General features: G+C 37.5%; 464 protein-coding genes, 9 tRNA genes, 1 other RNA gene, 3 pseudogenes and 1 riboswitch (2 of these 478 cut by a window edge). Of the genes and pseudogenes, 259 read left to right on the top strand and 218 right to left on the bottom strand.

The genetic code is table 11. The features are described 5' to 3' along the window. On the bottom strand, positions 1 to 457 hold the 5' portion of the coding sequence (locus O5635_RS07795) for a creatininase family protein (protein ID WP_036901435.1). The gene continues 341 nt to the left of window position 1, outside the view; the window shows 457 of its 798 coding nt (coding positions 1-457); its start codon is at positions 455 to 457; the stop codon falls past the left edge of the window. A gap of 161 nt (positions 458 to 618) precedes the next feature. On the opposite strand from O5635_RS07795, the gene O5635_RS07790 reads away from it, so the two are divergent. Beyond that, entirely contained in the window at positions 619 to 1,188 is a 570-nt protein-coding gene (locus O5635_RS07790) for a DNA-3-methyladenine glycosylase (protein WP_036901438.1), read from the top strand. Beyond that, positions 1,185 to 2,195, top strand: coding sequence for an aspartate carbamoyltransferase catalytic subunit (locus tag O5635_RS07785; RefSeq protein ID WP_036901441.1), 1,011 nt, complete (start codon positions 1,185 to 1,187; stop codon positions 2,193 to 2,195). The genes O5635_RS07790 and O5635_RS07785 overlap by 4 nt, the downstream gene beginning before the upstream one ends. 26 nt (positions 2,196 to 2,221) lie before the next feature. Here the strand turns inward: O5635_RS07785 and O5635_RS07780 are convergent, their stop codons facing one another. Then, complete coding sequence (locus tag O5635_RS07780; RefSeq protein WP_036901443.1) at positions 2,222 to 2,563, bottom strand: DUF565 domain-containing protein; 342 nt, start codon at positions 2,561 to 2,563, stop codon at positions 2,222 to 2,224. A 42-nt stretch (positions 2,564 to 2,605) separates the two neighbouring features. Then, positions 2,606 to 2,815: a hypothetical protein gene (locus O5635_RS07775; protein WP_036901449.1), complete on the bottom strand. Its 210-nt coding sequence runs from the start codon at positions 2,813 to 2,815 to the stop codon at positions 2,606 to 2,608. Between the two features lie 250 nt (positions 2,816 to 3,065). Between O5635_RS07775 and O5635_RS07770 the strand changes: the two genes are divergently transcribed. The 5 genes from O5635_RS07770 (at position 3,066) to ftsH (ending at position 8,802) form a co-directional block, all read left to right on the top strand. Next, on the top strand, positions 3,066 to 3,305 hold the full coding sequence (locus O5635_RS07770) for a DUF2555 domain-containing protein (protein ID WP_036901451.1): 240 nt from the start codon (positions 3,066 to 3,068) through the stop codon (positions 3,303 to 3,305). Then, positions 3,295 to 4,572 (top strand): bifunctional phosphopantothenoylcysteine decarboxylase/phosphopantothenate--cysteine ligase CoaBC, encoded by a 1,278-nt coding sequence (coaBC, locus tag O5635_RS07765; RefSeq protein ID WP_152557285.1) that lies wholly within the window; start codon positions 3,295 to 3,297, stop codon positions 4,570 to 4,572. Before O5635_RS07770 ends, coaBC begins: the two co-directional genes overlap by 11 nt. A gap of 230 nt (positions 4,573 to 4,802) precedes the next feature. Further along, positions 4,803 to 5,594, top strand: a complete 792-nt coding sequence (locus O5635_RS07760; protein WP_036901453.1) for a photosystem II manganese-stabilizing polypeptide — start codon at positions 4,803 to 4,805, stop codon at positions 5,592 to 5,594. A 140-nt stretch (positions 5,595 to 5,734) separates the two neighbouring features. Then, positions 5,735 to 6,907: a sulfate adenylyltransferase gene (sat, locus tag O5635_RS07755; protein WP_036901456.1), complete on the top strand. Its 1,173-nt coding sequence runs from the start codon at positions 5,735 to 5,737 to the stop codon at positions 6,905 to 6,907. Between the two features lie 47 nt (positions 6,908 to 6,954). Then, positions 6,955 to 8,802: an ATP-dependent zinc metalloprotease FtsH gene (ftsH, locus tag O5635_RS07750; protein WP_036901462.1), complete on the top strand. Its 1,848-nt coding sequence runs from the start codon at positions 6,955 to 6,957 to the stop codon at positions 8,800 to 8,802. Between the two features lie 41 nt (positions 8,803 to 8,843). Here the strand turns inward: ftsH and aroC are convergent, their stop codons facing one another. Beyond that, positions 8,844 to 9,932 (bottom strand): chorismate synthase, encoded by a 1,089-nt coding sequence (aroC, locus tag O5635_RS07745; RefSeq protein ID WP_036901463.1) that lies wholly within the window; start codon positions 9,930 to 9,932, stop codon positions 8,844 to 8,846. A 160-nt stretch (positions 9,933 to 10,092) separates the two neighbouring features. Next, positions 10,093 to 11,175: a photosystem II q(b) protein gene (gene psbA / locus O5635_RS07740; protein ID WP_036901464.1), complete on the bottom strand. Its 1,083-nt coding sequence runs from the start codon at positions 11,173 to 11,175 to the stop codon at positions 10,093 to 10,095. A 290-nt stretch (positions 11,176 to 11,465) separates the two neighbouring features. Here psbA and O5635_RS07735 point away from each other — a divergent pair, with 290 nt between their 5' ends. Next, the gene (locus O5635_RS07735; protein WP_052042779.1) at positions 11,466 to 11,798 is read left to right on the top strand and encodes a hypothetical protein; all 333 of its coding nucleotides are present in this window, start codon (positions 11,466 to 11,468) and stop codon (positions 11,796 to 11,798) included. An 8-nt stretch (positions 11,799 to 11,806) separates the two neighbouring features. On the opposite strand, the gene O5635_RS07730 is transcribed toward O5635_RS07735, so the two are convergent. Continuing rightward, positions 11,807 to 12,730, bottom strand: a complete 924-nt coding sequence (locus O5635_RS07730) for an aspartoacylase (RefSeq protein ID WP_036901469.1) — start codon at positions 12,728 to 12,730, stop codon at positions 11,807 to 11,809. A gap of 54 nt (positions 12,731 to 12,784) precedes the next feature. Between O5635_RS07730 and O5635_RS07725 the strand changes: the two genes are divergently transcribed. The 3 genes from O5635_RS07725 to O5635_RS07715 all read left to right on the top strand — a co-directional run bounded on the left by O5635_RS07725 (position 12,785) and on the right by O5635_RS07715 (position 14,791). Further along, entirely contained in the window at positions 12,785 to 13,777 is a 993-nt protein-coding gene (locus O5635_RS07725; protein WP_036901472.1) for a glutathione S-transferase C-terminal domain-containing protein, read from the top strand. Then, on the top strand, positions 13,774 to 14,454 hold the full coding sequence (locus tag O5635_RS07720) for a DUF2301 domain-containing membrane protein (protein WP_052042781.1): 681 nt from the start codon (positions 13,774 to 13,776) through the stop codon (positions 14,452 to 14,454). Before O5635_RS07725 ends, O5635_RS07720 begins: the two co-directional genes overlap by 4 nt. 118 nt (positions 14,455 to 14,572) lie before the next feature. Beyond that, positions 14,573 to 14,791: a Calvin cycle protein CP12 gene (locus O5635_RS07715; protein ID WP_036901473.1), complete on the top strand. Its 219-nt coding sequence runs from the start codon at positions 14,573 to 14,575 to the stop codon at positions 14,789 to 14,791. A gap of 78 nt (positions 14,792 to 14,869) precedes the next feature. Here O5635_RS07715 and O5635_RS07710 read toward each other — a convergent pair whose 3' ends face one another. The 6 genes from O5635_RS07710 to O5635_RS07685 form a co-directional block, all read right to left on the bottom strand. Beyond that, positions 14,870 to 15,052, bottom strand: coding sequence for a hypothetical protein (locus O5635_RS07710; RefSeq protein WP_036901477.1), 183 nt, complete (start codon positions 15,050 to 15,052; stop codon positions 14,870 to 14,872). 78 nt (positions 15,053 to 15,130) lie between these two features. Further along, on the bottom strand, positions 15,131 to 16,120 hold the full coding sequence (gene cgtA, locus O5635_RS07705) for an Obg family GTPase CgtA (RefSeq protein WP_036901479.1): 990 nt from the start codon (positions 16,118 to 16,120) through the stop codon (positions 15,131 to 15,133). Positions 16,121 to 16,215: 95 nt separating this feature from the next. Further along, positions 16,216 to 18,639 (bottom strand): endonuclease MutS2, encoded by a 2,424-nt coding sequence (locus O5635_RS07700; RefSeq protein ID WP_036901482.1) that lies wholly within the window; start codon positions 18,637 to 18,639, stop codon positions 16,216 to 16,218. A 17-nt stretch (positions 18,640 to 18,656) separates the two neighbouring features. After that, a complete protein-coding gene (locus O5635_RS07695) occupies positions 18,657 to 19,043 on the bottom strand; it encodes a VOC family protein (RefSeq protein ID WP_036901485.1) in 387 nt (128 codons plus the stop codon). Between the two features lie 82 nt (positions 19,044 to 19,125). Further along, positions 19,126 to 20,124, bottom strand: coding sequence for a porphobilinogen synthase (hemB, locus tag O5635_RS07690; protein ID WP_036901487.1), 999 nt, complete (start codon positions 20,122 to 20,124; stop codon positions 19,126 to 19,128). Positions 20,125 to 20,165: 41 nt separating this feature from the next. Beyond that, positions 20,166 to 21,101 (bottom strand): DnaJ C-terminal domain-containing protein, encoded by a 936-nt coding sequence (locus O5635_RS07685; RefSeq protein ID WP_036901488.1) that lies wholly within the window; start codon positions 21,099 to 21,101, stop codon positions 20,166 to 20,168. Positions 21,102 to 21,248: 147 nt separating this feature from the next. Between O5635_RS07685 and O5635_RS07680 the strand changes: the two genes are divergently transcribed. The 3 genes from O5635_RS07680 to O5635_RS07670 all read left to right on the top strand — a co-directional run bounded on the left by O5635_RS07680 (position 21,249) and on the right by O5635_RS07670 (position 24,252). Then, the gene (locus tag O5635_RS07680) at positions 21,249 to 22,904 is read left to right on the top strand and encodes a SulP family inorganic anion transporter (RefSeq protein WP_036902035.1); all 1,656 of its coding nucleotides are present in this window, start codon (positions 21,249 to 21,251) and stop codon (positions 22,902 to 22,904) included. Positions 22,905 to 22,970: 66 nt separating this feature from the next. Next, complete coding sequence (locus O5635_RS07675) at positions 22,971 to 23,966, top strand: sodium-dependent bicarbonate transport family permease (protein ID WP_036901492.1); 996 nt, start codon at positions 22,971 to 22,973, stop codon at positions 23,964 to 23,966. A gap of 4 nt (positions 23,967 to 23,970) precedes the next feature. Continuing rightward, complete coding sequence (locus tag O5635_RS07670) at positions 23,971 to 24,252, top strand: P-II family nitrogen regulator (RefSeq protein ID WP_036901495.1); 282 nt, start codon at positions 23,971 to 23,973, stop codon at positions 24,250 to 24,252. A gap of 1 nt (position 24,253) precedes the next feature. Here the strand turns inward: O5635_RS07670 and O5635_RS07665 are convergent, their stop codons facing one another. Next, positions 24,254 to 25,210, bottom strand: coding sequence for an NAD(P)/FAD-dependent oxidoreductase (locus tag O5635_RS07665; RefSeq protein WP_036901497.1), 957 nt, complete (start codon positions 25,208 to 25,210; stop codon positions 24,254 to 24,256). Between the two features lie 240 nt (positions 25,211 to 25,450). Between O5635_RS07665 and O5635_RS07660 the strand changes: the two genes are divergently transcribed. From O5635_RS07660 to O5635_RS07650, 3 genes are read left to right on the top strand one after another with little or no spacing between them, the layout of a single operon-like run. Then, positions 25,451 to 25,963 (top strand): hypothetical protein, encoded by a 513-nt coding sequence (locus O5635_RS07660; protein WP_036901498.1) that lies wholly within the window; start codon positions 25,451 to 25,453, stop codon positions 25,961 to 25,963. Positions 25,964 to 26,002: 39 nt separating this feature from the next. After that, a complete protein-coding gene (locus O5635_RS07655; protein WP_036901501.1) occupies positions 26,003 to 26,323 on the top strand; it encodes a hypothetical protein in 321 nt (106 codons plus the stop codon). Further along, a complete protein-coding gene (locus O5635_RS07650) occupies positions 26,320 to 28,008 on the top strand; it encodes an ABC1 kinase family protein (protein ID WP_152557286.1) in 1,689 nt (562 codons plus the stop codon). Before O5635_RS07655 ends, O5635_RS07650 begins: the two co-directional genes overlap by 4 nt. A gap of 22 nt (positions 28,009 to 28,030) precedes the next feature. Here the strand turns inward: O5635_RS07650 and eno are convergent, their stop codons facing one another. Further along, positions 28,031 to 29,329: a phosphopyruvate hydratase gene (gene eno / locus O5635_RS07645; RefSeq protein WP_036901503.1), complete on the bottom strand. Its 1,299-nt coding sequence runs from the start codon at positions 29,327 to 29,329 to the stop codon at positions 28,031 to 28,033. A 144-nt stretch (positions 29,330 to 29,473) separates the two neighbouring features. On the opposite strand from eno, the gene gloA reads away from it, so the two are divergent. From gloA to O5635_RS07590, 11 genes and pseudogenes are all read left to right on the top strand, one after another. Then, on the top strand, positions 29,474 to 29,866 hold the full coding sequence (gloA, locus tag O5635_RS07640; protein ID WP_036901505.1) for a lactoylglutathione lyase: 393 nt from the start codon (positions 29,474 to 29,476) through the stop codon (positions 29,864 to 29,866). Between the two features lie 45 nt (positions 29,867 to 29,911). Continuing rightward, on the top strand, positions 29,912 to 32,653 hold the full coding sequence (locus O5635_RS07635; RefSeq protein ID WP_036901507.1) for an ATP-dependent Clp protease ATP-binding subunit: 2,742 nt from the start codon (positions 29,912 to 29,914) through the stop codon (positions 32,651 to 32,653). Between the two features lie 86 nt (positions 32,654 to 32,739). Next, the gene (gene secE / locus O5635_RS07630) at positions 32,740 to 32,982 is read left to right on the top strand and encodes a preprotein translocase subunit SecE (RefSeq protein WP_036901509.1); all 243 of its coding nucleotides are present in this window, start codon (positions 32,740 to 32,742) and stop codon (positions 32,980 to 32,982) included. 92 nt (positions 32,983 to 33,074) lie between these two features. Further along, a complete protein-coding gene (nusG, locus tag O5635_RS07625) occupies positions 33,075 to 33,692 on the top strand; it encodes a transcription termination/antitermination protein NusG (RefSeq protein WP_081934286.1) in 618 nt (205 codons plus the stop codon). 99 nt (positions 33,693 to 33,791) lie between these two features. Continuing rightward, positions 33,792 to 34,217, top strand: coding sequence for a 50S ribosomal protein L11 (gene rplK / locus O5635_RS07620; RefSeq protein WP_036901511.1), 426 nt, complete (start codon positions 33,792 to 33,794; stop codon positions 34,215 to 34,217). A gap of 75 nt (positions 34,218 to 34,292) precedes the next feature. Continuing rightward, positions 34,293 to 34,997 carry a 50S ribosomal protein L1 gene (gene rplA, locus O5635_RS07615; RefSeq protein WP_036901512.1) on the top strand — a complete coding sequence of 235 codons (705 nt, stop codon included), beginning with the start codon at positions 34,293 to 34,295 and terminating at the stop codon, positions 34,995 to 34,997. Between the two features lie 226 nt (positions 34,998 to 35,223). After that, positions 35,224 to 35,751 (top strand): 50S ribosomal protein L10, encoded by a 528-nt coding sequence (rplJ, locus tag O5635_RS07610; RefSeq protein ID WP_036901514.1) that lies wholly within the window; start codon positions 35,224 to 35,226, stop codon positions 35,749 to 35,751. A gap of 50 nt (positions 35,752 to 35,801) precedes the next feature. Further along, positions 35,802 to 36,203, top strand: a complete 402-nt coding sequence (gene rplL / locus O5635_RS07605; RefSeq protein WP_036901516.1) for a 50S ribosomal protein L7/L12 — start codon at positions 35,802 to 35,804, stop codon at positions 36,201 to 36,203. A gap of 70 nt (positions 36,204 to 36,273) precedes the next feature. Beyond that, positions 36,274 to 36,729, top strand: a pseudogene (rnhA, locus tag O5635_RS07600) (ribonuclease HI); the annotation flags it as partial. Between the two features lie 30 nt (positions 36,730 to 36,759). Continuing rightward, on the top strand, positions 36,760 to 37,938 hold the full coding sequence (locus O5635_RS07595; RefSeq protein ID WP_036901523.1) for a quinone-dependent dihydroorotate dehydrogenase: 1,179 nt from the start codon (positions 36,760 to 36,762) through the stop codon (positions 37,936 to 37,938). Beyond that, positions 37,929 to 39,029, top strand: coding sequence for a pyridoxal phosphate-dependent aminotransferase (locus O5635_RS07590; RefSeq protein ID WP_269607413.1), 1,101 nt, complete (start codon positions 37,929 to 37,931; stop codon positions 39,027 to 39,029). Before O5635_RS07595 ends, O5635_RS07590 begins: the two co-directional genes overlap by 10 nt. Here O5635_RS07590 and murG read toward each other — a convergent pair. Continuing rightward, positions 39,022 to 40,089, bottom strand: a complete 1,068-nt coding sequence (gene murG / locus O5635_RS07585; RefSeq protein WP_036901526.1) for an undecaprenyldiphospho-muramoylpentapeptide beta-N-acetylglucosaminyltransferase — start codon at positions 40,087 to 40,089, stop codon at positions 39,022 to 39,024. The genes O5635_RS07590 and murG overlap by 8 nt on opposite strands. A 64-nt stretch (positions 40,090 to 40,153) precedes the next feature. Here murG and O5635_RS07580 point away from each other — a divergent pair, with 64 nt between their 5' ends. Next, positions 40,154 to 40,897 (top strand): hypothetical protein, encoded by a 744-nt coding sequence (locus O5635_RS07580; RefSeq protein ID WP_036901528.1) that lies wholly within the window; start codon positions 40,154 to 40,156, stop codon positions 40,895 to 40,897. Positions 40,898 to 40,957: 60 nt separating this feature from the next. Here O5635_RS07580 and O5635_RS07575 read toward each other — a convergent pair whose 3' ends face one another. Further along, complete coding sequence (locus O5635_RS07575) at positions 40,958 to 42,166, bottom strand: phosphoglycerate kinase (protein WP_036901530.1); 1,209 nt, start codon at positions 42,164 to 42,166, stop codon at positions 40,958 to 40,960. A gap of 478 nt (positions 42,167 to 42,644) precedes the next feature. On the opposite strand from O5635_RS07575, the gene ylqF reads away from it, so the two are divergent. Beyond that, positions 42,645 to 43,505, top strand: coding sequence for a ribosome biogenesis GTPase YlqF (ylqF, locus tag O5635_RS07570; protein ID WP_420063642.1), 861 nt, complete (start codon positions 42,645 to 42,647; stop codon positions 43,503 to 43,505). Continuing rightward, entirely contained in the window at positions 43,505 to 44,464 is a 960-nt protein-coding gene (locus tag O5635_RS07565) for an RluA family pseudouridine synthase (RefSeq protein WP_036901533.1), read from the top strand. The genes ylqF and O5635_RS07565 overlap by 1 nt, the downstream gene beginning before the upstream one ends. Before the next feature lie 10 nt (positions 44,465 to 44,474). Here O5635_RS07565 and O5635_RS07560 read toward each other — a convergent pair whose 3' ends face one another. Further along, entirely contained in the window at positions 44,475 to 46,076 is a 1,602-nt protein-coding gene (locus O5635_RS07560) for an ABC transporter ATP-binding protein (protein WP_269607409.1), read from the bottom strand. 56 nt (positions 46,077 to 46,132) lie between these two features. Between O5635_RS07560 and O5635_RS07555 the strand changes: the two genes are divergently transcribed. Beyond that, the gene (locus tag O5635_RS07555; protein ID WP_036901539.1) at positions 46,133 to 48,463 is read left to right on the top strand and encodes a RelA/SpoT family protein; all 2,331 of its coding nucleotides are present in this window, start codon (positions 46,133 to 46,135) and stop codon (positions 48,461 to 48,463) included. Positions 48,464 to 48,472: 9 nt separating this feature from the next. On the opposite strand, the gene O5635_RS07550 is transcribed toward O5635_RS07555, so the two are convergent. Next, positions 48,473 to 48,940, bottom strand: a complete 468-nt coding sequence (locus O5635_RS07550) for a DUF2062 domain-containing protein (RefSeq protein WP_036901544.1) — start codon at positions 48,938 to 48,940, stop codon at positions 48,473 to 48,475. Positions 48,941 to 49,008: 68 nt separating this feature from the next. Here O5635_RS07550 and mnmE point away from each other — a divergent pair, with 68 nt between their 5' ends. From mnmE to O5635_RS07530, 4 genes are read left to right on the top strand one after another with little or no spacing between them, the layout of a single operon-like run. Continuing rightward, the gene (gene mnmE, locus O5635_RS07545) at positions 49,009 to 50,376 is read left to right on the top strand and encodes a tRNA uridine-5-carboxymethylaminomethyl(34) synthesis GTPase MnmE (protein ID WP_036901547.1); all 1,368 of its coding nucleotides are present in this window, start codon (positions 49,009 to 49,011) and stop codon (positions 50,374 to 50,376) included. Position 50,377: 1 nt separating this feature from the next. Then, positions 50,378 to 51,256: a carboxylating nicotinate-nucleotide diphosphorylase gene (gene nadC / locus O5635_RS07540; protein ID WP_036902045.1), complete on the top strand. Its 879-nt coding sequence runs from the start codon at positions 50,378 to 50,380 to the stop codon at positions 51,254 to 51,256. Then, positions 51,256 to 53,067, top strand: a complete 1,812-nt coding sequence (gene argS / locus O5635_RS07535) for an arginine--tRNA ligase (RefSeq protein ID WP_036901550.1) — start codon at positions 51,256 to 51,258, stop codon at positions 53,065 to 53,067. Before nadC ends, argS begins: the two co-directional genes overlap by 1 nt. Beyond that, positions 53,067 to 54,182: a pyridoxal phosphate-dependent aminotransferase gene (locus tag O5635_RS07530; protein WP_036901553.1), complete on the top strand. Its 1,116-nt coding sequence runs from the start codon at positions 53,067 to 53,069 to the stop codon at positions 54,180 to 54,182. The genes argS and O5635_RS07530 overlap by 1 nt, the downstream gene beginning before the upstream one ends. Here the strand turns inward: O5635_RS07530 and O5635_RS07525 are convergent. The 6 genes from O5635_RS07525 to prfB form a co-directional block, all read right to left on the bottom strand. Further along, on the bottom strand, positions 54,179 to 54,919 hold the full coding sequence (locus O5635_RS07525; RefSeq protein WP_036901554.1) for an MBL fold metallo-hydrolase: 741 nt from the start codon (positions 54,917 to 54,919) through the stop codon (positions 54,179 to 54,181). The genes O5635_RS07530 and O5635_RS07525 overlap by 4 nt on opposite strands. Further along, positions 54,909 to 55,520 carry an anthranilate synthase component II gene (locus O5635_RS07520; RefSeq protein WP_036901557.1) on the bottom strand — a complete coding sequence of 204 codons (612 nt, stop codon included), beginning with the start codon at positions 55,518 to 55,520 and terminating at the stop codon, positions 54,909 to 54,911. Before O5635_RS07520 ends, O5635_RS07525 begins: the two co-directional genes overlap by 11 nt. A gap of 10 nt (positions 55,521 to 55,530) precedes the next feature. Next, positions 55,531 to 55,992, bottom strand: a complete 462-nt coding sequence (locus O5635_RS07515; protein ID WP_036901559.1) for a diacylglycerol kinase family protein — start codon at positions 55,990 to 55,992, stop codon at positions 55,531 to 55,533. Continuing rightward, positions 55,989 to 56,558 (bottom strand): rRNA maturation RNase YbeY, encoded by a 570-nt coding sequence (gene ybeY, locus O5635_RS07510; RefSeq protein ID WP_036901561.1) that lies wholly within the window; start codon positions 56,556 to 56,558, stop codon positions 55,989 to 55,991. The genes O5635_RS07515 and ybeY overlap by 4 nt, the downstream gene beginning before the upstream one ends. An 8-nt stretch (positions 56,559 to 56,566) precedes the next feature. Continuing rightward, entirely contained in the window at positions 56,567 to 56,746 is a 180-nt protein-coding gene (locus O5635_RS07505; protein WP_036901564.1) for a DUF3285 domain-containing protein, read from the bottom strand. A gap of 3 nt (positions 56,747 to 56,749) precedes the next feature. Beyond that, positions 56,750 to 57,878, bottom strand: a protein-coding gene (gene prfB / locus O5635_RS07500) for a peptide chain release factor 2 (RefSeq protein WP_152557298.1) whose coding sequence is annotated in 2 segments (ribosomal slippage) — positions 56,750 to 57,802 and positions 57,804 to 57,878 — 1,128 coding nt in all. Because the reading frame shifts where the segments join, the coding sequence is not laid out codon by codon here. Positions 57,879 to 57,957: 79 nt separating this feature from the next. Here prfB and grxC point away from each other — a divergent pair. Further along, positions 57,958 to 58,215 (top strand): glutaredoxin 3, encoded by a 258-nt coding sequence (gene grxC / locus O5635_RS07495; RefSeq protein WP_036901569.1) that lies wholly within the window; start codon positions 57,958 to 57,960, stop codon positions 58,213 to 58,215. Beyond that, entirely contained in the window at positions 58,212 to 59,138 is a 927-nt protein-coding gene (gene gshB, locus O5635_RS07490) for a glutathione synthase (protein ID WP_036901571.1), read from the top strand. The genes grxC and gshB overlap by 4 nt, the downstream gene beginning before the upstream one ends. Here gshB and O5635_RS07485 read toward each other — a convergent pair. Next, positions 59,118 to 60,521, bottom strand: a complete 1,404-nt coding sequence (locus O5635_RS07485) for an isochorismate synthase (RefSeq protein WP_036901574.1) — start codon at positions 60,519 to 60,521, stop codon at positions 59,118 to 59,120. The two genes, gshB and O5635_RS07485, sit on opposite strands and share 21 nt — an antisense overlap. Positions 60,522 to 60,600: 79 nt before the next feature. Between O5635_RS07485 and menA the strand changes: the two genes are divergently transcribed. The 3 genes from menA to O5635_RS07470 are packed head-to-tail and all read left to right on the top strand — an operon-like array spanning position 60,601 to position 63,793. Continuing rightward, positions 60,601 to 61,572 carry a 2-carboxy-1,4-naphthoquinone phytyltransferase gene (gene menA / locus O5635_RS07480; RefSeq protein ID WP_036902048.1) on the top strand — a complete coding sequence of 324 codons (972 nt, stop codon included), beginning with the start codon at positions 60,601 to 60,603 and terminating at the stop codon, positions 61,570 to 61,572. A 50-nt stretch (positions 61,573 to 61,622) separates the two neighbouring features. Further along, complete coding sequence (locus tag O5635_RS07475; protein WP_269607400.1) at positions 61,623 to 62,549, top strand: o-succinylbenzoate synthase; 927 nt, start codon at positions 61,623 to 61,625, stop codon at positions 62,547 to 62,549. Then, on the top strand, positions 62,546 to 63,793 hold the full coding sequence (locus tag O5635_RS07470; RefSeq protein WP_036901578.1) for an AMP-binding protein: 1,248 nt from the start codon (positions 62,546 to 62,548) through the stop codon (positions 63,791 to 63,793). The genes O5635_RS07475 and O5635_RS07470 overlap by 4 nt, the downstream gene beginning before the upstream one ends. A gap of 42 nt (positions 63,794 to 63,835) precedes the next feature. On the opposite strand, the gene O5635_RS07465 is transcribed toward O5635_RS07470, so the two are convergent. Next, a complete protein-coding gene (locus O5635_RS07465; protein WP_036901579.1) occupies positions 63,836 to 64,276 on the bottom strand; it encodes an acyl-CoA thioesterase in 441 nt (146 codons plus the stop codon). A 12-nt stretch (positions 64,277 to 64,288) separates the two neighbouring features. Continuing rightward, complete coding sequence (locus O5635_RS07460; protein ID WP_036901581.1) at positions 64,289 to 65,473, bottom strand: NAD(P)H-quinone oxidoreductase subunit H; 1,185 nt, start codon at positions 65,471 to 65,473, stop codon at positions 64,289 to 64,291. A 44-nt stretch (positions 65,474 to 65,517) separates the two neighbouring features. On the opposite strand from O5635_RS07460, the gene rsmH reads away from it, so the two are divergent. Next, on the top strand, positions 65,518 to 66,423 hold the full coding sequence (gene rsmH / locus O5635_RS07455; protein ID WP_269607397.1) for a 16S rRNA (cytosine(1402)-N(4))-methyltransferase RsmH: 906 nt from the start codon (positions 65,518 to 65,520) through the stop codon (positions 66,421 to 66,423). Positions 66,424 to 66,427: 4 nt separating this feature from the next. On the opposite strand, the gene O5635_RS07450 is transcribed toward rsmH, so the two are convergent. Then, a complete protein-coding gene (locus O5635_RS07450; RefSeq protein ID WP_036901583.1) occupies positions 66,428 to 67,576 on the bottom strand; it encodes a cysteine desulfurase family protein in 1,149 nt (382 codons plus the stop codon). An 85-nt stretch (positions 67,577 to 67,661) separates the two neighbouring features. Between O5635_RS07450 and O5635_RS07445 the strand changes: the two genes are divergently transcribed. Then, complete coding sequence (locus O5635_RS07445) at positions 67,662 to 68,390, top strand: response regulator transcription factor (RefSeq protein ID WP_036902050.1); 729 nt, start codon at positions 67,662 to 67,664, stop codon at positions 68,388 to 68,390. A gap of 56 nt (positions 68,391 to 68,446) precedes the next feature. Here O5635_RS07445 and bchM read toward each other — a convergent pair whose 3' ends face one another. Both bchM and O5635_RS07435 read right to left on the bottom strand, forming a co-directional pair. Continuing rightward, complete coding sequence (gene bchM, locus O5635_RS07440) at positions 68,447 to 69,160, bottom strand: magnesium protoporphyrin IX methyltransferase (RefSeq protein ID WP_036901585.1); 714 nt, start codon at positions 69,158 to 69,160, stop codon at positions 68,447 to 68,449. Between the two features lie 27 nt (positions 69,161 to 69,187). After that, positions 69,188 to 70,345: an N-acetylglucosamine-6-phosphate deacetylase gene (locus O5635_RS07435; RefSeq protein WP_036901588.1), complete on the bottom strand. Its 1,158-nt coding sequence runs from the start codon at positions 70,343 to 70,345 to the stop codon at positions 69,188 to 69,190. 64 nt (positions 70,346 to 70,409) lie between these two features. Here O5635_RS07435 and purE point away from each other — a divergent pair, with 64 nt between their 5' ends. After that, positions 70,410 to 70,967 carry a 5-(carboxyamino)imidazole ribonucleotide mutase gene (purE, locus tag O5635_RS07430; RefSeq protein WP_241462939.1) on the top strand — a complete coding sequence of 186 codons (558 nt, stop codon included), beginning with the start codon at positions 70,410 to 70,412 and terminating at the stop codon, positions 70,965 to 70,967. 21 nt (positions 70,968 to 70,988) lie between these two features. Here purE and cysC read toward each other — a convergent pair whose 3' ends face one another. Further along, positions 70,989 to 71,615: an adenylyl-sulfate kinase gene (gene cysC / locus O5635_RS07425; RefSeq protein WP_036902055.1), complete on the bottom strand. Its 627-nt coding sequence runs from the start codon at positions 71,613 to 71,615 to the stop codon at positions 70,989 to 70,991. Between the two features lie 53 nt (positions 71,616 to 71,668). After that, positions 71,669 to 71,992, bottom strand: a complete 324-nt coding sequence (locus O5635_RS07420; protein ID WP_036901591.1) for a translation initiation factor — start codon at positions 71,990 to 71,992, stop codon at positions 71,669 to 71,671. Positions 71,993 to 72,034: 42 nt separating this feature from the next. Here O5635_RS07420 and trpB point away from each other — a divergent pair, with 42 nt between their 5' ends. Continuing rightward, complete coding sequence (gene trpB / locus O5635_RS07415) at positions 72,035 to 73,285, top strand: tryptophan synthase subunit beta (protein ID WP_036901592.1); 1,251 nt, start codon at positions 72,035 to 72,037, stop codon at positions 73,283 to 73,285. 24 nt (positions 73,286 to 73,309) lie between these two features. On the opposite strand, the gene O5635_RS07410 is transcribed toward trpB, so the two are convergent. After that, a complete protein-coding gene (locus O5635_RS07410; protein ID WP_036901594.1) occupies positions 73,310 to 73,663 on the bottom strand; it encodes a rhodanese-like domain-containing protein in 354 nt (117 codons plus the stop codon). A gap of 70 nt (positions 73,664 to 73,733) precedes the next feature. On the opposite strand from O5635_RS07410, the gene O5635_RS07405 reads away from it, so the two are divergent. From O5635_RS07405 to O5635_RS07370, 8 genes are all read left to right on the top strand, one after another. Further along, entirely contained in the window at positions 73,734 to 75,338 is a 1,605-nt protein-coding gene (locus O5635_RS07405; RefSeq protein ID WP_036901595.1) for a DUF3352 domain-containing protein, read from the top strand. 202 nt (positions 75,339 to 75,540) lie between these two features. After that, positions 75,541 to 76,704 carry a citrate synthase gene (locus tag O5635_RS07400; RefSeq protein ID WP_036901597.1) on the top strand — a complete coding sequence of 388 codons (1,164 nt, stop codon included), beginning with the start codon at positions 75,541 to 75,543 and terminating at the stop codon, positions 76,702 to 76,704. 61 nt (positions 76,705 to 76,765) lie between these two features. Then, complete coding sequence (gene nuoH, locus O5635_RS07395; RefSeq protein WP_193742013.1) at positions 76,766 to 77,884, top strand: NADH-quinone oxidoreductase subunit NuoH; 1,119 nt, start codon at positions 76,766 to 76,768, stop codon at positions 77,882 to 77,884. A gap of 122 nt (positions 77,885 to 78,006) precedes the next feature. Then, complete coding sequence (ndhI, locus tag O5635_RS07390) at positions 78,007 to 78,654, top strand: NAD(P)H-quinone oxidoreductase subunit I (RefSeq protein WP_036901601.1); 648 nt, start codon at positions 78,007 to 78,009, stop codon at positions 78,652 to 78,654. Further along, a complete protein-coding gene (locus O5635_RS07385) occupies positions 78,654 to 79,256 on the top strand; it encodes an NADH-quinone oxidoreductase subunit J (protein ID WP_036901602.1) in 603 nt (200 codons plus the stop codon). Before ndhI ends, O5635_RS07385 begins: the two co-directional genes overlap by 1 nt. A gap of 2 nt (positions 79,257 to 79,258) precedes the next feature. Beyond that, positions 79,259 to 79,582 carry an NADH-quinone oxidoreductase subunit NuoK gene (gene nuoK / locus O5635_RS07380; protein WP_036901605.1) on the top strand — a complete coding sequence of 108 codons (324 nt, stop codon included), beginning with the start codon at positions 79,259 to 79,261 and terminating at the stop codon, positions 79,580 to 79,582. A gap of 13 nt (positions 79,583 to 79,595) precedes the next feature. Then, positions 79,596 to 80,492, top strand: coding sequence for an NAD(+) kinase (locus tag O5635_RS07375; protein ID WP_036901608.1), 897 nt, complete (start codon positions 79,596 to 79,598; stop codon positions 80,490 to 80,492). 22 nt (positions 80,493 to 80,514) lie between these two features. Beyond that, positions 80,515 to 81,003, top strand: coding sequence for a CYTH domain-containing protein (locus O5635_RS07370; RefSeq protein ID WP_036901611.1), 489 nt, complete (start codon positions 80,515 to 80,517; stop codon positions 81,001 to 81,003). Between the two features lie 241 nt (positions 81,004 to 81,244). Here O5635_RS07370 and O5635_RS07365 read toward each other — a convergent pair whose 3' ends face one another. Continuing rightward, positions 81,245 to 81,535, bottom strand: a complete 291-nt coding sequence (locus tag O5635_RS07365) for a helix-turn-helix domain-containing protein (protein ID WP_036901614.1) — start codon at positions 81,533 to 81,535, stop codon at positions 81,245 to 81,247. A gap of 82 nt (positions 81,536 to 81,617) precedes the next feature. On the opposite strand from O5635_RS07365, the gene O5635_RS07360 reads away from it, so the two are divergent. Next, on the top strand, positions 81,618 to 82,520 hold the full coding sequence (locus O5635_RS07360; RefSeq protein WP_036902057.1) for a methylenetetrahydrofolate reductase: 903 nt from the start codon (positions 81,618 to 81,620) through the stop codon (positions 82,518 to 82,520). On the opposite strand, the gene O5635_RS07355 is transcribed toward O5635_RS07360, so the two are convergent. From O5635_RS07355 to O5635_RS07330, 6 genes are all read right to left on the bottom strand, one after another. Then, positions 82,498 to 83,679 carry a nucleotidyltransferase family protein gene (locus O5635_RS07355; protein WP_036901618.1) on the bottom strand — a complete coding sequence of 394 codons (1,182 nt, stop codon included), beginning with the start codon at positions 83,677 to 83,679 and terminating at the stop codon, positions 82,498 to 82,500. The two genes, O5635_RS07360 and O5635_RS07355, sit on opposite strands and share 23 nt — an antisense overlap. 55 nt (positions 83,680 to 83,734) lie before the next feature. Further along, positions 83,735 to 84,622 carry a segregation/condensation protein A gene (locus O5635_RS07350; protein ID WP_036901620.1) on the bottom strand — a complete coding sequence of 296 codons (888 nt, stop codon included), beginning with the start codon at positions 84,620 to 84,622 and terminating at the stop codon, positions 83,735 to 83,737. A 63-nt stretch (positions 84,623 to 84,685) separates the two neighbouring features. Beyond that, a complete protein-coding gene (locus O5635_RS07345) occupies positions 84,686 to 85,030 on the bottom strand; it encodes a lipopolysaccharide assembly protein LapA domain-containing protein (RefSeq protein WP_036901623.1) in 345 nt (114 codons plus the stop codon). A gap of 112 nt (positions 85,031 to 85,142) precedes the next feature. Beyond that, positions 85,143 to 86,783: an NAD(P)H-quinone oxidoreductase subunit 4 gene (locus O5635_RS07340; protein WP_081934273.1), complete on the bottom strand. Its 1,641-nt coding sequence runs from the start codon at positions 86,781 to 86,783 to the stop codon at positions 85,143 to 85,145. Positions 86,784 to 86,891: 108 nt separating this feature from the next. Next, a complete protein-coding gene (locus O5635_RS07335) occupies positions 86,892 to 88,895 on the bottom strand; it encodes an NAD(P)H-quinone oxidoreductase subunit 5 (RefSeq protein WP_036901626.1) in 2,004 nt (667 codons plus the stop codon). A 34-nt stretch (positions 88,896 to 88,929) separates the two neighbouring features. Further along, positions 88,930 to 89,667 carry an NnrU family protein gene (locus O5635_RS07330; protein ID WP_036901628.1) on the bottom strand — a complete coding sequence of 246 codons (738 nt, stop codon included), beginning with the start codon at positions 89,665 to 89,667 and terminating at the stop codon, positions 88,930 to 88,932. 97 nt (positions 89,668 to 89,764) lie between these two features. On the opposite strand from O5635_RS07330, the gene O5635_RS07325 reads away from it, so the two are divergent. Next, positions 89,765 to 90,721, top strand: a complete 957-nt coding sequence (locus tag O5635_RS07325) for a LysR family transcriptional regulator (protein ID WP_036901629.1) — start codon at positions 89,765 to 89,767, stop codon at positions 90,719 to 90,721. On the opposite strand, the gene O5635_RS07320 is transcribed toward O5635_RS07325, so the two are convergent. Then, a complete protein-coding gene (locus O5635_RS07320; RefSeq protein ID WP_241462950.1) occupies positions 90,718 to 91,203 on the bottom strand; it encodes a DUF3172 domain-containing protein in 486 nt (161 codons plus the stop codon). The two genes, O5635_RS07325 and O5635_RS07320, sit on opposite strands and share 4 nt — an antisense overlap. A gap of 155 nt (positions 91,204 to 91,358) precedes the next feature. Then, positions 91,359 to 91,706, bottom strand: a complete 348-nt coding sequence (locus O5635_RS07315) for an NAD(P)H-quinone oxidoreductase subunit M (protein ID WP_036901633.1) — start codon at positions 91,704 to 91,706, stop codon at positions 91,359 to 91,361. Between the two features lie 105 nt (positions 91,707 to 91,811). Between O5635_RS07315 and pds the strand changes: the two genes are divergently transcribed. Together pds and O5635_RS07305 are read left to right on the top strand one after the other, a co-directional pair. Beyond that, positions 91,812 to 93,230 carry a 15-cis-phytoene desaturase gene (pds, locus tag O5635_RS07310; protein WP_036901635.1) on the top strand — a complete coding sequence of 473 codons (1,419 nt, stop codon included), beginning with the start codon at positions 91,812 to 91,814 and terminating at the stop codon, positions 93,228 to 93,230. Positions 93,231 to 93,259: 29 nt separating this feature from the next. Then, positions 93,260 to 94,171 (top strand): phytoene synthase, encoded by a 912-nt coding sequence (locus tag O5635_RS07305; RefSeq protein ID WP_152557288.1) that lies wholly within the window; start codon positions 93,260 to 93,262, stop codon positions 94,169 to 94,171. A gap of 32 nt (positions 94,172 to 94,203) precedes the next feature. On the opposite strand, the gene O5635_RS07300 is transcribed toward O5635_RS07305, so the two are convergent. Next, positions 94,204 to 94,635, bottom strand: coding sequence for an RNA recognition motif domain-containing protein (locus tag O5635_RS07300; protein ID WP_036901640.1), 432 nt, complete (start codon positions 94,633 to 94,635; stop codon positions 94,204 to 94,206). Positions 94,636 to 94,696: 61 nt separating this feature from the next. Next, positions 94,697 to 95,914 (bottom strand): CCA tRNA nucleotidyltransferase, encoded by a 1,218-nt coding sequence (locus O5635_RS07295; RefSeq protein ID WP_241462940.1) that lies wholly within the window; start codon positions 95,912 to 95,914, stop codon positions 94,697 to 94,699. A gap of 22 nt (positions 95,915 to 95,936) precedes the next feature. On the opposite strand from O5635_RS07295, the gene O5635_RS07290 reads away from it, so the two are divergent. From O5635_RS07290 to O5635_RS07280, 3 genes are read left to right on the top strand one after another with little or no spacing between them, the layout of a single operon-like run. Then, positions 95,937 to 96,185 carry a Ycf34 family protein gene (locus tag O5635_RS07290; protein WP_036901645.1) on the top strand — a complete coding sequence of 83 codons (249 nt, stop codon included), beginning with the start codon at positions 95,937 to 95,939 and terminating at the stop codon, positions 96,183 to 96,185. Between the two features lie 7 nt (positions 96,186 to 96,192). After that, the gene (gene tsaB, locus O5635_RS07285) at positions 96,193 to 96,849 is read left to right on the top strand and encodes a tRNA (adenosine(37)-N6)-threonylcarbamoyltransferase complex dimerization subunit type 1 TsaB (RefSeq protein WP_036901649.1); all 657 of its coding nucleotides are present in this window, start codon (positions 96,193 to 96,195) and stop codon (positions 96,847 to 96,849) included. 41 nt (positions 96,850 to 96,890) lie between these two features. Further along, on the top strand, positions 96,891 to 97,427 hold the full coding sequence (locus O5635_RS07280; protein ID WP_241462941.1) for a YdcF family protein: 537 nt from the start codon (positions 96,891 to 96,893) through the stop codon (positions 97,425 to 97,427). A gap of 22 nt (positions 97,428 to 97,449) precedes the next feature. Here the strand turns inward: O5635_RS07280 and O5635_RS07275 are convergent, their stop codons facing one another. The 5 genes from O5635_RS07275 to rpaB (O5635_RS07255) are packed head-to-tail and all read right to left on the bottom strand — an operon-like array spanning position 97,450 to position 102,092. After that, positions 97,450 to 98,106 carry a lysophospholipid acyltransferase family protein gene (locus O5635_RS07275; protein WP_052042790.1) on the bottom strand — a complete coding sequence of 219 codons (657 nt, stop codon included), beginning with the start codon at positions 98,104 to 98,106 and terminating at the stop codon, positions 97,450 to 97,452. Next, complete coding sequence (fabD, locus tag O5635_RS07270; RefSeq protein ID WP_036901652.1) at positions 98,100 to 98,996, bottom strand: ACP S-malonyltransferase; 897 nt, start codon at positions 98,994 to 98,996, stop codon at positions 98,100 to 98,102. Before fabD ends, O5635_RS07275 begins: the two co-directional genes overlap by 7 nt. Before the next feature lie 30 nt (positions 98,997 to 99,026). After that, a complete protein-coding gene (locus tag O5635_RS07265) occupies positions 99,027 to 100,043 on the bottom strand; it encodes a beta-ketoacyl-ACP synthase III (protein ID WP_036901653.1) in 1,017 nt (338 codons plus the stop codon). Then, positions 100,040 to 101,338: a phosphate acyltransferase PlsX gene (gene plsX / locus O5635_RS07260; protein WP_052042793.1), complete on the bottom strand. Its 1,299-nt coding sequence runs from the start codon at positions 101,336 to 101,338 to the stop codon at positions 100,040 to 100,042. The genes O5635_RS07265 and plsX overlap by 4 nt, the downstream gene beginning before the upstream one ends. Positions 101,339 to 101,345: 7 nt before the next feature. Further along, positions 101,346 to 102,092, bottom strand: a complete 747-nt coding sequence (rpaB, locus tag O5635_RS07255) for a response regulator transcription factor RpaB (RefSeq protein ID WP_036901656.1) — start codon at positions 102,090 to 102,092, stop codon at positions 101,346 to 101,348. A gap of 107 nt (positions 102,093 to 102,199) precedes the next feature. Here rpaB (O5635_RS07255) and radA point away from each other — a divergent pair, with 107 nt between their 5' ends. Further along, positions 102,200 to 103,573: a DNA repair protein RadA gene (gene radA, locus O5635_RS07250; RefSeq protein WP_036901659.1), complete on the top strand. Its 1,374-nt coding sequence runs from the start codon at positions 102,200 to 102,202 to the stop codon at positions 103,571 to 103,573. Positions 103,574 to 103,583: 10 nt separating this feature from the next. Here radA and O5635_RS07245 read toward each other — a convergent pair whose 3' ends face one another. Continuing rightward, on the bottom strand, positions 103,584 to 104,105 hold the full coding sequence (locus O5635_RS07245) for a photosystem I assembly protein Ycf3 (protein ID WP_036901661.1): 522 nt from the start codon (positions 104,103 to 104,105) through the stop codon (positions 103,584 to 103,586). A gap of 152 nt (positions 104,106 to 104,257) precedes the next feature. Here O5635_RS07245 and O5635_RS07240 point away from each other — a divergent pair, with 152 nt between their 5' ends. From O5635_RS07240 to O5635_RS07230, 3 genes are read left to right on the top strand one after another with little or no spacing between them, the layout of a single operon-like run. Continuing rightward, positions 104,258 to 106,585 (top strand): heavy metal translocating P-type ATPase, encoded by a 2,328-nt coding sequence (locus tag O5635_RS07240; RefSeq protein ID WP_420063650.1) that lies wholly within the window; start codon positions 104,258 to 104,260, stop codon positions 106,583 to 106,585. Continuing rightward, positions 106,582 to 107,226: a dTMP kinase gene (gene tmk / locus O5635_RS07235; RefSeq protein ID WP_036901664.1), complete on the top strand. Its 645-nt coding sequence runs from the start codon at positions 106,582 to 106,584 to the stop codon at positions 107,224 to 107,226. Before O5635_RS07240 ends, tmk begins: the two co-directional genes overlap by 4 nt. Continuing rightward, the gene (locus tag O5635_RS07230) at positions 107,208 to 108,212 is read left to right on the top strand and encodes a hypothetical protein (RefSeq protein WP_052042797.1); all 1,005 of its coding nucleotides are present in this window, start codon (positions 107,208 to 107,210) and stop codon (positions 108,210 to 108,212) included. The genes tmk and O5635_RS07230 overlap by 19 nt, the downstream gene beginning before the upstream one ends. Before the next feature lie 9 nt (positions 108,213 to 108,221). On the opposite strand, the gene O5635_RS07225 is transcribed toward O5635_RS07230, so the two are convergent. Continuing rightward, entirely contained in the window at positions 108,222 to 109,013 is a 792-nt protein-coding gene (locus O5635_RS07225; RefSeq protein ID WP_036901666.1) for a response regulator transcription factor, read from the bottom strand. A gap of 23 nt (positions 109,014 to 109,036) precedes the next feature. Between O5635_RS07225 and O5635_RS07220 the strand changes: the two genes are divergently transcribed. Next, positions 109,037 to 109,354 carry a hypothetical protein gene (locus tag O5635_RS07220; protein WP_036901669.1) on the top strand — a complete coding sequence of 106 codons (318 nt, stop codon included), beginning with the start codon at positions 109,037 to 109,039 and terminating at the stop codon, positions 109,352 to 109,354. A gap of 175 nt (positions 109,355 to 109,529) precedes the next feature. On the opposite strand, the gene O5635_RS07215 is transcribed toward O5635_RS07220, so the two are convergent. From O5635_RS07215 to O5635_RS07205, 3 genes are all read right to left on the bottom strand, one after another. Then, positions 109,530 to 109,601 (bottom strand) — tRNA-Asn (locus tag O5635_RS07215). Positions 109,602 to 109,644: 43 nt separating this feature from the next. Continuing rightward, entirely contained in the window at positions 109,645 to 110,340 is a 696-nt protein-coding gene (locus tag O5635_RS07210; RefSeq protein WP_052042873.1) for an ABC transporter ATP-binding protein, read from the bottom strand. A 4-nt stretch (positions 110,341 to 110,344) separates the two neighbouring features. Further along, positions 110,345 to 110,608 (bottom strand): hypothetical protein, encoded by a 264-nt coding sequence (locus tag O5635_RS07205; protein ID WP_036901672.1) that lies wholly within the window; start codon positions 110,606 to 110,608, stop codon positions 110,345 to 110,347. A 108-nt stretch (positions 110,609 to 110,716) separates the two neighbouring features. Between O5635_RS07205 and cysK the strand changes: the two genes are divergently transcribed. Then, the gene (gene cysK / locus O5635_RS07200; protein WP_036901674.1) at positions 110,717 to 111,685 is read left to right on the top strand and encodes a cysteine synthase A; all 969 of its coding nucleotides are present in this window, start codon (positions 110,717 to 110,719) and stop codon (positions 111,683 to 111,685) included. Between the two features lie 20 nt (positions 111,686 to 111,705). After that, complete coding sequence (locus tag O5635_RS07195; RefSeq protein WP_036901676.1) at positions 111,706 to 112,368, top strand: J domain-containing protein; 663 nt, start codon at positions 111,706 to 111,708, stop codon at positions 112,366 to 112,368. Positions 112,369 to 112,381: 13 nt separating this feature from the next. Here the strand turns inward: O5635_RS07195 and O5635_RS07190 are convergent, their stop codons facing one another. Continuing rightward, positions 112,382 to 112,633: an NAD(P)H-quinone oxidoreductase subunit O gene (locus O5635_RS07190; RefSeq protein ID WP_036901677.1), complete on the bottom strand. Its 252-nt coding sequence runs from the start codon at positions 112,631 to 112,633 to the stop codon at positions 112,382 to 112,384. An 82-nt stretch (positions 112,634 to 112,715) separates the two neighbouring features. On the opposite strand from O5635_RS07190, the gene O5635_RS07185 reads away from it, so the two are divergent. Beyond that, entirely contained in the window at positions 112,716 to 113,654 is a 939-nt protein-coding gene (locus O5635_RS07185) for a TIGR01777 family oxidoreductase (RefSeq protein ID WP_036901680.1), read from the top strand. On the opposite strand, the gene O5635_RS07180 is transcribed toward O5635_RS07185, so the two are convergent. From O5635_RS07180 to O5635_RS07170, 3 genes are read right to left on the bottom strand one after another with little or no spacing between them, the layout of a single operon-like run. Beyond that, positions 113,651 to 114,856, bottom strand: coding sequence for a lipid-A-disaccharide synthase-related protein (locus tag O5635_RS07180; RefSeq protein ID WP_036901682.1), 1,206 nt, complete (start codon positions 114,854 to 114,856; stop codon positions 113,651 to 113,653). The two genes, O5635_RS07185 and O5635_RS07180, sit on opposite strands and share 4 nt — an antisense overlap. After that, positions 114,857 to 115,276, bottom strand: coding sequence for a tetratricopeptide repeat protein (locus O5635_RS07175; RefSeq protein ID WP_036901684.1), 420 nt, complete (start codon positions 115,274 to 115,276; stop codon positions 114,857 to 114,859). 47 nt (positions 115,277 to 115,323) lie between these two features. Continuing rightward, the gene (locus O5635_RS07170) at positions 115,324 to 115,716 is read right to left on the bottom strand and encodes a HesB/IscA family protein (protein ID WP_036901687.1); all 393 of its coding nucleotides are present in this window, start codon (positions 115,714 to 115,716) and stop codon (positions 115,324 to 115,326) included. A gap of 109 nt (positions 115,717 to 115,825) precedes the next feature. Between O5635_RS07170 and zds the strand changes: the two genes are divergently transcribed. Together zds and O5635_RS07160 are read left to right on the top strand one after the other, a co-directional pair. Continuing rightward, on the top strand, positions 115,826 to 117,286 hold the full coding sequence (gene zds / locus O5635_RS07165; protein WP_036901689.1) for a 9,9'-di-cis-zeta-carotene desaturase: 1,461 nt from the start codon (positions 115,826 to 115,828) through the stop codon (positions 117,284 to 117,286). Position 117,287: 1 nt separating this feature from the next. Beyond that, positions 117,288 to 117,746: an SRPBCC family protein gene (locus tag O5635_RS07160; RefSeq protein WP_036901691.1), complete on the top strand. Its 459-nt coding sequence runs from the start codon at positions 117,288 to 117,290 to the stop codon at positions 117,744 to 117,746. Positions 117,747 to 117,762: 16 nt separating this feature from the next. Here O5635_RS07160 and O5635_RS07155 read toward each other — a convergent pair whose 3' ends face one another. Genes O5635_RS07155 through O5635_RS07140 form a run of 4 tightly spaced genes read right to left on the bottom strand, consistent with a single transcriptional unit; the run spans position 117,763 to position 120,832 of the window. After that, the gene (locus O5635_RS07155; RefSeq protein WP_036901692.1) at positions 117,763 to 118,563 is read right to left on the bottom strand and encodes a uroporphyrinogen-III synthase; all 801 of its coding nucleotides are present in this window, start codon (positions 118,561 to 118,563) and stop codon (positions 117,763 to 117,765) included. 15 nt (positions 118,564 to 118,578) lie between these two features. Further along, on the bottom strand, positions 118,579 to 120,228 hold the full coding sequence (locus tag O5635_RS07150) for a glycoside hydrolase family 3 N-terminal domain-containing protein (protein ID WP_036901694.1): 1,650 nt from the start codon (positions 120,226 to 120,228) through the stop codon (positions 118,579 to 118,581). A 2-nt stretch (positions 120,229 to 120,230) separates the two neighbouring features. Further along, positions 120,231 to 120,623 carry a 30S ribosome-binding factor RbfA gene (gene rbfA / locus O5635_RS07145; RefSeq protein WP_036901696.1) on the bottom strand — a complete coding sequence of 131 codons (393 nt, stop codon included), beginning with the start codon at positions 120,621 to 120,623 and terminating at the stop codon, positions 120,231 to 120,233. A gap of 2 nt (positions 120,624 to 120,625) precedes the next feature. Further along, the gene (locus O5635_RS07140) at positions 120,626 to 120,832 is read right to left on the bottom strand and encodes a DUF751 family protein (protein ID WP_036901698.1); all 207 of its coding nucleotides are present in this window, start codon (positions 120,830 to 120,832) and stop codon (positions 120,626 to 120,628) included. A 58-nt stretch (positions 120,833 to 120,890) separates the two neighbouring features. Between O5635_RS07140 and O5635_RS07135 the strand changes: the two genes are divergently transcribed. Together O5635_RS07135 and O5635_RS07130 are read left to right on the top strand one after the other, a co-directional pair. Further along, positions 120,891 to 121,616, top strand: a complete 726-nt coding sequence (locus O5635_RS07135; protein ID WP_269607363.1) for a glutathione S-transferase family protein — start codon at positions 120,891 to 120,893, stop codon at positions 121,614 to 121,616. Positions 121,617 to 121,790: 174 nt separating this feature from the next. After that, the gene (locus O5635_RS07130; RefSeq protein ID WP_036901703.1) at positions 121,791 to 122,054 is read left to right on the top strand and encodes a chlororespiratory reduction protein 7; all 264 of its coding nucleotides are present in this window, start codon (positions 121,791 to 121,793) and stop codon (positions 122,052 to 122,054) included. Here O5635_RS07130 and O5635_RS07125 read toward each other — a convergent pair. Further along, positions 122,041 to 122,601, bottom strand: a complete 561-nt coding sequence (locus O5635_RS07125; protein WP_036901706.1) for a shikimate kinase — start codon at positions 122,599 to 122,601, stop codon at positions 122,041 to 122,043. The two genes, O5635_RS07130 and O5635_RS07125, sit on opposite strands and share 14 nt — an antisense overlap. A 51-nt stretch (positions 122,602 to 122,652) precedes the next feature. Here O5635_RS07125 and O5635_RS07120 point away from each other — a divergent pair, with 51 nt between their 5' ends. From O5635_RS07120 to petL, 5 genes are all read left to right on the top strand, one after another. After that, the gene (locus tag O5635_RS07120) at positions 122,653 to 123,546 is read left to right on the top strand and encodes a 6-carboxytetrahydropterin synthase (protein ID WP_036901708.1); all 894 of its coding nucleotides are present in this window, start codon (positions 122,653 to 122,655) and stop codon (positions 123,544 to 123,546) included. Between the two features lie 4 nt (positions 123,547 to 123,550). After that, positions 123,551 to 124,228: a RibD family protein gene (locus tag O5635_RS07115; protein WP_052042800.1), complete on the top strand. Its 678-nt coding sequence runs from the start codon at positions 123,551 to 123,553 to the stop codon at positions 124,226 to 124,228. Positions 124,229 to 124,315: 87 nt separating this feature from the next. Beyond that, complete coding sequence (locus O5635_RS07110) at positions 124,316 to 125,488, top strand: GNAT family N-acetyltransferase (protein ID WP_036901711.1); 1,173 nt, start codon at positions 124,316 to 124,318, stop codon at positions 125,486 to 125,488. 413 nt (positions 125,489 to 125,901) lie between these two features. Then, on the top strand, positions 125,902 to 126,303 hold the full coding sequence (locus tag O5635_RS07105) for a DUF4346 domain-containing protein (protein WP_036901714.1): 402 nt from the start codon (positions 125,902 to 125,904) through the stop codon (positions 126,301 to 126,303). An 84-nt stretch (positions 126,304 to 126,387) separates the two neighbouring features. Further along, on the top strand, positions 126,388 to 126,480 hold the full coding sequence (gene petL / locus O5635_RS09415) for a cytochrome b6-f complex subunit PetL (protein WP_036901716.1): 93 nt from the start codon (positions 126,388 to 126,390) through the stop codon (positions 126,478 to 126,480). Here petL and rimO read toward each other — a convergent pair. Next, on the bottom strand, positions 126,477 to 127,862 hold the full coding sequence (rimO, locus tag O5635_RS07100) for a 30S ribosomal protein S12 methylthiotransferase RimO (RefSeq protein WP_081934276.1): 1,386 nt from the start codon (positions 127,860 to 127,862) through the stop codon (positions 126,477 to 126,479). The genes petL and rimO overlap by 4 nt on opposite strands. Positions 127,863 to 127,951: 89 nt before the next feature. On the opposite strand from rimO, the gene O5635_RS07095 reads away from it, so the two are divergent. Continuing rightward, a complete protein-coding gene (locus O5635_RS07095; RefSeq protein ID WP_036901717.1) occupies positions 127,952 to 128,896 on the top strand; it encodes a vitamin K epoxide reductase family protein in 945 nt (314 codons plus the stop codon). A gap of 2 nt (positions 128,897 to 128,898) precedes the next feature. On the opposite strand, the gene nadB is transcribed toward O5635_RS07095, so the two are convergent. Together nadB and O5635_RS07085 are read right to left on the bottom strand one after the other, a co-directional pair. Further along, a complete protein-coding gene (gene nadB / locus O5635_RS07090; protein WP_036901718.1) occupies positions 128,899 to 130,569 on the bottom strand; it encodes an L-aspartate oxidase in 1,671 nt (556 codons plus the stop codon). 14 nt (positions 130,570 to 130,583) lie between these two features. Then, on the bottom strand, positions 130,584 to 131,270 hold the full coding sequence (locus O5635_RS07085; RefSeq protein WP_269607356.1) for a DUF3120 domain-containing protein: 687 nt from the start codon (positions 131,268 to 131,270) through the stop codon (positions 130,584 to 130,586). A 241-nt stretch (positions 131,271 to 131,511) separates the two neighbouring features. Here O5635_RS07085 and O5635_RS07080 point away from each other — a divergent pair, with 241 nt between their 5' ends. From O5635_RS07080 to O5635_RS07060, 5 genes are all read left to right on the top strand, one after another. Continuing rightward, the gene (locus O5635_RS07080; protein WP_081934277.1) at positions 131,512 to 132,918 is read left to right on the top strand and encodes a TIGR03279 family radical SAM protein; all 1,407 of its coding nucleotides are present in this window, start codon (positions 131,512 to 131,514) and stop codon (positions 132,916 to 132,918) included. Between the two features lie 13 nt (positions 132,919 to 132,931). After that, positions 132,932 to 134,452: a TolC family protein gene (locus tag O5635_RS07075; RefSeq protein WP_036901720.1), complete on the top strand. Its 1,521-nt coding sequence runs from the start codon at positions 132,932 to 132,934 to the stop codon at positions 134,450 to 134,452. 12 nt (positions 134,453 to 134,464) lie between these two features. After that, a complete protein-coding gene (locus tag O5635_RS07070; RefSeq protein ID WP_052042877.1) occupies positions 134,465 to 135,313 on the top strand; it encodes an inositol monophosphatase family protein in 849 nt (282 codons plus the stop codon). An 82-nt stretch (positions 135,314 to 135,395) separates the two neighbouring features. Continuing rightward, a complete protein-coding gene (locus O5635_RS07065; RefSeq protein WP_036901722.1) occupies positions 135,396 to 136,337 on the top strand; it encodes a YihY/virulence factor BrkB family protein in 942 nt (313 codons plus the stop codon). Between the two features lie 3 nt (positions 136,338 to 136,340). Then, the gene (locus tag O5635_RS07060) at positions 136,341 to 136,676 is read left to right on the top strand and encodes a hypothetical protein (protein ID WP_036901724.1); all 336 of its coding nucleotides are present in this window, start codon (positions 136,341 to 136,343) and stop codon (positions 136,674 to 136,676) included. On the opposite strand, the gene xseB is transcribed toward O5635_RS07060, so the two are convergent. The 5 genes from xseB to O5635_RS07035 form a co-directional block, all read right to left on the bottom strand. After that, the gene (xseB, locus tag O5635_RS07055) at positions 136,673 to 136,972 is read right to left on the bottom strand and encodes an exodeoxyribonuclease VII small subunit (RefSeq protein WP_081934278.1); all 300 of its coding nucleotides are present in this window, start codon (positions 136,970 to 136,972) and stop codon (positions 136,673 to 136,675) included. The two genes, O5635_RS07060 and xseB, sit on opposite strands and share 4 nt — an antisense overlap. Then, complete coding sequence (gene xseA / locus O5635_RS07050) at positions 136,972 to 138,126, bottom strand: exodeoxyribonuclease VII large subunit (protein WP_036901725.1); 1,155 nt, start codon at positions 138,124 to 138,126, stop codon at positions 136,972 to 136,974. Before xseA ends, xseB begins: the two co-directional genes overlap by 1 nt. Before the next feature lie 34 nt (positions 138,127 to 138,160). Then, the gene (locus O5635_RS07045; protein ID WP_036901728.1) at positions 138,161 to 138,307 is read right to left on the bottom strand and encodes a chlorophyll a/b-binding protein; all 147 of its coding nucleotides are present in this window, start codon (positions 138,305 to 138,307) and stop codon (positions 138,161 to 138,163) included. A gap of 83 nt (positions 138,308 to 138,390) precedes the next feature. Continuing rightward, positions 138,391 to 138,774 carry a hypothetical protein gene (locus O5635_RS07040; RefSeq protein WP_036901732.1) on the bottom strand — a complete coding sequence of 128 codons (384 nt, stop codon included), beginning with the start codon at positions 138,772 to 138,774 and terminating at the stop codon, positions 138,391 to 138,393. 68 nt (positions 138,775 to 138,842) lie between these two features. Continuing rightward, a complete protein-coding gene (locus O5635_RS07035) occupies positions 138,843 to 139,073 on the bottom strand; it encodes a DUF2973 domain-containing protein (RefSeq protein WP_332299662.1) in 231 nt (76 codons plus the stop codon). Between the two features lie 250 nt (positions 139,074 to 139,323). Here O5635_RS07035 and O5635_RS07030 point away from each other — a divergent pair, with 250 nt between their 5' ends. Continuing rightward, positions 139,324 to 140,460 carry a trypsin-like peptidase domain-containing protein gene (locus tag O5635_RS07030; RefSeq protein WP_036901735.1) on the top strand — a complete coding sequence of 379 codons (1,137 nt, stop codon included), beginning with the start codon at positions 139,324 to 139,326 and terminating at the stop codon, positions 140,458 to 140,460. Between the two features lie 11 nt (positions 140,461 to 140,471). Here the strand turns inward: O5635_RS07030 and O5635_RS07025 are convergent, their stop codons facing one another. Then, a complete protein-coding gene (locus O5635_RS07025) occupies positions 140,472 to 142,193 on the bottom strand; it encodes an ATP-binding cassette domain-containing protein (RefSeq protein ID WP_036901737.1) in 1,722 nt (573 codons plus the stop codon). Positions 142,194 to 142,207: 14 nt separating this feature from the next. On the opposite strand from O5635_RS07025, the gene O5635_RS07020 reads away from it, so the two are divergent. Beyond that, entirely contained in the window at positions 142,208 to 142,444 is a 237-nt protein-coding gene (locus O5635_RS07020; RefSeq protein WP_036901738.1) for a hypothetical protein, read from the top strand. 3 nt (positions 142,445 to 142,447) lie between these two features. Here O5635_RS07020 and O5635_RS07015 read toward each other — a convergent pair whose 3' ends face one another. Next, the gene (locus O5635_RS07015) at positions 142,448 to 142,678 is read right to left on the bottom strand and encodes a hypothetical protein (RefSeq protein WP_036902093.1); all 231 of its coding nucleotides are present in this window, start codon (positions 142,676 to 142,678) and stop codon (positions 142,448 to 142,450) included. 33 nt (positions 142,679 to 142,711) lie between these two features. Then, positions 142,712 to 143,077 carry a hypothetical protein gene (locus O5635_RS07010; RefSeq protein ID WP_036901741.1) on the bottom strand — a complete coding sequence of 122 codons (366 nt, stop codon included), beginning with the start codon at positions 143,075 to 143,077 and terminating at the stop codon, positions 142,712 to 142,714. A 174-nt stretch (positions 143,078 to 143,251) separates the two neighbouring features. On the opposite strand from O5635_RS07010, the gene O5635_RS07005 reads away from it, so the two are divergent. Further along, positions 143,252 to 143,557: a ribbon-helix-helix domain-containing protein gene (locus O5635_RS07005; RefSeq protein ID WP_036901743.1), complete on the top strand. Its 306-nt coding sequence runs from the start codon at positions 143,252 to 143,254 to the stop codon at positions 143,555 to 143,557. Positions 143,558 to 143,565: 8 nt separating this feature from the next. Here O5635_RS07005 and O5635_RS07000 read toward each other — a convergent pair whose 3' ends face one another. The 5 genes from O5635_RS07000 to O5635_RS06980 all read right to left on the bottom strand — a co-directional run bounded on the left by O5635_RS07000 (position 143,566) and on the right by O5635_RS06980 (position 149,952). Further along, positions 143,566 to 144,705, bottom strand: coding sequence for an anhydro-N-acetylmuramic acid kinase (locus O5635_RS07000; protein WP_036901746.1), 1,140 nt, complete (start codon positions 144,703 to 144,705; stop codon positions 143,566 to 143,568). Between the two features lie 2 nt (positions 144,706 to 144,707). Beyond that, entirely contained in the window at positions 144,708 to 145,412 is a 705-nt protein-coding gene (locus tag O5635_RS06995; RefSeq protein ID WP_036901748.1) for a potassium channel family protein, read from the bottom strand. Between the two features lie 24 nt (positions 145,413 to 145,436). Further along, positions 145,437 to 146,840 carry a TrkH family potassium uptake protein gene (locus tag O5635_RS06990; protein ID WP_052042805.1) on the bottom strand — a complete coding sequence of 468 codons (1,404 nt, stop codon included), beginning with the start codon at positions 146,838 to 146,840 and terminating at the stop codon, positions 145,437 to 145,439. Between the two features lie 7 nt (positions 146,841 to 146,847). Beyond that, positions 146,848 to 148,671: an SLC13 family permease gene (locus tag O5635_RS06985; RefSeq protein ID WP_036901751.1), complete on the bottom strand. Its 1,824-nt coding sequence runs from the start codon at positions 148,669 to 148,671 to the stop codon at positions 146,848 to 146,850. 93 nt (positions 148,672 to 148,764) lie between these two features. Beyond that, positions 148,765 to 149,952: an NAD(P)/FAD-dependent oxidoreductase gene (locus O5635_RS06980; protein WP_036901753.1), complete on the bottom strand. Its 1,188-nt coding sequence runs from the start codon at positions 149,950 to 149,952 to the stop codon at positions 148,765 to 148,767. A 72-nt stretch (positions 149,953 to 150,024) separates the two neighbouring features. Between O5635_RS06980 and O5635_RS06975 the strand changes: the two genes are divergently transcribed. Together O5635_RS06975 and O5635_RS06970 are read left to right on the top strand one after the other, a co-directional pair. Next, positions 150,025 to 150,774 (top strand): phosphoadenylyl-sulfate reductase, encoded by a 750-nt coding sequence (locus O5635_RS06975; RefSeq protein ID WP_036901755.1) that lies wholly within the window; start codon positions 150,025 to 150,027, stop codon positions 150,772 to 150,774. After that, a complete protein-coding gene (locus O5635_RS06970; protein WP_036901757.1) occupies positions 150,771 to 151,457 on the top strand; it encodes a type III pantothenate kinase in 687 nt (228 codons plus the stop codon). The genes O5635_RS06975 and O5635_RS06970 overlap by 4 nt, the downstream gene beginning before the upstream one ends. A 4-nt stretch (positions 151,458 to 151,461) precedes the next feature. Here O5635_RS06970 and bcp read toward each other — a convergent pair whose 3' ends face one another. Further along, positions 151,462 to 151,932 carry a thioredoxin-dependent thiol peroxidase gene (gene bcp, locus O5635_RS06965; protein ID WP_036901758.1) on the bottom strand — a complete coding sequence of 157 codons (471 nt, stop codon included), beginning with the start codon at positions 151,930 to 151,932 and terminating at the stop codon, positions 151,462 to 151,464. Between bcp and O5635_RS06960 the strand changes: the two genes are divergently transcribed. Then, positions 151,932 to 152,582, top strand: coding sequence for a 4'-phosphopantetheinyl transferase family protein (locus O5635_RS06960; RefSeq protein WP_036902099.1), 651 nt, complete (start codon positions 151,932 to 151,934; stop codon positions 152,580 to 152,582). The genes bcp and O5635_RS06960 overlap by 1 nt on opposite strands. A gap of 60 nt (positions 152,583 to 152,642) precedes the next feature. Here the strand turns inward: O5635_RS06960 and O5635_RS06955 are convergent. After that, positions 152,643 to 153,962: pseudogene (locus O5635_RS06955) on the bottom strand (AAA family ATPase); the annotation flags it as partial. A gap of 86 nt (positions 153,963 to 154,048) precedes the next feature. Beyond that, positions 154,049 to 155,710, bottom strand: a complete 1,662-nt coding sequence (locus tag O5635_RS06950) for an alpha-D-glucose phosphate-specific phosphoglucomutase (RefSeq protein ID WP_052042810.1) — start codon at positions 155,708 to 155,710, stop codon at positions 154,049 to 154,051. Positions 155,711 to 155,787: 77 nt separating this feature from the next. On the opposite strand from O5635_RS06950, the gene O5635_RS06945 reads away from it, so the two are divergent. Further along, entirely contained in the window at positions 155,788 to 155,937 is a 150-nt protein-coding gene (locus O5635_RS06945; RefSeq protein ID WP_193742011.1) for a hypothetical protein, read from the top strand. Between the two features lie 16 nt (positions 155,938 to 155,953). Here O5635_RS06945 and O5635_RS06940 read toward each other — a convergent pair whose 3' ends face one another. Next, the gene (locus tag O5635_RS06940; RefSeq protein ID WP_036901761.1) at positions 155,954 to 157,042 is read right to left on the bottom strand and encodes a DUF4912 domain-containing protein; all 1,089 of its coding nucleotides are present in this window, start codon (positions 157,040 to 157,042) and stop codon (positions 155,954 to 155,956) included. A 309-nt stretch (positions 157,043 to 157,351) separates the two neighbouring features. Next, a complete protein-coding gene (locus O5635_RS06935) occupies positions 157,352 to 157,714 on the bottom strand; it encodes a hypothetical protein (RefSeq protein WP_152557289.1) in 363 nt (120 codons plus the stop codon). A gap of 95 nt (positions 157,715 to 157,809) precedes the next feature. Here O5635_RS06935 and sufB point away from each other — a divergent pair, with 95 nt between their 5' ends. The 4 genes from sufB to O5635_RS06915 are packed head-to-tail and all read left to right on the top strand — an operon-like array spanning position 157,810 to position 162,549. Then, entirely contained in the window at positions 157,810 to 159,258 is a 1,449-nt protein-coding gene (sufB, locus tag O5635_RS06930) for a Fe-S cluster assembly protein SufB (RefSeq protein WP_036901764.1), read from the top strand. Positions 159,259 to 159,299: 41 nt separating this feature from the next. Continuing rightward, a complete protein-coding gene (gene sufC / locus O5635_RS06925) occupies positions 159,300 to 160,082 on the top strand; it encodes a Fe-S cluster assembly ATPase SufC (protein WP_036901766.1) in 783 nt (260 codons plus the stop codon). After that, positions 160,079 to 161,299, top strand: a complete 1,221-nt coding sequence (gene sufD, locus O5635_RS06920; RefSeq protein WP_036901768.1) for a Fe-S cluster assembly protein SufD — start codon at positions 160,079 to 160,081, stop codon at positions 161,297 to 161,299. Before sufC ends, sufD begins: the two co-directional genes overlap by 4 nt. 8 nt (positions 161,300 to 161,307) lie before the next feature. Next, positions 161,308 to 162,549: a SufS family cysteine desulfurase gene (locus O5635_RS06915; RefSeq protein WP_036901770.1), complete on the top strand. Its 1,242-nt coding sequence runs from the start codon at positions 161,308 to 161,310 to the stop codon at positions 162,547 to 162,549. On the opposite strand, the gene O5635_RS06910 is transcribed toward O5635_RS06915, so the two are convergent. Next, entirely contained in the window at positions 162,546 to 164,492 is a 1,947-nt protein-coding gene (locus tag O5635_RS06910) for an alpha/beta hydrolase family protein (RefSeq protein ID WP_036901772.1), read from the bottom strand. The two genes, O5635_RS06915 and O5635_RS06910, sit on opposite strands and share 4 nt — an antisense overlap. A 48-nt stretch (positions 164,493 to 164,540) precedes the next feature. Here O5635_RS06910 and def point away from each other — a divergent pair, with 48 nt between their 5' ends. From def to O5635_RS06885, 5 genes are all read left to right on the top strand, one after another. After that, positions 164,541 to 165,146 carry a peptide deformylase gene (gene def / locus O5635_RS06905; protein WP_036901774.1) on the top strand — a complete coding sequence of 202 codons (606 nt, stop codon included), beginning with the start codon at positions 164,541 to 164,543 and terminating at the stop codon, positions 165,144 to 165,146. Between the two features lie 82 nt (positions 165,147 to 165,228). After that, a complete protein-coding gene (rpsU, locus tag O5635_RS06900; protein WP_036901776.1) occupies positions 165,229 to 165,399 on the top strand; it encodes a 30S ribosomal protein S21 in 171 nt (56 codons plus the stop codon). Positions 165,400 to 165,661: 262 nt separating this feature from the next. Further along, positions 165,662 to 166,003, top strand: coding sequence for a histidine triad nucleotide-binding protein (locus O5635_RS06895; protein ID WP_036901778.1), 342 nt, complete (start codon positions 165,662 to 165,664; stop codon positions 166,001 to 166,003). Between the two features lie 240 nt (positions 166,004 to 166,243). Further along, complete coding sequence (locus O5635_RS06890) at positions 166,244 to 168,229, top strand: ABC transporter ATP-binding protein/permease (protein WP_052042813.1); 1,986 nt, start codon at positions 166,244 to 166,246, stop codon at positions 168,227 to 168,229. A 9-nt stretch (positions 168,230 to 168,238) separates the two neighbouring features. After that, positions 168,239 to 168,484 carry a chlorophyll a/b-binding protein gene (locus O5635_RS06885; RefSeq protein ID WP_052042816.1) on the top strand — a complete coding sequence of 82 codons (246 nt, stop codon included), beginning with the start codon at positions 168,239 to 168,241 and terminating at the stop codon, positions 168,482 to 168,484. 35 nt (positions 168,485 to 168,519) lie between these two features. On the opposite strand, the gene O5635_RS06880 is transcribed toward O5635_RS06885, so the two are convergent. Together O5635_RS06880 and psbX are read right to left on the bottom strand one after the other, a co-directional pair. Then, positions 168,520 to 169,491: a Ycf66 family protein gene (locus O5635_RS06880; protein ID WP_036901779.1), complete on the bottom strand. Its 972-nt coding sequence runs from the start codon at positions 169,489 to 169,491 to the stop codon at positions 168,520 to 168,522. 88 nt (positions 169,492 to 169,579) lie between these two features. Beyond that, entirely contained in the window at positions 169,580 to 169,756 is a 177-nt protein-coding gene (gene psbX / locus O5635_RS06875; protein ID WP_036901780.1) for a photosystem II reaction center X protein, read from the bottom strand. 85 nt (positions 169,757 to 169,841) lie between these two features. Here psbX and O5635_RS06870 point away from each other — a divergent pair, with 85 nt between their 5' ends. Continuing rightward, complete coding sequence (locus O5635_RS06870; protein WP_036901782.1) at positions 169,842 to 170,162, top strand: YggT family protein; 321 nt, start codon at positions 169,842 to 169,844, stop codon at positions 170,160 to 170,162. Positions 170,163 to 170,189: 27 nt separating this feature from the next. On the opposite strand, the gene accC is transcribed toward O5635_RS06870, so the two are convergent. Further along, a complete protein-coding gene (accC, locus tag O5635_RS06865) occupies positions 170,190 to 171,539 on the bottom strand; it encodes an acetyl-CoA carboxylase biotin carboxylase subunit (protein ID WP_036901784.1) in 1,350 nt (449 codons plus the stop codon). Between the two features lie 118 nt (positions 171,540 to 171,657). Here accC and O5635_RS06860 point away from each other — a divergent pair. Together O5635_RS06860 and O5635_RS06855 are read left to right on the top strand one after the other, a co-directional pair. After that, positions 171,658 to 171,739: transfer RNA gene (locus O5635_RS06860), tRNA-Leu, on the top strand. A gap of 15 nt (positions 171,740 to 171,754) precedes the next feature. After that, entirely contained in the window at positions 171,755 to 173,068 is a 1,314-nt protein-coding gene (locus tag O5635_RS06855; RefSeq protein ID WP_081934279.1) for a glycosyl transferase, read from the top strand. A gap of 17 nt (positions 173,069 to 173,085) precedes the next feature. Here the strand turns inward: O5635_RS06855 and O5635_RS06850 are convergent, their stop codons facing one another. The 5 genes from O5635_RS06850 to O5635_RS06830 form a co-directional block, all read right to left on the bottom strand. Beyond that, positions 173,086 to 174,165, bottom strand: coding sequence for a PRC-barrel domain-containing protein (locus tag O5635_RS06850; protein WP_036901786.1), 1,080 nt, complete (start codon positions 174,163 to 174,165; stop codon positions 173,086 to 173,088). A gap of 67 nt (positions 174,166 to 174,232) precedes the next feature. Beyond that, a complete protein-coding gene (smc, locus tag O5635_RS06845; RefSeq protein WP_036902112.1) occupies positions 174,233 to 177,832 on the bottom strand; it encodes a chromosome segregation protein SMC in 3,600 nt (1,199 codons plus the stop codon). A gap of 83 nt (positions 177,833 to 177,915) precedes the next feature. Further along, positions 177,916 to 178,287 (bottom strand): hypothetical protein, encoded by a 372-nt coding sequence (locus O5635_RS06840; RefSeq protein ID WP_052042821.1) that lies wholly within the window; start codon positions 178,285 to 178,287, stop codon positions 177,916 to 177,918. Positions 178,288 to 178,307: 20 nt separating this feature from the next. After that, a complete protein-coding gene (locus tag O5635_RS06835) occupies positions 178,308 to 178,520 on the bottom strand; it encodes a hypothetical protein (RefSeq protein ID WP_241462943.1) in 213 nt (70 codons plus the stop codon). 167 nt (positions 178,521 to 178,687) lie between these two features. Next, complete coding sequence (locus tag O5635_RS06830; RefSeq protein ID WP_152557290.1) at positions 178,688 to 178,819, bottom strand: hypothetical protein; 132 nt, start codon at positions 178,817 to 178,819, stop codon at positions 178,688 to 178,690. Between the two features lie 212 nt (positions 178,820 to 179,031). Between O5635_RS06830 and O5635_RS06825 the strand changes: the two genes are divergently transcribed. Together O5635_RS06825 and O5635_RS06820 are read left to right on the top strand one after the other, a co-directional pair. After that, complete coding sequence (locus O5635_RS06825; protein ID WP_036901789.1) at positions 179,032 to 179,490, top strand: DUF883 family protein; 459 nt, start codon at positions 179,032 to 179,034, stop codon at positions 179,488 to 179,490. Then, complete coding sequence (locus O5635_RS06820; RefSeq protein ID WP_036901791.1) at positions 179,490 to 179,882, top strand: phage holin family protein; 393 nt, start codon at positions 179,490 to 179,492, stop codon at positions 179,880 to 179,882. The genes O5635_RS06825 and O5635_RS06820 overlap by 1 nt, the downstream gene beginning before the upstream one ends. 4 nt (positions 179,883 to 179,886) lie before the next feature. Here the strand turns inward: O5635_RS06820 and O5635_RS06815 are convergent, their stop codons facing one another. Then, positions 179,887 to 181,011 (bottom strand): THUMP domain-containing class I SAM-dependent RNA methyltransferase, encoded by a 1,125-nt coding sequence (locus O5635_RS06815; protein ID WP_036901794.1) that lies wholly within the window; start codon positions 181,009 to 181,011, stop codon positions 179,887 to 179,889. A gap of 633 nt (positions 181,012 to 181,644) precedes the next feature. Here O5635_RS06815 and O5635_RS06805 point away from each other — a divergent pair. Together O5635_RS06805 and O5635_RS06800 are read left to right on the top strand one after the other, a co-directional pair. After that, positions 181,645 to 183,477, top strand: coding sequence for an ABC transporter ATP-binding protein (locus tag O5635_RS06805; protein WP_036901795.1), 1,833 nt, complete (start codon positions 181,645 to 181,647; stop codon positions 183,475 to 183,477). A 104-nt stretch (positions 183,478 to 183,581) separates the two neighbouring features. Then, a complete protein-coding gene (locus O5635_RS06800) occupies positions 183,582 to 184,217 on the top strand; it encodes a hypothetical protein (RefSeq protein WP_036901797.1) in 636 nt (211 codons plus the stop codon). Positions 184,218 to 184,318: 101 nt separating this feature from the next. On the opposite strand, the gene rpmG is transcribed toward O5635_RS06800, so the two are convergent. After that, positions 184,319 to 184,516, bottom strand: coding sequence for a 50S ribosomal protein L33 (gene rpmG, locus O5635_RS06795; RefSeq protein ID WP_036901798.1), 198 nt, complete (start codon positions 184,514 to 184,516; stop codon positions 184,319 to 184,321). A gap of 453 nt (positions 184,517 to 184,969) precedes the next feature. Beyond that, positions 184,970 to 186,211: a bifunctional glutamate N-acetyltransferase/amino-acid acetyltransferase ArgJ gene (gene argJ, locus O5635_RS06790; protein WP_036901799.1), complete on the bottom strand. Its 1,242-nt coding sequence runs from the start codon at positions 186,209 to 186,211 to the stop codon at positions 184,970 to 184,972. A gap of 70 nt (positions 186,212 to 186,281) precedes the next feature. Between argJ and coaE the strand changes: the two genes are divergently transcribed. Continuing rightward, positions 186,282 to 186,887, top strand: coding sequence for a dephospho-CoA kinase (coaE, locus tag O5635_RS06785; protein WP_036901801.1), 606 nt, complete (start codon positions 186,282 to 186,284; stop codon positions 186,885 to 186,887). Between the two features lie 5 nt (positions 186,888 to 186,892). Here coaE and gatB read toward each other — a convergent pair whose 3' ends face one another. Further along, entirely contained in the window at positions 186,893 to 188,368 is a 1,476-nt protein-coding gene (gatB, locus tag O5635_RS06780) for an Asp-tRNA(Asn)/Glu-tRNA(Gln) amidotransferase subunit GatB (RefSeq protein ID WP_036901802.1), read from the bottom strand. 105 nt (positions 188,369 to 188,473) lie between these two features. Here gatB and O5635_RS06775 point away from each other — a divergent pair, with 105 nt between their 5' ends. Next, positions 188,474 to 189,589 carry an NAD(P)/FAD-dependent oxidoreductase gene (locus O5635_RS06775; protein WP_036901806.1) on the top strand — a complete coding sequence of 372 codons (1,116 nt, stop codon included), beginning with the start codon at positions 188,474 to 188,476 and terminating at the stop codon, positions 189,587 to 189,589. Here the strand turns inward: O5635_RS06775 and ndk are convergent. After that, positions 189,586 to 190,044, bottom strand: a complete 459-nt coding sequence (gene ndk, locus O5635_RS06770) for a nucleoside-diphosphate kinase (RefSeq protein WP_036901808.1) — start codon at positions 190,042 to 190,044, stop codon at positions 189,586 to 189,588. The two genes, O5635_RS06775 and ndk, sit on opposite strands and share 4 nt — an antisense overlap. Positions 190,045 to 190,172: 128 nt before the next feature. On the opposite strand from ndk, the gene speA reads away from it, so the two are divergent. Next, on the top strand, positions 190,173 to 192,119 hold the full coding sequence (gene speA, locus O5635_RS06765; RefSeq protein WP_036901810.1) for a biosynthetic arginine decarboxylase: 1,947 nt from the start codon (positions 190,173 to 190,175) through the stop codon (positions 192,117 to 192,119). A gap of 2 nt (positions 192,120 to 192,121) precedes the next feature. On the opposite strand, the gene alaS is transcribed toward speA, so the two are convergent. Beyond that, positions 192,122 to 194,794 carry an alanine--tRNA ligase gene (alaS, locus tag O5635_RS06760; protein ID WP_036902120.1) on the bottom strand — a complete coding sequence of 891 codons (2,673 nt, stop codon included), beginning with the start codon at positions 194,792 to 194,794 and terminating at the stop codon, positions 192,122 to 192,124. A 195-nt stretch (positions 194,795 to 194,989) separates the two neighbouring features. Between alaS and O5635_RS06755 the strand changes: the two genes are divergently transcribed. From O5635_RS06755 to O5635_RS06730, 6 genes are all read left to right on the top strand, one after another. Continuing rightward, positions 194,990 to 198,196, top strand: coding sequence for a DEAD/DEAH box helicase (locus O5635_RS06755; RefSeq protein ID WP_036901811.1), 3,207 nt, complete (start codon positions 194,990 to 194,992; stop codon positions 198,194 to 198,196). Then, positions 198,193 to 199,086 (top strand): SWIM zinc finger family protein, encoded by an 894-nt coding sequence (locus O5635_RS06750; protein WP_036901814.1) that lies wholly within the window; start codon positions 198,193 to 198,195, stop codon positions 199,084 to 199,086. Before O5635_RS06755 ends, O5635_RS06750 begins: the two co-directional genes overlap by 4 nt. Positions 199,087 to 199,212: 126 nt before the next feature. Then, on the top strand, positions 199,213 to 200,985 hold the full coding sequence (locus O5635_RS06745) for a diflavin flavoprotein (protein ID WP_052042824.1): 1,773 nt from the start codon (positions 199,213 to 199,215) through the stop codon (positions 200,983 to 200,985). Continuing rightward, positions 200,985 to 202,817 (top strand): diflavin flavoprotein, encoded by a 1,833-nt coding sequence (locus O5635_RS06740; protein WP_036901817.1) that lies wholly within the window; start codon positions 200,985 to 200,987, stop codon positions 202,815 to 202,817. The genes O5635_RS06745 and O5635_RS06740 overlap by 1 nt, the downstream gene beginning before the upstream one ends. Positions 202,818 to 202,863: 46 nt before the next feature. Continuing rightward, the gene (locus tag O5635_RS06735) at positions 202,864 to 203,388 is read left to right on the top strand and encodes an NAD(P)H-dependent oxidoreductase (protein ID WP_036901819.1); all 525 of its coding nucleotides are present in this window, start codon (positions 202,864 to 202,866) and stop codon (positions 203,386 to 203,388) included. Between the two features lie 224 nt (positions 203,389 to 203,612). Beyond that, positions 203,613 to 203,819 carry a hypothetical protein gene (locus O5635_RS06730; protein WP_036901821.1) on the top strand — a complete coding sequence of 69 codons (207 nt, stop codon included), beginning with the start codon at positions 203,613 to 203,615 and terminating at the stop codon, positions 203,817 to 203,819. Positions 203,820 to 203,839: 20 nt separating this feature from the next. Here O5635_RS06730 and mrdA read toward each other — a convergent pair whose 3' ends face one another. Genes mrdA through O5635_RS06715 form a run of 3 tightly spaced genes read right to left on the bottom strand, consistent with a single transcriptional unit; the run spans position 203,840 to position 206,660 of the window. Continuing rightward, a complete protein-coding gene (mrdA, locus tag O5635_RS06725) occupies positions 203,840 to 205,642 on the bottom strand; it encodes a penicillin-binding protein 2 (protein ID WP_269607320.1) in 1,803 nt (600 codons plus the stop codon). A 29-nt stretch (positions 205,643 to 205,671) separates the two neighbouring features. Beyond that, positions 205,672 to 206,028, bottom strand: coding sequence for a hypothetical protein (locus tag O5635_RS06720; protein WP_036901825.1), 357 nt, complete (start codon positions 206,026 to 206,028; stop codon positions 205,672 to 205,674). Positions 206,029 to 206,048: 20 nt separating this feature from the next. Then, the gene (locus O5635_RS06715; RefSeq protein WP_036901827.1) at positions 206,049 to 206,660 is read right to left on the bottom strand and encodes a hypothetical protein; all 612 of its coding nucleotides are present in this window, start codon (positions 206,658 to 206,660) and stop codon (positions 206,049 to 206,051) included. Positions 206,661 to 207,014: 354 nt separating this feature from the next. On the opposite strand from O5635_RS06715, the gene O5635_RS06710 reads away from it, so the two are divergent. Beyond that, complete coding sequence (locus O5635_RS06710) at positions 207,015 to 208,703, top strand: tetratricopeptide repeat-containing sulfotransferase family protein (RefSeq protein ID WP_036901829.1); 1,689 nt, start codon at positions 207,015 to 207,017, stop codon at positions 208,701 to 208,703. A 320-nt stretch (positions 208,704 to 209,023) separates the two neighbouring features. On the opposite strand, the gene guaA is transcribed toward O5635_RS06710, so the two are convergent. Both guaA and cbiD read right to left on the bottom strand, forming a co-directional pair. Next, positions 209,024 to 210,613: a glutamine-hydrolyzing GMP synthase gene (guaA, locus tag O5635_RS06705; protein WP_036901831.1), complete on the bottom strand. Its 1,590-nt coding sequence runs from the start codon at positions 210,611 to 210,613 to the stop codon at positions 209,024 to 209,026. A gap of 50 nt (positions 210,614 to 210,663) precedes the next feature. After that, complete coding sequence (gene cbiD / locus O5635_RS06700; protein ID WP_081934280.1) at positions 210,664 to 211,965, bottom strand: cobalt-precorrin-5B (C(1))-methyltransferase CbiD; 1,302 nt, start codon at positions 211,963 to 211,965, stop codon at positions 210,664 to 210,666. On the opposite strand from cbiD, the gene O5635_RS06695 reads away from it, so the two are divergent. Further along, the gene (locus O5635_RS06695) at positions 211,883 to 213,028 is read left to right on the top strand and encodes a pyridoxal-phosphate-dependent aminotransferase family protein (protein ID WP_036901833.1); all 1,146 of its coding nucleotides are present in this window, start codon (positions 211,883 to 211,885) and stop codon (positions 213,026 to 213,028) included. The two genes, cbiD and O5635_RS06695, sit on opposite strands and share 83 nt — an antisense overlap. A 17-nt stretch (positions 213,029 to 213,045) precedes the next feature. Here the strand turns inward: O5635_RS06695 and O5635_RS06690 are convergent, their stop codons facing one another. After that, positions 213,046 to 213,333, bottom strand: a complete 288-nt coding sequence (locus tag O5635_RS06690; RefSeq protein ID WP_036901836.1) for a hypothetical protein — start codon at positions 213,331 to 213,333, stop codon at positions 213,046 to 213,048. 476 nt (positions 213,334 to 213,809) lie between these two features. Here O5635_RS06690 and O5635_RS06685 point away from each other — a divergent pair, with 476 nt between their 5' ends. Continuing rightward, entirely contained in the window at positions 213,810 to 214,226 is a 417-nt protein-coding gene (locus tag O5635_RS06685) for a DUF6554 family protein (RefSeq protein ID WP_036901837.1), read from the top strand. 186 nt (positions 214,227 to 214,412) lie between these two features. Next, positions 214,413 to 214,823: an HNH endonuclease gene (locus tag O5635_RS06680; protein WP_036901844.1), complete on the top strand. Its 411-nt coding sequence runs from the start codon at positions 214,413 to 214,415 to the stop codon at positions 214,821 to 214,823. 3 nt (positions 214,824 to 214,826) lie between these two features. Here O5635_RS06680 and O5635_RS06675 read toward each other — a convergent pair whose 3' ends face one another. Beyond that, positions 214,827 to 215,054, bottom strand: a complete 228-nt coding sequence (locus O5635_RS06675; RefSeq protein WP_036901846.1) for a hypothetical protein — start codon at positions 215,052 to 215,054, stop codon at positions 214,827 to 214,829. 32 nt (positions 215,055 to 215,086) lie between these two features. Between O5635_RS06675 and O5635_RS06670 the strand changes: the two genes are divergently transcribed. Both O5635_RS06670 and pdxA read left to right on the top strand, forming a co-directional pair. Beyond that, entirely contained in the window at positions 215,087 to 216,001 is a 915-nt protein-coding gene (locus tag O5635_RS06670; protein ID WP_036901848.1) for an SDR family oxidoreductase, read from the top strand. Positions 216,002 to 216,127: 126 nt separating this feature from the next. Then, positions 216,128 to 217,132: a 4-hydroxythreonine-4-phosphate dehydrogenase PdxA gene (gene pdxA / locus O5635_RS06665; protein WP_036901849.1), complete on the top strand. Its 1,005-nt coding sequence runs from the start codon at positions 216,128 to 216,130 to the stop codon at positions 217,130 to 217,132. 11 nt (positions 217,133 to 217,143) lie between these two features. Here pdxA and accB read toward each other — a convergent pair whose 3' ends face one another. Both accB and efp read right to left on the bottom strand, forming a co-directional pair. Then, on the bottom strand, positions 217,144 to 217,647 hold the full coding sequence (gene accB / locus O5635_RS06660) for an acetyl-CoA carboxylase biotin carboxyl carrier protein (RefSeq protein ID WP_036901851.1): 504 nt from the start codon (positions 217,645 to 217,647) through the stop codon (positions 217,144 to 217,146). Further along, on the bottom strand, positions 217,644 to 218,207 hold the full coding sequence (gene efp, locus O5635_RS06655; RefSeq protein WP_036901853.1) for an elongation factor P: 564 nt from the start codon (positions 218,205 to 218,207) through the stop codon (positions 217,644 to 217,646). The genes accB and efp overlap by 4 nt, the downstream gene beginning before the upstream one ends. A gap of 63 nt (positions 218,208 to 218,270) precedes the next feature. On the opposite strand from efp, the gene O5635_RS06650 reads away from it, so the two are divergent. Both O5635_RS06650 and thiL read left to right on the top strand, forming a co-directional pair. Beyond that, positions 218,271 to 219,347, top strand: a complete 1,077-nt coding sequence (locus tag O5635_RS06650; protein WP_081934281.1) for a peptidylprolyl isomerase — start codon at positions 218,271 to 218,273, stop codon at positions 219,345 to 219,347. Then, the gene (thiL, locus tag O5635_RS06645) at positions 219,340 to 220,344 is read left to right on the top strand and encodes a thiamine-phosphate kinase (protein ID WP_036901857.1); all 1,005 of its coding nucleotides are present in this window, start codon (positions 219,340 to 219,342) and stop codon (positions 220,342 to 220,344) included. Before O5635_RS06650 ends, thiL begins: the two co-directional genes overlap by 8 nt. Positions 220,345 to 220,372: 28 nt before the next feature. On the opposite strand, the gene gap is transcribed toward thiL, so the two are convergent. Further along, on the bottom strand, positions 220,373 to 221,395 hold the full coding sequence (gene gap / locus O5635_RS06640) for a type I glyceraldehyde-3-phosphate dehydrogenase (RefSeq protein ID WP_036901860.1): 1,023 nt from the start codon (positions 221,393 to 221,395) through the stop codon (positions 220,373 to 220,375). A gap of 179 nt (positions 221,396 to 221,574) precedes the next feature. Here gap and murC point away from each other — a divergent pair, with 179 nt between their 5' ends. From murC to O5635_RS06625, 3 genes are read left to right on the top strand one after another with little or no spacing between them, the layout of a single operon-like run. Then, complete coding sequence (murC, locus tag O5635_RS06635; protein ID WP_072013259.1) at positions 221,575 to 223,038, top strand: UDP-N-acetylmuramate--L-alanine ligase; 1,464 nt, start codon at positions 221,575 to 221,577, stop codon at positions 223,036 to 223,038. Then, positions 223,028 to 223,924: a UDP-N-acetylmuramate dehydrogenase gene (murB, locus tag O5635_RS06630; RefSeq protein ID WP_241462944.1), complete on the top strand. Its 897-nt coding sequence runs from the start codon at positions 223,028 to 223,030 to the stop codon at positions 223,922 to 223,924. Before murC ends, murB begins: the two co-directional genes overlap by 11 nt. A gap of 36 nt (positions 223,925 to 223,960) precedes the next feature. After that, positions 223,961 to 224,308 (top strand): YbaB/EbfC family nucleoid-associated protein, encoded by a 348-nt coding sequence (locus O5635_RS06625; protein WP_036901866.1) that lies wholly within the window; start codon positions 223,961 to 223,963, stop codon positions 224,306 to 224,308. Here O5635_RS06625 and rsgA read toward each other — a convergent pair. From rsgA to msrB, 5 genes are all read right to left on the bottom strand, one after another. Then, the gene (gene rsgA, locus O5635_RS06620; RefSeq protein WP_036901867.1) at positions 224,292 to 225,212 is read right to left on the bottom strand and encodes a ribosome small subunit-dependent GTPase A; all 921 of its coding nucleotides are present in this window, start codon (positions 225,210 to 225,212) and stop codon (positions 224,292 to 224,294) included. The genes O5635_RS06625 and rsgA overlap by 17 nt on opposite strands. Then, positions 225,196 to 225,450: a sulfurtransferase TusA family protein gene (locus O5635_RS06615; protein ID WP_036901869.1), complete on the bottom strand. Its 255-nt coding sequence runs from the start codon at positions 225,448 to 225,450 to the stop codon at positions 225,196 to 225,198. Before O5635_RS06615 ends, rsgA begins: the two co-directional genes overlap by 17 nt. Then, entirely contained in the window at positions 225,443 to 226,576 is a 1,134-nt protein-coding gene (gene dnaJ, locus O5635_RS06610; RefSeq protein ID WP_269607306.1) for a molecular chaperone DnaJ, read from the bottom strand. The genes O5635_RS06615 and dnaJ overlap by 8 nt, the downstream gene beginning before the upstream one ends. 39 nt (positions 226,577 to 226,615) lie before the next feature. Then, on the bottom strand, positions 226,616 to 227,359 hold the full coding sequence (gene grpE / locus O5635_RS06605) for a nucleotide exchange factor GrpE (RefSeq protein WP_036901875.1): 744 nt from the start codon (positions 227,357 to 227,359) through the stop codon (positions 226,616 to 226,618). 96 nt (positions 227,360 to 227,455) lie between these two features. Beyond that, the gene (gene msrB / locus O5635_RS06600) at positions 227,456 to 227,962 is read right to left on the bottom strand and encodes a peptide-methionine (R)-S-oxide reductase MsrB (protein ID WP_036901876.1); all 507 of its coding nucleotides are present in this window, start codon (positions 227,960 to 227,962) and stop codon (positions 227,456 to 227,458) included. 72 nt (positions 227,963 to 228,034) lie between these two features. Here msrB and dusA point away from each other — a divergent pair, with 72 nt between their 5' ends. Continuing rightward, positions 228,035 to 229,036, top strand: a complete 1,002-nt coding sequence (gene dusA / locus O5635_RS06595) for a tRNA dihydrouridine(20/20a) synthase DusA (RefSeq protein ID WP_036901878.1) — start codon at positions 228,035 to 228,037, stop codon at positions 229,034 to 229,036. Between the two features lies 1 nt (position 229,037). Here dusA and O5635_RS06590 read toward each other — a convergent pair whose 3' ends face one another. From O5635_RS06590 to O5635_RS06565, 6 genes are all read right to left on the bottom strand, one after another. After that, positions 229,038 to 229,772, bottom strand: coding sequence for an RNA recognition motif domain-containing protein (locus O5635_RS06590; RefSeq protein ID WP_269608152.1), 735 nt, complete (start codon positions 229,770 to 229,772; stop codon positions 229,038 to 229,040). Between the two features lie 121 nt (positions 229,773 to 229,893). Beyond that, positions 229,894 to 231,282, bottom strand: a complete 1,389-nt coding sequence (gene argH, locus O5635_RS06585; protein WP_036901016.1) for an argininosuccinate lyase — start codon at positions 231,280 to 231,282, stop codon at positions 229,894 to 229,896. A 49-nt stretch (positions 231,283 to 231,331) separates the two neighbouring features. Continuing rightward, entirely contained in the window at positions 231,332 to 232,741 is a 1,410-nt protein-coding gene (locus tag O5635_RS06580) for a PP2C family protein-serine/threonine phosphatase (protein WP_036901014.1), read from the bottom strand. Positions 232,742 to 232,798: 57 nt separating this feature from the next. Then, positions 232,799 to 234,127 carry a signal recognition particle-docking protein FtsY gene (gene ftsY / locus O5635_RS06575; RefSeq protein WP_036901011.1) on the bottom strand — a complete coding sequence of 443 codons (1,329 nt, stop codon included), beginning with the start codon at positions 234,125 to 234,127 and terminating at the stop codon, positions 232,799 to 232,801. Beyond that, positions 234,127 to 234,765 (bottom strand): transcription antitermination factor NusB, encoded by a 639-nt coding sequence (gene nusB, locus O5635_RS06570; protein WP_036901009.1) that lies wholly within the window; start codon positions 234,763 to 234,765, stop codon positions 234,127 to 234,129. Before nusB ends, ftsY begins: the two co-directional genes overlap by 1 nt. Before the next feature lie 24 nt (positions 234,766 to 234,789). Then, positions 234,790 to 235,539: a DUF502 domain-containing protein gene (locus O5635_RS06565; protein ID WP_036901007.1), complete on the bottom strand. Its 750-nt coding sequence runs from the start codon at positions 235,537 to 235,539 to the stop codon at positions 234,790 to 234,792. 126 nt (positions 235,540 to 235,665) lie between these two features. On the opposite strand from O5635_RS06565, the gene queG reads away from it, so the two are divergent. From queG to O5635_RS06550, 3 genes are all read left to right on the top strand, one after another. After that, positions 235,666 to 236,619, top strand: coding sequence for a tRNA epoxyqueuosine(34) reductase QueG (queG, locus tag O5635_RS06560; protein WP_036901004.1), 954 nt, complete (start codon positions 235,666 to 235,668; stop codon positions 236,617 to 236,619). A gap of 25 nt (positions 236,620 to 236,644) precedes the next feature. Further along, entirely contained in the window at positions 236,645 to 237,538 is an 894-nt protein-coding gene (locus O5635_RS06555; protein ID WP_036901002.1) for a tetratricopeptide repeat protein, read from the top strand. A 77-nt stretch (positions 237,539 to 237,615) separates the two neighbouring features. Continuing rightward, on the top strand, positions 237,616 to 240,111 hold the full coding sequence (locus O5635_RS06550; protein WP_036901001.1) for a DNA gyrase/topoisomerase IV subunit A: 2,496 nt from the start codon (positions 237,616 to 237,618) through the stop codon (positions 240,109 to 240,111). On the opposite strand, the gene purF is transcribed toward O5635_RS06550, so the two are convergent. The 7 genes from purF to O5635_RS06515 form a co-directional block, all read right to left on the bottom strand. Then, positions 240,112 to 241,566 (bottom strand): amidophosphoribosyltransferase, encoded by a 1,455-nt coding sequence (gene purF, locus O5635_RS06545; protein WP_036900999.1) that lies wholly within the window; start codon positions 241,564 to 241,566, stop codon positions 240,112 to 240,114. A gap of 40 nt (positions 241,567 to 241,606) precedes the next feature. Next, complete coding sequence (gene purL, locus O5635_RS06540; RefSeq protein WP_036900997.1) at positions 241,607 to 244,033, bottom strand: phosphoribosylformylglycinamidine synthase subunit PurL; 2,427 nt, start codon at positions 244,031 to 244,033, stop codon at positions 241,607 to 241,609. A 2-nt stretch (positions 244,034 to 244,035) separates the two neighbouring features. After that, positions 244,036 to 244,779 carry a hypothetical protein gene (locus O5635_RS06535; protein ID WP_036900994.1) on the bottom strand — a complete coding sequence of 248 codons (744 nt, stop codon included), beginning with the start codon at positions 244,777 to 244,779 and terminating at the stop codon, positions 244,036 to 244,038. Position 244,780: 1 nt separating this feature from the next. Continuing rightward, complete coding sequence (dnaN, locus tag O5635_RS06530; RefSeq protein WP_036900992.1) at positions 244,781 to 245,938, bottom strand: DNA polymerase III subunit beta; 1,158 nt, start codon at positions 245,936 to 245,938, stop codon at positions 244,781 to 244,783. Between the two features lie 367 nt (positions 245,939 to 246,305). Next, positions 246,306 to 247,412 carry a threonine synthase gene (gene thrC, locus O5635_RS06525; RefSeq protein ID WP_052042669.1) on the bottom strand — a complete coding sequence of 369 codons (1,107 nt, stop codon included), beginning with the start codon at positions 247,410 to 247,412 and terminating at the stop codon, positions 246,306 to 246,308. Between the two features lie 39 nt (positions 247,413 to 247,451). Next, entirely contained in the window at positions 247,452 to 248,012 is a 561-nt protein-coding gene (locus tag O5635_RS06520) for an alpha/beta hydrolase (protein WP_036900989.1), read from the bottom strand. Continuing rightward, positions 248,013 to 249,863 (bottom strand): ABC1 kinase family protein, encoded by a 1,851-nt coding sequence (locus tag O5635_RS06515; RefSeq protein WP_036900986.1) that lies wholly within the window; start codon positions 249,861 to 249,863, stop codon positions 248,013 to 248,015. A 58-nt stretch (positions 249,864 to 249,921) separates the two neighbouring features. Between O5635_RS06515 and O5635_RS06510 the strand changes: the two genes are divergently transcribed. The 3 genes from O5635_RS06510 to O5635_RS06500 all read left to right on the top strand — a co-directional run bounded on the left by O5635_RS06510 (position 249,922) and on the right by O5635_RS06500 (position 256,167). After that, entirely contained in the window at positions 249,922 to 251,628 is a 1,707-nt protein-coding gene (locus O5635_RS06510) for a DNA repair protein RecN (RefSeq protein WP_052042667.1), read from the top strand. 44 nt (positions 251,629 to 251,672) lie between these two features. Beyond that, the gene (gene uvrA / locus O5635_RS06505; protein ID WP_036900984.1) at positions 251,673 to 254,600 is read left to right on the top strand and encodes an excinuclease ABC subunit UvrA; all 2,928 of its coding nucleotides are present in this window, start codon (positions 251,673 to 251,675) and stop codon (positions 254,598 to 254,600) included. A 178-nt stretch (positions 254,601 to 254,778) separates the two neighbouring features. Further along, positions 254,779 to 256,167, top strand: coding sequence for a glycosyltransferase (locus O5635_RS06500; RefSeq protein ID WP_036900980.1), 1,389 nt, complete (start codon positions 254,779 to 254,781; stop codon positions 256,165 to 256,167). Here the strand turns inward: O5635_RS06500 and O5635_RS06495 are convergent. From O5635_RS06495 to O5635_RS06485, 3 genes are read right to left on the bottom strand one after another with little or no spacing between them, the layout of a single operon-like run. Further along, on the bottom strand, positions 256,140 to 256,382 hold the full coding sequence (locus O5635_RS06495) for a hypothetical protein (protein WP_036900978.1): 243 nt from the start codon (positions 256,380 to 256,382) through the stop codon (positions 256,140 to 256,142). The genes O5635_RS06500 and O5635_RS06495 overlap by 28 nt on opposite strands. Positions 256,383 to 256,388: 6 nt before the next feature. Beyond that, positions 256,389 to 257,492 carry a phospho-N-acetylmuramoyl-pentapeptide-transferase gene (gene mraY, locus O5635_RS06490; RefSeq protein WP_420063641.1) on the bottom strand — a complete coding sequence of 368 codons (1,104 nt, stop codon included), beginning with the start codon at positions 257,490 to 257,492 and terminating at the stop codon, positions 256,389 to 256,391. Between the two features lie 14 nt (positions 257,493 to 257,506). After that, positions 257,507 to 257,761 carry a DUF3134 domain-containing protein gene (locus tag O5635_RS06485; RefSeq protein ID WP_152557261.1) on the bottom strand — a complete coding sequence of 85 codons (255 nt, stop codon included), beginning with the start codon at positions 257,759 to 257,761 and terminating at the stop codon, positions 257,507 to 257,509. A 270-nt stretch (positions 257,762 to 258,031) separates the two neighbouring features. On the opposite strand from O5635_RS06485, the gene O5635_RS06480 reads away from it, so the two are divergent. After that, positions 258,032 to 259,246, top strand: a complete 1,215-nt coding sequence (locus tag O5635_RS06480; RefSeq protein ID WP_036900973.1) for an argininosuccinate synthase — start codon at positions 258,032 to 258,034, stop codon at positions 259,244 to 259,246. 198 nt (positions 259,247 to 259,444) lie between these two features. Here O5635_RS06480 and rpsF read toward each other — a convergent pair. The 3 genes and pseudogenes from rpsF to O5635_RS06465 form a co-directional block, all read right to left on the bottom strand. Then, a pseudogene (rpsF, locus tag O5635_RS06475) lies at positions 259,445 to 259,873 on the bottom strand (30S ribosomal protein S6); the annotation flags it as partial. Between the two features lie 76 nt (positions 259,874 to 259,949). Further along, a complete protein-coding gene (locus O5635_RS06470; protein ID WP_036900968.1) occupies positions 259,950 to 260,411 on the bottom strand; it encodes a Tic20 family protein in 462 nt (153 codons plus the stop codon). A 6-nt stretch (positions 260,412 to 260,417) separates the two neighbouring features. Beyond that, on the bottom strand, positions 260,418 to 261,335 hold the full coding sequence (locus tag O5635_RS06465) for a shikimate dehydrogenase (protein WP_036900966.1): 918 nt from the start codon (positions 261,333 to 261,335) through the stop codon (positions 260,418 to 260,420). 105 nt (positions 261,336 to 261,440) lie between these two features. Here O5635_RS06465 and dnaK point away from each other — a divergent pair, with 105 nt between their 5' ends. Continuing rightward, a complete protein-coding gene (dnaK, locus tag O5635_RS06460; protein WP_036900965.1) occupies positions 261,441 to 263,342 on the top strand; it encodes a molecular chaperone DnaK in 1,902 nt (633 codons plus the stop codon). 26 nt (positions 263,343 to 263,368) lie between these two features. Here the strand turns inward: dnaK and O5635_RS06455 are convergent, their stop codons facing one another. Beyond that, a complete protein-coding gene (locus tag O5635_RS06455; RefSeq protein WP_269608150.1) occupies positions 263,369 to 264,430 on the bottom strand; it encodes an FAD-dependent oxidoreductase in 1,062 nt (353 codons plus the stop codon). A gap of 138 nt (positions 264,431 to 264,568) precedes the next feature. On the opposite strand from O5635_RS06455, the gene purU reads away from it, so the two are divergent. Both purU and O5635_RS06445 read left to right on the top strand, forming a co-directional pair. Then, positions 264,569 to 265,420, top strand: coding sequence for a formyltetrahydrofolate deformylase (gene purU / locus O5635_RS06450; RefSeq protein ID WP_036900962.1), 852 nt, complete (start codon positions 264,569 to 264,571; stop codon positions 265,418 to 265,420). After that, the gene (locus tag O5635_RS06445) at positions 265,417 to 266,757 is read left to right on the top strand and encodes an O-antigen ligase family protein (RefSeq protein ID WP_036900960.1); all 1,341 of its coding nucleotides are present in this window, start codon (positions 265,417 to 265,419) and stop codon (positions 266,755 to 266,757) included. Before purU ends, O5635_RS06445 begins: the two co-directional genes overlap by 4 nt. Here O5635_RS06445 and O5635_RS06440 read toward each other — a convergent pair. The 3 genes from O5635_RS06440 to acnB all read right to left on the bottom strand — a co-directional run bounded on the left by O5635_RS06440 (position 266,708) and on the right by acnB (position 272,409). Further along, complete coding sequence (locus O5635_RS06440) at positions 266,708 to 268,225, bottom strand: B12-binding domain-containing radical SAM protein (RefSeq protein ID WP_241462920.1); 1,518 nt, start codon at positions 268,223 to 268,225, stop codon at positions 266,708 to 266,710. The genes O5635_RS06445 and O5635_RS06440 overlap by 50 nt on opposite strands. Positions 268,226 to 268,418: 193 nt before the next feature. Continuing rightward, complete coding sequence (locus O5635_RS06435; protein WP_036900956.1) at positions 268,419 to 269,798, bottom strand: ClC family H(+)/Cl(-) exchange transporter; 1,380 nt, start codon at positions 269,796 to 269,798, stop codon at positions 268,419 to 268,421. Between the two features lie 7 nt (positions 269,799 to 269,805). After that, positions 269,806 to 272,409 (bottom strand): bifunctional aconitate hydratase 2/2-methylisocitrate dehydratase, encoded by a 2,604-nt coding sequence (gene acnB / locus O5635_RS06430; protein ID WP_036901105.1) that lies wholly within the window; start codon positions 272,407 to 272,409, stop codon positions 269,806 to 269,808. A gap of 149 nt (positions 272,410 to 272,558) precedes the next feature. On the opposite strand from acnB, the gene O5635_RS06425 reads away from it, so the two are divergent. Beyond that, positions 272,559 to 273,632 (top strand): 3-deoxy-7-phosphoheptulonate synthase, encoded by a 1,074-nt coding sequence (locus O5635_RS06425; protein ID WP_036900953.1) that lies wholly within the window; start codon positions 272,559 to 272,561, stop codon positions 273,630 to 273,632. A 6-nt stretch (positions 273,633 to 273,638) separates the two neighbouring features. Here the strand turns inward: O5635_RS06425 and O5635_RS06420 are convergent, their stop codons facing one another. The 5 genes from O5635_RS06420 to O5635_RS06400 form a co-directional block, all read right to left on the bottom strand. Further along, positions 273,639 to 274,286, bottom strand: a complete 648-nt coding sequence (locus O5635_RS06420) for a diacylglycerol/polyprenol kinase family protein (protein ID WP_036900951.1) — start codon at positions 274,284 to 274,286, stop codon at positions 273,639 to 273,641. A 9-nt stretch (positions 274,287 to 274,295) separates the two neighbouring features. Next, a complete protein-coding gene (locus O5635_RS06415) occupies positions 274,296 to 275,315 on the bottom strand; it encodes an RpoD/SigA family RNA polymerase sigma factor (protein ID WP_036900949.1) in 1,020 nt (339 codons plus the stop codon). Positions 275,316 to 275,481: 166 nt separating this feature from the next. After that, on the bottom strand, positions 275,482 to 277,602 hold the full coding sequence (ppk1, locus tag O5635_RS06410; protein ID WP_036900947.1) for a polyphosphate kinase 1: 2,121 nt from the start codon (positions 277,600 to 277,602) through the stop codon (positions 275,482 to 275,484). Positions 277,603 to 277,683: 81 nt separating this feature from the next. Then, positions 277,684 to 278,931 (bottom strand): MFS transporter, encoded by a 1,248-nt coding sequence (locus O5635_RS06405; RefSeq protein WP_081934258.1) that lies wholly within the window; start codon positions 278,929 to 278,931, stop codon positions 277,684 to 277,686. After that, positions 278,910 to 279,968, bottom strand: coding sequence for an anthranilate phosphoribosyltransferase family protein (locus O5635_RS06400; protein WP_036900945.1), 1,059 nt, complete (start codon positions 279,966 to 279,968; stop codon positions 278,910 to 278,912). Before O5635_RS06400 ends, O5635_RS06405 begins: the two co-directional genes overlap by 22 nt. Between O5635_RS06400 and cobA the strand changes: the two genes are divergently transcribed. Then, positions 279,967 to 280,752, top strand: coding sequence for a uroporphyrinogen-III C-methyltransferase (gene cobA, locus O5635_RS06395; protein ID WP_036900943.1), 786 nt, complete (start codon positions 279,967 to 279,969; stop codon positions 280,750 to 280,752). The genes O5635_RS06400 and cobA overlap by 2 nt on opposite strands. Here the strand turns inward: cobA and O5635_RS06390 are convergent. The 11 genes from O5635_RS06390 to O5635_RS06340 form a co-directional block, all read right to left on the bottom strand. Further along, complete coding sequence (locus tag O5635_RS06390) at positions 280,749 to 281,588, bottom strand: aminotransferase class IV (RefSeq protein WP_036900940.1); 840 nt, start codon at positions 281,586 to 281,588, stop codon at positions 280,749 to 280,751. The two genes, cobA and O5635_RS06390, sit on opposite strands and share 4 nt — an antisense overlap. After that, positions 281,589 to 282,920, bottom strand: a complete 1,332-nt coding sequence (locus tag O5635_RS06385) for an anthranilate synthase component I family protein (protein WP_036900938.1) — start codon at positions 282,918 to 282,920, stop codon at positions 281,589 to 281,591. Further along, positions 282,917 to 283,597: a 7-cyano-7-deazaguanine synthase QueC gene (gene queC, locus O5635_RS06380; protein WP_036900935.1), complete on the bottom strand. Its 681-nt coding sequence runs from the start codon at positions 283,595 to 283,597 to the stop codon at positions 282,917 to 282,919. Before queC ends, O5635_RS06385 begins: the two co-directional genes overlap by 4 nt. Before the next feature lie 64 nt (positions 283,598 to 283,661). Beyond that, complete coding sequence (locus O5635_RS06375) at positions 283,662 to 284,333, bottom strand: 7-carboxy-7-deazaguanine synthase QueE (RefSeq protein WP_036900932.1); 672 nt, start codon at positions 284,331 to 284,333, stop codon at positions 283,662 to 283,664. After that, positions 284,333 to 285,988, bottom strand: a complete 1,656-nt coding sequence (locus tag O5635_RS06370) for a CTP synthase (protein ID WP_036900930.1) — start codon at positions 285,986 to 285,988, stop codon at positions 284,333 to 284,335. Before O5635_RS06370 ends, O5635_RS06375 begins: the two co-directional genes overlap by 1 nt. 102 nt (positions 285,989 to 286,090) lie before the next feature. Then, positions 286,091 to 287,911, bottom strand: a complete 1,821-nt coding sequence (aspS, locus tag O5635_RS06365) for an aspartate--tRNA ligase (RefSeq protein ID WP_036900928.1) — start codon at positions 287,909 to 287,911, stop codon at positions 286,091 to 286,093. A gap of 73 nt (positions 287,912 to 287,984) precedes the next feature. Next, complete coding sequence (gene gcvT / locus O5635_RS06360; protein WP_036900925.1) at positions 287,985 to 289,115, bottom strand: glycine cleavage system aminomethyltransferase GcvT; 1,131 nt, start codon at positions 289,113 to 289,115, stop codon at positions 287,985 to 287,987. A gap of 381 nt (positions 289,116 to 289,496) precedes the next feature. Continuing rightward, positions 289,497 to 290,381: an agmatinase gene (speB, locus tag O5635_RS06355; protein ID WP_036900923.1), complete on the bottom strand. Its 885-nt coding sequence runs from the start codon at positions 290,379 to 290,381 to the stop codon at positions 289,497 to 289,499. Continuing rightward, a complete protein-coding gene (gene speE / locus O5635_RS06350; protein ID WP_036901102.1) occupies positions 290,378 to 291,220 on the bottom strand; it encodes a polyamine aminopropyltransferase in 843 nt (280 codons plus the stop codon). Before speE ends, speB begins: the two co-directional genes overlap by 4 nt. Before the next feature lie 37 nt (positions 291,221 to 291,257). Next, on the bottom strand, positions 291,258 to 292,052 hold the full coding sequence (gene mazG / locus O5635_RS06345; protein WP_036900921.1) for a nucleoside triphosphate pyrophosphohydrolase: 795 nt from the start codon (positions 292,050 to 292,052) through the stop codon (positions 291,258 to 291,260). Positions 292,053 to 292,107: 55 nt separating this feature from the next. Beyond that, positions 292,108 to 292,578 (bottom strand): metal-binding protein, encoded by a 471-nt coding sequence (locus O5635_RS06340; RefSeq protein WP_036900919.1) that lies wholly within the window; start codon positions 292,576 to 292,578, stop codon positions 292,108 to 292,110. 56 nt (positions 292,579 to 292,634) lie between these two features. Between O5635_RS06340 and O5635_RS06335 the strand changes: the two genes are divergently transcribed. Both O5635_RS06335 and O5635_RS06330 read left to right on the top strand, forming a co-directional pair. Next, positions 292,635 to 292,706, top strand: a tRNA-Val gene (locus O5635_RS06335). 13 nt (positions 292,707 to 292,719) lie between these two features. Next, positions 292,720 to 293,058, top strand: a complete 339-nt coding sequence (locus O5635_RS06330; protein ID WP_036901101.1) for an AIR synthase — start codon at positions 292,720 to 292,722, stop codon at positions 293,056 to 293,058. Between the two features lie 62 nt (positions 293,059 to 293,120). On the opposite strand, the gene O5635_RS06325 is transcribed toward O5635_RS06330, so the two are convergent. Beyond that, positions 293,121 to 293,378, bottom strand: coding sequence for a hypothetical protein (locus O5635_RS06325; protein WP_036901100.1), 258 nt, complete (start codon positions 293,376 to 293,378; stop codon positions 293,121 to 293,123). Between the two features lie 57 nt (positions 293,379 to 293,435). On the opposite strand from O5635_RS06325, the gene O5635_RS06320 reads away from it, so the two are divergent. From O5635_RS06320 to O5635_RS06310, 3 genes are read left to right on the top strand one after another with little or no spacing between them, the layout of a single operon-like run. After that, positions 293,436 to 293,894 (top strand): hypothetical protein, encoded by a 459-nt coding sequence (locus O5635_RS06320; RefSeq protein ID WP_036900918.1) that lies wholly within the window; start codon positions 293,436 to 293,438, stop codon positions 293,892 to 293,894. 58 nt (positions 293,895 to 293,952) lie between these two features. Continuing rightward, positions 293,953 to 296,754, top strand: coding sequence for a valine--tRNA ligase (locus O5635_RS06315; protein WP_036900917.1), 2,802 nt, complete (start codon positions 293,953 to 293,955; stop codon positions 296,752 to 296,754). A 12-nt stretch (positions 296,755 to 296,766) separates the two neighbouring features. Continuing rightward, complete coding sequence (locus O5635_RS06310) at positions 296,767 to 297,384, top strand: TVP38/TMEM64 family protein (RefSeq protein ID WP_036900916.1); 618 nt, start codon at positions 296,767 to 296,769, stop codon at positions 297,382 to 297,384. Between the two features lie 5 nt (positions 297,385 to 297,389). On the opposite strand, the gene O5635_RS06305 is transcribed toward O5635_RS06310, so the two are convergent. The 3 genes from O5635_RS06305 to O5635_RS06295 are packed head-to-tail and all read right to left on the bottom strand — an operon-like array spanning position 297,390 to position 300,075. After that, positions 297,390 to 297,542, bottom strand: coding sequence for a hypothetical protein (locus O5635_RS06305; RefSeq protein WP_269607274.1), 153 nt, complete (start codon positions 297,540 to 297,542; stop codon positions 297,390 to 297,392). Positions 297,543 to 297,554: 12 nt separating this feature from the next. Then, positions 297,555 to 299,633: an NAD-dependent DNA ligase LigA gene (gene ligA / locus O5635_RS06300; protein WP_036900915.1), complete on the bottom strand. Its 2,079-nt coding sequence runs from the start codon at positions 299,631 to 299,633 to the stop codon at positions 297,555 to 297,557. A gap of 19 nt (positions 299,634 to 299,652) precedes the next feature. Further along, positions 299,653 to 300,075: a membrane protein gene (locus O5635_RS06295; RefSeq protein ID WP_036900914.1), complete on the bottom strand. Its 423-nt coding sequence runs from the start codon at positions 300,073 to 300,075 to the stop codon at positions 299,653 to 299,655. A gap of 119 nt (positions 300,076 to 300,194) precedes the next feature. On the opposite strand from O5635_RS06295, the gene O5635_RS06290 reads away from it, so the two are divergent. Both O5635_RS06290 and O5635_RS06285 read left to right on the top strand, forming a co-directional pair. After that, positions 300,195 to 300,746, top strand: coding sequence for a SprT family zinc-dependent metalloprotease (locus O5635_RS06290; protein WP_036900913.1), 552 nt, complete (start codon positions 300,195 to 300,197; stop codon positions 300,744 to 300,746). A gap of 55 nt (positions 300,747 to 300,801) precedes the next feature. Continuing rightward, positions 300,802 to 301,326, top strand: coding sequence for a hypothetical protein (locus O5635_RS06285; RefSeq protein ID WP_036900912.1), 525 nt, complete (start codon positions 300,802 to 300,804; stop codon positions 301,324 to 301,326). Here the strand turns inward: O5635_RS06285 and O5635_RS06280 are convergent. The 5 genes from O5635_RS06280 to O5635_RS06260 all read right to left on the bottom strand — a co-directional run bounded on the left by O5635_RS06280 (position 301,319) and on the right by O5635_RS06260 (position 306,832). Further along, a complete protein-coding gene (locus O5635_RS06280) occupies positions 301,319 to 301,876 on the bottom strand; it encodes a chorismate lyase (RefSeq protein WP_036900911.1) in 558 nt (185 codons plus the stop codon). The genes O5635_RS06285 and O5635_RS06280 overlap by 8 nt on opposite strands. A gap of 29 nt (positions 301,877 to 301,905) precedes the next feature. After that, the gene (gene mnmG / locus O5635_RS06275) at positions 301,906 to 303,876 is read right to left on the bottom strand and encodes a tRNA uridine-5-carboxymethylaminomethyl(34) synthesis enzyme MnmG (RefSeq protein WP_036900910.1); all 1,971 of its coding nucleotides are present in this window, start codon (positions 303,874 to 303,876) and stop codon (positions 301,906 to 301,908) included. Positions 303,877 to 303,907: 31 nt separating this feature from the next. After that, complete coding sequence (gene dnaB / locus O5635_RS06270) at positions 303,908 to 305,323, bottom strand: replicative DNA helicase (RefSeq protein ID WP_036900909.1); 1,416 nt, start codon at positions 305,321 to 305,323, stop codon at positions 303,908 to 303,910. A 66-nt stretch (positions 305,324 to 305,389) separates the two neighbouring features. Further along, on the bottom strand, positions 305,390 to 305,848 hold the full coding sequence (gene rplI / locus O5635_RS06265; RefSeq protein WP_036900908.1) for a 50S ribosomal protein L9: 459 nt from the start codon (positions 305,846 to 305,848) through the stop codon (positions 305,390 to 305,392). 45 nt (positions 305,849 to 305,893) lie between these two features. Next, entirely contained in the window at positions 305,894 to 306,832 is a 939-nt protein-coding gene (locus tag O5635_RS06260) for an acyl-CoA desaturase (protein WP_036900906.1), read from the bottom strand. An 82-nt stretch (positions 306,833 to 306,914) separates the two neighbouring features. Here O5635_RS06260 and O5635_RS06255 point away from each other — a divergent pair, with 82 nt between their 5' ends. From O5635_RS06255 to O5635_RS06235, 5 genes are all read left to right on the top strand, one after another. After that, on the top strand, positions 306,915 to 307,631 hold the full coding sequence (locus O5635_RS06255) for a hypothetical protein (RefSeq protein WP_036900904.1): 717 nt from the start codon (positions 306,915 to 306,917) through the stop codon (positions 307,629 to 307,631). 66 nt (positions 307,632 to 307,697) lie between these two features. Next, positions 307,698 to 308,951 carry an aminotransferase class I/II-fold pyridoxal phosphate-dependent enzyme gene (locus O5635_RS06250; protein ID WP_036901099.1) on the top strand — a complete coding sequence of 418 codons (1,254 nt, stop codon included), beginning with the start codon at positions 307,698 to 307,700 and terminating at the stop codon, positions 308,949 to 308,951. Between the two features lie 20 nt (positions 308,952 to 308,971). Continuing rightward, positions 308,972 to 309,361 (top strand): glycine cleavage system protein GcvH, encoded by a 390-nt coding sequence (gene gcvH, locus O5635_RS06245; RefSeq protein ID WP_036900903.1) that lies wholly within the window; start codon positions 308,972 to 308,974, stop codon positions 309,359 to 309,361. 52 nt (positions 309,362 to 309,413) lie between these two features. Next, positions 309,414 to 312,308 carry an aminomethyl-transferring glycine dehydrogenase gene (gene gcvP / locus O5635_RS06240; protein ID WP_036901098.1) on the top strand — a complete coding sequence of 965 codons (2,895 nt, stop codon included), beginning with the start codon at positions 309,414 to 309,416 and terminating at the stop codon, positions 312,306 to 312,308. Between the two features lie 137 nt (positions 312,309 to 312,445). Next, positions 312,446 to 312,706 (top strand): hypothetical protein, encoded by a 261-nt coding sequence (locus O5635_RS06235; protein ID WP_036900901.1) that lies wholly within the window; start codon positions 312,446 to 312,448, stop codon positions 312,704 to 312,706. Here the strand turns inward: O5635_RS06235 and O5635_RS06230 are convergent. The 7 genes from O5635_RS06230 to rpmI form a co-directional block, all read right to left on the bottom strand. Continuing rightward, positions 312,703 to 313,851, bottom strand: a complete 1,149-nt coding sequence (locus tag O5635_RS06230; protein ID WP_036900899.1) for a glycosyltransferase family 4 protein — start codon at positions 313,849 to 313,851, stop codon at positions 312,703 to 312,705. The genes O5635_RS06235 and O5635_RS06230 overlap by 4 nt on opposite strands. Positions 313,852 to 313,895: 44 nt before the next feature. After that, the gene (locus tag O5635_RS06225) at positions 313,896 to 315,083 is read right to left on the bottom strand and encodes an NAD-dependent epimerase/dehydratase family protein (protein WP_036900897.1); all 1,188 of its coding nucleotides are present in this window, start codon (positions 315,081 to 315,083) and stop codon (positions 313,896 to 313,898) included. 60 nt (positions 315,084 to 315,143) lie between these two features. After that, a complete protein-coding gene (locus tag O5635_RS06220; RefSeq protein WP_036900896.1) occupies positions 315,144 to 315,311 on the bottom strand; it encodes a hypothetical protein in 168 nt (55 codons plus the stop codon). Between the two features lie 76 nt (positions 315,312 to 315,387). Next, positions 315,388 to 316,191 (bottom strand): thiazole synthase, encoded by an 804-nt coding sequence (locus tag O5635_RS06215; protein WP_036900894.1) that lies wholly within the window; start codon positions 316,189 to 316,191, stop codon positions 315,388 to 315,390. Between the two features lie 22 nt (positions 316,192 to 316,213). Further along, positions 316,214 to 316,771 (bottom strand): tetratricopeptide repeat protein, encoded by a 558-nt coding sequence (locus tag O5635_RS06210; protein WP_036900892.1) that lies wholly within the window; start codon positions 316,769 to 316,771, stop codon positions 316,214 to 316,216. A 120-nt stretch (positions 316,772 to 316,891) separates the two neighbouring features. Beyond that, positions 316,892 to 317,239, bottom strand: a complete 348-nt coding sequence (rplT, locus tag O5635_RS06205) for a 50S ribosomal protein L20 (RefSeq protein WP_036900890.1) — start codon at positions 317,237 to 317,239, stop codon at positions 316,892 to 316,894. Between the two features lie 44 nt (positions 317,240 to 317,283). Beyond that, complete coding sequence (rpmI, locus tag O5635_RS06200) at positions 317,284 to 317,481, bottom strand: 50S ribosomal protein L35 (protein ID WP_036901097.1); 198 nt, start codon at positions 317,479 to 317,481, stop codon at positions 317,284 to 317,286. A gap of 118 nt (positions 317,482 to 317,599) precedes the next feature. Between rpmI and O5635_RS06195 the strand changes: the two genes are divergently transcribed. Next, positions 317,600 to 319,102: a SpoIID/LytB domain-containing protein gene (locus tag O5635_RS06195; protein ID WP_072013246.1), complete on the top strand. Its 1,503-nt coding sequence runs from the start codon at positions 317,600 to 317,602 to the stop codon at positions 319,100 to 319,102. 45 nt (positions 319,103 to 319,147) lie between these two features. Then, positions 319,148 to 320,461, top strand: coding sequence for a glycosyltransferase (locus O5635_RS06190; RefSeq protein WP_036900888.1), 1,314 nt, complete (start codon positions 319,148 to 319,150; stop codon positions 320,459 to 320,461). 6 nt (positions 320,462 to 320,467) lie between these two features. Here O5635_RS06190 and O5635_RS06185 read toward each other — a convergent pair whose 3' ends face one another. The 4 genes from O5635_RS06185 to tig form a co-directional block, all read right to left on the bottom strand. Beyond that, positions 320,468 to 322,210, bottom strand: coding sequence for a DNA polymerase III subunit gamma/tau (locus O5635_RS06185; protein ID WP_036900887.1), 1,743 nt, complete (start codon positions 322,208 to 322,210; stop codon positions 320,468 to 320,470). Positions 322,211 to 322,228: 18 nt separating this feature from the next. Beyond that, positions 322,229 to 323,590, bottom strand: a complete 1,362-nt coding sequence (clpX, locus tag O5635_RS06180) for an ATP-dependent protease ATP-binding subunit ClpX (protein ID WP_036900886.1) — start codon at positions 323,588 to 323,590, stop codon at positions 322,229 to 322,231. 113 nt (positions 323,591 to 323,703) lie between these two features. Further along, positions 323,704 to 324,336, bottom strand: coding sequence for an ATP-dependent Clp endopeptidase proteolytic subunit ClpP (clpP, locus tag O5635_RS06175; protein ID WP_036900883.1), 633 nt, complete (start codon positions 324,334 to 324,336; stop codon positions 323,704 to 323,706). A 60-nt stretch (positions 324,337 to 324,396) separates the two neighbouring features. After that, positions 324,397 to 325,809: a trigger factor gene (gene tig / locus O5635_RS06170; protein WP_036900881.1), complete on the bottom strand. Its 1,413-nt coding sequence runs from the start codon at positions 325,807 to 325,809 to the stop codon at positions 324,397 to 324,399. A 161-nt stretch (positions 325,810 to 325,970) separates the two neighbouring features. Here tig and O5635_RS06165 point away from each other — a divergent pair, with 161 nt between their 5' ends. The 3 genes from O5635_RS06165 (at position 325,971) to O5635_RS06155 (ending at position 329,978) form a co-directional block, all read left to right on the top strand. Next, the gene (locus tag O5635_RS06165; RefSeq protein WP_036900879.1) at positions 325,971 to 326,999 is read left to right on the top strand and encodes an aspartate-semialdehyde dehydrogenase; all 1,029 of its coding nucleotides are present in this window, start codon (positions 325,971 to 325,973) and stop codon (positions 326,997 to 326,999) included. Beyond that, positions 326,999 to 327,907, top strand: coding sequence for a 4-hydroxy-tetrahydrodipicolinate synthase (gene dapA, locus O5635_RS06160; RefSeq protein ID WP_036900876.1), 909 nt, complete (start codon positions 326,999 to 327,001; stop codon positions 327,905 to 327,907). Before O5635_RS06165 ends, dapA begins: the two co-directional genes overlap by 1 nt. Positions 327,908 to 327,989: 82 nt before the next feature. Beyond that, entirely contained in the window at positions 327,990 to 329,978 is a 1,989-nt protein-coding gene (locus O5635_RS06155; RefSeq protein ID WP_036900873.1) for a ribonuclease J, read from the top strand. Positions 329,979 to 329,987: 9 nt separating this feature from the next. Here the strand turns inward: O5635_RS06155 and tilS are convergent, their stop codons facing one another. Next, positions 329,988 to 331,004, bottom strand: coding sequence for a tRNA lysidine(34) synthetase TilS (gene tilS, locus O5635_RS06150; protein ID WP_036900870.1), 1,017 nt, complete (start codon positions 331,002 to 331,004; stop codon positions 329,988 to 329,990). An 82-nt stretch (positions 331,005 to 331,086) separates the two neighbouring features. Between tilS and O5635_RS06145 the strand changes: the two genes are divergently transcribed. After that, positions 331,087 to 331,866, top strand: a complete 780-nt coding sequence (locus tag O5635_RS06145; protein ID WP_036901095.1) for a DUF561 domain-containing protein — start codon at positions 331,087 to 331,089, stop codon at positions 331,864 to 331,866. 91 nt (positions 331,867 to 331,957) lie between these two features. Further along, entirely contained in the window at positions 331,958 to 333,997 is a 2,040-nt protein-coding gene (uvrB, locus tag O5635_RS06140; RefSeq protein ID WP_036900867.1) for an excinuclease ABC subunit UvrB, read from the top strand. A gap of 9 nt (positions 333,998 to 334,006) precedes the next feature. On the opposite strand, the gene O5635_RS06135 is transcribed toward uvrB, so the two are convergent. Both O5635_RS06135 and holA read right to left on the bottom strand, forming a co-directional pair. Continuing rightward, positions 334,007 to 335,770 (bottom strand): aspartate kinase, encoded by a 1,764-nt coding sequence (locus O5635_RS06135; protein ID WP_036900864.1) that lies wholly within the window; start codon positions 335,768 to 335,770, stop codon positions 334,007 to 334,009. Positions 335,771 to 335,818: 48 nt separating this feature from the next. Continuing rightward, entirely contained in the window at positions 335,819 to 336,829 is a 1,011-nt protein-coding gene (holA, locus tag O5635_RS06130) for a DNA polymerase III subunit delta (protein ID WP_036900862.1), read from the bottom strand. Positions 336,830 to 336,866: 37 nt separating this feature from the next. On the opposite strand from holA, the gene O5635_RS06125 reads away from it, so the two are divergent. Next, complete coding sequence (locus tag O5635_RS06125; RefSeq protein ID WP_036900859.1) at positions 336,867 to 337,523, top strand: precorrin-8X methylmutase; 657 nt, start codon at positions 336,867 to 336,869, stop codon at positions 337,521 to 337,523. A 28-nt stretch (positions 337,524 to 337,551) separates the two neighbouring features. Here the strand turns inward: O5635_RS06125 and mutS are convergent, their stop codons facing one another. After that, entirely contained in the window at positions 337,552 to 340,281 is a 2,730-nt protein-coding gene (gene mutS, locus O5635_RS06120; protein ID WP_036900857.1) for a DNA mismatch repair protein MutS, read from the bottom strand. Between the two features lie 157 nt (positions 340,282 to 340,438). Between mutS and psbZ the strand changes: the two genes are divergently transcribed. The 3 genes from psbZ to O5635_RS06105 all read left to right on the top strand — a co-directional run bounded on the left by psbZ (position 340,439) and on the right by O5635_RS06105 (position 341,322). Further along, on the top strand, positions 340,439 to 340,636 hold the full coding sequence (gene psbZ / locus O5635_RS06115; RefSeq protein WP_036900854.1) for a photosystem II reaction center protein PsbZ: 198 nt from the start codon (positions 340,439 to 340,441) through the stop codon (positions 340,634 to 340,636). Positions 340,637 to 340,691: 55 nt separating this feature from the next. Then, the gene (ribH, locus tag O5635_RS06110) at positions 340,692 to 341,168 is read left to right on the top strand and encodes a 6,7-dimethyl-8-ribityllumazine synthase (RefSeq protein WP_036900851.1); all 477 of its coding nucleotides are present in this window, start codon (positions 340,692 to 340,694) and stop codon (positions 341,166 to 341,168) included. Positions 341,169 to 341,250: 82 nt separating this feature from the next. Then, positions 341,251 to 341,322 (top strand) — tRNA-Gly (locus tag O5635_RS06105). Positions 341,323 to 341,333: 11 nt separating this feature from the next. Here O5635_RS06105 and O5635_RS06100 read toward each other — a convergent pair. Further along, positions 341,334 to 341,804: a GNAT family N-acetyltransferase gene (locus O5635_RS06100; RefSeq protein ID WP_036900847.1), complete on the bottom strand. Its 471-nt coding sequence runs from the start codon at positions 341,802 to 341,804 to the stop codon at positions 341,334 to 341,336. A gap of 147 nt (positions 341,805 to 341,951) precedes the next feature. On the opposite strand from O5635_RS06100, the gene secA reads away from it, so the two are divergent. Continuing rightward, positions 341,952 to 344,798 (top strand): preprotein translocase subunit SecA, encoded by a 2,847-nt coding sequence (secA, locus tag O5635_RS06095; protein WP_036900846.1) that lies wholly within the window; start codon positions 341,952 to 341,954, stop codon positions 344,796 to 344,798. 10 nt (positions 344,799 to 344,808) lie between these two features. Here the strand turns inward: secA and cysE are convergent, their stop codons facing one another. The 4 genes from cysE to miaA form a co-directional block, all read right to left on the bottom strand. Beyond that, entirely contained in the window at positions 344,809 to 345,540 is a 732-nt protein-coding gene (gene cysE, locus O5635_RS06090; RefSeq protein WP_036900844.1) for a serine O-acetyltransferase, read from the bottom strand. A 27-nt stretch (positions 345,541 to 345,567) separates the two neighbouring features. Then, entirely contained in the window at positions 345,568 to 346,554 is a 987-nt protein-coding gene (locus O5635_RS06085; RefSeq protein WP_036900843.1) for a GntR family transcriptional regulator, read from the bottom strand. 166 nt (positions 346,555 to 346,720) lie between these two features. After that, positions 346,721 to 347,329, bottom strand: coding sequence for a translation initiation factor IF-3 (gene infC / locus O5635_RS06080; protein ID WP_036900841.1), 609 nt, complete (start codon positions 347,327 to 347,329; stop codon positions 346,721 to 346,723). Positions 347,330 to 347,391: 62 nt separating this feature from the next. Then, positions 347,392 to 348,291, bottom strand: a complete 900-nt coding sequence (gene miaA, locus O5635_RS06075) for a tRNA (adenosine(37)-N6)-dimethylallyltransferase MiaA (protein WP_036900838.1) — start codon at positions 348,289 to 348,291, stop codon at positions 347,392 to 347,394. A gap of 134 nt (positions 348,292 to 348,425) precedes the next feature. Between miaA and gyrB the strand changes: the two genes are divergently transcribed. From gyrB to O5635_RS06045, 6 genes are all read left to right on the top strand, one after another. Beyond that, entirely contained in the window at positions 348,426 to 350,402 is a 1,977-nt protein-coding gene (gene gyrB / locus O5635_RS06070; RefSeq protein WP_036900835.1) for a DNA topoisomerase (ATP-hydrolyzing) subunit B, read from the top strand. A gap of 20 nt (positions 350,403 to 350,422) precedes the next feature. Further along, entirely contained in the window at positions 350,423 to 350,740 is a 318-nt protein-coding gene (locus tag O5635_RS06065; protein ID WP_052042648.1) for an SH3 domain-containing protein, read from the top strand. Then, positions 350,733 to 351,128, top strand: a complete 396-nt coding sequence (locus O5635_RS06060) for a fluoride efflux transporter FluC (RefSeq protein WP_036900831.1) — start codon at positions 350,733 to 350,735, stop codon at positions 351,126 to 351,128. The genes O5635_RS06065 and O5635_RS06060 overlap by 8 nt, the downstream gene beginning before the upstream one ends. Further along, the gene (locus O5635_RS06055) at positions 351,121 to 351,483 is read left to right on the top strand and encodes a fluoride efflux transporter FluC (protein WP_036900830.1); all 363 of its coding nucleotides are present in this window, start codon (positions 351,121 to 351,123) and stop codon (positions 351,481 to 351,483) included. Before O5635_RS06060 ends, O5635_RS06055 begins: the two co-directional genes overlap by 8 nt. Before the next feature lie 36 nt (positions 351,484 to 351,519). Continuing rightward, on the top strand, positions 351,520 to 352,932 hold the full coding sequence (mgtE, locus tag O5635_RS06050) for a magnesium transporter (RefSeq protein WP_036900828.1): 1,413 nt from the start codon (positions 351,520 to 351,522) through the stop codon (positions 352,930 to 352,932). Between the two features lie 102 nt (positions 352,933 to 353,034). Beyond that, a complete protein-coding gene (locus tag O5635_RS06045) occupies positions 353,035 to 354,036 on the top strand; it encodes an RpoD/SigA family RNA polymerase sigma factor (protein ID WP_036900825.1) in 1,002 nt (333 codons plus the stop codon). Here the strand turns inward: O5635_RS06045 and O5635_RS06040 are convergent. Then, complete coding sequence (locus tag O5635_RS06040) at positions 354,021 to 354,932, bottom strand: alpha/beta fold hydrolase (protein WP_036900822.1); 912 nt, start codon at positions 354,930 to 354,932, stop codon at positions 354,021 to 354,023. The two genes, O5635_RS06045 and O5635_RS06040, sit on opposite strands and share 16 nt — an antisense overlap. On the opposite strand from O5635_RS06040, the gene mutT reads away from it, so the two are divergent. Beyond that, complete coding sequence (gene mutT, locus O5635_RS06035; protein WP_081934256.1) at positions 354,912 to 356,093, top strand: 8-oxo-dGTP diphosphatase MutT; 1,182 nt, start codon at positions 354,912 to 354,914, stop codon at positions 356,091 to 356,093. The genes O5635_RS06040 and mutT overlap by 21 nt on opposite strands. A gap of 34 nt (positions 356,094 to 356,127) precedes the next feature. After that, positions 356,128 to 357,123, top strand: a complete 996-nt coding sequence (locus O5635_RS06030) for a carbohydrate kinase family protein (protein WP_036900820.1) — start codon at positions 356,128 to 356,130, stop codon at positions 357,121 to 357,123. On the opposite strand, the gene tsaE is transcribed toward O5635_RS06030, so the two are convergent. After that, on the bottom strand, positions 357,117 to 357,605 hold the full coding sequence (tsaE, locus tag O5635_RS06025; protein WP_036900817.1) for a tRNA (adenosine(37)-N6)-threonylcarbamoyltransferase complex ATPase subunit type 1 TsaE: 489 nt from the start codon (positions 357,603 to 357,605) through the stop codon (positions 357,117 to 357,119). The two genes, O5635_RS06030 and tsaE, sit on opposite strands and share 7 nt — an antisense overlap. Before the next feature lie 21 nt (positions 357,606 to 357,626). Here tsaE and ahcY point away from each other — a divergent pair, with 21 nt between their 5' ends. Continuing rightward, the gene (gene ahcY / locus O5635_RS06020) at positions 357,627 to 359,057 is read left to right on the top strand and encodes an adenosylhomocysteinase (protein WP_036900815.1); all 1,431 of its coding nucleotides are present in this window, start codon (positions 357,627 to 357,629) and stop codon (positions 359,055 to 359,057) included. 15 nt (positions 359,058 to 359,072) lie between these two features. Further along, positions 359,073 to 359,735: a DedA family protein gene (locus O5635_RS06015; protein ID WP_036900814.1), complete on the top strand. Its 663-nt coding sequence runs from the start codon at positions 359,073 to 359,075 to the stop codon at positions 359,733 to 359,735. 6 nt (positions 359,736 to 359,741) lie between these two features. On the opposite strand, the gene O5635_RS06010 is transcribed toward O5635_RS06015, so the two are convergent. After that, the gene (locus O5635_RS06010) at positions 359,742 to 360,128 is read right to left on the bottom strand and encodes a single-stranded DNA-binding protein (protein ID WP_036900811.1); all 387 of its coding nucleotides are present in this window, start codon (positions 360,126 to 360,128) and stop codon (positions 359,742 to 359,744) included. Between the two features lie 108 nt (positions 360,129 to 360,236). Here O5635_RS06010 and O5635_RS06005 point away from each other — a divergent pair, with 108 nt between their 5' ends. From O5635_RS06005 to O5635_RS05980, 6 genes are all read left to right on the top strand, one after another. Then, entirely contained in the window at positions 360,237 to 361,319 is a 1,083-nt protein-coding gene (locus tag O5635_RS06005) for a rod shape-determining protein (RefSeq protein ID WP_193741991.1), read from the top strand. A gap of 4 nt (positions 361,320 to 361,323) precedes the next feature. Continuing rightward, complete coding sequence (mreC, locus tag O5635_RS06000; RefSeq protein ID WP_036900809.1) at positions 361,324 to 362,067, top strand: rod shape-determining protein MreC; 744 nt, start codon at positions 361,324 to 361,326, stop codon at positions 362,065 to 362,067. Continuing rightward, entirely contained in the window at positions 362,067 to 362,576 is a 510-nt protein-coding gene (locus O5635_RS05995) for a hypothetical protein (protein WP_036900806.1), read from the top strand. The genes mreC and O5635_RS05995 overlap by 1 nt, the downstream gene beginning before the upstream one ends. Before the next feature lie 245 nt (positions 362,577 to 362,821). After that, the gene (rpaB, locus tag O5635_RS05990) at positions 362,822 to 363,628 is read left to right on the top strand and encodes a response regulator transcription factor RpaB (protein WP_152557259.1); all 807 of its coding nucleotides are present in this window, start codon (positions 362,822 to 362,824) and stop codon (positions 363,626 to 363,628) included. A gap of 64 nt (positions 363,629 to 363,692) precedes the next feature. Beyond that, positions 363,693 to 365,207, top strand: coding sequence for a lysine--tRNA ligase (gene lysS / locus O5635_RS05985; protein ID WP_036900804.1), 1,515 nt, complete (start codon positions 363,693 to 363,695; stop codon positions 365,205 to 365,207). A gap of 55 nt (positions 365,208 to 365,262) precedes the next feature. Continuing rightward, the gene (locus tag O5635_RS05980) at positions 365,263 to 365,523 is read left to right on the top strand and encodes a hypothetical protein (protein WP_036900802.1); all 261 of its coding nucleotides are present in this window, start codon (positions 365,263 to 365,265) and stop codon (positions 365,521 to 365,523) included. Positions 365,524 to 365,662: 139 nt separating this feature from the next. On the opposite strand, the gene O5635_RS05975 is transcribed toward O5635_RS05980, so the two are convergent. Beyond that, a complete protein-coding gene (locus O5635_RS05975) occupies positions 365,663 to 365,911 on the bottom strand; it encodes a hercynine metabolism small protein (RefSeq protein ID WP_036900801.1) in 249 nt (82 codons plus the stop codon). Between the two features lie 31 nt (positions 365,912 to 365,942). After that, positions 365,943 to 366,443 (bottom strand): SsrA-binding protein SmpB, encoded by a 501-nt coding sequence (smpB, locus tag O5635_RS05970; RefSeq protein WP_036900798.1) that lies wholly within the window; start codon positions 366,441 to 366,443, stop codon positions 365,943 to 365,945. A 50-nt stretch (positions 366,444 to 366,493) separates the two neighbouring features. Here smpB and ruvB point away from each other — a divergent pair, with 50 nt between their 5' ends. The 5 genes from ruvB to thiC all read left to right on the top strand — a co-directional run bounded on the left by ruvB (position 366,494) and on the right by thiC (position 371,335). After that, positions 366,494 to 367,555: a Holliday junction branch migration DNA helicase RuvB gene (ruvB, locus tag O5635_RS05965; RefSeq protein ID WP_036901086.1), complete on the top strand. Its 1,062-nt coding sequence runs from the start codon at positions 366,494 to 366,496 to the stop codon at positions 367,553 to 367,555. Then, positions 367,552 to 368,349: a tetratricopeptide repeat protein gene (locus tag O5635_RS05960; RefSeq protein WP_036900796.1), complete on the top strand. Its 798-nt coding sequence runs from the start codon at positions 367,552 to 367,554 to the stop codon at positions 368,347 to 368,349. Before ruvB ends, O5635_RS05960 begins: the two co-directional genes overlap by 4 nt. Beyond that, positions 368,349 to 369,524 (top strand): amidohydrolase, encoded by a 1,176-nt coding sequence (locus O5635_RS05955; protein ID WP_036900793.1) that lies wholly within the window; start codon positions 368,349 to 368,351, stop codon positions 369,522 to 369,524. The genes O5635_RS05960 and O5635_RS05955 overlap by 1 nt, the downstream gene beginning before the upstream one ends. After that, positions 369,521 to 369,751, top strand: a complete 231-nt coding sequence (locus O5635_RS05950) for a DUF3188 domain-containing protein (protein WP_036900790.1) — start codon at positions 369,521 to 369,523, stop codon at positions 369,749 to 369,751. The genes O5635_RS05955 and O5635_RS05950 overlap by 4 nt, the downstream gene beginning before the upstream one ends. Before the next feature lie 40 nt (positions 369,752 to 369,791). Beyond that, positions 369,792 to 369,896: riboswitch (TPP riboswitch) on the top strand. A 41-nt stretch (positions 369,897 to 369,937) separates the two neighbouring features. Continuing rightward, positions 369,938 to 371,335, top strand: coding sequence for a phosphomethylpyrimidine synthase ThiC (gene thiC, locus O5635_RS05945; RefSeq protein ID WP_036900787.1), 1,398 nt, complete (start codon positions 369,938 to 369,940; stop codon positions 371,333 to 371,335). A gap of 33 nt (positions 371,336 to 371,368) precedes the next feature. Here the strand turns inward: thiC and tkt are convergent, their stop codons facing one another. From tkt to acpP, 3 genes are read right to left on the bottom strand one after another with little or no spacing between them, the layout of a single operon-like run. Further along, positions 371,369 to 373,378, bottom strand: coding sequence for a transketolase (tkt, locus tag O5635_RS05940; RefSeq protein ID WP_269607236.1), 2,010 nt, complete (start codon positions 373,376 to 373,378; stop codon positions 371,369 to 371,371). Between the two features lie 50 nt (positions 373,379 to 373,428). After that, positions 373,429 to 374,676 (bottom strand): beta-ketoacyl-ACP synthase II, encoded by a 1,248-nt coding sequence (gene fabF, locus O5635_RS05935; RefSeq protein WP_036900781.1) that lies wholly within the window; start codon positions 374,674 to 374,676, stop codon positions 373,429 to 373,431. A 7-nt stretch (positions 374,677 to 374,683) separates the two neighbouring features. Next, a complete protein-coding gene (gene acpP / locus O5635_RS05930) occupies positions 374,684 to 374,926 on the bottom strand; it encodes an acyl carrier protein (protein ID WP_036900779.1) in 243 nt (80 codons plus the stop codon). Between the two features lie 135 nt (positions 374,927 to 375,061). Here acpP and psaC point away from each other — a divergent pair, with 135 nt between their 5' ends. Both psaC and glmS read left to right on the top strand, forming a co-directional pair. Continuing rightward, on the top strand, positions 375,062 to 375,307 hold the full coding sequence (psaC, locus tag O5635_RS05925) for a photosystem I iron-sulfur center protein PsaC (protein ID WP_006850103.1): 246 nt from the start codon (positions 375,062 to 375,064) through the stop codon (positions 375,305 to 375,307). Between the two features lie 75 nt (positions 375,308 to 375,382). Beyond that, complete coding sequence (glmS, locus tag O5635_RS05920; protein WP_036900776.1) at positions 375,383 to 377,287, top strand: glutamine--fructose-6-phosphate transaminase (isomerizing); 1,905 nt, start codon at positions 375,383 to 375,385, stop codon at positions 377,285 to 377,287. Positions 377,288 to 377,293: 6 nt separating this feature from the next. Here the strand turns inward: glmS and O5635_RS05915 are convergent, their stop codons facing one another. Both O5635_RS05915 and rimM read right to left on the bottom strand, forming a co-directional pair. Further along, entirely contained in the window at positions 377,294 to 378,742 is a 1,449-nt protein-coding gene (locus tag O5635_RS05915) for a mannose-1-phosphate guanylyltransferase/mannose-6-phosphate isomerase (protein ID WP_036900773.1), read from the bottom strand. Positions 378,743 to 378,800: 58 nt separating this feature from the next. After that, positions 378,801 to 379,331, bottom strand: a complete 531-nt coding sequence (rimM, locus tag O5635_RS05910; protein ID WP_036900770.1) for a ribosome maturation factor RimM — start codon at positions 379,329 to 379,331, stop codon at positions 378,801 to 378,803. A gap of 67 nt (positions 379,332 to 379,398) precedes the next feature. On the opposite strand from rimM, the gene O5635_RS05905 reads away from it, so the two are divergent. Then, positions 379,399 to 379,569, top strand: coding sequence for an NAD(P)H dehydrogenase subunit NdhS (locus tag O5635_RS05905; RefSeq protein ID WP_193741990.1), 171 nt, complete (start codon positions 379,399 to 379,401; stop codon positions 379,567 to 379,569). Here the strand turns inward: O5635_RS05905 and rnc are convergent. Both rnc and rnpB read right to left on the bottom strand, forming a co-directional pair. Further along, positions 379,561 to 380,313 (bottom strand): ribonuclease III, encoded by a 753-nt coding sequence (gene rnc, locus O5635_RS05900; RefSeq protein WP_036900766.1) that lies wholly within the window; start codon positions 380,311 to 380,313, stop codon positions 379,561 to 379,563. The two genes, O5635_RS05905 and rnc, sit on opposite strands and share 9 nt — an antisense overlap. Positions 380,314 to 380,373: 60 nt before the next feature. Further along, positions 380,374 to 380,768, bottom strand: an RNA gene (gene rnpB, locus O5635_RS05895) — RNase P RNA component class A. 38 nt (positions 380,769 to 380,806) lie between these two features. Here rnpB and O5635_RS05890 point away from each other — a divergent pair. From O5635_RS05890 to O5635_RS05880, 3 genes are all read left to right on the top strand, one after another. Beyond that, positions 380,807 to 380,880, top strand: a tRNA-Arg gene (locus O5635_RS05890). Positions 380,881 to 380,976: 96 nt separating this feature from the next. Beyond that, positions 380,977 to 381,273: a hypothetical protein gene (locus O5635_RS05885; RefSeq protein WP_036900763.1), complete on the top strand. Its 297-nt coding sequence runs from the start codon at positions 380,977 to 380,979 to the stop codon at positions 381,271 to 381,273. Positions 381,274 to 381,343: 70 nt separating this feature from the next. Beyond that, positions 381,344 to 381,811, top strand: coding sequence for a hypothetical protein (locus O5635_RS05880; protein WP_036900760.1), 468 nt, complete (start codon positions 381,344 to 381,346; stop codon positions 381,809 to 381,811). 20 nt (positions 381,812 to 381,831) lie between these two features. On the opposite strand, the gene O5635_RS05875 is transcribed toward O5635_RS05880, so the two are convergent. Then, positions 381,832 to 384,354, bottom strand: coding sequence for a glycogen/starch/alpha-glucan phosphorylase (locus tag O5635_RS05875; protein ID WP_036900757.1), 2,523 nt, complete (start codon positions 384,352 to 384,354; stop codon positions 381,832 to 381,834). A 168-nt stretch (positions 384,355 to 384,522) separates the two neighbouring features. On the opposite strand from O5635_RS05875, the gene O5635_RS05870 reads away from it, so the two are divergent. From O5635_RS05870 to O5635_RS05850, 5 genes are all read left to right on the top strand, one after another. Further along, on the top strand, positions 384,523 to 385,890 hold the full coding sequence (locus O5635_RS05870; RefSeq protein ID WP_036900754.1) for a cation:proton antiporter: 1,368 nt from the start codon (positions 384,523 to 384,525) through the stop codon (positions 385,888 to 385,890). Between the two features lie 127 nt (positions 385,891 to 386,017). Beyond that, complete coding sequence (locus O5635_RS05865; RefSeq protein WP_036900753.1) at positions 386,018 to 386,965, top strand: alpha/beta fold hydrolase; 948 nt, start codon at positions 386,018 to 386,020, stop codon at positions 386,963 to 386,965. Positions 386,966 to 386,997: 32 nt separating this feature from the next. Then, the gene (locus O5635_RS05860; protein WP_332299660.1) at positions 386,998 to 387,840 is read left to right on the top strand and encodes a galactose mutarotase; all 843 of its coding nucleotides are present in this window, start codon (positions 386,998 to 387,000) and stop codon (positions 387,838 to 387,840) included. A 12-nt stretch (positions 387,841 to 387,852) separates the two neighbouring features. Next, the gene (locus O5635_RS05855) at positions 387,853 to 389,025 is read left to right on the top strand and encodes an alpha-hydroxy acid oxidase (RefSeq protein WP_036900747.1); all 1,173 of its coding nucleotides are present in this window, start codon (positions 387,853 to 387,855) and stop codon (positions 389,023 to 389,025) included. A 24-nt stretch (positions 389,026 to 389,049) separates the two neighbouring features. Beyond that, positions 389,050 to 390,423 carry a four-carbon acid sugar kinase family protein gene (locus O5635_RS05850; RefSeq protein WP_036900745.1) on the top strand — a complete coding sequence of 458 codons (1,374 nt, stop codon included), beginning with the start codon at positions 389,050 to 389,052 and terminating at the stop codon, positions 390,421 to 390,423. A gap of 11 nt (positions 390,424 to 390,434) precedes the next feature. On the opposite strand, the gene O5635_RS05845 is transcribed toward O5635_RS05850, so the two are convergent. After that, entirely contained in the window at positions 390,435 to 391,859 is a 1,425-nt protein-coding gene (locus O5635_RS05845) for an NADP-dependent isocitrate dehydrogenase (protein WP_036900743.1), read from the bottom strand. A gap of 162 nt (positions 391,860 to 392,021) precedes the next feature. On the opposite strand from O5635_RS05845, the gene O5635_RS05840 reads away from it, so the two are divergent. The 5 genes from O5635_RS05840 to O5635_RS05820 all read left to right on the top strand — a co-directional run bounded on the left by O5635_RS05840 (position 392,022) and on the right by O5635_RS05820 (position 395,390). Next, positions 392,022 to 392,438 (top strand): hypothetical protein, encoded by a 417-nt coding sequence (locus O5635_RS05840; protein ID WP_036900740.1) that lies wholly within the window; start codon positions 392,022 to 392,024, stop codon positions 392,436 to 392,438. Between the two features lie 104 nt (positions 392,439 to 392,542). Next, entirely contained in the window at positions 392,543 to 393,247 is a 705-nt protein-coding gene (locus tag O5635_RS05835) for a heme oxygenase (biliverdin-producing) (RefSeq protein ID WP_269607208.1), read from the top strand. Between the two features lie 61 nt (positions 393,248 to 393,308). After that, positions 393,309 to 394,031: a 15,16-dihydrobiliverdin:ferredoxin oxidoreductase gene (locus O5635_RS05830; protein WP_036900734.1), complete on the top strand. Its 723-nt coding sequence runs from the start codon at positions 393,309 to 393,311 to the stop codon at positions 394,029 to 394,031. A gap of 12 nt (positions 394,032 to 394,043) precedes the next feature. After that, positions 394,044 to 394,817, top strand: coding sequence for a phycoerythrobilin:ferredoxin oxidoreductase (locus O5635_RS05825; RefSeq protein WP_036900732.1), 774 nt, complete (start codon positions 394,044 to 394,046; stop codon positions 394,815 to 394,817). A 99-nt stretch (positions 394,818 to 394,916) separates the two neighbouring features. After that, entirely contained in the window at positions 394,917 to 395,390 is a 474-nt protein-coding gene (locus O5635_RS05820) for a low molecular weight protein-tyrosine-phosphatase (protein WP_036900729.1), read from the top strand. On the opposite strand, the gene O5635_RS05815 is transcribed toward O5635_RS05820, so the two are convergent. Continuing rightward, positions 395,380 to 396,930, bottom strand: coding sequence for a bifunctional pantoate--beta-alanine ligase/(d)CMP kinase (locus O5635_RS05815; protein ID WP_036900726.1), 1,551 nt, complete (start codon positions 396,928 to 396,930; stop codon positions 395,380 to 395,382). The two genes, O5635_RS05820 and O5635_RS05815, sit on opposite strands and share 11 nt — an antisense overlap. A gap of 137 nt (positions 396,931 to 397,067) precedes the next feature. Between O5635_RS05815 and purM the strand changes: the two genes are divergently transcribed. The 3 genes from purM to O5635_RS05800 all read left to right on the top strand — a co-directional run bounded on the left by purM (position 397,068) and on the right by O5635_RS05800 (position 399,088). Then, a complete protein-coding gene (gene purM / locus O5635_RS05810) occupies positions 397,068 to 398,099 on the top strand; it encodes a phosphoribosylformylglycinamidine cyclo-ligase (protein WP_036900723.1) in 1,032 nt (343 codons plus the stop codon). 166 nt (positions 398,100 to 398,265) lie between these two features. Further along, positions 398,266 to 398,889, top strand: a complete 624-nt coding sequence (locus O5635_RS05805; RefSeq protein ID WP_036900720.1) for a hypothetical protein — start codon at positions 398,266 to 398,268, stop codon at positions 398,887 to 398,889. Positions 398,890 to 398,905: 16 nt separating this feature from the next. Further along, positions 398,906 to 399,088, top strand: a complete 183-nt coding sequence (locus tag O5635_RS05800) for a hypothetical protein (protein ID WP_036900717.1) — start codon at positions 398,906 to 398,908, stop codon at positions 399,086 to 399,088. Between the two features lie 110 nt (positions 399,089 to 399,198). Here O5635_RS05800 and O5635_RS05795 read toward each other — a convergent pair whose 3' ends face one another. Further along, positions 399,199 to 399,330 (bottom strand): hypothetical protein, encoded by a 132-nt coding sequence (locus O5635_RS05795; protein ID WP_269607202.1) that lies wholly within the window; start codon positions 399,328 to 399,330, stop codon positions 399,199 to 399,201. Between the two features lie 894 nt (positions 399,331 to 400,224). Between O5635_RS05795 and O5635_RS05790 the strand changes: the two genes are divergently transcribed. Further along, positions 400,225 to 400,818, top strand: coding sequence for an acyltransferase (locus O5635_RS05790; RefSeq protein ID WP_052042645.1), 594 nt, complete (start codon positions 400,225 to 400,227; stop codon positions 400,816 to 400,818). Positions 400,819 to 401,173: 355 nt separating this feature from the next. Here the strand turns inward: O5635_RS05790 and O5635_RS05785 are convergent. Beyond that, positions 401,174 to 401,244, bottom strand: a tRNA-Cys gene (locus O5635_RS05785). On the opposite strand from O5635_RS05785, the gene O5635_RS05780 reads away from it, so the two are divergent. Both O5635_RS05780 and O5635_RS05775 read left to right on the top strand, forming a co-directional pair. Then, positions 401,209 to 402,519, top strand: a complete 1,311-nt coding sequence (locus tag O5635_RS05780) for a lipid-A-disaccharide synthase-related protein (protein WP_081934254.1) — start codon at positions 401,209 to 401,211, stop codon at positions 402,517 to 402,519. The genes O5635_RS05785 and O5635_RS05780 overlap by 36 nt on opposite strands. A gap of 13 nt (positions 402,520 to 402,532) precedes the next feature. Continuing rightward, positions 402,533 to 402,802 (top strand): hypothetical protein, encoded by a 270-nt coding sequence (locus O5635_RS05775; RefSeq protein ID WP_036900715.1) that lies wholly within the window; start codon positions 402,533 to 402,535, stop codon positions 402,800 to 402,802. Between the two features lie 2 nt (positions 402,803 to 402,804). On the opposite strand, the gene O5635_RS05770 is transcribed toward O5635_RS05775, so the two are convergent. Next, entirely contained in the window at positions 402,805 to 403,449 is a 645-nt protein-coding gene (locus tag O5635_RS05770) for a ribonuclease D (RefSeq protein WP_036900713.1), read from the bottom strand. A gap of 242 nt (positions 403,450 to 403,691) precedes the next feature. Here O5635_RS05770 and O5635_RS05765 point away from each other — a divergent pair, with 242 nt between their 5' ends. After that, entirely contained in the window at positions 403,692 to 404,249 is a 558-nt protein-coding gene (locus tag O5635_RS05765) for a cofactor assembly of complex C subunit B (protein ID WP_036901079.1), read from the top strand. 6 nt (positions 404,250 to 404,255) lie between these two features. Continuing rightward, positions 404,256 to 405,101: an N-acetylmuramoyl-L-alanine amidase gene (locus O5635_RS05760; protein ID WP_193741989.1), complete on the top strand. Its 846-nt coding sequence runs from the start codon at positions 404,256 to 404,258 to the stop codon at positions 405,099 to 405,101. Here O5635_RS05760 and hemF read toward each other — a convergent pair. Continuing rightward, positions 405,028 to 406,059: an oxygen-dependent coproporphyrinogen oxidase gene (hemF, locus tag O5635_RS05755; RefSeq protein WP_036900711.1), complete on the bottom strand. Its 1,032-nt coding sequence runs from the start codon at positions 406,057 to 406,059 to the stop codon at positions 405,028 to 405,030. The two genes, O5635_RS05760 and hemF, sit on opposite strands and share 74 nt — an antisense overlap. Before the next feature lie 86 nt (positions 406,060 to 406,145). Here hemF and O5635_RS05750 point away from each other — a divergent pair, with 86 nt between their 5' ends. From O5635_RS05750 to O5635_RS05715, 8 genes are all read left to right on the top strand, one after another. Beyond that, positions 406,146 to 407,231, top strand: a complete 1,086-nt coding sequence (locus O5635_RS05750) for an Mrp/NBP35 family ATP-binding protein (RefSeq protein WP_036900709.1) — start codon at positions 406,146 to 406,148, stop codon at positions 407,229 to 407,231. After that, positions 407,224 to 408,504 (top strand): rod shape-determining protein RodA, encoded by a 1,281-nt coding sequence (gene rodA / locus O5635_RS05745; RefSeq protein WP_081934253.1) that lies wholly within the window; start codon positions 407,224 to 407,226, stop codon positions 408,502 to 408,504. The genes O5635_RS05750 and rodA overlap by 8 nt, the downstream gene beginning before the upstream one ends. Then, positions 408,501 to 409,877, top strand: a complete 1,377-nt coding sequence (locus O5635_RS05740; protein WP_152557257.1) for a sensor histidine kinase — start codon at positions 408,501 to 408,503, stop codon at positions 409,875 to 409,877. Before rodA ends, O5635_RS05740 begins: the two co-directional genes overlap by 4 nt. Before the next feature lie 110 nt (positions 409,878 to 409,987). Then, a complete protein-coding gene (locus O5635_RS05735) occupies positions 409,988 to 410,413 on the top strand; it encodes a photosystem I reaction center subunit II PsaD (protein WP_036900706.1) in 426 nt (141 codons plus the stop codon). A gap of 69 nt (positions 410,414 to 410,482) precedes the next feature. Continuing rightward, positions 410,483 to 412,000 (top strand): anthranilate synthase component I family protein, encoded by a 1,518-nt coding sequence (locus tag O5635_RS05730; RefSeq protein WP_036900704.1) that lies wholly within the window; start codon positions 410,483 to 410,485, stop codon positions 411,998 to 412,000. Next, the gene (gene gshA / locus O5635_RS05725; protein WP_036900702.1) at positions 412,000 to 413,139 is read left to right on the top strand and encodes a glutamate--cysteine ligase; all 1,140 of its coding nucleotides are present in this window, start codon (positions 412,000 to 412,002) and stop codon (positions 413,137 to 413,139) included. Before O5635_RS05730 ends, gshA begins: the two co-directional genes overlap by 1 nt. A gap of 2 nt (positions 413,140 to 413,141) precedes the next feature. After that, complete coding sequence (gene ppc, locus O5635_RS05720) at positions 413,142 to 416,162, top strand: phosphoenolpyruvate carboxylase (RefSeq protein ID WP_036900699.1); 3,021 nt, start codon at positions 413,142 to 413,144, stop codon at positions 416,160 to 416,162. A 3-nt stretch (positions 416,163 to 416,165) separates the two neighbouring features. Further along, the gene (locus O5635_RS05715) at positions 416,166 to 416,618 is read left to right on the top strand and encodes a hypothetical protein (protein ID WP_036900697.1); all 453 of its coding nucleotides are present in this window, start codon (positions 416,166 to 416,168) and stop codon (positions 416,616 to 416,618) included. A gap of 15 nt (positions 416,619 to 416,633) precedes the next feature. On the opposite strand, the gene O5635_RS05710 is transcribed toward O5635_RS05715, so the two are convergent. Next, positions 416,634 to 416,707 (bottom strand) — tRNA-Arg (locus O5635_RS05710). Positions 416,708 to 416,788: 81 nt separating this feature from the next. Between O5635_RS05710 and recF the strand changes: the two genes are divergently transcribed. Continuing rightward, entirely contained in the window at positions 416,789 to 417,892 is a 1,104-nt protein-coding gene (gene recF, locus O5635_RS05705) for a DNA replication/repair protein RecF (RefSeq protein ID WP_072013245.1), read from the top strand. Between the two features lie 47 nt (positions 417,893 to 417,939). Continuing rightward, positions 417,940 to 418,395 carry an adenosylmethionine decarboxylase gene (gene speD, locus O5635_RS05700; protein WP_036900694.1) on the top strand — a complete coding sequence of 152 codons (456 nt, stop codon included), beginning with the start codon at positions 417,940 to 417,942 and terminating at the stop codon, positions 418,393 to 418,395. A 34-nt stretch (positions 418,396 to 418,429) separates the two neighbouring features. Here speD and larE read toward each other — a convergent pair whose 3' ends face one another. Beyond that, positions 418,430 to 419,287 carry an ATP-dependent sacrificial sulfur transferase LarE gene (gene larE / locus O5635_RS05695; protein WP_036900690.1) on the bottom strand — a complete coding sequence of 286 codons (858 nt, stop codon included), beginning with the start codon at positions 419,285 to 419,287 and terminating at the stop codon, positions 418,430 to 418,432. Between the two features lie 73 nt (positions 419,288 to 419,360). On the opposite strand from larE, the gene O5635_RS05690 reads away from it, so the two are divergent. Further along, positions 419,361 to 420,572, top strand: a complete 1,212-nt coding sequence (locus tag O5635_RS05690) for a cob(I)yrinic acid a,c-diamide adenosyltransferase (RefSeq protein WP_081934252.1) — start codon at positions 419,361 to 419,363, stop codon at positions 420,570 to 420,572. Between the two features lie 15 nt (positions 420,573 to 420,587). Here the strand turns inward: O5635_RS05690 and moeB are convergent, their stop codons facing one another. Continuing rightward, positions 420,588 to 421,733 carry a molybdopterin-synthase adenylyltransferase MoeB gene (moeB, locus tag O5635_RS05685; protein ID WP_052042640.1) on the bottom strand — a complete coding sequence of 382 codons (1,146 nt, stop codon included), beginning with the start codon at positions 421,731 to 421,733 and terminating at the stop codon, positions 420,588 to 420,590. Positions 421,734 to 421,756: 23 nt separating this feature from the next. Then, positions 421,757 to 422,308: a Mov34/MPN/PAD-1 family protein gene (locus O5635_RS05680; RefSeq protein ID WP_052042633.1), complete on the bottom strand. Its 552-nt coding sequence runs from the start codon at positions 422,306 to 422,308 to the stop codon at positions 421,757 to 421,759. Between the two features lie 80 nt (positions 422,309 to 422,388). Between O5635_RS05680 and O5635_RS05675 the strand changes: the two genes are divergently transcribed. Then, positions 422,389 to 422,754, top strand: coding sequence for a CAAD domain-containing protein (locus tag O5635_RS05675; protein ID WP_036900688.1), 366 nt, complete (start codon positions 422,389 to 422,391; stop codon positions 422,752 to 422,754). Between the two features lie 12 nt (positions 422,755 to 422,766). On the opposite strand, the gene O5635_RS05670 is transcribed toward O5635_RS05675, so the two are convergent. Beyond that, entirely contained in the window at positions 422,767 to 423,669 is a 903-nt protein-coding gene (locus tag O5635_RS05670) for a fructosamine kinase family protein (protein ID WP_036900687.1), read from the bottom strand. 32 nt (positions 423,670 to 423,701) lie between these two features. On the opposite strand from O5635_RS05670, the gene crtD reads away from it, so the two are divergent. Then, complete coding sequence (gene crtD, locus O5635_RS05665; protein WP_036900685.1) at positions 423,702 to 425,213, top strand: C-3',4' desaturase CrtD; 1,512 nt, start codon at positions 423,702 to 423,704, stop codon at positions 425,211 to 425,213. A gap of 8 nt (positions 425,214 to 425,221) precedes the next feature. Here the strand turns inward: crtD and O5635_RS05660 are convergent, their stop codons facing one another. Then, on the bottom strand, positions 425,222 to 426,091 hold the full coding sequence (locus O5635_RS05660; RefSeq protein ID WP_036900684.1) for a prephenate/arogenate dehydrogenase: 870 nt from the start codon (positions 426,089 to 426,091) through the stop codon (positions 425,222 to 425,224). A gap of 83 nt (positions 426,092 to 426,174) precedes the next feature. Here O5635_RS05660 and O5635_RS05655 point away from each other — a divergent pair, with 83 nt between their 5' ends. Further along, positions 426,175 to 427,626, top strand: a complete 1,452-nt coding sequence (locus O5635_RS05655) for a helicase (RefSeq protein WP_036900683.1) — start codon at positions 426,175 to 426,177, stop codon at positions 427,624 to 427,626. Positions 427,627 to 427,660: 34 nt separating this feature from the next. After that, positions 427,661 to 427,897, top strand: a complete 237-nt coding sequence (locus tag O5635_RS05650; protein WP_036900681.1) for a DUF2839 domain-containing protein — start codon at positions 427,661 to 427,663, stop codon at positions 427,895 to 427,897. Positions 427,898 to 427,947: 50 nt separating this feature from the next. Here O5635_RS05650 and recA read toward each other — a convergent pair whose 3' ends face one another. The 4 genes from recA to ndhN form a co-directional block, all read right to left on the bottom strand. Then, a complete protein-coding gene (recA, locus tag O5635_RS05645; protein ID WP_036900678.1) occupies positions 427,948 to 429,087 on the bottom strand; it encodes a recombinase RecA in 1,140 nt (379 codons plus the stop codon). A gap of 112 nt (positions 429,088 to 429,199) precedes the next feature. Next, the gene (locus tag O5635_RS05640) at positions 429,200 to 429,973 is read right to left on the bottom strand and encodes an HAD family hydrolase (RefSeq protein WP_269607183.1); all 774 of its coding nucleotides are present in this window, start codon (positions 429,971 to 429,973) and stop codon (positions 429,200 to 429,202) included. A 16-nt stretch (positions 429,974 to 429,989) separates the two neighbouring features. Further along, positions 429,990 to 430,061: transfer RNA gene (locus O5635_RS05635), tRNA-Gln, on the bottom strand. A 94-nt stretch (positions 430,062 to 430,155) separates the two neighbouring features. After that, positions 430,156 to 430,617, bottom strand: coding sequence for an NAD(P)H-quinone oxidoreductase subunit N (ndhN, locus tag O5635_RS05630; RefSeq protein WP_036900672.1), 462 nt, complete (start codon positions 430,615 to 430,617; stop codon positions 430,156 to 430,158). Positions 430,618 to 431,000: 383 nt separating this feature from the next. Between ndhN and rplC the strand changes: the two genes are divergently transcribed. The 30 genes from rplC to prfA all read left to right on the top strand — a co-directional run bounded on the left by rplC (position 431,001) and on the right by prfA (position 447,542). Further along, entirely contained in the window at positions 431,001 to 431,660 is a 660-nt protein-coding gene (gene rplC, locus O5635_RS05625) for a 50S ribosomal protein L3 (RefSeq protein ID WP_036900670.1), read from the top strand. Next, complete coding sequence (rplD, locus tag O5635_RS05620; protein ID WP_036900667.1) at positions 431,660 to 432,295, top strand: 50S ribosomal protein L4; 636 nt, start codon at positions 431,660 to 431,662, stop codon at positions 432,293 to 432,295. The genes rplC and rplD overlap by 1 nt, the downstream gene beginning before the upstream one ends. Further along, entirely contained in the window at positions 432,288 to 432,590 is a 303-nt protein-coding gene (locus O5635_RS05615; RefSeq protein WP_036900664.1) for a 50S ribosomal protein L23, read from the top strand. Before rplD ends, O5635_RS05615 begins: the two co-directional genes overlap by 8 nt. 13 nt (positions 432,591 to 432,603) lie before the next feature. Then, positions 432,604 to 433,467, top strand: a complete 864-nt coding sequence (gene rplB, locus O5635_RS05610) for a 50S ribosomal protein L2 (protein ID WP_036900661.1) — start codon at positions 432,604 to 432,606, stop codon at positions 433,465 to 433,467. A 41-nt stretch (positions 433,468 to 433,508) separates the two neighbouring features. Then, positions 433,509 to 433,784: a 30S ribosomal protein S19 gene (gene rpsS, locus O5635_RS05605; protein WP_036900658.1), complete on the top strand. Its 276-nt coding sequence runs from the start codon at positions 433,509 to 433,511 to the stop codon at positions 433,782 to 433,784. A 3-nt stretch (positions 433,785 to 433,787) separates the two neighbouring features. Next, positions 433,788 to 434,174 (top strand): 50S ribosomal protein L22, encoded by a 387-nt coding sequence (gene rplV, locus O5635_RS05600; RefSeq protein WP_036900656.1) that lies wholly within the window; start codon positions 433,788 to 433,790, stop codon positions 434,172 to 434,174. Further along, positions 434,174 to 434,905, top strand: coding sequence for a 30S ribosomal protein S3 (gene rpsC / locus O5635_RS05595; RefSeq protein WP_036900654.1), 732 nt, complete (start codon positions 434,174 to 434,176; stop codon positions 434,903 to 434,905). Before rplV ends, rpsC begins: the two co-directional genes overlap by 1 nt. Before the next feature lie 13 nt (positions 434,906 to 434,918). Then, a complete protein-coding gene (gene rplP, locus O5635_RS05590) occupies positions 434,919 to 435,401 on the top strand; it encodes a 50S ribosomal protein L16 (RefSeq protein ID WP_036900652.1) in 483 nt (160 codons plus the stop codon). A 2-nt stretch (positions 435,402 to 435,403) separates the two neighbouring features. After that, positions 435,404 to 435,616 (top strand): 50S ribosomal protein L29, encoded by a 213-nt coding sequence (gene rpmC, locus O5635_RS05585; RefSeq protein ID WP_036901063.1) that lies wholly within the window; start codon positions 435,404 to 435,406, stop codon positions 435,614 to 435,616. 13 nt (positions 435,617 to 435,629) lie between these two features. Next, positions 435,630 to 435,896, top strand: a complete 267-nt coding sequence (gene rpsQ, locus O5635_RS05580; protein ID WP_036900649.1) for a 30S ribosomal protein S17 — start codon at positions 435,630 to 435,632, stop codon at positions 435,894 to 435,896. Further along, a complete protein-coding gene (gene rplN, locus O5635_RS05575; RefSeq protein ID WP_012196219.1) occupies positions 435,893 to 436,258 on the top strand; it encodes a 50S ribosomal protein L14 in 366 nt (121 codons plus the stop codon). Before rpsQ ends, rplN begins: the two co-directional genes overlap by 4 nt. A 48-nt stretch (positions 436,259 to 436,306) precedes the next feature. Beyond that, positions 436,307 to 436,618 (top strand): 50S ribosomal protein L24, encoded by a 312-nt coding sequence (gene rplX / locus O5635_RS05570; RefSeq protein ID WP_152557266.1) that lies wholly within the window; start codon positions 436,307 to 436,309, stop codon positions 436,616 to 436,618. A gap of 103 nt (positions 436,619 to 436,721) precedes the next feature. Further along, the gene (rplE, locus tag O5635_RS05565) at positions 436,722 to 437,261 is read left to right on the top strand and encodes a 50S ribosomal protein L5 (protein WP_036900639.1); all 540 of its coding nucleotides are present in this window, start codon (positions 436,722 to 436,724) and stop codon (positions 437,259 to 437,261) included. A gap of 16 nt (positions 437,262 to 437,277) precedes the next feature. Then, positions 437,278 to 437,679 (top strand): 30S ribosomal protein S8, encoded by a 402-nt coding sequence (gene rpsH, locus O5635_RS05560; protein WP_036900638.1) that lies wholly within the window; start codon positions 437,278 to 437,280, stop codon positions 437,677 to 437,679. A gap of 12 nt (positions 437,680 to 437,691) precedes the next feature. Continuing rightward, the gene (gene rplF, locus O5635_RS05555; protein ID WP_036900636.1) at positions 437,692 to 438,231 is read left to right on the top strand and encodes a 50S ribosomal protein L6; all 540 of its coding nucleotides are present in this window, start codon (positions 437,692 to 437,694) and stop codon (positions 438,229 to 438,231) included. Positions 438,232 to 438,264: 33 nt separating this feature from the next. After that, entirely contained in the window at positions 438,265 to 438,633 is a 369-nt protein-coding gene (rplR, locus tag O5635_RS05550; RefSeq protein ID WP_036900633.1) for a 50S ribosomal protein L18, read from the top strand. A gap of 14 nt (positions 438,634 to 438,647) precedes the next feature. Then, positions 438,648 to 439,271, top strand: coding sequence for a 30S ribosomal protein S5 (gene rpsE / locus O5635_RS05545; protein ID WP_036900631.1), 624 nt, complete (start codon positions 438,648 to 438,650; stop codon positions 439,269 to 439,271). Positions 439,272 to 439,276: 5 nt separating this feature from the next. After that, positions 439,277 to 439,744 carry a 50S ribosomal protein L15 gene (gene rplO / locus O5635_RS05540; RefSeq protein ID WP_036900629.1) on the top strand — a complete coding sequence of 156 codons (468 nt, stop codon included), beginning with the start codon at positions 439,277 to 439,279 and terminating at the stop codon, positions 439,742 to 439,744. A 40-nt stretch (positions 439,745 to 439,784) separates the two neighbouring features. Then, a complete protein-coding gene (secY, locus tag O5635_RS05535; RefSeq protein WP_036900628.1) occupies positions 439,785 to 441,104 on the top strand; it encodes a preprotein translocase subunit SecY in 1,320 nt (439 codons plus the stop codon). Positions 441,105 to 441,122: 18 nt separating this feature from the next. Continuing rightward, entirely contained in the window at positions 441,123 to 441,674 is a 552-nt protein-coding gene (locus tag O5635_RS05530) for an adenylate kinase (protein WP_036900626.1), read from the top strand. 46 nt (positions 441,675 to 441,720) lie between these two features. Next, positions 441,721 to 441,837: a 50S ribosomal protein L36 gene (gene rpmJ, locus O5635_RS05525; RefSeq protein ID WP_072013244.1), complete on the top strand. Its 117-nt coding sequence runs from the start codon at positions 441,721 to 441,723 to the stop codon at positions 441,835 to 441,837. A gap of 81 nt (positions 441,838 to 441,918) precedes the next feature. Then, complete coding sequence (gene rpsM / locus O5635_RS05520) at positions 441,919 to 442,284, top strand: 30S ribosomal protein S13 (RefSeq protein ID WP_036900623.1); 366 nt, start codon at positions 441,919 to 441,921, stop codon at positions 442,282 to 442,284. A 66-nt stretch (positions 442,285 to 442,350) separates the two neighbouring features. After that, positions 442,351 to 442,743 (top strand): 30S ribosomal protein S11, encoded by a 393-nt coding sequence (gene rpsK, locus O5635_RS05515; RefSeq protein ID WP_036900621.1) that lies wholly within the window; start codon positions 442,351 to 442,353, stop codon positions 442,741 to 442,743. Positions 442,744 to 442,791: 48 nt separating this feature from the next. After that, a complete protein-coding gene (locus O5635_RS05510; protein ID WP_036900620.1) occupies positions 442,792 to 443,730 on the top strand; it encodes a DNA-directed RNA polymerase subunit alpha in 939 nt (312 codons plus the stop codon). A gap of 31 nt (positions 443,731 to 443,761) precedes the next feature. Next, positions 443,762 to 444,112 (top strand): 50S ribosomal protein L17, encoded by a 351-nt coding sequence (gene rplQ, locus O5635_RS05505; RefSeq protein ID WP_036901061.1) that lies wholly within the window; start codon positions 443,762 to 443,764, stop codon positions 444,110 to 444,112. 32 nt (positions 444,113 to 444,144) lie between these two features. After that, positions 444,145 to 445,023 (top strand): tRNA pseudouridine(38-40) synthase TruA, encoded by an 879-nt coding sequence (truA, locus tag O5635_RS05500; RefSeq protein WP_036900617.1) that lies wholly within the window; start codon positions 444,145 to 444,147, stop codon positions 445,021 to 445,023. 183 nt (positions 445,024 to 445,206) lie between these two features. After that, positions 445,207 to 445,659, top strand: a complete 453-nt coding sequence (gene rplM, locus O5635_RS05495; protein ID WP_036900615.1) for a 50S ribosomal protein L13 — start codon at positions 445,207 to 445,209, stop codon at positions 445,657 to 445,659. Then, positions 445,656 to 446,069: a 30S ribosomal protein S9 gene (rpsI, locus tag O5635_RS05490; RefSeq protein ID WP_036900613.1), complete on the top strand. Its 414-nt coding sequence runs from the start codon at positions 445,656 to 445,658 to the stop codon at positions 446,067 to 446,069. Before rplM ends, rpsI begins: the two co-directional genes overlap by 4 nt. Before the next feature lie 56 nt (positions 446,070 to 446,125). Continuing rightward, positions 446,126 to 446,410 carry a 50S ribosomal protein L31 gene (gene rpmE / locus O5635_RS05485; RefSeq protein ID WP_036900611.1) on the top strand — a complete coding sequence of 95 codons (285 nt, stop codon included), beginning with the start codon at positions 446,126 to 446,128 and terminating at the stop codon, positions 446,408 to 446,410. Positions 446,411 to 446,444: 34 nt separating this feature from the next. Beyond that, complete coding sequence (gene prfA, locus O5635_RS05480) at positions 446,445 to 447,542, top strand: peptide chain release factor 1 (protein WP_036900609.1); 1,098 nt, start codon at positions 446,445 to 446,447, stop codon at positions 447,540 to 447,542. A gap of 8 nt (positions 447,543 to 447,550) precedes the next feature. Here prfA and O5635_RS05475 read toward each other — a convergent pair whose 3' ends face one another. Further along, entirely contained in the window at positions 447,551 to 448,057 is a 507-nt protein-coding gene (locus O5635_RS05475) for an HNH endonuclease (RefSeq protein ID WP_036900608.1), read from the bottom strand. Between the two features lie 71 nt (positions 448,058 to 448,128). Here O5635_RS05475 and alr point away from each other — a divergent pair, with 71 nt between their 5' ends. Together alr and O5635_RS05465 are read left to right on the top strand one after the other, a co-directional pair. Beyond that, positions 448,129 to 449,274 (top strand): alanine racemase, encoded by a 1,146-nt coding sequence (gene alr, locus O5635_RS05470; RefSeq protein ID WP_052042630.1) that lies wholly within the window; start codon positions 448,129 to 448,131, stop codon positions 449,272 to 449,274. A 66-nt stretch (positions 449,275 to 449,340) separates the two neighbouring features. Continuing rightward, positions 449,341 to 449,429, top strand: a tRNA-Ser gene (locus O5635_RS05465). A 279-nt stretch (positions 449,430 to 449,708) separates the two neighbouring features. On the opposite strand, the gene O5635_RS05460 is transcribed toward O5635_RS05465, so the two are convergent. Together O5635_RS05460 and O5635_RS05455 are read right to left on the bottom strand one after the other, a co-directional pair. Next, positions 449,709 to 450,308, bottom strand: a complete 600-nt coding sequence (locus O5635_RS05460; protein ID WP_036900606.1) for a photosystem I reaction center protein subunit XI — start codon at positions 450,306 to 450,308, stop codon at positions 449,709 to 449,711. A gap of 46 nt (positions 450,309 to 450,354) precedes the next feature. Then, positions 450,355 to 450,471: a photosystem I reaction center subunit VIII gene (locus O5635_RS05455; RefSeq protein WP_012196197.1), complete on the bottom strand. Its 117-nt coding sequence runs from the start codon at positions 450,469 to 450,471 to the stop codon at positions 450,355 to 450,357. Positions 450,472 to 450,584: 113 nt separating this feature from the next. On the opposite strand from O5635_RS05455, the gene O5635_RS05450 reads away from it, so the two are divergent. After that, positions 450,585 to 451,055, top strand: a complete 471-nt coding sequence (locus O5635_RS05450; RefSeq protein WP_036900605.1) for a HEAT repeat domain-containing protein — start codon at positions 450,585 to 450,587, stop codon at positions 451,053 to 451,055. Here O5635_RS05450 and O5635_RS05445 read toward each other — a convergent pair. Together O5635_RS05445 and O5635_RS05440 are read right to left on the bottom strand one after the other, a co-directional pair. Next, a complete protein-coding gene (locus O5635_RS05445) occupies positions 451,010 to 451,975 on the bottom strand; it encodes a glycosyltransferase (RefSeq protein ID WP_036900604.1) in 966 nt (321 codons plus the stop codon). The two genes, O5635_RS05450 and O5635_RS05445, sit on opposite strands and share 46 nt — an antisense overlap. Positions 451,976 to 452,018: 43 nt before the next feature. Further along, on the bottom strand, positions 452,019 to 452,732 hold the full coding sequence (locus O5635_RS05440) for a C40 family peptidase (RefSeq protein ID WP_241462917.1): 714 nt from the start codon (positions 452,730 to 452,732) through the stop codon (positions 452,019 to 452,021). 53 nt (positions 452,733 to 452,785) lie between these two features. On the opposite strand from O5635_RS05440, the gene O5635_RS05435 reads away from it, so the two are divergent. Then, the gene (locus O5635_RS05435) at positions 452,786 to 453,685 is read left to right on the top strand and encodes a serine hydrolase (protein WP_036901059.1); all 900 of its coding nucleotides are present in this window, start codon (positions 452,786 to 452,788) and stop codon (positions 453,683 to 453,685) included. Positions 453,686 to 453,755: 70 nt separating this feature from the next. On the opposite strand, the gene psaB is transcribed toward O5635_RS05435, so the two are convergent. Next, a complete protein-coding gene (psaB, locus tag O5635_RS05430) occupies positions 453,756 to 455,984 on the bottom strand; it encodes a photosystem I core protein PsaB (RefSeq protein ID WP_036900602.1) in 2,229 nt (742 codons plus the stop codon). A gap of 22 nt (positions 455,985 to 456,006) precedes the next feature. Beyond that, positions 456,007 to 458,328, bottom strand: coding sequence for a photosystem I core protein PsaA (gene psaA / locus O5635_RS05425; RefSeq protein ID WP_036900601.1), 2,322 nt, complete (start codon positions 458,326 to 458,328; stop codon positions 456,007 to 456,009). A 422-nt stretch (positions 458,329 to 458,750) separates the two neighbouring features. Here psaA and cobJ point away from each other — a divergent pair, with 422 nt between their 5' ends. Both cobJ and lipA read left to right on the top strand, forming a co-directional pair. Continuing rightward, complete coding sequence (gene cobJ / locus O5635_RS05420; RefSeq protein WP_036900600.1) at positions 458,751 to 460,508, top strand: precorrin-3B C(17)-methyltransferase; 1,758 nt, start codon at positions 458,751 to 458,753, stop codon at positions 460,506 to 460,508. Between the two features lie 180 nt (positions 460,509 to 460,688). Beyond that, positions 460,689 to 461,373: the 5' portion of a lipoyl synthase gene (gene lipA / locus O5635_RS05415; protein WP_036901057.1), read on the top strand. The gene runs 185 nt beyond the window's last position; only the first 685 of its 870 coding nucleotides appear in the window; its start codon is at positions 460,689 to 460,691; its stop codon lies off the right edge, out of view.

Genomic DNA, 461,373 nt, shown 5'->3' with positions numbered 1-461,373 from the left:
CGGGCAAATTTAAATCTTCGATACTTTTATAAACCTTTGCAAAAGCAGATTTAACTGTTGCGATATTGCCTCCATGTCCATTGATAAGAAACACCCTCTCGAATCCATGTCTTGCGAGTGATAGCAAAAGATCATGCACTACATTTGCCAAAGTCGCAGGCTGCAAGCTCATTGTTCCAGAAAAGCCTAAATGATGCTCAGCCATGCCATAAGATTGCGTTGGGGCGACCAAAACACCTGTTTCCTTGCCAACCTTCAAAGCCACAGCTTCTGCTGTCATAGCATCTGTCCCTATTGCTCCTGTAGGACCATGCTGTTCAGTTGAGCCAATCGGTAAAATAATGCCTTTGCATTTAGTTAAATACTCATCCACTTCTGGCCAAGAAGAAAGGGCCAAACGCGATGAGTTATAAATGTCTTCGGAAACATCTGAAGCTGATGTGTATTGATTAGTCATTAGTAGGAAATCAATATTAATTAATAGAGTTTTTATTGACTAAGCTCAATCATAATTGCCTTACTGAATTTATATAGTTAAGAAGAGGTAATCCATAACTTAATTATTTTCCAATAACTAGTTCACCTGTCCCAATTAATTTCTTCAGCAGGCCTGCTGAATTGGTCGCTCCAGATTTAATAGGGTGTTTACTGGTAAAGCAGGAGACCAATGGCAAGCATTTGTGGGGAGTAATAGTAGAAACAGAGGCATACTCAGAAGAAGAGCCTGCATGCCATGGCTATCATAAAAGAACTGACAAGAATGAAACCCTTTTTGGTCCTCCAGGCCATTTATATATATATCTCACGTATGGTATGTATTACTGTGTGAACATAGTCACAGATAGATCTAATTGGGCTAACGGAGTTCTTCTCAGGTCTGTAGCCTTGCCAGATGAAGATGAAAGAATTGCTTCAGGTCCAGGATTGTTAGCTAAAAGGTTTGGGTTAAACAAAGATTTTGACAACACTCCAATATCATCAGGGAATAGATTATGGATTGCTGAACGCCCAAGAAGCATGCAAATTTCAAAGATTATCAATACAACAAGGATAGGAATTTCGAAAGCTAAAGAGTTACATTGGCGTTGGTATCTCCAAAACAGTAGAAGTATAAGTAAACGAGCCAAAGGAGACAGATGTCCTCCCTCTTCAAAAGCATGGCAACCTATAATTGAAGAAGGGCCATGAGCAGTTGGAACCACAAACATATTATTGACCTTGCAAGTTTCTCTTTAGAGGACTATCAAAGCGTTATTGAACTAACTAATAGGTTTAAAGCAATACCTAATTCTGGTGCAAGAAAGTTGCCCGCTCTTCAGGGTAAATGTGTTGCAATTTTATTTTTTGAACCAAGTACTAGAACCCGAAGCAGTTTTGAACTTGCCGCAAAACGTCTATCTGCTGATGTACAAAATTTTTCCAGTTCTAGTAGCTCATTAACCAAAGGAGAAACTCCACTTGATACCGCTCTTACATATGTTGCCATGGGAGCGGACACCTTAATTATTAGACATAGTTGCGCCGGTGTCCCTCAACAAATTGCTAGTTCACTAGAAAAAATAGGCAAGTCAACTTCAATCTTAAATGGAGGTGATGGTTTACATAGTCATCCAAGTCAAGCATTGCTTGATTTATTTACGCTCACTAATTATTTTCAACCAAATCAACCTGAAATAAAAATAATGAAAGGGAAAAAAATTGCAATAGTCGGAGATATTCTACATTCAAGAGTGGCAAGATCTAATCTTTGGAGTCTGACCGGCTGTGGTGCAGATGTAATCCTATGTGGGCCTAGAAGTATTCTCCCAGATGATTTTAAAAGCTTTGTAAAGTCACCTCCTCCTGGACAAAAGTTAGACCCTATTAAAGAAAGAGGGGAAATTGTAATTTCAAGATCACTAAAAGAGACTTTACAAGAATCAGATGCGGTTATAACTCTTAGGCTTCAAAAAGAAAGAATGAACGAAAATTTACTCACCGATATTAATTCCTACCATAGAGAGTTTGGCCTATCACATAAAACTCTTGAGTGGTCTGATAAGAATATTCCTGTTCTTCACCCTGGTCCTGTAAACAGAGATGTTGAAATGAGCAGTGAGCTGTTAGATGACAATTCTATTTGCCTAATTGAAAATCAAGTTGCAAATGGAATCCCAACCAGAATGGCACTTCTATATCTTCTTATGAGCTCATAAGAAATATTCATTGAACCCAAAAGATATTAAAGTAACTTAAATCCTTCCATAAACAACCCATATAACAAGCCAATACGAGAACTATCTATAATCTGAAGAATAATTGAAGCTTGTTTGTTCTTTAACCAGATCATTCTCAATCTTACTAATAACTCTAAGAAAACCACAGTAAAAAAAGCACCAACCGGATCCATCATTGCCAAAACACCATTAATCATGCCCAACGAGCTTCCCAGAGCAAAAGATCCTAAAAAAATAACTGAGATAAGTGAATACCTCCTCCATGGATTTTTTGCCCATAGCTCTAAAGTTATGAATGCATTAGAAAAATTTTTATTTAAACCTGTTCTCTGAAATGTCTTAGACATAAAGCTAATAAATAAGAAAAAAATTCGATAGTCAAATTTTTTTCAAAAACTATCACTTGACTCAGACTTTGACTTTGACTTTGTTTTACCATCTAAAAGCTCAAGCAATGCTTCCATTTGGGCCATAACACCTCTAATCTCGCCTGGCTCAGGCAAAAGGCCATCATCCAAAACACCTTGATGCATCTCTCGAAGCTCTTGTCGGATGTATCTAAGATGACTGACTACCTGCTCCCTCTTAGATTGAGACATTGAAAATATTTTTGATAATAACTTTTTACCTCATCAGTTCAGTTCTGACATTTGCAAACAGGGATTGAACATAATATCCATTTAATAATTAACAATTGTTTTTAAAAATTTTTTCAAGGTAAATAAGATGAGAAAACGGATTTTAGTAATTTTAATCGATCAGATCTATAATCTTTATCAAGTGAGCTTTTCGATCTTTTAATAAATTTAATTCTGAAAAACGCACTTGCTAGTACTCTCTGCAGCAATCATGAACCATCGTAATGCTGTCTTCGAAAAATCAACCCCAAAAATAACTCCAGAAAAATTAAACCAATTTGACGAAGATTCAATTGCAATATTAGCCAAGCGTTTAGATCAAGATGATTACCCAAGCCCTTTCGATGGTTTAAGTGACTGGCATCTCCTAAGAGCTCTAGCTATTCATCGTCCTGAACTAACTCTTCCATATTTACATCTCATTGATCAGGAACCATTTGATGAAGATTAAGGACTCAATAACACTCAAAGATAAAAAAATCCTTTTAGCTGTAACTGGCAGCATTGCTGCTGTAAAAACTCCATTGCTTGTAAGTAATCTAATCAAAAAAGGAGCAAAGGTTCGTTGCGTCGTAACACCTAGTGCCTCGAAATTAGTCAGCCCTTTATCCCTTGCAACTTTAAGCAGAAATAATTGCTATCAAGATAAAAACCAATGGGACGGTAGTGAACCTAAACCTCTACATATTGCCCTTTCCGAATGGGCAGACATTGTTGTAGTTGCTCCTTTAAGTGCATCCTCACTCTCCAGATGGGTGAATGGCCTTGGAGATGGATTGATTGCAAGCCTGTTGTTGGCATGTGAAAAGCCTGTAATAGCTGCCGCAGCAATGAATACTGGAATGTGGTGCAATGAAGGGGTTAAACATAATTGGGACAAACTTAATAAATACAAAAATGTAATTACCCTCTCTCCTTCCAATGGACTACTTGCCTGTGATCGAATAGGGGAGGGGCGAATGGCAAATCCAGAGATCATTCAATTAGCTATCGAAAGTGCATTCCTGCGTATTAAATCCGACAAATTAATAAATAGGGACTGGGAAGGCTTGAAATTACTTATTTCTGCTGGTCCAACAATTGAAGACCTTGACCCCGCAAGATATCTATCCAACCGAAGCACTGGGCTTACGGGAATTTTATTGGGGCAAGTAGCAAGATTCAGAGGCGCAAGTGTTGATATTGTCCATGGGCCTTTGCAAGTACCAGAGAATTTTTCAGAAGGGTTAAATACATATCCAATTCGAAGTGGTAAGGATATGCAAAAAATGCTTAGTAAGCTTCAAGCGAATTCAAATGCAATTGCAATGACAGCAGCGATTTCAGATCTAAGGTTGAAAAATTGCAGCAATCAAAAAAAATTGAACAAGGAAAGTCTTATTGAAAATCTTTGCGGAAATTTTGAACTAGTACCTGATCTACTAGCGGAACTAGGAAAGAATCGTCCTAATGGTCAGATAATTCTTGGCTTTAGTGCCTTAACAGGAACAGATAATGAAATCAAACAACTTGCCATTCTTAAAAAATCTAGAAAAGGATGCGACTTGGTATTTGCAAATCCAATCGATAGGCCAGACCAAGGTTTTGAATCAAACTTGAACGAAGGATGGTTAGTTGGCGCTCAAGACAGCCTTATCACTATTCCGATTGATTCAAAATTATCCATCGCTCATCTTTTACTAGATGAGGTCTTAAAATTAATAAAAAAACAATTATAAAAAAAATTAATCAAATTTTTTTTATTGGCTTCCAAATAAGAAATTATCGAAAAAGCTTGCTATCAAAGGGTTCATAGAATTTTCAGCGACTTTTTATATTCTCCAATAAGCTACGGGTTGTTGAGAGCTGCAAAACGCTTTACATATCGCGCAATTCCCCCTGTAAGCTCCCAACTGAGTAATTGAGCGGTTTTTTATACCGCTGTATTTGGCCCTTAGGCTTCCCACCCATGAGATTTCGTCCTTTGCTAGCCCTGGTGCTTGCTTTTTGTCTCACTTTTATATCTGCCCCAAGTAGTGCTTCCGCCTCCGGAGAAAGGGGTAATTCTAAATTTGCCGATATTGTAAATACCGGCAAAGCTAATGATTGCCCAAGCCTCCCAGCGGAATCAGGGGGATCCCTAAGTATTGATGGGGGTCTAACAGACATTTGCATGCACCCAACACAAGTGTATGTAAAGGTTGCAAAAACCAAGCGTTCAAAAGCTGATTTTGCACCCGCAAAAATAATTAGCCCTAGAAACAACACAACAGTTGAGCAAGTCTATGGCGACGTTTCAGGTAGCACCTTTAAAGAAAAAGGTGGTATTGATTTCCAACTTATAACAGTACTAGCTCCTAACGGAGAAGAGTATCCTTTCGTCTTCTCAGCAAAGGATATGTCTGTTGAGTTCAAGAGCAAGTCCATTCAATCTGGGACTGAAGCAAATGGAACAACATTCACTCCAAGCTATAGAACAGGTGATTTCCTAGACCCTAAAAGTCGCGCAAAAGACACAGGTGTTGAATATGCCCAAGGTCTAGTTGCATTAGGAGGTGATGATGAAGAGCTTGCAAAGGAAAATATCAAAAGAGACATTTCTGGGCAAGGAGTTATCACTCTTTCTATAGACACTGTCGATTCTGATACTGAAGAATTTGCTGGTACATTTGTTGCCATACAACCTTCTGATAATGATCTTGGATCCAAAGAGCCAGTTGATGTGAAAATCATTGGAGAACTCTATGGCCGCAAAGCCTAGTTAACCTTTTGTACTAAAAGTGCATAGATTTAAAGGGAGCCTTTTACAGGCTCCTTTTTTATTGAAAAAAAAATTACTGAGAAAATAATAGTTTTTTTGCTTCTCTATCTGGGAGAATTTGCAAGATCAATGTCCTGCTAATGATCTCTAATCAATCAATCCATTCAACTCAATCAGAGGTTATAGAACCCTATGGTGGGACTCTTGTAGATTTAATTGTCGCAGAAAGCACTCAAAAAACTATCAAAAGCCAAGCCACTCAAACGATAGAGTGTTCTGACAGGAATGCATGCGATATTGAATTACTAGCAGTTGGTGGATTCTCTCCCCTAACTGGATTTATGCTTCAAGCTGATTATGAATCAGTGGTTAAAAATCATAGAACAACTGGGGGGGTGCTGTTTGGCCTACCAATCGTGATGGACACTGATAGAGAAGACTTACAAGTCAACGACCAAGTGCTACTAACATATAAAGGACAAGATTTAGCCGTTTTGCATATTCAAGAGAAATGGGAACCTGACAAAGCCCTAGAAGCAAAAGGATGTTATGGGACCACATCTTTAGAGCACCCTGCAGTGAGGATGATTGCATCTAATCGCAAACGGTTTTATATGGGAGGTCCTATAAAAGCTTTAGAACTTCCAAAACGGGTTTTCCCATGTCAAACCCCTGCAGAAGTTAGAAAGCAACTGCCCAAAAACGAAAATGTTGTGGCATTTCAATGTAGAAATCCAATCCATAGAGCACACTATGAACTATTCACTAGAGCCCTTGAAGCAAAGAATGTAAGCAAAAATGCCGTTGTTTTAGTACATCCAACATGTGGTCCTACACAAGAAGATGATATTGATGGAGAAGTGAGGTTCCAAAGCTATGAAAGGTTAGCCGCAGAGGTAAACAATCCAAGAATTCGATGGGCTTACCTACCCTATTCAATGCATATGGCTGGGCCTAGGGAAGCTCTTCAACACATGATTATTAGAAGAAATTATGGTTGTACGCATTTCATAATTGGACGCGATATGGCTGGATGCAAATCAAGCATTACTGGAGAAGACTTTTATGGTCCATATGAAGCCCAGGATTTTGCTAAAAAGCTTGCTCCTGAGCTCAAGATGGATACAGTGCCTTCATTGAACCTTGTTTTCACAGAAGAAAAGGGATATGTCACAGCCGAGCATGCAAAAGAAATGAACCTACATATAAAGAAGCTCAGCGGAACTGAATTCAGGAAAATGCTCCGAAATGGAGAAGAGATACCAGAATGGTTTGCATTCAAAAGCGTTGTGGAAGTACTACGCAAAGCCTAATATTGCCAAATTCCTATTAACATCTCTTCATTGCAAGTAAAAGTCCCTTGAACAAACGTTGGAGAAACATTGCTCTCTACTTCCTAATGGTAGTGGTAGTAATTTTTGTTGGTACTGCTTTATTGGATAAACCAGATCCTTCCCGTGATTCAAAAACATTGAGATATAGCGATTTCATTGAAGCAGTAGAAGAAAATCAAATCAGCAGAGTAACGATCTCTCCTGACAATGGAACAGCACAAATTATTGAAAATGATGGTAGTAGAGCTGAAGTAACTCTTGCTCCAGACAATGATCTTTTGCAACTACTCACTGAACACAATGTTGATATTGGTGTGCAACCAACTCGTCAAGCAAGTCCTTTCCAGCAAGCCGCAGGTAGTCTTATTTTTCCAATAATTTTATTAGGAGGACTATTTTTTCTATTTAGACGCGCACAAGGAGGAGCTGGTGGTAATCCTGCAATGAGTTTTGGGAAGAGTAAAGCTCGCTTGCAAATGGAACCTTCTACTCAAGTCACATTTAAAGATGTTGCAGGTATAGAAGGAGCAAAATTAGAACTTTCTGAAGTTGTTGACTTTTTAAAGAGTCCTGATCGTTTTACTGCAGTTGGAGCAAAAATTCCAAAAGGAGTTCTTTTAGTTGGTCCTCCAGGTACAGGGAAAACTCTTTTAGCTAAAGCAGTTGCAGGTGAAGCAGCAGTGCCCTTTTTCTCTATCTCAGGATCAGAATTTGTAGAGATGTTTGTGGGTGTTGGCGCAAGTAGAGTCAGGGATTTATTTGAACAGGCAAAAAAGAATGCTCCATGCATAGTCTTTATTGATGAAATTGATGCAGTTGGACGACAAAGAGGTGCTGGCCTAGGTGGTGGGAATGACGAAAGAGAGCAAACCCTAAATCAACTACTTACGGAAATGGATGGGTTTGAAGGAAATACAGGAATAATTATCGTTGCAGCTACTAATAGACCAGATGTTCTTGATGCAGCACTCATGAGGCCTGGAAGGTTTGACAGGCAAGTCGTTGTAGACCGGCCAGACTACTTAGGTAGGCTACAAATATTAAAAGTACATGCAAGAGCAAAAACTCTTTCAAAATCAGTAGATCTTGATCAAGTAGCAAGAAGAACTCCCGGTTTTACTGGTGCAGATCTTGCAAACCTTCTAAACGAAGCTGCAATCCTTGCAGCAAGAAGAGAACTAACTGAAGTTAGCAATGATGAAGTTGGAGATGCTATAGAACGTGTAATGGCTGGTCCAGAGAAAAAAGATCGCGTAATGAGTGAAAGACGTAAAAGATTAGTTGCATATCACGAAGCAGGTCACGCTTTAGTCGGAGCATTAATGCCAGATTATGATCCTGTGCAAAAAATTTCTATTATTCCAAGAGGTCAAGCAGGAGGCTTGACATTCTTTACCCCTAGCGAAGAGCGAATGGAATCAGGACTCTATTCTCGCTCTTATTTGCAAAATCAAATGGCTGTAGCACTAGGTGGGAGAGTTGCAGAAGAAATAGTTTATGGAGAAGATGAAGTCACCACAGGAGCTTCTAACGACCTTACTCAAGTCGCACAAGTTGCCAGGCAAATGGTGACTCGTTTTGGCATGAGTGAAAAACTTGGTCCAGTTGCTTTAGGTAGATCTCAAGGAGGGATGTTTCTAGGACGAGATATTGCTTCTGAGAGGGATTTCTCGGAAGATACAGCTGCAACAATTGACGAAGAGGTATCTCAGTTAGTTGATTTTGCTTACAAGAGAGCTACAAAAGTTCTTATTGATAATAGAAAAGTACTTGATGAGCTAGCGGAGATGCTTGTTGAGAAAGAAACAGTTGATTCAGAACAATTGCAAAATTTGTTGATTAAGAGTGAAGTCAAAATTGCAGAATATATATAAGCAGAAATTTTCCGTGGTTTTCACCGGAGAAGAAATGCTTACTACCAAAGACTGCACTGCCCTTTTTGCTTTAAAAGATGATCAGCTAAAACTAAAGCAACCATAGATTCAACCATTGGGACAGCTCTTGGCAAAACACATGGATCATGACGACCTTTTGCTGTGAGCACTGTTTTATTTCCCTCAATATCTACTGTGTCTTGGTTTTTACGAATAGTGGCTGTTGGCTTAAAACCTACTCGCATTACAATCGGCTCTCCATTACTAATTCCGCCTTGAATACCACCAGAATTATTTGTTGCAGTTCTAAGTCTCCCTTTCTCAGAAGGAAGAAACATATCATTGTGCTCGCTGCCTTTAAGCAACGTACCACCAAAGCCTGAACCTACTTCGAAGCCTTTAGAGGCAGGTAAAGACAATAATGCCTTTCCTAAATCTGCTTCTAACTTATCAAAAACTGGCATTCCCAATCCAACTGGGGCATTGCGAACTACACACTCAATAACTCCACCGCAAGAATCACCGTCTAAACTAATTTCTTGAATACGATCAACCATTAATTCAGCTACAGCTTGATCAGGACATCTAACAATATTGGCTTCTATATCTTTGAATTCAACCATGGTGGGATCTATCTCCGCCTCAATAGTGTGAATACGCTTAACCCAAGCCAATATTTCGGTATTGTTAGCTTTTTTGAGAACTTGCTTTGCAATTGCACCGGCCGCCACACGTCCTATTGTCTCTCTTGCTGAAGCTCTCCCACCTCCACTGGCTGCCTGTACACCATACTTAAGAAAATAAGTACCATCAGCATGAGAAGGTCGCAAAACACTTTTCATATCACTGTAATCATTAGGACGAAAATCCTTATTCCTAACAATCATTGATATAGGGCTGCCTAAGGTTGTGTTATCAATCAATCCACTTAAAATTTCAACCTGATCTGCTTCTTTCCTTGGAGTAGTAATTTTACTTTGACCAGGTTTTCTTCTATCAAGTTCAGATTGTATATGGTCAATATCTAATTCCAGTCTTGGAGGGCAACCTTCTAAAATCACCCCAATTCCCCTTCCATGTGACTCCCCAAAGGTACTTATCCGAAAAAGATCCCCGAAACTGCTTCCCATAAATCTCTGACTTTCTCAAAATCTTAAAGAGATATCTGCAAAAAGGAAGCAATTCAATTACGCCCTTAGATAAATTAATAAAATAGATAAAAAAAGCCCCCTCTAAGAGGGGGCTTGAAAACTCAAACTTAAGTTATTTATCTAATTAGAATAACTAGAATTAACCAATAGCTGGAGCAACTAAAGCCACAGAAGTGGACTCAGCAGCAGCAAGGTCAAGAGGGAAGTTGTGAGCATTACGCTCATGCATAACTTCCATACCTAAGTTTGCACGGTTAAGAACATCACCCCAAGTTGGGACAACCTTGCCGTTTGCATCAACTACAGATTGGTTGAAGTTAAAGCCATTGAGGTTGAAAGCCATGGTGCAAATGCCCATAGAAGTCAACCAAACACAAACAACTGGGAAAATTGCCAAGAAGAAGTGAAGGCTGCGACTATTATTGAAACTTGCGTATTGGAAGATCAAACGACCGAAGTAGCCATGGGCTGCGACGATATTGTAGGTTTCTTCCTCTTGACCAAACTTATAACCATAGTTCTGAGACTCTGTCTCGGTGGTCTCACGAATAAGTGAAGATGTCACCAAAGAACCATGCATTGCAGAGAAAAGGCTTCCTCCAAACATTCCAGCAACGCCAGCCATATGGAATGGGTGCATTAGAATGTTGTGCTCAGCCTGGAACACAAACATAAAGTTGAATGTTCCTGAAATCCCTAAGGGCATTCCATCAGAGAATGAACCCTGACCGAAAGGATAAACAAGGAAAACAGCGAAAGCTGCAGATACAGGTGCTGAATAAGCAACACATATCCAAGGACGCATACCTAAACGATATGAGAGCTCCCACTGACGTCCCATATAAGCTGAGATGCCAATAAGGAAGTGGAAAACTACAAGCTGATAAGGGCCACCGTTGTAAAGCCATTCATCAACAGTTGCAGCTTCCCAAATAGGGTAGAAGTGAAGGCCAATTGCATTACTTGATGGAACAACAGCACCAGAAATGATGTTGTTTCCATACATAAATGAACCAGCAACAGGTTCACGGATGCCATCGATGTCTACTGGAGGAGCAGCAATGAAAGCAACAATGAAACAAGCGGTTGCAGCCAACAGGCAAGGGATCATCAATACACCAAACCAACCGACATAAATACGGTTGTTAGTTGAAGTAACCCACTCACAGAACTGTGGCCAACCTTTAAGCAGCGAAGAACGCTGCTGCTGAAGGGTTGTCATGAGGACGTGAATTAAGTCCCAAAACTGGGACGGTAATTAAGAACGAGATATTTCTCGCCGAATGGAGTATAGATGAAAATGTCGAGAATCGCGCCCTAAAGACAAAGAACTTTATTAAGAAAGTCGAAAATATTAGTAGTTCGGCAATCCTCTGGAACGACAGAACAAATAGAAAACCTTTTTAAAACACTCAATTTGAGATAAAAAATTGACCCAATATCTAAATTATAAAAAAAGCTTAGCTTTGGTAAAAAAGTTAAGGTAAGCTTGACTTAAGCGGAATAAAGCTATTGATTAAATCAAAAAAATTAATATATCTAATTATAATTGCTTCACTATTAGTAAATTCAGGCTGTAAGAAATCTACTAAAATTATACAAAAAAAGAATTCATTATCTGATATAGTCAAGTTAGAAGATAGGGTTTCCAAACTGGAATCAATAATAAAAGTTGAAAATAATTATAAAGGATTAAAAAAGGAATTTGGCAAAAAAGTTTTATACATAAAATCTATAACTTTAAGACTTGGATCTGAAGATGACCGTTTAAGAATTTACTGGCATGACGGAATGAAAACTGATTTGCCTTGCACTAAAGAACAATCAACCTGGGCATGTGGGTAGTCAAATTTTTAATCAAATAACAATTTATAAAAATCATTCTTCCATTCTTCTTTGACATCCCATATTTCTTTAATTGTAAAACTCATAGCAATTCCTTTCTCAGCATATGCAGCTTCGTTTATAAACACTGGAATTATAGAATCGGGTAAATCTGGGTCATCGAAATGAACTGTGTTTCCATTCAAACTTTGAAATAAAGGTGTACCTTTTTTAACAAGACACCAATCCTTGCAGTCCAACCTAGAGTGTATATATGCACATTGCTTTCCATTTGAATCTCTAGGGAAGTCAATACTTTTCAAATGTCTATGAATAATTAAATTCTTAGGGAAGCGTGCATTCCTAGATTTAACTTTTGCAATTTCTTCAATACATACCTGCAACGAAATTAATGTCTGATGAATAATTTTATGGTTAAGTGTTCCTTGTGGGACAGGACCTATTTCTACAACAAGGCCGCAAGGCCAGTATTCGACGAGAAAGCCTGCTTGGGATTCATCTCCTTCATGTAAATATATTGGTATTCCTATGCGACTTTGAATTAAAGATGCAAGTGCTAGATCAACTGACCTTCTTCCATATACAACGAGGCTGCATCCCATACATGATGTCGTGCTATGAAAATCAATGACTATTTGAGATGAAAGCCTCCCTTCACTTCCGTATATATCAACCAGTTCTTTCGCTCGTTTGATCTCGTAATTATCCTTATGAGAAATACTAAAATTTTGTTTAGTGAAACTCCTATTCAAATCTTGATCTATATATCTTTTACAAGTTTCTCTTGCTAAAGGGTTGCCAATAACTTTAGATAAATTTAATCCATAAGGTTTAATTAACTCTGGATATGATTTCCATTGATCAAAAAGCCAAGGAGCATTTATTTCATTCCCATGAGTCCCAGCAACTAATAAAACATTAATACCAGGCATTAAATTCAAGAAAAAGCTTACTTTTATCTGAAAATAGCCAAAAAGCTAGCTGTCATGTCAATTCCACCAACAATTGTTGCCTTTACTCGAGATACATGGAAATGGGAATGGATTCAGCTCATGAAAGGCCTTGCACCCGCTGACAAAGAAGGCAATTACAAAAGAGTGCCTAGTCAAAAAAACAATGCGCATATTCAACATCCAGAAACACTAGTAAATCGATCAAAAAATGAACTTCCTTTTCTAATTATTGGTAGAAGCTGCCCGTGGGCACATCGAACCTGGCTTGTTTATATCTTAAGAGGTCTTCAAAATAATATTGATTTGAAATTAGCAACACCTGATCCCCAAGGAGGAAGGTGGTTAATTGAACCAAACTTTATGGGATGCAAGACTCTCTTAGAGCTATACAAACTCTGCAGAACGCCCCCAAGTCATCGAGCAACTGTTCCTACAATTATTGATCCAAAACCTAAAGGGAAAAACAATCCAGAACTTTTAGGTAATGAAAGTGCTCAACTAATTAAAATGCTCAATGATTGGCCAGTAAAGTCAAATGCTATTAATCTCTTCCCAAAGGGAATTCAAGATGAAATAAAGCAATGCTCCGAACTGATGCAATCATCTATTAATGATGGGGTTTATCGATGTGGTTTTGCTCGTACTCAAAAAGCTTATGAAGATGCCAGCTCTGAATTATTTCATTCTCTAAGTTTGATAGAAAAGAAATTATCCAAACAAGGGCCTTGGATTTGTGGTGATACTTTAACCCTAGCCGACATTATGCTTTTCCCAACTTTAATCCGATGGGAATCAGTATATGCCCCCTTATTTAAATGTAGTGCAAAACCTTTATGGGCATTCCCGAAAATTTGGGAATGGCGTAAAACATTTTTTAGTATTCCTGGAGTTAAAAATACTTGCGACGCTAACGTATGGCGAAGAGACTATTTTGGAGCACTTTTTCCATTAAATCCAAGCAACATTATTCCAAATGGTCCAAATATAGAGAATATAGTGAATAGTCTGGCACCATATACACGATGAATAAGCCAAACCTAAATATCATAGGTAGTCTTGAGACAGTTAACGAACCTGTATTGCAAGGTATATATGGTAGTTACACGATTACATTAAAAGATCAAATCGAGGTCCAAAGATATCGAATATCAGTTCTAGTTTTAGGCTTATCCTTTTGCCTAGGTCTTTTGCACTGGTTCACCATAGGACCCGAGAGTGCTTGGCTATGGCTTATACCGATGAGTATTTCATTAGGCCTAGCACTGAAATGGATTCATATATATATAGTCTTTCTGCATCAAAGTCTAAAAATTTTATGGGGGATAGGTTGTATGGGTTTCTTATTACTACTTTTTTATTCAAGTCCTCAAAACTTGCTTGAGGGTATTGCCTCCACGCCAAAGCTAGAACTCATCATTGGTCCATTCTTTGCAGCTTTAACAGGTTTAGGCTTCAAAGAATTTTTTTGTTTTCGCAGGCCAGAGGCAATAGGTTTAACTTTATTTCTCCCGCTAAGCCTGCTAGGACATTTATTTGGATTCTTCAGTCTATTATCGATTGCAAGCTTACTTGGACTTAGCGCAGTCCTTTTATTAATTATGGGTTGGCGCAAATTTGGTCTTGAATCCTCTCTGGATGTAGGGGATAAAAGTGTTTTTGAATATCTGCAAAATCAAAAAGAAAAGAACGTTTCTAGTATCTAGAAATACATTTCTAAAAGAAAGATGTTGTAAAGCAAACCAAGTGCGGTTTACACATGTGACACAAGTGCTGAAACTAATTAAGCTATGTTCGTCGAATGAAAGACCCAGCTAAGAATTCATGAACTCCATCGACGAACACATTCAAAAGGATCAAAATGAGATCCTTTCAGCCAAAGCCGAAGGGAACACTCCCAAAGTAAGGCACTTAGAGGATGAACTTCACTCTCTTGAGGAATATAAGGAACATCATCCTGAAGACAAGCATGACCCGAATGCCTTGGAATTATTTTGCGATGCCAACCCCGACGAACCTGAATGTCTTGTCTATGACGATTAAATAAAGCTTCAAAAGAAAAAACTCTTAAAAAGCGGGCGAGCAGCCCGCTTTTTAAGTTCTACAGAAAAGCGTTCTCTTTCAATAGTCCATGTTGAAGTCTGAAGGGCTTCCTGTTAAAGAACAAACAACTGCTTCTTCATTCTTCATTTCACGGACCTCCTCTATAGGCCGCCCCATTTTTCTAAGCACTTCAATATCTTGAGTAGTCTGACATCTAGCAATTACATTGCCTTGTCCATCGAAGCAAGTGAAAAAATTCATAACTTAAATAACCTCATACCATTTATGACCAATCTTTAGGATATAGACAAGTATCAATTTGATCACAAACACATAAAATTAAATATCTAACTTAGACCAGACTACTTTTAACAACTCCTCTAACCCTTCACACATTGCTGCAGAAATAAAAAATAAATCTTGATTAGAAGAAGTGACTATTTCTTTATATAGACGCTGCTTTTTGTCTGTAGTCAAAAGTTCTTTCTTGTTAAAGACAAGAAGTCTTGGTCTGTCCATTAATCCATGACCATATTCAAGAAGCTCTTTTTCAATAATCGCTATATCTTCCAAAGGGTTTGCCGAAGAAGCATCGACGAGATGAACAAGGAGCTTTGTCCTCTCTATATGTCTCAAAAATTCATGGCCAAGTCCTACACCTGCCGCCGCACCTGCAATCAGACCAGGAATATCAGCAAAAACCGTTCCATCTCCACTTGGCTTACGAACAACTCCAAGGTTTGGAATCAAAGTAGTAAAAGGGTAATCAGCTATTTTTGGTCTGGCTGAGGAAATAACAGACATCAATGTGCTTTTCCCTGCATTTGGCAAGCCAATAATCCCAACTTCTGCTAACAGCTTTAATTCCAAATGTAATAACCACTCTTCTCCTTCTTTACCTTCAGTACACTTTTCGGGGGCTCGATTACTATTGCTCAAAAAATGCGCATTACCTAAGCCACCTCGACCTCCAAATGCAACTATAAGGACTTCTCCGTGTGTAGTTAGATCACCCAGAACTATTCCTGTTACTTGGTCTTTAACTTGAGTTCCACAAGGAACTTTAAGAACCAGGTCTTTCCCAGATGCACCTGTACATTTATTAGGGCCGCCTCTTCGTCCATCCTGAGCATTTATAAACTTCTGAAACTTGAAATCTAACAGCGTCTGCAAATTGCTATCAGCTTGAAGCAAAACTTCGCCACCTTTCCCTCCATCCCCACCAGAAGGGCCACCTGCAGGAACATATTTTTCTCTTCGAAAAGCAACAATCCCATCACCTCCTCGTCCTGCTTTGACCGAAATACATGCTTGATCGATGAACTGCATATCACTCCTGCTGTATCAATGGTCTTTAAAGACTTGGGACAATTATACGTAGCACTGGCCAAGCCATATCTCTCATAAAGCTCCTTTAAAGATGATTATCGCAAAGAAACAACACTACAAGCAGCTCCACCATGAGCAGGATCAGCATCTTCTACATCCTTAACATAAGGAAGTAGCGATAGCCACTCTCGTAAGCCTTTTTTCAATTTACCAGTTCCAATACCATGAATCACCCATATCTTTCCTGTAGAATTGCGAATCACATCTTCTACTACACTTTCAGCCTCATGCACCCTTAACCCTCTAACATCAACTGTATTCCGCTTAGTTTTAATTAGTGAACTATTCATGATAGACGTATCAACATTAACTTCTACCGAAGTCTTAGGTTGGGTCGGCTTGCGTCCGTCAAGAGTTTCAACCGCAATTAAGTCGACAGTACTTCTAAAAATGCCACATAGAACCGTTAAATGCATGCCATCTTCTGAAATAGCTATCACTTCACCAGCTTTCGCAAGAGCAATCAACCTTACTCTATCGCCAATTTTAGGTATCCATTCTTGCAATTTAGATGTTTTCGTTGGAAGTCTTTCGTGAGATTCCAGCTCAATTTGCTTTAAGCGTTGCCCAGTTTTCCTTGCTATATCTCCACTTGCTCCTTCTTCGCGTAAGCGACGGATTAAATCACGCACTTCCTTTTGGCCCTGACGAATAGATATCTCCAACAGTTTCCTCCCATCCTCTTTCCATTTCCTCGAATGTTCACGTTGTTGCTCCCATTTAGACAATATCTCTTCATATAAAAGCTCTGTCCTAGCCAAAAGAGCTGCTGCATCTTCTGCTGCTTTCTGTTGACTCTTTCTCTGATCTTCCAAACCACTAATTACATGATTGACATCACTAGATCCTTTAGGGGCAATTAAGTTCTTTGCTAATGCAGTAATTTCAGGATCAAGTCCTAGGCGAATGGCAATTGCAAGGGCATTACTCCTACCCGGAATTCCCCATTGCAAATTATAAGTAGGTCTTATAGTTGAACTATCAAAAGCAACTGATGCATTCTCAAACCTTGAATCATTATATTTCAGTGCCTTTAATTCACCTAAGTGGGTGGTTGCAATTGTGATCCTGGCTCGATCAGCCAAGGTTCGCAATAAAGCAATGGCTAAGGCACTTCCTTCAGTTGGATCTGTTCCTGCCCCAATCTCATCTAATAAAACAACTGTTGGGCCTGAAGAAGAATCAATTGCATCAAGGATGCGAGCTATTCGAACAATGTGTCCGCTAAATGTCGAAAGATTTTGTTGAAGAGATTGTTCGTCTCCAATATCAGCTAACACTTGATCGCACCATGGCAAACAAGGGTTGCCAATACATGGAAGCAACATGCCTGACCTCGCCATTAGGACTAATAAGCCAAAGCTTTTTAAAGCAATTGTTTTACCACCTGTATTTGGTCCTGTGATAGTTACCACTCTTAAGCTCGAGCAAACTTCAAAGCTGACAGGGACAACATTACTTTTAGAGTTCTTTTTTTGTTGCCATACCAACAAAGGGTGTCGAAATTCTTTAATAAAAAATGGAGACTGCTTATCATTCTCAACTGAAGGAAGAACACCATCTAACCAAGCACCATACCTAGCTCGAGCGAGAGCAAATTCAAGATCTAAAAGAATTCTACAAAGGTTAAATATTGAGTGGTAATTTTCCTTAATTAATTTACTCCAAATTGCAAGGAGACGTTTTTCTTCAGAGAGAATTTTATTTTGGACTTCCAAAATTTTATTGCCTAATTGAATCACTATTTGTGGCTCTAAGAAAATAGTATTTCCAGAAGCAGAACTATCATGAACAACACCAGGTATCTGATCTGCAGTCCCAGTTTTCAAAGAAATCACAGGTCGGCCATATCTTTCAGAAATAATTGTGTCTTGAATAATTGCATTATTTTTCCTTATAAGTGCTTGCAGACGCTCCCTTCGTTCATTCCGTAGATCATTCAAGCTAGAGCGAAGCTTATATAAGTTTTCACTAGCACGATCTGCAATACGACCTCCTTCTTCTATTCCAAACACAAGTATTTTTTCAAGTTCAGGAAGTGTAGTGAGATTAGCTACTAGAGAACTCGTGACTGGACGAACTGCTACATCTTCGATCATTCGTCTAATACGTCGCCCCGCTCTGAGGGTCTCGGCTATCTTTAAGAGTTCTTCACCAGTAGCTACACCTCCTTTGAAGCAATGAGAAATAATTTCATCTAAATCATGCACACCTAGAAAACTTAACCCACCTTCCAAAGTTTCATCCAAAAGAAGTATTTCTAATGTTTCAGATAACCTCCTTTGAGTTGTATCAATATCTGTTGGGATGACAAAGCTATTGCACTTCCTTTTCCCCTGAGAGGTATGCGCAAATGTCGAAAGATGACTACACAGTATATGCCAATCTAATAAATCCAATGTTTCTTGAAACGCTTGATGAGAGGCATCTGGTCCTAAATTGTTAGGCAATTGACTCATTCAAATTGGTTTTTTCTTTACTGGTTAGATGGGATACCACTTGGTGGCAAATAGAGCATTTCCAACCAATTTCCCTCTGAATCTTTCAAGTAAAAAGAGGAGGTTCCATCTCGATGGTCATGCAAAGAGCCAACAAAAACTCCTGCACGCTGCAATTCTCCATGCAAAGATTTAACTTCTTCTTTATCAGTAAAGTGAAATGCAAAATGTGGGCCTGCAGCTTTATAGCCTGGACCAAGCAAGGCTAATCCATCCTTCCCTAAACCTGCTTCTAAATAACACCAGTCAGGATCATCCCAGACTAAGTTCATCCCAAGATTTATATAAAAAGCTTTTGCACGTTCCACATCTTTAACTCTTAGAGCTATGTGGCCTAATCTTCGAACATTTGTAGTGATCTTCATCAAATCTTTTGTGTAAATGATTTTTAAGAGCCTGAAAACTTCACTAAGAGTTTGATAGCTCTTTGTCTACTTATAAGAACCATTAGTCCTTCAACCATCTAGCAGCATCACATGCATGATACGTGAGTATTAAATCAGCTCCAGCTCTTTTGAAACTCAATAACGTTTCTAGAACTACAGCTTTTTCGTCTATCCAGGATCTTTCTGCTGCTGCCTTAACCATGGAATACTCTCCGCTTACGTTGTAAGCAGCAATGGGCAGTTCAGATTCCTGACGCAATCGATAAATGATATCTAAATAAGCCAAGCCAGGTTTTACCATTAAGATGTCTGATCCTTCTTGCTCATCAAGTTGAGCTTCCGTTATTGCTTCTCTTGCATTGGCTGGATCCATTTGGTAAGTACTCTTATCGTTTGGAATAGGCTTTGAATTCATAGGTTTAGGAGCAGAATCAAGAGCTTCTCGAAAAGGTCCGTAATAAGCTGAAGAATATTTCGCTGTATAACTGATAATTCCAACCTGATCAAAACCTTCATCATCTAAAGCTTCTCGAATTGCACCTACCCGTCCATCCATCATGTCACTGGGGCCAATTAAATCAGCACCTGCTTCAGCTTGAACAATTGCTTGCTTGCAAAGGCTATCAACAGTTTCATCATTTAAAATAACTCCATCAGAACTAACGATTCCATCATGTCCATCACTGGAATATGGGTCTAAGGCCACATCAGTCATTATTGACATTTCAGGTAATTCTTTCTTTAAACGCCTAATAGCTTTTGGGATTAGTCCATTCGCGTTAAAACACTCTGAACCATCTTCCGTTTTAAGGTCTTCGGAAACTTTTGGGAAAAGCACTATACATCTAATCCCAAGGTCCCATGCTCTTTCCACTTCGCCAACCAGTGCATCTAAACTCCATCTATTCGCTCCAGGCATGGCACCTATTGCTTCCACATCGTTGCCTTCATGAACAAATAATGGATATATAAAATCAGTAGATTGGAGAATATTTTCTCTTACCAAACTTCTTAAAGCAGATGTTCTGCGAAGGCGCCGAGGGCGATACGTTAAATCCATACGCAAAATATAAACTTAATAGTGATCGTATATCGAAGTCGCTATAAACGTGCCAATCTCATCCAATCCTTTCGTGGATTAGTAACTCTTAGCTTCTGAAGTTGATGTAGGAACTCAAGCTCCTTAGCTGTCCATTTTGCAGGCAATTTCAACTTAATGACTAGGGTTAGGTCACCCCGAGAAGTATTGGTAGTAGGCCATCCTTTACCTTTTAATCTCAAACTTTGCCCTGGCAAAATGTTTGAAGGGATAGTTAATTCAGTTTCACCATCCGGGGTCATTACATTAATTGTTCCACCCAGTAAACATTCATCCAAAGCAAGAGGCAATTCGGCGAAAAGCTGATGATTACCTTGAAACTTCCAAACTGGATGTTCTTCAACTTCAATATTTATATAGAGATCACCCCGTCTCCCCATGCCTGGTTGAAAATTCCCTTTACCTTTCACTCTTAGTTTTGCACCATTCGCTATTCCCTTCGGAATCTTTATCTGTATTACCTCCTGGTCTACTGAAAACTTTCGTTGTGAACCTTGGAAAGCTTCTAAGAAAGAAATCTTTAGTAAAACTTCTGCATCTAAGTTTATAGGTTTTCTTGGTATAGGTTGTGGAAACTTATCATCACTAGGAACCCCACTAGCAAAACCAAATCTGCCTAAGAGGTCATTGATAAACTCATCGAAATTTCCATATTTTCCAAAATCGATATCAAGCCCAGATCTTGCATTATTGCTAAAAGTAGATTGGTTCCAATATTTACCAAACTGCTCATATCGCTTCCTCTTAAGAGGATCTGAAAGCACTTCATAGGCTTCATTGATTTCTTTAAATTTTGCCTCAGCTTGCGAATCACCTTGATTTAAATCTGGGTGATACTTTCTAGCAAGTTTGCGAAAAGCACTCTTAACCTCATTGCTACTAGCATTTTGATCGATGCCAAGAATATGAAAATAATCTCGATAACCTCCAACTTTCATAAAAGTATTTGACCTAAAAGCACTAATTGCATTAGGTTTCCCAGCTGAGTTCCTAACTTGGCGTAAATCCTAATGTAGGGAAGCCCGAACGAAAAGTACCTGAAAGATTTAGGCTGTATGGAACAAGATCCCCCACGGAGTCTTCAATTGAAATTAATTAACGGTTTTCACCTAAATAATATTAGAGGTGACATCCTTGGTGGCATCACAGCTGCTGTAGTTGCATTGCCATTAGCACTAGCCTTTGGCAACGCTGCTCTTGGGCCTGGTGGGGCAATATATGGGCTGTATGGTGCTGTTGTAGTAGGTTTTTTAGCTGCATTATTTGGGGGTACGCCAGCGCAAGTAAGTGGTCCTACAGGGCCAATGAGCGTAACAGTGGCTGGAGTAGTGGCAAGCCTTGCAGCAGTGGGCGTTCCAAGAGACCTATCTGCAGAACAAATTTTGCCCCTTGTAATGGCAGCAGTAGTTATTGGAGGTTTCTTTCAAATATTATTTGGAATTTTTAAACTTGGTAAATATATAACTCTTGTCCCTTACTCAGTTGTTTCAGGCTTTATGTCTGGAATAGGTGTAATTATTATTGCATTACAAATTGGACCTCTTCTGGGAATAAGCACTAGAGGAGGAGTAATTGAATCACTTGCAACTGTAATCAATAATTTTGAGCCGAATGGAGCTGCAATAGGAGTTGCAGTAATGACTCTGGGCATTGTTTTTCTTACTCCAAGAAAAATAAGTCAATGGATCCCTTCTCCTCTTTTGGCTTTATTAATAGTTACACCTATTTCAATTTTCTTTTTTGGCAATACAGCGATAGATCGAATTGGTGATATACCAAAAGGTATTCCTTCTTTAAGTGTCCCAAGCTTTAACCAATATTTACCAATTATTTTTAAAGCAGGTCTAGTACTTGCAGTACTTGGTGCGATTGACTCTCTTCTTACGTCTCTTGTAGCAGATAACATTTCACAAACACGTCACAATTCTGATAGAGAGCTGATTGGGCAAGGTATTGGGAATGCTATAGCTGGTCTTTTCTCAGGTTTACCCGGTGCAGGTGCAACCATGAGAACAGTAATTAATGTTAAGTCTGGAGGAACGACCCCCTTATCAGGGATGGTTCATTCAATAGTGCTTTTAATTGTTTTAATTGGTGCGGGGCCTCTGGCAGAACAAATCCCCACAGCGCTTCTCGCGGGAATTCTCATAAAAGTTGGTCTAGATATTATCGACTGGGGCTTCTTACGCAGAGCTCACCTTCTCTCTCTTAAAACTGCCACGGTAATGTATGGCGTTCTTCTGATGACAGTCTTTTGGGATTTGATTTGGGCAGTCTTAGTTGGTGTTTTCGTTGCCAATATGCTCACGATTGACTCAATCACTCAAACGCAATTGGAAGGCATGGATGCTGATAACCCTCTTAATTCTCAAGAAGAAGATCTACCATCCTTACCTGAAGAAGAGCAAGATTTATTATCTCGCTGTTCTGGTGAAGTAATGTTATTTAGGCTTAAAGGACCTTTAAGTTTTGGAGCTGCTAAAGGAATAAGCGAAAGAATGATGCTTGTAAGAAACTATAAAGTTCTAATTCTTGATATCACTGATGTACCTAGACTTGGGGTAACTGCTACTTTAGCTATTGAAGATATGATTCAAGAAGCAAAAGTAAATTCTAGGAAAGCTTATGTAGCAGGAGCTACTGGAAAAGTGAAAGAAAGGCTATCTAAGTTTGGCATAGATCAGATAGTTACCAGCAGGAAAGAAGCACTTCAAGCTGCATTAAATGAAATTAAAAAATAAACAGTACTATCTAAAAATAAAATCGCTCAGAAGTATACCCTTTAAATAAAATCAAGCAAAAAGCCTATGGAGACAAATTTAGTTCTGCAAAATGTATTAGCACCTCCAGTATTATTTTTCTTTCTGGGGATCATTGCGGTCGTTGTACGTTCAGACCTGGAAATACCTGCTCCCCTTCCAAAACTATTTTCTTTATATTTATTATTAGCTATTGGTTTCAAAGGTGGCTTAGAGCTTGAAAAAAGTGGCTTTGGAGGACAAGTTTTACCAACTGTTCTGACTGCAATAATTATGTCTTTAACAATACCTTTGGTTTGTTTTGTAATCTTAAGATTAAAATTTGATGTCTTTAATTCTGCAGCTATTGCATCTGCTTACGGTTCAATAAGTGCAGTTACCTTTATAACAGCAGAAAGTTTCTTAGAAAGCCAAGGGATTCCCTTTGATGGTTTTATGGTTGCAGCTCTTGCCTTAATGGAGTCCCCAGCGATAATTGTAGGTCTATTGCTTGTCAAATTATATGCACCTAAAAAAAGGCCTAATGCAAGAGAAATGAAGTGGACTGCAATTTTGCATGAATCAATGCTAAATGGATCCGTTTATTTACTTTTAGGAAGTCTTTTTATTGGCTTTTTAACTGCAGCACATAACCCTATCGGTGTTGAAAAAATGCAGCCATTCACAGGTAAATTATTTTATGGAGCGGAATGTTTCTTTTTATTAGATATGGGTATTGTTGCTGCTCAAAGACTTCCTAGCCTAAAAAAAGCAGGTCCATTTTTAATTTTTTTCGCAGTAATTATACCTTTACTCAATGCATTCATAGGTATATGGGTGGCCAAAGCCTTATATCTTGGTCCTGGCAATGCACTTTTATTTGCTGTTCTTTGTGCAAGTGCCTCTTACTTAGCTGTTCCAGCAGCCATGCGAATGACTGTCCCAGAAGCCAAGGCAAGTTATTACATTTCAACGACATTAGGATTAACTTTCCCTTTCAACATAGTTATAGGAATACCTTTATATATGGGATTAGTTAACAAAATTATTCCATCCATAGGATAAATAAATGAAACGTTTGGATTTGATCTTTAGTGAAAGAGAACTAGATGCAATTTTAAAGGCACTAGAAGAAGCGGAAGTGCCTGGTTATACAGTTATGAAGCATGCAACAGGAAAAGGTCCTCAAACTGTTGTTTCAGAAGACATGGAGTTTACTGGCTTAGGAGCCAATGCTCATGTCATAGTTTTTTGCGAAATAGAAATAATCAACAACATAAAAGAAAATATTCAATCAATACTGAACTATTACGGTGGAGTTGCTTATATTTCCGAAGCTATAGAAATGTAGTTTATGAATGAACCCAATCAACTCTGATTGATTTACGACTATTTAAAAATCTATCAATAGCCATTGCCGCAATACATCCATCTGACGCTGCTACTACTGCTTGCTTGAAAGGAGTATTACGAATATCGCCTATAGCCCAAACACCTTCAGAGGTAGTAGACATGAAATCATCAACAACAACTCCTCCATCTTCTTTTAAAGCTATTTGACCACCCAAGAAATCAGTGATTGGCTTGGAACCACTCATATAGACAAATACACCTTCAAGAGCTAATGACTGATGTGACTCCTGAGTGCGATTTTTCACGAGAATGCCTGTCACTCCTGCATCACCCCCTTCTATTTGCATCAACCTTGTCCTACTCCAATGTTTAACATTAGGTTCTTGAATTAAATTTTGAGCATCTAAATCATCCTCTTTAGGGTCATTAGAGGTGATCCAATGAACAGTGGAAGCAAATTTAGTAAGGACATTCGCTTCTTCTATGGCTTCTTTATTCACGCCAACTACTGCAACTTCTCGCCCTTTGTAAAAAGCACCATCGCAGGTAGCACAGTAACTCACTCCTCTGCCTAAGAAATCAGCCTCTCCCTTAAAAGAAGCTGGTCTTCCCATTGCACCACTAGCTAACACAAGAGCCTTTGCCTTGAAAGTACCTTCAGGAGTGAAAACAGTTTTGAGATCTCCAGTTACATCTATACCAAAAACCTGGGCTCTACGATAATCAGTCCCATACTGAATTGCTTGGTCACGCATTAAAGTCAATAAATCATCTCCACTGATATCTGTTGGCACTCCAGGGTAGTTGGCTATTTGATGAGTAATAGCCAAAGCACCAACAGAGGGGTTTTTATCAAGAATTATTGTCTTTAAATCAGCCCTGGAAGAATATAAAGCGCAGCTACATCCAGCAGGCCCTCCGCCAACTATGACAACATCAGCTTCAATAGTTTCCAAAACGCTTGTTTCTCCTTGAATTGTTTATCTTCCTATATAAGAGGAAATATTGACCTGCGATTAAAAGGAATCGTCAGGTCTACCTTTTAAGAGCATGAACTCTATTTAGTTAATTATGGATGGCATTGTGAAAAGAATGCACCCGATTAATAGAATTAGTAAAGACTCTGAGAATAAATTTTATGGGCAAAAGCAAGTAACAGCAATGCATTTATGTAAAATCCAAAGAATTGCAGAATTATGAATATAAACAAAAACTTTAAAAAAATTGCTCAATTCTGGATAATCCCGTTTGGAACAGGAGCTTTTATTGCCATTGGGTATATAACGTCCAAAAAGATATTTGTCCCTTTTTTAGAAGGGAGTCAAACCCAATCGCGCACTTCTGTTTCGAGCAATGAAATAAATCAGCATGGGGCAATAGACAAAAATTTAAATCGAATGCCACAGAGAACAACTAAACAGTCAGAAACCACTTTAAAAATTGAAGGCCTTCGACAGCCCCTACAGCCTGCACAGGCCTCTAAAACACTTGGCAAGTCTAAGCCCACTCAACTGAACAATGGGAGTAAAAAAGAGGGATTTTTCAAAGCTCTATCTAGTGAAAATATAAATGATTTAGAATTGATAGAAAATCCCCAACAAGACAAACCAAACCCCTTAATAGAAAACAAGTTTAAAATTGTTGATGAAGTATTAGAAAGAAAAAATCAACCTTTCAAAAAACTTTTTGAGTCCCTTCCAGACCCATAATCATCAAAACTCTAATTCGTTAACTTTATGAATTAAGCTATGAGTTCATCTGAAAACCTTATTAAAGCAACCCTTAATCGACTAACTGTTCGCATAGGGAAGGAAATTCTTAACCAAGCATCTGAAATAGCTCTAAAAGCTAAAGATGCTCCAGACCGTCTTAAAGAAGAATGGAATCTCTTAAAGAATGAAATCATCAACGAAGCAACTCGTCTTGATCAAGAAGGTAATGAAGAAGATAAGGGAACAACAAATTCATCAATATTCAACGAAGATTGTAAAAAAGATCCAGATATGAAAATTGAACAGTTGAGAAGAAAAATTTCACAGCTAACAAGAAATTTTGAGGGCATAGATTGAAAACCATCAAGCAATTAAAAAAAGCTATTCGCAGAAATATTCGTGCAATAAATATATGGCAATCAGTCTTACTGCTGATTATCTTTCTTTGGTGGGATAATCAAGAATGGTCTTACTTAGGAGGTTTTAGTAAACTAAAACAAAATTCTAGGCAGGCAAAAAGAGCACGCTGGTTAACAAAAGAACTACTCAAACTTGGCTCCGCATTTATAAAACTAGGACAATTACTATCGGCACGTCCAGATGTATTACCAAAAGGTTGGATAATTGAATTGGCTTCTCTTCAAGATAATGTTCCACCATTTAATTTTCAAATAGCCCAAGAAATTCTTGAATATGAATTAGGTCCAAGATGCAAAGAAATCATTGACATAGAAGAAATACCTTTAGGAGCTGCATCACTAGCTCAAGTACATAAGGGACATCTGAAAAGTGGAAGAGAAGTTGTCTTTAAAATTCAACGTCCTGGATTAGAAACATTTTTCAGACTAGACCTTGAAGTAATGCAGTCAGTTGCATCATTACTTCAAAAAAAGAAATCTTGGAGTCAAGGAAGAGATTGGGTTGGCATGGCAAAAGAATGCCAAAAAGTATTACTCCGAGAACTAGATTTTCGAAAAGAAGCTGAGTTTGCTGCACGGTTTAGACAACAATTTCTCGACGATCCAAAAATTCAAATACCTGGTGTCATATGGGAGCTAACTACACAAAAAATTATATGTTTAGACTATCTCCCTGGGATTAAAGTTAATGATCAAAAAACATTAGCTAAAAAAGGAATCAACCCATCAAATATCGCTGAAATTGGAGCCTCTAGTTATTTAAAGCAACTAATTGAATTCGGTTTTTTTCATGCAGATCCACACCCTGGGAATCTTGCAATCAGTCCAGAGGGATGCCTTATCTATTACGACTTTGGAATGATGGGGATGGTCTCTGAGCGACTTAGAAGCAAGCTTGGTTCTATGGTGAGAGCTGCGGCTATAAAAGATTCATCAGGATTGGTTTTAGAATTACAAGAAGCAGGCCTAATTGCTAAAGGGATTGATATTGGCCCTGTCAGACGACTAGTGAGGGTAATGCTAGACGAAATGCTTACTCCTCCATTTTCCCCAAATGTAATAGATAAACTTTCAGGAGATCTTTACGAATTGGTTTACGGCAAACCTTTTAGATTGCCAGTAGAATTAATTTTTGTTATTAGAGCACTTTCAACATTTGAGGGTGTTGGCAGGACTCTTGATCCTAGCTTTAATTTAATTTCAATAGCAAAGCCATACCTCTTGTCAATTATGAGCTCACAAAATTCCAATCCTAATGATCTAATTAATGAGATTGGTCGCCAAGTAGGAGAACTAGGCAGTAAAGCAGTCGCTCTGCCAAAACGATTAGATGAAAGTCTTGAACGATTAGAACAAGGTGATCTTCAATTACAAATAAGGCTAGGTGAATCTGATAGACAACTACGCAGAATGATAAGTGCTCAACAATCAATGTCTCAATCAATCTTGATAGGTTGTCTTGGTATTGCTGCAGCACTTTTAGGATCTAGCAAACAGCCTGTTTTCTCTCTCTTGCCACTACTATTTGCGCTACCAGTTTCAATGGGTTGGATCAAGTTACAGCTAAAAATGAGACGAGACGAACGAGTAGAAAGACTGAAAACAGAAAGAAAAGTACAATAATTAAACCAACAAGAATTACCCTTTACAAACTTCTACCTCTAGGACCTAAACCGACCGTGCCAGCATAAACAGCCTGAGCACCTAGCTCATCTTCAATACGAAGCAATTGATTATATTTAGCGACTCTCTCGCTCCTACTTAATGATCCTGTTTTAATTTGTCCTGCCTTCACAGCAACTGAAAGGTCTGCAATAGTTGTATCTTCAGTTTCACCACTTCTATGACTAATGACACTTGTATATCCTGAGCGAGTAGCAAGTTCTATTGCTTGCAAGGTTTCAGTGAGAGAACCAATTTGATTGACTTTAATCAATATCGAATTAGCAATCTTTTCATCTATACCTCTTTTTAAACGAGAAGTATTAGTTACAAATAAATCATCCCCAACAAGTTGGACTTTATTGCCCAATTCATTTGTTAATAATTCCCAACCCAACCAATCATCTTCAGCCAGCCCATCTTCGATTGAAACAATTGGGTAAGAACCTACAAGTGCGATTAACTCCTTAACCATTGCATCACTAGCAAAGGTTTTACCACCATAAGAATATTTTCCTTCTTGATAAAATTCTGTACTGGCAACATCCAAGGCTAAAGAAACTTCTTTTCCAGGAGAAAATCCCGCTTTCTCAATTGCTGTAACTAATAAATCTCCAGCCGCATGATTGCTTTTTAAATCAGGAGCAAAACCCCCTTCATCACCAACAGCCGTAGATAAACCATTATCAGAAAGAAGTGTCTTCAGGGTATGAAAGACTTCTGCTCCCATCTGAAGAGCTTCTCTAAAGCTACTTGCACCGTGAGGAACAAGCATAAACTCTTGGAAATCGAGATTATTAGCGGCATGTGCCCCACCATTAATGACATTCATTAATGGGACTGGCAAAAGAGAAGCCATTGGTCCCCCTAAATACCTATAAAGGGGAATTCCCAAAGCATTTGCTGCTGACCTTGCAGTTGCCATACTTGCCGCCAGTATGGCATTTGCTCCAAGATTAGATTTATTTTCTGTTCCATCCAATTCAATCATCAAACCATCTACAGCAGCTTGATCTATCGCAGACAAGCCGCAAATTGCTGGTGCTATGCGCTCTTCAATATTCTCAACCACTTTTAAAACACCTTTGCCCATATACCGTCTTCCTCCATCTCTTAATTCATGGGCTTCATACGCACCAGTACTAGCTCCACTAGGCACAATTGCTCTTCCTATAGCTCCTCCCTCTAATATGACCTCTGCCTCAACAGTAGGGTTACCTCTAGAGTCAAGAACCTCTCTAGCCAAAACAGTATCTATAACTAGATCAAGAGAATCAATCACGTTGCCTAAGAGTAGTTGTTTTAAATCTTTGGAGGTGCTGGTCAATTTCTTTCTGCTTTTAGTAGTTTTGGTACTTGAAAAGCCTGTAAGAAACTATTTTACCTAGCAGAATAAAGATAAGTTATTAAAAACATATCACCTGACATGAGGATGCTCCACACGATGCTTCGAGTAGGCAATCTAGAAAAATCACTAAGTTTTTATACAGAGGTTTTAGGGATGAAGCTTCTTCGGCAAAAAGACTACCCCTCAGGCAGATTCACCCTGGCTTTTGTAGGGTACGGAGTAGAGGAGGAAAATACTGTGATAGAGCTTACTCACAACTGGGATATTCCTAATTACGAAATTGGCAATGGTTATGGTCACATAGCGTTAGGCGTAGAAAATATCTTTGAGACTTGCGAATCACTCAGGAAAAGTGGTGGAAATATTGTCAGAGAACCTGGACCGATGAAACATGGAAACACATTAATTGCTTTTATTGAAGATCCTGATGGCTACAAAATTGAATTAATTGAAAAGAGTTCCAAAAATTGAATACCTGACTAAAGGTTTTTTATACAAGCTATAATCCAAGTCACAATGAAAAAAAGTCTTACCCATAACCCTGAACTATTTAGCCAGAATTCATGGGGCTTATTACTAGAAAGCGAAAAAGAAGCCAGTCGCTGGAGGCATGAATACCTCGATGTTGAACATGTTCTTTTCGTACTGTTTACCGACCAACAATTCAAAAATAATATTCAAGCTTTATCAATTAACCATAATGAATTTTTAGATAATCTTGAGGAATTTCTTTCTCGCAATGCATCATCAAGTAATAATCAACTTTTTATTGGTGAGGATTTAGAAGAATTACTAGACCAAGCTGAGATTTTCAGAAGTCGCTGGGGTTCAAAACTAATCGAAATCTCTCATCTAATTATGGCTATAGGTCGAGATAAGCGGATTGGAGCTGAATTATTTGAAGAAGCTGGTCTACCTAGTGAAATCATAGAAAGTGAGTTAAGGCGATTACCTATACAAGGTAATATTCCAAATGTTAAGTATGAAAATAAATCAAACACCTCGCAATCAGTCAGTCAAGTCACAAATTCAAGTCAAAGGAAAGCTAGGGAGTTCGTTAATGAAAATTCTATAGAAAAAATAAGCTCTTTAAGCAAAGAAGAAGCAAACGAACCACTCAATCCATTAACAGAATTTGGTAAAGATTTAACTCTTGCAGCCTTAAATAAAGAACTTGACCCAGTTATAGGTAGAGATGAAGAAATCCAATTAGTCATTAAAGTATTATCTCGTAGAGGTAAGAATAACCCTGTCTTAATTGGTGCACCTGGTGTTGGGAAAACAGCTGTTGCTGAGCTTCTATCACAAAAAATAGTTAGCAATGAAGTACCTGATTCCATAAGAGGATTGAAGTTAATATCACTAGATTTAGGTGCGCTAATTGCAGGTACGAAATTTCGAGGTCAATTTGAAGAAAGGCTAAGGTCAGTTCTTGAGAGAGCTAGCAAACCTGAAGAAGGAGTTATTTTATTTATTGATGAATTACATACAATTTTAAGCACAGATAGATCAAGTGCAGATGCAGGTAGTCTTCTTAAACCTGCTCTTGCGAGTGGGAAACTAAGATGTATTGGTGCAACAACACCTGAAAATTTTCGTAGAACAATTGATAAAGATCAAGCACTAAATAGGAGGTTCCAACAAGTTCTAATTAAAGAACCAAGTATTGATCTTAGTGTAGAGATATTGAGAGGTATTAAGGGAAAATATGAAATACATCATGGTGTCAGCATTACTGATGAATCATTAATTACAGCAAATAGATTAGCAAATAGATATATAAGTGATCGCTGCCTTCCAGATAAAGCTATCGATTTAATTGATGAAGCAGCGGCACAAATAAAATTAGAAGTGAATTCAAAGCCGAAAATTTTAAAAGAAGAGGAACTTAAATTAGAAAATTTAAGTTCAAAACTAATAAATGCTGAAGAGCAAGGATTAGAAGAAAAGGTTCAACAAATACAAAATGAAATAGAAATATCTGAAAGAATATGTATCGAATTATCAAATCAATGGAAAGAAGAAAAAAGTAAATTTGACGAGCTTAAAAATTTAATTAATCAAGATAACTCGTTAAATCATGAAATAGAAGAGGCAGAGAATGAAGGGGATCTTGAAACAGTAGCTAGGCTCAAATATGATGATAAGCATTACTTACAAGAAGAAATAGCAAACTTAGAAGCAGAGCTGGAAATATTGAATAATGATAAAAAATCAATCTTGCGAAATAGAGTAGAGCCTAATGATATTGCAGATGTTGTAGCTCGCTGGACAGGGATACCTGTAAATAAAGTATTAGCAGGTGAGAAGCAAAAACTTTTAACTTTAGAAATAGAGTTAGCAAGTAAAGTTATTGGACAATCAGAAGCTGTTAAAGCAGTTAGTGAAGCCATAAAACGAGCCAGAGCAGGAATGAAAGATAGTTTTAGGCCTATTGGATCCTTTCTTTTCCTAGGCCCCACAGGTGTAGGCAAAACGGAACTGGCAAAAGCCCTAGCATCATCATTGTTTGACGAAGAAGAAGCATTAATAAGGCTTGATATGAGTGAATTCATGGAAAGGAATGCAGTTGCAAGACTTCTAGGTGCTCCTCCTGGATATGTTGGCTATGAAGAAGGTGGCCAACTTACAGAGGCTGTGAGGCGTAAACCATATTCAGTTTTACTTTTAGATGAAATAGAGAAAGGACACCCAGATGTATTCAATATTCTGCTTCAAGTCCTAGATGATGGACGATTAACTGATTCTCAGGGAAGAACCGTCGACTTTCGTCACACTGTAATCGTAATGACAAGCAACCTTGCTAGTAGAAAAATTCTAGAAAATACACTTCACAGAACTGATCCTTCTGATAATGAAAACAACCCGATAAAAGATCTCAGCGAAGACATTGATCAAGCACTAAGAAAACAATTTCGTCCAGAATTTCTGAACCGAATAGATGAAATAATTTGCTTTAGCCCCCTCTCCCTAGATGGTCTAAAACAAATTGTAAAACTTCAACTTAATGAATTAACGAAATTACTCTCTGAACAAGATTTAGAACTTCGTATAGATAATTCAACAATCGAAACACTTGCAAGTGAAGGTTATGAGCCAGAGTATGGCGCTAGGCCTTTAAGAAGAATTCTTCGCAGAAGAGTTGAAAATCCTCTTGCTACAAAATTATTAGAAGACAAATTTGTTGGATTAAATGCAGTAAGGATAAAAACCGCAACAGACAAATCTGAACCCCTAATATTTGTTGGAGAGGACTAAAATAGTCATTATCGATTAATCTAAACTAGTAAAGGGACTTTGCAATTCAGAGCTATTTCACAAGATTCAGCCTGAGACTTCTAACAGTGACAAGCACAACTTCTAACGAAACCCCAAATTCGGTTTCTCAACCATCGAATGAAGATCCTTCTCCCAAAAAAGGTTTTCTGGCCACAACTATTGACGAACTTAAATTAGTAGTTTGGCCGAGTCGCCAACAACTATTTAGCGAGTCAATAGCTGTAATATTAATGGTAACCCTATCTGCCGCAGCAATTGCAGCAGTAAGTCGTTTCTTTGGTTGGGGTGCCTCTCACATATTTCGTTGAAACATGAATTTCAACACCCTTATTACCCTTTATCGATTTATTTAAACAACGTGTCAGAGTTTGATTCCAACCCTCCAGAAAGATCTCAAATAATGGATTTACCCTCTCAAAACAAATTGGAAGACAGTGCTTCTATTGCGAAAACAACAATAGCCAGATGGTATGCCGTTCAAGTCGCTTCCAGTTGCGAGAAAAAAGTCAAAGCAACTCTTGAACAAAGAGCTGTAACTCTAGGTGTAAGCAATAGAATCCTTGAAATAGAAATTCCTCAAACTCCAGCGGTTAAATTAAAAAAAGATGGATCTAGGCAATCCACGGAAGAAAAAGTTTTTCCCGGTTATGTACTGGTCAGGATGATTCTTGATGAGGACACAATGATGGCAGTTCGAAGCACACCTAACGTTATTAATTTTGTTGGAGCTGAAGATCGTCGACCTACTGGCAGAGGAAGAGGGCATATAAAGCCAAGGCCATTAAGTCGCGAAGAAGTAAACAGAATCTTTAAACGAGCCTCTGAGAAGAAAGCGGTAGTGAAACTTGATTTATCAGAAGGCGACCAAATCCTAGTTACTGGAGGACCTTTTAAGGATTTCCAAGGAGAAGTTATTGAAGTATCTGGGGAAAGGAACAAATTAAAAGCACTCCTTTCTATCTTCGGGAGAGAAACTCCTGTTGAGCTTGAATTCTCACAAATAAGCAAACAGAACTAAAAACTTAATTGCTTAGTAGTAATTTATTAGGCCTTTAAGGAAGTAAGTTTGCAAAAGCCTTAAACACTTTCCTTTAACTAAGAATCCAATTTATTGACGATGGCAAAGAAAATTGTAGCTGTGATCAAGTTGGCCCTCCAGGCTGGCAAAGCAAACCCTGCACCTCCAGTAGGTCCTGCATTAGGACAACATGGTGTAAACATCATGGCCTTTTGCAAAGAGTACAACGCTAGGACTCAAGACAAAGCAGGGTTTGTAATCCCCGTAGAGATCTCTGTTTTTGAAGATCGAAGTTTTACTTTCATAACAAAAACCCCACCCGCAGCTGTCCTAATTACCAAGGCAGCAGGTATAGATAAGGGCTCTGGCGAGTCAGCAAAAGGTCAAGCAGGTACTATTAAACGTAGTCAACTTGAAGAAATCGCTAAAACTAAATTGCCAGACCTCAATTGCAATAGCATCGAGTCAGCAATGAAAGTCATAGAAGGAACAGCCAGAAATATGGGTGTTTCAATTACTGACTAATAGATCTCTTTCAATTTGACCAAGAAAACCTTATAGGGGGAGACAATCTTTGTCGGCTGAACCCCAAAAAGCCTTATGAAAAAACTTTCAAAAAGAATGACTAGTTTGTCCTCAAAAGTTGAGGACAAAGTCTACGAACCAATTGAAGGAATCAAACTGGTTAAAGAAACTGCAACAGCAAAATTTGATGAAACAATAGAAGCACATATTCGCTTGGGGATTGATCCCAAGTACACAGACCAGCAGATAAGAACCACTGTTGCACTTCCACAAGGAACAGGACAAACTATCAAGATTGCTGTGATCGCAAGAGGAGAAAAAGTTGCCGAAGCACAAACTGCTGGGGCGGATATATCAGGCGAAGAAGATTTAGTAGAAGCTATTAATAAAGGAGAAATGAACTTCGATCTTCTTATTGCTACACCTGACATGATGCCTAAGGTTGCAAAACTTGGAAGAGTACTTGGACCAAGAGGGCTAATGCCTAATCCTAAAGCGGGGACAGTTACAACTGACATTGCAGGAGCAATTAAAGAGTTTAAAGCTGGAAAACTTGAATTCAGAGCTGATCGAGCTGGAATTATCCATGTACGTTTTGGTAAGGCCAGTTTTTCAGAAGAAGCTTTGCTTGAGAACCTCAAAACTCTTCAAGAAACTATCGATAGAAATAAGCCAAGTGGAGCAAAAGGCCGTTTTTGGAAAAGTCTTTATATAACTTCCACCATGGGACCTTCTGTAGAAATAGACATCACGGCTTTACAAGATATTTCACAAGACTAATTACAATTTGATATTATTCTAATAACTTGACTTAACAGTCAAAGGGCATGCGCCCGGCCAAAGACAGCAGGTAAGAGAACTGTGCAATATTTGCACAACTCCTTTAAACCCTGCCGAGGTAAACGCAACGATTTTTCTAATTGGATTGATCAATAGCGGCCTCGTCTCTATATCGAGATAAATTCGCCCGCATGTCAGCTTTTCCCCCTGATTCGATCCAATTACCATGGGCCGCACCCTGGAGAGCAAAAAACAAATAGTCGAGGAGATCAAAGGTCTTCTAGATCAATCTGAAATGGCTCTTGTCCTTGATTACCAAGGTTTATCCATCAAAGAAATGTCTGATCTGCGAGCTCGTTTAGAGGCAAGCAGTGGTGTATGCAAGGTAACTAAAAACACCTTGATGCGAAAGGCAATAGATGGTAATGATTCTTGGGCAAGCCTTGAGTCATTACTAACTGGCACCAATGCATTCGTTCTGGTTAAGGGCGATGTAGGTGGTGCCGTGAAAGCTGTTCAAGCTTTTCAGAAAGATACCAAAAAGTCCGAAACAAAGGGAGGACTTTTTGAAGGGAAACTCTTATCTCAAGAAGAACTTAAAGCAATTGCCAACCTCCCTTCCAAGGAAGCATTAATTGCGCAAATTGCTGGAGCAATAAATTCTATAGCTACGCAAGTAGCTGTTGGAATCAATGAAGTTCCTTCTGGACTTGCAAGATCTCTCAAACAACATTCTGAAAATGGTGATAATTAATTTCACCTATCTTCTATAACTTTCTCTAAATAATTCTTCAATCCAAAACCATGTCTTCAAAAACCGACGAAATTCTCGAATCTCTCAAAGGACTTTCATTGCTAGAAGCTTCTGAACTTGTAAAGCAAATTGAAGAGGCCTTTGGTGTTTCTGCTGCTGCATCAGCAGGAGTAGTAATGGCCGCTCCTGGAGCAGCAGCTGGAGGTGCTGCTGGAGGCAGTGATGCTGCTGAAGAGAAAACCGAATTTGATGTTGTCCTTGAAAGCTTTGATGCAGCAGCAAAGATCAAGGTATTAAAAGAAGTTAGAAACGCTACAGGGTTAGGGCTTGGAGACGCAAAAGCAATGGTTGAGGCAGCTCCAAAAACAATCAAAGAAGGTGCTTCCAAAGAAGATGCTGAAGCATTGAAAAAAGCAATTGAAGCTGTCGGAGGGAAAGTTACCCTTAAATAAATTAACTACTTTTTATAATTTATCTTTTGTCTATTTACTAGCCGGTCAAATGACCGGCTCTTTTTTGACTATGACAAATAATCACGGCGAGGTTATTGCTGCGGCTACAGATGGTGCATGTAGTGGAAATCCTGGCCCAGGAGGTTGGGGAGGTTTAATACGGTTTGCAGATGGAACCGTAAAAGAGTATGGCGGTCATGTGCCTGATACAACAAACAATCGAATGGAACTAACCGCAGCTTTAGAGATAATGAGAAAACTGAAAACCCTGCCTCTTCAGGCAGGAATAACAATAAGAACAGATAGTAAATATCTAATTGATGGACTTAATAAATGGATTTTAGGCTGGAAGAAAAAAGGATGGAAAACTGCTGCAGGAAAGCCAGTATTGAATCAAGACCTCTGGAAAAGTTTAGATAAAGAACGTCTATCTAATGTAAATCTGGAATATGTTAAAGGTCATAGCGGTGACCCTGACAACGAAAGAGTCGACACAATAGCAGTAAGCTTTTCTAAAAATATTGCTATACCACTCAAATGAAAGGGTATCAAAAAGATGGGGAATTCACTAACAGCAAAATTTCTTTCAATACCCTCTCTATATAAACAATTACTTGCACCAGTCCTCTCACAAGATGAAGGTCTGGATGCTGAGAAATTAACAACTATTGTCCTTAATACATTAGGTCAAGTATCACTATATCGAAAATGGCCAGGCATCTCAGAAGTATTGGCTCAATTAAGTAAAGAGCTTGAAAGGAAAGACTCAAGGCTAAAACAAAAATTATTTGGATGTGATTTCAATAATCCATTAGGCCTTGCAGCGGGTTTTGACAAGAATGGTATAGCTGCAGGTTTATGGAGTTATTTTGGTTTCGGCTTTGCTGAGCTTGGTACAGTTACATGGCATCCTCAAAAAGGCAATCCCCAACCTAGGCTTTTTCGTCTAGCTAAAGAGCAAGCAGCTCTAAATCGAATGGGTTTTAACAATAATGGTGCGGCTAATCTTTGCAAAACACTAAAAAAGCAAAGGATCCAAATACCTGGATACCGACCAACAATACTTGGTATTAATTTCGGGAAGTCAAAAATAACCGCACTTGAACAAGCACCAGATGACTATGCGGCCTCCTTAGAACTGTTAGCTCCTTTTGCAGACTATGCAGTAATCAATGTCAGCTCTCCTAATACACCCGGTCTTAGAACATTACAAGATCCAAAAAAATTAAGGAAACTAATAGAACGACTGCGTCGAATTCGCAGCTGTCCACCATTACTGGTAAAAATTGCTCCTGACCTAGACAACAATGCAATTAAAGAGATCGCAAAACTTGCCTACGAGGAAGGACTGGCAGGTTTGATCGCGGTAAATACCAGTCTAGACCGGCTAGGGCTGGAGGATAGAGTGATTTCACAGACTGGTTTAAGACTTTCCAAAGAAGCGGGTGGTCTCAGTGGCCATCCACTGCAAAATAGAGCCTTGGAAGTCATCAAGATTTTAAGGCAATCAGCAGGAGAACAACTACCTCTTATAGGTGTAGGAGGAATTGATTCGCCGCAAAGTGCTTGGGAGCGAATTTCAGCGGGTGCATCTCTTCTACAAGTTTATACAGGTTGGATTTTCAAAGGGCCTATTCTCGTGCCTCAAATTCTCGATGGACTATCTTCTCAATTGGATCGACATAACTTCAATAATATCTCTGAAGTAGTGGGAAGCAATACACCATGGCTATAGATAATAACTGCGATTCGCTTGGATTTGAACATGGAGGCAATATTGCTGAAGAAGCTCAAAGATTAGGGCTAGAAGCCTACGAGCTTCTAGATGCAAGCGCATCCTTGGCTCCTTTCTCACCTCAAAAAGCAATAAATCAATGCATCTTAAAAGCGATAGAAAACATGGGGCTTAAAAATTACCCTGATCGTAATTTATACAATTTAAAAGAAGCTATTGCCTCTTGGCACAAAGTTAAAACATCTATGGTGCTACCTGGCAATGGAGCAGCAGAGTTAATGACATGGGCAGGCCGTGATGCAGTCAACACTGGTCTCAGCATCTTACCCAACCCAGGATTTGCAGACTATCAAAGAGCCATAAATTGTTGGGGAGGAACTTACAAGCAAAGTTCTCTTCCATTACGTTGGAATTCAAGCTTTCCACAATCTTTTCCAATCAAAGAAATCTCTGAAGTCATTTGGATTACCAACCCACATAATCCAACTGGACAATTGTGGGATCGTAATTCTTTAGAGAAATTAACCAAAACTTACAAGCTTGTTATATGTGACGAAGCCTTCTTACCTCTTGTTCCTGAGGGTGAAAAGCAATCATTAATTCCACTCACAACAAAATATGAGAACCTAATTGTAATCAGAAGTCTTACCAAACTATTTTCAATAGCTGGTTTGAGAATTGGCTATGTTATTAGTGCACCTGAACGGTTGAAAAAGTGGGAAAATCTTCGAGATCCATGGCCAATGAACTCTCTAGCTATTGCAGTAGGAGAAAGGCTGATGAAAGATACAAGCTTATATAAAAGACATATTCAACAAATACATCAATGGATCATAGGAGAAGGTTCATGGCTCCACTCCCATTTAAACACCCTGACTGGGATTAAAGCTCATCCATCATCCACCAACTTCTTTTTAATTGAAAGCAATACTTCCCTTCTACCATTACGAGAACATCTTGCCCAAAAGAAAATACTGCTTAGAGACTGCAGATCATTTGAAGGTTTAGGTGAAAACTGGTTGCGGATTAGCCTTCAAAACGAATCTAATAACCAACGTATTTTTAATGCAATAAAATCATTTACTAACTGATTTGTTCCAAGATCTCAACAATTCTTAGATGAGAATCTCTAACTGCCATCTTTGACATACCTTCCTTCATTAAATCAAGCAAGTTTAAGGAATCTATTTTCTGTGAGATAAAACTAGTTAACAAATGATCTAATACATTTGCTAAAGCTTTCTTACCCGGTTCATGCTCATGGACAATTAGTGCTCCTCCAAATTCCGCTGCATACATTGCATTAAATTCTTGATGACTATCTGTTGCATAAGGATAAGGAACCAAAACAACAGGTGTGTTGCAAACAGCAAATTCACTTAACGCACCAGCGCCAGCTCTACTAATAATAAGATCTGCATGTTGTAACAAACCAGGTATTTCATTCGTAAATGGCTTCTCAACCAATTTGGCATTTACTTTGTTGGATTGATTTTTATTACCGGTAATATGAACAACTCGACAACCCTTGGCAAGCAAGTCAGGCAAAACATCTCTAATCATTCGATTCAAACCAACCGCACCTTGACTTCCTCCTAGAACAACTATTAAAGGACCACCTCCAACTGGTACCCAGGAAGGAACTGAATTAAAAGCTAGAAAGGCCTCGCGCACAGGAGTCCCAGTTACAACTAAGTTGCACTTTGGCAGGTATTTAGCAGCTGGTGGCCAACCAAGTGCAACTTGATCACAAAATCTTCCAAAAAGCCTAGTTGCTTTGCCAGGAAAGGCGTTTGATTCATGAAGGACTACTCGTATGCCAGATAACTTTGCAGCCAAAACAGCTGGTACAGCTATATAACCACCGGTAGTAAAAATAACTTTTATCCTTTTTTTTCTAATCACTCGTATCACTGATAATGTTGCTGCAATTAATTTCAGCGCTTGAACAAACTTCATCAATCCATTCTTTTGCAACCCCCCTACTGGAACAGTTATCAGCTCAAACTTTTTAGGGACAAGCTTTACCTCTAAACGATCAGGCACCCCCAACCAAGTAATTTCCCAAGTTTTCGGCAAAGCTTCTGCAACAGCAACCGCAGGAAAAAGATGGCCGCCTGTTCCACTTGCCGCAATCAATAAGCGAGACATAGCAATACAATAATCCCTAGTAATACCTAGGCTTACAATCAGAGGTACTCAAGAGGAATTTAAGGTGCAGCATGTAATCAAGTTTTGTCTAAGTTCAGGAATCTTTTTACTTTTTGCATTCAACAGTCCAAGCTATTCTAGAGAAATAAATATCAAGCAACTCAGCCAGGACATACAAAACTCTCTAAATACTAGAAGATTCGCAGAGCTTGATAAACTTTTTAGTAATGCAATTTCAAAAAACTTGTATAAAGAGTGTGTAGAGTTTCTTGAAAAGTTTCCCAATGCAAAATGGAGAATAGAAAAAGGAAATCAGCTAAAAGATAAAAGGCATTCTATTGATCTATATATCAATGCTGAAAAGCAGTTAGGTGCTAAAACATTTTCCTTAGAAGCAATGCAAAAAATTGCAATTACCTTAAGTGATAAAAAAATTATTCAGAAAGAAGTAATCAATGAATACTCAATTTTAAAGAGTACTGACCATCCTATAGATATTGACTTAAGCATTCCAGATTATGTATTAACAGGAACAACTTATAATGTCGATATTATTCTTGAGAAACCCTTAGAAGATGCAATTATTGCAGGTGGCTTAATCACGATTAATGAGGAAGATTATCAAGGGAAATTAATTCCGAACATACCTATTGTTCCATTGGCCTCTGGCGGTTTATATAAAACTGTACAAGCACCTTTGTCGCCAGGCACACAAAAATGGGCTGCCTTAATAGCCCATCCAAAAGGATTGATCTCTATTACTAAGACTGTACGAATTGTCTCTGATGTAAGTGAAATCAATCCATAACATAAACAATATATCTCTCGAAGACATAATCAAAGAAACCTAACCAGTAAACAGAGTTGATTAAACAATTTCATCAAGTGCAGAAACACCTGGTAAAACTTTCCCTTCAAGCAGCTCAAGACTGGCACCACCACCAGTAGAGATGTGAGACATTTTCGCAGCAAGACCTGCTTTCTCAACAGCAGCAACTGAATCGCCACCTCCAATAATCGTGCAGCAACCTCTTTCTCCTAATTCAGCCAAAGTACTTGCAATAGAGTTAGTGCCATTAGCAAATTTATCAAATTCAAAAACCCCCATAGGTCCATTCCAAATTACTGTTTTACAAGAATTCAAAGCGTCTTGGAAAACTTTTACTGAATCAGGTCCTATATCAAGTCCCATCCATCCTTCAGGAATAGAATTTATTGAAGCTATTTGACTGTCGGCATCTGCAGCAAAATTATCTGCAAGTATTACATCTGTAGGCAAAAGCAACTCAACACCTTTCGATCTGGCTTTTTCTTCAAGTGCTTTAGCAAGATCAAGTTTGTCATCTTCAACTAAACTTTTCCCTACAGAAAGGCCACGAGCTTTATAAAAAGTAAATATCATTCCTCCACCAATAAGAACCTTGTCACATTTATCTATTAAAGATTCCAAGACACCAATCTTACTGCTTACTTTAGAACCTCCAACAATTGCAGCCAAAGGTCTCTTGGGAGAATCGATAGCACCCTGGAGATACTGAAGCTCCTTTTCCATTAAATAGCCAGCAACATTAGGGCTAAGAAATTTAGTTACTCCTTCAGTTGACGCATGAGCACGGTGAGCCGCGCCGAAAGCATCATTGACATAAACCTGAGCTAATTTTGATAACTGTTTAGCAAACTCCAAATCATTTTTCTCTTCTCCAGGCATAAAACGAACATTTTCCAAAAGGACTACCCCACCGTCCTTAAGATCGTTAACTTTTGACTCTGCATCAGGGCCAATACAGCTATCAGTTTTTACAACAGTTATGCCCAATAATTCACTAAGCCTATCTGCTACAGGAGTAAGGCGCATTTCATCATTAGGCTTACCTTTAGGGCGTCCAAAGTGAGCAGAAAGGATCACGCGCGCGCCTTTCGACATCAAGTCCTTAATTGTTGGGAGAGCAGCACGAATCCTTGTATCATCTGTTATGGAACCTTCAGTATTGACTGGAACATTAAAGTCAACTCTAACCAATACTCTCTTACCACTTATATCTTCTGCATTAAGACTAGAAAGAGAACGCTTTGCCATTGGGACTCAAAAATTGCAAACTTGATGACATTACTCTGACAAATGCATTCGTGGTTTTTTTTTGGCCAGAGGAAACATCTGACCATTGCCGCACGAAGTGCCAAAAAATAATAAAACCACTAGTGCGGCTTACTCACAAAAATTTTTACAAATAAATTACCTAATAAAAGAAAGCCCAAATTCCAAAAAACATTTTCAGCAATGAAATAAAGCCAACCCCCACTTAAAAAGAGTGCCAGAGGCAATGATCACAATCAACCTAGATTTTTAGTTCAAAGGAAAAGATTCGAAATTGAATCTTACAAAATTTGTTGGGATTATCGAGTGTTTCAAAAAAGTTTTGTTCATATATCTGCAAAAATTTGCTTACAACCTCAGCTGTCTTAAATTGCCTAAACTATAGAAATTAAAACACAATAAAAACTTCAAAGTTCTATTTCAACAATTCACCCCCCTCCACTATTCAGAATTGAATGTCGTGACCCCTCTTATTCAATGGTATCCAGGCCACATTGCAAAAGCCGAAAGACAGCTAGCAAAAAACATAGACCAAGTTGATCTAGTAATCGAAGTTAGAGATGCACGAATACCACTTTCGACTTCCCATCCTCATCTAAAAAAATGGATTGTCAACAAGAAACACCTCTTAGTTATTAATAGAAAAGACATGATTACAGAGAAAAATCTAGAGGAATGGGATTTATGGTTTAAAAGCAATGGGGAAACCCCAAGGTGGTGCAATGCACAAAATGGCACTGGGATAGGGGTAATCAAAGAAGCAGCAATACAAATGGGTGAAGAGTTGAACCAGCGTCGCGAACTCAGAGGCATGCGTCATCGGCCCGTTAGGGCTCTAACACTAGGGTTTCCTAATGTTGGGAAATCAGCGTTAATTAATAGATTGGTGAACAAGAAAGTAGTCGCTAGTTCTAGACGTGCAGGGGTTACGAAATCGCTGCAATGGGTAAGGCTTGGGCAAAGACTTGATTTATTAGATGCTCCAGGAGTCTTGCCGCCACGATTAGATAATCAACAAGCTGCTCTTCGACTTGCGATATGTGATGATATTGGGCAAGCTGCTTATGATGTGGAATCTGTAGCAATAGCTTTCTTAAAATTGCTACATCATCTGGATAATCATAATCACGAACGAATAAACAATTCTCTTGAAAAACGTTATGGTATTCCTTTCAAAAGAAGCAAAGGAGATACCCATCAATGGTTAGAGAATGCAGCCAATATCCATACTTCATCTGACCTAAGAAGAATGTCTCATAAGTTATTAGATGACTTTAGAAAATTATTGCTTGGGAAAATCGCACTTGAATTACCTACATAATGGAAGAGAATAATGCACAATCCTTTGGAGAAGGCGAAGGAGAATTAATAATCCTACATTATCCCAAACCATTGCCAATGCGACTTGACCGTTGGCTAGTCAGTCAAAGATCAGAACAAAGTCGAGCAAGTATTCAAAAATTTATCAATGCTGGGTTCGTAAAAGTTAATGGGAAAGAAGGTAAAGCAAAGACACCTTTGCGAACCGGAGATGAGATTCAACTATGGTTACCGCCTCCAGAGCCCTTGCCATATTTAAAGCCTGAAAAAATGCATTTAGATGTAATATATGAGGATAAAGAGCTAATAGTTATTAATAAAGAGGCAGGAGTAGCTGTTCATCCAGCTCCTGGGAATAAGGATGGCACTCTTGTCAACGGCTTACTACACCACTGCAATGATCTCCCAGGCATTAGCGGCAAACTTCGTCCAGGGATCGTACACAGGCTCGACAAAGATACAACAGGCTGCATTGTTATTGCTAAAACACAAGAATCATTAGTGAATCTCCAGCTACAAATTCAAAAAAGAATTGCATCTAGAAAATACTTAGCAATAGTGCATGGAATACCACAAGGAGATAGTGGAACAATTTTAGGGGCAATTGGACGACACCCAATGAATAGAAAAAAATATGCAGTTGTCTCTGATGAATCAGGTAGATATGCATGTACCCATTGGGAACTTAAAGAAAGGCTAGGCAATTATTCTCTTATAGCTTTCCAGTTAGATACAGGGCGAACACATCAAATTCGAGTTCATTGTGCTCATATCGGTCATCCAATCATTGGAGATTCTACTTACAGTCGTTGTCGTAAATTGCCTATTGCACTATCTGGACAAGCTCTACATGCATATCAACTTGGTCTAAAGCATCCACAGACTAATAAAGAGATGCTTTTTGAGGCGCCATTGCCTATTTCTTTTAAAAGATTGCTTAAAGTTTTACAAAAAAATTAATCAATACTTTTTATCTCAGAGTTGGTGAGTCCTTAATCAACTGTTTAGTAAGGGCATGTTGAGGTCTTTGAAATAACTTTTCGGAAGGGCCTTCTTCAACGACTATGCCCTGATCTAACAAAAGGGTTCTATGGCAAAAACCACGGGCCAAGGATAAATCATGGGTAATAAAAAGTATAGAAAGCCCTAAAGTTTCCTGTAATGAGCTTAATAAAGCTAAAATCTCTGCTTGAATTTCAACGTCCAACATGCTTACACTTTCATCACATATAAGAACCTGTGGGTTTAAAGCAAGTGCACGAGCTATAGCTACTCTTTGTTGCTGTCCACCTGATAATTGATTAGGAAACCTTGCATGAAAGTCTTCTACAGGAGTAAGTCCAACATGACCCAAAAGAATTCTTGCTTTTTCCTTTGCCTGGTGACGGTTAAACATGTTATGAATCAGCAATGGGTCAGCGATAGCATCTAGAACTGTCATTTTTGGATTCATAGATGCACAAGGGTCTTGGAAAACCATTTGCAAAGACTGTCGCGCCTTTCTTAAGGATTGACTATTTAAGGTAGTCAAATCTTGTCCACATAGCTTAATGCAGCCCCCTCGAATGGGTGTCAAACCTAAAAGGGCACTACATAAAGTGCTTTTACCGCACCCTGATAATCCCACAACTCCAAGGGTTTCGCCTGCATAAAGGGAAAAGGAAACCTCATTAACGGCCTTAATCCAATTTGGTTGCCAAGGCAGTCCTCCATTCGCATGCCAACAGCGAACTTGATCAACATCTAGAACACAATGTTGATTAGTTCTTGTAACACAATTATTTTGCTCTCGTTCTCTCGCCGCAAACACCAATCTTTTCCCTATTAACGATATTGGATTAGCCACAACGTCCGTGCTCAATCCTTCTTCAACAATTTTTCCATGTTGAATGATGCTCATTCTTCCACACCATCTTGCTGCAAGAGCGAGATCATGCGTAATCAACAAGAGGGCAGTCCCAAGCTCATCGCAGAGATTGCTCAATTCAGTCATGATTTGATTTGCCACTGAAACATCAAGACTGGAAGTGGGTTCATCAGCAACTATTAACGGTGGATTCAATGAAATTGCTAATGCAATTGCCAAACGTTGGCGCATTCCGCCGCTAAATTCATGGGGAAAAGAATTAAAACGAGCTACATCAATGCCAACTTTTACCAACAATTCTTCACTACGGTGCCGATGCCATAAAGATGTTTTGTCTGGTTTGTGAGCTTTTAAGGTATCAATTAAATGGTCACCTATCGTCATCAACGGATTGAGGCGATTCATTGGATCTTGAAAAACGAAACCAACCTTCTCGCCCCTAAAATTTTGCATCTCTTTATCTGACAAAGTCAATAAATCTTTCCCACATAGAACTAAATCCCCTTTACAAAGGCTTCCATTCGGAAGAATCTGCAAGAGTGATTTTGCAACACTGCTTTTCCCAGAGCCTGAGCTGCCAATTAGTGCAACACGTTCTCCTACAGCAATATTTAAATTAAACCCATCAAGAATCCATTGATTACTAGCGGGATAACACATCCTCAAGTTTTTAATATTTAAAACATCCCCAGGGAAACTAGTCATAAGGTGTAGCGAGGGGTGTTAATCCTTAATAAACTAATGGAATCTTGCTAAGTGAGATGGTAAATGCCACCTCAATGCCTAATTCAGCCCAGGCCAATTCGGCCTGCGATTTGGCAATGGGGAATGAGCCTCTACTTCGATCTCACCCAATCAGTAGCACAGAGGACTATGGGATTCAATTACCCGACTGGTTAAAAGCATGTATTGAAAAAGTTCCCCCAGGTCTAGGAGAGAGCTGCCCAACCGATTCGGAAGCTTTATTGGCAAATTCTTTCGATTTAGCTTTTAGGCTGCATAAGGGGCAATTTAGAGCTAGTGGCGACCCTTATATAATTCACCCGATTGCAGTAGCAGACTTATTAAAAGAAATTGGAGCTAGTCCGACTGTTATAGCTGCAGGTTTTCTTCACGATGCTGTAGAAGATACTGATCTCTCATTAGAGCAATTAAAAGAATTCTTTGGAGAAGAAGTCGCTGGCCTAGTCGAAGGTGTAACCAAATTAGGAGGAATACATTTTACAAATAGAACAGAAGCGCAGGCGGAAAACCTACGCAAAATGTTTCTTGCAATGGCAAGTGATATACGCGTTGTACTCGTAAAGCTGGCTGACAGATTACATAATATGAGAACTTTAGATTCTCTTCAGTCAGACAAACAACAACGTATTGCTCTTGAAACTAGAGAAATATATGCTCCATTAGCCAATCGACTTGGGATAGGTCGTTTTAAATGGGAATTGGAAGATCTGGCTTTTAAATTGCTTGAACCTGAAGCATATAGAGGGATCCAACAAGAAATTGTAACTAAAAGAAGTGAAAGAGAAAAGCGTCTAGGATTTACCGTCGAGTTACTAAAAGAGCGGCTTTCTTCTATAGGGCTTAATGAATTTGAGATTAGTGGTAGGCCAAAACATCTCTTTGGAATATGGAGCAAGATGCAACTTCAGCAAAAAGAATTTCACGAAATATATGACATAGCAGCTCTACGTATAATTGTTCCAAATCTTGAAACCTGTTATAGAGCTTTAGCAGTTGTACATGATACCTTCAGACCCATCCCTGGCCGATTCAAAGATTATATTGGGCTCCCAAAACCCAATGGATACCAATCACTTCATACAGTAGTGATTGGGAAGCATCGTCCAATTGAAATACAGATTAGGACGCCTGAAATGCATCAAATGGCGGAATACGGCATAGCTGCGCACTGGAAATACAAAGAAGGTGGTTCACCTGCCTTGGGCTCTACAGAAAGATTCAATTGGCTGCGGCAACTAATTGAATGGCAACAAGAAAGTGGTAATAATGATCATAATGACTATCTAGCATCAATTAAGGAGGATTTATTTGATGAAGAAGTTTTCGTTTTCACTCCTAAAGGTGATGTTGTAGGTCTAAGAAAAGGTTCGACTGCAATTGATTTCGCATATCGCATACACTCTGAAGTTGGAAACCACTGTCATGGAACACGTATCAATGATCGACTATGTCCCTTATCAACTGCACTAAAAAATGGTGACTTTGTCGAAGTTCTGACAAATAAAACAGCGCACCCAAGCCTTGATTGGCTTAATTTTGTAGCCACTCCTACTGCTAGAAATCGTATCAGACAATGGTATAAAAAAAGTCATCGCAATGAGACTATTGAGCGTGGCAAAAACCTTCTTGAACGTGACTTGGGTCGACAAGGGCTAGATACTCTTCTTAAGAGTGATGCTATGAATAAAGTTGCTGAAAGATGCAATTTAAAATCAACAGAAGATCTACTGGCTTCCCTTGGTTTTGGTGCAATTACTTTGCATCAAGTACTTAATCGCTTAAGAGAAGAGATAAAATTGCAAAATTTAGCACCTGAAGTACCAATATCAAACTCAGATATAGCAAAGCAACTTGCGAATCAACAAGAGACGGTTTATCTCAAGAAGTCTACTTCAGGAAATGCTGCAATTCTGGGAGTAGAAGGTCTAGATTATAAAATAGGTGGATGTTGTAACCCTCTGCCAGGAGAAGAAATCCTCGGAGCCGTGGCTTTAGGTAATCATGGAATTACTATTCATCGACAAAATTGTGTTAATATTAATTCTATACCTAACGAACGAAGACTACCTGTTAAATGGAATAAGGCTCATTTCATTCAAGAGCAAAGGTTTTCCACTCAATTACGCATTGAAGTGATAGATCGTGTAGGCGTGCTCAAAGATATTCTAATGAGACTTTCCGATAGTGGAATTAATGTCAGCGATGCGCGGGTACAAACTGCCTATGGCAAACCTGCTTGCATTGATCTAAGGATTGAATTAAAAGATTCAGATCAATTAAAAACCACCATGAACAAAATCCGTTCCATGGCAGATGTTATAGATATTGCGCGTACAGGAATGAATTAAACTGCTCTTTCAAAAAAGTGGCTTACGTTTTTTTAAAAAGAATTTCAGTACTGCATAGAAAGTTAATCCTGAAATAATGCCAGTTATTAAACCAACTATTGATGATCCAAGTAAGATTCTACTACTAAAAATTAATCCTTGATCCCACAATTCTTTTCTTGTTAAGTGATGGAAGGCCTTTAAATGATTACCTTCCCCAACAAAGACTTCACCAACTCTATAATTGAGCCAATAAAGGGGAAAATAAGTAAACGGATTACTAATCCAAGTTCCTGCTATTGCAAGCAAATGATTTGCTCTAAAAATAGTTGCCAAAAAAATACCAATCAGTGTTTGAAGTCCAAAGAATGGAAAGCACCCACTAAATACACCAACTGCCAAGCCACGTGCCCGCTTAGCAGGCGTCCCTTCTTGCTTCCAAAACCAAACAATAAGATCTCGGAATTTCTGCAGAATATTCAAAAAAATACTGCTCATGATATGACCAAGGTGATGCTAAACAAGAACAAGGATTTAATCGTAAAAACGTACGTAATTTTTAGGCAATGATCATGTGTTTACCAACTGAAGATACTATCGCAGCAATTGCATCTGCTGTATCTCCAGGAGAAGGAGGAATTGCTGTTATTCGAATCTCTGGAAAATTCTCCCAGAAAATTTGCAAACAAATAGTTTATATACCAGGCAACCAAGTCTGGAGCAGCCATCGCGTTGTCTATGGTCATGTAATCGATCAAGTAACTAAGAAGCAAATTGATGAGGTTCTAATATTGATTATGGAGTCCCCTAGAAGCTTTACTAGAGAAGATGTTGTAGAGATTCATTGTCATGGCGGATTGATTTCAGTTCACAGAATTATGGAACAAATCCTTTCTCAGCCAAATGTCAGAAGAGCTTTCCCTGGAGAGTTTAGTCAAAGGGCTGTGTTAAATGGTCGTCTCGATTTAACACAAGCTGAAGCAATTGATGATCTCATCAGTGCTAAGAGTCAAAAAGCGGCTGATCTTGCCCTTGCAGGGCTCAATGGTCATTTAAATAAAGAAATCAATTTGTACAGAGAAAAGCTATTAGATCAATTAAGTGAAATCGAAGCACGCATTGATTTCGAAGAAGACCTGCCTCCTCTGAACAAAGAAGAAGTAATAGCTAACATTGTCCAAATAAAAGATGCATTACAAAAACTAATAAGAGATGCTAGGCAAGGTTGTTATTTCCGCAATGGTTTAAAAGTTACCTTAATTGGATTACCGAATGTTGGAAAAAGTTCTATCTTAAATCTGCTGAGTAAGCAAGAAAAAGCAATCGTAACCTCTATTCCTGGCACAACACGAGATCTCTTAGAGAGTGAGATTATTTTAGATGGTATTCCTATTACACTCGTAGATACAGCAGGCATACGCAATACAAACGACGAAATAGAGATAGTCGGTATTGAAAGAAGTCAAAAAGCTTTACTCACCTCTGATATAGTTATATTGGTTTTTGACTTAAGCGTTGGCTGGAGCAAAGAATCAGAAGAATTGTCTAATCAAATTCCTGAACATATCCCAAAACTTATCGTAGGCAATAAAGCCGATATCTCGGTTACATCTGAGATAATCAATCCAGATATAATTTTTAGTGCTTTAACTGGCAAAGGAAAAAATGATTTAATTCAATCTTTATTATCACTTTGCGGAGTCAACAAAACTCATGATATTGAAATTGCATTAAATGAAAGGCAATTAGATCTAGTCACATCCACAGCTAACTGCCTCAATAAGACTCTAGAAGTTGCAAATCAAGACTTGCCATGGGATTTTTGGACTATTGACTTACGTGAGGCAATCCAAAGGTTAGGAGAACTAACAGGACATGAACTATCAGAGGCGTTACTAGATAAAATCTTCTCAAGATTTTGTATTGGTAAATAAAGTGCATTTGGAAACACCTGCTATTCATCATCTAATAGATCATTGGCTAAAGGAAGATCTTGGGAGGGGTGATCTAACACTGGTGGCCATTAATGAAAAGATTGTTACCGCCAAATGGATAGCAAAGCAAAGTGGTGTTTTTTGTAGTGGGCCTTTAGTCAGAAAAATATTTGAGCGGCTCAATACGGAAGTAGAAGTTCAATTACTCATATCAGAAGGCGAACAATTTCAAAATGGTCAAAAAATTTTAGATATTACTGGGCCAGCATCTGTACTATTAGCTGGTGAGCGAACAGCATTAAACATTGCTATGCATCTTTCAGGAATTGCAACAGCAACAGCAAAACTCGCCAGCGAACTCAAAGGGACCGGCGTGCGACTTGCTGACACTAGAAAAACCACTCCTGGACTGCGTGTCTTAGAGAAATATGCCATAAGATGCGGTGGCGGTGTAAATCACCGCATGGGGCTAGATGATGCAGCAATGCTCAAAGAAAATCACATTGCATGGAGCAATGGTATAGGCAATTCAATTAAAGCTCTCAGAAGTCAAATCCCATGGACAGCAAAAATTATCGTTGAAGTTGAGACTGCCCAGCAAGCTGAAGAATCAATTATAGAGGGTGCTGATGGAATATTGATAGATGAAATGTCGCCTGAAGATTTAAATCATCTAGTGCCGCGCTTGAGAAAATTATCTAAAGACCTAACTAACGTAAGACCTTCACAGATAATTATTGAAGCTTCAGGAATCAACCCATCTAAAATAAAAGATTATGCTCTAACAGGTATTGACCTAATATCTTGCAGTGCACCTATTACAAAAAGCACTTGGATTGATTTCAGTATGCGTTTCGATGATCAAACATTAAATCAATAATGAATAGTATTTACAGAACTCTAGAAAGCCAAATTACAACTGCAGTTACGCTTGCCTTTCCTGTATTAACAACTGATGCTCAGAGGAAAGGGGAGTACTTCAACCCTCAATTAGTTCCAGCATCAAAACCAGAGTTTGGTGACTTTCAAATCAATGGTGCTTTACCACTAGCAAAAATAATAAAACAATCACCAAGAGAAATTGCGGAAGCAATTATAAAACAATTAGAAAAAGACGATGATTTCAAAAAAATATGTATCGCCCCCAAAATCGCTGGTCCAGGCTTTATAAATTTAACCCTTACCAATAACTGTCTTGAGTCTGAAATTAGATCACGACTCAAAGATAGTCGTCTTGGTATCCCACTGGTAAATGCACAAGATGGTGCAGAAAAGCCAAAGCCTGTAGTAGTTGATTTCTCAAGTCCCAACATTGCTAAGGAGATGCATGTTGGTCATTTAAGATCAACAATTATAGGTGACTGTATTGCTCGTATTTTGGAATTCAGAGGGTACTCTGTCCTTCGTCTTAACCATGTTGGTGATTGGGGTACTCAATTCGGAATGTTAATTACATATCTAAAACTGGTAGCACCCGAAGCATTAGAAAAAGCTAATACTATTGATCTTGGAGACTTGGTAGTATTTTATAAAAAAGCAAAAGAACGTTTTGATGAAGACAAAGACTTTCAATTATCATCTCGAGAAGAAGTAGTTAAATTACAAAGCGGAGATCAAAAGAGTTTGCTTGCTTGGCAACTACTATGTAGTCAATCACGTAATGAATTTCAAAAAATCTATGATAGGCTTGATGTTTCTCTTACTGAACGAGGAGAATCTTTTTATAATTCCTATCTAAAAGATGTTGTTGAGGATCTAAGAAAAGAAAATTTGTTAGTGACTGATAATGGTGCAGAATGCGTTTTTCTGGAGGGAATAACTGGGAAAGGAGGTAAACCTTTACCAATAATTGTGCGAAAAAGCGATGGGGGGTTCAACTATGCCACAACTGATCTTGCTGCAATTAGATATAGACTAAAAGAGTTGCCAAAAGGAGATGGAGCAGGTCGAATAATTTATGTGACTGATGCAGGCCAATCAAATCATTTTTCCGGTGTTTTTCAAGTTGCACGTCGTGCTAATTGGCTCCCTAAACATTGTCGTGTTGAACATGTTCCTTTTGGTTTAGTGCAAGGTGAAGATGGTAAGAAATTAAAAACACGTTCTGGTACAACTGTACGTCTAAAAGACCTTTTAGATGAAGCAGTTAAACGAGCTAAAGGTGATTTAGAAAGACGTCTTAGAGAAGAAGGTCGTCATGAAAGTGAGGAATTCATTGAAAAAGTTTCAAGAACCATTGGCATAGCTGCTGTGAAATATGCAGATCTAAGTCAAAATAGAATCACTAATTACCAATTTAATTTTGACAGAATGCTTGCTTTGCAAGGGAATACCGCACCTTATTTGTTATATGCTTGCGTACGTATAAGAGGAATTAATCGCAAAGGAGGAAGTTTTAATAACTTAGAAGGAAAGCTTGTGTTCCATGAGCCCCAAGAATGGAGTTTAATACGAGAGCTATTAAAGTTTGACGAGGTAATTCTAGATTTCGAAAAAGACTTACTCCCTAATCGTCTATGTAACTATCTTTTTGAATTAAGTCAGGTTTTTAATAGATTTTATGATCAAATTCCTGTATTAAAAGCTAAAGAGCCATCAAGGTCTTCTCGTTTAATGCTATGTAGGCTTACAGCTGATACTCTCAAGCTAGGTTTAAGCCTTTTAGGAATACCAAGTTTAGAAAGAATGTAATGAAATTATTTGAATCCACTTTTTTTAAATTACCTAAGCCTCGTCCCGAGATAGTCAATATGGAGCCTTACTCTGCGCCACTAGAGGGTCGTAGAGGTATGCTCAGACTTGATTTCAATGAAAATACAATTGGTCCAAGTCCGAAAGTAATAGAAGCAATTCACAAATTGACTTCTGAAGAAATAGCCGTTTACCCCGAATACAATGGTCTACAAAAAGCTGTAGTTAATAACATAAACTCTTCAGAGTTTTGCAAACCAATCATCCCTCAACAAATTGGATTATTTAATGGTGTTGATGCAGCAATTCACGCCATATTTCATGCTTATGGGGATACAAGGAGTCAATGTATAACAACAACACCTACTTTTGGTTACTACAAGCCTTGTGCATCTATGCAAGGTATGAAAATTCTTGAATTTCCATACGAAGGTCTAGAGTTTCAATTTCCTTTTAATGCAATTTACCAATCACTAGTTGAATTAAAACCTAAAATAATGATGATATGCAATCCCAATAACCCTACAGGGACCATACTACCTGCGAAACAAATACTTGACCTTGCAAAGGCTTCTCCTCAAACATTAATAGTTATTGATGAACTTTATGCAGCTTTCTTAGGAGACAGTGTTTTACCACTAGTTAATTTTGAGACATCTCCAAACATTGTTGTACTGCGATCATTATCTAAAACTTCCGGTTTGGCAGGCTTGCGAATAGGTTTCGCTATTGGCAAGCAAGAAATTATAGATTATATCCTCCGTGTAACAGGTCCTTATGATATCAATAGCTTTGCTGTGGCAGCAGCCTTTGCGGCATTAAATGACCAAAAGTATATTGACAACTATGTCAAAGAAGTATTAAAAGCACGAGTGTGGATAAAAGACCAATTAACGTCTCATAATTATAGGCATCATATTAAGAGTGGTAATTACTTTTTGATCTGGCCAAAATCAAATGCAGCCAAAGTAGTATCATCTCTAAGAGATGAAAAAATATTGGTAAGAAGTATGCAGGGGAAGCAGCTCCTGGATGGATCCTTAAGAGTAAGTATTGGCACAACAGATCAAATGAAACAATTCTGGGAGACCTTTTTAAATAGTGATAGTCGTTAAGGCATTAAATGAACTGTTAGTGAATCAGGTATCTTGCTTTTCAGAGTAAAGCTTCTTCCAACCTCTTTAACTTGAACATCCTTAAGAGCATTTAAAAACGGCTCAATCCCCGTTAAATCACAATTTTTTAGGTTTTTGCCTCTTGCATATTGCACAGGTATCACAATCTTAGGCTTCAGATACTGAACTACTGCTGCAGCCTCTTTGCCGGAATAAACCTTAGAGCCTCCACCAACTGCGATTACTAAAACATCTGGTCTCCCAAAAAGTAATTTTTGCTGCAGTTTTAGTGGAGTCACACTCCCACCAAGGTGTATGAAATTAGTTCCATCTTGAACCCATTGCCAGGCAGTAGTAAAGCCATACCTCCTGCCTCCAAAGCGGTCATGAGGGGCTTGAACTCCTTCTATTTTTAAATCACGAACTCTATAGGACCCTGGTTCGGAAAAGAAAATTCCTTTCACATTTCTATTCCCTTCATCAGCCAATTCTGAACTTGCAAGCACTACGTCTGCTTGCAAGTTATTTAGTTTCTTCAATCCCTCAGCGCAACCAACTGTCTTAAAAGGGTTTAACAAAACTGAATAGCCACCTCCTTTAATTAAGAGAGCGCTATGACCATAACTAGTAATACGAATACGATCCGCTTTAACCGGTGCAATCGCTGTAAAAGTGAGAACAATCCCAAGAAAAGTCTTCTTAAATATTGATCCTGAGAGAAAGTGATTAAAAATCATGATTTCTTATTGATTCTGCTGAAGCTAAAAAATTGCTAAGTAATAAATGACCAGAGTCAGTGAGGACACTTTCCGGATGAAATTGAACTCCGTGAAGGCAAGGGTAATTCCTGTGACGAATCCCCATAATTGTCCCATCTTTTAGCCATGCTGTGACCTCCAGGCAATCAGGTAGATTTTTTTGATTGGCTATCAAGCTGTGATACCTAGTTGCAACAAAAGGATTAGGCATTTTTAAAAATACTCCTTCACCATTATGAAAAACTTTAGATGTCTTTCCATGCATAAGCTCTTTGGCTTGAATAATTTCACCTCCAAAAACCTGTGCAATCGCTTGATGACCTAAGCAAACCCCAAGGATAGGTACTTGAGAAGCAATTTCTCTAAGAATTTCTAAGCAAACACCTGATTGATTAGGGTCACCAGGACCTGGTGATAAAAGGATAGCTGCTGGATTTATACTTTTAACTTGAGAAATAGTTAGCGCATCATTACGTTCTACTCGAATATTTTGTGCTATTGGATGATCTAAAGCTAACTCGCCTAAATACTGAACAAGATTGAAAGTAAAGCTATCATAATTGTCAATAACTAAAAGCATTTATAAAACCTCAGAAATTTAAACGATCTAAAAGTTTAGGAAGTATTAAAAGAACAGCAACAAGCACTGAGCTAATGGAGGCAATGAGCACAGCAGCAGCTGAACAATCTTTTGCAATACGTGCTAAAGGATGAAAGCGTCTACCAATAGAAAGATCAACCACTGCTTCTATAGCCGTATTTAGTAGCTCTAAAACTAAAACAGATGCAATGGTAAGTACAAGTATCGCAAGATTATAAACAGGTAATTCAAGCCAAATGCTTAAGAAGCTAACAATACATGCAATAGCAACATGTATTCGAAAATTACGTTCACTCGAAAAACCATACTTAATACCTTGAGCGGCATATTGAAAACTAGCAGGCAAATCTTTCGCTATGAGCCACGAATCTCTTCTCAAGGGTCTTTTGGCATGACTAGTCAACTCTGTGACCTTTTCCCTTGCCAAATCTTCATTACTGGGATTCGTCAATTGTAAATGCCTCCTGAAGCAACAATTGAGGAAGTATCCTTGATTTTAAGGAGCTTGTCTTGAAAATTCAACATCTCATCAAGCCTCATCTCTGTTGGATGATCCCAACCCAATAAATGTAGAAGTCCATGAGTAACTAACCAACATAATTCTCTTGTCAAAGAATGTTTCTGCTCATTGGCTTGTTTATTTGCTGTTTGTACAGAAACAATAATATCGCCCAACTCAATACATTGTAATTGCGGGGAAAACAAACTATTCTTATCAAGTGTAGGAAAAGAAATTACATCTGTAACCTCATCTTTATGCCGCCACTGTTTATTGATCTTGATCATATCTTCATCATTAACAAGATGTAATCCAATACTAAATTGATTAACTTCTTTGACCAAGTTTGGGCAAAAGGTCAGATCATTAATGCGAATAAATTTAATCCAAGATTCTAACTTACTCAGCCAAATCTCCGAATCTATTAAAAGATCACTTTGCATTTTATTAGAATCTTTAAAACCATGAAATGCAAGTTCTAAATTAACTTCTGAAGGTATTTTCTTCTGTTTATACATATTATAAATCAGTTAGGGATTGTTGGCCTCCCAAGGGATGCAATCACTAAAATGAAAATCAGGAAGCCAAAGGCAGTAAGAGACAAGTGCCAGAGACTTTGACTACCCTTCCGCACCATATTCTTCATTGCTAGCTTAACAAAGCTTGGAGGTGGAGCCTTCTTTTCAGTAGAAGATCTTTGATTCATGAATTAATTCTCTAAAGTATTTTGAGCTTTTTCTATACCTTGTAATAAAAGTGACTGAATAAAGGAATCTATATTTCCGTTCATGACTCCCTCTATATCAGTGGACTCTTTAGCTGTTCGCAAATCTTTAACCATCTGATATGGATGAAAAACGTAATTACGAATTTGATTCCCCCATGCTGCTTCAACAATGTCTCCACGGATATCTGCTATTTCAGACGCTCGTTGTTCTTGCGCAACAACCATTAACTTTGCCTTGAGCAAAGTTAATGCCTTATCTTTATTTTGTAATTGAGAGCGTTCTTGAGTACAACGGACTGCTAAACCTGTGGGTACATGAAGAATACGGACTGCGGTTTCTACTTTATTAACATTTTGTCCTCCTGCCCCCCCAGATCGACTTGTAGTTACTTCTAAATCCTTTTCAGGAATATCTAATTGCACCTCATCTTCAAGTTTGGGCATTACCTCTACACCTGCAAAACTTGTTTGCCTTTTGCCATTTGCATTAAATGGAGAGATTCTGACCAACCTGTGTGTACCTTTTTCATGCTGTAAATAACCATATGCATAGCGCCCTTCAATCTCAATGGTCACACTCTTAATACCAGCCTCTTCCCCTTCAGAGAGCTCGTTAATACTTACTTTCATGTCATGGTCCTCTGCCCAGCGTGTATACATCCTTAGAAGCATTTGAGCCCAATCTTGAGCATCAGTTCCTCCTGCTCCAGCATTAATGGACAAAACTGCACCTTCGATATCATATGGACCGCTTAAAAGCCTTTCTAATTCCCAAAGATCAAGATCTGTTTTTAATTTAGCTAAGCCCTTAGTTGCAATAAGCAAAATCTCATCATCATGATCAAGTTCATATAGTTCTAAAGAAACTTGAGCATCCTCTAGTACTCCATTCCATTCAACTAATTTTGATAATTGCGCTTTCACATCATCAAGCTTCCTCATTTCTTTCTTCGCTTTTTGCTGGTCATTCCAAAACTCAGGCTGAGAAGCTATTTGTTCCAAATCTTTCTGCAGTGCATTCAATGCTGGAATGTCAAAGACAGTCCTGAGCATTGCTCAGGCGCTTAGTAAGCAAAGAGAGATCTCTCTTGAAATCTGACAAATCTTGCACTTCTAAAATCAATACAGACTTAAAGAAACTATAAGCATAGGGAACCTACATGGGATGATCTTCAGAGAATCATGATCACATGGCAAAAGTTGAAATCTACACGTGGCAGTATTGTCCATTCTGTATTCGTGCGAAGCAACTCCTTCACACAAAAGGAGTAACTTTTCAAGAATACCCAATTGATAAAGATGAAAACGGACGTAGGGAAATGACAGAAAGGGCTAATGGGCGATCTACGGTTCCTCAAATCTTTATTAATGAAAAAGGTATAGGGGGATGCGATGAACTCTATAAACTTGAAGAAAATAACGAATTAGATGCTCTGCTAAATCAATGAAACAACTTTTTGTTCTTGACCCCATAAAACAAATAAATCCAATTAAAGACTCTTCCGCCGCATTAATGGAAGCAGCTCATAAAGCATCTATAGAAGTTTGGGTGTGCACCCCATCAGATCTTCAAGCAAAAGGAGACAGAGCAGGAGTATTTGCAAGCCATGTGTGGCCTACTCCATGGATAAAAATTGATCCACCTCAAAATCTCTATTTGAATCAATTTGATTGCATTTGGATGCGTAAAGATCCTCCAGTCGATGAAGCTTTTTTATATGCAACTCATTTACTTGAAGTTGCCGAACGCGAAGGAGTTCTTGTTTTAAATAAACCATCCTCCCTGAGAGCATGGAATGAAAAACTTGGTGCCCTTAGATTTAGCAAATTAATGGCTCCCACACTAGTCGCAAGTAGAGTTCATGAATTAAAAGCTTTTGCCAAAGAGCAAGGTGAGGTAGTCCTTAAGCCATTAGGAGGGAAAGGTGGCCAAGGAGTGATTCGAATAGCAAATGAAGCAGAAGGGCTTGAAGCAATCTTAGAATTGGTTACATCACAAGAGACATTGCCAGTAATGATGCAGAAATTTCTGCCAAAAGTATTAGAAGGAGATAAAAGAATTTTGCTCGTGAATGGTATAGCGTATGGAGCAATTAATCGACGTCCAAAATTAGGAGATTTTCGAAGTAATCTTGCGTTAGGAGGTACAGCAGAAGCTACAGATTTATCTAAGCGGGAAAAAGAAATTTGTGAAGAACTGTCTCCTGCATTAAGAAATGAAGGTTTATTTTTCGTTGGAATAGATGTTATTGGCGGAATGTTAAGTGAAATCAATGTCACCAGTCCAACCGGTATTCGAGAAGTTGAAAGCCTTATGAATATCCCTCTAGCCGAAAGGGTTATCAATGAATTACTTAAAAGTTTTTCTTGAAAATTCAGCTTTAGATAAAATTTGATCTGCCATAACAGCCAATTTTATTCTAACTTCTTCTAACTCTTTCTCTACTATTGAGCCTCTTACAAGGCCTGCTCCTGCTATTAAATCCAATTTTAAACCTCGTAGATAACCACACCGAATAGCAACCCTAAATTCGCAATTGCCAGCAAGGTCAACCCATCCTACCGGGGCTGCATAATTTCCACGCTCAAACGACTCGAGTGCTCGTAACCATTTAACAGCATTTGTGCGTGGTAAGCCCGCGACTGCTGGTGTTGGATGCAATACCTCAGCTAATTGCAGTGGAAGGGTGGTGTGCGATATAGCAGTGATAGGTGTGTGCAAGTGCACTAAATGACCGTGCTTTGCTAATCGAGGGCTTCTTGATCTATAGGGCTTTAACCCATAATTGCTCATCTGGGTCAAAATCGAAGTCACAACAAGCTCGTGTTCTCTCAAATCTTTTTCTGAGCTTAGAAGAGCGTCTCCATCCTTTAACAATGCAGTTCCTGCTAGAGCATCCGTACTGATCTGGCCTTGCCGAACACTTAATAAGCGTTCTGGAGATGCACCAAAAAACGACTCGTTTTGAGACCGTTTCCAAAGAAATCGACAACTCCCTGGTTGTCGATTTCGAAGATTAGCCAAGAGCAACAATGGTTTTAATGGCTCTTGGAGAACAACAGATTTTTTTACTGCTAAAACTAATTTCTTTAACTCTCCAGAATTAACTATCTCAATACCCTTCTGTAGAGCAGAACGATAATTTTTTTGCCAATTCTGAGATATTGGAATACCGCCATTAGCCTGAGCAAATGAGGGGATTGTTGGATCAATATTTAAAACAACACTTTCACGCATCAACCATAGTTGTTCAGCACAGGTCCTTACATCAGCTGCATTAGAAATGACAGAGTTTAGCCGTAACCAAGTATGACCAGACTGTCTACTTAACTGCCAACTTGGCAAAATCGCTTGAACTGCAGGAATGATATTTGTATCAATTTTAATTTCAGAAGTTTGTTCGAAAAAGGTAAACGCAAGTAAAACTTTAGGCTTGGAATGAGAAGGGGTGTCAGGACTGCCATCTATTAACCGACCAAGAGTTTCATTGGAAAATCTTTGAGCTAACTCAAATCGTCTTGGGCCCACTAATTCAAAATTTTGACATTTACCAGCAGCAGCAATACAAAGTCCTGGAGTCCTATCCCACAAAAAGCTAAATTGTTGTTTATTTGCAATTACCGGTAATTGAACTAACGGGTCAACATCTTGAACTGATAAGGCCAAACTCAACACAAAGTCATCCGACCGCTTTTGCGACCAAGCTTTTAACGAAGCTTGCAAAAATTCACTGAAAGTTGGGTCACATTTCATACCTAATTAGGCACAGATCAACGAGACTGACCAAATGTATACACCGTTATTCAGACTAAAGGGAGGAAATCAAAAACCAATGCAAGATCAAAATGCTGTTGCATCACTTCACTCCTCCAAAAGAGAACAAAAAAAGCTCTGGAGAAAAGCAATCAAATGGCCTTTATATTCCGTAGCTGTGATGCCAGTGCTTTTGGCTGCAGGGTGGAAGTTAGGCAATGGAGAAATCATTCGTTTTGACCAATTTATAGGTTTTTTAGTGGCGTCAATTCTTTTATTGATATGGGAGAACCTGACCAATGATCTTTTTGATGCAGAAACTGGGGTCGATGAATTCAAGTTCCACTCTGTTGTAGCACTTACAGGGCGAAAAAAACTTGTTAGGAATGTGGCCTATTTCACACTGCTTTTAGGTCTTGTAATGATGTCAATACTAGCCATGAAAAGTGATCCCTCAGTTTTATTACTAGTGCTAGGAAGTTGTATTCTGGGATATTTATATCAAGGTCCTCCCTTTAGGCTCGGATATCAAGGCTTGGGAGAATCTTTGTGTTGGATTGCTTTTGGCCCCTTTGCTACAGCAGCAGCATTATTAGTACTTTCGCCTAATACATCCAATCAAGCTTCAATCCCATGGATTACAGCCACCATATTGGGCGCAGGCCCAGCACTAGCCACATCATTAGTCCTCTTTTGTGCACAGTTCCACCAAGTAAAAGAAGATGCTAAGCATGGCAAGAGAACCCTTTTAGTCAGGCTAGGTACTAAACAAGCAGCCACACTAGTGCCATGGATCATAATTGTTAGCCTTATTGTCGAATGGATACCGATCTTTTTAGGCCATTTCCCTATTACAGCTCTTTTTAGTGCAATAGCTCTTCCGTCAGCAATATCACTAATACGTTTACTGAAAGAAAATCACAACAATCAGCTCCTTCTCAGCGAAAGTAAATTTTTAGCATTACGTTTTCAAACCCTTAATGGTTTAGGGCTGAGCTTAGGAATTGCGATAGCACATCCGCTGGGCATTCACTTGGCCAACTCTCTGTAAAGGTATGTATGTCCTTGTATCTTTCAACTAAACCATTTTATTTTCAACTCTTGAGACCTCTAAAAACTTCTCAGGGTATTCTTGAGTCAAAATCAGGTTTTTTGATACAAATTCAAGATGACAATGCACATATTGGATGGGGCGAAGTCGCTCCAATAGAGAAATCAGAATTAAAAATCTGTGAATCAATATTGAAAGAGATTGGCAATTCGCCAACACGTAATCAACTTGAAAAGGATATCGGAAGTTGGCCAGGAACATTAGGATTTGGGATCGGAGCCGCCTTGGCAGAATTAGACTGTCTAATAGGTAGTCAATCCACTCAAGAATGGCTTCCATCACCAAAGTCGGCAATTCTATTACCAACTGATAAGTCTCCAATAGAAACATTGATGCCAATATTGAAAAGCAATAAAAATCAACAGCAAAAGTTAACTTTTAAGTGGAAGGTCGGTAATTATTCCAACGAAATTGAAAAGAAATTAATACATGACATCCTGGTTATCCTTCCAAACGAGTGCCGTCTAAGATTAGATGTGAATGGTGGATGGCAACGTGCACAAGCTATGGATTGGGTCAACAATTTATACCTAGAGCCTAAAATTGAATGGATAGAACAACCATTACCAGCAAATGATATTGCAGGGTTACAAGAGCTTTCTAAAAAAATGCCCATTGCCCTCGATGAATCACTCCTATCCACACCTTCGCTAAGAGGAACTTGGGACAGTTGGCAAATACGTAGACCAACACTTGAAGGTGATCCAAGACTCTTATTAAAGACAATGCATAAAGACAGTAGATATATAGCTATTAGCACATCTTTCGAGACTGGAATTGGTCTGCGTTGGGTAAATCACTTTGCAGGTCTGCAAGCAAAAGGAGCTACCCCAACCGCACCAGGAATGGCACCAGGCTGGTGTCCAGTTGATAATTTATTTAGTGCTAATCCAAAATTAGTATGGAAAGCAGCATGAACAATATAATCCGAATTACATGTGACCCTGAATTTGCCAAAGAATGTTCTACAAAAATTGATCATGCAATAATAGAAGAGGAATGGGTTCAGTTAACAACTAAATATAAACAAACAACTCATATTGCAAAGGAGTTGCTCCCAAAAGGTCCCGGAATAATTATGAACAGTGGAGGAAGTACACAAATATCTCATCAATGTCTACTACCAGTTAGTCATCTAAACCAATCGGCATTTGCTACGAAGAGATGGCTGGAAACACAAGAGATAAATCCTGCAAAGTGTTTCATTTTTCATACGCTACCAATACATCACGTAAGTGGATTGATGTCGTGGTGGCGTAGTCGTTGCTGGGGTTCACAGCAGATGTTCATCAAGCCTTCGATAATGAAAAATCCGCAAGAACTAATAGATGCTTGCAATCCTTTCTTGAAAAATAGGGAATTATCAAAAATAACATCCTTAGTACCGACTCAACTCAATCGATTATTACAATGCCCAGCTGGTATAACATGGCTTCAGTCATTCAATCTTATATGGATAGGCGGCGCACCAATATCGAAAAACCTAATTCATAATTCAAGAAATTTAGGTATTCGATTATCACCCTGCTATGGAGCGAGTGAAACAACAGCAATGGTGACTGCTCAAAGGCCTGACGACTTCCTTGCAGGTCAAACTAATTTGGGCAGGCCATTAATAGATGTTGAATTACGCATCGGAGAAAACAAACGCTTACAAATCAAAACACCAAGGTTAGTACATTCCTTTCTTCAAGAAGGAAAGATAGCGAAAATCACCTTAAATAATGGTTGGTGGGATTCGGGAGATTTTGCAGAGCTAATTAACTATAAAGGTAATAATCATTTGAGAATCATAGGAAGAGTTGATACTGCAATCCATTCAGGGGGAGAAACCATCTTCCCTGAAGTACTAAAGCATCGTTTACTTGATGCTTGTAAGAAAAATAATTTGCCAATTAAAGAGCTTTTATTTATACCAGTTCAGGATGCAGAGTGGGGAGAAAGATTGGTCTCCCTTGTACGTCTACAAGAAAATATCGATAAAAAACTCTTAGAAAATATTTTTAATAAACTTGAGCAACTGGTTGGGGAGTGGACTCCTTGCGAACGCCCTATGAATTGGTATATATGTCCAGAACTGAAAACTAATGAATGCGGTAAATGGGAAATACTAAAATGGAAATCTTGGGTAGAAAGTAAGAAGAAGAAAAAACAATGTTAAAAATCAAGGTAGTAACGAACAAATTTTAAAATCTAAAGCTCGTTAATCCAGTACTGATGCCTCTAACCAAGCTTTAATTGGACCAGATAATTCACAGGAAACTCTTGTTCTTGAATTAATAGCTTGATGATGCACTAGACCTTCAGCGACATATTCCGAGCCCCGCTTGAATTTAGTCAAAATTTGAAATCGACCTAAAGTTATTGTTTTAGGCAAAAGTTCGAGTTCAATATTGTCTCCGGTTCTGAGTGGTTTCCAAAAATCAGCAGAGCAGTGCACTACAGGAATTGCTATTAAAGGCTCATGAGTTTTATCGAGAATATTTGGAAAAATTTCAGATGCGTTAACTCCAAACCTATTTAGACTTTCTTCCCAAGCTTCATGACACCAACGAAAAATCTGATAAAAGTGAACAACTCCAGCGGAATCTGTTTCGCCAAAACGAACAACACGTTTAAGATGCAGCCAATCAGAAGAGAGCAAAGTATCTAAAATTTAGCGATCTACTGAACCCATGATCACATCAATTGAGCCAAGGATAGCCATAATATCCGCGACTTTTGCACCTTTAAGAATATGAGGGAGAACTTGCAAATTATTTAAATCTGCAGCTCTGATTTTAAATCTCCATGGAGTGACATCGTTTTTACCCTGAATAAATACACCAATTTCTCCTTTCCCAGACTCTAAACGCGTATAAAGTTCTCCATTAGGAATCTTAAAAGTTGGCGCAACTTTCTTAGCAAGATATTGGTAATCAAAACCTCCTAGGCTTCCACCTTTTCCTTCGAGTGTACGTGAAGCTTCTAGGTTCTCAGTAGGTCCTCCTGGAATCATGTCACATGCTTGCTTCAAAATCTTTAACGACTGTCTCATTTCCTCAATTCGGACTCGGTATCTAGCAAAACAATCACCTTCTTTCTCGCAGGCAATAGACCAATCAAAGTCGTCATAACACTCATAATGATCTACTTTGCGCAAGTCCCATGCAACTCCGGAAGCACGTAGCATAGGCCCAGAAAGGCTCCAGTTAATCGCATCTTCACGTGAAATAGCTCCTAACCCCTCTATTCGTCTGCGGAAAATTGGATTATTAGTTATCAATTTTTCATATTCATCAATCTTGGGGCCAAACCATTCGCAGAAATCCTTACATTTCTCAAGCCATCCCCAAGGAAGATCACAAGCAACACCGCCTATACGAAAATAATTATTGTTAATTAATCTTTGACCTGTAGCAGCCTCCCAAAGGTCATAAATCATTTCCCGTTCTCTAAAAATATAAAAGAAAGGGGTCTGAGCGCCTACATCAGCCAAAAAAGGACCCAGCCAGAGAAGATGATTGGCAATTCTATTAAGTTCAAGCATCAAGACTCTGATGTAACTAGCTCGCTTTGGTACAACAATGTTGGCCAACCGCTCTGGGGCATTAACCACAATTGCTTCATAAAACATCCCCGCCGCATAGTCCATCCGACTGACATATGGAACAAACATCACATTTGTTCGATTCTCAGCAATTTTCTCCATACCCCTATGGAGATAACCAATTACTGGCTCACAATCAATTACATCTTCACCATCAAGTGTGACTACTAAACGCAATACACCATGCATTGAAGGATGATGGGGGCCAAAATTGACCACCATTGGCTCTGTTCGCGTTTCAAGCTGCGACATGCGGCCTGTACTTAAAAGTAATACTTTGATATTAGGGAGCAGTCATGCAAGAAGAATCAAAAGTTGCCACTTCTAATTTCAATCACACACCTGTGCTTGCGAATGAGCTGATTCAATTAATAGCAAAACTACCCGAGAATCTAAAAGAACAAGGCTTAATGCTTGATGCAACTGTTGGTGGTGGAGGGCATTCTTCCTTAGTGCTAAAGGAATTTCCGAGCATCAGTGTTATTGGACTTGATCAAGATCCAGAAGCAATAAAAGCTGCTTCTCAAAAGCTAAAAATTTATAAAAATAGAGCAAAAGTTAACAATATTAACTTTGCCAACTTCAATTCAGCTGAAAAATTTTGCGCGGTTTTCGCAGATCTAGGAGTCAGTAGTCCTCAATTAGATGAAGCAACAAGAGGATTTAGTTTTCAAAAAGATGGTCCATTAGATATGAGAATGAATCCGTTTGAGGGGATTACTGCTGCAGACTTAATTGATGACTTAAGTGAAAGAGATTTAGCAGATATAATCTTTAAGTATGGTGAAGAAAAGCTATCGAGAAGAATTGCAAAAAAAATCAAAGATGACTTAGCGAATAAAGGAGCTTATTCAGGCACAAAATCATTAGCATATGCAATATCAGGCTGTTACCCACAAAAATTAAGGCATAGACGAATTCATCCTGCTACTAAAACTTTTCAAGCGCTAAGAATCGCTATTAATAAAGAATTAGATGTTCTTTCCTTGCTTCTAAAGAAGGCACCAGAATGGATTTTACCGGGCGGTATTTTTGCCATTATTAGCTTCCACTCTCTTGAAGACAGATTGGTAAAGCATGCATTTAAAAATGATGATCGGCTAGACATACTTACACGTAAACCAATACTCGCAAGCAACCAAGAAATATCATTGAATCCAAGAAGTCGTAGTGCTAAATTACGAATTTCTCAGAAAATATAGTCGGTCAACACCTCAATTGCTTAATGACTTCTGAAATGATACTAATAGCCTTATTAATTTCTTCCATAGTTGTTTCTCTTCCTAAGCTTAATCTTAAAGAAGATTCAGCTTCAATAGAGTTTCTACCAAGTGCTCTTAAGACATGGGAAGGCGAGCCATTACTACAGGCAGATGAACTGCTACAATTGATAAATCGCCGCAATTCTTTATGCAATTTTCTTCCATTTACTCTTAATACTGTAAAGTTAAGATTATGAGGAAGACGCTCTATTAATGATCCATTTAAAAGCAAGTCTGGTATATCTTTTTTCAAGCCATTCCATAACTGATTTCTCAAAGAAGATAGCTTTAAAGAATTTTCTTTTTGCTCTTTATACGCTATCTCGGCCGCTTTGGCTAAGCCTATTACTAATGGCACAGGTATAGTTCCTGGCCTTAGATTTTGCTCTTGATCACCACCCCAAAGCAAAGGTTGTATAGGCATATCTTTGTTAATAATTAATGCACCTATACCTTTTGGACCATAGATCTTATGACCACTCAAACTAAATAAATCAACTCCTAATCTATCTAGTTTTATTGGTAAATGGCCAAACGCTTGAGCACCATCACTATGCAGAGAAGCTCCATATTTACTACATAATGACGCTATTTTAGGAATGGGTTGAATTACACCTATTTCATTATTTGCGGCCATTATACTTACCATAAATGTATCATCTTCAAATGCATCTTCTAATTTTTCTAAATCAATTAAGCCATCGGATTTAGTAGATAATTGAGTAACACTAAAGCCCTCTCTATGAAGTTGTAAAATAGGGTCAAGAATTGAATTGTGCTCAGTTTTAAGTGTAATCAAATGGCCAGGCTTACCATTCTTCAAAGCTTCTGCTCGTGCATGACCTAGCAAAGCTAAATTATTAGATTCTGTAGCTCCACTAGTAAAGACAACCAATTCAGGAGACACTCCTAGGATGGACGCTAACGTTTCGCGAGCATTAGATATAGCGGCTGATGCATAAATGCCTGCGCGATTCTGTCTATTGGATGGGTTACCCCAAAAGGCCTCCCAATAGGGCTCCATGGCTTTAAGAACCAAAGGAGAACAAGGGGTTGTGGATTGATAGTCGAAGTCCAGTGGTTTTTCCGGCATGACCCCCCTCGTGAAAATCACTACAACATCAATATCCTGAGTGATATCGCTTCTAGATTCTCTACAAGTCTTAATTCTTGAATTTATGAGTGAATCACAAAAATCCGAATTAGATGTGCTTAAGCAGCCTCGCATCTTATTGGTCGATGACGAACCTGGCATGAGAAATGCTGTCCAAGCTTATCTAGAAGATGAGGGGTTCGATGTATCAACAGCCATTGATGGTGAAGAAGGCTGGCAAAAAGCTCAACAAACCATCCCTGACGTGATTATCAGTGACGTCATGATGCCTCGTTGTGACGGTTATACACTTCTTAAAAGACTACGGGAAGATGAAAGGCTTGGAGGGACACCAGTAATCTTTTTGACTGCCAAAGGCATGACCATTGACAGAACGCAAGGATACCAAGCTGGAGTTGATGACTACATTCCAAAGCCTTTTGACCCAGATGAATTAATTGCTCGTGTAAAAAATGTAGTTAAAAGACAAGAGAGGTTATTAACTGAAGCTGCAAGGTTTGCAGATACTGATGTAAGTCAAATGGCTAAACAAATCACTGAAATTCGCTCAATGCTTACGCAAGGAGATGCTAGCAATTCTAAAAAAGACTCAACAATTCCCAATTTCACTCCTAGGGAAGAGAGCGTTCTCCAACTTGTAGCAGAAGGGCTAATGAATAAGGAAATAGCAAGAAAACTTGAAACTTCAATTAGGAATGTAGAAAAATATGTAAGTAGATTATTTATCAAAACTGGCACATCAAGTAGAACAGAACTTGTTAGATATGCCCTGGAGAATAATCTTGTGACCTGAAAATTATTATCAAATTGATCTAGTCAGTAGAATTTAAATATAAAAAACAATTGCACTCATCCTTTTCTAAATTCAATTAATTGAGAAAAATAGAATGGCGCCTGGTTTAATTTCTTACGAAAAACTTTAAAGCCATTGTTCTCTGCAGCTTTGATGATTCCTGATTCACGCAAAATATAAGCTCTTGTTGTCTTGCTAGGACCAGGAAAAAACTGACCAATGGTTTTCAATATTGCAAGCAATGGGGTATAAGGGGCAAAACTAACTATCAACTTTTCCTTACTGAGAGAACAAAGGTGTTGGACCATTTCTTCAGCTGCCTTTTGAGGGTAATGAATAAAAACATCTAGGCAAATAACAGTATGGAAAGACCCTTTAAGGCTCTCAAGATCAGAAGTATTGAAACTAATTTTATCCAAATCAAAACCTGCAAATTTTGTGCGACGTTTCGTTTCTTGAACCATTGAATCAGAAATATCACTAGCAGCAATTGAACCAGCACCTAATGAAAGCAATGGCAGAGAAAGACTTCCGACACCGCAGCCAGCATCACAAAAACTCATTGAACTCAAATCTCCTGATTCTTTGATCCAAGACAACACATCATCAACCGTTTTTTGATGACCTATTCGAATATTGCGTTGTACCTTGTTCACATCTTCACTTTCACTATAAATACGATTCCACCTATCAAATCCAGTCCCATTAAAATATTTGACCACATCCTCTTTTTCAGCCTGTTTCAGCTGGCTCTGACTCTCATTACTCATAGAAATAACTTACTACGGTAGTAGATCCTACTTTGCATGATTCCAAGTGAGTTGCTCTGACGCAGAATCTAAATGCCATCTCAAAAGTTGATTCAAGGATTTTCCAACAATAAAGTCTTGAATGGTTTTCCCTCTTCCTAAGGCAACTCGACCAGAAACAGTAGTTGCCCAAATAGAAGTTGAAAATTGCTTTGTCCATTTAGCCATCCGAATACATGCTTCTAATAAAGGCAAAGTAGTCCCAGCTAAAGTTCCATCCTCAAGTTTGCAAACATTATCGTTCACATTTAATGGTTTCTCCCCCCAGAAGAACTTTTCTCCAGAAAGGCCATAAGGACTTAAAGCATCACTAACTAAAAAAATCTTATCTGGAACCAACTTTTGAATAATTTGTATAACTTTAGGATCTACGTGAATACCATCAGCTATTAAACCAATAGCTATTTCACCATTGATCATAGCCTCAACTAATGGACCAGGAAATCTGTGATGAATCCCTGGCATGGCATTGAAAGCATGTGTAATCATGCTTACACCTTGTTGAAATGCCCTAGAACTAATATCCGAATTTGCAGCAGAATGACCTAAAGAAACAATGATTCCAAGCCGCCTAAGCTCTTTAATAACCTCATCAGCTCTAGGTAATTCAGGAGCAAGAGTAACTAAAGCTATATCTTCCTCATATCCCTCAATAATTTTTTCTAAGTTCTCAAGAGTTGGACTAAGTAAATAATTGGAGTTATGTGCCCCAAAATATTCTTTTGATAAGAAAGGACCTTCAAGATGAGCACCGAGAATTTTACAAGCTTGAGAGCTATGGGACTTTCTTGCTTGATGCAAAACCTCTAAAGAATTCCTTATTTGACTAATTTCACTAGTTACCAATGTTGGGCAAATTGCATCCACACCTTCGAGCCAAAGTTTATCTAGTAGATTAAAAAGTGTTGAAACCTTTTTACCACTGAGCTGATTAAATTCAATCCCAAGACCTCCATTAATTTGAAGATCAATCGCCATGGGACTTAACCAATCGCCATCCCAGCTAATGCAGCTTTCACGGCTAGACGTAAGCGGCATTAAATCAATGGAGTGAACAATACTTTCTTGATCAACTAAAATTGACCAAAGAGCTCTTTCTTTAATTGAAGAAGGCGATGGAAGCCGAATATTGTTAATCCTATACATAATGAAGATTGCATTACTCTTTCAAAGTTAATGCGCGATTAGTTAGCTCTAGTCATTATTAATAATGAACCATGCTTCCAGAAACTTGTCTTCCGAAGATGCTGAGCAAAAAGCACTTGTAGCTGTTGTGATGGGCAGCGATTCAGATTTGCCAACATTGGAGCCTGCAATAAGTTTATTAGAAGAATTGCAAATCGACATTGATGTGCGGATCCTATCCGCACATAGGACACCTGGAGAGATGATTGATTTTGCAAAGAAATCAGAATCAATAGGATTAAAGGTAATTATTGCTGGAGCAGGAGGAGCTGCTCATTTACCTGGGATGATTGCATCTCTTACAACAGTTCCAGTGGTAGGAGTACCAGTAAGCACTCAATCTTTATCTGGTGTTGACTCTTTATATTCCATTGTGCAGATGCCTAAAGGTATCCCTGTGGCAACAGTAGCCATAGGAGGTGGGCTAAATGCAGGTTTGCTAGCGGCGCAAATTTTAAGTACCAACGATAAAGCCCTTCAAATAAAAATTGCCGCTTATCGAAAAAAATTACATGCGATGGTAGTAAATAAAGATAAAAAATTAAATGAATTAGGAGTCAAAAAATATATTTCTAATATGTAATTAATCTTATAAGTATAATTCTTAAAATACTTTCATCTCTCTTAATTTGTTAATGACCTCCTCTACACAATCATCTAAATTTTGAGTACCTGTAGGAATTTTCAATTCAGGAGATAATGGCTCTTCATAAGGGCTTGAAATACCTGTGAAGTCTTTAATCTCACCCTTCCTCGCCTTCGAATACAAACCTTTTGTATCACGCTCTTCACAAACTTTCAAATCAGCTGTACAAAAAATTTCAACAAAGTCTCCTGTGTCTACAAGCTCTCTAGCTTTATTTCTATCAGAGCGAAATGGTGAAACAAAAGCAGTCAAAACAATTATTCCCGCGTCAAGAAAAAGTTTTGAAACCTCACTTATTCGACGAATATTTTCTTCTCTATCTGAATTAGAAAAGCCAAGATCTTTGCATAATCCATGACGAATATTGTCACCATCAAGTACATATGTAGCAAATCCTTTTTCAAACAAAGCAGAATTAACCGCGTTAGCCAAAGTGCTTTTACCAGAACCAGATAAGCCTGTAAACCAGAGAATGACACTCCTATGGGCTCTTTGACTGAAAATCGCCTCTCTAGTTACTGAAGCGTTGTGCCAAACAATATTTTTAGCTTTTGAGGCTAGGCCTTCTTCTGAAGCGGAAGTCATAAATATTTTGAAACTTCCAACCATTCTCTCGTTGAATAGGTCAAAAATAAAATTCAACCCCCAGATTTTTTAGGTTGATAACCCTCTTTCTCTAAAATATTTAAGGCAATGATGACTTGATCTCCTTGTAATTCAAGCAAACCTTCTTTAAAAGTTCCACCAGTTCCGCATTTTGCCTTAAGAACTTTTAAAAGCTTCTTTGATTCAAGCTCTCCTATATCAAGTCCAGTAATCACAGTGACAGTTTTCCCTCCTTTACCTACACGAGTTTTTTGTACTCGAACTGGTAATTCAGCCTTAGACTGAGTTTTATATGAATTATGAGAGACCTTTTTTTCTGAAGTATTCTCAAATTCACGCCAACTTCCTTTTGGCATTTTGTAAATGAGCAATTTAATCTCTATTTTCGGACTTTTCTGGTGACAAGCACGATCCCTTCACAACCCAAAGATATTGATCTTGTGACAAGTGCTCGCCCATCCGCTTCAGGTCGTTTCGGCAAATTTGGTGGGCAATATGTACCCGAGACACTGATACCAGCATTATTAGATTTAGAAAATCAAGCTAAGGAGGCTTGGAAAGATTCATCTTTCACCAAAGAACTAAGTCATTTACTAAAAACTTATGTAGGTCGGTCAACGCCTTTATATGAAGCACAAAGGTTGACTGATCACTACGCAAGGGAAGAAGGGGGGGCAAGAATTTGGTTAAAAAGAGAAGATTTGAATCATACGGGTGCTCATAAAATCAATAATGCCCTAGGGCAAGCCCTTTTAGCATTAAGGATGGGGAAAAAGCGCATCATTGCAGAAACAGGCGCAGGTCAGCATGGCGTGGCAACGGCAACAGTATGTGCTCGGTTTGGACTGGAATGCATTATCTATATGGGCAAACAAGATATGGAGCGACAAGCCTTAAATGTCTTTCGTATGCAACTCCTAGGAGCCAACGTTAGACCAGTCACCTCAGGATCAGCAACACTAAAGGATGCAACAAGCGAAGCTATTAGAGATTGGGTTACAAATGTTGAAACGACGCATTACATTCTTGGGTCAGTCGCTGGTCCACATCCATATCCAATGCTTGTTAGAGATTTTCACTCTGTGATTGGGGAAGAAACCAAAAAACAATGTCAAGAAGCTTTTGGACGCTCTCCCGATTTGGTTATGGCCTGTGTAGGAGGTGGTTCTAATGCTATGGGGTTGTTTCATACATTTGTCCAAGACAGGTCTGTAAGAATGATTGGTGTTGAAGCTGCAGGTGAAGGCGTTGACACACCGCGGCATGCTGCAACTATCACTCAAGGAAGTATTGGCGTACTGCATGGTGCAATGAGCTTGCTTCTGCAAGATAAAGATGGTCAAGTTCAAGAAGCTCATTCAATTAGCGCAGGTCTTGATTACCCTGGAGTCGGTCCTGAACATAGTTATCTCAAGGAAATAGGGCGTGCAGAATATGTTGCGGTAACAGATGCAGAAGCCTTGAAAGCTCTTCAGCTAGTAAGTCAATTAGAAGGAATTATTCCAGCATTAGAAACTTCCCATGCATTTGCATGGTTAGAAAAGCTTTGCCCTACTCTTCCCCCAGGTACCGAATTAGTAATCAATTGCTCAGGGAGAGGCGATAAGGATGTTAATACTGTTGCAGAAAAAATTGGCTCTCAACTTTGATGAATAATTACTCATTACACCATTTCAATATCTAGGAATCGATCTGTCTACATCTTCACTCCATGCATCAATGCCTCCAAGAAGATTCCATACTTCACAGTTACAACCTTGTTCGATCATCCAACATCCAAAGTTCCAACTTCTGATGCCTGAATGGCAAAAAATCACCACAGATTGATCACTAGATAGTCTAGACAAGAATTCAACTGCTACTTCGCCCATTCTGCTTAATGGCAAATACTCAACTTTATGGGGTAAATTTGCAATTTCAATTTCGTTGTCTTCACGAACATCTACCAAAACCGGCTTCTCTGGTTCATCTCTTAACCATTTATCCAAATCTATTGCAGTGATATTTCTTGGAACTTTCTGATTCATTTCGTTATTAAGGTCAACTAGAAAGAGATTAAAGGCTTATAAGAAAGAAGAACTAAACATTTACCTAAGTATGAAGGCTCGCCCCTTCCTTATTGGATTCAGTTTAGTAGTCCTAATATTTTTGATCATATTCTATGGAATCAAGAGACAATCCTCTCTTAGAAGTCCAACCAATATAAAAGCTGATTTCTTAGAAATCCCAAAAGCAGCTAAGTACTTACCAAAAGAAGCTCCTTTAACAATTCATTTAAATGTAGACCCAATTCAATTCCCAAGTTATATAGAGGCGGCAAGCACGCAGAAAAATAGCATTAAAGCCAACCATAAAGCGACTCAACTGAGGGATGGACTGTTCGCACTGGCAGGACTAGACTTTGATAATGATTTATCAGAATGGATAGAGCCTAGGTTGAGTTTATCTATACTTGAAACTTCTACAGAAAAAGTGGATTGGATTCTTGCACTAGAAAGCAAAAGTGATTTTAATTTGAATGATTTTATTGAGAATTATTGGAGAAAAAAATCACTAAATGAGACTATAGTGAACAATGAAAACTATAATAATATTACTATAAATTCTGGATACAAACAACCACTTGGGGAAAATATAACTCAATTAGCAACTGCTTTAGTAGAAGATAATTTAATACTGATTAGCCCAAACATAGATGTCATTAAAAATAGTATTGATACTTCCATAAAATCAGTAGATAGTCAATTCGACGACGATTACTTAAGAAGACAGATTGAAAATCTTGACGAGGGGATTGGCATGGTATATGCATCTAAAAAAGGTATAGATGAATGGTTAGGAATCCCTTTAGAAATTACCAGTACAATTAATTATGATAAACTAATAGCATCATTTAAAATTGATAAGTCGGATTTACTAATTGATAGTATATTCCTCCTGAATGAGAAGGTTCTGCCCCCATTTGAAAATGAATATCAAGATTGGAAATACCTTATCAATAAAACCAAGGGAGAGGTCAAAGACATTGCAGTAATAAATGATCCGTTTAAATTAATCAATGAAGATAACGAAGATCCTTTATCTAAATTGATAGGTCCTATTTTTAGAAACTATATTGATAAAAACAATAATCAAGCTTTAAGATTAATAGCAGATTCCAGAAAAGGTCCATTTGTTTGGTTGAACAAGGAAAATGGCTGGGTAGTAGGTACAAATGATGCTGCTAAAGAGAGTGAAGTAAATGAAACACTTTTAGAGGAAAACTATACAAGAACTTCTCTATCTTTAGGCAGTCAGGATATAGAAGTGTGGTCTAAAATGCTGATTAATAATTTTGATACATATAACAAATTAAAAACAGAAATTCCAATCATTCTTTATAAAGGTAATGAATCAAATTGGTGGAGCAAAGAAGCTAATGCTCTTCAAGAGAGAAGTGAAGGGGAAGAGATACTGTTAAGTCCTCAAATCAAAAGATTTCAAGAGTTGGTAATAAAGAATAATTATGTATTCCATCAAATTTTCCTAGGCAGTAATACAGCTCAAAATGAATTAAAAGCATGGAAACCGTGGGTGCTTTTTCAAGCTTTCATAGGTCATTCTTTACAATCAAATTTAAAAGGTGTAGGTATAGCAATATTAATACCAGACGATAACCACCCTCAGAGAATTCATATCCAGGGAATGCTTGCAATGGGTTAAGAGTACTTTCGTACCGTTTTAACAGAAAGAACTAATCAAAGTTCAAAGCCCAAAGAAATCTAATCATCTAAGGGAATGAAGCTGCTTTTGACCAGTGGAAATAATTTCTCTCTAGAAATGATCTTTGGTACTTTTCTAAGAAGTTGATATTTGGAAGTATGTTTATAAAGGAGATTTATTCAGGCAACTAGTCATAGACAATATGAAAGAGCAAAAGAGTATTGCTTTAAAACCAGGTCTGGAAGGAGTACCTGTTACTCAGTCTGCCATCTGCGACATTAATGGGCATGAAGGAGAATTGAAATATAGAGGGTTCTTAATTGAAGAGCTAGCAGCCAAAAGTAGTTTTCTAGAAACCACATACCTTCTGATATGGGGTGAACTGCCCAATTCAGATCAACTCAAAAATTTTGAAAAAGAAGTACAAATGCATCGCAGACTTAGCTTTCGAGTTAGGGATATGATGAAATGCTTCCCAGAGTCTGGTCATCCTATGGATGCACTTCAATCAAGTGCTGCATCTCTAGGTCTTTTTTATTCCAGGCGAGCAATTGATGATCCGAAATATATTTACGATGCCGTAGTGCGCCTAATTGCAAAGATTCCAACAATGGTTGCTGCTTTCCAATTAATCCGGAAAGGTCAAGACCCTATACAGCCCAAAGATAATTTGCCTTATTCTTCGAATTTTCTTTACATGCTTACTGAGCAAGAGCCTGACCCACTTGCAGCAAGGATATTTGATCGTTGTTTAATTTTGCATGCAGAGCATAGTCTTAATGCAAGTACTTTTAGTGCACGTGTGACTGCTAGCACCCTTACAGATCCATATGCGGTTATCGCTTCTGCTGTAGGAACTCTCGCAGGCCCTTTGCATGGTGGGGCAAATGAAGATGTAATAGCAATGCTTGAAGAGATCAAGACACCTCAAAACGCAGGACCTTATTTAGACAAGGCAATTAAAAGCAAAAGTAAAATAATGGGTTTTGGTCATCGTGAATACAAAGTAAAAGACCCTCGGGCTAGTCTTTTACAAGGTTTTGCCGAAGAATTATTTGCAAGGTTTGGCAAAGATGAAATGTATGAAGTTGCAAAAGCTGTAGAAAGAGAAGCCAGTCCTAGACTTGGGCCAAAGGGTATTTATCCAAATGTTGACTTTTATTCTGGACTGGTTTATCGAAAACTAGGGATTCCCAAAGATCTATTTACTCCTATTTTTGCCATCTCAAGAGTTGCTGGTTGGCTTGCTCATTGGAGAGAGCAGCTTAGTGCCAATAGAATCTTCAGACCAACACAGATTTATACAGGTCAAAAAGAAAGGTCATGGATTCCACTAGAAGATAGACCCAGCTCTGAATACGACTAAATTTAAATGGAAGTCTTAAAAAGCAATGTTCACTAACCTTCAGATAGATCTAGGAACTTTAGTGAATTCAGGATTAGACCTTGAATTGAGCTTCAACAATCTTCTTAAAGGATTTGGTCTGTCACAAGAGCTAGCTCATGTGCTTTGGCTGCCACTTCCAATGCTTTTAGTTTTAACTTCTGCATTGATTGGTGTACTAGTAACAGTTTGGCTTGAAAGGAAAATTTCAGCAGCAGCACAACAACGAATTGGCCCCGAATATGCGGGGGCTTTGGGCATTCTTCAACCTATGGCTGATGGCTTAAAGCTACTTGTTAAAGAAGACATAATACCCGCCAAAGCAGACAGCACTCTTTTCACATTAGGTCCAATTTTAGTATTAGTCCCTGTAATACTCTCTTGGTTAATTGTTCCTTTTGGGCAAAATCTACTTATTAGTAATGTTGGCATAGGTATCTTCTTATGGATAGCTCTCAGCAGTATTCAACCAATTGGATTACTAATGAGTGGTTATGCATCTAATAACAAATATTCATTATTAGGAGGCTTAAGAGCAGCTGCTCAATCAATTAGTTATGAAATCCCTCTAGCTCTATCAGTCTTAGCGGTAGTTATGATGAGTAATTCTTTAAGTACAATCGATATTGTTAATCAACAAAATAGTTTTGGATTTTTAAGTTGGAATATTTGGAGACAACCCGTTGGCTTTCTAATTTTCTGGATATGTGCTCTAGCGGAATGTGAACGCCTTCCTTTTGATCTTCCTGAAGCAGAAGAGGAGCTTGTCGCGGGTTATCAAACTGAATACGCAGGTATGAAATTTGCTCTTTTCTATCTTGGTAGCTATATAAATCTTGTTTTATCAGCATTATTAGTATCAGTTCTTTATTTAGGAGGTTGGGGCTTTCCTATTCCTGTGGAATGGATGACACAATTATTTGGTCAAAGTCTTAACACGCCTTTAGTCCAAGTTTTTACAGGTACTCTAGGCATTGTAATGACGGTATTAAAGACATATTTATTGGTTTTCTTAGCAATCTTGCTTAGATGGACTACTCCCAGAGTTCGTATTGATCAATTATTGGACTTAGGTTGGAAATTCTTGCTACCAATTGGACTAGTAAATTTACTTTTTACGGCTGGGCTAAAACTTGCATTTCCTATTGCATTTGGGGGTTAATCAAAAAGGTAACAACATTAGGCAGCAATCCAATAATAATTTAAATAAGCAGTAATACCTATGAGGTTGAAAGGACTAGTAAAATTTATACAGGCCTTAATACACGCTTACGCAAGAGTCAAATGGCTGGGTTCTTTCAACAAATAACTGAATACACCAAAAATGCCTTTAGTGCTGGGAAGTACTTGATACAAGGACTTTCGGTGACTTTCGATCACATGGGACGAAGGCCAATAACTGTTCAATATCCATATGAGAAACTTATCCCCTCGGAAAGATATCGCGGAAGAATTCATTATGAATTTGATAAATGCATAGCCTGTGAAGTTTGCGTCAGGGTATGCCCAATTAATCTTCCTGTCGTTGACTGGGTAATGAATAAAGAAACAAAAAAGAAAGAGTTAAGAAATTATTCCATTGATTTCGGAGTATGCATTTTTTGTGGAAATTGCGTTGAATATTGCCCAACTAATTGTCTTTCAATGACTGAAGAATATGAATTAGCATCATTTGATAGACATAGCTTAAACTTTGACAATGTTGCCTTAGGTAGATTACCCACAAGTGTCACTACCGATCCATCTGTGAAGCCCCTTAGAGAATTTGCTTATCTTCCTGAAAAAATAATGGATCCCCACGATCTCAAGCCAAGCGAAGCTAGAGCTGGAAAATTACCTTCGCAAGTTTTAGAATTAATGAATCAAGAAGCAAATAAACAAGAATTAAGCAACACAGAACCAACTAAATCAAAAAAGATGGGGGAAGGCTAATGACAATTGCTGGAAGCACTGAGCAACTCTGTTTTCTTATTCTTGGACTAATAGTTATAGGAGGATCAATAGGTGTGGTATTGCTAAATAACATAGTTTATTCAGCATTCCTCTTAGGAGGAGTCTTTATGGGTGTAGCTGGGTTATATCTTTTGTTAAATGCAAGTTTTGTTGCAGCAGCTCAAGTTCTTGTATATGTAGGAGCTGTAAATGTTCTGATACTTTTTGCAATTATGCTAGTTAATAAAAAAGAAGAGCTTAAGCCAATTAAGTCATTGCAAATTAGAAAGCTACTTTCTGCAGGTGTTTGCGGTGGTTTGTTAATCTTATTATTTAGAGTGGATTTAACAACCAATTGGGCAACCCCTGGACCTCCCGCAATAGGGGAACTATCAACTGAAAGAATTGGTGAACATTTATTTAGCGATTATTTATTACCATTTGAGCTAGCTTCAGTACTTTTACTAATGGCAATGATAGGAGCAATTGTTTTAGCCAGAAGAGATGTTTTAATCAGTGATGTTGGTACAGGCGACTCTGTAAATCAAAATCTTATTGAAAAAGCAAATGATCCAATTTTAATTGACCAAACTTCTAAATAATAATGAATAACTCTGCACCAATTCCATTAGAAGGTTACCTTATAATTGCCTCAATTCTTTTTTGCATAGGCGTTTGGGGCCTTATAAATAGTCGTAATGCTGTAAGAGTACTTATGAGCATAGAACTAATGCTTAATGCTGTAAATATTAATCTAATGGCTTTCTCGTCTTATATAGATGGTAATCTTATAAGAGGTCAAGTTTTTACTGTTTTTGTGATTACTGTGGCTGCAGCGGAAGCTGCAGTAGGACTGGCAATATTAATATCCTTATATAGAAATAGAACAACCGTAGATATGGAAAGTTTTAACTTACTAAAATGGTAAATAATTACTAAATATGCAACTAGATTTAGTCTGGATAATATATAAATCAAATAGTAATTTAGCGCAGGAAGAGTCTTCTAATTGCTCAGAAAAATTGCAATCAATTGGTATAAAAGTTAAAACCTTTGAAAGCAATTTAGCGTCAAATTCTCTAGCTGATTCTTTAAGTTCAGAAAATAATTTGCCTAACCTAGCTATTGTTCTTGGCGGAGATGGAACAGTCCTTGCAGCTTCTAGATATCTAGCATTAAATCAAATTCCAATTTTAAGTTTTAACGTTGGTGGAAACCTTGGTTTTCTTACTCACGATAAAACATTATTAAATAGTGAAAATCTTTGGGAGAGAATTAGCTCTGATCATTTTGCTCTTGATTGTCGCATGATGCTCCAGGCAAGTATTGAATTAGTATCGAGCAACATTAAGAAGAGCGTTAAACAAGATTTTTGGGCATTAAATGACTTTTATTTTCGTTCTTATCGTGATGAAATTTCACCAACTTGTTCACTAGAGTTAGCCATAGATGGAGAAGCGGTAGATATTTATAGAGGAGATGGGTTAATTTTATCCTCACCTACTGGATCTACCGCATATGCAATGGCTAGTGGTGGGCCAATACTTCATCCAGATATTGAAGGAATTGTTGTAAGTGCAATATGCCCAATGAGTCTTTCTAGCAGGCCAATTGTTATTCCTTCAGGCTCTAAACTAGTAATCAAGCCACTAGGAGATACCACTCAAAAAGTAAAACTTTGGCAAGACGGTATGAGCAGCTCTCTAATGCATCCAGGCGATCAATGTTTAATAAAAAGAGCTAGGCACAATGCTCATTTTTTAATTCTCGATCAAAGAGCTTCTTACTATAGAACCCTCACACAAAAACTTCATTGGGCTGGAAGTTTTTCAAACTAACTGTTCTCCCTTAATTAATCAAATGCCTATTGAGATTGAAAGAAGATTTCTTGTTCAAGGTGAAGATTGGAAAGAGTTGACAACACAGAGTGAAGATATTCGCCAAGGATATCTAGCAACCAATTTTTCAGAATGGATTACACGGATAAGGATTATTAATAATAAGAATGCAATATTAACACTCAAAAATTCATTGCCTGGTATAGAAACACTTGAGTTTGAATACTCTGTTCCAATTGATGATGCAGAAACAATGTGGAAACATTTAAAGCATAAAGTTGCCAAGCAAAGGTATTATCTAGATCTCCAGCCAGGTATATGGGTTGTTGATTGTTTTAAAGAAAAAAATGCACCATTAATAATTGCAGAAGTAGAACTAGAGACAACTACATCAAAAATATGCCCTCCACCTTGGTGCAGGAAGGAATTAACAGGGCTGAGAAGATATAGCAATGCCGCACTAGCCAAAACACCCTTTGCAAATTGGCCTACCAAGGAACCCAATACATAAAAGGCCCTAGATAAATTGGCGATAATCCTTTAGATTCTCTTTATATTCTTAGCCGGTCTCTTCGGCTAGCCATTCAGCAAATGCTGGGAGGGAATAAATTTGTTTGCTTTATATGACCTAGAAGGAATCCTGCGTTTCTCATGCAATGACAAAGAAGCATGTGAAGCTTATGCAGAGCTCCTTGAACTCCAAAAAGGAGAGTATTCCTTAATGGATTTACCAGAAACCAATTTTATAGAAGTTAACGCTCATCCATCAAAGAAGATTCATCGTCGTCGGGCAACGAGCAGCAATTAAAGCCATCCCTGCAAATCTTCCCATGGTCCATTGCCCAATTTAGAAGAGCAACCCGATTTTTCGACCCAGTCTTTGTAAACATATTGCTTACATGATTATCAACTGTTCGTTTACTAATGGTTAACTTTTGAGCTATTTCCTGATTGGTTAAACCATCAGCGACCAATTCAATGATCTCCATCTCCCTTGCTGAGAGGGACATTTGACCTGAATTAGAGAAATCCCCTGAAAACATGCCCTCCTATAAGCCTATTAATTTCATATTAGGCAAACTAGGCTGTTTGATAAGCGATAGTAATTATCTCATTAGAAAGCAATTGAATTCAGTCCTCGAAAACGCTCTTAATTCTGAGGGCGCAGCTATTACTGCGGAGATAATGCCTCCAAGGGGTGGAGATGCCTCTAAGGCCATTGATATAGCGTCCAACCTTGCAGGGCGTATCCACGCATTTAATGTCACAGATGGAAGCAGAGCAATAATGCGAATGAGCAGTCTTGCTGTATGTAAATTGCTTTTAGAGGCAGAGTTAGAGCCTGTTTTACAAATAGCCTGTAGAGATAAAAACAGAATTGCTTTACAAGCAGAACTTCTAGGGGCCAATGCTTTAGGGATTAAAAATGTGCTTTGCCTGACAGGTGACCCTGTAAGAGTTGGAGATCAATTAAATGCAAGACCTGTTCATGATTTCGAGTCTATTCAACTACTCAAGCAAGTTTCTGCATTCAATAAGGGCAAAGATCCTGTCAAAGGAGAGTTACCTGATGGACAAACACGTTTATTTGCGGGCGCAGCAGCCGATCCGAATTGCAAAAGTTTAAATAGCTTAATGAAAAGATTAGAAAGAAAAAAAAATGCTGGGGCTCATTTCTTACAGACACAAATGGTAATGGATCCAAGGGTTCTTGAACGTTTTTGCAAAGAAGTGGCTACCCCGCTTGAATTACCAGTCCTTGCTGGGGTCTTTTTATTGAAATCTGCCAAAAATGCTGCATTTATCAATAAAGTTGTTCCTGGTGCTTCAATCCCAGAGACCATTATTCAAAGACTTAATGATTCTTCCAACCCTTTGGAGGAAGGCATTGCAATAGCAGCCGAACAAGTCAAAAGTTTTACTGGGATCGCAAAAGGAGTCCACATAATGGCAGTAAAAGCTGAGCGATTAATTCCTAACATCCTTGATCAAGCAAATCTTAAAATCACGACGAAGCAGATCCAATAAGATCAGTTCCTAATAATTCAGCCATTGCCTTTTGCTGAGGAGAAGGTTCTCCTAAATCTTGCCTTCTGGCATCAGTAATCAACCAATCCAAAGCAGCTTCTTGCAAATCAAAGTGATCACCATTTTTATCAACACAATACCTTCCAAAAACTAATTTCTCCAACAATTGCACTCCAGGGCCAATACGGGAATAATCAAAAATAATTGAGTTATCAATTGTAGCTCCTTCACAAATGCAACAGCTCGGGCCAATCATTGAAGGGCCAATAATAGTTGCTCCATCTTCAATGCGAGTCATTCCTCCAACATATATGGGACCATCAACTTTAATTTTGTCCCAATTTGCCGCGACATTAAGTCCAGTAAAAACTCCAGGTCTGACTTCTTTCCCTGGGATATCTACCTGACGAACTTCCCCTAGCAAGACACTTCTAATGGCTTTCCAGTAATCAGGAACTTTACCAATATCAACCCATTCAAAGTCCATAGGCAGTGCATAAAAAGCAGCTTCCATCTCGACCAGTCTTGGGAAAAGATCCGACCCAATATCAAATGGTTGATCAGAAGGTATATGTTCAAAAATTTCTGGTTCAAAAAGATAAATACCTGTATTAATGGTTTCACTCAAAGCATTGTCTAAAGAAGGTTTCTCTTGAAATGCCTTAACACGATCATCTTTATCAGTAACTACTACGCCATAACTGCTGACCTGATCTTTAGGAACTCGCTTAGTAATTAATGTTGCCAAAGCACCTTTTTCTTTATGCCGTCTAACTGCCTCAGAAAGATCTAAATCAATCAGAGCATCACCACACAAAACAACAAAGGTATCGTCAAAAAATTCTTGGAAATCTTGAATTTTTTTTAATCCGCCAGCAGATCCCAGGGCATCTCCTATTAATTCTCCATCTTCAATACGACCTTCAAAGCTATAAGCAATTTCCACTCCAAACCTTTGGCCATCTCTAAAGTAATTCTCAATTTCCTCGGCTAAATGAGAAACATTAACCATGACCTCCTTGAAGCCATGCTCCTTTAGAAGTTCCAACAGAAACTCCATAACAGGCTTCTGAAGAATTGGAATCATTGGCTTTGGGATCACGTGAGTGATCGGCTGGACACGTGTTCCTTTGCCGGCCGCCAGGATCATCGCCTTCATAGGCGTTGTGTTCCTCGTTAACTAGGACAAAATAGTCTGTTATATAAAGCTACCACTATGCCGCGGCCGGAGAAACAGCTGGCACGTCATAATTTTTCAATGGAAGCTGGGCAACCATTCCGTGTTCGAGAATCCTTTTGATTCTTAATTGACCATATAAAAATGACTCTTGCTCCAGCTCAACCTTGCCTTGTGAACATAAAAATAATAAAGCCCAAAAAACTCCAACTCGATCAGTATCTAAATCCTTAGGGGCGACAACTTTCCAATGAGAGACTAAAGAATCAAAATCAATCCAATGCAATGCATGCTCCCATCCATTTAAAAAAACTCCTAAAGCAGCAGTAGTTTCAGGTAGCTTCTCCCTATGCGCAAGAGAAGTGACTTGTTCGATTATTTGTCTATCGCTATATCGCTTGTCTTTTCTTCTGCGACTTTTCAACTCATCAGATTCTATTGATTCAGCTATAGATTCTAGTTGCTCTATTAATTCACCAAGTGAAACTGGCCTTCGTAAAGGCGGAGGAGCCACTGGTCTTCTATGAAGATGTCGCTCTGGATATTGTGGAATTGCCAACCGTGGATCAAGCCATCCTTGCTCAGAGAAATCACCCTCATCAATAAGATCCAATTCACATTCTGGAGGGAAAGTTTCTGCTTCAAGAATCTCTGCCTTTAAACCCAATAAAACTGAAGCCGCCAAAAAAGCCTCACTACTCTCAGACAAATCCTTTTCAAAAGTCCCTCCTACCCCTGAGCTAAAGGAAAAATTTTTCCTTGGGATTTGAATCCTTTGTCTTAATTGATCTAAGAATCCATCAATAACTGGAATAACATCTACATCCCAAGGATCAATCTCCCCTTTTTGGGCAGCATCTTGCAGCAAGCGAATGGCAAGCCTTGCGCCTGATTCAGAATTAGATGTCAGGCCTTCAATAGGCAAAGAAAAATCTACTCTAAGAGGAAAGTTAACGGCATTAGATATTTATGGCTATAGAAAAAATTCTTAAGCAACATCTTTATCGATATCTTTACCAGTTGCAAATTTCATAAAAGGTAAAATCTTTTTTCTCCCTGAAGTCACTGTTAAGTCCATTTCAAGCTCTTGAATACGTTTTTTTGAGCTCTCAATTTCTCTTGCATCAACATCCCTAAGCATTACGCTCCACCCTGCAAATAGCCAGGCTCCAAAAGCTCCTACACCGGCCGCTATAAGCAGAAGAGCTGCTAGCGGAAGGGAAACTGAAAAGCTTGGAAGAATATGCACTGTGGAGGCAGCTGTGTTCTCTAATGTGAAATAAACGGTAAGCAAGGCAAGTCCAAACATCACCGCAAAGTTGATTTGTCTCATCAAGAAAAAATAGTTCTTATAAAAATTAAGTAAAAGAATTTTTATTGCAATAAAAAAGTATTCCTAAGTTTTGAGATCTTCATTTTTAACTAAAGAGCGGTTTTAAAGAGGGTTATATGGCAGGAGCCGAATTAGATGACAAATAAAATTTCCTGCTAGCAGAAATATTATCTGCTTTTTCTGTAATTCTTTCTATTGCAGCCAAGTCTCTTGCAACCAAACCATCAATTGAAGCTGTATATGTTTCAGTCATTATTCTTGGATATAAACCAATTCCAATTATCGGTACTAACAGACTGCCTATTACATAAACTTCTCTAGGTTCAGCATCAACAAGCTCTCTACTTGATAAGAACTCAACATTCTCTTTACCAAAAAAGATTTCCCTGAGCATTGATAAGAGGTATATGGGAGTAAGGATGACTCCTATAGCTGCTAAACCAGCAATCACAATCCTGAAGGGTAATGTATAAACTTCGTCAGTTACAAACCCTGTGAAGACCATTAATTCTGAAACAAATCCACTCATTCCTGGAAGCGCCAAAGAAGCTAACGAGCAAACAGTCCACAAAGCGAACATAATACGCATTTTTTGACCTACTCCACCCATCTCATCAAGCTGCAAAGTATGAGTCCGATCGTAGGTAGCTCCCACTAAGAAAAATAAACTTGCACCAATCAAGCCATGACTAATCATTTGCAACATCGCGCCACTTGTTCCTAATGAACTAAAGCTCCCTATACCTATCAAGACAAATCCCATATGGCTAATAGAGCTATATGCAATTTTTCTTTTCAGATTACGCTGTGCAAAAGAGGTAAGAGCAGCGTAAATAATATTGACTACTCCAAGAACTATTAATAATGGAGCAAATTGTGCATGAGCACTGGGAAGTAATTGTGCATTAAATCTTAAGAGCGCATAGCCACCCATTTTCAATAAAATCCCTGCAAGCAGCATATGAACTGGGGCTGTTGCTTCTCCATGGGCATCCGGCAACCATGTATGCAAAGGGACTACAGGAAGTTTTACTCCAAAGGCTATAAGCAATCCTGAATAGCACAATAATTGGAAACCTGTGCCAAAGTCTTGATTAGCAAGATGAGTGAATTCAAAATTTGGAGCTCCATCACCAAAGAACCCCATAGCAAGAGCCGCTAAAAGAATAAATAAAGAGCTCCCAGCTGTATAAATAATAAATTTTGTAGCTGCATATTGTCTTTTCTTTCCACCCCATATCGCTAATAACAAATAAACAGGTAACAACTCCAATTCCCATGCCAAAAAGAAAAGAAGCATATCTTGGACAGCAAAAACTGCTATCTGTCCACCATCCATTGCCAGAATCAAAAAGAAAAATAATTTTGGTTTAAAGCTGACTGGCCATGCAGCTAAAACAGCTAATGCAGTAATAAAGCTAGTTAAAAGTATTAAGGGCATTGATAGGCCATCAGCACCAACAGCCCAAGTCAGTCCTAAATCAGGAAGCCATTCAACTCTCTCTGATAGTTGAAGACCTTCACGAGATGGATCGTACCCTTTCAGATAAGCACCAACAGTAATTAAAAACGTAGTAAGTGCTATCCCTAATGCGAACCACCGCACTTGTTTCCCATCTCCTTCATCAGGAATAAATGGAACAAGTAAAGATCCAACTATTGGAAAAAGAATTGAAAGGCTTAGCCAAGGGAAGTCAGCACTAATTGGTTCAGGAACCAAGGAAGACGTAGTTGCCCAAACGAAAATAGACACGCTTTCAAACACTGCTGAATTAGCCCACTTTTTGGAGTGTAGAAATACTTACAGCTATGGCATCCAATCGATAGGGGATGACACACACAAATCACCAATAGAAGAAGCCTATGTTCCAAGAACGCCAAATAAAGCAACTAAAGCTATAACACCTCCGAAAACGATCAATGCATAAAATTGTGCTCTCCCTGTCTCGAAATACTTCAGTCCTTCTCCACTGCCTAATGTTAAAAGTCCAGTTAAATTAACTACACCATCTACAACTTTCGCATCAACCTCTAAAACTTCTCGAGCTAGTTTACGACTGCCACGAACAAAGATTTTTTCATTAATCTCATCTAAATACCATTTATTTGAAAAGAATGCATTAATAGAAGGAAACCTTTCTGCAACTGATTTTTTAAGATTAATACGATTGAAGTAATAAGCTAAAATTGCTAATGAGATCCCTAATGCAGAAATAGTTACAGAAGCTATTGCGAGAGGTAAGAATTCACTCCAACTAAAATTCTTCGCCATTTCTGTTGCCTCAGAGGGATTCAATAATTTTGCAAAGGAACTATTCCAGGGAATACCTAGCAAACCAATGAATACTGAAGGAATAGCCAAAGTAATTAATGGCATTGTCATCGGCCATCCAGATTCATGAATTTCTCCTCCATGATGTTGTTCAGATTCTTCTATTTCTATTCCTGCAGACGCCAGTAAAGATTTTTGCAGTTCTTCATCATTACCTCTAAAAGAGCCTTCAAAGGTCAAGAAATAGAGCCTAAACATATAGAAAGCTGTCATACCTGCTGTTAAGAAACCTATAGCCCAAAGAAGTGGATAACTATTAAAAGCTTGCCCAAGAATTTCATCTTTGCTCCAAAACCCTGCCAAAGGAGGGATGCCACTTATTGCGATGCATCCAATAAGGAAAGTAATCGCAGTTATAGGCATCTTTTTACGCAATCCACCCATCAACCTCATATCCTGAGCAAGAATGGGTTCATGGCCAACCACTTCTTCCATCGCATGTATTACCGAACCTGAACCCAAAAAGAGCATTGCCTTAAAAAAGGCATGCGTTACCAAATGGAACATGCCAGCTACCGGAGCTCCACAACCCATTGCAAGCATCATGTATCCAAGTTGAGAAACAGTGCTATAAGCAAGACCTTTTTTAAGATCCATCTGAGTTAGAGCTATTGATGCACCAAGGAAACATGTAATTGTTCCCAAAACAGCTATCAATAAACCTATAAAAGGAAACTGAGCATATAACGGCTCCAGTCTTGCAACTAAGAAAACACCAGCTGCAACCATTGTTGCAGCATGGATCAAGGCAGATATTGGGGTTGGTCCTTCCATTGCATCAGGCAACCAAACATGTAAAGGGAACTGAGCAGATTTAGCCATGGGTCCCATAAAGACCAAAAAGCAAAGTGTCAACGCTGCCCAAACCGGAACAGTGCCTGAAGAAACCGCCTCTGATAATCCTGTTGCAATTCCATTGAAATCAAAGCTTCCTGTGGCCCAGAACAAGCCAAGTATCCCTAACAAAAGACCAAAATCACCAACTCTATTAACTACAAAAGCTTTTTGAGCAGCATGGGCAGCACCATCTCTGTCGTACCAAAAACCTACTAACAGATAAGAACACATTCCTACTAATTCCCAGAAAACATATATCTGCAACAAGTTCGGACTAATTATCAAGCCGAGCATTGAACTTGAGAACAAAGCCAAATAAGTAAAGAACCTTACATATCCTTCATCATGAGCCATATAGCCATGTGAATAGATCATTACCAAAAGGGCTATTGTCGTAACCAAAGCCAGCATTACAGCTCCCAAAGGATCCACCACATATCCCATAGGAAGAGTGAAGTCTCCTGCACTAGCCCATACAAATAAATGTTCAACAGGGGAATCACCAAATATCTGCTGAATTAACACTGCATAGCTCAATACAGCAGAAGCACCTACACAAGTAAGCAAAGTAATCGCAACTTGTTTTCTCAATCGGTTTAAAGCCCGATTAAAACTAATTAACCCCAAGCCTGATACAACTGCTCCCAAGAGAGGGAGCAAAGGGATTAACCATGCAATTTCAGCGGCCGATAGCATCCTTTACTTTCAGGTCTTTGTGAGTGTAGGCATTTCAGGTCAGCAGTTCTGCCAACTTGGAAGAGAGAAATACTTCTGTACCGATTGGAATAAAACGATGTGCCCACCAAAACACTGCCACTGCAATGCATATGCCTAATTGAGAGGGTCTTAAAAATTCTTGAAATTCTAATTTTTGTCTCCCATCAATGATCGCAAGGAAAGGAATCACTGACGTATTTCTTTTAAATTCATCAAAAGTATGTCCAAATTTTGCCTTTAATCTACGATCTCCATGCCATACAGCAAACAAATGATGAGCGATTAGACCAGCAGATGTAATCATCATAAAACTCGTACCTAACCATAAACCATGAGCAATGCACCAAATAATTTGACCAATTGCTTGAGGGTGCCTAGAAATCCTGATTATTCCATTTTGATAAATTCTGACCTGGGGCTTTGCTATAGAAGGTATTTCCAAAAGATTGTATGTAGCTGGATATAAAAATAAAAAACTAAATGCAGTCAAAACCCAGACCAATTGAATCATTCCTGGAACACCCTGAAAATTCCAAAGTCTAAGACCGTCATATCTATGAGCTAAAAAATAAAATATCAATACTCCTGCTGAAGGAATACTGGCCAAAGCAAATATCAAACGCCAAATTCTAGGGCCAACAATTGACTCTGCTCTAGTCCTGATTGCAGCACCTCCGCTATGGATAATTGCAAAAAGCAATAAGAGCATCAGCATTATGAAGCTGGAATGATGAATGCCTTCTGAAAACATTTGTGGCAGAAGATCCCTATAACAATTATTAGATTCTGAGTCATCGACAGTTACAGTTTAAAGTTTTTATCATTGTTGATGAACTGACCCAGCCGATATGGCTGAACTTCCTTTTACTCTTGATCAGCTCCGAATTCTCAAAGCAATCGTGCATGAAGGGAGCTTCAAAAAAGCTGCAGATAAGCTTTATGTAACCCAGCCTGCTGTCAGCCTTCAAATACAAAATTTAGAAAAGCAGCTAGAAATTACGATTTTCGATAGAGGTGGTAGAAAAGCTCAACTCACCGAAGCAGGAAAACTATTACTAAATTACTGCGAGAAAATTCTTAGCCAGTGTGATGAAGCTTGTGGAGCGTTAGAAGATTTACATAACCTAAAAGGTGGTTCATTGATAATTGGAGCAAGCCAAACCACGGGGACATATCTCATGCCAAGAATGATTGGATTATTTAGACAAAAATTCCCAGAAGTATCAGTCCAACTTCAAGTCCATAGCACAAGACGCACAGGCTGGAGTGTCGCAAATGGGCAAATTGATCTGGCAATAATAGGCGGACAGCTACCTTCAGAATTACAAGACTTTCTTGAAATTATTCCTTATGCAACAGATGAATTGGCCTTAGTACTTCCTGTAAAACATCCATTATCACGCCTACCTGAATTAACCAAAGAGGATTTGTACCGTTTGGGGTTCGTCACCCTTGACACACAATCAACCACTCGCAAAGTTGTTGACCAGCTTCTTACAAGTTCTGGCTTAGATGTGCAACGCTTGCGAATAGAAATGGAACTGAATTCGTTAGAAGCAATTAAAAATGCCGTTCAATCAGGGTTAGGGGCTGCATTTCTCCCAGTTGTTTCTATTGAACGAGAATTGACTGCTGGCACTGTTCACAAGCCTAATGTCGCAGATTTAGTAGTTAAAAGAGAACTTAAATTAATTAGCAATCCCGCCAGATACACCTCAAGAGCTGCTGAAGCATTTACAGAGGACATACTTCCTATCTTTGCAAGTTGGGACAGCCCCCTAAAGAACAAATCTACAAATATTTAAAATTGAATCGCTTCCTGATTAATACGAATACCATCTTCTTCAACCCCCTTGATTATGAATTTATTGTCATTGATATCTGCTTGGTAAACACATCGCACAATTGGGTTGTCTCTTATGGAGCCTATATAGGCAAAGGTGTTCATACGTTGCTTGCATTCTCTAACATCCTCATTGGTAATTGCTCCTTGCTTTTGAAGCAAAGACCAATTTTCTCTACGGATTACACATCCTGGCTGTAAAGATGGTTGCGTCACAAAGCTTGTCGAAGGGTTCAATGTTGTATACATCTCAACATCTATGACGAAAGCACTTGCACCCCATTGCCTGCAAAACTCCGGATCTGGAACAGCCATATCTAGCTGTTGCTGACTTGCAATATTCCCTTCTCCCCCTTGAGTTGTACTAGTAATGGCACTCCCAATCCCAACACCTAAAACCAAAACACCAGCAAGCACAGCAATTGTGCTTGTATTCAAACTAATTGGATTACCTGTCTTGGCTGAGTTTGGACCTCCGGAAAGATAATTATACGAATTCCCACCTGAAGAATCTCTACCAAATGAAGATCTACTTTGACGATCTCTCTGAGAATTCTGATTGAATCGACCTGATTTTGGTCGCCTATAAGGAGGTCTACTCACAATAAATCTTTGGTCCTTGGTAAACCCATTGAAAAATTAAGTACTCGACAATCTGGGTTGTATTTCAACTGTCCTGATTGAAGGAGTTGTCTGATTAAACCCTCTAAGCTTGAGCCAATTTTTCTAAGATTGTAATCAGTTAAATCTTTGCCTGAATATGATGTAACCAAAGTACTAAAGCGCTGATTAATCTTATCTACTACCTCTTGATTCCAAATAAATTCATTATCGGGATCCAAATCCAAGGTCAAATATTTCTCATCTGCGACTAGATCACTATTTTCAGTTCTTGCGGTAAATATTCGAATGTGTCTTGTTGTGCACTTAAGAATGGCATCTGTCATGTCAAAATCTGCTGCAGATGAAAATATATTGATAACAAAGAATTCAATATAAAGAAAGTTTAGGGCCCTTTTCTACCTAAAGTTGCATTCGATATAAAAAAAAGTATGCGAGTTGTTATTGCTGGGGCAGGATTGGCTGGACTGTCATGTGCAAAATACTTGTGCGATCAAGGTCATCAACCAATCCTGATTGAATCTCGAGATGTATTGGGGGGGAAAGTAGCTGCATGGAAAGATGAAGATGGAGATTGGTATGAGACTGGACTGCATATCTTTTTTGGGGCATACCCAAATATGCTGCAGCTTTTCAAAGAGCTGGACATAGAAGATCGATTGCAATGGAAGAGCCATTCAATGATTTTCAATCAGCCAGAGGAACCTGGCACATATAGTCGTTTTGATTTTCCAGATCTACCGGCTCCAATGAATGGTGTAGCAGCTATTTTGGGCAATAACGATATGTTGAGTTGGTCGGAAAAAATCTTATTTGGCATTGGTCTTGTACCTGCAATGCTTCGTGGGCAAGAATATGTTGAAGAATGCGACCAAATGTCTTGGAGTGAGTGGTTAGAAAAACAGAACATTCCATCAAGAGTGAATGATGAGGTTTTTATAGCTATGAGCAAAGCTTTAAATTTCATTGGTCCAGATGAAATTTCATCAACAGTATTATTAACCGCTCTTAATAGATTCCTCCAAGAAAAAAATGGTTCGAAAATGGCTTTCCTTGATGGAGCTCCGCCAGAAAGATTATGCCAACCAATTGTTGATTATATCAAGTCTAAAGGAGGAGAAGTTTATACAAATACTCCATTAAAAAAGATCAATCTAAATGATGATTCTAGCGTAAAAAGTTTTAGCATTGGTGGATTAAATGGTGAAGAAATCAGAGAGCTAGAAGCAGATGCGTATGTAAGTGCTTTGCCAGTAGATTTACTTAAGTTAATTATTCCCAATTCCTGGAAAGGTCTCGAAATTTTCCGAAAATTAGAGGGACTAAAAGGCGTTCCAGTGATTAATATTCACCTTTGGTTTGACAGAAAATTAACTGATATTGACCATTTATTATTTAGCAGGTCTGAATTACTTAGTGTTTATGCAGATATGAGCAATACCTGCAGAGAGTATGCAGACGAGAATCGATCAATGTTAGAGCTTGTTTTTGCACCTGCCAAAGAATGGATTGGTAAAAGTGATCAAGATATAATAGAGGCAACAATGAAAGAGCTGAAAAAACTTTTCCCGATGCATTTCACTGGATCCAATCAAGCAACATTGATTAAGTCCAAAGTAGTAAAAACACCTTTATCTGTTTATAAAGCAGTCCCAGGGTGTCAAGATTTACGTCCAAGCCAAGAAACACCACTAAGTAATTTTTTCTTGGCTGGTGATTTTACAATGCAACGTTATTTAGCATCAATGGAAGGTGCGGTGCTAAGCGGCAAACTTTGTGCTGATAAAATAAATGAATCAAAAGAAAGACTATTGAATATTCTAAAACCTGAAGGCGAAGGGTTGCAATGATGAGAACTGGGCTACCTCAATCTAAGTTGATGACTAGGAAAGACTTAATTTACCTTGAAAATGCATATGAAATATGTAGAAAAGAGACAGCACAATGGGCTAAGACTTTTTATCTCGGGACATTACTTTTACCACCCATTAAAAGAAAGGCTATTTGGGCAATTTATGTTTGGTGCAGAAGAACTGATGAGTTAATGGATAGTGTTGAGGCACAAAAAAAATCCGTGGAAGAACTTGCCGAAAGACTTGACGCATGGGAAGAACGTACTAAGAAAATATTTGCAGGGGAAGTAAAGGATGAATTAGATGCGGTTATGTCAGATACATTTGAACATTTTCCACAATCTATTCAACCCTATTTAGACATGATTGAAGGTCAACGAATGGATCTCAATAAAACTAGGTATTCGACCTTTAAAGAACTTGAGTTGTATTGCTATCGAGTGGCCGGCACAGTTGGCCTAATGACCCAAAACGTTATGGGTCTTGATGAAGCGTATACTAATGCTCCTTGGAGCGAGCGGCCTGATACTTCAGATGCTGCAGTTGCACTAGGGATTGCCAATCAATTAACTAATATTCTTAGAGATGTAGGAGAAGATAGATCCAGAGGGCGTATATATATTCCTCAAGAGGATCTGAAACGATTTGGCTATTCCGAAACTGATCTTTTGCAAGGAAAAATAAATGATGCTTGGAAAGAACTCATGGCCTTCCAACTGCATCGAGCAAGAGAATGGTTCTCTCGTTCAGAAGAAGGTATTAGATGGTTATCTCCTGATGCGAGATGGCCAGTTTGGACTTCTTTAAGGCTATACAGAGGTATTCTAAATGCTATTGAAAGACTCGATTATGACGTATTTAACAATCGGGCCTATGTAAATAAGTGGGTAAAGTTACTTGAACTTCCAATATGTTATTTAATTGCACAAACTAAGTAAAAAGCGTCAATCTAAATTGATCTATTTATTTTTTAAACAGGTGTTTTCTGATTTGCTAAAAGTTCCTTCAACTTCGATAATTCTCCAGCCCATCTAGGATCAGGAGCTTCAGCATTAGGGGCATCACTATGAACGACTTTCTTGAAATCCTTACGGTTTCCTTTTGACTTTGAATTTGAGGAAGAAGCATTTCTTCTCCCTGAAGAGTTATTTTGTTCCTTCTTCTCAGAGCGTTCGACTCTCAAGTTATTCCCATTAAATTCCTTCCCATTTAACTGCTCTATAACTTCTGTAGCCAACTTCTCATTCTCTACATTTGCAAATCCAAATCCCCTACAAGCTTTGGTCTCTCTATCTAGTACGGCTTTAAACCGAATGCCTTTCCCAACAGTTGCAAAGAGTTCTTCAAGCTCCTTGATCTTTAAATTTTGCGGCAAGTTACCGATGTAAAGACGAACACTCATGAAAGGAAAGGGATATGGGAAATGGACCTCATCAGGGGAAAAAGAACTTCCTTAGGTGTAGTTAATCACAAAAAGGTTTGTTATGTGCCCACCAGTAACGAGCAAATTGAAATACTTCCTCTTCGGTTTTTAAACGTCCAAATGCTTTTTCTTGAGAAATCAGATTTATTAATTCCCCTATCCAAGGTCCTTCCGATGCACTAATGATCTTTTGCAATGCACCTCCATCCAATGGGCATGACGGGTGAAAAAGTGGATCATCATTATCTCTCCAGCGTTTTAGCCAAAGCTTCTGATCACGAAAAGACAGTCCTAAAATCAATGCAGGAAGAATATTTTCTAAATCCTTATGTAACCTAAAACGATCATTTTCGCTAAGGTTTTCGAAAGCAAAGCCATCATTTTTCAATTGCCAGTAACGTAAAAGATGACAATTTTGTAATTTTTTTCTAGAAAAACTTAACTCTTTTAACCCTTGATCACTTAATAATTTTGTTAAGCGAATTAAAGGCAGACCTATTTCAAGCTCTGTTGAATTAAAGGCAGAAAAATTTGGCGAAAGTTCAATTAGTTCATTTTGAGGTTGATCTAAGACCTGCCAAGGCTCTAAAAGTCGAGATTTGTTCAATGAAGGGATTACTTGATCAGCCCAAATACCTTGAATTAATTTCTCCAATTCGCCCTTAATTCGTTCCCTTGCAACTCTCCTAAGTAAATGTGCATTAGATTCTAAAAAAAATTTTGTTTGATTATCGAAAAAGAAATTTAACTCTGCAAGAAATCTAAAACCTCTTAATAATCTCAAAGGATCATCTATTAAGTTTTGCTCTGAAACTGCAATTAATTGTTTCTTAGTTAAGTCAATCAACCCTCCAGTTGGATCCAATATTTGAGGTTCAGGTAAAAGCACTAAAGCAATTGCATTAATTGTGTAATCTCTTCGCAATAAATCTTCTTTTAAGCAAGTACCTATCTGACTAGCAAAATCAACTGTCCATTCTTTGATTACCCATCTAGCTATATCTCTTGTCTCATCGAGAACAACACAAGTCCCACCTATTCCTTCAGCAAATTGCTTAGCAAGTTTAATCGCGTCAGAAGGAACTACTAGATCAAGATCTGGCTTATCCTGAAGTCTGTTGAGTAAAGCATCTCTTATTGAACCACCAACCAAGGCAGAACCGATAGGAAGATCCTTTAAACTGACAGGCCATCTCGAAAAATCCAGTCTTTCACTTAAAGATTGCGCAAGCAAACTATGATCCTTCCTGAATTCCAACAAATTAAGTCCCTCTAAAAACATGTGTATTTGTGTGAACTGTTACTGGATAGATAGATGTAAGACGTATCACGCAGTCGAAAAACAGCATGGTGCTGAGCACCTAACCTCCTCGCCTGATTTTCAAGGGAATAATCCATCAATTCATGTAATTGTTAAGGATGTACATTCTGGAAGCTCAATTGAATGGGACGTAAGAGCTTGTAAAAGTTTCCAAGAAGACAAGGGTAAATGGCAACGATTAAGACCTGGTCAAAAGCTACCTTCTTAAGCTCAGAATGTCATTCAAGAATGAAAAGCGATATCTACTGGGACTCCACAGCTCTTCAGAAAAGTTTGGGGTAGGGATAATAGATTTAAAAAATCCTCAGGAAAAGATACAGATTGCTTCTTTTGATGGTGGAAGAGAATTATCAAACAATTTATTTGACTATGTAGATAGCATTTTACCCACAAAATCTTGGATGGAAATTGCAAGAATCGCTGTTTCAAAAGGGCCAGGCAGTTTTACAGGAACAAGAGTGAGTGTTGCCATGGCACGTACACTTGCCCAACAAATTAATTGTCCTCTCGAGGGCGTCAGTAGCTTTGCTTTAATGGCAGCAAGACATGCAAAAAGCCTTGAAAATCACAAAATAAATAGTTTTTTTTGGATCAAAAAAGTACTTCCAAGACATGGTGTAATAGCAGGTAAGTATAAAGTTATTAATCCGGCGAAAGAAAATAATAAACTTGACATTATTGAGTTAGAAGAACCACATTTAATCCCAGATGGTACAGAAATAAGCCCATCCTTAAATGCTAGTGACAACATCTTAGAAGACATTAGAAAATTGCTAGAAATATTAGCACAATCACATAGTATTAAGAATGAAAACCATTGGTCTGAAGTACTACCAATTTACCCAATATCACCAATTTCTAATAGTAAGTGAGAAAAAAATACTTTCATTTTATTGGTTTATTTATATTTTTCTTGTTTGTAACTCAAGGAACATTTAGGCCTTTTTTACGCAGCATCTTTAATAAGGAAGAAGCTCAACTAATATTAGTATTAGGAGGGGACATCGATAGAGAAAAGGCTGGGTTTAAAATGGCAAAAAAATTAAATCTTCCAATAATAATTAGCGGAGGCAGCAACCCTGAGTACTCTGAATGGTTAGCAGAAAAGGAAGGTTTGCCTTCTAAATTAATTAGAAGAGATTATCGAGCTCAGGACACCTTGGGTAATTTCACTTCCTTAGTAAATGATTTATCTAGCGATAATATTAACCATATTTTTCTAATTACAAGTGAAGACCATATTGATAGAGCAATCATAGTTGGAAAGATTATAGCTGGAAGTAGAGGAATTAAGCTAAAAAGTATTTCAATACCATGTGCACATAAGTGCAAAAAAGAATCTCAAAAAAAGTATTATATTGATATAATTCGCTCTATTACTTGGGTTGTCACAGGGAAAGATTTAAAAAATATTCTCCCTGAAAAACTCAAGGCTGAGTTTGTAGAATAAAATTGCAATTTTTTAAGTATATTTATAACAACATTCCCTGATCAAGCATTGCATTAATTGATTCTTGCAATTGTTGAGTTACTTCGATTAAATTAGTCTTTTTCCGTGATTCTGGAGCTGCTATGACTGGTCCTACTCGTATATGTATAGGAGTAAATCTTGGACATAATCTCCCTTTACCTAGAGCTCGATGACTATTCACAATAGCTACTGGAAGTAGTGGAGCACAGCTTCTTGCAGCTAATAACGCTGCTCCAGGCATAGGATCATTAATTCTTCCATTGTCTTGCCTAGTTCCATCTAAAAAAACACCTGTAGCACAACCTTGCTTAAGTCGACCAGTAGCTATTCTAAGTGCTTCTCGATCACTAGCTCCTCGGCTTACTGGATATGCCCCGCAAGCTCGAATTATGTTACCAAGAAATGGGATCTCAAATAACTCGGCTTTAGCCATAAAAGATATAGGCCGGCCCAAAGCATGTCCCAATATTGGTGGATCCAAATGAGAACCATGATTAGCAACAACTACCAAGGGTCCTTTTAAAGGAACATTTTCCAAACCAAAAATACGACCCCTAAACAATATTCGGAATATCGGAAATACTAAGCAGTAACTAACAAAGCTATATACCAAAGATTGTTTTGATGCTAATGAATTATTTCGAGTTAGTTTCAACATTCCAAATCATTAAATGAAGAAATTTGCTTAATTGAAATTCCTAATATAGATCTCTTAGCAAGTCCACTTAAAACTTTCCCTGGTCCTATCTCAATTAAAGAATCTATCGAATTGTTTTGTATTACATCCATAGTTTCTCTCCAACGAACACCTGAAGTCATTTGCCGCTTCAATTTCATTTGCAATACTCCTCCATTTGTTTCAGGGGTAGGATCAAAATTGCTTATCACAGGGAAAATTGCGTCATTGAAAGTTACTTGATCTATCAATTGAGAGAATGCTTGTGAGGGCTGCTCCATAAATGGAGAATGAAATGCTCCAGAAACTTTTAAAGGCACAGATCTTTTACAATTTAATTTCGATACAAGCAATTCAACTGATTCAGGTTTGCCTGATAAAACAACTTGATCAGTACTATTATCATTTGCAATTACAACACCTTCTATTTCTTGCACCAAATCTATTAATTGCTTTTGATCAAAACCTAAGACAGCCGTCATTGCGCCATTCCCGACAGCTGACATTAATTCAGAACGCGATTTCAATAAATTTAATCCAGTTGATAAATCAAACACCTCAGCTGCATAGAGAGCAACTATCTCCCCAAGGCTATGACCCGCTACCAATGAAGCCCGTGAACCCTGTTTTTTCAATTCATCAACTAATAATGACTCAACTACAAAAAGTGCAGGTTGAGTATTGCGAGTGTCATTTAAATCATCGATCTTTTTATTAGGCGAACCTGTTTCAGTACAAATCTTCAATAAATCCCTACCTAAGATTTGGGAAGCAAGGTCAAACCTTTCTGGCGCTCCATCAAGTGAAAGCACTGAATCAGCCATGCCAAGTTTCTGTGAACCTTGACCAGGGAAAACCCAAGCAAAAGTCATAAAACCTCTAAGAAACAAACAATTGAGTCATTAAGTAGGACCATGCCATCGAAATACAGCCGCTCCCCAACTTAAACCAGCACCAAAGCCACTACTAGCTATTAAATGTCCAGGTTTAACTCTTCCATCTCTAACAGCTTCATCCAGCATGAGTGGAATTGTTGCAGCCGAAGTATTTCCATACTTGGAAAGATTACTAAGAACTTTCTCATGCGAAATTTTCAGCCTATCTGCTACAGCATCCAAAATTCTTTTATTAGCTTGATGCAATAAAAGCCAATCTAATTTCTCAGGGTTTATTCCACTTGTTTCTAATACATCTTTTAGGATGACAGGCACTTCTCGAACAGCAAACTTATAGACTTCTTGGCCATTCATCTGAATATTAGAAAATCCACCTTCTTGATTCATGGTGGTATTCACTAAAGATCTAAAGTTTCTTTTCTCCAATAAATTTAAACAATTCCCTCTACTGCCATCCGATCTAAGTTTAAAACCTATCAAGTCATCACATTCACTTTGAACTGATTCGATACCAACTGCACCAGCTGCATCCCCAAATAAAACACAACTTTTTCTATCATCCCAATCAATCCAACTAGATAACTGATCTGCTCCAATTACCAATGCACGCTTCATAGACCCGTTTCTCAAAAATTGAGCTGCTGTAACCAAGGCGAATAAAAAGCCACTACAGGCAGCTGTAAGGTCAAAAGCGACAGCGTTTTTCGCACCTAATTTGGCTTGAATACTAGGAGCAGAGCCAAACAAATCATCTGGCGTTGAAGAAGCAACAATAACTAAATCAATGGTTTCTGGTTGCCAGTTCGCCATCTCCAAAGCAGAAGCACCTGCTCTAAGGCATAGATCAGAAAAAGATTCCTCTGGACCAAGCACACGCCTATTCTTAATTCCTGTCCTGCTGCTAATCCACTCATCATTCGTTTCAACTCTTAAGGCAAGCTCATCATTAGTAATGACCTGTGCGGGCACTGCGCTGCCACTACATACTAACGAAACTCCAAAGGTACTGTTATTTTCAGTCAAATGCTTAAGGCCTTAGGGTTGTTAAGAGTAGCCAGATCATCCATAACTCCATGACTTGAAGCAGAGTGAGCAATCCTAAGAGCACTTACAACTGACAATGCCTTACTACTACCATGCCCAATCACACAAATTCCATTAACACCAAGCAAAAGGGCTCCTCCATGTTCAGCATGGTCTAAACGTTTTTTAATTCTTTTAAGATTATTTCTTAAAAATGCCGAGCCTAGTTTCCCTCTTCTACCCCTAGGCAACTCTGCTCGAAGAACATCTAATAAAACGCTGCCAACTGATTCAAGAAATTTAAGTAGTACATTGCCAGTAAAACCATCACATACAACAACATCAAAATCTCCAGAAAGAACATCTCGACCCTCACAATTCCCAACAAAATTAAAGCGTTCCTCGTTAGCCAATAATGAATACGTTGATAGGGATAGCTCATTGCCTTTACACTGTTCTTCGCCAATATTTAAAAGTCCAATACGAGGCTCTGCAATTTGCAAAACATCCCGCGAATAAATGTTTCCTAATAATGCAAATTGATGCAAATAAGTGGCTTTGCAATCCATATTTGCTCCAACGTCAAGAACTAATACTGGCTGTCCTGGATCTTTAGTTGGGAACAAAGCTCCTATTGCAGGTCTATCTATTCCTGAGAGTCTACCCAGGCGAAAAATAGCTGAAGCCATTAAAGCCCCTGAATTCCCGGCTGAATAGACAGCCGAGGCGTTGCCCTTTTTAACCAAATCCATTGCGATATTAATACTCGCGTCCTTTTTGCGTCTCACAACAGTAGCTTCTTCATCCATTCCTACTGATGGTCCACTAGGAATAAGTTCTAAAAATCCTTCAGATACTGAGTGGTTTAGCAAATTCTCTATTCCCATTTCTTTTGCAGCAGCATTTATCTTCTTAATTTCTCCTACAAACTTGATCCTTAAAGGAAGCCTTTCTATTGCTTTAAGGCAACCTTCCAAAATAGGACCTGGGGCTTGGTCTCCTCCCATTCCATCAACAGCCACCCAAATCCTTTCAGAATCTTCAATGAGGGTTTTGTCTAAATCTGTCCCTACTCCTTGCAACCTTCTTAACGGGTCAAAAACTAATGGTTGAAGAGTGCTTTTAGCCATTGAGCCTGCACTAGAAACAACTGAACCCGCAACATTCCCTGCAACCGAAGCTGAACTTGCAGCTGTGTCTACAAGGCTTGTTACAGCCGAATTACGGCGATACCAAATAACTAATCTCCTAATAGCTCTAGGGCGATTGGTTTTAAAGCGAGAATCATTTTCCACAGAATTATTAAGCTTTATCAGCTGACATTGGGTCAACAATTCTCTGGAACAAATAACCCGTTCCCCTAGCTGTAAGAATTAACTCAGGATTGGCAGGGTCATCTTCCAATTTTGATCTCAACCGAGAAATATGAACATCTACAACTCGAGTATCCACATGTCTCTCAGGTGTATATCCCCAAACCTCTTTAAGGATTTCCCCCCTACTGAAAGGTTCTCCAGAACGACTAACTAAAAGTTCCAGCAAACTGAACTCCATTCCAGTCAATCTTATTCGCTCATCTCCTCTAAAAACCTTTCTCTTATTAGTGTCTATTCTAAATGCAGCAACTTGGATAACTCCAGAATTAGGTAATCCTGCTATATGTTCTTTCTCAATCCTTCGCAATACGCATCTAATACGAGCTTCTAATTCCTTTGGGCTAAAAGGCTTAATCACATAATCATCGGCTCCTAACTCAAGCCCAGTGATTCTGTCAGCAACATCACCTAATGCAGTAAGCATAACTATTGGGACATCAGATTCTTTGCGTAATTCTTGAATAACACCATAACCATCAAGCTTTGGCATCATTACATCAAGAACAACCAAATCTGGTTCCAGATTTCGAAATTTCTCAAGAGCCTCATTCCCATTCGATGCTGTTACAACTTGATAACCGATCATCGATAAGCGTGTCTCCAGAATCCTCCGGATACTCGCCTCATCGTCGGCCACGAGAATGATTTCTTTAGATTGACTTGTTGCCGTCATTTGATCTTTGGCTTATACGGCTAAAGGAATCGATCTTAGACAAACCTTAAAAAAGAGTCTAAAAGTCAACCTTATTCAACTACACGCAACTTTCTTTACACAACTTCGTGAAACGAACTAGTACTTTTTATATCTGTCAGGCATGCGGTGTAAATACGCCGCAATTCTTTGGAAGATGCCCCAATTGCGGTGAATGGAATTCAATTATTGAAGAAGTAATTTCTTCATCGAAAGCTAGAAATCAATTTACTGCTCATAAGAAAGCTAGTCATAGCAAGAGGTCTGAAAAAATTTCAACAATCAAGAAAAGTGCTGTCACAAGAATTGCTAGTGGTTATATCGAATTTGACCGCGTATTAGGAGGAGGGTTAGTACCTGGATCTCTTGTTCTAATTGGAGGAGATCCAGGGATTGGGAAAAGCACATTGCTTTTACAAACAGCAACAGAAATCGCCCAAAAAAGTAGTGCGCTTTATGTAAGTGCTGAAGAATCTGCAAGTCAAGTACAGCTTCGATGGAATCGATTAAAAAAAGACGATTCTAATCTGCATATTCTTTCTGAAACTAATCTTGAGTTAATACTCCAAGAACTAGAAAGCTTCAGCCCTTCAGTAGCAATTATCGATAGTATTCAAGCTTTGCATGATGAAACTATTTCAAGTACACCAGGTTCCATTACTCAAGTCCGTGAATGTGCTGCAGCCTTACAAACACTTGCAAAAAGAAAAAATATGACCCTTTTAATTGTTGGTCATGTAACCAAAGAAGGAATGCTTGCAGGACCAAAAGTCCTGGAGCACCTTGTGGATACAGTTTTAACCTTTGAAGGTGATCGTTTTGCAAGTCATAGGCTATTAAGAGCTGTAAAAAACCGGTTTGGGGCAACTAATGAACTTGGAGTCTTCGAGATGCAAGGCACAGGTCTAATAGAAGTAACAAATCCAAGCGAATTATTTCTTAGTGCAGAAGAAGCCTCTGGAGTCGCCACTATTGTGGCCTGTGAGGGCACAAGACCGCTTGCAATAGACATACAAGCTTTAATCAATCAAACAACCTATGCGTCCCCTAGAAGGACTGCTACTGGAATTGGTAACAACCGATTGCACCAAATTCTTGCAGTAATAGAAAAACATATGAATTTTGCTTTATCGCGTTTTGATTGTTATTTAGCTGTAGCAGGAGGTTTAGAAGTAGAAGAACCTGCAGCAGACCTTGGGATTGCAGCTGCAATAATATCAAGTTACAAAAACATTAAAATACCAAAAAATACAATAATGCTTGGAGAAATAGGTCTTGGAGGTCAAATTCGTAGTGTCAGTCAAATGCCACTAAGGTTAAAAGAAGCCGAAAAATTAGGATTCAAACACGCTATAATTCCTAAATCAAAAAGAATAGTTAATGATAGTGAGATAAATATTGAAGTATTTGAAGCATCAACAATAAACGAAGCTATAACAATTACTTTTGACTTAAAAGACTAGTATCTTCCATTTATAAGTACACATCTATTTTACTCCTGCCAGTTGTTTTAAGCCAATTTTCTATATCTAAATAACCTCCTGGATAAAGTCTGACTGCTTTAGTCCAAACTTCTGCCGCTTTATCAAACCATATGTCACTTTCATCTTGCTTTCCTTTTTGTTGAGCCAACCTTCCTCGCTTTTCATAAATTAATCCCATATTTTTCAAACAAGAAGGTTGCTTCGGGTTCTCATCAAGAGCTTTAACATAGGTTTCTAAAGCGCGCTCTTCATCTCCATTACTCATATATATAATTGCCATATTTTTAAGAGTCTCTCCTCTATCAACGGCATTTTCTTCTAGCTTCAGGCTCTCCTCATAATTCTCAAGTGCTTCTGAATAATCGCCATTATTCTGAGCTGCAAAGCCCTCTCTGTAATAAATGTATGCCTGCTTCTCTTTTGCAGCAATTGGCATCATCTTAACAATCCCTTCAGCAATTACTGTGAAAGCTTTATCCAGGAAATTGTCTTTGTTATTACTTCTGGGCACGGTTAATTAAAAATGTTCTACTATCATCCCTCCACAGATTCAAGATTGCTCATAAAAATCATCTAAATTATTTTTTTTTAAAACAGAAAAATTTATAGCTTTAAGATATTTCTACGGTTTAGCTTAGAGAAGTCTTCAAAACCTCCTTGATCATTAGAAACAGTAAAAATCCGCTGCAATCCGTTTTATTAGACGTAGAAGGAATGAAATGTGGTGGTTGTGTTCAATCAGTAGAAAAAACTCTTCTAAGTGAAAGCAGCGTTGTTAGTGCGCATGTAAATTTGGTTGAAAGAACTGCATTAATAGAGCTGCAAGACGAATCAAGTGATATTCAGGGAATTATTGATGCACTATCCAGGAGAGGTTTCCAAGCGAGGAAAAGACTCTTTTCGAGCGAAGCTCGAGAACCTGCCTTAGCTGCAATTAATCAACAGAAAAAGCTTTGGCAGAAATGGAAACAATTGATGATTGCATTATTCCTGCTAATTCTTTCAGTATTAGGTCATCTCACTGAAGCAGAAACCCTTCAAATCCCATTGATTGGAAATTTATCTTTCCACGCAAGCCTTGCAACTTTTGCTTTATTTGGTCCAGGGTTAACCATATTAAAAAGTGGTTTGCGAGCAGCTAGATATTTGACACCAAATATGGACACACTGGTTGGTATAGGAGTATCTAGCGCATATCTAAGCAGCCTTAGCTCATTAATTTGGCCTCAAGTTGGCTGGCCATGTTTTTTTAACGAACCAGTAATGCTTCTTGGTTTTGTTCTTTTAGGGAGGTTTCTAGAAGAAAGAGCCCGAATACAAACTGGGCAAGCTTTGAAAGAATTAGCAAAATTGCAACCAGAAACAGCAAGTCTTATTAATAACGAAAATGTGATTAAGGAAGTACGGGTTGGAGCCCTAAAACCAGGTGAACAAATTCAACTTTTAGCTGGTGATCGTATCCCCATTGATGGCATTGTTATCTCAGGCAATTCTGCTGTAGATGTTTCGAGTATTACAGGCGAATCACTACCAATAGAAGCTGCTCCTGGAACAGAGCTATGTTCTGGCTCGCTTAACTTAGAAGGAACCTTAATACTTAAAGTTCAAAGAATTGGGAATGATACTGCATTAGCAAGAATTATTGGATTAGTTGAGAAGGCTCAGGCTCGAAAAGCTCCAATACAACGACTTGCAGATCAAGTTGCTGGAAAGTTTTGTTTTGGCGTTGTAGGACTGGCGATTTTCACTTTTTTCTTTTGGTGGAAAATCGGTACTGTTATATGGCCTGATGTTCTAAAAGTTTCTGGTCAAGGGTTAATGCATATGCATGAACATTCCCTGAACACATCTTTTAGCACAAATGCGCAAACTTCCCTAGGGCTTGCTGTACAACTCTCGATAGCAGTATTAGTGATTGCATGTCCTTGCGCACTAGGTCTAGCAACTCCAACAGTTATTACTGTTGCTTCAGGAAAAGCTGCCAAAAAAGGATGGCTGTTTAAAGGTGGAGATGTTATTGAAAAAGCTGCTTTGATCAAAGAAATGATATTTGATAAAACTGGAACTCTTACTATCGGTAAACCTCAAGTTATTGGTATATTAGGCTCTCAGAATAAAAACAAATTAATTCAAATTGCAGCTAGTTTAGAAGATAAAAGTAGACACCCTATAGCGCATGCAATATTGCATGAAGCAGAAATCAATGAGATTTCTTTGCTTTCAAGTTCTCAAGTTATTACCTTCCCAGGTAAAGGAATGTCAGGAGAGTTAAATGGTATTAAAGGAACAGTTAGAGTGGGGAAAATTGAATGGCTTCAGAATGAAGGAACTGAAATTAATATTGATGTTAACCTGCAATTAAAAAAATCAAATTATCATGCAAAATCTCTGGTTGGAGTATCAGTAGAGAATCAATTACTTGGGCTAATAATAATTGATGATCAAATTAGAGAAGATGCTCATATGGCGTTACAAAAATTACGTATTAAAGGAATAAATTTACATATTTTAAGTGGTGATAGAAGACAATCAGTATTGAGGTTAGGAGGTCAACTTGGGTTCAAAGAAAATCAATTAGGATGGGAACTTTTACCTGAGGAAAAGCTAAAATATCTAGAACAATTGAAAAAAGTTGGTCCTGTAGCAATGGTTGGAGACGGAATAAATGATGCGCCAGCACTCGCTGGTGCCAATCTGGGGGTGGCAATAGGGACTGGAACACAAATAGCACAAGATTCTGCAGACCTCGTACTAATGGGTGATCGACTAGAAAGCTTGCCAAATGCAATTCTTTTAGCAGACAAAACTATTAAGAAAGTGAAGCAGAATCTCTTTTGGGCCTTCTCATATAACACCATTGCTTTACCAGTTGCAGCAGGGATACTTTTACCTTCTTTTGGCATACTTCTATCTCCACCAATTGCAGCTTTGTTAATGGCATTAAGTTCTATAAGTGTTGTTATCAATGCCTTAACTCTAAAGAGCTCATGACAGGACGTTTTCTAGTCTTTGAAGGTATAGACGGGTGCGGAAAAACTACTCAAATGAACCACATCTATAAATGGCTACCCAAAAGTGGGTTAATGCCTAAAAATGCTCTTTTACATATGACTCGTGAGCCTGGAGGAACCCTTTTAGGTGAAAAGTTAAGAAGTTTATTATTAAATACTTCTAGTTTTGAATCTCCAGAAGCGCTAACCGAACTTTTACTATATGCAGCAGATAGAGCACAACATATAAGTCAATTTATTCAGCCAAAACTTGATAAGGGTGATTGGGTAATTAGCGATAGATTTGCAGCATCAACACTTGCTTACCAAGGTTATGGGCGAGGTCTAAATATTGATATTATTAATACGTTGGAGAGAATAGCTACTCAAGATGTAAAACCAGACCTAACTGTATTGTTAAAGCTATCTGTAGACAACAGTATTCAAAGAAGAGCAGAAATGAAAAACGATCGTATTGAATCTGCAGGTGCAGATTTCTTAAAGAAAGTCTCAAAAGGATTCGCCATTATTTCTCAAGCTCCTAATTGGATAACAATTCAAGCTGATCAAGAGGAAACATTAGTTACTAAGGAAATTCAACATCAATTAAAAGCTTTTTTTGTATGCAAAAAGAAAAATTAATGCGTAAAATACTTACTGATAATTCTTTATTTGAAGAAGTATATTATCAACCAATTGCAATTAATATCTTAACAGAAATACTGATATCAAACAAAGTTGCTCCGGCTTATATTTTCTCTGGCCCCAAAGGAGTTGGACAAAAAGAAGTTGCACTTCGATTTCTTGAAGGTATTCTAACAAAAGACTGTTACGAACCAAATATACGAAAAAGACTAGAAAGTTTGAATCATCCAGACATGCTCTGGGTTGAACCTACTTATACTTATCAGGGAAAGTTAATTACACAAAAAGCAGCGAAAGAAAAAGATATTAGCTTTTCTTCAAAATGCCAAATTAGATTAGATCAAGTTCGAAATATAAAGAATGTTATAGGTAATCAAACTATAGAAAGTAAATTATCAATGGTGGTAATTGAAGATTCAGAACTAATGAATGAACCTGCATCGAATGCATTGCTTAAAGCACTTGAGGACTCTAAAAATGTGATATTCATTTTAATATCTAGCAGGCCAGAGAAATTAATAAGCACAATTAAATCTAGATGCCAAAAAATACCTTTTAAACCTTTAAATATTGATTTAATGAGTAAATATTTTGCAAGTAATAGCAAAGAATTAAGCAGCTCATATATAAATGATAATAAAATATATTTAATCAATCTATCGAACGGTTCCCCAGAGTTGTTGAGAATTAATATTGATAACTTTCTAGAAGTACCATGTAAAATTCTAGATGATTTAAAAGCTTTACCAGTTAATTATTTGGAAGCTTTAAATATTGCAAAAGAGATTGCAGAAAATCTCAAGATAGATCAACAAATATGGTTAACAAATTTCCTACAACAGTATTTTTGGAGTCAGGAAACAAATTTTTATATTGTCAAGAGACTAGATGCGCTACGTTATAGTCTAACTACATCCATACAACCAAGAATTGCCTGGGAAGTAGCATTAATAGAATTAACAAAACAACAACATAATCGTTAACCGCAATAATTAGTGTGACTGCTTTTCTGGCAATGCAATATCATTATTTTGACGTGATTTCACCAAGATATCTTTGAACTCCTTGATAGCTTCCCCCGTAGGCAGCTCAAGACAATATCCAGCTCCATAAACAGTTTTTATAAAGCGTGGCTTTCTTGGCTCTGGCTCAAGTTTTGTTCTCAAATGACGAACATGAACCCTTATAGTCTCAATGTCATCATCAGGTTCGTAACCCCATACCTCTTTAAGAATTAAAGAAGGGGCTACTGTCTGCCCATGTCTTTGAAGCAAACAATGCAGAAGTTCAAATTCTAGATGTGTTAGTCGAACCGGGTTATCAAACCAAATAACTTCAAATCTCTCAGGAACTAAGGTCAAAGGACCAAAATTAAGAATCTCCTGATGACTTCCGCTACCCAAAGGAGCTCGATTAGTTCTTCTGAGCAAGGATCTCACTCTGACCAAAAGTTCTTCCAAATCAAATGGTTTTGTAAGGTAATCATCGGCTCCTGAATTGAAACCAGTAACTTTATCCTTAGTCGCTCCTAATGCTGTAAGCATAAGAATTGGTATCCCTGCAGTTCGTTCATCTCTTCGAAGACGTTGGCATAAGGTCAATCCATCTACCTTTGGAAGCATTAAATCCAAAAGAATCAAATCTGGAATGTATTGAAGTGCAAGGGCTTGACCTTTGATACCATCCTCTGCTCTTTGAACATCAAACCCACTATGTTCCAAATGACCAGCAACAAGTTCCCTCATATCCTTGTCATCTTCAATTAGCAAAATGCAAGGCTTCATTAGACAGAGCTCTGAAAGAAAATATGAACTTAGCGAAAATTCGCAAGCTCGAAGTTGTTCGATTCTCTCAAGATTTCCTTTTTATTGCAGAATTCAAGAAACCACTAACAAAAGCTATAAATCGCTTAAATCTATTGGCTCGCAATAGTTTTCAAGGAAAAATAAGAGACAAGGCCAATATGGCTTTTTATAATTTCTTCCAATTTAGCACAAAAACTGTTAGAGATTTAAATAAAAGTCCAAGAAATAACTCAGGTCACTGCTTGGTAGGAGTATCCAGTGGTGTACATCCCACTAAGCAAAGCACTGGTAATGGAGGAGGTGTTTACCCCCCTACTTAGAAAATGTCCCCTTTTTTAATGAATTACACCTTACAAACCTCCCTTTCAAGACTATGCAATCAAACCTACCCTGAAGACGGCTGCTGAGTTATGAAACTTTTTCTGAAATCTCAGATATATCCACTGAAAATAACACCCCCTTATATATCAGTAGGTTTCAGAGATATAAATAAAACTCCCCGGGCGGGATTCGAACCTGCGACCAATCGGTTAACAGCCGATCGCTCTACCGCTGAGCTACCGAGGAAAGAGTTAAAAGAACTTACTCTTGATGAGGGTCATAGGGCAAGTCATTTTAATTTGCGCATCAATTCAAGACCTTTATGCCAAGGTCCCAATTTTCCATTTTTCATAATGGCCGCTCCATCACAATACTCAAGTTCTTCGATTCGGTGTGTAATCCATAGAGCAGCAATAGGATTTTCAGGCCGCTTAGAAAGTCTTTGAACTATTTTCAAGATGGATCTTTGACTTCTTGGGTCAAGCAAAGCTGTTGGCTCATCAAGAAGTAACAAGTTTGCGTTGCTAACCAAAGCACCAGCAAGCGCAAGACGTTGTTTCTGTCCTCCACTCAAGGTATGAATTGGTCTAGATGCAAAACTCTGCAAACCCACTTGATGCAAGGCAAAGTCAATAACCTTCTTTCGCTCAGCCCTGGAATAATTCTCAGGCGTACTAAGCATCAAATCACTTTCACAACTTGGCAAAAGCAATTGATGATCTGGGTTCTGAAACATTAATGCCGGTTTATATGAACATTGCAAAGTACCTTCTTCAGGTTCAATCAATCCACTAATAAGACGAAATAAAGTACTTTTCCCACTTCCATTCCTACCAACAAGCATCCATAACCCTGGGCTGGGTATAGCAAAACTAATTTGATTTAAGATTTTCTTATCTACTTCCCAGCTGAAAGAAATTTTTTCTAAGTTCAAACAATGAGAATTAAGGAAAGAATCTTCACTATCACTCTGCTTTGAATTCATCAACTCATTCATCAAATGAAAATCCTGGACGTTTAATACCTCCTCCAACTCCAGTTTTTTCATAAATTTGCACTGACAAAAGCTCGCTTGTCAAAACAGCTATTTTTTTATCTTTTAATTGTTCACAATTTAGTTCTAAAACCTTTGGAAGACCTTTTTCCAAGGATTCTCTGACAGTATGATAAGTAGACTTCGCATCATCTAAATTTTTTCTCTGAACAGCCAATGGGAAAGGGCTCATTTTAAGAGCAAGTTCAATTACGTACACAAAAATTTCCTGAATTCATCAATTTTATTGATTTTGTGATTTAAAAGAAAACATTTCATCCATGTACTTAACTAAATATCTTTATTCGCGAACTTATCAAAAGAAATAATGCCTATAGCCTCTGACATAACAACTTTGGTAGGTAATACGCCTCTAGTGCGACTAAACCGATTACCAAAAGAATATGGATGCAAAGCAGAATTGCTTGCAAAGCTAGAAAGTTTCAACCCTACTGGGTCAGTAAAAGATCGGATAGCTGGCGCAATGGTACAAGCAGCCGAAGAAGAAGGAACAATAAAGCCTTCAGAAACAATCTTAGTAGAACCCACTAGTGGAAATACTGGAATAGCACTGGCAATGGTTGCTGCAGCGAAAGGATATCGATTAATTCTTACAATGCCCGACACAATGAGCACAGAAAGAAGAGCAATGCTAAGAGCTTATGGAGCCGAGCTACAACTAACACCTGGGAAAGAAGGGATACAAGGCGCTATTGATCTTGCTAAGGAAATAGTAAATTCCATGCCTAATGCATACTTATTACAGCAATTTGATAATCCTGCTAATCCAGAAATTCATGCGAAAACAACGGCTGAGGAAATATGGAAAGATTGCGAAGGTCACATTGATGGTTTAATTGCAGGTGTTGGAACTGGAGGAACCATAACTGGTTGTGCAAAAATTTTAAAGGAGCATAACTCTAGTTTGTTGATTTATGCAGTTGAGCCATCGGCAAGTGCAGTGCTATCAGGCCAATGCGCTAATCCGCATCACATACAGGGCATTGGTGCTGGTTTTATCCCACGTGTTTTAAACACTGCACTAATCGATGAAGTAATCAAAATTGATGATGATGATGCAATGGAAATTGGGCGACAGTTAGCTCGTCAAGAAGGCCTACTTAGTGGCATAAGTAGTGGAGCAGCTGTCGCAGCTGCTCTACAAATTGGGTCTCGCAAAGATATGCGTAATAAGAGGTTAGTAGTTATCTTACCTAGCTTTGGTGAACGTTATTTATCTACAGCTATGTTCAATAGTGTCTCATCAATTAGGCCAAGAAGAGATGGTTTTATCTAGTCTTATTTACCTTTTAAGTTATGGAATTTGATCCTTACAAAATACTTGGAATCTCGAATATAGCAAGCCTAGAAGAAATCAAATCATCATATAGGTCTTTAGTAAAGAAGCATCATCCTGACAAAGGGGGAGATGAAAAAAAAATTCTTGAGATATATGCAGCTTGGGAAGTTCTAAAAGATCCCGTTAACCGTAATTTATATGATCAGAAGAAAACAATTATAAACAAAGAAGTTAAAAGAAAGGATCGAGATATCTATAAATCTAAAAGTTCTGAAAAGGATAATTTATTAACTCTTTGGATAAAACTTGTATATCAGCCAATAGATAGATTAATGGCTGATATAATAAACCCTTTTCCCAAAAAAATCCAATCGCTTGCCGCAGACCCTTATGATGAAATACTTATGGAAAATTTTTGCCAATACCTTGAACATAGCAAATCAAAAATGAGCAAAATTAAGCAAATATACACATCTAGATCAACACCTATACCCGCAAAAAGTTTTAGTTTAAGTCTTTATCATTGTTTTTCAGAACTAGAAGATTCATTAATTGAATTTGAAATTTATACACAAGGTTACGTTGATAATTACTTGCATGATGGGCAGGAAATGCTAACCAAATCTAAAAAAAAGCGTTTGATGCTTAAAAAAGAAAAAAACAATCTTCCGATTCAATAAATTTGCAGAAGCTTTAATTTGAATCCCAAGCTTCTAATTGGTCGATTTTTAGCCATACATCGGGCACAGGCCGACGCCATCTAATTTGGCAATAATCTCCTTTTACTAGTAAAAGCTCCCCTGGGCCATCAAAAATGTAATCAGGAGGATTTGCATCACTAGCCATAGATTCCAAGCTCTCCGCATATGCCATTCGATTGACACGCACTAATGAGCCCTTCTTAAAGGGCTTAGGGTTTTGTGCAGTTTTAGAGATCTCAGTCATAGTAAAAGAATTTGCAATTACAAAGCTTTTTAAATCTAGCCTCTAGAATTGTTTTCATATAGATAATTAAAGTGAGTTTACTATGAAATTACTTCTTCTTGGATGTAGTGGTTTTGTTGGAAGGCAACTTATACCTTATTTAATTCAAGAAGGTCATTCGTTAACAATAGTAAGCAGAAAACGTAATACTAAAGTCCTATTAGGTAAACATCATGAACAATTGAGCTATATAAACTTAGATCCATCAAAGTCCTTAAGTTGGAAAGAAAAAATACTGTTAAATGCGATTGAAGAATCTGAAGGAGTTATAAATCTAGCAGGTGAACCAATTGCAGAGAAAAGATGGACTAAAAAGCAATGTCAATTAATCGAAGACAGTCGCCTAAATACAACAAGTTATTTAATAAATGCTATTCAAAAGCTATCAAAACCTCCAAGTATTCTTATAAATGCATCTGCAATTGGATTTTATGGTACAAGTCTTTATGATGAATTTAATGAGAGAAGTTCTTCAGGTAATGATTTTTTAGCAAATATTTGCCAAAGATGGGAAGAGGCCGCAAAAGCAAAGCCAAAATCAACTAGATTAGTCATTCTTCGTATAGGAATTGTAATGGGTAAAGATGGAGGTGCTTTGGGCAAAATGTTGCCAATTTTTAAAGCAGGTTTAGGTGGTCCTTTAGGTAACGGTTTGCAATGGATGAGCTGGATCCATAGATATGATTTGTGCAGAATTATTGGGGCTGCTTTGAATAATAAAAGCTGGTCTGGAAGTATTAATTGCATCGCTCCAAAACCAATACAAATGTTTCAATTTTGTGAAACATTAGGCATGATTATTAATCGTCCAAGCCTTATACAAGTTCCAGGTTTTCTATTAAAGTTTTTACTAGGTGATGGAGCTAAAGTAGTACTTGAGGGTCAAAAGGTGACTTCCGTAAAGCTTAAGAATCTTGGATTTAGTTTTAAATATCCTACTATCCAATCAGCTATAAATGCTGCAATCTCTGAAGACATTTAAGGTGCAACAGTCTGAGAGATTGAATTGATTATTCTTGTTGTTCCACCTTTTTCACCAAGCCTTAATAAGGCTTGTTTCTGACACTCTATTTTTAAATAGTCCTCTTTGGAAATCCTTTCATATAATAAAAGAATTAAATCTGCGGATTTCTTTAAAATATCCCCTCTTTTTCGAAGAGAGTTTTCTGCACAAAATACCGTCGGTCCAAGCAAGCGTCTTTGGGCTTCTGCAAAAGCAGTAGTGAATTGAGGCCCTTTGCCTGGAAGCTGAACAATTGGTTTAGAAAGTCCAACCGCTTGCTCAGTAGCTGTACCTGCCATGGCTATTATAAGGTCACTACTTTGAACAATTTTGAGAAAAGATTTCCAAAGTATATTAACCTTGAAACTTGAATTAATTATAGAAATAGTATCTTTTTCGAGATTACTATCTATTATTTTCCATCCATATTTAGATACTAATAAAAAGAGTTCATTCTTATTTAAAGAAGATACCAATGCCACATCAAAGCTTACAACTTTACTAGTAAATATGTCTTCTTTTAATAGTAGTAATAAATTTAGTATTTCCACTAGATTATTCTCCAACTCAGGCCGCCTACTTCCTGGCAATATACCAATTCTAAAATTACATTCTTCCAAAGGTTCTTGATCGCTAAAAACAGGATCCATAAAAGGGTTGCCTAGAAACATAGCTTTACGTCTCAATTGAAATGTTAAATCGTTTGCAGTCAACTGATCCCTACAATAAATTGCTTTAAAAATATTACTGCTTAAAAAATATCTACAAGGCCAAGGCAACCTCAGTTTACCTTCATAGTGACTAGAGTAAGCTACTAAATAAACAAATGTTGGTCTGCGCGTAAGCCATGCAGCAAGAACTGGAACAATATCACCAACAACTACAAAATGATCATATCTCTTAGAAACAAATAATAACTTCAGGATGCTATTAATCAAATAAATTAATTGACCTTGAATTAATTCAGTAAATCTACCCATCAAGCTTGTATATCCAATACCCCCAGTACTAAATTCACGTCTTAAGCCAATATTCTTAATGCCCATATTGGTATATGCCTTACCTTTACCAACTAATGCAAAAGCTTCTACTAAAAAACCTCTTTTCTTAAGCTCTAATGCCAAAAGGGAACCAGACAAATCCTCTCCATGACCATTACTAATTACTAAAAATTTTTTCAATTAAAAACCCAACCAAATCTTTACTTTGATTAAGGATTTCCATTCAGGCTTGCGGTCCAATCCATCCTCTATGGAAAGTTTTAATTCCTTCTCAATTTCTGGAACTATTAACAAAGCTCTTTTGACAAAATCGATATGATCCCGAACTCCCTTTGAATTAGTTTCTAATAAAGCAAGGCTTAAATTAACTCTTGCCTGAGGATCTTGGGCATTTAATTTAACTGCGGTACGAGCAGACTTCAAAGCATCCTCATTGCGATTACAAAGCAACTGCAGCCATGCAAGACAAGTCCATCCAGCTGATTGAGCTGGAGATACTGCAGTAATGTTTTCAAAGTCTTTAAGGACTTCGCTGGGGTCTACTCCTGATTGATATCTTGACATTGCTGCATCAAATTGACTTTCTTGATTGTGCTCCATTTAATTGCGATAAATAATAAGGATTAAATGACTATTGGTAAGTTACTTCAAACAGCAAAAGAACTTCCACATCCACATGTTTGTGTTGCATTTGGATTGGTGAAATTAAATCCTCCACCAATTAAATCAGTACTGAAATCCAATTGCATTCCATAAATATATAAAAGACTTTTCGCATCACAAACAACCTTAAACGATACTTCTTCAGAGGGTTTATATTCATAAACTTCATCATCTTCGTGTATGTCATTCATAGATACAAAATCCATGGTGTAACTCATCCCGCTACATCCACCTGAGCGAACTCCAACCCGAAGCAATTTATCTTTACCCTGATCAGTGCAAAGCCTAGCCAGCTGTCCCATGGCAACTTGGGTAATTAAAATACCTTTCCCATCTTGAGCAGTATGGGTTTTATCCACTGAATCTGATCTAGTCATAAGTTCAGAAAATGACTTAATGTCACTTTATTGAGAAACTTGATGTTTTGCTTCTTTCTAAATTGAACCTCTTATTAATAGAGTTATTAAGTCCTTCTTTTAAAGGCATGTGAAAGTAGCAATTGTCGGTGCTGGATTGGCTGGGCTGACAGCAGCAGTAGATCTTGTGGATGCAGGCCACGAGGTCGATATTTATGAAGCAAGGCCCTTCTTGGGAGGGAAAGTAGGTAGCTGGGAAGATTCTCAAGGGAATCATATAGAAATGGGTTTACACGTTTTTTTCTTTAACTATGCAAATCTTTTTGCATTAATGAAAAAGGTAGGTGCACTTGAAAATCTTTTACCCAAAGATCACACCCATTTATTTGTAAACAAAGGTGGAAATGTCAAATCGTTAGATTTTCGCTTTGCATTAGGAGCACCCTTTAATGGCCTCAAAGCATTTTTCACTACCCCACAACTGAATTGGATAGATAAACTTCGTAACGCATTAGCACTTGGAACTAGTCCAATCGTAAAAGGGCTGGTGGATTATGAGGGTGCCATGCAAACCATTAGAGAGCTTGATGCCATTAGCTTTCAAAAATGGTTTGTTAACCATGGAGGGAGTATTAATAGTATTAAACGGATGTGGAATCCAATAGCTTACGCTTTAGGTTTCATTGATTGTGAAACAATATCAGCAAGATGTATGTTAACTATATTTTTGATGTTTGCCGCAAAAACGGAAGCTTCAAAATTAAATCTTTTAAAAGGTTCACCTCATAAATGGCTTACAAAGCCAATTCTCAATTATATAGAAAGTAAAGGTGGGAAATTACATCTTCGGCATCGCGTCAAGGAAATACAATTTAATGACAATAAATCCCCAGAAGTAACAAGAATTATTCTCAATACACCTTCAGGAGAAATAAGTATACAAGCAGATAAGTATCTAGCAGCATGTGATGTACCAGGAATACAAAAATTAATTCCATCTGAATGGAAAAAGTTCCCGGAATTTTTAGCAATTAATAAGCTTGACGCTGTCCCAGTGGCAACAGTACAACTTAGATATGATGGATGGGTTACAGAACTGAATAACCTTTCTGGTCAAAAAAATCTTCAAGTCCCTACAGGATTAGACAATCTTTTATATACAGCAGATGCGGACTTTAGCTGCTTTGCAGATCTTGCGCTAACTAGTCCGGAAGATTACCGTCGTGAAGGTGTGGGATCATTGCTTCAATGCGTTCTAACTCCAGGAGATCCTTGGATATCAAAATCTAACGAAGCAATTATTAGTCATACTGACGCGCAAGTCAGAGAACTTTTTCCATCTTCAAGTGATCTGAAATTGGTTTGGAGTAACGTCGTAAAACTAGCTAAATCTCTGTATAGAGAATCACCAGGGATGGAACCATATAGGCCTAAGCAATCAACTTCTATTAGTAATTTTTTCTTAGCAGGAAGTTATACAAAACAGGACTATATTGATTCTATGGAGGGTGCAACTATGAGTGGACATTTAGCTGCTGCTGAAATCCTAGAAAAACCAAGCACTCTGAAAAAAAATTCTGCTGTTTTTTAATATGGGAAGTTGGCTAGAACACACTGTAACCACTCAAATCAATGCTCCAGTTCAAAGGGTCTGGAATATTTGGAGTGATTTAGAGGCAATGCCGCTCTGGATGACATGGATTGAATCAGTGAAAACCATTGATGATGAAGCAAAGGTTCTTCCTGACATTACTGAATGGACATTAGCGGCAAATGGTTTTCGATTTAAATGGAAAGCAAAAATAAACCAAAGAATTGAAAAAGAAAATTTGCAATGGGAATCAATTGGCGGTCTACCAACCAAAGGCTCTGTTTATTTTGAGTCAAAAGATAATCAAATGACAAAAGTAAAGCTTATTATTTCCTATGAACTTCCCAAAATGCTAGCGAGACTAATGGAAGAAAATATCTTGGGTAAGATGGTTACAAATGAACTACAAACTAACTTGAACAATTTCAAAAGTCTAGTAGAAAGTGAATATGGTCAGTAATACTTTTAAATTACATTCACAACAATTGGATACACGCATTAACTAATCCATCTAAATCATGAGGTTCAGCTTCAGCATCAACTCTCTTAAAATAATCAATACAACTAATAGATGTTTGAGGCCCTATAGATATTATTTGAATATCAACTAATATTTTTTGCCAGTTCTTGCCAAAGTATTTCTCAAGTAAACTTGCAGTATTAGCAACTGTTTTACCACTTGTAAAGGCTATTATATTAACTTCTTTCTGCTTCAAAGCATGAATAGTTTCTTGAGGAATATTATCTGGACAACGTGATTCATATGCTGGAACCTGTACTACTTTTGCTCCAGCTTTAATAAATGATTCTGAAAGGAATTTTCTTCCACCACTTTGAACTCTGGGCAATAAAACCTTTAAACCCAAACCAGAAACCGGGAAATTTTCGATAAGACTCTCTGCTACAAATTGTGGAGGTATAAAATCCACACTAACGTCAATATCTTTTAGCGATCTAGCTGTTTTCCTGCCTACCGCAGCAATTTTCAAATTAGTAGGTAAATCTACTAAGGATCGGTCTTTAAGATTTAATCTCGATTCAACAGCTTGTACACCATTGCTACTAGAAAATATAATCCAATGAAAGCTATCTAATTCAAGCAAAGCATTATCTAGCAAAGTCCATTTATCTGGCGGACCTATCACTAAAGCTGGTAAATCATACACTAATGCACCTACTGCTTCAAAAGCATATCTAGCTTCAGATTGTTGATCTTGAGATCTAGTTATAACAATTTTTTTACCACTTAAAGAAAATGGTTTATCGACATGATTCATTATCAATACTAATATTTAATCAATGAATTCTGAATTGATCTTAGCATGACAATATTCTTGTTCCTTAGTCCTTTGAAACAAAATATTCATTACTTTTTCTTGGGCCAAAGGCATTTGACCTGGACTAAAGATACTAGGTATTGATGGTTCTAAAACCGTTACCAAATCATTCCATAAATAAGAACTACCATATAAAACTAAGCCTGCTAAGCGATTACATTTTTGTAACTGCTTTACAACATTAACCCAAGGCTCGCTTAATGCACTATCCCCTGAGAATGGATTACCTCGTATAAATAACTGTAATAAGAAAATACCTTCTCCAAACCTATCTAAAGCTAATGGTTCACTCTTATTATTTTGCCAGGGTGAAATACCTAAAGAATGGATCACCACATTCTGAAATCCCAAATTTTCAGGGAAAGTAAGTGCCGGGGAAGAGCGATTTAAAACTAATTTGGCATGTAAGCTATCTACTCTAATAAGGTTTATTAATCTTCGAGATTTATTAATTTCTAGTCTATTTCTATATTCTATAGATAAGTCTAAAAGTTGATTAGATAAGCTATGATAATCGCAATTTTTGATTGAAAATTTTGCTTTCAATCTAATTGATTGCTTATGCTTAGAAGGCTTATCTATATGCATTTTAAGAGCCTTACTTCTTCTTAAAAGAGAATCTTTTAACCGTTGGATAGGAACTTGCCCACTAATAATCAAATCTACAATTGAATCTATTGCATCAGAGACATTTTCTGGCATTAATATTAAATCAGCACCAGCGGCAAAGGCCATTGCAGCTGATAGCTTGCTACCATAATTCCTAGTGATTGCCTTCATTACTAAAGCATCCGTGACTATTAAACCTTTAAAGTCCAATTTTTCTCTTAAAAGATTAGTTAAAACCTTTTTTGAAAAAGTTACAGGATGATTTGAATCAATATTTTTTAAATATAAATGAGCAGTCATTATAGAACTGATTTGTTCATTTATTAGAGCCCTAAAAGGCAAAAGTTCTCTTCGATTCAACAGGGCTAAATCATTTTCTAAAACCGGCAACTGCATATGTGAATCAACATTTGTATCTCCATGCCCTGGGAAATGTTTTGCACAGCCCAATATGCCTGCATTGCTCAAGCCTCTATAGAAAGCAGAACATAGAGCTGAAACACTTATCGCATCATCGCTCCATGCACGCATATTGATCACTGGATTTAACGGGTTTGTATTTACATCGCAAACTGGGGCTAAGACCCAATTCAATCCACACAGAAGTGCCTCCTTGCCAATCGCAATCCCATATTGTTCGGCCAAGGAAATGGCATGCTGAGGGTCTTTCTTGTGGAGAAGCCCTAAAGCCATTGGAGGCGTTAACCATGTCCCGCCTTGAAATCGTTGACCTACCCCTTCTTCAACATCAGCACAAAGAAAAATTTTTTTATCTGACCAACTATTTAATTGAGAGCAACGCCTTTCTAAATCCTCGATTGTCCCTCCATGCAAAATTACTCCACCAATGCCTTCTTCTAAGAACTTTTGAAGTTGATCATTAGTACATTCCCAATTCGGGTATTCCCTTAATGAATCCATGCCATGAGCACTAGCTCGAATAATTATTAATTCAGCGACTTCACGTCGAAGTTCCTTCAGTTCTAAAGAAGCCAATCTTAGTCGTCCATCTCGGGAATAATTTGATTTTTACTTTTACGACGTGCTTCTAATTTCCCTAAAAGATTTAATACGGACATACCTTTTTCCATTCCTTTATCTAAACGGAAAACCAATTCAGGTGCTCTTCTCATTTGTAACCTTCTTCCTAACTCTCCTCGTAAATATCCAACAGATGCTTCTAAAGCTAAAAAAGCTTGATCAGATTTAGTCTCATCACCAAAAATACTTACAAAGATCTTGCAATGCTGTAGATCACCAGAAACTTCGACCTCAGTAATTGTGATCATCCTTGAATCAACTCTGTGATCCTTAAGCCCATTCATTAAAAGATTACTCATTTCTTTTCGAATGAGTGCAGAAAATTTTTCAACGCGCCTACTCAAAGCCATAGCTAAACCAAAGTGTCCGGAAGAACCATCGCTTTTACTACAAAATAAAAAGTCAGTATTATGCTAATACAAGCTCCTATAAGGGCTATTGCCGTAATAGGATTTTTACTCCTTTGTATAAGCGGCTCAAGAAAAGCTGTAAAAATGCCTAAGACAATAGTAATGAGATATTTGGGATATCTAAAAACATTTGAAAAAAACTCGCCCATTGCGTCACGATTGAATACATATAATAGTTACTCTGCTCATCTTTGAGTGCAAAGTTTCATGTTGGAACTATATCAATTTCGTTACTCGCCCTTTTGCCTGAAAATTAGAATGGCCTTACAAGCAAAGGAGTTGAGTTGCAGAATTATAGAAGTTGTTCCTGGCGTCGGACAGTTCAATATTTTTCGCCTATCTGGACAAAGGCAAGTTCCCATCTTGAAAGATAGAGATAATGTTATTTCAGGCTCAAGTGAAATTATTGAATATTTAGAAGAAATCAAACCTGAACCGCAATTAATTCCATCAAATCCTAAAGAAGCTGCACAAGTCCATCTAATAGAAAATTGGGCAGATACGACTTTCAGTAATGCTGCAAAAAAAGCCCTTTTAAAATCAGCAACTTTAAACAAAGACTTAAGAGTAGCTTTGTTGCCAAATGAAATTCCTAGCAGTATTAAAGAATTTCTTGGGAAGCTACCCTGTGAAGCCATAAATGAATTTGGTAGTTTAATCAACTACGGGGAAGATTCTTCCTTGCTTAAAAGTTTAGAAAATTTGTCAAACTTAGTTCATGAGAAAGAATGGTTAGTTGGGAATTCATTAAGCGTTGCAGACCTTGCAGTGGCTGCACAGTTATCCCTAATAAAGTTTCCAACTTCCTCAGGTGAAGTAATATCAGGGAAAGGTTGCAAAGGTCTAGCTGATGATCCCAAGTTAAAAAATTTATTTACTTGGAGAGATCAATTAGAGCTTTATCTTTTGCAAAACTCATCGTATATGATGTAAAAATTATTTTTAACTAATTTTTAAGATTATTTTTGCATCTAATGAATTGTATTTCAAAAATACCTTTGTTTAATCGAATTCAAACTAAAGTCAAAAGGATTATCTAATGCTCTCATAAACGGATCATTTGCTAAGTCTCAACAAATTAGTAAAACTATTTCAATTAATTGTTTCATGTCAGATCCATTAATCAGATCCTGTTCTAACTATGTCGTACTCGAGCCAGGTGAAAAGGAAAAATTCTTACAAGAGAAAGAAACTCTAATTTGGTTAGAAAGTTGGCTATGCAAACTTGAAGAATTGCCTAAAGACCTGGCAAATCAAGCATCGAATCGAGATGCTGCGCAACGTTTATTGGATACAGCCTGCGAACTAGAGATAAGACCTGGGTTCACCCTGCAATGGTTTGCTATACGCTTAGACCCTAAGGCTCATTAATAATTGATTCTAAATGCTCCAAGATTAAATCAGCTACTTCATCAGGTGTTTCCTGATTGATTGGCACATGAAGATCAGCTTCTAAATATAAAGATTTACGTTTGTTGAATAAGTCGTCAAAATCTTGAACGAGATTTTTTTTTAATAAAGGTCTAATTGGTTTGTCTGCATTTAATCTTGTCAAATTAATAGATCGATTTGGGTTTAACCAAACAACAACACCTTGGTGCAATATTCCCCAATTTTCAGACTTAATAACTATTCCTCCTCCAGTTGCTACTACCAAGGAGTGTCTTTGGCCAATTTCTTTCAAGACTTGAGTCTCTATGTCTCTAAAAGCATGTTCACCATCTTGATTGAAAATATCCGAGATGTTTTTCTGTGCTAACTCCTCAACAACTTTATCAACATCCACAAAACGATAAGATAATTTACTTGCAAGGATAGGGCCAGTAATACTTTTACCAGATCCCATCATGCCAACCAAATAAAGATTACGGCCACCTAACTCTTTAGTTGATAAATTGGGAGTCGATAAAGGATTCATGAAGACAGAAAGGATAAAAGCTACTTAAACTGACTCTTAGAGGAGCCTGTCATGACTGAGATCACATCTCCAGCAAAACATGGGAAAGGAAGACTGTGTGTAATTACACGAAGAGCCTGCTTTAGTGCTAGTCATCGTTATTGGCTTCCTGAATTATCTCCTGATGATAATGTCTCAAGCTTTGGGAATTGTGCAATAGCACCAGGGCATGGACATAATTATGAATTGATTGTTTCCATGGAAGGGCAGTTGAATAATGATGGAATGGTCTTGAATCTGTCAGATGTAAAGCATGCCATCAAAGCAGAAGTAACTGACCAACTTGATTTTAGATTTCTAAATGAGACATGGCCAGAATTCGACTTGTCACAGCCCAAAGGCTCATTACCAACCACAGAAGCTTTAGTCAAAACTATATGGGAACGTTTAGAACAGCATTTACCATTAGTATCCTTAAGGCTATATGAACAAAAAGACTTGTGGGCCGATTATAGTGGAGATGATATGAAGGCTCATCTAACCATTCAAAAACACTTTGCTGCTGCCCATAGATTGGCAAGAGAAGAGCTTTCGTCTAACGAAAATGATTTAATTTATGGAAAATGTGCAAGGCCACATGGTCATGGTCATAATTATTTCCTGGATATCACAGTTGAAGGAGAAATCAATACAAGAACTGGCATGATATGTGATCTTGCAGCATTGCAAAATTTAGTTGAAGATATAATTATTGAACCTTTCGACCACTCTTTCTTAAATAAAGATATTCCATACTTTGCAAAATGTGTTCCAACTGCTGAGAACATTGCACTTTATATATCTGATCAACTAATGAAGCCAATAAACAGTCTTGGTGCAACTCTATACAAAGTACGACTACAAGAAAGTCCAAATAACGCAGCGGAGATATATCCAAAAAATCAAGAATTAGAATCTCTAAAATAATATTTTGCTTAAAAAAAATATCTTGAATACACCTTATATTAGACTTGTAATAGTAATTAGTATAGACGGAAGAGTTTGTGACAGAAATGGTCTCAGTCAAACAATAGGTGGTATCGGTGATAGAAAAGTTCTAGAAAACGCTTTAGCATGGTCTGATGCAACTCTAATGGGCACAGGAACATTAAAAGCTCTTAAAAATATTTGCTTGATTCATAATTTAAATTCACTCGAAAAAAGAAATTTAGAAGGCAAAGATAATCAACCTATATCACTAGTGATTGGAAAATCACAAAATATCTCTCCAGAGTATGATTATTTCAAACAACCGGTAAAAAGATGGTTAATCAGTACAGAAGACGAAAACAAGATAAATAGCAAGGTCAAAAATAAATTTACAATGATTTTAAAGAAGAAGTTTACATGGTCTGAAACCTTAAGTGATTTGCAAAAGTTAGGGTTATCAAAAATTGTTCTTCTTGGAGGACCTAAATTAATAGAATCATTCTTAATAGAAGACAGAATTAATGAACTTCAGCTAACAATTGCACCTAAAATACTAGGAGGTGATTATCCTTGGTTAAACTATAAAGATAGTTACAATGAAAGTAAATGGTTGTTGAAAGAAACGAAAGTATTAGAAAATGATGAATTACTTGTACGTTATATAAGAAATAAAAAGTGATATTTGTATAATGAAATTATTATAATCAATTTCATAAGCTTTGAAGAAATTCAGATTTTTTAAACCCTTTGCAAAAGATAGGCTCTCATGAGTGAATACAGCGTGAGATGGCTTTCTTCAATAAGAGAGATACCAGAAGAGTATTGGCAAAGCCTTGTTGGGGAAAATCTAAATCCTTTTTTTCAGTGGGAATGGCTAAAAATATTAGAAAGCTCAGATAGTATTTCAAGCAAAAATGGATGGCAACCCATTCATTTGAGTATTTGGAAGAAAAACAAGCCTATTGGGATTGCACTTCTATATTTAAAAAACCACAGTTATGGAGAATTTATTTTTGACAATGTATTTGTAAAAGTATCGCAAGAATTAAAGCTCAGGTATTACCCAAAACTAATTGGCATGAGTCCTCTTAGCCCCATAGAAGGTTATAAATTTTTCATTTCTTCTCAAGAAGATGAAAACAAGACAACAAAAATGATGCTTGATATTATAGATGAATTTGCGATAACCAATAAAATCTTAAGTTGTAATTTCCTATATGTAGATAATATGTGGGCACAAATAGTAAAACAATCAGAATACTTAGCGTGGATAAATCAACAAAGTTTATGGGAATCCTCTGGGGAGAATAACTTTTCTGATTATCTTGCTAGGTTTAACGCTAATCAGCGTCGAAATATAAAAAGAGAAAGGAAAAGTATTGAAAGATCTAAAATAAGTATAAGGGCAATAACTGGAAATGATGTTAATAATAATATACTACAAACTATGCATGAATTTTATGCAGAACATTGTTCGAAATGGGGAGTTTGGGGAAGTAAGTATTTAACAAAATCATTTTTTGACGAATTAGCATTGATAAATACAAAAAATCAGATTGTACTCTTCAGTGCATACAAGGAAGCACCTGATAAACCTTTAGCAATGTCTTTTTGTATGCGTAATGAAGAAATGCTGTGGGGAAGATATTGGGGATCTAAAGAAAGCATTGAAAACTTACATTTTGAGGTTTGTTACTACTCACCCATCGAATGGGCAATCAATAATGGTATTAAGAAATTTGATCCAGGAGCAGGTGGTAGGCACAAAAAACGAAGAGGCTTTATATCTACTCCGAGAGTGAGTCTTCACAAATGGTACAACAAGCATATGAGTGAACTTTTAAAAGCTTGGCTGCCTAAGGTAAATTTATACATTCAAGAGGAAATTCATGCATCAAACAATGAAGTCCCATTTAAAAGTAACCAAATAGAACTATGATTGAAATACATAAATTAACTTTGATTATGGGAACTTCCAATAATTCAGAAGGGAATATAAGCTCTTCTAAGAAGGGGCTTTTGCAATATAGAGATGACCAGAAACAAGTCCTATTTAGGATATTTGGCATGGAAATGACCGCTCCTCAAGGTCTAAGGAATCCAAGGATTGTTTACATATCATTCATATTAATAAACCTTATTCTTTTAATCGCTTTAAAAAACTTTATCTCAACCTGATCTAATACATTAGCAATATTTTTATTTAGTCAGTATTCCCTATTTTTAAGTTGATAATATTCTCAACTTAAAAAGTATCTTACAGGTCATGATTTTATTCAATGTAGAAATCGCTATATGGTTTTTTATAAATTGCTTATGAATTTTCATTAAATGCTCTTTGTATTAACAGTCATGAGAAACAAATTTTCTTCAAATTCATTAACTAGTGAAATTATAAGTATTGATTCTGAATACTCAAAAAGATTCATTCATCTAGACCCAAATGGTTATTTCATAATCAAATTAGATCTACAGGGCAATACAATAATCGTAGAACATTACACGAACAATCTAGATGAACTTGGAAGGGCTACAGATCCTAAAACTGGGAAGCCAATTAAATGTACAACAAATAAAAAGCGTCAACCAATTGCGGTTTATCAAGGACGGAGTGCTAAAGAAGTTGGGATACAACTCACAGAAGGTGAAAATAAAATCAAAACCGAATGTATAGATCATGCTCTGTATCTAGGAAGAGAACTACAAAAAGCGGAATACTGTCTAATCAATAAAATTGCTTATATCCAAGATTAGGAGAAAGGTATTGTAAAGAGTAAGTAGCCCATCCAAAATTTCCTTTTTTCTGTTCTAATAGAATATTGGTTAATTTTTTTTAGAATGGGAATTATTTTTTATGTAAGTCTTGTAGGCCTTGGCTTAGGAGCAGCCTTTGGAATACAAAAAATTCTCCAGGCAATAAAATTGATCTAAGGGTCAACAATCTCTCCTGTGAGGTCATACAGATCAGAACCGGTGATCAAAACATTCACCATACTTCCAGCTTGAATACTTGATTCTCCATCAGGAATCCTCATCCTAACTTCACCATCAACTTCTGGTGCAAAGCGAGCGCAACGGCCTATCAGCTCTTGTGTATTTAAGTCTTTACGCTCAATAAGAACATCTAAATTCCTTCCAACACAAGCTTGATTTTTAGCTTCTGAAATAGGTTGTTGAATAGAAATGATCTTATCTTTTCTTGCCTGAGCCAACTTCAAGGGAACTTGATCGGTAAATTCAGCTGCTTTCGTTCCTAATTCTTTAGAAAAAGTAAATACACCAACATGATCAAATTTTTGCTCTTGAATAAAAGAGCAAAGATGTTCAAACTGAATCCGGGTTTCTCCTGGGAAACCAACAATCAAAGTAGTTCTTAGAATTGCTTCAGGTAATTGTTCTCTAATACGATCTAAAACAAGGGAGTTTACATCTGACTGCCAAGGACGATTCATGGCTCTCAAAACATCTGGATGGCTATGTTGAAGCGGTAAATCAAGATATGGCAAAACATTTGAGACTTCTCTATAGGCTGCTAGCACATCTTTTGTCAGTCCAGTTGGATATGCGTAATGTATTCGGATCCAAGGAATATCAACATCTCCAAGAGCTCTTAAAAGTTCTGCAAGATAAGGTCGATGATAAATATCTATTCCATAATTAGTTGTTATCTGACTAATTAAAATTAATTCTTTAACACCTTCAGCAGCAAGTTGATTGGCCTCATTAATAATTGAGTCAAGTGATCTACTCCTTTGATTACCACGTAATGTGGGGATAATACAGAAAGCACATCGATAATTACAGCCTTCAGCAACTTTCAGATAAGCAACATGTTTACCAGTTGTTCTATAACGTGGTAAATGTTCATCGCCCACAAAAACAGGTTGATCACTAACTTTATTTACTATTTCCCCCTGACGAACTCTATGTAAAACTTCAACGATGTTTTGATAATCTCCTGTGCCTACAATTGCCTTAGCTTCAGGGATAGATTCCAGTAACTTCATTTGAAAATGTTGGGCCAAACATCCTGCAATAATTATTTCCTTCCCCTTATCAGCAAGTTCTACTAAAACCCTTACAGACTCTTCACGTGCTTGCTCTATAAAACTACAAGTGTTTACAACAACAACCTCTGCATGATCGGAATTACTAGTGACTCCAAAACCATCCTGTTTTAGCAAGCCCATCATGTGCTCAGTATCTACAAGGTTCTTTTCACATCCCAAATGTAAAAAAGCAACTGAAAGATCTCGATCATTAGGGGAACGAAGAGAATCAGCAACAATTTTTCCAGAGCAAGTCCTAATCATGTTCTAAACTCCAGATCAAAAGTTCATTTTTGAAAATAAAAGCTTGATGAACAGAAAACTGCAAGAATGAAAAAACCTTTCTGATAGAAATGGAATCTTCACTGCTTAAAAGTCGTCGACGTAACGACCAAGGGTCCAAATGGGCAAGAATCCTTGTAGCAGTTCTTGCAACGGTAGGAGTCATTGATACTGGTTCAATCACCTTTAATAGATGGGGGTGGATTGGATCATTATCTTGTCCTGGTGGAGTTGAAGGTTGCGACAAAGTACTTAGTAGTCCATGGGGGAATATATTTGATGGGAGTAATTTTTCTGTTCCATTATCTTTAATAGGATTAATTAGCTATTTAACACTACTACTACTAGCAATATTACCTCTATTCCCAGGACTTGTTGAAAGAAAAAAAGATTCAGTTAGACAAACTTGGTGGGGACTCTTCCTAATCTCGATAGGCATGGTTAGCTTCAGCTTCCTCCTTATAGGGATAATGCTATTCAAAATCAAAGCATTTTGTTTCTTTTGTATTCTTTCAGCATTTATATCAACAATTATTCTGATCTTAACTATAATTAGTGGAGGATTAGATGAACCGCGAGAAATGATATATAGAGGTTTTCTTGTTTCTGTTGCAGTTTTACTAGGTGGCTTTATATGGTCTGCATCTGTTGATCCAAGCAGGTCAGAAGCTTTATCAAATAGCCAAGGTGTCGCTCCTCCGGCTGTGGTGTCCAAGAGTACAACATCAGCAATAGCATTAGCAGAACATTTAACTGCTATTGGTGCCGTTAAATATTCCGCATATTGGTGCCCTCATTGTCATGATCAACAAGAGATATTTGGCAAAGAGGCTGTTAAGAAGCTTTTATTGGTGGAATGTGCCCCTGATGGTTTAAACAGTCAAACAAAACTTTGTAAAGAAAAGAATATTGAAGGTTTTCCCTCATGGGAAATTAATGGTGAACTTCAAGCAGGTGTTAAATCTCTAGAGGAATTGGCAAATATTAGTAACTATAAAGGCCCGAGAGATTTTTAGTCTTATTTAAATTTAACTGCCCTGGTTGAAATTTCTTTTCCTTTAATCTGTCTAGAATGGCACTGCCAAAAAGGTACCTTTCTGGGTGTATCTTTTCTAAAATGACCCCCTCTACTTTCCTTCCTAAATAAACAAGCTTGTAACATCAATAGACTAGTTAATTGTCTATGAGTTAAATCTAAAAGCAAGTTTAAATCCTTCCGGCTACTCTCATTGAAGTGAGTACAGCTATCAAGAGTTTGATTTCTAATAAAATCTAATAATTTCTCATTATTAAAGAAGTAAAGATCCTTTTTAATTTTTCGTATTGCCCTAATCATTCCTTTTTCCGTTCTATCTACTCCTGCTTCTTTCCAGCACAAAGAACGTAAATCACCTATTGAAGAGATTAAAGAATTAGAATTTATATTTTCACTCAATGGAATAGAAGGATTAGAAGTAATTATTTTTTTACTAATACTTAAAGTGTCAGAGATATTTGTTAATTCAATCAGAGACATTTGCCTCGCAAATACTAGGCATTCCATTAAGGAATTACTTGCCAATCTATTGGCACCATGAACGCCTGTACAAGCAACTTCACCGACAGCGTATAAACCTGAAAGTGATGTCGCCGCTTGTAAATCTGTTGATACTCCTCCCATCCAATAATGAGCTGCTGGTGCAACTGGTATTAAATTTGTCAATGGATCAACTCCAAGATCTCTACATCTTTGAAGAATCGAAGGGAACTGCATCTCTAATTTGTCTTTAGGAATATTTCTTAAATCAAGACCAATGTGATCGATTTTTTGATGGTGCATTGCTTGAAAAAGAGCTCTACTTACCTGATCTCTAGAGGAGAGATCTTTTCTTTCTAAATGGCTTACAGGACTATTTCCTTGTCGATCTACTAAAACAGCCCCCTCCCCTCTTACTGCCTCAGAAATTAGAAAGCATGGAGCATCGTCAAGTTTTATTGCCGTCGGATGAAACTGAACGAATTCAAGATCCTCAATAGCTGCGCCTGCATTCCATGCAAGAGCAATACCTTCGCCCGATGCTTGAGCAGGATTTGTAGTGTTTTTAAATAAATGACCGCCACCCCCAGTCGCTAGGACCACTGCTCTAGAAAAAATCCAATGCAAAAGAGGTCCATCAAGAACTTGTACACCTAAACAACGATTATTTTCAACTAATAGCTGAGTAGCTCGAACTCCCCGACGATGAAGAATATTAGAACGCTGTTCGACTTGATCACGAAGCACATCAACTAAAGCTCTTCCTGTTCGATCCTGAACATGTAAGACACGCCTATGACTATGAGCCGCCTCTAAAGTTGTAGCAAGACCATTGAGATCCCTATCAAAATCCATTCCAAGATTCAGGAGACGTTGAACACATTGCGGTGCTTGATCTACAAGCATCTTTACTGAATCAAAATCACATAAGCCAGCACCTGCATTAAAAGTGTCCTCGGCATGACTTGACAGACTATCTTCAGATCGGGTAACAGCAGCTATACCTCCTTGCGCCCATCTGCTAGCCGATCTATTACTTGTATTCCTATTTAAAAGCAAAATTTTCAAATTCGCAGGCATTTCAAGGCAAGTCATCAAACCTGCTGCACCTGCACCTATTACTATTACATCCCAATTAGAAGGAATTATTTTATAGGAATTATTTAAATCCATAAATACTTTATGAATCAAATCAATCCACTTAATTTAGGTTGAAGCAAAGTTGTTAATAAAAACAAGCCATCAACCCATAAAGTAGTTGTTAATGCTGCACTTGCTACTAACCAAGTTGCACCTTCTAAGGACATAACAATATTTCCTCTCTGACGCATTTGATCTGAAATTAAGAATATGAAAACAGCTGCAATTAAAAGCAAAAATATTGGCCAAGGGTGCAAAAGATTTAATGCTGTTTCGTTCAGAGCTTTTGAAGCATTGTCAAAAGATGCATTCACAACTTCAGGCCATTTACCCATGACTCCAGTAAGAACCATCATAAAATCTGTAAAAGCTGTCCCAAGCAAGCAAGCCAAATAGAAACTTGCTCCTATTCGCCATTTAGTCGTTATTCCTATCAAAGCCAATGGAGTTGCCACAGCTTCGACTGGAAGATGAAGAACAGGATGCATTCTCAACCAACCCCAAAACAGGCATCCACCTAACCAACTTCCACTAACGCCTACTAAAAGTGAACCAATGCGAGACCATTTCCCATCACAATAATCACCTAAATAAAAACCAACTCCCAAAAGGACAAAAGTAAACAAAAGGGCAGACAAAGGTTGAAAATGCACCCATGGTGCTTGTAAAAAAACAGGGAGCACGACAAGTGAACTAGCCCAAAATTGCAGCGTCCTTGGGTTCGTTAAATACACGTCATTGAAACAAGCGTGATTTTTAGTGGAGGGAGAGTTGTTCAGAATGTTGCAAATTCAAATTAGCTAGCCAGCAGTTTCTCCTTTTATTAAATAAACTGGTAGGGAGATATTTATAGAAAAGTAAGATAAAACCTATGCACATGAGTACAAATTTATGCATAGGGTTGATCAATTGAAATTAAGCATTGATCTTCAACTATCCATTAAATTCACTCTGAACATCTCATGCTCTTAAACTGTGTGGAATGAGCCTTCTCAAAAAATAGTTGCTGAAAATTCCCTGAATTCCAAGGGAGTAAAAGCTATTAAGCCTGCAATAGTGGAGCATGTTGAACCGGGCTCCATAGGCGAGGAGCTGGGATTTGAGCCTGGAGACAAATTAATTAGCATAAATGGAACAAAACCACGAGATCTAATTGATTACAGATATTTAATTGTTGAAGAAGAGCTAGAACTAAAGGTTCTTGACAAAAATGGGAAATTACATGAAATACAACTTGAAAAAGATAATGATCAAAATCTAGGTCTTGCATTCACAGAAGCTCTCTTTGATGGTATCTATCAATGCAATAACAATTGCTCATTTTGTTTTATTGATCAACAACCAAAAGGACAGAGAAAAAGTTTATACATTAAAGATGATGATTATAGAATGAGTTTTTTATATGGATCTTATTTAACACTTACTAATCTGAACAAAAATGATTGGTCAAGAATTGAGGTTCAGAGACTCTCCCCTTTATTTATATCTGTTCACTCTACTAATGAAAAAGTAAGGTCAAAAATGTTAAAGAATGAACGTGCTGGATTGATTATGAATCAAATAAAATGGTTTTCAGAACGAAATCTACAAATCCATGCTCAAGTTGTTGTTTGCCCTGGCTTAAATGATGGAAAAAACCTTGAGAATACACTTAACGATCTATTTAAATATGCTCAAGGCAACTGGCCAGCAGTGCTATCTGCAGCAGTAGTCCCAGTAGGATTAACACGTTTTCGACCTGATAATGACGGCTTAATCCCTGTCAGTCATGAATGCGCAAACACAGTTATAAATCAAGTTGAAAAGCTTCAACAAACTTATAAAGCCTCACTAGGATCCAGATTTGCATGGCTCTCTGATGAATGGTACTTGCTAGCAGAAAAACCCTTACCAAAGAGAGAAGAATATGAAGACCTACCTCAAGAAGAAAATGGCGTTGGCAGCATCCGATCCTTTCTAGAAAATTTGAATAAAGCAACTCAAGGTCTACCTAAAAGAATTGAAAAGCCACGATGCTGCAGCTGGGTAGTTGGCAAGCTGGTGGAAAGTGCTCTTACCCCTATATGCGAGAAACTAAATAGAGTTGGCTCTTTATCAATCTATTTGTATGGACTACCTAGTAACTACTGGGGACAAGATAAAGTAGTAACAGGATTGCTAACAGGAAAAGATCTTATAGAAGGATTACATCAAAAAGACTTAGGAGAGGTATTACTACTTCCTTCAGTAATGCTGAAACATCAAAAAGATGTTTTTCTTGATAATATGAAAGTAAACGAGGTAAGCAGAGTTCTCAATGTTCCTATAGAAATTGTTTATGGACCAATTGACTTTATTTCTAAGGCTATAGGGATAGAAGAAAAGTCAACAATCATTAATTAATCTATTGCTGTCAATGAGAAGAATCTCTTCAAAATTTATTATTACAACACTCCTTTTTAATGGAGCAATATGTTGTGCAATCTCTCCATTCAGCGATAAAGTTATAAGTGCAGAAAGAGATGTTAATCTAAAAGTCCCTAGTCAAATTAATGAAGTAAAGATTACAAAAGAGATTATTTTAGCTAAAGAAGATATTTTGAATCTAATTAAAATTAATAGTAAAGAATTAGAAATAATGAGAAGTAGAATTGAACAAGCTAAATATACTTTAAAAAGTGAAATCTCCTCCTGGTACCCAAACCTTGATGTTTCAGGGACAGGCTTGCCACAATACTTATCAGGTACAACTTACAATGAATCCTCCGCTGACACATCCAGTAAGCAATTGAAAGCAAGCCTTAGTACTACAGTAAGATGGTACCTAGTAAATCCATCTCGGGTACCTGATATTGCTGCAGCTAGAGACGAATTAGATAATGCAAAAATTGCATATGAGATTAAATTAAGAGACTTATTTCTTGAAGGACTCAAACAATTCTTTCAATTACAAAAATCGAATGAAGAGGTTCGCATAGCAAAAGACTCTATTTTAACTTCCAAGCAATCTCTTGAAGAAGCTGAGATTAGATTAGATGCAGGGATAGGTACCAAATTTGAAGTTCTTGAAGCAAAAGCGCAATTAGCCAAAGATAAGCAATTACATACAAGAAAATTGGGAGAAAAGAGAATTAATCAAAGAGGGTTAGCAAATATACTTAATCTCAATTACAATACAAACCCTATAATAGTTTCAAGACCTGAGATTATTGGAGTCTGGAATACTTCCTTAGAGGAAAGTATTATTAATGCATATTCATACCAAAAAGAACTAAAGAAATTAATACTAGATATCTCAATAAATAATAGCAAAGCTAACTCTGTTTTAGCTTCTTCTCAGCCCAAATTAAGCATATTCAATACATATAGTACTTCACTAAGTCAAGGCCAGGTTGGCGTGTCTAATCCAGATATGAGCAACAATACATTCAGCGATAGTAATACTATAGGTTTGCAATTTGACTGGAAAATATTTGACGGTGGATATGGAAAATCTGCTTATCATTCAAGGAAAGAAAAAACAAAAGAACTGGAAGCCGATTTTACTTCAAGAAAAAATCAAATTCGCAAAGAGGTAGAAGAAAGTTTTTACAATTTAGAAATAGCAAAAAATAATATTAATAATACCTTTAATGAAGTTTTAGCAGCGAAAGAAGCTTTAAGATTAGCATTATTAAGATTAAAAGCAGGGATTACAACCCAACGGGAAGTAGTTAGCAATCAGCGAGATCTTACCGAGGCTGAAGTAAATTATGTTGTATCAATAACAGATTATAATTCCAACCTCATCAAATTACGTAGAGAAACAGGCATTAATAATTTACAAGCATGTACACAAATTAAAGACGTTGAATTGGAGGAAAAAAATGAAGGCAGTGATAGTTATATGAATTCAAACACAAACGAAATGAGTTTACCTTGTAAAGAACTTATATAATAAATATATATGATGCAAGAAACTCCAACTCAACTTCATTCAACCCAGCTCAAGGAAATAAATGAGATGGTTGATAAAGTGGTAATTCGCCAACTTAATGACTTTGGTCAAATAAGTACTGAACTTAAAAAGGATGGAACCTTAATAACAAGTTGTGATAGATGGAGTGATGAATTCATAGTCCGAGAAATTACAAGGATTACTTCGAACCAAGAAGGTGTTTTAAGTGAAGAAGGTTCAAAAATAGTGCCTAATTCTCAAGCATATTGGGTTGTTGACCCTCTAGATGGAACAACAAATTTTGCAGCAGGAATACCTCATTGGGGTATTTCGATTGCCCGTTTTGCAGGAGGATCGCCTCAAACTGCTTTACTAGATATTCCCGCTTTAAAAAAAAGAATTCTTGCAATCAGAGGTAAAGGAGTATGGGTTAACAACGAAAAAATAGATCCTCAAAAGAAATTAACTTCTAAAAGTGAATGCGTTTCTCTTTGCAGTAGATCAATAAACGTCTTGCAAAAAAGACCAAGCGAGTCTTTTCCAGGCAAAATTCGTCTATTAGGTGTATCAAGCTTAAATATGCTAAGCGTAGCAATTGGGCAAACCTTTGGAGCATTAGAAGCAACTCCAAAAATTTGGGATATTGCTGCTGCTTGGTTAATTTTAACTGAATTAAAGTGTCCTATCCGTTGGTTAGACATTAATCCAACAAATTTAGATGCTGGAAGGAATTTAAGCCAAGTAAATTTCCCCTTAATTACAGCTATATCTGAACAGGATTTAGAAAAGCTTGTGCCATGGAGTAATATATTAATGGAGCATATTTATCCTAAGTTAAATATCAAAATTGCAAATTACTAGTCTAATAATATAAATAAAATTGCTTTTACAAGAAATCTTCTGATTAGCTATTAAAATATTAATTAACTTGACTAGGCCAAGAGTGATTAATCGATGGAAAAGCCAATGTAGATGGTTGATTAGAAGTTTGTGGCACGCATCACAAAGATGGAGTAGATGCGACTGCGTTGACCTTAGTGCTGCTTTTGCCTATTACACACTTCAGTCATTCTTCCCAATTCTATTAATTTCACTCTCTGTAGCGTCATGGTTTCTAGGCAACCAACAAGGTCTTGATCAACAAATAATTGGTTTGGCTGCTCAAGTTTTGCCACCATCAGTAGTTGGTTTAGTTGATACAACATTAGTAAAGCTGGTTAATCAAAAATTTGGCGCAGGCATACTTGGAGCAATGTTTTTAATCATTACTGCTGGGAATGCATATCTAACTTTGCAAAGAGGGGCAGATCGACTTTGGGAAGATGCTCTCCCAATTAAAAATGGAGGAAAACCATTTAAAGAGCAAGCATTTAGATTTATTCGAAATAGGGTAGAAGCTTTCTTAGTTGTTCTTTTAGTTGGTTTTTTAATGGTTCTTGATGAAATAAGTGCGTATATAAGATTGATACCAGGTGCAGTATGGACAGACTTGAAGAATTCAAGTCCTGCTATCACAAATACATTGGCAAGAATACCGGTAATAGAACTAGGGCAAGTAGTAATTCCATTTATAGGTTTTACTGTAATGGCATTTTTATTTCAAAGTTTAGTTCCACCTAGAAGAGTCCCTCTTAGACCATTAATTCCTGGTTCAGTAATGATTGGAACATTATTAACATTACTTAATTCCGCCGTTAGCAGAACAATTCTCTCTCTTGGTTCACGTTTTCAAGCGTATGGATTAATTAGTGGAGTACTGGTATTAACCCTTTGGATTTGGCTTGTTGGATTAATACTATATTTTGGACAATGCTGGAGTGTTGTGCTAGCAACAGGTCAAATGAAAAGGCATAAACAAAGAGAACTTCTCAAAGCTAAAACTTAAAATATGAACAAATCAGCTGGTTTGCTTCCTATAGCCATTATATTACTTTTTCTATTGCCTACACCAGCAGGTAAGTTTCTCTTTGATTTAGCTGGCAGTTTAATTTTACTTAGTTTATTTATACCAATATTATTAACTATAATTGGATGGATAGGATGGAAAGTTATAAAATCTCGAATGATTCAATGTAATTCATGTGGAACAACATATCCATCAAATCTATATCAATGTCCAATATGTGGATCAGAGCAAGTAAATGAAATTTCTGATAATAATAAAGAAACAAATTCACCTGCCAGCTCTGCAACAATAGATATAGAAGCTGAAGAGTCAGATTAATTTAAATCTTCTTCGCTAATTTCAATAACTTCCTGTTCTACTTTTTCCAATAATTTTTCACAATGTTCCAGATATAATTTCCCTTTAATATAAGACCTCTTTAAATCCTCTACTAAAATATTAGAAGTTTGCATTTTTTCCAATAAGATATCAAGCTCATTTAAGGCTTGTTCATAAGACAAATGAGATATTTTACTTTTTGATTCTTTTATAAATTGTTTTAATGAGTAATCATCTAATTTCTTAGTTTCATTAAACTTTTTAGTATTTTTTTTATTAGCGTCTGATGTAGCCACTACAAATTCCTATTAAGCTGAACATCTTCAACCTTGGTTTCAATATAACCATCCATTAACTCAAGAGTTAATTTTTCATTGAGTTTAACATTCATGCAATTCCTAATGGTCTCACCTGATTGATTTGTAATTATACAAAAACCTCTTTTCAGAATAGATTCTAGAGATAAAGTTTTAAGAATTTGTTTTCTCGTATCTAAATCCTTCCTAATACTTTTAATAGTTTTTAAGGGTGATTCTTTATTCCATTGGAATTTCCGTTCTAATAGTTTTTGTTTTTCTTTATTGAGAGCCCAAACAAAATAACCATCACATCTCTTTCGAATCTGTAAGCAATACTCTTTAGCAATCTCTCGGCTTGGCAATAAATCAACAATTGCTGCAGTAGGAGTTGCTGAGCGATGATCTGCCACTAAATCAGCAACTGTTAAGTCATCCTCATGGCCTAGGCCTGTAATTAATGGAACCGGTAAATTTGCAAGAGACCTACAAAGTTCTTCATCATCAAATATCATTAGATCTTCTCTGCTGCCTCCACCTCTTGCTAAAACAATGGCTTCTATTTTAAATTTTTTTTGATGATTTATTACTCTTTCAATTACAAGCTTTATTTTTTTAGAAACATCTCCTTGAACAGGTATAGGAAAAATAAAAACTTTTGAAGCTGGCCACCTTTCTTTAGCTGTTCTCAAAATATCTGCGAGTGCAGAACTTGGCACACTTGTCAAAATAGCTATATTTTTTGGATACTTTGGTAATTTTCTTCGTCTTGCTTCATCTATTAATCCTTCCTTAATTAATAAATCACGAACTACTTCAAATTTCTTTAGAACTGTTGAAAGTGTTGGTCTTATTGCAATTACTTGAACCACTAAACTTGCCCTATTTTCCCAAAAATTTAATCTCCCAAAAATTTCAATCCCATCTTGCTCGTTAGGTTGAAAGCTAACTTTCTTTAAAGTAGATGCCCAAATAACTCCCGTAATGCTTGCTTCGCCATCAGTAAGTGTTAGCCACAGATGTCCGTTCTTTAGTTGAGATTTAGAGACAGTCGCTACAAGGTTAAAACGTGGCGCAAAGCCTCTTGCTATCAAGCTACCTATTGCATGATTTAACTCCTTAACTGAATAAGTTGGGAGTGGTTCTAAATCCAAATTAGGAAAATATGATTAGGAGTCAGCACGAAATTCAGCCGAAACCAATTTGACCAAGAATTCCTTGACCAGTCAAAAGCTCTGTACTGAGACCAACCAAAATACCAATCATTGCCAAGCGGCCATTCCAAATTTCTGCATAATTTACGAACCCATATCGAGGTGAATTATCTTGGTTCATTAGTTTGCAAAATATTTATTGATAATTTTATCGAACAATACAGAAAAAATCATGGTCTAATCGTTTCTAAAGCTGGAAACCTCTTATCTGACATGCCTAACTCCATCAACAGGATGATATTCCTCGCCTGTGAGTTCCTCATAAATAATTGCAGGCAAACCAGTCTCAAACATAGTCTGTAGAGCCTCTTTAAGAAAAGGGTTCCAACCTCCTGTACTAACTTTCTCATGGCGAACAGTCCAATCCCATGTCCCTTGCAGATCTCTAGGGATACGCCCTTCTCTATCGCGACGAGCAACTAAATCAAGAGACTCAACCAAACCGACCTGAATAGGCTCCTTGCCATATGCAGGGGTCAGGCTTAATTCAAGACGTACCGGATCTTCTTTCAATAATTTCAACCGAAACCGTGGTGGCAATTTCACAGTTTTCAGGACAGCAACTACTATTCGAGTTCTTGATTCCAAAATTAACCCCCCGTGTAATTAATGAAAACCTTATTCATTTAAGAATCTCATATAACCTAATACGATAATCATTCAGAGGATTGTGGAGGTTCAAGGTCATTAGAGAAACGAACTGTGAGCAAGTCTTCATCTGTTATCTCTCCTTCTTTATTAAGCAATTCAGGATGAATAGTTAATCTACCAGTACGGTCATCTCCATCATGAAGGGATTTCCTGGGTAATTCATCGACCCTAGATAAGCTCCTGAACATCACTCGGAATGCTTGCCATAGAAGAACAAGTACTGCTACGAGATACAAAAATGAGAAGAAATAACTCTGCATTTATACTCATCGATGGTTTGATTGGTTGCCTATAGCTATCTTAAAGAAGTCCACCCCCCTATGGCGGCAATAAGATTATGAAAACTATAGGTTGAAATAAGTTGTGTTCTTTCTAAGTAAGAAATTCAATACAACAAAACTAAAAAAATTATTTAAGCTTCAAAATTAATTAGTAATTGATGATCTCATCTGAATTGGCCAAAGAAAGAATTTCAACCCAAAGATAATGAAAATAGCCCAATTAATTTATAACTCTGGATTATGTGGATTATTACTGGGCATATCAGCTTATTACGTTAAATCATCTCCAAATCTCCATAGCCCTTATCTGACAGAAAGTTCAAGAAGCTTAGTCCCAGGAAAATCATTTGTGACAGAAGCGGTTAATCAAAGTGGTCCTGCCGTCGTCACCATTGAAACTCAACGCAAAATAACAGTAAGACAGTACATCTTTCCCAAAAATTTCTTTGTGGACCCTAATCTTGAGAAATTTTTCAACCCTCCAAATAGCCAATCTCCTAAGCACCATGTTCAGAAAAGCCAAGGAAGTGGGGTCATTTTTTCAGAAGATGGTTTGGTATTAACTAATGCACATGTGGTTGAAAATACTGACAAATTGATTATTGGATTATCAGATGGCAAAAGATTTCCAGCGGAGATTATTGGCCAAGATTATCTAACTGATCTAGCAGTGGTTCGCATTCAAGGCAAGGGGCCATGGCCTATAGCACTTTTAGGTAATTCAGACAAACTTGTTGTAGGTGATTGGGCAATTGCAGTAGGCAACCCTTTCGGTTTAGAAAAAACAGTTACTCTAGGTATTATTAGTAACTTAAATAGAAATGTTTCTCAATTGGGTATTTCTGATAAAAGGTTGAAGTTAATTCAAACTGATGCAGCAATTAATCCTGGGAACTCTGGAGGGCCATTACTTAATTCCGCTGGAGAAGTAATAGGTATTAACACACTCGTGAGAACAGGTCCAGGAGCTGGATTAGGATTTGCAATACCTATTAATCAAGCTATAGAAATTGCAAACCAGTTAATAAATACTGGTAAAGCAATACACCCAATGATTGGTATTAATCTTTCTAACGTCCAATCTAAAAATGAAAAAAAATTTAATGCAGGAGTTAGAGTTGCTAGAGTGATACCGAATAGTCCTGCAGAAAAAGCTGGTTTTAAATTAAATGATATCGTAATTTCGATAAATGGTCTCATGGTTAATAATGCTGAAGAGGTGATCAACGAAATCAGCAATAATGGTATTGAAAAAAGAGTTACATTTAAGATATTTAGAAATGGTAAGAATATAAAAATACTAGTTAGACCCATTGACATGAGTTTATTCGAAATCAATTAATTGTAAGAGTATTATGATTTTTTTGTCTTTATCTTTCTTTTCCTTTGACGGTCACGATTAGCCAAACGCCTTGCTTCTTTTTTTGCCAGCTCTATCTCCTCTTGTTTATTCTTCTCTTCTTCTAATTTTTTACCTTTATAATAGTCATAATTTCCTAAATAAAGAAACATCTGGCCATCCCTTATTTCAATAATTTTATTAGCAACTTTAGAAATAAAATATCTATCGTGAGATACGATAATTACAGAGCCACTAAAATCATTAATTGCTTCTTCTAGCATTTCTTTTGCAGGTATATCTAAGTGATTGGTAGGCTCATCAAGCAATAAAAAATTGCATGGGTTCACTATAATCAAAGCCAAGGCAAGACGAGCCTTCTCCCCCCCGCTTAAATCAGATACATTTTTAAATACTTCATCTTTTGTAAAGCCAAAATTTCCTAATAATGAACGGACTTTTCGTTGAGGCCATTCCGGTGCCGCTTCGTATATAGTTTCAATAACTGTCTTATTTAAATCAAGAGCTTCAGATTGATTCTGCTCAAAATAACTAATTAAAACATTATATTTACCTATATTAATTTCGCCATCTTCAGGCTTTTCCATCCCCATCAATAACCTAAGAAAAGTAGATTTACCAGATCCATTAGGACCCATTATTGCGATACGATCCCCCGATACAATCTCAAGATTTGCTCCTAAAAAAATAATTTTATCTTCATAAGTAAGTGATATATCTTTTGCACTAGCTATATGCTTACCTGAGCGAGGTGCATTAGAAAAAGAAAACTTTGGCTGAGCCAATTGACTAACTGGCAATTCTATTCGATCAATTTTACTAATCATCTTCTCACGACTTTTAGCTTGCGTACTTCTAGTAGCACTTGCCCTAAAGCGATCTATATAAGCTTTTTGTACATCTAAGTCTTTCTGTTGACGATCAAAAGCTGCTTTTAAAGATTCCTCTTCAAACGATTTCTGCTCAAGATATTTAGTATAATTTCCAATATAAAACTTCGATTTACCATTTTCAGTATGAACTATATTTGTACAAATTTTATCTAAAAATCTTCTATCATGACTAATAATTATCATGGCAGAGTTCTGCTGCAATAAATAATTTTCTAGCCATTCGATTGTATCTAAATCTAAATGATTCGTAGGCTCATCTAATAATAATAGATCTGGTTCTTGTAAAAGTATTTTACCTAACGCTATTCTCATTTGCCATCCACCAGAAAAATTACCAACTAATTGATTCCCCTCATCAATTCGAAAACCTATAGTTGGTAACAACTTATCAATCTTTGCTTCAAGTTCATAACCATGTACCGCCTCAAATCGTGCTTGAAGAGCACCCAACTCTTTAACTAGTTGACCTAAATAAATAGAGTCATTAATAGCTTTCGGCGATTCTAATGAATGCTCGACTTCGATTTTTTGATTTAAAACCAATGATGCTTCCGAAAAAGCCTGAAATAATTCTTCCCTAACAGTTCTAGAAGGGTCAACATCAAATTCTTGTTGTAAATATGCAATAGCTGGTTCTCCTTGTTTAACAATTTCTCCAGCGGACGGTTCTTCTAAACCAGCAATGATTCTCAATTGAGTTGATTTACCAGCACCATTTACACCGACAAGGCCAACCCTTTGCCCAGACTTGATTTCCCAAGTAACGTCTTTAAGAACTTCCCCAGTGGAATAAATTTTGCTAACTCTCTCTAGTCTTATCACTATGAGCAAACCTCATGCATGGGTATAGTTCTAGAATTGATAACAAACAAGAGTCTCATATTAATCATTCCGGATCTTCAGAAATGATAAGACTGGAACAAATTACTGCCATTTTCTTGGCTGCTGCATTAGCGATACCAAGCTATTGGTTCTTTTGGACATTGGCAGGTGGGGGTGGTTATGACAGAAGAGAAGCGACCGAAGCTCCTTTAATTCAGAAACTTGAACCTAAACCATCTACCAAGAATTAAAATTCACAACCCTCCTCTAGCTTTTATCAGCCATTGCTTTGTATCTGAATCATCCAAGGTAGAAAGATATTCTTTTACTTCTTCCTTCGTCACAGGAAGCCCTATTTGTTCTCCTATATCACAAATTGACTTCAAGGCTCCTTGTGGATCTTGAAGAGCCTGGCGAAAAAGCATCTTTGTATATGAAGCGTCTGCTTCAATTTTGTGATAGAGCTTCGCCGCATTGCTGCTCATGAAAATCAATGTATCTACATTAACCCTATTCAATTAAGCAACTTTTGACCCAAAATTTGAATCATGAAATTTATCTAAGTCACCATCTGCAAAACCTAAGGCAGAAGCATCTTGCATACTTCTGGCATCCATGCAAAGTACCTTCCTCAATTGAGCAAAGTTAGCTGCTTGAACACCTCTACCTTCTTGACTAGCAACCAATTCAGCCCTTTGCAAAACATGGTGCAAATGAGTAAGTAAATAGGAGCTAATGACTGCTGAGACCAATACATCACTATTCTCCTTCGCACTCTGTCGTTTCCTGTTGGTTTTCACTTTAGGAACAACTTTGCCTTCAATGGATTTAGAGGGGCGAGGGGACCTGCGAGAAGGTGCTTTAGGAAGAATTGGTTTAGACATTGAAAATCCTTTGACTAACTGAACTAGGAAATCAACTAATAAGTTGAGAAATAACTTGTCACCGGCAAGGATGACTCAAAATGATTTTTGAAAGTGGTTAGCAAAATCATACTCGTGGATACTATCCTTGCACACCAGTGTACACTATTTATTAACCGTTAGTTTTGCTGAGTCATGGCTACCCGTCAAAACTCATCAAATGGCAAACCAAAATCTCCAAGGATTCAAGTTGTCCTAACTGAAGAATTGTGCGAAAAATTACATTTCTTAGCCGCCAGAGAATCAAGGACCGTAAGCAATATGGCAAAGGTTTTAATTCAAGAAGGAATACAACGTCTTGATTCATCTGCCTTGAGAGGCACTAATGAAGACTCTTCGATCAAAAACAGAGAACAATTTATCTCTGCATTAGAAGCTCAACAAACAAGAAGACTCAGAGGCGCTCCTCGCAGATTTAAACTTTTAAGACCTGGAAACTAAGAATTTATTTAATTTGGAGTCGCTTTAGTCCCAAGTACTACTGGTCTAGAAACACCTGTTGTCAAGCTAGAAGAGCCTGGTGTATTTAAAACATTCCACCATGCCAAAAGTGCAAAAGCTATTGCCTCTCTAGCTACAACTGGAATTCCTATTAAATCAATAGTTTGCACTTTAATCCCATGGCATCTTGAAGCAATTTCTCGCATTAAAAAAGGGTTTTTTGCCCCTCCACCCGCAACAAAAAGCTCAATAGGAAGAATAGATTTGGTGTTATATAAACTCCTCAAATCTTGTGCTATTACGCAGGCAGAAAAAACCGTTAAGGTAGCTATTAAATCATTAGAGGTCATTTGACTCATCTCAGTCAAACGTCTATCTAAATCCTCTAAACCGAATGTCTCTCTCCCAGTGGATTTTGGTGGTATTTTTTTAAAAAAAGGTTCTTCCAGCCATTTCTCAATAAGGTATAAATCTGGAGACCCCTTTGAAGCAATCAAACCATTACAGTCGAAGGTTAATTTGCCCCTGCAAACAGTCTGCACAGCCAGATCAATAAGAGTATTTCCTGGACCACAGTCCCAACCCAAAACAGGAAAATCTCTATCTGGACCAAATCGTGGAGGGATTAAAGAAATATTTGCAATGCCTCCTATATTTAAGACTCCACGCCAGCCCAATCCTCTTCCAAGCAAGGCCTTATCAGCAAGGGGAACCAAAGGAGCTCCTTCACCACCCAAGGCCAAATCTTTAGCTCTAAAATCATAAATAACTGGCTTGTGTAGCAAAGTTGCTAATAAAGGCGCCTGCAACAATTGCAAACTTGCTCCTCTCTTAGAAGAACAAGGAGGTCTATGAAAAACCGTTTGACCATGACCTCCAACTATTACTGCTTTACCCTTCGGATCACAAGTTCTAGCTGCTAGAGCATGAAATTCCGTAATGGATTCTGCAAGCTCTAGCCAGCGTTGACTATTCAATTTGAGCCCTTGACCACAATTAATAATCTCTTCTCGTAAATTCAAAGAATATGGCGTATAAGTTGAATTTACTAATCTCCATTTAGGACGGTATGGATTACCTTTAAATTCAACCAAAGAAGCATCCACGCCATCTGCGCTGGTACCACTCATTAAACCCAAAACATACATATCTATGTTTCAGGTAATTTTTGCAAGTCCTCCATCAAGCCCATGACTACTAGTACATGGTCTTCTTCTAAAATATATTTTGCCGGTGGATTTACGGTTAAACGTTCTGCAGGACCTGCCGCTAAAACATTTACAAGGTAATTTTTACGAAGATTCAGATCTCTTAAAGAGCTACCTACAAAAGATGTAGGGACTTTAATTTCATCAATTCCTGTCTGATTATCTAATTCTAATCTTTCTATCAAATTAGGTCGAACAAGCTCAAGCCCTAAACGCTCTCCCTGCATTCTGGAAGGAAAAACTACTCTATCGGCACCAACACGCTTGAGCATTTTCTCATGTAAGTCACTAGTTGCTCTTGCAATTACTTGCTGTACACGACTTCCCTCAGTATCTTTCGCAATCAGGGTAGTAGTAATGCTTGCTTCAATTGGCTCACTAATCCCTACTACTACTGTTCCCATTTCAAGAACACCAGCTTCTTTCATAGATTCTTCATCAGTTGAATCAACTACTCTTGCCTCTATAGAAGGTTCTAATTGACGTAATTCCTCAATAGCTTTCTCAGAAGAATCAACCGCCAGTACATCCGCGCCATTTCTAATTAGCTCACGACATACAGCACTTCCAAAACGTCCTATGCCTACAACAGCAAACCCAAACGAATCAGCATCCTTTTTAGGGAGCCATTGCCACCACTCACTCATGATGTTTCCTCAATCATAAAAAATTCAAACATATAGATCCTCTCTTGGGTAGCCAATTCGATTTTGATTGTGAAATCTCCCTCTGTTTAAAACTTGCCAAATTGCACTTAGTAGTAAAAGGATACCTAATCTTCCCACAAACATACCGACGATAAGCACAAATTGACCAAAGTGGCTTAATTGCTGTGTTACACCAATGTCGAAACCAACTGTGGCGAATGCAGAAATACAGGTAAATAAAATCTCTAAAAATGAAAAGAGCTCTGTACCATTAAGACTATTAGTCATTGTTATTAATAATGCCATCATCAAAACAAAAATCAAAGATCCAACCGTAATGCCAACAGCTTTTAAAACAACCTTGTCTGAAATACGTCGGTAGCGTATTACAACATCATCTTGGCCTCTCAGAGTAGATCTAGTGGCAGCCATTAAAGCAGCAATAGTTGTTGTTTTCACTCCACCTCCAGTACCCCCTGGACTCGCACCAATGAACATCAATGTCATGAGCAGCAACAGTCCGGAATCAGTAATACTTTCAATGGATATCGGGATATTGGTAAAGCCAGCAGTACGTGCGCTGATTGACTGAAATAATGATGCTGTAAGGCGCTCTTTAAATCCCATACCTGAGAAAAAATATCCCTGACCGATTGATTCCGTAACAAGCAATCCCAATGTTCCTAAAACAATTAAGAACAGAGAGGTTCTAAGTACTAAGCGTGTATGAAGGCTCAGCTTTCTAAAATTAAAGTGTTTACGATTTGTCCAGAGGTCACTTGTCACTCGCCAACCCAATCCACCTAAGATAATTAGCAAAAGAATAACAAGGTTTACTGTCCCATTTGACCTATAAGAACTCATACTGTCAGACCAGAGGCCAAAGCCAGCATTGTTATAAGCAGAAATGCTATGAAAAAGTGATACCCAAAGCCTTTCTCCTAAAGAAGGGATATCTGTAAAGCCAAAATAAAATAAGAAAAATGCTCCTATACCAATTAAAATAAAAGCAGTAAGTGCTATCCCCCAAAACGTTTTTCCTACGCCACCAACACCAAACTCATCAAGTGTTTTACCTCGATCCAAGCGACATCTTAATTCTGTACCACTGATAACAAAACCTTGAAGAAAAGTAGTTATAGCCATTAACCCTAAACCTCCAATTAAAAGCATAAATGCTAAAATAATTTGTCCAAAAATAGTTAAATCACTTGCTACATCAATAATAGTTAAGCCTGTTACAGTTACTGCAGAGGTTGCCGTAAAAAAAGACTCCCATATCCCTACATCTTCGCTAGAACAAATCGGAGCAGCTAAAATAATTGTTCCTAAAGTTACAACTAACAAACCAGTTACTACTGTGAATTGAGGAACAGTTAACCTTCTATACCAAGCGGATTTTTTATAAATTGTTTTATTCACAAGCACAATTAATTCAATTACCTCCGTATTGCCAAATAATTAATAAAGGAACAAAAACTGTCATCAATGCTGTTAAACCAGCACCATACCTTGTGACGTCAAGAAATCGATAACGACCAGGGCCAAAAACCATCAAGTTAGTCTGATAACCCATTGGTGTTAAAAAAGACTGACTAGCACCAAACAAAACAGTCATCAAAAGAGCTATTGGGGGAAGATTCATCCCAGGAGCCAATTGGACCGCGACTGGAGCCAATAATGCTACTGAAGCGGCATTACTAATAAATTGAGTAAAGATAGTTGTTAAGAAAAAAACAACTAATAGAGCCATATATGTAGGTAAACCAACAAGGAAATCGTCAAGACTTCCTGCAAACGCATCTGCAAGTCCCGTGGCCTGCATTGCAACACTAAAGCTAGACAGAGACCCCAACAAAAGTATGACATCAAGACGTATAGATCTCTGTACTTCAGCCGGACGCAAACATCCTCCGACAACCATAGCAATAACAGAAATCAAAACTGAAGCTACTAATGGTAAAGACGTAAAAGTTGGTAAAAGCACCATGGAAATTGCAATTCCAATAGCAATTGGTTTTCTACTGACAGTTGGTAAATCATTCTCAAATTGATCTAATACAAGTAAATCATTATTGGCTTGCAGACCTCGTATAGAATCTATAGGAGCCTGTAAAAGTAATACATCTCCTTCCCTCAAGATTGCTTGACCCAAACGTTCTTGCACGGTTTGCTGACCACGTCTTAGAGCCAATACAGTTGCATTATGCCTTTGACGAAACCTTAATTCACGAAGACTAGCTCCGGCTAAAGTTGACCCTGCTGGAAGAAGAACCTCTACAGTTTTTTGACCTTCTTCTTCAAGTAAGTTAGATCGTTGTTCTGAATGATTGCTAAGAGATTGTTGAGCTAACTGAACAGTATGTTCCTGCTGAAGACGTAACAAATCTGTTCGGGTCACACGAAGTAATAATCTATCTCCAGGTTCAATCATTCGATCTGCAAGAGGAGGTAACAATCTTTCCTTGCCTCTCTGAAGCTCTAAGACATCGACATCAAAGCGACGTTGTAATCGACTGTTATGCAAAGACTTGCCAACTAATTCAGAGTCACTGGGAATGGTGACCTCAGTGAAATAACCTGTTTGACCTGGACTGCCGACAAATTCAGTATTATCTCTACCTCGATCAGGCAACAAGCCTTGAGGGGCCATCAATAAATAAGCCGTCCCTAAAAGCCAAATAGGAACTCCTATAGCAGTGAAACTAAAGAGCTCTAAAGAACCATAACCAAGTTGCTGACTAATATCACTGACTAAAAGATTGACCGAACTACCAAGCAAAGTAAGGGTTCCTCCTAAAACGGTTGCAAATGAAAGAGGCAATAAAACCCTAGAGGGAGATAGTTTCCGTTTTAAGCACCAAGCTTCGATAACAGGTAGTAGTGAAGCAACTACTGGAGTATTAGGAACAACACCAGATATAGGAGCGACAACAAAACCTAAAAATGCTATTAATCTTCGTGGAGTCCTAATGCTGTCTGATGCAATTAACTCTCGCAATCTATCTAGAGCACCACTTTTAAATAAGGCAGCTGATACAGCAAAAAGTCCCATTAAAGTTATTAAGGCTGGGCTGCCAAAACCGGATAAAGCCTTTTGCGGCGATAAAACTCCTGTAGCCATTAACAACGCAACGCTCAATAAACCTGTTAATTCAGGGGCTAAATAACCACTAATAAAAAGCACTATTGCTAACAGTAAAACTCCCAGGGTAATTAGCGCCTGAGGGTTTTCTAAAACTGCTCTTAGCTCATACATATTTTTTGTTTATATATGGCTCATGCATAATTCCTACTGCAAAAGAAGAAAATTCAAAAAGGGTTCACTAAACCCTAGTCACTATTCTCTCAATTAAAATGATTTCTTGCCATTAAAAGGCAATAGCCACGCACCAGCAGACCGAATAGATAATGATAGATTTGGCATTTTAGATAAATAGGCCATTCTCCTCAATTTGAAAGCTAGTGAACCTGACATTGTTAACCCTAGACCAGTAATAGTGGCATCTCCAATCCCTAAACTCAGCATTTCTCCTCGGTCATTAAATACAAAAGGCTTTAGAGGCCTTCCTTCAAGAAAAGCAACTAAATTTTGGGAGGCCAATTCACCATGCTGCATTGCCAATTGAGCAGAAGGAATACAAGGATTTTCCAAATCGCAAGAGATATCGCCAACTGCAAAAACATTGTCCAATGAATTTACTTTCAAATAAGAATCTATTAATACCTTGCTATCACAAAAACACTCAGAAGGTATTCCCAATGGAACTAATGGCTTCACACCCGCAGTCCAAATCAAACCTGCATGAGGAATCAAGGAAATGTCAGAACCCTCTTCCGAAATATTTTTAATGTGAACAGAGTTGGAAGTTACTGCTTCAACACTAGTGTTTAGAAATAATTTAATACCTTTTTTATTTAAGACTCTTTCAACTTGCTCTTGATTAAAAGATTGACCTTTAGGCAAAACTCTTGCACCTACCTCAATCAAATTGACAGTTATACCTTCTTGTACAAGATCTGCAATTTTACAGGCAAGTTCGACCCCTGTTGCTCCAGCACCAACAATTACTAAAGATTTATTATCTTGAGATAAATTATTTAGTTTAAAAATTACATCTTTCAATTTCTGAACATCCTTAACTTGATTAAAGCTCAAGGCATTCTGTTTAACACCAGATATTCCATAGAAATCTGGTGTTGAGCCAGTAGCAATTACCAATTGCCCATAATCAATAACCTCACAAGAAGATGTGAAGACTTGTCTTGTATTTATATCAATTCTCTCTACAAAATCTTCTACCAAAACTATTCCTTTGCCTGCTAACAAAATTCGATAGAAAGGCGCTATTTCCCACAATTGTAATTCTTCACTTAAAAGTTCATAAAGGAGTGGTACAAAAACAAACCTATTGCGAGGTTCTATCAAGACAATTGGAGTTGAAGGCCTAGACCTAGACAAAGAAAGAACTGTTGTTAAGCCTGCAAATCCACCTCCTATTACAACAACAGGTCCAGAATTTTGAAAATCTTCAGCCATTAGAACCAGATCTGAGGAAATCCACAGAGACTAAAAGAACATCTTATAAAAAGCGATAATGGATAAAAAAGCATGACTAATAGCAAAGTGAAAAACAATTCCTTTTTGAAAATTCCTTTATCAGAGGCCCAAGAGCATCTTAAAAGCATTTCTCCGCGTCATCGGCTGGAATGGGCCTATGAGCAATTTGGAGACAAATTAGCAATCACAACCAGTTTTGGGATCCAATCAGCTGTGTTATTGCATATGCTCTATAAACTCGACAAGAAAGATATAAAAATCATTTGGGTCGACACCGGTTATTTACCTCCAGAAACGTACCAATATGCAGAATTACTTTCCAACAAACTGAATTTAGATATATCAGTTGCTCAAAGTAATATTTCACCCGCAAGAATGGAGGCAATCTATGGGCAATTATGGAAAAATAATTCTAAAGAAGATCTAGAAAAATATCATTTAATTCGTAAAATTAATCCTTTAGAAGAAACTCTTACTGATCTCAACATACATTGCTGGGCGAGTGGAGTACGCAAAAATCAAACTGATACTCGTCGATCCATGAATGTATTAGACAAGATCAGAGGAAGGCTTTCATTGCGACCAATTCTAGAATGGACTACAAAAGATATTTTTTACTATATGAAAGAAAATGAGCTCCCACAACACCCACTATTTGCGAAAGGGTATTCAACAGTAGGAGATTCGCATTCAAGTGGCCCAGATGGAAATGAAGGGATAGGGCGTGAGACAAGATTCGGTGGGTTAAAACAAGAATGTGGAATTCATCTTGAAAACCAAGAGAAGGAGAGTCAAAAATGAGTCGAACACAATGCTGTCTACTAATTGGCAATTCGCGATGGCATTGGGCATGTAAGTCAAATCAAGAATGGCATTTTTCCCACACATCACCTAATCCCCACAAACTGAATTCTGATGAATTACTACTAGTCCAATGGGCAGCAGTAGGTGAAGTTCCACATACAACTATCCTCGAAAAATCTAAAAAGTTGCGAACAAAAGATATTCCACTTTTAAATTTGCCTGAATGGTTAGGTGTTGATCGAGCCTTAGGCTGTTGGGCTGCATTGCAAGAAGCTAAAGCTCAGGGGTTAAATCAAAATGGGATTCTAATAGCAGATGCAGGTACAGTCTTTTCTCTGACAAAACTTACATCTGCAGGTGAATTTGAGGGTGGTCAGCTTATCCCAGGATTAAAGCTTCAACAAAAGGCTATGGCTCTAGGTGCAGAAAACCTGAAAGAGCCTTTAGACTTAAATATCCCAAGTAAAATGTTCCCCTCAGATACAAAGGAAGCAATGTTGAAAGGTAGCTTTCAATCTTTAATAGGAGCGTTACTTGAAGCGAGAAAGGAATCATCGACTCCCATATGGATTTGTGGGGGAGATTCGTTAACGCTTTATAGGTATCTTATACAATTTGATTATGAAATAATCTACTCTCCGAACTTAGTTTTAGAAGGGATGGTAGGCTTGCTTCACTAAAGCACTAGGCTTCAATTTTAAGGTCCGAAAGAATTTCATTTGCCATACTATCTGCCTTAACCTTGTTATAGATTAGCTCAATATTTCCATTTGGATCAATCACAAAAGTTTTGCGCATCATCCCCATATATTCCCTACCCATAAATTTTTTTAATCCATAACTCTCATAAGAAGAGGCAACTAAACAAGGTTCATTATCTGTAAGCAGAGTAAATGGCAATTGATACTTATCAATAAATTTCAGATGCGATTTATCCGAGTCTTTACTTATACCAAACACTTTTATGTCATTAGATTGAAACTTACCCCACCTATCACGAAAATTACAAGCTTCTTTAGTACATCCTGGCGTGTCATCTTTTGGATAGAAATAAATGACAACTCTTTGACCTCTAAATGAAGAAAGGCTGATTGATGTGCCATCTTGATCTAGGAGAGTAAATTCTGGTGCTTTATCACCAACTTGAAGAGCCATTGCAAACAACTGAAGTTCTAAATTCAAGAGTACTTCCTCTTTGGCTATTTAAGAGGAACGGTCCATTAAAACAAATTACTCCTGAAGAAGAGAGGATAGCTACTGGATTATCTAAAAGGAGAGCTAGAGAATACCGACACTCCAGAGGAAACGTAAGGTCTGCTCTCTCCGAACTATTAGGAATTGAACCCTTAGACATTCCAATGAAGGCCACTCCAGGCAAAGCACCACATCTGGAACAGGGTTTAGGTTATATAAGCTTTAGTCACTGCTCTGATGCTTTGCTATTAGGGTGGTGCCAAGAAAAATTAGGTGTTGACTTAGAAAGAACTGATAGAACTTTTAAATTTAATGCGTTAGCAAATCGTTTCTTTAGCAAAAAAAGTCAATCAATAAATATATATAAAGACAATACGAGATTAAATATTCTTGAAGAATGGATTGTTAAAGAGGCTGCAATCAAATGGCAAGAAGGAAAACTAATAGAAGGTTTAAAATATTGGAACTGGAATAAAAGCACAAATATGGTAAATAATGATCTCACAAAGACACAATTAAAAATTCATAAATTTGATTACAAATTATGGAGTATTAGTATAGCGATAAGCAAATCAAAAATAAAATATTATCCAATCATTTGTACTATTTAATCTCATCTAAAAAAGTTGTCTAATCAACTAGAGAGACTCAAGCTAATCTTGATTAGAATTTTGTATTCTTTTTCTTTCAGAGAATAAAAATCTTCTTCTTCCTTCCCAACCATTAATAGTAGGTTCCCAAAAAATTTCTGTTTGCAATTCTAATGGTAAATAATTTTGAGGGACCCAATTATCTTCAAAATCATGAGGATATTTATAATCACAGTTATCTTTAGAGCTATCACTTTTTCGATGATTATCTTGTAAGTGCTTAGGAACATTTTGATTTTTTGAGTTTTGTACAGTTTCCAACGCAGAATTAATACCTAACACACTATTGCTTTTTTCAGTGCAGGCCAAATAAATAGCAGCCTGTGAAAGAAAATATTTACCTTCTGGCATACCGACTCTTTCAAAAGCGGAGGCACAAGATTGAGTAACAACAATTGCTTGAGGGTCAGCCAGCCCTATATCTTCAGATGCTGCTATTAACATTCTTCGAAAAATGTAATTTGGATGTTCACCGGACTCAAGCATACGAGCCAACCAAAATAAGGCTGCATCTGGATCAGAACCCCTCAATGATTTAATAAAAGCGCTAATAGTATCAAAATGAGTATCTCCCTGCTTGTCATACAATAGAGCACGTTTTTGGATAGAATCTTCGGCTATAGATAGATCAATATTTATTTGACCTTCTTTATCAGGATAAGTAGTCTCTACAGCAAGTTCTAAAGCATTTAACAAACTACGTGCATCACCATTCGAAATATCAATCAAATGATCTATGGCTTCATCAGTAATAGTAATGGACTTATTGCCATAACCTTTTTTAGTATCTTTTAATGCCCTATCTAACAGCTTATACAGATCAGAAACATCCAATTGCTTCAAACGAAAGATACGAGATCGACTAACTAAAGCAGGGTTAACCTCAAAAAATGGGTTTTCAGTGGTTGCTCCTATGAAAGTAAAGGTTCCATTTTCTACCCACGGTAATAAAGCATCTTGTTGAACAGTATTAAATCGATGTACTTCATCAATAAAAAGAATAGTCTTTAAGCCATATTTACCTAACCTATGCTTTGCTTCTTCAACCTCTTGACGCAAATCCTTAATCCCCGATAAAACTGCATTTAGAACACTAAAATGACCCCTGGTATTTAATGCAATAATTTGCGCCAAAGTCGTCTTACCAATTCCTGGAGGGCCTTGTAGAAGAATATTACCTACGCGATCTGCCTCAATAGCTCTTCTGAGAAGGCGCCCACTTCCAACAATGTCTTGTTGTCCAACAAACTCATCAAGCGAAGTGGGACGTAACCTATCCGCAAGAGGTGCATTTTTCTTGCGCTCTTCGTCCGTTTGGAAGGTAAATAGATCTTTAACCAAGGCAAATGAAAATAGATTTTATTTTAGTAATACTTTAAAAGTATTTAACTACTAGTTAGATATTTAATGAAAATCAACGTCAATCTTTAAGTAATCACTGTAGGTGATTTCATACCTGTCCGTTTAGTAATTTCTGCCAGGGAGTCTATTTCTTTAATTAAATCAGATAAAGCCTCTTGAGGGTCTAAGTGCAAATTTGAATCAGGCGAAGCATATTTTTCCAAGTAAATTCTTAAAGTAGCTCCTTTAGTCCCAGTACCAGATAATCTAACAATCACTCTACTACCATCATTCAATAAAATTCTTAAGCCCTGATTAGATGTAATTGAATGATCAACGGGATCTTTATAAGAAAAATTATCTGCATGAGAAACAAGTCGCCCAGCAAAGTTTTTCCCAGGTAAAGAAGTAAGAATTAACTCAAGTCTTGAATATAACTCGTTAGCTTTATCTAAAGGTATGGATTCATAATCATGACGAGAATAATAGTGTCTTCCATATTTAGCCCAATGTTGATGCATTAACTCTTCTACCGAACATTTGTTATGAGCTAATATTTGTAGCCAAAAAAGTACGGCCCATAATCCATCTTTTTCCCTTACATGATTACTGCCTGTTCCAAAACTTTCTTCCCCACACAAAGTTATTTGAGAAGAGTCGAGTAAATTACCAAAAAACTTCCACCCAGTAGGTGTTTCATAACATTCGATGCCCAAGTCTTTAGCAACAATATCCACAGCTCCACTGGTTGGCATAGAGCGAGCTACGCCTAACAAACCATCAGAATAAGCTGGTACGCAATTTGCATTAGCTGCTAACACTGCAAGGCTATCGCTAGGGTTAACAAAACAACCTCTGCCTAAAATCATATTTCTATCTCCATCTCCATCACATGCAGCACCAAATGAATAATCTGTACCTAAAAGAAGTAAATCTGCCAATTCTTTGGCATATGTGAGATTTGGATCAGGATGACAACCCCCGAAATCTTCCAAAGGTATACCATTCCTAACAGTGCCTGAAGGAGCACCTAAAATCTCTTCTAATAGTCGCTTTGCATAAGGACCAGTAACTGCATTAAGTGCATCAAAAGCAATTGTAAAATCACCACGCAAAAGAGAGCGAATTTTTTCAAAATCAAAAATACTTGATAGCAAATTGATATAACCATCTACCCCATCAATAACTTCTATTACCATAGAGTTAATTGCATATTTACCTGGTGAAGATAATAAAATTTCTTCATGGGAAATTATCTTATATGAATCAATTATTTTGGTACATTCATAAATATTATTAGTTAAATATTCTGGAGCTGGACCTCCATTAGAGCCATTAATTTTTACACCGAAATCCCCTTGCTCGCCTCCTGAGTTATGACTTGCTGAAAGAATAATGCCGCCAATTGCATTGTTAGTTCTAATTAAATGAGAAGCAGCAGGAGTTGATAGAATTCCATCTACCGTTGTTATAACCCTCCCCACACCATGCGCAGCTGCCATTCTAAGGATTACATCAATTGCTTTCCTATTACCAAATCGACCATCACCTCCTAAAACTAAAACACCATCTTTAACTCCATCCAAATTCCTAAATATTGCTTCAATAAAACTTTCTAAATAATTTGTTTGTTGAAATTCTTTTGTGCTTTTACGGAGACCAGATGTACCTGGTTTTTGATCTAGAAAAGGGGTATCTAAATCTACCCTATACGGAATATATTTGTTGGAATTGTTTTGGAAAGGCATTGAGTTGATGGCGTAGGGAAATAATCAAAAAATTTAATTAAACTAAATTTCAGTGGGGCATTTCAGATGTTCGTAACATGGCAACAAACCAAATAGATGTAAGAAGTAAAACGGCAATTACTCCTGAAGATATGCCAAAGCGCTCAATAATAATTGGCACAGCTAATGGAAGAATAATTGCACCTGCAATAGGAGTTAGTGCTACAAACCAACGCAACATTCTTTAACCAGTATTAGATGGATTTAAAACCATTCGGATTTAGCTTTATCAACTGGATTTGTATTGTCCTCTGGAGTAACGCGTTCAAATTTCATATTAACGTTTCTTTTTTGTTGACCAGAGGAATCTTCAGCTTCTATTAGATAATTCTGCGAACCATCTCTAAAAGGAACCTGCAATCGAAAAGTTCCATCAGAAGCCAAAGGAACTTCTTCTCCACCTATTGTCAATTTTGCAGAAGGGTCTGTTGAGCCATAAACAATTAATTCTGCATCAGCAACTAACCAAAAAGCTCTCTCTCTGGGTGCAATACCGCCAATACCAGACTCATTTAAACCACTAGCCCAAAGTCCAGCTCCCGAATCATTAAAATCTTTGTTAGCCAAACGACCTTCCTGAAATTCTTCTGATCCAACACGAGTTTTCCTAAAATGATTAGTAGCTTTCTGATATAGCCTCTCATGCAATCCACTATCCGATTTCTCAAGCAATTGAGTGCTCTCCACAAAATCACTTGAAGGAGATTCCAAACTAAAAGGCACAAACTGATCAAGGATTTGATCACTAGGATGCAAAGAAGGTACCCGAGCAATAGAAGACGAAGCTAAAGAAATCCATTTTGCACCAAATCTATAACCGAGCTCGACTCGATAATCTCTATCTCCTACAGGGATTGGCAAATACCACTCAGTACTATGACTATCTACTGTGACTTCTCTGAGAGTCCCAGAATTTACCTCACCATTTTGATAACCGGTTACATCAGCCAAACGAAGAGATAATCTACTAGCCCCTTGCGCTTGAGCACGTTTGCGATCATTTTCTGAAATCTCCCAAAAAATATATGCCCATTCTGGATCCCTTGGAAGAAAAACAACCCTTGTAGAAGTTTTTGATTGAAAAAGTGAAGAGCCTAAAAATTTTCTCTTTTTAGGAGCTGCATCTTCATCTAGTAATTTCTCTTCAGACTTTTTTTTCTCTTGATACAAAACAATCTCATTTGCAAGAACAGCTTTTGTTTTACGGCTATATAAAGGCACGCCTAAATCACTAGCTTTCAGTCTAAGTTGACGCAGTGTTAGACGTGACAGGGAATCAATATCTTGGGCCACGTCTTTAAAACCTCCGTTTTTGTTCGGGATCAGTATGTTCTGATTTTCGTCAGATTGGGCGTAGATCTCGACTGTGGTCAGCATCTACTGACTACTGAAAATTTTAGAAAACTTGATATGTTCTTCGAAACAAGCTGAACTGCAAGGGTTTTAAGGAACGAGATCAAAAGTTGAAACGAGAAAAATCATAAAAAAATTTGTTCCTAAAGAAACAAAGCATTAATCCAAAAATTGCACATCCATCATGTTTGCTTTGGGATCATGGATTATTGATTCGATTAGATACGAGAATAATTCTTAAGCCTGAGATTAAAGGCTGGGGTTAAGGCTATATGAGATCAAATGATCTAGCGTGAGCTCCAAAGGTAAAACTCTATAACTTGCAGCTACGTTCTCCAGATAGCTTTCAGCAGAAGCGAATTGCTTCATTAAAACAGGAATGAATTCTGGCTGGTTTTTTAATACGTCTTGGTTCATGCACCATTCCAAACGGACGTCTTCCGAAGGGAAACCTTTCCGGGGAGTTTCTTGATACATCAATTTAAAAGAAGCCAGGCAATGAGCCATCAGCCGTAAATAATGCTTATCAAGACTAGAAGCCTCCACTAAATCAATCTTCTCAATATCCTCAAGATTTAAAGGGCCTTCAATTGGCATCTCAGTATTATTCACCTAAAATGTTTCGATAGGATGTAACCTAGAGTACAAAAGAATAACTGCTCTTAATTGCTGGACTCTTTTTCGAGAAAGGTTTGTCAATTAGCCCTATGACTACAACCAGCTCAATTGAAGAAATTGTATCTTCCACCAGTTCTTATAAATATGGGTTTTCGACAAATGTCATAACCGAAAAAATACCTAAAGGTTTGAATGAAGATATTATTAGATTAATTTCAGCCAAAAAAAATGAGCCTAACTTTCTCCTAGATTTCCGAATAGATGCTTATAGAAAATGGGAAAAGATGAAAGAGCCTAAATGGGCTGATCTAAGCTATCCAGAAATTAATTATCAAGATATAGTTTATTATTGCGCACCCAAAGATATCGAAAAGAAAAAAAGCCTTGATGAAGTAGATCCAGAAATATTAGAAACTTTTGAAAAGCTAGGAATACCACTTAATGAACAAAAACGTTTAACTAATGTTGCCGTTGATGCAGTTTTTGATAGTGTTTCTATTGCAACGACTTTCAAAGAAAAGCTGGCTGAAGATGGAGTTATATTCTGCTCAATCAGTGAAGCTGTTCAAAAATACCCAGAACTAGTGAAGCGTTATTTAGGAACCGTAGTCCCTAAAAATGATAATTTCTTTGCAGCCTTAAACTCTGCAGTATTTAGTGATGGTTCATTTGTATTTATACCAAAAGGTGTCAATTGCCCGATGGAATTATCATCATATTTTAGAATTAACTCAGGAGAATCAGGTCAATTTGAAAGAACATTAATTATTGCAGAAGAAGGCTCATCTGTAAGTTATTTGGAGGGTTGCACTGCACCAATGTTTGACACTAATACACTACACGCCGCAGTAGTAGAGTTAATTGCTCTTGATGACTCTTCTATTAAATATTCAACAGTTCAGAATTGGTATGCAGGTAATGAAGAAGGTGTTGGCGGTATTTATAACTTTGTTACTAAAAGAGGTCACTGTAGGGGTAAAAACAGCAAAATCAGTTGGTCTCAAGTAGAAACAGGTTCTGCAATAACATGGAAATATCCCAGTTGTCTTTTGATAGGGGAGAATTCTATAGGAGAGTTTTACTCTGTAGCTTTAACAAATAACAAGCAGATAGCAGATACAGGGACTAAGATGATACATATTGGGAATAAAACACGTTCTACGATAATAAGTAAGGGGATAAGTGCTGGCAATTCTAAAAATAGTTATAGAGGCCTAGTCGAAATGCGAGCTGGTGCTAAAGGTGCAAAAAACTTTAGTCAATGTGATTCATTACTAATTGGAGCTGAAGCAGAAGCCAATACTTATCCTTATATCCACTCAAAGCAACCCTCCGCCAATGTTGCACATGAAGCAAGTACATCCAAAATTTCGGAAGAGCAATTATTTTATCTTCAGAGTAGAGGAATTAGTAACGAAGAGGCATTATCGATGATGGTAAATGGATTCTGTAAAGATGTATTTAACCAGTTGCCAATGGAATTTGCTTCTGAAGCCAACAGCCTACTTGCACTCAAGCTAGAAGGCTCCGTAGGGTAAGCCCCTCTAACTTCCAACTGAACAAAAAATTGCTACACAAAGTGTCTAATCAAAAGAAAGCTTTATTATTGGAAGTCAATGATCTACATGCTTCAATTGAGGCTAAAAAGATACTAAATGGTGTTAATTTAAAAATTCGTGAAGGAGAAGTTCACGCAATCATGGGCAGGAATGGAAGTGGTAAAAGTACTTTATCTAAGGTAATAGCTGGCCATCCTCTATACACCATTAATTCAGGAGAAATCTCTTTTCAAGGTAAAGCTATAAATAATTTAGAGCCTGAAGAAAGAGCAGCTATGGGGATTTTCCTGGGATTTCAATACCCTGTTGAAGTTCCAGGTGTGAGTAATAGTGAATTTCTAAGAGCTGCAACAAATGCCAGGCGAAAATACCTTAAGAAAGAAGAATTAGATACATTTGAATTTGATGAATTTGTAACTACTTGCCTAGAAGTTATACAAATGAATAGCTCATTTTTAGAAAGAAATCTGAATGAAGGCTTTTCAGGTGGTGAAAAAAAAAGAAATGAAATCCTACAAATGGCTATTTTAGAACCAATAGTATCAATTCTGGATGAAACAGATTCTGGCTTAGATATAGATTCTTTAAGAATAGTTTCTCAAGCTATTAATAAATTATCCACAAAAAAAACATCTACAATATTAATTACCCACTATAAAAGACTACTTGATGAAATTAAACCTGACTTCGTGCATATCATGAATGAAGGTAAGATTATTAAAACAGGAACAATAGATCTTGCAATTGAACTGGAAAAAGGTGGCTTTAAAAGAATCCAAGATTCACAACAAGATAAGAAATGATTAAAAATTCAATAAAAGAATGGGTAGACAAACTCCCAGAGAATAAAGGCTTCTTAACAAAAAGCCAAGAAAAAGCCAAAAAGCAATTAAATCAATATGGTCTGCCAAGCAAAACTTCTGAAGAATGGAAGTTTACAGATATAAAAAAATTAAAACATATGTTATCAATGCCTATCAATGATTTACAAGAAAATATTAGTTTTGCAAGAATGCCTGAAACAGCAAGTAATTCCTTTAGGGTGCAATTAGATTTTAGTATAGAAGAAATAAAGCAGTCTGCTCTTCCTAAAGGAATTAGTCTTCTAGACTCTAAGGAAATTGAATCATTGGCAAAAAAAATATATGCAAACTCTTCATCTAGCTGGACAATGGCAATTAATCAAGCATCATCCAGTTATATATTAGGAATCAAAGTATCAGCTGAAAATAAGCACTCACTGGAAGTTATTGTGCCTACAATTAAGAGTCAATTAACATCTACTAGAGTGTTGATTTTACTAGAAAAAAATGCAAAGCTTGATTTACTAGAAATTATATCAGGAGAAAATAATGCAGCTCAAAGTCACTTGACAGAAATATACTTAGAAGAAAATGCACGAATTAATCATGGTTTAATTGCCATAGGTAATGATTCATTATCTCTATTAGCCAAGCCCTCAATATTGCAAGATAAAAACAGTGATTATTCCTTGCACTTTATGCAAGAGGGTTGGGGGTTAAGCAGAATAGAACCTTCTATCAAGCAATTAAAAGGTCTTGCAAAATCTAGGTTAAATGGTCTGCAAATCTCAAGGGATGATCAACAGCTATCTACACATACATATGTAAAGTTCAATGGTCCTGGAGGCAGCTTGGAGCAATTGCAAAAGGCTATAGCTTTTAATAGCTCACACTCTATCTTTCATGGTGTAATTGATGTTCCAAAGGTTGCTCAAAAAACTAAAGCCTCTCAATTGAGCAAAAATCTTCTTTTATCTGAAAAAGCAGAGATCAATACAAAGCCAGAATTAAAAATTATCGCAGATGATGTTTCATGCACCCATGGTGCAACTATTAGTCAATTAGAAGAAGAAGAGCTTTTCTATATAAACAGTAGGGGTATTAATAGAAATGATGCCTCATTATTAATTCTTGCAGGATACGCAAAAGAGATTGTCCAAAATATTCCTTTACAACCTAAAAGGTGGGCCTTTTTAAATAATCTTTTAGCTATTTAAAAAAAACAATGCAAAAGAAAAATAATATCGCTGAAATTACAAGGATTGATTTCCCTTTAATATCCAATAATAAAAATCTTATTTACTTAGATCATGCCGCTACAAGTCAAAAACCATATAAAGTAATTGATGCTCTAAAGTATTACTATGAATTTGATAATGCAAATGTTCATAGGGGTGCACATCAATTAAGCTGTAGGGCGACCAAAGCATTTGAAAATGCTCGTGATATAACTGCAGGGTTTATTAATGCTGAATCTAGTAGAGAAATTGTTTTCACTAGAAATGCAACTGAAGCAATAAATTTAGTAGCTTATTCATGGGGAGATTCAAATTTAAAAGAAGGCGATGAAATATTAATTAGTTTAATGGAACACCATAGCAATATAGTACCTTGGCAACTTTTAGCAAAAAGAAAAAAATGTATAATTAAATATATAGGGATTACACATAATGGAGAATTAGATATTGATGATGCCTTTTCAAAAATAAATGAAAAAACTCGTATTTGCAGTATTCAACATGTAAGTAATGTTCTTGGCTGTTGCAATCCTATTAATAAAATTGCAGAAAAGGTACATAATTTTGGGGCTTTAATTATGATTGATGCTTGCCAAAGTTTAGCTCATCAACCTATCAATGTAAGGGATTTAAAAATAGATTTTCTTGCTGGTTCAGCGCATAAATTATGTGGTCCTACTGGGAGTGGCTTTTTATGGGCCAAAGAAAAAACTCTTGAGAATATGCCCCCATTTCTAGGTGGAGGTGAAATGATTCAAGATGTTTCTCTAGATAGTGCTACCTGGGCTGATTTGCCACATAAATTCGAAGCAGGAACACCTGCCATAGCAGAGGCTATAGGGATGGGAGCCGCATTAAAATATCTACAATCTATTGGACTACATAATATAAAAAGTTATGAGCGAGAGCTTACGGAATATCTATTTAAAAAATTAGAGCTTATAGAAGATATTTATATAATGGGTCCAAGGCCTGACAAAGATATTAATCGCGCTCCACTGGCAACTTTTACAATCAAAAATATACATTCAAATGATATTGCATCCTTACTAGATGCTAACAATATTTGCATTAGAAGTGGACATCATTGCTGTCAGCCATTGCATAAATTTTTTGGAATCAATTCCTCAGCAAGGGCAAGTCTTAATTTCACATCTACAATAAATGAAATTGACCTCTTTGTTGAACAATTAATTTCAGTTATTAACCTGTTGAAAGACAATTCCTAAATTAAAAGATGCTTCCTAAAAAAAGATTCCGTTTTCTTTAAAACATCAACGCGTGTATTACCATTTCGAAAACCATGTCCTTCATTTTTATAAGTATACAATTCAACAGGTATATTTCTTGAGTCTAAATTCTGAAAGATGTTAATAGTTTGCTCAGGTAAAACTACTTGATCCTTCATACCCTGAAAAAGAATTAGAGGAGAATCTATTTTTTCTACATTATTAATTGGTGATCTGCTTTCATATAATTTTGAATAAGTTTCAAATTTACCTACCAAATAATCCAAATAATATTCTTCAAAACGATGTGTTGATTTTTGCATGGCAATAAGGTCACTCACAGGATATTTACAAGAAGCAACCTTAAAAGTTTTTGTAAAGCATAAACAACATAAGGCAGTAAAACCCCCTGCACTAGAACCTTCTATAGCAATCAAGTTTTGATCAACTTTTCCAGCCTCTACTAATTCCAGGGCTGCAGCTGAACAATCCACCACATCGGCCTCACCCCATTTATTTTTCAATCGATCACGATATGCTCTCCCAAATCCTGATGATCCCGAGTAATTAACATCCAAAACGGTCCATCCTCTAGAAGTCCAGAACTGAATTTCCAAATCCAAGCCACTATTAGTCATAGAAGTAGGGCCACTATGAGCTTTAACTAAAAGAGGTGAATATGCAGATCTACCTTGAATTGGAGGGTAATACCAAGCATGAGTCATTGCGCCTCCAAAGCCTTTAAACCAAAATGATTGAGCCGAACTAATGTCCGCACTATTTAAGAGATTTTCCTTAGAAGCTTGATGTTTCCATTCTCCTGTCTTCAAATCAACCTCAAGCAATCCAGGACTCGTATAAGAATTACTCGCAATTGCAACTGCTTTATGTCGTTCAGAGCTTAAAGAACTCAGATTATGAAAAGGCAGTTGAATTTTTTGAACTATCCCTTGCTTATCCAAAGTTTGCATGGACCATTTGGCCTCTTCACAACCTAGAGCAAGAATTCCATTCTCTATTGGAGAAATAGTTGAAATACCAGAAATCCACTGTGGAGATGCCAACTCAACTTTCATTGGCCATAGTTTGTGAAAGTCAGCAAAATGTTCTTCTGATATGTCAGCTGCTATAACAGCCAAATTCCACCATCCGGAGCTTTCTTCTGCAAGAACCAACTGTCCGTTTGTTAACCATATAGGTTGAAAAATAGAGTTTTGTTCTGTATTAAAGTCCTTTATCTTTTGCAAGATAGAAGGAAAAAATAATTCCCCCATACCATCTAATAAGCCCAAGCAAATTTGACTTGAATCCCAAGGCATATAAGGATTTTGCCATTCAACCCATGACAGTTTTTTTGCATCAGGGCTTAATGATGGATAACCAATAAAATCAGTTGCTTTATAAAGAATTTGTGGTGCTTGATATGCAGCATCTAAAGAAAAACAAACTAAGTAGTCTTGCTTGTTTTTTTCCATAACTCCTATCCATCTATTCCTCTCCAAATCAATCAAGCCATCTGCCACTATGTAACCCTCCTGAACACATAAACAAATTGGAGTAGAACTTTCTTTTATCTCTGTTACTTGGCCATGAGAACTACTCTCCTGAAAGCTCCACTTTTGAAGCCATAGACCTTGATCAATATCGTCAATCCAAGTGATGATCAACTCATTACCTAAATTGGCACATGCATATTCACCGCCGCCATAACCATGCAAACGACTTTTAATGTTGACAGTGTTTGATGTGAGTTCCTTCGATACAAAGTTTGAATTGCCCCAAGGTCTAGCCATTAAGGTTGTTCTCCCTTGTTCATAAGGGCGTTGCTCTAACCAAATAATCCAATTTCTTATTAATTTGGGAGATTTAATTTTTGGAATTTGACCCAAAGCAAACTCTGCATCTATAAATTTTTGATTTTTTGATGAGTGTTTTTTATCCATACCATCTTAAAAATGAGTAAAGTCTGTAATAGCTTTAAGAATTTCGCCTTGGCTAGGAATTTTGCTCAACTCGCAAAAAACGCAGAAAAAGGCGGAAGCAATATTCTTGTTTCTAAAGAACCTACGGAAAAACCATCACTAGAGATCCATACATTAGGCAACCTTGGCTTACGACAATCCGCAAAACGCATTAGCAAAGTTGATGATTCTATAAGAACAATAATTAAAAAGATGCTTCACAGCATGTATTCAGCAAAAGGAATTGGCTTAGCAGCTCCGCAAGTAGGAATCCATCAGCAACTTCTAGTAATAGATTTAGATATTGAAAACTCCACCACTCCGCCAATTATTTTAATTAATCCAGAAATAACAGAATTTAGCGCTTCAATAGAAACATATGAAGAGGGATGCTTAAGCATCCCTGGTGTTTATCTCAATGTAATTAGGCCATCCTCTATCAAATTAAATTATCGCGATGAAATGGGGCGACCTAAAAAACTCAGCGCCGATGGCCTTTTATCACGTTGTATTCAGCATGAAATGGATCATCTCAATGGAGTTTTATTTGTAGATAGAGTGACCAATCAAGAAGATTTAAATAAAGAATTAACAGAGCATGGTTTTCAACAAAAGGATGTGATGTCGATACCATAAAGGCATAAACTGATCATTTTGAAGAAACTCAATTGATACGAAATAGCTTTTGCTATAATTAAATGCTTATTTAGATTATTGAATGGCTCAGGTTACTGTTGGAGAAAACGAAGGTATTGAATCGGCTATTCGTCGTTTCAAAAGGCAAGTGTCAAAAGCAGGTATTTTTATGGATATAAAGCGCCTCAGGCACCATGAAACTCCTGTTGAAAAATACAAGAGAAAACAATTACAAAGACACAGGCGTAGATAAGAGCATTTCTGAAGATGCACAAAATAGAGTGAAATTACTCTTTTAAGGAAATTAGAATTTAGCCAAAATAAGTTTAGAGATTGAACTAAGCAATGCCTAAACCTCTTCAAAGCCTAAAGTCTTGGCTAGCTGAAGCCCTGGAGTTCACCATTGGAAGTCCAACGTCCCATAATGATTTGCCCCCTGCCATAGGTCCACAGCCTTATCGAGATAAGCCCATAAAAATTCACTAATATCAATTTGGTTACGTAAAAGCTTTTTGATGGCAGAAGAAACTATTTTTGGTCGGATTCTTCAAGGAGAGATTCCTTGTGATGAAATATATAGTGACGCTGAATGCTTAGCTTTTCGTGACATACAACCACAAGCACCTGTCCATTTTCTTGTTATCCCAAGGAAACCATTAACAAGCCTTAAAGCAGCTGGTCATGAGGACTGCAAATTATTAGGACATTTATTATTAGTTTCTGCACAAGTAGCCCAAGCAGAAAAATTGAGCAATTGGCGAACAATTATCAATACTGGAGCCGAAGCTGGCCAAACTGTTTTTCATTTACATATCCATGTTATTGGTGGAAGAAAGCTAAATTGGCCTCCTGGCTAAACTTGCTTCTGACTCTTATTACACCTTCAATTAACATAGAGACCTTGGTGGTTGAAATTTTTAGAGGGTAGGGACCAAAATTATCAACTGGTCAAAATTTGGTAGAAAACTTCTTTTATTAGGATCTATACAAAATTTGCTTTTGTCCTTTTTTGGAAGCTAGAAACTCTTAATCTCTTTCAAAGATATAGAATTCAAATTAATTAGTTCTCCTAAATCAATAGAGACAAAGATATAACCATGGCCAAATCACCGATTTCAAAAATAGAAAATCTTAAAGGTCAGCTTTCAAAATTAAGGCGTTTAACACAGCCTTTCTTTTTACCTTTAGAACAAAACAGTGGATGGGAATTTGTTTGGCTGCTAGTTTCACTGCTATTTTGCGTAGGAGGCCTGGTACTGGTATCTCTTACTGGATTAATAGAAATCTTAGAAAAGATTTTCCCTCTTCTATTAGAGAAGTATTTCAATGGTGTAGTACAAACAATTAAATATATCTGGACTAGTTTCTGGGGTTGGATTTTTTCGGCACTATTTTTTGTAGGAAGTATTACCTTTTTCAATTACAGACTTCAAATAAGAAATCAAAGGTGGGTTCATTGGTCTTTGCTTGGGATAGTTGTTGTTATGTTATTAGCTATAAATGGCATTAATGCAGGCATAGGGTTCATTGCACGAGACCTGACAAATGCTCTAGTTGAAAAACAAGAAGCTGGATTTTATAAGATTTTAGGAATTTATGCATGTTGTTTTATTATTGCTTTACCAATTCGTGTTTCTCAAATATTTTTTACCTTTAAATTATCGATTATTTGGAGAGAATGGTTATCAAAAAGTTTGATTTTTGATTATTTAAAAAATAAAACATATTTTATTCTTAACCCTAACGATGAAGAAGCTACTGATGTAGACAATCCAGATCAACGGATTACAGAAGATACAAAGGCATTTACTGAACAAAGTTTGAATTTTACTCTTGGCATATTCGACGCTTTTCTGACATTTTCTTTAAATATAATTATTTTAATTAGTATAAGTAAAATCCTAACATTATCATTATTTATCTATGCAGCTATTGCTACAACTATTTTAATTATTGCCGGTAAAAATCTAGTTAAGATAAATTTTGACCAATTAAGGTATGAAGCTGATTTTAGATATGGTTTAGTTCATATTCGTAACAATGCAGAATCAATTGCATTTTATTCTGGTGAAAACTCAGAAAGAACTGAGACTCAAAGACGGTTAACAGAAGTAGTTCGAAATTTCAATCTTCTAATTGTCTGGAAAGCAATCATATTTGCAATGAAGCGATCTCTAAATTATGCAGGTATATTTTTCCCTTATTTAATAATGGCAGTGCCATATTTTAATGGTGAAATTGATTATGGAAGATTTATTCAAGCAAGTTTTGCCTTTAATATGGTTGAAGGTTCTCTATTCTTTATAGTTAATCAAATAGATGAACTTGCGAAATTTACTGCTGGCGTAGGCCGCCTTGAAGGCTTTCAATCAAAAGTTGAAAAAGTTAGTCAAAGGAAACCTTCTCAAGAAAAAATTAACTCTTCTTCGAACTCAATTCTTATTAAAAATGCTGATTTATATCCACCAGGTAGTAATACTCCCATCATCTCAGATCTCAGTGTAAATGTTAATTATTCTGAAAGTTTATTAGTAGTGGGCCCTTCTGGTTGTGGAAAAACTTCATTACTTAGGATGATTAGTGGCTTATGGGAACCAATTAGAGGTGTTGTTGAAAGACCTGAGACAGGAGATTTGTTATTTATTCCGCAAAAGCCTTATATGATACTTGGTTCTTTAAGAGAGCAACTATGTTACCCAACAGATGTCAACAAGTTTACTGATGATCATCTTAGGTCTGTACTTGAAGAAGTTAACCTTTCATCAATGATAAATAGATATCCTGATCTAAATGTTAAACAAGATTGGCCAAGGATACTCTCCCTGGGAGAGCAGCAAAGATTAGCATTTGGCAGATTGCTTTTAAATTCGCCAAGGTTTGCAGTATTAGATGAAGCAACTAGCGCTCTAGATGTAAAAACAGAAAAAATGTTATATGAACTTCTCAAGCAACGTGATCTATCTGTAATTAGTGTTGGGCATAGGCCAACGCTAATAGAATTTCATGAATCTGTACTAGAGCTAATGGGTCAGGGTTCATGGAAACTACTATCTGCAAGTAGCTACAAATTTGAAAGATCGTAAAATGCTTTTATGAGCACAAACAAACCTACAAACCTACAAGCAGTGGAACCATCTATTAATCCAGTCAGCGAAAATAATAATGATTCTTCTAATGATTTAGCTACTGCTACAACCTCAGATATCCCTGCTTTTGGTTGGAGTGCATACGCTGAAAGGGTAAATGGACGTTTTGCAATGGTTGGATTCATAGCAATTCTGCTAATAGAAGCATTAAGCAGATCTAACTTCCTTGAATGGGCAGGATTTATCTCCTAAATTTTTCACTTGAAATCTTAAGTCAATCAAGAATATCAATCATCAAATCTTGAACTATTATCTCTTGGCCTTGAGTTTGAAGTTCTAGGGGATCTAGGGGATCTATCATCATTATCAGAAAAATTTTGTTGGGCTCTTGCAGAAGGGTTTACTCTCCCTGATCCTGAACCAGATGATCTAGTACCTCTTTTAACTGATGGAGAAAACGCAGCGTCCTCTGCATTTCTGTTAATAGGCGCTCCCTTTGGCTCTCTAAATCTTCTAGAAGAAGGGCTTTGGTCATTTTGAGCATTATTCCGTTTGCCATCATCTAGATCTCTAGATCTTCTATTTACTGAAGGGTCTCTAGTAGCTACTGGCCTACTACCTCTCCTCTGATCTTGCCTAAAACTTCTTCGATCACCAAAACTAGATCTTTTATCCAATTGATCCGAAGAATTTCGAAATCTTGCCATTCTTCTAGATTGCTCAGGGTCCTGATTTAAAGAATCACTTTGGACGCGACTTCTCCTACTAGCTGCTTGTTCAGGAATAGCAGGACGGGGAGTTCTTTTTGGTCTATAGAAATCTTCGTCTGATTGTCCATAATCATCTCTATCAGAACCAGAAAATCTCCTTCTAATTGACTGAGGTTCTTCGAATTGATCAAAATCGTCTTCATCTGAAGACCTATAACTCCTTTTAGGAGGAACAGGAGAATCAAAATCATCATCAAAATAAGATGACCTCCTAGCCTGATCAGTGGCAACTCCTCTTAGGCGAACACTTTCATAAGCAAAGAAAACTGTTGTTCCAGCAAGTAGAAATTGTCCAAATTGAAGAATCGGGTCTAGGCGCCAACCCTGAAAAAATAAAATCCCGCCACATAACAAACCTATAGCCGCAAAAAAAACATCGTAATCCCTAGCCAAAGCTGGCTTGAAGGATCGCAAGAAATAGAGACCCGCACCGGATACGGCCAAGACAATACCTACAATGCTGGCCCAATTAAGACTGGCATTGACCAAAAGTTAAGCCCCCAAAAACGACCTGTTACGAGGTCAAAAAAGAACCTCGTAACAGCAGTCTAAGAAAGAAGCAAGAATTGCCTAGGGCTTACCCCCTTCTTTCTAAAGCATCTTTCTGAGAAACCCAAATCAAAAACGACGCTGCAGGAACAACAATTAATGCTGCTGCTGCTAAAAAGCTGCCAATCATTCCGATGGCAGAGTTAGTCGCTGCCTGACTGGAAATGGCAACATCTAGGAAGAGATTTAACACAGGAAAAGCCATTACAGCTGTTTCAAACCCAAAAGCTAGACAATCTTACGGATTAATCGCATGTTTATACGATAGATGTACATATCCTTAGAGCTTTGTGACGCCAATCTTGATTCAAGGACTTCCAATTCTAGCTTTCTCATTGAGCATATTTTTGGCAGCATTCTCTCTCGCATTCCTTATGAGGATTGTCATGACATGGTATTCCCAGGAAAATTTCAAAGGGAAGATCTGGATTTTATTTGTCTTTCCAACTGAACCTTTCTTAAAAAATACAAGACGGCTTATTCCTCCAATTGGAGGAGTGGATATCACTCCAGTTATTTGGTTTGGAATAATAAGCCTCATACGAGAGTTATTAGTTGGTCAGCAAGGAATCATTTCTCAGATAATTTTCAATAGCCATTCTTTCCAATAAGGAGCATCTTTAGTTTTTCATCACTAATTAATTATTGAGCATTTCTTGCTCAACGTATTTCGTATGAACATCTCCATTTAAAAAGTCTTGTCGATCAAGTAATTGCAAATGAAAGTCAATAGTAGTTGGAATGCCAGTAACTGCACATTCATTAAGTGCTCGCCTCATTCTTTTAAGCGCTGACTGACGATCATGATCCCAAACAATTAACTTCCCTATTAAAGAATCATAAAAAGGGGGTATCTCATAACCTGTATATACATGACTATCGACTCTTACACCAGGACCTCCAGGAGGAAGCCAACCAGTGATTTTGCCAGGAGAAGGACGGAAATTATGAGACGAATCTTCAGCATTAATCCTGCATTCAATAGCATGTCCACGAAGTTGCACATCATCCTGAGTAAATGAAATTGCTTCCCCTCCGGCAATACGAAGTTGTTCTGCAATTAAATCAATACCAGTAACCATTTCTGTTACTGGATGCTCTACTTGGATGCGTGTATTCATTTCCATGAAATAAAAATTACCTTGACGGTCAAGCAAAAATTCAACCGTACCTGCTCCTTCATATTTGATACTTTTCGCAGCTGAAACAGCAGCTTCTCCCATCCGAAGTCTTAAATTAGAATCTAATGCTGGACTAGGTGATTCTTCTAATAATTTCTGATGACGTCTTTGAATAGAGCAATCCCTTTCTCCCAGATGTACAACATTGCCATGGCTATCTGCCAAAATCTGCACCTCTACATGGCGAGGTCGGTCAATAAATTTTTCCATATATAAGCCAGGGTTGCCAAATGCAGCCTCTGCCTCACCCTGAGCAGCTTTAAACAAATCTTCAAGGCTATCTGGACCGGGAACCAAGCGCATACCGCGTCCACCGCCTCCTGCAGTGGCTTTAATCATAACTGGATAACCTATTTGCTTAGCGAATGTTGCGGCCTCCTCAGGGCTACCCAGCAAGCCATCTGTCCCTGGAACAGTTGGAACTCCGACATTAATCATTGTTGACTTAGCTGTTGCTTTATCGCCCATTGAACGAATTGCATTTGCGGCAGGGCCTACAAAAACAATTCCATGATCAGAGCACATTTCTGCAAATCGATCATTTTCAGCTAAAAATCCATAACCTGGATGAATGGCATCCACGCCTCTAGATGTTGCTGCAGCCAAAATATTTGGAACATTTAAGTAACTTTTATTGCTGGGGGAATCGCCCACACAAACTGCCTCATCAGCAAGTTGCACATGCAATGCATTTCTATCAATGGTGCTATATACAGCCACAGTAGAAATGCCTAACTCCCTGCAACTGCGGAGAATGCGTAACGCAATCTCGCCGCGGTTAGCAATTAGAACCTTGCCGATAGGCATGCACAATCTCTAATATTTAGCGGATCGTATCAGTGCTCGACCCCTTTATTCGAAAGATCTTGAATAATGGTTGCCGTTATGATCTGATTGAACCTAGTCTTTTGACTTAGATTCTCAAGCGGATGTGGTGGAATTGGTAGACACGCACGTCTAAGGAGCGTGTGGCTTTGGCCTTGCGAGTTCAAGTCTCGCCATCCGCATGATTTAACTAGAAATTGCATTCAATAACCACCACAAAAAATAAATCAAAAACTTTTTCATTGGTAATTGTTTCTAATGGTCCAGGGGAAATATCTACTTGGGTTAAACCTGTTGTAGAAAAACTAAATTCAAAAATAGAAGCCATTCATAAAACTAAATCTGTTCTAATCAAAAAGCATTTGGTTTTAGTCCCATGCCCAAATGCAACAGGGAGTGAGCATGAAGTTGCTAAAAAATGGAATTATTTTGAAACAATATCTCGTCCGAAATCATTCTGGCATTTATTAATTAAGCCTCATAAATATCATTCATTCTCAAATGAAGGGATCGTAATTTTTCTGGGCGGAGATCAATTCTGGACTGTTTTATTATCTTTAAGATTAGGCTTTCAGCATATAACTTATGCTGAATGGGTTGCAAGGTGGCCACATTGGAATAATCGTATTGCAGCGATGTCAAATAAAGTAAAAAAATCTATCCCTAAATCCATTAGGAATCGTTGTACAGTTGTGGGTGATTTAATGGCTGATTTAAATATTCAGGGCAGCAACGAGTACTCTTTAACTAAAGATAAATGGATCGCTTTGTTACCAGGCTCTAAAAAAGCCAAACTTTCCGTAGGTATTCCTTTTTTTCTAGAGTTAGCAGATCAATTATCAAAATTGATGCCGGAATGTCACTTCTTACTACCCGTTGCACCTACTACATGTATACAAGAATTAGAATACTTTAGTAATGCGCAACACAACTCCATTGCTAGTAAATATAAATCCGGTATTAAGCAAATTAGTTCGTCTTTCGAAAATAAAGAGTGTAAAAAATTGATCACATTGAACGGGACTGAGATAGAGCTAATCGAAGATCATCCAGCCCACAAGGCTCTTATTCAATGCCAATTAGCCTTAACAACAGTAGGTGCAAATACTGCTGAATTAGGAGCTTTAGGTATACCAATGATTGTGATTGTTCCCACACAACATATTCACGTTATGGAAGCATGGGATGGATTAATGGGAATAATTTCTAGACTACCAATATTAAAATATTTTATTGGTATTTTAATCTCACTATGGCGGATGAGAAAAAATCGCTATATGGCATGGCCAAATATAACTGCAAATAAAATGATTGTGCCTGAAAGAATTGGTGATATTTACCCTAAAGACATAGCAAAGGAAGCATTTGAATGGATATCTTCCCCTGAAAGACTTAAAGGTCAAAAAGAAGATTTAAGAAGTTTAAGAGGTCAACCTGGTGCAGCAGAAAGAATGGCAGTTGAAATAATTAACTTAATACCTAAATCATTTGTTAATGATAAAAATGTTTAAAATAAATTAGAAAAGTATTACCAAGGATCCTCGATTGAATCATGATTATCTAAGATCGATTGATCTTTTGTAATTGGAATTTCTGTATTCTCTAAACTATTTTCTTCCATCGGTTCAACATCTAATAATTCATCGTTATTTTGTATTGCTCGACGACTCTGCATCTGGACTTCATTAATAGGCTGGTCATTTATATTCCGTTTTTTTGAAGCTGAGCGATATTCTTCATTGTATTGACCTAATTGAATATCATCTTCATAGTATTCGTTATATTGATCCGTACTTGTAGGAATCGGATCTTCTAAGTATCTAGATTTTAATTCTCTGAATTTATTACTATCTTCTAACTCAACATATTCTAATTCTTGTTCTTCTTCTTGAAACACTTCTTGAGATGAAGCTTGTAAAACCTTTTGCTCCTGTACCAAATCTTCCCCAGAAGACAATTGATTCTCTACTGGCACAAGATTGACTCGATATCTTTCTCTTTCTCTTTCTTCCCAACTAGTACCTCCTACTCCTAATTTTTCTAGCAAACCGCTACTTAATTGTTTCAATTTCTCTTCTGCTCCCTCATAAACAATAATTCTGTCAGCACCACTACTAACGATTTCATCTACAGGGATTTCCCAAGTACTTAAAACACCCTCCCCTAAAAGCGGCACACCCAACGCACCCATAACTAAACTAATCAACTCTCCAGTCTCAATATCAAAAGAAAAGCCAAGGACTCTTCCTAATTGCTCACCTGATTCAGTAATCACTTGACAATTGATTACCTTGCTATACCTATCAGATTCAAAGTTTTCACTTAAAGAGTCAATTGAGTCAACTAAAATTACATCCCCTACTTGTCGAATTCGATCAAGAAGCATCCATTTTGGAAGCCCAGGTAAAAAACGAGTCAATGGGTTATCTCTCAATCCAAGCGCTATCACTTCACGTCTGTCTATATCAACAACAACCTCTCCAACAACTCCTAAACGGCGCCCTGTATCAGTAGTAATGACCTGCGTTCCCATCAATTCTGCACGCAACCAAAGCCTGTCAGTTGGTATCGCTTCAGATGAGTCGCTGGGGAATTGCGTATTGGTCAAACTATGTCCTTATTTTCTGAAGTGTTCAAATCATTTTGACTCAAAAGTAAGAATATTGGCATTTTTTTCAGGCAGCAGTAGGCAAACCAACAACCTGTGTATGAGATCCGCGTGCTTGAGTGACACCAATAGTTCTTGTTGCAGCGGCAATCATTGGCCTACGATGACTAACAACCATAAACTGTGCATCCTCTGCCTGACTAGCAATTAAAGCTGATAAACGTTCAACATTGACGCCATCGAGAAAACTATCAACTTCATCTAATGCATAAAATGGTGAAGGGCGAAAACGTTGTAATGCAAATAAGAAACTTAAAGCAGTTAATGACTTTTCCCCTCCAGACATCGCAGCCAGTCTTCTCACAGCTTTACCTTTTGGATGAGCAACTAAAGTAAGTCCTCCTTCAAGAGGATCGTCAGAATTATCAAGCTGAAGATGCCCATCGCCTTCAGACAAACTCGCAAAAATTTGACGAAAATAACCATCTACCGCTTGAAAAGCTTCCATAAAAGCCTCTTGCCTCAAAGTCGCAACAGTTTCAACACGCAAAAGTAATTCAGAGCGTTCTTCGGTTAAAACTTCTAGCTTTTCAGCAAGATCCGTGAGTCTCAATTCTAGTTTTTCTAATTCTTCCAAAGCAAGCATATTGACTGGTTCTAACGCTTCAATACGTTTTTCAATGTCTTTTAATTGATTCTGCAGGGCCTCTAATCCTTGTGAAATAACTTCTTCTGAAATCTCAGGTAATGGATCGGGAAGATTTTTTTCTAATTCACAAATTCTAACCTCACTTGACCTTAATTCCTCATCAAGGCTTTTAATATCTTCTACTAATCTTTCTAATTTCCATTGCATATCCTGAAATAATTGACGAGCATTTGAAAGTTCAGCCTCTGCCTTATCCCTTTCTTTACGCTTTTCACCAAAACTTGTTTCAAGATTTTTTTTCTCTAGTTCAAGTTTATTTTTTTTCTCTACTAAAATTATACTTTGTTCTTTCCATTGCTTATGTTGTTTAGCTAATAAATCTATTGCATCCTGTAAACGGTTTTGCTCAATAAAAAGTGAATTCTTTTTGTCTTCCATCCGTTCTAAAACTAATTCACCCTTCCTTTTTTCATTTAAAATTTGATCTCTGTCTGCACGAGCTTCTTCAAAATTTAAATCTGCAATTTTAAATCCCTCCTGCATTTGACGCCAATTATCAGAATGCTCACCAGCATCAAATAACTTGTAATTCTTATCTATATCTTCCAGCCGAGCAATTAAGGGTTTAATTTTCTTGGCAAGCAAGTTTAATCGTTTCGTATAATCATTTTTAGTATTATCTAAAGAGTTTAATCTATCATTTCTTTCTTTGGTTCGTTCAAATAAAGGGCCATTAGAACGCTTAAATGCTGACCTTTGAGCATCTAAGGAAGCCTGTTTCTGCTCTAAGTTCCTTAACAAAGAGCGATGGTTTTCTAAAAAGTTAATTAAATCATTTTCTTCTTGAGCAGACTTTAAAAGAGTTTCTCCTAAGTCAAGCAATCTGTTTCGTAAAGGCTCTATTTCATCTGTTTCAGAACTATTGCCAAAGCTTAAATAACTACTTCTACCTATCAAACTACCACCTGTCATTGCACCAGTTTTTTCTAATAGTTCTCCAGCAAGAGTTACAGAACGATATTTGCCTAAATGATCTCGAGCAGAATTAATATCATTAAAAACAAGAGTTTCTCCTAAGACATAAGCAAAAATGCATTTATAAATTGGATCAAATGCAATAAGGTCAACTGCTTTACCAAGGAGGCCATTAATGTTTGTATTTGTACCCCTTAATAAATGATCTTGATTTCTTGAAACTCCTAACTTACGGATTTTGTTAAGAGGTAAAAAAGTTAATCTTCCTGCTTTTTTCTTTTTTAACAAATCAATTGCCTTCGCAGCAATATGATCATCATCAACCACTATCTGTCCAATTCTCGCTCCTGCAGCAACTTCTAAAGCAAGGCGATGATGATTATCTACTTCAGCTAACTTTGCTACAGGTCCATGAATACCCTCCAACCCAGATTGGAGTAAAAGCCTTAGAGCCCCAGTACCTCTGCTTTCCTGTAAAGTTTCTCTCCTACTTTCTAAACGAGCTATTTCTTTCTCAATTCTTGTTTGATCTTTAGAAAGACGTAATCGAGTTCTTTCCTGTAAAAGTAACTGGTCATTTTTCACTTTAATCTCTTGCTTTGTAGTCTCAATCTCATTTAGGAGTTGCTCCCATTCTCTATTAAGGCCTTCCAACTCGTTTTGTATTTTTTGATCCTCCACAGTGTCTCGATCCTGATCAGCTGTAAGCTCTTTTACTCTTTCTCCAATCTGTAAAAGTCCCTCTTCCAATTTTTGTTGCTCTTCCTGAAGAGGCCTAAGCTCTAGATGCAATGTTTGACGAGTTGCTGTTAAATCCCTTTGCTGATCAATCAAATCCCCTGAATGGCCTGCTATATCAGCAAGTCTTCTTTTTGAAACTTCTAAAGCTGCTTGAGCATCTTTATATTTAGCCTCTGCAGTTTGAAGTTTGAAAGGTAAGTCAGAATCTATTCTTGAAGGAGTTTCTTCTTGTATTGAATGTTGTCGGGCAATTAAATCTTTTCTTGTTTCCTGCAATTTTTGACCTTCTTCTTTGTTGTGAATAGCTTGCCTATCTAGCTCACGTGATTGAGTTTCTAAGCCTGCTATTTCTGCTTGAACAGCGATTAATTTATCTTCTCCTAAAGCTTTAACTTCTTTTTGCAGTATTTGCAATTTATTGGAGGAGTCTGCAAGTTTTTTTTCTACTTCAAGAAGAGAGTTTCTATCAAGTGTTTCTTTTTCTAATAACTTCCTTCTACGGATTTTAAGCTCCTCAAAAGCTTCTTTGGCGGCCTTAAAAGCTAAGACAGATTCTTGCTGCCTAACAAGCTGATATTCATCTTTAAGCTGTTTGTATAGCCTAGCTTTTTCACAATCTTTCTCTAAGCGCTGCTTAGAGGCAAGTAACTCTTGCTCAACAATTCGACAACGTTCTTGACGTTCAAAAACATTGTCAAGCTTTGTACGAGCTTGCTCAATGCGATGATCAAAAAGTGCAACACCTGCCAATTCATCAATCAGTCCCCGGCGATCTTTATTGCTCATAGAAACAATTCGAGTTACATCACCCTGCATCACTACGTTGCTTCCTTCAGGGTCAATTCTCAAACGTCTCAATTGAGTTTGAAGTTGCTGCAAAGTACATATCTCACCATCCGAACTGTAAATAGAACTATAGGAACCTCCTGGCATCACTCGTAGACGTCTAGAAACAATCCACTCTTTCTGACCATGCTTAATCCATGGTCCTTCTTCAGGAATCTCTAGGCCATCTTCTGCTAAATCAGGTTCCCAATCATGGAGGTCAAACCTAACCGAAACAACTGTCTCTGCTGATTTACCCGCTCTCAAAACCCCACTATTAACAAGATCAGGCAACCTATCAGCTCGCATGCCTCTGCTCGTAGCCAAGCCAAGGCAAAACAAAATTCCATCAAGAATATTGCTTTTACCAGATCCATTAGGTCCAGTTACAACAGTAAATCCCTTTTCCAAAGGGATCCTCATCGATCCCCCAAAGGACTTAAAATGTGTAAGCTCTACCTGATTGATGTAAACCAACAGGACAAAAGCTATAGAGACCAAAGACTAGCGAAGCCTTCAAGAAGCTCAAGTCTTCATTAGCTAAATGAAATTGAATTTTTCTAAAGATATAGTCTGCAAGTATTTTTAACTAACTCAAAGTTGCCAAAGATGGTCTGACTTCTTAGCTCTATCAAAATTCTCTCTTGAGGATCTCGTGGCAAATCCCCTAAAAAAATACCCCCTTCAACACGCTTGACCCAGCCTCTTCCTCCAGAGATATAAGACTGTTCTACATCCAACCATTTAAGTTTATGTGGAGAACTATCCTTAACAAAAATGGAGGGGCCTTCGAGTTTAGGTATTGCTTCTAATCTCCAAGTTCTACAATCAATCTTATCTTCTAGAAGAAAGTCAAAGTGCATATCATCTATCTGATTTCTGGAAACTCTATGCTCAAGCAAAATCCATCTTCTTTGAAATAATTTAATCACTAGAGTGAATAAAAATGAAGTTACATTTTCTTGTTCAGCTTTAACTGTTCGGTCTTACATGCCATTCTAGCTGAAAAATTAGCTATAGCTGTTTTCTTTTGATTTAGTTTTACTAGCTCAACGGCTATATCTCTAAGCATTCCTACATCTTCACAAGCATAAATAATTCTAATTAATTGCTCAGTTTGAAATTTTTGCTGAAGATTCAAATCAATTGATTCCTTGCAAGACATAACTTTAATAAACAGGAAGTTAAATTTTGAACTTTTAGCGAATACTGAACTTAGACAAAAATTAATTAATGCAAAGTCTTTGTTCAGAGAAAAATGCACTCGAAACAAAACAAACCCCTACCGTATAGGGATTTTATAGAGATATTAAAGCGTAAAAGAGCTTGGATTCAATCCCCAGGAACAAACCGCAATGCAATCAAAAGCAAGCTCCCTGCACCAGCTATAGAGGCAAGAATAAGGCCAAAATCGGTAGGGATAGTATTGGACGCAAAAAACATTGCAGACAATCCGACGTCCATGATCACTAAATAAGTTACACAAGACCTCTAGCACTAGAAGCCTTCATATAGCAAATGAATGTAAGCAAAGAAGACTTTTCAATGTCTTTAAACCTTAAGAAAAACAATATCCAAATGAAATCGAATTGTTGCGTTGATTTGAAAAGATCAACTAATACAAGGGTTCCATTGAGTCAATGTGGTTACTAGGCTTGAAAAAATAGTCTGGATTTATGGAATCTGTGAATTCCTCGCCCTTCGAAGCCCAGGCATCAGCTAACACTGAATCTCATAAAGATCTTTCTGAGCAATGGTTCAGTGATCAATTTGATGCCTTGCTACCAAGAATCCAAGAGCGATGGCCTGAAGTCGCCAAGCAAACGCTAGAAGCTACAAAGGGAAGCCTTGATGAAGTGGTTCGTGTTATTTCCTCACATTCAGGCAAAACTTCGTATGGAGTAAAAGAACAATTAGAAGAACTCTTTAATTCTGCCTCTGATCGCACCAAGGATCTTGCGGACAGCCTAGAACCTTTAGAGAAGCAATTAGAAGATCTACTAGATGAATTAAATCAAACCTTAAGACCACGTATTGAGAAGCCAATTCGAAAAAGACCGTTACTTGCTATTGGCATTGCAACTGGTTTAGGTGTTTTACTCGGAATACTGCTCGCGGGAGGTAAAAGATCTTAATGGAAAATCATCATCAAACAAACAAACAAAAATTAGGAGCAGCAGCAAGAGTAACAGCTCTTGCAAGTTCAGTTATGGACCTTCACGTCCGAATTGCCTTGCAAGAAATGGATAGAGAAAAACGTCGATTAATCAGTGGAGGTATTTTTCTTGCTACAGGGGGAATACTGATGTTATTTGCACTAATCGCATGCGAAATATTATTAGGACTATGGCTACAGAGTCGAACTAATTTAAATTTTGAAGGGACCCTTATAGTTCTCAGCTTGATCAATATCACCATTGCTGGAGCTTGCTTGAGACTTGGTGGTCATCTTGCAAAAGGTCCTTATCTCCCGGAAACACTTGAAGGAATCACAAAGACAACCAAAGCAGTTTTTGGTAAGCCTTAATTGATCATTTAATTGAATAATGTAACCATCGACAGTCAATGCCTCCATTGCTAATAGGAACACGTTTATTAGCTTTTAGATATAAATATCTACTTAAGTTTGGATTTCCACTCAGCAACCAAAGTTGCCAACCAGATGCATTTTGCTTACAAAAAGAACCTAATTTTTGATAAAGACTTGGCAAGTCTTCTTCACTTCCACTTCTTTTACCATACGGGGGGTTGCATACAAGAAAACCTTTCTGATTGGGTAGTTCCAGATCACCAAAATCACTATTGTGAATTTCAATAAATTGTTCCAATCCAGCTTCTTTAATATTGTCTTTTGCTTGGTTAGCTACATTGAAATCTTTCTCGCAACCAATGATCTTAGATATTTTTGGCCTAGATAAAGCTTTTCCTTGAGCAAAATCCTTTTGAGAATCCCACAAATCTGAATCAAAATCTGGCCAATTTTCAAAAAGATAAGATCTATTTAATCCAGGTGCTATTCCAATAGCCATACTTACGGCTTCTATTAATAAAATACCTGAGCCACATAATGGATCAACTAACGGTGTCGAAAAATCCCATCCAGTTAATCGTATTAATCCAGCAGCAAGATTCTCTTTCAATGGGGCTAGACCCATAGCGGGTCGATAACCTCTTCTATGAAGGCTGAATGCTGCTGTATCAAGGCTCAAAACGGCTTCATGACCATTTAGGTGCAAATGAAAACAAATATCTGGTTCTTCTGTATCTATGTCTGACCGATGCCCCCAATTATTTCGTTGAAAATCGACGAGAGCATTTTTAACTTGCAAAGCTGTGAAGTGTGTATGAGGCAATAAATCACTAATACCCGAAACATCTACTCGAAAAGTTTTAGAAGGGTGTAACCATATATTCCAATTAAATGCATTTTGAATATTCCAATAAAGTTCTTTTGGGCTTCGACAAGAGAAACGAGCAATTTCTCTTAAAAAACGAAATGGAAGTCTAGCTAAAAGATTTACCCTATATAAGCAACTCAAATCTGCTTGAAAAAATACACTCCCCTTAAAGGGTTTAACATCTAAAGCTCCTAAAGCCTGCAATTCATTTGCCCCTTCAGTTTCAAGACCTGGTGGTAAAACAGCTAAGACTTTCATGACTTACTAAAAATTTGAAAAATCATTCATTGATCTCAAAATTATTACCCGTATAGCAAGAATCCTGCAAAAATAAAGATGTCCATTTCTAAATGGACTAGGTGATCCACACCAGTATTTCGGACAGCGGTTCGATTCCGCTCAGCTCCATTTTCTTACTTAGAGGGGCTGCAATGGTTTCGACGGAATATAAGGCGGGTGACTGAAGCCTGCTCGGTATGAGCAAAACCATAAACGCTAACAACATCGTTAGTTTCTCCCGTCAAACAGCCCCTGTTGCTGCTTGACCCTTTGTAAGGAGATGGGGTTAGATCAGCCTTATTAACCAAATGATCCATAGGGGTTGAAAGACCCCTTCTACTCATGCTCCTAAAAAGAAGCAAAATTACAGTTAAATAAAAACTAATTTGGAATAAAGAAAATGAAGCTAAACAATATATATACTAAATTTATATCCAAGTATAATTAACAAAATCAATACTAAATTAAAATGAAGTTAGCTTAATTATAAAATCTTTAAGAGTTAATTATATAAGGCTTCAATTGCAAACATTCTTTTTCTAAAAAGTCTAAACAGCATAGAAACTGGCCAACCCAGCTCGCAAAAGTGCTAATGCTGAGTATTTTTTATAAATGGCCGTTTTGCGAAGTAAAACCTACAGGCTACTGCTGAGTCTTTTTAAGACTCTGCCTAAAAAAAGACAGAAGTCCTTAATTCGCCTATTGCCGTTATCGATTACAACGGCAACTGCTGATGTAATAGTTGTTGCCTTAATAGGACGAATATTCACATTAATAGCTGGTCAGGAGAATGCCCCTACGATTCCGCTAGGAAATCTCTTCCCAGAGAATCCAAACACGAAGATATTAATACTTGTTTTCATATATATAGGCATGAATTGGGTAGCTAACTTTCTAAAATTATTTTTGATAGGGCAGCAAAGCAGACTTAAAGCACTTATCTATAAAGACCTTTCCGCAATAGCCTTAAGAAACACCTTGTTAAGTCCATATGAATATTTTATAGGCCAAAAAAATAGCGATATATCAACAACAGCATTGGTTGTCATTAGAAGAGTATCTGAAGAAAGTGTTTTAGCGGTTCTAGAAGTTTTAAGTACAATTTTTTCAATAGTATTTGTCTCTATAGCTGTAATAGCTATTACTAAAAAAGCTGCAATCTATATAATAATCAGCATGGTAATATGTTACCTAGTATTTACTTTCTCCATTACTCCTTTTATAAGATTTTCAAATCGTAAAAGGAATGAACTTGAAAAAGCCACAAACAATATTTTTACGGAATCAATGAGAACAATAATAGATGTTCATCTAACAAGTTCTGAAAGTTATTTTGAAAATAAATATCAACGTGTCGGTGATAAGGTTATACCCTATGTATGGAAAGCACAAGCATTATCTCAAGCACCACGTGCTTTATTAGAAGCATTTGGAATTACATTAATATTCTTAATAGGTATGTCACCAGTTATTAAGAGTGGGGAAACGGCAAATGTTCTTGAAGTCCTTCCTTTTATTGCCACAATTGCTTATGCATCATTAAAACTTACACCTCCTCTTCAATCACTTTTCAAAAGTTTAACTGTACTGAGGTCAGGAACACCAGATTTGGAAGAGATGATCAAATTAATTAAGCAAAAAGATAATAGAATAACAATTAATTCTAATTCCGTACCTTCACCAAAAGGGATAGAGCCAAAAAAATATATTAGACTAAATAAAATTAATTATAAATATCCCAAAAGTGATGACTTGATTCTCAAAAATATAAGTATGACTATACCCGTAGGTGCAAGAATAGCATTTGTAGGCAAAACAGGAAGCGGGAAAACAACAACGGCAAACCAACTATTAGGATTGCTAAGGCCAATTACAGGATCTCTCCAAATTGATGGAGTTGATGTTACAGAATCAGAGATTCCGGCATGGCAGGCATGTTGTTCTTATGTACCTCAATATATAAATCTTCTAAACAGTAATGTCTTAGAAAATGTTGCTTATGGAATACCTACTGAAAAAATTGATATAGATAGAGTTTGGGATTCATTACAAGCGGCACAAATAGCTGATCTAATTTGTCAAATGCCTGAAGGAATTTACACAGAAATTGGTGAAAATGGTATTCAATTATCGGGTGGGCAGAGGCAAAGAATATCTATTGCTAGAGCATTTTATAGAAAGTCAAAGTTATTAATTTTAGACGAAGCCACAAGTTCTCTAGACAATAATACAGAGGCGCAAGTGATGGAGTCTATAGAAATTATTGGAAGAAGAAGTACAATAATTGTAATTGCACATAGAATATCAACTGTTACAGAGTCTGATTGTATCTATGAGTTTGAGAATGGAAGAATAAAAGCTTCGGGTAATTTTGAAATTCTTAGAGAAAAATCTGCTTCGTTTCAAGAGATGACCAATAATAAAGAATACAACCAAATCCTTTAAGTTACAGGCTCCAGATTCAACTTGGTAAGAAATACTAATGTAAGGATAGTGAGTGACTAAATCAAGACATCCATTACAGTGATGCTAAAGCCATTTTTAGATGAATGAGCACATTAAAAGCTAATTTAATTTCAAAGTCATTATCTACACCATTTAACACAGAAGTTGTTCAAAAAACAGTTCCATCATTTATTTGCCTGGTTGGAATTACTTCACTCATTGCTGGGTTTTACCCAGCCCTATGGTTCCTTGACTTAATAGGTGGTTTATTATTCTTCCCAATATTAATGACTTCCTTAAGAAGTTACGAAAAAAAATCATCATTTTTATATCCTAAGACAAATCTAATTGTAAAAAAGGCCTGGAAAGTATTCATAGTCAATTTGATAACTATTCCATGTATCATTGGAGGTTTAATATTTTTGATAATTCCGGGTTTGATTCTAATGAAAAGATATCTTTATGTTGGAGTGATAAGTGAAATGGAAATGCTAGGACCACTAGAATCAATGAGAAAAAGTCGATACTTGGCAGAAATAAATGGATGGAAGGTGTTGGGTCTAATAGTGATTTTCGTAATGATATTTTTACCATTTAATCTAATTAATTACTTGCTCTTTATGCGCGAAGGCTTTATCTTCCTAGGATTAATCCTCAACTATTTTTTAGGTTGGGTGTCATATGTATTCTTTAATTCACTAGTATTCTATGGATACAAAGATGCATATCTTTATAGCTAAATTTCATCCAAGCCAGAAGGTCTACTCTATTAACTTGCAAAGAGTTTATATATATTTAATTTAAGGTGACTGAAATATTCAGGAGTAAACTGGAGCAATGATTATTTAATTTCTCTGTGGATAGTCATCTTATTTAACTCTGGACAAAACTTCTTAAGTTCCAGCCTCTCAGTTGTGTTTCTACGGTTTTTTTCTGTTGTGTATCTTGAAACTCCAGGAGAACGCTTCTCTGAACTAGGAACCGAGCGAGACTCAGTACACTCTAAGGTGACAATTATCCTGGTACCTTTTTTTGCCATACGATAATAAGTCCTACTTTGATAGGTAGAGAAGTCAGTATTATATTACAACCTCACAGTAACTATTTACAATTAATCATAAGAACCTCTACCAGTCCAAAGTTAATGGATTTTAAGTAGCGATTCGCAAAAGCTGTCTGTGTAGGGATTTAACCAACTGCATAACATCTTCTTAGCATGCAAATTAATGGTTCATCCAGTAATTTGACAGTCCATGATCAAAAGTCGACTAGATCTATTGCAATTAATAGAGCTCTATTACGATTTTAATCGTTATTTTATAAATATGTCTCAAAGTTCAAGTAATGATGGGAGTCTATAGCTACTAAAATATTGTGATTAAAATTTAAAAAGCTATTAAGGTCATTCTGCCCACTGATCGACAATATCATTGCAATGATATATCGTCAAAAAATCCACCTTGAAGGTAATTGCTATAACTTGGATTATGAACTATGTAGTGTAATCGGCATTAATTCTGACATATTCTTCTGAAAGGTCACATCCCCATGCAACACCTTGCGAAACACCATTCCCAAGACTTAACCTAATCAATAAAGTATTATTTTGATCACTAATATTTTGCAATTTGCTTTTCATATAAATAGAGACTTGATCCCTATCAAAATCTATAGGAAACCCATTTTGTATTAATTGATGAGAGCCGATCCACAATGATATTTGATCAGGATCAAAGCTTACTTCTGAGCGACCTGCAGCCGCTAAGATTCTCCCCCAATTGGGATCTGAACCATGAACGGCAGTTTTCACTAAAGAAGAACTGCAAATAGTCCTGGCCATTTTTAAAGCAGATGCAGAGTCATGTGCATCATCAACTTGAACTTCTATCAAACAATTAGAACCCTCACCGTCCCTAACAATGGATTTAGCTAAAGATTGAGTAACCATATTCAAACCATCTTGTAGTAAGTCAAAATATTTAGTATGCAAAGGAGGTCCTGCAGAAAAAGCTAAAAAAGTATCGTTAGTACTTGTGTCTCCATCAACCGTTATTGAATTAAATGAGTTGTTAACAGCCTCTTTAACCATTTCAGACCAAATTGGATAAGGCACGCCTATATTACAAGTCAAAAATCCAAGCATAGTTGCCATATCGGGATGAATCATCCCAGAACCTTTAGCCATTCCACCAACTTTGACTTTTGTATCTCCTAAAATTCTTTCAAAAGCTATTTGTTTAGTGACTAAATCCGTAGTCAATATTGCGTTAGCTGCGTTAGTTCCATCCTCATCGTTCAAGCTTGCAACAAGTTTTTCTAAGCCTGAAAGTAAATTAGGCATTGCGATTGGCTCTCCAATCACACCTGTAGAGCACATTACAACCTGATCATTTTTTAGCCCTAAAAGATCAGCTAATTTCGATGAAGCGCTCAAAGTATCAAGTAAACCTCTCTCACCTGTACAAGCGTTTGCCTGACCAGAATTAATGAGAACTGCTCTTACTTTTCCAAAAGTGCTTTTTAACCTATCTCTAGAAAGATCAACACATGATGCTCTAACTATTGATTGTGTAAAAGCACCTGCACATATAGAACCTTCAGGAGCGAGAATTAATGCAAGATCTAGATTGCCAGAAGGTTTTAACCCCGCAGCAATTCCTGACGCGCTAAATCCCTCCGGAGCAGTTACACCGCCCGGGATAGGAGTCCATAGCGATAATTTGGAAGTGCTCAATACCTTTCCTACGAAAGAAGGTTAACCATTATCCTTCTTTATAGGAGAACAATGTCAGAAGGCAACTAATTTGCAAAAGTGGAAAGTTTCTCAACGTCGTATAGGGATAACTGGCAGTATTGCTAGTGGCAAAACCTCAGCAGGAAGATACTTAGAAGAAAAGAAAAATTTAATAATTTTGGATGCAGACTTGTTTTCACGACAAGCACTTGCTCCGGGGACAATATCCACAAAAGCTGTGGTAAAAAGATACGGTTCCATTATTCTCGAAAAGAAAAGTAATCTTGAAATAATCAATCGTAAAAAATTAGGAGAGATTATATTTCAAAACAAACAAGAAAAAATTTGGCTAGAAAGTATATTGCATCCAATAGTAGAGCAAAGATTTAACTCTGAGCTTGATAAAAATAAATTTTCCCCTACAATCGTACTAATAATACCACTACTATTTGAGGCAAATTTGAGTTATCTATGTAGTGAAATATGGCTTGTTAGTTGCAGTAAAGAAAAACAAATCGATCGAATAATTAATCGGGATAAAGTGACTAGAGAAATCGCAGAGCAAAGAATTTCTGCTCAATGGTCTTTGGAAATTAAAGAAAAGTTATCAGATAAAGTAATTCTAAATAATGGGAGCCTAAGTCAATTATATAAAAATGTAGAGTCTTTAATTTAGATAATTTAAGCTTGTAGCTTCTCTAGAAGAATTTTATTAGCTAATTTTGGATCTATCTTCCCACTCGTTTTCTTCATCAATTGACCAACAAAGAATCCTTGTAACTTTGTCTTACCTCCTCTAAATGCTTCTACTTCTTGAGGATTACTTTCCAGGAGTTCAATAACCATTGAAGTGATCAATTTAGGGTCACTTATCATTCCCAAACCTTTCTTCTCGACGATATCTTTCGGAGAGCCACCAGACTTAAGTAATTCTGGAAGAATATCCTTAGCGATTTTTCCACTAATTTTTCCACTGTCAATCATTTGAACCATTTCAGCTAATTGTTTTGGCTGAAATGGCAGTTGAAGAAGATTCTTCTTATTCGCATTAACGTAAGCTGCTAAATCTCCAGTAATCCAATTAGATGCCATTTTGGGATCAACCCCTTCTGAAACGACTTCTTCAAAATACTGTGCCATTGATAATTCATCTGTCAAAACCCTTGCATCATATGTAGATAAACCAAGCTCTTTAGCATATCTATGTCTCTTCATTGAAGGCAACTCAGGTAATTCAGATTCCCATTTTGATTGGATTTCAGGACTAACTTCTATAGGACCTAAGTCTGGGTCTGGGAAATATCGATAATCACTACTTCCTTCCTTAGATCGCATGCTTTTAGTTAACTGTTTAGATTCATCCCACAATCTTGTTTCTTGCTTAACAATCCCATCATTTTCATATAGTTTAACTTGTCTTTCAATCTCATATTCACAAGCCTTCTGAATAGCAGAAAAGGAATTCATATTCTTAATTTCGACTTTGGTGCCAAAGGGAGCTTTAGGGCCCCGTCGAACTGAAATATTAACGTCACATCGCAAAGACCCTTCTTGCATATTGCCATCTGAAACACCTAAATATCTCACTATTCGTCTAATTTCTGAGGCGTATTCAGCTGCTTCTCTGCCAGTGCGCAAATCTGGCTTGCTAACTATCTCAGCCAAAGCAACACCTGCACGATTGTAATCAACTAAGGAATGTGAAGAACCTGCCAAGCGATCACTTCCTGCATGAACCAATTTCCCTGCATCTTCTTCCATATGTAACCTTTCAATACCAATTTTTTTGAGATAAGTCTCTTTACCTTTTTGAGCAACTTCCACTTCTATCCACCCTTCTTTTGCAATAGGTTCATCAAATTGAGATATCTGATAATTCTTAGGAAGATCAGGGTAAAAGTATTGCTTCCTATCAAATTTGCAGTGTCTAGCTATTTGCAAATTTAAAGCCATGGAAGTTTTGACTGCATATTCAAGAACTTTTTTGTTTAAAACAGGCAATGTTCCAGGCAAACCGCAAACGACCGGATCTATATGAGTATTTGGTGCATCTCCAAATTGCGTAGAAGCAGATGTAAAGATCTTGCTTTCAGTACCTAACTGAACATGAGTTTCTAAACCAATCACTGCTTCCCAATCAGTATTAGATTTAGTCATGACTCAAATACCACCCAACATCCCTCCATCCTATGGAAGAATTGAACAGTTGTAATAGACAAGTGGATCTAAACAATTCAAAATTAATTTTAGAAAAGCCAAACAATGGTCACTCGCAAAACAGAACGATTGCTAATTCTCGGCGGTGGTCTTATTGGACTCGCAATTGCTCATGAGTTAGCCAGGAAAGGGCGAGCTGTAGAGATATTAAGCAGGAGTAGAAATGAAGCTGCCGGTTTTGTAGCTGCAGGAATGCTCGCGCCACATGCAGAAGGTCTCAGTAAAAGTCTCTTAGAGTTTGGCAGAGCCAGTCTATTTAAAATACCTGAATGGATCAAAGAAATTGAAAAAAATAGTCAAATCAATTGTGGCTTAAGGTTCTGCGGAATAATTGTTCCATTTTTAAATGATGAAGCAAGAAATAACTATCCCACTGCTTACTTAGGTGAAATTCTAAGTCGTCAGGATCTAGAAAAAGAAATCCCAGGCATTGGATTTAAATGGAAAACAGGATTACTTTTTCCCAAAGATGGGCAAATAGACAATAGACGTCTTTTAATGAAAGCCCTTCAGAAAGCTTGTGTTGCATTAGGAGTCAGATTTAGAGAAGGAGTAGAAGTGCTTGAATTAATAACAAAAGCAAATACTTTTGAAGGAGTTCTTGTGTCTAATGAAGAACGTCAACGAGAGAAAATATATTCCAAGGAAGCTCTTTTGTGCTGTGGGGCATGGAGTAATCAACTGTTGAAAAAAATACCTATTTTTCCAGTAAAGGGGCAAATGTTTTCAATACAAGGTCCCCAAAATACACTCCAAAAAATTCTCTTTGGACCAGGGATATATCTAGTCCCAAGAGAAGATGGTCTAATTGTAGTTGGAGCAACAAGTGAGAAGAAAGTTGGCTTTACTGAAGGCCTTACACCCCATGGACAACAGGAATTACAAAAAGGCATGCATAGCCTGTTACCACATGCTTCATCATGGCCACAAATGGAACGCTGGTGGGGGTTTAGACCTTGCACACCTGATTCAAAGCCAATACTTGGTACATCACCTATTCAAGGTCTTTGGCTTGCGACAGGTCATAATCGAAATGGAGTCCTTTTGTCTGCTATTACTTCTGAACTATTAGCTAAATCCATTTGTAATGAATCGCTTACTGATGAAGAAAAAGAATTTCTCAAAATCTTTAACTGGAATCGTTTTCTAAAGCAAAACTAGTTTTCTACCCTCCATGATTGGTCAGCAGGTTGCCAATCATTAATCTCAGATGAATCAAACCATAAGTTGATTTCAAAACCAGCAGTTTCCTCACCATCAGATCCATGAATCACATTTCTTCCGATATCTACAGCTAAATCTCCTCGAATAGTTCCAGGATCAGCCTCAAGAGGTTTTGTTGCACCGATTACCCTTCTGGCACCAGCTATTACACCATTCCCTTCCCATACCATCGCGACAACGGGTCCACTAGTAATGAAGTCAACTAAACCAGGAAAAAAAGGACGCTCCTTATGAACACCATAATGCTTCTCAGCAAGCTCCCGACTTGGAATAAGTTGCTTAAGAGCAATTAATTTAAACCCCTTACGTTCAAAACGAGACACGATTTCACCCACCAATCCTCGCTGCACGCCGTCAGGCTTGATCGCAAGAAAAGTTCTTTCGACAACCATGGAAATAAATAAATGCAGATGGAGCTATGGTCTACTGTCAAGGACCCCCTTGGCAAGTCAAGCCATAGGATGAAAAAACATCTGTTCTTATAATTAGAAGTATGCAATGAACTTTTTCTCCTAAAAATTTGTCTCCCAGAAACGAAACTAGTAAGAAGAATGAATGGAGCATAGAAGATAGTGCTCTTTTATACGGGCTAGACCTATGGGGGAAAGATTATTTTTCAATTAATGAATTAGGAAATATTAACGTCTATCCTAAAGGAAACAAAAACGAATCTCTCGATCTAAAAAATTTAGTCAAAGAGTTAAAAAGTAGAAACATAAAAACCCCTCTAATCCTCCGTTTTGATGACATACTTGAAGATAGGTTAAAAAAGTTACATGTTTCTTTCGAAACAGCCATTCATCAATATGAATACTCCGCTAAATTCAAAGGAGTTTTTCCTATTAAATGCAATCAACAACGACATGTTTTAGAAGAAATTGTTAGATGTGGAAAGCAATGGAATTTCGGCCTCGAGGCAGGCAGTAAGGCAGAGTTATTAATTGCACTATCATTATTAGATGACCCTGAAGCATTATTAATATGCAATGGTTATAAAGATCAAAGGTATATAGAGACTGCTATTCTTGGTAGACAAATTGGGCGGCAACCAGTAGTCGTTATTGAGCAGTCTGATGAAGTTGATAGAATTATTAAAGCCAGCAAGGTACTAGGCGCAGCACCACTAATCGGCATAAGAGCAAAGCTCTCAAGTGAAAGTAGTGGAAGATGGGGAAACTCTATTGGAGCAAATTCGAAATTTGGATTATCAATCCCAGAAATCTTAAAAGCTGTCAAAAAATTAGCCGATGCCAATTTAATCAATGAATTAATCCTCCTACATTTTCATGTAGGTAGCCAAATTAATGACATTGCTATTTTGAAAAATGCACTACAAGAAGCAGGGCAAATTTATATTGAGCTAAGCAAACTAGGTGCTCCAATGGGATACCTAGATGTAGGAGGTGGCTTAGGGGTCGATTATGATGGAAGCAGAACAGCTACTTTAGCTTCTACAAATTATTCACTACAAAATTATGCTAATGATGTGGTAGCTACTATTCAAGAATGTTGTAAAGCAAAAAATATAAAAGTTCCTACATTGATAAGTGAAAGTGGAAGGGCTTTATCTAGTCATTTCTCTTTATTAGTATTCAATATACTAGGCGTAAGTTCAGTTCCTACTGATATTCCAATCCAAAGAGCTGACGAATGCCTCAGTGTTCAGAATCTACGTATGACATTAACTACAATATCCAATATAAATGTACAAAATCAAGCTGATATATCAAAATTACAAGAAGCTTGGAATGATGCGCTTAAGTTTAAGGAAGATGCACTTGCCGCTTTTCGATTGGGGTACATTGACCTATTAGAAAGAGCAATAGCCGAACAACTGACCTGGGCATGTGCTAAAGCATTATCAATACAACTACCGAAAAATAAATTAGTTCCTGAAGAACTTCAGGAGTTAAATACATCATTAGCAGAAATATATTATTCAAATTTATCAGTTTTCCGATCAGCCCCAGATACATGGGCTATCGACCAATTATTTCCTATTATGCCAATACATCGATTGAATGAAAAACCAACTCAATTAGGCCATTTTGCAGACTTAACGTGTGACTCTGATGGGAAATTAGCAAGATTTATAGATAATGGTCAAGTAAAACCCTTGCTTGAGTTACATACTCTTTACCCATCTGAAGATTATTGGATAGGAATGTTTCTTGGAGGTGCATATCAAGAGGTAATGGGTAACTTACACAATTTATTTGGAAGTACAAATTCAATACATATACGATTATCAGCAAATGGAAGCTACAAATTAAAACATGTGATACGGGGGAATACTAAAGCAGAAGTACTTAATGCAATGGAACACGAATCAGAGCAACTATTAGAAAGGTTACGAATAGCAAGTGAATTAGCAATACAAAAAGGAAACTTACAAATTGATGATGCTCAACGTTTTATAAATCATATAGAAGCCAGTCTTAGACAAAGTACATATCTCCAAGAGTAAAGTTAACTTAATGTTGAGGCAAACTGCTCTTTTGCAAAGTCCAATGCTTGATCCAAAGATTTAGAGTCTTTCCCTCCAGCTTGTGCAAAATTTGGACGTCCACCACCTCCTCCTCCACAGATCTTGGCTATGGGTGCAAGAAATTTGCCAGCATTTAAGCCATCAGAAACAACATTTTTCCCGAAAGCAGCTATAAAAATGACTTTATTTGGCTCATTAGAGTTAGGCACCCCTGCAAGTACTATGGCAGAATTATCTCCTAATTTAGAAAGTAAAGTCTTAATAGCAACCTCAAGCGCATCAGCTGATATTCCATCTAGACGAGCTACAATATATTGACTATTTTTTATAGATATAGCATTGGTTAATAATGCTGACGTCTTGGCAAATGCAATGTCTTCCTGAGCTTTTAAAAGTGATTTTGCCAATACTTTTACTTCTTCTTGCAAGGTGTTAACACGATCAACAATTTTATTAGGTTGAACTTTAAATCGGTCTGACAAAGTTTTTACAACTAGTTCTCGCTCTTCTAAGTAATTCAAAATAGCTGGGCCCGCAACTGCTTCAATTCTGCGAATTCCAGAGGCAATTCCGGATTCACTCACAATTTTAAACGCTCCTATTTCTGAAGTATTAGCAACGTGTGTTCCACCACAAAGTTCCATAGATATCCCTGGAACATCAACCACTCGTACTGTTTTACCATATTTTTCTCCAAACATCGCAACAGCACCAGCTGCTTTAGCTTGACTAATATTCATTTCGTTAACTACTAAAGTATGTGATTCAGAAATCCATAAATTAATCAAATCCTCTACTTGTTGTAGATCAGTTGATTTCAAAGCAGTATTACACTGAAAATCAAAGCGAAGACGGTTAAAGCTAACGAGCGATCCAGCTTGGCTTATATCGGAATCTATGACTTCTTTCAAAGCTGCCTGTAAAAGATGTGTAGCCGTATGATTAATTTGAGCACATCGCCGATTAATAGCATCAACACTAGAGTGAATCAAATCGCCAACTTTTAAAGTTCCATTCTGTACTAATCCACTATGTACAAATACATCATTATTGCGAATCACATTATGTACTTGAATTAAACAATCATCATGAGTCTCTCGATATACAATCCCTTTATCGCCTACTTGCCCACCTGATTCACCATAGAAAGGTGTACTGTCTAGAATAATTTGTATTTTGTCTCCCTGATTTACTTCTTCCACTAGTTTGTCATCAACTATGAGTGCTTGGACGATGCCAACTTCCTGCAAAGAATGATATCCATGAAAAATTGTTGGCTTAATACTTCTCACAGTCTTATCAATTACCTCTTGTACAGTTAAATCAATTGTTGTTGCAGCTGCTTTTCCTCTTTGTCGCTGTCGTTCCATTGCCTCGTCGAAAGCCTTCAAATCAACTTGCAAAGAGTTTTCTTTCGCAATTTCCTCTGTTAATTCCAATGGAAATCCATAAGTATCGTATAACTCAAAAGCCTGTTCACCTGTAATTTGCTTAGGATGCCGTCCTAAAATATCATCTAACAATTTTTCACCTCTACCCAAAGTTTCTAAAAAACGTAATTCCTCTTGATCAATTTCTTTCAAAATAAAATCTTTACGCTTCAGAAGCTGCGGATATGAAGACTTCATTAAATGAATAGCTACATTTCCGATATCAAGTAAAAAAGGCTTATCAATACCGATTTGACGACCATGCCTAACAGCTCGCCTTAGGAGCCTTCGCAAGATATACCCTCGACCTAAATTACTTGCGACAACACCATCGCTAATCAGTTGAACACATGCTCTAATGTGATCTCCAATCACCTTATAAGAAACCTTTGTTTTATCATCTAAGGTCTGATAATTAACGCCCAGTAAATTGGCTAAGTGAGTTAAAAGTGGAAATATCAAATCAGTTTCGTAATTGTTGGGAACATCCTGTAATATCTGAGCCATTCTTTCCAAGCCCATACCTGTATCAATATTGCAATTTGCCAACGATGTAAGATTGCCACTCGTATCTCTGTTGTATTGCATAAAAACCAAATTATAAAATTCTATAAATCGCGTGTCATCTTCTAAATCAATAGATTCATCACCAAGTTCTGGTGCAAAGTCATAGTACAACTCTGAACAAGGGCCACAGGGGCCTGTTGGACCAGATGTCCAAAAATTATCAGCTTCGTCCATTCGAATAATCCGTTGAGGCTTTACCCCAACAACATCTCGCCAAATTCCCTCAGTTTCATCATCTTCACGAAAGATACTAATCACAATATTTCTAGGGTCCAAGCCATAAACTTTTGTACTCAATTCCCAGGCCCATTGAATTGCTTCTTTCTTGAAATAATCTCCAAAAGAGAAGTTACCTAACATCTCAAAGAAAGTTTGATGCCTGGCTGTTCGTCCTACGTTCTCAATGTCATTTGTCCGAATACATTTTTGACTAGTAACAACTCTTGAAGCTGGTCTTTTTTCATGACCCAAAAAAACCGGTTTGAATGGCAACATTCCAGCAATAGTCAATAACACTGTTGGGTCGGTAGGGACTAATGAAGCACTTGGTAAAACTTGATGGCCACGTTCAGCAAAAAATTTCAAAAACGCAGATCTAATCTCCTCTCCTGTACGAGGTCTGCAGTTGTTATCAGACATCAAGCCTTCAACAGTCATAACAAAAATGATCGTTGTGAGAGCAGCCATCAATAGTGATGACTTTTAAAATTACAAAGCAAGCATTCAGCTTCTCACAAATCTAGCCAATCATTTGCCATGATTAACGATAGACTTGCTTGAAACCATTATTGCTATTGGTGGGCTAAGGTTTCAAAATAAAGGAAACCTATTGAACCTTATTGCTTCGCAGCTATGAGTCTGCTGCACGCCACATGGCTTCCAGTAAGACGAACATCTCGAAGTTCGCATTCTCCAGGTTTGCTTCTTTGGGGGGATACATGGCGTGTTGCAAAGCCAAGCACTATAAGTACTCAACCTCTAAAGCATCCATTTTCTCTGTCAAAAGAAGAATTAAGAAGTTTTCTCTTGGGAAAAAACCTTCTTCCTGAGATATGCACAGACATTCAAACCTGTTTAACACTTCCCAGTAAAGCTCTTCAATCTTCCTCCAAGAAAGAAGCTAAATCTTCTACAACAGTCGAAAGTGGAAAAAGTCTTCAATCAGAATGGACTGGTCTACCTTTACAAGCAGAAGAACCTCTTCCCAAAAACTTCGAATGGTGGCCATGGCAAGTCCATGGCTTAATGTTGATGCCAAAAGAAGCAGCATCTTGGCTTGCAAAATTACCACTATCTGATACAAATTCAGATTTCGGAGAAGAACTACTCTGGTGGAGTCATTTAGAACGTTGGTCTCTAAGTTTAATTTCTCAAGGTTTATGGTTACCACAGATACAATTGGAAAAAAGCGAAAACTTACCGGCAAGAGCAAGATGGGTTCCTTTATTAAATAATGAAAAAGAACGTAAAAGACTGGAAGAATTTGCCAGTCGACTACCCCTAGTAGCAACATGCTCACACATTATTGACGAGCCTAGACATATTAAAAATAATGCCAAAAATGATCTAAGACCAATCCATTTAGATGTTCTAGCCTCATCTCGTCCAAGTAGTAATAGGCTACAAGTAGCTAATCTATTGGAGGAGTTAATCGATGCACAACTTAGAGAAAATTTTCAACCAAACAGTGAGTCGCTAGACCCTCTACTCAAAGCTTGGCAAGAAGCATTGGGTTCTGAACAGGGTTTTCTGGACTTAATGACAAATGATTCAGAACGACTAGCCAAAGCAAGCAAAAATTGGAAAGAAGGGCTATCTGGCAATCTTAAAGCTGCAAGACTATGTCTTGAACTTTTTGCACCTATCGAGAAAGAAGAGCTCTGGGAATTAAAATTTGGATTACAAGCAGAGATAGACCCCAGCCTCAAAGTCAGTGCAGAATCCGCCTGGAAGACTAGCGGAAACATGCTGCAACTTGGGGAAGTCCCAATTGAAAATCCTGGGGAAATACTTCTTGAAGGGTTAGGAAGAGCCTTAAGTATTTTTCATCCAATAGAAAGAGGGCTAGAAAGTGCTGCGCCTGAAAAAATGCAACTAACACCAGCCGAAGCATTTGTACTGATACGTACTGCTGCAAAGCAATTACGGGATGTTGGAATTGGTGTGATACTCCCTCCTAGTCTTGCGGAAGGACTGGGTAGCCGCCTAGGCCTTGCTATCGAAGCAGAATTGTCTAATAACTCACAAAGATTATGTCTGGGAGAGACCTTGAAATGGAATTGGGAACTCATGATAGGTGGTGTAACATTAACTCTTCAAGAACTGGAAAGACTTTCAAAGAAAAAGAGTCCACTAGTAAATCACAAAGGTTCATGGATCGAATTACGTCCTAACGATCTAAAAAATGCTGCGAAATTCTCTAGCCACAATCCAAATCTAAGCCTGGATGAAGCATTAAGGCTGACATCTACTCAAGGAAACACTTTTTTCAAATTACCAGTGCATCGCTTTGATGCAGGACCACAACTGCAAAAAGTTTTAGAACAATATCATCAACACAAGGCTCCCGAACCATTAGGTACACCAGAAGGATTTATTGGTCAATTAAGACCGTATCAAGAAAGAGGCTTGGGATGGTTAGCATTTCTCCACCGCTTCGAACAAGGATCATGTTTAGCCGATGATATGGGTTTAGGGAAAACCATCCAATTACTAGCATTTTTTCAACATCTTAAAAACAACAAAGAACTAAAAAAGGCTATTTTATTAATTGCTCCTACATCGGTCTTAATAAATTGGAAAAGAGAAGCACTTCTATTTACACCAAAATTATCTGTACGAGAACATTATGGTTCAAAAAGACCATCTACATTAGAAGCTTTGAAGGAAAGTCTCCAAAAGATAGATGTTTTAATTACTAGTTATGGTTTATTACATAGAGACCAAGCAATACTTAAGGGGTATGACTGGCAGGGAATTGTTATTGATGAAGCTCAGGCAATTAAAAATCCAAACTCCAAGCAAAGTCAAATAACTCGTGAAATCGTAAAAACTGGAAAAACAGTCCCTTTTCGAATCGCATTAACAGGAACTCCCGTCGAGAATCGTATCAGTGAACTTTGGGCTTTAATGAATTTTTTAAATCCTTTAGTGCTGGGAGAAGAGGAATTTTTTAATCAACGCTACAAAATGCCTATCGAACGTTATGGGGATGTCTCATCACTAAAAGATCTCAAAGCCAGAGTGAGTCCATTTATTTTAAGAAGATTAAAAAATGACAAGTCCATTATCTCTGATTTACCAGAAAAAGTGGAGTTAAATGAATGGGTCAGTCTTAGTAATGAGCAAAAAAACCTTTATCAAAAAACTGTGGAGAAAGCGATGGATGAAATAGCATCATCACCTCTGGGTCAACGTCAAGGTAAAACTCTCGGACTATTGATACATCTAAAACAAATATGCAATCATCCTGCTCTAGCATTAAAGGAAAGTAGCATCAGTAAAGATTTTGGAGTGCGTTCTTCAAAACTGCAAAGATTGGAAGAAATTCTAGAAGAAATTTTTGAAGCAGGTGATAGGGCCTTACTATTTACACAGTTTGCCCAATGGGGGCATATGTTGAAAGAATATTTAGAAACAAAAATGGTCAATGATATTCCTTTCCTACACGGAGGTACACGAAAATCAGATCGTCAAAAAATGATTGATAGGTTTCAAGAAGACCCCAGAGGCCCGAAATTATTTTTGCTATCTTTAAAGGCTGGTGGGATGGGCATTAATCTAACTAGAGCAAATCACGTTTTACATATTGATCGATGGTGGAACCCAGCGGTAGAAAACCAAGCAACAGATCGTGCATACCGAATCGGACAAAATAATAGGGTTATGGTTCACAAATTTATTAGTACTGGATCAATCGAAGAGAAAATCAACAAAATGATTCAAGATAAATCTAAACTAGCTCAAGAAATCATTGGCTCAGGAGAAGAGTGGCTAGGGAAACTAAATGTGCAAGAATTAAAAGATTTAGTTTCCCTAGATGATGATGAAAATTTATGAGCTACTCTTCTAAAAATGATACAGAAATAACAACTGCAATAGGTAAGGAGGGACTTGGAAAACAATCCTGGTGGGTGGAGCAATGGATGGAGTTAATTAATTCATATAGATTTAAGAAACGTCTAGAGCGAGCATGGGGATATGCAAGAGAAGGTAATGTTACTTCGATACAATTTGAAGGGAGAAGAGTTCATGCACGAGTGCAAGGAACAGAAGCTGAGCCTTACAAAGTAAAACTTTGGCTGGATATTTTAAGTGACGAAGATTGGAAATACGTTCTTGAAGCTATGGCGAAAAAGGCAAGATGGTCTGCCCAATTATTAGCGGGAACAATGCCTGAGGATATAGAAACGGCCTTTGCTGCTAGTGGGCATAGGTTATTTCCATTCAAATTGCAAGAAGTTAAAAGTGAATGTAGTTGTCCAGATAAAGCAAACCCATGTAAACATATTAGTGCTATCTATTTTCTATTAGGAGAAAGGTTCAAAGAAGATCCTTTTATTCTTTTCCAATTAAGAGGGAGAAGTCGAAGCAGATTATTAACAGATCTTGCAAAAGAAAGGTTGAAAATGCTGGAGAATCTCTCAATTCAAAAAAAAGATAAAACAAGCAACCAAAATATCAGTAAAGAAGAAAAACCTCATCAATACCATCCATCATTCTCCAAGCCTGATCTGTGGTGGAAATATAATACTGATTTAGATCAAGACTTAGTTATTATCACTCCTGCTATGGAAGGTGAAGAAGGCCTAAAGGTTGCAGGGGCTTTACCACTAGCTCAAGAACCTCAATATCCTCAATCTCATAGCTTATTCTTAGAAAATCTAATAAAGCATAGCCAAATTCAAGCTCACGAAGCCATGATCAAAGCTATGTCTGCCAATTCTTGAAGAACACTGATATCTTGTGATGAACTAGCCTTAGGATATGTAAATTCGCAATTTATAGTTCTTCTCCTAAAACAAGCGTTAATTCTCACTTCAAAGTATTAGAGTCTCAGAATGCTTGATATCACCATGAATGAGCAAACTAGCGTAGGCCAAGACTCTATCTCTAGAGAACAAGGTCTCTCTATACAATGTGAACTTATTGGTTCCAATACAACTACCATTCGCTCTCTAGATTGGGAACGTGATCGTTTTGATATTGAATTTGGATTAAGAAATGGAACTACGTATAACAGTTTTCTTATTAAAGGAGAAAAAACAGCTTTAATCGACACTAGTCATAAGAAGTTTAAGAAGCCTTGGTTGAAAGTTTTATTGAAAAATATTGATCCAAAGAATATTGACTATCTGGTAGTAAGTCATACAGAACCTGATCACTCAGGATTAATAGGTGATCTTCTTGATTTAAATCATGAAATTGAAATTATTGGTTCCAAAGTTGCTTTACAATTTCTAGAAAATCAAGTTCATAAGCAATTCAAATCAAAGACCATCAAAACTGGTGATGAGCTTGATTTAGGGATGAATCAAGCAAATGGAATTCATCACAAATTAGAATTTCTAAGTACTCCAAACCTCCATTGGCCAGACACAATTTTTTCTTTTGACCATGCCACTGGAATCTTATTTACATGTGATGCATTTGGACTCCACTATTGCTCAAATGAACTATTTGATTATAGTTCTGAGCTAATACTCCCAGATTTTCGCTATTACTATGATTGCCTAATGGGACCAAATGCGCGCAGTGTTTTACAAGCTCTTAAACGGATAAATAACTTACCTGAAATAAGCACTATTGCCGTTGGTCACGGACCTCTTTTAAAACACAACATAGATTTGTGGAAAAACAATTATTTGGAATGGAGTCAAAAACGGAATAAAGACGAAGGATATTCTGCTGTTTGCTATATAAGTCAATATGGCTTTTGTGATCGATTAAGCCAAGCAATTGCATTAGGTATTAATAAAGCAGATTCTCAAGCTCAACTTGTTGATCTTCGGGCTTCGGATTCCCAAGAAATCAACGCCCTTATCAGTGAAGCCAAAGCAGTGATAGTTCCAACATGGCCACATGATCGAGATGCTGAACTGCAAAATTCAATAGGGACTTTATTAGCTGGATTAAATGCAAAGCAGTGGATAGCTATATATGACGCCTATGGCGGTAATGATGAACCAATAGATGTAGTTGCAAACCAGCTACGAAGCCTTGGACAAAAAGAAGCATTTTCACCTCTCAGAGTGCATAAAGAACCTGACGCAAATACATATCAATGTTTTGAAGAAGCAGGTACTGATCTTGGACAACTACTAAATCGAAAGAAAAATATAGCGACCATCAAAAGTTTTGATGGGGATTTAATGAAAGCAATGGGACGTTTAAGTGGAGGTCTATATGTAGTCACCGCTAGTCAGGGGACAAACAATGCTAAGCGCCGTGGGGCAATGGTGGCTAGCTGGGTTAGCCAAGCCAGTTTCTCTCCTCCAGGAGTCACAGTTGCTGTAGCAAAAGATCGTGCAATTGAAACACTTATGCAAGTTGAAGATAAATTTGTGATCAATGTTCTAGAAGAAAATAATTATCAGAAATTATTTCGTCAATTCCTGAGAAGATTCCCACCAGGCGCCAATCGTTTTGAAGGTATAGGTGTTTTGGAAGATGCCGCGCAAGGTGGGCCAGTATTAAGTGATGCACTAGCTTATTTAGATTGTGTAGTGCAACAAAGAATGGAAACTTCTGATCATTGGGTTATATATGCACTGGTAGAAAACGGAAGCATTGCCAATCCAGAAGCCAAAACAGCTGTTCATCACCGCAAAGTTGGGACATCTTATTAATGTCAAATACCCAAAGCAAAGAATTTTCAAAGCATTCAATAAATCTTGCTATTGAAGAAGATTTACTTTGTATAAAATGTATTAGCCCAAAGAAAATTCGTTTTGAAATTGAATATTCATTAGGCAAAGGAACTACTGCCAATTCATTTCTTTTTACCAAGCCTGATAAATCACTTGCAAGCGCTATTCTTATTCATCCTCCTGGTAATAATTTTAAATCAACTTTTTTACCAGCCTTAACGAAAATCTTATCTTCAGATAAGACTACTTTAGATGTTGTCATTGGTCATATAAATCCGAATCGTGTTGCTTTACTTAGAGAACTAACTATTACTTTTAAAAATATAAAGTTAATTTGCTCAAACCCAGCAGCAAAATTATTAAAAGATCTATGGTACCAAGTCAAACCTTCAAAAACTTCAACGACCACTAGTAACGCAGTAACAATACCTCCCTTTCCAAAAGTTAGTTTAATAAAACAAGAGCAAACAATAATCATATCTGACGACTATGAACTTCAATTAATACCAACACCAACAGCAAAATGGCCAGGAGGACTAATGGTATTCGAAAAGCAGACAGGTTTACTAATGAGCGATAAATTATTTGGGGCCCATATCTCTACACATCAGTGGTCTGAACTAAATCGAATAAGCACAGAAGAAGAACGTCGCCATTATTTCGATTGTCTTATGGCGCCGATGACTCAGCAAGTCAATTCAATTGTCGAAAAGCTTGAGCTGCTTGAGATACGATGTATTGCCCCATGCCATGGACCAGCAATTGAAACAAGTTGGCGTAGCTTACTAAATGACTATCAACGATGGGGTGAATCACAACAAAGGACATCTTTAAAAATAGTTCTTCTTTTTGCAAGTGCGTACGGCAATACAGCCGCAATAGCTGACTCTCTTGCTAAAGGAATTAGTTCCACTGGAATATCTGTGCAAAGTTTAAATTGCGAGTTCACTCAAACTCATGAATTAATTAAATGTATACAAGAAGCTGATGCTTATTTAATAGGCTCGCCCACTCTGGGAGGGCATGCCCCAACACCTATTATTTCAGCTTTGGGAACATTACTTGCCGAAGGCGATAGAAAAAAACCGATAGGAATCTTTGGGAGCTATGGATGGAGTGGTGAAGCCTTAGATCTACTAGAAAACAAGCTTAAAGATGGAGGATTCCATTTCGGCTTCGACCCAATAAAAGTAAAGTTTAGCCCGGATGAAGTGATGATCAAAACTCTTAAAGAAACGGGGACCAAATTTGGGCGAATGTTACTTAGAAGTCAATACAAAAAGAAACGTCAACCGAGTGGAGGTATTAATACAACAAAAAGCGATCCTGGTCTGCTAGCACTCGGTAAAATAATTGGTTCTTTATGTATCTTAACCACTGAGAAAAAAGATGAGTCAGGTAAGCAGATTTTAAATGGAGCAATGGTAGCTAGCTGGGTTAGCCAAGCCAGTTTCTCTCCTCCAGGAATAACAATTGCTGTAGCCAAAGATCGTGCTGTTGAAACCCTCTTACATAAAGAAGACCTATTTGCATTAAACATATTAAATAAAGAGAATCATCAAAAGCTGTTAAAGCAATTTCTACAACCTTTTGCCCCAGGGGCAGACAGGTTTCTAAACTTGCACCTTGAAAGCAGTCCTGGCAATCAACCAATTCTTCCAGAAGCTTTGGCCTGGCTAGAAGGTTTTGTCAAACAAAGAATGGACTGTGGGGACCATTGGCTGATATATGCAGAAATCAAGCATGGCAAAGTGCTTAATCCAAATGGAATTACAGCAGTACATCATCGGAACACAGGAGCAAATTATTAATCAAAATTCTGATAAAAATAAGTAAGAGTAATTTCGTCAAATCCGCATGAGTCCTCTTTCAAATCTACTAATCGTAACTGCTAGTAATGGTGAGAATCTCAAATTAGCCCAACGTTTTGCCCTGGCAGGTACAAAACTTGGAGCAAAAGCTGAAGTAATTGATTTAACAACCATCGATATCCCCATCTACAGCCCCAGATCCCATGAAAAATTAGGGATTCCTCAAGAAATAAACGCTTTACATTCTCAAATAGTCTCCATACCTAGATGGGTGATTTGTGCTCCAGAATATAACGGCTCCATACCGCCAACATTAACAAATGCAATTGCATGGTTATCAGTTCAAGAAAAAGATTTTCGAAAGTTATTTAATGGAAGACCTATTGCAATTGCAAGCTTTTCTGGCGGAGGATGTATGGAGCTATTGCTGTCTATGAGAATACAGTTAACACACCTAGGTGCTCAAGTAGTTGGAAGACAATTAGCGTGCAACAAACAAAATCCCGCAAAAGACGAGTCAATAGATGACCTGTTAAACCGCTTATTACAAATGGAACCCTTACAACTTTAAGCAAACTAGTGATCTATATATAGTGTCTAGCAAAAGTTAAAGTTTTTGAGAAATCCTTGCCTCAAGCAAAGGTACAGTCGTGAAAACCATTGCATTATATACAAAGTTTTCTAAGTTTTCATCAAAAAACCTAATTACAATTAGGTCAGCAAGATCGAACAAAATTGCTTCATACCCTATATATATGGTTTGATAAATATATTCTCAATCACTTGAACTTCTTAATGAGATGTTTCTCGGAAAGAATCAATGCGATTCGGTATAGAGGTTTTCTTTTACTAGAAGAGCACAACAGAAGTTGGTTAGTAAGACCAGAAAGAAGTCCTATGTTTTTACTACCCTTTAGGACTCCAGCTTGCTCATTAGTAGAAGTCAAACAAATACTTGATCAGAAACTTTCTAACAAAGAACAAGAAATGCATGCAGCGTGAAAAACTAGATCAAAACTTCTCTAAAGACCTTTATACCAAACCTCTAACACTTCTCTAGCCATAGGAAGTGCATGAACTGACCCTCCTCCAGGAGTATTTTGAGCGAATGCCACAACAACTATTTCTGTAGATTCAAAAGGTGCAAAACATGCAAACCAAGCATGATCACTACCCCCAGTACTATCTTCTGCCGTGCCAGTTTTCCCAGCAACAGGTGGAAGAGTTAATTCGCCAAAATGAATAGTTCTACCTGTACCAGATATAGCTACTTTTCTTAACCCTTCTCTAATTTTTTGCAATGTAGAAGGCTTGATGTCCACTTTCGTTCTGAATTGGTTCGATAACCAATCAACCTTGCCTTCAACTAAATGGGGAGTAATTAAATACCCCCCATTTGCAAAAACAGCATAAGCTCGAGCTAATTGTAAAGGTGTCACCTGAACAACAGCCTGCCCAATTGAAGCACTTGCAATATCTTCAGGAATCCAAGGAGTCGTTCCAGGTTTCCCCCATCCCCGACCCTTCTCAGCCCATTCTTTGTTACCAACAAACCCTTTACTTTCTTCATTGCTAATTTCAATACCCGTCCGCGAATAAAAACCTAATTTAATAGCCGCTTCATATAATTCTTCAGAACCAACTCCAACTCCAACCTGATAAAAAAAAGTATTACTAGAAACCCGAAAAGCATCTTCATAACCAATTTTGCCAAATCCCAAACCATTATGTTCAGGAAAGCAATGTCCTCCATATTGAATACATGGTTTTGTATCTAGCAAAACATTAGGAGGGTATTTACCACTTTCCATTCCAGCCATTCCAGTCACTACTTTCCAAGTACTGCCAGGGTCGTAGGCATTTAATGCTCTACTCAAAAGCGGTAAATCAGACGCTAAAAAAATATCCTCATATTCCTTTTGAGTAGTAAATAATTTAGTAAAATAGTTTGGATCAAAACTTGGGCGACTGGCCATGGCTTTGATCGCACCTGTGTGAGGATCTAAAGCAACTATTGCACCGCCTTTTTTCCCCTCAAGAGCTTTTTCTGCAGCATTTTGTAATCTAAGGTCTAAAGTTAATATTAAATCTTTTCCTGCTTTAGGTGATTGATAACCTAAACTTCTTTGAATTTTACCTGTTGCATCTACTTCAAGCATTTCACCGCCCCATTTACCTCTTAGATGGTGCTCAAAAACAGATTCTATTCCCGCTCTTCCAATGCGATCTCTTATCTTATAACCTTTATTAGCTAAAAGCTTATATTCATTTGAAGTTATATATTGAGTATACCCTAATACATGAGATGCAACTGTCTTAAAAGGATAATATCTTATCAATTCTAAATGGACTTGTGCTCCATATAAAAGGGTTTCATTCTCTTTAAATCGTATAATCTGTTCATCTGACATTTCTGCCATTAATGTAATACTAAATTGATTATTTATGATACCTGAATCAAAAAGTTCATGTATTTTTTTCAAGTCTAAATCTAATAATTGAGAAAGATTTTCAGCCAATAAAGGCCATTCTGATTTCTTTATCAAATGTGGTTGAACAATTAATGAATATACCAATCTATTATCAGCCAAAGTAATACCATTAATATCAAGAAGTCGGCCACGAATGGGTGGAGATGATACTACTCTGATTCGATTTTCCTCTGACAAGCGCTTAAACTTACTCCCTTGCAATATTTGTAAGTGAACAAGTCTCCCAAAAATTAATAAGAATATCATGGTTACAAAAAAAACTAAATTATTAGGCTGATTTATTAAATTTATTTTTCTACTTCTATTTTCTTTATAAAAATCTCCTTGTTTCATTGCAAATAAAAACAGTTTTAAAAAATCAATTAACTATTATTATTCTCGTCCAAATAAGCCTTTAACAAATCTAATCGCTCTTCTATTCTTAATAAAATAGGCATTAATGGAGTTTTCTCTTCTAAAGCTACTTCCTCAACAGAAATCTTAACTTCCTTCACTGGATTCCCAAGACCAGGGCTTACATTATCCAATTGTTGCCTTACCACGCCAGCTGCCAAATCACCTTCCATTTTTAATTCTGCAAATGGTTCTTTGGCAGACTGAAAGACTTCCATCACTTTTTGAATGCCACCTTTCCGGACCCGCTCCACAACAGCCATTCCCATAGGAAGTGCATCTTGCATTACCTTCAAATGAAAAGCCCTTACTGAAGAGTCAGGCATAAAGAAGATTATCTACAAAATCAATTTAAACCAGTTTGGTCTGTACTGCTGAAATATGGATTGCAACTATTGTTAGAGATGCCCATGGACCACCCGCCAAACATTGCAAAAACACAAATTGCAACTATAGGTACCACTGCTTTATGAGTAGTCTCTAAACCTATCCACTCACGCCATTCACACAAAAAACGTTCTCTAGCAATTCGTTGTTTCTCTTGGGATTCTTTCTTAAAGCGGCGTCTAAAAGACTTCTCTACCCATCTCTCAAAAGCACGCTTTTTAGTTACTGCCATCTTTCTTTCTACTTCTAACAATTGGCCAGAACTGAGTTCTGGATGAAAAGTACTTATTAATTCAAGACTTTTCAAGAACATTTCAACAGCACCATCTTTAATATTACGTTCTTCTTCTTCAAGAAAATTCCAATCAAGTTCTGGGTAGAAACGAAGACGGTTGACTTTGATTTGTTCCTCGCCTAGTTGACCTGGCTCTCTCAGCCATCTATCTGTATTGTTATCAAACCTACGCCAATATAAAAAAGGGTTTAAAAAAATAGTTTTGCCCGACAACTGAATGCTGTCATATTGAAGTCTACGGTCAACAAAGCTTTCTGTGTGATTAGCTACTGTCAATGAATTTTACGTAACTGGTCTAAAATAGCGATTTTTCTGTTAGTTAACCAGTCTTTTATAAGTCCTGAAGAGGATATATTTCTAATTTTATTCCCACTCGATAGTCCCTCACAAAAAGATTGTGGATATAGCTGGCATCTAGGACACACAAATTGCGTGATAAACCCGTGACAAACTACAATATTCCCAAAGAACAAGACTTGATTTGATTAATAATCATAGAAGCTTCAAGTAAAAGAGGAGGTAATTAGAGTATAGAAAATACAATCAAAATCTTCATAAAGAATTGAATCTATATAATCTCAGTCCTTTAGGAAAAACTATGATTAAAAAGGAATCCCTTAGAGGTTAAGAATGAAAGGTTTTGGAGATCAGAATAAATCTAAAAAAAAAGTAGGCGATTTAACAACTAAACAACATCATTATCAAATACTGAATAATGCATTAAAAAATCACTCAGATGGAAATATTTCTCAAGCAGGAAAATCTTATCAATATTTAATTGATAATGGATTCGAGGATACAAGAGTATTTAATAATTATGGAATGATCTTAATAAGTCTTGGAAAATTAAAAGACGCTGAACTATCTATTCGCAAGGCAATTGAACTTAATCCTAAAGATGCATTAGCACATTCAAATTTAGGAGGCATTTTGAAAGAACTTGGAAAACTAAACGACGCTGAACTATCTATTCGCAAGGCAATTGAACTTAATCCTAAAGGTGCAGCAGCACATTCAAATTTAGGAGTTACTTTGAAAGAACTTGGAAAATTAAAAGACTCTGAACTATCTATTCGCAAGGCAATTGAACTTAATCCTACAGATGCAGCAGCACATTCAAATTTAGGAGTTACTTTGAAAGAAATTGGAAAACTAAAAGACGCTGAACTATCTATTCGCAAGGCAATTGAACTTAATCCAAATCTCGCTACAGCATATGTCAGTCTTGGGCACATATTCAAAGAAATTGGAAAGCTAAAAGATGCTGAACTATCTATTTGCAAGGCAATTGAACTTAATCCAAATCTGGCTACAGCATTCTATTCGTTATCAACCCTGAACTATTCAAATAAAAATCAAATATGGCAGGATCAACTATTTTCGGAAAATATTCTAAAAAGTAACTCTAAAAAAGATCATATTGATATTTACTTCGCAAGAGCAAATATTTTGCACAAAGAGAAAAATTATAAAGAAAGTGCTAGATACCTTCAATTGGCAAATGAATTAAAACTCATGCTTAACCCATCTAATGCTGATGTCTTTATCAAAAAGTCCCAGAGTTTACTTGTTGAATCTCAGAAAGCCAATATCAATCAAAAAGAAAACAAAAAATATCCCCAAAGTATTTTCATTGTTGGAATGCCTAGAAGTGGATCAACATTAACTGAATCAATTCTTTCTATGAATACTAGTGTAAAGGGTTTAGGGGAGGTTAATATCTTTGAAGAATCATTTGAAGATTACAGAAAGAATTCTGAAGGGTCAACACTTGCTGAATTATATTGGCAGAAAGTAAACAATGAGCAGGAAGAATGGAAAATTACAACCAATAAATGGTTATATAATTATCAATACACAGGTATCATTGCAAGTCAAATACCTAATGTCATAATTATTCATTCATTTAGAAATCCTTTAGATAATATTCTCTCAATTTACCGAGCAAATTTTGCGAGGGGAAATAAATATTCTTCCTCCCTTGTTGATTGCGCAAAAATATATTTAAATCACGAAAATATAATGACTAAGTACAAGAATAAATTTCGATCAAACATCTACGACTTAAATTATGATTCATTAGTGAGTAATCCTAAGAAAGAAATTAAATCTTTAATTTCTTATTTAGGGTGGGAATGGGATGATGCCTACCTAGCACATCACCTCAACCGACGATCCGTGACTACCGCAAGCGTAGTTCAAGTTCGTTCACCGATTAATTCAAAATCTATAGGAGGATGGAAAAACTACAAAGAGATGCTTACACCTGCTATAGAAATCCTGACTAAAGATGATAGATATCGAGACTTAACTGCTTAAGTTATCGAGGAAAAGTAAATACCTAAAAAACAATAAAATTTTCTTCTATTACGACTATCAATTTTCGATGTATAGAGGATCAACACCTAAACATACTTCTAACTCTTCATACAAAAGATAAGAAGGTGCATTGATACCTTTCAACCATATATGGGGAAATAAAATGTAGAGAACAGCATCTTTCTAAGATTTCTTCACGAATACGAAGTGACAAGACAAACCAAAGAGGTGAAACACCTGTGTTTCCTGCCCCTGTTATACATTACAAACCCGTGACAAACTACTACTTGCAATCTATAACTGCGTTCTGCCCTTATGAACTATTCCCACTCGATTGTCCCAGGAGGCTTACTAGTTATATCTAAAACTACTCGATTAACTCCTGCAACTTCATTTACTATTCGGTTAGAAATAATTTCTAATAGAGGATCAGGCAATCTAGACCAATCTGCCGTCATACCATCTTCACTAGAAACACATCTCACAACGATGGGCCAAGCATAAGTTCGTTGATCTCCCATAACTCCTACAGAACAAACAGGTAATAAAACTGCAAAAGCTTGCCAAATATCGTCGTATAAAGATGCTTTACGAATTTCTTGCCTAACAATTAAATCAGCATCTCTTAAGCAATTCAATTTCTCATCTGTAACTTCGCCAAGAATTCTTATTGCAAGTCCAGGACCTGGAAAAGGATGCCTACTTACAATTTCCTCAGGCAACCCTAAAGCTCGACCTACTTTTCTGACCTCATCTTTAAACAATAATCTCAAAGGCTCAACCAACTTAAATTGAAGATCCTTAGGCAAACCTCCAACATTATGGTGACTTTTAATTTTAACCGCAATTCTCTCTCCTGTTTTTGGGTCTATATTTGTCCCAGAACTCTCGATAACGTCTGGATAAAGTGTGCCTTGCGCCAAGTAATCAAAAGGACCTAATCGAACACTTTCTTCTTCAAATACACGAATAAACTCTGCACCAATTATTTTTCGTTTCTTCTCTGGATCAATCACACCTTTTAATTTGGAAATAAATCGCTCACGTGCATTGATATATTGAACATTAATATTAAATTTCTGATCAAAGAACTCCATTAAAAACTCAGGCTCTCCTTTTCGCATAAAACCTTGATCTATAAACATGCAAGTCAATTGATCCCCTATTGCTCTTTTCAATAAAAAAGCCAGCGTCGATGAATCAACACCTCCAGACAAAGCAAGCAAAACTTTTTTCTTGCCCACTTGTCTCTGTACTTTACTTACTGCTTCATCGATAAAAGTGGTAGTAGTCCAATCAGGTTGACAACAACAAATGTTATAAACAAAATTCCTGATCATTACCATCCCATTCTGTGAATGAACCACTTCAGGATGGAACTGAACACCATAAAAGTTACGGCTATGAGAAGCGATAGCAGCCTCTGAGGTATTACTAGTATGAGCCAAACGGACAAATCCTAGAGGCAGCTCTTCTACGGCATCAGCATGACTCATCCACATTATCGACCCAGATTCGACATTCGTTAGTAATGCAGTAGGGTCATCCACATGCAATGGAGCTTTCCCATATTCAGCTTTTCCTGTAGCAGCAGTTACACGCCCTCCTAACTGTTGCACCATTAATTGCATGCCATAGCATACTCCAAGAATAGGAATGTCTAAATTCCAAATCTCTGGATCAGAGAGAGGTGCGCCATCTGCATAAACAGAACTTGGTCCTCCACTAAGAATAATTCCTTTAGGGGCTAATTTCTTCAATTCTTTAGCAGAGGTGCTATAGCCCATCACAATCGAATAAACTTCTGTCTCTCTAATCCTGCGAGCGATTAGTTCCGAATACTGTGAACCAAAGTCAAGAATAACTATCGAAGGATTCCTTTGATTTTCAAGCTGTGAATTAGAAGACATATAAACCAAAAAAAATCTGCACCAAGTTCAGAATAGATAAAAGTTTAACTCTAGTCTTGAAGAGTCACATCTAGAGAATGAATGTTTTGAAGACCCAATGGACCTGCCCATCGCAATCGTCGTTCACGATCGAACAAAACTACTCCTATCTTCATAGAAGAAGCAATATAGCGATTAACATATACTTGACTTCTCTCCTCAACTTCCCTAGCTATTCTAAGCCATAATTTCTTAGCACTTGTTAAATCATTTTGTTCTAGCATCAGCAAGGCATCCTGAATAGAAACACATTGCCCAAGTGATTTTATCAATTCAAATGAAATACCTTCTTTAACAGCTAAAGCAACTAAAATTTCCAACCTACTATCTGCTAAATGATTATGAGTATGAAAAATTCCTCCAGCAAGTTTAATTAATTTGCCATGATAACCAACAATTACCAATTGCTTTACCCCTTCTTCTGCAGCTGCAACAAGTAAAGGTCCCAACCAATTACCTGTTTTAATAATTGGAAAAGCATTGAAACCTGCTTTCAATGCTAAGTCCAAACCATTTTCACCAATCACAAAAGTCAAATTACCAGCAAAATTTTTTCTCGAACATTGATCACGCAAATTTCTTATAGCGTTTTGAAGTTGATCAGGAGAAGCACTCACTTGCACCTCAGCTTGTGTACCTATCAAAGCCAGTCCATCTACAACTCCAAAAGCACGGTTACTTGTTCGTTGAGCTAAATCTCGTCCAGCAGGGAAAATAATTTCCAATTTTAAAAGTTTTCCATGTTTTCTAAAAGACAAAAGGTTTAAATACAAAAGTTTTTCGGCAAACTCAGAGATACAAATTTGACCATCAGACTCAAATTTTCCAACCCCAAAACCACCATCAATTTTTAACCATGAATCTGAAGAAAGGACTGAGTCTGTATTGGCCATCTGATCACTTTCCTCTAAATTCACAAAAACCCAAATTTCCAACCCCCTTGTTAAATCAAGCAAAATTCCAGGATCACAATGACTAATCGCCATGGCTCCCTTGCCAGTATTAAGAGATGCTGCTGATGAAATAGGAACCTTAATTACTTCTTCAGCATCAGGTAATTGAATAGTCTGAACTGGGCAAAAATCATTGCCTTGCATGACTTCTACTGCAGCTTTTGCAGCTGCAGCAACCCAAATAGGTAGGGTTAAACCTCTAGAATCAGAAAAAGGATTAGAAATAAATGAATTCCCTTGGTAGTTGTTTAAGATAACTCTTTTACATCTGGAAGCGATGAAAGAAAAACTTGCTCTAATGATTCCTGGACCAACGCCAGTCCCAGAAAGAGTTCTACAAGCCCTTGGGAGGCATCCCATAGGCCATCGAACTCCAGAGTTTCAGGATATTGTAAAAAAAACAACGAATCTGCTTAAGTGGCTCCATCAAACTGAGTCAGACGTTTTAACAATTACTGGTAGTGGTACTGCTGCTATGGAAGCAGGAATTATAAATACTCTGAGTAGAGGCGATAAGGTTATTTGTGGAGAAAATGGAAAGTTTGGCGAACGATGGGTCAAAGTTGCTAAGGCCTATGGGCTTGATGTTCAAGTAATCAAAGCTGATTGGGGCAACAGTTTAGATCCCAAAAAATTTAAAAGTGTACTCGAAAAAGATAAATCAATACGGGCCGTAATCTTAACTCATTCAGAAACATCCACAGGAGTTATTAATGATCTAGAAGAAATTAGTTCTTATGTTCAAAAACATGAGCTAGCAATAACAATTGCAGATTGTGTTACAAGCTTAGGTGCATGTAATGTCCCAATGGATCAATGGGGTTTAGATGTCGTTGCATCAGGATCTCAAAAAGGATACATGTTGCCACCTGGCCTAAGTTTTGTTTCTATGAGTCAAAAGGCCTGGGAAGCAAATAATCGGTCAGATCTACCTAAGTTTTATTTAGATTTAAAGCCTTACAAAAAAACAGCGGATAAACACAGTAACCCTTTTACGCCAGGAGTTAATTTATATTTTGCACTCGCTGAAGCATTAGAAATGATGCAAGAAGAAGGTTTGGAGAATATCTTTAAACGCCATAAAAAACATAAAGAAGCAACTGAAAAAGCTATGCAGGCTATTGGCCTAAGTCTTTTTGCTGCTGAAAATTGTGGAAGCCCTTCAATTACAGCTGTCTGTTCCAATGATATTGATGCAGATATAATTAGAAAATATGTAAAAGATAATTTTGATATACTACTTGCAGGAGGACAGGATCACTTAAAAGGCAAAGTATTTAGAATTGGACATCTCGGATTTGTAAATGATCGAGATATAATCTCAGCCATAGCATCTATTGAAATTGCACTAAACAGACTAGGTATTGAAAAGTATCCAGTTGGCACAGGAGTCAATGCAGCATCAAAGATTTTAAAAGGTTAATGCTTATTTATAGAAACTTAAGCAGCAATACCATGACCTTCACTTTCCTCCTCCAACCAAAATTCACCGTCCTTATCCTCGCTAGTTGAAGTATTCAAAAGACCTTTACATTCCTGAAGCATCTGATCAACACCATCAAGCATGACAATTTCCTCATCAGTCTGTATTGAATCAGATTGAGTAGCTTGAGACTCTAACGTTTCTAAACGCCGTTCCAATTTTACCAATCGTTGTGATATTGCCGTTAGAGTTTGAGCTAGATCTTCAGCAGTTCTTGTAATCCTGAATGAGCAAGAAGATGACATTTAAAAATCCAATACTTTCACTGATGACAACACATAAATACGAAATTCTCAAGTCTTAAAAAATAAAGAGCTTAAAATACATGGTAAAAAAATTAAATTGAAAATACTATTCTCTAAATTAAGCGCAATTTTACTCTAGGCAATGTTTAGAGAAAACTGGTTAATAGCACATTTATTGGAGTAACTCAAATTACTCTGGAGTAACAAATTAAGCCTAAGAAAAGGAGTTAAAAAGGTTAATAGCAAGTGCCAATGAGAGCATTGGTAAAATATGGCCAAGAAGTTAGTGCTTAAGAAATGAACGTAGTCAAATGAATAGGTGTTAGAGTTTTCTGAGTAAATGAAGAAAAAATCTTATTCATATTCTGATCATTACTAGTGAAATTCCCAGAGAAGAAGGATAGATAAATGATTAGAACTACTAGACAGAGCAAAATACGTAGATAAGTTATTAAATAAGTGCTTGGAATAATCTCATGCTCAAGAAAAGGAATCTGGTTTTCATACCATTTGCCATTGGATTTCTTACCTCGATAGGCTTTTTTGGATCAACAGCAGCTTTAGCAGGAGCAGGAATTGGTGTTGATATCTATTGCCTGATGCGTGAAGGAGGCAATAGTCATGAATCAAGTTGGAGAGCAGCATATGAATCAATTAAAAATCAAAAGCCTGGTATTTTCAAAACATCGCCTAGGCAAGCCGCTGCAATGATCATCGAATCAGTTGTGCGGGAACCTGCCAAATATAATAATTGCGTTGGCTATCTTGGAGATCTTTATCCAAATGAATTAGAAATACAAAAACAAATACAGGCTGAAGTAGAGGCTGAAGTAGAGGCTGAAGAACAAGATGAAGATGATAAAGGTTACATTGAAGAAAGGTATAGTTATTGATTTTGATCAATAATTATCTAATTTAAGACTCCTCAGTTTAATTAAATAGCCCGTAAAAGGATAACCAAGCCTAATGTTGGCAAATTTGAAGGTTGCTCATAGCACTAATTAGAAATCTACAAACAACTAATCAGATATTGACTAAAGAAATAACCACGGCAAAATATAGTTAACCGATGCACTCGGATGCAAAATAGGGATGCGGTTTTCCTTGAAGATTTCTGCCCCAAATTACGTGTCCGAAGATGGAGACAGTCCCTCCATAGTTTTACTGGCGAAAGTTGTATTTATTGCGGAAATCCATCTGAATCAATAGATCATGTATTGCCTAGAAGCAAAGGCGGTTTAAGTATTACAGAAAATTGTGTCCCAGCATGCCTTGCATGTAATGGTGACAAATCAAATACGGATGCGTTTGATTGGTATAGAACACAAAGGTTTTATGATCCCCGACGTGCTATGGCTTTACGCGCATGGGTGGAAGGCGATCTAAGATTGGCAATGCGTTTACTTGAATGGGCTAAACCAAACGAACACAAAACATCTAAACAAAATATAAGTAAGCCTGACGAAAAGTGGGACTGGCAAGCAGCATAACAATTACCAAATCTGACATGCATTGGCAGAGTTATACTTTTGACATATAGAAGCAAATTGATGAGGCTGCTCAAGACTCACCAAAACAGTAAAAAATCCCAAAAGCAGTACAAGTATTAAAATGGATTGGAAACTTTTCCTTTGTTCAGTGGTTGAAGAAGTTTCAATAGCATGCAAATCTAAACCAGTAGTTCCTTCTGGCACAATATGAAAATAAGAACCTGAGGCCATTAAAAAACTTAGCAAGTAATACATTTGTACTTATGATTGAAGAGGTTGTCAAGCAATCCCAAAAATTTTTGCCAAATTCAAAATTGCTTATTTTTGGCGGCGGTTTTAGTGGTCAACATATAGCTGCAGTTGCCAGAAAGCTTGGTGCAAAAGTTTTTTGTAGCAGAAGAAGCTTTAGTAAACCAGGCACGGATTTTCTTTATGACAGCACTAGTAAAGCAATTCCGACTAGCACAATCTTTGAGGGTACAACCCATTTAATAAGCTGCATCCCTCCATTAGAAAATGGAGAAGACCCTGTTCTTAAAATTTTAAAAAATGAACTGACAAAGATGCCTTTGAAATGGGCCGGATATTTATCAACTACTGGGGTTTATGGAGATAGCAAAGGTGCATGGGTTGATGAAAGTGATATTACAAAACCAACGCAGACTCGCAGCATCCGCCGATTAGCTTGTGAAGAAGAATGGAAACAATCTGGCTTACCTGTTCAAATCCTTCGTCTACCAGGCATTTATGGTCCAGGCAGATCAAGCCTAGAAGCTATTAAAAATCAAAAAAGCAAGCTTGTAGACAAACCAGGTCAGGTCTTTTCGAGAATACATGTGGATGATATAGCAGGATCTATTATGCATCTAATAGACTTAGCCCCTGAAAGTATTAGTCATCAAATTATTAATTTAGCTGATGATCTTCCCGCATCTAATGTGGAGGTTATGAAATATGCAGCCAATCTTCTAGAAATTAAACTACCACCTTTAGAATCATTTGAGAATGCTTCCAAATCAATGAGCCCAATGGCTTTATCATTTTGGAAAGAGAATAGAAAAGTTAGTAATAAAAAACTTTGCCATGAACTTGGGTATTCTTTGATTCATCCAAGTTATAAGTCAGGGTTAAAAGATTGCTTTAATTATTTGTCTCAAAACTTTCATTCTCCTTATTAAAATAATAATGAAAAATCTAAGGCAAGTTAGGAAATTTATTATAATTAAACTGAATCAATTAAATATGAAAAACGGAACAGAATTAATAGAAAAAAATTGTATAAAAGAAGAATCTGAGTACAATCAATGAAAAAAAATAACACGCTAATCATAACATTAGGTGACCCAGCAGGTATTGGACCTGAAGTAACTTTGAAAGCCCTTGCTTCCAATGAATTGCCTAACAATCTAGAGACTTTATTAGTTGGGTGTAAAAAAACTATTAACGGTATTTATGCAAGTCTAAAAGAAAAAGGAGTATATCCCCTTGCAAATCCTAAAGATCTAAATATCGAAAACATTCCCTGTAAAGAAAATTTTGCTCAAGGAAAGGCAAATGCATCGAGTGGAAAAGCAAGCTTTGATTGGTTAACTCGTGCAAGCGAACTAGTCTTAAGTGGATCCGGAAAAGGGCTGGTTACGGCTCCAATATCTAAACATGCATGGACTCTAGCGGGACATTGCTACCCAGGACAAACAGAAAGACTGGGCGAGTTAACTAAAAGTCAAAAGACCTCAATGTTATTCACTGCAACTTCTCCATATAATGGATGGAAATTAAATACTCTTTTAGCAACTACACATATTCCCTTAATTGATATATCCAAAGAATTAACACCCGAATTAATAACTTCAAAATTAAATGCATTATTAGAATTTTGTTTAATGTTTAAAGAAAATCCAACCTTATGTATCTCAGGCTTAAACCCTCATGCAGGAGAAAACGGTCAACTAGGCAAAGAAGAACTTGAATGGCTTATTCCAACGATTCAACAATGGAAGAAAAGTCATCCTAATTTTGTTTTAAAAGGGCCAATATCTCCTGATGTTTGTTGGATGTCCTCAGCGAAAGCTTGGCAAGGAAATGAAATCCAAAAGGCACCTGATGGGATTCTCGCTTTGTATCATGATCAGGGGCTTATTCCAATAAAATTAATAGCTTTCGAATTTGCTGTTAATACAACTTTAGGACTGCCATTTGTACGCACATCACCGGATCATGGAACAGGTTTTGATATAGCAGGCACTGGAAAAGCATGTTGTAAAAGCATGCTATCTGCTATCAAAACAGCATGGGAATTGTCAAATTAATAGGATAAAGCTTAGAGAGGTTTAACTCTCATTAAAACCTGACCAAATTCAACTGGAGTACCGTTTTCAATAAGTATTTCTATTATCTCTCCACCAACTTCTGATTCCAATTCATTCATTAACTTCATTGCTTCAAGAATGCAAATTGTTTGACCTACTTTAATTCGAGAACCAACTTCAACAAACGCAGGGTCCCCAGGGGCAGGGGCTCGGTAAAAAGTCCCAACCATAGGAGCTGTAATTTCTTGATATTCAGACCTTGAGGCTGCTACTGCAGGGGGAGGATTACTAGGAATTGACGAAACAGGAGGTTCTGCAATAACTGATGCTATTGGTTGAGAAATTGCTTGAACTGAACTTGAAGCATCAACATGATTTAAAGGCATTGAGCCTGGGAGATTACGTTTAACCTCCAAACAGAAATCCTCACCTTCTAGGCGAAATTCTTGTATATCACTTTCTGCCAAGGTGGCTAATAAGCGATGCAGTTCTTCGTGATCAAGATGCATTGTCATGAGTTCTCCCGACCTAGATAACTATCATTGCGAGTATCTACTTTTATCTTCTCACCGACTGAAATAAATAAAGGAACCATAACCTGTGCTCCTGTTTCAAGAATTGCAGGCTTTGTACCTCCAGTAGCAGTATCTCCCTTAACTCCAGGATCAGTCTCCTTAATTTGTAAAACTACAGAATTTGGCAATTCAACTTCTAACGGTTTTTCATTCCATGACACAACATTAACCTCCATACCTTCCTTGAGATACTTCCTGCTATCTCCAATTTGATCAGCTGTCAAACGAGTTTCCTCATAACTATTCATGTCCATAAAAACATAATCCCCTGACTCCATATAAGTATGCTGGAGAGTTGTTTTTTCGAGCATAGCCTGCGGCACAGTTTCTCCTGCTCTAAATGTTTTTTCTACCACATTGCCACTTTGAACAGATTTCAACTTTGTCCTAACAAAAGCTGATCCCTTTCCAGGCTTGACATGTAAAAACTCAACTACACGCCATACAACACCATCTAATTCAATTGTAGTGCCGGTCCGGAAGTCGTTACTTGAAATCATTTCCGCTAATCATCACAAGTAATCATAGAACTGTGCGAAAGTCATGCATGACTGAAACATCACATGACAAGAAAAATTCTCTTATTTGCAATTCTGACACTATTTATCCCATTCGTATTCATTTGGGATAAACCTGCAATTGCTGCACTTCCCAAAGGGAATCGAATTAGTGACCCATATGCAATTTTGAGAAACGCTCTACCTATAAATCAAAAAGACTTAAGAGAAATCCAAAGAACCCTGGAAGAAACAAGCGACCTAGTAAGAGGAGGACGTTGGCCTGCAATTAGCAAAGCTGCATCTAGAAGTCAATTTTTGTTAAATAATAGAAAAAACCAAATACTGCAATCAGTACCTTCAAGCAAGAAGCAAACTGCAGAAAACGTTCTTTTATCTTTGAAAGAAAATCTTGAGAGCCTGAATGTTCAAGCCAGCGAAAAAAATAAAGCAGAGTTTATAAATTTAAGACGTCAATCACTTGAACAAATAGGAGAACTAGAATCCCTTCTTCTCCCAGGGGAATTTCCATATGAAATACCTGATAAATTTAATGATTTGCCTAGACTTTTAGGTCGAGCAGATGTGTCTATAAAAACAACTCAAGGGGAAATGACTGCTGTAATTGATGGATATAATGCTCCTCTTACAGCTGGGTCATTTATTGATCTAACTAACAAAGGTTTTTATGACGGTCTACCTATCAATCGAGCCGAAGAATTTTTTGTCCTTCAGACTGGAGACCCAAAAGGAAATGAGATTGGCTATATAGATCCTGAAACAAAAAAAGAAAGGCATGTGCCACTGGAAATCAAAGTTGAAGGTGAGTCAGAAACAATTTATAACGCAACATTTGAAGAGCTTGGATTGTATACAGCAAATCCTGTGCTGCCCTTTGCAACTCTAGGAACATTAGGCTGGGCTCATTCTGAAGACGCGCTAGATGATGGATCATCTCAATTCTTTTTCTTTTTGTATGAAGCTGAACTCAATCCTGCAGGAAGAAATTTAATAGATGGGCGTAATTCAGCTTTTGGATACGTTGTTGAAGGAAATGAAGTGCTAAATAAGCTAGGCGTAGATGATCAAATACTGTCAATCAAAGTCCTGAATGGAATTGAAAAGCTAGAGGCTCATGGTTAACAAGAAAAACTTTCAAGAATGTATTTGTGATATAGGCGAACAAGAAATATTGAATCGTTTAAAACTATTTATGGATGAAGGTCAAATAGAAAATGATACTGCCTTAATCAAAACTTCTAATAACAATTTAATCGTGAATACAGATGTGCTTGTTGACAAAGTTCACTTTAGCGACAAGACAACTTCAGCAATAGATGTTGGCTGGAAAGCAATAGCCGTTAATTTGTCTGATTTAGCCTCAAGTGGGGTTGATGAAATCCTAGGAGTCACCATTGGGCTAATACTTCCTCCTAGAACCCCCTGGGAATGGGTTGATGGAGTATATGAAGGGATTAGCAGTGCCTTAAATACATACGGAGGCAAATTAATTGGTGGAGATATATCTAAAGGGAGCGAGAAAGTAATTGCTATAACAGCAATAGGATCTCTTGGTCCATTACACCTTCACCGAGCCCATGCTTTACCTGGTGACTACCTTGTAACAAGTGGACCACATGGACTTAGCAGGCTTGGATTAGCAATCCTTCTTGAGGAAAAGATAAAACAAAGAAACGCGCTATCAAGTGAACTTAAAAATGAGGCTATCAAAAGACATCAAAGACCAGTGCCCCCGATAATTGCACTACAAAAATTAATTAGCTGCAAACCTAGGGTTTTGCCTTGGAGAGCTGCTGGAATAGATACCAGTGATGGTCTGCTAGAAGCAATCAACAATGTTTGCAAAAGCAGCAATTGCAAAGCAATACTTAATTCAAACAACTTTCCTAGACACCCTCAGTGGCCTATTGGTAATCAATGGGACCAATGGTGCATCAATGGCGGAGAAGATTATGAATTGGTTTTAAGTTTGCCTCCTATGTGGGCAGAAGAGTGGCTAAAGATTGTCCCCTCTGGTCACTTGTTAGGGGAAATAACCCAAGGAGAGCCTAAAATTGTCTTGGATAATGACAAAGAAATTAATCTAGAGAATTATTTAGGTTTTAATCATTTCAAATAAAGTAATAATTACTCTAGATAATTAAAGACTACTTCCAACGCTGTGCAACAATCTCAGCTAGATCTACTACCCTTTGGCTATAGCCCCATTCATTGTCATACCAAGCAACTACTTTACCCATATTATCTCCAATAGACATTGTTAATGCAGTATCAACAATAGAAGATTCATTAGTTCCAGCATAATCACTTGACACTAATGGAAGGTCTCCATATTTAATAATGCCCTTCATAGATCCTTCTGAAGCAGTTTTCATTGCTGCATTAATTTTGTCAGCAGTAATTGCACAACCAGCTTCAAAAACAATGTCGACAGCAGAAACATTAGGAGTAGGTACACGCATTGCTATCCCTGTCAACTTCCCTTTCATTTGAGGATAAACTAAAGCGACTGCTTTAGCTGCTCCTGTTGAAGTTGGAACAATATTCATCGCTGCGGCTCTAGCTCTTCGCAGATCTCTGTGACTATTATCAAGAATTCTTTGGTCACCTGTATAACTATGAATAGTTGTCATCAAACCTTTATTAATCCCAAAAGTTTGATCTAAAACCTTAACTACCGGTGCAAGGCAATTTGTTGTGCAACTTGCGTTACTAAGTACATTAAAGTCAGAGTGATTGTATTCATCGGCATTTACCCCAACAACAAAAGTTCCTACACCTTCTCCTTTGCCAGGGGCAGTAAGAATAACTTTTTTTGCACCGATAGCAAGATGCTTGCTCGCTCCTTCATAAGTGTTAAAAACACCTGTTGATTCAATAACGAGGTCAATATCCCATTCTTTCCAAGGCAAATTCAATGGATTCCTATCAGAGAAGCATTTGATTTCCTTTCCATTAATGATGAATTTATCATCTGCATAGTCAATATCTGCATCTTTAAGCTCGCCCAGAATTGAGTCATACCTCAATAAATGAGCATTGGTTTTTGGATCAGAAGTGACGTTCACACCAACTACTTCCAAGCCTGTATTTGAGCCTCTGCTCAACCAACAACGCATGAAATTACGACCAATTCGGCCAAATCCATTAATCGCTACACGTAAGGTCATGTTAAAAGCCGCTATAAATCGGAGGGGAAATGGCCTGTGATCATACAGAAATACGGCGCATTTCTTTACTTCTTTACGTGCTTTCTACAAAATTCATCTCGAAAAACCAGTAAAACCTAGAAATTCAACTCAAAAAATTTAAAAAATGAGCCTTAAGAGCAAGGGAACGTTATGGTTCAATCGTTGAAAACCTTAGAAGAATTCAAAAAGAAACAAGCCATCTTCATTTCATAGGAATAGGTGGCATTGGTATGTCAGCGATTGCAATGGTTTTAAGAAAAAAAGGCTTTTCGATATCTGGCTCAGACCTCAAGCAAAATAATGCCATTAAAGAATTAGAAAAAAATGGTGCACAAATTTTCTATAACCAACAAGCAGAAAATATCCACAAACTATGTGATTCCACTAAAACACTACCAACGATCGTTGTAAGCACTGCGATACCTAAAGCAAACCTCGAATTACTGGAAGCAGAAAAACTTGGGCTTTCAATACTTCATCGTTCTGATGTTTTAGCCTCACTTATTAGTAACCAAGAATCAATTCTTGTAGCAGGGAGTCACGGCAAAACAACAACTAGCACAATAATTTCCACACTTTTAAAAATATCCCAACAAGATCCAACAGCAATTATTGGTGGTATAGTACCGATTTTCAATAGTAATTATCATATAGGTAAAGGTAAATTTCTAGTTGCAGAAGCTGATGAATCAGATGGAACACTAACTAAATTCAAAGGGACTATAGGAATCATTACAAATATAGAATTAGATCATACTGACTATTATAAAAACCTTGATTCGTTAAAAGATACAATGAATATTTTTAGCAAGAATTGTAATCAAACTATTGCTAATTATGATTGTAAAAATCTTCGAGATTATAAGCATTGCAATACAATTTGGTATTCAAGAAAGATTATTAAAGGAATGCATTTTAGTGCCATACCTATTTGTACCAATGAAAAAGAACTAATAGTAGATTATTACGAAAACGAGCAATTTATAAGTAAACTCAAGATGCCATTACCTGGCTTGCATAATTTGAGTAATACACTTGCAGCTATTAGCGCTTGTAGAATAGCAGGCTTAACATTTAATGATTTGAAAAAGAATCTTCAATATATTAAGTCTCCTAAAAGAAGATTTGAATTTAAAGGTTTGTGGAAAGGAAGGAGAATTATAGATGATTATGCACATCACCCTAGTGAAATTGATGCAACAATTTCTACTGCTCGACTAGTCGAATCTAATCAAAATGATGGTATTACTACTTTTACAAAAAAATTGGTGGTTATTTTTCAACCCCATCGTTATAGTCGTACAAAAGATCTACTTAATGATTTTGCAATCTCTCTTGGAAAAGCAGATAAAGTATTTTTAACACAAATATATAGTGCTGGTGAAAAAAAAATTAAAGGTATAGATACTCAAAAACTTGCAAGATTAATAAGAAAAAAATATGAAAATATTCCAGTATATTCTTGTGATAACTTTATAGAATTAGAAAAAGTTCTAGAAAATAAGACATCAAATGATGATATGCTTATTTTTATGGGTGCAGGAGACATTGATAAGTTTTCTGAGAAATTAGTAAATTCCAATCAAACTAATAAATTAAAGTCAACCAATTGTGCTGCATAAAAATTTGATATCCAAAAGCATTCAATCATTAGTATTACTTAAGAATTTCACCACATTACGAGTAGGAGGACCTGCCCAATGGCTAGCAGAACCTAAACATATCGAAGAAATTAAAGATTTAATTAATTGGGCAAAGCAAAAAAGTCTTAACTGCCAAATCATAGGTGCTGGGTCCAACATTTTAATCACCGACAATATTCTTCCAGGACTGACTATATGTTTAAGGAAACTACAAGGATCAAAAATCAATGCTGAAGATGGAGTTATTGAAGCTTTGGCAGGTGAAGCAATCCCAGGATTAGCTAGACGTGTAGCAAAAGTAGGTCTTCACGGAATGGAATGGGCTGTAGGGATCCCAGGAACAGTTGGAGGCGCGGCTGTTATGAATGCAGGAGCTCAAGGTCATTGCACTGCAGACAGGCTTGAATCAGTAAAAGTAATGTCCCTACAAGGGGGAGAACCTTTTGTATTAACAAAAAAAGAACTCAATTTTTCCTATCGACAAAGTATTCTCCAAGAAGAGGAATTAATAGTTTTATCTGCTCGTTTTTTACTAGAGCCAGGACACAGTAATAAAAATCTCTCTCAAACAACTACTGAAAATCTCAATAAAAGATTAAAAACCCAACCTTACCATCTGCCTAGCTGCGGAAGTGTTTTTCGCAATCCTGAACCTTTGAAAGCTGGACGCATCATTGAAAATCTTGGTTTAAAAGGGTTTCGTATTGGTGGAGCGGAGATTTCTAGAATGCATGCAAACTTCATTGTGAATTCAAACAATGCTTCTGCTCTTGACATAGCCAAACTTATTCAAGTCATTCAAGAAAAAGTCGAAGATTCTCATGGATTTTTACTGCATCCAGAAGTAAAACGACTAGGTTTCTGAATAATCACCTAATCTGCATCTTAATACAACAAAAAAATGGCAGCATTCGGACTCCCAAATTTTGGGCAACTCACTGAAGCATTTAAAAAAGCTCAACAAATTCAACAAGATGCACAAAAGCTTCAAGAAGAGTTAGAAGAAATGGAACTAAAAGGTCAAAATCTTGATGGGAGAGTTTCTGTATGGCTATCGGGAAGTCAAGTACCCCTAAAAGTAGAAATAGACTCTACAATCCTCAATGAAGGAAAAGAGTCTGCAGAAGCTGCAATGCTAGAAGCCTTAAAAGACGCTCATGAAATATCCACTTCTACAATGAAAGAAAAAATGCAAGATTTAACAGGGGGTTTAAATCTAAATCTTCCTGGTCTTAACGAGGAGAACTAATCATTGATTCTAGAAGATTTCTATAATTTGAATATCGCTCCCAATTCTTATCTACTAAACAACCTGGTTCATCTAAATGCAGGCAATCTCTAAATTTACAATGCTTATTTGATAATTGACTTTTTAATTCTGGAAATAATAAGGCTAATTCTTTTGAATTAACAATAATTTCAGGTCTATTAAAACCTGGAGTATCTGCAAGCAATGATTTTTTACCTAAAGCAAACAGTTCTACATGTCTAGTGGTATGTCTACCCCTATTCAATTTTTTAGTTAAATCTCTAACAGGAATACCTGCTTTTGGTAGTAAATAATTAATTAAGCTGCTCTTACCAGATCCAGAAGGTCCACATAAAACTCCAATGCTTATGTTATTCAGTTCACTAATTAAATCATCCATTCCATATCCATTTTTTACGGATACTGGAAAAGCTTTATACCCCCAACTATTCAGCCTATGTATATACTTATTAGTTTGAAAAATATCAATTAAGTCAGACTTTGTTAAAATAATATTAACATTTTGACCCGTATTTTCTGCAGCAAGTAAAAATCTACTAGTTTGATCAAAATCGAATTCTGGCAATACAAGAGATATGACTACATAAATGTCAGAGATATTAGCCACAGGAGGCCTATCCATGAGACTTTTTCTTGGCAATATGTCGCATATAATACCTGTTTTATAGTCCAAATTTATTTCCTCTAATAGAACATTATCGCCTACAAAAACATGATTTTCTTTATAACTAAGTCGACTTCTCATTTTACAAAGTAATCTAACTTCTTTAAAAAAAGTTTGCTTATTTTCCAGATCTTTATTTTTTACTTCTAAATCTACTAGTAGATAATTAGCCTTTATAGCAACAACAATGCCTCTGCTGAATTTAATCTGAACAGTCACCTTGAGAGACCTTTAAAGTAAGCCAAGATGAAGTATCAGAAATAATCTTGACATGAAAGCCTGCTTCTCTAAGACCAGATAGAACCATTTTCTCAGGTTCACCTTTATCAAGATCTATTTTTAAGAAGTGATTTGGCGTGATTTTCTCAGCAGCTAAAGATGAGCGAATATAATTAACAGGGCAAGGGACTCCCCTTAGATCAAGGTATTCAAAGTTAAGGGAATACTTTTTACTCATTTACACCAAATAATCTACTAAATAAACCACTTTTATGATGATGATGTTGAAGACCCTTTGCTGAGTGATGTGCAGCCAGTTTTTCTAATAAGCTTTTTTCATCCTCAGACAATCTGGTAGGAAGACTTATTTTTAGCAAGATACAATGGTCACCTCTAGCTACAGGATTGCCTAATTTTGGAATTCCTTGATTTTCCAAAGTCAATACAGCATTTGGCTGAGTACCTATTGGAATTTCCAAGGTTTTTGGTCCATCAACAGTATCAACTTCTATAGTATCTCCAAGAATTGCCTGTAAATAACTAACATTTACTTCAGAATGAATATTTAATCCTTCCCGTCTCAATCGAGGATGGTTTTTAACTTTCAAAAAAACATATAAATCTCCAGAAGGACCCCCAAGTATACCCGCATTGCCTTCACCAGAAACTCTTAACCTGGTCCCAGTATCAACTCCTGGAGGGATATTAATACGAAGTTTTTTACGCACTTGCTTAACACCCTTACCACTACAACTTGAGCAAGGGTTTGCAATTATTTGTCCAGAGCCGCTACAAGATGGACATTCTGCAACTTGAGTAAAACTGCCAAAAGGGGTCCTAGTAGCACGACGTACTTGTCCTGCTCCGCCACAAGTTGAACAATTACTAGGACCAGTACCTGGCTTAGAGCCAGAACCTGTACAAATTTCACAAGTTTCTAAATGAGGAATTTTAATTTCTCTTTCTTGACCAAAAACTGCTTGGTCAAAATCTATAGATAAGTCATAACGAAGATCATCCCCTTGCTGGGGTCCCCTACGTTGTGACCTTTGACCACCTGAGGATGCACCTCCAAAGCCACTAAAAAAAGTTTCAAAAAGATCTGCAAAACCACCCATATCTCCCATGTCAGGCATGCCTGCACTTCCACCAAGGCCAGCCTCTCCAAACTGATCATATCTAGCACGTTTTTGCGGATCACCAAGGACTTCATACGCTCTACCAATCTCTTTAAAACGCTCTTCTGCTCCTGCTTCTTTATTAATATCAGGATGATATTGACGAGCTAATCGCCTATAGGCCTTCTTTAATGTATCAGCGTCAGCATCTCTACCAACTCCCAATAGGTCGTAAAAATCAGCCATTAGAACGCGTAGCTTATCAAAGGAAAGAAAGTCATTTAATCAATCGGGCGACATGTTTGATGGGTCTTCATTATTAGCACTCTCAGCCATCATAGATTTTTCATTAGTTTGTTCATCTTTCTTGGTAGGGCCTGGGCCTGTAGAAACCTTAACTAAGGCATGCCTTAAAACACGTCCATTCAAGTGGTATCCACGTTGTAACTCTTCTATAACAATATCTTCTGCCATTTCCTCACTTGGTTCTCTCAATACTGCTTCATGAAGATTAGGGTCAAAAGATTGCCCTACTACGCGCATTGGAGCAACACCAAGCTGCTTTAAAACATCCACCAATTGTTTGTACAGGCCTTGATAACTCTTATGAAGAGCTTGTGCTTCTTCTCCTTCAGGGTTTAATTGTTGTCGTGCCCGTTCAAAATTATCTACTACTGGAAGAATGTCACTTAAGGTATTGCATTTGAGTTGTAAACGAAGATCATCTTGGTCACGGCTTTGTCTTTTTCGAAAATTATCAAAATCAGCTGCAATCCTCACATATTGACTCCGTAAAGTTTCATGTTCTCTTTCCAATTGCTCTAGCCGCGCTTCATTATCTAGTCTTTGAGGCGAGGAATCTTTTGAATCTTCTAAAAACGAAGATTCTTGGACCTCCTCTGCTTGATCCTGAGTCTTATCTTGCAATTGGTCCGTATCAGATCCAGATTGGTCCATCTGGTCTGAATCAACACAATTCGAATTGTCTTTTTGATCTTCTTGTGATGCCGCAGAGACTTCCTCAGTCATATGAGCTAATGCAAATTCTTTTTAACTAATGTTGAACGTTAATGTGCCTATCTAACAAGCTGCGGAAGCCCGCACCAATGAAAACAAATTTAAAAATTACTTATCAGGTCTAAAAACTAATGCGACGCCATTATTGCAATACCTTTTACCAGTTGGTCTAGGCCCATCATTAAATACATGCCCCTGATGTCCGCCACATTTCTGGCAGTGATACTCAGTTCTAGGCACAATCAATTTAAAATCTGTTTTTGTACTAATTGCATTTGGCAAAGGATCCCAAAAACTTGGCCAACCAGTACCACTATCAAATTTCTTTGATGAATGAAATAAAGGTTGATCACATCCAGCACAATTAAAAGTTCCGGTCCGCTTCTCTTCATTAAGAGGACTAGTAAAAGGTCTTTCAGTCGCTTCTTCTCTTAAAACTTTATAAGCTTCTGACGAAAGGCGTCGTTTCCATTCTTCATTACTTAGATCCCAAGTTTGGTCATTTGCCTTAGAAGCTGCAAAAACAGTTTTTGGAGAAAATAAAAGGGCCCAAATAGCCAAAAAAAAGCCTAAAAGAATCGATCTTCGACTAGATATTGAAATAATCTTATTCATAGAAGAAAATTAATTAATTCAAAGCTATCTACATAAGCATTCAGCTGAGCCTTTTGTAGGCAACATAAAAAAATGGTTGCCAAATCAAGAGAAGTAATTTATCAGCCCTATCGATTCAGCATTGCACCAATGCTGGATTGTACAGATAGGCATTTCAGAGTGATTTTTAGACACATTAGTAAGAGAGCTTTGCTTTATACAGAAATGATTGTGGCTAAAGCATTGCTTCACCAAAAAGGAAGCAGCCTTTTAGATTTTAATGAAATTGAGCACCCTATTTCTTTGCAAATTGGAGGGGATGACCCAAAAGAACTAGCTGAAGCGGCAAAAATTGCAGAAATTTGGGGCTATGACGAAATAAACTTAAATGTAGGGTGTCCTAGTTCAAAAGTTAAAGCTGGAAAATTTGGGGCTTGTTTAATGGCACACCCAACACAAGTAGCTAAATGTATAGAAGCAATGAAAAGTGCTACCAATCTTCCCGTTACTATTAAGCATAGAACTGGAATTGATTACCTAGATAGTGATGAATCATTACTTAAATTTGTAGATGAAATAGCTTCAGCAGGTGCAGATAGATTTGCTATTCATGCGAGAAAAGCCTGGTTAAGCGGGTTAAACCCAAAACAAAATCGAACTATTCCTCCTCTAGAATATGAAAAAGTGGGCAGAATAAAAGAAAAAAGACCTGAATTAAAAATCGAATTAAATGGTGGTTTAAAGACTCCAATTAACTGTTTAAACGCACTACAAAAATTTGATGGTGCAATGGTTGGTAGAGCTGCATATTCCAACCCAATGCTTTGGAAAGAAATAGATGCATTAATTTTCGGAGACAAAATAATTGAAAAGAAACAATCAGAAATTATTAAGGCTCTAATCCCATATGCAGAGGCACATCTCAATCAAGACGGACGAATGTGGGATATATGCAAGCATATATTGCAATTAGTTCAAGGCATTCCTGGCGCTCGCGCATGGCGAAGAGAAGTAACTGCAAATGGTCAAAAAGCAAATGCAGATCTAAGTGTTTTAAAAAGCGCAGCTTTACAACTAGAAAAAAAAGGGTTTTAAATTACCCTTCAGCGCCACCGTAATCAGCTTGAGAGTTATCAGTCTCTACTGAGCCACCACGTCTGCGTCGGCTTCTATTTTCATCTCTATCTGTTGAATCAGATGAACCATAACTGCGATCTTCCCAACCTTTAGCACCAGAAGAACGTTGGGCAGAATCCTGATCAGTTCCACCCCCGCTATAGCCGCCACCGCCTTGACCGCCGTAGCCGCCGCCGCCTTGACCGCCGTAGCCGCCGCCGTAGCCGCCGCCGCCTTGACCGCTGTAGCCACCGCCGCCTTGACCGCTGTAGCCACCGCCGCCTTGACCGCTGTAGCCACCGCCGCCTTGGCCGCTGTAGCCACCGCCACCTTGACCGCCGTAGCCACCGCCACCGCCGTAGCCACCGCCACCGCCACCGCCGTAGCCACCGCCGTAGCCACCGCCACCGCCGTAGCCACCGCCGCCGCCGTAGCCGCCACCGCCGCCTCTTCTAGGTCCGCCGCCGCCGCCGCCACGAGGCTCTGCTTTGTTAATTCTTAATGGACGTCCCATTAATTCTGCGTTTTGAAGAGCTTCTATCGCTGCAGTTTCAGCAGCTTCATCAGCCATTTCAATAAATGCAAAACCCCTTTTACGACCTGTGTCGCGTTCTAGTGGTAAAGAACAGTTTGCCACCTCTCCAAAAGGAGCAAACAATTGAATAACATCTTCCTGCTCAGCGCGGAAGGGCAAGTTGCCAACAAAAATACTCACTTGAAAATTGGACCGAAAAAATAAATGAACCAAAAGGCTTAAAAAGCCATAAGTGAATAATTCTACTAAAAATTACTCACTTTTTGATTTTAGTACCAATTAGCGTTTGAAAGACAACTGATTATTCTTTTGAAGAAGAAAACCTATTACTCCAAGCAAGCAACTGTTCAGAAATTTGATCAAAACCAGTGCCTCCCTGACTCACTCTTGAAGCTACGACTTGTTGCGGAATCAACCTTTCATGTATATCCCGATCAAAAAGAGGATGTATTTCTTTCCATTGATCAATGGAAAGATCCTTTAGCAAGATTTTGTCATTTAGACAAAGCTTCACTAAACGACCAACTACTTGATAAGCCTCTCTAAAAGGAACATTTTTAGAGACTAAATAATCAGCAACATCTGTCGCATTAGAAAAATCAGAATTAACTACTGATCCGAGACGATCTATACAAAATTCAAGACCCTCATCTAAAAGAATAGTCATAGCCTTAACAGAGTCTGTAACAGTACTTACTGAGTCAAAAAGAGCTTCTTTATCTTCTTGGAAATCTTTGTTATAGGCCAAAGGTAAGCCTTTCATCATTGCTAATAAAGCTTGTAAATGACCAAACACCCTGCCAGATTTACCTCTTATTAATTCTGGAACATCTGGATTCTTTTTTTGAGGCATGATACTACTGCCTGTAGAACATCGATCAGTTAAACGAACAAACCCAAATTCTTCAGTAGCCCAAAGAATAATTTCCTCAGACAATCTACTCAAATGAACCATTATCAGTGAAGCTGCTGCCGTAAATTCAACGGCAAAATCACGATCACTCACAGCATCAAGGCTATTTAAATAAATATTTTTAAAACCTAGTTGCTCTGCTGTAAATTCTCTATCAATTGGGAAAGAAGTTCCAGCCAAAGCGGCTGCTCCTAAAGGGCAAGTATTAACTCTTATTCTTAAATCAATTAAACGCTCCTTATCCCTCTGCAACATTTCAATATATGCAAGTAAATGGTGAGCTAAAGATATAGGTTGCGCTCTTTGTAAATGAGTGTATCCAGGAATAAGTGTATATAAATTATCTTCTGCTCTCACTAACAAAATCTTCTGAAGCTTAGTCAAATCTAAAACAAGTCCATCTATCCGACGACGTAACCAAAGTCGTATATCTGTAGCTACTTGATCATTTCGACTACGAGCAGTGTGTAATTTTTTCCCTAACGGCCCTAATAAATCTATTAAACGATTTTCAACTGCGAAATGAACATCTTCATCGTCTTGCTTTGGAAGAAACTGACCTTTTGCAGCTTCTAATCGTATTTTTTCTAAACCACTTTCAAGCTGAGAGGCTTCTTCAAGGGATATGATACCTGTTCTCCCAAGCATTCTTGCGTGAGCAATAGAGCCATCTAGGTCTTCTTCCAAAAGAACAAAATCAAAAGCAATAGAAGCATTAAAACGCTCTATGAAAGGATTTAATCCTTCTTCAAATCGATCACTCCAAGTTTTAACCAATTTGAGTTACCAATACTTTTATCTAATAAAGCAGTTTGTTATCTAATTGTCAGTTCAAAGAATTATTTACTTTAGGAAGCAACAATCCCTCGCCAACTTTGAGAACAACCATAGAAGCATCGTCTTCCAATTGATTTTCATTGCCAACAAAACGATCGAGACGTTTAAAAAGCTTTTCTAATATTGCTTGAGCACTTAAAGATTGAGTAGATACTTCTTCAAGCAAAGCAATCAATCTTGTTTCATCGAATCGATCTCCATTCATTCCCAATGCTTCAGTAACACCATCTGTGTAATACAAAAGAACATCCCCTGGATCTAAAGTAATTTCCCCACATACATAATCCGCATCCGGCTGAAGACCAATCAACAAGCCAGGAGCATCTAACCTAGAAACTGATTGTTTATCGGCTTTCCACAGTAATGGTGGGTTATGCGCAGCATTAGCAAAGCGCAACTTATGAGACCTCGGATCATAATCGGAATAAAAAAGAGTAACAAATCTATGTGACTGAGCTAAATCATCTAAGGCAAGCTGATTTAAATCATGAAGAATACGATCTGGTGGTAAACCACTTAAAACCTCAGCTCTCAACATTCCACGAAGCATTGTCATTAATAACCCTGCAGGTATTCCCTTTCCCATTACATCCCCTACAACCAAAGCCCAACGACCACGCTCTCGTCTTCGTCCAAGAAGCTCAGGTCGAGTAGGCATAAAATCATAATAATCTCCACCAACTTGAAAAGCTGGCCTGCATCGCGCAGCAAGTTCAATACCTTCAATAATTGGACAATGGTCAGGAAGTAATTGGGCTTGTATTTCAGCACCAATACTTAATTGTCTATCTACGCTCTCATGCTTACGGGTCTCTTGAATAAAAAGATCATTTTCAATTGCTACAGCTGTTAAGTCAGCAATAATTTGAATATGACGCCTATTCACATCACTAGCAACTAAAGTACCTTTACGATCAAAAGCATAAAGTCTTCCATAATGCCTACCTCGAGAGACAAGAGAAGTAGCATAGATACCCGAACCTGGCATATGAGCTTGCACAAGGGAATCCATAGCAAGTAAATGATCTTCTTCGAAAGCAAAGCCACTTATTTGACCTCGAGAAAATCCTTGAAGTTTCCTTATCAAGCTCTGAGATTTATCAGGAGAAGTAATTCTGATTTGTTCTTTCCATATAACTCCATGCAAATGAAAAGGGACTAACAAAACCCCTTCTAGGCAAACCAATCGAGAGGCAATGACTGGAACAAGGTCTAAAAATCTATTTAAATTAGTAAAATGTCTTAAAGCAAAGCCAAGAGAAGCTAATAATTGCTGATTACGATTTTGTTCTTTCGCCAAACTATCTAACAGTTCGCGTATCGATGAATAAGCAGCAGAAGATTGTGAAATATTCTGAAAAGGTTTCTGAGACTGTTGGCTTACTTGATTATTAGTCAGAAAAATATTAATGCGGGACTAAAAAGCTAGCAATAAATATCAAAACAAACCGTAAAGTCAACGATTTACCAAAAGAGCCTCAACAAACTCGAAACTATTAAAAGGTTTCAAATCTCGTAAGCCCTCTCCAGCACCTATAAATCTTATTGGAAGATTAGCTTCTGTTGCTATTGCAAAAGCTACACCTCCCCGTGAAGAACCATCCAACTTAGTCATCACGACACCCGTTAAGTTTGCAGACTTTGCAAATGACATTGCCTGACTGAGGCCATTTTGACCTTGACTAGCATCAAGCACTAACAAAGATTCGACCAAAGCATCTGGTGCAATTCGATTAATAATCTTCGTAATTTTCGCCAATTCTTCCATTAAATTATTTTTGGTTTGCAAGCGGCCAGCAGTATCAACTAATAATAATTCTATTTCTTTTGACTTGGCAGCACCAATAGCATCAAAAACCACTGCTGCCGGGTCAGCATTAGGTGTCTCATTAGCAACAACTGAGACTCCACTTCTATCAGCCCAAACTTTAACTTGCTCTACAGCAGCAACTCGAAAAGTATCTGCTGCAGCTATCAAAGCAGAATACCCACTTCGTAATGAAAGATTTGCAAGCTTACCTAAAGTTGTGGTTTTTCCCACACCATTAACTCCCACCAATAGCCAAATATTTAAACGATTATGCGTGGGAGCCAATAAATTCTTCCCACTATCTTTAATAGGTTTATCAACGATCTTACAAAGTTGTTCTTTAAGAAATCGATAACCCTCTTTAGCGTCTAAAACTTCTTCGTTTAATCTTCGTCTTAAGGCATTAATAATTTGGTCAGTTGCACTAACACCTACATCGGCTCTTAAAAGCAAAATTTCTAAATCATCTAAAATTTCTGGAGTAAGTGGATCATCTCCAAATTTCTCTAGTAAATCAGTGACAAAGCCTTGTCGAGTTTTTTCCAGTCCTTGTCTTAAGCGTGTTAACCAATTGATATCTTCATAAGATATGTCATCAGGATTTCTACCCTGAGCAGCTAATATTCCTGCAGACCAAGTAAAGCTATCGTCAAATTCACCTATATCCTTTACCTCAGACTCGTGATCTATCGGTACTTTTTCTTGCTGAGGCAGAGAATTATCAAAATTATTATTTTCCTGTGAAAATTCAACAGGCGAAACTTCGTTAGATGATTTTAATAAATTATTATCTAAAGCATTTTCCTTTAGTGTTTCAGTGATAGTAATTTTTTCTTCTTCTTGCTTCTGTTTTAATTTTGCATATGCTTTTTTTGCCCAATCCAATGTCTCCTGATCATTTAAAATAGGATTTTTCTGTGAATTTGTATTAGACGAGCTTTCAATCGATCCTGATTGTGAATCATCGTAATCCATTAGGCAATATTAGTTGAATAAGATGAATGAAGTCTTCTCAAAATACCATTAATCATTTTTCGACCCTGTTCATCACTATAACGATTAGCAAGGTTCACAGCTTCATTACAAGCAATAGGGATTGGAACTCTTAAAATATAAATATCTATATAAGCAAGTCTCAAAATGTCCTGATCAATTTTTGGTAGTCGTTTCAAGCGCCAGCCTTCCATTACATTATTTATTGCATTATCAATTCCCTTTATATCTTCAAGCACTAAGGCAACTCTTTTTATAGCATCTTTTCGAATATTAGGCTGTTCAGATAATGATAATAAAGTAGACAATTCTATAACATCCGAAAGATTATTCAAAAGATCTTCTGAATGACTCAAAGAGCTCTGCAAATAACTTCTAATAGTTGAAATTTGAACCTTAGTGTCATTCTCAACTAATTCACTATCAGATAATTTCTCCTTAGCTGATTCAAGCTGATTTGCACAAGTATCTAATTGATCTCTCCAATGGTTGAAAAGAGTCTCTAAACCCAAGCTCAATAAATCATTTATAGAGATCTCATTTAAACTATCAACTTGAATATGTGAAGTCTGGCCTAAAACCAAAAGGGAAATTTCTCTAGCAATAGATCGAGACTGCATGATAACACTTAAAAAAAATATCTTTCAACTCTGATTAGAAACAGAAGATTGTGATGTATTTGATTTTAATTGAGCAAATAAACTAGAAAAACTTGTATTAATAGTATTATTTCTTTCATCAGGGTTAACAATACCTGCAGAAATAATTGTTCTAAACGCATCCTCTACTGAAATATTTAAATCCTTAACAGATGCTTCTGGGACAAGAGTGTACCAGCCTGTAGTTGGGTTCGGAGCAGTTGGTATGAAAACACTAAGCAAGGGTTCGTTTAATTCTGGCTGAAGAGACGGTCCTACCAATCCAGTCACAAAACCTACGCTAAACAACCCTTCTCTTGGATACTCAACCAAGACAACCCTTCTAAATCTTTTTGAATTATCACGAAGGAAGGTCTCTAATAGTTGTTTCAAAGTTTTATAAACAGAACCTGCTAAAGGAATTCTTGAAAGTGTCCCTTCTCCAAATTCAAGCAACCACCTACCAACAAAATTCCTAGCCATTAAACCAATCAAAAGAATTCCTAACAAAGGAACCGTTAAGCCAAGTGCAAGGTTTATCAGATCTTGTAAAAGGGGATTAAGAGTAATAAATGGATTTAATTGCTTTGGAATAGAAGTTAAAAAAGCAAGTACAAAGCGACTCACAATCGTTGACAGCCAAATTGTTGTGGCCAAAGGTATGACAACAAGCAATCCCGCTATAAGGTCATTCTTAAGGTCTTGCTGAAGCCTAGAAGCTAGAGAAAGATCTTGTCTGGGAGATGACTGCACCAAGAATGTTCTAAATCCTTTGAATTACATTATTCAACTAAGTTAACCAATTTAATTTATTAAAAAGCTTTTTTTAATGGAAAAACTTAAAGATTAAGCAAAAAAATCCTTTTAAAAAATTTTGTAATCATGCCGCTAAGCCAAGATCAATTAAGTCTCGAGCTAAAAAAACAAGCAAAACTGCAAGGTTTTAACCCTGTAGGTATAGCAAGAATACCTGGTAGCAATCGTATCAATCTTAGAACAGCATCATTGCAAAGATGGTTAAAGGCAGGGAATCAGGGAGATATGGGATGGATGGAAGCACCTAGGCGACAAAATATCGAAAGCCTTCTAAAAGATGTTAAAAGCGTTTTGGTAGTAGGGCTAAACTATTTCATAGATCAAACAGGAACAGCTCAAGACAAGCCACTTGTTGCTCGATACGCTTGGGGCAATGATTATCATCAAGTTTTAGAAAAAAGACTTGGGAAAATAGGCAGATGGCTAGAAAGTGAAATTAAAGATTGCAAATGGAAAATTTGCGTGGACTCCAAACCACTTTTAGAAAAAGCATGGGCAGAAGAAGCTGGTATTGGATGGATTGGGAAAAATAGTAATCTTATAAATGAAAGCAAAGGATCTTGGATCGTATTAGGAAATTTACTTTGCACCGTAGCATTAACGCCTGATAATCCCTCAATTCCTCTTTGCGGAAAATGTGACAAATGTATAGAAGCATGCCCAACAGCAGCAATTACAGAGCCGTTTGTAATTAACTCAAACAAATGTATTGCTTATCACAATATTGAAAATCGGAATAGGGAAATACCTGAAAATATTGCCAAAGCAATGGGAAAGTGGGTCGCTGGGTGTGATATTTGCCAAGATATATGTCCTTGGAACCAAAAAAAACTAGAAAGTAGCAAAGACCCAGATGTGCAGCCTCGTGATTGGATTCTAAATTTAACCAAACAACAAATAAAAGAATGGGATGAAGCGACATGGAAGCAAAAATTAAAAGGGTCCGCTTTAAAGCGGATTAAACCTTGGATGTGGAAACGTAATGCAAAATTAATAAATACAAAGGATGATTTCGACTAATATTCAATGAAAGCTTAAAAGTATCATGTTTAAAAACACTATTCTTTTTATAAAAAAGCGAAGATTTATAATATTAGCGATTATTTTTTTTAATTTATTCATACCTATTGGGGGGTCATCTGCTTTTACACCAACTATCTATGAGCCTAATGTAAATGAATTAAAAAGAACTGGAATTAAAATTGGGCAAATAGCTGCTAAATTTATTAGATTTGGACCAACAAAAGAAGGTACTAATTTAGCAAAACTAGCCGTTGCACTTAACCCAGAAGAAATAGAGCTTTGGATGATTCTTGCTGAAGGAGAAATGAGAAGAAATAATTTAGAAGAAGCTCTTTCATCGATTCAAAAAGCTAAGTCATATAATCCCAAAATAGCTAGTCTTTGGTTCGCAGAAGCTTCTATAGCCCTTAATCAAAATAAACCTGAGAATGCTATTGATGCAATTAAAAATGGATTAAAATTAGAACCGAATAATTCAACAGCATATTTTCAATTAGGCAATGCAAATCTAATTTTAAAAAATCATAAGTCTGCCTTAGATGCATTTATAGAGGCATCAAAAATAAACCCTAATTTTTGGCAATCGATTAATAATCAAGGTCTAGTATTATATGAATTAAATAAAATAGATAAAGCTATAGCTAAATGGAAAGAAGCATTAAGTATTACTAATGATGCCGAACCTAAGCTTGCATTAGCAGCGGCACTGAATAAGAAGGACTTAGGCAATATAGAATCAATAGAACTTGTCAAAGAAGCTCTTTCTCTTAATCCCAACTATGTATCTTATCAGCACCAAAAAGAACAGCTTTGGGGTGATAAATTGCAAGAAGCAACAGAGGAACTCTTTAAAAATCCAAAACTCGAAAAAACAATAAATGAAGCCTTAGCAAACTCCGATTTTGAAAATAAGTAATAAGAAAAACTGGTAAGAAAGGAAATAAGTATGTACTCTTAAATTCTTAGGCCTTCTAAGAATCCTCAAGTATCTGGATGGAAGAGCGCCTTCAAGCTATATCTCTGCATCAAGAAATGCAGCGTTCTTATCTCGAGTACGCGATGAGCGTAATCGTAGGTAGGGCTTTGCCTGATGCTAGAGATGGATTGAAACCAGTTCAACGCCGCATATTATTTGCTATGCAAGAACTTGGTTTAACTCCGGAAAGACCATACAAAAAATGTGCTCGTGTTGTAGGAGATGTACTCGGTAAATATCACCCTCATGGAGATCAAGCCGTATATGACGCACTAGTAAGACTCGTACAAAATTTTGCTTGTAGATATCCAGTTCTTGATGGTCATGGAAATTTTGGATCGGTAGATGATGATCCGCCAGCAGCAATGAGATATACAGAAACTCGATTAGCGCCTATTGCTCATGAAGCAATGCTTAGTGAAATTGGGTCAAATACAGTTGAATTTTCTCCTAATTTCGATTCTTCTCAACAAGAACCTGTTGTACTGCCAGCCCAGTTACCATTTCTTATCTTAAATGGTTGTTCAGGAATAGCCGTTGGGATGGCTACAAATATTCCTCCACACAATATTAATGAAGTGATAAATGCCTTAATAGAATTAATTAAAAAACCACAATTATCCGAAGAAAGATTATTAAAGTTAATTCCTGGCCCTGACTTTCCAACTGGAGGAGAAATACTTATAGGAAGTGGTGTAAAAGACACATATTTAAAAGGAAAAGGAAGCATACCAATGAGAGGAATAGCACATATAGAAGAAATCAATAGAGGGAAAGGAAAGCATAAAAAAAATGCAATTGTTATCACAGAATTGCCCTATCAGTTAAGTAAATCAAATTGGATAGAAAAGTTAGCAGATATGGTTAACAATTCAAAAATAGAGGGTATAGCTGATATTCGCGACGAAAGTGATAGAGATGGAATGAGAATCTTAGTTGAATTGCGTAGAGATAGTAACCCAGAGAAAGTTCTAAAGCACTTGTATCAAAAAACAGGTCTTCAAAGTAATTTTGGAGCAACATTATTAGCTATAGTTAATGGTCAACCAAAACAACTTTCCTTAAAAGAATTTCTAAATATTTTCCTGGAGTATAGAGAATTAACAATAATAAAAAGAACAAAGAATGAGCTATTAAAAACAAACGAAAGACTTGAATTAGTAAAAGGTTTACTAAAAGCATTAGAAAATCTAAAAAGTGTAATAAATATGATCGAAACAGCAAGGGATGCAATGGAGGCAAGAACAAGACTAATGGTTAGGTTAGAACTATCAGAGAAACAAGCTGAAGGAATATTAGCTATGCCCTTAAGGAGATTAACTAATTTAGAAACACAAAGTTTATATAATGAATGTGATGCACTTGAAACAAAGAAAAGTTCTCTAGAAATAGTTCTCAATCAAAGGGAAAAATTATTAAATACTATGATTGAAGAATTTAAGTATTTAAAAAAGAAATTTGGTTCTAAAAGAAAAACGAAATTAATAGAAGATGGTGATAAGTTGTTAGCAGAAAGAAATGCAAATCAAAGACCTAATGCTGAATTACAAAGAAAAAATGCTTATGAAGAGTTACCTAAAGAAAACAAGCTCGTTATTCAGCATGATTATGAAGTAAAAATAATAAGTCCAAGAGTACTAGGTAGATTACACCTTAATGAAAGTTGTAATCTTGGCGATAGCCCAATACCTACAAAACTAATATGGCCCATTCAAGAAAATCCAAAAATTGTTGTAATTACAGACTCTGGTAAAGTCGCTCTTTTAAAGTGGGAATTTGCTGGGTTACAACCAGGAAAGATAGAAAAGTTTTTGCCTACTGTATTAGAAAAAGAAACTATAAATACTTTAATTCCTTTAGGTACTAATAAAGATCTCAGTATTGGTCTATTAACCAATGACGGTAAGTTTAAAAAACTGCCTATTGAAGAAATATTAGATATTTCAGGTAGAGCTGCATCAATCCTAAAATTAAAAGAAGAAATAAAACTCAAATCAGCTGTGATCTGTAACTCGAGAAGTAATTTAATAATCGGAACAAATATAGGTAGGGTTCTAAAAATAGAAATGAACGAAAAGTCAATCCCTTCCATGGGTAAACTTGCTCAAGGTTCAACGATAATGAAACTATTTCCAGGTGAAGAAATAGTAGGAGCTATTTCAGTAGACAACTCCCAAAAAGAAGACTTAATAATGGTGACAAAAAATGGTGGTTTTATAAAATATTCTATTTCTTCTCTTAGAAACTGCAAAAAAGGTGATTTAGGTGATATTAATATTGAATTAAAAGAAACTAAAAACAATGATAATATGATTATTCAAATTTTTAATAGTAATAACTTAGCGGGTATAATAACCTCAAAAGGGAAATATGGCCGAATTGATCAGGAACAAATGAATAGCCTGTGTTTAAATAAATTAGATCACTCTCTTTTACAATTAGATAGTGATGAATATATTAAAGAAATAGTTCCCTTAATCGATATAATTAACTACTCATTTCTAAATAATTAGTCATGATACATATTCTCTTTCAACCCATTCTAAATATTCATTTGTAACATTTCCAGTCACATATTCTCCTGTAAAACAAGACAAATCTAAATCATTTACTGGTGAATTCTCTATTATCGCGCTTTTTAAATCATCCACTTCTTGATACACTAATTTATCTGCTAATAATATATCTTCTATTTGAGAAAGTGATCTATTATAAGCAATTAATTCTTTTTTGGAAGGCATGTTAATACCATAAACATGTGGGTAACGAATAGGTGGGGCAGCAGACGTGAAAGTAACACTATTAGCCCCTGCAACTTTTGCCATTTGTACTATTTCCTTAGATGTAGTTCCACGTACAATAGAATCATCAACAATAAGAATATTTTTACCTTTAAACTCTGTACTCATAGCATTTAATTTTTGCCTTACTGATTTTTTACGCAATGATTGGCCTGGCATAATAAATGTTCGACCAATATATCTATTTTTAAAAAAACCTTCCCTATATTCTACTCCTAATTGCCTAGCTACCTGCATAGCCGATGGACGAGAAGAGTCGGGAATAGGCATTACAACATCTATATCACCTGATTTAATATCTTTTTTAATTGTTTTGGCTAATTGATCTCCCATTCTAAGTCTTGCTTCATATACAGAAATACCATTCATGACTGAATCAGGCCTAGCTAAATATACATATTCAAAAGAGCAAGGGAATAAAGAAGGATTATGAGAACATTGTTTAGAATAAAGCTCACCGTTTATAGAAATAAATATCGCTTCACCTGGAAGTACATCACGAACTAAAGCAAAATCATTATTTTCTAGTACCAATGATTCACTCGCTACCATCCATTCAGTTTTATTATTTAAAACTCTCTTACCTAGCACTAAGGGACGGATTCCAAAAGGATCTCTAAAAGCAAGTAATCCATGCCCCGCAATTAAAGCTATAGCAGCATAAGAACCTTCTATTCGCTCATGTAATGATCTAATAGCAGAGAAAACATGTTCAGGAGACAATGAACTGCCATGAATTTGTGATTGTATCTCCGTAGCTAAAATATTCAATAACATTTCAGTATCACTAGAAGAATTTGTATGTCTTCTATCAATATTAAAAAGTTGTTTCTCTAATTCTCGTGTATTAGTTAAATTACCATTATGTACAAGTATAATCCCATAAGGAGCATTAACATAAAAAGGCTGTGCTTCGTTCTCACTCTCAGCAGTACCTTTTGTAGCATATCTAACATGTCCAATACCAATATTTCCTAATAAATTACGCATATCTCTAGTTCTATAAGCTTCTTTTACCTGTCCTTTTGACTTGCATAAATGAAAAAGACTTCCTTCCATAGTCGCAATACCTGTTGAATCTTGACCTCTATGTTGAAGCAACAACAAACTGTCATATATAAGTTGATTAATTTGTTCATTTGCGAAAATGCCTACTATTCCACACATAATTTTCTCCTATATTAGATATAAAATAAAAGTTCTATAATTAAACATTAGAAGCATTTTTATTAACTCTTCTAGAAATTGAATAGTTAAAAATAGATCGCATTTTATTAATTGACAAATTTAACAATTGGTGATTTCCTTGCGAAAGAGTAAAAATAGACTCCTTTTGAACCTTACCTATTTCCATTGCGGGAGTAATAGCAAACTTTGTATTTTGTAGTTTTGATAATGAATATTTCCATTCATCTATTTTGTTAGAAGGTATAGAAACAACAATTCGAGAACCTCCTTCTGCAAACAAAAGTCTATCAAGGCGAGTCTTACTTTCTGGAAGAAAGCAATTTGCACCTAATCCAGAAGCAATGCATGATTCTGCTAAAGAAATAGCAAGTCCTCCATCACTGACATCATGAGCTGATGTAACTAATTCATTTGATATCGATTCACGCAAAAATGTTTGAATCATTTTTTCCAAATCTAAATCTATTATAGGAGGCTTTCCAGTTTGCATACCAAAGATATTATCTAAATAAGCAGTAGAAGATAATGAAACACTTGAATCTAATTTACTAGAAGTCTCCAAAGGAACGCCTAATAACCAAATCAAATCATCTTTGTTAGTCCATCCATGACCTACAGTCTTATTTATATCTTTTATTAAGCCAATCATTCCTATAACAGGTGTTGGCTGAATAGGTTGAATATTTCCATTTGAAAGTCTGGTTTCATTATATAAAGAAACATTACCTCCAGTGACTGGTGTTTGAAGCTCCTTGCATGCTTTAGAAATACCTTTACATGCATTTGCAAGCTGCCAATAACCTAAAGGGTTTTCTGGAGAAGAAAAATTTAAATTGTCTGTTACTGCTAATGGTTCAGCTCCCACACAAGATAAATTTCTTGCTGCCTCTGCAACGGCTGCTATAGCACCATTTTCTGGATCTAAATTAACCCATCTATTAGGACAATCTACAACAGCTGCGATTCCCTTATTTAATAATTTATCATTAGATTTTGCCTGAATATCTCTTAACCTTATAACAGCAGCATCTCCCAAACCAGGAGATATTAAAGTATTATTCTGAACTTGATAATCATATTGATCATATATCCATTTTTTAGATGCTATAGAAGGATCATCTAATAACTTCAAAACAACCTCATTCCATGAAAAGAAATGTGATGAATTGATACTTGGAATTCCTTGTATTAAAGGTAAAGGTAGATTTCTTTCTTTCCATTGCCAATGAGCTTGTATATCAGGGGGTATATCTTTTAAGATTGAATGTTGATCTATAGGTGTATCTTCAGCAAGTGCGTTTGCTGGTAAATCAACAACTACTTGATTTTGATGTAAAACACGAACTACGTTGTCTTTAAGAACTTTTCCTACTACTTCTGCTTTTAAACCCCATTTAAGGAAAATTTTCATCAAATCTTCTTCTGTGCCAGGTTTAACAACAAAAAGCATTCTCTCTTGTGATTCAGATAATAAAAATTCGTAAGGAGACATGCCCTCCTCACGAGCGGGAACTAAATCAAGATTGAGTTCTATACCTACTTGACCTTTAGCTGCCATTTCAGCACAGCTGCAAGTTAATCCTGCTGCACCCATATCTTGTGCAGCAACAACATTTCCAGTTTTAAAAGCCTCAAGACAACCTTCTATTAGTCCTTTTTCTAGAAAAGGGTCTCCTACTTGCACGGCAGGTCGATCATCCAAAGAAGTATTACTTAATTCAGCACTTGCAAAACTTGCCCCACCCATACCATCTCTACCTGTTGTGCTTCCTACATAAACAACTGGAAAATCAATACCAGAAGCTCCTGAACAAACAATTTGATCTGTTTCTAACAAACCTATTGCCATTGCATTAACTAAAGGATTGCCTGAATAACTTTTATCAAAAACAACTTCTCCACCAACAGTAGGAACTCCTACACAATTTCCATAATGGGCAATACCTGATACGACACCTTCCAATAAACCAACATTTTTATCTTCGTCTAACAAACCAAAGCGAAGAGAATTTAACAAAGCAATAGGTCGGGCACCCATGGTAAAAATATCTCTCAGGATTCCACCTACACCAGTCGCAGCTCCCTGAAATGGTTCAACAGCCGAAGGATGATTATGACTTTCTATTTTAAAAGCAATTTTTTGATTATCACCAACATCAACAACACCAGCATTTTCTCCTGGACCTAACAATATACGCTTACCAGAAGTAGGAAAACCACTCAATAAAGGTTTCGAATTTCTATAACAACAATGTTCTGACCACATAACACCAAACATTCCTAGTTCAGTTCTATTAGGCCAACGATTAATACGAGAACAAATCTCTATAAAATCAGTTATTTTTAAACCCTCTGCTTTTAAAGAAACTGCAATATCATAATCAACATTAGTTAAAGAGATGTTAGTTAAACTTTGAAAATAATCATTAGTATAATTACTTGACATAGTTATATCCAAGGATCTCCATTGTAATTGGAAAAAGATTTAGAAGAGCCTTCTTGAGAAACTTCTGAATTTATATTATCTTCCCATTGATCAAAAAAATCATAATTTTTACTATTTTTAGAATAATCGTTCTCATCCCAAGGTAATTCTTCTAACCAACCTTCTAAACGATTATTAGCTCTTAATGAAATTTCATCAAATTGGTCTCGCAATTTCTTACTTTTTCTTAAAATATCTTGGCGTAAACTAGACTTAACTATTGGAAGATCATCTAAAGAAAGAAACTCTGTAAAGACAAGTCCAGGTTGTTGATCTTCTATGTTATTAATAGATAAACGCCATCTACTTGTTCCTGGTATTTTAGGATTAGACCGAGAAACTAAATAATATAAAATATTCCCAGTTTTAACATCAAATACAAAGTCAGCGATTAAAGCTATTTTCTCTCCTTTACGGTTAATCATATGAGCATCTAACAAAGTAGGAAAACGATCAAGAGTTGCTTGATCAGACTCTGCAGGTAAACCTTTTACGAAGACCTCTTCAGCATTAATACCTTTTAATTGATCTAACCTCCAAACATTCCGTAAAAGTCGTAAAGTAGAAGGTCTACTAGCCCACCCAAGTATTCTATGTATAGGAGGATGCATCCAAGCCATAACCCCTAAACCATGGTTTATGCCTTTATCACATCTAACATTATGATGTAATAAATCACTCAAAAGTAATTCATTAGAAGCAATCAATTTACGAACGAATTTGTACAGGCATTACAAGGTATATAAAACTATCTTGATTATTAACAGGAGAAAATACAGCAGGAGTTGTTGGTGAATTACAACGCAATAATATTTTATCAACTTCAAAAACTTTTAAGCCTTCTAATAAATATCTAACATTAAATGCTATTTGAAAATTTTCCCCGTTAAATTTTACAGGTACAGACTCCATACCACTTCCTACATCCTGAGCATCAGTAGTAATTTTTACAACATCAGATGAAGTATCTTTTGTTATTTTTATTACATTATTATGTTGATCCGCAAGAACAGCAATTCGGTCAAGTGCACAAAGAAAAGTTTTTCTATCAAATTCTAAAATATTAGAGAAAGAAGGGGGTATTAATTGACTATAATTAGGATAAACACCTTCAAGAGTTCTTGTTGTAACAACTTGATCAAGAGATATAAATACTACCTGACCACTATCATAAAAAAGATTAATTTTATCATCAGGTTTTAAACTTCCTATAAAACGTTCAATCTCACGAAGTGACTTAGAAGGAAGAGTAACTTGTATTTCCTCAGTATTTTCTATGTTATTTTCTAGATTTAAATCTATTGCATCATCTAAGTTTAAAACCACTAATCTATGTCCATCTGTTGCAGCAGCCTTTAAAGAACTACCGATAAAAGTCAAATGAACACCTGTAAGTATTTGTTTTGATTCATCAGAACTACTTGCAAATAAAGTACTTTTTAATGCATTAGCAAATATATAAGGTTTTACACTAAAAGAAGTACCTGTTTGTACTAAAGGTAAATCAGGAAAATCATCTGCCTTTAACCCTCTCATTTGATAACTACCACTTTTACTTTCTAATTGAACTTGTTCACCCGATTCATCACTAGACAAATTTACAGGCGAATCGGAAGAAAGCTTTGAAATAATTTCCCCAAAAAGTTTTGCAGGCAAGGTAGTAGCACCACTGATTTCAACAGATGCAGGAATAGAAGTTTGAATTCCAAAGTTCAAATCAAATCCAGTAAGACTTAAACGTTCTGTTCCGGCATCAGCAGTAAGTAAGACATTTGCCAATACAGGATGGGTAGGTCGAGACGCTACGGCCCTGCTAACTAGCTGAAGAGCGCCATTGAGTTCTGATTGGGAGCATACGAGTTTCATCGAATTAAATTTAACGACGAAAGTCAAAAATGGAATCCTAGTTTTTCATATCTTTTCAAAAAATGGAAGCAAACGACTGATTATCGTTTTTCTTCTATCTCTTTAAATAAAAGAATATGAATTAGTAGTAGTAGAGCCTGTGGTTACTGTGGAAATTGTCTCATCCTCCTTTTATAGCAAGCATTTAAAAATAAATTTGCTGTGGTAAAGAATATGAAATTCGTGGAATATTGAGTAGCTTTCCACAAAAATACTTGCATTGTTGAAAAACCTAATTACTTTTCTTTGGTTTTCAGAATCCTTTTCCTCAATTCAAAGCCTATTTTTACTTTCTTTTCCTCAGACAGAAATTTAATTGGTTATGCGCTTAAAGACCCATGGCTTTGGCTATGTCTTCTACGTTGGGATTCAAATTTGATTTAAATGATGAATCATTATTATTAATTGCTGTATCCGGATCTTTTAATCCATTTCCTGTAAGAACACAAACAACTTTAGAATTTTTTGGAATCTCATCTTTTATTTTTATTAATCCTGCAATAGATGCCGCACTAGCAGGTTCACAAAATATACCTTCTTCTTTTGCTATTAATTTATAAGCTTTTATTATTTCTTCATCAGTTACAGCTGTAAACTTACCATTACTTTTTTCTTTTACTATATATGCATTATCTCTATTTACAGGGTTTCCAATTCTTATAGCTGTAGCAATTGTATTTGGATTCTCAATTCTTTTATTTAAAACTAAAGGTGCTGAACCACTAGCTTGGAACCCCATCATCCTTGGTAATTTTTTACTAATCCCTGCTTTAAAATATTCTTCAAAACCCATCCAATAAGCAGTGATATTTCCTGCATTTCCCATTGGTATACATACCCAGTCTGGTGCTTCACCCATAGCATCTATAATTTCAAAAGCAGCTGTTTTTTGTCCTTGAATCCTATAAGGATTAACAGAGTTAACAAGTGTAATTGGATATTTTTCAGATAAATTTTGAACTATATCTAATGCTTTATCAAAATTCCCTTTTATTGCTAATACCTCGGCTCCATAAACTAATGCCTGTGCTAGTTTTCCCTGAGCCACATAACCATCAGGAATAAGAACAAAGCATTTTAATCCCCCTCTTTTAGCGTAGGCAGCTGCAGAAGCAGATGTATTTCCAGTACTTGCACATATCACAGCTTCACATTTATTTTCTTTTGCCTTGCTTATTGCCATTGTCATACCTCTATCTTTAAAAGACCCTGTTGGATTTAAACCGTCATATTTCACATAGATTTTTACTCCTTTGCCAATTACTTCGTTTATCGCTTTTAAAGGGATTAATGGCGTAGCACCTTCTTGTAGAGTAATGATAGGCGTTTTATCTGACACTGGAAGCCATTTTTTGTACCCTTCTATCAATCCAGGCCAATGTTTATATGTCTGGTTAAGGCCTAAATGTCTTTGAATTTTTTCTAAATAAGTCACAATCAAAATTTTGTCTTTAATTAATTTAATCCTTTAAGCTCATTTTTTTAGCTTTTCTAAAGGAGAATCTGAATAAAATTTCATTAATTCTGACATTGACTCTACTTTGTTAAGGACTTTATATAGCTCAGTCACATTTATTGCCATTACTTTGCTTGGATAAGCTTTTATAAAATTAACTATATTAATTTTTTCATTACCAACATCTATCGCTTTAATTGCTGAAGCTCGCAAAGCTAAGATACTTGCTCTTTCTTCATTAATTCTGAAAGGATATATTATTTTTGAGACTCTTTTAAGAATTGCAGTTCCAATATCACTATAAATCAATCTACTTGTTAATATTATTGGCGCATTATATTCTTTTTTTAAAATTTCTCTAATCTTTTTCTCTTCTTTTTCTTTAATTATTTTTTTTAAGAAACCTTTTTTTATCCCTTTTTCTGTAAAGTCTTCTATTTCTTCAATAGTTATACTTCTACTAAAAATACCGTGAATTAATGATACTTTTTCAGCTGCTTTTATTGAATGACAAAAGCTTGTTAAGCTTAAACAATAACAAATTAATAATAACTTTAGATCTAAAATTTTATAATTCATTTATTGTTTGACTCCTGCAACAAGCTTAATCATTCTAACAATACTTTTTTCTGTAATTCCCTTTGCTATTTTAATACCCATTTTTCGTGTATCTTTTTCTTTTAATATTCTTGGTATTTTTTTTATAATCAATTCTTTGTTAAATCCTGGTAGGTTTTCTGCTATATTTATAATCTTTTTAATTGGTTCTATTTCAACCATTAAATAACTTTCATTACTCTTTATTTGAGTAGATCTTATATTTTCAGGAAGTTTACTATTTAAGCTTTGTATGGTTTTCCATGTAAAAGAATCAAATTTGCTCACTACTGCTTCTACCAGTTCTTTACGAAGTATGCCTCCTTTTGCAGAAAATAAAAAGTCCAATACTCTATCTAATAGGTTTTCAATATCTATATCGGTTTGTTTGGCGGCGCTTAGCATCAGTTCATTTAATCTATTCCATCTAAATGTTTCACCATCAAATAGCATTTCTTTAAGACTTTTTCTGAGTTGAGGGTCAGGATCTTCCATTAATCTTTTAGCAAAGTATGGATACGCTGCACCAAGTATTTTGAATTCAGGGTCTACGCTTAGTGCTATTCCTTCTAGAGTAATTAAGGATCTTATTATTAATGCATAGTATGGCGGTAATTTGAAAGGAAATTTGTACATTACACCTGACAAATCATCTGTAACGCTTTTAAAGTCCATCTTACTTACCCCTAATTCTAGCGCTGTGCCAAAAACTGTTTCGAAAGCAGGAACTATAGGCATTAAATTTACTTCTTTAGATAAGAAACCAAGTTGAACAAAATCTTTTGAAAGTTTATCAAAACTTCTGTTTACTAAATGTACGACAGCTTGTATTAATCCTGTTCTTGATTCTCTGCTAACTTCACTCATCATTCCAAAATCTAAATAACATAACCTTCCATCTTCTAAAGCTAACAAGTTTCCTGGATGTGGGTCGGCATGAAAGAAACCATGTTCTAAAAGTTGTTGAAGACTACAGTTTACTCCTATTTCAATCATTTCATCTGGACTTATACCTAATTGTTTGACTTTTTCTATATCTGTCAATTTTACTCCTTCTATCCATTCCATTGTTAACACTCTTCGTGATGTATGCTCAGTGTATACTTTTGGGACGGCAATATTTTTATTATTTATATGTAAATCTTTAAACTTTATTGCATTATTTGCTTCATTTATATAATCCATTTCTTCGAATACTCTTTTCCCTAATTCATCAATTAAGGCTATTAAGTCACTTCGAATTATTTTTATATTTGCTTTTAGCCATCTTGCTATATTTCTTACAATATATAAATCTAATGTTATTTGTTCTCTTAAACCAGGCCTTTGTACTTTAACAGCAACCTTTTCTCCATTTATTAAAACCCCTTTATGTACTTGGCCTAAAGATGCTGCAGAAACTGGCTCTATTTCAATGCTCTTAAAAATATCTTTTTTATTTACTTTTAAGTCTTCTTCTATACATTCCATTGCCAACTTTGGATCAAAACCAGGTAATTGGTCTTGTAGTTGTGCCAGTTCTTCTAACACAATAGAGGGTACTATATCCGGCCTCGTCGATAAAGCCTGACCTGCCTTGATAAAAGCTGGTCCTAGGCTCACCAATAAATCCGCAAACTCTTTAGCTCTTGCTCTAGCTTTTTCCTTGTTCTTTAGCAAACCTAGTAATTTATCCCAGCCAACCCCTAAAAGAAAGAGTGTGATAGGGATCAGGGTTGCCCACAGTCTTTTTATAAATCTATAAGGATATTTTTGATAAATTTTCGCAATAGTTTCTGGGTCATATTCCAATAGGCCTTCTGCTTCTATGAAATCGGTAAGTTCTTTTGTCATTGCATAAAAGAGTATCTTGTTCCCCCTTCTAATTTAATGAGGGTTAGCTACTGTTTACTTGGTTACTTTAATTGCCGTGCTAGTCCGCTTGAGACTTGAGAACATTGGTCTTATAGATAGCTTAGACCTTTCCTTTCAGAATGGGTTTACAGTTTTTACAGGAGAGACAGGAGCTGGAAAATCAATTTTTTTAGATGCCATAGATTTGTTATTAGGTGGTCTTCATAATTCTAAGGCTTCTAAGCTAGTTAAATTAGGATCAACAAAATCTTATATTGAAGGATATTTCCAAATAGATAGTTTTGCAAAAAGATGGCTTCAAAAAAATAATATTATATTTAAAGACAAAGAATTTTCTATTTCTAGAATTTGGAGTTCTAATGGTAAAAACTTAAAAAGTCAAATTAAAATAAATGATCAAATTGTTACTAAGCACCAAATTTTAACATTAAGACCTTATTTGGCTGATTTAACTTTGCAAGGTCAACAAAATAAAATAGATCCTTTAACAACATATTTAAATTGGATAGATCAATTAGGATCTTCCATTATTAAAAACGCAGCTTTAGAAGTGAATAATAATTGGAATAATTGGAACAAAGCTTATTGTACACTTCAGACTGCTAGAAATGAGTACAATCAAAATAAAATTAATTTTGAAATTATGATGGCGGAGTTCAAAGAACTGCAGGCTGCTAATATAACAGATGCTCAAGAGGAAATCCATTTACAGACTGAAGAAGATAGACTTTCACATGCTGTTAGACTTCAAGAAAGTATTCAAAAACTTTTTATTTTTTTAAAGGAGTCTTATGAAGAATCTCCTACTGCTTTGGAAAATATATTGTTTTCTATTAAAGAATTGAAAGTCATTAGTGAGTTGGATCATTCTTTAAAGCCTCATCTTGATAAAGCATTAGATGTTCATGCTGATTTGCAACAGCTCGTTAGTGATTTAGAGCATTATTATCTTTTGCTAGAAAGTAATCCAGATAAATTAAATGAGGTTCAAGAAAGAAGATCATTTTTGAAAAATTTAAAAGCTCGTTATAATAGAAACTTAGATGAATTAGTTCTTTATAGAGAATCCTTAGATAACATTTTGAATTCTGAAAATAGTTCGACTAATTTAGAGCTCTTGGAAGAAAAAGAAAGGCTTGCGAGGGAAAAACGTGATTCATCTAATAAGAAATTATCCAAACTTCGTAAATCTGTGGCTAAAAAATTAGAAATTTCTTTGATGAAATACTTACCATCTTTAGGTTTAGAAAATGCTTTATTTCAAGTAGGAATAATTCCATGTTTGCCTTCTGTTCAAGGTATTGATAACGTAAATTTTTTATTTTCTGCAAACCCTGGCCAACCCCTTTCGCTTCTTCATGAAATAGCTTCTGGTGGAGAAATGTCTAGATTCATTTTGGCTTTAAAGGTTGTTCTTGCCGAACAGGATGGGGCTAGTACGGTAATTTTTGATGAAATTGATTCTGGTGTGAGTGGAAGAGTCAGTTCGGCTGTTGCAAATCTTTTAAAGCACTTATCTGACACTAGGCAAGTTTTTTGTGTCACTCATCAGCCATTAGTTGCAGCATTGGCTGATCATCATTTTTCTATTTCTAAGGTTTCAATAAATGGATCAACTGCTTCGAAAGTCTTTGAGTTAAAGGGTTTTCAGGCAAGGAAGCGTGAACTTGCTGAATTGGCTGGCGGTGATTTTGCTGAAGCTACTATGTACGCTGCAAGTTTATTAGAGAAGAAAGCTGCATGAATAGCAGTAATCTTCCTAAACTTATATGATCTGTTTTTTAGAGGATGGGCCCTTCTAAGGATAAGGCTGTACAAAAATCTTTAACGAATGAATCGTTGGGAGATTTAATAAGTATTCGTGGTGCAAGGCAGCATAATTTGAAGAATATTAATTTGAATATTCCAAGAAATAAATTCATTGTTTTTACTGGTGTTAGTGGAAGCGGGAAAAGCTCTTTAGCTTTTGATACTATTTTTGCTGAAGGACAAAGACGTTATGTTGAGAGTTTGTCTGCTTATGCACGTCAGTTTTTAGGTCAAGTTGATAAACCTGATGTTGATGCGATAGAAGGCTTATCTCCTGCAATTTCAATAGATCAGAAATCTACTAGTCATAATCCTCGCTCTACTGTTGGAACTGTTACCGAAATACAGGATTATTTGCGTTTGTTGTTTGGTAGAGCTGGCGAGCCCCATTGTCCCGAATGCAAAAGGCCTATAAGTCCTCAAACTATTGATGAAATGGTAGATCAGATTCTTTCTCTACCAGACGGTACCCGTTATCAGTTACTTGCACCTGTTGTCAGAGGTAAAAAAGGTACACACGCTAAATTATTATCGGGACTGGCTTCTGAAGGCTTTGCTCGAGTAAGAATTAATAAAGAAGTTAGAGAGTTATCTGACAATATTGAATTAGATAAAAATCATTCTCATTCAATCGAAGTAGTTGTAGATCGTTTAATTGCCAGAGAGGGAATCCAAGAGCGTTTAACAGATTCTTTAAGAACAGCTTTAAAACGGGGTGATGGATTGGCTTTGGTTGAGGTTGTACCAAAAAAAAATGAGGAATTACCGGATGGCATTGAAAGAGAAAGACTCTTTTCGGAAAATTTTGCTTGTCCTATTCATGGAGCTGTAATAGAAGAATTATCTCCAAGATTATTTTCTTTTAATAGTCCATACGGGGCATGCCCAGAGTGTCATGGTATTGGTCATTTAAAAAAATTTACTGTCGATAGAGTTATTCCAGAACCATCACTACCAGTTTATGCTGCTGTTGCGCCTTGGAGTGAAAAGGAAAATTCATATTATTTTTCTTTATTGTATTCAGTTGGAGAAGCCTATGGCTTTGAAATTAAAACGCCTTGGAAAGATTTAACACATGATCAAAAAGAAATTTTGATAAATGGATGTGATAAACCTATTTTAATACAAGCTGATAGTCGATATAAACAAAAGGGAGGCTTTAAAAGGCCTTTTGAAGGAATTCTCCCAATCCTAGAAAGACAATTACGTGATGCAGGTGGAGAATCGGTTCGTCAAAAATTAGAAAAATTTTTGGATTTAGTACCATGTCCAGCATGTTCGGGTAAAAGATTAAAGCCAGAAGCTTTGGCAGTAAAACTAGGTCCTTACTCTATTACTGAATTAACTGAAATTAGTGTTGATGAAACTTTGAAACGGATAGAACAATTAATGGGTATTGATAAACCTTCTAAAAATTTACTTTCTCCTCGTCAAATGCAAATAGGAGATTTGGTTTTAAGAGAAATAAGGCTAAGACTGCGTTTTTTGCTTGATGTTGGCCTTGATTACCTTTCTTTGGATAGACCAGCGATGACATTATCTGGGGGAGAGGCTCAACGAATTCGGTTGGCAACTCAAATAGGAGCAGGCTTAACAGGTGTTCTGTATGTATTAGATGAACCAAGTATAGGTTTGCATCAAAGAGATAATGATCGTTTATTAAATACTTTGGAGAGATTAAGAGACCTTGGCAATACGCTAATAGTTGTTGAACATGATGAGGACACTATTCGTGCTGCCGATTATGTTGTTGATATAGGTCCAGGAGCAGGGATTCATGGTGGCCAAATAATTTCAGAAGGTTCAATCGAAAACTTATTATCTGCAGAGAATTCACTTACGGGTGCTTATCTCAGTGGACGTTCGTCAATACCAACTCCAAAAGAACGACGTAAGGGAGGCAAGAAGAATCTTCGTTTAATTAATTGTGATCGTAATAATCTTCAAAACGTCTCAGTAGACCTTCCTTTAGGTCGTCTTGTCGCTATTACCGGTGTTAGTGGGAGTGGCAAGAGCACGTTAATCAATGAATTATTACACCCTGCTATTAATCATGAACTTGGCTTAAAAGTTCCTTTTCCTAAAGGGGTAGCAGAAATTAGAGGCATTAATGCGATAGATAAGGTTATTGTCATTGATCAATCCCCAATAGGGAGAACTCCTCGATCTAACCCTGCTACTTATACAGGTGCATTTGATCCAATTAGGCAAATTTTTGCTGCTTCAGTTGAAGCAAAAGCTAGGGGCTATCAAGTGGGTCAATTTAGTTTTAATGTGAAAGGTGGTCGCTGTGAAGCATGTCGGGGTCAGGGAGTAAATGTTATTGAAATGAACTTTTTACCCGATGTTTATGTGCAATGCGATGTTTGTAAAGGTGCAAGGTTTAACAGAGAAACCCTACAAGTTAAATATAAAGGTTACACAATTGCTGATGTATTAGAAATGACAGTCGAACAATCTGTAGATGTATTTTCAGCAATTCCTCAGGCTGCTGACAGATTACGAACCTTAGTCGATGTTGGACTTGGTTATATTAAATTGGGTCAGCCTGCACCTACCCTTTCAGGAGGTGAAGCGCAACGGGTTAAGTTGGCCACTGAGTTGTCTCGCAGGGCAACAGGTAAAACTCTTTACTTAATTGACGAACCAACTACGGGTCTTAGTTTTTCTGATGTTCATAAATTAATGGATGTTATTCAACGATTAGTAGATAAAGGCAATTCAATTATTGTGATTGAGCACAATTTGGATGTCATTAGATGTGCTGATTGGATTATTGATTTAGGACCGGAGGGTGGAGATAGAGGTGGCTATATTGTTGCTACAGGTACTCCTGAGGACGTTGCAGCCAACTCATCAAGTTACACTGGAAGTTATTTGAAAAAGGTATTACAACGATATTCCTAATTATTTTTCTTCGCATTTCTCCATAATTTGCTTTTCCTTTTACAAAGTTTTCAGCTAAAGACCTCTCGTATCAAGTGATCTGGAGTTAATTTATATTTTCTTTAGCTTATTGTTTATATTTTCTTTAGTTTTATTGTCTCCATATTCGATTATGAAGCCATTACTTTACTGAAATGGTTTGGGATTGCAGCTCCTTCATTTGCATTTGCATGGGCTGATTCGATCTCACGATTTGGAATTGGGTCGTGATTCAGATACTGGTGGGCAAACATTATATGTATTGGAACTCGTTAAGCATTTAGCTTCTTGTAAAGAAGTTGAGCAAGTAAAACTAGTAACTAGATTAATACAAGATCGAAGGGTCTCTTCTGACTATTCTCAGAAAACGGAATTTATTGCTCCCGGGGCTCAAATTATAAGATTGCCATTTGGTCCTAAAAGGTATATTCGAAAAGAATTATTTTGGCCTTTTTTGGATGATTTAGCAGATCAATTAATTCAACAATTAAAGAAAGAACCTAGGCTGCCCGATTGGATTCATGCTCATTATGCTGATGCAGGTTATGTAGGAGCCTTAATAAGCCGTTCTTTAGACATTCCTTTGGTTTTTACTGGACATTCTCTTGGGAGAGAAAAGAAAAGGAGACTCCTTACCTCTGGTATGGATCATCAACAAATTGAAAATAATTACTCTATTAGTCGTCGAATCGATGCAGAAGAGCTTTCTCTAGCTAATTCTAAATTGGTTATTACAAGTACTTCTCAAGAAGCAGACGATCAATATTTGCGATATAGAAATTTTAATTCTTCAGCAGTGCACGTTATTCCACCCGGCGTTGATTTAAGTCGTTTTCACCCTTCTTATGAATCATCAGAGTCCTCAAAGTTAGATCAATTATTTACTCCTTTTTTACGTAATACTAATTTGCCTCCTTTATTAGCTATTTCACGAGCAGTGAGAAGAAAAAATATACCTGCTTTGATAGAAGTTTTTGGTCGATCGCCTATTTTACGAGAAAGGCATAATTTAGTTCTTATTCTTGGTAATCGAGAGGATACTCGACAATTAGGTAAACAACAGAGGGATGTTTTTCAGCAAATTTTTGACTTAGTAGATAAATATGATCTTTACGGACATATTGCATTTCCTAAGAAGCATAAACGAGATCAAATAGCAGGTATATATAGATGGGCAGCATATAGGAATGGTTTATTTGTTAACCCAGCTTTAACTGAGCCTTTTGGCTTGACATTGCTGGAAGCAGCGGCTTGTGGTTTGCCTATGGTAGCTACAAATGATGGTGGACCTTCGGAAATTCTGGCTAAATGTGCGAATGGGATGCTTGTGGATGTTTCTGATTTAGAATCTTTTAGACAAACTCTTGAAAAAGCTGGCTCTGACCAATATTTATGGAACCGATGGAGTCAAAGTGGTATTGAAGGAGTTACTAATTATTTTAGTTGGAATGCTCATGTATCCACATATATTTCTTTCATGCAATCTCAATTAGATAATTCAAATGACTTAGATAAGGTTGTTCAACTTTCATCTATTAAGGCTAGTTGACGATAAGGTGGCTCTTCACTGATAAATCCCCAAGATTCAAAAATTTTTGGGTCGTCATGGGTGATGAGTTGATTTTTACAATTTTTTTTAAGCTTGAAACCATCATTTGCCATGCGCCTCATTAGTCTTGCTGATTCTTCAAATCGAGATGCCATAGCTTCTAAGGATGTGCAGTCTTCTGTGAGTCCTTTTTCTTTCCATGTAAAATAGCCCATAATTTTTTAATTGTTTGTGTTAATAAGAAATGATAGGACTACAAAGCATATAGTTATTAGCCAAAAACCTCTAACAACTTTTACCTCTTTCAAACCGCTGAGTTCGAAATGATGATGTAATGGTGCCATTAGGAATATCCTATGTCCCTCGCCTGTTATGGCTTTTGTACATTTAAAAATGATTACTTGAAGTATTACTGAGAGTGACTCTGCGAAGAATACAATTCCCATTATAAAGATTGGCCATAATGTATTAGAAATCAATCCAATCCCTATTAAAGCTGCCCCCATTGCTAAAGAACCTGTATCACCCATAAAAATATTTGCAGGATGCTGATTTAGTAAAAGAAATCCTAACCATGCTCCTGATATTGCTATACAAAAACTTGAAAGTGCAAAGCTTTCATTTGTTCCTTCTAGAATAAATTGAATTGATAGACCCGTAAATATAATTGCTCCACAACCGCTTGCTAACCCATCTAATCCATCTGTTAAATTTGTTGCATTACTTTCGGCTATTAATAAGAATAGTGCAATAGGCCAGATTAGTATCCCAAAATCAATCGAATAATTATTAAATAGTTTAATACTGGAATCAATAGCACTTTCAGATTGTGCCCATAAAAGAAAGATTATTCCGGATCCTAATTGGAGTGATATTTTTCCTATAGGAGTCAAACCAGCGTTTTTGTGAAGTATAAAACCTTTCCAGTCATCAATAAAGCCTATGCCCATAAATGCTATTGTTAGAAGGGTTACTGCTATTAATTTGTTTGATATTAAGCTATTATTAGATGCAATATTTCCTACAAGTAATCCAATTGGAATAGTTATTAATCCTCCCATTGTAGGAGTTCCCTTTTTTGCTTGATGTTTTTTGGGACCTTCTTTCTTTATAACTTGATTTAACTTAAGGTCTTGAAATTTTTTTAGACTAAGTTTAGTAATTAGATATGATGATAGCAAGCTAATAATTAGAATTATACTTAGATTATGGTTTTTGACTAAAATATCTATAGTGAAAATAATTACAATAATAAATGCAATCAGAAAATTCGAATCTGAAAAAAACAGTTTTTTTGGTATATTGTTAAAATTTTTATTAGCCAATTCTTATTAATATATTATTCTTCCCAGTCATCTTCAGCACTGTCTTCTTCCTCATTTTTATAATCTTCCTTTTCGCCCATGAGTGCAGACAGTTCTTCTTCTTCCACAGTACTCACATCTTGAATTGACGAAACTTCATCCGCTATTAACCTCCCACTTGACTCTAGCCATGTTAAAAGATCTGGCTCTTCTCTTAAGGGCAATACTGGTGCAGGATCACTTCTCCCATATCGGGTTAGTGCGGGATTTACGTTATCGGTTGAGCTCATCAAGTTCATATTTTGCCATTTTAATAACATAATGCATTATGCGATTGATTAGGGATTTTGATTTTGAAGTTCCCATTAATAGTTTTTGTTTGGGCTTTTGCTTTATTTTTAAGTTTCGGCCTAAGGTTTTGGGGCATACAGCATCCTGAACCTTTCATTATTAGACCATTTATAGTTTGGCTCCTGCTTTTTGGACCTTCTGTATTTTTAGGATGTTATTTGGTCTTATTTGGCTTTCAAAACCAAGATTTAACTTAAAGGAGAAGACAGATGAGTCACGTTAAAAAGGTTGTTCTAGCTTATTCAGGTGGAGTTGACACTAGTGCTTGTATTCCATATTTAATGAATGAATATGGTGTGGAGGAAGTTGTTGCATTTGCAGCTGATTTGGGCCAAGGAGAAGAGTTAGAACCAATTAGACAAAAAGCACTTTCTGCTGGTGCATCTATATCTTTAGTAGATGATCTAGTAAAGCCTTTTATAGAGGAATTTGCTTTTCCAGCAATTAGAGCAAACGCCCTTTATGAAGGTAAATACCCTCTTTCTACTGCTTTAGCTAGACCTTTAATCTCTAGACGTTTAGTAGAAATAGCAAAGGATTTCAAAGCAGATGCAGTCGCACATGGTTGTACAGCCAAAGGGAATGATCAAGTTCGCTTTGATATTGCTATTGGAACACTGGCTCCTGAATTGAAAGTTTTAACACCAGCTCGCTCATGGGGGATGAGTAGGGAAGAAGTAATTGCGTATAGTGAGCGTTTTGGCATTCCAGCCCCTGTCACAAAAAAATCGCCATATTCCATTGATTTGAATCTCTTAGGAAGAAGTGTTGAAGCTGGTTCTCTTGAGGATGCTTATCAACCACCTCTTGAAGAAGTTTTCCAAATCACTTCTTCTATTGAAAATGCTCCTGAGGAAGCTCAAGAAATAGAAATATTTTTTGACTCTGGTAATCCTGTCGGAATTGACGGGGAATCATTAGATCCAATTTCAATCATTCGTAAAGCAAACTATCTTGCAGGGATACATGGCTTCGGCCGAATAGATATGATTGAAAATAGAGTGGTTGGGATCAAAAGTAGAGAAATTTATGAAACACCTGGTCTACTATTACTGATAAAAGCACATCAAGAATTAGAAAGCTTGACTTTATCTGCAGATGTTTTACGAACTAAATTACATTTAGAGAATCAATGGGCTAATTTGGTATATCAAGGCTTTTGGTTTAGTCCTTTAAAATATGCTTTAGATGGCTTTATAAATAGAACACAAATAGACGTTAATGGTTCAGTTAAAATTAAACTACACAAAGGTAATGCAATTATCTCAGGTAGAAAATCTATTAAGAGTAGTTTATATTTGTCTGATTTCTCAACTTATAACAGTAATGATAAATTTGATCATCAATCAGCAGAAGGATTTATCTATGTATGGGGCTTGCCTAGTAAACTGTGGGCACAATCGCAAAAGAATAAAGGCAATTAAAAGAATAGCCTGATTGAATTATTCTTTTTTGCTACCTTCTGAATCTTTTATTTTTACTTCTTTAGTGCTTTCATCTACCTTACTCTCTTGATCTGATTTAGCTGCATTATCCTTCACATTTGCTTTAGCTGTATCATTAGCTTTTGAATCTGTTTTAGCTGCATTATCTTTTACATTTGCTTTAACTGTATCATCAGCTTTTGAATCTGTTTTAGCTGCATTATCATTATCATTATCATTTTTGTGATCTTTTGAATCTGTTTTAGCTGCATTATCATTATCATTTTTGTGATCTTTTGAATCTGTTTTTGGAGCCCTTTTTGTAGGCAGAGGACCATATTGTTTGACTGTTAGGAATCTAATTACGTCTTCTGTCAAGCGCATAGCTTTTTCAAGAACTGCTATATGCTCGCCATTGCCTTTGTGGCTTAATTGAACATAAATACCTTCTTTATGTTTTCCAATTGGATAGGCAAGTCTTCTTTTACCTCGCATTTGACTATCTAAAACTTCTCCACCGGCTCCTTCCAATATCTCTGTGTATTTTTTCAGATGACTATCAACTTCATCCTCCGGAATGGTAGGACGAAGAATGTACATGGTTTCGTAGTAAGGCTGTTTAGACATTCAGTGTTCCGACAAGGACTATTGGCTCATTGAATGAGCGACGGAATTACCACAATATACTTTTATGGTCTTTTATTCAAATTTGTATTCGTACTGCATCGCTAATTATTGGTATATCAGGTTCTTTTCCAGCTACGCATTTTGTTATTGCAAAAATTGTGATTCCTAAAGTTGTTATAAAAACTATATTAGATGCAACTTGAACTAATAAATAGTTTCCTAATGGCTTAATGATTATATCTATGACGTAAATTCCAATTATAATTGCAATATTTAATAGTAGCGCCTGCATTGTATTAAACCGGATAAAAAATGCTATTTCTGTATTTTTAACAACACCAAAAAATAAACACAAAAATAGCAATAAACCTCCTAATAAAATCTTTGTTTTAATAAATATTATTGGCAATATAGGAATAATAATATAGTTTAATATTGGATACTGTGCAAACAAATTGCTGCCTAGATGCAACACATCGCTTAAAGGAAGCATATATACAAAAAGGCTTATTATTCTTTGCCAGATTTGAATAGTCATTTTTTTTTAATTAAGATTAAGAGCAGCTTTTGCAGCTCTATTCATTATATCAATAGGAATTTCTTTTACTCCACTCCAAAGTCGAAGAGACGCAGCACCTTGTTCGATTAACATTTCCAATCCATTTATTTGCTTGCAATTATGCTTAGCACCAAGTTTAAGCCATTGAGTTGGCATGGGTGTGTAAATTAAATCGTAAAGAACTGATTTACTATTTAATCCATCCCATATTCTTTCTCCAAATGGAATAATAGAATCTAAACTTTTTACATTGAATTTGTTGTGCATTCCTGCTGGTGTAGTGTTTACAATCAAATTTGCATCTTTAATAAAATTCTTCGCATTAATATCTGTCGACAGTATTCCTTTGACTTTTATAGATACGTTTTTATTTTGATCACTATTTAATAATTCAATCAGTTCATTTAATGATTGCTCATTTCTACTTATAATTGTAATATTTGAGAACTCTAGTGCTTGAAGGCCTATAGCTACAGCCCTTGCACTTCCACCTGATCCTAGTATTAATGCATTATCTCGGATTAAATCATTGTTTTTTTTAAGTGGCTTAATAAACCCTTCTACATCTGTATTTGTACCTAACCATCCATTCTCACCATTTGGAATAAGAGTGTTGATTGCTCCCACTTTTCTAGCTATTGGACTAACCTCATTACACAATTCAAAAACATTAGTTTTATGAGGGATTGTAATATTTAACCCCTTACAATTAATTTTCCTCAGTGTTTTTATAACTTCTTCTAGATTTTGAGTACTACAAGGAATTGCAAGATAGCACCAATTTATGTTTAATTTTGCCAAAGCTGCATTCTGAATTATTGGTGAAAGCGAGTGAGAGACTGGATCTCCAAGGACTCCTGCAAAACTTGTTTCTCCAGAAATCGTTAATTGTGTTTCTTTCATAATCCAAATTGATAGATACCTGTTCGGGAACCACGCCTCGCCTCTATGTGGACTCACTACCGAGGATGAGCCTATTAAAAAGACATCTTTAGGAGCTGGTTACCAATGGGGAAGGTTGTTGGAATTGACCTTGGTACTACTAATAGCTGTGTTGCTGTTATGGAGGGAGGAAAGCCTACTGTAATTGCGAATGCAGAAGGTTTTCGTACAACTCCATCTGTGGTTGCATATACAAAAAATCAAGATCAACTAGTGGGGCAAATTGCCAAGCGGCAAGCGGTCATGAATCCTGAAAACACATTTTACTCATCCAAGCGTTTTGTTGGAAGAAGGGTAGATGAGGTTAATGAAGAATCTAAGGAAGTTAGTTATTCGGTGGAGAAGTCAGGTTCAAATGTGAAATTAAAATGTCCAATTTTAGATAAGCAATTTTCACCTGAAGAAGTTAGCGCTCAGGTTTTGAGAAAACTTTCTGAAGATGCTGGAAAATATTTAGGCGAAAATATTTCACAAGCAGTAATTACTGTTCCAGCATATTTCAATGACTCACAGCGACAAGCAACGAAAGATGCTGGAAAGATTGCTGGTTTAGAAGTTCTTCGAATTATTAACGAACCAACTGCTGCAGCACTTGCATACGGACTAGATAAAAAAAGTAATGAAAGGATCTTGGTTTTTGATCTAGGTGGTGGAACTTTTGATGTTTCGGTTTTAGAGGTTGGCGATGGTGTTTTTGAAGTTCTCTCAACTTCTGGTGATACTCATCTTGGTGGGGATGATTTTGACAAAGTTATTGTTGATCACTTGGCAGGCACGTTTAAAGGCAATGAGGGAATTGATTTGCGTCAAGATAAACAAGCTCTTCAGCGTTTAACTGAAGCTGCGGAAAAGGCTAAAATTGAACTTTCCAATGCTACTCAAAGCGAAATAAATCTTCCTTTTATCACTGCTACTCCTGAAGGACCAAAACATTTAGATTTAACATTGACAAGAGCTAAATTTGAGGAATTAGCCTCAAGTTTGATTGATCGTTGCCGAGTCCCAGTTGAGCAAGCTTTGAAAGATGCAAAATTGTCTACAGGAGAAATCGATGAAATTGTCATGGTAGGAGGTTCCACACGAATGCCCGCTGTTAAGGAATTAGTCAAAAGAGTTACCGGTAAAGATCCAAATCAGACAGTCAACCCAGATGAAGTGGTTGCTGTAGGCGCTGCTATTCAGGGAGGAGTTTTAGCAGGTGAAGTGAAAGATATTTTGCTTTTAGATGTGACCCCATTGTCTTTAGGTGTCGAAACTCTTGGTGGGGTAATGACTAAAATGATTACAAGAAATACAACAGTTCCTACTAAAAAAGCTGAAACTTATTCAACAGCAGTTGATGGTCAAACGAATGTAGAAATTCATGTTCTTCAAGGAGAACGTGAGATGGCTTCAGATAACAAGAGTTTAGGTACTTTTAGATTAGATGGAATACCTCCAGCTCCTCGCGGTGTTCCACAAATAGAAGTTACTTTTGATATTGATGCTAATGGAATTCTAAGTGTCACTGCTAAAGATAAAGGCAGTGGTAAAGAGCAAAGTATTTCAATTACAGGAGCATCTACCCTTTCTGATAATGAGGTTGACAAGATGGTTAAGGATGCCGAGGTTAATGCAAGTGTAGATAAAGATAAAAGAGAAAGAATTGATTTAAAGAATCAAGCTGAAACTCTTGTCTATCAATCTGAGAAGCAACTTGGAGAACTTGGCGACAAGGTTGATGCAGCAGCAAAAGCCAAAGTTGAAGAGAAGCGTACGCGATTAAAAGAAGCTGCTGATAAAGATGATTTTGAAACAATGAAAACCTTAGTAGAGGAGTTACAGCAAGAGCTTTATGCAATAGGAGCTTCTGTTTATCAACAAGCAAATGCAGCATCTCAAGCAGCGGAGAGTTCTGGAACTGATGCTAATAATTCAGGGGGAGATAATGATGATGTAATTGATGCAGAATTTACAGAAACAAAATAGCGTTGCAATAAAATCAATGTAACTGTTTAAGTTTTGATTAGTTCATTGCCTACCCATTCAGCACATGCTGGAGCTAGTAATATTCCATTTCTATAATGAGCAGTATTTAAAATAAGACCCTGTTCAAGATTTTTGAGCAATGGAGCAGGTTCTTTTTTTGGTTTAAATCGAATTCCTTTCCATTGGTTTTTTATAGATGATAATTTTATCCATGGCGGTGCAAGATTGTCCATATCTTTCATATCTTTGAGAATTTGAGTATTTGATATAACTCCTGGTTCTATTGTGGCCCCTATCAGCATTTGATTATGACTATGCGGGATTAGATTGATATTATTGTTGAACAGTACAGCTGGCCATCCAGACCAATCTAGACGATCCTCTTTTAGCTCTAGATTTATCGCTTGACCTAATACTGGTTCAAGAGGGTAATCATGCCCTAATGGTTTAAGCAATGCTTCGCTACTTCCTGGTGCACAAATAATGATGCAGTCTTTTGTACGACTTTCTTGATTGTCTAAGAATAGTTTCCAACTAGTTTCTTGACTTTGGATAACACGATCAATTTTTAAAACTTGTTTATTTGTTTTTTTTACTTTTAAGTGATCTAATAATTTCATTAGACTTTCCATCAAAGCGAATGGATTAATTCGTCCATCATGTCTAGAAATCAATCCTCCATAGTTGTTGTATATCCAGGAACGTCTCAGGCCTATAGATGAATTAGGCTTTAAAAGTTCTAAACCCATATCCTTTTTTGTTCTTATTAAATCGACCATTTGCTCTAACTCATGTTTTGATCTGGCTAGTTTTATTAGAGGTCGTTCAAGACATAAGGGAGTCTGAGTTGTATTCAGTTGCTTTATTAAGCTTGGCCAAAGCTCCATACTGCGTTTTCTAAGTCTCCAACTACGCCCTGTATTTCTTTTAAAGATAGATCCCATTAAAACCCCTAAAGAAGCATTTGTTCCAGATAGGGTTTCTGAGTAGTTGATCGATTTGAAGATGTCTGGATCAAAAAGTTCAATTTTATAGCCTAAGCGTGCAAGCTCTAATGCAGTTGTGCTTCCAACCACACCTCCTCCAATAATTCCAATATTATTTAATTCTTGATTTTTTAAGATGATATTACTTTCTTGAATTTTCCTTCATTAACTTTACTGTATTTTTGATTTACTGGCATTTACTCTGTTTCACGGGAAAATAACTTATCGATATAAATTGACTTGACTACTACTGTAATATTGCAGCTGATATGTCCTGATCGTCCTGGATTGGTTAGTGAGATAGCAAGTTGGGTATCTAAGAATAATGGTAATATTAGGCATGCTGATCATCATACCGATGATGGGGCGGGACTTTTCCTTAGTCGAATTGAATGGGATCTTGCTAGTTTTAGATTAAAGAGAGAAGCTATTTTTAAAGAGGCTTATCAACTTGCTGATTCCTTAAAAGGAAAGGCCCAGTTAAATTTTTCTGATGAATCTCCAAAAGTTGCAATTTTTGTTAGTAAACAAAGTCATTGCCTTTTAGATTTGCTTTGGCGTGTTCGGAGTGGAGAACTTCAAATGACAGTTCCCTTGGTAATATCTAACCATGCTAATTTGAGTGGTATTTGTGATGATTTTAATATTCCTTTTAGACATATTCCTGTAAACCCTACTAACAAGTTGGAATCGGAAGATATCATCATTAAAACATTAGATGAATATGGTATTGAATTGATTGTTTTAGCTAAATATATGCAGATTTTAAGTTCTTCATTTTTAGGAAGATTCCCTTTAATTATTAACATTCATCATTCTTTTTTACCTGCATTTAAGGGTGCACAGCCTTACCATAAAGCGTGGAAGAGAGGTGTTAAGCTCATAGGTGCTACCGCACATTATGTGACAGAAGACTTAGATGATGGTCCTATTATTGAGCAAACGACTATGCAGGTGAGCCATCGAGATGAAGTTCAAGATTTAATTCGTAAAGGTCGAGATACAGAACGGATTGCTCTTGCTCGTGCCTTAAGAATGCATCTCTGTAGGCAAGTTATGGTTTATAGCGGACGGACAGCTGTTTTCGCATGAACTTTTTGAGGCCTGTATTAAATAATCGTCCAGAATCCTCCAGACCTTTTGCGTGGGTTTGTTTCCAATTGGGATTATTTTTTCTTGCTTCTACCCCATTAATTTCTTCTTTCTTCTTTTTGGTACCTTTAATTCAAGGTACCTTTCTGCGGAGAGACTATTTTCTAAAAGATAAATGGAATTATCCATTAATTTTAGCTGCTATTTTGATGGTGATTGGTAGTTATAAAGCATATTCCGGTTGGTTAGCTTGGGTTGGACTTGCAAATTGGATTCCTTTTTTTTGGTGTTTTTGGGGTTTTCAACCTTATTTATTGACACGAGGTGCTAGGAAACGTTCTTCCTTGCTTTTACTTGCTGGTACGTTTCCCGTCCTGCTAACAGGCTTTGGTCAGATTTGGTTTGGTTGGCAAGGGCCATGGCAATTTTTATATGGCTTAATTATTTGGTTTATTGATTTTGGGGGGAACCCAAATGGCCGCTTATCTGGTTTGTTTAACTATGCCAATATTGCAGGCTCATGGTTAGCAATAATTTGGCCATTTGCGCTAGCTTTTTTAATTAACTCATCAGCTACTTTTCGTAATCGTATTGTTAGCTTTGCATTTACTATTGCCACAGCGATTGCTGTATTCCTGACTGACTCTAGGAATGCTTGGGCTGCCATATTCATAGCAATTCCGTTTGTACTGGGACCTAGTAGTTGGTTTTGGTTATTGCCTTTATTGAGTGCAATTTTTTTATTACTTCTCTTTTCTGCATTTCCAGTCGTCCCATTAGAATTACAACTTTTTGCGCGAAGAATTATCCCAGAGGATATTTGGACTCGTTTAAATGATTTTAAATACATGAATAATAGACCTATAGAGGCAACTCGTATTTATCAATGGAAGGAGGCTATTAATTTATTTCTGCAGAGACCTTGGCTGGGATATGGTGCAGCTGCCTTTTCTGTCTTATACCCTTTACGCCAAGGAATATGGCATGGTCATGCTCATAATTTGCCACTTGAATTATTGGTGGCTCATGGCATTCCTGTCGCAATATTAGTAGTTGGTTTTGTTTTGCTTTTGTTGATTATTTCTTCTAAGAATTGCAATTTCTTTGGTGATTTAAGAAATAAATCTTTGGCAACTCAAAATTTGTTTGATAGAGCATGGTGGACAGCAGCATTTATCCTTGTTTTTCTACATGGTGCAGATATGCCTTTTTTTGATAGTCGAATTAATTTAGCAGGATGGATTTTGTTGTCAGGTTTGCGTTGTATGTTGATACCTACGAATTCTTTTAAAAAACTTGGTTTAAGCTCTTTTGATGATGGTCGACTAGTACCTTAGGTGTTAAGGCGCCTTTGAGGTGCTGCCATGGTAGGACTCTAGAGAAAGGCCAATTTTCATGAATAATTTCTTCCCAGGAAGGAAGGGATGGCAGTGTAGCGATTGGATTATTTAACTCGGAATTATTTTGAATTAAATTGTACGCATTTTTCCATCCTCCGAAGCTGTTATGTGCGCCTTTCATTAAGTACAGAACTGGAGCAAGACGACGATCACTCCTAGATATTAAGGCTTGAATTAAGCTCCACTTATAACTTTCTGCTCGTACAGTGATTCCGTGAGGTCTTAATCGTTTATTGAGCAGTTTTAATCTTTTATCTGCTTCTCGACGTACTCCACACCATTGGAATGGTGTATGTGCTTTTGGTACAAATGTGCTTACACCTAGTGTAAGTCGAAGTCCTGAAGTTTTTCTTTTAATTCTTAGAAGTAGGTCTGCTGTAGCCTCTATATCATCTACATCTTCAAGAGGTAGTCCTACCATTGCATAAAGCTTTAGCTTGGTTAAACCACCATCAAGAGCATATCTAGCTGCCATAAATATTTCCTCTTCTGACAGTTTCTTATTGACTAGCTTTCTAATTTTTTCGCTACCACTTTCTATAGCTATTGTTATGGATTTAGACCCGTGTTTTGCAAGCGTTTGAGTCATCTGTGCATTAACAGTTGATGCTCGAACCGAACTAACACTTAGGCGAATATCATCAAAACGATCTTTATTTATCCATTGTAATAACTCGGAGAATTGTGGGTGTTGGGTGACTGATGCACCTAAAAGTCCTATGCGTTTAGTTGAAGTTAAACCTTTTTCAATAGCAGGAATGAGACCTTCTTCTAGAGCAGATGTACGAAATGGAAGAGTGAGGTAACTAGCCAGACAGAAACGGCATAGTTCTGGGCAACTTCTAACGGTTTCAACCATGTGTATGTTTGCCCATGCAGCATCTGGTGTAATAACAGTGGAGTGAGTTAATACATTGCCACTCCAAGTTTGTTTAGATATAAAACTAGGTATGTCTTGGTCACTAGGTGTAATAGCTTTTAATGCTCCTTCAGCTGTGTATTGGGGAATGTAAAATTGAGGTACATATATACCTTCTACTTGGGCAAGACTCTTTAATTGTTCTATTCGCGAGAGATATCGTGTTTCCTGAATTTTTTGGATAAAATTTGGTAGTAAGTTTTCTCCATCTCCAAGGAGTACAACATCTAGAAAAGGAGCCAAAGGTTCTGGATTGGCTGTAAGAACAGGACCTCCTCCGAAAACAATGGGGTCATCATCAGTTCGTTGATTACTCCATATCGGAATGCCTTGTCTTTCTAAAAGTTCAAGAAAGACTGGCCCATCTAATTCCCAGCTGAGAGAGAGGCCAAAAAGGTCAGTATTTTTATGGTCAGACTCTCTTTGATCAGTAAAGACTCTCCTGACATCAACATCTGATCTTTGTGCAAGAGTTGCCCAGATCACTTGATATCCAAGACTTGTTATTCCAATTGAATAAGTACTTGGGAATGCAAGTACAACTTTTAGAGCATCAGGGGATGCTCTCCTAGGAGTAAAAAGTAGGGTTTCGTTATTCAGTGTTTATTAATAGGGAGAGGGTTAAATTCTGGATATTTAGCAATATAGCTCCCAGATCAATATATAAGAGAATGAATGTCTATAGTCTTGATGATTTCCGATTTTTCGTTAGGTCTAAATCTATTTGTCTTTCATATATTGAATGTTCATTAAATGATCGTGCCACTAGAAAGCTTGTAATACATGCTACTAAAAGTGGTTTCAAAATAAGTAGGTCTTTGGTAAGTGCAAATGCAAGGAACATTGCGGTAACAGGTGTATGTGAACAAGCTGCAACAAATGCTCCCATCCCTGCAAAAACATATGTACTTGGAACATGGCCGGTAACTATTTCTACAAAGTTTCCACAAGCCAGACCCATTGACCCACCAAGGATAAGCATTGGATAAAAAAGTCCACCAGGAGCTCCAGAGGCTGCTGCTAGACCTGTGGTCACAAAAAGAATAAAAAATATGCTTAAGGCCATAGGAATACCTATCTCTCCGTTGGCAATAATTGTTTTTAGTTCAGTAATATGATGAAATTCGTTAGGAAGGAAAGCATAAATGAATCCAAGGATTACACCACAAGAAGTCATTTTCAGAATTAATTGATTCCCAAACCAAACCATGCCCTGCTTTTGCATGGTTAACACATATCGACAATATAGTTCTGCTAGGCATCCAATAATGATGCCTAGAACAATTAAATAACCAAGGTCAATGGGTAAAAAGTTAACTAACGGTGAGTATTCGCGTTCAATTTGAAAGCCTAAGCTGCTGTTATATCCTCCTGAAGTTGAATTTAGACCTATTGCTTGTAAAACATCTGCCCAAGTATCGGCCCAAAACGTTGTTACGACTACCAGTAGTAGAACAACTGGTCTTACAGAGTTTAATAGTTCTTCAATGACATATACAAAGCCTCCTATTGGTGCATTAAAAATGGCTGCTAACCCTGCACCTCCACCTGCTGCAACAATGACTCTTCTAAATGCTACTGGAGCTTTAAGTATTTGAGCCATTTTCCATGCGACTGATCCTCCCATTTGTACAGCTGGTCCTTCTGGTCCTAGGGGAAATCCGCTTCCAATAGCAATAATGCCTCCAATTAGTTTTACCATGCCTACTCTTAGCCCCATTGGGACTGATCGATGACGCATAAAAGCCATAATATGTGACACTCCTGAACCACTAGCAGAAGGCGAAAGTTTTGAAATTAGATAGCTAGAAGAGAATCCTCCTATCCCTCCTATTACAGGTAAAAGGAACCAAGGTGGGATTTCATTCAGTAGATTTAATCGCCAATTATCAAGTAGTTGAATACCTGTTGTAAATAATACACCTGTAAGTGCTGCACCTAATCCAGTTAGCATTAAGGCAATTACGACAATAAGCCATTTCTTTGTGAGGAGATTGTTTATGCTTCTCGTTGTTTTTTTTATCGCAAGATTGGTTTCTAATTCAAATAAATCTTTCATTATTTAATTAATTGGATGAAACAAAATTGCTTTTCTCTTTATTTGAGATAACTTGTCCTTCTTTTTCAAACCCTTTAATTTGATTAAAATTTAAATATCTATACAGCTTATTTTCTATTGGCATTATTTTTCTAGCCGCAATTGATTGATATTCTTCAAGAGTAGGAATGTATCCTAGTAGAGCACAGACAGCTGCTAATTCAGCGCTACCTAGGTAGACCTGAGCTCCATTACCGAGACGGTTGTTAAAATTTCTAGTGCTAGTAGAAAAGACAGTGGCATTATCTTTTACACGTGCTTGATTACCCATGCAAAGAGAGCAACCAGGCATTTCCATACGACTACCAGCATTTTCGAAGATTTGATAATAACCTTCTTTTCTCAGCATTTCCTCATCCATCCGTGTCGGGGGGCATACCCAAAGTGTTGCTTTGTTGGTTCCTTCATTGTTAAGAACAGTAGCAGCAGCACGGTAATGACCAATATTAGTCATACATGAACCAATAAAGACTTCATCTATAGGACTGCCGGCAACTTCACTTAAAAGTTTTACGTTATCGGGATCATTTGGGCAAGCTAGAATTGGTTCTTTTATTTCATTTAAATTGATATTTATAGTATTTGCATAATTAGCATTTACGTCTGCAGTCAGAAGACTTGGTTCTTTTAACCAATCTTCCATTGCTGTTATTCTTCTTTCTAAGGTACGTGGATCTTTATACCCTCTGACAATCATATTTTTTAACAAGGCAATATTACTTTTTAGATATTCACTAATTGTTTCTGAAGAAAGTTGTATTGTGCAACCTGCACAAGAACGCTCTGCACTTGCATCTGTTAGCTCAAAGGCTTGTTCAAGTTTCAGATCAGGCAGGCCTTCGATTTCAAGAACACGCCCATTAAAAACGTTTACTTTGTTTGCTTGATCAACGGTGAGAAGTCCTTGTTTTATTGCCATCCAGGGGATTGCATTCACAATGTCTCTCAGGGTTATACCTTGTTGTAAAGAACCATCAAACCGTACAAGTACTGATTCTGGCATGTCAATTGGCATAGAGCCAATTGCTGCTGCAAAGGCTACAACACCTGATCCACCTGGGAAAGAAATACCTAATGGAAATCTTGTATGACTATCTCCACCAGTTCCAACGGTATCAGGCAACAGCATACGATTAAGCCAGCTATGAATAATTCCATCACCTGGACGTAGAGCAACTCCCCCTCGCTCTGCAAAAAAATCAGGAAGTTCTTGTTGTGTTTGGATATCTACTGGCTTGGGATAGGCGGCTGTATGACAAAAACTTTGCATAACTAAATCAGCGGAAAAGCCGAGACAAGCCAGTTCTTTCATCTCATCTCTTGTCATAGGACCTGTTGTATCTTGACTGCCTACAGTTGTTATTAGTGGTTCACAACTTGTTCCAGGCGTTACACCGGCCAAACCACATGCTTTCCCTACGATTTTTTGTGCCTGTGTGAACCCATGCTTAATAACTTTAGCTTGACTGGGTCGAGTGAATACTTCACTAGGCTTGAGTTTTAATTTTGCCCTTACTTTGTCAGTGAGTGCTCTACCAATCATTAAAGGGATACGTCCGCCAGCTTGGATTTCATCTTTAATTGTTGTAGGTTTCAGTGTGAAACTGCATAAGAGTGTTTCACTACTATGCAGTTCATCGGATTTTGTGATTTTACCTTCGTAGGGGTAAATAGATAAGACGTCACCTGTTTCAAATTGACTAACATTACATTCGATTGCTAATGCCCCAGAATCTTCTGCTGTATTAAAGAAAATTGGAGCAATTTGATTGCCAAGAATTACTCCTCCTGATCTTTTATTTGGAATGTAAGGGATATCTTTACCTATATGCCATAGCACGGAGTTAATAGCTGATTTACGAGAACTACCAGTACCGACAACATCCCCTACATATGCTAGAGGATGTCCTTTTTCTTTTAGCTTTGTAATTGTTTGTAGTGCATTAGGGTAACGACTTTCAAGCATTGTCAGTGCATGTAGTGGTATATCTGGTCTTGTTGTGGCATGAATCGCTGGTGATAAATCATCGGTATTTGTTTCACCATTAACCTTAAAAATGGTTACTTCTAATTTTTTTCCGAGCTTAGGTTTACTCGTAAACCATTCTGCATTAGCCCAACTATCAATAACATATTTTGCATAATCATTTTTTTTAGCTAAATCTAGGACGTCATTGACTGCGTCATATACAAGAATGATTTTGCTCAAACTTTCTGCTGCACATTGGGCTAGATCGAGGTTTTGATTTTGGAGGATTTCAATTAAAGCAGAAACGTTATACCCACCAACCATTGTGCCCAATAGTCTGGTTGCTTCAAGTGGCGTTACTAAAGGAGATTGTGTGCTCCCTTTTGCAATTGAATTGAGCCATGCAGCTTTCACATATGAAGCTGGATCAACGCCTGGGGGGATTCGGTTTCTTAATAAATTTAATAAAAATTCAGTGCTTTCATTTTCTGGAGGAGTCTCTAAAAGCGCTGTCAATGCATGGGTTTCCTCCGCATTTAAGGGTAAAGGGGGGATGCCTTGTGCAACCCTTTCTTTAGCCAAGTCCCTGTATTTAGTCAGCATTACTTTCATTGCAAGGTTTAAATGGGTTCGATTGTTGAATATTGTTATTTCGCATAATCTAATTTTTAGTTGATCAAGATGCGTATATTGAAGTTAGGAATGTATTCATTTTGTAGTTTCTTCTGCTTTCTACTGTTTAATCAGAAGTAATGGTTCTTTCATCAGACTTTCATTTGGTTGATAAAACCTCAGATCTTCACGTTGTAGAGACCAGGCCATTGGTCCCACCTTCTTCGCTGCACAGTGATTTACCTCTGGATTTAAAAACTGCGGAGGTTGTGACTAAAGCGCGTAAGAGGATTCAATCTATTCTTTCTGGTAATGATTCTCGTTTGTTGGTGATAGTTGGCCCGTGTTCCGTACATGATGTTGAGGCAGCAAAGGATTATGCTAATCAACTTGCTCTATTAAGAAAGCGCTTCTCATCAAAACTTGAGATTGTAATGAGGGTTTATTTTGAAAAACCTAGAACAACTATTGGTTGGAAAGGTTTGATTAATGACCCTCATTTAGATGGTTCGTATGATATAAACACAGGTCTAAGATTGGCAAGATCGCTGCTTCTAGACTTGGCTAGATCTGGTATGCCAGCTGCTACAGAGTTGTTAGATCCAGTTGTACCTCAATATATTGCAGATTTAATAAGCTGGACTGCTATTGGAGCAAGAACAACGGAAAGTCAAACTCATCGTGAAATGGCTTCAGGTTTGTCAATGCCAATAGGCTATAAAAATGGTACAGATGGCACAATTGGTATTGCTATTAATGCAATGCAAGCAGCCTCTAGGGCTCATCATTTTTTAGGTATTAATCATGATGGCTGTGCGTCAATAATAAGTACAACTGGTAATCCTGATGGACATCTTGTTTTGAGGGGAGGGAATAGCGGTACTAATTATGATCTTGATTCAGTTTTGAATGTTGCTAGAGAGCTTTCGGAAGCCTCCCTTGTTGATAAGGTGATGATTGATTGTAGTCATGGAAATTCGAAGAAGGATTTTCGCAGGCAAGGTGATGTTCTTAAGGAAGTTTCCAAGCAGCTTAAAAATGGTATGTCACATGTCATGGGAGTAATGATTGAAAGCCATCTTCAAGAAGGAAACCAGAAGCTAACTGAAGATCCTGGAAACCTTACTTATGGTCAAAGTATTACCGATGCCTGTATTGACATCCAGACTACAGAATTGTTGCTTGAAGAGCTTGCATATTCTATTTGTTTATAGAGGAATTTATGTTATCCAAGCCCATAGGAAAGCCACTCCTAGAGGAACAGTTAAATTATCTATTCCATAAGGTCCGATTTGCTCGAGACAGCAGGCTATTAATCCCATGGCAATAATTTGTAGGGGTTGAATATTAGATGCTGCAAAAGTGTTGATAATTAGAAGTACAAATATGCTTACTAAAGCCATAGTTAATGTTCCTATCAATGATTTTTTTTGTTGAAAAATTGTCCACACAGGAGAATTATATTGTTTACCAATTAGTCCAGCCAAGCCATCTCCAAATGCCATAACCAGGACTCCTGCACACACGGCTGGAGGATTGTTAGACCAAAATAAAAACAGCAGGATTGTAATGCTTAGTCCATAAGATATTGTTCCATAGGTTTTTCTTTGAATATTCTCAAAAGTTTTTATCCAATTTATTTGATAATTTATCCATAAGGAGATAGTAATAAGACTAGAAAATAAAATTGCCACTTCTGATGAGATGTTCAGCCACCATGCCAATGGAAGAATAGGACCTGTCCCAATATGTACAATTTTACGACTTAATTCCTTGCTATCAGGATTGAATTTTTTTATCGAGAATGCACTATATAAAATTAGGATTATCCATCCAGCAATAATCAGTAACGGATATAGATTTTTCAAATTTGAATATTAAGCAGCTTGCTGGTGAGTTGTCATTACTCTCAGTTTTAGAATGGCTTTTGCTTCTAATTGTCTTACGCGTTCTCGTGAAACATTAATTTGCCTTCCAATTTCTGCAAGTGTTAAGGGCTCTTCTCCATCAAGTCCAAACCTTAAACGCATAATTTTTTGCTCTCTTTCATTTAATTGAGATAACCATCCACCTAAATGTTCTTTTTGCATATTCCGATCCATTCCTGCCATAGGTTCATCAGAATTTGGATCTGGAATTAACTCACCGAGAGTACTTCTGTCTTCTTCTCCACGAGCATGAGAGTCTAAAGATGCACAAGGTGCACTTTGAGCAATTAGATCTTCTAAATCTTTTGGTTCCATTCCCATAGCATTTGCAAGCTCTAACCTGCTAGGTTGTCTACCTAGGCGATGAGATAATTCCCGAGAATTTCGCCTCATTTTGGAAAGCTTTTCGCTGATATGAATAGGAAGACGAATTGTGCGTGCGCTATTATCAATCGCTCTGGTCATGCCTTGCCGTATCCACCAATAAGCATATGTTGAAAACTTGTATCCCATAGCAGGATCAAATTTATCAACAGCACGCTCCAATCCAATAGCTCCTTCCTGAACTAAATCGAGTAGTTCGAGACCTTGATTTTGATATTTTTTCGCAACACTAACGACTAGCCTTAAGTTTGCTGCCATCATGCGGTCCCTTGCTCTTTTCCCCATTCGGATCTGGTGTCTTTGCCGTGGAGTGTGTTTTTCTTTAGGAACGTCTAACAATGCTTTCATCTTTTGCACATGATGTGCAAGCTCTATTTCTTCAGCAGCTGTTAGTAAAGGAACTCTGCCAATACTGCTTAGATAAAACCCAATTGAATCAGTTGGTAGCCTGCCTCCCGCTCTTCCTTTAGAGACTGGTCCATTTCCAGATGCCTTTTCTTGCTGCCTTTTCGAATTGCTTGAAAAAGCGATATCTACTGATGGTGATAAAGATGCACCATTGGTAGATTCCAGAGGGATCCCCATCACCCTGGCCTCCTAAAGTTTGTTTTGCATTGAAGTTAGCACTTTTAAACCAAGTTAGTGCAAATTAAACAAAAAACTTTCTGTTCCTTTTGCGATTTGTATAGAAAGAACTTTTCATTTAGGTATTAAGACTTAAGGATAGTTTTTTATTTCTTATCTATTCTTGCTATGGATTTTTTAATAAGCCTGTGATTAGTTCATTTTGAGCACATTTTTCTTCACCATCCGGCGTTCGCTGTATAAAACTTCCATCACTTTGCATTTCCCATGCATTTTTGTTGTCCCTGAGATAAATATCTAAAAGCTTTTTTAGCTCTTCCTTCAGGAATTTGTCTTCGATAGGAGTTACTGCTTCTACTCTTCTCTCCAAATTACGACGCATCCAATCTGCACTTCCTATAAAAACTTTTGACTCTCCACCATTATTAAACCAAAAAATTCGTGAATGCTCTAAATACCTTCCGATAATACTTACAACCTTGATATTTTCACTTAGACCTTTTTTTTGAGGGTATAAACAACACATGCCTCTGACAATTAAATCTATCTTTACACCTGCTTGAGAAGCCTCATAAAGTAAATTAATTATGTTGTTATCAACTAAGGAATTCATCTTTGCTTTAATTTTCCCTTTTCCTCCATTTTTTGCAAATTCTATTTCCCGCTTTATCAGGCTTTCTATCCCATCTCTGAGTGTCATAGGTGCAACTAATATTTTTCTAAAAGTTTGTTGCTTGGAAAAACCTGTTAAATAATTGAAAAGTTCGATTAAGTCCTGCCCTAGTTCGGGGTTAACAGACAATAAACCTAGATCTGTATAGAGTTTAGAAGTTTTTGAGTTGTAGTTCCCTGTACCAATATGAAAGTAGCTACGTAATCTATCTTTTTCTTTCCGAATAACTAATGCAATTTTTGTATGTGTCTTTAGTCCAAGAACTCCATAGACCACATGAACACCTGACTTTTCAAGTTGTTTGGCCCATTGAATATTATTATCTTCATCAAACCTGGCTTTTAGTTCTACAAGTGCCAAGACTTGCTTTCCATTTTCTGCAGCACGCATTAATGCTTCGATGATTTTTGAATTTTGAGAAACCCGATATAAAGTCATTTTAATGCCCATCACTAAAGGGTCGTTGGCAGATTGATTTATGAATTCTTCAACAGATGTGGCGAAGAGGTCATAAGGGTGGTGAAGCAGTAAATCTTGTTTTCTAATGATTGAAAAGATACTTTTGAATTCTTCATTTTTTATGGAACCGTCTTCGAGTAACCCTCTCTGGCTATTTTTAAGTAGCGAATGTGTAGATCCTCTTTGAGATGGATTTTTTAGAGATGGCCGATCAATTTTTTCTAATTTGAATAATTCATCTAAGCCAAGAAGGCCATTAACTTGATATAGATCCTCTTTCCCTACTACCATTCCTTGCATCAACAAATTTAAAATTGTGTTTGGCATATTTTTAGAGACTTCAAGTCTTACAACTTCTCCGCCCATTCGACGTTTACGCAACCCTTCTTCTAACGCGATCATCAAATCGTCAGCCTCTAAATCTCTTAGTTCCAAATCAGCATCTCTTGTAACTCTGAAAAAAGAATGCTTTCCTATGGACATACCTGGGAAGAGCATTTGTAAGTTATACGCAACTATTTGCTCTAAAGGAATTGCGTGATAACTTTTGCCAGATTCATCTTTAGTTAAATCAGTAGGAATACGTATAAATCTATCCATTGTTTTCATAGGGATCTTTACTCTGACAAATTGTTCTTTATTTGTTTCTGGATCACGAATAAGCGCGGCAATATTTAGACTGAGATTGCTTACAAATGGGAATGGGTGTGCAGGGTCAACTGCTAAAGGTGTTAAGACTGGGAAAATAGCAGTTTGAAAATAGTTATCTGCCCAAATTTTTTGACGAGAATTTAATTCACAATAGTCAATTAAATAAACATCTTTTTTTTTCAGAGCATTTTTTAAAGTATTTTCAAAATGATTTTGTTGCTTTTCTAGAAGCGGCTCTAGTTGTTTCCTGATTTCCTCTAATTGTTTTTCAGGACTTTTACCGTCATCACTTTTTTTCGTTATACCCGCTTCTACTTGTGATTTTAATGAGGCGACTCTCACCATAAAAAACTCATCTAGATTATTGCTGAATATGGCACTAAATTTTGCTTGCTCTAATAAAGGATTCCTTTGGTCTAATGCTTGTGCTAGCACTCGCTCATTAAAATTTATCCAACTTAACTCTCTATTAATATATTTTTTGTTGGAACTTTTAGGGGTCATTTTGAGCAATGTTAGCAAGTGAAAGAGCTTAATTTAATTGTCCAGATGATAAATCCCATTAGCTCGCATTCTTTTATTTAATCATACTAAAATGTCTCCTTTTGATTTTAGATTAATGCGAGATAAGAGAGTTATTACTAAAACAAGTATTAGTGCACCCCCAAAGAAAGGGCTTTTTTGACCAATTTGATCATATGCAAATCCGGCCGCAGTACCACCTAGGAAAGTACCGAGACTTTGGAGACCCTGTAATCCTCCTAGAACTGTTCCTTGATTTGATGTTTTGATACGTCTAGAGATAAGCCCACGCAAGCATGGCGTGACCAATCCAGTTCCTGCTGCTAATAAAGCAGAACCAAAAAAAACTACAGGTCTTGAAGTGGATTGATTTGCCATTGGTATCAGTAAGCACCCTGTTGTTAGTAGCCCTAGGCCAATTATTGTCAACTGTAATTCTCCAAACTTTTTCACTAATGGACCAATTAACCCTCCTTGGACAATCATTGCGATAATGCCTACCATTGCAAATACCCATCCAGCAAGACTGCTTGTCCACGCAAATGATTCTTTTAAATAGAGTACGAGTACGGTGGTAAAACCATTAAATGCCATGAAAAATAAGAAAAAGCCAAGGCATGGCCTTCTTACTGATTGATTTGCAAATAATTTTGCTAATTGGCTAAAGGGATTGAGGTTTCTTTTTTTTGGCAACAAACTTCTTTCAGTTAGAGGTAAGGTTTCAGGGAGTATCCATGTAACTAATCCGAGGTTGATAATTGCAAATATTGCAGCGGGTATGACTGCAAAAGTAGGGTTAATTTCTGCTAATCGCCCACCTAGTGGAGGCCCTATTGCAAAACCAAGTCCAAAAGCTAATCCAATTAAACCAAATGTTTTTGCTCGATTTTCTGGAGTTGATATATCGGCAAGAATTGCTGTAGCTGTAGCTGCGGTTCCACCACTTAAACCATCTATGATTCTTGCTATAAATAGTAAGATTAGTGGAACTGTTGTAGCCCAGAGAGGTAGGACACTTTCCCAATTTAAACTTAGAGTTATTCCAAAAAGACTTATTGCTATTAATGAGCCAGCTATACAAACCTTGAGAATTGGCTTTCGCCCATATCGATCACTTAATGCTCCAATTAAAGGAGATACTGAAAATTGTGCGAGGGCATAACTTCCTGAAAGAAGAGCAAGTGTTGTTCCGCTACTAGTAAAACGCTCTAATAAAAATGGAAGTAACGGAAAGATAAAACTTTCTCCTAATCGATCATCTAGAAGTGTAAAAAATGCACAGATTGGTATTACTTTATTTTTGATCGCCATTGAATTAAGTTTTGAAGCTTTGATTTTGCTGAACCTGAATTAAGACTGATTTCAGCTTGTTTTATTCCATCTGAGATGCTACTTGCTATTTCCCCTAACCATAAGTAAATACCTGCATTCCACATTACAGCTTTTTTTAATGGGCCCTCTCCATTAAGTGTGTTTAAGCTTTGCATTCTCCATGTAGGTAGGTCTTGCCAAGGTAAATCTGTGCTTTTGCATGAATAGTCTTTTGGGTTTAGGGTAAAAACTTCATAGGTGTTACTTTTTATCTTTGTTAATTTAGAAGTGCGGCTTAATGAAATATCGGTACTTCCTTCAAGTCCTTTTATAGTGACTATATTTTTCTCACCAAGAATTTCTAGAGCTTCTATATGTCTACTTTCTGTTGGAGGGTGAACATACCCAGTAATGAAAAGATGATTACCTTCATGAGCTGTCCAAATTAATTCCATACTGGCTAACGGAGGTCTCTTGCCGATATCATCTCTATATTGGATTAGTTTTTCGGCTATAGGAAAGTGTTCAGGTTGATAGATTAATGCCAAACCATTTTTAGTAAAACCCTCTTGAACTTGATTCATATTGAGACCTTGTAGTGAAAGACCAAGTTCATTAAATAACTCTTGAGTACTTACTCCATATTTAACTGGCATACGACCACCTCCTTGTAAAACTATAGGGAGGCCAGCATCTAGAAGTACTAAAGTCGTTAATGGATATATAGGTGCCGTTTTATTTCGACCATCAAATGGCATCCCAAAGCATATTGGGCGACAATTAGTTGTGCTTGCTTGGAGAGTGGGGCCTAACTTGATATAAGCATCTACCATTCCTGCAAGTTCTTGAGGTTCTGGCCTTCGAATTCGATGGGCAATCATAAATGCTCCAATTTGAGCAGGGCTAGGATCACCTTTCAGAATTAGCTCTAGAGCCTCTGCAGATTCTCCACGAGTCATTCCTCGACTTGTGTTGGTTCCACTACCTATCTTGCGTAAGTGCTTTTTAAAACGTTCTCGATTAGATTCTTCATTCATGAATGATGGTCATCCTGGCACTGTTTATTTAGTAGGCGCAGGCCCTGGTGATCCTGACTTACTAACTGTTAAGGCAAGTAGGTTAATTAGTCAATGTGAAGCCCTTGTATATGACTCTTTAGTGCCTCATGAAATGCTTAATTTAGTGAGTAATAATTGTGAGTGTATATTTGTTGGCAAACGTCGTGGTCATCATTCCACTCCTCAGCTGGAAACTAATAATGTTTTATTAAAGTTAGCCAAGCAATATAAATCTGTTGTTCGTTTGAAAGGTGGTGATCCCTTTGTATTTGGTAGAGGAGCAGAGGAAGCCTTATTTTTACAACGTAATCAAGTTAATGTTGAAGTTGTACCTGGAATAACATCTGGCATTGCAGTCCCTTCTTATTTTGGCATTCCTCTTACTCATCGCCTGGCAGGTAGTTCAGTAACTTTCGTTACAGGTCACGAAGGAAACCATAAAATGCAACCTTTTGTTAATTGGAAGTCCCTTGCGAACTCAACAAATACTTTGGTCATTTATATGGGTGTACATAATCTTTCTTATATTGTTCAAGAATTACTTGATGGTGGATTGCTTCCTGAGACACCTTCAGTTGTAATACAGCAAGGAACTGTTGTTGGTCAAAGACTTCTGAAAACTAGTGTTCGGAACCTTGTGGAAGAAGTGGAGAATAATAATTTTATTTCACCAGCAATAGTCATTATTGGAGAAGTTGTTAATTTTCAAGTTGAATCCTGTGCACCATCACCAGCAAATGTAACTATGCCAATTTTATTTTAATCGTTCTTGGTAAATAATGATCTCCAGAAACTTTCAGGGTCTGTAAATAATTTAGTTGGTATTTTATTTATTCTAGAAATTGCGCGACAACTCAGACTATTGATTAGAAGCCATTCATCATCTTCTTCTGGGTCAATTGAAAGCTTAGCTTCTTGGATTATTCCTTTTTTTAAAGCTTGTGCCCGCATGACACCTGCTAAGCAGCCACTTTCTAGTCTTGGAGTTAAGAATTGATTTCTTCGCTTCACTATAATGTTTGATGTGGTTCCACAACAAATTTCATCAGTAGTGCTGACAAGTAAAGCATCATGAAACCCAGCTTCTTGAGCCTCTCTTCTTGCTTGGATTGATTGAATGTAATTCAGTGTTTTGCATTGACTTAATACACTACTTGCATTTCTTTTCTCGTATTGACTAATCATTGTAGAGACTGGATTAAAATTAGGTTTTATTTGATTAATCTCTATCCATAATTGACTCGTTAATTCTTTTCTTTTACTTTGATGTAAATCGATTCCTCTACTAGTATTTTCTCCTCTGCTCCAATTTAGTCTAATTGATCCACTATTATTCTTTAAACAGCATTTTTCAATACCTTCGTGCAGAATTTTTTGTAACGACTCCAATTGAGGAGGTGTTTCCATTCCTAATAACTTAGCATTTTTTGTTAAACGATTGAAATGTTCAGTCAGTAGTACTAAATGTCCATTTTCTACATAAATAGTTTCGAATATTCCATCGCTAAAATTCAGCCCCCTATCATTAATAGAAATTTTCAAGTCATGTGGCAAGCCCCAATTTCCATTTATCCATCCTATAGATTTATTAGGTCTCACTTATTCCAAAGCCTTCAATATTGGCATCAATTTCCATTTTAACTCTTCGACCTCGTTTTCAGCATCTGAGTCCGCAACAATACCGCAACCAGCATTAATTCGAAGTGTTGATCCATTTACCATTAGTGATCTAATAAGAATATTGCTATCGAATTGACCATCCCAATCAATATGAATAAATGAACCACAGTATGGCCCCCGTGCAGTAGGCTCAAGTTCATCTATTCGTTGACATGCTCTAACTTTGGGAGCACCACTAATAGAACCTCCGGGCCAGCATGCTTCTAGAAGATCAATCCAGGTTTTGCCAGTTTTTAGAGTCCCGTGTATTACAGAAGTGAGATGATGTACTTGAGCATAGCTTTCTAGGCCCGCTAATTGTGTGACTTTTATACTGCCCGATTCACACACTTTTCCAAGATCATTTCTTAGCAAATCGACAATCATTATATTTTCTGCTCGATCCTTTTGACTACAAACAAGTTGTGCTGCCATATCAGCATCTACCTGAGGATTGTTGTTCCGTGGACGTGTCCCTTTGATAGGCCTTGTTTCTACTAATCCACTTGGATCAACTTGAAGAAATCGTTCTGGAGATGTAGAGATTACAGCTTCTCCTATTGCTTTATCTCCAGCAATAATTATTCCTGAGAATGGTGCTGGAGAAATTTGACGTAGCTTTTGAAACAGATCAATAGCAAAAATTTCTGAAGGTTTTTGAGTTGTGCAAGATGTAGCAAGATTTGCCTGAAAAATATCACCTGCTCTAATCAATTTCTTTATTAAATTTACTTTTGCAGCAAAATCCGTTTTGTTGATTAACCACTTCCAAGAATTTACTGGGATTCCTATTTTCTTTGATAGATCATTTTGATTATTCTCATGCCTTAAGTTTTGTAGCCATCTATCAAGACTTTCTACTTGCTGCGGGTTAGTACCTTCTATCCATATTTGCTTATCAATGAGATCAAATTTTATTACTGGGTCATGCCTGGCAATCCACAACGTTGCCATTGCGTCTTTTTTCCATGGATTATTTGGCTCTATCCATACCCCAGCTTCATAACTAAGCCAGCCAGTCCAATGACCTGCTTTTAAATTTCTTAGTAATTCAAATGGGTTTTGTTTTTGTTGCGTGGGGCTGTATTCGCTACAACAAATTTGTTCAGTAGGATTAGTCGCTAGAACTGTCCATCGTCCAGTCGAGCTCCCATCACTATCAAGCCATATAAAACCTTTTTCTCCAAAACTTTGAATTAAATTATTGGCTATGTATGCAGGGTCATGCCATTTGCGAGCTAATTTTCTAATGGGAGTAATAAGCTTCTTCATTTCGAGCAAAGATCTGACCTGCCAGCTTGCACCAGGGCTTCATTCCTGATACGACAACTGTCACATAGGCCACATGCTTTTTCTAATTCGCTATAACAACTCCAAGTTTGATTAATTGGGATCTCTAGCCTTAGTGCTTCTTTCACAATCTCTATTTTGTTCATGTACATAAGTGGAGCAAGCAGCTTGGGTGCTTTACCTTCCCGGCCGGCTTTACTAGAAAGGTTTGCAAGGGCTTGAAATGATTTGAGATAGTCCGGTCTACAATCCGGATAACCTGAGTAATCCATAGCATTTATACCAAGGATAAGTTGATTAGCTCCTCGAGCCTCGGCAAGGCTGAGACCAATGGCGATGAAAACTGTATTTCGACCAGGAACATAAGTATTAGGAATTTTACCTGGAACAACACCTTCTTTAGGAATTGATTGAGTGTAATCAGTCAAAGAAGATCCTCCCCACTGGGCTAAATTTATGTTGATAATTTCATGGTCAATTAGCTTTAAATGTGAGGCTAGCGCTACAGCTGCTTTTAATTCACGTTTATGCCTTTGCCCATAATTAAAAGAAAGTCCTATTACCTTATGCCCAGATTCAATCGCCATCGCAGCAGCTGTTGCTGAGTCTAGGCCACCAGAAATTAATGCAATAGATATAGAAGAGTTCTTTGTCGACATTCTTATTTGTTAGAAGAGGGAAGTCTTCTTTTAAATGAATAAAACTAATCTCACTAACTCTATATTAATCTAAGTTTAACCATTTATGTGTTTGTAAACTGAGCCTCCATTTAGGATTATTGATCACATGATCAATAGCCAATGCCTTCCCTTCTTTATGTTTCCACCCTGGCTGTAAAAAAAGAATTGGTTCCATTAATATTTTGCTCTTACACTTACTTGCATTTTTCTTAGTATCAGTAGCCAACTTGGCCATTTGCTCTGCAAAATAAATATCTTTTTTTGAATGAATAACTACCTTAATTTCATGACATGCTTCTAACAGTTCTTTTTTGGGAGGGAAATGCCTTTTTGGGGAAAGTGTAATCCAATCAGGTGATCCACTAATAGTATCTACTCCACTTGTTTCTAGATGAATCGGCATATTTCCCTTGTTGAAAAATGAAAGCTCACTTTCTAAAGCTTTGCATAATGGATTGAGATTGTGATGCAATGGTTCTCCCCCAGTGATAACGAGAAAAGCAGCACCTCGAGAATGTGCTTTTGCTGCTTCTTTAGCTAGTTCATTGACTTTAATCTTAGGATGAGATGTTTCTGACCATGATTCTTTCGTATCGCACCAGGAACAACCTACTTTGCATTTTGCAAGCCTAATAAAAAAAGCACTTCTTCCTGAATGAGCACCTTCTCCTTGAATTGAATGAAAACGTTCCACTACAGGTAGTGATGTTGTCATTAAGTCTGGTTTTGATGATAACTATTTGATTGTTTGACAGCTTTTTGAGGTGATTTTGGTAGGCGTGATAGCGCTGCTTCAATTAATCCTTTGAATAGAGGGTGTGGTTTTCCAGGTCTAGATAAAAATTCAGGGTGGTATTGACATGCAGCAAAAAAGGGATGGTCTTTTAATTCAATTAGTTCTACCAAGCGACCATCTGGTGATGTACCACTAATTATATATCCTGATTCTAGAAAAAGGTTTTTATAAGAATTATTGAATTCATATCGGTGGCGATGGCGTTCGTAGACAACTTCTTCCCCATATAGGCGATGCCCTATTGAACCTTCTTTTAACCTACATGGATAAACACCTAGTCTCATTGTCCCACCTAGATCAACTACATCTTGTTGTTCAGGCAATAAGTGAATAACTGGATGATCGGTATTTGAATCTAGTTCAAAGCTTGTCGCTCCTATAAGCCCAGCTATGTTTCTGGCCCATTCAATAACAGCACATTGCATTCCGAGGCAAAGGCCTAGAAAAGGTATCTCTTTTTCTCTTGCTAATTTAATTGCTGCAATTTTGCCATCTACACCACGATTACCAAACCCTCCTGGGACAACAATTGCGTCCATGTCTTTTAAAAGCACATCAGCCCCTTCATTTTCAAGTCTTTCAGCGCAAATCCAATGAAGATTTAGTGAGGCACTTTGTTCAATGCAAGCATGCCTCAGTGCTTCAACTACTGAAAGGTAGGCATCATTTAATTGAACATATTTTCCGACTACTGCTATTTTAATTTCTGGCCCTGGATTTCTTAGTTTATGGACTAGGCTTTCCCAGTTTTTAAGATCACAATTGTGATCAGTTAGCTCTAAACATTCCAGTACTTCTTTACATAGTCCTTCTTTCTTAAGTGCTAGTGGAACTGAATATATACTATCTGCATCTAGGGCTGGAATGACAGCGTTAGTATTAACTCCGCAAAATCCGCTAATTTTACTTTTTAGGCTTTCATTAATATCTCTGTCACTACGACAAATTAATATGTCAGGCTGAATCCCAATAGACCGTAATTCTTTAACAGAATGCTGTGTAGGTTTGGTTTTAATTTCTCCTGAGGTTCCAATAAAAGGTAAAAGTGTTACATGAACATATGCAATATCGTTTTTGCCAACATCACCTTTGAATTCACGAATTGCTTCTAGAAAAGGTAGGGATTCGATATCACCAACTGTTCCACCAATTTCTGTAATTACTACATCTGCGTTGCTATTGGCTGCAACTCTGTGAATTCTTTCGCGTATTTCACCTGTTATATGCGGTATAACTTGTACAGTTCCTCCGTTATAGTCTCCTCGCCTTTCTTTGTTGATTACAGATTGGTAGATAGAACCAGTAGTTACGCTATTTAATCTTGATAATGCTGTGTCTGTAAAACGTTCGTAGTGTCCTAAATCTAAATCAGTTTCAGCACCATCTTCAGTTACAAAAACTTCTCCATGCTGGAAAGGACTCATTGTTCCAGGGTCTACGTTTAAGTATGGATCAAGTTTCAAAATTGATACGCTGTACCCTCGGGATTTGAGAAGTCGTCCCAAACTTGCAGCAACTATTCCTTTGCCGATGCTTGAAACAACTCCGCCGGTGACAAAAACAAATTTTGGCATATCCTTTTTGGGTATTCTTTAAGTTACCTCAATCATTGATAAGACCAAGAAAATTCAAGATTTCTTGTAAGTATCGTTTTGAGCTGATTAATCAATATGAATTTATTCAGTCTCTTCAAAAGTGCTGGTTATATGAAGTTCTTTTAATTGTCTTTGACTTACATAGTTTGGTGCTTGAGCCATTAGGCATCTTGCCTGTTGAGTTTTTGGAAAAGCCATAGTATCTCTTATTGATTCTTCCTTTGCCAAGAGCATGACTATCCTATCTATGCCAAATGCGAGACCTCCATGGGGTGGTGCTCCCATTTCTAAAGCATTGATTAGGAATCCAAACTGTTCAGACATATTTTCTTTGGACAATCCTATTGTCTCAAGTACTTTCCGTTGTAGTTGAGGGTTATGAATGCGTAGCGATCCTCCACCAAGCTCTAATCCATTTAAAACAAGATCATATGCTTGCGCTCGAGATTGAGGGAGCTTCTCTGACCATAAATTCGAATCATTACTGATATCATCAATATTTGGAGCGCAAAAGGGGTGGTGCATAGCTTCTAAACGATTTTCTTCTTTATTGAATTCAAACATCGGGAAATCTATAACCCAAAGGAAATTCCATTTGCTTTCTTCTTGATCTGAAGGTATTAAATCAAGTTCTCTTGCAAGAAATTGTCTCACTCTATCCAATGTTTTGTTAACTATTGTGCTTTCCCCGGCTCCAAAAAGTATTAAATCACCAGGCTTGGCATTTGTGGTTTCAAGAAGATTAGTTTTTTGAGAGTCGGTCAGATTGTCTTTGATTGCACCAATAGTATCTATTTCATAATTTTCACGAACCCTAATAAACGCTAAGCCTTTAGCACCAGCTTTTTGGGCTTCATTAAAGATATCGCCACCTGGCTTAATCCGTACATTACTAATTAACTTATTTCCACCAGTTACTGTTATACATTTTACGGAGCCTCCATTTTTAACGGCGTTTGAAAATACTTTAAATCCGATTTTTTCCAATATAATACTTACATTTTTTAGCTCCATTCCGTATCTTGTATCGGGCCTATCAGTTCCAAATCGATCCATACTTTCCTGCCATGACAATCTTGGAAAAGGTACTTCTAAAGTAATTCCTTTAATTGTTTTCCAGATTGAGGCAATTAACTTTTCATTTAGATTCAAAATTTCTTCTTGATCCATAAAACTCATTTCGATATCTAATTGTGTGAACTCTGGCTGCCTATCTGATCTCAAGTCTTCATCACGAAAGCATCTCGCAATTTGGTAATAACGTTCAATACCTCCAATCATTAGCAGTTGCTTGAAGATTTGAGGAGATTGTGGCAAGGCAAACCATTCCCCTTCACATACTCTTGAAGGTACTAGATAGTCTCTAGCTCCTTCAGGAGTTGAACGAGTAAGGATAGGTGTTTCTACTTCTATAAAGCCTTCATTTTCAAGGAAATTTCTCGCTGCTTTAATTGTTTTATGTCTTAAACGAAGATTTTTGTTCATTCTTTCTCTTCGTAGATCTAGGTATCTGTACTTGAGCCTTATTTCTTCTTTAATAGGTTGTTCATCATGAATAGAAATAGGAAAAGGTAAATTGCTAAAGACAGGATTTAATATTTTTATAAAATCAGCTAAAACTTCTATCTCTCCAGTTGGGATTTTTTTGTTTGTTGATTCCTTAGGCCTTGACCTCACTTGTCCAGTTATTAAAAGTACTGTTTCATTCTTTAGACCCTCTGCAATAGTAAATAAATCGTTGCCTTGATCAGGGTCGACTGTGATTTGAATTGTCCCACTCGAATCTCGTAGGTCTATGAAAATTACGCCGCCATGGTCTCTGCAGCGATCTACCCATCCACATAGTTGAACTTTGGAGGTAATGTGCTTCGTGCGCAGCTCTCCACAGTAATTACTGCGCATGGCATTTACGTAGTAGAACAAATAATGAGTTTCCCATAGTGATCGTTTTTAACCTTGAAAAATAATGATTTTGTCAGGAAACACTGCGATAGAAAGGTTTTTTTACAACCATCGCGGGATAAAGTTTATCTCTAATTTGGACATTCACTTCATCACCCAATTTAGTTAACTCTTTTGGTAAATAGGCTAGCGCGATAGGCTTTTCAAGAGTTGGGGACCAGCTTCCACTAGTGATCTGACTAATTTTTTGATTGTTGTAGAAAATTGGATAGTCTTTGCGAGCAATGGCTCGACCTTGGATTTCTAAACCAACCAATTTCTTAGTTAAGCCATGTTGACTTTGCTTTTCCAGCGCTTCACGTCCGATAAATTTTTTAGGCATTTCTAGATGAACTAACCATCCTAGGCCAGCTTCTAAAGGGGTAGTGTTTTCGTTGATATCATTTCCAAAAAGATGCATAGCAGCCTCTAAGCGTAATGTATCTCTTGCGCCTAATCCACATGGTGTAACCCCTGCATTGATAAGTTCGTCCCACAGAATATTTCCTGGTTCAGATTCCAAGAGTATTTCATATCCTTTTTCTCCTGTATACCCAGTTCTTGCAATGAATAATGAGGCACTTTCTTCCATATCCTTGAATTGATAATTTATGGTTTTATGCCCAAAAGGAGGAAGATCTTTTAATGATTTATGTACAACATCTCCAAGTATTTTAATTAGATAATGTTCTGCTTTGGGCCCTTGCAATGCAAGGAGAACAGGGTCTTTTTTTGCATTATTAACGGTGATCTTGTCAAGGTTTAAATTCTTTTTGAACCAATTGATATCGGATTCCTTGCAAGCTGCATTGATTATTAACATTAGGCAGTCTTGATTTTCACCATCTATTCCTAAGTCGTAAATGATGAGGTCATCAATGATTCCACCATGGTCATTTAAAAGAACTGTGTAGCAGGCTTCTCCAGTACCAATCCGATATAGATCTGTAGGAACTAGTTTTTGTATTTCATCTTTGGCATTCAGTCCTTTAATTGAAATTACACCCATATGAGACACGTCAAATAAACCAGCATTTTTCCTAACTGCATTGTGTTCATTCATTAGCCCAGCAAATTGGACAGGCATTTCCCATCCAGCAAATGGAACTAAACGCGCTCCTTGGTCTAGGCATTTTTGATTTAAAGGAGTTTTTAAATATTCCATTTGTTTTGAAGAATGAGGTGCCAGGAGCTTTGATTGGTTATTAACTACTTGGTTTTTTTTGGAAGTTAATGATTCGTGGCCTAATTTTAAAACTTTATCTAACCTATGAGTCTTGGAGCAAATTCAATGTCCGGAAAAGAATGCTGTAAGACCTGTAATCATTGCATGTTGGGCCAAGCCAATGCATATGGATGGTGCTTGCTCAGAAATATCAAAGTTCATCCTGAAATTTCTCAATATGCTTTTTGCCATCATTGGTCTAGTAAAGAACCAACCTTGCCCAACCTTCAAGATTTTTCTAGAGATTCTGATACTCAATTAGAATTAGAATCGACTTTGACCATTTTGGAGCGTTAATTTTTAGTAATATTTGTTTTACTTTTACAGAGACATTAACATTATTAAACTTCTCGTTACTTTAGCAGCAAGAACACTGCTAATTCCAGAGTTATCTAAGATAGGGGATAATTCAACTATATCTGCTCCAATAATTCTATGCTCTTGAATAACATTTATTACTGCTGCAAAATCTTGCCAAAAAAAACCACCCGGTTCCGGAGTTCCTGTGCCAGGTAAAACACTTGGGTCAAACCAATCTAGATCTATTGTTAGATAAATAGGCTTATTTTTAAAGGGTTTAAGTATCTCATAAAGATTATTTGCTGGCTCACCAACTTTGAGTTCAACTAATCGATTATCTGCTTTCATTTCTTTAAACTCTTCACGAGTTCCACTACGGATGGCTACTTGAAAAAGTGTTTTGCTTGGTAGAATTTCTAAACATCTTCTTATTACACACGCGTGGTTATAACATGAGCCAAGCCATTCACTTCTAAGATCTGCATGTGCATCTAATTGTAAAACAATAACATCTGGATACTTTTCAATTATTGATTTTATTGACCCTATAGTAATTGAATGTTCTCCGCCAAGTAATAGTGGTTTTATTCCTTGGGAAAGAATGCTATTTGTTGCTTCCTTGACCAAATTAATTACAGGTTCAGGTGCACCATGAGGAATTTCTAAAGATCCAAAATCTATATATTTTATTTCTTCAAGATCAAGCCCTAATTGCGGGCAAAATGACTCAATACTATTACTAACATTTTTGATTTCAGATGGTCCAAAACGAGTACCTGGCCTAAATGATGTAGTTCCATCGTAAGGGATACCACAAATGCCTATCTTGCAATTTTTTGGATTGCTTTGACTGCCCATAAATATGGGACCATCTGTATTAAACTTTGGACTTTTAGAAAGTTTCATAGATTTAACTCTCTTTCAAGAAAAGCAGGAATACTATTAAATGCACCTTCTTGCCAACGAGGACTCCAAATTTCGCAAGACTCAGTAATTTTTTGCATTCTTTCAATAATTGGTTTGTGGTATCTTGGCTTACCTTGTGAAGCAAAAGTCCAGCTCCACCAACCACTTGGGTATATTGGTACGTTTCCATATAAAGGGTCTGCATAATCGAAAATTTCACGAAGCATTTTGACTGTATTAATATGAAATTCTCTGAAGGTTTCCGGTGATTCAGATTGTGTTGCTAACACACCTCCTGGCTTTAGTATTCGCCGACAATTTGTAAAAAATTCTTTTGAAAATAATCCTTTAGCAGGTCCTTTTGGATCAGAACTATCAATAATAATAACATCATAAAAATCAATAGGTGTATTTTTAACCCACTCTATGCCATTTTCAATAAAAATATTTAAGCGATTATCTTTCCAAGCGTCACCTCCAATCTTTGGTAAATATTGTTTACTTAGTTCAATTACACGGCTGTCAATTTCAACTAAATCAACACAATCTAAAATGTCATATTTCATACATTCTCTAGCGCTTCCTCCATCACCACCACCAATGATAAGAGCTTTCTTAATTTCTTTTGAGCTACATAAAGCTGGATGGACTAAAGATTCGTGATATTGCTTTTCTTGGCCTTCAGCAGTCATCCAGCAATTGTCTAAAAGTAGAGCATTTCCATAGAGCTTACTTTCAATAATAGTTATTTTTTGGTAATTACTTTGTTCTTCAATTATTACTTTACCTTTTAGACCAAAACGAGCATTATTTTGATACTCATCAACCCATTTTCTCATAAAATCATCAAATAAATCATTAATATTAATCATGAGTCTAATTAATATTCTTTTTTATAGACATCATTTTTTTAGCTTCTTGCCAAAGGAATTCTAATTGTTTTTTTGATTGCCCAAGAATTTTCCCCTTAAGTTTTGATTCCATGTAAGACAATCTATTGAGAAATTTATTATTAGTTTTTTTAAGCCCCCTTTCTGGAGATAGATTATACCATCTGGCTATATTTATAAGAGTGAAGATTACATCCCCTAACTCTTCCTCTGCATTAGTCATGTCTTTCTGTAAAAGCGCTTCCTTTAGCTCTTCTACTTCTTCATTAAATTTATCCCATATATGATCATTGCTAACCCATTCTAATCCTAAATCCTTTGCTTTCCAAGATATGTATATTGCTCCATTCATAGCAGGCTGTTGTCTAATTTTTCTCTTAGCTTCATCTGTTATAGGAGTTTCACTTTGTATTGCCTCTTTTTCTAGCATTTTAATTTCGCTCCAACTCAGGCCTTTAAATTTACTTGTACTTTCAAATATATTTGGGTGTCTTCTAATTAATTTATTTTTTAATTCTTTTACTATATCATCGAAAGTAAATCTATTTTCTTCCTCTGCAATTTGGGCATGTAATATTACTTGTAATAGTAGATCTCCGAGCTCTTCAGTCATACCTTTTTCATCATTACTTTCTATCGCATTAACAACTTCATAAGCTTCTTCTAGGACATAAGGTATTAGTGAAGTGTGAGTTTGTTTTATATCCCATGGACATCCATTAAGTGGATCTCTTAATCTAGAGATTACTTTCCTAAGTTCAATCATCGCGTTGCTTTTCATAATGCTAGAAATCAATTTTGAAGATTAGTTTGATTTACCTATGTAAGTTTTGAAATTAATTAGTGCGAGAACGAACTTTATCTTTTATTAGGTGAAGCCATACGCTTCCTTCCATGCCAATGAAGATAAATAAAGTTTCTTTTGAATATCGTGTTAGAAATTTTGCTACCATTTCAGTTGAAAGAAAGTTTAGCTCTATTCCGAAAGCATTAATTAATAATTTCAATAAAGCAATAGTTACTATTAGGTAAGATATTCTTAAAGAGGTTCCTATGATGGGACCGTGTGAAAGAAATGATCTGTGAGGAATAAATTTTCTGTATGGTAACCAAATTATTTGTAATATACCCCATCTTTTTAAAGGTAGAGAACGAGTATCCAGATCTGGAGATAGCCATAAACCTCCGATTGCAAACGCAAGACCTGCAAGAATCCCATTCTTAAATCCAAATAAAATGCCTATGGCGATTCCAAACGGCAAGCTATAAAATTTTGTAGATTGGTCATGTTCAATGCCAGAAGCCATTAGTTTGTAACTAATTATTGTGCTTAGCCTGGCTTGGTAAGGCACAATTGTCTAACGGGCGATTAGCTCAGCGGTAGAGCGCCTGCCTTACAAGCAGGATGTCCCTGGTTCGAACCCTGGATCGCCCATTACATGCTTTTTATGGACCAAGTTTTCACGATTAGTTCAAAAGCTTCTGCTGAATTGGTCAGGCAGTCCGCCTGTGGAGATACACCAGGCATAATGAATATTGATTTTATTGAAGATACTTGTTCTGAAGGGTGGGTTCACATAAGAGTTGGGACGGGTCGAAACAATGGTGTGCCAATTGCAAGAACTGATGGTGTTACCTTGTATGCCCCAGAAGCCCAAGTGGATCTCCTTAAAGGATTGGAATTGAATTTTTACGCCGATTTAAGCGGAGGAGGGTTTTTAATTAGTGTGCCCACTGGTAGTGAAGCATGTTCTTGCGGAGCTGGTTTTAGAAAAATTCGAGATTAAGTGTTTTTACGTTCTTTCTTGATTTTGTGATTAAGCCGCAATTTCTCGCAGCCTTTCACCATTTAATCTTCTGGGAAAAGTATAGAACTCAATTCTTCTTCATCTACGCCATAAACACGAGCCAAAGTGGTTTCAATAGCACTCGTTACTTCACCTGACAAAAATCTCATAGCAGTTAGTGCTTCATCTGAGATTTCATCAGTAAGCAGTTTCTCTTCGTTAGCTAGTTTTTCATCATTGATTACTGCCATAATCCAACTTTGATAGGCATAAATCAAGTCCGAGAATTCAATTTCAGGGTCATTTAGATCCATGGTCATCTTTAGTGCCATTCAAACGCATTTCTATTTGATTTTATAAGGCGAGGTTTATTTGCCATGACAAAACCTGAAAAAACACTTATTCAAGCAAAAGTTTTTGAATTTGCTTTTAATGAGCTTGTAAGAAGTAAACGAAGTACTTTTCAACCAGAGTGGACTATTGATAGTTGGGCTAAGTTTTTAATTTGGGTTGCTTTGAATTGTGGTCTTTCTGGGGATAGAGAAAATCTTGAATTTTTTGCTGAGTCTTTAGGGGCAGCATTAACGACTCGTATGAGAAAGAAATTTTTTGAAAGAACTCTTGAAAGTTTGTCAGTGCATTTGGTTGCTGACCCTGCAGAAAGTCAAATTCTTCTAATGTCAATTAAAGATCCAAAGGAATTGACTCCTGAAAAAGCCTTACAAGTATTGGGAAAGGTTGGCTTATCAGAAAGAGCTTTATTGGATATGACTAAATGGGTTATTGATGAAGGGTTGATTGCTATTCCTTGGAAATCTTCAGAAACTGGCAGTTAATTTGTGCAAAAACAAAGAATTTTATTAGTGTTTGCAAGGATGCTTTAAATATTGCTTCGTGGAAGATCAGTCAAAAACTCAAGTTTTTGGGAAAGCAGTTGATGTTTTACCTAAAACATATGACCCTAAGGGCACGGAAAAGAGATGGCAGCGTATATGGAGTGAATTAGACGCCTTTCACCCCGATCCAAATGATCCTGGGAAACCATTCTCTGTTGTCATTCCTCCTCCGAATGTTACAGGTAGTCTTCATATGGGACATGCTTTTAACACAGCACTTATTGATACGATTGTTAGATTTCAGCGATTGCAGGGAAAAAATGTTTTATGTTTGCCAGGAACAGATCATGCATCGATTGCTGTTCAAACAATTCTTGAAAAACAATTAAAAGAGCAGGGGCTAGATAGGAATGAATTAGGAAGACAATCTTTTTTAAAAAGAGCCTGGGATTGGAAGTTAGAAAGTGGAGGCCGCATAGTTGCTCAGCTTCGCCGTCTTGGTTATTCAGTCGATTGGAAGAGAGAAAGATTCACAATGGATGAAAAGTTGAGTAGGGCAGTTACAGAAGCTTTTGTTCGTTTACATCAACAAGGTTTGATATATAGAGGAGAATATCTTGTTAATTGGTGTCCTGCATCAGGTTCAGCAGTGAGCGATTTGGAAGTCGAAATGAAGGAGGTCGATGGATTTTTATGGCATTTTAGATATCCATTAAGCAATGGACCTTCTTCCAATGGCACTACGCATTTGGAAGTTGCTACTACTCGGCCTGAAACTATGCTTGGCGATGTTGCAGTGGCAGTGAATCCTACTGATGGTCGATATAAAGATCTTGTTGGCCAAAAACTTACATTGCCATTTATAGGAAGAGAGATTCCTGTTGTTGCTGATGACCATGTAGATAAAGATTTTGGAACTGGTTGTGTCAAGGTCACTCCAGCTCATGACCCTAATGATTTTTCTATTGGTCAGAGACATCAGTTGCCTCAGATTACTGTCATGAACAAAGATGGCACAATGAATGCTCAGGCAGGACAATTTGAAGGGTTAGATCGTTTTGAAGCACGCAAGGCAGTTGTAGATGCTTTAGAGGATCTTTCACTGCTTACAAAAGTTGAACCATATCGACATAGTGTTCCGTACTCCGATAGAGGAAAGGTACCTGTAGAACCTTTACTATCTACACAGTGGTTTGTTCGCATGGAGCCATTGGCAGATAAATGTCGAGCACATTTTGCTAAGAATGAGCCAAGATTTGTTCCAGCACGATGGGAAAAAGTTTATTTAGATTGGTTAACAGGTATACGTGATTGGTGCATTAGTAGACAATTGTGGTGGGGGCATAGAATACCAGCTTGGTTTGTAGTTAGTGAAACGGATTATGAATTACGTGATGACACTCCATTCGTAGTGGCATCTTCTGAAAAAGAAGCACTATTGCAAGCTCGTCAAAAATTTGGTGAGTCTGTTGAAATAAGGCAGGATGAAGATGTTTTAGATACGTGGTTTTCTAGTGGCCTTTGGCCTTTTTCTACTTTGGGATGGCCTAAGGAAAATGAATCAGATTTTAAATGTTGGTATCCAACAAATACATTGGTAACAGGTTTTGACATCATATTTTTCTGGGTTGCAAGGATGACGATGATGGCAGGTGCGTTTACAGGCAAAATGCCTTTTTCTGATGTATATATCCATGGACTTGTTCGAGATGAACAGAATCGCAAAATGAGTAAAAGCTTAGGAAATGGCATTGACCCAATTTTGTTAATAGAGCGTTATGGGGCAGATGCTTTGCGATTTGCTTTAGTCAGAGAAGTGGTTGGTGCTGGTCAAGATATTCGTCTTGATTATGATCGAAATACTGATACTTCTGCCACTGTTGAGGCTGCTAGAAACTTTGCTAATAAGTTATGGAATGCCACTCGCTTTGCTTTAATTAATCTTGGGGAGACTACTTTTGAAGAGACATTTCAATCACTCGACTCATCTCAATTGCAGCTTGCTGATAGATGGATTTTATCCAGACTGGCCAGAGTTAATTCGGATACTTCTAAACGATATTTAAACTATGGACTTGGTGAAGCTGCAAAAGGGCTTTATGAATTTACTTGGAATGATTTTTGTGATTGGTATTTGGAACTCATTAAAAGACGACTTAATCCAGGAGATTCGCCTAGTGCGTCTCAATTATTAGATAAACAGATTGCTCAAAAAGTAATGTTTAAGGTTTTAAGGGAGCTTTTGGTCATGCTTCATCCTTTAATGCCTCATCTGACAGAGGAACTTTGGCATGGCATTACAGTTTTCCCTGAAGAAAAGCTTCTTGCTTTAGAGCCTTGGCCAGACTGTAAGAAAGATTATTTAGATGAAAATTTGGAAAGCTCATTCAATGAGTTGTTTACTTCAATTCGACTAGTTCGCAATTTGCGAGCTGAGGCAGGATTAAAGCCTGCTCAGAAAGTTCCGGTTCGTTTTATTACTAAGAAAGATAAGCTTGCAGAGATTCTTGAAAAAGCAACGGCTGATATTCAATCCCTTACAAAAGCCAAACAAGTTGATGTACTGCACCCTAGAGATCTGAAAGATCAACCTTCAGTTAAAGCGTTGGCAGGCGTATCGGGTGAATTGGAGGTTGTACTACCCATTGAAGGCTTGATAGATCTCGATGCTTTACGTAATCGCTTAGAAAAAGATTTGCTAAAAGCTCAAAATGAAATAGCAACTCTTTCGAACAGATTGTCCAAGAAAAGCTTTATAGAAAAAGCACCTGAGAAGATAGTCTTGGAATGTAAAAATAAATTAGCGGAGGCTCAATCACAAGCTAATTTAGTAACTGAAAGAATTTCAGGTTTAGGTTAAAGTTTGAGCTTAATGAACTTAGAATTTACCAATATATTTGATACACAGCTTCAATTTTTCCTTACTCCTTTGGGGTTTTTAACTTTTCTAATAATATATATTATATGGACGATTTTTTTATTGCCAGGATCATGGTTGTCTATGGTGGCTGGTTTTATATATGGAATTGTATTGGGTAGCTCTTTAGTTTTTATTGGAGCATCTATAGGGGCAATATTAACTTTTCTTGGGGGAAGAAGCTTTTTACGAGATTGGACTAATAAACGCCTAAGTTCTTTCCCTAAATTACACTCTATAGAAAAGCAAGTTATTAAAAATGGTTTGAAATTTATTTTATTAACTCGACTTTCACCTTTATTCCCATTTGGTTTACTTAACCTTGCTTATAGCATTACAGATGTCTCTATTAAGAATTATTTTATAGGCCTCATTGGCATTTTTCCAGGAACTCTACTGTATTGTAGTCTTGGATCTTTTGCTGGAGAAATATCAGGTTTTCGATCTGTTATTAATAGTCAAAATGAGTTGGTTTCTTTTATTTTTACATCCTCTGGATTATTAGCTTCAATAGGTGTATTTTTCTTTATTGCTAGAGCAACAAGAAATGCATTATCAGATTTAGATCATTGATTATTCTATGTTTTAAGATTCCAATCTCGAATAGTTGCTATTAAAATAAACCACATTAATCGTGACTTTGCTAACAAGCCTTTTTTCGCTGATAGTTCAAGGAACTTTGCTTGCCCACAAGGTGTTTTGATGAATGAATGAATTTTCGGCTTAAACATAGGTAATTGGGATTAGAGAAATAGGCTTAAAAATTCTTTCTCGTCAATTATTATAACGCTTAGATCTTTTGCTTTTTTTAATTTCCCACCTGACTTATTACCAGCAATTAGATAATTTGTATTTGATGAAACCGAAGAATTTACTTTTCCGCCTGCTTCCTCAATCATTTTTTTAGCTTCACTCCTTTTGATTGTATTTAATGTACCAGTCAACACAAAATTCTTGCCAAAAATTTTGCTTGATCTAATGCCTTTAATCTCTAACTGATTATTCTTTGCCGCAAGATCTACCCCTAAACATTCCAGCTTTTTTATTAGATCTTGATTATCTTTTTCTTTAAACCAATGATATAATGATTCACTTATTTCCAAGCCAATACCATTTATTTTCTGGATATCTTCTGGAGAGTTTAATGCTGCATCACTCAATTCAGTAGCACTTGGGAAAGCTTTTGCGATAATTTTTGCATTACCTTCTCCAATATGTAAAATCCCTAAACCATATAATTTTCGATGCCATGGTTGATTCTTAGATTTTTCTACTGAAGCTATTAGTTTCTTTGCAGATTTTTCACCCATCCTATCCAGTTTTTGAAGGTCTTTTTCGTTCATTTTATACAATTCTGCAATAGATAATATAAATTGTTTTTTGACTAACTGTTCGATTATTTTACTTCCCATACCATCTATATTCATTGCACCTTTGCTTACCCAATGACGTAATGAACCTTGAATAATTGCTGGGCATAGATTGTTCACACATCTTGTAATAGCTTGATTAGAATCTCGAAAAAGGTTTGTATTACATTCAGGACATTTATTAGGTAAAAATAATGGGGCTGCATTAACCGTTCTCAATTCCTTTAATACTCGAACAACTTCAGGAATTATTTCTCCTGCCTTACGAACAATAATTGTATCTTCTGAATGTAACTCTAGGGATTGAATTCTATTGGCATTATGTAGTGTTGCTCTTCGTACTATTGTTCCTGCTAGAGAAATTGGTTCAAACTCTGCAACAGGAGTAACTGCTCCTGTCCTTCCAACTTGGTATGTAAGGTTAATTAGTTTCGTTGGCGCTTCTTCCGCTGGGTATTTCATTGCAATTGCCCAACGCGGTGCTTTCTGAGTTACTCCAACAAAGTTTTGCAGCTCAAAATCATTTAGCTTAACAACAACTCCGTCAGTTGTATAAGGAAGTTGATTCCGGCGTTTTTCCCAAGAGTTAAAGAAGTTTTCTACTTCTTCTAGACTTTCTAAAATTTCTTTATTTGGATTGACTTTAAATCCTATTTTCTTTAGCCAATTAAGGCTTTCCCATTGGCTATTTGGCTCTTTAGGATCAATTTCTTTTGCTATCCAGTCTTTAGGTAAATGAATTGTATACGCAAAAAAATCTAGTTTTCTTGAAGCGACTATTTTTGGATCTAACTGTCTTAGTGTTCCAGCACAGGCATTTCTTGGGTTTGCAAATAAATCATTCCCCTCAGTGTTTCGCAAGGCATTAATTTCTTCAAAAGTTTGATTAGGTAGAAAAACCTCACCTCTGATTTCAACCCATTGTGGTGGATTTTTTAAATGAAGTGATAAAGGGATAGAACTAATTGTTTTTACATTTGTAGTAATGTCTTCGCCATTCTCTCCATCTCCTCTAGTTGCAGCTCGTACAAGTAATCCATTTTCATAGCTTAAAGCCAAAGCATTTCCATCGATTTTTAATTCGCAAACATATTCACAGAACCTTTTTTTTTCTAATGAAGTTGATTTTTGATCAATTAATTTTTTTATTCTGGTGTTCCATTCATTTAATTCTTGAATAGTGAAAGCATTATCAAGACTAAGTAATGGGATTTTATGATTTACGTTAATAAAGCCTGTAGAAGGCATTCCTCCTAATCTTTGAGATGGACTATCAGGTGTAATTAGAAACGGATGTTTTTTTTCAAGTTCTATTAATTCCCTATAGAGGCGGTCATAAACTGCATCCTCCATCACAGGTGAATCAAGCACGTAATAAGCATGGTTAGCTTTGTTGAGCAGTTTTCTAAGCTCAGACGAACGTTTTGAAGGATTGTTGGTGGAAGACTGCACTAGGCAAACTTGCTTGTCTTTAACTTTTGCCTTTTGCGATTCGGTTGATTCGCCAGGCTTTGTCTACTTTTACAAAACTGAAATCCAATGGTAACTCTTCTTTTTTGTCTTCAGATTTGAGTTTTAAGGTGAGGATGATTAAATTATCTTCTATTCGGGGGCGACCTGATTTTAAGTTTCTATATTTGTTGAGTTGGAGACTCCCAAGGAATTTTAAAAAATCTTGGCGACTGACATGCTGACGATAAGTTTTTGTTGTCAGTCTGTAAGCAGCATCAATTTTTCCAGAAGCGATGTGATCAAAAAATTGTTTAACGAGAGGGTTGATGCCTCTTGCTCCAATGACCAGCTTGACCGCATTGAAAGTCCAGAAAAGGATTAAAGCTCCACCTCCTATAAGAAGAGCTTTGATTCCAATTTCTCTAATTAGAGCCCCATCCATTGGTAATTGTTTTTGAAAAAGTGTTTGACTTACTAACTCTATAAAGCCAAGTGTTCCCTAGTCACTAAGTTTTAGACAGAATGTTATTGCTTGGTCAAGGACATTACCCTAAATCATAGATGTCACTGGTCCCACTTTTACCATTATTTCATCGTTTTAATAAGGAGTATTTTGATGGCTTGCTTGTCAAAAATGGTAAGCCAATGGTTTCAATACGTTGGAGTGATGGAAGATTACGTAATACAGCAGGCTTATATCGCAGGGGCTGGAAGGGACCAGGGAGGAGATTTTGTGAAATTGTTCTATCTAGGCCACTTTTAGAGAATCTGCCTGATAGTGCTGTTGAAAGCACTCTTTGTCATGAGATGATTCATGCGTGGATTGATTTGGTTTTAGGTGTCAAAGAGGCTCATGGTCCTAATTTTCATGCACGCATGGCTTTAATTAACTCTTCACAAACTAATTTTCAGATTAGTGTTCGCCATAATTATCCAGTACCCGCAAAAACACCTAAATGGCTAGCAACATGTCCTTCTTGTGGCTTAAGTTTTCCTTATAAGAAGTTAATGCGAGGTGTGGCTTGCAAGACTTGTTGTGATACAAAGTATTCAGGTAAATGGCATCCTAGTTGTGTTTTGATTTATGAACCTATTGCGATAGAAAATTCATGAAATCGATTTTGATAATGATTTTTCTCTAAAAGTGCAATTCTGTTAATTTGTTTGTATGGACAGTAGTCGCAAAAGAAATAACCGGCGCAAGCGTTCTAGTGACCCTTTAGAACGCAGAGTAGACCAATGGTTTGAGACTGGACGCCAGTTTGTAGATGGAGTTTCTGGTAATAGGCCTGGAAACCGAAGATCTGCAAATATGAGAGCCACCCGATCAGGGCTGAACAATGTTGGTCGTTGGGTTGGTGACAAAATTGATTGGTTTTTTGAAGAAGACGATGATTGGATGGAAAGTGCTGAATTGGGAGGTAGGCCTGAAAATTTGCTTTCAGGTCCTAAAAAGCCTTTAAAGGCAATTTCCTTGAGAATTCCCAAAGCGATAGCTCCTTCTGTAGATACTGACGAAGAGATCGATTCACAAGCAAAAGAATGGCCTGATGAATCCTCTTTTAGGCTTAATAGATGGAAACGTTCCCAGGTACTAGATCAGAGCATTCAACGAAATTCATCAACTGCTAAAAGGAACGGAGGCTTACCTAATCGACGTATACCAAAATCTAGTCGACGAAAGATTAATTAAGTTGAAGCTTTTGACGCGGTGTGGGGCCAAGCCACATTTCCAACTCTGGATTAAAGACTTCTCTAATGACGGTTAGCTCTTTTTCTTGACGAAAGAATCTGTAGTGTCTACTCCAAAATGGTCCTTCTTTTTTAAATTCTTTTTCAAGCCAACTTGCATTAACTAAAGCAAGCCCATCAACTTCACGAAATAGTTCAGATCGGCCTTTAGTAAGGCTATCCCAAATTGGCTGTTCCTTATTTTTTAAGTGGCGCTCAGCTTCTTTTTGATTCCACCAGCTTTCTGCCCATGCCAGGGTCTGTGATCCACATCTAAGCCATACTTGGCGTCTTAAAAGCGGTGGTTTTAATTCTTCAATTTCTATAGGTGCTCCTTTGCAACCTTGCTGCTCTGATTGCATTGCTATTAGCTTTACTTTTACTTTTTCACCTGTCAACAGATTTAGATGTCGAGTGGGGCTTCCATCTCCTAAAAGCATTAGTTGCCATGGCCCAGAGAGTTTTTGAGAAACGTTTCCAGACAAGACGGATTCTGTTGGTGCTTCCCAAATACTTTTAGGGGAATCAAGTAATTCGTTTTTCAGCGTATTTCTCCTGACACATGAGATTGGTTCTTTTTCGAATGGGATGTATTACTAGATTTGTGGCTTTGAATTTTTAACCATACTAAAAGAGCTGTTAAATCAGCTTTGCTGACACCAGGTACTAAAGCAGCTTCTCCAAAATTCTTTGGTTTATTTATACTTAATTTTTCACGTGCTTCTTGTGAAAGAGTTTTTATATTACTAAAATCTACTTCGACAGGAATAGGCTTCTTGCTTTGCTTTTTAATTTGCTCTATTTGAGCCTTTTGCCTTTCTAAATAGCCACTATATTTAATATCGATTTCTGCTCCCTCTCTTACGTCTAAAGGGATATCTGGATCCATTAACCTATGCCTAATTAAATGAGATGTATGTGTTCCTGGTCTCCGTAGTAGATTTGCGAGACTAATTGATCCTTTAATAGGAGCGCCTGTCTCTTCTTCTAAGACAGTTGCGATTTGATCGCTATCTTTTACTCTTTGCTTTTCTAGTCTTGCTTTTTCTTTTGCAAGAGCCTCTTGTTTTGCAGTGAATATTGACCATCTACGATTATCAATTAAGCCTAATTCATAGCCTAGTGGAGTTAATCTACGATCAGCATTATCACTGCGTAGCACAAGACGATACTCGCTTCGACTAGTTAAGACACGATAAGGTTCACGTAAGTCTTTTGTAACTAAATCGTCTATCATTGTACCTATATAGCTTTCTTCTCGAGGGAAAACTACAGCCTCTTTTTTTTCTACATATTTCCCTGCATTAATTCCTGCGACTAATCCTTGTGCTGCCGCTTCTTCATACCCTGTTGTTCCATTAAGTTGACCCGCACTAAATAATCCTTTTATTCTTTTAGTTTCTAATGAAGGTCGTAGCTGTGTAGCTGGAAGATAGTCATATTCAACAGCATATGCAGGGCGAAGCATTATACATTTCTCGAGTCCAGGAAGTGTTTGTAATAGTTGTAGTTGTAAATTTTCGGGGATACCGGTAGAGAAACCCTGAACATAAATTTCTGGAGTATCTAGTCCCTCAGGTTCAAGAAAAATTTGGTGTGATTCTTTATCTGCAAACCGAACAATTTTGTCTTCAATGGAAGGACAATAGCGGGGGCCAATACTATCTATAAATCCCCCATAAATTGGAGTTAAATGTAGGTTTTCTTTAATTAATGCATGTGTAGCCTTTGTAGTACGTGTTATATGACAACTAATTTGCTTTCCGCTTACCCATGCATGCGGATCAAATGAAAAAAACCTATCTGATGCGTCACTTTTTTGTTCTTCTAGTAAATGTAAAGCAATGCTTCTACGATCTATTCGAGCTGGAGTCCCTGTTTTTAATCTATCAGTTTCAAAGCCCAATTTTTGCAATGATTCAGTAAGCCCTTCAGCTGGTTGTTCTCCTGCACGACCTGCAGCCATCGATTGATTGCCTACCCAAATTTTGCCTCTAAGAAATGTACCAGTTGTTAGGACTACAGCTTTAGCCAAATAAGAGGTTCCAAAATAGGTTTTAATTCCCTTGATTGTTCCAATTGGCTCTTTATCAGGGTCACAAACATTGTCAAAATCTACTTCTAAGTCTGTAACCATTGCTTCACGCAGTGTCAGATTAGGTGTGTTTTGAAGAAGCTGAAGCATTTCACGCGCGTATTTGCGCTTATCTGTTTGTGCTCTTAATGCCCAAACAGCAGGACCTCTACTTGCATTAAGGATTCTTTTTTGGAGTGCTGTGGAATCAGCTAGCTTTCCAATGACTCCTCCAAGAGCATCAATTTCATGAACTAATTGACTCTTGGCGGGACCTCCAACTGCAGGATTACATGGTTGCCACGCTATCCGGTCAAGATTTAAGGTGAATAATGCAGTAGATAAGCCTAATCGAGCAGTAGTCATTGCAGCTTCACAGCCAGCATGCCCACCTCCAACAATGATTACATCAAAAGTTTCGTTTGAATTATTTGTCATTACCTACTTATTAGAACTTCATTGTGAGTGATTAATTTGCAAGATTTCTAAACCTTGTAAATTGTGGCTCGAATAATAATTTCACTGTACCTATTGGACCATTCCTATGCTTAGTAACTATTACTTCAGTAATGCCTCTATCAGGAGTCTCAGGATTGTAATACTCATCTCTATAAATCATTAATACTAAATCTGCATCTTGCTCAATAGATCCAGATTCGCGAAGATCGCTTAGCATTGGACGTTTGTTCGTTCGCGACTCCACACCTCGACTAAGTTGAGAGAGAGCGATTACAGGAACTTTTAACTCTCTCGCCATTGCTTTGAGACCTCTTGTAATCCTAGAGAGTTCTTGCACTCGATTGTCTGGTGTAGAGCCTTCCATTAGCTGCAGGTAATCAATAACAATAAGACCGAGTTCTTTACCTTGCTCAGCAATTAAGCGTCGACATAATGAACGCATTTCTAGGACACCTAGGTTAGGCTTGTCATCAATATATATTGGTAGTTGACCAAGAGTATTTATTCCCTGCCCTAAGAGTGGCCATTCTTCTTGATTAAGACGACCTGTTCTAAGTCTTCCGCTTTCAATACCTACTTCCATTGACAGTAGCCGATAAGTAAGTTGTTCTTTGCTCATCTCTAGACTGAAAACACAAACGGGAAGTTCATGTAATTGTGCGACATTCTTTGCAAGGTTTAAGACAATAGAGGTTTTACCCATGGCTGGTCTTCCGGCAACAATGATTAAGTCACTACGTTGTAACCCCTGAGTCATTGCATCGAGATCGTAGAAATTGACGGGTATGCCAGCTACAGAAGTTCCTAAAGAACGACTTTCAATTTCATTGAAGGTGGATGTCAGTATCTCCGCAGTTGGTATAAGACCTTTAGAGGGTTGCTCTTGACTAATCGAAAAAATCTTTTGCTCTGCTTTATCAAGAACTTCTTCTGTAGGCATAGTTTGATCAAAACTTAACTTGATTACTTCATTCCCGGATTGAATGAGTTGGCGACGGATAAACTTATCCGTTATCAACTTTGCCACCTGTTCAATAGATGCAGTAGAGGCAACTCTTTCTACAAGCTCAACGAGACGATTATTTCCTCCAACTTTTTCAAGAGCACCTGTATCAGCCAACCACGCACTCATAGCTGTCAAGTCTGTAGGCTTGCCTTGGCTATGGAGCATTAATGCAGTACGAAATATTTCTCTATGTGCACTTAAATAAAAAGCCTCAGGTTGCACTAAATCAGCAATGCGGCTAATTGCCTCAGGATCTAATAAAATTCCTCCAAGAACAGCCTCTTCTGCTTCAAGATTTTGTGGCGGCACAAGGTCTTGTTGACTTTCAAATTTAGGTTCGTTTGCCTTAGTATATTTCTGAGAGTTTCTTCCCTTGCTATAGGAAGAGTCATCTTTTGAGGGGACAGGAACACTAATCATTTACATATACATAAAATACACATGGGTTATTAACATTGATAAATCATTGTCTGATTCTCGGAGACATTAGTAACTAATTACCTCAACATTTACTTCTGCTGTTACTTCACTATGAAGTTTGATTTGCACTTTATAGTTTCCAGTACCGTGAACTTCTGGAACTGAAATAGTCCGGCGATCGATTTCTTTTTTTGTTGCTTTTTCAATTGCTTCTGCAATATCTCCATTGGTTACTGATCCAAATAAAACACCATCTTCACCTACTTGCTTTTTAACTGTAAACCTTCCAATTGTTTTTAACGCTGTTTCAAACTCAAGAGCTTCTTTCTTTAAGGCCGCTTCAAGTTCTTTTTGCTTGGCTTTGCGGTGTTCTACTTGTTTCATAACAGCAGCTGTTACTGGTAATGCTTTTCCATGTGGAAGTAGGAAGTTTCGAGCATATCCAGGTGCAACTTCTACAACATCGCCATCTTTTCCAAGGCTAAGGATGTCTTCTTTAAGAACAACTTGAACTCGTTTAGCCATAGTTTTTTGTTAGGAAGTGGATCTTTAGATCTCTATGCAACAAGTTTAGGACGTCATAGGCAGCCTTATTTTGGTTGCTAGCCCTAAAGAGCTTAAGAACTTTATATGTTCCCAAGTCAGATCAATTTGCCCTTTTTGAAGGCCTTGCTTGGCAGAGCTTGGAAATGCATGGTGATTATTATGCCAGCCTTCTCCAAAAGTTAGAGCTGCCACCCAACGATTATTTTTAGAACTATCACCACTCTCATAGGCAACCGTTCCCCAACAATGGGTAGCAGAGTTTACTAGCCAGGTTATGTGATAAACGACTACGAGCCTTAAAGGGATTCCCCAAAGAACCATTGACCAGCCACCTACTTCGCTTATGGTTCCTATCCAAAACAGGAAGCATCCAAGAGGAATTTGGAGCAGCAAAAAGTATTTATTTAAGAACAAATAATAAGGATCTTTTACTAAATCGCCTGTAAAACGAGGCACGGTATTCAGTGCTGGTACTTCTTCAAACATCCAACCCATGTGGCTCCACCAGAATCCTTTATTGCTGTCATGATGATCAACATCAGTATCAGAAAAAGTATGATGATGTCTGTGAAGACCTACCCAGTCGATGGGGCCATGTTGACAACTTAAGGCACCACACGTTGCAAAGAAACGTTCTAACCATTTAGGTACTTTGAAAGATCTGTGAGATAAAAGTCTGTGATAGCCAAGTGTCACTCCCAGGCAAGCTGTAATCCAGTAAAGTGTAAACATTGCACTAACAGCTTGCCAGCTCCAAAACCTAGGAAGAAGGGCATATATTGTTAACGCATGAATTGCGAACATAAAAAGAATTGTTCCCCATCTACGCTCAAATTTTCCTAAAGGCTTTACGGGATTATTTTTAACTGGTATTTGAAGCTTGCTTGATGCTGCTACTGCTTTCTCAGCGGTGACTGGTTTACGCAATGGAGCGTTTTTTACACCTATAACACTAGAAACCACTTTTATGATCTGTTTGAAGGTAGCTTATACTAACTGATAAGCATCCATATCACAAATTCGGTGTAATCTTTCGAGTGATTTAGTGACCAACAGTTATCGCGATCGACTTGCAAGTGGTAGAAGGGCCATGGCCCATCTTATTCATGTTTGGCATGAGCGAAACGGATGGTCTCACAAGGTTTTGCCTGCACTCGCTGATTCTTTGAATTTAGGACGGATTCATAATTCTCAAATATCGAACCTTCGTAATGGGAAGCTTTTTTCACCAGGCCCAGAAGTTTTCCTTGCTTTTGCTTTGATCAATAATGTTTTATATCAAGGAATTAATCCCATAAGAGATCATCTTGAGAAAGATCATCCTGAATTATTACGAGTACTTTTAGAGTCTTCTCTTCCATTAGTTGGTGATGATGAGCAGCCTCTATCTGCAGGGGATTTATTTGAAATATTTGTAGGCTTAACTCCTTTACCTTCTTCTTTTGATTGGTTCATCGAAGAAAATGAAGCGGTTATGCTAAGTGCTGCTTTGGCTGATTATCTTTGTAATAAAAGACCATGGAGACAATGCCGTCAGAAAGTAATGGAAGCATATCCAGTTCAGAAAACAAATAGAAGAGAAAGGTTTGCAGCTGTTATGGCAGGATTAAGAGATTACACAGCAGAAGAGTTAGATGGAGAATTGTTGGATTTATATGCGACTCATCAAAAGATAAGTAATTCTGATTTGCAAGGGGCTGATGCATTTTTGGAAGATTTAAGAATTAGGGCAGATTTTTTGAGAGAATTGGAACAGGCTTGAATTCAATAGAATTTAATTTTGACAAGATTCAATAAGAACACTGATAGTGAAGATTTCGTCAAGGCATTGGCTTCAAAAATTGTTTGCTCAGTAGAACTAAAATTTGATGATATTTGTGAGAAGAGGACGAAAGATGTATTAATAAATCTTGAAAAAGTTTTAAATTCTTTTTCTAAAGAAGGTTTAGGTGCACATCATTTCTCTTCTTTAACTGGTTATGCCCATAATGATCTAGGTCGTGAGTTAATTGACAGAGTCTATGCAAATATTTTTGGTTGTGAAAAGGCAGCTGTCAGAATGCAATTTGTTAGCGGAACTCATGCAATAACATGCGCATTATTTGGTGTTTTGAGACCAAGTGATTCTTTATTATCTATTACAGGTAAACCGTATGACACTCTTGAAGAGGTAATTGGATTAAGAGGTTCAGGTAAAGGCTCGCTTCTTGAATTTGGTATTAAGTATGACCAATTAAATATTTTTGATAATGGGGAAATCAATTTACCTTTGTTAGATAAAGCTTTGGACACTTCGATAGATATGATCTTTATCCAGAGAAGTTGTGGATATTCTTGGCGACCATCTTTATCTATTAACTCTATTAAAGATATATGTAATTTGATTCATGCGAAACAACCAGATTGTATTTGTTTTGTTGATAATTGCTATGGAGAATTTGTTGAACCATTGGAGCCAACAGATGTTGGAGCAGATTTAATAGCAGGTTCATTAATCAAAAATCCTGGTGGAACAATAGTCCCCTCTGGAGGATATATTGCTGGGCGAAAAGATTTAGTAGAAAAATCTTGTTGTCGACTTACTGCTCCTGGTATAGGAAGCCAAGGCGGCTCAGGGTTTGATTTGAATCGAATAGTTTTGCAGGGTTTATTTTTAGCTCCTCAAATGGTTTCTGAATCTTTGATTGGGGCTGAATTGATTGCTGGAGTTTTCAATTATCTTGGTTTTGAAGTGAAACCATTACCTGGCATGCATCGCTCTGATTTGATTCAAGGAGTTCAAATAGGTGATTCTGAAATCTTAAAAGTGATTTGTAGAGCATTTCAAAATTCTTCACCTGTCGGCTCTTTTTTAAACCCCATTCCTTCTTCTACTCCTGGGTATGAAATGGAATTAATAATGGCAGGAGGGACATTTATTGATGGCAGTACTAGTGAGTTCTCAGCAGATGCTCCATTAAAGCCCCCATATAATCTTTTTGTACAAGGTGGTACACATCGTTCACATGTCAAAATTGCCATTATTCGAGCACTTGTTGCATTACATCAAACAGGTTTTATAGATTTAAGTCAGAAGATTTAATTGTTCCTCGATCATTGCTCATGGAATTTAACTTTCCTAATCAGTTTCTTTTTGCTGATAGTCATGAATACGCTTTTCCCGAAGGCGATTTGGCTAAGATTGGTATCAGTGCTTTTGCTGTTGACCAACTAGGTGACATTGTTTTTGTTGACCTTCCAGATGTTGGATCAACCTTGAAAAGAGGGGAAAGCTTTGGATCAATTGAGTCTGTGAAAGCTGTTGAAGAAATGTATTCTCCATTAACTGGTGAAGTTGTTAAAGTCAATGAATCAGTTCTCTCTGAACCTGAGAGAATTCAGAATGATCCTCATGGTGAGGGATGGTTGCTGCAAATTCGCATAGAAGATTCATCAGAATTGAATCAATTGCTTGAGTCTGCTTCTTATGCTTCTAAAGTTTCAGCTAACTAAAGAATTCAATGACCTTGATTCTATTCTTGACTAATTAACACTGATGAATGGAATGCATAGTAACTTTGAAAACTTTTTTGATCGTCATATAGGTATAGATCATGCTGATCAGATGCGAATGTTGGAATCTTTGGGATATCAAGATTTAAATGATTTCATTGTTGATGTTATTCCTTCTCAAATTCTTGATATAAGTCAAACTTCTAATTCACTACCTAAAGGGCTAAGTGAATTAGAAGCTCTTGAAGAATTAAATCAAATTGCACGCTTAAATATTGTTAATCGTTCTTTGATAGGGCTTGGTTACTACGGCACAATAATGCCAGCTTCAATAAAACGCAATATCCTTGAAAACCCTTCCTGGTACACATCTTATACCCCTTATCAAGCAGAAATAGCTCAAGGCAGATTAGAAGCATTATTTAATTTTCAAACGTTAGTTAGTGAATTAACTGGATTGCCTGTCTCTAATGCTTCTTTGTTGGATGAAGCAACAGCAGCAGCAGAAGCAATGAACCTTGCCTTTTCAGCACAAAAAGGCATCAAGTCTCGCAAGTTTCTGGTAGACCAGGCTTTGCTTCCACAGACACTGGCAGTTTTGCAAACTAGAGCTGAACCTTTAAACATTATTTTAGAAGAAATAAATCCTATTGATGCTGAACCAGATGAAGATGTTTTTGGCGTATTAATTCAATTACCAGGCTCTGATGGAGGTCTATGGGATCCGACTTTATTTATAGAAAAAGCACATAAAGTTGGAGCATTGGTTGTCGTTGCGATAGATCCTTTGGCTCAAGTTTTATTAGCGCCAGTAGGTGATTTGGGTGCGGATATTGCCATAGGTAGTGCTCAAAGATTCGGAGTTCCTATGGGTTTTGGTGGGCCTCACGCAGCTTTTTTTGCAACTAAAGATAGTTTTAAGCGACAAATCCCAGGACGTCTCGTTGGTCAATCTGTTGATAAGAATGGTCAATTGGCTTTACGGTTGGCATTACAAACTAGAGAGCAACATATTCGAAGAGATAAGGCGACGAGTAATATTTGCACTGCACAAGTTTTGCTTGCTGTAATTTCATCTTTCTATGCTGTGTATCATGGCCCAGATGGCTTGGAAGCAATAGCTAAAAGAATTCTGAAATTACGTCATTTCATTGAAATTCATTTAAAGGAGCTTGGTTATTCAGTTAAGGAAAAGATTCGTTTCGACACAATTGAAATTACATGCCCAGAATCGTCTCAAGTGCATCAATTAGCAGCTTTAAGTGGATTTAATCTTAGGATATTACCTTTAGGGTCTTCAATCGAAAATTCCACTGGTTTTGCATTTTGTATAGATGAATTAAGTAATGAATCTGAAGTCAAAAACCTTTGTGAGATTTTTGCAAAAGCCAAAGGAAAAGTATTTAATAATTCTATAAATATAAATGACTTATCTTTTAAAAAGATATTATCTGGTATTCCATTAAGATCTAATTCTTGGTTAAATCAAAGTGTTTTTCAAGAATATAGATCAGAAACAGAATTGATGCGTTATATGCATAAATTAGCAGGTAAAGATTTTTCACTTGTTCATGGAATGATACCTCTAGGTAGTTGCACAATGAAATTAAATGCTTCCTCAGAGTTGATACCTATTAGTTGGAAAGAGTTTTCTTCAATTCATCCACTTGCCCCTACTGATCAATCTCGTGGGTATTCACAATTGATTAAAGATTTACAAAATTGGATCTCATATCTTACTGGATTTAAAGGAGCATCTTTGCAACCCAATGCTGGTTCTCAAGGCGAGTATGCTGGTTTACTTGTCATTCGTGCTTGGCATAAATCTAGAGGTCAAGAAAGCAGGGAAATCTGTTTAATACCTACAAGTGCACATGGCACAAATCCTGCTAGTGCAGTTATGTCTGGTTATAAGGTTGTTCCAGTTGCATGTGATCAACAGGGGAATATAGATTTGGAAGATCTTCAAGAGAAGGTTATACATTATTCATCAGAATTGGCAGTTTTGATGGTTACTTATCCATCTACTCATGGAGTTTTTGAGCCTAAAATTCGCGAGATATGTAATTTAGTCCATAAATATGGTGGACAAGTTTATTTAGATGGTGCCAATCTCAATGCTCAGGTTGGTCTTTGCAAACCTGGCGAATATGGAGCAGATGTCTGTCATTTAAACCTACATAAAACTTTTTGTATTCCACATGGAGGAGGAGGGCCTGGTGTGGGACCAATTGCAGTTGCAGAACATTTGATTCCCTTTTTACCAGGACATCCTTTTGTTGATTGTGAAAGAAATACTGCTATTGGTGCAATCTCTGCGGCTCCATTTGGTAGTGCAGGCATTTTGCCTATTAGTTGGATGTATATCAGGATGATGGGCTTAAAAGGTTTGCAAAAAGCAAGTTCGATAGCGATTCTTTCTGCTAATTATCTTGCAAAGCGCTTGGAAGCTTATTATCCAATTTTATTTAGAGGTCCTAATGGCAATGTTGCCCATGAATGCATTCTAGATTTAAGACCTATTAAAAATAAAACAGGGATAGAAGTAGATGATATAGCTAAGAGATTGATGGATTATGGATTTCATGCACCAACTGTAAGTTGGCCTGTCGCAGGTACATTGATGGTTGAACCTACTGAAAGTGAAAGTTTTAGTGAGTTGAATCGTTTTTGCGATGCAATGATTGCAATTCGATATGAGATAGAGGCTATTGAATTAGGAAAAAGTGACAGGAACAATAATGTTTTGCGACTTTCACCACATACTTTAGAAACAGTGACTTCCGAGCAGTGGGATAGGCCTTATTCGAGAAAACAAGCTGCTTTTCCTTTAGAAGGTCAGGCTCAAAACAAGTTCTGGCCTGCTGTTTCTAGAATTGATAATGCTTTTGGGGATAGGAATTTGATATGTAGTTGCAGTCCTATGGAAGACTTTGTAGAAAATTAATTTGTCTTTGCTACTGGTCTATATCCGATTTAATAGTTAAATTTTCAGCGAATGCCAATTTTATTGGTTTTAATTTCCTGCATGCGTAAATTCTTTAATTTTCTTTATGCAGTATTTTCACATCGCTTGGGGACAGCATGATGAAAGACAGTTCTACTAAGACATCAGTCAAAGCACTGAGAAAAGATGAGTTGTGCTTGCCTTTTCATGAAGGAAGTTTGGAGAATACTCTTAGCCAAGGCATCTCTTTGGAAGTTGATGGCACAAACGTCGTAAGAGTGCCTTTTGGAGTACGTCAGCCTAGGAAACAACGTCCTGAGAGGCCAAACACTTGGGCGACGTTGGTTTTACCGTTTCAACCAACTGGCTCTCCTACACCACCCCCACAAGCTGCTTAAGCAGCTATCTTGTTTGCTTCTTTTTCAAGAATTTCGCGATAAAAGGTTTTTAATTGTTCAGTAGCACTATTCCATCCCCATTTTTCTGCTTCTAACCGAGCAGCATTTCTCATAGCCTTTCTTTCAAGTGCATTACCTAAGAGTTGTTGAGTTGCATGGATTAGACTCGTTGAACCATCATTTTCTCCATCAGGGTCATAAAGGCATCCGTTTTTGCAGTTATTAATAATATCTGGAATACCTCCTTTATTAGCCCCTACGACTGGACAGCCTGCGGCCATTGCTTCTAGTAAAACTAATCCTAAAGTTTCTGTGCTTGAAGGAAATAAAAATGCATCTCCAGATGCATAAGCACTAGCTAATTCCTCACCTGCTAGATACCCAACGAATGTAGTTGAAGTATTTTGAAAGATTTTTTCTAGTTGGGGACGATAAGGACCATCACCAACTAATGCAAGTCTTGTTTCAGGTAAAGCTTCTAAAACAGGTTTAATACGCTCAATTTGTTTTTCTGCAGATAGTCGTCCAACGTAAATAAGAAGGGCTCCTTCATCGCTATATTTTCCTAATAGTCTTTTACGCATTGTTTCACTGCGTAATTCTGGCTTGAAAATTTCTGTATCTACTCCTCTTTGCCATAAAGCGGTATTTTGAATACCCTTTTCACTTAGTTCTTTGACCATGGCAGTTGATGTGCAAAGGTTTAGAACTGCTTGATTATGAGCTGCTTTTAATAGTTCCCAGAGTAGTGGTTCAAGCATACCCATTCCATAATGTTCTAGATATTTAGGAAGATGTGTGTGATAGCTGGCTACTAAAGGTATCCCATTGGTTTTAGCAAGCCAAATACCTCCTAAGCCAAGGACAGCAGGATTGACAACGTGAATTAAATCTGGTTTTAGAGTATCCAAAGCCTCTGAAACTGCAGGACCTGGAAGACCAAGCTTTAGTTCTGGGTAAAGCGGTAAGGGCATAGCTGGAACTCCAACCACCTTTGCTCCCATATATTCTTCTGGACAACCTTCTGGGCAGAAAACAACTACTTCGTCTCCTGCTTTGACGAGGTGCTCTACTGTCTTTGTAAGCCGTGTAACTATTCCATCAACTTTTGGAAGAAAAGTTTCGGTAAAAAAAGCAATCTTCACTGTAAAAAAGAGTTAGAACTTGATTGTTTCAACTTTAATTTGGACTATTTAATAGCTTTTGCTTGGGTTGGTGTCCAAGCAGATATGCATGGTATACGTTTTTGATCACATCGGTTGGCCCATTTTCGTGCAACATCAACTACTTCAGTTAATAAACCGTCATCAAGAGTTGTAGGTTTTAATCCTAGCTCTATAAAACAACGATTATCAACAATCAGATCATTTTCGACTGCTTCATTACGGGGGTTTGGAAGGTAATTAATTTCTGCACCAGTTAAAGATGCAACTTTTTTAGCAAGATCTCCTATTTGATGACTTTCAGTCATTTGATTAAATATCTTGACCCTCTCCCCTTTATCAGGAGGATTTTCCAAAGCAAGTTGTACGCATTTTACAGAGTCTCTTATATGAATAAACGCTCTTGTTTGTCCTCCAGTTCCGTGCACAGTGAGTGGGTAATTGATCGCTGCTTGCATTAAAAATCTATTTAATACTGTTCCATAATCTCCGTCATAATCGAATCTATTAGTTAGACGAGGATCTTTGAGAGTTGCTTCTGTATTGGTACCCCAAACAATGCCTTGATGTAAGTCAGTAATTTTAATTAAGTCATTTTTGTTGTAGTAAAGAAATAACAATTGATCAAGCGTTTTGGTCATGTGATAAACGCTTCCAGGACTAGCGGGGTGGAGTATTTCTTCTTCAAATCTTGTTCCATCAGGTTGGGGCACTTCAACTTTTAAATAACCTTCCGGAATAGTTGCACCTCTATGAGATCCATAGCCATATACACCCATGGTTCCTAAATGAACCACATGGGGATCCATCTTTGATTCCACGATCGCTGCTAAGAGGTTATGAGTCCCGTTTACATTGTTATCTACGGTATATCTCTTTGTGGAGCTACTTTTCATTGAATATGGTGCAGCTCGTTGTTCGGCAAAATGAACTATTGCATCTGGTTTTTCCTCGATTAATAAATCAAGTAAACGTTGATATTCGCGAGAAACATCAAGGTTGATAAACCGCATAGGTTTACCCCCGACTTCTTCCCACGCTTTTAAACGTTCTCCTATAGATGCAATTGGAGTTAAAGACTCCACTTCTAGATCAACATCTATTTTGCGTCGGCTGAGATTGTCAATGATTAGAACATCATGACCATGATCAGCCAAGTTCACAGAACAAGGCCAACCACAGAAGCCGTCACCACCAAGAACAAATACTTTCACCCAAAACTCCCGAAGGAAAGATCAAAATAAAACCGATAATAGAAAGCTACTACAAGGGTTTCACTTAATGATCAAATAAAATCCAATAATACCAATCAAAAGTATGCTTCCAACAAGTATCAATGGTTGAAAGCGATTGTTGTAACTAGTTTTTGGGTTAATTACTTCAATTTGTGGTTCTTTTGCAAATGCATTCAGGCGACCACCACTTTCTTCAGTAACTGTCATTTTCTAAAAACCTCTCGGCGGACCTTATGGACTTAATCAGGGTTCTTAGGGATTCTGTTACGTAGCTTTACGCAATTTAAGAATCTTGATTTGAAATAATTCCAATTTTTGGTGAGCTTGCTGAGGCGATTTCTTTCTCTTCTAGTCGACCGGCAAGAAACGCTTGTCTGCCTGCTTCTACGCCTTTATACATAGCTTCTGCCATTAAAGGTGCATTTTGAGCCAAAGCAATTGCACTGTTTATCAGAACAGCATCAGCGCCCATCTCCATGGCTTCGGCCGCATGACTTGGCACCCCAATTCCTGCATCGACGATGACGGGAATTTTTGCGTTTTCAATAATTATCTGAATATTGCTTGTATTGCGAATTCCTTGAGCAGAACCAATTGCTGAGCCTAGAGGCATTACTGTCGCACAACCAATTTCTTCGAGCCTTTTTGCTAATAAAGGGTCAGAATTTATATAAGGAAGAACTTCAAAGCCTTCTTTAATAAGTTGTTCTGCGGCTTCAAGAGTTCCAAATGGATCAGGCAATAGATATTTTTTATCAGGAATGACTTCTAGCTTAATGAAATTATTATCTTCTTGACCAGATAGTTTCGCTAGTTCTCTGCCTAATCTTGCAACTCTTATTGCATCTTCGGCATTTGTACAACCAGCAGTATTAGGTAGCATCCAAAACCTTTGCCAATCTATAGCTTCCATGAGGCCTTCATGGCCACTTTCTGATGATTGAACTCTTCTTATAGCTACTGTCACAACCTCGCATTTTGATTTTTCTAGACTTTCTTTCATTACGGCAGTACTTTTATACTTACCAGTTCCAGTGAAGAGCCTACTTGAAAAACTTTTATGACCTATTTTTAGATTACTTGTCATTACTAATTAGTAGAAAATAGATTTAGAAACCTTTCTTATAAACTATGTTAGATGAAGTTCCTTCTTTTCTCCTTATAATTTTTTGACTTTGTTTTAGAGCTGTTTTATTCTTAGAATCTATTTTTAAAACTGATTGATATAATTCTAAAGCTTCATTCTCTTCCATTAATTTCTGCTTTGCAAAAGCAAGATTATTTAATGCTACTGGGTAATTTGGCTTAGATTGAATTGCTTTTTGGTAATGATTTATAGCCTCTTTAAAATTATCTTGAGCTGCAAGTGCAAAACCAAGGGCATTTTCTATGATTGCCTTTGCATCACTTGGTTCGTCTTTTAGCATCTTAAGAGATTTTTTTAATGTCCCAGTTGCTTGGGGATATAACCTTTTCCTTAACTGAACAGATCCAAGCTCGTATAATTTTGCCGCATCAGTAGAATCACTATTTCCACTCTTTTCCAATTTCATTAGCTCTGCCTCATCTTTTCTAACTCTTAGCACTTGTCTCCCAACTAAAATTGCAATTATTAGTAATAAGCCACTAAGGCCTATGAGATATGTTTGAGGAAGGGATAGGTTCATTACAGGATAAATCCTTTCACTGTGTCAATATTAGAATCTAATATTATATTATTTAGAGTTGCTAGCTTAAAAAAATTATTATTTTTTGGGAAAATATTGGATTTTAACAATGATAAGTATTTATTTTTTCACCGTTGTTAAAATATTTTCAAAACTCTTTGGATCTATTAATGCAAGTTGCGCTAACATTTTCCGATTTATCTTTATATCTGCTTTTTTAAAGTTACCCATTAATTTGCTATAGCTAACCCCATTAAGTCTTGCTGCAGCATTAATACGTGCTATCCATAATCTTCGGAAGTCACGTTTGCGTCTTTTCCTATCTCTATAAGCATTGCAAAGAGCTTTCATGACTCTTTGATTTGCTGTGCGAAATAAACTTCCACTTCCACCCTGATAACCCCGGGCTATGCGAAGAATCTTGTTTCTCCTTTTTCTAGCAACATTGCCTCTTTTTACACGTGACATGAGAAATTTGAGATGAAGGAATTTCTGAGAATTGGTCTATTTAATTAGCTGTATGGAAGCATTAGGCTGACGTTATCCGCATCGCGATCATCAACAACTGCTTTAGTAGCTAGATGACGCTTTAGCTTTGTGCTCTTGTGATCAAGCAAATGATTTCTGAAAGCTCTACGTCGCATAAACTTGCCAGTGCCAGTAGCTTTAAACCGCTTAGCGGCAGCTTTGCGGGTTTTTAGTTTAGGCATCTCTTGGCAAACACACAAATACAATCCATTACACTACTTCCTCATAGCGCTTTAAGCCAAATTAATTTTTAACATTTTGATTAGGAATTTATTCCCACTTAGATTTTTTGTACTGGGGATGCCTCTATTAGCATCTCAATTATTTGATACCTATAGAGCCAATGACTTTTTGGTCAATGCTCTTGAGATTCCGACTCATTCACTAGTAAAACCCCCTCATCCTTTATCTTCTAGTAATGACCGCATTTTGGTTGCATTAAAGCCTTATTTGGGCAGAACTCTGTTGGAAGATGACCGATCTATAGATTTAGAGTTGGTTAGTGGCGGACGTAAATTGATATTGACAGATCAATCAGGTTTAGTTCATAAGTCGGCGAACATAACCATTGGTTGGAAGAAAGTTTTTTTAAGCTCTTCGAAACAATTTTCAAGACAAGTTATTGGGCCTTTTGCCAGTTTTGAGTCAGCGCAAACAGTTTTGCATTTTTTGGATAAACAAGGAGTTAAAAGTAAGGTTGCACACCCTTTGGATTGGGAGGTTTGGGTACCAGATGGAATCAAACTTCCAGAGAAGATAAAGTCAAAAAATTTTACTGAAAAGATAGATTATGAGATCAGACCTGTTTTGAGATTAGATGCTAGCGATATTGTTTTGTCTGGTTTATTGAAGATTGATGCGCCAGATGGTTTGCGATGGAAAGGCGGTTTATATCAAGGTCCATTTTTTGTGAAACCAGATGCATATAGAACATGGACATTAGTTGAAGAAGTTCCTCTTGAGCAATATTTACTTGGGGTTGTACCGCATGAGATTGGACCAAGTGCCCCTTTTGCTGCTTTAGCTTCTCAAGCAGTCTTAGCCAGAACATGGGCATTGGCTAACGCCAACCGATTCGCAATTGATGGATATCATTTGTGTAGTGACACTCAGTGTCAGGTTTATAAGGATCCTAATCACGCTGATATTGAGCTCGCTCAAGCTATTTCTAAGACCTCTGGAAAGGTATTGACTTGGGAAGGTAGGCCTATTAGTGCTGTTTATCATGCAACTAATGGTGGAGTGATGGCGTCAGCCAATGAAGCTTGGGCAGTTGGGTCTGTCCCATATTTAAAATCGAATTTAGATGGTTCTCAAAGGTGGAAGAAACAATTTTCTATGCCACTTAATCAGAGATCACTTGTGAAAAGCTTTTTGGCTAAAAGAGATGGCGCTTATGGAAATAATCATTATTTATTTAGATGGAGAAGAAATTTGTCTCCTAATGATTTAAAAAAAGCTTTGACTCTTATCAAACCTAATTTTGGGTTACCTCAAAAAATTAATGTTCTCAAAAGAGGTCCTAGCGGGAGAGTTCTTGAGATGGAAATTATAGGAATGAAAAGGAATAGTTCGATAGTTTTAAAACTCGATGCTATTAGGAGAACTTTGAAAAGTTTGCCAAGTACACTGTTTATTGTTGACAACCAACGAGAAGGTGGTTGGCAATTCCTCGGTGGAGGATTTGGTCATGGCTCAGGTTTATCTCAAGCTGGGGCAATTGATTTGGCTCTTAGAGGTTGGTCTACACAGAAAATCCTTCAGCATTATTACCCAGGAACAACTTATGAATCTTTCAGGTAGTTATGAAAAGAGCACTTAAAGTCACCATGTAGATGCGGTATTTCCATGGCCTTTGCTGCTGTTAATGAAGGAAACCGCCGGTACAAGACTGTCTTGTTCTTGTCTTGTTGTTTTGTTGTGGGTTTAATCCCTTATTTGATTCCTTCATCAATAAGATTATTGCCTGCAATTTTGATTGCTCTTTTTTTAGGGATATATGCTATAGGAATTGTTTTAAAACAAAAAGATCAACGGTTTTATGAGTCGCAGTTAATGCCTTTTGATGAAGATGATTATGCATCGCTTCCTTCTGTTGATGTATTAATATCTGCAAGAGATGAAGAAAATGTTGTTGATAGATTAGTTAAGAGGTTGATGAATATTAGGTATCCAAAAGATAAGCTAACAATCATGATTGTTGATGATGGTAGTAAAGATAAGACTGCTGTTTTATTGATTCAACTGAAGAAATCTTTCCCAGATTTAAAGGTTTTAAATCGTTCGCGATCTTCTGGTGGTGGCAAGTCAGGTGCTCTCAATGAAGCATTATCGCAATTAAGAGGGGATTGGGTTTTTATCCTAGATGCAGATGCTCAATTTGACGTCGATATTTTATTAAGGCTTGTTCCTTTTGCAAGACAACATGGATGGTCAGCAGTTCAATTGAGAAAGTCAGTCACTAATGCCAAAAATAATCTACTTACTCTTTGCCAATCTATGGAGATGGCAATGGATGCTGTTATCCAGCAAGGACGTTTATTCTCTGGAGGAGTTGTTGAATTAAGAGGAAATGGTCAACTTTTAAATAGAAATATGTTGAATAATTGTGGTGGCTTTAATGAAGATACTGTTACTGATGACCTTGACTTAAGTTTCCGATTATTGATTGCTGGAGCTAATGTGGGTTTGCTTTGGAACCCACCTATTCAAGAAGAGGCAGTGGAAACTATTTCCTCTCTTTGGTTACAAAGAAATAGATGGGCAGAGGGAGGTTTGCAAAGATTTTTTGATTATTTTCCATTCCTTATTTCAACTAAAATAAACTTTATTAAAAAGCTTGATTTATTTTGCTTTTTTTCCTTGCAATATGTTTTACCTATAGTCTCTTTCTTTGACTTAATTATTGCTTTTTTAAAAAGCTCAATGCCTTTGTACTGGCCTTTTTCTTTAATTGCATTTACAGTTTCAGGTGTTGCTTATTTTCGTGGCTGTAGACGAAAAGTTGAGGGACCAGAGTTACCATCACCGAGATTTTTTCGTCTAGTTGCTGCTGTTATATATTTGGTTCATTGGTTTATAGTGATACCCTGGGTTTCCATTAAGATGGCTTTAATGCCAAAGGTATTGGTTTGGAGTAAAACAAACCATAGTGGGGCTTAATTAAAACTAGTCTTCTTCTACAGTTATAATTTCGCCATTAAAGAAATTTGCAAATTGCTCTGTGCTGCTATCAATATTATTATCATAATCAGGATTTTTTTTGTAATTCTTTGTAAGGTCATTTTTAGAATAATTTGAATTAATTTTGGAATCAGTATTTTTAATTTCTTTTTTAACTATTAATTGCTGATTATTAACATTTACATTTTTATCCTTTTCAACTCTTGATTCGATAGGCTTTGCTGTCACTTGTTGTGAACTTAATATGATTTGTCTTGAGTCACCTAAAACTTTCAGGATTGATTTTTCTAAAACCTTCTTGCGACTCTGTATCATCCCCAGCCAATTATTTGATACCCTAATTTCTACTTGATTTTCTGATAAGTGAATTAATTCTGCTTGTTGTGATAAAAGCATTCTTGTTGATGGCAATTCAATTTGTGCAAGAATTTCTTCCCAAATCTCTTTTATATTTTGACTGGGAACTGATGGATTAATTGCTTCATCTGTTTTCTCTATAGGAGATTCATATGTATCATTCATGTCTTTATCAATCGGATTCTTTTTTTCGTGTGTGTCTATTGATAATGATTTTTCTTGCTGCTTAAATTTCCTGGGTAACAAATCTTTTTTGACTTCTCCAGTTTTTTCAACTTGCTTAGCAAGCATCCCTAAGAGAATTACTTCTAGCCAAAGTCGTGGTTGAGCACTGTGACGAAGTTGAGTCTCAGCTCCTTTTAAATGTAATTGCCATTGTAATGCTTTTTCTAAATTAGTTTGACTGGCAACTTCTTCAAGTCTTGGAATAGATTCTTTAGATATCGTGCATAAATATTGATGTTTAGAGGAAGTAATTTGTATTATTAAATCCCTTAAGATCGATGTTAAGCCCTGGAGAATTGCCATAGGCTCATTGCCATTATCTAGCATTTCTTTAGAAGTCTTTAATAATCTTACTGGGTCATTATTTGTGATTGAACAAGTAAGATCTAATAACTTTTCTTCTGGAACTTCTCCAAGAAACTCCCATACAGATTCTATTGTTAAAGGTTGAGTTAAGAGACTTAATTGATCAAGAAGACTTTGAGCGTCTCGTAAACCTCCTTGTGAACGTTTAGCTATTAATGAAATGGATTCTTCATCTATTCTGATTTCTTCTTTATCAGCTATTACTTGTAAATGTTGTATTAAGTTTTCAAGTGAGATTTGACGAAAATCAAATCTTTGACATCTACTGACTATTGTTGCTAACAAACGTTGCGGATCAGTAGTGGCTAATATGAAAACAACTCTTGTGGGTGGTTCTTCTAGTGTTTTTAGTAAAGCATTAAATGCTGCGGTCGAAAGCATATGACATTCGTCAATAACATAAACTTTCCATCTCGCTTGAACTGGAGCAAATTTAGATTTTTCAATTAGATCGCGAATATTATCTACTCCCGTATTAGAAGCAGCGTCAATTTCAATGACATCTAGAGCATTCCCATTAGAGATTGCTTTGCATAAGTTGCAACTTCCACAAGGAGAAATAGTTGGTTGATCGCCATTAAGGCAATTAAGTGACTTGGCAAGAATTCTTGCGCTAGAGGTTTTCCCAGTACCTCTTGGACCACAAAAAAGGTATGCAGGAGCTATTTTTTTGCTAATAAGTGCTTGCTTGAGCGTAGTCGCTATTAATTCCTGACCAACTAAATCATCAAAACGTTGAGGCCGATATTTTTGGTGCAGAGGTAAATAATGATTGCTCATGCATTGTTGGATTTTTAATTAAGCAGACTCTTTATGATTGATTCCTTCTTTTGAAGGCAGCTTTAATACTTTCCCACCTGTAATCATTTCATCCACCATTTTTTTTGTAATTGTAAAATCACTGACATTCTTTTCAGATGGGAGTTTATACATAAGATCAACCATTAATTCCTCGACAATTCCTCTTAATGCACGTGCACCAGTTTTCCTTCTAAAAGCTTCGCTGGCAATTGCAGATACAGCACTTTCATCAAAATCTAATTTCACATTATCCATACTCATTAGAGTTCTAAATTGTTTAATTACTGCATCCCTTGGTTCTTTTAAAATTGCCTCAAGTGCTTTTGAATTTAATGGCTCTAAAACTGCTGTAACAGGCATTCTTCCAATGAACTCAGGAATAAGTCCATAACGAATCAAATCATCAGGTTCTAGATTGTTAAGAGTCTGATTTAATTCCATTTCTCTATTTAAATTAGTTTGACCCCGATTATCAGTTGAAATAAAACCTATTGAATTGCGCCCTAATCTTTTTTGGACGATATCTTCTAAGCCAACAAATGCCCCTCCACAGATAAATAGTATTTGACTTGTATCAATTTGAATGCAGTCATGGTATGGATGCTTTCTGCCACCTTGAGGAGGAACATTGGCAACTGTTCCCTCTAGCATTTTTAGTAAAGCTTGTTGAACTCCTTCGCCTGATACATCTCTTGTTATTGATGGATTCTCGCTTTTACGGGCAATTTTATCTATTTCATCAATATAAATAATTCCTCTTTGAGCAAGTTCAATATCCATGTCCGCTTTTTGTAATAGCCTCAGCAGAATATTTTCAACGTCCTCTCCGACATAACCTGCTTCCGTCAATGTAGTGGCATCTGCAACAGCAAATGGAACATCTAATAGTTCTGCAAGTGTTTGAGCAAGAAGGGTTTTACCACTACCAGTAGGACCAATTAGCAAAATATTGGATTTATGCAATCTTGTTGTAGTGAGGTCTTTTTCGTCTGGACTATCCCCTTGCCAAGCAAGTCTCTTGTAATGATTGTAGACAGCTACCGAAAGTATTTTCTTGGCGACTTCTTGCCCAACCACTTGCTTATCTAAGAAATCCTTGATTTCTATTGGTTTGGGAATAGAAGCCAATGTAGGTGCAGGCTTACTGGTATTTGATACTGCGGGTTGATTTTTATTAGATGCATTAACTGTTTCCCTATTTTTCCCTTGATTATCGATTAACTCTTCATCCAAGATCTCATTGCAAAGGTCTATGCATTCATCGCAGATGTATACCCCTGGACCTGCAATTAACTTTCTAACTTGTTCTTGGGATTTTCCGCAAAAAGAACATTTTAGATGGGCTTCAAATTTTGCCATCGAGAATAGAAGAGTTTGAAAGTGTTAAAGGATCTGACTAGTAAGTTAGCTCCTATTTATAGGATCGTTAGTAATTGCTGCTTCGTCAGCTTTCCTTAATGATTCCTATTTAGTTAGTTGCTGTTAATTACTTTGTCTATCAGGCCATATTCAACCGCTTCTTGCGGGGAAAGAAAGTGGTCTCTGTCAGTGTCTTCAGAAATTTTATCGATTGGTTGACCTGTGTGCTCTGCAAGGAGTTGATTTAAGGTTTCTTTAAGAAAAAGAATTTCTTTGGCTTGAATCTCAATTTCTACTGCTTGTCCTTGTGCACCGCCTAAAGGTTGATGAATCATTATTCTTGAGTTTGGTAGAGAAATCCTTTTACCTTTAGTTCCCCCAGACAATAAGAAAGCACCCATGCTTGCGGCTAAGCCATAGCAGATAGTAACTATGTCAGGATTAACATGTTGCATTGTGTCGTAGATAGCTAGCCCCGCTGTTACAGAACCTCCCGGAGAATTTATGTAGAGTTGAATATCTTTCTCTGGATCTTCAGCTTCAAGAAAAAGCATTTGAGCAACTAATGCATCAGCAATTTGATCATTTACATTAGTTCCAAGAAAAATGATCCTTTCTCTGAGAAGGCGAGAGTAAATATCAAAGGCTCTATCACCTTTGCCAGATTGCTCGACTACAGTTGGCAGTACTCCAGGGCCTGATAATGGATACACTCCTTGCCAAAAATTATTTATAGGATGCTTCATTTTCTTAGTGGGCCGGGTGAATGGTTTTGATGATTGAATGGAAATAATCTAAAACCTACATTATGAATTAGGAGATTTATCAGCCTTTATTTTTGATTTTGAGCTTTTTCCTTCACTGGATTTGGAACTAGAGTTCTTAGCTTTTGATGGTTTGTCTGAGGTCTTTTCAATGATTGTGTTGTTTTCCTCAAGCCAAAGTAAGAGTTTTTCATGAAGTAGATCTTCAGATACTGCGTCTTTTAATCTTTTTAAGTCTATATTTTTCTCTTTAGCTAAGTCACGCTGAACTTCTTTGAACTTCTTTTCTACTTCTTGATCAGAAATTTCAATTCTCTCTTGTTTTGCCAGTGCATTTAATGCAAAGTGACGACGAAGGTTATCGATAGCTTCAGGTTTTGAAGAATCCATTAATTTATTTACAAGTTCACTGGTAAAAGTTGACTTCACATCTATTCCTTGTTCCGCAAAGTTCCTGGCTGTTTGTTCAATGAGATTGCGTATCTCTTGATTGATAAGTGTTTTCGGAAGCTCCACTTCTAGTTCTTTAATAAGTTCATTTAAAAGCGCTTCTTGACGGTTTTGAGAAGTTTTTTTAATAGCATCTTTTTTTAGCCTTTCTTCTAGCTCAATCCTTAGATCTTTCATATTGGACTTTTCACTAGTTTGTTTTGCAAAAGCATCATCTAAGGGTGGCAACTCCCTTTCTTTTAAAGCTTTAAGATGAATTTTAAAACTCGCTTTCCTTCCCTTTGCATCTTCTTGGGGATAATCTTTAGGGAATTCACATGTCACTTCTTTTTTTTCATCTATTTTCATATTTATAATTCCTTCTATAAACCCTGGAATCATTTTTCCTTTTTCTAACTCAATATCCATAGACTCACTTTTACCCCCTTCAATTGGATTGTCATTATCTACGAAGCTCCCTTCAAAACTAACTACAGCAATATCACCTGCTTTTGCCGCTCTACTTTCAATTGGAATTAGGGTTGCAAGCTGTTTTTGAGATTGCTTTAAAATCTCGTCAATTTTTTTTTCGTCAAAGACAATTGTTTCTGCTTCCGCTGAGAGTCCTTTGGTATTTTTTAGCTTTGGGATTGGAGATATATCAGTTTCTAAGGTGACCAAAAGATTTGAGTTGGGGTTAAAACCATTTAATAAAGCCTCAAAACCTCCAACTAATTCAGGTTCACATAAAGGCTCTATATCGTTATCTTTCAAAGCCTTGCTCCAGACACTTTCTAGCAGTTTTTCCAAAGCCGATGCTTGGATTCTTTTTGTTCCAATTTGCTGAAGCAGAACTGCTTGTGGTGCTTTGCCTTTTCTAAACCCTGGAAGGTTGGCTGATCTGCTTAATCTCGACAAAGCTTCTTTAAAGCTGTTTTGGCATTGTTCTGCAGGAATTTCCAGCTCAACAGCTAATCGACTCTCTGGCAGGGGTTTGGTTGTTACTTTTACTGTTGAATTGCTCATTGGTTAACTAAGAAACGAAGCCCATTAGCTCATTACATTAAGAAAGAGTTAGGCAAACTATTAAAAGCTATCGTTCCTTTATAGATTTTCTGAAGATCTTTGAGTGGTTTTTTCAAAGATTTTTATCTTTAAGTTCATCAAAAATTTTCGTTCTACCACATTTGTCTTTGAAAAATTGTTTACCTGATCGACCTTTGAACGTTGCTGTACTAGGGGCTACTGGTGCGGTTGGGCAGGAATTATTGGATTTGTTAGAGGCCCGATCTTTTCCGATTAATAATTTACGATTGCTTGCTTCTTCTCGATCGGCTGGTGAAAAAAGGTTTTGGAAAGCGCAAGTTCTCAGTATTGAAGAGGTTGCAGTGAGTAGTTTTAACGGTTTGGATCTGGTTTTTGCCTCTGCCGGTGGATCAATATCAAGGCAATGGAGAGAAGCTATTAAAGATTCCGGAGCAATTCTTATTGATAATTCCAGTGCGTTTCGAATGGATAATGATGTTCCTTTAATTGTTCCAGAAGTTAATCCAGAAGATGCATTTAATCATCAGGGCTTGATTGCAAATCCTAATTGCACAACTATTTTGCTCACTGTTGTTTTGAAGCCATTATCAGATTTGATTCCTATTAAAAGAGTTGTTCTTTCTACATATCAGTCTGCTAGTGGTGCTGGTGCTAAAGCAATGTCAGAACTTAAAAACTTAACTCAAAAGGTTTTGAATGACAAAGAAGTTAAAAGTGAGGTACTTCCATATTCTTTAGCGTTTAACCTTTTTCTTCATAATTCACCTTTAGCAGCAAATTCTTACTGTGAAGAGGAAATGAAGATGGTTAATGAAACTCGCAAAATTATGGGTGTACCTCAATTGCCACTCACAGCAACATGTGTTCGAGTCCCAGTTTTAAGAGCACATTCTGAGGCTGTAAATATTGAATTTGAGAAACCTTTGGATGTAGCAATTGCTAAAAAAGCCCTTGCTGAAGCTAAAGGAATTGAATTAATAGAAGATTATCAAGCTAATAGATTCCCTATGCCTATAGATGTGACGGGTAAGGATTCAATTGCTGTAGGCAGAATTCGTCAGGATATAAGCAATGAAAATTGCTTGGAGTTATGGCTTTGTGGTGATCAAATTCGTAAAGGTGCTGCATTGAATGCAATTCAAATCGCTGAACTTTTATTACCAAGTTAATGATTTTAAAATCTGATTTATCTCCAGCCCCTTTTGGCCGCCTATTAACTGCAATGGTCACTCCATTTGATCAAGAAGGCCATGTTGATTTTAATTTGGCTGGGCGGTTAGCTTCTTTTCTTGTTGAACAAGGATCCGATGGAATTGTTGTTTGTGGAACTACAGGAGAATCTCCAACATTGAGCTGGGATGAGCAATACCAACTTCTTCAAACTGTTAAGTACTCCGTTGGAGAAAATATCAAAGTCCTTTCTGGGACAGGAAGCAACAGCACAAGTGAAGCTATAGAAGCGACTGCCAAAGCCTCCAATATGGGTGCGGATGGGGCTTTGGTGGTTGTGCCTTATTACAACAAACCTCCTCAGGAAGGATTGGAGGCACATTTTCGAGCTGTTGCTAACGCAGCACCTGAAATGCCTTTAATGCTTTACAACATACCCAGTAGAACAGGATGCTCTTTGCTGCCAAGAACTGTTAAAAGTTTGATGAGTTGCTCTAATATTATTAGTTTCAAGGCGGCTAGCGGGAACGTTGGCGAAGTAACTGATTTAAGAATGCAATGTGGCGCAAGCTTATCTATTTACAGTGGTGATGATGCACTCCTTTTACCAATGATGTCAGTTGGTGCAGTGGGAGTCGTAAGTGTTGCTAGTCATATTGTAGGCAGACAAATCAAAGGAATGATTGATGCATATTTATTTGGAAATGTTGAAATAGCTCTTGGTTATCATGAGCAGTTACAGCCAATTTTTCAGGCGCTTTTTGCCACTACTAATCCAATACCGGTTAAGGCAGCCCTTGAGTTAATTGGATGGCCTGTAGGACCACCTAGAAGCCCCTTGGTTCCTTTAAAAAAACAAATGAAAGAAGACCTAATGGATATAATTAAATCCTTAGGACAAATTTAATAAAAAGCTTTCTATTTAAATTGGCTTTGCACAGTGATTTGTCTCACTCAAAAACGAGTTTGTTTCTCGAATACTTATCCAAATGTCGACTAGCTTTTCACATTCTTCTACTTCCACTAATAATTCTTCCAGACTTCCTATGAACAAACAACCAATGCTTAGAGTTATTCCCCTGGGCGGACTACATGAAATAGGAAAAAACACATGTGTTTTTGAATATGGTGATGACTTGATGTTGGTTGATGCAGGCCTTGCTTTTCCAAGTGATGGAATGCATGGAGTCAATGTTGTAATGCCAGATACAAGTTATTTAAAAGAAAACCAGCATCGTATGAGGGGAATGATTGTCACTCATGGACACGAGGATCATATAGGCGGAATTTCTCATCATTTGAAGCATTTTAATATTCCAGTTATTTATGGACCTCGTTTGGCGATGTCAATGTTGCAAGGAAAAATGGAAGAAGCAGGCGTGTCAGATCGAACAACAATTCAAACGGTCGGTCCAAGAGATGTTGTCAAAGTAGGCCAATCTTTTTCAGTCGAGTTTATTAGGAATACACATTCCATGGCTGATAGCTTTTCATTGGCAATAAAAACTCCTGTTGGCACAATAATTTTTACAGGTGACTTTAAGTTTGACCACACACCAGTAGATGGAGAGCACTTTGATCTAGCACGTTTAGCTCATCATGGAGAGGAAGGTGTTTTATGTCTTTTTAGTGATTCGACTAATGCTGAGGTGCCAGGTTGGTGTCCCTCAGAACGAACAGTTTTCCCAGCCTTAGAGCGTCATCTGGAAGATGCTCAAGGACGAGTAATTATTACTACATTTGCCAGTTCAATTCATCGTGTTGCAATGATTTTGGAGCTTGCCTTAAAGCATGGCCGCAAGGTTGGTTTACTGGGTAGATCCATGTTGAACGTAATTGCGAAAGCAAGAGAAATTGGATATATGAAGGCTCCAGATGAATTATTTGTTCCAATTAAGCAAATTCGTGACATGCCTGACAGAGAAACACTTCTATTAATGACTGGTAGTCAGGGAGAACCATTGGCTGCTTTAAGTCGTATATCGCGAGGAGATCATCAACATGTTCAAGTAAAAACAAGTGACACAATAATTTTTTCAGCCAGCCCTATCCCCGGTAACACCATTTCCGTTGTAAATACAATTGACCGCCTTATGAAACTAGGTGCAAAAGTTGTTTATGGAAAAGGAGAAGGTATTCATGTTTCGGGTCATGGTTTTCAAGAAGATCAAAAGTTAATGCTTGCTTTAACCAAGCCAAAATATTTCGTCCCCGTTCATGGTGAACACAGAATGCTTGTTTGTCATAGTAAAAGTGCTCAGACAATGGGAGTTCCGGAAAATAATATTCTGATTCTTGAGAATGGAGATGTTGTAGAGCTCACACCAGATTCACTTAAAAAAGGACAGCCTGTAAAGGCTGGTATAGAGCTTTTAGATGCTTCTAGAAATGGGATTGTTGATGCGCGTGTTTTAAAAGAACGCCAACAATTGGCTGAGGATGGAGTGATTACGCTTTTAGTTGCTGTCAGCACTGATGGTGCCATGGTTGCTCCACCTAGAGTTAATTTGCGCGGAGTAATAACTTCAGCTGAACCTAAGAAAATGTCTTTCTGGACTGAAAAAGAAATTAATTGGGTTTTAGAAAACCGTTGGAAGCAACTTTCAAGACAAGTGAGTAGTAATTCAGTCGAAGTAGATTGGATTGGTTTTCAAAGAGAAGTTGAATCTGGCTTAGCCAGAAGGATGCGAAGAGAATTTCAAGTTGAGCCATTAATTTTGTGCTTAGTTCAGCCTGCCCCTTCTGGAACACCTGTCTACAAAGGTAGAAGTGATGAAGAATTTAGTCCTAAAGTTAATGAAAGAAATAGAAACTTACCTTCTAATAATCAATCTAAAGAAACTAAAAACTTAGCATCTTCTAGATCTCCTCAGCCAATAAATAATTCGTCAAGTCCCAAGGGTGAAATGCCAGACGAGTCAATAAACGTAGAAATGACACCTGGTCGTACTAGAAGACGTAGATCAGCTGTTAATTAGTTGATGTATTCATTGTGTACAAAAGACTTGTACACACTCTTGATCCCATACAATTTTCCAACCTTGTGCAAGATCTCTAGACCCAGGAGGCATGCCCTTATTAATACTTTGACTAATTTCAGCTAGTTGAGAAGCTTTTACATGAGGTACTCCATTTATATCAAGCCATTTTGCAAAAATTGTTTCTCTTGTCTGTGTTGGAAGTTCGATTAATTTTTTTCTGGATAACCCATTAAGTTTCGAAATCGCTTCTATAGCAAGACTTGTAAGGGCTTCTCTATCATCTTGTAAATTAGAAAGTCTTTCGGCAAGCGAAGCAATGCGTATGGTACTTCCAGGATGAAGTTTTTCTAATACAGGCAGGACTTCTTTGCGAATTCTGTTGCGACTAAAATTCATATTTGAATTTGAAGGGTCAATCCAAATTGGTAAATTCATTTCTTTACAGATTTCTGCTGTGTCATCTCGGCTAAAGGGTAATAAAGGTCTAATTAGTTTTATTGAACCTTTTAAGGTTCGAGAGTATCTAAGGCTTCCTAAGCCTCCTATATACGCACCTCTTGCAAGATTGAGTAGAAGAGTCTCTGTACGGTCAGTACTTGTATGTCCTGTGAGTACACATTGAAAAGAGATTGATTGATATTTTTGCTTTAGGGATTGTAAATAATCAACAATTCTTTGATAGCGCCAATTTCTAGCAGCTTCTTCAGTTTGCAACTTTGTACTGCTAAGTCTTTCAGAATAAAAATTTATTTTCTTGCTTCTACACCATTCTCCTAATTCGCTAGCGATTTTAGATGAGTCTTTATGCCATCCATGATCTCCATGCCAAACATGTATTTCCCAGTGATAAAGCCTTTTTAGATCGATTATTAATTTCAGTAAGGCCATAGAATCTTGCCCGCCAGAAACAGAAAGGATAAGACCAGAACCAGCAGGTAATAAATTCTTTTTTTTGATAAGAGTTTTGTGAAGTCTTGTATGCCATGGACCCCAAGGCATTTCACTCTTGGAAGGCTGTGTCATATGAATTACGAGGACAACTGATTAATTTTCATAGTTCTTTCTCATGAAGAATGGCACAATCAGAATATCTGTTCTTGATTTGATGTCGCGTTTACAAAAATTGCCATTTTCTCTTCAAAAGAGTTTAAAGAAAGGCTCGCTTTTAAAAATTATTGGAGGATTAGATAATTTTGATGAAGACTCTGTAGTCAACATTGCAAAAGCATCTGCTTTAGGGGGAGGGGATTTGATAGATATTGCTTGTGATGCTGGCTTAGTAAAGGCAGCCCTTCAAGTTTCCTCATTACCTGTATGTGTGAGTGCTGTAGACCCACAATTATTCCCTTCTGCTGTTGAGGCAGGCGCTTCTTTGATTGAAATAGGTAATTTTGATTCTTTTTATGCCAAAGGACGTTTTTTTGAATCCGCGGAAGTTCTTGCATTAACAACTGAGACAAGGCGCTTGATACCTGATGTTTTTCTATCAGTTACTGTTCCGCACTTTTTACCTTTAGATCAACAAGCTCAACTTGGATTGGATTTAGTAGAAGCTGGAGCTGATTTGATTCAAACTGAAGGCGGTAAAAGTTCAACACCTCACAATCCAGGAGTGAGAGGTTTAATTGAGAAGGCAGCTCCAACATTGGCAGCAGTTCATACAATCTCGCAAGCCTTCTCAAGAGCTGATTGCCAAATACCGATTATGTGTGCTTCTGGTCTTTCCGCAGTCACTGCTCCCTTGGCAATAGCAGCTGGCGCATCAGGTGTGGGCATCGGTTCTGCTGTTAATCGTTTATCAAGCGAGATAGAGATGATCGCAATGATTAAAACTCTGAGAGAATCAATAGATTATTCTCCTCTTTTTGTTCCACAGACAGCTTGATATACAATCTTTAGTAATCCTATGACTAGTAAAAGTTAATTAGAAATATTTATAGTTGCTTTTTATGGTTTATCTTTAGTCGTTATCAATGATGAATAAATATAAGCTTTTTTCTCCATATTCACCTAAAGGTGATCAACCAAAAGCAATTGCTCAACTCGTGAAAGGGGTAGACTTAGGAAAGCAATTTCAAACTTTGCTAGGCGCAACTGGTACAGGCAAAACTTTTACTATTGCGAATGTGATTGCAAAGACTGGTCGGCCTACCTTAGTGCTGGCTCATAATAAAACTCTTGCGGCTCAATTATGTAATGAATTAAGAGAATTCTTTCCTGAAAATGCAGTCGAATACTTTATTTCTTATTATGATTACTATCAACCAGAAGCTTATGTACCTGTTAGTGATACTTATATAGCTAAAACATCATCAATCAATGAAGAGATTGACATGCTAAGGCATTCAGCAACGCGCTCTTTATTTGAACGTAGAGATGTAATTGTTGTTGCATCTATTAGTTGTATTTATGGCTTAGGTATACCTAGCGAATATTTAAAAGCGTCTGTTAAATTCGAGCGAGGAAGTACTATTGATTTACGCCAATCATTAAGAGATTTAGTTAATAATCAATATACTCGTAATGATACGAACATTGGCCGTGGTAATTTTCGTCTTAAGGGCGATGTTTTAGAAATAGGACCTGCATATGATGACAGACTTGTAAGAATAGAATTGTTTGGCGATGAAATCGAAACTATTAAATATGTTGACCCTTTAACTGGCGAAATAATTGAATCTCTTAATGCCATAAATATTTATCCTGCAAAACATTTTGTTACTCCTAAAACTAGATTAAAAATAGCAATTGAAGCTATCAAGAGTGAGTTAAATCATCAATTAAATTTGTTTAATAATGAAGGTAAATTATTAGAAGCTCAAAGACTTGAGCAGCGAACAAAATATGACTTAGAAATGCTCCGAGAAGTGGGATATTGTAATGGGGTTGAGAATTATGCTCGACATTTATCAGGTAGAAATGAAGGAACTCCTCCCGAATGTTTAATTGATTATTTTCCAGAGGATTGGCTACTTGTGGTAGATGAAAGCCATGTTACTTGCTCTCAATTACAAGCTATGTATAACGGAGATCAATCAAGGAAAAAGGTTCTCATAGAACATGGCTTTAGATTGCCAAGTGCTGCAGATAATAGGCCTTTAAAGTCAGATGAGTTTTGGCAAAAAGCAAAACAAACTATCTTTATCAGTGCGACACCAGGTAATTGGGAATTAGATATTAGTGAAAGTTCAATTGTTGAACAGGTCATAAGGCCAACAGGCGTTCTAGACCCTCTAGTAGAAGTTCGACCAACAAAAGGTCAGATAGATGACTTATTAGATGAAATTAGAGTAAGGGTTAAAAGAAACCAAAGAGTTTTGATAACGACTTTAACGAAAAGGATGGCAGAAGATTTGAGTGATTATCTTGAAGAAAATAAAGTTAAAGTCCGCTATCTTCATTCAGAAATTCACTCTATAGAAAGAATTGAGATTATTCAAGATCTTAGAATAGGTGAATATGATGTTTTAGTTGGTGTGAATTTACTTAGAGAAGGTTTGGACCTTCCTGAAGTTTCCCTTGTGGTAATTCTTGATGCTGATAAAGAAGGTTTTCTTAGAGCAGAAAGATCTTTAATACAAACAATAGGAAGAGCGGCAAGACATGTTGATGGCTGCGCATTGCTTTATGCAGATAATTTAACTGATTCAATGTCTAAAGCAATTCATGAGACTGATCGTAGGAGGAACATACAAGATGCTTTTAATAAAAAGCATGGTATAACCCCTATGCCAGCTGGTAAGAAGGCAACAAATTCAATATTATCTTTTTTAGAACTTTCTAGAAAATTACAAAATGATGGTAATAGTAATGATCTTGTAGATATAACAAATACAGCAATTAAGGATTTACAAGATTCAGAGGATATGGGCATAGCTATGGATACATTGCCTGAAGTAATACATAAATTAGAGGTTAAGATGAATTTAGCAGCTAAAGATCTGGACTTTGAACTAGCAGCAAAATTAAGAGATCGAATAAAAAAATTGAGAAATAAATTGGTTCGCTCTAGTTGACCTGGATAATTATTTATCTTGGTGTAAATTAAAAAACTGATGTACAGCTTCTAGGGCTTTTGTTCCATCTTTTTCAGAAACAATACATGTAGTTCTAATTTCACTTGTTGCTATCATTTCAATATTTATTTGATTTGCTGCTAATGCTCTAAACATTCTAGCAGCGGTACCAATTGTTTCTGGCATTCCTGCACCAACACTGCTAATGCGAGCAATCGCCATACCATCCTCAAGTGCAGAACCTTGCCAACTTTTAAGTAGGGGATATATAGCATTGTCTATTTTTTTCCTATCATCTTTATTCATTGTAAAGCTGATAGTCCTACCACCATTTTTCTGCGTTCTTTCTGATTGTACTATTGTATCTAGAGTGATTCCATTCTCACTCAGTGTTCTACAAATAGTTGCCGCAGTTCCAGGTTTGTCAGGTATATTTACCACACTTACTTGAACTTGATTGTTATCTAATGCAACTCCTCTTACAGCAGGTTCTGAAGTAGGTATTGGTTTGGGATTTATTTGAGTTTGTTGTTGATTAATTTCAAAGGCTTCACAAACTGCACGCAGAGCTTTACTGCCCATTTTGGAATCAATTACACAACTTACTTTTACTTCGCTAGTTGCAATTAATCTTAAGTTAATACCAGCTTTTGAGATGGTTTCAAACAATTTTGCTGCAATACCTGGGCGTCCCATTATTCCAGCTCCTCTAATACTAAGTTTACTCATTTCACTTTGCGTAGATAATTTACCTCCTAAGGTTTTGATTAATTTCTCACATAGTGATTTTGCTTTTCCCAGATCATTTTGTGCAATTGTGAAGGCAATATCATTACTCTTTCCTTCATGAGTCGATTGAATTATTAGATCTACGTTTACACCTCCTTTAGAAAGAGTTTCGAATAAATCTGCTGCTATTCCAGGTTGATCAGGAATATGTGAGAGTCCTAGAACTGCTTGGTTCTCTAATAATTCTGCACCATTCACTGGTCTTCCTAGCTCTAAACCTTCCTTCCCAATTTCACGATTAGCCTGACTAGTGAGGGTTGTACCAGTGTCATTGTCCCAGCTAGAGCGAACTATTAGCTTTACGCCATAATTTCTTGCTATCTCAACTGCTCTTGGATGCAGCACTGCTGCTCCAAGGCTCGCAAGTTCTAGCATTTCATCACAGGTTATTTCCTGAATTAGTTTTGCTTCTCTAACTTTGCGAGGGTCAGTTGTTAGTACCCCAGGAACATCTGTATAAATTTCGCATGCCTCTGCTTTAAGTGCTGCTGCTAATGCGACTGCAGAGGTGTCAGATCCGCCTCTGCCAAGGGTCGTAATTTCCATCGTCCCCCCGCTGCCTAAGCTGGTACCTTGGAAGCCAGCAATGATTACGACTTGCTCTTCTTCGAGCAGACTTTCAATACGCTCCGTTTTAATTTCCAGAATTCTTGCTTTCCCATGTGACGATTCAGTCACTATGCCTATTTGAGAACCTGTCATCGATTTTGCTCGAACTCCAAGCTCATTTAGTGCAATCGATAACAAGGCAATAGAAATCTGTTCCCCAGTTGACAAAAGCATATCCAGTTCTCTTGGAGGAGGGTTATTGCTAATTGATTGAGCAAGATTATTTAGATCATTAGTTGTATTACCCATTGCAGAAACAACTATGACCAGTTGATGACCGGCTTCGTGGCTGCATGCAATCCTTTTGGCTACTGACTGAATTCGTTCGATGCTGCCAACAGATGTGCCTCCAAATTTTTGGACAAGAAGACTCATTTATTTATGTGGAATCATTTTGATTATTTCAGTGTTTAGGCAAATAATTCAGCATGATATTAGAAGTCCATCAGCAAATGCATGTTTTGGATTAGTCCCTTGTTTTACCAGTATTTCTATTTTTAATAGTTTTTTGAGTAGGTCAATCAAAAAGTCAGTGGATTTATTTTTGATTTGTTTTCTGATTACATAAACTCTTTTGGGGTTGGCAAGCCCTGCTTGTTTTGCAATAAATGAAATATCTTGTTGATTATCTTTTTCTAGTAAATGGACCCATAACCACCCGCGTATTTGTCCTGTGAGTGTTGAAATAATTCTTAGAGCTGGTTCTCCAGAATCTATTAAACTATTTGCTCTAGTAACTGCTTCTCCAAAATTGCCTTCTAATAGGTAATTCCCAATTTCTAAAGAGTTTGTGGAGAGACCTTGTAATAGTCCATGTACAGATTTTTTAGTAATTAGAACTCTTTCTTCTGTGTTATTTATTTGCTTTGTTTTTGCTTTTTCGAGTAAAGAGAGTTTATTTAGTTCGCTGATTAACCTTGTTGTATCAGCACCAATGGCTTCAATTAGAGCATAAATTGCTTCTTCTTCAAGGTCAATATTCATTGCTAGAGCAGTTCTTTCTACTAAAACTTTCATTCCGGCTTCATCCCAAAAGGCAGGTAACAAAAATTTTTCTTCTGTTGCTTGTTTGGATTTAATAAGGCCTTGAATTAACTTTGTGGTCTTTAATCTTTTATCTGGTTTATTTGAATTGTTTAGCACCAGATGTGTTGTATTGGGTATATGCTGTAAGGTTGCTTCAAATTGAAAAGATAGTTCAGAAGAGCATCCATTGCAGAAAGGACTGTGTTTTAACACAACCACTCTGCCACCATTCCCAAAAGGAGGAGTTTGCACTTCTTCAAGAGCTTTACTTGCCTGTGAAAGATCTTGACCATCCAACCTACTAAGATTGATGCTTATCCAAGTTGGATCAATGATGCTTTTAATAAGCTTTTCAATTGCGCGATCACTAGATCCGTAATCATCACCCCAAATTAAATGTATTGGCATTGTCTATCAGAGGTTTTTTTATATAGATGATGCCTAAATGATCCTTTTATTGAGTGAAAAATTGACAACTATTGATCATCCAATTTTTCAACAAAGTATTCGTTATATCCAAGCCCAGCTTGGTAATACACGATTGGAACCGTTAGAGCAAGAAGTTCTAGAAAGATTAATACATACTAGTGGTGATTTTAGTATTCAAAACTTGTTGAAATTTTCTCCCGATGCTTGCCAGAAAGGAATCTTGGCTTTAAAGAATGGTGCTCCGATTATTACCGATACAACTATGGCTCAGGTAGGAATAGGAACCATGGCAAGGAAAACTTTGCAACCATCACTTCATTGTGCACTTGATTGGGCTCCATCTGAAAAAGAATTGACTGATATTCCTAGAACTGTTTCTGGGATGCTAGCCGCCTGTAATGATCTTTCAAAAAAATGGGTTGGGCACCAATCGCCTATTGTTGTTATAGGTAGTGCTCCAAAGGCTTTGATTGCACTTATAGAGTTGATATCTGCAGGTAAATTTGTACCTAGCTTGGTTATTGGGATGCCTGTCGGTTTTATTAGTGTATTAGAAAGTAAAAGGTTGCTATCTAATACCTTAGTACCCCAAATTCGGCTTGAAGGTAATCGTGGAGGGGCTGCATTGGCTGCAGCTTCGGTAAATGCTTTGTTGCGAGCAGCTATAAACTAAATGATTCTATTGTAGAAATTGAGTGAAATTATTTCTTCTTTTCCATTAACAAAAGTATTTCTTTTGCTTTTTTAATCACTTGGTTTGGTACCCCAGCTAGTCTAGCCGCTTCTATTCCATAACTTTTATTTGCCCCACCTTCTACAACTTTATGTAGAAAATGTATTTCTTTGCCACTTTGCTTTACCAATACTTGAAAATTTGCAACATTATTGAATTCTTTGGAAAGTGAATTGAGTTCATGATAATGAGTTGCAAAAATCGTTCTACTTTTTATTTCTTTTGCGAGAAATTCACTTACTGCCCACGCAATAGATAGACCATCAAATGTTGATGTGCCTCTACCAATTTCATCTAATAATACTAATGATTTTGCTGTCGCTTGGTTTAATATGTAAGCTGTCTCTGTCATTTCAACCATAAAAGTAGATTGCCCAGCCGCTAGATCGTCGACTGCTCCAACTCGAGTGAAAACTCTATCTGCAATACTAATACATGCTTCTTTAGCAGGAATCCAACTTCCAATTTGTGCAAGTAATTGAATTAATCCAATTTGCCTTAGGAAACAACTTTTCCCACTAGCATTTGGTCCAGTTAGAACAATTAGATCAGTCTTTTCTCCAAGACGAATATCATTGGGTTGAAATTTACTTTCTACGAGCATTTGCTCCACTACAGGGTGCCTAGAATCTTCAATATGTATCTTCCTTAAAGTTGATTTTTTTTCTAGTATTGTTGGTGCACAATAATTAGCTGCTGCTGCTAGTTCGGCAAGACCTGTTAGAGCATCTAACCCAGCAACTGATTTTGCTGCTTTGCGAATTTCCTGGGCCTTGTCACCAACTATTTGCCTAAGCTCTGAAAATAATTCATACTCTCTTTGTGCAGACCTAGCTTTCAATTGAAAGATTTTACCCTCCCTAGCTTTTAAGTCTGGAGTTATAAATCTTTCTTCATTAGATAAAGTTTGCCTTCTAATCCAGTGTGATGGAACGTTTTGTGCTTTTGATTTATTTACTGAAAGAAAGTATCCAAATGTTCGGTGATATTGCAGTTTAAGATTTTGGATATTGCTCATTTTTTTTTCTAAAATTTCTTGGCTATTTAACCAATCATTTTGATCATCTATCATATTCCTTAAGCCATCTAGGATAGGGTCAACACCGTCATGAATTAATCCCCCTTCACTAAGACTTAAAGGAGGATTATTGATTAATATTTTTCTAATTAGACTTGCAACTTTTAATAAGTCTTTGTCTATTTTTTGTAGACTAATGAGCCAACGTGGCGCACTTCCTGGAATATTTTTTAGGGTTGTTGCAAATAGAGGAAGACGCTCGATTCCATCGGCAATTGCTACCAAGTCTCTTCCTCCAGCATGTCCTGTACTAGCGCGCCCAGATAACCTTTCTAAATCTGCCATTGCTTTTAGTAATTGCCTTAGACTTTTCCTTACATTTCTTTTTTCAACTAGATAACTAACTATCTCCTGTCGAGCAATAATTTTTTGTGGATCAATTAGAGGGTTCTCTAACCATCTTCGCAAACACCTTCCTCCCATTGCTGTCAGTGTTCTGTCAATTGCCCATAAAAGGGATCCCTGAAACTTTCCGTCTTTTTGAGTGGACACTATTTCCAAATTTCTACGAGTTTGAGCGTCAAGTATTAAGGCTTCTTTTGTAAAGCAAATTTTCGGCATTTCCAATGGAATCTTAGTGAAATATTTTTCCGATTGATTAATAGGATTAGTTTCGTTCAAATAAGCTAATAAGCCTCCAGCTGCTCTTAAAGCCATGACATATTCATGAATTCCAAGACCATTAATTGTTGTTATTTTGTAATGACTTTTTAGAGCAGCTTTTGCTTCATGAAGATTGAAAGATGTTTTGGATAGTTGGGTTAACTGTATTTTTTCAGGACACCATTGCTTAGCATTGTGGTCTTCCTCTAATTTTTCGCAGATAACTTCTGAGGCTTCAATTCTTGAGAGTTCTTGCTCTAGAGCATTTAGCCCCAACCCTTCTTTTACAAAAAATTCCCCTGTACTGATATCTGCATTAGCTAAACCCCATTTGGCTAATGCTTGATTGGATTCTTTTTCTACTAATACTGCTGCTAACCAATTATTTTTTTTTGCTTGGAGCATACCTGTTTCAATAACTGTTCCAGGGGTCAATATTCTTGTAATACCTCTTTTAAGTAATTTCCCTTCTTTGTTTTGGCTGCTTTCCAGTTGATCACATAAAGCGATTGAAAATCCTTTTTGGATAAGTGTGCAGCAATACCTTTCAGCTGCATGATGAGGAATTCCAGCCATGGGAACTCTTCCTATGATTTTTCCAGCTTCTTTTCCCGTGAGGGTTAGCTCTAAAGTTTGCGACAAGAGGATGGCATCTTCAAAGAAACATTCAAAAAAATCACCCAGCCTATAAAGCAAAATCCTTGCTGGGTTTTGTTGTTTGAGCTCTACATAGTGTCTAAGAACTGGTGGTAGCTTTGTAATATCAATTTCATCGTGATGATGATGTGATGGTGGAACCTTGTTCGAGTATGAAGTGACTCCAGTTTGTTCAATATCTTTTGTTACCTCTGAGCCTTTTCTTAGGCGAGGTCTTTCCTTAGCTGCCTTTTTAATATCTTCATCAGAAAATTTTTCGTCTTTTTCAAAAGCACTTCTTTGTAAACCTTTTGCTGGTGCAGTTGATCCTTGAATTTGATCAAAGAAGCTGCCTTGAACTGGGATAACCTCGTCAGCCATAGAACTTTTCTGCTAACGAAATGATGGCATCGTAAGGGCGATTTTTAATTTTGGATGTGAAGGCTCGCGACAACCTTGTAATCTTTGTCAGAAACTAACTTGTCTCATGTGACAATTAGATCATGAAGTGAGCATTTGCTCCATCGCTCCATTCCCTATGCAGGTCATTAGTTCAGTTGCTATTAACGCACTTCTCTTTGCTTCTTTAATGTTGGTTATTGGTGTTCCAGTTCTCTATATGACCCAATCAGATCCAGCAGATCGGCGCAATGGAGAAATTAAAAAAATTGAGATTATTGGTGGAGTTTGGTTTCACCTTGTATTAGTAAATGGTTTGCTTTCTTACTTTGTTTGAACTTCATCCCTCTCCGTGCGAAGGTAGGAGTAATTAGGCATTTTGCTAATAAGCAATGGTTTCAATTGAAGGGCGCTTTAATGAAGCGTCTAATTTTCGTATAGGGATCGTGATTGCGCGATTTAACGATTTAATAACTAGTAAATTATTAAGTGGTTGCCTTGATTGTCTTCAAAGACATGGGTTAGATACCTCTGAATCAAGCTCTCAGATAGATTTAGTATGGGTGCCAGGTTCTATGGAGTTACCCCTAATTTGTCAGTCTTTGGCAAAAAGTGGGAAGTATGACGTTTTAATAACTCTTGGTGCTGTTATTCGAGGAGACACGCCACATTTTGAAGTAGTTATTAATGAATCTAGTAAAGGGATTGCTTCCGTTGCTAGGGAAATTGGCATACCAATTATTTTTGGTGTTTTAACTACTGACACAATGCAGCAAGCTTTAGAAAGGGCCGGTATCAAAAGCAATCTTGGCTGGAATTATGCTTTGCAAGCTCTAGAAATGGCTTCATTAATGAAAGTATTGAGTTGATAAATCATTATTAATTAACTATTGGATTGACCATTTCCCCTTTTTTAAGGCATGCTCTTCATAAAGGGTTAAAACCTTTCTCGCGGATGTAGCTCAGTGGTAGAGCATCTCCTTGCCAAGGAGAGGGTCGAGAGTTCGAATCTCTTCATCCGCTTTCTAAAATTCTTAGAAAGACTTTGCTTTATTAACTTTAATTAGTAAATCCTGGTCGGCACAAAGTTTGAAGCCAATTTGCTTATAAAACTCTTGTTGATGAGTGGTCATTAAATATATTTTTTCTATCCCTTTCATTGAAGGGGATGATACAAGGGCTTCTACAACGGTTCTCCCTAGCCCTTGTCCTTGTAGGTCACCTGCTACAACTACGTCCCAAAGGACACCTCTATAGACACCATCACTGATGGCTCTTCCAAATCCAACCATTCTTTGACCGTCCCAAATCGAAACTACAACAGTACTTTTTGCCAATAATTTACGAAGATTTTTGTAGCTTCTATTCTGAGCCCAAAAAGCATGAGTATCTAGCAGCCTTTTTAATTCGAATAAACCTCTTTTGGGTATTAGATGTGGACCTAACCCAAGCCAACGCAACCCAGGAGCTCCTGATGCATGTTTAATGAGCTTTAAGGATGTCATGCAAATAAATTAAATCCTTTTTGGATGAAAAAGGTTTCTTTTTGATTGGATAATTTAATAGTTGTTTTATAGCGCTTAATATTTTTCTACTAAGTTTTGATCTTGGTCGTTGTTAGGCTTAATAAGTATATTTTCGACTTGCTGACCATGCTCAAGCTTTTGCTGGGAGACCCCAACGCCAGAAAGCTCAAGCGTTACCAGCCAATTGTAAGTGATATCAATCTCTTAGAAGAGGTGATATCGCCTTTGAGTGATGATCAATTACGTTCTAAAACGGTTGATTTTCGAACTCGTGTAGGAAATGTTTCAGGTCTAGAAAAACAGCGAGAATTATTGGATGAGCTTCTTCCAGAAGTTTTTGCAGTAGTTAGAGAAGCTAGTAAACGAGTATTAGGAATGCGTCATTTTGATGTGCAATTAATTGGGGGGATGGTTTTACATGAAGGTCAAATTGCCGAAATGAAAACTGGAGAAGGCAAAACTTTGGTTGCAACTTTGCCAAGTTTTTTAAATGCTTTAACTGGCAGAGGTGTTCATGTAGTGACTGTGAATGATTATTTGGCACGAAGAGATGCTGAATGGATGGGGCAAGTGCATCGATTTCTTGGTTTGACCGTTGGTTTGATTCAGCAGGATATGGACCCATTAGAAAGACGTAAAAATTATGAATGTGATATTACTTATGCAACTAATTCTGAATTAGGTTTTGACTATTTGAGAGATAATATGGCTGCTGACCTTAATGAAATAGTTCAAAGAGATTTTCAATTCTGTATTATTGATGAAGTTGATTCAATTTTGATTGATGAGGCACGAACACCACTAATTATTTCAGGTCAAGTAGAAAGGCCACAAGAAAAGTATGAAAAGGCTGCAGAGGTTGTTTACTCTTTAAATAGAGCTGCTGAAATGGGAAAAGATGGTATTGACCCTGAAGGGGACTATGAGGTTGATGAGAAGCAAAGAACTTGTACTTTGACAGATGAAGGGTTTTCTAAATCTGAACAATTACTTAAAGTTAGTGATTTATATGATCCAAAAGATCCATGGGCTCACTACATAACTAATGCGTTAAAAGCAAAAGAATTATTTATTAAAGATGTTAACTATATAGTACGAAATGGAGAAGCAGTTATTGTTGATGAGTTTACTGGCCGAGTGATGCCAGGACGCAGATGGAGTGATGGACAGCATCAAGCAATTGAAGCAAAAGAGCAATTAAATATTCAACCAGAGACACAAACATTGGCTTCTATTACATATCAGAACTTCTTTCTGTTGTATCCACGCTTAGCGGGTATGACTGGAACTGCAAAAACTGAAGAAGTTGAATTTGAAAAAACATATAAGCTTGAAACAACTGTTATTCCTACAAATAGGCCTCGCTCAAGAAAAGATTGGGTAGATCAGGTTTATAAAACTGAAGATGGTAAATGGAGAGCAGTGGCTAATGAGACGGCAGGTATTCATAAGCAAGGAAGACCTGTTTTGGTTGGTACTACTAGTGTTGAAAAAAGTGAACTTCTTAGTGCCTTATTAGCCGATCAAGAGATTCCACATAATTTATTAAATGCTAAGCCGGAAAATGTTGAACGAGAAGCAGAAATTGTTGCTCAAGCGGGGAGAGCCGGTGCTGTGACAATTGCTACCAATATGGCTGGGAGAGGTACGGACATCATTCTTGGGGGAAATAGTGACTATATGGCGAGATTAAAATTAAGAGAGGTTCTTTTACCAAAACTAGTCAAGCCTGAAGCAGGCCACAAGCCACCTGTGCCTTTGCAGCGTCGTCAGGAATCTCCTGGTGGTTTTGGAAAAGATGAAGATCCAAATGCAACAATTATTAAGAGCAAGCCTCCTAGCGAAGCTAGTGCAATAGGCACCTTATACCCATGTGTGCTTACAGAAGAAACTCAGAAAGTACTTATAGATTTAGAGCGCAAATTAGTTAAAGAATGGGGAGATAGAACTTTTACATCTATTGAGTTGGAGGATCGCATATCTACGGCTGCTGAGAAGGCACCAACTGATGATTTGCTAATACAATCTCTGAGAGAAGCAATTGCATTAGTTAAATCTGAATATGATGTAGTTGTTGAAAAGGAAGAAATTCATGTTCGTGAAGCTGGAGGTTTGCATGTTATTGGTACTGAAAGGCATGAATCTCGTCGAGTAGATAATCAATTAAGAGGTAGGGCTGGTAGGCAAGGTGATTTGGGAAGTACAAGGTTCTTTTTATCTCTAGGTGATAATTTGCTCCGTATTTTTGGTGGTGAAAGAGTCGCTGGATTAATGAACGCTTTTAAAGTTGATGAAGACATGCCTATTGAATCCGGGATGTTAACTAGATCATTAGAGAGTGCTCAAAAGAAAGTAGAAACTTATTATTATGATATTAGAAAACAAGTATTTGAATATGATGAAGTTATGAATAATCAACGACGTGCTGTTTATTCTGAACGAAGAAGAGTTTTAGATGGTGTTGGTTTAAAAAGACAAGTTATTGGCTATGGAGAAAAGACTATGGAGGAAATTGTTTATGCTTATGTCAATCCAGACTTGCCTTCTGAGGAATGGGACTTGGCTCAACTAGTTGGAAAAGTTCAAGAGTTTGTTAATTTGCTGGGTGATTTGAAACCTGATGATTTAGATGGACTAGATATTGATGAGTTAAAAGCATTTCTCCAAGAGCAATTACGTAATGCTTATGATGTTAAGGAAGCGCAAATTGAGGAGCAGAGGCCTGGATTAATGCGTGAAGCAGAAAGATTTTTCATTCTTCAACAGATTGATACTCTTTGGAGAGAACATTTACAAGCTATGGATGCGTTAAGGGAATCAGTTGGACTGAGAGGGTATGGGCAAAAAGATCCTTTAATTGAATATAAAAATGAAGGTTATGATATGTTCCTTGAAATGATGACAAATATGCGTAGAAATGTTATTTATTCTATGTTTATGTTCCAGCCAGCCCCTGCATCGGATCAAAAATAATTCTTCTAACCTAATCTCCTAAAAATTCAATAATTTCCTTGTCCTTTAAACTCTGAGCTTTGCCAGGAGAAACATTATTAGAATTATTATCGTCAACAAGAACTTTCAAGGCGTTATTCATAGCATTGACTTGGCCTTCGAGATAATCAATTCTTTCCATAAGGTTTCTTATGACGTTTGCTTCTGTATCAGGCAAAGCAGAGTGAGCTAAAGGATTAATACGTACTCCACTTTGATGGACAACTCGGCCTGGGATTCCTACAACTGTACTATCAGCTTCTACATCTCTCACTACAACAGAGCCAGCACCTATTCTGGTATTAGTCCCGACTTTTATAGCTCCTAGTACTTTGGCACCAGCACCTATTACTACATTTTCTGCCAATGTGGGATGTCTTTTGCCGTGATCTTTGCCGGTACCACCAAGAGTAACACCTTGGTATAGCAGACATCTATTGCCTATTTCAGTTGTTTCCCCTATTACTACTCCCATTCCATGATCGATAAAAACTCCTTTACCAATTTGAGCTCCTGGATGTATTTCAATACCCGTTAATGATCGTGTTGCTTGGCTAAGCAGTCTTGGCAGAAGAGGAATTCCCAACTTCCATATCCGATGACTAATTCTATGAAGAAAGATGGCTTGAAAGCCTGGGTAGCAAAGAATAATTTCGAGTAGTCCTCTAGCTGCAGGATCTCTTTCTCGAATGATTGCTATGTCTGATTTGATGGCTTTAAGCATTTGCTCAAAGGGAAAATAATTAGTTGGTTATTTGATAAGGCCTATCTCTTTTCGAAGTTGTTCAATAGTTGATTCACTGAGATAATTTTCAGCACAATGTATTTGTGGCATTCGCATAAGTTGAGATCTGTTTTGTCTAAGTGTATGTTCAATTAGTGGAAGGCTTGGGCTGTCACATAAGACGTAATTAGCTGCTCTTAAAAGAGCAAGTAATCTGCTGCCTACATCAGGATTAGCTGTCATTAGTAGTAGTTCATTGCCTCTCATGCTGTGAAGAATTACTTCCGCAGCTCTGAGAATGCCAGGACTAATACTCACAATTCCAACACAACTACCTGCTCTCAGTTCTTTTAACATTGATAATTCATTTCGAAAATCACTAAGGTCTACTGCAATTGCTCTTACTCCATGCTGCTTAGCTAATTCTTCAAGTGGTTGAAGAAAATAACGACTAGTTACTACTGTTCCATTGTTAGAACTTTCAAGTACACTTTCTAATTCTTCCATGGGAACTACCTCTACTGGAACATTTAAGTTAGGTTCAAGTTCTTCGGCTATAAGCATTGAAGCCCCAATATCTTCTCTAGGAGTACTTACCAATACCCTGGCACCACATCTCAACCGCCAGTCAATTTCTTTCACAAATAGCTCTCTTGTTTGCTGAAGTGTGCACCCAGCATTTAGGAGACCATCAACAGATTTCCTCACCTCTTGATCTATATCAATAACACCTTTATTTCTATAATTGGAAGAAGTTTTGACTTCGCGTTGTTTTTGTTGATCTCGAACATATATCCCTGAACCAGCTATTGCTTCTACTACCCCGTCAGTTTCTAATTGTCGATATACCTTACTAATAGTATTCCTATGCAGTCCAGTCTGCATTGCGAGTTGACGAGTGCTAGGAAGCCTGTGTCCAGGCGGGTAATGCCTAGCTGCTATTGCAAAGCAAATCTGATTATAAAGTTGACTGGATGCAGGAATATCACTTTCCTGCTGGATATGGAATCTCACGCCTTTATGCCAGGTCTGAATGTGACCAACATAATTAATTAAAGCTCAAGTGACAATTATTTCTTTGGCCTAAGATCTTGTGACGGTCATATTTTAACAAAAAGTAGAGAAACTTTTATAGATTCACTTACTACTGAGTTTCTTCATACTTAAGTTATACCTAGGTTTATGAGATAGTTCGCTCTGCTTTGGAAGAGGGTCGTGTCTCTTTTTCATTTTTTATTAACGGAGTTTTACGAGGGGTTAAAAACATGATCATATTTCTCCCTTCCCTTTTAGGGGCTTGCTGAATCTCTGCTTGCTCTTCTAAATCTTTTGCCATTCTTGATAAAAGAGATTCTGCAAGATTTGTATGTTGAATTTCCCTACCCCTAAATATGACTGTGCATTTAACCTTGTCTCCAGCTTTTAGAAATCGAGTTGTCTGATTTATGCGAACTTCATAGTCATGCTTATCAATTTTGTAACGCATTTTGACTTCTTTAACTTCAGTTTGGTGAGATTTTTTCTTTGCTTCCTTTGCTTTTTTTTCTTGTTCAAATTTAAATTTGCCATAATTCATAATTCGGCAAACTGGTGGATCAGCTTTTTCACTAACTAGTACAAGATCAAGTTCTCTTTCTTGAGCTACTGTTAGTGCTTCTTCACGGTCAATGACCCCTAGCTGAGCTCCATCTGCATCAACTACCCTAAGCTTTGGATATTTGATACGGTCATTTATGTTTGGAAGCTCTCTGACTGGAGCGCGACGATCAAAACGGGGACGAGGTGGCATTCAGTGTGATGAAGGAATAGAGCAGAGCAAACAAGTAAAACCTGATTTTATATCTACTTGGTTCACCCTATAACGTTATGGATTAACGAGAGAGCTTCGCAAAGAGGATTTTTCTCATTTAACCATTTTGGATCGTGTTGGCCTCGAAACCAAGTTCTTTGTCTTTTTGCAAACTGATTAGTTCTTTGATTTATCTGAGTTATAGCTTGATCTAAACCAATCTTGCCATTAATTAGTTGCGATGCTTCCTCATACCCAATTGTTTTAAGCAAAGGCAGAGTGCTTCCATACTTAGAGATAAGGTTCTGGGTTTCTTCAATTAGGCCGCAATCAAACAAGGAATGAGTACGTTTGTTTATTCTTTCATGCAGATTGCTTGGATTAAGTCCGATTTCGATGATGTCCCATTCTGGGGGATGGAATTTTCTCAGAGAATGTATGGATTGCCCAGAAGCATAAAAGACTTCTAAAGCTCTAATGATTCTGGGATAATCAGAGACTGATATGGATTTTGCACTAATTGGATCACAGTGTTTTAGAAGTTGATGGCATTCTTTCTGTCCAAGTTCCTTAAGTTGTTTTCTAAAACTTAATTGGGCAGGAATTGCTGGGGGACATAATCCCCTAGTGATTGCTTTTAGATACAAACCGCTTCCTCCTACTAGTAATCCTATTTGCTTTTTTTTGAGACCCCTCTCAATGCTTTTCATGGCAATGCTTTTGAATTCATGCATGGTGATTTGTTGATTTGGGGGTTGTAAATCAATCAAAAAATGCCTGATTTTTTGTTGTTGTGCTTTTGTTGGTTTTGCTGTTCCTATGTCCATATCCATATAAATCTGGCGAGAGTCAATATTGTGGATTTCCAGATCAAGTTTTTGAGCAATTTCAATGCCTAGTTCTGTTTTTCCACTTGCTGTAGGGCCTATCAGAGCAATTATTAGAGGTTTAGATCGTGACATAAATTTTTTAATGCTTTTATAGAAACTTTTTAAGAGCCTTTTTTCAATGCCAGTGTTAAATTTAGTTTGACAGGTATAGGTTTTTAATAGATGAGGTTTTTAATAACAACCTTTCCTGGGAACCTTTTATTCGAATGAGTGAAGATTCCAAGATTAATAAAGTTCAAGCTGCTTATGGCGCTGAGCAAATACAAGTTCTAGAAGGACTAGAACCTGTAAGAAAAAGACCAGGTATGTATATAGGCTCTACCGGGCCAAGAGGTTTGCATCATCTTGTTTATGAAGTTGTAGATAACGCTGTAGACGAAGCACTTGCTGGACATTGTGATGAAATATTGGTTGTTCTTTCTGATGATGGTGCAGCATCTGTCACTGATAATGGCAGGGGTATACCTACCGATATTCATCCGAGGACCGGCAAGAGTGCTTTGGAGACCGTATTAACTGTTTTGCATGCAGGAGGCAAGTTTGGCAGTGGAGGTTATAAGGTCTCTGGAGGGCTACATGGAGTAGGTGTTTCAGTTGTAAATGCTTTGAGCGAATGGGTTGAAGTAACTGTTCGTAGGCAAAATAAAATCTATCAGCAGAGATTTGAGAGGGGTGCGCCTATTGGTTCACTTAGCTCTAAATCACAAACTAACTCTGATAAAGGATTGACGGGTACTACTGTTTGTTTTAAACCTGATAGTCAAATCTTTACTAGTGGCATTAGTTTTGAATATGCAACGCTTTCATCAAGGTTAAGAGAATTAGCTTATTTAAATGGAGGTGTTCGAATTATTTTTCGTGATGAAAGAAAAACAGCTGTAACACTCGAGGGTAACCCTTATGAGGAAGTTTATTTTTATCAAGGTGGTATTAAAGAGTATGTTTCGTATATAAATTCAGAAAAAGATGCTTTACATCCAGAGATAATTTATGTCAATTCAGAAAAAGATGGAGTTCAAGTAGAAGCTGCTTTGCAATGGTGTGTAGATGCCTATTCGGATAGCATTCTTGGTTTTGCAAACAATATTCGCACTGTTGATGGTGGAACTCATATAGAAGGTTTGAAAACAGTTTTAACTCGTACGCTTAATTCTTTTGCTAAGAAAAGAGGAAAGCGTAAAGAGGGCGATTCAAATTTAGCCGGAGAAAATATACGTGAAGGATTAACTGTTGTGCTTTCTGTTAAAGTTCCAGAACCTGAATTTGAAGGGCAGACTAAAACTAAATTAGGAAATACAGAAGTACGAGGAATTGTAGATACTCTTGTTGGCGAGTCTTTAAGTCAATATTTAGAATTTAACCCTTCAGTTATTGATTTAATTTTAGAGAAAGCAATTCAAGCATTTAATGCTGCAGAGGCAGCTAGAAGAGCTAGAGAGCTAGTTCGCAGAAAAAGTGTTTTAGAGAGTTCTACTCTTCCTGGGAAATTGGCAGATTGCAGCTCTCGAGATCCTGCAGAGTCAGAGATTTATATTGTTGAGGGTGATTCGGCTGGAGGTTCTGCTAAGCAAGGCAGAGATAGAAAATTTCAAGCAATTCTTCCATTGAGAGGTAAAATTCTAAATATTGAGAAAACAGATGACTCGAAGATTTATAAAAATACTGAGATTCAGGCATTAATTACTGCCTTAGGCTTAGGGATCAAAGGAGAGGAGTTTTCTTCCAAAAACCTTAGATATCATCGTGTTGTGATTATGACCGATGCTGATGTTGATGGTGCACATATCCGTACGCTTTTACTTACTTTTTTCTATCGTTATCAAAAAGAATTAGTTGAGGGTGGATATATTTATATTGCGTGCCCACCTTTGTATAAGGTTGAGAGAGGCAAGACCCATAAGTATTGTTATAACGAATCAGATTTAAAGAAAACAATTCAAGGGTTTGGAGAAAAGGCAAATTATACAATTCAGAGATTTAAAGGTCTTGGTGAAATGATGCCAAAGCAATTATGGGAAACAACTATGGATCCTTCTAAAAGGATGATGAAAAAAGTTGAAATAGAAGATGCGCTTGAAGCAGACAGAATTTTTACAATACTTATGGGGGATAAGGTTGCGCCAAGACGGCATTTTATTGAGACTCATAGTGTTGAGCTTGACCTCACTTCTTTAGATATTTAATAGTCTTGGTCACTTTTTTTATGCGCTGGAGTTGGGTTTTATTATTCTTTGGTCTTTTAGGGCCTTTAGACTTGCCTGCCGGTGGGCTTACTTATAAAAACCCTGGCATTCTTCAATTAGAACTTTCAAGAAGAAAGTATGCAGGTACAAATTGTTATTTAAGAACTTCGCCCAACTTGGAATCTTCGGTGTTGACCTTGTTGCCAATAGGCACTCCTTTAAGGATTATTAGTAGTTGGCAGGATTTTGATCGAAAACAATGGTTATTAGTACAAAGTGCATCACTGCCTTTAGCAAAATCTTCTTCAAAGCCCTATCGTGGTTGGGTTAATGTCTGACTTAATTGAAGTTCTGTTGGCTGTCTTTTTAGTTTCTTCAGGTTCAATAATTGGTTCTTTAATTAGATTTAAAATTACTACGCAATTGAAAGAATTCCATGTCCCGAGATTTATACCAATCTTCTTTGTAAATTGCCTGGCTAGCTTTTTCCTTGGTTTAATTATTTCTTTTGAGAAAAATAGTTCCACTAATTTTTTAAATGAAAAGTTTTTACTCTTTATAATTGTAGGTTTACTAGGCAGCCTAAGTACTTTTTCATCTTTTATATGGGAAATTTTCTTCAATATTAGGAAGAAATATTGGTTTAAAACTTTTTTTATTACTGCCGTATCAATTTTTGGAGGGTTATTGTTTGCATTTGCAGGTTATAAATTGGGTAATGCTTAAGAAGGATTTATTGACTTTAGAGAAAGTTTTATGGGTCGGAATGGGTGCTTTCCCAGGAGGGTTGGCTCGTTGGTTAATTGGCAATGATTTTGCTGTGAATATCTTTGGAACCGCACTTTTAGGCTTGTTGATGGGTCTAGACCTCACTCCTAGAGTTCAATTATTTCTCATTTTTGGTTTTTGCGGTGCTTTTACTACTTTTAGTGGATGGATGGTAGAGGTCTTAGAGTTGTTGGAAATGGGAATGTATCTCAGAAGCTTTGCATATGTTTTTCTCTTGCTAATCGTTTCATTGTCATCAATATGTGGTGGTTTTTTGCTGGGAAGAAGAATTAAGGGATCAATCGCACCCTGATAGACATTAAGATGTTTGTGCCCTATTTATGCGTCAATGAATGAGGCAATCGGGGCATCTGCACAGGCTCCTTCTCCTTTTAAAGGATCGCAATTAGCTGATGTTGTAGCTGGGCAGCTGGAAGCAATGCTGTCAGCAGGCAATTATGACGGGGTCAAGACTTTGCTTGAACCTGTTCAGCCCGTAGATATTGCGGAAGCCATTGGAAGCTTGCCATTAATTTTGCAGGCATTGGCTTTTAGGTTGCTGGCTAAAAATGAAGCTATAGAAGTTTATGAATATTTAGATCCAGCAGTTCAACAAAGCTTGCTTGATCGGTTGCGCTCAGGCGAAGTTTTGGAATTAGTTGAAAGAATGTCTCCGGATGATCGAGTAAGACTTTTTGATGAATTGCCCGCCAAGGTTGTTAGAAGGTTATTAGCTGAACTAAGCCCAGAAGAAAGAAGTGTTACTGCGCAAATGCTTGGGTATCAACCTGAGACTGCTGGCAGATTAATGACAAATGAATTTATTGACCTTAAGGAATTTCATAGTGCGGCTCAGGCTTTAACAATTGTTAGACGACAGGCTCCTTTTACAGAAACAATTTATAGCCTTTATGTCACAGACCGCGAAAGACATTTGACTGGAATACTTTCTTTGCGAGATTTAGTGACTGCAGACCCAGAGTCTCTGATAGGAGATGTGATGACTAAAGATGTGGTTAATGTAAGAACTGATACTGATCAAGAGGAAGTAGCAAGAGCCATTCAAAGATATGATTTTTTAGCTTTGCCTGTTGTTGATCTTGAGAAGAGATTGGTAGGAATAGTTACAGTCGATGATGTCATAGATGTTATTGAGCAAGAAGCGACAAGGGATCTATATGCGGCTGGGGCAGTTCAGGCAGGCGATGAAGATGATTATTTCCAAAGCAATCTTTTTGTTGTTGCTAGAAGAAGAGTTGTTTGGCTTTTTGTTTTGGTTTTGGCCAACGGATTGACAACAAAAGTGATTGCAATGAATGACGATGTTTTAAAGCAAGTAGTTTTATTAGCAGCTTTTATTCCTTTATTAATTGGAACAGGAGGTAACGTTGGCGCGCAAAGTTCCACGGTTGTTATTCGAGGATTAAGTACCCAGCGCATTCAAAATTTAGGTCTCTGGAGATCTGTCCTTAGAGAAGCCTTCGCAGGCGCTTTATTAGGCTTATTGATGCTTTTGTTTGTTGTTCCTTTTGCTTGGTGGCAAGGTGAAGGGCCTTTGGTTGGTGCTGCAGTTGGCATTAGTTTGTTGGCGATTACAACTTTGGCGGCAACTGCTGGTGCAGCATTGCCTTTGATATTTGATCGAATGGGCCTTGACCCTGCACTTATGTCAGCTCCTTTTATCACTACTGCAACAGATGTTGCGGGCGTTTTTATTTACTTGAGAACTGCTTCTTGGCTGTTGACTCATATTCATACTTAGGCGACTTCTAGGCATTAATACTTAAAAAATTATAAATCCGTTTGGAAAATAGCTTCTTCACACTTCTTAATGATATGCTTTACAAAACTCAATAGAGTATTGATGACAGATCAAGCGCTCTCTTCAAGAAAGGTCTTGAAAGATTCAAAGTCTCAGTCATGTTCAGATAGTGATCTAGTTCGCTCTTATTTAAGAGATATCGGACGAGTACCTCTTTTATCTACAGACCAAGAGATAACTTTGGGTAGGCAAGTCCAAGAGTTGGTCACAATAGAAAATGTTGAAAAGGAATTGCAACTGCGTAATGGGTGCAAACCTTCTCGACAAGAGTTGGCTCAATCAGTTGATCTTACTCTTACTGTTTTAAATAGGAAATTAAGGCTTGGTGAAAAAGCTAAAGAAAGAATGGTTTCAGCAAACTTGCGTTTAGTTGTAAGTATTGCCAAGAAATATACGAAAAGGAATATGGAACTTTTAGATTTAATTCAAGAAGGCACTATTGGTTTAGTGAGAGGTGTTGAAAAATTTGATCCTGCTAGGGGATATAAGTTTTCTACGTATGCATATTGGTGGATCAGGCAAGGAATTACTAGGGCAATTGCAGAAAAAAGCAGATCTATTCGATTGCCTATTCATATAACCGAGATGCTAAATAAGTTGAAAAAAGGACAACGAGAATTGAGTCAAGAATTGTCGAGAACCCCTTCCATGAAAGAGCTATCAGATTATGTGGATCTCCCACTTCAGGAAGTAAAAGATTTGATGTGCCGAGCAAGTCAACCACTAAGCCTAGAAATGAAAGTTGGAAATGCTGAGGATTCTGTATTACTTGATTTGCTTTCAAGTGACAATGATTTACCTCAGCAAAATATTGAGATGGATTGCATGAAGGGCGATTTAGAAACACTTTTAGGGAAATTACCAGAATTGCAAAATACAGTTTTAAGAATGAGATATGGCATAGATGGAGAGGAACCAATGAGTCTTACTGGAATTGGCCGAGTACTTGGTATTAGTCGTGATCGAGTACGGAAACTTCAGCGAGATGCTTTGAAAGGCTTACGAAGTAATGGTGAATTCGTAGAAGCTTATGTGGCTTGTTGAATTATTTTGCCTAAAAACCCATTGACTTTTTCAGGCGCTTCATCGTGAGGACAGTGCCCTGCACCTTTAATTATCTCTAAAGATCTTATGCATTTAATAGAAGCAAGCCATTGTCTAGCTTCTGAAAGAGCTTCCCATGGATCACTATCTCCCCAAATTAAGTCGACTGGTACATTTAGATTTTTCATTAAATCCGGTGCTAGGTGATCATTGAAAATATTTACGAAGCCGTGAAATGCTTCCGCTGCTCCTTCACGTTGAGTTGGTGAATATATTAAGTTGATTAATTCCTTATCTAAATGTTGACCACTTGGGTAGGCTTGTTTGAGTATTTTTTCTATAAAATTTGGATTTGCTGCATTCTGAAATAGACTTTTACTAAGCCATTTTTTTCTAATTATATTTTTCAAGAAGGGTCTTATTAATTGTACAACTTTAGTTTGTTGAGAGAGTCTTTTGTCATCCATTGTTCTTTGCGCACAATTAATTAGAATTACACCTTTACAACTGCCTTGGAGGCTTCTTGCTGCTCTTAGAGCTACAACGCCTCCAATGGAATTACCAATGAAAATAACAGGTTTTTTAATTACTAACCTGCAAAATTCTGATACTTGTAATCCCCAATTATCAAAATTATATAAAAAACCTTTAGTAAAACTTTTCTCTCCGGGAAGTATTGCTATGGGTTGACTACTGTCCCCAAAACCAATTAAGTCTAATGAGTATGATGGAGTTATGTTTCCTAGAAATATTTGATTTTTTCTCCAATGTTCTTTAGATGCTCCAAAACCATGAATCAGAACAGTAACAACAGATGATCTTGGATTATAACCTTCGACTTTCCAGCTAACATTTAACTCATTCCATTGCCAACAATGAATGTTATTCTTAGTCAAGAGAAATACCTGGATCAATTTTTAAATAATGATAAGCAAATAAATGCAATTCGTATTAGTTTGCTTACATGGTTTCAAGATAATGGACGTCATTCAATACCTTGGAAGTTAACAGCAGAAGGAACTGTACCAACTCCTAATGAATGTTTACCTGTATATCCTATTTGGGTTGCAGAAGTAATGCTTCAACAGACTCAATTAAAAGTTGCTTTGCCTTATTGGGAAAGATGGATGTTAGCTTTCCCATCAATTGATGATTTGGTAGTTGCAGATGAGAGTGAGACTTTGCTTGTTTGGCAGGGTTTAGGTTATTACTCCCGTGTAAGAAGATTGCATACTTCTTCTAAAATGCTTTTTTCTATGATTGGACCATCTCGATCAACAGATTCATCAAGATGGCCAGATGATTTAAATACTTGGACTTCTTTGCCTGGTATAGGTCGAAGCACAGCAGGCAGTATTATTTCTTCTGCATTCAATCTGCCTACTGCCATTTTAGATGCAAATGTTAAAAGAATTTTGGTGCGTTTAATAGGTACTTCTATACCACCGGAAAGAAATTCAGCAAGATTATGGGACTGTGCTGTTGCATTATTAGACCCTCATAGACCAAGAGATTTTAATCAGGCTTTAATGGATTTAGGTTCAACTGTTTGCACTAATCACAAGCCAATTTGTATACAGTGCCCTTTGAAAGATTATTGTGTTGCTTATAGTTTAAATGAACCAACCAAGTTCCCTGCAAAACTTTCTGTATTTTCTGTGTCTAAATTTGTAATTGGTATTGGATTGATTCTGAATGAATCTAACGAAGTCCTTATTGATAAGAGATTGGATCATGTGAAAATGGGTGGAATGTGGGAATTCCCCGGTGGAAAACAAGAAAAAGGTGAAGCGATAGAAACAACTATTTCAAGAGAATTGTTAGAAGAATTAGGTGTTGTTGTGAACGTGGAAAAGCAGTTAATTGCTTTTGAACATTTATATTCACATCAAAAATTAAACTTTATTGTTCATTTATGTAGCTTAGTGTCTGGAGTTCCGAAACCTCTATCCAGTCAAGAAGTCAGATGGGTTAAAATTCAAGAATTATCTAAATATCCTTTCCCAAAAGCAAACTTGCGAATCATTGCTGCTCTCAAAACATATTTGCTTTTATGAAAGAGAATAAAAAAGATATTATGTGAGCATCTGAATGGCAAAAGTTATTTGCACAGGTGAAGCATTGGTTGACCGTTTGGGACCTTGTGGCCAAGACAATGCTTTTGAAAATCAATTTGAGGATTGCTTGGGAGGTGCTCCGGCGAATGTTGCAGCAGGGTTGGGAAGATTAGGTGTGAAAACAGCTTTTGTTGGTTGCCTTGGTGAAGATCGCATTGGAGAGCAGTTCCAAAAATTGTTTGTTACTAGAGGGGTAGACATTTCTGGTTTGCAGCTTCATTCAAGACATACTAGTCGAGTTGTTCTTGTTCAAAGAGATTCGTCTGGGGAAAGAAGTTTTGGTGGTTTTATAGGAGGTTTTGAAAATAGTTTTGCTGATCAAAGTTTAGATTTAAATTCTTTGAAGAAAACATTCCCAGAAATTGCAATAGAAGCCAATTGGTTGTTGACTGGAACAATCTCATTGGCAACACTTAACTCAAGAAATGCAATCTTCTGGATGACCAAATATGCTAAAAATCATAATCTAAAAGTAGCAATTGATTTAAATTGGCGTCCCACTTTTTGGGATAAGACATTTCATTCAAATTCACTTCCAAGCAAACAAATTAAATTATTAATTAGAAGATTTTTAGAAAATGCAGCATTTTTAAAACTTGCTGATGAAGAAGCAATTGCTTTTTTTAATACCAATAATCCAGCAGAAATTTCTGAATTACTTTCTTTAAAGCCTTCAGTTATAGTAACAGATGGTGCTAAAACAATTCATTGGTTTTTGAATGGATATTTAGGCAGTTTAAAGCCATTTTCTCCTGAAGTAATTGTAGATACAACAGGAGCTGGAGATGCTTTTACAGCTGGTTTACTTTCGCAACTTGTAAATTCTTCCTTTGACGAAAATACTTATACTGATTGTGAAAATGCAGTGAAGTTTGCTGCGGCATGTGGAGCTTTGGTATGTGGGGGTTTAGGTGCAATTGAACCTCAACCCACTTCTAATCAAGTAGAAAACTTTCTATCTGCTCAATAAGGAGAAAAAAGTTTTATTAATCTCTTGTTATCTTGGGTATAAGTCAAGTTCACATGCCAAGCATCCTCAAGATCAATCTTTAAACGTGAAGGCCATTCAATAACCATAAGTGCTTTGAGATCTTTTGCTTCTTCTTCTTCTTGAATAAATAATTCGTTTGCAGAATCTGCACTGTCTAATCTATATAGGTCTAAATGAATAAGCGCTCTTTTTCCTTTTAAGTAATGTTGAGATAAAGGAAAAGTAGGACTCGTAATTGGTTCCAAGATCTGAAGACCTTTCGCAATTCCCTTTACTAGGCTTGTTTTCCCAGACCCTAGTGGCCCCTCAAGCAACAGTATTTTGGAGCTTTGGATCTTTTGACTTAGTATTTCGCCAAATGCAATTGTTGCCTCAAGATTATTTAGAAGCCACCCTGATTGGTTAGATTGCCAGACGATTGACTCAGGAACTTTGATATTTTTGAAGATGTTCCTTTGCAAATTTTTAATTAATTCCTAATCATGATCGCAGCATCTGCCTCAACGCAACAATTTGATAAAAAAGCTGATTATGAAATTTCAGATTTAGAACTTGCTGCATTTGGCCGTAAAGAACTTGATATAGCTGAAAAGGAAATGCCAGGTTTAATGTCCCTGAGAGCAAAGTATTCAAAAGAGCAACCTTTAAAAGGTGCACGAATTGCAGGAAGTCTTCATATGACTATTCAAACAGCAGTATTGATTGAAACTTTAGTGGCTTTGGGAGCTGAGGTGAGATGGGCTTCATGCAATATTTTTTCTACCCAAGATCATGCAGCAGCAGCCATAGCAAGCACGGGCATACCTGTTTTTGCGAAGAAAGGTGAAACTTTAGATGAGTATTGGGCTTATACCCATCGAATACTTGAATGGAACTCTAATGATGGGCCTAATATGATTTTGGACGATGGTGGCGATGCTACTGGGTTGGTAATTCTGGGCAGTAAAGCTGAGAAAGATAAAAGCGTTCTTGATGCTCCCTGCAATGAGGAAGAGATTGCTTTATATGCCTCTATTCGCAAAAAGCTTTCCCAGGATTCCACTTTTTATTCTCGTATTAAATCTTCGATTCAAGGAGTTACAGAAGAGACAACAACAGGTGTGGCTCGGTTATATCAGATGCAGAAGAATGGGGACTTGCCTTTCCCAGCAATTAATGTGAATGATTCTGTGACGAAGAGCAAATTTGATAATCTTTACGGATGTAGAGAATCGTTAGTAGATGGTATTAAACGAGCCACTGATGTAATGGTTGCAGGGAAAGTGGCATTAGTAATGGGTTATGGAGATGTTGGCAAGGGCTCAGCTCAATCTTTAAGAGGCTTAGGAGCAACAGTGATGATTGCTGAGATCGATCCTATTTGCGCTTTGCAGGCAGCGATGGAGGGATATCGTGTAGTACGACTGGATGATGTTGTCGAAAATGTAGATATTTTTGTTACTGCGACAGGTAACTTTAATGTCATCACTCACCAGCATTTAATTCGCATGAAAGATGAAGCAATTGTATGTAATATTGGTCATTTTGATAATGAAATTGATGTTGCTTCTTTAAAGTCTTATCAATGGGAAAACATAAAGCCTCAGGTAGACCATATAACTTTACCAAGTGGTAATAAGATTATTCTTTTAGCTGAAGGTAGATTGGTTAACCTAGGATGTGCTACAGGACACCCTAGCTTTGTGATGAGTAACTCGTTTACTAACCAAGTCTTGGCGCAGATAGAGTTATATACAAAAGCTCATAAATATACTAATCAAGTCTACATTTTACCAAAATATTTAGATGAAATGGTTGCAAGATTCCATTTGGAAAAAATTGGCGCAAAGTTGACAGATCTTACTCAAGAGCAAGCAAATTATATAAATGTACCGGTTCAAGGGCCTTATAAATCTGATCAATATAGGTATTGATTATTATAATTTTCTATGGAAATCTCTAACATAGTAACAGGATTAATAAATTTCATTGGTGATTCAGTAGAAGCAAATCAGTGGATTGGTTATGGAGCAATATTGATAGCAATGTTTTTAGAAAATATATTTCCACCTATTCCTTCAGAATTAATAATGCCTTTAGGTGGATATTATGTTTATACTGGTCAACTGAATTTCATACCTGTTGTTTTAGCAGGTCTTATTGGAACAGTTTTAGGTGCATTCCCATGGTATGGAATTGGGCGCCTAATTAATGAAGAAAAACTTGAAAATTGGCTTAGAAAATATGGACGTTGGATAGGTATTAGTCCAGAAGAACTCTTTCGAAGTCGAATGTGGTTTTCACGCTATGGAAAGTCTTTGGTGTTTTGGGGACGATTAGTCCCTGGAATAAGAACATTGATTTCAGTACCTGCTGGAGTTGAGTTAATGCCAATAGCTCCTTTTACTATTTGGACAACAGCAGGAAGTTTAATTTGGACAATATTATTAACTATTGCTGGAATATTTCTAGGAGAAAGCTATAGGCAAGTTGCTAGTTGGCTTGACCCTTTCTCAGAAATAATTAAAATCACTCTTGTAATTATTCTTATAACATTATTTATTTGGTTGTTAGTTAGATCTTTAATAAAGCATAAAAATAAATTGCATTAGTATTTTTTAAAATGGGATATCTTCTTCATTGGTATGTGGCATATTTTGTTGTTGATTATTAAATCTACTCTCATCATCTCTCCTTGTCCCTAAGAGTTCTAACCTATCTACTCGAACAACAGGTTTCTGTCGCTCTTCACCTGTGTTTTTGTCTTTCCATTGGTCTAGTTTGAAACTACCAGTAATGCCTATTAAAGATCCTTTTTTTACATAATCTGCTGCAACTTGAGCTTGTTTGCCCCAAATTTCTAAATTAAACCAATCAGGCTCATCTTGTTTGCTTCGGCGATTGACCGCTAAAGTCAGGTTCGCGACAATTGAACCAGATTCGAAATAGCGTACTTCTGGGTCTCTACCAGCTCTGCCAACTAGGCTTACAGAGTTAACACTCATAGTTTTTACTGATCAAGTAATTTTAATAATGCAGCAATCTTAATAGGCCTCTATAAAAGGTGGTCCAGAGTCTTACGCGGTGGTGTTGTATATCTCGCAACAGCTCTTATGATTCAAACTCATATTCAAATTAAAAAAGTGTTTTTTAGACGTTTGAGACTTTCCAGAGATATAGGGATTGATTTAGGGACGGCAAATACGTTGATTTATGTACAAGGCAAAGGAATAGTTCTTGAAGAGCCATCTGTTGTAGCAATGGATTTAGAGGAAGGAGAACCTTTGGCAGTTGGTGAAGACGCAAAATTAATGCTGGGTCGTACGCCAGGCAATATTCGAGCAGTTAGGCCTTTAAGGGATGGTGTAATTGCTGATTTTGATGCAGCTGAGCAGATGTTGAAAACTTTTATACAAAAGTGTAATGAAGGCCGTGGGATCATTGCACCGCGTTTAGTTGTAGGTATTCCAAGTGGCGTTACAAGTGTTGAAAGAAGAGCAGTTCGAGAAGCAGGTCTTGCTGGCGCTAGAGAAGTTCATTTAATTGACGAACCTGTAGCTGCTGCAATAGGGGCTGATCTTCCTGTTACAGAACCAATCGGGACAATGATTGTTGATATTGGTGGAGGTACTACGGAAGTTGCAGTTTTGAGTTTGGGCGGAACTGTATTAAGTGAGTCTGTACGTGTGGCAGGTGATGAGATCAATGATTCAATTGCTGTTTATTTAAAAAAGGTTCACAACTTGGTTGTTGGCGAAAGAACAGCAGAAGAAATTAAAATTCGTATTGGATCAGCTTTTCCTAATGATGAGTTTGATCATCAAAGTATGGATGTAAGAGGATTGCATTTGCTATCTGGTTTGCCACGATCTATCAATTTGAATGCTGGTGAGCTACGTGACGCCATGTCTGATCCTCTAAACAAAATAGTTGATGCGGTGAAAAGAGTTTTAGAACGTACTCCTCCAGAATTAGCAGCAGATATTGTTGACCGAGGCATTATGTTGGCAGGAGGAGGAGCTTTAGTTAGGGGTATTAGTGATTTAGTGAGTCATGAAACAGGTATTTTCACCCATGTTGCAGAAGAACCTTTGCTCTGTGTGGTTAATGGATGTGGGAAAGTTTTAGATAACTTCAAGAGATTAAAGAGAGTAGTTGATACTCCTGAATTTGCCAGAAATGCAGTAAGGGATTGATTTGATGGGTAGTTTCCGACGGGATGCTTCTTTTCGTTGGTGGAATAAGAAGAGTTTATGGTTTTGGGTTGGGATTTCTATACTTTTTAGTGCTATTCGTTTTGCAAAAGGCGCATATTTAATTGATATATACTCATTGATCGTTAGTCCCTTTACTCCTGGCATTGCTCAGAAAGAATGGATACAGAGTAGTGCGAATTTAGAACAACAAATAAAGTTAACTTTGCTTCAGAAAGATAATCAGCGCCTAAGAAATTTACTTGAATTAAAAGCATCATCTGGTGAAAATCGTATACCTGCTGTAGTTATTTCTCGAAAAACAAGTGGTTTTTGGCAACAGCTTGATATTAATAAGGGTTCGAAATCAGGCATAAAAACTAGTGATGTAGTTTTAGGACCTGGGGGTGTTTTGGGAATTATTGATTCAACAACTCCAACAACCTCAAGAGTTCGATTACTTACTTCTCCTCAAAGCAAAATAGGAGTATGGGTTGAACGAACTAAGGTTCATGGAATATTGGTTGGTAATGGGAATAATCGTCCTCAGATAAATTTTCTAGATAAAAGTTCTGAAACAAAAGTTGGAGATATTGTGAGCACTTCCTCTGCAAGCACTTTGCTTCCTCCTAACGAACCAATAGGGGTAATCAAATTTATAAATGCAGAAAATTTACCTTCACCATATGGCTTCGTACAGCTTCTTGCTCATCCTGAGGCAATTGATTGGGTAGAGATAATTGGTTTGTAATGAAAACTCCTTCTAGAAGAATTGGATATTTACTTTTAGCTTTACTTGTTCCATTTCTTTCTTTCTTAAGCCCATCTTGGATTGCTATTTCTAATGTAGGTCCAAATTGGTCGGTTTTTTGGCTGCTTCCCTGGGCTCTCCAAGAAGGTGCTTTTGCAGGAACTTTTGCCGGGCTTTGTTTAGGAATGCTTTTAGATGCAATTCATATTAATGGCGCAACCCAAATCCCATCTTTAATGCTTCTTGGGTTTTGGTGGGGCCTCTTAGGCAGAAAAGCCCCTACCATTACAAATAGCTTCAGCTTGGGCTTGCTTGCGTGGCTTGGTACATGCGTTATTGGACTGACTATATGGCTTCAAAAAATCTTTTTTATTAGTGAGAGTAAGACTTTTTTCTTTCATAATGGCTTTTTTTACGCATTGTTCGCTCAAGCAATTGTCACTGCCTTATTGGCCCCAATGATTTGTTCGTGGATGTTTTTATATTTTTTCCGCCAGCGAAATAGATAACAATTGCAAATAATGGATTTCAACTTAAATTCTTTTAATTTTTTCAGCTCTTAAGTGCCATCTCTCTCATCAAACTTAATTTAAAAAAATGCAGAAAAATAAAAAAAATGAGTAGATTTACCTAGGTGTAAGTACTCGTAAAATCTTAAAAAAAACAAAAAAAATCCGCTTTTTTTTGGCAAATTGTTGGTCTTAGTTTCGGTTGGAAGGTTATGGTTGCATTTCCACCTACATAAATTTGGTTCATGCGTGCAGGAGGTTCATCCAAGCTTGAAAGCACTGGTGGGCCTGTTTTAAAGGCTTCCTATGGTTCAAAGGCAACAATTCTTGTTGTAGATGACGAACCAGCAGTGTTGAAAGTATTGGTTACCCGTCTAGAACTTGCTGGCTATCAAGTGATTTCAGCTAAGGATGGAGAAGAGGCTCTTGAGTTGTTTCATAGAGAATCACCAGATTTAGTTGTATTGGATGTAATGCTTCCAAAACTTGATGGTTTTGCGGTTTGTAGACGCATTAGAGGGGAATCGATAGTTCCAATTATTTTCTTAAGCGCCCTCGAGGCTATCTCAGAGCGCGTAGCAGGGCTTGACTTGGGTGCTGATGATTATTTATCCAAACCATTCAGTCCAAAGGAGCTAGAGGCTCGAATAGCGACAATCCTACGGCGAATGGGTCCTGGTGCTTCTGTTGCTGAGCCTAGGGAAATACCGGTTGGGCAAGGTGTGATGAAGCTTGGCGATTTAGTTGTAGATACAAACAGGAGACAAGTAAGTCGTGCTGGAGAAAGGATTGGATTAACTTATACAGAATTTAGTTTGTTGGAATTGCTATTTCGTGATCCGGGCAAAGTTGTACCTCGCGCAGAAATTCTTGAACAGCTATGGGGTTACCCCCCTAGAAGAGCAGCTGATTTAAGAGTAGTAGATGTTTATGTTGCTCGATTACGAGGGAAGTTAGAACCTGACCCTAGAAACCCAGAATTAATTCTTACTGTTAGAGGTATTGGTTATTCCTCCCAAAGAGTAGGGGAATTCCCAACTGTTGTTGCTTGAAAATGGAAGGTTTGATTAACTCAAATGTCTATCTAACCTCAAGATAATTTGAATTTATTCTTCGTTGGCTGATCTAAGAGAAACCCGTTTGGACAAGGCCAGAACCTTGCAAGATCTTGGGAATGGTCCTTATGCAATACGGTTTGAACCGACTCATAAAGCAGCTTCTTTGCAGTCTGATCATGAAGATTTGCCTAATGGGCAAGAGCGACAAGTTGATGTTGCTTTAGCGGGAAGAGTGATTACTCGTCGAGTTATGGGAAAGCTTGCTTTCTTTACCTTGGCAGATGAAACGGGTTCAATTCAGCTTTTTTTAGAGAAAGCCACTTTGGACAATGTTGATCCAAATGATGCTGATAATGTGCGTTTATCTTTTAAGCAACTTACAGAATTAGTTGATTCTGGAGATTGGATTGGAGTTAAAGGAATTCTGAGGCGAACAGATCGCGGGGAATTATCTATAAAAGTTTTTTCTTGGGAAATGTTGTCCAAATCATTACAACCATTGCCTGATAAATGGCATGGGCTTGCCGATGTTGAAAAGCGCTATAGGCAGCGTTATGTAGATTTGATTGTCAACCCTCAGTCTCGTAAAACCTTTAGGAGAAGGGCTTTGATGGTTAGTGCAATTCGTAGATGGCTTGACGAAAGAGATTTTTTGGAAATTGAAACTCCTGTACTTCAATCAGAAGCAGGGGGTGCTGATGCTAGACCTTTTGTTACTCATCACAACACCCTCGACTTACCCCTTTATTTGAGAATTGCCACCGAACTTCATCTCAAACGATTAGTAGTTGGAGGTTTTGAGCGAGTTTATGAGCTCGGAAGAATATTTAGAAATGAAGGTATAAGTACAAGGCATAATCCTGAGTTCACCTCAGTCGAGGTTTACCAGGCTTTTGCTGACTACACCGATATGATGAATTTGACTGAGGAGATGATTGCAGCAGTTTGTTTAGAAATTTGTGGTTTAACAAAGATCACTTATCAAGGTAAAGAGATAGATCTCACCCCTCCATGGAAAAGAGTGTCAATGAATGAGTTGGTTTTTGAATTTACTGGTATTGATTTTTACACTTTTGGAAAAGATCGAGAAAAGGCAGCTAAAGCAATGACAAAAGTTGGACTTGAGGTTCCAGATAATTTGGATAGTGTTGGGAGATTGTTAAATTCTGCTTTCGAACAAAGGGTAGAAGCAAATTTATTTCAACCTACTTTTGTTGTTGATTACCCCATTGAGATTTCACCTTTGGCCAGGAAACACCGAAGTAAGGATGGGATGGTTGAAAGATTTGAATTATTTATTGCAGGGCGAGAGACAGCGAATGCTTTTAGTGAACTTATCGATCCTGTAGATCAGCGCGAACGTCTTCTTTTGCAACAATCTCGAAGGGAAGCAGGTGATCTTGAGGCTCACTTAATTGATGAAGATTTTGTAAATGCTCTTGAGGTGGGAATGCCTCCAACAGGAGGCCTAGGCATCGGAATTGACCGTTTGGTAATGCTCCTAACTGATAGTCCTTCTATTAGAGATGTAATTGCTTTTCCGTTACTTCGTCCTGGGTCCGGTTCTCAGTAATCGGAAAATGCACCATCAAAGTGGATAATTGAGCGAGTATGAATGTAATCTTCAGATGAGTGGAGAGCGAGTCGGTTTCCGTTTTAAGCATGCTGATCCTGTGGTCAAGCGTAATCCGCAGGGTCGTTCAAGGCGTGGCTGGGTAATGGAGCCAGTTGAACAAACAACCAGTAGGGGTACAAAGATGCCTGCATATCGCATTAGATGGCGGGATAGTGAACGTCCCGAAATAGTGCTTCAGCATATGTTGATTGCTGATCCAGATCCAACACCCCCACCTGAAAACGTCAGCTTGGAACCTCCTTCGCAAAAATAAGTACATCTCATCATGTTCGATAAGCATCTGAGAATGCTTAGAGATTGCTATTGCTTAATTCACAGTTCCTTCTTTAAGGAACAAAAGTATATTTTGCACTTTTTAGTCAATTAGCAGTTGATTTATTAGATTATGCAATTCAGTTTAATTTTGACTCACGGACGTCATTCGCAGGATTTGTGATTAAAGGTCTTTCTATTTCTTTTTGCATAGGGCCTAAAGCTGCTTCTTTAGATAGCAGTAATAATTGACATAGCTTGGCAATATCGCCTTCAGCAACATTAAGCTTAGAGATTTCATTAAAAGCATTTTGATAAAAAATCTCTAAGTCTTGAATGATTGCTTTTCTTTTATCTTTTAAAAGCTTTAGTTGCTGTTCTCTGCTCATAAGAAATAGTCATTTTTTGTATTTTCTAAAGTTATTTATATCTAGCTAGTACTGATTTTACTTCTCTATTGACATCTTTCTTTTTTTCATGCTCTCTTTTGTCATGTATCTTTCTACCTTTTCCTAGACCTATCATGATTTTTATCCATGATCCTTTTAAATGAATACTTATAGGTACGAGAGTTAACCCTTTTTTACTTATTTTGGTTTCCAATTTATTAATTTCTTTGCGATGTGCCAGAAGCTTTCTTGTTCTTAAAGGGTCATGATTGAAAAAATTACCTACGTTGTTTAATGGTGAGATATGTACATTATGGAGAATCAGCTGACCTTGGCGAATGAGGCAAAAACCATCTCTTAAATTTGCATTGCCTGCTCTGACCGACTTTACTTCTGTACCTAAAAGTTCTATACCAGTTTCAAGTGTTTCTAAAATTTCATATTGATGTCTTGCAAGGCGATTTTCAGCTAGCCGACGGTTAGCTTTCAATCGTGATGATTTAGCCTTCTTTGTCTCTTTTGGCTTGGTCATTTCATCTAATCACTAATGTAAAACTTCATAAGGGCCTTATCCTTCCCTATATGGCAATAGTGTCTTCTGGTTTTGATCAGTATGATTCCCTTAAAAAGTTTAAGGGAAAACCTAGGTACATTGATCCTTCTCCATTAAAGGAAGAAGAAAAAACAATAAAGCACGATTCATTGAGACCTAAAAATTTGAATGAATTTATAGGCCAATCAGAGTTGAAAACTGTTTTAAATATATCTGTTAAGGCTGCATTGCATAGAAAAGAGTCTTTGGATCATATATTGCTATTTGGACCTCCTGGTTTAGGCAAAACAACAATGGCCTTAGTTCTTGCCCAAGAACTAGGTGTTAAATGCAGAATTACCAGTGCTCCAGCATTAGATAGGCCACGAGATATTGTTGGACTTTTAATGAATTTGTCACCTGATGAGATGTTATTTATAGATGAAATTCATCGACTTACGAATTCTGCAGAAGAGCTTTTGTACCCAGCATTAGAAGATTTTCGCCTTGATTTAACAGTTGGTAAAGGTACAAGTTCAAGAACTAGAGCGATTGATATTCCTAGATTTACTTTGATTGGGGCTACTACAAGACCTGCTGCAATAAGCTCACCTTTGCGCGACAGGTTTGGTATTACTCAAAGATTTGAATTTTATAATCTGCAAGATTTAAAAAACATTGTTGAACGCTCTGCAAGTTTCTTTGGCTTATCATTGATAGGTGATGCAAGTTTAGAAATTGCACGAAGGTGTAGAGGTACACCAAGGATTGCCAATAGACTTCTTCGAAGAGTTAGAGATTTTGCAACTGTTCAAGGTAAAAACAAATCTATTGATGTACCTTTGGTTGATGCGTCCCTGAAATTACATCGTGTCGATGATTGTGGATTGGATCAATTAGATAGAAATTTTTTATTAGAACTTTTCGCAGAAGATCAAGGTCGACCAATAGGACTAGATACTCTTGCTGCTGCATTGGGAGAAGACTCTGGAACATTGGAGTCGGTAGTTGAACCATATCTTTTGCAAATTGGTTTTATCAAGAGAACGCCAAGAGGGAGGGTGATAACCACTAAAGGTCGAAATCATATCAATGGTGATAAGAAAATATGAATCTTGTTTCGATGAAAGAAAAAATCACTTGCATAGTTATCTGTGCTTGTTTTGCTTTGTGCTGCACTGCAGGCTCAGTTCAAGCTGACGAGTCCTTGAATATGATTTTTCAAGAAGGTCTTTTAGAAAGTAAGGCAGGAAACTTTGCAAAAGCTTTAGAAACATGGAATAGATTTATTGACCTTGCTCCTGAAAATGGAGTTGCATATAGTAATCGCGGCAATGTTCGTTTAGCTTTAGGCGATCCTGAAGGTGCGATCTTGGATCAGCAAAAGGCAATAGAATTAATGCCTAATGAGCTAGACCCTCATTTCAATAAAGGCATTGCAGAAGAGAGTTTACAAAGATGGGAAGAAGCTGAACAAGATTACAAATGGATTCTTGATAGAGACGCCGAAAATGCATCCGCTTTATACAGCTTGGGTTGGGTTGATGGTTCACAAGGTCATTGGAAAGAAGCTGCGGTTTTATTTAATAAAGCTCAAATCTTTGAATCGAACTTTTATGGGGCTCGTCTTAGTAAAGCTTTGGCTAATTATCAATTAAAGGAATATGCTCAGGCTGAATCAGAGCTTCGTTCAATTATTAGAAAGTATCCAATGTTTGTTGATTGCAGAGCAGCTTTAACTGCTCTTTTATGGAGGCAGGGGTTTATTGGAGAAGCCAAAAGTAATTGGGTGGCTGTAGTTGGTTTAAATAATCAATATTCACAAAAAGCTTGGCTTCTAGAATCTCTGCGTTGGCCTCCAGATCCCTTTGAAGACTTATTGGCTTTTATAGATTTGACATATTAATGAATCTATTAAATCAAGAAAAGGAAGTACTTAAAACCTTAATGCCAGAATTAATTGACTTAAGGAGGCATTTTCATTCTCATCCTGAATTAAGTGGCCAGGAGTATCAGACTGCTGCATTGATTTCTGGAGAATTAAAAAAATATGGATGGAAGGTTAAAGAAGCTGTAGGGAAAACAGGATTAATCGCTGATTTAGGAGATATTTCTGGCTCACTTGTTGGGTTAAGAGTTGATATGGATGCTTTGCCAGTAGAAGAAAAAACGGGTTTAAGTTTTGCCTCTCTCAACCAAGGTGTTATGCATGCTTGTGGTCATGATTTACATACTTGTATTGGTTTAGGTGTAGCAAGAATGTTGGCTCAAAATTCTAATCAAATAAATGGGGTGAGAATTTTATTTCAACCAGCTGAAGAAATTGCTTCCGGAGCACGATGGATGAAAGCTGATGGGGCTTTGAATGGAGTGGATGCACTGTTTGGTGTTCATGTATATCCTGATTTGCCCGTTGGCAAAATAGGAGTCAAAAGTGGAGTATTAACAGCTGCAGCCGGAGAACTTGAAATAGAGATTATTGGAGAAGGAGGGCATGGAGCTAGACCACATCAAGCGATAGATCCAATATGGATAGGGGCAAGAGTTATTACGGGCATTCAAGAGGCAATTAGCAGATGTTTAGACCCTCTTTCTCCAGTGGTTATTAGTTTTGGGAAAATACAAGGTGGTCAAGCTTTTAATGTTATTGCTGACAGAGTGATGTTGTTAGGAACAGTTCGGTGTTTAGATCCTCAATTAAATGAAACTTTGCCTGATTGGATTGCAAATACCGTTCAAGGAATTGCCTCTAATTTAGGAGCTGAGGCTAAAGTTCATTATCGCGCAATAGCACCACCAGTTTATAACGATCCTTACTTGAGTTCCTTGCTTGAGAAATCTGCGATTTCTTTACTCGAATCTTCAAATGTTGTGAGATTGGAACAACCTTCCTTAGGGGCTGAGGATTTCGCAGAGTTTTTGAAAGATGTCCCTGGGACAATGTTTAGATTAGGAGTTAGTGGTTTGGAGGGATGTGCGCCACTTCATAGTGGATACTTTTCTCCAGATGAAAGTGCTTTAGAAATTGGTATTTGCCTTTTAGCAAGAACTCTTTTGTCTTGGATGAACGAAACCCAATGAAACTAGGCAAGCCTTCTAGCAAAACTTTGATCAGAATAGCCGCTCCATTATTAGTAGTAATTGCTATTTTTGGCTTCTATCAAAGAAAGGGCAATGATCGTGTACAAGCTTTACCTGCCTTACTGATTGGGATAGGTTTCATTTGTACAGGATTTGTAGAGCGTCATCAGAGAAGAAAAAAACTGTTTCTTAAGTTAAATCAGATGGAAGAAACTAATAACTCTTAATTTGATATTTAAGTTTTTTTTGAAAATTTAGCTATTTTACGAATATCACTAGGGGTGCCTAAAAGCGAAAGCTTCTCTGGCTGAGATCACACCCTCTGAACCTGATTCGGGTTATTCCGGCGAAGGAAAGTGCATTTTGTGTGATCAAAGCCAGTTCGGGTTCTCCTTTAAATTCAAAATAGGGTTATGAGAGCTTCATGGGTGGCTTCCAGAAAGGGGAATAGTAATGTTTCTCAATTGCATTTTGCTAGGAAGGGAATAGTTACTGAAGAGATGGCCTTTGTTGCCAATAGAGAAAACCTTCCAAATTCATTGGTTATGGAAGAAGTTGCTCGGGGTCGAATGATTATTCCCGCAAATATTAATCATGTGAATTTAGAGCCTATGGCAATTGGAGTTGCTTCTAGATGCAAAGTAAATGCAAATATCGGTGCTTCTCCAAATGCTAGTGATGTAGCAGAAGAGTTGAAAAAGCTTGACCTAGCTGTCAAATATGGAGCAGATACTGTAATGGATCTTTCTACTGGAGGGGTGAATTTAGATGAAGTCAGAACAGCAATTATTAATGCTTCACCAGTACCAATAGGAACAGTACCTGTTTATCAGGCTTTAGAGAGTGTACATGGATCTATTGAGAAGCTTTCCGAAGAAGACTTCCTTCATATCATTGAGAAGCATTGTCAACAGGGAGTTGATTATCAAACTATCCATGCTGGCTTATTAATTGAACATTTACCTAAAGTCAAAGGCAGATTGACTGGGATAGTAAGTAGAGGTGGAGGTATTCTTGCTCAGTGGATGCTTTATCACCATCGCCAAAACCCTCTTTTTACTCGTTTTGATGATATCTGTGAGATTTTTAAAAAGTATGATTGCAGTTTTTCATTAGGAGATTCTTTGCGTCCAGGTTGTTTACATGATGCGTCTGATGAGGCTCAATTGGCTGAATTGAAAACTTTGGGAGAACTTACGAAGAGAGCTTGGAAGCATGATGTGCAAGTCATGGTGGAGGGACCTGGTCATGTTCCTATGGATCAAATTGAATTTAATGTAAGAAAACAGATGGAAGATTGTTCTGAAGCACCATTTTATGTTTTAGGACCTTTAGTAACAGATATTGCACCTGGATACGATCACATTACAAGTGCTATTGGTGCTGCTATGGCTGGCTGGTATGGCACTGCGATGCTTTGTTATGTAACGCCCAAAGAACATTTGGGATTACCAAATCCTGAGGATGTACGAGAAGGTTTAATTGCGTATAAAATTGCAGCACATGCCGCTGATATTGCCAGACATCGTTCCGGAGCTCGTGATAGAGATGATGAATTGAGTAAAGCTAGATATGCATTTGATTGGAATAAACAGTTTGAGTTATCACTTGACCCCGAGAGAGCTCGACAGTATCACGATGAAACTCTTCCAGCAGACATATATAAGCAAGCAGAATTTTGTTCAATGTGCGGACCTAAACATTGTCCGATGCAAACAAAAATTACTGATAAAGATTTAGATCAATTAGAAGATGCAATTAAGTCCAAAGGTACTTCACCATCATCATCTTTGAAATTAGATAAGAGTTGAGAGTTCATAGCACTATCAACTCTTAAAAAATATTTAACCTAAAAGTTTAGTAGCTTTGTTGAGAACATTTTCAACGGTAAAGCCAAATTTTTCCATACAAGTCCCACCAGGGGCAGATGCGCCAAATCCATTCATTGTGACGCTGTCACCATCAAGTCCAATATATTTATGCCATCCAAAAGTTTCGGCTGCTTCTACAACTAGACGTTTTCTTACATTAACTGGTAAAACTTCTTCTTTATAAGAACTACTTTGCTCTTCAAATAGTTCAACACATGGCATAGAAACAACACGAACTTTTTTACCCTTATTTTTTAATTCCTTCGCTGCTTCAACACAAAGATTTAGTTCACTACCTGTACCAATCATTATTAATTCAGGTGTGCCTTCGCAATCTTCAAGAACATACCCTCCAAATGCAACTTTATCGCTAGAGGAATTTCTTTGATTCGGCATTCCTTGTCTACTTAGGCATAGGGAACTAGGCCGATTCCTATTTTTGATCGCCAGCTTGTAAGAGCCAGTCGTCTCATTCCCATCTCCTGGCCTAAAGACAAGCATATTTGGCATTGCTCTAAGGGAAGGAATAGTTTCTATTGGTTGGTGAGTTGGTCCATCTTCTCCCACGCCTATTGAGTCGTGAGTTAAAACATAAATCACTCCGAGCTCGCTGAGAGCTGAAAGTCTCATTGAGCCTCTCATATAGTCAGCAAATACTAAGAATGTTCCTCCATAGGGAATTAGTCCGCTGTCGTGATAGGCAATGCCATTAAGAATAGCTGCCATTGCATGTTCCCTTACTCCAAAATGCAAATAGCGCTTTTCCCTAGTCTCAGGCTGGAATGATCCTGTCTCCCCTTTGATATCAGTGTAATTTGAATGAGTTAAGTCTGCAGAACCTCCAATGAGTTCTGGCAGATTTGGTCCGAGAGCGCCTAAACAGATTTGGGAATGTTTCCTTGTGGCTAACCCTTGGTCTTCTGATGAATAAGTCGGTAAATTTTGGTCCCAATTTCCCGGTAGCTCGCCTCGCAACATTCTTTCAAATTCCTTTGATTCATTTGGATACTTAGATCGATATGTTGCAAGCAAGTCATTCCAATTGCTTTCTAACTTGGAACCTTTATCTATTGCTTTCCTGTATTGCTCATAAGCTTCTTGAGGTATCTCAAAAGGACCATAAGGCCAATTCAACGATTTTCTGGTTAGATCAGCTTCTTCTTCGCCTAGAGGTGCTCCATGAACTCCAGCAGTATCGCTTTTGTTGGGAGATCCATATCCAATAGTGGTTGTTATTTTAATGATTGAAGGTTTATCTGTTACGGCTTTAGCTGTTTCTATAGCCTGAGAAATTGCATTTACATCGGAATTCCCATCTTTTACATGCTGGACATGCCATCCATATGATTCATATCTTTTCAGTACATCTTCGGTAAAAGAAACATCTGTTCTGCCATCAATAGTTATGTGATTGTCATCATATAAAGCAATAAGTTTTCCAAGCTTTAAATGACCAGCTAAAGAACATGCTTCTGATGCAACCCCTTCTTGATTGCATCCATCTCCCATGATGACGTAGGTGAAATGGTCAACAATAGAAAGATTTGGTTTGTTGAATTTTGCTGCTAGATGTGATTCTGCAATTGCTAGTCCAACTGCATTTGAGATTCCTGCTCCTAAAGGACCTGCAGTAACTTCTACACCAGCTGTTTCAAAAGTCTCAGGGTGCCCAGGAGTTTTTGCGCCCCATTGCCTAAATTGTTTGATATCTTCAATAGTTACTGAATCGTACCCAGTTAGATGTAATAGGGCATATAACAACATGCAGCCATGACCAGCAGAAAGAACAAATCTGTCTCGATTGAACCATTTGGGATTTTTAGGATTATGGTTTAAAAACTTGTCCCAAAGGGCATATCCCATTGGTGCACATCCCATAGGTAATCCAGGATGTCCGCTTTTGGATTTATTAACTGCATCAACAGCCAGCATTCGAATGCTGTTAATGCAAAGAGTATCGAGTGAAGCGGGCGCAGCGACCATTGTGTTAAAGAGTGATTAGAAGTTTCTTTCTGATTGGGTGTTGGATTCTTTTAGAAAAATTTTCTAAAGGCCAAGCAAACATTGTGACCTCCAAATCCAAATGAATTGGAAAGTACAATATTTAATTTATTTTCTCTAGCAGAGTTGGGGACATAGTCCAAATCACAAGCTGGATCTGGGTTGGAATAGTTGATAGTAGGTGGGATTACTCCATGCTGAATAGAGAGAACACATGCTACCGCTTCAATGCCTCCAGACCCGCCAAGTAGATGACCTGTCATTGATTTTGTTGAACTCACAGGTATCTGCTTAGCTCTTTCTCCTAGTGCAGTTTTGATGGCAGAAGTTTCATTACTGTCATTTGCTGGAGTGCTAGTTCCATGCGCATTAATGTAATCAACTTCATTGGGGTTGACTTGGGCGTCTGAAAGAGCTTCTTTCATAGCTTTAGCTCCACCTAAGCCACCAGGTGTAGGAGATGTAATGTGATGAGCATCACAGGTGGTTCCGTAACCAATAACTTCTCCGTAGATAGGAGCATTACGTTTTTTAGCATGCTCAAGGGTTTCTAAAACTAGTACACCTGCTCCTTCTCCAATGACAAATCCATCACGCTCAGCATCAAATGGTCTACTAGCGCTTAATGGATCTTCATTTCTGAATGAGAGGGCTTTTGCGCTGGAAAAACCAGCAACTCCAAGGGGCGTAATACTTGCTTCTGCTCCTCCACAAATCATGGCGTCTGCTTTCCCAAGCTGAAGCAAGCGGAAAGAGTCTCCAATTGCATTCGAACCTGCCGCACATGCAGTGGCAACGGCCGAACTAGGGCCTTGAGCACCCAGTGCAATAGCCGTTAGACCTGTCGCCATGTTTGGGATCATCATAGGAACAGTAAAAGGGCTAACTCTTCCTGGACCTTTGACATTAAGGACTTGAGCCTGGGTTTCCATAGTCAATAAACCACCAACTCCAGATCCAATAATGACTCCAATGCGTGATGCATTGTGTTCATTAATAGATAAACCTGAGTTGGATATGGCTTCCTTTGCAGCAATTACTGCGAATTTAGAAAACCTGTCCCATCTTTTCGATTCTTTTGGCTCGAGTAAGCCAGTTGGATCGAAGTTTTTGACTTCAGCACCAAAACGGCAGGCATGGTTAGATGCATCAAATAGAGTAATTGGACCAACGCCATTTACTCCAGATTGCAGACCTGCAAGATATTCCTCGACGGTATTTCCAATTGGGGTAATAGCGCCGAGCCCAGTGATAACAACTCGATGGAGATTCTCCATCATGAGATCCTCAACCTTGCTTTTCGTCTATGTACTTGACGGCATCACCAACGGTGGCGATACCTTCCGCGGCTTCATCTGGGATTTCGATGTCAAAAGCCTCTTCAAGAGCCATTACCAACTCAACAGTATCGAGAGAGTCGGCTCCAAGGTCGTTTTGAAAATTTGATTCAAGCTTGACTTCGCCTGCATCAACACTGAGTTGTTCTGAAACGATAGAACGAACTTTTTCGAGGATTGTGTCCTGAGACATACATTATTTAGATCCGAACTGCATCTTACGGGCTAATGGGTTCTAGTTAACAAGAGTGAAGCCAGATGCATGAATCTCTTTATGTTGAACCAAATTGAGTAAAGTTTTTTACATCAGCTTTCATTAAGGGCTTTTATGTCCCACGCAGTAAAGATCTACGACACATGCATCGGATGCACACAGTGTGTCAGAGCTTGTCCTTTGGATGTTTTGGAAATGGTTCCATGGGATGGGTGTAAGGCAGGCCAAATTGCATCCTCCCCCCGAACTGAAGATTGTGTAGGCTGCAAGCGATGTGAAACCGCTTGTCCTACAGACTTCTTAAGTATTCGGGTCTATCTTGGTGATGAAACAACTCGCAGTATGGGCTTGGCTTATTAATGCTTAAGACTCATTCTTAAGTTAGTTTTGTCATATAAAAAAAGCCTGGCTATCTAATTAGCCTTTAAAGAATATATGTGTGGGATTGTTGCTTTTGTTGGATCTCGAGAAGCCTCACCACTTCTATTAGATGGTTTAAGGAAGCTTGAATATCGTGGTTATGATTCCGCGGGTTTAGCTACGGTTACTCAGCAAAAAAATTCCCCAGTTGGCTTTGTTACCTGTAAAAAGGCTAAAGGTAAACTCGTGAACCTTGCAGGGTTAATTGAAAAAGAGGGAACACCGGGCTATTTAGGTATTGGTCATACTCGTTGGGCTACTCATGGGAAGCCAGAAGAACGTAATGCCCATCCTCATAGAGATAATTCAGGACAAGTTGCTGTTGTTCAAAATGGAATCATTGAAAATCACACTTCTTTACGTAAGAACTTAGAAAATCAAGGGGTGAGCTTTGTTTCTGAAACTGATACTGAAGTCATTCCTCATTTAATTGCCAAGGAACTCGAAAAGTTTATAAAGGAAGGTAGAACTCCAAGTAGTTCAGTTTTGTTAGATGCAGTAAGAAGAGTCTTAGACCTTTTAGAAGGTGCTTATGCAATTGCAATTGTTTGGTCTGCAACTCCTGATGCATTAATTGTTGCAAAAAAACAAGCTCCTTTGGTTATTGGTTTGGGCGAAGGAGAGTTTCTTTGTGCAAGTGATATGCCTGCTTTAGCTGGCTTTACAAGAACAATTCTTCCAATGGAGGATGAAGAAGTTGCTCTTTTAACCCCTCTAGGCATTGAGCTTTATGACATTCAAGGCAATCGTAAAAATAGGAGTCCTTTGTTCCTAAGTGGCCTTGATCAAGTTATCGATAAAAGAAATTTCCGTCATTTCATGCTCAAGGAAATTCATGAACAACCAGAAACTGTTGAGTTATGGCTATCTAAATATTTGCCAGTTGATTTACCAAGTGAAAGCCCAGTGGCATCTCCATATGACTTATCTGTTTATGAATCTGTAGATCAAATTCAGATTTTAGCTTGTGGAACTAGTAGGCATGCAGGACTTGTTGGGGCATATCTTTTAGAACAATTTGCTGGTATTAGAACTTCTGTGTTCTTTGCTAGTGAATTTCGCTACGCACCTCCTCCTGTTTCACCTCACACATTGACTATTGGCGTAACTCAATCAGGAGAGACCGCAGATACTCTTGCTGCCTTGGCAATGGAACATCAACGACGGACAGCTTTGAATGATGAGGATTTTGCTTCTGTCCAGCTTGGGATTACTAATAGTCCTGAAAGTTCGTTAGGTTTGCAAGTTTCTAATATTCTTGATATTGAAGCAGGTATAGAAGTTGGAGTTGCAGCTACTAAAACTTTTTTAGGACAATTATTAGCTTTTTATGGATTAGCTATTAGTTTTGCTACTCGTAGAAAGAGTAGATCATCTGAAGAAATACAAAATTTATGTAAGGAATTGAGAGCTATTCCAGATCAGTTAAAAGATCTAGTAAAGCAACATAACCAAATGGCTGAGGAATTAGCTCATCGTTTTTCAGAGACTGAAGATGTGATCTTTTTGGGGCGGGGTATTAATTATCCAATTGCACTTGAGGGAGCATTGAAACTTAAAGAGATTAGTTATATCCATGCTGAGGGGTATCCAGCTGGTGAAATGAAGCATGGCCCTATTGCCTTGCTAGATCAAAGAGTGCCTGTTATTTCAATAGCTACTCAGGGTGTGGTTTACGAAAAGGTTTTAAGTAATGCTCAAGAAGCTAAAGCAAGGGATGCAAAGTTAATTGGGATTGGCCCGAAAGCACCTGAAACTGAAGTTTTTGATTATTTATTGCCTATTCCTAAAGTGAGTGAATGGGTGAGTCCTTTATTGACAGTAATTCCTATGCAATTGTTGAGTTATTATATTGCGGCTCAGAGAGGTTTGGATGTTGATCAACCAAGAAATCTAGCCAAAAGTGTAACTGTTGAATAGTTAAATTTACGTATTCTTATCTACCCTTCCATATTCATCTTCAATTCGTAAAATATCATCTTCTCCTATATATGCACCACTTTGAATCTCAATTAGTTCCAGGGGCATTTTACCAGGATTGCCAAGACGATGTTTACAACCTAATGGTATGTATGTACTTTGGTTTTCACCTAATAACTCTTCTTTACCATCTCTCTGAATTAAAGCTGTTCCTTTCACTACAACCCAGTGCTCTGCTCTATGATGGTGCATTTGCAGTGATAGAAATGCACCAGGCTTAACTTCAATTATTTTAACTTGCCATCTATTCCCTTTAACTATTGAAGTGTAATGTCCCCAGGGTCTATAGATTTTGCGGTGCGCTTTGCTTTCAGCTACGTTGTCTCTTTCAAGTTCCTTAACTATATTTTTTATATTTTCTGCTTCTTTTTGATTTGCAACGAGTACTGCATCATCAGTTTCAACAATTATTAATTTTTCTATACCTAAACCAACTACTAATCTCTTCTCACTTCTTAAGTAAGTATTCTTGCAATTTTTTGCAATTACTTTCCCTTTGACAACATTTCCATCTTGATCTTTCTTAGAAGATTCCCATAATGATCGCCAATTCCCTACATCACTCCATCCCGCATCAAGTGGAATAACAGAACCAAGACTTGTTTTTTCCATGACTGCCACATCTATTGATAAATTTGGAGACTTAATAAACTCCTTTTTATTGGGTCTTAAAAAATCTAAATCTTTAACTTCAGAATTAAGAGCTAATTTGCAAGCACTAAATATTTCAGGTGCCAGTTTTTCTATTTCATTAAGTATTACTGAGGCTTGAAAAAGGAACATTCCACTATTCCAGCTATATCGAGAGTCTTTTACCAACTGCTCGGCAGTGTGTTGATTAGGCTTTTCAATAAATTGATTAATTTTCGAAGCTTTTAAGGAATCATTTGTTATAGGTTCATTGGCTTGAATGTATCCGTAACCTGTTTCAGCAGAGGTCGGGACAACTCCGAAGGTTATAAGACGTCCTTTTTCTGCTTCATTACGTCCTTCAGAAATAACTTCTTGAAATTTGCTTACATTCGTAATCTCATGATCAGCTGATAGAACGAGAATGTTGGGATCATTCCCTTGTTGATAAGCTTTTAGAGCAGCCAGAGTTATAGCAGCAGCTGTATTACGTCCAATTGGTTCAAGGATTATCTCTTGTGGCTTGATATGTATTTCTCTCATTTGTTCAGCAACAACAAACCGATGGTCTTCATGGCAAATTAAGATGGGGTTTTCAATATTTGCCAGGCCTTTTAGTCTGTTTTGAGTTTGCTGAAGTAATGTTTCGCTCCCATCTCCACATAAAGGCCAATACTGTTTGGGATAACTTGCTCTTGATAATGGCCAAAGCCTAGTGCCAGTTCCGCCGCATAGGATTACAGGGATAAGGGGTAGATTTGTCATTTATATAATTTTGCTTGTAGATAAATACAACATAGAAAAGATGCTTCCTTGTGATGGCTCACAGTTCTAGTAACCCTGGTGGAGGAGTAAGAAGAATCCATCCATGTTCTATGTCTATTTTAGGGACGATTGCTGTGACAAAAGGTATTAAAACAGCCTTGCCCGTAGAAAGTTTAATCTCCAGAAGATCGTTGGCTGAGCTAATTAAATCAACAACTTTACCAATAGCTTGATCTTTTTCTTTTAGCCTCACTTCTAACCCTAATAGATCACAGTAGTGAAACTCTCCATTTGCTAGTTGAGGCCTATTATTTGATGGGACTAATAGTTTATTTCCAATTATTGATTCAGCGTCAGTTCTATTGTTTATTCCTAAGAATGAAACTATATAAACAGATTTCCCAGGGACTTCTCTTCCTGTTTCCAATTTTATTTTCCATGGTTCTGTGTTACCGCGTTGGAGCCATCGATCTCCTGGTTTAATGAATCTTTCTGGGAAGTCACTACTTGGGTTGACTTTTATTTCTCCCTTTAAACCATGAGCTTTTACCAGTTCTCCTATGGATAACCAGGATTGTTGGTCAAACATTTGGGAAAATTAGACCATTAATAATTAAGCTGTAAATAGTTGTTTGTTTCACGTGCAGAATTCAAAAATGCTGATTTTGCCAGGTTCATCGGTAATCGTTAATGATAGTAATTCAATTTATAATGGCTACAAAGGATTTGTTCAAAGGATAACGGAAGATAAGGCAGCAGTACTTTTCGAAGGTGGAAATTGGGATAAATTGTTAACTATTCCTTTGAAATACCTTGATTTAGTTTGACTTCTTAACACTTTCTAAGGCTAAGAGAGCTGCTTCTTTTTCTGATTGTTTTCTGGAACTACCCCACCCTTTCCCTAAAACTTCTTGATTGATAAGTACTTCACAATAAAATCTCTTTTGATCACCATGCAACGTGGAAAGTTCTTCAGTTTTGTATATTGGAGTTTTAAATCCTTTACCTTGACTCCATTCTTGTAATGCAGACTTGGAATTTAATCGATGAGGGTCAGCAAGAATTTTTTTGCTAGTTTGCTTCCAATAAGGTGATAGCCAATTATGTATGACATCTAAATTGTTCAAGCATTCATATAGTGCCCCTATTAAGGCCTCAGTTCCTTCAGCTTTTATAGTTTCAGCAGCAGCATGATCTTTATATGCTTTTGTGCCAATTAGCATTCCTTCTTTGATATTTATTCTTTCGCCAACCTCTGCAAGCCAAGCGTCACTGACCATGTGGGCTCTTAATTCAGATTGGTCACCAACTTTTAAAGAAGGAAAATTTTCTTGTATATGTTCTGAGGCTGCAAGTCTCAGTACAGCATCCCCAAGGAACTCTAATCTTTCATGATTCTTTCTTTGGTTTCTAGAAGTATGTGTTAAAGCTTCATTGAGTATTTCTAAGCAAAATAATTCATTTTCTTGGATAAACTCAATATAGATTTTTTTTACATTAAGTCTGCTGATTAAGGCGTATATTTGCTGTTTTCTGTCGCTTGAAATTATTTCTTTTTGATTGGGATTCATGGAGCCCCCGTAGAGTTTTCGTTATTACTTAAATGATTCCGTGAAGTGTAAAAGTTTATAGAGTGAAAGCAGGTCATAAGCCGGGTTCTGTTAGCTATCCAAACTAGGTTAGCCGGTAATCATCTATCTGGGACTGATGTCTCCAACAGCCTCAAGCGGCTTTTTCAGGAGCATTAGATGGCCATTTTTGCTCCTTTGCCTTGCTCCGAGCCGGGGTTTACCAAGCCAGTACCTCTCGATACTGCTGGTGCGCTCTTACCGCACCTTTGCACCCTTGCCTGTGCCTAAGATGACTCTTAGGCCATCGGCGGTGTGTTTCTGTGGCACTATCCTCACGGTCACCCGCACTGGGAGTTACCCAGCAAGCTTGACCATCGCGGAGCCCGGACTTTCCTCAACCATTGATTTATTGCTAAAAGCGATAAATCTTGATTGCGATTACCTCTCCTGCTTTCATATTCCATAATGCCTTGTAGGAATCATTCATTCCAGTGGGGCTGTAGCTCAGTTGGATAGAGCGACGGTTTCCTAAACCGTAGGTCGTGGGTTCAAGTCCCGCCAGCCCCGTAATTAATTTCTTTATTAGGCAAAAAAAAAACTATATATAGCGGGTGGGCACAAATCGAACTCTCTCGCTAGTGTAGGTTCAGTTGGATAGTCCAAATGACACAGCTTCACGATTTACGTTTACGTCTTTTGGTACAACAGGAGAGTGAGCAAATTGCTCAATCACAAAATACTGATTTGGATTTATCAATTGTTCAAGCAAGGTGTCTTTGTTGGTTAGCGCTTCTAGCTGAAGCACACGAAGATCAAGCCAGTGAAGCAGAAGGGAAAGGCGATACTGAACAAGCTATGGGATGGTTTGCTGATTCAATGAGGTTGAGAGATGTTATTCAGGTTGTTACAAGTATTGAAATTCCCATACCGGAAACTGATGAGCGATCAGACGAGCTTTAACGATATTGGTAGTTGATTAACTTTATGGGCTGTAAAGATGTAATGATGGAAATGAGCTATTAGGACTGAGTTGCCTGAACAGCCTTGTCAATGCCCTGACTGTCAAAGGTTCTATAAAGAACACGATCGATTAGTGCGAGAGTTTCCAACTCTTCGTGAGCAACAAGAGATCAATTGGGCGGCTTTACAATCTTTTCGGACATTAGCTAGTCGAGCTCTTGATGATTTGCAGAAGCAATATGTTTCCAAACCATCAGATCCTTTGGCAGAAAGTATTTCAGATATTTCTCAAGATTCATCTTTAACAGATGAAGTTAATCAAGCTCTTACCGATCTTGAAAGTATTAATGCTCACCTTTACTCTATAGAAGTTTTAATGGAAAAAATATTTGATGTAAGAGTCCCTGAATCTATAGAAAATAAATTCAGAGAATTGGCAGGGGAACTAGCTCCTGACCCATTAAACCCTGATCGGTTACGTTTAAATAGACTTTTGCACCAAACTCCAGACTTGCCAGATAGAAATCAATCAAATTAACAATAATTTAGTATTTTACCCTAATTAACATCACAAGTAATCTCAACTTCAAGAGGACTTACATTCCATATTGATTCACAGTATTCTCTTATTGATCTATCTGAGGAGAAAAATCCTGATCTTGCAGTGTTAAGAAGCGCCATGCGATTCCATTCTTTATGATCTTGCCAGGCTTTGCTAACTTTATCTTGGGCTAATAGATAATCTGCAAAATCTGCCATGACAAAAAATGGATCATATCCATTAAGGCTATTTAAAAGAGGTCTGAATAATTCAGTATCACCATTACTAAAGTGTCCTAATTCTATTAATCGTAATGCCTCAGATAATTCAGGGCAACTTTCTATATACTTTTTAGGGTTATAACCATTCTTTCGAAGTTCCATTATTTCAGATTCTGTATTACCAAAAAGAAAAAAGTTATCTGCACCAACCCGGTCACGAATTTCTACATTTGCACCATCTAATGTTCCAATAGTAAGGGCACCGTTCATTGCAAATTTCATATTTCCAGTTCCAGAAGCTTCTTTCCCGGCAGTAGAAATTTGTTCTGATAAGTCAGTCGCTGAATATACCTGCTCCCCTAGCTTTACATTATAGTCAGGCAGAAATACAACTCTAAGTTGTCCATCCATATCAGGATCTGCGTTAACAACCTCTGCTATTCCATTAATGAAACGTATCATCAACTTTGCCATAAAATAACCTGGCGCTGCTTTGCCCCCAAAAATTACTGTTCTTGGAGCCATATTGCTTATATTTCCATTTTTAATTCTGAGATATTGAGCAATAATTTGTAGAGCATTTAGATGCTGGCGTTTGTATTGATGGATTCTTTTTACTTGGACATCGAACAGGCTAGAGGGATCAACTAATACACCAGTTTGTCTATGTATATAGCCCGCTAGTTTTCGTTTGCCAGATAACTTTGTAGAACCAAATAGCTCTAGAAAGTTTGTATCTAGTTCTTTCTTTTCCAATTTGGTCAATAAATCCATATTTGTAATCCAACCTGAACCGACTTCTTTATCTAAAAGTGAAGCAAGTTCAGGGTTTGCTAATGCCACCCAGCGTCTAGGTGTAACTCCATTTGTGACGTTGGTAAATTTTTGAGGCCATAAATCTGCAAATTCAGGCATTAATTGACGTTTAATTAAATCCGAGTGCAAAGCAGCAACACCATTTACATTGTGTGCACCAATAGTTGCCAAATGAGCCATCCTGACTGCTTTCCCACCATCTTCATCAATAATCGAAAGCTTCCTTAATATGCTGTCATTGCCTGGATAACGAAGCCTGACTTGTTGTAAGAATCTCTTATTGATTTCATAAATTACTTCTAAATGCCTTGGCAACAAGTTTTTGAATAAATTTAAATCCCATTTCTCTAGCGCTTCTGGTAATAAAGTGTGGTTTGTATATGCAACTGATCGATTAGTAATATCCCAGGCCTTTTCCCATTCCATATGATGATTATCTATTAATAATCTCATTAACTCAGCTACTGCAATAGCTGGGTGGGTGTCATTTAGTTGAACAGTCCAATGCCGGGGAAATTCTTCTATAGGAATATTTCTTTTCTCAAGACTTCTTAACATGTCTTGCAGTGAACAGCTTACAAAAAAGTGTTGTTGCTTAAGCCTTAATCGCCTACCTTCATCTGTCCCATCATTTGGATAAAGAACTTTAGAAAGAGTTTCTGAAGCTACTTTTTCTTCAACGGCACCGTAGTAATCACCAATGTTAAATGCGTAAAAATCAAAACTTTCTGTTGCATCGGCACGCCATAATCGTAGTCGATCACAATTATTTACTCTATAACCAAGAATTGGTACATCATGCGGGACACCAATAGCATGTTCTGATGGTATCCATCGAGATCGATAATTACCTTGATCGTCGATATAACTTTCAGTTCTTCCACCAAAACCTACAAAACATGACTCGTCGGGTTGAGGTAATTCCCATGGCCAGCCTCCTTTAAGCCATTTATCAGTAACTTCTACTTGCCATCCATCACGAATTATTTGATTAAAAATTCCAAATTCATACCTAATACCATATCCAATGGCAGGTACTTGAAGACTTGCTAATGATTCCATGTAGCAGGCAGCTAACCTGCCTAGTCCACCATTGCCAAGCCCTGGTTCTTCTTCAACTTCAAGTATGTCACTGAGTGATTCAATACCAAATCTTTTAACTGCTTCTTCTGCTTCTTTTTGTATTCCAAGGTTTAATAAGTTGTTATTTAATTGTGGTCCGATTAAGAATTCTGCTGAGAGATAAGCAACAGTTTTATGAGGTTTGGCTCTAATTGCTTCTTGCGTGGCTAAGTATCTAGTCATAAGTCGATCTCTGACTGCATAACTTAAAGCCATGTAAAGATCTCTCAAACTTGCAGTAGTCGCTAACTTTCCAAGAGTGAAAAACAGATGCTCTGTCATGCCATCAAAGACTGCATCAGCATCTATACCAGCTTTTATAGGGTCTGCGTAACAGCCTGGAGTTGGCAGACGCAGTTCTATTGGCTGTGAGCTGCTCATAATGGCTTCTTATATGGAAGGACGCTAGCCAAGCTTTTCGTAACTCATCTTGTAGTAACTTCAGATCAACACCAGATTCCTCAAAAAGTTTGAATACAAAGGAAACTGGTCAATCTTGCTTTTTAGCAGTTTATTTTTTAACGGCTTCCTAGAACCCAGTTCCTGATGATGACACCTTTGATTTCAGTGCTTAGTACTCACGATGTGGAGGTTGCAGAAACACTAATAGGCGTTATTCGTTTCCTCTTGATATTTGTTGCTGCAAGAACTTTGGCCGAGATTTTGGTAAGACTTAGTCTACCTACGATTGTTGGAGAATTGCTTGCCGGTGTCTTAATTGGTGCTTCGGGCTTGCATTTGTTGATCCCCCCAAGTTCGCATACAGCTTTGAATGAAGGATTAGTTAATTTAATTAGCTCATTAGCCTCGATTCCTGTAGATGCAGTCCCTGACTTATATTTCGAGACTTTCCCTTCCCTCCAAGCAGTGGCTACCCTCGGTTTATATGCGTTGCTTTTCCTAACAGGATTAGAAAGTGAACTTGAAGAATTAGTTGCAGTAGGAGCCCAAGCATTCACTGTGGCTATGGCAGGAGTGATTTTGCCTTTTGCATTTGGTACCTTCGGATTAATGTTTCTTTTTCAGGTTGATTTAATTCCAGCAATTTTTGCTGGTGCATCAATGACTGCGACAAGTATTGGCATTACGGCAAGTGTTTTTGGAGAACTTGGCTATCTCAAAACACGAGAGGGGCAAATAGTTATTGGAGCTGCTGTATTGGATGACATTTTAGGAATAGTGATTCTTGCAGTAGTAGTAGCTTTGGCAACAGGCGGTTCGTTAGAAATTGCACCAATCGTGAAACTTGTCTTGGCAGCAACTGTTTTTGTCATAGCCGCAATAGCTTTAAGTAGGACAGCCGCTCCTGCTTTTGATTGGCTTCTTGATCGATTAAAGGCTCCAGGAGCAGTAGTAGTAGCTTCGTTTGTGATACTTGTCCTTAGTTGTTTTGTTGCGACTGCTATAGGTTTAGAGGCTGCCTTGGGGGCATTTGCAGCCGGTTTGATTTTAAGTAGTTCTAAAAATAATCATGCAATTCAGCAGTCAGTACTGCCCCTTGTTTCTCTTTTTGCAACTATTTTCTTTGTCTTAGTGGGAGCCGGTATGGATCTGTCAGTAATTAATCCTTTAGACCCTTCAAGTAGGTCAGCCTTAATTGTCGCTGGCTTCCTTTTAGTTGTTGCAATTGTTGGAAAAATTGCATCAGGTTGGTCATTTGTAATTGATAAGCCTACTAATAGGTTGGTTGTTGGCTTAGGGATGATGCCTAGAGGTGAGGTTGGTTTAATTTTCCTTGGCTTGGGAACAAGTGCAGGTTTGTTAACTCCTTCTTTGGAAGCAGCAATTTTGCTGATGGTTATAGGTACTACTTTTCTTGCTCCATTGTTATTGAGGTTAGTACTTAAAGATAAGAAACCTGGTGGAGGGAATTCCATCCCAGATGATATCGCTGCAGATCCAGTTGGTCTTGTGTAAACACTAAGTAAGTTGCTATCAACTTTCTATAATTAAATTTGACTCATAACTAAGATAAAGAATAAATTAAATTCTTATTTTTTAGTGGCTAACATTTCACTTCTTAGTCGGAAAGACAATTCTTCAAATGAACCCTTTAGTTGCAAACCCAAATGAACCTTGGAGTTATTTAGGTCATCAAGTGTTTTCTGTGAGTAGTAGTCCCAAAGATTTTGGAGCGAATAAAGAATTCAAAGAAGCACCCGTTTTATTGCTCGTTCATGGTTTTGGAGCCTCTACAGATCACTGGCGACACAACATACCTGCTTTAGCAAAGTCTCACGAGGTTCATGCGATTGATTTATTGGGGTTTGGTAGAAGTGCGAAGCCTTCTGAGTTGGATTATGGCGGGGAGCTTTGGAAAGAACAGGTGGTTGCATATGTCAAGGAAAGAATTTGTAAGCCGACAGTTATTGTTGGTAATTCTCTTGGGGGTTATGCAGCTCTTGCAGCAGGAGCTGCATTGGAATCTCAATCAGCAGGAGTAGTTTTATTAAATGCTGCTGGTTATTTCAGTGATGAGAAATTTGCATATCAACCGAAGGATGGGATTTCTAAGATGAGACAGATTATTGGGAAGGGTTTGTCGAGAGATTTGTTGATTAAATGGCTTGTTTATCCTTTGATTCAAAGATTAATATTTGAAAATTTACGTAGACCTAATGTTATTAGAAAAACTTTGCAGCAAGTTTACATTAATCCTAAAAATGTAGATGATGCTCTAATTGAATCTATTAGAAGACCTTCTTTAGACCCTGGGGCTTTTAAGGTTTTTCAAAAGGTTTTCCAGGCTAGGGGCTTGAAAGGAAAACCTATTGACGAGTTATTTAATGATTTGCAAGCTCCTTTGCTGTTGCTTTGGGGTGAAAGTGATCCGTGGTTGAGAAATGCAAAGGCTAAACAAGAAAAATTTAGGCTTTTTGCAAAGCAAGCTTCTTTAGAAGTTAGAGAGGTTCTTTTACAAGCAGGTCACTGTCCCCATGATGAAGTGCCTGAGCTAGTGAATCAAGAAATGCTTAATTGGCTCGAGAGTTAAATTGTTTGATACCTTGACTTATGACAAATTGTTTGACTAGAAAAGATTCTCCATATCCTCATTGGCAGTTTGTAAATATTGATTCTGGAGATTATTTACGGATAGTACCTGAGCGAGGAGGTTTGATTACAGCTTGGAATTGTAATGGAAGGGAAGTTCTTTACTTTGATGCCGAACGTTTTCAAAATAAACTTGCAAGTGTTAGAGGAGGTATCCCTGTACTATTTCCAATTTGTGGGGATTTACCTGGGAATTATTTATGCTTACCTCAAGGACAATTCAAGATTAATCAACATGGATTTGCTAGAGATATGCCATGGAAAATAAAGTCTTTAGAGGATGAATACGGCATTTTACTATGCTTGTCTGACTCAGATAAATCAAAAGAATCCTTCCCTTTTTCTTTTTTGATCGAGATGAAGATCTTGTTAATAGATAATTCATTAGAAATTAGAATTTCTATCACAAATCGTGGCAATGAAACTATGCCTTTTAGTTTTGGATTGCATCCTTATTTCTTAGTCAAAGATTTAGACCATGTTTTGATTAATGGCTTGCCTCAGAAATGTATCAATCATATTGATAAGAGTGAGGTGGTAACTAAGACGCAATTACAAAAATTGTCTAAAGGTGTCGACTTTCTTTCTATTTCTAACGAACCAATTACTTTAATTGACTCTTTGGAAGGTAGCACTCTTGAATTACATCATCAAAGTCCTATGAATTTAACTGTCATATGGACTGATCCGCCAAGGCAAATGATTTGTTTAGAGCCTTGGACTAGCCCAAGAGAGTCTTTGGCTAGTGGTGATCGTATGCTTTTCCTAGAACCCGGAGCTTCTAAAGAGCTGAGTTGTAGGTTCTTATCCAATTAATTCCTTGCCATCATGGGAGCCAATGTTTCATCGCCAAAGGTTGTAAATATCAGTGATCTTCGTCTATTAGCAAAAAACCGTTTGCCACAAATGGTTTTTGATTATATAGATAGTGGTGCCGATAGAGAGCAAACTTTATCTCAGAATTGCAGTGCATATAAGGAAATCTTGTTCCGTCCAAGGTGTGCTGTTGCAATACCATCTTGCGACTTGTCAATTTCAATTTTCAACCAGAATTTTGAGCTCCCCTTCATTCTTGCTCCTGTGGGTAGTAGCAGAATGTTTTACCCAAAAGGAGAAGTGGTAGCAGCTCGCGAAGCAGGGATTGCAGGTACAGGTTATTCATTATCTACTTTGTCTGGTTGTAGGTTGGAAGAAGTTAAAGCAGCAACAAATTTCCCAGCTTGGTATCAGCTTTATTTACTTGGTGGTAGAGATGTCGCACTAAAAACTATTCAAAGAGCAAAAGATGCAGGCTTCTCAGCAATTATTGTCACCATTGATACCCCAGTTTCTGGTTTAAGAGAAAGAGATCTTAGAAATGGAACTAAAGAATTGCTTTCTATGAATCCTGTAAAAATGCTTCCGCATATTTCTCAGATGCTAGTTAAACCATGCTGGCTAACTCAATGGTTCAGTGATGGTGGTTTAATGAATTTCCCAAATGTTGAACTCGAGAGTGGGCCTATGGGGTATACGGAAATAGCTCCTGCTTTAGAGGAATCAGTTGTAACTTGGGAGGATTTGAGTTGGATTAGAGAAGCCTGGGGCGGCAAAATAATTGTTAAAGGTGTTCATATTGGTGATGATGCGAGAAAAGCTATTGATTTAGGCGTTGATGCGATTGTTGTTTCTAATCATGGAGCGCGTCAATTAGATGGAGTTGCCCCCACTATTAGATCACTTCCAGAAATCATTAAAGCATCGAATGGAGAAATAGATGTTTTATTAGATGGCGGAATTCGTAGAGGTAGTGACATAGTTAAAGCTTTGTGTTTAGGAGCTAAAGGTGTTCTAGTTGGCAGGGCATATGCTTATGGACTAGCAGCAGCTGGAGGAGCTGGTGTAGCAAGGGCAATTGAGATTTTGAAAACTGATATCTTGCGCACAATGAAATTATTGGGTTGTGATTCTGTTCAAAAGTTAGATCGCTCTTTTGTCAAAGTACCTGAGCATTGGGATTAAAATTGACTATTCGACTTTATTAATTTGATTAAGAAAAGCTTTAAAAAAATCATTATATTCGATGATGATCCAACAGGATCTCAAACAGTTTTTAACTGTACTTTACTTTTAAAATGGAATGAAGATTTATTATATAAGGCATTTAAAGAATCATCAAAAATGCTTTTTTTGTTAGTTAATACTCGTGCATTATCACCCAGCTTAGTGGAAAAAAGGACAAAGAAAATTTGCAGATCATTATTAAATATCTTGAACAAAGAAAAGATCAGCATCGAAGATATTTTATTTATTAGTCGTGGCGATTCCACACTTAGAGGCCATGGAGTTCTAGAGCCATTCATCCTAAACCAAGCATTAGGACCTTTTGATGCAACATTTCATGTACCAGCATTTCTAGAAGGAGGGAGGACTACGGTTGATGGCATGCATTATTTAGATGGATTGCCAGTACATAAAACTATCTTTGCTAAAGATAAAATTTTTGGCTATGAAACAAGTTTTCTACCTGCTTGGCTTGAAGCTAAAAGTAATGGCAAGATTAAAGAAAGTAATGTGGAATTAATATCAATTGAAAGACTTGAATCAGCTATTAATAGCAAAGATGGAATGAATCAATTAATTAATTACTTATCTAATTTTAACTATAATCAACAATCAGTTGTTGATGCTAAAACTCCAGCTCATATTAAAATTTTTAGTGATGCAGTTAGAAGCTTAATACATAGAAAAAGATTTCTTTTTAGATCTGCAGCAAGTTTGATTAATGGTTTGGCAAATGTTACCTCCTCTTCTAATCCTATTAAAGACTTTTCTTCTTTCAGATTAAAGAATGATAAAGGTTACCATAAGCCTGGCTTAATTGTGGTTGGTTCGCATGTACAGCTTGCTAATGATCAATTGCAAAACTTACTTTTGGATAAATCTTGTTCAGGTATTGAGATCTCGGTCCCAAAGATTGCTAGAGCTTTGGAAGGCTCGTTTGCGGAATATTTAATATCTGATCTTGAAAAGAACTGGCTTTCCCAACTTTATCAAATAATAGATACAAACAAAACGCCTGTAATTTATACAAGTAGGAAAGAGTTAAATTTTCAGTCGTCTTCTTTACGTTTAAGTTTTGGTCTGAAATTAGCAGAAATTATTGCTCGATTAGTTTCAGGTATTAGCCAAGAGTTAGGCTATTTAATTAGCAAAGGTGGTATCACTACAAATGCAATTATGTTGACTGGTATGCAATTGGAATCTCTACATTTGCTAGGGCAAATCATACCTGGAGTATCAGTTGTAAGGTCTTCTAAGATGAATTCTAATGATGCTTTACCAGTTTTAACATTGCCGGGTAATTTGGGCGATAAAAAGACACTTTTAAACTTAAAAAATATTATGGAGTCAAGCTGATTGATTATGGTTCAAAATCTTTCTATTATTGCATTTGCAAATCCACTACAACTTAAAGGCTCTACTTTTGGTTCCATTAAACGCGCCAGGTCATAAGTGACTTTTTTATCTTCTATTGCTTGGCTTAAACCTTTAGTAATTAAATTTGCTGCTTGTTGCCATCCAAGAAATTCGAGCATCATTACGCCACTAAGTATTACTGAACCTGGATTAATACGATCTAGGCCTGCATGCTTGGGAGCTGTCCCATGAGTTGCTTCAAATATTGCAGCGCTGTCCCCAATATTTGCTCCAGGAGCCATACCTAATCCACCTACAATAGCTGCAGCAGCATCTGAAATGTAATCTCCATTAAGGTTCAGAGTTGCCAATATGGAATATTCTTCTGGACGTGTTTGAATTTGTTGAAAAATACTATCTGCAATTCTATCGTCGACCATCACCATTTTCCTCCATTTGCCTTGTCCATGAGTGGGATTTATTGCTGCGATTACATTTTTAACTTCCTCACAAATAACTTTCTTTTTTTCTGTAGTCATTGATTGGAAACCTGGGTCAATCATTTTTGCATTTTCTTCTATATCTAGGTTGCTGTGTGTTTCTAAATTCCCGAGAATCCAACTTTCCCTTTCCGTAATACAGACTTCTCGAAATTCTTTCTTTGCTAATTCATAGCCCCAATCTCGAAAGGCTCCTTCTGTGAACTTCATAATGTTTCCTTTATGAACCAAAGTCACGTGCCTTTTACTGCCATTTAGTTTTAGAGCATGTTGTATTGCTCGTCTAATGTGTCTTTGACTTCCTAATTTGCTTACAGGTTTAATTCCTATCCCTGCATTCTCAGGTATTTTTCTATTTTTTATTTTTACGCTCTGGGGTATGACTTTTTGATTTAGATACTCAATTAAAGTTTGACAAATAGGGTCGTCTTCTTCCCATTCCACCCCCATATAAATATCTTCAGTATTTTCTCTATAAACAATGACGTCTAAGGCTTCAGGATGTTTGTGGGGGCTAGGAGTGCCTTTGTAGTATTTACATGGTCTGACGCAACTATATAGATCAAAGATTTGCCTGAGGGCAACATTTAAAGATCTTATGCCGCCTCCAACAGGTGTCGTCAAAGGCCCTTTTATTGCTATTCCATATGTTCGAATGGCTTCAATGGTGTCATTAGGAAGATATTCGTATGTCCCATATAAATCACAAGCTTCATCCCCTGCATAAATTTTAAACCACTCAATCAGTCGATCTTTCCCATAAGCCTTATTTATTGCCATATCAATGACTTTTTGTGTCGCAGGCCAAATGTCAATCCCTGTCCCATCTCCACGTATAAATGGAATAATTGGGTTCTCAGGTACTTGTGGTACTCCTTTGTCGAAAATGATTTTTGACCCTCTGGAAGGGGCAGTCAGCTTGTCAAATCCAGTCATAAAGATTTAATTAGTCTCGTCAAAGTATTTTTTGAGAATATGTCTTTTTGGTGAATGTTTGAACAAATTCGCATTTTCAAACCGATCCTTAAACCTGAGTTATAAATATGTAGGCTGCTGAAATAGAGCAAATCTGCAGCTTTGGTTTGCAAAGTTTAGAAAGTGAATGCATTAGAGCAAGCAAAAAATATACCTAGCGCGAAGGTAATTGCTTCGATAGGCACTCTTGTGCGTAATTATTTCCCCGCAGCATCTTTAAACCTAAGCCCTTGGAGGGATGATCCTCAAACAAGGTTCTGGCAAGAAGAAGAAAGTCTTGATTTGGCTTTTCATTTCCCAGGCTGGAGTCCTCGACTCGAGTGCAGAAGTTTTTTAATTCAGTTAAATATTGCAAACAAGGCAAATGAACCATTGCCTCAGCTTCTTGGAGTTTTGATTAGGGGGATGACTTTTGATGGAGAAAGATGGCGAATTGCTACTGTTGGTGATTGGACACCAACAGGCTCTCATTTGCCAGAATCTTCAGAAATTGATCAATTGCATTCTATTTGTAGAGATTTATTTGATTTGTTCCCTTAAGAGTCTTTTCTTGATGGATTTGCTTCTCTTAGTTTTTTCTACTAATGCTTATTACAGTAGAAACATTATGGTGGGGACACCCTTACTTTTGAAAGCTTTCTGATATGTCCCTAGATTTGGCTAAACAACTGAGAGAAGGTACAAGAAAGTCTCATACAATGGCTGAAAATACAGGCTTTGTAAGTTGCTTTTTGAAAGGTGTTGTTGATAAAGAGACTTATAAGAATCTATTGGTAGACCTTCATATTGTTTATTCAGCTATGGAGGAGGAAATTGATAAGCTCTCTGCCCAGCGACATCCTCTCATCACACCTATAAGCTTTAATGAACTAAATCGACGAAATTCATTAGAAAAAGACTTGGCTTTTTTTTGTGGAGAAGATTGGCAATCACTTGTGAAGCCTTCTCCTTCTGCTAATGCTTATGCCCAGAGAATCAGACAACTTGCCAAGACTTCTCCGGAGCTATTAATAGGTCACCATTACACAAGATATATTGGAGATCTTTCAGGCGGTCAAATTTTAAAAAGAATTGCTCAAAAGGCAATGAATCTTTCTGATGGATATGGTTTAAGCTTTTACGAATTCGACGCTATTCCTGATGAGAAGGTATTTAAAAACAAATATAGTCAAACCTTGAATGCATTACCTCTCGATCAAGAAAAGGCTGATTTAATTATAGATGAGGCGAATTATGCTTTTAAATGCAATATGGATATGTTTAAAGAACTTGAGGGTAATCTCATAGCTGCAATAGGGAAAGTTTTGTTTGGATTTTTAACAAGGACAAAACGTTCTGGAAGTACTTGATTAGATATATTATTTATTAATATGATTGATTATCTTGCAAAATATCGATTGACTTAATTTAATGTTCGATACTTACCTTGAAGAATTAAATTCTAATTTAAAACTAAAAAATGGTAAATTAATCCCACTCTCAGAAGGCTTGGCTGAATGTTATTCCCTTAAAGGAAAAGGTTATATAAGAAGTTGGCTTTGGTCTCTACCTGGATTCAGAAGGTGGCGTGTTACAAGAATGGATATTGCTGGAAAACTACAGGTTCTTAATTCAGTAGCCTATCCTGATTACGCTAATGATCAACCTATCATGGGTATAGATCTTCTTTGGTTTGAAACAAGTAAAAAATTAGTTGCTGTTATGGATTTTCAGCCTCTTGTTCAAGAAAAAGTTTATTTTGCCAGGTATTATAATGAACTTAAGCTTTTAAAAAAAAAATACCCTGAATTCACCAATCAAGACACCGTCAGATCTTATGATTTAAACCAATATTTTTCCCCTTGGGTTCTTTTATTAAAAGGAACTCAAGGAGAAAAATATTCTTCTCTCCCAATAGTTTTTACTAGTTTTTTACAGTCTTATTTTAGACTTTTTCAAAATTCTCATTTGGAAGAGTCTTATATAAAATATAATAAGGTTAAAGAATTGCATATTTCTTACGATATATATAGTGCTCAGAGAGACCCTGCCCATGGTTTATTTAGAAGTTATTTTGGTAAAGAATGGGCTGATCGCTTTTTACAAGAGTTCCTTTTCCCAAATAGTATTGGGAAAGATCAGTTAGACATTTGATATTCTCAGTTTATGAAGAAATCTCGAAATAAAAGCAATGACCCTATAACCCTGACTAATTGGCGGTGGTCAATTTTTATAAATGATGCACTCAATGCACTATCAACTTTTAAGCATCAACCTTACCCTATTTCTCCAGAATTTTTATATAAAGAAAATAGCATTGACTACAAAAAAACTCGAATTAATGCGAAAGCAATGCTTTGGGCATGTAAAACAGAAAAGATTCGACAAGCAAGAGCTGCATGTATTGATGCAGGTAAAGCAGCTTCTGTGTTAAACCTTGTCATTAATCCTCAGCATGATTTTGAATTGCCATTTTTTGGAGCAGATTTTGTTACTTTACCCTCTGGACATTTACTGGCATTAGATTTACAACCTGTATTACATAAAGATGATTTACATAATAATTATGTATTTTCTAGATTAATACCAATTTATCAACGTTGGAAATCATTTTTTCCTTCAGGAGGTCCAATTCCCGAAGAAGCAAAGCCCTTTTTCTCTAAAGGTTTTTTGTGGTCAAGATTACCCTTAAGTATTGAAAGTGATAAGATTATCGTGAATGAGTTAAGACAAGCATTTAATGAATATTTAGAACTTTATATTGATTTGCTGAAGAATTCTCACCCAGTTTCTACAGAGCGCTCTTCTAAACTTTTATCTGGGCAAAAAGCATATGTTAATTATAGAAGAGCAAAAGACCCTGCTAGAGGTATGCTTTCTAGATTTTATGGTAAGGAGTGGACTGAAGCATTTATCAATACTGCTTTGTTCCCTTTATAGAAATTTCGTGAGTAAACTTACTATAATTCTCAACATAAAAGTATAAAATATTTTCTATTTACGAGTAGATTGGCAGCATAATTTTTTTACTTTATTACTATGCCCGTAAAAATTTTATTTGTTTGTCTTGGTAATATTTGTCGTTCTCCAGCAGCCGAAGCTGTTTTTTTGAACAAGTTAAGGCGTGAAGGCGTTGAAGATCAATACATAGTTGATTCGGCTGGTACTGGAGGATGGCATGTTGGAAGATTAGCTGACTCTAGAATGCGCAAAGCTGCTTTAAAAAGAGGCATCAATATTGAAAGTCGTGCTCGTCAGATTTGCGCTACTGATTTTCAGGAATTTGATTTAGTTCTTACGATGGATAATTCAAATTTTGCAGATGTAAATTCACTTTATCAAGAAATAAAACCAACCTCTAAAGTAGAAATTCGACCTTTTCTCAGCTATGCAGAAAATACAAATCTCTTGGAAGTGCCAGATCCATACTATGGTGGCGATGAAGGATTTGATGATGTATTAGATCTTTTAGATGATGCTGTAAACGGTTTATTTATATGCGTTAATCAATAGGGGTTTGCCAAACCTCTTCAGCTACTTTCATGCGAAACATATCAATTAATGCATTTACTACCTCATCAATATCCATTCCATCGGTAATGAGTTCCCTGGCATCTTCTGACTTAATCAGAGGTGCAATTTTGCGAGAACTATCTATTCTATCCCTTTCCAGAATTTGCTCTTCCAATTCTAATAAACTTGGACACGAAAACCCTTGCTTCTGTAAATCTAAAGCTCTTCTTTTAGCCCTCTCTTTTGGACTTGCTGTCAGAAAAACTTTTAATTCTGCATCTGGGAATACTGCACTTCCTATATCTCTACCTTCAGCTACAAGACCTCCATTTTTTCCTAATTTTTGCTGCTGCTCAGTCAACATTTTTCGTACTATATTTTTAGATGCTATTAATGGAACTTTCTCTGTAATCTTTGGAGCACGAATCTCATTAGTGATGTTTTGTTGATTTAGGAACACATCTTGCATTCCTGATGATGAAATTTTGAGCTCTAGATTCAAATCTTTTAAGGCATCTTTAAGCAGAGCATCATCTTGGTACTTTATTTTATTTTTTTCGAGAAACCATGTTACGGCTCTATACATTGCACCTGTATCAAGATATATCAACCCCAGTTGCTTGGCGAATTGACGAGTGACTGTGCTTTTACCAGCTCCTGCGGGTCCATCTATAGCCACAATTGGATGACGTGCCATTAAAAATATGTGATCTATTAATCGAGTATCTCCACAGCGCACCGCTGCGGCAAGTAAGCATAGGTTTTGATCATAAGAAACAGGAGTTAAAAATTGTGGATCTACAGCTTCTATATATTCAATCCTTAATCCATTCTTTTTCAAATTATTTTCAATTTCTTTTAAATTTAATGGCTCTTTCTTTTGAAATATTATTGAAGCTTTTTTCAGTTCATGAGGTAAAGCAAGGGCTTTCACCATCTCATGACTTGTTAAATAAGTGTTTCTTGAACTGTAGGCTAAATCTTGGCTATTTCTAAATGTTGGTACACCCCTAACTTTTACAGGTATTCCTAAATCATTTATAAGTTGTTTAATGATCACCAGTTGTTGCCAGTCTTTTTCTCCAAGGAATAGTTCAGTGGGTTTTGCTATGTTCAAAAGTCTTACTATTACTGTGGCAACTCCATCAAAATGCCCTTTTCTAGATGCTCCACAAAGATTGGATATTAGTTTTTCAGGTACCTTAATTTGAAAATTTGCACTAGTGCCTCCTGGGAATATGTCTTCGTATTCAGGTATCCAGATAGCACTTGCTCCTGCATCCTCAGCAATAATTGCATCATTTCCCCAATCTCGTGGATATTTGAGGAAATCTTCGTTGGGACCAAATTGAAGAGGATTTACAAAAATACTGACTAAGACAGAATGGTTTTCAAGGCAAGGTAATTTTTTGGCTGCATTGATCAATTTGCTGTGCCCTTCATGTAAAGCCCCCATGGTTGGAACAAAATTAATTCCTTGGTTTTGATTGGCTTGCCAAGATCGAAGATCAGTATTTGTGCGTAGAATGGGGATTTTCACGATGTATTGGGAGCGATTCTTTGTTAGGTTTTAAAGAAGCTTTGTTTTGAATGCTAAATACTATTTATTACATACTGGCTTAAAAATCATCTAGAAAGGAAGATCAGAAGATGAGTAAAGGATGATTAAGGCAAATTATGGATTACAAAACCGCTGGTGTAGATGTGCAAGCAGGAAGGGCGTTTGTTGATCGTATTAGATCAAGCGTTCAAAAAACTGCACGTCCAGAAGTTATAGGGGGTATTGGGGGGTTTGGAGGGTTAATGCGTTTGCCTCAAGGGCTGAGTAAGCCTGTATTGGTTGCTGGAGCAGATGGGGTAGGGACTAAACTTGAATTGGCTCAGGACCATCATTCTCACAAAGGAGTAGGCATCGACGCAGTTGCCATGTGTGTTAATGATGTTATTACCAGCGGTGCAGAACCATTATTTTTTTTGGATTATATAGCTACTGGAAAGCTAGCTCCTCAAGCCCTGTCAGAAGTCATCGAAGGTATTGCAGAAGGTTGCGTATTTTCTAAGTGTGTTTTGTTAGGTGGAGAGACCGCTGAAATGCCAGGTTTTTATTCAAATGAGCGTTATGACATTGCAGGATTTTGTTTGGCAGTAGTTGAAGAAGAGAAAATTATTAATGGCAGTGAAATTAAATCAGGTGATCAGATTATTGGAGTTCAAAGCAGTGGAGTGCATAGTAATGGATTTAGTCTTGTTAGAAAAGTTTTATCAAAGGTCAACGCAGATCAAAAAACTGTTTTTGGGTCAAACAGGCTTCCTTTGATTGAAACTTTATTAAAACCAACTGTTTTATATGTTGAATTAGTCCAACAACTTCTTCTTGAATCTATTCCTCTCAAAGGGATGGCCCATATAACTGGTGGTGGATTGCCTGAAAATTTACCGAGATGCTTACCAAATGGCTTAGTTGCTCGCATCGATAAAAATAGTTGGGATGTCCCTGAAATTTTTCAATGGTTAAAAAAGGAAGGCCAAATTCCTGAGGCTGATTTATGGAATACATTTAATATGGGAATAGGGTTTTGTTTAGTTGTTCCCATAGAGAAAGTTCAAGCAGTAATAGAAATTTCTATAGGAAATGGATATCAGGCTTGGCCAATTGGTGAAGTCCAAAAATCAGAACTATCGGATAAGCCAAAATTGCTTGGCTTATAAAAATCGATTTTTTCGGAAATTAACTTTCGTTATTTCATTAATTTTGCATCGGAGTTAAAAGACAATGACTTTTGCACCTAATTTGATGATGATGGATACTAATATTTAGTTAATGCAAGCCGAATATTCTTTCGGAAGCTGTGTAGCTAGATCTTGAATTAGTTCAATGCCCTTTGAAAATCAACAGCGTTCAACGCGTAGGCGTAGTTCAGCAGGACCTGTTCCTCCAAGACGCCCTTTACCTAATTTTGCAAATGTCGATACTCGACAGGGACCAAAACCTACTTTTTTAACTTTGAGAGATCATGGGAAGGTTTATGTAGCAGATCTCCCTAATCTTTCTGATGGCCAATTGGCTCATATCTTTAAGGAAGCTGAGGAAGTACTTTCTAGTTTGGAAAGACGTATTAATGATTTAGAAACTGATACAGATGACCTATCTAAAGATAATGACACTTTGATTAAAGCTTCTACAAAGCATGAAGTAACTCTGAGATTTATTAGGGCTATAGAAGATGAACAGGAACATAGAAGCAACAATCCTGCTTTAAAAGATGCTGCTAGTGAATCTTTGCCGAGAACTTTTTTAGAAATTGCTCGACATAGATTGCCTGGAGCAACTTTTGATTCATTGTTGAGAGAGGCTTTGGAAGCTTGCTCTAAGGGAGAAGAATTAACAAATAAAGCTGAGGAGAAGGTAAGACCTTCTTCTGATGAGAGTTCACAAGTCAAGATTGTTGATCTGCCTTCTCAAAGCGTTGTGCAAATAGTTAATAATTTAGAGGAATAGCACTTGATCTGATCTAATGTCTAATATCGGTGAGGAAGGCAAGGGTAACTTGTTTAATAAAAATTTCGAAAAAAATAATCTAGAAAAAAGTCTTTTGCAATTAACTGAGGAAGATAAAATCCTTTGCATACATTGCAAACGCACAAAAAACAATGGACTAAGGTGTTTGGGTATTTGCGTAGCAGACAATGAATACTAGCTTACTTTGCTATTATTGATAATTCCTTATTAATTACCTAGAATTTATTAAATATCTTTGAATTTTTTTTGCTATTTAATTGTTATCAGTGAATTAGTTTTTGTCTAATTTTAATTTATGAATGGGAAGAAAACTTTTTCATATCCTAGTAGGGCGCCTAGTGAAGCTACAATAAAACCTGACACAACAACTACAACAAAAAGACCATACAAATTGTCCTGAGGCTGAAATTTAGTTGCCATAATTACGAAGAAGGTGTCTAACTGTATAAGAGGATCTACTAAGAGAGTACACTTCTTAATAATTTTCAAGCTAGCTTTTTGACTACGGTAGATCCTTGGCAAATTTTTAACTCTCCTTTATTGTCAACTTTCCTTTTTTGGAAATGCTGAAATGATCCAATCTAAATTGCTTCTTAAAAGCTTGGTAATCTATCAAACAGCAACTCTTGCAATGGTTTGAGCTAATTAATACCAGTTACTTAAGACCATCTGAAATATGATGAAAGGCTAAATTCTTAGGCTATCTCCTAGTGAGAAGAGACTAAAAAGACTTAGGCAAATTATTTGCACATCAAGGATTTTTTGTACAAAAACAAACAATTGTTATAAGTGCCTTTGAGATTGGTATAGTTAAGGAGGACACTCCTCACACAATTGTCCATAAGGGCGCTGCTCGTCGAGGGCGCCCATTTTTTATGGTTTGTCCTGCGAGAGTTTTTTTTACCATTAGTATTTCTAGGGATTTTTGGCCCATTTTTTTTGGCCTAAATATTGTTGTGTTTGTATTGAGACTTGAGCCTTGCTAAATAAACTTTTCAATAAAGCTGTATTCAGGAGTTTTTACTTAGTGACCACTTCTTCTTTTGTTTCTAGAAATAGAGAAGGAGTCAAGATGCACCCCAACTATGATCTTGACTCAAGGGCATCTGCTAGGAATTGAGATGCCCTTACAATTTTTTGACGCCCTTTAACGGGGAATTTGCGGGAACCCCTATCCATAAATGCTTTTTTTCATAGCAGAAGCAACTATTCTGCAAAAAATTATAGGATCATTTTAAATCTTTTATAAACTTGATCATCTAAAAGATTATGCTTATATTTTCTAGTAGTTTGAGCATCTATTCCAGATGAGATATGAAAGATTTTTATAGTATTTCTAATAAGGCTCTGTCAATTATTCCATTAATTATACTAAGGTCTACGAAGACATTTATAAACCTTTTAGACAGGTTGTTCTCGCATTTAATAGCTTATACATTTTTAGCTTGCGGTCAAAATTTTCGTGTCAAAGCATTTAGCTCTTCAATCAGTAATCCAGAGAATATTTCTATAGGAAAGAACTTTTCATCTATGGGAGGACTTTATATGCATGCTTGTAAAGGTGAAATAAAGATTGGTAATAATTTAAAATTGAATACTAATATTATTATTGGAGCATCAAGTGGTGAAATAATCATTGGTGACGATGTCTTAATCGGCAGCAATGTTGTTTTACGTGCCGCGGATCATATTTTTAGCCAGAGAGATAAATTAATTCAATTACAGGGTCATAGAAGTGGCAAGATAGTTATTGAAAATGATGTCTGGATTGGATCTAATTGTGTGATTACTAAAGGAGTAAGGATAGGAAAAGGAGCAGTAATTGCGGCTGGAGCTGTTGTAACAAAGGATGTCTCGGCTTTCTCATTAGTAGCAGGAGTGCCAGCTAAGAAAATTTCTGAAAGATAAAAATTTCAGCTCTAATATACTTAGACATTTAATAAAACTGTTGTTACTCATTCATCTAGTTCTTGATGGATTTATTATCTATATTTTGTTAATTTGATTATTTCTGGATATAGATTCTTGTTTATTATTTCATACAATTATTAATCTTTTAAATATTAATTAACTCCTTCTTTGGCTAGTGATACGGATTCTTTTGGTAGTGTATAGACCAGAACTTTGGCAAAATGAAATCAGGCAGATGTTTTCATTGCCATACTATTTTCTATAAACCTAAAAAATTTGAAACTTGCAACACGCTACAAATGGAGCATTTTGCTAGAGCGTGGTTTCAAGAAAATCAAGCGCAGTTTTAAAAAGGCGGCACCCAGATTCGAACTGGGGATAAAGGATTTGCAATCCTCTGCCTTACCACTTGGCCATGCCGCCGAATATCAGAATGATTTTACTTTTGAAAAAGCTATCAATCAACCTAACAAGGAAGTTTTAGTTCTATCTAATGGGCATGGAGAAGATTTAATTGCTTTAAGAATCTTAGAGGCTATTCATGACAAAGAACCAGAATTAAACCTTGAAGTATTGCCTTTAGTAGGAGAAGGACATGTTTTTGCCTCCGCGATTGCTGAGAATTGGTTAGTTAAAAAAGGTCCTATTTTTCGTTTGCCTAGTGGTGGTTTTAGTAATCAAAGTCTGACTGGTTTTTTTTCTGATGTTTTTGCAGGCCTATTTTATTTCACCCTCAAGCATTGGGTTTATGTAAGACGTTCGGTGTTGAGTGGTAAGACGGTATTGGCTGTGGGAGATTTGTTACCTTTGTTTTTTGCCTGGAGTACTGGTGGATTGTATGGCTTTGTAGGTACCCCAAAAAGTGATTACACATGGGCGACTCTTCCCAGTCAATCACTTAGTGATTATTATCATCGACTCAAAGGATCGGAATGGGATCCTTGGGAATGGGTATTGATGAGGTCTAATAGATGTAAATTTGTAGCAGTTAGAGATCACTTAACAGCTAGAGGTTTGGCAAGACAATCCATCAATGTTATTGCTCCTGGCAATCCAATGATGGATGGGTTTCTTCTAAATGAATGCCCTAATGAATTGAAAAGCTTTAGATGTATTTTATTGCTTTGTGGTAGCCGCATGCCTGAGGCCTTAAAAAACTTTAGGCGTTTAATGAGTTCGGCTTTACTAATTAGAAGTAAAAAGCCTTTGGCAATATTAGTGACGGTAGGAACTGAGCCGTCTTTATTTGAGATTGAAGACTCTTTAAAAACATTAGGCTTTCTTCAGGCTTCCTCTGTCGAGAATACTTTCCACTTTGATAGCAGTTGGAGAAAAGGTTTGTGTTCGGTTTTTATTGGAGTTAAAAAATTTCAAGATTGGGCAGCTTTTGCTGAGATTGGTCTTGCAAATGCAGGAACTGCGACTGAGCAATTGGTTGGATTGGGGACTCCTTGCCTTTCCTTGCCAGGCAGCGGACCTCAGTTTAAGAAATCATTTGCTATTCGTCAGAGCCGCTTGCTAGGGGGAGCAGTGATTCCGTGTAGAAGTACTCTTCACTTGGCGGAATCTGCAGAGTTACTACTGAATGATGAGGCTCTGAGAAGTGATTTGTCTAATAGAGGTATACGACGTATGGGTTGCATGGGTGGTAGTTCAATATTGGCATCATTTGTTTTAAAGTTTTTAATAAGGTATTAATAGTTTTTAGATTATGGCGGGTATCAAGGAGCATGATTATTTGAAAGTGTGCGCGGAGTTAGCTTCTTGCTTAAGTATTAGCATTGCTGCTGCTAGTAAGAAGATTGATATTGTTGCTGCCAAGCAAGGTGCTAAAGATTTAGCTTCTAGAAAGAAAGTAGCTCAACTTATGCTGGATGAAGCGAGAGCTTTAGCTTTAAAAGGAGAGTCTTCAATAACCAGTCAACTTGATACTTTGCTCGAAGCACTTGCTGAAGAAGAAAATTTTTTAGTAGAAGATTAGTTTTAATGTTCGAATATGTTCCCAAAGCGATTTATATCTAAATCTGACATGACTGGTATGCATTGAAAGCATCTTTGAGCTAGTTCCCACCGATCCTCTCTTTTCAGCATTAGTTCTAATTTTTCTTTTGCTTTTAGTAGATACCTCACATCATTAGCTGCATACATCAATTGTTTATCTGTAAGTTCATTAACTTCCCCCCAATCACTACTTTGAGCTTGCTTATCGAGTTCAACGTTTACAAGTTCCATGATTACTTCTTTCAGACCATGTCTAGGGCTATATGTTCTTCCAAGCTTACTTGCAACTTTAGTGCAGAAGTTAGGGTTAACCTTGATTCCAAGATTGCTTGACATTGCAGCAATATCAAATCGAGCAAAATGAAAAACTTTTTGAATTGATGGATCTTCCATCAGATTTTTTAAAAGAGGTGCTGAGGTTTGATGTTGTTCAATTCTTATACATGTAACATTATCTGATTCATCACAAATTTGAACCAGACATAGCCTATCTCTTCCATGAATCAGCCCCATAGCTTCAGTATCTATTGCTAGAGCTTGTTTTTTGCTATATCTACGAAAGCTTTCTTCATTCAGGTCTTGATTAAAGATATTGAACGTATGTGGTGAGTTGGGATGAAGAGGCATAAGTGGTCATTAGCACGACAACAAACAAGAGTCTTAAAGTTAGATGTCTGAAAAATCTTTGAAGACTACAGAACTGCATTTTACAATTTATATTGTATTTAAACTTTTTTCTTTATTCCGAGGGACTATTTAATGATGAAATGCACAGATGTAGAGAATCAGTTGCAAGTCTTTAAAATTTAGTGGTAGAGATTAAATTTCATCTGAATTCATTTCTTGATTTATCGTTTGCTGCTTTGGGAATGTCGACTGCTTCTTACAACACAACGTTAGCTTTGACTATCTTGCTGGCCATTGGCTTAGGATTTTTTCTACGTGCTGCCAGTAAAGATAGAACAACAATTGTAGATATAGCTTCTGAATTGCCTCCTGTGGAGGTCCTTACTGGAATTAGTGATTGGTTAGAAGCGAGAGGATGGCGCAGAGAGGGAGGTGATATTGATAGGCAGGTTTTGCGTTTTAATGGAAAGGTTTCTTACAGCCCTTGGTTGGCTGTTTTCTTGTCATTGTTATGTGCTCTTGGGGGGGCTTGCTTGGGATTGGTTTTTTGCCAACTCTTCCCTGTAATTGCTTGGTGGCCATTATCTCTTCTCTTGCTTGGTCCTTTGGCAGGGTTGTTTTATAGGTATAGAGCTTTTAGGACTGAGTGTGTGGAACTCCAGTTGCTTAGCGTCACGGAGGAGTCAAGCAGTGTATTACGTTTACGGGCACATAGAGATGAGCTAATTGCAATGGAATTAGAGCTTGGAAAGAAACTTGTTTTAAAAAGTGATGGTTCTTTGCTTGCATCACCTATTTAATTGACAATGTCCAGACTTAAATTGCATCTTTTAAACTTATTTTTGTTAACAAGCATTGGGATTTTCGTCTTTCTACAACTTGCTTTCAAAAAAGTTGACCATTCTTTAACGACTAGTAAGAGTGAATTGCAACTTGGTGAAAAGTTTCCAAAAAAGAGTTTTTGGTTTGGTAATAAAGCAGTATCTCCTTCGATTGCAATACTGATACTTGCTGGCCACGCAGATTCTCAAGGGATTGAAGGAGCTGGTACTTCTGGGGAGGCAGTTGATTTGAACGGGCTTCCACCAATGGATGCAAATATTAGCGATGAGCTTTTTTGGAACTTGAAAGTATGTAGTGCTGTGGTAAAGCTGGGGAAAGAACAAGGATTGAATATAAGCTTTTATGATCCTGGAGTAAGAACTATTGTTGATGCAAATAATCTACATACCAACTGGTCAGTAGGTGCTATACATGCACGCAAGGGAGGATACCCTTTGGAAATTCATTTTGATTCATATGGTCACCATGGTTTTGGCTCTGGTTTGATACCACCTATATCTCCGAGAATGAACAATATAGACGAATCCTTAGCAAGGAATTTTGGCCGTTATCCATTATTTTTTAGAGGAGGTCTTGGAGGCCCTAGAAGGCAAATAAGACTACTAGAAATTGGCAAACTAGAAGGTGCTTTGGAGAATTCTTTACGGGATACAAACACTAGAGAAGCAACCATTCAAGCAATAGCCGAAAGGGTTGTGAACGCAATTTCCTGGGGAGTTAATCAAAAAAATTTATTTAATCCAAAGCGCCCAAAGGGCGACATCTTTCATCTAACTCCTGATCTTGAAACCATTCCTGAGGCTTTGTAAAAACTTCTGTAAGTAGTTGCTCTCGGGACCCAGGCTCTGCTTTGTAGCCATACTCCCATCTAACTAAAGGAGGAAGAGACATTAAAATTGATTCTGTTCGCCCATTCGTTTGGAGACCAAAAATTGTTCCTCTATCCCACACGAGATTAAATTCAACATATCTGCCACGTCTGTAAAGTTGAAACTGTCTTTCACGGTCACCATATACTTGATTATGTCGCTTTTCAATTATTGGAATATATGACTTTAAGAATGCTTTTCCGCATGCTTTAGCTAAAGAATAAAGCTCTTCCCAAGACATTGGGTGTTTACCTAGCTCATTGGAAATCTTTGCAGCAGAGCCTTGAGGGTTTGGACCTTTATAGAGTATGCCTGATCCATCTTGATAATCAAAGAATATACCTCCAACCCCTCTGCTTTCATTGCGATGCTTTAAGAAAAAATATTCATCGCACCAAGGCTTGAAAACCTTGTGAAGTTCAGGATTTATAGAATCACAAGCTTCTGCATGGCTTTTGTGGAAATGTCTAGTATCGCTTAAGTAGGGGTAGTAAGGAGTTAAATCAGCACCGCCCCCAAACCACCACACTGGCCCAGCCTCGAAATAACGGTAATTTAGGTGCACTGTTGGTATATAAGGATTGCGGGGATGAAGAACCATGGAGGTTCCAGTTGCAAACCATTTATGGCCTTTGGCTTCTGGTCTTTGATTAATTATGGATGGAGGTAACTCTTCTCCTTGAACTTCTGAAAAGTTCACACCTCCTTGTTCAAGAACTCTTCCTTCACTCATGACACGAGACCTGCCACCACCACCTTCTGGCCTTATCCAAGATTCCTCCTGGAAGGCACCTTCTTTATCTATACTTTCAAGTCCTTCACAAATTTCATCTTGCAAACCCATTAAAAGCTCTTTAGCTTTTTGTCGAGAATTACTAGGAGGTTTTGGTAGTGACATTTTTTATATCTCTATTTTCTTTTTGAGAGTAGGACATAGGCACAGCAGAATACCGCTTTAGGATTAAAGAATTAAAATTGCTAATTATGACTAATGCCGCAGAGGCAATTACAGCTCTTTCTTCAATAAAAGATTCTGGTAGCGGGAAATCACTAATTGAACTTGGTTGGTTAAATCAGATCAGAGTTGCACCTCCGAGAGTGACACTTAGGCTTACGCTTCCAAATTTTGCGCAGAGTCAAAGAGAGCGCATAGCTAAAGAAACAAAAGCTGTATTAGAAAGACTAGAAGACATTCATGAAGTGCAAATTGAATTAGGCACTGCTTCTGAAGAAGGATCAATTGGAAAAGCTGGACATGGCCAAATTCAACCCTTGCAATCTATAGAAGGCGTTAAAAATATCATTGCAGTAACTAGTGGCAAGGGAGGAGTTGGCAAAAGCACTGTTTCTGTCAACCTTGCTTGCGCGCTTGCTCAAAGTGGATACAAAGTCGGCTTGTTAGACGCTGATATTTATGGTCCAAATACCCCAACAATGCTTGGTGTCGCTCAACAAACACCAGAAGTATTTGGTAGTGGTGCAGATCAAAAAATTGTGCCTATTGAAAGTTTTGGGATAGCAATGGTTTCTATGGGATTTCTTATTGATGAGGACCAACCAGTGATATGGAGAGGACCAATGCTTAATGGCATTATCCGACAATTTCTGTACCAGGCTTCTTGGGGCGAGAGAGACTTTTTGGTTGTAGATATGCCCCCAGGTACAGGTGACGCACAACTTTCACTAGCTCAAGCAGTCCCAATCACAGGTGCAATAATAGTTACTACTCCTCAAAAAGTTTCACTCCAAGATGCAAGGAGAGGATTGGTTATGTTTAAGCAAATGGAGATACCTATTCTTGGAGTCATTGAGAATATGTCTGTATTCATCACACCTGATTTGCCCCAAAGAAAATATACTTTATTTGGTTCTGGAGGAGGTGAAAAATTAGCTCAAGAACATAATATTCCATTATTAAGTAAAGTGCCTATGGAAATACACGTACTAGAAAGTGGCAATGAAGGAGCTCCTATAGTTAATACTCATCCAGACTCTTTAAGTGCTCAAGCTTTTAAAGAAATTTCACAAAAGATTGTAAATAGTATTAATAATAATGTAAATAATGGCTAGTCCTTTGACTCCTATTAAAAGTAAAAAATTTAGCAGAAGATTCTCTTTTACTCCCCGAAAACTAAAAGATATTGAATGGATTCTTTGGACAATACCTATCATCCTAGTCTTTTTATCAGGGTTATTAATTGCTAGCACACAGAGGAATATTGATTATGCTCAATGGTACCAACATTGGTTCACAGGAATATTAGGTATATTGGTTGCTTTTTTTTTAGCACAATTGCCTTTAGAAAGGATACGTTTATTTTTAATGCCCTTATATTTTCTAACGATTTCCGCTCTGCTTGCCGTTAGATTTTTTGGTGTATCTGCTCTAGGTGCTCAAAGATGGTTGAGTTTTGGAGGGGTTAATATTCAGCCTTCAGAAATTGCAAAAATCACTTTAATTGTTGTTCTAGCTGCCTTATTAGAGCGTCAGAAATTTGACTCTCCACGACAATTGTGGAAACCATTGCTAGTAATAAGTTTGCCTTGGTTCTTAGTATTTATTCAACCAGACTTAGGAACCTCGCTTGTATTTGGTGCGGTGTTATTAATTATGCTTTATTGGTCTGGGATGCCTCTTGAATGGCTACTAATTTCTTTGTCTGGGATATTCACATCAATTTTATCAGGACTTTTCCCTTTACTCCTATTTGCGTGGATACCTTTTATAGGTTTTTTGGCTTACAAATCTCTAGGGAAGAAGAATTTACCAGCAATTTTGATCATGTCTTTACAATCTCTAATTGCATGGTTAACCCCGTGGCTATGGAATTATGGTCTAAAAGATTATCAAAGAGATCGATTGCTTTTATTTATTGAACCTACTAAGGACCCTCTGGGAGGTGGTTATCATTTAATTCAAAGCACTATTGGAATTGGTTCGGGAGGAATACTTGGGACTGGCTTATTTCAAGGTCAGTTAACAAAACTGCGTTTTATTCCAGAACAGCATACAGATTTTATTTTTAGTGCCCTAGGAGAAGAAACTGGTTTTTTAGGAACACTTTTTGTCATCATCTCTTTCCTCATTTTTATACTTAGACTCATTAATATTTCGAGGGATGCGCATACAGATTTTGAATCTTTGGTTGTAATAGGTGTGGCTTCAATGATTATCTTCCAAGTTGTTGTTAATATTTTTATGACTATAGGACTTGGACCCATAACTGGAATTCCATTACCATTTATGAGTTATGGCCGAACTGCCTTATTAGTTAATTTCATTTCTCTAGGGCTTTGTTTATCAGTGGCTCGAAGAGGCAGATCATTTAATAAAAATTGGTGACTAATCAAATTTCAATTAGCTCTATTCACAAGCGAATGGCTCAAGGGGTCCCACTAGGAAGAGTTGATGAGCAAATTGTTAGAAGATTATGGTGGGCAGCCTTAGATACTTTGCAGGATGAAATATTGCTCCCAATGAATCTTACAAAAGGGTTGTGGCTTGCTTCTCCCTTGCCAGCACTATATGAACCAAGATTATTAGATCATCTTCAAGGTTGGGTTTGGGCTCCTGATGAGTTATCTAATCTTAATTATCTTAATCCTTTTTTACTTCCTCCATCTAGCGCGAGATCTATTAATCAAAAGAGTAATTCTCAAAAAAATAATTTTAATAGATTCCCTTTACTAAAGGATGATGGACATGACCCTTTATTAATAATTATTACCCCTGAAGTACAAGTTGCAATTGCTCTCCAAGGAAATCCTGGTGAAAGAAATTTGCTTATGAGAAGTGATCCTGAAACATTTAAAGATTTGCTTACTATGTTAGATATAAGACTTGATAGTGAAGAATCTCATCAGGCCAATCAACTGAGGGAAGCATTGGCCAATTTGGGTCAATTAAGAAGTAATGAAGATCTTTCAAAGATTTTTTGGCCCTTGCTTGCTTCCAGGATGGCAGGGATTGCCCCAAGCTTAAACATTCAGACTCTCCCAGACAGTGAAAATCTAGATCAATTAGAAACAAAAACTAGTGAAGAAATCTTGCTGCTAGAAGCATTGACCCATGAAGTTAGGACTCCTTTGGCAACTATTAGAACGCTTATAAGATCTTTATTACGAAGAAAAGACCTCTCTCAGGTTGTAATTTCTAGACTTAAACAGATTGATACCGAATGCACTGAGCAAATTGATAGATTTGGTTTGATTTTTAATGCTGTAGAGCTTGAACGAAATGAAACTAAGAAATCAAATTTAGCTAGCACTGATTTAGGGAATATGCTTCAAATGCTTTATCCAGCATGGAAAGAAAAATTGTATAGAAGGGGTTTAGCGTTGAATTTAGATATAGCTTCAGATTTACCTCAGGTTTTAAGTGATCCGGAGAGGTTGGAGTTGATGTTAGGAGGATTGATCGATAGAAACACACGAGGCCTTCCTCCTGGAGGAAGAATTTCTCTTGTTTTAAGGCCTGCAGGACAGCGCTTAAAGCTTCAAATCATTGATGAATCCCCCCCCGAAAAGTATAAAAAGCATCATGGTATTGAGCAAAATTCTGATCTTGGAACTGTCTTAAGTTGGAACCCTAATACTGGGAGTTTGCAATTGACGCAAGGTGCTACTCAGAGGCTTTTAGCAAGTCTGGGAGGACGTTTGACTAGTCGTCGGGATAGAGGGCTAATTGTTTTTTTTCCGATCGCAGAAGCAAAATAATGCTTGCTTAATGTTGACTCGTGTGAAGGTTCTGCATTGCAAGTAACAAAAGGTACAAAGGATAGTGCTACTTTCAATTTGTAATTGAATGCCTAATTGCGAGAACAGCAATGACAGAAGTTTTGAAAGGCAGTCTTCCTCAAAGCATTGGAAGCACCGGTGGTTTACTTAATGCTGCGGAAACCGAAGAAAAATATGCAATTACCTGGAGTAGTAAAAAATCCCAGGCCTTTGAGCTACCCACTGGAGGTGCAGCTGTTATGAACGAAGGCGAGAACCTGATGTATTTTGCTCGTAAAGAACAATGTCTTGCTTTAGGAACTCAGCTGAGGTCATTTAAACCAAGAATTGAAGACTATAAAATATATAGAGTTTTCCCTGGAGGAGATACCGAGTTTCTTCATCCTAAAGATGGAGTATTCCCTGAGAAGGTAAATGAAGGTAGAAGCATTATTAATCACAATCCTCGTAGGATTGGTGAGAACCCAAATCCTGCAAGCATAAAATTTACAGGTAAGAAAACTTTCGATTCTTAGCTGTACGAATCTAAGAAATATTTTTGCCTAAATTTTACTCGTATACCAATAGGCTGCGATGATGCATAAATGCATAGTTCTGATCGTGATTCATTTTTACAAGCTGCTTCTAGAGGCTTAACTTTTATTCCCCTTGTTGAGAGTTGGCCTGCAGATCTTGAGACTCCTCTCACCACCTGGTTAAAAGTTGGGCAAGGTAAACCTCCAGGTGTTTTATTGGAATCTGTCGAAGGCGGTGAAACACTTGGGAGATGGAGTGTTATAGCATCTGATCCACTATGGGTAGCAAAAGCTAATGGCGATAAATTAATTCGGAGTTGGCGGAATGGAGAGTCTGATGAATTTGTCGGCAATCCATTTGAAACCCTTAGAGATTGTTTAAGACCTTATCGTTCAGAACCGATCCCTGACTTGCCTTTTCTCGGGCAATTGTATGGGATGTGGGGCTATGAATTAATTCAGTGGATAGAAGCTACTGTTCCAACGTTTGCAAGAGGAAAGAACGATCCGCCTGATGGTGTGTGGATGTTTATGGATAGAATTATTATTTTTGATCAAGTCAAACGTCTGATCCATGCAGTTTCTTATGGCGATCTAGTGCTTCATGACTCTCCTTCAGAGGCCTATGAGATTGCTTTAAAGGGAACAAAATATTTAGAATCACTTTTAGAAGCTCCTTTGCCTTCTATCAAACCTCTTCGATGGAGTTCGACAACAGATATACCTGCTTCAATTCAGAGCAATACAACTAAAACTGAATTCGAAAGCGCAGTCAATTCGGCTAAGCAATTTATTAAACGTGGAGATATTTTTCAAATTGTTTTAAGTCAGAAATTAACTACTCAGGTAACTAATGAATCATTTGAAATTTATCGCAGCTTGCGCATGGTGAACCCTTCACCTTTTATGGCGTTCTTTGATTTTGGTGATTGGCAGTTAATCGGATCGAGTCCTGAGGTTATGGTGCAAGCAACGCCATATAAAGATTCTATTTCTGCAAGTTTGCGCCCTATAGCTGGAACAAGACCTAGAGGGAAGGATAATGAAGAAGATGAACAATTAGCAATTGAGCTGTTATCTGATCCTAAAGAAAGGGCTGAACATGTAATGCTGGTTGATTTGGGCCGCAATGATTTAGGCCGTGTATGTATTCCGGGAAGTGTTTCAGTGAAAGAGTTAATGGTTATCGAAAAGTATTCACATGTCATGCACATAGTTAGTGAGGTTCAAGGAAAATTAGAAGAAGGGAAAGATGTCTGGGATTTATTGATGGCTGCATTTCCTGCTGGAACAGTTTCGGGAGCTCCTAAAATAAGAGCAATGCAATTAATTAATGAGCTTGAAAGAGATTCTCGAGGTCCATATTCGGGAGTGTATGGATCTATGGACTTAAATGGAGCTTTAAATACTGCTATCACTATTCGCACTATGGTTGTTTCCCGAAATGCTCAGGGTGAGTTAAGTGTTCAAGTACAAGCAGGAGCAGGCGTTGTGGCTGATTCTATTCCATCAAATGAATTTCAAGAAACTATAAATAAAGCAAAAGGCATGCTTCATGCCTTAGGTTGTCTACAGCAGGATAATTAATGAATAATTTATTACTAAAAGGCTTTGAAGTTGAATTATTTACTGGTCACTTTTCTGGAGAAAATGTTGGAGTTTCTGCAGAAGTAACTAAGGAATTTTCCGATTTTGTTAAAGAGCCTGATAAACGTAATTTGGAATATATTACTCAACCTGAAAGAGATTATTCTAATTTAAAAGAACTACTTCTAGAACCCCGAAGAAAGTTAAGAGAATGGCTCAAGCATCGCGATCTGACAATTTTGCCTGGTAGTACATTGACTTTGGGGAATAGTAACCAATTTGAAAGATCTGACACTTCTAACTCCTACCATGAATATATAGAGAAGAATTACGGGACAAGGGTTGTCACAGCAAGTGTTCATATCAATTTGGGGATTGAAGACGTATCATTCCTTTTTTCTGCGCTTAGATTGCTTAGGTGTGAGGCAGCTTTATTTTTAGCACTTAGTGCAAGCTCCCCCTTTTTGGATGGGGTAATTACTGGAGCTCACTCTCAAAGATGGATCCAATTCCCAATAACGCCTAGGGAAGTTCCACTATTTAAGAATCATGCGGAATATATTACTTGGATAGAAGATCAACTTAGGCAGGGGGCAATGCACAATCCTCGGCATTTATGGACTGCTGTAAGGCCTAATGGCCCAAACCGACCATATGAATTAAACCGCCTAGAATTGCGCATTTGTGATCTCATCACTAACTGCGATTTACTTTTAGCAGTGACAACTTTGCTTGAATTAAGAGTTTTGAGCCTTTTAAATAATCCAGGTCATTTAGATCCTTTTCACGCAACACGTTTAAGTGATCAACAGTTATTGAAACTTATTGCTATGAATGAAGAAGCATCAGCAAGATTTAGTCTGGATGCAACTCTAAATCACTGGGTTGATGGGAAAGAAATTTCTTGTCGTCAATGGATATTAGAACTCTTTGAGGAGGTAACACCTTTGGCAAATCAGCTAGACCTTTATAAGCAACTTTCTCCTATTACTGAGGTGTTAAAAAATGGTAATCAAGCTATGCAATGGATTGACTCTTATTCAAAAGGAGAATCACTACAAACTCTTTTAAAAAAGACTATTAAAGATATGGAAAGTGAAGAAGTCTTGAAAAGACAAACATCAGTAGAATTTGATTGATTATGCCTAGATCTGAACTAGAAAATTTGCCAAATAATGACACTCTTGATAAGCATCAATCAGGAGATAATCCTGCGTTAGCAGATCATCCTGTTGCTAAACAACATTTATTGCAAACGAGATTGACTCTTGTTGAAGACCTTTGGCAAACAGTTTTACGGAGTGAATGTCCTGCTGAACAAATAGACCGAGTACTTCGTCTTAAGGAATTAAGTAATCCCATTCATTCATTAGACTTAGATGCCAAAAATCCAGTTGACGAAATAGTTTTGTTAATTGAGCAGATGGATTTAGTTGAGGCGATTTCTGCAGCACGAGCATTTTCCTTATATTTTCAATTAGTTAATATTCTTGAGCAGAGGATAGAAGAAGATACTTATTTAGAAAGCATTAGCAGTCTTAAGTCAAATGATATTGCGAATGAATTAAACCCTTTTGCACCCCCACTTGCTAGTCAGACTGCTCCAGCAACCTTTAGTGAGCTTTTTGAACGTTTAAAACGCCTCAATGTACCTCCAGGCCAATTAGAAGAATTATTAAGGCAGATAGATATTCGGTTGGTTTTTACAGCTCATCCAACAGAAATAGTGAGACATACCGTTCGTCATAAGCAACGTAGGGTAGCGAATTTATTACAGAGGCTTCAGTCAGATATAGTCATTTCGTTGACAGAAAAGGAAAGTCTAAGACTTCAATTGGAAGAAGAGATCAGGCTTTGGTGGCGTACAGATGAATTACATCAGTTTAAGCCAACTGTTTTAGATGAAGTAGATTATGCCCTTCATTATTTTCAGCAAGTTTTATTTGACGCGATGCCTCAGCTTCGACGTCGAATCAATTCAGCATTATCTAAAAGTTACCCAGATGTAGAGATACCTACAGAAGCCTTTTGCACTTTTGGCTCTTGGGTAGGTTCTGATCGTGATGGGAACCCTTCGGTTACGCCTGAAATAACTTGGAGAGCAGCTTGCTACCAGCGTCAATTAATGTTGGAGCGCTATATCAACTCTGTTCAAGAATTAAGAGACCAATTAAGCATTTCAATGCAATGGAGTCAGGTTAGTTCTCCGTTATTAGAGTCTCTTGAAATGGATCGAGTACGCTTCCCAGATGTTTATGAGGAAAGAGCAGCTAGATATCGGTTAGAGCCTTATCGCTTAAAATTAAGTTATATCTTACAGCGACTTAAATTAACCCATAAACGTAATCAAGAACTTGCAGATGCAGGTTGGAAGACAGTTCCCGAAGCTATCCCTTATTTAAGTTCATCTGGGAAAACTCTGGAAGATTTTTCGTACACCTCAATTGCTGAATTTCGTTGTGATTTAGAACTTATTCGCAATAGTTTGGTTGCAACGGAATTAAGTTGTGAGCCATTAGATACATTATTAACCCAGGTTCATATTTTTGGTTTTTCTTTAGCAAGTTTAGATATTCGTCAAGAAAGCAATCGCCATAGTGATGCTTTAAATGAACTCACACAGTTTCTTGAGTTGCCAGTAATTTATGACGATATGGAGGAGCTGGAAAGAATCAAGTGGCTAACTGAAGAATTGCAAACTCGAAGACCGTTAATTCCTTCCGCAGTTGAATGGTCTAAAAATACTGAGGAGACTATTGCAGTGTTCCGAATGCTGCATCGTTTGCAGGAGGAGTTTGGTAGTCGAATTTGTAGCTCTTATGTAATTTCTATGAGCCATTCTGTTTCTGATCTGCTTGAGGTGCTTTTGTTGGCCAAAGAAGCTGGACTGGCTGATGTTTCTTCTGGCAGTGCGGACTTGCTTGTAGTTCCTTTATTTGAGACGGTTGAGGATTTACAAAGAGCTCCAGCAGTCATGGAAGAGCTTTTTGCTTCAAAGTTCTACTTGGATTTATTGCCTCGTGTAGGAGAAAAACTTCAACCTTTGCAAGAACTTATGCTTGGTTACTCTGATAGTAATAAAGATTCAGGATTTTTATCTAGTAATTGGGAAATTCATCAGGCGCAAATTGCTCTACAAAATCTTGCTAGTAGATATGGAGTTGCTTTACGTCTATTTCATGGCCGAGGTGGTTCTGTTGGTCGCGGCGGCGGACCTGCTTATCAAGCAATACTTGCTCAGCCTAGTGGTACTTTGAAGGGTCGAATTAAAATTACTGAACAAGGAGAGGTTTTAGCTTCTAAATATAGCCTTCCTGAGCTTGCTCTTTATAACTTAGAAACGGTTACTACGGCTGTCTTACAAAATAGTTTGGTTACTAATCAACTGGATGCTACCCCTTCCTGGAATGAACTAATGACAAGATTGGCAGCACGTTCACGATCGCATTATCGATCACTTGTTCATGATAATCCTGATTTAGTAGCTTTTTTTCAGGAAGTAACTCCAATTGAAGAAATTAGTAAATTACAAATTTCTAGCCGACCAGCCCGTAGGAAATCTGGAACGAAGCAATTATCAAGTCTTCGAGCAATACCTTGGGTATTCGGCTGGACTCAGAGTAGGTTTCTTTTGCCAAGTTGGTTTGGTGTAGGGACAGCCTTGGCAGCTGAATTAGAAGCTGATCAAGACCAGATTGAATTATTAAGAATGTTGCATCAACGTTGGCCTTTCTTTCGGATGTTGGTTTCTAAGGTAGAGATGACCTTGTCGAAAGTTGACCTGGAAGTAGCTAATCACTATGTAACCAGTCTTGGTAGTCAAAATAATAAAGAGGCGTTCACTCAAATCTTCAAGATTATTTCTAAAGAATATGCTCTAACTAAGCGCTTAATTTTAAGTATTACTGATAAATCAAAGCTCTTAAGTGCAGACCCTGCTTTACAAGCATCCGTAGAACTTAGGAATCGTACTATTGTACCTCTGGGCTTTCTTCAGGTTGCTTTGTTGAGACGATTACGTGATCAAAACCGCCAACCGCCTGTTAGTGAAACTGTTGCTTCTGGTGGAGATATAGCACGCACGTATAGTCGTAGTGAATTGTTAAGAGGTGCCCTGCTAACTATCAATGGGATTGCTGCAGGGATGAGAAATACAGGTTAAGACTTGCTTCCTTTCCAGAACTCTAAGACACCTCAAATTCCTAAGGGCTTTTATTTAGACCTGAAAGTACCTCCATCTCCTAATGAATTGAATAAACTTTTATCGAGGTGCTATGGAGAAGCTCACCCACCTAGGAAATTAGTTTTAGCTTTGAAAAATAGTTTTTGTAATGCAAGCTTGAAAGAAAATAAGACAAATAAATTGTGTGGGTTTGTTCGTGTAACGAGTGATAAAGGGCTAAATGCAAATCTTTGGGATCTTGTTGCTGAGCCCGGGCATTATCAAAAGCAATTTTTTGGTGTATTAGTACATCAATCCCTTTTGATTATTAGAAAGGAATTACCTGGATGTAGTGTTTCATTGGCTGCACCTTCCATGGCGTTTGATGCTTTGAAAGCTCAGGGTTTTTTGTTGGATCCAAGTGGGATTAGAGTAATGGCCTATAGGCTTCGTTAGTTGTTTAATAATTGACGAGCATGGAGGGACTCGAACCCCCGACTCTCAGAACCGGAATCTGATGCTCTATCCAGCTGAGCTACATGCCCGAATCGGCGATATGCCGCTATGGGAGACTTCGCTTTTAAAGCCTCTATTTCGCTACCTTAGCTAAAGGTTGCAAAAGTAAGATTAGTCTTCACCACCTAGAACTAAATTGTTTCCGCAATTACAGGCGGCTCAAATTTGAGTTGACTGAAAAACGCCTTTTAGTTGTTGGCTCAAATGGCCTGGGTAAATCAAACTTATTAGAGGCTGTTGAACTTCTGGGTAGTTTGCGATCTCATCGCTCAAGTACTGACAAAGATCTTATTAAGTGGGATGAACAGATTGCTTTAATAGAAGCTATTACTGACGAGACAGATAAATTAGGCTTAGAGTTAAGCAGGAAGGGTGGTCGAAGAGCCTATAAGAATGAAAAACTCTTAACAAGGCAATTAGACTTAATAGGCCCCATGCGATGCGTGGGGTTTAGTGCTCTTGATTTGCCATTAGTGAGAGGGGAACCGTCATTACGTAGAACTTGGCTTGATCGAGTTGTCCTTCAATTGGAACCAGTGTACTCAGATTTAATAAGTAGATCGCTGCGACTATTGAGACAAAGGAATCAACTCTTGCGAAATTGGAGAAATGTTTCTTCATCAGAAATTGATGCTCTATTGGACACTTTTGATGTGCAGATGGCATTAATTAGCACAAGGATTCACAGACGTAGAAAACGAGCTTTATTAAGGCTGAAACCTTTAGCTTCGTTGTGGCAACAAAGGCTGAGCAATGGGAAAGAGAATTTAATGATTAGTTATTTGCCAGGATCTGTCTTAGACGAGGACGAGGACGAGGATGAGTTGAAATGGAGTACGAGTATTCAAGAGCAGCTACTTTGCCAGAGGCCTATTGAGAAGAAAATAGGTAGTTGCAAAGTGGGGCCACATCGAGATGAGATTGAATTCTTAATCAATGGTGTTTCTGGAAGGAGATTTGGATCAGCAGGGCAGCAAAGAACTATAGTCTTAGCTCTTAAACTTGCTGAGTTAGAACTCCTCAGTGAAGTATATGGGGATCACCCAATCCTGCTCTTGGATGATGTTTTAGCAGAATTAGACCCTTCTAGGCAGTTATTACTGCTTGAGGCTGTTGGTAAAAATCATCAATGCCTAATTAGTGCTACTCATCTTGAGGCATTTGAAGGTGACTGGAAAGTAGATTCCCAAATTCTGCGATTGGAGAATCAATAAGGAGCGTAGTTAGTCGGCTAATGTAAGAAATCGTTGAAGGTTATTGCATGGACCCAAATACTTCTTGTTTACATCCAAACCCTGGATGGAGCGATAGGGATAGTGATAATTATGTAGCTGCTGAAAAAAGAAAAGCTAAACTCAAAAGAATGCTTGGCAAGCATTGTATTCTTGAACTTTACGAATGCGATGCAGTCAAAATCAATGATGAAGCGTTTATTAGAACAACTATCACACTTTCAGCAAAAGCTTCTGGTGCGAAGCTTCTCAACTTAATTACCCATAAATTTCAGCCATTTGGAGTCACAGGATTAGCTCTATTGGCTGAGTCTCATATTTCAATACATACTTGGCCAGAAATTAGATATGCAGCTGTGGATGTTTTCACCTGTGGAGAACATACTCTCCCTGAAAAAGCATGTGATTTTCTTGCAAAGGAGTTGCAAGCAAAACATCGCTCTTTAAAAAACATCACTAGGGATACACCACACAGTCTCGTCTAGATATACAGATCAAAAAATTTGTCGCCAGAATGATTTAATTTATGCTTTCTTCTCCTGCAGCATTGCCCCTATTTAGCTTTCCACTTACTAGCCCTTCAAGGTCTAGACTTATTGATGAGAAGCCAATAGAGAGGAAATAATGTACAACTTCTTCTCTTTTTGTTGTTAATAATAAATCCTTTATATTTTTCTTAGGGATTTCAATTTTGGCATTGGGTCCTTGAACACGTACTCGGACTTCTGAGAACCCCTTATCGATTAGCCACTTTTCAGCACTTGCGACTTGCTGTAGACGCATTGAAGTAATTGACTCACCATAAGGAAATCTTGACGCTAAGCATGGTTGAGCAGGTTTGTCCCACCATGGAAAACCAAGGGCTTTTGAGATCTCTCGAATTGTTGATTTTGTAATTTGAAGCTCTGCGAGTGGAGACCTTACACCTGCGAGGCGAGCAGCGTCAATTCCTGGTCGATGATCTTTAAGGTCATCAAAATTGACCCCATCAATTACTACAGCTCCTTGGAACTTGTTTGTAATATTTTTAAGGTGAATATGCAATTCTTGTTTACAGGCAAAACATCTATTGAGTGGATTTTCAAAATAGTCAGGGTTTGTAAGCTCATTTGTTCGGCATTCAGTATGTTTAATGCCAATCCAAGCAGCTTGTTGCTTAGCTTCTTCCCTGAGATGGGGAGCTAGTGAATGTGAGACGCCTGTCACTGCAAGTGCATTATCACCTAATTGTTCTTGAGCTATTGCAGCAATTAAGGAACTATCAACTCCTCCAGAATATGCAACGCAGGCTTTCTTTACGGTTTTAATCAACTTTCTTAAGCGTTCAAGCTTTTCTAATTGAGATTGATTGAGATCCTCTTGAAGTTTTAATTGCATTTTTTCAACATTTTCTTGAAAACCATCTTCATTGGTGGATCTGGTTAAGCTTGACTTGTAGTGAGATTCTTCTATGGAATCAGAACAGGAAGAAACTAAGGTTGTCATTAAACAGACTCAGGCGCCAGCTGCAAGTCGCACAAAACGTATTGGAATAGTTACTGCAACTGATAGCAAAGAACGCAGTCACGGCCAATTACATATTTATGATGGTGATGGAAAGGGTAAAAGCCAAGCTGCATTAGGAGTTGTTTTAAGAACTATAGGCTTGGGCATCTGTGAGAAAAGAAGAACAAGAGTTCTTCTTTTACGTTTTTTAAAAGGTCCTGGGAGGGAATATGACGAAGATGCTGCTATAGAGGCCCTTCAACAAGGTTTTCCTCACTTAATTGATCAAGTGCGCACTGGAAGAGCAGATTTTTTTACTGCTGAAGGGGCTACGAAATTTGATGCTAGTGAAGCTCAAAGAGGTTGGAATATTGCCAAAGGAGCAATTGCTAGTGATTTGTATTCAGTAATTGTTTTAGATGAGTTGAATCCTGTTTTGGATCTTGGGTTACTTCCTTTGGATGATGTGGTTAAAACTCTTGGATCTCGATCAGAGGGGATGGAGATCATTGTTACTGGTAGGGCAGCACCACAAGCTCTTATCAATATTGCTGAATTGCATTCAGAGATGAGAGCTCATAGACGCCTTGATGATGCAGATGAATTATTGCCCCAATTTAATTTCTCAGGTGGCATCGAAATATATACAGGTGAAGGTAAGGGCAAATCTACTAGTGCTTTAGGGAAGGCTTTACAGGCTATTGGACGTGGCATTAGTCAGGATAAAAGTCACCGAGTTCTAATCTTGCAATGGTTAAAGGGAGGTAGTGGCTATACAGAGGATGCCGCGATTGCTGCATTGCGTGAAAGCTATCCTCATTTAGTCGATCATCTTCGTTCAGGAAGGGATGCGATTGTTTGGCGAGGTCAACAGCAGCCTATTGATTATGTTGAAGCTGAGCGGGCTTGGGAAATTGCGCGCGCGGCAATAGACAGTGGTCTTTATAAGACGGTTATCCTTGATGAATTAAACCCTACAGTTGACTTAGAGCTTCTTCCAGAAGAACCTATAGTTGAAACTTTGTTGCGTAAACCAACTGAAACTGAAGTTATAATTACAGGCCGGTGTAAGAATTATCCTTCATATTTTGACCTAGCTAGTGTTCATTCAGAGATGGTTTGCCATAAACATTATGCTGAGCAGGGTGTTAACCTTAAAAGGGGCGTAGATTATTAGGTTGCTTAAAGCGTTTTACAAATATTTAATTTGGTTCCACGAATTTATTCCTCCTTCGATATTAATCGCTTTAATTCCATATTTCTGCAAGATATAAATTGCTTCTAATGATCTTTGACCAGTCTTACAATGTATATATAAAATCTTATTCTTACTCAGCTCCTCAATTCTTTTAATAGCATCACCATTTTGGATATTAACTAGGGGTATTAAAATCGAACCTGGAATTGAGTTAATTAAATATTCTTCTTCATTCCTTACATCCAATAAAATAGTATTTTCTGGATCTTTTTCCATTAAATCATTTAGCTTTTTGGGTGATATATTAATTGCTTTGAAATCTGGCATTTTTTCAGAGCAGAATGTTTCATAATCAATTAAATTTTTTATCTTTTCTCTATTAGATTCTTTTTTAAGGTTTAATTCTTTAAATTTCATATCGAGTGCATTAAAGACTAGAAGTCTGCCACTTAATGAAGTCCCTATGCCAGTAATAATCTTAATTGTTTCTGTGGCCTGAATGATACCAATTATCCCAGGAAGTATTCCCATAACACCAGCCTCACTACAAGATGGTAAAAGATTCATAGGCGGTGGAGTTGGTACTAAATCTCTAAAGTTCGGACTATCCTGATCTATATTAAATACAGATGCTTGTCCTTCAAACTTGGAAATTGCTCCATATATATGAGGCTTTTCTAGAATTACACACGAATCATTGATTAAATACCTGCTTGGGAAGTTATCACTACAATCACATATTATATCAAATTGTTTGATAATTTCTAAAGCATTACTCTTAGTAAGACATGCTTGAAAGGTTTCTACACTACAGAAAGGATTTAGTGCTTTTATACTTGATCTTGCAGAGTTAACTTTTGCTTTGCCAATTGATTCGGTTTTATGAATAATTTGTCTTTGTAAGTTTGATTCTTCTACAAGGTCAGGATCAATAATTCCGATTCTGCCAATTCCAGCTGCTGCAAGATAAACCAATAGAGGCGACCCAAGCCCTCCACAACCTATGCAAAGTACAGAACTATTTTTTAATTTCTCTTGACCATTAACTCCAATTTCAGGTAAGGATAAATGTCTGGAATAACGCTTTAATTCTTGAGAAGATAATGTACAATTAGTATTTTTTATAGGTTGTATTGACATAGAAAGATGGTTGTTAAATTTGACTAAGAGTGAAATTGAATTTTAATTTCAGTTAAGGTTTTCTTTGTTTGATTATTGACCCACCAAGCACGAATTTCACCTAGTCCATTAATGATCGTCATCAACCCCGTTGAATAATTCATAGATAGATCAAGTTTTGATGGGATTGCTGAAGAAGAAGGGTGTGAATGAGCACTACCCAATATTGATAGTTTCTCATTTCGAGCCCATTTTTGTGCACGAAGTTGTTCTCTTGGATCAATTGCAAAACGATTAATTCTCGAAGCTTTTTCTTGCCCGATATTCTTTTGGCATTGATTTTTATGGAAGTTTTGCATGTTGCATTCCCAAACATTGCAACAAGGCCAAATTACACTTACCTCCCATATCAATTCGTTTGTCAGAGTTTTTCCGTTTGCTTTAGTTCCAATTAACAAAGCACATCCTTCTTCAGGTGCAGGAGCCAAAATATTTTTCCTGAGTGCTTCATCACACTTTGATTTGAACCGAATAATTGTTGGCTGGTTCATTTTTATTGAGTGTTGTACGGAATTTTCTCTATCAGGGTTCGGCATTATCTCTATTTAGATGTTGGCATTAAAAAGATTCTTTAGTTAAAGTTTGCACAAATTTATTTTATTGCAGGTTTTTATAGATGAGTGATGCTATTCCTGAGTCCAATCAAGACTCAACCCCAAGCATGCCCTCTGCTGGGCCAACCATTTCAGAAAGAGCTGGTGATGCGATGGGTAAGGCCAATGAAATTCTCGGCAAAGTGGATTGGTCTCAAATGGGTAAGTATGGCAAAGCAGCAGGGATTATTGCTGTAGTCATAGTTGCTCAAATCATCATCAAAGTTGTAATTGACACAATTAACTTTTTCCCGATTTTGCCAGGGTTATTGGAATTGTTGGGAGTTGTAGTAGTTGGTCAATGGAGTTGGCAGAATCTTACAACTAGTGATAAACGCACAGCTGTGGTAGATAAAGTTCAAAATCTTAGAAAGGAATACCTAGGGTAAGTTCGATATAAATTATTCAGTGTTTAATACTTTATATATTTTTTTGATAGCTTCATAGCATTGTGACTTGTACGATCCACCGAAAATATTTGCGTGGTTTAGTAGATGGTAGAAGTTATAAATATCTACCCTTGTCTCCCACTTCTCTTCTAAGGGCCATATTTTTTGATAGCCAGCATAGAAATTTTTAGAGAAACCACCAAATAATAATGTCATGGCAATATCAACTTCTCTATCGGCCCACCAAACAGCTGGATCAAATATTATTCCGCAACCTTTTTCGTCTATACCTGCATTACCTTTCCATAGATCTCCATGCACTAGAGATGGACTTGGTTCATGCTCGTCTAAAAGAGAGCGTATTTGTGAAAGAAATTTATCTAGTTTATTGAGATTGATATCTAACCCCCATTTTTGAGCTATTTGAATTTGTGGTTTTAACCGTAGATCAGTAAAACATTCCCCCCATTGTTTCTTCCAACCTTTAAGTTGTGAACCTAATCCTATAAAGCCATCTTCACTCCATCCAAAAAATTCTTGCCCTTTTGTTGCCGAGGTTTTGTGGAGTAATGCAAGCCCTTCGCCAAGCTTTAATTCGTCACCTCTTGCGAATTTAATCCAAGGCATTAATAAAATTGAATGCGTCTCTAATTTTTGGACCATTAAAGGTTTTGGAATATAAAGAACGTTTTTATTTGCGTATTCGTTCAATGCTTTTAGTCCATCTGATTCGACTTTGAGCATTTGAAAGTTCTTAAGAGAACTGGTTTTGGCAAATACCTTTTCTCCATCGTTCAATTCCAGACACCACGCATCATGTACACACCCTCCTTTTATAGAGGTAGTATTTTTTATCGTAGACCCTGCTAGTGGTCCATTACTTCCATTTATTTGTTCTATCAGAAAGGTTTCCATGATGTTTTTATTAAGAACCCCAAGATGAGATTATGACGAATGAGCAAGTAATAGTTATTGGAGGAGGAATTGCAGGGTTAACTGCGTCTGCATTACTAGCGTCTGAAGGTATCGATGTCATTCTTTTAGAATCACATTTTCAGACAGGAGGCTGTGCTGGAACTTTTAAAAGGGGAAAGTATGTTTTTGATGTAGGGGCTACTCAAGTGGCTGGTCTCGAAGAAGGTGGTATACATGAAAGAGTTTTTCGTCATCTTAAATATCCACTACCTTACGGAGAGATTTTAGACCCAGGTTGTTTAGTGGATCTTGGAGATGGGACCACGCCTATTTATTTGTGGCATCAACCTCTCAAGTGGAAAGAAGAACGTAAAAAACAATTTCCAGGAAGTGAGAAGTTTTGGTCGTTATGTAGTTTTTTGCATCAAAGCAATTGGGATTTTGCTAAACAAGATGCTGTATTACCTATAGCCAATGCATGGGACATCAAAGAGTCTTTAAAGGCATTGAGGTTCACTACACTTTTGTCTGGTTTAGTTATTGGACTATCAGTAGCTGATCTTCTTTGGTTGTGTTCATGTCACAAGGATTACAGACTGAAAAAATTTCTTGATCTGCAACTTCAGCTTTACTCCCAGGAAACATCTGAGCGCACAGCGGCGTTATATGGCGCAACTGTATTACAGATGGCACAGGCTCCTCTTGGGTTATGGCATCTACAAGGCTCTATGCAAAAGCTCAGTGATGCGTTGGAAGCTTGCTTACTGCGTGATGGCGGACAATTGCGTTTAAAACATAAGGTTGTAGGTTTAATCCCTGCTACGGAGAGTCAACCTTGGATAGTTGATGTTATAGATCACACTGGATCTACAGTGCAATTAACTGCAAAGGATGTGGTATTTAGTCTTCCCCCTCAATCCCTTTTGCAATTAATCAAAAATCATACAAGTATTCCAAAGCGCTATCTTCAACGATTAGAGCAATTACCTAAACCAACTGGTGCAATGGTCTTTTACGGAGCAATCGCACGAGAACATCTACAAGAAATTTGTGCTAACCATCTGCAAATATATTCTTCAGAAATTGGCTCATTATTTTGTTCAATAAGCTTGGATGGCGATGGAAGAGCACCTATAGGTGAGGCAACCTTTATTGCTAGTGCCTTTACTAAGGTTTCTTTATGGAATGGTCTGGACGAAAATGCTTATCTCTACAAAAAAGAATTATTTTTAACACAAATTCTCAGGTTACTAAACTCTTCTTTAAATATTTCACCTGACAAATGGTTGCATAAAGAACTTGCCACCCCAAGAAGCTTTGCTAAGTGGACAGGTCGTCCTGAGGGTATTGTCGGTGGTTTAGGGCAGAATTTGGATTCTTTTGGCCCTTTTGGCTTGCCAAGTAGATCTCAACTAAACGGTTTATGGCTATGTGGAGATTCTATCTATCCAGGGGAAGGTACTGCTGGTGTTACACAATCGGCACTAATGGCTTGCCGGCAATTATTGGCTAGTAGAGGTGGAAATTTAATAGTTCCCCAATAAAGGGATAGTTAGTTGTTAATGAACTGAGAACGGGTTTTAGCAGCTTTGTCCAATACATTGTTTAGTTCTTCCCATTTCTTAGACGCGATCATTTCCTTTAAGTTTTCAAGTGAAACTTGGTATAAGTCCAACAATTCAAGTATTGAATGACTATTGTTAGAGGCCATATCGACACCAAGCTTAGGGTTGCCACCACCAACTCTGGTCGTATCACTAAAACCACTAGATGCAAGTTTTCTTGCAAGTTCTAGATACCACAAATTGTCGTTGTCTTCTGTGGCTGTATTGAGTAAAGCGGCACTTACTATTACTGGTAAATGAGAAATTAATGCTACTGCTTTATCATGATTGTATGGATCAGCAATAATCCATTTACTCCCCAATGCTTGCGCTAGCTTTTTGACCATTTCGATTGCTTCAGAATTTGTACTTCTAGTAGGTGTTGCAACCCAAGGACGATTTCTAAAAAGGTTATGTTGACCAGCCTCTACCCCACTTTTATGGGTTCCTGCCATTGGGTGACTAGCGACAAATTGTGGATGTAAATTGGTCCATGTTTTTATTACAGGTACTTTGACTGAGCCAACATCAGTAATTACAGCATTGATAGGTAGATGGTTTAATAGTTCTCTTGATGGATTCAGAATTTCTGATAAAGGTAGAGCTAAAATTATAATTGAACAATTTGCAAGGATTTTGGGATCTGTATCAATTACTTGAGCAAGATTGCGTGATTGAGCTTTTTTAACTGTTAATTCTCGATTCACGAGGCCACAAACTTTATACCCTTGTGCTTGAAGATCTAAGCCTATTGAACCACCAATTAGGCCAAGACCAACTATACCAATTTGATTTAAACCCTTAGAATTAGACTTCATTAACCTTGAAAAAGGATGTTTACCTACATTTTGATCCTTTGGTCAATATATACCTAAAAGTTTTTGATGAGTAGGCTTTGTATATGATGGAAGCTTATGCCCACAATCATTTAAAAAATCTTTTTCAGAAGGATTCTTTTGATTGGCCTCACAATTTAACCTTAAGTAGGTTAATTGGCAGAAGTTTACGGAGAAAGGATAAATCTTATATCCAACTTCAGATAGGAGAATTAGAAAATTCATGGCTAGGAGTTCTAGTTCCACTTTGTTTGAATAGTAAAGGAATTGTTTTAGTTCTTACTGAAAGGCAACGTCTACGTCTCCTGAATTTTGAGTTACCTAGATTGCAGCGAGAAGGTTTAAATTTGTCTATTTGGGAGAGCGCGACGCCCCCTACTGATAGCCAGCTTTGGTTGCTAGATCACCGTTCTTTTTTTGAGGCTTACCAGAATGATCATTTAAAAGCTAAGCAATTAATTATTCCTGAAATCGAATTTTTTAGTAGTCGCTTAAGAGAAGTTATGTCTATAAAGGTTTCTTCTAGTGATTGGGATACCCTCCGTAGAGCTTACCCTGCAGCATCTTCTGCTCTTATTGAAGTTTATGAGCGCTTAAGCAAGAGACTTTTTACAATGGTTACTGCTATTGATGGAACAGTGCGGACAGACTTCAATGATTTTTTTGCACTGAGTGACCTTTTAGGTGTTTTGGGTGATTCACCGACTCCTTGGCCAGATGTACTTAAAGCTACTAAGAAAGGGTGGGCAAGTTGGGCAGAGTTGGACCATAAATTACTTGATTGGTATTGGCATTTTCAACCACTTGAGCCCTTGGAAGATTTAAAGAAATTTTTTCAAGAAACTTCTTACATCATGCTAAGTGGGTTTAATCAGCATGATTTGCTCGAGAATCAATTTAGATCGTTATTTGGTCCTTTTGATGTCGCGGTCAAACTCGGAGGGCCAAGCATTCAGCATCATGAACCCCTACAAGTATTTGCACCTAGAAGACAGCCCTTGCCTAACACAGAATATTTTGCAGAATACCTTTTAGATCAATGTCGCCGGTTAATTCTTGGTCGCCAAGGATTAACAATAATTTTGTTAGATGATAAATTTTTGCTTAGACAATTAACTACTGAGCTTGCTGCTGAATTTGGCAAACGAGTCATTTTAGAATCAACTGCTCCAGAATCTAACGGGGTTATTTGTTGCCATGCTTCGTGGTGGTTAACTTATCAAGAACAACTCCCTGCACCTGACCAGTTAATTATTGGCCTTTTACCAATTCCTAGTTTGGAGATCCCTTTGATAGCTGCAAGGGTTGAGGCTCATAAACAGCGAGGTCAAGATTGGTTTAGAGATTTACTTTTGCCAGAATTATTAAACTTCTTCCCACAATTAGTTCTTCCAATTAGAAAGTGCCAAGGACGTTTAGCTATTCTTGATGGACGTATTCGATCTAGGAGTTGGGGGGAAAGGATTTTCAAAGTGCTTGAGCCTTGGACGCCATTGGAACGTTTATTGCCTGATTAGGTATCTTATCCTTACTAAAAAACAATGAGGACCTATGGGAGAAGCACGCAGAAGAACTGCACAGGGTCTACCACCTAGGCCTAAGAAAAAGAATAATGATTCACAGAAAATCTTTTCTTGGTTACCAGTTACCGATAAGCAAAGGAATCAATTTATCGATTTAACGATTCGAGGAGGTTGGGTTGGAATTGGGGCGTTGGTTTTAGTTTGGGTCATAGTTCGTGTTATTGGCCCTGCTTTTGGTTGGTGGATTCCGGCTGACTTGCATTAATAAGCAGCTTTTATTATTTCCTTCGCTTAAGAGCGTGGATTCATAGGCTTTTACGCAGCTCTTGTAGCCTTACTCATGGAAGGTTGAGTAGTGCCTGTACGAGCTGCAGCAGCAAGAGGTTTCATAGAATTGGCGCTGACTTCTGACCCTTCCGTTAATTTTTGTTTTACTAGCTTCTCGATCTTTTCTTTAGCTGCTGTATTTTGTTCAAGCCATATAATTGTGTTATCCCTCCCTTGGCCTATATTGTCTCCTTCGTAGCTGTACCAAGCACCCTTACGTGTGACAACATCAGTCTCCTCTGCCAAGTCTAAGAGACATCCAATGGTGCTAATACCTCGACCAAATAAGATATCAAATTCAGCAATACGAAAAGGAGGGGCGACTTTATTTTTAGCTACTTTGACTTTTGCTCTGATCCCATATTCTTCTGTCCCTCTTTTAAGTGTTTGAATACGACGAATATCTAGCCTTACTGACGCATAGAATTTAAGTGCATTACCACCTGTAGTTGTTTCAGGATTTCCATAGGTAACTCCTATTTTTAGTCTGAGTTGATTCAGGAAGATTACTGTGCAGCCAGATTTTCCAATATTGCCAGTGATTTTTCTCATGGCCTGGCTCATTAATCTTGCTTGACTCCCTACTACATGGTCTCCCATTTCACCTTCTATTTCCGATCGAGGTGTTAGTGCAGCTACTGAATCCACAACAACCAGATCAACGGCAGCAGATCTGATTAATTGGTCGACAATCTCCAATGCCATCTCACCAGTGTCTGGCTGTGACACCAAGAGATTTTCCACATCAACACCTAAAGACGCAGCATAAACAGGATCCAAGGCATGTTCTGCATCAACAAAGGCTGCTACTCCACCATTTCGTTGAACTTCTGCGATGGCATGTAATGTCAGAGTTGTTTTGCCTGAGCTTTCTGGTCCATACACTTCTACCACTCTTCCTTTGGGATATCCACCTCCCAGTGCAAGATCAAGTGTGAGAGCCCCAGTCGAAATTGTTTCCACCCGCATTCTGGAGGCATCACCCAGCCTCATGATTGAGCCTTTCCCAAAATTCCTTTCTATTTGACCTAAGACAAGATTGAGGGCTTTATCTCTTCCCTCTGATCGCGACTCACTTTGGCGAGATTCTGTGTTGGCGGATGGATTTGTTTTGGGGACGGCGGACATTGTGTTCAGTGGAAAAGTAGAAGAGAAAAGTTCTGCGAGTGTGGAACTAAATCAGGATTCCATCCTCATAGCTTTCCATTGTCTCTAATTAGTACAGACGTACCCTAACGAGTTAAGTCCAGTTCGCCAAGGGGGACATTAATTGTTTTTTTTCTAATAAGTGAATTTTTGAGGGAAGATTGCTCATATCAGCAGGCTTTAAATAACCCCATGTGGCTAAATAGCAATCTATAGACTCGAGTCCAGGAGTATTTATAATGGTTTCTAGAGTCGATCTACGGTCTTCAATAAAGCCTGCAACAGGACGAGTTTTTACTATTTCATAGAGTATTTCAGCTTTCTCTCCAGACTCATGGCCGTATAGCAGTGTTGGATAAATATGCAGGTGATTTAAAAGACTAGATGTGAATTCCGCACTTTTTGTGGTTAAAACGCCAAAATCAGTGTCTTCATTATGTAGTTGCTTGAGCCGTTGAACGACGAAAGGAAATTCTTTGTGACTGGCTAACCATTCGTGAGGATTGTCATTAATAGCTTGTTTACGGACATTATCAAGCGCTTTTTGTAGTTGCTCAGGCGACCAACTATTTTTTATCAGTGCTTGAGTGCAATTTTTTGTATAATCCTGGGCAAATATTTTTGAGCCTAAGGTATTTAAGGAGCTTTCAGGGTCGAGAATTTCGCCAGCTAAAATGACCATCTCCCAACCATTTTTGACCCAAGGTCGCAATACACGAAAACTATTAGGAACCTCTTGATTAACATTTAATTCGTCAATCTGTTTGACTATCTGAAAGTACGCTTTTTGAGCACTGTTCCAGTACTCCACAAGACCATCAATAATGACTCCATCAAAGTCAAAAATTAAAAGTGGCTTAATCGACACTAAAAACTTTGAAAAACTGGGGCGCTAGGATTCGAACCTAGGAATGGCGAGACCAAAACCCGCTGCCTTACCGCTTGGCGACGCCCCATTGGAAATTGAGACTTTAGAAAGACTTTGTTAACTTACACAAAATAATTGCATATTTTGTATTGTTCCACGTTATTTCATCAGGACTAGATTTTTTACTCTTCTAAAAATTTACGCATTGGTCTCCATTTGAGTTTCCGTTCTCCGCCCATTTCCACAATGATTTTGAGCTGATTGTCTCGCTCAGAGAGGTCACATAATGCTGATAATTCCGACCGAGATAAAGTTTGTCCTTCTAGGAGCCACAGAGCTAAGGGTTGTTTATCAACGAGTAATTCATGCAATTGAGGAATCACTTCTTGTACTTCCCCAAGCGCTCCATTTCTGCCTACATTTTGGTGACCTAGGTGAGGAGGTCTGATTCCATGAAGTTGCAATAAGAAAACTTCTGGATCTCCAAAACCTCTAGCAGAAGTCATTTGAGTTCTATACCCAGCGGCTCTCAAACGTCTTAATAAACGAGTTTCGGCTCCACCTTCAAGCGGAGCATGTATTGCGAGACAAGAATAAGTTTCAAGGTCATTACGAAATTCTTTACCTGAGAGCAAGAGAGGCATTGCTTTTGAAAGTAATTCAATTTATAGAAAGTATGGCAGTGAAATGCCTCGGTTTTTATATGACCGTTGTGGTGTATTGTATAAAATCGCTGTGCTTTTCTGTGCCCGTACGCTAGCCGGGCCTCCAGAAAGAACAGCTGATTCGGTGATTGCATCGGATCAATAGGCCAGTGCAGAAAGGGTTCGTTTACCCAATATCTGTCGAGAAACTGATCGAATTTTATTTTCGACCAAGTCTCAGCCAGCTGATTTTGCTAGTTTAAATCGAATTAAGCTACCGTTTGAACGGTTAATTTTTCGATTCTCAACTGTTATATAAATCAGTTCATATTCCAAAATCGTTGTGATTTTGTTTTTTATTTAGCTGGCGCTATTCCCTCGTCATGTCTATTGGCATTTTAGGAAAGAAATTGGGCATGTCCCAGTTTTTTGATGAACAGGGCAGAGCTGTTCCCGTCACCTTGATTGAAGCAGGCCCTTGTCGCATTACTCAATTGAAAAGCTCGGCAACAGATGGTTATTCCGCTGTTCAGATTGGATTTGGAATCACTCGTGAAAAGCTTGTGAATAAACCATCTAAGGGGCATATTTCCAAGTCTGGTGCAGATCTTCTTAGGCATCTGCGAGAGTATCGTGTTGAGGATTTAGGTACTTATGAATTAGGCAATCAAATTACTGTTGGCAGTTTTGAGGCTGGTCAAAAAGTTGATGTTAGTGGTGATTCTATGGGCAGAGGGTTCGCCGGTTACCAGAAAAGGCATGGATTTAGTCGTGGCCCTATGAGCCATGGCTCTAAGAATCATCGTCAACCTGGTTCAACCGGTGCTGGAACTACTCCAGGCAGGATATATCCAGGGAAGCGAATGGCAGGACGTTATGGAGGCAAGAAAATAACGACCAGAGGCTTAACGATCATGAAAATAGATAGTGACCGAAATTTATTAGTAGTTAAAGGATCAGTTCCTGGCAAGCCAGGGTCGCTTCTTAATATTCGACCTGCGAAGCGTGTTGGATTCAAGAGTATTGATGGAGGTAAAAAATAATGGCTAAGTGCACTGTTCTTGATTGGCAAGGTAAAGAGACTGGTGAAACTAGTCTGAATTTAAAAGTTGCCAAAGAGACCACAGCGGTTGATTTGATGCATAGGGCTGTATTACGACAGCAGGCGCATTCAAGGCATGGTAATGCAAGTACTCTTACTAGATCTGAGGTTAGAGGTGGAGGCCGCAAGCCCTATAAGCAAAAAGGGACGGGTAGAGCCAGGCAAGGTTCTATAAGAACTCCTTTGCGACCAGGTGGTGGAATCATCTTTGGTCCTAAGCCTCGCTCTTATAGTCTCAACATGAATAGGAAGGAGCGACGTCTTGCTTTGCGTACTGCTCTTATGGCAAGAATTGACGATCTAAAGGTGGTTAAGGATTTTGGATTGAAATTAAAATCTCCAAAAACTCGTGAGATCGTTGATGCAATCAGTCGTTTAGGCATAGCACATGATTCAAAAGTATTGATTATTCTGTTAAAGCCAACTGAAATTATTCGTAGATCCATCCGTAATCTTGAAAAAGTCAAGGTTATAGGTGCAGATCAGCTGAATGTTTTTGATCTGTTAAATGCAAATTATTTGATTGTTGGGGAAGACGCGTTGTCCACAATCCAGGAGGTATATAGCGATGACTAAAATGTTTAAAGAACGCTTGGCAGACGTAATTCGCCGCCCATTAATTACAGAAAAAGCAACACGAGGGTTGGATTTAAATCAGTACACTTTTGAAGTTGATCCTCGAGCTGCAAAGCCAGATATTAAAGCTGCTATCGAAAAAATGTTTGATGTCAAAGTAATTGGCATCAGTACTATGAATCCTCCACGTAGGACTCGAAGAGTAGGGAGGTTCGCTGGAAAAAGATCCCAGGTGAAAAAAGCCATAGTGAGGCTCGCCGAGGGCAATTCAATACAATTATTCCCTGAGTCTTGAGGTTTTAAAAACAATGGCAATTCGTAAATTTCGTCCTTATTCCCCTGGTACTCGAACTCGAGTAGTTACGGACTTTAATGAAATAACAGGTAACAAGCCTGAGCGTTCTTTAGTTGTATCTAAACATCGTTTGAAAGGTCGTAATAATAGAGGGGTAATTACCTGTCGACATAGGGGTGGAGGGCATAAACGCCTATACAGACTTGTTGATTTCAGAAGAAATAAACCAGATGTACCAGCTAAAGTTGCCGCTATTCACTACGATCCTCATCGTAATGCTCGATTAGCATTGCTTTTCTATGCAGATGGTGAAAAGCGGTATATTCTTGCTCCTGAAGGTGTCTCTATTGGTCAAGAAGTCATATCTGGTCCAAATGCACCAATAGAAGTTGGCAATGCTATGCCACTTTCATCTATTCCTTTAGGCTCAAGTGTTCATTGTGTTGAGTTATATGCAGGGAGAGGAGGTCAAATGGTTCGCAGTGCAGGAGCCAGTGCACAGGTAATGGCTAAGGAAGGAGACTATGTTGCTTTAAGACTCCCTTCTACAGAGGTTCGCTTAGTAAGACGTGAATGCTATGCAACTCTTGGAGCCGTAGGTAATTCTGAGATTCGCAATACCAGCCTGGGCAAGGCTGGGAGACGTCGCTGGCTTGGCAGGAGACCACAAGTTCGCGGAGCAGTTATGAACCCTTGTGATCACCCTCATGGGGGAGGTGAGGGCAAGGCACCAGTCGGTCGAGCTGGTCCAGTAACCCCTTGGGGTAAACCAGCATTAGGCTTGAAAACACGTAAACGAAATAAGCCTAGTAATAGGTTTGTTTTGAGAAAACGTCGCCGAGTCTCCAAGCGGAGTCGGGGGGGACGAGATTCTTGATGCCTTTCATCTTCATCTACTTCTCTTACTCGTAATTCGCCATGGGACGCTCACTTAAAAAAGGACCTTTTATAGCTGACAGCCTTTTAAAAAAGGTTGAAAAGCAAAATTCTAATGAAGACCGCTCAGTAATTAAAACTTGGTCTAGGTCTTCAACAATTCTGCCTTTGATGATTGGCCATACAATTGCTGTTCATAATGGCAGAACTCATATTCCAGTATTTATTACTGAGCAAATGGTTGGTCATAAATTAGGCGAGTTTGCTCCAACTCGAACCTATAAAGGCCACATTAGAGATAAAAAAGGAGCTCGTTAGACAATGAATGATTCTTCTATTCAGTCCTCATATGCTCAGGCCCATGGTCGTTATATTCGTGGATCTGCTTCTAAGGTTCGTCGAGTACTTGATCAGATTCGAGGAAGGTCCTACAGAGATGCATTAATTATGCTCGAGTTTATGCCTTACCGGTCAACAGGCCCAATTACTAAGGTATTACGTTCTGCTGTTGCTAATGCCGAGAATAATATGGGTTTAGACCCTTCTTCGTTGGTCATTACAAGTGCTACAGCAGATATGGCACCTCCCCTGAAAAGGTATCGACCAAGAGCGCAAGGGCGAGCCTTTGCGATCAAAAAACAATCTTGCCACATAAGTATCTCAGTGGCACCTTCTTCTGAATCAATGAACCCCGAGGCTTCTGACTGATGGGACATAAAATCCACCCAAATGGCTTGCGCCTTGGCATTACCCAAGAGCATCGTTCACGCTGGTATGCCTCCAGCAAAACTTATCCACTGCTTCTCCAAGAAGATGATCGGATTCGAGGCTTTATTCAGAAGAAATATTCCTCTGCGGGCATTAGCGATGTTTTAATTGCTCGCAAAGCTGATCAGTTAGAGGTTGAATTGAAAACGGCAAGACCTGGAGTAATTGTTGGTAGACAAGGAAGTGGAATAGAGGAATTGAGATCTGGCATTCAAAAAACAATTGGAGATAGAAGTAGGCAAGTTCGAATCAATGTTGTTGAGATTGAACGAGTTGATGCGGATGCTCAACTTCTTGCTGAATATATTGCTCAACAACTTGAGAAGCGTGTTGCATTTCGAAGAACGATTCGAATGGCAGTTCAGCGAGCTCAAAGAGCAGGTGTGCTAGGACTTAAGATTCAGGTTGGAGGTAGATTGAACGGCGCTGAAATAGCTCGGTCAGAATGGACTCGTGAAGGCCGTGTTCCATTACACACTCTTCGAGCTGAAATCGATTATGCAAATAAAACTGCTAATACTACTTATGGTGTTTTGGGAATAAAAGTTTGGGTTTTCAAAGGAGAAGTGCTTTCTAAAGAAGATCAACCCTTGCCTGTTGGCGCGAGTCCAAGAAGAAAGGGTAATCGAAGACCTCAAAACTTTGAGGACAGATCCAATGATGGTAAATAAGGAGGTTTAAATCATGCTCAGTCCTAAACGCACAAAATTCAGGAAGCAACAACGTGGTCGTATGAGAGGTATTGCCACAAGAGGCAATACAATTGCATTTGGTCAGTTTGCCTTGCAAGCTCAAGAGTGTGGCTGGATTACTTCTCGTCAGATTGAAGCAAGCAGGCGAGCAATGACTCGTTATGTAAAACGGGGAGGCAAAATTTGGATCAGAATTTTCCCTGATAAACCCGTGACTATGCGTCCCGCTGAAACTCGCATGGGATCGGGAAAGGGCAACCCAGAATTTTGGGTTGCTGTTATTAAACCTGGTCGAATACTTTTTGAAATGGGAGGGGAAGAGATTACTGAATCAATAGCAAGGGAAGCAATGCGTTTAGCTCAATACAAGCTTCCTGTAAAGACAAAGTTTTTAGTTAAGGAGGATTACATCTCACCTCCTGAATTAAATCAAGAGTCTTCGAGCTCATCCCCTGTCTCTACCTTGGAGTCTTAATGATGGCTAAGTCCGAACAATCTGAGGTATCAAAGCTCACTGATGATGATCTCAAAAATAAAATTGAAGAGATTCGTAAAGAGCTCTTTGATCTCAGATTCCAGCGAGCTACTAGGCAGCTCACCCAATCTCACCGTTTTAAACAGGCTCGCGTTCAGCTAGCCCAGTTGTTAACGGTTCAGAACGACAGAAGTCGTTCCTCAACCTCCTCTTGATTAATTAGAAACCATGGCACTTAAAGAAAGGGTAGGCACAGTCGTTAGTGACAAGATGGATAAAACGGTGGTTGTAGCCGTTGAGAACCGCTTCCCTCACCCCATCTATCAAAAGATTGTTAGCAGAACGGCTCGGTATAAAGTTCATGATGCCGAGAATAATTGCAGGCTAGGGGACAAAGTTCGGATTACAGAAACACGCCCTCTTAGTGCTAGCAAGCGCTGGACTGTCGCTGAGGTTTTAAGAACTGCTAGTAATTCTCAGGAGGGTGCAAAATGATTCAACAAGAGACATTCCTTACTGTTGCAGATAACAGTGGAGCTAAGAAACTTCAATGTATTAGGGTTCTCGGTTCCAATAGAAGATATGCCCATGTTGGCGATGTAATAGTTGCTGCTGTCAAAGATGCTTTGCCAAACATGGGTGTTAAGAAGTCTGATGTGGTTAAAGCGGTAGTAGTTCGCACAAAGGCCACATTAAGAAGGGAGACTGGTAACTCGATTCGTTTTGATGACAATGCTGCTGTTTTGATCAATGAGGATAAAAACCCTCGGGGAACTAGGGTTTTTGGACCAGTTGCCCGGGAATTAAGAGAAAGAAATTTCACTAAAATCGTTTCTTTAGCTCCGGAGGTGATTTAAATGATGAACCTGAATCAGACAAGTAAGTCTTTGGCTACTCGGCTAAAAATGCGCCTTAAGAAAGGAGATACAGTGCAGGTTATTAATGGTAAAGAAAAGGGGAAAACAGGTGAAGTTTTGAAAACCCTCCCTTTTCAAAACCGTGTAGTTGTAGAAGGTGTAAACCTTCGAACGAAACATGTGAAGCCAACCCAAGAAGGTGAATCTGGAAGCATCGTGACTGAAGAAGCATCTCTCCATGCCTCAAATGTCATGCTTTATTCCACTGCCAAAAAAGTGGCGAGTAGGGTTGAAATCTTTGTTGATAAAGATGGTTCTAAGAAACGACGACTTAAGAAAACTGGTGAGTTGATTGATTAATTCACCAGTTTGATTTTGTTGTTTTTTGTACCCGACAACTTACCTTCAATCCTTTTCTTTTTTTCAATTCTGACAAAGACCAGAATTAAACAAACTACCCACCATGTCACTCAAAACTCGTTATCGAGAGACAATTCGCCCCAAATTACTTAAAGACTTGGGCCTCTCCAATATCCATCAAGTCCCTAAGGTTGTGAAAGTCAACGTAAATAGGGGGTTAGGAGAAGCTGCTCAAAACTCTAAGACTTTAGAAGCTTCACTAGCTGAAGTTGCCACTATTACTGGGCAAAAAGCTTTAGTAACTAGAGCAAAGAAAGCCATTGCTGGATTTAAGATTCGTCAAGGTATGCCTATTGGCTGCACTGTTACTTTGCGAGGTGACAGAATGTATTCTTTTTTAGAGCGTTTAATTAATCTTGCTTTACCGAGAATTAGAGACTTTAGAGGTGTTAGCCCTAAGAGTTTTGATGGTCGGGGTAATTACACTCTTGGGGTAAAAGAGCAATTAATTTTTCCTGAAATCTCTTTTGATAAAATTGACTCAATTAGAGGAATGGATATCACCATAGTTACAAGTGCTAGGTCTGACGAAGAGGGCAGAGCTCTCTTAAAGGCGTTGGGAATTCCTTTTCGTAGTAACTGAGCTTTTTTAGACACATATGGCTAATCACGATCCTATTTCTGACATGCTCACTCGAATTAGAAACTCGAGTGAAAAACGTCATCAAACAACTCGAGTTCCTGCTTCTCGCATGTCTAGAAGCATTGCGAAGGTTCTTCAGCAAGAAGGCTTTATTGCTCAAATTAGTGAGGAAGGAGAGGGTTTCAAAACCCAACTCATTCTGGAGCTTAAGTACAGCGGAAAGCATAGACATCCCACAATTCGTTCAATGCAGCGGGTTAGTAGGCCTGGTTTAAGAATTTATAAAAACACTCGCGGTTTGCCCAAAGTCTTAGGTGGTTTAGGAGTGGCTATTATTTCTACTTCGAAAGGGGTTATGAGTGACCGCGACGCTCGCAAGCAAGGTGTCGGTGGAGAAGTACTTTGTTACGTCTATTAGGAGGTTTTAATCATGTCACGTATTGGTAAACAACCTATTGCATTGCCTGAGAAGGTTGATGTCACCCTTGATGGGCTTTCAGTTACCGTAAAAGGTCCTAAAGGTGAACTTCATAAAACTTTGCCAGAAGGTGTAAGCGTATCCCAAATTGAAAATTCAATTGTCATTTCCGCAACTAGTACAAAAAGAAAGTCTCGAGAGCGTCATGGTTTATCCCGTTCTTTAGTTGCAAATATGGTTGAAGGAGTAAGCAATGGGTATACCAGAAAATTAGAAATAGTGGGTGTTGGTTCTAGAGCCCAAGTCAAGGGAAAGAATCTTGTTGTAAGTGCTGGATATAGTCATCCTGTAGAAGTTGTTCCTCCAGAGGGAATCACCTTTAAGGTTGAAAACAATACAAATGTCATTGTTTCAGGAGTGGATAAAGAATTGGTTGGCAATGAGGCTGCCAAAATACGAGCAATTCGTCCTCCTGAACCCTATAAAGGTAAGGGTATTAAATATGAAGGTGAACGGATAATTAGAAAGGCTGGTAAGTCAGGCAAGAAATAAGCCGACCTTTTCTCAAATGACTCTCATCTAACAATGACAACACTATCTAAAAAGCAACAAACTCAAAAGCGTCATAGGCGTCTTAGACGCCACTTAATTGGCACTGAACAGAGGCCTAGATTGGCTGTCTTTCGCTCTAATAACCATATTTATGCACAGGTTATTAATGATGATTCGCAAAATACTCTTTGTTCAGCCTCAACGCTTGACAAAGATCTAAAAGAGAATCTTAAAGCTAATGGGAGCAGCTGTGATGCTTCTATAGCTGTAGGCTCTTTGGTAGCAAAAAGAGCTCTTGCTCAAGGTATTAAGCAAGTGATTTTTGACCGAGGAGGTAATCTTTATCACGGTAGGGTTAAAGCTCTAGCTAATGCAGCCCGTGAAGCTGGTCTTAAATTTTGATTTCCGCTCAAATTATGTCTGAAACTAAAACCAAAACAACTAAAGACAATTCATCTTCTGCAGTTCCAGCAGCAGATGGACGCCAGGAAAATAAAAGAAATAGTAATCGTGGCGAAAAAAGAAACCGTCGCTCAGATCGGAGGAATCAGGACCGAGATTCTGAGTGGCAAGAGAGAGTTGTACAGATTCGCAGAGTTTCTAAGACTGTTAAAGGCGGCAAAAAGATGAGTTTTAGAGCAATAGTTGTAGTTGGAAATGAAAAAGGTCAGGTTGGTGTTGGTGTAGGAAAAGCAGGAGATGTAATAGGCGCTGTTCGTAAAGGAGTTGCTGATGGGAAGAAAAATTTAGTCAGGGTACCTTTGACTCGTCATAGCTCCATCCCAACCCTTTCAAATGGCAGAGATGGAGCAGCAAGTGTTTTAATTCGCCCTGCTGCCCCAGGTACAGGAGTAATAGCTGGTGGATCGATTCGAACAGTTCTAGAATTAGCTGGTATTAAAAATGTTCTTGCTAAAAGACTTGGAAGTAAAACGCCATTAAATAATGCAAGGGCAGCAATGGTTGCTTTAGCTGAACTTCGTACCCATAAAGCCACTGCAAAAGAGCGGGGCATCTCTCTTGAACAGATCTATTCCTAATTACCATGACTATTAGACTTGAATCTTTAAAATCCAACAAAGGGTCTCGCAGAAAGAAATTGCGTAAAGGCCGAGGGATAGCTGCTGGTCAGGGTGCAAGCTGTGGTTTTGGCATGCGAGGTCAGAAATCACGTTCCGGGAGACCAACACGTCCAGGGTTCGAAGGCGGGCAGATGCCTTTATATAGAAGAGTCCCTAAGTTGAAACATTTTCCTCTTGTTAATCAAAAGAATTTTTCTATTGTTAATGTATCTGCCTTAAACGAATTAAAGTCAGGGGCGACTGTAAATCTGGATGTTTTAGTAAAGAAAGGAATTATAACTAGTCCTAAGTATCCATTGAAGATTCTGGGGAATGGAGATTTAAAAGTTAAGCTTAATGTGCAAGCATCAGCTTTTACAGCTTCTGCTAAAAGTAAAATAGAAGCTGCAGGTGGAACATGTGAAATTTTTGAGGACAAAAAAACTGAGTAGATTTAAATTGAACTTAGTATTTTCAAGAAAGAAATTTTAAATGCTTGTTAGTCGAGGCCGAAATCCTAGTGCTGGTGAAGTTGTTACTCAGCTTGTTCTTAACAAAGAACTTAGAGGAAGGGTATTGATTACTTTGGGTATGTTGCTTTTAGTTAGGCTTGGCATTTATATACCTGTACCTGGAATTGATAGAGAGGCGTTTAAAGAATTTATTCAACAAGGAGGCCAGTTAATAGGTTTTTTAGATATTTTCACAGGTGGAGGAATATCCACTCTTGGGATTTTTGCACTTGGCATTCTTCCCTTTATTAATGCTTCAATTATTATCCAGTTGCTAACAGCTGCTTTGCCGCAACTCGAAGATTTGCAAAAGAATGAAGGTGAAGCAGGGCGAAGAAAAATTGCGCAAATTACTCGTTATTTGGCATTGGGATGGGGTTTTATGCAAAGTTTGGTTTTTGCCTTAATTCTTAGACAGTATGCAATAGAAAGTCTTAGTGAAGTTGCATTTGTCTTGCAGACTTCTATAGCTCTTGTGACTGGTTCAATGATAGTGATGTGGTTAAGTGAGATTATTACTGAGCGAGGAATCGGGCAAGGTGCCTCATTAGTGATTTTTTTGAATATTGTCGCAACTCTACCTAGAGCCCTTAGCTCAACCATTGAGAAAGCTCAAACAGGTGATAGAAATGATGTTGTAGGAATAATTGTTTTATTAATAGTTTTTTTAATCACTATTGTTGGAATTATTTTTGTTCAAGAGGGAGCAAGACGGCTTCCAATAGTTAGCGCTAAGAGGCAAATAGGTGGAACTGCTTTGTTGCCTAATCGTCAAAGTTACTTGCCTTTAAAGTTAAATGCTGGAGGGGTGATGCCGATAATCTTTGCCTCTGCTTTAATTTTCTTACCTATAACAATTGCTAATTTCACAAAGAATCCTCTTCTTATTAAAGCTGCCAGTGCGTTAAATCCTTCAGCATCAAACCCATGGCCATATGCATTGACTTTCTTTGCATTAATTTTAGGCTTTGCATATTTTTATGCTTCCCTGACCATTAATCCTGTAGACATAGCAGCAAATTTAAAGCGAGGTGGTGTTGCGATTCCTGGTGTTAGACCTGGTAGCGCAACAACAAAGTATCTTTCATCAGTTCAAAATAGGTTGACTTTATTGGGTGGATTGTTTTTGGGTTCAGTTGCAATCGTTCCCGCAGCTGTTGAAAGAGCAACTAATGTGCAAACTTTCCAAGGTTTAGGCGCAACTTCTTTATTAATTCTTGTTGGTGTCGCAATTGATACGGCAAAACAGGTACAAACTTATGTGATTTCTCAAAGATATGAAGGTCTAGTGCGCCAGTAGGTATTTTATTTTGGTGATATGAAAAGCAGATTACTCTTTTTAGGTCCTCCCGGAGCAGGGAAGGGTACGCAAGCCAGCCTTCTTTGCAAAGGCAATGGATTGATGCATTTATCTACAGGTGATTTGTTGCGAGCCGAAGTCTCCGCTCAATCAGATATTGGTAAAGAAGCTTCAATAATTATGAATAGGGGTGAACTGGTTAATGATGAGATTGTTTTAGCGATTGTAAAAAAAAGATTGAGCCAGGATCAAAATACAGGTTGGCTCTTGGATGGTTTCCCCCGAAATCTTGGACAGGCCTATTCATTGCAGGAATTACTATCAGAACTTTCTCAACCTATTGAAGCTGTTTTGCTAATAGTTTTAGATGACGAGAGCTTGATAGAAAGGCTGTTAGCTAGAGGTAGGGATGATGATAATGAGGATGTCATTAGACACCGATTACAGATTTATAACGAGAAAACTGCCCCTTTAATAGATTTTTATGGAAACCTTGGAATACTTCAGACAATTCCAGGTGAAGGGGATATTGAAGATGTTGCTTCTCGTGTAAGAAAAATTTTAATTTAATCAATGTAGTAAAATAAACGTTTGCAAATATGGAGAGCTGCACCCTATGAAGGTGAGAGCCTCAGTCAAAAAAATGTGTGAAAAATGCCGGGTGATTCGTCGCCATGGCAAGGTAATGGTCATCTGTACTGCTACCCAGAAGCACAAGCAGCGCCAAGGCTGAACCTTTGGCCTCAATTTAGATAGGGATTTTTGGTTTCAATTATCTCTTTTCTTTTTAAAGTTCCTTTCGATTCAAACTTAAGTGGCAAGGATCGCTGGCATCGACATACCTCGCGAAAAGCGGGTTGAAGTTGCACTTACATACATTTATGGTGTTGGCCTTACTCGTGCCAAGACCATCCTCTCTACAGCAGGGGTAAATCCTGACATCAGAGTTAAGGATTTAGAAGATGGAGATGTGCAAAAACTTCGATCTGCTGTTGAATCATTCACTCTTGAGGGTGATTTGCGAAGACAAGAAGGTATGGCTCTTAAACGATTGCAAGACATAGGATGTCTTCGTGGTCGTCGACATAGAATGAGCCTCCCTGTACGAGGGCAACGTACACGTACCAATGCCCGAACCAGGCGAGGTTCTCGTAAAACTGTCGCAGGTAGGAAGAAGTAAATAAATCTTATTTTCATAGCCTTTTAAAGGCTTATATTTCCACCCAATTTCTATAGGCCCAGCCTAATGGCCACACCAGTAAAGAAAACAGGTTCTAAAAAGTCAAAGCGCAACGTCCCCAATGGTGTTGTGCATATTCAAAGCACCTTTAATAACACAATTGTTTCAATTACTGATACTAATGGTGAAGTTATCTCTTGGTCCTCAGCAGGGGCAAGTGGGTTTAAAGGCGCTAGAAAAGGTACACCCTTCGCTGCTCAAACTGCTGCTGAGGCTGCAGCGAGACGTGCTCTTGAACAAGGCATGCGACAGATAGAAGTTCTTGTTCGAGGACCAGGCTCAGGACGGGAAACCGCCATACGTGCATTGCAAGTAGCTGGTCTTGAGATTACTTTGATCAGAGATGTAACTCCTCTACCTCATAACGGTTGCAGGAGACCAAAACGCAGGCGCGTTTAATCATCCTTCACTTACGTGAAACATTTCCTTCTTTTATTGATTTAGCCCGTGTTGCAATACCAGATTGAGCGGACCGACCACCAAGTCGCAAATGACCGTTCTCAAACAGGTTTATTCCTTATTGGACCTCTTGAAAGAGGTCAAGCTACAACTTTGGGAAACTCTCTAAGAAGAGTCCTAATGGGTGGACTTGAGGGAAGCGCAGTTACCGCAGTCCGCATTTCTGGCGTGAACCATGAATACGCAACTATTCCAGGTGTTAGGGAAGATGTTCTAGATATTTTGCTGAATTGCAAACAACTTTCAGTAAATAGTAGAAGTCAGGAATTAGAGATTGGGAGATTGGTTGTAAATGGACCTGCCGAAGTTAAGGCTCGTGACCTCCAATTTTCATCCCAAGTTCAAGTTGTAGATGGTGAACGACCAATTGCAACAGTGCATTCTGGACATAGTCTAGAACTTGAACTACATGTTGAAAGAGGCGTTGGTTATCGACCAGTTGATCGTCATAACGAGGAAACTAGTGCGATTGATTTACTTCATATTGATGCTGTCTTTATGCCAATAAAGAAAGTTAATTTCAATATTGATGAAACTGCAGTTGCAGAGGGAGGCTCTACAAGAGAAAGATTAAAAATGGAAATCGTCACAGATGGCTCTATGTCACCTGATGATGCGCTTGCTGAAGCTGCAAACCAGTTGATAGAGCTATTTCAGCCTTTGGCAACTGTCACAATGGTCGAAGAGATTCCTCAAGAACCTGAGCCCTCAGCAGAAGCACAAATTCCTTTAGAAGAATTGAATTTATCCGTAAGGGCTTATAACTGTTTAAAGCGAGCTCAGGTTAATTCCGTATCAGATTTAATGGGCTTTAGTTACGAGGATTTATTGGAGATTAAGAACTTTGGTTCTAAGTCGGCTGATGAAGTTATTGAAGCCCTCGAAAGAATTGGTATTTCAATACCTCAAAGCAGGACTTCTGCCTAAATTTGCTTTTTATTCAGGGAATTGCATAGCAATGAGACATCAACTTCGAGTTCCAAGGCTTGGTCGCCCAGCAGATCAAAGGAAGGCTATCTTAAGAGGGTTAACTACTCAATTAATAAAAGAGGGGAGAGTTACAACAACGAAAGCAAGAGCTAAAGCCCTTCGAACTGAGGCAGAGAGGATGATTACCTTGGCAAAAGAGGGATCTCTTAACTCTAGGCGCAGAGCTATAGGTTATATCTATGATAAAAAGCTTGTACATGCGCTTTTTGAAAAGGCTCAGGACCGTTATGGAGACAGAGAAGGAGGATATACAAGAATAGTGAGAACCGTTCCGAGGAGAGGAGATAACGCTGAAATGGCAATCATAGAGCTCGTCTAGCTAAGACATATCCTTTTCAAATCTTCAGTCAAATGGAAGCTGATGATTTAAATGTAGAGAAAGCATTTAATCAAGATAGTGAACCTAAGAGAATTGCTTTATTGATTCAGTATCAGGGCACTGACTTTTGTGGTTGGCAGCGTCAAAAAAATGCTGACACTGTTCAAGCAACATTAGAAGACGCATTATCTTCCTTACATAATTCACAGCCTATAAATATTTGTGGAGCAGGCAGAACTGATTCAGGAGTTCATGCTTCAGGACAAGTTGCTCATTTTGATTATTCAGGTTGTATTCCAGCAGGTCGATGGGCTTCGGCCTTGAATGGAAGACTGCCCAATACAATTAGAATTCGGGAGTCAGTTGTCTGTCCTAATGATTGGCATGCTTGTTATTCAGCAATTTATAGAAGATATAGATATACGATATATAACGGCTGCAAGCCAAACTTATTTTTAGAACCTTGGAGTTGGCATAAATATCAATTCCGCCTGAATGAGAAGTTAATGGAAATAGCTTTGAAAGGAATATTAGGTTTTCATGATTTTAGCGCTTTTCAAAGGGCTGGAAGTAATAGAGCCAATGCCCTTACAACAATTCAAGAAGTTAATCTTTTCAGGAAAGGAGATTTAATTTCTTTGGATATTCAGGCAAGTGGCTTTTTGTATGGAATGGTAAGGCTATTGGTTGGTCAATTAGTGTCTGTGGGTGAGCAAAAAATCAGCATTGAAGAATTTGAAAGGAGGTGGCAAAAGAAATTAAGAGAGGAAGTGAGAGAGGCTGCCCCTGCCAAAGGCCTTTCTCTTGTGCGTGTTGGTTATAAGCAAAAAGTTTTTGCTGACAAAATTGCTTTTGATAGTTTTCCTATGTTTTCTTTAACAACAAGAGATTCTCCTCCGCCTTCTGACTGAACTCAGCTGAATTGACCATCTATGAAAAAATTATCAGTATTTTTTGGGAAATAGCTTTTTAAGTAGGACTGAAGTGTAAAATAATGGTTTGAGCTACAAAGCCCCAATGTCGATGGGCAAAGCTCTTTAATTTATCTGTTTTTTCAAAACAGTATTAGTTGCTAACTCTGGCATGCTTGTGAGATGAACAAGACTATTACTCCCCAGAAAGATTCGATTAATCGCCATTGGTATTTGGTTGATGCAGAGAATCAGACTCTTGGCAGACTTGCGAGTGAAGTCGCTTCTGTTTTAAGAGGTAAAAATAAGCCAACCTTCACACCCCATTTGGATACTGGTGATTTTGTGGTCGTTATAAATGCGGAGAAAATTCAAATAAGTGGTAAAAAAGCTGATCAAAAGCTTTATCGTCGTCACTCTGGCCGCCCTGGTGGCATGAAAGTCGAGACCTTTACTGCTTTACAAGAAAGAATTCCAGAAAGAATTGTAGAGCAAGCAATTAAAGGAATGCTTCCTCATAATGCTTTAGGTAGGCAATTATTTAGGAAATTAAAAGTTTATAGAGGCTCTGACCATCCACATAGTGCTCAACAGCCTAAACTTTTGACCATTAAATCCAACTCATTATTGAAATGAATACTAGCTCTCAAAGAAATACCGTTGTGTACTGGGGCACAGGTCGTAGAAAGACTTCTGTTGCGAGAGTAAGACTGGTTCCAGGTAATGGAAAAATTACAATCAATGGAAGACCTGGTGATCATTATTTGAACTTTAATCCTTCTTACCTGGCTGCTGTTAAAGCTCCTCTCCAAACATTAGGTTTGGTTGATTCTTATGATGTTTTGGTAAATGTTTATGGAGGAGGACTTACTGGCCAGTCTGATGCTATTAAGCAAGGTGCAGCAAGGGCTTTATGTGAGCTTTCAGTTGATAATCGCAAGCCATTAAAAACCGAGGGTCACTTGAGTAGAGACCCTCGTGCAAAAGAGAGAAGAAAGTATGGATTGAAAAAAGCTCGAAAAGCACCTCAGTTCTCTAAACGATAGAACATGTGAGGTTTTCACCTAATTTCTAAACATTATTTTTGATTCCTGTTTTTACAATGCCTAAAGAAAATATCCATCCAACTTGGTACCCAGAGGCAAAAGTGATTTGCAATGGAGAAGTTGTTATGACAACTGGTTCAACCCAACCAGAAATACATGTTGATGTTTGGAGCGGAAATCATCCATTTTTTACTGGCACCCAAAAGATTTTGGACACTGAAGGAAGAGTAGATCGCTTTATGCGTAAGTATGGTATGGCAAATCCAGATAATGATTCTTCTCCCAAATCATCCAAGAAAGAAGCAGAATCTAAAGATGCTTCCTCAGAAAAAGAATCTTAATTCATTTTTTCAACCTATAAGGAGTTGATGTGGAATGGACACTTCAACCCTGAAGTCAAGACTAGAAACAGCTAGAACAAGTTTTCAAAACCTTGAACTGCAATTAGCTGACCCAGATGTTGCTTCAGATCCAAAAAGACTTGAAACTATTGCTAGGGAGAGAGCTAGATTAGAACCTTTAGTTTTAGATTATGAAAAGCTTTTAATGGTTGAAGAGCAATCTTCAGAAGCCAAGCAAGTTTTAAAAGAAAGTAAGTCTGATAAAGAACTTGAGGATTTAGCTCAAGAGGAAATCAAGCTCCTGGAAGCTTTGAAGATTGATTTAATTAATAGTTTAACGGTTGCTCTTTTACCTAAAGACCCTCGTGATGAAAGGAGTGTAATGCTAGAGATTCGAGCTGGTGCTGGTGGGGATGAAGCTTGTATTTGGGCAGGTGACTTGGCCAGAATGTATGAAAGGTATGGACAAAAAGTTGGGTGGACAGTAAAACCAATCAGTTCAACTGAAGCTGATTTAGGAGGCTTTAGAGAGTTGATCATTTCTGTCAAAGGAGATTCAGTTTTTAGTCAACTTAAATTTGAAGCAGGGGTACATAGGGTGCAGAGAGTTCCTGCTACAGAATCACAAGGCAGAGTCCATACGTCCACGGCAACAGTTGCAGTTATGCCAGAAGCAGACCCTGTTGAAGTTCAGCTTGATCCAACAGATCTAGAAATTAGTACTGCTCGTTCTGGTGGGGCGGGTGGTCAGAATGTTAATAAAGTTGAGACAGCTGTGGATTTGTTGCATAAACCTACTGGGATTAGAGTTTTTTGTACCCAGGAAAGATCGCAATTGCAAAATAGAGAAAGAGCCTTGGAGATATTGAGAGCGAAGCTTTTAGAGATGCAAGTTGCTGAAGCAAATGCGAAGGAGAGATCAGCAAGACTTGCTCAGGTAGGAACTGGAGATAGAAGTGAAAAAATACGAACCTACAATTACAAAGACAACCGGACAACAGACCATAGATTAGGGAGTAACTTTCCTTTAGAAACTGTTTTAGAAGGGGAATTAGATGGCTTGATAGGTTCTTGCATTGCAGAAGAGCAACGTTTAAAAATGCAAGAATTGGGAGAGCAATCTGAAGAATAATGCTGGACTTATGCAGCCCAGCCTATGACATACTTACTCCACTCTTTGTGGCGACCTGAATTAATTTGTTTGCTAGCTTCAAAGTTAAGCGTGCTGAGTGGTTTATAAGGCTTGCTTCGTAAAGGCATTTTTGCTTCTTGAGGTGTTCGATTCCCTTTAGAAACATTGCATGTCAAACATGCTGTCGTAACATTTTCCCAACTATCATCCCCCCCTCTGCTTCTAGGGATTATATGGTCGATTGACAGTTTGTCTCCAGTGTAACCACAGTATTGGCAGCAGTTGTTGTCACGTTGGAGGAGATTTTTTCTTGTCAGAGCTAATTCTCGGTAAGGAACTTTTATGAAGTATCTCAGCCTAATAACAGTAGGTAATTTTGTATCACGTCTTATAAATGTGCTGGAATCTTCTTCTAAGGTTTCTGCTTTGCCTTTCAGCATCAATACTGTTGCACGACGCCATGTCGTGATATTTAAAGGCTCATATGATGCATTTAGAACGAGAACCTGAGCCATGCAAGCTCCCTAATTAAACGGCATCCTAAGGGCATAAACATAGATGCGTCATTTTTTTGATTACAAAAACTATGTTATTGGATAAGGTTGACCCTCGCCAGAGAGCTTGGCTTGAAATTAAGCCTGATGCGATTGTTGCCAATGCAATCACTATTAAGAAACGTCTTCCTAAAGATTGTTTGCTGATGGCTGTTGTTAAGGCCGATGGATATGGTCATGGGGCTGAAACAGTTGCAAAAGCTGCGTTAAAAGGCGGTGCTAAATATTTGGGGGTTGCTACTTTGCAAGAAGGCATTGATTTAAGGAAAGTAGGCATAACTTGCCCAATACTTTTACTTGGTAATTTGACAGAATCAAGAGATTTTGATGCATGTATTAAATGGGAATTAATGCCCACTATTAATGGCCCTAAAGAAGTAGAGCTTTCTGAGGCATTAGCAGAGAAAAACGATAAAAAACTTTCAGTCCATCTCAAAGTCGATACGGGAATGGCAAGACTAGGTTGTGAATTACATGAAGCCTTATCTTTGCTGACAAGGATCGAAAAATCTGACTTTTTATGTCTCAAAGGTGTTTATAGTCACCTGGCTTTGGCTGATGGAGATTTTAAGGGAGAAGGGAAAACAGTTACCTGCGAACAGAAAGATAAATTTGAGCAGCTTTTAAAGATTTTGCCTGTGCATAGGAAATCTATAATTGTGCATTTGGCAAACTCAGCAGGAACCTTAAGGGATTTTGACTTGCACTATGACATGGTCAGAGTTGGAATAGCTTTATATGGATATAGTCCTATCGAAGATTTACCTAATGAATGCGCTTTGGAGCCAGCTTTGGCCGTTAAGGCCAAAATAACTTTTATTAGAGAAGTACCCCCAGGTACTGGGGTTAGTTATGGCCATTCTTTTGTGACTAAGCATCATAGTCGTCTTGCAGTTGTGGGTATTGGTTATGCAGATGGGGTAGGAAGAGCTTTGTCAGGTAAGATATCTGTTTTGATTAATGGTCAACTTTTCCCTCAGGTTGGAGCTATTACAATGGATCAGCTAGTGATAGATATTACTGGTAACACAGAAATTCAAGTAGGGAATGTAGTTACATTGCTTGGGAAGGACAATACAAAATCCTTGAGTCCTTATGCCTGGAGTAAGTTAAGTGGCTCTATCCCGTGGGAAATTCTCTGTAGTTTTAAGTATAGATTGCCTAGAGTAATAGTCTGAAAAATCTACAAAAGAGCATTGAGAGTTTAAGATCCCATCCTGCCTTGATAAGGTATTCATACACCTGGAGAGGTGGCTGAGTGGTTGAAAGCGGCTCCCTGCTAAGGAGTTACAGGAGGCAACTTCTGTCGAGGGTTCGAATCCCTCCCTCTCCGTATTATCAGAGCAGAAAAAGTTAAATCAAATAAGATTTTCCATCAATGGGAATCAATGATTCAAGGAGTTGAATTTTATAGATTCAAAAGATATTAAATAAGACTAGTAACATATAGTCAGTGCCTTTAGAGCATTATTTATCTGCAAAAAATGTATTCTCTATGGCTCCCAGGAGAATAATCGTATTGTTTTACAGGATATTTGATTAAGACCTCTAAAAAAAATCCTGGAGAAAGTCTTCGACTCACTCCAGGAAATGATTATTGGTTTTTGAGCGATCAGCCAGCTGCCCAAACTCCTTTTACTATTGGCATGATTGTATCTAGGTGAAGCGTTCCACAAAGTAACCAAGCAAAAACAGCACCTCCACACCCTCCAAGCCAGAAACCACTTGTAAAGTCTGCCCAACCTGCTCTTGTGAAAAGGTCTGTCGGTGGGTTCTCAACAGTGCAATCAGCTGGCTGCACATTAGGTGCCTTCCCAGGAGCTGTATACAACACAAATAGTGCAGTAAGGATATGCACAGCACCTACAGTTGCTAGTAAACCTGCTGTTAGAGCAAAATCGGAATTGCGAAGAGGACCTGTCATTGCAAAAGGCCCGTAAAGCAAATATCCAAATGCTGCACCTACTTCTAGGCCTCTAAAATTTGGTGAAATTCCAGACCTATAAAAAGGCAAATTGTTGATAAAAGCTTTTGTGAAATATCCTGTGTTTACAGGAGTTTCTAAGTTGCCTACAAATGGGTCTGAAACTGGTTTTACGGCCCATTGATCGGCTATACCTATGTCCCCAGGACGAACACTGTTGTCAACATACTTCTTGTCAAATTTGACAGGTTGTCCTGACTTTAAGAAAGGGTCTTGAAATTCAGTCATTGGCTAATAAAGAGCTTGGGTTGACTTAAAAGGAAAGCAAGGCGACTTAGTCGGCTGCTGTTATGTAGCGACCAATTAGGACAATAAATACTGCAGGTGTTACTAGGCCTATAAGAGGCACAAAAACTGCAGGTAGCCAGGTGGCAGCAAACTCGCTAGACATCGTATATGCCAATAGATCCATAGATACTGTATAGAGTGAACATCTAATAGATCCATTGGTGACATAAAAGTTCAATCCAATTGAATTTTTTTATAACCCACTTTCATTGATATATGAATCAGTTTTTTGCAGTAACCGCAGCTCTCATCGTTGGTTTGACCTTATGGGGACTTGGGAAAAAGCCTAAAATACTTTTCAGAAGTGTTTTCGATGAAGTACTTCCTCTTGAAACAAATGAGCGTGTCATAGTCAAAGAAAAATTTAAAACCGAAGAACTTTCCTCAACTGATTGTTTTTTAGAAGACTGGACGGCTCCAAGAACTGCAAAAGAACGTTTGCTTTTGAAGAAAAACCTTTTCCGTTTGATCTCACTAGGGCCATCAGAGAGATTGTATGCAGTGCAAATTGCAAAGCAATGGGGACATGCTTCCGTACTCCCAATACTGAGGCGCGGCTTAAAAGATTCGGATAGCTTGGTAGTAATTTCTGCTGCTGAAGGTATGACAAAATTTCGCAATGCTTCTAAGACTCTAAAAGCTCATAAAGTATCTCGTTTACCTCTAAATGTTTCTCTAATGCGGTAAATAGGCCTCCCTTGGCTTTCATGGTATGTCCGAATTAATAATTCTCCTAGTAATCCAAAGCAAAATAATTGAACACCTGCAATCCCAAGGATTAATGCAAAAGTTAAAAGTGGCCGACTTCCAATATCTTCTCCGAATAATTTGATAATTAATAAATAAAAACTTGTAATTAGGCTTCCGAAAATTGCAATAATTCCACCAAAGCCAAAGACATACATTGGCCTTGTAAGGAATCTATTCATAAACCATACAGTAAGCAAGTCCATCATTACTCGAAAAGTTCTATCAATTCCATATTTACTTTCCCCATATTGCCTTGATCTATGATTTACTTTTATCTCAGTAATCCTTGCTCCTTCAATATTTGCTAGCACTGGTAGAAATCTATGCAACTCCCCATAAAGCCTTACATCTGATAGAACTTCACGTTTATAAGCTTTTAATGAACAACCATAATCATTCAATCGAATTCCTGTCACTTTCCCAATTAATCGATTCGCTATTCTAGATGGAAGCTTACGCCTTATTTCTGCATCTTTTCGTTGATACCTCCACCCACTCACTAAGTCATAACCTTCATTTAATTTGTTAACCAGGAGAGGTATATCTAAAGGGTCATTTTGCAAGTCGCCGTCAAGACTAACAATTACACCACCAGAAGATATGTTAAAACCAGCTGCCATAGCTGCAGTTTGACCATAATTTTTTCTAAGCAAAACACAAATAATTTCAGGGGTGTCTTTGCTAAGCTTCCTTAGAACTTCAGCACTTTTATCTGTAGAACCATCATTTACTAAAACTATTTCGAATTCATCATAATTAGGACGCATTGCCTCTAGAACTTCCTTAACCAATTGAGGAAGACTTTCCTCTTCATTGTAGATTGGGATGACTACTGATATTTTTATACTTGAAGACATTTAATGAAATCTTGAGAGGATTTAAATTTTAATTGAGTAAAAACTATGGCAATGTTCTGCCATCATGGCAACATACCACTCTTCCTATGCTACGTAATTTTGATTGGTAAAAAGATGAAATAGGATTTTCATTGGTAGGTTGCAATTGATCTATACCAATACCGTTACGCCCGTTAATTGGACCTGAGCTATGCCAATACAGTCCTTTCGCTTTATATATCCCAACATGTGTGCATTTTGCTTTGCTGCCAAAAAATAACAAATCTCCAGGCATGACTTCTTCATAGTCGTTTGGCTTAAAGTTAATCTTTTCACAAAATTGTTCTTGTTGATATGAGTCACGAGGTAACCAAATACCTTTTAGTGCGAAAGCTGTTTGAATTAATCCTGAACAGTCAAAATCAGGTCCTAAAGTGCCTCCCCAAAGATATTTGTTCTTATTGTGAGATGCTCTCTCTATCCATTTTAGTATTTTAGGCAATTGAGATTGTATTTCTGCCTTTGAAATTAAAGAAGGCTTCCAAGTTTGTTTTGATTTTAAATTACTTTCAATATCTTTTATATTTAGCCAACATATATAACCATCTTCTAGCAATCGAACTTTCACTCTTCCTGAATTTGTGCTTCCATATTTATTCTCAATTACTTCGAAACTTCTACCTTTACACGCCTGAGTAACAAGTTCTTTGTTTGTGAAATCTTTATTTTTATACCCATTAACATCAACTTTTAGCTCCCAGAGGCTATTAGGAGTCATTGACTTTATTGTAATAGGCTTTCTTAAGAGAAACATTGAATTATTGGGGCACTATGGAGTTCTATAGGGCCAATCCAGAGATGAATGCTTTCCTGGGACAGCTTCTTCAACGATTTGCTAAGGAAGGAAGGCCTAACCTCCATAAAAGCATTTCTTTGGTTTGGGTTAGCTATGAAAGTCAAAACCCTAAACCTTGCAGCGGCCAAGGTGCTGCTTGGATGCATAAAAAACTTATCTACCCAGCGAGTGTAGTCAAGTTAATTTATGCATGTGCCATAGAAGTATGGTTGCAGCAAGATATGCTTGTCGATTCTAATGAGTTGAGAAGAGCTCAATCAGACATGATTAAGTTCTCAAGCAATGATGCCACGAGCTATGTTTTAGATTTGCTCACTGGAACATCTAGTGGAGCCTCTTTAACAGGTTCAGCATGGCAATCTTGGCAATCACAAAGAAACCTAGTAAATAATTGGCTGAAGAGTCTTAACTTAAAAGAATTGGCATCATTAAATTGCTCTCAGAAAACATGGTCAGATGGACCATATGGGCGTGATAAAGATTTTTACGGGAAATATAACGAAAATCGAAATGCTATGAGTGCCATCGCAACAGGGAAAATCTTAGAAGCCATAATGACTAATGAACTATTAACAATTAAAGCTAGTAAAAAGTTAAGAGAACTTCTTTCAAGATCTTTAGATCTAGTGAAGAGAAAAGCAGATCCTGAGAATCAGATAGATGGTTTTTTAGGAGAAGGATTACCACAGGGCACTAAATTATGGAGTAAAGCAGGATTAATGAGTGAAGCGAGACATGATGCTGCATGGTTTATCACTCCAAAAGGCTTACCCATGTTATTAGTTGTTTTTTGTGAGGGGAAAGCACTTGCAAAAGATACTTATTTATTACCTGCTTTTGCGGATGAATTAAGTAAGTGGACTTTCAAGAAATAAAAAAAAGCCGCCAGAGTTATTAATCTGGCGGCTTTCTTTTCCTCTCTTTTTAGTTGATTAAGTTTGCTTATTAGCCAAACTTTCCTGAAGTTGATGCAATTACGAATGCACCAAAGGTTACGAAATTACCCACAGTAAAGTGCGTAAGTCCAACTAAGCGAGCTTGAACAATTGATAGAGCTACAGGCTTGTCTCTCCAGCCAACAAGATTGGCAATAGGGGTTCTTTGATGAGCCCAAACAAGTGTTTCAATAAGCTCTTGCCAATATCCTCTCCAGGAAATCAGGAACATAAACCCTGTTGCCCAAATTAAATGACCAAACAGGAACATCCAAGCCCATGGAGATAAAGCATTAACGCCAAAGGGATTGTATCCATTGATTAGTTGTGAACTATTTAGCCACAAATAATCCCTAAACCATCCCATTAAGTAAGTTCCAGATTCATTGAATTGAGCAACATTCCCTTGCCATATAGCAAGATGTTTCCAATGCCAATAGAAGGTTACCCAAGCGATGGTATTGAGTGCCCAGAACATTGCAAGGTATGTTGCGTCCCAAGCTGAGCTATCACATGTACCTCCTCTACCAGGACCATCACATGGGAAAGCGTAACCAAAGTCTTTTTTATCTGGTATTAACTTTGTACCCCTTGCATCTAAAGCACCTTTAATAAGGATCAATGCTGTTGTATGAAGTCCTAAAGCGATTGCGTGGTGTACTAGGAAATCAGCTGGACCTATGGGAAGGAAATTAGTTAAAGCGTCTTGCCTGTTAATAAGATCCATCCAATAGTGATTACCTGGCATGCTATTCGCGGCCAAGGTGGCTGAACTATTGGCATTGGCTAGTAATGCATCAATGCCATACATCACTTTTCCACTAAATGCCTGAATTGCTTGAGCAAAAACAGGTTCAATAAGGATTTGTTTCTCAGGATTACCAAAAGCAACTACTACATCGTTGTGAACATAAAGGCCAAGGGTATGGAAGCCAAGAAGCATAGTTACCCAGCTTAAATGACTAATCAATGCCTCCTTAGTCTCCAGTACTCTTGCAAGAACATTGTCCTTGTTAAGCTCTGGATCGTAGTCACGAACAAAGAAAATTGCTCCATGGGAGAAAGCCCCAACCATCAAAAACATAGCTATGTATTGATGATGGGTATAAAGAGCTGACTGAGTTGTGTAGTCCCTAGCAATAAATGCGTAAGAGGGAAGTGCACCCATATGCTGGGCCACTAAACTACATGCGGCTCCTAGAGAAGCAAGAGCTAAACCAAGCTGGAAATGGAGAGAGTTGTTAACTGTCTCAAAAATCCCATTGTGATTGATACCAAAGTGTCCCGTATGTGGGTCATTGGGGTTACTAGTATTATGGGCTTCTGTAATTTCTTTAAGACTGTGACCAATACCGAATGTGTTTCGGTACATATGACCAGCAATGATAAAGACAACACCAATTGCTAAATGATGATGAGCAATATCGGTCAGCCATAAAGATTCACTTTGAGGATGAAGACCTCCAAGAAAAGTAAATATTGCAGTACCTGCTCCTTGGGAAGTTCCAAATACGGCATCTAGGGAATCAGGGTTTTGGGCATAAGCTCCCCAATTCAATGAGAAGAATGGTGCCAAACCTTCTGGGTGAGGAAGAACTGATAGCCAATTATCCCATCCAATATGTTGCCCTCTGGATTCGGGTATAGCTACATGGACTAAGTGTCCAGTCCAAGCAATGCTGCTGAAACCAAATAAAACTGCTAAATGATGGTTTAGCTGTGCCTCGGCGTTCTTAAACCAAGCAAGTGAAGGTCTGAACTTTGGTTGGAGATGCAACCAGCCAGCAAATAAAAGCCAGCAAACAAGAATATTTAGGAATATTGCACCCTGAAATAGTTGCTCATTTGTTCTCATTCCAATGGTGTACCACCAGTGGTAAAGACCAGAGTAGGCAATATTTACTGGTGATGTTGCCCCTGCTTGAGTTAAAGCATCTGTGATGCCTTGACCAAAATGGGGATCCCAGATTGCATGAGCGATTGGGCGAACATGAAGTGGGTCAGTAACCCATTGTTCAAAGTTGCCTTGCCAGGCGATATGGAACAGGTTCCCAGCAACCCATAAGCCAATAATGGCTAGATGACCAAAATGGGTAGCAAACAGCTTTTGATAAAGCTGTTCTTCGGTCATTCCGTCATGGCTCTCAAAATCATGAGCCGTGGCGATTCCGTACCAAATTCGTCGGGTTGTGGGGTCCTGTGCCAGACCCTGACTAAACGATGGAAATTTCGTTGCCATTGAGGGAGAGGATCAGGAAAAGTTAGCCGAGGCCTATAAGGCGGGCATGGAAGAAGGCCCAGGTGGTAGCAATTCCACCTAGAAGGAAGTGGGCTACACCAACAGCACGGCCCTGAGTAATAGACAGAGCTCGTGGCTGAATAGTAGGTGCAACTTTCAATTTATTATGGGCCCAAACAATAGATTCAAATAATTCCTGCCAGTAACCACGTCCACTAAAGAGGAACATGAGACTGAATGCCCATACAAAGTGAGCACCAAGGAACATTAGTCCATACATGCTTATGGGTTGTCCATAGCTTGTTAGGACTTGGGAAGACTGTGCCCAAAGGAAATCCCTGAGCCATCCATTGATGGTTATCGAACTTTGTGCAAAGTTCCCACCTGTCAAACCCCATACATCACTTTGCATTTTCCATGAGAAATGGAAGATAACAACTGAAAGGCTGTTATACATCCAAAATAGTCCAAGGAAAACGTGGTCCCAGGAAGAAACCTGGCATGTACCACCTCTACCAGGACCATCACATGGGAAACGGAAACCAAGCTGAGCTTTGTCTGGAATTAATCTTGAGCTTCTGGAGTAAAGAACACCTTTTAAAAGAATTAAAAGGGTTACATGAATAGTAAAGGCATGAACGTGATGGATCATCAAGTCAGCTGTGCCTAGAGGTATTGGCCCAATTGCAACTTTGCCACCTACTTCAATAACATTCCCATTGAAAACTTCACTGAGAACATTCCCAGGTAAATTTCCAGCTCCGACAAGTTCTCCAGTACCAACAGCACTTTGCTGTAGGTTTTGAACCCATTGAGCTAAAAATGGCTGTAACTGAATGCCTGTATCACTAAACATATCTTGAGGACGTCCCAAAGCCCTCATGACGTCGTTATGAACGTAAAGACCGAAACTATGGAATCCAAGCCACATGCAAACCCAGTTCAAATGACTGATAATTGCATCGCGAGCTTTAAGCATTCTGTCTAGAACATTGTCCACATGAACTGCAGGGTCATAGTCGCGAATCATTGCTATTCCTGCATGAGCTGCAGCTCCACATATAAATAGACCACCAATCCACATGTGATGGGTGAACAAGCCCAGAACAGTTGGATAATCAATAGCTATATAAGGATATGGAGGAAGAGCATACATATGGTGAGCAACCACAATGCTTGCAGATCCAACCATTGCAAGATTAATGCTTAGTTGACCATGCCAGCTATTGCTCAAGAAGTCGAAAATGCCTTCATGTCCCTTGGGCGCTGGGAATAAAATTGGATCACCTTTGTGGACATCCATTATTTCTTTCATGCTATGACCAACACCATGAACAGCATTGCGCCACATATGTCCACCAAAGATTGCAAAAACTCCAAATGCTAGATGATGGTGCGATATGTCTGTCATCCAAAGGCTTCCTGTAACAGGATTTAAGCCACCTTTATTTGTAAGGATGTCGGTAAACGCCCACCAATTGAGAGTGAAGAAGTTTTCAACTGTTCGACCCGCAAGACTTGGGAAGATTTGACTAGCTACAGATGGGTCACAAAGTCTTGGTGCAAGATTAGTTACATCAGCTGCACTTGCAATTGAAACACCATCTACAACAAGTGGACTTCCAGCATCTATTGCATCTAACAGAGCTGCTACAGGAGCACCTATATGTATAAGGTGTCCAGCCCACGCAATTGAACCCAGTCCAATCAGAGCTATCTGATGGTGCTGGATCATTGGTTCTATTTTTTGGAACCACTCAAGCTTGGGAGCTGCTTTGTGATAGTGATAAATGCCACCATGAAGCATTAATGCTGCCATCACCACTGCACCAATGGCTAGAGCCATTAGTTGAACTTCGCTGGTGATGCCCCAGGCTCTCCACATTTGGAAGATTCCTGATGTGATTTGAAGACCGTGGTAATTGCCTCCTAAATCAGCATTAAGAATTTCTTGGCCAACCACTGGCCAAACTACCTGGGCTCCAGGCTTTACGTTTGTTGGATCAGCTAACCAACCGGTGTAATTAGAGAAACGTGCGCCATGGAAGAATGCAGCACTCATCCAAATAAATACCACCGCTAAGTGGCCAAAATGGGCTGAGAAGATCTTCCTACTCGTCTCTTCTAGATCACCTAGATGAGTATCAAAGTCGTGTGCGTCAGCGTGGAGGTTCCAAATCCAAGTTGTGGTTTTGGGACCTTTGGAAAGCTTTGAAGACCAGAACCCAGGTTTGTTGAGTTTTTCAAAGTCGACAGGGGCATTACCTCTGTCAACAGGCTGGTCGTAAGGAGTTGGTACTCCTCCTTTGGCTTTCTCCCCACGTTCTGGTGGGCTAATGGTCATCGAGAATTTCCTCGAGGGATGGGTTCCAGGTGTTGATTCACCTTGTTTTCCTTGCAAGGTATAGGGATGATTCCATACCTGCACTGAAAACATGACCCTAAATAGGGCCTGATTTAGGAAGCATAGATCCGTGAGCCAGTTACTACGTGTGCAAGTAACAAATGTTCTACCCAGCGACCTTTTTTTGTTAACAAACACTTATTTAAATACCAGCTTGATTTTTCCTAAAAACCTTGCCATTAAAGGGTTTTGAGCGAAAATGTAATAAAGAGTCTTTTTTTATCTCAAATCAATAAATAAAGAAAAGTAATTTTCTATGAAGCATAAGTTGGTCAGAATATCTATAAATTCTCTTTGAAATCATCTCTTTCCCTAAATCTTCTAAGCGAATTGCGATTGGTCTTTCTTTTTCATCGTGGAACTTGCTTCAAAGGCTTCTATCAAAAGGTTACGTAGATTTCTTAGCATTATCACCAGGTGCGGTTTCCGGAATAAAAGAACCTCCTGAAGAACTATTAATTGATTCTCCATCAGAGATTTTTCGTAAAAATTGGGAACCTAAGGCAATTTTTATTTTTATTGGTTCGGTTGGTGCAGCGGTAAGAATAATTGCTCCTTTGCTTACCACTAAAGACAAAGACCCTGCAGTATTAGTTCTTGATTCAAGAGCAGAAAATATATTGCCGTTAATAGGCGGACATCAGGTAGGTGCAGAGCAATTGGCTTTGGAATTATCCGAAGATTTAGGCGGAAAGGCTGTTATTACAGGCTTTTCAGCTACCCAACAAAAACTTGCAATTGATTGTTTTGGTCATGCATGGGGATGGAAGCGCAAAGGTCATTTGAAGAAATGGAATGACTTGATGATGCAGCAAGCAACGCTTTCCCCAATAAATTTTACCCAGGACTGCGGTTCAAAATTATGGCAATCTTCTCAAGGAGCTTTGAATTCGTCCGTTGCTAATCAGAATCAAGATAATTTGCAGTCACCTTCTTTTGTTATTAGTTCAAAGCGTACAGAAAATTGTTCTTGGCATCCACCAGTCCTTTGGGTTGGCGTTGGTTGTGAACGAAATACATCTTTAAGTCTTTTGCAGGAGGCATTAGGCAAGTCTTTTGAGAAAGCCAACTTGGCAGAATCTTCAATAGCTGGCTTTGCAAGTATTGATATTAAGTCTGATGAGGAATCTTTACTTTCTTTTGTTGCTCAAATAGGAGTTCCTATTCGTTTCTATAAAGCGCAAGAACTGGCAAAGGTTTCTGTTCCTAATCCTTCCAATGCTGTGCAATCGGAAGTAGGTACTCATTCAGTTGCAGAAGCTGCATCTGTTTTGGCTGCTGGGAAAAATGCAATATTGAAAGTAGAAAAGCAAATCTTTAAATCAGATCAAGAAGGTGCAGTAACTATTGCTGTTGCACAATCATTAGAACCTTTTGCACCTCATCGAGGAGAACTTCACTTGGTTGGGAGCGGACCTGGAGAAATGAGTTTCTTGACTGGTGATGCAAGGCATGCTCTTTCAAGGACTGTAGTTTGGGTTGGATATAAACTTTATTTAGACCTTCTAGAGCCTTTCCGCCGATATGATCAAGTGCGGGTCGATAGCTCATTGACTTTTGAAAAGGATCGATGTCAAGAAGCCATTAATTTAGCGATGCAAGGTGTAAAAGTATCTTTAATCTCGTCAGGCGATAGTGGTATTTATGGCATGGCAGGGTTGGCTTTGGATCTTTTGTTGAAGCTCCCAAAGCAAAGTAGGCCTTCTTTTGAGGTTCACCCTGGGATTACAGCCTTGCAGGTGGCTGCTGCGAAAACAGGAGCACCATTAATGCATGATTTTTGTGCAATCAGCCTTAGTGATTGCTTGACCCCATGGGAAAAAATAGAAGCACGTCTTAGGGCAGCTTCAGAAGGAGACTTTGTTGTTGCTATTTATAACCCTCGGTCTAAAGAACGATATTGGCAACTAGAAAGTGCGTTGCAAATTATGCTCGAAAATAGGTTGGTGACTACTCCAGTCGTATTAGCGAGACAATTGGGTAGAACAAATGAATCTATTTCTATATTTGCATTAGGGGATTTCCCAATTTCCAAAGTAGATATGCTTAGTGTTGTAGTGGTTGGGAACAGTTCTACTTTTGAAAAAGATGGACATTTGATTACACCACGAGGCTATTAAGATTTGACAATTACAAGCTTCAGATAATCACTTGCTATAACCCCTTTTCACCTTTACTTCTCATCACAATAAAAATTAAGCTCTCATTTTTTTGGGTTCTCTCTAAATTGATCTTAAAGTAATACCAACAATGTTTTTTTTGGCCAACCTTTCTAAAGTTCTTTTATTGAGAGGATGATTTTGGCCAAACCTGAATGGCTACGAGTTAAAGCACCCCTCCATGAGAGGATTGGCTCAGTTGCAGAGATGTTATCAGATCTTAAATTAAATACAGTATGCCAGGAAGCAAGTTGCCCCAATATAGGCGAGTGCTTTGCTGGAGGAACAGCTACATTCTTAATAATGGGACCAGGTTGTACACGTGCATGCCCTTATTGTGATATTGACTTTGATAAAAGTGTAAGAAGTTTAGATCCATCAGAGCCTCAACGCCTTGGAGAGGCAGTTTCAAGGTTGGGATTACGTCATGTAGTAATTACCTCAGTTAATAGAGATGATTTAAATGACGGTGGAGCAAGTCAATTTGTTGGGTGTATTGAATCCGTTAGGCGACAGTCTCCTCTAACAACAATAGAGTTATTAGTACCTGACTTTTGTGGCAACTGGAATGCCTTGCAAACTGTTATGGAAGCAATGCCAAACGTGCTAAATCATAATATTGAAACTGTTCCTAGGCTATATAAGAGGGCAAGACCTCAAGGGAAATACATAAGATCATTAGAGTTATTGAATCGCGTGAGAGAGGGGTGGCCAAAAGTATATTCAAAGTCAGGTTTGATGGTTGGATTGGGAGAAACAGATGAAGAGGTTTTTAATGTTTTGGAAGACCTTAGAGATAATAAGGTAGACATTGTAACCATTGGTC

Origin of the sequence: Prochlorococcus marinus str. MIT 0919 (genome assembly GCF_027359375.1) — a bacterium.
GTDB lineage: Bacteria > Cyanobacteriota > Cyanobacteriia > PCC-6307 > Cyanobiaceae > Prochlorococcus_D.
Note: the sequence above shows the minus strand (reverse complement) of the source record. Positions and strands in the feature narration are given on the sequence as shown.

What these genes read in the sequence shown, in the direction of transcription:
- O5635_RS05735 (WP_036900706.1), top strand. Translation starts at nt 409,988, where the DNA reads ATGACAGAAGTTTTGAAAGGCAGTCTTCCTCAAAGCATTGGAAGCACC.
- O5635_RS06800 (WP_036901797.1), top strand. Translation starts at nt 183,582, where the DNA reads ATGAGCACATTAAAAGCTAATTTAATTTCAAAGTCATTATCTACACCA.
- O5635_RS06710 (WP_036901829.1), top strand. Translation starts at nt 207,015, where the DNA reads ATGAAAGGTTTTGGAGATCAGAATAAATCTAAAAAAAAAGTAGGCGAT.
- O5635_RS06675 (WP_036901846.1), bottom strand. Translation starts at nt 215,054, where the DNA reads ATGGCCTCAGGTTCTTATTTTCATATTGTGCCAGAAGGAACTACTGGT.
- smpB (WP_036900798.1), bottom strand. Translation starts at nt 366,443, where the DNA reads ATGACCAAGCCAAAAGAGACAAAGAAGGCTAAATCATCACGATTGAAA.
- O5635_RS05795 (WP_269607202.1), bottom strand. Translation starts at nt 399,330, where the DNA reads ATGGCAACTAAATTTCAGCCTCAGGACAATTTGTATGGTCTTTTTGTT.
- O5635_RS07530 (WP_036901553.1), top strand. Translation starts at nt 53,067, where the DNA reads ATGAAATTATTTGAATCCACTTTTTTTAAATTACCTAAGCCTCGTCCC.
- O5635_RS05960 (WP_036900796.1), top strand. Translation starts at nt 367,552, where the DNA reads ATGAATCTTGTTTCGATGAAAGAAAAAATCACTTGCATAGTTATCTGT.
- cgtA (WP_036901479.1), bottom strand. Translation starts at nt 16,120, where the DNA reads ATGCAGTTCATCGATCAAGCATGTATTTCGGTCAAAGCAGGACGAGGA.
- O5635_RS07760 (WP_036901453.1), top strand. Translation starts at nt 4,803, where the DNA reads ATGAGATTTCGTCCTTTGCTAGCCCTGGTGCTTGCTTTTTGTCTCACT.
- O5635_RS05440 (WP_241462917.1), bottom strand. Translation starts at nt 452,732, where the DNA reads ATGACTCCTAATAGCCTCTGGGAGCTAAAAGTTGATGTTAATGGGTAT.
- O5635_RS07015 (WP_036902093.1), bottom strand. Translation starts at nt 142,678, where the DNA reads ATGAGCAGCAATGCGGCGAAGCTCTATCACAAAATTGAAGCAGACGCT.
- O5635_RS07710 (WP_036901477.1), bottom strand. Translation starts at nt 15,052, where the DNA reads ATGAATTTTTTCACTTGCTTCGATGGACAAGGCAATGTAATTGCTAGA.
- O5635_RS05870 (WP_036900754.1), top strand. Translation starts at nt 384,523, where the DNA reads ATGACACCTTTGATTTCAGTGCTTAGTACTCACGATGTGGAGGTTGCA.
- secY (WP_036900628.1), top strand. Translation starts at nt 439,785, where the DNA reads ATGCTTGTTAGTCGAGGCCGAAATCCTAGTGCTGGTGAAGTTGTTACT.
- O5635_RS06995 (WP_036901748.1), bottom strand. Translation starts at nt 145,412, where the DNA reads ATGAGTGAGTGGTGGCAATGGCTCCCTAAAAAGGATGCTGATTCGTTT.
- tsaB (WP_036901649.1), top strand. Translation starts at nt 96,193, where the DNA reads ATGTCATTCAAGAATGAAAAGCGATATCTACTGGGACTCCACAGCTCT.
- O5635_RS06775 (WP_036901806.1), top strand. Translation starts at nt 188,474, where the DNA reads ATGGTCACTCGCAAAACAGAACGATTGCTAATTCTCGGCGGTGGTCTT.
- O5635_RS06495 (WP_036900978.1), bottom strand. Translation starts at nt 256,382, where the DNA reads ATGGGCTATTTTACATGGAAAGAAAAAGGACTCACAGAAGACTGCACA.
- tkt (WP_269607236.1), bottom strand. Translation starts at nt 373,378, where the DNA reads ATGGTCGCTGCGCCCGCTTCACTCGATACTCTTTGCATTAACAGCATT.
- O5635_RS07325 (WP_036901629.1), top strand. Translation starts at nt 89,765, where the DNA reads ATGGCTGAACTTCCTTTTACTCTTGATCAGCTCCGAATTCTCAAAGCA.
- O5635_RS06615 (WP_036901869.1), bottom strand. Translation starts at nt 225,450, where the DNA reads ATGAGTAAAAAGTATTCCCTTAACTTTGAATACCTTGATCTAAGGGGA.
- rplA (WP_036901512.1), top strand. Translation starts at nt 34,293, where the DNA reads ATGAAAAAACTTTCAAAAAGAATGACTAGTTTGTCCTCAAAAGTTGAG.
- cysK (WP_036901674.1), top strand. Translation starts at nt 110,717, where the DNA reads ATGCCTATAGCCTCTGACATAACAACTTTGGTAGGTAATACGCCTCTA.
- accC (WP_036901784.1), bottom strand. Translation starts at nt 171,539, where the DNA reads ATGCCTATCGGCAAGGTTCTAATTGCTAACCGCGGCGAGATTGCGTTA.
- O5635_RS07785 (WP_036901441.1), top strand. Translation starts at nt 1,185, where the DNA reads ATGAGCAGTTGGAACCACAAACATATTATTGACCTTGCAAGTTTCTCT.
- O5635_RS05675 (WP_036900688.1), top strand. Translation starts at nt 422,389, where the DNA reads ATGAGTGATGCTATTCCTGAGTCCAATCAAGACTCAACCCCAAGCATG.
- purF (WP_036900999.1), bottom strand. Translation starts at nt 241,566, where the DNA reads ATGTGTGGAATAGTAGGCATTTTCGCAAATGAACAAATTAATCAACTT.
- ftsY (WP_036901011.1), bottom strand. Translation starts at nt 234,127, where the DNA reads ATGGATTACGATGATTCACAATCAGGATCGATTGAAAGCTCGTCTAAT.
- O5635_RS06425 (WP_036900953.1), top strand. Translation starts at nt 272,559, where the DNA reads ATGGTTCTTTCATCAGACTTTCATTTGGTTGATAAAACCTCAGATCTT.
- rplR (WP_036900633.1), top strand. Translation starts at nt 438,265, where the DNA reads ATGACAACACTATCTAAAAAGCAACAAACTCAAAAGCGTCATAGGCGT.
- thiC (WP_036900787.1), top strand. Translation starts at nt 369,938, where the DNA reads ATGAGAGCTTCATGGGTGGCTTCCAGAAAGGGGAATAGTAATGTTTCT.
- ybeY (WP_036901561.1), bottom strand. Translation starts at nt 56,558, where the DNA reads ATGTATAAACAGAAGAAAATACCTTCAGAAGTTAATTTAGAACTTGCA.
- O5635_RS07520 (WP_036901557.1), bottom strand. Translation starts at nt 55,520, where the DNA reads ATGCTTTTAGTTATTGACAATTATGATAGCTTTACTTTCAATCTTGTT.
- purE (WP_241462939.1), top strand. Translation starts at nt 70,410, where the DNA reads ATGAACCATGCTTCCAGAAACTTGTCTTCCGAAGATGCTGAGCAAAAA.
- O5635_RS06485 (WP_152557261.1), bottom strand. Translation starts at nt 257,761, where the DNA reads ATGAGCTCAACCGATAACGTAAATCCCGCACTAACCCGATATGGGAGA.
- dnaB (WP_036900909.1), bottom strand. Translation starts at nt 305,323, where the DNA reads ATGATTAGTGTTCCTGTCCCCTCAAAAGATGACTCTTCCTATAGCAAG.
- rplB (WP_036900661.1), top strand. Translation starts at nt 432,604, where the DNA reads ATGGCAATTCGTAAATTTCGTCCTTATTCCCCTGGTACTCGAACTCGA.
- O5635_RS05995 (WP_036900806.1), top strand. Translation starts at nt 362,067, where the DNA reads ATGAAAACTCCTTCTAGAAGAATTGGATATTTACTTTTAGCTTTACTT.
- O5635_RS07140 (WP_036901698.1), bottom strand. Translation starts at nt 120,832, where the DNA reads ATGGGCGAGTTTTTTTCAAATGTTTTTAGATATCCCAAATATCTCATT.
- O5635_RS05775 (WP_036900715.1), top strand. Translation starts at nt 402,533, where the DNA reads ATGGCGGGTATCAAGGAGCATGATTATTTGAAAGTGTGCGCGGAGTTA.
- O5635_RS06285 (WP_036900912.1), top strand. Translation starts at nt 300,802, where the DNA reads ATGGACAGTAGTCGCAAAAGAAATAACCGGCGCAAGCGTTCTAGTGAC.
- O5635_RS07300 (WP_036901640.1), bottom strand. Translation starts at nt 94,635, where the DNA reads ATGAGTGTTCGTCTTTACATCGGTAACTTGCCGCAAAATTTAAAGATC.
- rplL (WP_036901516.1), top strand. Translation starts at nt 35,802, where the DNA reads ATGTCTTCAAAAACCGACGAAATTCTCGAATCTCTCAAAGGACTTTCA.
- O5635_RS07505 (WP_036901564.1), bottom strand. Translation starts at nt 56,746, where the DNA reads ATGAATCAAAGATCTTCTACTGAAAAGAAGGCTCCACCTCCAAGCTTT.
- psbZ (WP_036900854.1), top strand. Translation starts at nt 340,439, where the DNA reads ATGCAGGTCATTAGTTCAGTTGCTATTAACGCACTTCTCTTTGCTTCT.
- O5635_RS06190 (WP_036900888.1), top strand. Translation starts at nt 319,148, where the DNA reads ATGGCCTTTGCTGCTGTTAATGAAGGAAACCGCCGGTACAAGACTGTC.
- O5635_RS05855 (WP_036900747.1), top strand. Translation starts at nt 387,853, where the DNA reads ATGGGAGCCAATGTTTCATCGCCAAAGGTTGTAAATATCAGTGATCTT.
- O5635_RS05475 (WP_036900608.1), bottom strand. Translation starts at nt 448,057, where the DNA reads ATGGCTCAGGTTCTCGTTCTAAATGCATCATATGAGCCTTTAAATATC.
- ppk1 (WP_036900947.1), bottom strand. Translation starts at nt 277,602, where the DNA reads ATGACCCCTAAAAGTTCCAACAAAAAATATATTAATAGAGAGTTAAGT.
- ruvB (WP_036901086.1), top strand. Translation starts at nt 366,494, where the DNA reads ATGGCAATAGTGTCTTCTGGTTTTGATCAGTATGATTCCCTTAAAAAG.
- fabF (WP_036900781.1), bottom strand. Translation starts at nt 374,676, where the DNA reads ATGATGGAGAATCTCCATCGAGTTGTTATCACTGGGCTCGGCGCTATT.
- rplD (WP_036900667.1), top strand. Translation starts at nt 431,660, where the DNA reads ATGGCTAAGTGCACTGTTCTTGATTGGCAAGGTAAAGAGACTGGTGAA.
- O5635_RS06055 (WP_036900830.1), top strand. Translation starts at nt 351,121, where the DNA reads ATGCTTAAGAAGGATTTATTGACTTTAGAGAAAGTTTTATGGGTCGGA.
- ribH (WP_036900851.1), top strand. Translation starts at nt 340,692, where the DNA reads ATGGTTTCAATTGAAGGGCGCTTTAATGAAGCGTCTAATTTTCGTATA.
- O5635_RS05455 (WP_012196197.1), bottom strand. Translation starts at nt 450,471, where the DNA reads ATGTCTAGCGAGTTTGCTGCCACCTGGCTACCTGCAGTTTTTGTGCCT.
- O5635_RS07730 (WP_036901469.1), bottom strand. Translation starts at nt 12,730, where the DNA reads ATGCCTGGTATTAATGTTTTATTAGTTGCTGGGACTCATGGGAATGAA.
- O5635_RS07365 (WP_036901614.1), bottom strand. Translation starts at nt 81,535, where the DNA reads ATGTTTTCAGGGGATTTCTCTAATTCAGGTCAAATGTCCCTCTCAGCA.
- hemF (WP_036900711.1), bottom strand. Translation starts at nt 406,059, where the DNA reads ATGTCACTACCAAAACCTCCTAGTAATTCTCGACAAAAAGCTAAAGAG.
- O5635_RS06895 (WP_036901778.1), top strand. Translation starts at nt 165,662, where the DNA reads ATGGCAGAAGAAACTATTTTTGGTCGGATTCTTCAAGGAGAGATTCCT.
- truA (WP_036900617.1), top strand. Translation starts at nt 444,145, where the DNA reads ATGGAAGCTGATGATTTAAATGTAGAGAAAGCATTTAATCAAGATAGT.
- O5635_RS06755 (WP_036901811.1), top strand. Translation starts at nt 194,990, where the DNA reads ATGAGTCTGCTGCACGCCACATGGCTTCCAGTAAGACGAACATCTCGA.
- O5635_RS05825 (WP_036900732.1), top strand. Translation starts at nt 394,044, where the DNA reads ATGAAGAAATCTCGAAATAAAAGCAATGACCCTATAACCCTGACTAAT.
- O5635_RS07405 (WP_036901595.1), top strand. Translation starts at nt 73,734, where the DNA reads ATGAAGGCTCGCCCCTTCCTTATTGGATTCAGTTTAGTAGTCCTAATA.
- holA (WP_036900862.1), bottom strand. Translation starts at nt 336,829, where the DNA reads ATGCCAATACATTTAATTTGGGGTGATGATTACGGATCTAGTGATCGC.
- O5635_RS06215 (WP_036900894.1), bottom strand. Translation starts at nt 316,191, where the DNA reads ATGACAAGTAATCTAAAAATAGGTCATAAAAGTTTTTCAAGTAGGCTC.
- menA (WP_036902048.1), top strand. Translation starts at nt 60,601, where the DNA reads ATGCAAGATCAAAATGCTGTTGCATCACTTCACTCCTCCAAAAGAGAA.
- O5635_RS07070 (WP_052042877.1), top strand. Translation starts at nt 134,465, where the DNA reads ATGCAAGAAACTCCAACTCAACTTCATTCAACCCAGCTCAAGGAAATA.
- O5635_RS06480 (WP_036900973.1), top strand. Translation starts at nt 258,032, where the DNA reads ATGAGTCACGTTAAAAAGGTTGTTCTAGCTTATTCAGGTGGAGTTGAC.
- rplV (WP_036900656.1), top strand. Translation starts at nt 433,788, where the DNA reads ATGAATGATTCTTCTATTCAGTCCTCATATGCTCAGGCCCATGGTCGT.
- O5635_RS07385 (WP_036901602.1), top strand. Translation starts at nt 78,654, where the DNA reads ATGACAATTGCTGGAAGCACTGAGCAACTCTGTTTTCTTATTCTTGGA.
- rodA (WP_081934253.1), top strand. Translation starts at nt 407,224, where the DNA reads ATGGCTAGTCCTTTGACTCCTATTAAAAGTAAAAAATTTAGCAGAAGA.
- O5635_RS07110 (WP_036901711.1), top strand. Translation starts at nt 124,316, where the DNA reads ATGAGTGAATACAGCGTGAGATGGCTTTCTTCAATAAGAGAGATACCA.
- alaS (WP_036902120.1), bottom strand. Translation starts at nt 194,794, where the DNA reads ATGACTGTTGAAGGCTTGATGTCTGATAACAACTGCAGACCTCGTACA.
- O5635_RS07445 (WP_036902050.1), top strand. Translation starts at nt 67,662, where the DNA reads ATGAGTGAATCACAAAAATCCGAATTAGATGTGCTTAAGCAGCCTCGC.
- O5635_RS06330 (WP_036901101.1), top strand. Translation starts at nt 292,720, where the DNA reads ATGGACCAAGTTTTCACGATTAGTTCAAAAGCTTCTGCTGAATTGGTC.
- speB (WP_036900923.1), bottom strand. Translation starts at nt 290,381, where the DNA reads ATGAAACTTTCTAAAAGTCCAAAGTTTAATACAGATGGTCCCATATTT.
- rplK (WP_036901511.1), top strand. Translation starts at nt 33,792, where the DNA reads ATGGCAAAGAAAATTGTAGCTGTGATCAAGTTGGCCCTCCAGGCTGGC.
- sufD (WP_036901768.1), top strand. Translation starts at nt 160,079, where the DNA reads ATGATTAAAAATTCAATAAAAGAATGGGTAGACAAACTCCCAGAGAAT.
- O5635_RS07725 (WP_036901472.1), top strand. Translation starts at nt 12,785, where the DNA reads ATGTCAATTCCACCAACAATTGTTGCCTTTACTCGAGATACATGGAAA.
- O5635_RS05445 (WP_036900604.1), bottom strand. Translation starts at nt 451,975, where the DNA reads ATGTCTTCAAGTATAAAAATATCAGTAGTCATCCCAATCTACAATGAA.
- O5635_RS06680 (WP_036901844.1), top strand. Translation starts at nt 214,413, where the DNA reads ATGCAAAATAGGGATGCGGTTTTCCTTGAAGATTTCTGCCCCAAATTA.
- O5635_RS07770 (WP_036901451.1), top strand. Translation starts at nt 3,066, where the DNA reads ATGAACCATCGTAATGCTGTCTTCGAAAAATCAACCCCAAAAATAACT.
- rpsE (WP_036900631.1), top strand. Translation starts at nt 438,648, where the DNA reads ATGTCTGAAACTAAAACCAAAACAACTAAAGACAATTCATCTTCTGCA.
- O5635_RS06235 (WP_036900901.1), top strand. Translation starts at nt 312,446, where the DNA reads ATGATGAAAGACAGTTCTACTAAGACATCAGTCAAAGCACTGAGAAAA.
- O5635_RS06045 (WP_036900825.1), top strand. Translation starts at nt 353,035, where the DNA reads ATGACAGATCAAGCGCTCTCTTCAAGAAAGGTCTTGAAAGATTCAAAG.
- secA (WP_036900846.1), top strand. Translation starts at nt 341,952, where the DNA reads ATGCTCAAGCTTTTGCTGGGAGACCCCAACGCCAGAAAGCTCAAGCGT.
- rimM (WP_036900770.1), bottom strand. Translation starts at nt 379,331, where the DNA reads ATGTTTGACCAACAATCCTGGTTATCCATAGGAGAACTGGTAAAAGCT.
- O5635_RS06415 (WP_036900949.1), bottom strand. Translation starts at nt 275,315, where the DNA reads ATGGGGATCCCTCTGGAATCTACCAATGGTGCATCTTTATCACCATCA.
- crtD (WP_036900685.1), top strand. Translation starts at nt 423,702, where the DNA reads ATGACGAATGAGCAAGTAATAGTTATTGGAGGAGGAATTGCAGGGTTA.
- O5635_RS05845 (WP_036900743.1), bottom strand. Translation starts at nt 391,859, where the DNA reads ATGACTGGATTTGACAAGCTGACTGCCCCTTCCAGAGGGTCAAAAATC.
- rplJ (WP_036901514.1), top strand. Translation starts at nt 35,224, where the DNA reads ATGGGCCGCACCCTGGAGAGCAAAAAACAAATAGTCGAGGAGATCAAA.
- argS (WP_036901550.1), top strand. Translation starts at nt 51,256, where the DNA reads ATGAATAGTATTTACAGAACTCTAGAAAGCCAAATTACAACTGCAGTT.
- O5635_RS07565 (WP_036901533.1), top strand. Translation starts at nt 43,505, where the DNA reads ATGGAAGAGAATAATGCACAATCCTTTGGAGAAGGCGAAGGAGAATTA.
- speE (WP_036901102.1), bottom strand. Translation starts at nt 291,220, where the DNA reads ATGAGAAAATGGGTTGATGAGTATCAAAATAATGCTCGTTTTGGTCTA.
- O5635_RS07370 (WP_036901611.1), top strand. Translation starts at nt 80,515, where the DNA reads ATGCCTATTGAGATTGAAAGAAGATTTCTTGTTCAAGGTGAAGATTGG.
- O5635_RS06750 (WP_036901814.1), top strand. Translation starts at nt 198,193, where the DNA reads ATGAGCTACTCTTCTAAAAATGATACAGAAATAACAACTGCAATAGGT.
- O5635_RS06435 (WP_036900956.1), bottom strand. Translation starts at nt 269,798, where the DNA reads ATGAAAGATTTATTTGAATTAGAAACCAATCTTGCGATAAAAAAAACA.
- rpsC (WP_036900654.1), top strand. Translation starts at nt 434,174, where the DNA reads ATGGGACATAAAATCCACCCAAATGGCTTGCGCCTTGGCATTACCCAA.
- O5635_RS05865 (WP_036900753.1), top strand. Translation starts at nt 386,018, where the DNA reads ATGAACCCTTTAGTTGCAAACCCAAATGAACCTTGGAGTTATTTAGGT.
- psbA (WP_036901464.1), bottom strand. Translation starts at nt 11,175, where the DNA reads ATGACAACCCTTCAGCAGCAGCGTTCTTCGCTGCTTAAAGGTTGGCCA.
- O5635_RS07075 (WP_036901720.1), top strand. Translation starts at nt 132,932, where the DNA reads ATGAGAAGAATCTCTTCAAAATTTATTATTACAACACTCCTTTTTAAT.
- mrdA (WP_269607320.1), bottom strand. Translation starts at nt 205,642, where the DNA reads ATGAAACAAGGAGATTTTTATAAAGAAAATAGAAGTAGAAAAATAAAT.
- rpsI (WP_036900613.1), top strand. Translation starts at nt 445,656, where the DNA reads ATGAATACTAGCTCTCAAAGAAATACCGTTGTGTACTGGGGCACAGGT.
- O5635_RS06155 (WP_036900873.1), top strand. Translation starts at nt 327,990, where the DNA reads ATGTCGACTAGCTTTTCACATTCTTCTACTTCCACTAATAATTCTTCC.
- O5635_RS07195 (WP_036901676.1), top strand. Translation starts at nt 111,706, where the DNA reads ATGGAATTTGATCCTTACAAAATACTTGGAATCTCGAATATAGCAAGC.
- psbX (WP_036901780.1), bottom strand. Translation starts at nt 169,756, where the DNA reads ATGGCTTTTCCTGTGTTAAATCTCTTCCTAGATGTTGCCATTTCCAGT.
- O5635_RS06820 (WP_036901791.1), top strand. Translation starts at nt 179,490, where the DNA reads ATGGAAAATCATCATCAAACAAACAAACAAAAATTAGGAGCAGCAGCA.
- O5635_RS06735 (WP_036901819.1), top strand. Translation starts at nt 202,864, where the DNA reads ATGAGTCCTCTTTCAAATCTACTAATCGTAACTGCTAGTAATGGTGAG.
- O5635_RS06745 (WP_052042824.1), top strand. Translation starts at nt 199,213, where the DNA reads ATGAATGAGCAAACTAGCGTAGGCCAAGACTCTATCTCTAGAGAACAA.
- O5635_RS07230 (WP_052042797.1), top strand. Translation starts at nt 107,208, where the DNA reads ATGCAAAAAGAAAAATTAATGCGTAAAATACTTACTGATAATTCTTTA.
- O5635_RS05805 (WP_036900720.1), top strand. Translation starts at nt 398,266, where the DNA reads ATGCCCTTTGAAAATCAACAGCGTTCAACGCGTAGGCGTAGTTCAGCA.
- O5635_RS07595 (WP_036901523.1), top strand. Translation starts at nt 36,760, where the DNA reads ATGGGGAATTCACTAACAGCAAAATTTCTTTCAATACCCTCTCTATAT.
- O5635_RS06145 (WP_036901095.1), top strand. Translation starts at nt 331,087, where the DNA reads ATGTCGCGTTTACAAAAATTGCCATTTTCTCTTCAAAAGAGTTTAAAG.
- O5635_RS07275 (WP_052042790.1), bottom strand. Translation starts at nt 98,106, where the DNA reads ATGTTGAAACTAACTCGAAATAATTCATTAGCATCAAAACAATCTTTG.
- O5635_RS07675 (WP_036901492.1), top strand. Translation starts at nt 22,971, where the DNA reads ATGGAGACAAATTTAGTTCTGCAAAATGTATTAGCACCTCCAGTATTA.
- gcvP (WP_036901098.1), top strand. Translation starts at nt 309,414, where the DNA reads ATGCATAGTAACTTTGAAAACTTTTTTGATCGTCATATAGGTATAGAT.
- queG (WP_036901004.1), top strand. Translation starts at nt 235,666, where the DNA reads ATGCCGCTAAGCCAAGATCAATTAAGTCTCGAGCTAAAAAAACAAGCA.
- O5635_RS06825 (WP_036901789.1), top strand. Translation starts at nt 179,032, where the DNA reads ATGGAATCTGTGAATTCCTCGCCCTTCGAAGCCCAGGCATCAGCTAAC.
- O5635_RS05820 (WP_036900729.1), top strand. Translation starts at nt 394,917, where the DNA reads ATGCCCGTAAAAATTTTATTTGTTTGTCTTGGTAATATTTGTCGTTCT.
- rimO (WP_081934276.1), bottom strand. Translation starts at nt 127,862, where the DNA reads ATGATTAGGACTTGCTCTGGAAAAATTGTTGCTGATTCTCTTCGTTCC.
- O5635_RS06375 (WP_036900932.1), bottom strand. Translation starts at nt 284,333, where the DNA reads ATGACAACATCACTACCTGTAGTGGAACGTTTTCATTCAATTCAAGGA.
- dusA (WP_036901878.1), top strand. Translation starts at nt 228,035, where the DNA reads ATGGTTGCCAAATCAAGAGAAGTAATTTATCAGCCCTATCGATTCAGC.
- O5635_RS07000 (WP_036901746.1), bottom strand. Translation starts at nt 144,705, where the DNA reads ATGTATGTTTTGGGTTTAATGAGTGGTACCAGCGCAGATGGCGTGGAT.
- O5635_RS06185 (WP_036900887.1), bottom strand. Translation starts at nt 322,210, where the DNA reads ATGAGCAATCATTATTTACCTCTGCACCAAAAATATCGGCCTCAACGT.
- infC (WP_036900841.1), bottom strand. Translation starts at nt 347,329, where the DNA reads ATGCCACCTCGTCCCCGTTTTGATCGTCGCGCTCCAGTCAGAGAGCTT.
- O5635_RS05770 (WP_036900713.1), bottom strand. Translation starts at nt 403,449, where the DNA reads ATGCCTCTTCATCCCAACTCACCACATACGTTCAATATCTTTAATCAA.
- murG (WP_036901526.1), bottom strand. Translation starts at nt 40,089, where the DNA reads ATGTCTCGCTTATTGATTGCGGCAAGTGGAACAGGCGGCCATCTTTTT.
- O5635_RS07315 (WP_036901633.1), bottom strand. Translation starts at nt 91,706, where the DNA reads ATGACAGATGCCATTCTTAAGTGCACAACAAGACACATTCGAATATTT.
- prfA (WP_036900609.1), top strand. Translation starts at nt 446,445, where the DNA reads ATGGACACTTCAACCCTGAAGTCAAGACTAGAAACAGCTAGAACAAGT.
- dapA (WP_036900876.1), top strand. Translation starts at nt 326,999, where the DNA reads ATGATTTTAAAATCTGATTTATCTCCAGCCCCTTTTGGCCGCCTATTA.
- rplM (WP_036900615.1), top strand. Translation starts at nt 445,207, where the DNA reads ATGAACAAGACTATTACTCCCCAGAAAGATTCGATTAATCGCCATTGG.
- clpX (WP_036900886.1), bottom strand. Translation starts at nt 323,590, where the DNA reads ATGGCAAAATTTGAAGCCCATCTAAAATGTTCTTTTTGCGGAAAATCC.
- mnmE (WP_036901547.1), top strand. Translation starts at nt 49,009, where the DNA reads ATGATCATGTGTTTACCAACTGAAGATACTATCGCAGCAATTGCATCT.
- sufB (WP_036901764.1), top strand. Translation starts at nt 157,810, where the DNA reads ATGACTACAACCAGCTCAATTGAAGAAATTGTATCTTCCACCAGTTCT.
- O5635_RS06015 (WP_036900814.1), top strand. Translation starts at nt 359,073, where the DNA reads ATGGAAATCTCTAACATAGTAACAGGATTAATAAATTTCATTGGTGAT.
- O5635_RS06065 (WP_052042648.1), top strand. Translation starts at nt 350,423, where the DNA reads ATGCGCTGGAGTTGGGTTTTATTATTCTTTGGTCTTTTAGGGCCTTTA.
- O5635_RS07550 (WP_036901544.1), bottom strand. Translation starts at nt 48,940, where the DNA reads ATGAGCAGTATTTTTTTGAATATTCTGCAGAAATTCCGAGATCTTATT.
- hemB (WP_036901487.1), bottom strand. Translation starts at nt 20,124, where the DNA reads ATGGATTTAACGTATCGCCCTCGGCGCCTTCGCAGAACATCTGCTTTA.
- O5635_RS06370 (WP_036900930.1), bottom strand. Translation starts at nt 285,988, where the DNA reads ATGCCAAAATTTGTTTTTGTCACCGGCGGAGTTGTTTCAAGCATCGGC.
- O5635_RS06650 (WP_081934281.1), top strand. Translation starts at nt 218,271, where the DNA reads ATGACAAGAAAAATTCTCTTATTTGCAATTCTGACACTATTTATCCCA.
- cbiD (WP_081934280.1), bottom strand. Translation starts at nt 211,965, where the DNA reads ATGGGATGCCTCCCAAGGGCTTGTAGAACTCTTTCTGGGACTGGCGTT.
- O5635_RS05650 (WP_036900681.1), top strand. Translation starts at nt 427,661, where the DNA reads ATGGGAGAAGCACGCAGAAGAACTGCACAGGGTCTACCACCTAGGCCT.
- O5635_RS05765 (WP_036901079.1), top strand. Translation starts at nt 403,692, where the DNA reads ATGTCGACTGCTTCTTACAACACAACGTTAGCTTTGACTATCTTGCTG.
- rpmG (WP_036901798.1), bottom strand. Translation starts at nt 184,516, where the DNA reads ATGGCAAAAAAAGGTACCAGGATAATTGTCACCTTAGAGTGTACTGAG.
- O5635_RS06950 (WP_052042810.1), bottom strand. Translation starts at nt 155,710, where the DNA reads ATGCCTTTCCAAAACAATTCCAACAAATATATTCCGTATAGGGTAGAT.
- O5635_RS06220 (WP_036900896.1), bottom strand. Translation starts at nt 315,311, where the DNA reads ATGACAGTTACTGAAGAAAGTGGTGGTCGCCTGAATGCATTTGCAAAA.
- O5635_RS07125 (WP_036901706.1), bottom strand. Translation starts at nt 122,601, where the DNA reads ATGAATCCTTTATCGACTCCCAATTTATCAACTAAAGAGTTAGGTGGC.
- O5635_RS07030 (WP_036901735.1), top strand. Translation starts at nt 139,324, where the DNA reads ATGAAAATAGCCCAATTAATTTATAACTCTGGATTATGTGGATTATTA.
- O5635_RS07190 (WP_036901677.1), bottom strand. Translation starts at nt 112,633, where the DNA reads ATGACTGAGATCTCTAAAACTGCACAAAACCCTAAGCCCTTTAAGAAG.
- O5635_RS06980 (WP_036901753.1), bottom strand. Translation starts at nt 149,952, where the DNA reads ATGGCTGAAGATTTTCAAAATTCTGGACCTGTTGTTGTAATAGGAGGT.
- O5635_RS07720 (WP_052042781.1), top strand. Translation starts at nt 13,774, where the DNA reads ATGAATAAGCCAAACCTAAATATCATAGGTAGTCTTGAGACAGTTAAC.
- gshA (WP_036900702.1), top strand. Translation starts at nt 412,000, where the DNA reads ATGAATAATTTATTACTAAAAGGCTTTGAAGTTGAATTATTTACTGGT.
- O5635_RS05915 (WP_036900773.1), bottom strand. Translation starts at nt 378,742, where the DNA reads ATGACAAATCTACCCCTTATCCCTGTAATCCTATGCGGCGGAACTGGC.
- O5635_RS07105 (WP_036901714.1), top strand. Translation starts at nt 125,902, where the DNA reads ATGAGAAACAAATTTTCTTCAAATTCATTAACTAGTGAAATTATAAGT.
- O5635_RS06340 (WP_036900919.1), bottom strand. Translation starts at nt 292,578, where the DNA reads ATGGCTTCTGGCATTGAACATGACCAATCTACAAAATTTTATAGCTTG.
- rplC (WP_036900670.1), top strand. Translation starts at nt 431,001, where the DNA reads ATGTCTATTGGCATTTTAGGAAAGAAATTGGGCATGTCCCAGTTTTTT.
- thiL (WP_036901857.1), top strand. Translation starts at nt 219,340, where the DNA reads ATGGTTAACAAGAAAAACTTTCAAGAATGTATTTGTGATATAGGCGAA.
- O5635_RS07120 (WP_036901708.1), top strand. Translation starts at nt 122,653, where the DNA reads ATGACTGAGATCACATCTCCAGCAAAACATGGGAAAGGAAGACTGTGT.
- rbfA (WP_036901696.1), bottom strand. Translation starts at nt 120,623, where the DNA reads ATGGCTTTGAGTAGGCGCGTTGAAAAATTTTCTGCACTCATTCGAAAA.
- O5635_RS07575 (WP_036901530.1), bottom strand. Translation starts at nt 42,166, where the DNA reads ATGGCAAAGCGTTCTCTTTCTAGTCTTAATGCAGAAGATATAAGTGGT.
- rpmJ (WP_072013244.1), top strand. Translation starts at nt 441,721, where the DNA reads ATGAAGGTGAGAGCCTCAGTCAAAAAAATGTGTGAAAAATGCCGGGTG.
- uvrB (WP_036900867.1), top strand. Translation starts at nt 331,958, where the DNA reads ATGAATAAATATAAGCTTTTTTCTCCATATTCACCTAAAGGTGATCAA.
- cobA (WP_036900943.1), top strand. Translation starts at nt 279,967, where the DNA reads ATGAATGATGGTCATCCTGGCACTGTTTATTTAGTAGGCGCAGGCCCT.
- dnaJ (WP_269607306.1), bottom strand. Translation starts at nt 226,576, where the DNA reads ATGGCTGATTTTTACGACCTATTGGGAGTTGGTAGAGATGCTGACGCT.
- O5635_RS06815 (WP_036901794.1), bottom strand. Translation starts at nt 181,011, where the DNA reads ATGAAAGTCTTAGCTGTTTTACCACCAGGTCTTGAAACTGAAGGGGCA.
- rpsS (WP_036900658.1), top strand. Translation starts at nt 433,509, where the DNA reads ATGGGACGCTCACTTAAAAAAGGACCTTTTATAGCTGACAGCCTTTTA.
- rplI (WP_036900908.1), bottom strand. Translation starts at nt 305,848, where the DNA reads ATGGCTAAACGAGTTCAAGTTGTTCTTAAAGAAGACATCCTTAGCCTT.
- rpaB (WP_152557259.1), top strand. Translation starts at nt 362,822, where the DNA reads ATGCGTGCAGGAGGTTCATCCAAGCTTGAAAGCACTGGTGGGCCTGTT.
- rpsH (WP_036900638.1), top strand. Translation starts at nt 437,278, where the DNA reads ATGGCTAATCACGATCCTATTTCTGACATGCTCACTCGAATTAGAAAC.
- O5635_RS07335 (WP_036901626.1), bottom strand. Translation starts at nt 88,895, where the DNA reads ATGCTATCGGCCGCTGAAATTGCATGGTTAATCCCTTTGCTCCCTCTC.
- O5635_RS06805 (WP_036901795.1), top strand. Translation starts at nt 181,645, where the DNA reads ATGGCCGTTTTGCGAAGTAAAACCTACAGGCTACTGCTGAGTCTTTTT.
- O5635_RS07330 (WP_036901628.1), bottom strand. Translation starts at nt 89,667, where the DNA reads ATGTTTTCAGAAGGCATTCATCATTCCAGCTTCATAATGCTGATGCTC.
- psaC (WP_006850103.1), top strand. Translation starts at nt 375,062, where the DNA reads ATGTCCCACGCAGTAAAGATCTACGACACATGCATCGGATGCACACAG.
- O5635_RS07185 (WP_036901680.1), top strand. Translation starts at nt 112,716, where the DNA reads ATGAAATTACTTCTTCTTGGATGTAGTGGTTTTGTTGGAAGGCAACTT.
- sat (WP_036901456.1), top strand. Translation starts at nt 5,735, where the DNA reads ATGATCTCTAATCAATCAATCCATTCAACTCAATCAGAGGTTATAGAA.
- rplE (WP_036900639.1), top strand. Translation starts at nt 436,722, where the DNA reads ATGTCACTCAAAACTCGTTATCGAGAGACAATTCGCCCCAAATTACTT.
- O5635_RS07695 (WP_036901485.1), bottom strand. Translation starts at nt 19,043, where the DNA reads ATGAAGATCACTACAAATGTTCGAAGATTAGGCCACATAGCTCTAAGA.
- O5635_RS06320 (WP_036900918.1), top strand. Translation starts at nt 293,436, where the DNA reads ATGACAAAACCTGAAAAAACACTTATTCAAGCAAAAGTTTTTGAATTT.
- O5635_RS06210 (WP_036900892.1), bottom strand. Translation starts at nt 316,771, where the DNA reads ATGAACCTATCCCTTCCTCAAACATATCTCATAGGCCTTAGTGGCTTA.
- O5635_RS07685 (WP_036901488.1), bottom strand. Translation starts at nt 21,101, where the DNA reads ATGAAAGTTGGAGGTTATCGAGATTATTTTCATATTCTTGGCATCGAT.
- rpmI (WP_036901097.1), bottom strand. Translation starts at nt 317,481, where the DNA reads ATGCCTAAACTAAAAACCCGCAAAGCTGCCGCTAAGCGGTTTAAAGCT.
- O5635_RS06520 (WP_036900989.1), bottom strand. Translation starts at nt 248,012, where the DNA reads ATGAATTATAAAATTTTAGATCTAAAGTTATTATTAATTTGTTATTGT.
- O5635_RS05670 (WP_036900687.1), bottom strand. Translation starts at nt 423,669, where the DNA reads ATGGAAACCTTTCTGATAGAACAAATAAATGGAAGTAATGGACCACTA.
- O5635_RS06975 (WP_036901755.1), top strand. Translation starts at nt 150,025, where the DNA reads ATGACTAATAGCAAAGTGAAAAACAATTCCTTTTTGAAAATTCCTTTA.
- fabD (WP_036901652.1), bottom strand. Translation starts at nt 98,996, where the DNA reads ATGACTTTTGCTTGGGTTTTCCCTGGTCAAGGTTCACAGAAACTTGGC.
- nusG (WP_081934286.1), top strand. Translation starts at nt 33,075, where the DNA reads ATGGATTTACCCTCTCAAAACAAATTGGAAGACAGTGCTTCTATTGCG.
- O5635_RS06295 (WP_036900914.1), bottom strand. Translation starts at nt 300,075, where the DNA reads ATGGATGGGGCTCTAATTAGAGAAATTGGAATCAAAGCTCTTCTTATA.
- O5635_RS06305 (WP_269607274.1), bottom strand. Translation starts at nt 297,542, where the DNA reads ATGTTTAAGCCGAAAATTCATTCATTCATCAAAACACCTTGTGGGCAA.
- O5635_RS06830 (WP_152557290.1), bottom strand. Translation starts at nt 178,819, where the DNA reads ATGGACGTCGGATTGTCTGCAATGTTTTTTGCGTCCAATACTATCCCT.
- rpmE (WP_036900611.1), top strand. Translation starts at nt 446,126, where the DNA reads ATGCCTAAAGAAAATATCCATCCAACTTGGTACCCAGAGGCAAAAGTG.
- rplO (WP_036900629.1), top strand. Translation starts at nt 439,277, where the DNA reads ATGACTATTAGACTTGAATCTTTAAAATCCAACAAAGGGTCTCGCAGA.
- rsmH (WP_269607397.1), top strand. Translation starts at nt 65,518, where the DNA reads ATGCAAGAAGAATCAAAAGTTGCCACTTCTAATTTCAATCACACACCT.
- O5635_RS06890 (WP_052042813.1), top strand. Translation starts at nt 166,244, where the DNA reads ATGGCCAAATCACCGATTTCAAAAATAGAAAATCTTAAAGGTCAGCTT.
- petL (WP_036901716.1), top strand. Translation starts at nt 126,388, where the DNA reads ATGGGAATTATTTTTTATGTAAGTCTTGTAGGCCTTGGCTTAGGAGCA.
- pds (WP_036901635.1), top strand. Translation starts at nt 91,812, where the DNA reads ATGCGAGTTGTTATTGCTGGGGCAGGATTGGCTGGACTGTCATGTGCA.
- purM (WP_036900723.1), top strand. Translation starts at nt 397,068, where the DNA reads ATGGATTACAAAACCGCTGGTGTAGATGTGCAAGCAGGAAGGGCGTTT.
- moeB (WP_052042640.1), bottom strand. Translation starts at nt 421,733, where the DNA reads ATGTCAATACAACCTATAAAAAATACTAATTGTACATTATCTTCTCAA.
- O5635_RS06670 (WP_036901848.1), top strand. Translation starts at nt 215,087, where the DNA reads ATGATTGAAGAGGTTGTCAAGCAATCCCAAAAATTTTTGCCAAATTCA.
- O5635_RS07010 (WP_036901741.1), bottom strand. Translation starts at nt 143,077, where the DNA reads ATGTCTAAACCAATTCTTCCTAAAGCACCTTCTCGCAGGTCCCCTCGC.
- guaA (WP_036901831.1), bottom strand. Translation starts at nt 210,613, where the DNA reads ATGTCTTCTAATTCACAGCTTGAAAATCAAAGGAATCCTTCGATAGTT.
- bcp (WP_036901758.1), bottom strand. Translation starts at nt 151,932, where the DNA reads ATGGCTCTTCAAGTTGGTGATAAAGCACCAGAATTTACTCTCCTAGAT.
- cysC (WP_036902055.1), bottom strand. Translation starts at nt 71,615, where the DNA reads ATGACTTCCGCTTCAGAAGAAGGCCTAGCCTCAAAAGCTAAAAATATT.
- O5635_RS06060 (WP_036900831.1), top strand. Translation starts at nt 350,733, where the DNA reads ATGTCTGACTTAATTGAAGTTCTGTTGGCTGTCTTTTTAGTTTCTTCA.
- O5635_RS07560 (WP_269607409.1), bottom strand. Translation starts at nt 46,076, where the DNA reads ATGACTAGTTTCCCTGGGGATGTTTTAAATATTAAAAACTTGAGGATG.
- O5635_RS05615 (WP_036900664.1), top strand. Translation starts at nt 432,288, where the DNA reads ATGACTAAAATGTTTAAAGAACGCTTGGCAGACGTAATTCGCCGCCCA.
- alr (WP_052042630.1), top strand. Translation starts at nt 448,129, where the DNA reads ATGTTATTGGATAAGGTTGACCCTCGCCAGAGAGCTTGGCTTGAAATT.
- pdxA (WP_036901849.1), top strand. Translation starts at nt 216,128, where the DNA reads ATGAAAAAAAATAACACGCTAATCATAACATTAGGTGACCCAGCAGGT.
- rnc (WP_036900766.1), bottom strand. Translation starts at nt 380,313, where the DNA reads ATGAATCCCAATCAAAAAGAAATAATTTCAAGCGACAGAAAACAGCAA.
- O5635_RS06915 (WP_036901770.1), top strand. Translation starts at nt 161,308, where the DNA reads ATGCAAAAGAAAAATAATATCGCTGAAATTACAAGGATTGATTTCCCT.
- O5635_RS05875 (WP_036900757.1), bottom strand. Translation starts at nt 384,354, where the DNA reads ATGAGCAGCTCACAGCCAATAGAACTGCGTCTGCCAACTCCAGGCTGT.
- ahcY (WP_036900815.1), top strand. Translation starts at nt 357,627, where the DNA reads ATGATCGCAGCATCTGCCTCAACGCAACAATTTGATAAAAAAGCTGAT.
- rplT (WP_036900890.1), bottom strand. Translation starts at nt 317,239, where the DNA reads ATGTCACGTGTAAAAAGAGGCAATGTTGCTAGAAAAAGGAGAAACAAG.
- O5635_RS06690 (WP_036901836.1), bottom strand. Translation starts at nt 213,333, where the DNA reads ATGTCATCTTCTTGCTCATTCAGGATTACAAGAACTGCTGAAGATCTA.
- O5635_RS07220 (WP_036901669.1), top strand. Translation starts at nt 109,037, where the DNA reads ATGAACTTAGCGAAAATTCGCAAGCTCGAAGTTGTTCGATTCTCTCAA.
- O5635_RS05955 (WP_036900793.1), top strand. Translation starts at nt 368,349, where the DNA reads ATGAATCTATTAAATCAAGAAAAGGAAGTACTTAAAACCTTAATGCCA.
- mgtE (WP_036900828.1), top strand. Translation starts at nt 351,520, where the DNA reads ATGAATGAGGCAATCGGGGCATCTGCACAGGCTCCTTCTCCTTTTAAA.
- O5635_RS07525 (WP_036901554.1), bottom strand. Translation starts at nt 54,919, where the DNA reads ATGATTTTTAATCACTTTCTCTCAGGATCAATATTTAAGAAGACTTTT.
- larE (WP_036900690.1), bottom strand. Translation starts at nt 419,287, where the DNA reads ATGCAATTAAAACTTCAAGAGGATCTCAATCAATCTCAATTAGAAAAG.
- O5635_RS06325 (WP_036901100.1), bottom strand. Translation starts at nt 293,378, where the DNA reads ATGACCATGGATCTAAATGACCCTGAAATTGAATTCTCGGACTTGATT.
- O5635_RS06515 (WP_036900986.1), bottom strand. Translation starts at nt 249,863, where the DNA reads ATGACAAAAGAACTTACCGATTTCATAGAAGCAGAAGGCCTATTGGAA.
- O5635_RS07655 (WP_036901501.1), top strand. Translation starts at nt 26,003, where the DNA reads ATGAGTTCATCTGAAAACCTTATTAAAGCAACCCTTAATCGACTAACT.
- O5635_RS05680 (WP_052042633.1), bottom strand. Translation starts at nt 422,308, where the DNA reads ATGCCGAACCCTGATAGAGAAAATTCCGTACAACACTCAATAAAAATG.
- O5635_RS05730 (WP_036900704.1), top strand. Translation starts at nt 410,483, where the DNA reads ATGCATAGTTCTGATCGTGATTCATTTTTACAAGCTGCTTCTAGAGGC.
- O5635_RS07160 (WP_036901691.1), top strand. Translation starts at nt 117,288, where the DNA reads ATGGGAAGTTGGCTAGAACACACTGTAACCACTCAAATCAATGCTCCA.
- O5635_RS07555 (WP_036901539.1), top strand. Translation starts at nt 46,133, where the DNA reads ATGGTAAATGCCACCTCAATGCCTAATTCAGCCCAGGCCAATTCGGCC.
- ppc (WP_036900699.1), top strand. Translation starts at nt 413,142, where the DNA reads ATGCCTAGATCTGAACTAGAAAATTTGCCAAATAATGACACTCTTGAT.
- O5635_RS07130 (WP_036901703.1), top strand. Translation starts at nt 121,791, where the DNA reads ATGTCAGATCCATTAATCAGATCCTGTTCTAACTATGTCGTACTCGAG.
- O5635_RS07175 (WP_036901684.1), bottom strand. Translation starts at nt 115,276, where the DNA reads ATGGAGCACAATCAAGAAAGTCAATTTGATGCAGCAATGTCAAGATAT.
- ndhN (WP_036900672.1), bottom strand. Translation starts at nt 430,617, where the DNA reads ATGCCTCTCTTGCTCTCAGGTAAAGAATTTCGTAATGACCTTGAAACT.
- O5635_RS05885 (WP_036900763.1), top strand. Translation starts at nt 380,977, where the DNA reads ATGACACAGCTTCACGATTTACGTTTACGTCTTTTGGTACAACAGGAG.
- tilS (WP_036900870.1), bottom strand. Translation starts at nt 331,004, where the DNA reads ATGACACAGCCTTCCAAGAGTGAAATGCCTTGGGGTCCATGGCATACA.
- O5635_RS05450 (WP_036900605.1), top strand. Translation starts at nt 450,585, where the DNA reads ATGAATCAGTTTTTTGCAGTAACCGCAGCTCTCATCGTTGGTTTGACC.
- O5635_RS06470 (WP_036900968.1), bottom strand. Translation starts at nt 260,411, where the DNA reads ATGACTATTCAAATCTGGCAAAGAATAATAAGCCTTTTTGTATATATG.
- nadB (WP_036901718.1), bottom strand. Translation starts at nt 130,569, where the DNA reads ATGGATTTAAATAATTCCTATAAAATAATTCCTTCTAATTGGGATGTA.
- O5635_RS07780 (WP_036901443.1), bottom strand. Translation starts at nt 2,563, where the DNA reads ATGTCTAAGACATTTCAGAGAACAGGTTTAAATAAAAATTTTTCTAAT.
- O5635_RS06695 (WP_036901833.1), top strand. Translation starts at nt 211,883, where the DNA reads ATGAAAGAAAAACTTGCTCTAATGATTCCTGGACCAACGCCAGTCCCA.
- O5635_RS07290 (WP_036901645.1), top strand. Translation starts at nt 95,937, where the DNA reads ATGTGTATTTGTGTGAACTGTTACTGGATAGATAGATGTAAGACGTAT.
- mazG (WP_036900921.1), bottom strand. Translation starts at nt 292,052, where the DNA reads ATGAAAAGCAACGCGATGATTGAACTTAGGAAAGTAATCTCTAGATTA.
- recA (WP_036900678.1), bottom strand. Translation starts at nt 429,087, where the DNA reads ATGTCCGCCGTCCCCAAAACAAATCCATCCGCCAACACAGAATCTCGC.
- O5635_RS06135 (WP_036900864.1), bottom strand. Translation starts at nt 335,770, where the DNA reads ATGAGTCTTCTTGTCCAAAAATTTGGAGGCACATCTGTTGGCAGCATC.
- mutS (WP_036900857.1), bottom strand. Translation starts at nt 340,281, where the DNA reads ATGGCTGACGAGGTTATCCCAGTTCAAGGCAGCTTCTTTGATCAAATT.
- O5635_RS06405 (WP_081934258.1), bottom strand. Translation starts at nt 278,931, where the DNA reads ATGGCGATCAAAAATAAAGTAATACCAATCTGTGCATTTTTTACACTT.
- psaB (WP_036900602.1), bottom strand. Translation starts at nt 455,984, where the DNA reads ATGGCAACGAAATTTCCATCGTTTAGTCAGGGTCTGGCACAGGACCCC.
- rpaB (WP_036901656.1), bottom strand. Translation starts at nt 102,092, where the DNA reads ATGACGGCAACAAGTCAATCTAAAGAAATCATTCTCGTGGCCGACGAT.
- rplQ (WP_036901061.1), top strand. Translation starts at nt 443,762, where the DNA reads ATGAGACATCAACTTCGAGTTCCAAGGCTTGGTCGCCCAGCAGATCAA.
- rpsQ (WP_036900649.1), top strand. Translation starts at nt 435,630, where the DNA reads ATGGCACTTAAAGAAAGGGTAGGCACAGTCGTTAGTGACAAGATGGAT.
- O5635_RS06885 (WP_052042816.1), top strand. Translation starts at nt 168,239, where the DNA reads ATGAGCACAAACAAACCTACAAACCTACAAGCAGTGGAACCATCTATT.
- O5635_RS06945 (WP_193742011.1), top strand. Translation starts at nt 155,788, where the DNA reads ATGGCAACAAACCAAATAGATGTAAGAAGTAAAACGGCAATTACTCCT.
- O5635_RS05530 (WP_036900626.1), top strand. Translation starts at nt 441,123, where the DNA reads ATGAAAAGCAGATTACTCTTTTTAGGTCCTCCCGGAGCAGGGAAGGGT.
- O5635_RS06720 (WP_036901825.1), bottom strand. Translation starts at nt 206,028, where the DNA reads ATGCCTGACTCTTCAGTAAGGGCTTTTCATTTGAAGGTAATGCAAGAT.
- O5635_RS06740 (WP_036901817.1), top strand. Translation starts at nt 200,985, where the DNA reads ATGTCAAATACCCAAAGCAAAGAATTTTCAAAGCATTCAATAAATCTT.
- O5635_RS07410 (WP_036901594.1), bottom strand. Translation starts at nt 73,663, where the DNA reads ATGAATCAGAAAGTTCCAAGAAATATCACTGCAATAGATTTGGATAAA.
- dnaN (WP_036900992.1), bottom strand. Translation starts at nt 245,938, where the DNA reads ATGAAACTCGTATGCTCCCAATCAGAACTCAATGGCGCTCTTCAGCTA.
- O5635_RS07460 (WP_036901581.1), bottom strand. Translation starts at nt 65,473, where the DNA reads ATGTCGCAGCTTGAAACGCGAACAGAGCCAATGGTGGTCAATTTTGGC.
- acnB (WP_036901105.1), bottom strand. Translation starts at nt 272,409, where the DNA reads ATGCTGACTAAATACAGGGACTTGGCTAAAGAAAGGGTTGCACAAGGC.
- mnmG (WP_036900910.1), bottom strand. Translation starts at nt 303,876, where the DNA reads ATGACAAATAATTCAAACGAAACTTTTGATGTAATCATTGTTGGAGGT.
- O5635_RS06465 (WP_036900966.1), bottom strand. Translation starts at nt 261,335, where the DNA reads ATGAAAGAAACACAATTAACGATTTCTGGAGAAACAAGTTTTGCAGGA.
- O5635_RS06910 (WP_036901772.1), bottom strand. Translation starts at nt 164,492, where the DNA reads ATGGATAAAAAACACTCATCAAAAAATCAAAAATTTATAGATGCAGAG.
- gshB (WP_036901571.1), top strand. Translation starts at nt 58,212, where the DNA reads ATGAAACAACTTTTTGTTCTTGACCCCATAAAACAAATAAATCCAATT.
- O5635_RS07470 (WP_036901578.1), top strand. Translation starts at nt 62,546, where the DNA reads ATGAACAATATAATCCGAATTACATGTGACCCTGAATTTGCCAAAGAA.
- gloA (WP_036901505.1), top strand. Translation starts at nt 29,474, where the DNA reads ATGAGGATGCTCCACACGATGCTTCGAGTAGGCAATCTAGAAAAATCA.
- O5635_RS07485 (WP_036901574.1), bottom strand. Translation starts at nt 60,521, where the DNA reads ATGAAATGTGACCCAACTTTCAGTGAATTTTTGCAAGCTTCGTTAAAA.
- accB (WP_036901851.1), bottom strand. Translation starts at nt 217,647, where the DNA reads ATGACAATGCATCTTGATCACGAAGAACTGCATCGCTTATTAGCCACC.
- grpE (WP_036901875.1), bottom strand. Translation starts at nt 227,359, where the DNA reads ATGACTGAGGAAGTCTCTGCGGCATCACAAGAAGATCAAAAAGACAAT.
- O5635_RS07635 (WP_036901507.1), top strand. Translation starts at nt 29,912, where the DNA reads ATGAAAAAAAGTCTTACCCATAACCCTGAACTATTTAGCCAGAATTCA.
- O5635_RS07375 (WP_036901608.1), top strand. Translation starts at nt 79,596, where the DNA reads ATGCAACTAGATTTAGTCTGGATAATATATAAATCAAATAGTAATTTA.
- O5635_RS07045 (WP_036901728.1), bottom strand. Translation starts at nt 138,307, where the DNA reads ATGAACCAAGATAATTCACCTCGATATGGGTTCGTAAATTATGCAGAA.
- rpsK (WP_036900621.1), top strand. Translation starts at nt 442,351, where the DNA reads ATGGCCACACCAGTAAAGAAAACAGGTTCTAAAAAGTCAAAGCGCAAC.
- O5635_RS05800 (WP_036900717.1), top strand. Translation starts at nt 398,906, where the DNA reads ATGTCTAATATCGGTGAGGAAGGCAAGGGTAACTTGTTTAATAAAAAT.
- aroC (WP_036901463.1), bottom strand. Translation starts at nt 9,932, where the DNA reads ATGGGAAGCAGTTTCGGGGATCTTTTTCGGATAAGTACCTTTGGGGAG.
- miaA (WP_036900838.1), bottom strand. Translation starts at nt 348,291, where the DNA reads ATGTCACGATCTAAACCTCTAATAATTGCTCTGATAGGCCCTACAGCA.
- O5635_RS05660 (WP_036900684.1), bottom strand. Translation starts at nt 426,091, where the DNA reads ATGAAGTCTAATTCTAAGGGTTTAAATCAAATTGGTATAGTTGGTCTT.
- O5635_RS07435 (WP_036901588.1), bottom strand. Translation starts at nt 70,345, where the DNA reads ATGTATAGGATTAACAATATTCGGCTTCCATCGCCTTCTTCAATTAAA.
- rplN (WP_012196219.1), top strand. Translation starts at nt 435,893, where the DNA reads ATGATTCAACAAGAGACATTCCTTACTGTTGCAGATAACAGTGGAGCT.
- O5635_RS07225 (WP_036901666.1), bottom strand. Translation starts at nt 109,013, where the DNA reads ATGAAGCCTTGCATTTTGCTAATTGAAGATGACAAGGATATGAGGGAA.
- ndk (WP_036901808.1), bottom strand. Translation starts at nt 190,044, where the DNA reads ATGGTTGTCGAAAGAACTTTTCTTGCGATCAAGCCTGACGGCGTGCAG.
- acpP (WP_036900779.1), bottom strand. Translation starts at nt 374,926, where the DNA reads ATGTCTCAGGACACAATCCTCGAAAAAGTTCGTTCTATCGTTTCAGAA.
- O5635_RS07670 (WP_036901495.1), top strand. Translation starts at nt 23,971, where the DNA reads ATGAAACGTTTGGATTTGATCTTTAGTGAAAGAGAACTAGATGCAATT.
- O5635_RS06730 (WP_036901821.1), top strand. Translation starts at nt 203,613, where the DNA reads ATGAGATGTTTCTCGGAAAGAATCAATGCGATTCGGTATAGAGGTTTT.
- O5635_RS06100 (WP_036900847.1), bottom strand. Translation starts at nt 341,804, where the DNA reads ATGACATCCTTAAAGCTCATTAAACATGCATCAGGAGCTCCTGGGTTG.
- gyrB (WP_036900835.1), top strand. Translation starts at nt 348,426, where the DNA reads ATGAGTGAAGATTCCAAGATTAATAAAGTTCAAGCTGCTTATGGCGCT.
- uvrA (WP_036900984.1), top strand. Translation starts at nt 251,673, where the DNA reads ATGGGCCCTTCTAAGGATAAGGCTGTACAAAAATCTTTAACGAATGAA.
- O5635_RS07715 (WP_036901473.1), top strand. Translation starts at nt 14,573, where the DNA reads ATGAACTCCATCGACGAACACATTCAAAAGGATCAAAATGAGATCCTT.
- O5635_RS07305 (WP_152557288.1), top strand. Translation starts at nt 93,260, where the DNA reads ATGACTAGGAAAGACTTAATTTACCTTGAAAATGCATATGAAATATGT.
- O5635_RS05975 (WP_036900801.1), bottom strand. Translation starts at nt 365,911, where the DNA reads ATGAGCAGAGAACAGCAACTAAAGCTTTTAAAAGATAAAAGAAAAGCA.
- O5635_RS06310 (WP_036900916.1), top strand. Translation starts at nt 296,767, where the DNA reads ATGAACTTAGAATTTACCAATATATTTGATACACAGCTTCAATTTTTC.
- O5635_RS05980 (WP_036900802.1), top strand. Translation starts at nt 365,263, where the DNA reads ATGAGTGGAGAGCGAGTCGGTTTCCGTTTTAAGCATGCTGATCCTGTG.
- O5635_RS06970 (WP_036901757.1), top strand. Translation starts at nt 150,771, where the DNA reads ATGAGTCGAACACAATGCTGTCTACTAATTGGCAATTCGCGATGGCAT.
- tmk (WP_036901664.1), top strand. Translation starts at nt 106,582, where the DNA reads ATGACAGGACGTTTTCTAGTCTTTGAAGGTATAGACGGGTGCGGAAAA.
- O5635_RS07400 (WP_036901597.1), top strand. Translation starts at nt 75,541, where the DNA reads ATGAAAGAGCAAAAGAGTATTGCTTTAAAACCAGGTCTGGAAGGAGTA.
- O5635_RS05750 (WP_036900709.1), top strand. Translation starts at nt 406,146, where the DNA reads ATGACTAATGCCGCAGAGGCAATTACAGCTCTTTCTTCAATAAAAGAT.
- gatB (WP_036901802.1), bottom strand. Translation starts at nt 188,368, where the DNA reads ATGACTAAATCTAATACTGATTGGGAAGCAGTGATTGGTTTAGAAACT.
- O5635_RS07700 (WP_036901482.1), bottom strand. Translation starts at nt 18,639, where the DNA reads ATGAGTCAATTGCCTAACAATTTAGGACCAGATGCCTCTCATCAAGCG.
- coaBC (WP_152557285.1), top strand. Translation starts at nt 3,295, where the DNA reads ATGAAGATTAAGGACTCAATAACACTCAAAGATAAAAAAATCCTTTTA.
- O5635_RS07020 (WP_036901738.1), top strand. Translation starts at nt 142,208, where the DNA reads ATGCATGGGTATAGTTCTAGAATTGATAACAAACAAGAGTCTCATATT.
- O5635_RS06195 (WP_072013246.1), top strand. Translation starts at nt 317,600, where the DNA reads ATGCCTCTATTAGCATCTCAATTATTTGATACCTATAGAGCCAATGAC.
- rplX (WP_152557266.1), top strand. Translation starts at nt 436,307, where the DNA reads ATGCGCCTTAAGAAAGGAGATACAGTGCAGGTTATTAATGGTAAAGAA.
- O5635_RS06685 (WP_036901837.1), top strand. Translation starts at nt 213,810, where the DNA reads ATGCTCAAGAAAAGGAATCTGGTTTTCATACCATTTGCCATTGGATTT.
- O5635_RS07095 (WP_036901717.1), top strand. Translation starts at nt 127,952, where the DNA reads ATGGAATCTTCACTGCTTAAAAGTCGTCGACGTAACGACCAAGGGTCC.
- grxC (WP_036901569.1), top strand. Translation starts at nt 57,958, where the DNA reads ATGGCAAAAGTTGAAATCTACACGTGGCAGTATTGTCCATTCTGTATT.
- rpmC (WP_036901063.1), top strand. Translation starts at nt 435,404, where the DNA reads ATGGCTAAGTCCGAACAATCTGAGGTATCAAAGCTCACTGATGATGAT.
- rpsU (WP_036901776.1), top strand. Translation starts at nt 165,229, where the DNA reads ATGGCTCAGGTTACTGTTGGAGAAAACGAAGGTATTGAATCGGCTATT.
- glmS (WP_036900776.1), top strand. Translation starts at nt 375,383, where the DNA reads ATGTGTGGGATTGTTGCTTTTGTTGGATCTCGAGAAGCCTCACCACTT.
- bchM (WP_036901585.1), bottom strand. Translation starts at nt 69,160, where the DNA reads ATGAGTAATGAGAGTCAGAGCCAGCTGAAACAGGCTGAAAAAGAGGAT.
- O5635_RS07210 (WP_052042873.1), bottom strand. Translation starts at nt 110,340, where the DNA reads ATGAATTCAAAGCAGAGTGATAGTGAAGATTCTTTCCTTAATTCTCAT.
- O5635_RS06005 (WP_193741991.1), top strand. Translation starts at nt 360,237, where the DNA reads ATGATTCAAACTCATATTCAAATTAAAAAAGTGTTTTTTAGACGTTTG.
- O5635_RS07155 (WP_036901692.1), bottom strand. Translation starts at nt 118,563, where the DNA reads ATGAATCATGTCGATAAACCATTTTCTTTAAGTGGTAAAAAAATTGTT.
- O5635_RS06385 (WP_036900938.1), bottom strand. Translation starts at nt 282,920, where the DNA reads ATGAAGAAGCTTATTACTCCCATTAGAAAATTAGCTCGCAAATGGCAT.
- O5635_RS05460 (WP_036900606.1), bottom strand. Translation starts at nt 450,308, where the DNA reads ATGACTGAATTTCAAGACCCTTTCTTAAAGTCAGGACAACCTGTCAAA.
- O5635_RS06555 (WP_036901002.1), top strand. Translation starts at nt 236,645, where the DNA reads ATGTTTAAAAACACTATTCTTTTTATAAAAAAGCGAAGATTTATAATA.
- ndhI (WP_036901601.1), top strand. Translation starts at nt 78,007, where the DNA reads ATGGCTGGGTTCTTTCAACAAATAACTGAATACACCAAAAATGCCTTT.
- O5635_RS06550 (WP_036901001.1), top strand. Translation starts at nt 237,616, where the DNA reads ATGGAAGAGCGCCTTCAAGCTATATCTCTGCATCAAGAAATGCAGCGT.
- O5635_RS07775 (WP_036901449.1), bottom strand. Translation starts at nt 2,815, where the DNA reads ATGTCTCAATCTAAGAGGGAGCAGGTAGTCAGTCATCTTAGATACATC.
- aspS (WP_036900928.1), bottom strand. Translation starts at nt 287,911, where the DNA reads ATGCGCAGTAATTACTGTGGAGAGCTGCGCACGAAGCACATTACCTCC.
- O5635_RS07590 (WP_269607413.1), top strand. Translation starts at nt 37,929, where the DNA reads ATGGCTATAGATAATAACTGCGATTCGCTTGGATTTGAACATGGAGGC.
- purL (WP_036900997.1), bottom strand. Translation starts at nt 244,033, where the DNA reads ATGTCAAGTAATTATACTAATGATTATTTTCAAAGTTTAACTAACATC.
- rplP (WP_036900652.1), top strand. Translation starts at nt 434,919, where the DNA reads ATGCTCAGTCCTAAACGCACAAAATTCAGGAAGCAACAACGTGGTCGT.
- O5635_RS07420 (WP_036901591.1), bottom strand. Translation starts at nt 71,992, where the DNA reads ATGCCAAAAGGAAGTTGGCGTGAATTTGAGAATACTTCAGAAAAAAAG.
- O5635_RS05690 (WP_081934252.1), top strand. Translation starts at nt 419,361, where the DNA reads ATGGAATCAGAACAGGAAGAAACTAAGGTTGTCATTAAACAGACTCAG.
- O5635_RS05835 (WP_269607208.1), top strand. Translation starts at nt 392,543, where the DNA reads ATGTCCCTAGATTTGGCTAAACAACTGAGAGAAGGTACAAGAAAGTCT.
- O5635_RS05905 (WP_193741990.1), top strand. Translation starts at nt 379,399, where the DNA reads ATGCTGATTTTGCCAGGTTCATCGGTAATCGTTAATGATAGTAATTCA.
- O5635_RS07060 (WP_036901724.1), top strand. Translation starts at nt 136,341, where the DNA reads ATGAACAAATCAGCTGGTTTGCTTCCTATAGCCATTATATTACTTTTT.
- O5635_RS06030 (WP_036900820.1), top strand. Translation starts at nt 356,128, where the DNA reads ATGGCAAAAGTTATTTGCACAGGTGAAGCATTGGTTGACCGTTTGGGA.
- gcvH (WP_036900903.1), top strand. Translation starts at nt 308,972, where the DNA reads ATGGAATTTAACTTTCCTAATCAGTTTCTTTTTGCTGATAGTCATGAA.
- O5635_RS07660 (WP_036901498.1), top strand. Translation starts at nt 25,451, where the DNA reads ATGAATATAAACAAAAACTTTAAAAAAATTGCTCAATTCTGGATAATC.
- O5635_RS05435 (WP_036901059.1), top strand. Translation starts at nt 452,786, where the DNA reads ATGGAGTTCTATAGGGCCAATCCAGAGATGAATGCTTTCCTGGGACAG.
- O5635_RS07355 (WP_036901618.1), bottom strand. Translation starts at nt 83,679, where the DNA reads ATGAAGGCGATGATCCTGGCGGCCGGCAAAGGAACACGTGTCCAGCCG.
- O5635_RS07170 (WP_036901687.1), bottom strand. Translation starts at nt 115,716, where the DNA reads ATGACTAGATCAGATTCAGTGGATAAAACCCATACTGCTCAAGATGGG.
- O5635_RS06625 (WP_036901866.1), top strand. Translation starts at nt 223,961, where the DNA reads ATGGCAGCATTCGGACTCCCAAATTTTGGGCAACTCACTGAAGCATTT.
- O5635_RS06835 (WP_241462943.1), bottom strand. Translation starts at nt 178,520, where the DNA reads ATGTCTTGCAAGGAATCAATTGATTTGAATCTTCAGCAAAAATTTCAA.
- O5635_RS05760 (WP_193741989.1), top strand. Translation starts at nt 404,256, where the DNA reads ATGTCCAGACTTAAATTGCATCTTTTAAACTTATTTTTGTTAACAAGC.
- O5635_RS06010 (WP_036900811.1), bottom strand. Translation starts at nt 360,128, where the DNA reads ATGAGTGTTAACTCTGTAAGCCTAGTTGGCAGAGCTGGTAGAGACCCA.
- clpP (WP_036900883.1), bottom strand. Translation starts at nt 324,336, where the DNA reads ATGAAGCATCCTATAAATAATTTTTGGCAAGGAGTGTATCCATTATCA.
- queC (WP_036900935.1), bottom strand. Translation starts at nt 283,597, where the DNA reads ATGTCGACAAAGAACTCTTCTATATCTATTGCATTAATTTCTGGTGGC.
- O5635_RS06985 (WP_036901751.1), bottom strand. Translation starts at nt 148,671, where the DNA reads ATGTATGAGCTAAGAGCAGTTTTAGAAAACCCTCAGGCGCTAATTACC.
- tig (WP_036900881.1), bottom strand. Translation starts at nt 325,809, where the DNA reads ATGAGCAATTCAACAGTAAAAGTAACAACCAAACCCCTGCCAGAGAGT.
- O5635_RS05950 (WP_036900790.1), top strand. Translation starts at nt 369,521, where the DNA reads ATGAAACTAGGCAAGCCTTCTAGCAAAACTTTGATCAGAATAGCCGCT.
- O5635_RS06445 (WP_036900960.1), top strand. Translation starts at nt 265,417, where the DNA reads ATGAACTTTTTGAGGCCTGTATTAAATAATCGTCCAGAATCCTCCAGA.
- O5635_RS07450 (WP_036901583.1), bottom strand. Translation starts at nt 67,576, where the DNA reads ATGCCGGAAAAACCACTGGACTTCGACTATCAATCCACAACCCCTTGT.
- gcvT (WP_036900925.1), bottom strand. Translation starts at nt 289,115, where the DNA reads ATGGAATATTTAAAAACTCCTTTAAATCAAAAATGCCTAGACCAAGGA.
- cysE (WP_036900844.1), bottom strand. Translation starts at nt 345,540, where the DNA reads ATGCTTAAAGCCATCAAATCAGACATAGCAATCATTCGAGAAAGAGAT.
- O5635_RS07135 (WP_269607363.1), top strand. Translation starts at nt 120,891, where the DNA reads ATGTTGGAACTATATCAATTTCGTTACTCGCCCTTTTGCCTGAAAATT.
- O5635_RS05830 (WP_036900734.1), top strand. Translation starts at nt 393,309, where the DNA reads ATGTTCGATACTTACCTTGAAGAATTAAATTCTAATTTAAAACTAAAA.
- msrB (WP_036901876.1), bottom strand. Translation starts at nt 227,962, where the DNA reads ATGAATAAGATTATTTCAATATCTAGTCGAAGATCGATTCTTTTAGGC.
- O5635_RS05655 (WP_036900683.1), top strand. Translation starts at nt 426,175, where the DNA reads ATGATGGAAGCTTATGCCCACAATCATTTAAAAAATCTTTTTCAGAAG.
- mreC (WP_036900809.1), top strand. Translation starts at nt 361,324, where the DNA reads ATGGGTAGTTTCCGACGGGATGCTTCTTTTCGTTGGTGGAATAAGAAG.
- dnaK (WP_036900965.1), top strand. Translation starts at nt 261,441, where the DNA reads ATGGGGAAGGTTGTTGGAATTGACCTTGGTACTACTAATAGCTGTGTT.
- O5635_RS05790 (WP_052042645.1), top strand. Translation starts at nt 400,225, where the DNA reads ATGAAAGATTTTTATAGTATTTCTAATAAGGCTCTGTCAATTATTCCA.
- O5635_RS06125 (WP_036900859.1), top strand. Translation starts at nt 336,867, where the DNA reads ATGATCCTTTTATTGAGTGAAAAATTGACAACTATTGATCATCCAATT.
- O5635_RS06290 (WP_036900913.1), top strand. Translation starts at nt 300,195, where the DNA reads ATGTCACTGGTCCCACTTTTACCATTATTTCATCGTTTTAATAAGGAG.
- speD (WP_036900694.1), top strand. Translation starts at nt 417,940, where the DNA reads ATGGACCCAAATACTTCTTGTTTACATCCAAACCCTGGATGGAGCGAT.
- O5635_RS07005 (WP_036901743.1), top strand. Translation starts at nt 143,252, where the DNA reads ATGGCTACCCGTCAAAACTCATCAAATGGCAAACCAAAATCTCCAAGG.
- psaA (WP_036900601.1), bottom strand. Translation starts at nt 458,328, where the DNA reads ATGACCATTAGCCCACCAGAACGTGGGGAGAAAGCCAAAGGAGGAGTA.
- nusB (WP_036901009.1), bottom strand. Translation starts at nt 234,765, where the DNA reads ATGCAGTCTCGATCTATTGCTAGAGAAATTTCCCTTTTGGTTTTAGGC.
- mutT (WP_081934256.1), top strand. Translation starts at nt 354,912, where the DNA reads ATGAATGTTATTCTTAGTCAAGAGAAATACCTGGATCAATTTTTAAAT.
- O5635_RS07345 (WP_036901623.1), bottom strand. Translation starts at nt 85,030, where the DNA reads ATGAGACAAATCAACTTTGCGGTGATGTTTGGACTTGCCTTGCTTACC.
- O5635_RS06400 (WP_036900945.1), bottom strand. Translation starts at nt 279,968, where the DNA reads ATGAATGAAGAATCTAATCGAGAACGTTTTAAAAAGCACTTACGCAAG.
- nuoK (WP_036901605.1), top strand. Translation starts at nt 79,259, where the DNA reads ATGAATAACTCTGCACCAATTCCATTAGAAGGTTACCTTATAATTGCC.
- gap (WP_036901860.1), bottom strand. Translation starts at nt 221,395, where the DNA reads ATGACCTTACGTGTAGCGATTAATGGATTTGGCCGAATTGGTCGTAAT.
- rplF (WP_036900636.1), top strand. Translation starts at nt 437,692, where the DNA reads ATGTCACGTATTGGTAAACAACCTATTGCATTGCCTGAGAAGGTTGAT.
- efp (WP_036901853.1), bottom strand. Translation starts at nt 218,207, where the DNA reads ATGATTTCAAGTAACGACTTCCGGACCGGCACTACAATTGAATTAGAT.